Consider the following 461373-nt stretch of genomic DNA (forward strand, 5'->3'; position numbering starts at 1 on the left):
TGAGCAGCTGAAAAGAGTATTAGGCTGAGTAAGATAACGATTATCATCATGATTACTTCTATTTTAAAAAACAACAGCCACTAGTATTGGGATTAACCATGTACTAGTGGCTGTTTGCGTTTATTTCATCTTCATAATTTTCTTTAATGATGCGACAAAGACTTCATCAGGCTGTGCGCCGGTGATTGAGTACTTGTTGTTGATTACAAATAGCGGAGCGCTGGGCATACCAATCATAAATGCCCGTCGTTCGTCTTTACGGACTTCATCTTCATACTTATCAGATGTGATCACGTCCTTGACTGCTTCTTGGTCAAGGTCAAATTCAGCTAGCGTCGCAGTAAGGACGGCGGGATCGGCAACTGACTTGTTGCTAGTGAAGTAAAGCTTATACAAGCGGTCGACAAGTTGATTTACCAGGTCCTGGTCACCAAGCGTCTTTACATACTTAATTAGCCGGTGGGCCGTGAGCGTATTAACCGGGATTGCATTTTCCATCTGAATGTCCAGGCCGGCGCTTGCTGCAAACTGGTCGATTTCCGCAAGCTTCTTGTTTGCATCTACCAGGCTCAACTGGTGCGTCTGGGCATAGTATTCGGTCATTGACTGTTCAGTTGTGGTAGGCAGCGTCGGATCAAGCTGGAAGGCCTTAAAGTCCAGTGGTGTCTCTTCAGCAATTCCTAGTTCACTAAGGGCCTTTTTCAAGCGTGTAATCCCTACATAACTGAAGGGGCAAGCAATATCGGCCCAGATACTAATTATCATCGTTATTCCATCTCCTGAAAATTATCTTTTTTCATTGTAACGAAATGAGGGTTGGTTAGTAAAGGCTAAAAGCGGGGCGGTTTCACTAAGCAATGAACATTATGGCGTCCACATGATACACTATATTTTATAGTATAAGGTACGGTACATGGAGGAAATTGCGATGAATAATGATGTAAACCGTGACAAGAAGCCCATTGTTATTGGCAAAGATGATTGGAATGCGACCCAAGAAACACTTTTTCTTGTTAATCAAGGGGTTGATCGGCGAATTCGTGAGCGGGAAAATGAGCCCGAAGAAGATTTTGATGAGGCCTGGAATGAATGATGAGCTATTTGGTTAATTTGGTATAAATACGATTTTGTGGATAAAGATTATATAGATAAAGGAATTTAACAATGAAGAAATCAACAATTACATTAATTTGGACAGTAACAGCAGTGGTAATGATTGCGTTCAGTAGCTGACTTATTAAAATATATTCATTTTATATAGTGTAAAACTCCCGTTGTGGTGCGGGAGTTTTTATTGTTTACTATGTACATAGTAAACAATAAAGAGTAAAGTATTAGTGTGTGCTTAGTATTAAAGTTTCGGGGATATAAGATATTTAATATCTGAGCTATTATTACTTATATATTAAGGGGGATATGCTTTTGAAAAAGCGATTTAAGTATTTAATAGGTTTTGTTGGCATTTTGATGATTTTATTTATTGCCGGATGTGGTAATAGTAAAGAAACTAATCAAAATAAAGAACAAACACAGTCTGCTAACCTTGTTGGTGCTTATAAATCTGACGATCAATACAATCGAAATGATGATGGAACTATTCAACCAAACTATTGGTATTTCAAGAAAGATGGTAAATTGTTATACTGTTCGCCAGAGGCTGATAGTATTAAAGATGATGACTCTTATTGGTATGGAGAGGCGATGCGAGGTACCTGGAAATCTTTAGGTAATGATGAATATCAATTAAAGTTCCATAGCGTATATAATAATAAGTATTTTACAATCAAAGCAAAAGTAGACGGAAAGAAACTTACAACATATCCAACACCTAAATCAGCAAAGTATAAGTGGAATAAAGATACTAATACTAAGATTGATATGACATATAATGATTATATGGATATGTTTAATAAAGCCAAAGAATCTGAGCAGGAAGGAATTAAAGAAGACGGTTATGCTGAACCTGATAATGATGGTTCGGATGACTCTTCTACAAGCGATTCGGATTCAGATAACACCAAGACCGTTGGGGTACTTATTTTAGCTGATGCCCAAGGTGGCTTAGATAAAATCGAAGATACCGATGTAGAATATATTATTATGCCCAAAGAGAACACCTATGAAATTGGGCTTGGGACCAAGGACAGCACTCTGCAATACACTATTGATGGCGATAAAGTAACATTTACTGACGGAGGACTGGATTACTCAGAAAGTTCTAGAAAGACGTTGTCTATTAATGATTTGAAAAAGAAATATTATTCAAGTTCTGACGACAAATCTACTGTTGACGATATAGCGTCCGATGCTAATGTTACTGATATGAGCAATGAATAGAGAATAAAGTTTGTAATTACAAAAGGCTCTTCGTCAAGAAGGACTGATAGAAAAATTAAATAACTTTTCAAGCAGCTCGCACCAGATTTTTGGTACGGGCTGTTCTTTTTGAAACGGTTATGGCAGAAGGACCCATTTAATAACGAGAAGATGGTTGGGTATGCAAAACAAAAAACCACCTGTTTAACGGGTGGTTTTGATTGATTATCGAAAGCGATCGGCGATATGTTCATCAAAATAGCCAAGGCCATTAACTTCCAATGTTTTAAGGTATGCAATTAGCTCAATTGCTGAGCTTGGGCTTAGTTCATTCACAGCGTTAAGCCCCATCCCCGTCGGCACCGTTTCACTCATCGCGGTAATCTGATTACCATTAGCTATTTCAACCCGAGAGCAAGAAATCGCCCACCGTCCGCCGACATTGGGCGCAAAAACGAAAAAGAGGCTGAAGTCTGCTGATAAGTAAGCAGGAAGGCCCCATGCAGTGTCATCGATTCGTTGAGGGAAAAGGTCACCTTGAATAGCAAACTTATCGATATTCAACTCAGTTGGTTGCGCTCTTAACATAAACATTGTATTCTCAAACTCTTTCATGCCAAGTTTCATTTCTGGACGAATTTCTGGATGCATTGGTTAAACCTCCTAACTAAAGTTTTTGCGGTAGTACTGATACTTTTGCCGAATGTCCTTGAGTGGGGCATCCATCACGTGTTCTTTGCCCTCATGATCAACTAAGAAGTGATCGTGGACTAGTTGGTTAAATTTGATTCGTAGTAGTGGGTGACTATCGAATAAAGTATCGATGTTAGTTGACATAATATCGAGCCGGTCAATGTAATCCGGAACAATTAACTTTTCTAGATCCTGGTAAACATCAGCAAGAACATTAGCATAAGCGTGGTCGGCATACTTTAATTCGTTTTGTTCTAACGCGTCATAGTATTGGACTGTTGTTAGCCCTTGTTCATTCTTAATATTGTGTTGCTCATCATATTGGTGCGTCAAGTAGGCATCCCAGTCACGAAAGGCATAGGTTGTCAACTTGACCATTAATTGTTTTCCGGAAGGATTAACATTAGTCGGCGTTAACGCCCCCTGGGGATTAATTAAGTAAGGGCGGATAAGCTGGCTGGCGATGAGGTAGTAAAAGGTGTGCGGGACTAGCTCTTGGTCATGATTATCCTGGTAGAGTGGACCCGTCCCGGTAAGCTCTGATAGCCGTCCTAAGCTAAGCCTAGTTTGGTTGACCGCGTAGATGATATCTTCAATTTCCTGGTCAATTATTGGGCGCTTACTTATTACTTGGAGGATATTGGTGTAAAGACGAAGCAGGTTGCCAAGTTCACCTTGCTGGTTAGGGTATACCCCATTTTGTTGCTGGTACTTCCGTGTTTCTCGCTCAAGCTGTTCTTCTAATTGAAGGGTCATCCGTTCTACTTTAACGGGTAGAACTGGTTTATCAAAAGCATCCGCGGCTACCTGATGGACTGCTTCGCGGATCACTGGCCGCATTTCAATGAAGTCTGGAAAGTCAAACACATTTTGAAAACTTGCTTGTTGTTTGAGGCGTTGATAAGCAGCTTGCTTAAAATCGTATTGTTCTGGTTTCATTTGTATTCCTCCATCTCATCCTTATTATAGTTGGTCAATGGTCGGGACAGAATTAGGGATAACGATAATTTATTGTTCCTAGTAATTGGTTATAATGAATGAAGAATAACACTGAATTGAAGGGGAACACAATGAAAAAGAGACTGATTCTAATCCTCATGCTTAGCTTATGTTTATTGGCGCGCCCGCTAGACGTGCTAGCTAGTACCAAGACGGTTACTGATATGACTGGGCAGAAGGTAAAGATCCCGGAAAAGGTAAGAAGGGTTGCCGACTTATGGCATGCCAATAATCAGGTCGTCCTCTTACTGGGGGGACAAAATAAAATCGTCGCAACGACCCCACTGATTAAACACCAGCATTGGTTTGTCACCGTCGACCCAGCAATTAAGAAGGTTACGGCGCCCTTTGCTGGTAATCAAATTCAAGTTGAAGAATTGTTAAAGACAAAGCCAGATGTGGTAATTGCGGTAGATCCAGCGCAAATAAAAGCTGCCCGGCAGGCCAAGATTCCTACCGTCAACGCGATGTATCATGATTTTGCTGGTTTAAAGAAGTCAGTGAACCTCACGGCAGAAGTTCTCGGGGGAAAGGCACCCCAGGTTGCAAAAAAGTATAACCAGGAGCTAACTCATAATATTGACCTAGTTCAACACCAACTGGCAGGGGTCAAGGATAAACCAACAGTTGTCCACTTTGTCAATGCAACCGACCTGACAAAAGTTGATGGACGGCAAACCATCGTTGACCAGTGGATCTCAATTGCTGGCGGTAAAAACGCAATCCATAAAAAAGGTAACCAGATAACAGTGACAGCCGAGGAGCTGATTAAGGAAAATCCAGATGTCATAATTGTCGGTAGTTGCTCAACTACCAAGGCCCGGCAGGCGTTACAAAAGGATAAGCAGTTGCAAAACTTATCTGCGGTAAAGCAGAAGAAGGTATACGGTAATCCGCAGGGGACTTTCCCTTGGGATCGCTATAGTGCAGAAGAGGCCTTACAAGTTTTATGGGCGGCTAAATTGTTCCATCCGGACCAGATGAAAAATGTCAACATTGAGCAAGCAACGAAGTCCTTTTACAAGCAGTACTACCATTACCAGCTGAATGACCAGCAGGTAAAACAAATTCTTAATGGTGACAATTAAATTAAAATCCCCTAGCATAGTCGTGAATATGCTAGGGGATTTTTTAAATAATTAATTGGCAAGTATAGCGGTGAAGTTCGGGAAGGTAAGTTAGTGATAATGGAGTCTGGTACACGGTTTCTAGGTTTTCCTTAGTCATTAACTGTTCGCTATTGCCGACCAGTAATTTTCCGCCAGGCATAAAGAGACCGACCGTGCTATCGAGCATAAAGACATGGTCGGGAAGGTGGGTAGTGAGAATAATTGCCATCCCCGTTGTCGCAAGCGACTTGAGGAGAGTCAACACTACTTGCTGCCGGTTTAAATCAAGCGCCGCCATCGGCTCATCCAAAATTAGTATCTGTGGTTCCTGCACGAGGGCTTTGATAATAGTAACCAATTGTTGTTGCCCACCACTTAATGACGAAAGAGGGTGATCTTTTAACTGGTCAAGGTTAAATCGCTTAAGCAATGTTTCAACCAGTTGTTGGTCCTTTTCTCTAGGAACTTGGAAGGGCCCTAAATATGGCGCCCGGGCCGTTATTAAGAAGTCGCTAACGGTAAGGTTACTATTAACCTGATAGTCCTGGGGGACATAAGCAATCTGCTGTGCAATTTGCCGGCGAGTCAACTGTTTAATCTGCTGGTCGGCAAGGCTAATCGATCCGCTGATCGCCGGAGTAAGGCCGAGAAGGCACCGTAATAAGGTTGATTTACCGACCCCGTTTGGTCCTAATAGTGCCAATATTTCCCCTGGTTGAACGGAAAAGCCGATCTTATTAAAGACAGGTTCCTGTCGTGGATAGGCAAAGCTAAGCTCTTTTACTGTTAATAGTGCCATTTATAATCTCACCTGTTTCTTTAAGAGAATATAGACAAACAATGGGGCACCGATAAATCCAGTTAAGATACTGAGGGGGATTTCACCGGCAGATAGTGTGCGAGCGAGGGTATCGACGAAGAGCAAGAAGATGGCACCACAAATTGCCGAAAAAGGAAGGGCATAACGGTTATCATCGCCAACAATGCTTCGCGCAATATGGGGGATGACCAACCCGATCCAGCCGATGTTTCCACTGATGCAGACAGCTCCAGCAGTCAGGAGGGTTCCAGCTAAAACTAAGAGTAATCGTTCTTGTTTAACATTAATCCCTTCAGTATTTGCTACCTGGTCACCAAGTGAAAGGATTGTCAAGTGCCAACGAAGCAAGGTCAGGATTACCGCCCCAGAGATTAACATTGGCATCACCGCCAGTAAACTAGTAAAGTCGATTTTTGCAAGGCTCCCAAGCTGCCAGTAGACAATGCTGGGGAGCTGGGAGTCTGGATCAGCGATATATTTTAACAGGCCAATTCCTGCTTGCATAAAACCAGAGACGACAATTCCAGCCAACACCAGAATTAACGTGCCACGCTGCTTGATAAATGACGCAATTGCAATGGTCAATAAAACAGCAATAACGCCACCAGTGAAGGCAAAAAACTGGGTGGCCCAAATGCTAAAGCTAGCTAGAATTGCGAATGCCGCCCCGACAGCAGCGCCGTATGAAACCCCAAGAATATCCGGTGAGACAAGCGGGTTATGGAAAATACTTTGAAATGCACAGCCCGAAGCAGCCAGTGCCGCGCCAATAATGATTGCGCCAAGGATACGAGGTAGGCGGATTGTAATTAAAATATTACTAATTGCAGGGTCATCTCCAGGATGGAGAAAAGCGGTTAGAATTTCGACAGGCGAAATCATAATCCGGCCACTTGCTAATGCAATTACCGCAAGGATAGCTAATATAATCAAGCCAACTAAAAAGGGACAGTTAAGTCGTTGTTTACTTGTCATTATTTGCCCTCCTTAAAAGTGGGTACTGCTCAAACAGTCTGGGAAGCTCATTTTGCATTTTTTTAGTATCATCGAGGTCGTATTTAATTGGCGGCATTACCGGCTGTGCACCTTGCTTGCGTAACCGGTAATTAAAAAGGCTACACGCATTTGCAAAGCATGAAGGCCCAAATGTTTTATCACCAGCTCCGATAAGCAGGTAATGCAGGTTAGTTATCCGCAAACTTTTAAGTTGGTCGTAAAAATCCTGGTCGTCGGGATAAAGGGTCCCTTCACCATATGTGCAAGGGCAAAGAACAAGTAAGTCGTAAGTTGGTAATTGTGAGCTATCAAAGTCCTTAATAGTTGTGTAGGTGGTAGTCGTTAAGAGTCGCTGCTTAATAAATTGACTCATTTCCAGATTGTGTCCATAAATTGTGGAATACAGAATTAAAATGCGCATTTTGGATAATTCCTTCTCTCTTAATTAAAGTATAGCAAGCACTTTCAGTTGCGATTATTAGGGAAATAACTAATTCTAACGGGAGTATCTTTTTGCGATAATAAAGGTTATTGAAGGTGGGTGATTAGCTTTGCATTATTTACGAATAAGCGATGACGTAATTGATGTTGGTGACTTGTACCAGCAACTAGTCGATCCGCAATATGGGGGCATCGACATGTTTGTGGGGACGGTTCGCCAGTGGACAGGGGACATTGAGACGACGAAAATCGAGTACTCTGCATACCATCCGATGGCCGAACGTCAATTAGAAAAGATCGCGGCGCCAATTGAAGAAAAGGGCGGCCGGGTAGTCGTTGCACACCGGACGGGATTGCTTAAACTAACTGATATTGCAGTCTTTGTCGGGGTTGCGGCGCCACACCGGGCAGAAGCCTTTCAGTGGTGTCAGCATGTTATCGATACCTTAAAACAAGAGGTGCCAATTTGGAAAAAAGAATATGACACCGATAAAGTTAGGTGGGGAAACTGATGAAAGTAACAATTAAACTATTTGCCTTCCTCCAAGACCAGTTGGGCCCGACAGTCACTGTTGAACTGGACCAGCCGACTAGTGTCGAAAAAATCTTTTCGGCAGTAGCTGAATTGGCACCGACCCTCCGTCCAGTCCTTGCTAATTCACGGTTAGCAGTTAATCAGGAGTTTTTTAACGGTGACCAACTGTCGCTTCAACCAACTGATGAAATCGCAATTATTCCACCGGTTAGTGGTGGCTAATTGGACGATTAAAGGTTAATACTATCATCTGAGGAGGATTTGATTATGTCAAATGTTAAAGATGTTGCTCATGGCAGCCGTGTTAATGCCTATACAGCACTAATTCTTTCAACACTCGCCATGATTGTTTGCTTCATGTCATGGTCGAACTTCGCGCCGCTTGCATCCCAGGTGGCCGAAATGTTTAAGTTAAGCGTTTCGCAACGGACGCTCTTACTTGCGACACCAGTTTTGCTAGGATCAATTATGCGGATTCCAGTCGGGATCTTGAGTGACCGCTATGGGGGAAAGAAGGTCTACTTAATCTTAATGGCCTTTATCTTGATCCCCTTGCTGATGATCCCACGCGTCCACTCCTTTGGGATGCTGCTCTTTGCGGCCCTATTAGTCGGGATGTCTGGGACTTCCTTTGCCGTCGGAGTTTCTTACGCCTCAGTTTGGTTCCCATCAGAACAGCAGGGATTAGCCCTCGGGATTGTTTCAATGGGGAACATGGGGAACGCCGTCGCTGCCATGACTTTGCCTTACATTTCAAAGGCCGCGGGTTTTGATGCCGTTTACTACTCTCTAATTATTTTAACAGTTGTTGTCGGCGTATTGTTTGCCATCTTTTGTAAGGAAATGCCGGTTGATAAGACGAAGACAATTAGCGGGGCGCTGTCGGTCACTAAGGATAGTGGAACTTGGTACTTATCGCTATTTTACTTCTTAACATTCGGGTTGTTTGTTTCATTTACGAACCTGACCCCAACATTTTTAACGGGGATGTTCCACTATAGCCCAGTTATAGCTGGCCTTTACTCGGCGTTATTTGCCTTTGTTTGTACCTTGGTTCGGCCTGTTGGTGGTTTTATTGCCGACAAGAAGCGGCCGATGGGGATCTTACAATGGGTTTTCGTCGCGATTGTGATCTTTACCATTTGGATCATGCTGAGTTTCCACAATGAAGGCATGTTCATCGCCGGAATTGTCCTTGTTGGGTTGGCAGCCGGAATTGGTAACGGGGTTGTCTTCAAGATGGTCCCATACGTTTCAAAAGGAAATACTGGCGCGGTTACCGGCTTTGTCGGTGCGGTCGGTGGTCTGGGTGGTTTCTTCCCACCACTCGTGATTGGTTACATTTACCAATGGACCGGTAGTTATGAAATCGGGATTGGCTTATTAGCCTTGACCGGGGTCATTTGCTGGTTTGCACTATGGAAACACTACATCCACGGGGATGCTCACATCGTTAAATAATAAAAAGTCCGTTAGCATTGTGCTAGCGGGCTTTTTAAATCTTATGATAAATTATCACAACGTTCATTAAGCCAGGCGACGATTGCTAACAGCGCTTGTTGGCAGTCGCCGGTCGGCAATACCTGGGTATCAAGTTTCACCTGTTGCAAGGTATCCGTCACAATCCCTTTAACAGCGGTAACCTGTTGGCAGGCTTGCTGGTGGGCCTGGTTAAACTGGTCGGTGCTTGGACGGTGGGGTTGGTTAAAAAAGTTGGTAAACCAGTCTGGTTGTGCCTCGCTGGCAAATAAGAGGGCGAGGGGGTACTGACCGGCCGTGACCAGCTGGCAAAAGGCAGTAAAATCAGTGGTGACTTGCTGGGTTTCGTGAATGATTGCAGCTGCCACCCCAATTGCTTCGCCAATTTGCCCACTTAAACTCACAATTTCTTGGTCATTAGCGGCAAGGACGGCACTTTGCTTTGCGGACATCTTGGCCAATAAGCCAGCCCGAGCCTTTTGATCTGCCAGATAATTGGCTACCTTAAAGCGCTGGTTATAGTTGTATTGTAAGCGCTGGATTTGGGCAATCATAAAGTCGCCACCGTCAATGGTTAACTCCTCAATCATTTGCGGCGGGTTGCCAACCTTGGTTAACCGGTTAGTGAACTGACTCATGAGGTAGCTTGCCACGTATGAACCAGCTTTAATTTGCGCAACTTTTCCTGGATTAAGTGCTGCCGGCTGGAAAGCGGGTGGGTTAGTCTGGGCCGCAAGCGCAAGCAATTCCGGTAATTGCGCCGCAGTTATTTGGTCAACGGTCAGGTCTCGCACCTGCAAGTGACTAATGGCTTGAAAGAGGGCTAACCGGAGGCGGTGGCTACTGGTATTTTTATTTAGGTCAAGCATCTCACCAATGACTGGTGGAAACTGACTGATGATTGCTAAAAGGCCATCGTTAAGGCGCTCATCTACGTTTAATTCGTTCATCTTTAATCCTTAAACTTATTTACCTCGGCTGTCAATTGTTCGGCGACCGGGATAAAGATATCCGTGAAGTATTTGTTAAAATCAACCTTGAGCTGGGGTGTTTCCGTCAGCTTTTGTACCCGGGCAAAGGCGTCGTTACGCATGTTAACAATTAAGGTTTGTCGCTGGTGGTTAAGGTACTTTGCTAACTTGTCATGTTGGTCCTGGTAAGCCATAAGGAAATAGTAAAAGATTTCATAAAAGGTGTTATCCAGAACCCAAAAGACGGTACTGCGCCGGACATTATCACTCATCATTTCGGTGAAACTATTGTCACCTAGGAGTTCGCGGTTGGCAAAAGAAGCCGCGGATAAGACGACAGCCTGCACTTCATGCATATCTGCCATGTAGCGGCAGAATTGTTCGACTTCGCCATCATCCAGCGTAAAGCCTAACTTTTCTTCACGTTGGGCGGCGGTCATCTTAGTAAATGTTTCATGATACTCTTGATAAACGTCCTTACTATCAGCGATCAAATCGGCTTCGATTGTCGTTAACACCTTGAAATTCTCATCCAAAAATTGTTTAACTGCTTGCCAGATCTTTTCAATTTGCCCATTGAAGTCCGCAAACAGTTGCTCGGTCGTACCAATAATTTGTTTACTTACGGATGCATCCTCAACATGGGGCGAATATTGGACTAATAGTGGCGTGCCATCGTCCGCACGATTTAACCCGTGGCTTGCCCGCTGCTTTTTTTCATATTCTTTCAATTCATTAAGGTCTAATAAGCCCAGTGGCATGATATTGATTTCACTGTTGGTCGCCATTATCTGTAAGGAAAATGGGGTGGTCGGCTCCTGGTTCATCGTTAATGACTTGAGGGCGTCAAAGAGCTTTTGCCGGTTAGCAAGGTCGCTTTGTGGGTCAGCGTAAAATCCTGACGTGTAAATTGCCTTGTTTTCGTAGTCACAGTTTAATTTTTCTTCTGCGTTCATATTACTTATCCTCTGTCTGTTGGTTGATTAAACTAGCCAGCTTGTCTTGGCCGGCAGGGGTTAGCTTGGCGTTCGTTAAATTTAATTCGGCTAGGCGCGAGCTAAAACTCGTATCAAGGACGGCCCCTGTAATGTATTGGTGGTCAACAGCATCCTGGCAGGTTACAAATAAGTTCGAATGGGGATTGATTTGCCGGCTCGTGGTAAAGCGTCGCCGGGCAATATCGCTTAGTAAGCCCCGTAATTCATCATCGTGGCTGAGATTAGTTGCCATCGAAAATTCCTCCTCTAATCCTAATTATCCTTAATTGTAAAGCGTGGACCGGCAAAAGAAAATCGGGGATTCCTCTTATCTTGGGAATTCCCGATTCTTTAGAAATCAATTAGGTGGTGGTGGATGGCATAACGAACCAATTCCACCCGGCTGTGGAGCTGGAGTTTACGTGAAATATTCGCCTTGTGCGCCTCGACCGTTTTGGTAGAAATAAAGAGCTTTTCCGAGATTTCCTTATTTGAATAGCCTAACGCAATCAGGGGGAAGACTTCTTTTTCCCGCTTGGAAAGGGAACGGTAGCCCTTCAGATTTACGTCGGCACCGTCAGCGTTAATTTGTCGTAAATCGTCCTTGCTGATAATAATATTTGAATCCAGGTAGTCTTCACCATTAACGACGTGCTTTAAGGCTTTGACGATTTCCTGGTCAGAGGAACTTTTTAAGATATACGACATCGCCCCGTTATGGATCGCCTTGTTAATGTATTCTTGTTCCTCATGCATTGAAAGGATAATAATCTTAACTTTGGGAAACTTGTCATGGATCCGCTTAGTTGTAATCAGACCGCTTTCGCCCGGGGGCATACTGAGGTCCATGATCAAGATGTCAACATCACCTTGTTCAACCCGCATATAAGTGTCAGTCCCACTAGCGGTCCCATCGACAACCGAAAAATTGGGCTGGTGGTTGACTAAGTATGAAATTCCTGCCCGGACGACGGCATGGTCATCCGCGACTAATACCTTATACATTTAATTCACCGGTTCCTTTTTTGTTGCTGTTATAGGGAAACTTGACCGTCACCGTTGTTCCCTCGTGTAAAGTTGAGCTGATATTAAATGAACCATATAGGGCCTCGACCCGTTCGTTCATGTTCATTAACCCGAGCGAGTGGCCGTTAAAGCCATGGTGCTTACTCATGTCAAAGCCAGTCCCATCGTCCATCACTTCTAACTGGATAAAGTGGGGATGGCTGGTCAAGATGACATTAATTTCGCTTGGTCGCGCGTGCTTTAAGGCGTTATTAATTGCTTCTTGGCAGATCCGATAAAGGACGTTTTGCACGTCAGTAGAAAGCTCAGCAGTCTTGGCTGCTGCTAACACATTAATCGTTACCCCAGAATTAGCCTGGAGCCGTTTAGCTAGTGCCTTGATTGCCGGAATCAGCCCAAAGCTATCTAACACCGATGGCCGAATGTCTAAGGCCATCCCCTTAATTTCACCGAGGGTAGCTTGCAGTTGTATCTCAACTGCCTGACTCACCTGGGCTAATTCGTCCGGGCTTAAATCTTCGTGGGAAATCCGCCGCACACCCATGATTGCGGAAAAGACACCCTGGGCAATGCTATCGTGGAGGTCCTGGGAAATTCGTTGCCGTTCTTTTTCATGGGCCCGGGTGACATAACGGTTTAATAACCGTTGCTGTTCGACATTGGATAGGCGCTCTTGTTGGTCCCGGTTTTCGATGGTGAGGGCAAACACGTTTTCTTGGCGGTCTAATGGTTTATAGACGAGTGAGAATGAAATGCTCTTGTTATCATTTTGCTCAAAGGAAACGGGGGTGGTCACGTGCTTCATTTGACTTTTGATCAGGCAAGTGGCACAGTCATTATTTTCATTTTGCTGCCAGGCATTTTTGGCGATTTGCAAGAGATAATCCGCCGACAGGTTAAATTCTTGCTCGAGTAGCTGGGCCAACTGGTTAGAAAGCACCAGCTCATCATCTTTAAAAATCATAATTGCGTCAGGTGACTGGTTGAAATATTTTTCAAGCCACTTTATTGTTTCTAACAACTTTCTTTCCTCCTGCGCTGGTTAGTAACGGATTATTGATTGACTAATTGAATCAGCTTATCGACTTGTGCTTGGCCCACTAGCTTTTCAGTTCGATAACCAGCAAGTAAGACCCCGTTCACACTTCCTAGGCTGGTGGAGAGGGGGATGGCGATAGCGCTGTTCAACGATTCGGCGGCCGCAATTGGCGTATACATTTCGTTAGCAAAACTGTACTGGTTTAGCTCGCTACTAAAAAACGGTTTTCCTGTCCGAAAGACGAGCCCCGCAATGCCAAATCCCCGGCGGAGGGTGATCTGGCGAAAACGTTCATTTTGGTTGCCGGCAACATAACGCCACTTGATTAAGAAGGGGGCAAAGGAGTCCTGTAAGGCGACGGCGACAAAGTCATAGTCGGTTGCTTGAAAAAGCCGATTGACTAGTTGTTGGTAGTCTCGAGATTGTTTTGCTTTTTCTAATACCATCTAAAATACCTCCTACGGTTGCTTGGGCAAACCCATCGATGGTCCTTGGTAATATGCATTTGGATCAAAGTTAAAATCGGGGTCACAAAATTCCCGGTAGTGTTGATAGTCACTTTGTAATTGCTGGATCTGAGTGTCAAGTTGTTCTAGTTCTGCATCCCGTTCGAGGGAACTAAGCTCTTGACTGACTTCTTGGGCCCGGTTTTCGAGCATTGTCCGCCGGATGGTGAGGTCATTTAACACCAGGGCGAGTAATTTTTGAAAATCTGGGGCGCTCATTGCTTGTTGTTCTTTCATTGTTGCTCCTTTGAGTAGTTAAGATTTGTAAATTCATGTGCATTGTTAAAGATTAGTGGCTGACAGTGGCATTGGTCAATCACAAATTCACCCAGCCGCCACTTGCCACTGGCTAGCCATGCGGCTACTTGCTGGTCACTGATAGAAAAGTGGGCGAGCGTGTAGTGGGTGTGCTTATTGGTTGCGATCACCCGGTGTGGGTGCCTTGCTAGTGCCCTTATTGTAGCATTGGTCAGGTAGGGGTAGTCAACGGCGACCATCAAGTATTCCTGTTTGCCAGGAAATTGCTGGCTTGCGGCATAAATCCCGCTTAATGGACCATGGTCGAGGTATGGTGGTTGGTCACAAATCACCGTTGCTTGTTGGTACTTAGTAAGTTCAGTCGTTATTTGCGCCTGGTTATGCGCATTAGCACAAACGATGATGGTTGAACAAAAAGGCGCGAGTTTTTCGACTGCTAGCTGGACGTTGCTATGATCTTGACCAGGAATGGTATACAACGCTTTATCAGTGCCAAACCGCCGTGACTGCCCGCCGGCAAGAATTAACCCAATCATCTTATTCATCCCCTTGGCTTAAGTAGTTAAAAAGGTAGTCAACCAGTTGGTCTGCAGCTGGTTGGTTAAGCTGATTGTCAGTGACTAAGTGTGCAGCTGTAATGACCTGGTGACTGCTAAAGTCGGTTGCTTGTTCGCCATCTTTTAAGAGGATCACCTGCGGGTAGGCGGCTTCTTTATGGCCCTCGATCACGACATAATCATTGCTTGGGCTAAGCAGGGCGACGATTGCTTCCAGCGGTGGGCGGTCAGCTAGTTGGTGGAAGAAAAAGCCTTGTGATGATTCAAGGACCACCTGGCGGGCGCCTGCTGCGGCCATCCTTGCACTGTCAGTCCCGGGCACATCCATCGATCCGCGGTGGGCATCGTGCTTGATAGCGGCAACGCGATAGCCAGCTTGTTGCAGCTTCTTTATTAAGGCAGTGGTGACGTATGTCTTACCACTTTTTTTATGCCCAACTATTTGAATGGTAGTAGCCATGCGTCTGTCTCCGTGCCCACCTCCATTGGGCGGGTACTGTGGGGGATGAGAGCTAAGCAAGTAGTTGTCTGGAGGTTAGCTAAGGACCCCGACCGGTTAATCCCATTCGGGTAAACGAGGTAGCGCCCATCCTTGATTTTATAATGACAACGTAAGTAGCGGTCAAAGCCGTTGGTCTTATTGTAAGGAGCGGCAAGGGTTGCCCGTACTTGTTGAATCCGGCTTTCCTGGTGTTGGTAACGGCGAATCAGCGGCTCCATGTAGAGGTAAAAGCCGGTATAACAAGCCCCGGGGTTACCAGAAAGGGCCATGACGAGGGTCCCGTCTTGAACAAAGGCGGTGGTGACACTTCCGGGCCGTTGCTTAATTTTATTAAACAAGAGTTCATCTGCCTGGCGGGCCCGGTCACCGATATAATCAAAGTCGCCGACCGATACCCCGCCGTCAGTAATCACAATTTCGTGGTTAGCGATCTGTTCGTCGAGGACTTGCTCGATGGCATCCGCATCATCGGGTAACTGGGTCGAAAAGTCGACGATCCCGCCAGATTCTTCTACCAAGTTCTTCAGCATAATCCCGTTACTGTTATAGATTTTGCCAGCAGTAAGGGGGTCGTCGTCATTTAATAATTCCGTCCCCGTTGCAATAATTGCAATTCGTGGCTGCTGGTAAACCTTAACTTGGCGGACACCAAAAGCGGTTAAAACAGCTAGGCCCCCGGGATTGAGTTCCTGGTCCTTTGCTAAGATCACGGCACCCTGTTTAACGTCAGTCCCTTTTTCAGTAATGTTTGATTTCTTTTCCGTGGTTAAAATCTGCACTTGCTGAGGGTGATCAGTGACGGGGCGGGTCTTTTCTATCCGGATCACCTTTCCAGCATCAGTAGGGACATAGGCACCGGTCATGATCCGGACGGCGTCTCCTGGGGTGAGAGGTTGGTCCCAGGTTGCCCCGGCCTGGATTTCTCCTAATACGTTAAAGGTCTTAGGAAAGTCATAGTCGTCCTCAGTAAGAATCGCATAACCATCCATTCCAGCTCGGCGAAAGTGGGGGTAGTCGATGCTGGCATGAACATCTTCGGCGAGAACACGGTGGTTAGCTTCTTCTAAAGGAATGGTTTCTGTTAGCGTAGTTAATTTAATGGCCGCGAGTTTTTCCTTGGCTGCTGCGACTGAAATTGGGGTTCTTCTAGTGAGCATGGTGGTGGACTTCCTTTCGTTGATCGCTAATTTCATTAAGTAAGTGCTGGTATTCGGGGATAATCAGCTTGGTTAAGGCCGTTTGACAGGCATTTTTTGAGCCCGGCAAGCAATACGTGAGCTGGTGGCGGTAGTTAAAACCGGCCAAAGCTTGAGATGCTAGGGCCCGCGTTCCTATCTCTGCAAAGGAGATTTGCCGAAATGCCTCGCCAAACCCCGGTATTTCTTTCTGGATTAACGGGGTTAGTGCCTGGATGGTGACATCACGTTGGGCGACTCCGGTCCCACCAGTCGTAATAATCATCGCAGGATTCGTTTGCTCCATTGTCAGATAGGCGGCTTGAATATCAACAATATCATCAGGGACAACTTGGCGGGCGCTTACTGTGATTCCGGCAGCAGTTAGCTTGTCGGCAATTAAGTTGCCCGCAAGGTCGTCGGCCAGTTCACGGCTATCGCTGATGGTTAAAATTACTGCTTGCTCCATGTTTATCCTTCTTCCTTAATTTGTTTTGCCAAGTGGGTAATGCTTGCTAACTGGTTATTTGCCTGATCAGTGTTAGCTAGATGGTACATGATTAACCGGCCATTTTTAAACAGGCTAACCGGCAACTTTTGCCAGGTAAAGTGAATAAAGAGAGGGCTTCTCCCGCGTAGTAGCTTTTTCTTGCTAAGATAAGCCTGCCATTTCTGCAAGGAAACCATCCCTTCTAAGTTGGTATAATAGGCATCCTCCCCGCACAGCATCTTTAATTTTGGTTCACTTTCTTCATCTAAGGGGATGCTTGCTGACTGGCAAGTTTGGCAAGCGCCATCCTTTTTAATTTTAAACTTCGTCGCTGTCATTGACCAGTTATCAACGGTTAACAGGTGGTCAAAGTCGATGTGTGCTTGATCAACGAGGTAGTGGAGAGCAAGGGAGGCCTGCATCCCCGCCACGATTGGGACGAGGGCGGTATTTACCCCGATGAGGTCACAATCCGTCTGCATTAGCTGCTTGAGGTTGGGAAAGACACAGTTTAAGCAAGGGTGGTCGGTCGGTGAAATTGCCATTACATTACCGTAGTTGCCAGCGCAACTGGCAAAGAGGTAGTCAAAGTGATGCACGATTGCCAGCCGGTTGAGGAGGTCCCGACCCTGGTAGTTATCCAGGCAGTCAAGGCAGAGGTCAAACTGGTAGTCTTTGACGATGTTTTCGTCAAGCGGGGCCGGAATCGTGATGACCTCGACCGTGGAGTTGATCGCCTGGAGGTGTTGGTTAGCAGCGAGGACTTTTAGTCGTTGCTTTTTTGCATCCTCTTCGGTAAAGAGGGCCTGGCGCTGGAGGTTTGTTTCACTCACGACGTCTGGATCGACGAGGATTAAACGGTGGACGCCGGCCCGTGCTAAAAGTGAAGCGGCATAACTTCCAAGCGCCCCGACGCCGACAATTAAGACTGTTGCCTGATTAATCTTTGCTTGTCCGGTTGGGCCAATTTGTTGTACTCTTTCTTGACGATCGTAGCGGTCCATGTCTATTTTCCCTCCAAATGATTTAAAAATATAGGTATTTCCCTAGTCGTAGTATAACAGCTTTGATGATAGTCTTTATATTAGGGAAAAGGCTTACTTTAGACTTGTCGTCTTTAGTGCCAATCCATTAAGGGAGGTTTATCAACGATGAAGTCACGGTTCTTTAATAAAGTAGAAAAGTTTAATGGAACCTTTACACAACTCGAAGAAAACAATCGTCGTTGGGAAAAGCTTTATCGCCAACGTTGGGCCCATGATAAGGTCGTCAGAACAACCCACGGGGTTAACTGTACCGGTTCATGTTCCTGGAACGTTTACGTAAAACAAGGGATCATTACCTGGGAACACCAGGCGACCGACTACCCATCGTGCGGTGCAAATATGCCAGGATACGAACCACGGGGATGTCCGCGGGGCGCCAGTTTCTCCTGGTACGAATATAGCCCGGCCAGGATCAAATATCCCTATGTTCGGGGACGCCTATGGAAATTATGGACCGCGGCAAAGAAAGAACATGAAAACCCACTGGACGCCTGGGCAAGCATTGTTGAAGATCCAGCAAAGGCCAAGGAATACAAGAGTGTCCGTGGCCGCGGTGGCTTAATCCGGGTTCACCGTCAGGAAGCACTTGAATTAATTTCGGCTGCTAGCCTGTACACGATTAAAAAGTATGGGCCTGACCGGATTGGTGGTTTTACCCCAATCCCAGCAATGTCAATGATGAGCTTTAGTGCCGGTGCCCGTTTCATTGCCTTACTCGGTGGGGAACAAATGAGTTTTTACGACTGGTATGCTGACTTACCACCAGCTTCACCACAGATCTGGGGTGAACAAACTGACGTCCCTGAATCAGCAGAGTGGTACAACAGCTCTTACATCATCATGTGGGGGTCAAATGTGCCCCTGACCCGGACCCCGGATGCCCACTTTATGACCGAGGTGCGGTATAAGGGGGCCAAGGTTGTCGCCGTTAGCCCTGACTATGCGGAAAATGTTAAGTTTGCGGATGACTGGCTGGCACCGCACCCTGGTAGTGACTCTGCCGTAGCCCAAGCGATGACCTATGTAATTTTAGATGAGTTCTACCACAAGCACCCGGTTGACCGCTTCATTAATTATTCTAAGCAGTACACCGACTTGCCATTTGTCGTCGAACTCGAACCAAGCTTGGCCAACAGTGACCACTTTACCGCCGGTCGCTTTGTCCGGATCAGTGACTTAGTGGACGACCAGACAATCGTCAACCCCGCCTGGAAAACGGTCGTTTATGACCAAAACAGCCAGCAAATCGTGGTACCAAATGGGACGATGGGCCAAGAATATGATAGTAAAGAAAAGTGGAACCTAGAATTAAAGGACCAGGATGGCAACGTCATCGATCCTGCCTTATCAATCAATGATCAGGCAGGGGAAAGCGAAGAAGTAGTGATTGACTTTCCGGCCTTTAGTAATGAAGGAAATGACGTGGTAGTCCGCCACTTACCAGTCCGCAAGATTAAGTTTGCTGATGGTAGTGACCACTACATTACCAATGTCTATGACTTGATGATGGCCCAAATGGGAATCAACCGGACCGGTCACGATGAATTAGCGGCCAAGGATGCCCATGACGCGAATAGTTACTTTACCCCAGCGTGGCAAGAAAGTCGATCAGGCGTAAAGGCGGACTTAGTCATCCAAATTGCCCGTGAATTTGCCCAAAACGCTGCTGATAATGATGGGGCAAGCATGGTCATCATGGGTGGTGGGGTTAACCACTGGTTTAACGCCGATATGAACTACCGGACGATCATCAACATGCTGATGCTCTGTGGTTGTATCGGGAAGACCGGTGGTGGCTGGGCCCACTATGTCGGACAAGAAAAGCTCCGACCACAAGAAGGCTGGGCCAACATCACCTTTGCCAATGACTGGACCAAGGGTGGTGCCCGCCAGATGCAAGGGACGACTTGGTACTACTTTGCCACCGACCAGTGGCGGTACGAAGAAATCGATAACCAGGCCCAGAAGTCACCAGTTTGGCAAAGTAAGCACTCGTACTTGCACAATGCCGACTACAACCAATTGGCAATCCGCTTAGGTTGGCTCCCATCCTACCCACAATTTAACCGGAACCCATTGTCTTTTGCTAAGGACTATCAAACGACTGATATTGATGATATTTCCAAGCGCGTCGTTGAAGAATTAAAGCAGGGGAGCTTGCACTTTGCGGCTGAAGACCCTGATGCCAACGAAAACCAGCCAAAGACCTTCTTCTTATGGCGGTCAAACCTCTTTGCCTCGTCTGGGAAGGGTGCTGAATACTTTATGAAACACCTGCTGGGCGCGGAAAATGGCCTGCTAGCAAAGCCAAATGACCGGCGAAAGCCTGAAGAGATGATCTGGCATGATCAGGCCGCAACTGGAAAACTTGACTTAGTAGTTGACATGGACTTCCGGATGGTTTCAACGCCAATGTATTCTGATGTGGTCTTACCAGCTGCTACTTGGTACGAAAAGAAGGACCTTTCATCAACGGATATGCACCCGTTCATCCACCCATTTAATGATGCAATCAGTCCAATGTGGGAGTCAAAGTCCGACTGGCAACAGTTTAAGCTCCTAGCCAAGACCTTCTCAGAAATGGCGGCTAAGTTCTTCCCTGGGACCCACTATGACTTGAAGTCAGCACCACTGGGTCACGATACGCCAGGCGAAATCGCCCAGCCATTTGGTGAGATCAAGGACTGGAAGAAGGGCGAAGTTGAACCAATCCCTGGTAAGACGATGCCATCATTGACCCTCGTTCCCCGGGACTACAGTAAGGTTTACGAAAAGTTCATCACGTTGGGACCAAATATCGTTAACAATTACCCATACGATGTTAAGGACCAGTATGACTACCTGAAGGACATGAATGGGACCGCTGATGAAGGAATTGGTGCTGGCTGTCCATTACTTGATGAGGACCAAAAAGTCTGTGATGCCATTTTGCGGATGTCAACCGCGTCAAACGGGAAGCTAGCTGACCGCGCATGGCACAAGAAGGAAGCCAAGACCGGTGAACACTTAACTGATATCGGGAGGGGACATGCCGATGATGTAATGTCATTTGAAAAGATCACTGCCCAGCCGCAAGAAGCATACCCAACCCCAATTGGGACTTCTGCTAAGCACGGTGGCGACCGCTACACCCCATTCTCGTTAATGACCGAACGGAAGATTCCAAACCGGACATTGACAGGACGGGAGCAGTTCTACGTTGACCATGAAGTCTTCCGCGAATTTGGGGAAGGACTGGCAACCTACAAGCCATCGCTACCACCAATTGTGATGGCCCCTGCTGATATAGACGTTGAACCAAGCGACGATGAGATCACGCTTAAGTACATGACGCCGCACGGGAAGTGGAACATTCACACAATGTACTACGATAACCTCGAAATGCTGACCCTGTTCCGTGGTGGCCCAACAGTGTGGATTAGCCCAGAAGACGCTGACAGGCTCGGCGTGAAGGATAACGACTGGCTGGAAGCCTATAACCGGAATGGGGTCGTAACTGCCCGGGCCGTCGTCTCTGTCCGGATGCCAAAGGGTTCGATGTACATGTACCACGCCCAAGATAACGAAATCTATGAACCGCTGTCGACAATCACTGGTAACCGTGGTGGATCGCATAATGCGCCAACTCAAATCCATATCAAGCCAACTCACATGGTCGGTGGCTATGGTCAGTTGAGTTATGCCTGGAATTACTACGGCCCAACTGGGAACCAGCGGGACTTATACGTAAACGTACGCAAGTTAAAGAAGGTGAACTGGAGTGAAGATTAAAGCACAAATCGGGATGGTCTTAAACCTCGATAAATGTATCGGGTGCCATACCTGTTCAGTTACTTGTAAAAACACCTGGACTAACCGCCCCGGTGCCGAGTATATGTGGTTTAATAACGTTGAAACAAAGCCGGGGGTTGGTTACCCGAAACGGTGGGAAGATGAAGAACAATACCATGGTGGTTGGACCTTAAATGCCAAGGGAAAGCTCCAACTGCGGGCTGGTAACAAGCTAAACAAGATTGCCCTTGGGAAGATCTTTTACAACAACGACATGCCCGAAATGGACAATTACTACGAACCATGGACCTATGACTACAAGACCCTCTTTGGCCCGGAAAGAAAGCACCAACCAGTCGCCCGACCAAAGTCACAGATCACCGGGGAGGACATGGAATTAACCACTGGTCCCAACTGGGATGATGACTTAGCCGGGTCAACGGAGTATGTTGAACAAGACCCGAACATGCAAAAGATTGAAGGGGACATCAAGGAAAACTTCAAGCAAGCTTTCATGATGTATCTGCCGCGGCTATGTGAACACTGTTTGAATGCTCCCTGTGTCGCTTCTTGTCCTTCTGGGGCCATGTATAAGCGCGATGAAGATGGGATCGTCCTCGTCGACCAAGAACGGTGCCGGGGCTGGCGTTTTTGCATGACTGGCTGCCCATACAAGAAGGTCTACTTTAACTGGAAGACCCACAAGGCGGAGAAGTGTACCTTCTGTTATCCACGGATTGAAGAAGGTCAGCCAACGGTTTGTGCAGAAACTTGTGTCGGCCGGATCCGTTATATTGGGGCGATGCTTTATGATGCTGATCGGGTAGAAGAAGCTGCTTCAACCCCTGACGAAAGTAAGCTCTATGAAGCTCAATTAGGACTATTCTTAGATCCCAACGATCCTGAAGTCGTTGCACAAGCCTTAAAAGATGGGATCTCAGAAGAAATGATCGAAGCGGCCCAAAAGTCACCGATCTACAAGATGGCGGTCAAGGAAAAGATTGCTTTCCCGTTGCATCCCGAATACCGGACGATGCCAATGGTTTGGTATATTCCACCGCTATCACCAGTAATGTCGTATTTTGAAGGCCGCGACTCAATCAAGAATCCGGAAATGATCTTCCCAGGTATTGACCAAATGCGGGTGCCTGTCCAATACCTCGCCAGCCTGTTAACAGGTGGAAACGTCCCAGCAATTAAGCAAGCGTTATACAAGTTAGCAATGATGCGGTTGTACATGCGGGCAAAGACGAGTGGTAAGGATTTTGACACCAGTAAGTTGGAACGGGTCGACTTGACCGAAGCTAGTGCAACGTCTCTTTATCGCTTACTGGCAATTGCCAAGTATGAAGACCGCTTTGTCATTCCGCGTAGTCAAAAGGCAGAACTTGAAGATGCGCAAAGCGAGCAAGGTGGCCTAGGCTATGACGAATGTGAAGGCTGTGCATTAGCGCCACAACACAGCAGTATGTTTAAGCAGGCTGAAGCTGGCAAATCAACCAACGAAATTTATGCGGAAAGTTTCTATGGAGGGATCTGGCGTGATTAATTTTAATCGTCTTGCGGGACTGCGGGAGACATTGGCGGTCCTTTCACAACTGATTGATTATCCGACCGCGGATACCTTTTCGCCAGCAAACCGTAAGCAAATTGAAGATGATGGTGAGTTGACGCAGGAAGAAAAAGGGCAGTTACTATCATTGTTTGACCAGCTAGCGAAAGCAAGCCTGCTCGACCAGCAAACAGATTACACAAACCTATTTGAAATGAACCGTCGTTATACCTTGTACATGTCCTATTACAAGATGACAGACTCCCGCGAGCGGGGGACCGTGCTGGCCAAGCTAAAGATGCTCTATGAGATGTTTGGTGTTAGTGAAGCGACTAGTGAGCTGTCGGACTACCTGCCACTTCTTCTTGATTTTCTAGCATGTGGGGACTATTTAGGTGATCCACGCCGAGATGACTTGCAGCTGGCACTGAGCGTGATTGAAGATGGAACTTATAACCTCCTTAAAAACGCGATTGTTGACAGCGATAAACCGTATATTAAGTTAATTAAATTAACGCGGACGATTATTGGTTCGTGTGTGAAAGCAGAGGTGAAAGCAGATGCATAATGGTTGGTCGATCTTTTTCTGGGTCGTATATCCATACGTAATGCTGGCATCGTTTTTCATTGGTACTTTTATTCGTTTCAAGTACTTTCATGGCAGCATTACTGCTAAATCAAGTGAACTTTTTGAAAAGAAAATGTTGATGGTCGGGAGCATTGTTTTCCACGTTGGGATTATCCTGGCTTTCTTTGGACACTGCCTGGGGATGCTGGTTCCCAAAAGTTGGACTGCCTACTTTGGGATTACTGACCACATGTACCACCTGTTTGGTTCATTGATCATGGGGATTCCCGCTGGTTTACTGGCCTTTGTCGGGATGGCTATTTTAACCTACCGACGAATGACCGTTGCCCGGGTATATAAGACGAGTAGCCTGAATGATATTATCGTTGACTGGGCTTTGCTCATCACGATTATCCTTGGATTAACTTGTACCATTAGTGGGGCCTTTATCGACTTCGACTACCGGGTAACGATTAGCCCGTGGGTCCGGAGCCTCTTTACCCTCCATCCCCAGTGGCAACTAATGGCAACTGTACCGTTAATTTACAAGATCCACGTCCTCTGTGGCTTTGCAATCTTCGGTTACTTCCCATACACCCGGTTGGTGCACGCCCTGACATTGCCATGGCAATATATCTTCCGTCGCTACATCGTTTACCGGCGCCGAGTTAATGCTTATTAGTACTTGGTTAGGAAAAGCACTATCGGTCGAGTACTCTTAATTATATTAAAAAGCCTGTTAGCAAAATTCAGCTAGCAGGCTTTTTAGGTACATTTTTAATTTCGTTGCTGGGTCTTGGTAAAGGTAACAATTGTACTAGCGATGACGACTAGTAATGCACCACCGACAAGGGAAGGTGTTATTTCAACTGGGAAAAAGAAGGCGGAGTAGATGATAACAATGACGGGGCCAAAAGCTCTGACAATGTTTGCTTTACCAGCAGAGATGAATTTTAAGCTGGTATAGAACAGTAAGAGTGACATAAAGCCATTGAAAAAAGCACCACCAAAATTAAAGGCAATTGCAGAACCGGAAAGATTGCTAAATGAAGTCCGAGTTGCAAGGGCAAAAATAAGCAATAGAATTGCAGAAGTAGTGTGATTGTAGAAAAGAACATCACTTGGTTGGTCGTCACTGACAAGGTGCTTAGCAGTGATATTATTAGCAGCATACATTAGAGGGTAAATGAAAGCACAGACGATCCCCCAAGTATTGTCACTTAATTGTAGTCGACCTCCAGAAATTAAAAATGAACCAATGATACAGAGAATAATAGCTAAATAATCCCATCCCTCAATTTTTTCTCGTAAGAAAATATATGACAGGACAAAAACGTAGACGAGATACATTCTAGCAATTAGTGTAACAGTAATTGGGCTGAGTAGCGACAATGCAACATATTGCAGAATAATCCCAATCGCATTTGTTCCCCCTAATAGCCACAGCCAAGGGTTCTTTAATGTTGCAAACGAAATGGATCGGTGAGTAATTAGAACGGTTGCATAAACAAACACGGCAGCAAAGACGCTGGTAAAGATTCCACCGACAACCGGTGTAAGACTAGTTAACGAAAATTTATTCAGTACCGGGCTAATACTACTAAAGAGTAAGGAAATGAGGTTTAATTCAACACCCCATAGCTGGCCCTTCGAGACAGATTTTGCATTCATAAAAAAGCTCCTTTCATTCTACTAACATCATAGTGGAATGAGGAGCCGATACAATTAGGATTATTACTAATAATAAGTTGCAAAGCTTTTAGTGGTAGCCAGAGGATTAGAGGCAGTAAAATTGAAACAACAGCTTTAATTAGAAACGATACAAACTTAAAGCTCAAAAGTGAAATAAAAGAACTAATGCTAAGAGGATCTAGTACAGTTAAAATTTCATCTTATATCTCAGCACAGGACATTTCGTTAATTAAAGTAGGACAAATGTAAGGCTTAAAATCGGTAAGAACCTTCCATCGCCAATGATTCTTCAAGGTGAAATTAAGAATATAAGTGTTGTTTCCGATATCTAATAACTCAAATGAAACAAGTAAACAATTGGTAATAACAATGGAAATTTTAGTTAATGATTTCAAACGACAGCATACTGCTTGAATGTAATCACACTATATCGTAATATAATCATGAGGTGATTATAATGAGTTCAAAAGTACAGGTTAATATCGATTCAAATTTAAAGCGGTCAGCCGAAGATATTATAAAAGCGGTTGGCTTGACCCCAACGGCAGTAATAAACGGAATGTACAAAGAAATTGTTGCTACGGGGAAAATACCGCTTAGTTTTTCTTTAACCCCACAACAAATGGCTGAATTAGAGCTAAAAGAGGTTTCTAGAAAAGTCCCAGTTCGTGAAATTGAGTCAAAAGAAGATTTTGAGGATTTCTTCAATGAAGATTAATGAAATCTATACCGCCTATGTGTCATGGGGGAGTGATGGGAAAAGGCGTCCTGTTTTAGTGATAGAGGACACCAAAAGGAATGTTTTTTGCTACAAAATAACGAGTAAGTTTGCTCAAAAATCTGCGAAAATCAAAAGAAATTATTTTCCGCTATCTGACTGGCGTCAAGAAGGATTAGTTAAACAATCATATGTAGACATAGGAAATATTTTTAAGTTGTCAAAAGAGAAAATTACTTTTAAGTTTGTTGGTGAATTATCATTAAAAGACATGAGAGCACTAACTAGATTTATCCGCGAGCGTTACAATATGTAAGGAAAGCACGTCTTTAAAAATAATACTTACGAAAGAATTTTTTATTAGTTAATTGGAAGGAGAATATAAGCACGAACACACAGAAAATGATAGATATGATTTTCGATGAAGATGCAGATTTAATAGATGGACTAAAGAATTTGTAATATGGAATCTTTAACCGAAAATAAATTTTAATAATTAACAGCCATTTATTGAGCAAGCAGGTGAGGGAATTAAGGGTGCCCAATATCCTGAAGAATTGATTTTGGTAGTTGAGCAACCACAAATGGTTGTATACCGCTGCCGATGGTAAGAATAATGCCCACACAGTAAGTATCAATGACTTACTTGGCAATTAGTAAAATATTGATTTTAAAATAAAGAAAGCATTGTCTACAAAATTAGGCAATGCTTTTTCTATTTAGTGTCTTTAGACCTGGTTGAGTACGCGAACGAAGTGAGTGTGCGAAACAAAAAACCACCTGCTATGCGGGTGGACAATAATCATTATATAAAAAAGCCTCTTTTGCCTTAAGATGAAGGTGTTCAAGCCAAAGTCAAAAAGGAAAAAGAGGTTAAATAAATATGGCTAATAAATTAAACAGTTTAGCCCATACGAAGTGGATGTGTAAATACCACATTGTATTTATACCAAAGTATAGACGGAAAGTAATCTACAATCAATATCGAAGGGATTTAAGAGATTATATCCGCTTGTTGTGTAAGTATAAAGTTGTCGAAATAATCGAAGGACATATGATGTTAGATCATGTTCATTTACTATTAAGTAAACCGCCAAAGCTAAGCGTATCGCAGTTCATGGGATACTTAAAAGGAAAAAGTGCATTGATGATGTTTGATCGGTACGAAAATTTAAAATATAAATATGGAAACCGGCATTTTTGGGCAGAAGGCTACTACGTAAGTACAGTTGGGATGAATGAAGCCACAATCAAGAAATATATCCGAGACCAAGAAAAGCATGATATTGCAATAGATAAATTAACAAGCGTGGAGTATTCAGACTCTTTTAAGGGTAAGCGAAGTGATACGAACACCGCTTAAAGTGGTAGCGAAGTAGTCAGAGCATTTTGGCTTGAGCAAAGCGAAAGCCAGCGCCTTGAGACGTCGGCTTTTCGTATCGGCTTATAGCCGATGTGCAAACCACCCGTCAAACGGGTGGTTATGATTTTAATGATAAACGGCCGGAAATCCCGTGACTTTAGTCATGGGATGGATAGGCCCTCCTGCGTTTGTTAGGTCGCTTTATCTTTTGCTCTTCGTTATATTTTTGATCATTGATATATTTTTCTACTACGTCTTTGCTCATATTACCTAGCGTACTCATGTAATAGCTAGGTGACCATAAGTGTCCGTCCCAATACTGAGATTGACGAATTTCGGGGTGCCGTTTGAGAAAGATAAACGCACTACGGCCCTTGAGCGCCTTGATAACACTAGTTGCTGCTTTACTGGGTGGAAAACTAATTAATACGTGGACGTGGTCTGGCATTACTTCCATCTTTTCGATCTCAATATTGTTATCTTTTGCTACCTGTCTTAAAAACTGTCTAGATTAAGGACGTCTGCAACTAACTTACATGCTTTAATAAACTTTTTTAATGTCATACTACTATTACCTTTTCTATAAATAAGCTTAAACGAGAAGCTTTGGTCAATGTTTGCTTCTAATGGTAAATAGTTTATCTGTTTATCATTAGTTAATAATTTAACCAAGTTAGAAGGGTAAAAGGAAATAGCTTTACCAAGGCTTACTAGTGTCTGCATTTGCTCAAAAGAATGGACTCTCCTTACATCGACACCATGGCCTATTTTTCCTAAATTTTGGAGAAAAGCACGTCTCAAGTAGTCTGATTCCTCATTACTGTAGTAGATAACTGGTAGGGATTTTACCATCTCTGTTGAAATTACCTTACTATCAGTTATTAAATACTGACTGATTCCTAACAACATTTTGTCATGATCTACAGTTATTGAAGATAAACCAGCTTTTGATAGTTTTTGATTAAAGCCGTAGTCATCCATAATAAAAGCGCAATCTAAATCACCCATTAGAACATCAGTAATCAAATGTTCAACACCTTCTTCAGTAATTATTGGGTCGATTTCAGATCGTATTTTGTAAATTCCTTGTTTTAAGATAATTGCGTCAAATGGTGAAAAGTAACCAATAGTTAATCTTGGTTGATACACTTTGTTCATATTTTTTAACTCTGAACTAGTATCTCTTACTAAATTGATGACTTTTAGAGCACGTTGTTTAAAGAATCTGCCAGCCATTGTTAATTCAATCTTATTTCTACTTCTAATGAATAATTGAGTATCTAGTTCTTCTTCTAGGCGTTTCATTCGTTCGGATACTGCACGCTGAGTTATTAAGTTTTTCTCTGCAACTTTTTGAAAACTTCCTAATTCTGTTACTTCCAAAAACATTTGAAATTGTTCTAAATTCATTATAAATTCCTAGCCGTATATTAATATTCGGGAGCCATAACATTTAATATCTCTACAGCTCCCATCCCCAATGGTACACTATGGTTGTTCAAAAGTTAACAATTAGTTACATAAAAAGGAGATAATGAGTCTTGCAAATTAGTGCAGCATTAGTAAAAAATCCCGGAAACTCGCTTAAAATAAAGAACCTTAATCTGGATGATCCTAAGGATAATGAAGTATTAATTAAGATAATTGCTTGTGGTATCTGTCACACAGATGCAGTTGGGCGAGACGGTGGTACGTCACCATTACCACTAGTATTAGGACATGAAGGTTCGGGTATAGTGGTTAAAACAGGAAAAAAAGTTAATTCGGTTAAGCCAGGCGATCATGTTGTACTTTCCTTTAGTTATTGCGGTGAGTGTGAGAATTGCCGAAATGGACACCCAGGAATGTGTGAAAAGTTTAATCAATTAAACTTTGCTGGAAAGAACTTTGATGGTACTAATCGGATTTCAACTAATAACGGAGAAAAGGTAAATACATTCTTCGGTCAGTCTTCTCTTGCCAATTATGTTGTTGTAAATGAAAACGGTGTGGTCAAAGTTGATAAGGACGTTGATTTGTCCCTACTTGGACCACTGGGTTGTGGAATTCAGACTGGAGCAGGTACTGTTCTTAATTACATCAAGCCTAGAGAAGAGCAATCGATTGCAATCTTTGGTGCAGGTGCAGTTGGATTAGCAGCGGTAATGGCTGCTAAAATTGCTGGCGTAAAGCACATTATTGCTATTAATCACCATGGTAACCGCCTTTCACTTGCTCAAGAACTTGGTGCAACTGAAGTAATTGATAATTCAGAGGTAGATGCAGTTAAAGCAATTAAAAGAATTATTCCTCGTGGTGTAGATTATGCAATTGACACTACAGGAAATACAGGGGTAATTAAATCAGCTATTGCTAGTCTTGCTCCGGCAGGTGAATGTGTTCTAGTTGGAGTAGGTGGAAACATTGAGCTTAACTTAATGAGTGATCTGCTACTTGAATCTAAAAAGCTTTCCGGTGTGGTTGAAGGTGACAGTAAGCCACAAGAGTTTATTCCTAAGCTTGTTAAGTACTATAAAGAAGGTCTCTTTCCATTTAATAAACTTGTTCGCTTCTATAAGTTTAATGATGAAGATCTTAATAAAGCCTTTGATGACTCAAAGAACGGTAAAGTCGTTAAACCTATTGTTGTTATAAATGATTAGGAGAAAAATAAAATGGATAAGGAATTAATTGAAACACTAACATCTGGTAAAAAACCATTACAAAAGAATAATTCATTAGTTAATGAAGAAATCTATGATGCTCAGTATGTAAAGCAAGAAAATGTAGATATGCAAATTGATGAAGTGGAATTACCAGCATCTACTAATTTCAAATGGAACCATGATGTTAATAATCTTATTCTTATTATTTTAGATGGAAAAGTTCTTGTTAATGGATCAACTATGTGCTCTAAAGGTGATACCATTGTTGCTCCAGCTGGGCAAGAAACATCATTTACCGTTGATGGAGAAAACGCAATTCATGGGCTTGTAATGGTTCGTGAAGAAAGCAAACACCTTACAGCACCTATTATTACAAATGTTAATGATAAGCCTTGGATCCCATACGTTGAAAATGGGCATGTTCATCTTTATCTGAAGAATGTCCTGACACCTGACGAAATTGGTGGGTGTGTAATGTACCTTGATTATCCTGCTGGCCATATTACAGAATGGCATGATCATTCATTCACCCATGCTGCATATATCACTGATGGTGTATTTATAAACGAATCTCAATTTGATCAACAAGAATTATACTTTGGGCCGGGGGCGTTTGTTTGTGGACCAAAAGGACAAGTTATGCGTCATGGGGCAGCGCCAGAGCAAAACTGTCATTGTTACTTCCTAACTGACCGGCCATTCTCACTTCATTATCTAAATAAAGAGGATGTTGACAAAGTACGCCATGAATCTCTTTAATATATAGACAATTATAAAAAACCTACAGCTCAAAGAAAGTCGTAGGTTTTTTAGCTTAATTTTCAATATTTTTGAAATTATAGTAGTCTTCTTCCTAGATGATCTAATGAAAAGTAGTAAATTATTGCCAACTGAATATGGTCATACACTGCTTCAACAGAAGGAATTTTCTATGCAGCACGATAACTGAAGTTCTGTCTATTGACGATTACTTAGATTGAGAAGCTTACTTAGTCTCAGTTCTACAGAGTTAAAGAGATAATAGGGAAAGGTATTATAATTTTAAACCTGTCATTAAAATTATAGTTTTAATGCAACCGGTAATTAGAAACCGCCCCGAAGACAGCTTTTTCTGCGATTCATGCTATTTAATAATTACAGCTTTTTTGCACTTTTATGTTAACTTTATTTTTATTTATTCCAGAAAAAATCCTGATTGTAATTGCCAGTAATCTACTGAGTAAAATTCCTAGAAAAATTTGCTAAATCTAGCAGCGATGGTTTATTTATTTTAAATTTTGTGCAATACTTAGTGTGAAATTTAGATGAAAGCCTTTTAAAAGGAGTTTTTACGATGAAGAAAACAATTGATGTTGAACAAGTACGCGATGGCTTATGGCTTGATTCTGATATTACGTATACCCAAGTTCCTGGCTGGCTTGGTAATACAACCCGTGATCTCAAATTATCCGTAATCCGTCATTTCCAGACTAATGATGATAAGCGTTATCCGGTTATCTTTTGGTTTGCTGGCGGTGGCTGGATGGACACTGATCACAATGTTCATTTGCCAAACTTAGTTGATTTTGCCCGCCAAGGCTACATTGTTGTTGGCGTTGAATACCGTGACAGCAATAAAATTCAATTCCCTGGACAACTGGAAGACGCTAAGGCCGCAATTCGTTACATTCGGGCTAATGCTGACCGTTTCCAGGCTGATCCTGACCGCTTTGTTGCGATGGGCGAATCTGCCGGTGGACACATGGCAAGTATGCTGGGAGTCACTAATGGCATGAAGAAATTCGACAAGGGCAATAACCTTGATTTTAGCAGTGATGTCCAGGTTGCCGTGCCATTTTACGGGGTTGTTGATCCATTATCTGCTAAGCAAGGCAGCGCAAGCAACGACTTTGACTTCGTCTACCGTAACTTACTCGGGGCAGAACCAGAAGTAGCGCCTGACCTTGATGCTGCTGCTAACCCCCTCACCTATATCAATGATAAAACGGTTCCATTCTTAATCTTGCACGGGACAGAGGATGTTGTTGTGCCAATCAAGGACAGCGAGAAGTTGTACGACACCTTGCTTGCTAACAACGTTGACGCGGACCTGTATGAGCTTAATGGTGCTAGTCACATGGATGCGAAGTTCTTACAGCCACAGGTCTTTGAGATTATTACTAAGTTCTTAGCAGAACACTTAAACTAATTTTTTGCTAGTTAAAAGCGCTTCAGATGTTAATTGACAGCATCTGGAGCGCTTTATTATTTCACATTTTTTTATATACTCTTCCCACTTAACAACCATTATTAGTCATCCAATAGCTTATGTTGTGAGATTGTCGAGCCATTTTTGTATTCCTTAAAGCGTTTTTCTAGGACTTTCGTGTTTTCTTCACTAAAAAATGGGCTTGCTTTAACCTCAAAGGGGATCTTTTTTTCATTAACTAATGCTTTGGTTGCCATTGTAATCCAAACAGAAAAATTTAGCCCCATATCATCTAATAACATCTCAGCTTCTTTTTTTAACGCTGGATCCATCCGTGCAGTAACTTTTGTTTCATTTGCCATGATCGTCACCTCGTCTTACGTTGTAACTACATTGTAGTCCTAAAAGCGCTAAGTGTAAATTGATAAACCATCCTTGCTGGCGTAATAATCATGATTTATCCGTGCTTAGTGTGATCATCCATTATATAATGGAAATGTTGCAAAAACACATTGACATAGGGAGAAATTATCTAATGAAAAAACAATCCACAACAATCATTTCAATCATTTTACTGATTATCATTGCGATCTTTGCGGTCCTTAACACCGCCGCCGTGCAGGTTAACCTCCTTGGCGCAAAGGTTAAGGTGCCGTTAGTTTTGCTAATCTTGATTTGCCTGCTAATCGGGGCCCTCATTATCTACCTCTTCTCCTTCTCCAGCCATATGAAGATGACTAAAGAACTGAAGGAACTCAAGGAGTCACGAGTAAGCCGCGACGAAGTTAAGAAGTACCAGCGCAAGATCAATGCCCTGCAAAAGGAAAACAACGAACTGCAGGCAAAACTAAAAGCACCGCAAGCGGCACCAACTAGCAGTCAAGCAGATAAATAACATTCAAGACTGGGGTTAACCTGGTCTTTTTTCTTAAGGAGATATAATGAAAAACCATAAATTTGTAGCAATCGACATTGATGGGACCCTTCTTGATGATTACGACCACTATGATGTCGCCCGGCTAAACCGTGATGTGGTTGCCTTAGAGGAAAAAGGTATTCACTTTATTGTCGCTAGTGGTAACAGCTACGACGCATTACAGGCAATTTTTAAGGATAGTCCGGCGGTGAAGGACTTTGTTGCGGAAAATGGTGGCCGGTTAATTACCAACCACCACGACATTCTCAGCTACTGTCACCAACGGGCAACTTTGACTAAGCTCCTAGCCTTTGTCAATGAGTTGCCCCATCCTGATCTATTATCAGTTTCAGGGCAAAGCAAGACCTTTATTGCTGCCGAATACCAGGATGTCCCGGTTCCCTACTACCCCCACCATACCTACTTTTCGACCCTCGCCGACGTGGGTGAGCCAGTCTATAACTTAAACATCAGTTGGTTTAAACTGCGCCTTCCCCAACCCCAAATTCAGGCCATCGTTGATCGACTAAATAATCGCTTTGCCGGAGAAGTACAGGCAACGTATAGCGGTGCTTTTGGCATCGACGTCCTGCCGGCAGGGGTTAATAAGGCAGTCGGTTTACGGCAGTTAGTGACTGACCAGTTAAACGGCAGCATGGATGCGGTGGTTGCCTTTGGCGATACTTCCAATGATATTGAGATGTTGCAAGAGGTCGGCACCGGTTACGCGATGAAAAACGCCACGCCGGACTTATTGGCAGTGGCTGATCGGGTAACCGCCCTTGATAACAACCATGATGGCTTACTAAACGAAATCGAACTCCTCTTTGATTTATAACGCGTGCAAAATATTATGTAAACTAGAGGTTGATGGTTTTAATATGACCATCCCCGTTTCCTTTACGTACGTAAAACAGACTATCTCCTCAAACTGTTACATCAAGAAGATAGTCTGTTGTCGATTGCTTAATTGCTAATAGATTTTTAATATGTCGCAAAATTAATTTTTTTAACTGTTTCAGTAAATTCAGGAGGTACTTGATCAACAACTTTAAATTTTCGATTGCTTAAATCTAATGTGCGTTCTTGATCGAGCTCAACCACCCCATGAATATTATCCAAAACGGGTAGTTTTAAATGTAGTGGGAATGCCTTCTCGTTAGAAGTGATTGGGATTACCTTAACCATTCCACCACATAATTGATTAAAATCATTGTTCGAAATAACTAATGCGGGGCGATACCCCTTTTGCTCATGACCATTTGGCGGGTTAAAATCAACCATTAGAATCTGCCCTTGTTGAAGCTTCTTATAAGAATTTATCTATAAATCTCCTCAAAACTTATTTTATTGCCATCACCACTTTCTGAATAGGCTCAGGAAATTAAAATAACTCTTTCCCTTGTGGCTGCCCCCAATCTACTTCTTTATTCTTTGGCTTATTTTTGAAATATGCTTCGGTATCAAAACCGTCAAATATTTTTCTTAATGGGCTTTCTTTTTTTCAGGAATTAAAATTCTTTTATCGTCTTCTACTTTATAGCTTAATTTATCCTCGTTCCCTAATTTGAATGAATCTAATATCTTTTTTGGTATTCGCACTGATAAACTATTAGTAAGTGTTCCCTTTTGATTTTGCATAATCAAATTCTCCGTTTTAATACTAATTTTATAACGCTAAATCATTTTTAAGATATTACTAATTATAACATTATTTTTTTATGTCGATACTTTACTAAATGTCGATACATGGCTTGTGACCAATACAATAACACATAAAAGTAAAGGAAAAATATGACAAAGTGATTGAAGCGATGCAAATTCCCCCTCTCACCTTATATTTAAAATAAAAACCCCGCCGTCAACGTTTGACAGCGGGATTTGCTATTAATATACACTTCCGTCATAGAAGTTAAAGCTTGGCTTGTTAAAGTCCACAGCAGCTAGTTCGGACATTTTAATAAAGTTATCCGCAATTCCCCAGCTCATTAAGTTGATTGGCTTGCCCCAGTCTTCATCTGGAATTACCACCGTGATGTACTTGCCGAGTGTCCGGGCCATGCCGAGCTCAACCCCCATGCCAACGTCCTCTTCTTCAGGAATGTAGACTGCTAAAATCATGTCGGAAGTAGATACCCCTACCCGGTCACCGTTATAGGTTGCCGTTGCCCATTCGCGGTCCTCGAGGAGTTCTGGATGTTCATCAACCCGCAATCCCTTATATTGGTGTTGTAGTGGCACGTATGAGTTTTCAACGTCAATCGTTGGGTTTTCTTCAATTGCCTTCATCGCATCCTTGTACGCCTTGTTTTGCTTATCAGTAAACCAACCCGCACAGAAATAAACTGTCTTACTCTTTGTCATTGAGCTCAGCCCCTTTTTAATTGATACTGTGATTTTATCATGAAAAGGGTTACCAAGCTAGTTGACTGCCAGGAAGCGACACAGTAACTGCCACCAGCTAATTCGCGTTTTTCCTTGCTTTTTCTGGGTTGCCTTGATATCTAATAGGTTTTGATCTAAGTAGTGAGCAATATTCATTGAGATCCCTCCCTTATTGCCAAATTTCATCCGCGATTTCTTTGATTAGGCCGAGTTTTTGCCATTGCTGGTCTTCGCTGAGGATGTTTCCCTCTTCTGTTGACGCAAAGCCACATTGTAGACTAAGAGCCAGGTTGTTTAGGGGCACAAATTCAGCGGCTTCCTTGATTCGCTTGATGATTGCAGCCCGTTCTTCTAACTGGCCGGTTTTTGAAGTAACTAAGCCCAGAACTAGTCGGACGTTAGGGCGGTTATTCCAAATCGTTGCTAGTGGCGCAAAGTCACCTGCGCGGTCGCTGTCGTATTCGAGGAAAAAGCCGTCATAGTTTAACTGTGCGAGGTAGTCGGCAACTGGTTCATAGCCACCGGAAAAGAGGAAGGTTGACTTGAAGTTTCCCCGACAAATATGGGTCGTTACCGTCAAGTCTTTCGGTAGATCGTTTAACGCGCCGTTTATAACCGTAACGGCATCTTCGGCCAGGTGGACGTATTTTTGGTGCGCCACCGGATCTCCCTTTGTGGCGTTGAGTTTACTGATTAGAAATGCCCAGGTCGTGTCATCAATTTGTAAGTAACGACAACCTAGCTCATAAAAGTGCTTGATTGTCTTATTGTAGGCTGTCGCTAGGTCGGTCAAGTAGTCCTGGCGGCGGTTGTAAAACTCCGGCCAGTTGTCAGACCGGTTATCACGAAAGAGCATTGTCGGCGATGGAATCGTCTGTTTAGCGATTGTTCCGGGGCCGGCCTGTTCATTTGTAAACTTAAAGGCAGCGAAGAACGGGTGCTGGGGGTTATAAGTGACCTTTCCTCCAAGCTCCGCATTATCCGTCCGGGTCGTGGCGCCGTGGAACTTGTAACTTTGGTGGTAGTCATACTTTGTAACCCCGTTAAGCCCCCAGAGAAAATCGAGATGCCACCAACTCCGCCGAAATTCACCATCTGTGACGGCGTGTAGGCCAACCTGCTTTTCCTTGGCAATCAGCTCCTTGATACAGACGTCTTCCACCCTTGTTAATTCTGCTTGGTCAATCTCACCCGCACGGAACTTTGCCCGGGCATCCTTTAATGCTTGGGGCCGGAGAAAACTTCCCACAATGTCATAACGAAATGGTGCTGTCAATTTTGCTGTCATCACTAATCAATTCCTTCCCTTTAGAAAACGCCTGGTAAAAACAAAGACGTCCCGCAAAGAAGTTAGTTACTTCTTTACGGGACGTCTTTAACGTGTTGCCACCCTCATTTAGTAGGAGCTCACACCCCTACCCTTCATCGGTACACCATCTCTGGTAAACCGTGACACAGTACCGGGTGTCAACCGTGGACCACTTACCATCAGGCTCGCAGTCGCAACTTTGCTCCAAGACCATCTTCATGAACCGCCGCAATATCAGCTCGCACCTAACCTGACTCTCTGGGATTGCATTAGAACATTACTCATCTTTTCTAAGCGTTCTCTAATTTAATTGTCATTATCATAGCGCGGCCGGATATTGTTGTCAACCCTCAATCGTATTTTCTTTAAGCGCCTTAATTACTAGCTGCTTGGCGGCAGCAGAGACGGTAATCCCCTGATTTTCCGCATACTGCTTGAGTTGCTGGTAAGCAGCAAGGTCATCGCTGCCTCGCCAAATAATGCCCGTTACCTGGCCGTGTTCTTTTTTCATCATTTAGTTTGCCTCCTCATTTTTGCCCCACAAGATCTTCGCAATTTCCTTTAAAATTGTTTCGCGGTTGTGCAACTGGGTATGGGTCGTCTGCGGGTAGATCTTCTGGTGGTAGCTAATCGTCGGGTGCGTCCCGACCAGTGACTTCAGCATTTCTGACTGGATATGGGGGACCGAACCATCAGTTATTTTGCTTCCGTCTTCACTCCCCATTAGGTTGTAAATAGTGACGGGATAGTTGAGGTGCCATTCCTTCATCTGCAAGAAGAGCTGGTGAAAGTTTTTATCAGTTGACTTGGTGATCAAGTGGTAGCGATAGCGCAGCTGGTCACTGAGACTTTCCTCCACCGGGACGCCGAGAAAGACCAGCTTATTCAGCTGTAAGTGCTGTTGGAGGTACTTCGACCCCATGTAGGCATGAATAAATTCGGTTCCCCCGTAGGAATGGGCGACGACATTGACCTTTTGAATCTGGTAATGGCGTTGTAAGTATTGCAAAACCGCGGTTAGCTGCTTAACTTGGGGATGATAAGTTGCGTCATAATTCCAGGTGAAAAGGATCTGGATCAGGGCATTCTTTTGCTTATTAAAATCCCCCTCAGTCCAGATCCGGCCATTGGGAGCAACCCAGACGGTCAGTACTTTTTGGGCGATGTTCTTTTGCTGGTAATACTTGATCATCTTATTGTAGGTGATTGTATTGCCGCCCCAGCCGGGGATCAGCAATGTTGGCGTTGACTCGTAGTCATATTTTTCCGCAAGCTCCCCTGTCAGTGGCTTTGCTGGGGTTCCGCTAAGCAAGTACCCCTGCACCCCGCATGCAAGGAGAAAGATTGCGCCAAGGCTTACCCCGACGATTTTTACTGCCTTTTTCATTTCATCATCTTCTTAACTATCTAATTAACAACCATTATACGCAAGAAAATCCAGAATAGCGTACGTTTACCCCTGGATTTTCCCTTTTCTTCAGATTTGCGGGTATGGAATCAGTGTCAGTTTACCACCGATGTATTCACCGAGGTAAATGTCTTCCGCCCCCTGGTAGCCAGCCTGGCGAATTTGTTCTAATACCCATTGTTCATCATGGTGGATCAGTTCCAGTACATCGTTATTGATCTGGCCATCATTAATCAACGGGAAGCGAACATTTTCTTCATCGTTTTCGATGATCACTAGTTGGCCATTTTGTTCCAAAATACCGCTTTTAACCTTGGAAATCTCATAGATTCCGTGGCCCCGCAGGCGAAACATCAGGTCGTTAGCGGTCAGCCCAGCCTTCATACAATTTTCAACTAAGAGCTGCCCATTTTGAATCAGTAGTTGTGGGCGGCCGTCAATAAACCGGCGGACCCAGGAATTGTGGTCTTTAGCAAATTTGACGATGAAGACGATTAGCGTCCAAATCAACAGGACCATGATGAATTGCAGAACGGAAATGTCGCGATTATAAATGATCCCACCAATAATTCCCCCGAGAACATAGTTTTGCACCTGGTCGATGGCACTTGTTGGGGCGAGATTACCCTTTCCAAGAAGGTTGATCTGCAAAATCAAGCATAACATCCCCAGGGTAAACTTAATAATGATTAACGAATAACTATCCATCATATCCTCCTACTTTTTAACAATTACTTGTGGGTTAACGACGTGGGCCCGGCTAAGGGTATAATTGTCACCATTGGTACTCATATTAACCCGGTAATCACGATCTTCAATTCGTACGATAATTCCGTCAGTAAGGGTGGTTGAATTAACCACTACCTTTTGTGGGGAAACATGGTGGTCACGGGCGACCGCCTTGACAAAGGGAATCATCTGCATCGTCTGTGATCGCTGAAGGTTATTTTTCTCCATGTCGGTGACCTGAAAGCCGACAAATAGCAACAACAGCAAGAAAAAGATGATGCCGAGATCACGATAACGGGTAACGAGCCGGTGGCGCAGATACATTAGGGCGGTGATTGCGATCAGCAGGATCAACACAATAATTGCAACGTAATTAAACAGTTGGTTCATCTGTTGGTGGGCAGTTAAGTAACTGATTGAATAAAAAGTCATGGCTTCATCTCCAAAAAATGTAATGAAAAGTTAAACTATTCAACTAGAAGTCCATGTTACAATATATTAAATTGTCTGTCACTAGAAAGGAGGATGCTGATGGTTTTACGAGTTTTGATTAAGGTTGCCTGGGGATTCTTGGGTAGCCTGTCCTTTATGGGTGGCATCATCGGGTTACTGTTACCGGTGATCCCCCAGGTACCATTTTTCCTAGTGACAATTTTTTGTATCGCTAAAATTTCCCCACGTTTTCATAAGTGGCTATTAAGTAACCGCCTATACCTTAAGTACTTGGCGCCAATTATTGCTAAGTTTAGGCTGAAACGGGTAGTTAAAAGTTAATAAAGAATTTTAAAATAGTAAGAGACTGGGAATTAACTCAGTCTCTTTGCTATTTTAAAGATTTTAATGTTACAACGCGGTAGCTGGCTGGATTCTGAACGTTGATAAATCAACGCCCAGAACACCTAGCCATCCTCGCGGGGGTTCGAAGACAAAGTCCAAAATCAAGATTTTGGACTTTTTTCTCACTCCCGTTTTTTATGTTCATTATTAACCAAATAACCGTGCCCAAAAGCCCTTTTTCTTTTCCTTTACCGGCTCTGGAGAAGTGGTTTCTGTTGTTACGTGGTTCGTTGGATTGGCTGGTGCATGATTATCAGCATATGGGTTGCGTTCGCCGATCCACTTGAAGAACTCGTCAGCCTTAATCTCGACAAACTTGCCCCGCTTACCATTGATCCCGTCAACACACAGTTCAATCGGTAAGGCGTTGCGGTACTTTTCAATACTATCTGCCGTAAAACCGTTGAAGGTGTTGAGCTTGGAAATATCAAAAAGCAAGCTGTGGTCTTGCTGGCGGTACTTGAAGTCGTCCTCCTGGGTAAGGTAGAGCTTGGCCCACCGGTTCCGGGAGCTCTCCTTAAAGTCATCACAGATCTCGTCTGCAAAGTATGGTGGAACTTCCATATCAGCCATCTTATAGTATTCTCGGAAGAGCTTCCGGGTATTAGCAAGGAAGTCGAGCTTTCCAGTCTTCTCATCAAATGACCGCCATGGCGTCTCGTCATCTTCCAGGAGGCTTGCCATCCGCATAACAAAGTCCTTGAATAAGGTGTTGTTAAGGGTCTGCCGGACATTGTAGATGTACTTGTTAGCCTCGCCTTTTTGTTGTTCATCGATAACCTTATCAATCTGCAGGTAGTAAGTCCGCCGGGCGGTTTCCCGTAGCATGGTAAAGCCGGAATCGTAGTTGGTCGTCCCAATCAGTGGCGCAATTGCATGGGGGTTATTGACCAGTTCATTCATCGTGTCAACAACCAAGTGCCGGCTGTATTGGTCCTGCTGGAAGAAGTATGGTTCAATTTCATCCATCAAAACAGGGTATGAACTACCGAGCTTCATGTAATGTTCGATTGCGTCGACCGTCTTTGCCTTCTTTTGTGGCGTCTCGGTTGGGTAAATCGTCCCGAAGTCAATCAGTGACCGGTCGGTGTTCCAGGTCAACTGGTTGATGATCCGCAACAAGGTCGACTTCCCAGACCCGGCCGTCGCCCCTAGAATTAAGAAGTTAGGAATATCATTCCCGTCTTCGGGGTTAAGACTTGCCTTCGCCCGGATTTCCCACAAAAATGGTGCGGTAAAACTGTACAAGATTGCCTCATAGAACCGCTTCCCATAATCGTCATTGTAGTCAACGACATATTGCTGGTAACCCTTAAGCACCGCGTCAATGCTCTTTAGGCCATCACGGATTTGGCTAATCGTGGCAACCTTACCGAATGGGATTGGGTGGGTTCCGGTGTCGTTTGGCACGTATAACCCACTGTTATTATTAACGAGGTTTCGTTCCATTGGTCGGTCGTACAAGAAGGTCGTGTACTTCTTTTCCGCTGACCGTTGTTGGGGCGTCATTCCACTGATCAAGGCATCTTGGACCTGCTTATAAATCTTTTCCCGTGACTTGAGCTTTGGCTTTGCGGCCCGGGGTGAGACAGCGGTCTTTTGTAAGGTGTAGATCGTGTCGTGTTGTTGGATCTGCCGCTCAGCCTCTTCTTTTGCCTGCGAGCGATCGGTCGTAATATCCCGCATCGCCTTGGTGATCATCGCTGGAATCTGCTTGTCATCAATCTGCTTTTGCACGTCATGGCTGATGATGTCAGTCATGTCCGCCGCCGCAATCTGATCAGTAATCTCATTATCGAGGATAACTACGGCGTTTTGGGCTGGCTTCCCCTTGTTGTCCTTGGCACTCTCGTCAATCTGCTCCTGGGCAGCCTTGAGGAGGTTTTCCGTAAAGAACGGGCTTAAGATTGGCCGAATATCTTTTTTGTAGTGGTTTTCCAGATTTTGGAAAAGCCGGATATCATCATCAAAGACCAGGATTTCTTCGTACTGGTTACGGTCCTTGTCAAATGACTCCTTATCTAGATTAAGGCTCCCTAAAATCACCCGGGTATCATGCGTCTCCGAGTTACTCAGTAGGTAAAAGCGGGAGTGGATTGCCTGGGTGGGCGCAATTGATACCTGGAAAAGGCTGTTTAAGACGTTGGCCTGGTTGTCGCTTGTTAATGCTTCAAAGACCTTCGCCGGCTTTTTATTTGCGGCATCAAGCAAGGCATTGGTCAAGGCAACCTTGGTGATAACATCGTCACCAGTCTTGGCTTCGTCACTTTCGGGCGCGCTCAAGGCAATGTCAACCTTGATAAACTTACTCAAGTACTGGTTGATGAAATCAGCAGTCACGTTCCCCGTTACTGCCGTTAAGCGATTAAACTTAACCGCGTCAAATAATTGGCTGATTTTTAGTGGTGGCGTGTCCTGGCCATTAAAAACGATATGAATCTTTTTAAGATCTGAATCTACTGTCATTAGCGTTATCCTTTTCTAAAAACATATTAACTTCCTTTATTTTCGTTGATTTGCGTTCATTTTGCAAGTCGCTGCGGTAAATAAGCGATAAAAAAAGCAGTGACACAAACCGCGCCACTGCTTGCTTCTATTTGAATAGGTCGTTAAATGCTTCACTCATTGTTGGGTGGGTGTAGATTTGATCACGCAATAAGGTGTAAGGCAGGTGGGCCTTCATCGCTAAGTTAATCATGTTAATTAGCTCAAATGACTCAATGCCGTACAGGGTCGCCCCTAAGATTTCCTTAGTTGCGGGATCAACAAGGGCTTTAAATAATCCGCGGGTGTCCTTTGCGACCCGGGCTTTAGGAATTGCTGCGACCGGCAGCTTGAAGAGTTGGTAATCAATCCCCTGCTTTTGCGCTTCTTTTTCTGTCAGGCCGACTTCCGCGAGCGCCGGATCAATAAAGACACTGTAAGGAACAAGTTGGCGGTCAGCAAGGGTGTAGCGACCACCGTCAAATAGCTGGCTCTTGATAATCCGGAAGTCATCGAGGGAGATATAGGTAAACTGGGGACCACCCTTGATGTCACCAATCGCCCAGACCTTATCAACATTTGTCTGCAAGTGGTCATCAACCTTGACCGCTCCTCGCTGGTCGAGAGCGATATCCGTGTTTTCAAGGCCAAGGTCTGCTGTATTTGCTTTCCGGCCAGTAGCGGCGAGGATCCGGTTAGCGAAGATTGTCTGTTCCTTGCCGTTCAGCTCATAACTGACGGTCGCACCATCTGGGCCATCAGTTACCGAAGAAATATCGGCACCCAGGATGAAGTTAACCCCTAGGTCTTCAAGGTTTTCTTTAACCATCGCACTAACATCGTCGTCTTCACGAGGAATAAAGGCGGTCTTGTGGTCGATTACCGTGACCTTTGAACCGTACTTAGCAAACATGGACGCAAACTCAAGACCGATATAACCAGCACCGATGATTACTAGGTCTTGTGGCAGTTCCTGCTGGTCCATTGCGGCGGTTGAATCGAGCATAAACTTACTTTCTGCTAAACCAGGAATTGGGAGGATAATCGGCAGCGCACCCGTGTTGATAAAGATCCGCTCACCTTCATATTCTTCAACCGTTCCATCGGCCGTCGTGACGGCAACTTGGTGGTTACTGATAAACTTAGCATTCCCGTCAAGGACTGTCACTGTCGGTTCATCTGCCAGCATGTGGTAGTTCTTGTTACGCAAGAGGCTGGTCATTTCATTTTTGCCCTTCACAGCATCGACGAAGTCAACCCCATTGGCAGCTTCAATTACTAGGCGCTTTGATGGCAGACAAGCGATGTTGATGCAAGTGCCCCCGTACATCTGGTTGGACTTTTCAACGACAACGACTTCTTCACCTTTCTGTGCAAGAAACTTGGCGAGTGTTTTACCACCCTTACCAAAACCAATGATCAGATTTTTAACTTTCTCCACGATAATCGCCTCACTTATTGTAAGTATATTTTCATCCCCTATCCTACCCTATTTAAGCGAAGCCGTCATTATTCTTGCTCAAGTTAGGTAAAATTTTATTAAAAACGATTCTTTTATGGTATAATAATTCTTGGTCGACAGATACCGTCGGGCCGAGTTGTCATGCTTTACGTAATAGTACCGTCTGCCCCCATCGCAGAATAATAGACGGTTCTCCTCCCTAATAAAGCATATATCACTAGTAACGCAATATAGAGAACGTAGGCATTGACACTGCAAAACTCCCTATCCATCATGCACAATGGATAGGGAGTTTTGTTTTGTGGGGGGATACGTATACTGTTTAGACAAATTAAAAAGAATCTCAAGGATGCAATATCCCTTGAGACTCTTTTTATTACTGGTTAATTGCGGTGACTGCCCCGGTGGCGTAATTGATACTAATATTATTTTGTACGTTGGGCACGAAAACATTATACTGCAGGGTTCCGTCAGCGGACTTCGCTTCAATGTGGGCACCGGATGGGACGAGGTTATTGCCATCATATACATCGGTTACCCGGTAGCGAACCTGCTTATTTTGGTCGAGGGCCTTACGCACAAGCCCCTCGTAGTAGTTTTGCCCGGTAGAATTGGTGCTCCGCGCTTCGTTGGCCCAGGCAGTCTGGGTCGCGATATTCTTCGGGTTAGCCTCTGACGCGTTAAAGCCGCGGATTCCACCGACTAATGCGTAGCCAAGCAGGTGCCCTCGATCGTAGGCATGGTTAGGACCGTTCTTGAGGTTGTGAGCCTGCAAGAACCCAGCCGGCTTCCAGTTCGTCGCGCCATTACCGGTTTGGTTACGGTTTTTATACTGCCGCGTCGTCCGGTTTAACCAGGCATCTCCCTGCCACGCCCGTCCACGGGAATCCAGCCGGTTGACTGCGTACGGTGCACTGCTAATGCCTGCATTGAGGCCCGTCTGGTTATTGTTAAGGATAAAGGCCCCGTTTCCATTCCACTTGATATTAGTGGTACCGAGCTGCTGGCGAACCCCTGCTGAGAGGACGCTCTCTGCTTGTTGCTGGCTTGGTGGCGCCATTCGTGAGTTATTGGAATTTGGGTGTTGCCCCTTGTCATAATGCTGGCCCCAGGAGACTAGTTGTTCAACTCCTGCCGACGCCGCATCACTTGTCTGGGGGTGCTGGCTAATCCCCCCCACCCCTAAGACAACGATTAAGGGGATGATTAACTTCCATAGTTTCTTTTCAAATCGAAATCGCATAAGCCAATCCCTTTCTCTAAACGTATGTTCGTTGATATTGTATCATTTCATGACTGGAAAAGAAATGTTTATTTAAAAAGGATAAAGCCTACAAGCACAAAAACTTGTAGGCTTTATCTTAGTTTTCCTGCTTCTTTGCTCTCAGCTTATAAATGATACTCATTAAGATTAAGAAGACAAGCCCGGCACTGACTGAAACCCGGGTGTCTGGGTTAAAGAACATGAACAGTAGAATGACCGTTAAGGCAATCAAACTAAAGTAGTTGTACGCCGGATAGAATGGCATCTTAAATGGGTGATCCTTCAATTCCACTGGGTTTTGCCGGCGGAAGTTTAATTCTGAGATCAAAATGATAAACCATGGTACCATCCCCGGAAGAACACTTGAACTATAAACAATCACGAAGATGTTTGATGATTTTGCACTGAAAGTAGATACCAGCATGTTCACGACAAACCCTAAGAAGATCCAGAAGGCGATGGTTAAGATTGCAACGTTTGGTACCACCCGCTTGGAAAGCTTACTGAATACCTTTGGCACTTCCCCATCGACAGAGAGCTTAAAGAGCATCCGACTGGCACTGTAAATTCCGGAATTTGCCCCGGAAAGTGCGGCCGTTAAAACAACGAAGTTAATGATTCCGGCAGCTCCAGTAATTCCGACCCGGGTGAAAGTTTCAACGAATGGTGAACCAACGGCTTTTAATTCGTCCCATGGGTAAATTGAAACGATCACGAAGATTGCCCCAATGTAGAAGATCAAGATCCGCCAGATAACGGACTTAACTGACTTCACAATCGCGTGCCGTGGCGAGGCTGCTTCACCAGCGGTAATCCCGAGCAATTCAATTCCCTGGTAAGAACCAGCAATCACTGATAAGGAGAACATGAAGCCCATGAAGCCACCGGTGAAGAAGCCACCGTGGGACCACAGGTTAGAAATTCCTACTGGATGCCAGTGGTTACCAAGGCCGAGAACGATTACCAGTAAACCAAGGATGATCATCACGATAATTGTTACGACCTTAATCATCGCAAACCAGAACTCCAACCGACCGTAAGCCTTGGCAGATGCTAAGTTTGCCAGTGTCAAGATGACAATCATGATTACCCCGGAAATCCAGTCGGGTAAGTCGGGCCACCAGTAATTAAGGTACTGACTCATGGCGATGATGTCGGAAATCCCCACGATGATAAACTGGAAGACGTTGCTCCACTTTGTTAAATAACCGGCTAAGGGGTGAATGTATTTCGACCCGTAATCCGCAAAGGACCCGGTCCCGGGACTGATATAAATCATCTCCCCCAGCGCCCGCATTACCCCGTATAGCACTAGGCCGACAAAGGCATAGGCCAAGAGGACGGATGGCCCGGTCCACTTGATCGTTGATGTTGCCCCCATGAAAAGACCACTACCGATTGTTCCCCCAATCGCGATCATTTCCATCTGGCCAGGCGTCATCGTCCGATTTAATTTTACTTTTTCGTTTGCACTATCCATCATACTAACCTCACTTCAAATAAAAAAGCTACCCATTACGTCCCAATTCAACCCTGATCATTGCTTGATGTGGTTGAGACGTCCTGGATAGCTGTTCGCTAACAGATTTTAGAAATATTAAAGGTGCCCAACCACGGTGCTTGTTGTTGTGGTTGAGGTGGAGGTTAGATGATGAATAATATCTCGAATATAAATTTGCATATTAATCTCCTCCATTTCTTCTTTCGATAACATTAGAATACTATTAGAAAATTAAGAATGCAAGCCTTTATTTAACTTTTTTTGAAAATTAACGTTTTTTCCGCAAGGATACCAGGCCAATGGCAGCGACGATCGCCGTGACTAATAAGCCGACCACGCTGGTCACGGTATTAACCTTATTACCTGTCTTAGGGAGTGTTCCCGTCGTTAACTGTCCCTCGCCTTGGTTAGGTGCTAATGGGGATGTCGCTTCTAGTGCCGTTAAACGGTCTTGGGCAGCCTTGAAACGTTCATGCAAGCGAAGTGGTTCCTGGTTATCCGTTATCGCTGTGACACTAACTGGCTCTTGAATAGCTTGTGGTTGAATGTTTGCTTGCGGGGTAACGATTTGCGGTTTGCTCCTTTCTTCGCTTTCTGGCGCCGTCGTGGAGGCAGGGATTACCTGTGGCGCGTTACCGGCTGCTTGGCGTTCGCTTGCCGTCTTTTCTTCTGGGCTGGCAGGTTGTGGCGCTAAATCAGTGATCTGCTTGGCTTGTGCTTTCACCGTTGCCGGTTCTTTTGTCGCTTCGTCCAGTTTGGTGCTCGTTACAGTGGTTGTCTGAGGACCAGCAAAGTCTTTTTCTTGCACTGTCTGGGTCCCTGCTTCATTACAAGACACATCGACTGACTGGCTTGCGTTTTCACTTATATCCGACGGGGCGGTTTGGGATGTCGTGCTAATTTGGCTTTCGCTGTTAGTCTGACTGGCAGCAGTACTTGTTTCTAGTGGGACAGTTTGGGTTTCCGCATCGACGCGGGTGACAGGGAGCGTTTGGCTTGGTTCATCAACTATCTGCTGGTCAGTCTGACTTGCTTGGTTGACGTAATCCACACTCGTAGTTTGCGTAGCGCTGTCCTGATGCTCGTTAGGCTGGTCAGTCATCGTTGAAGCGTCGCGGTTAGTTGCTTGCTCCGTGGCCGTTGTTTCCGGCTCCGTCTGCGTTGCAACTTCGTGACTCTGTTGTGGCGCGGTCATTGTGCCGACTGTTACTGTACCGGCGATAGTAGTTTGCGTACCAGCATCGTGATGTTCACTACTATCCATCGTCTGACTAGCGGTAGAAGTCAATGAGATAGTCGTTTGGGTTGCCTGGTCACTGCCGGTCAATCGTGTTTGGCTAGCAGCATCTTCAGTGGTAGTTTCCGCAGTCTGGGTTTCCTGACTAGCTAGTTGGGGCGTTTCTGTTGCTGTTTGCTCATCGACTGTTTCTACTGGTGGCACAGTCATTACTCCTTCATCAATGAAGGTAGGGAGGTCAACTACGGCATCCCCAACGCCAATTTCGCGACGTGTAACCCTACTTGTCTCTGTTGATTCAGTGATTTGTTCAGGAGCCGCTTGCGTTGCTTGGTCTCTACTGGACACTGGCTCATCCCCGTTGGCAGTATCAACAAGCTCCTTAACTGTCGTCATTGTCGATTCAGTAGCGGTCGCTGGCTTCTCTGTTTGGCTCGCTTGATCCGCCACTATCACTGGGTCATCCCCCACCCCAGTATCAGCGGTCGTGACCTCTTCATCCCCACTAGCGGTATCCTTAGTCACGGGATTAACAGTCTGCGTTGCAAAGTCGCGCATGTTTCTAACTGGTGCTAACGTTTCATCATCAATCCGATCGTCACCACAGCCCTCATCAATGCTGGTATTTTCATATTGGCTCCCCACATTCCGGGAAGTAATTAGGTCTGCTGTATCAGTGGCGGTCGTCACCGTTGCTTTTTCATCTTCCACTGGCGTATTTGTTGCTGCGTCAGATACGGTTACTTGGTCGGTGATTTTCACCGGTGCAGTTTGTACCCCTTGGTCAATTGATGTTGGCTGGTCCTTGCTGGCTTTTGCTTTTCCCTGATAGCCTGGAAGGCGGTGATAGAAAGCAAATGTGGGCCGATCAAATTGGCCGATGTTCAACGTAGATGTCACTGCAGGGACTGTTTTCGCGTAACAGATGTAACCATCAATCTTGGGCAATTGAACCTCATCAAGGTTGTCAACCTGCCACATAGTCTCGTTTCTGCCAAGTGTCTTGTGATTAACCGTAACTTCGCGGTGGGCTGTCGCCGTCTGAACGATATCCGGAATCTGGTCTTCCTCGTCCAAGCCACTGAAGTGGATAACACGTTTAATCTCACGGGTCTCTGGCCAAGTCTCGATTTCTTTCTCGTATTTTTCAGCAGCAATCTTGGCCTCAATGGCCTCAGCAAGTGATTGTGGTTTGTTCTCATCTGCTAAAACGGGGTTAGCAAAGCCAAGGATTGCCGTGGCGGTCACCATTCCCAGTAAGTAAGCATTGTTCAAGCGACGTTTCTTAGTGTGTGTGTTCTTTAACATAAAAATACTCCTTTTTGTGTCTCTAGTATTTAAATACGTAAAAAAGGAGCGGTTTGCACTTTTAAATTTTAAAATAATGATTTTTAACGGGAGTTTCGTTATACTAAACGTAAGCTACAGTAAGAAAAGGAGTGCATCATAATGGAAATCACGATCAATGGCGAAAAGCGGCAACTAGTAGGAAACCCACCGGCAGTTGGCGAAGAATTCCCCCACTTTAAGGTGTTTGACAAGAATGGGCAAAAGATTAAGACCCGCCAGTTGCTCGGCAAGGTAACCCTGCTGAGTGTTGTCCCAGACATCAACACGCCGGTATGTAGCCTCCAGACAAAGCGGTTCAACTCGACAATGGATGAGTTCCCCGATGTAAACTTCCTGACGATTTCAACCAATACCACGGAAGACCAGCAGAAGTGGTGTGCAGCTGAAGGTGTTAAGAATATGCAACTGGTTTCTGACAAGGAAGAATCGTTTGGTTACGAATCCAAGCTTCTGATTCCCGATGAGGCTCTCCTTGCACGGTCAGTATGGATTCTTGATAAGGATGGCAAGATCGTCTACCGGCAAATCGTAAGTGAATTGGTTGATGAACCAGATTACGATAAGGCAATTGAAGAATTAAAGAAGTTAATATAAGAAGCTGTTAATGTAAAATTGCAAAAGTTTGCCCCACCAGTACCCCACTGGAATTCTGAAAAAGAATATGGGGAGCAAAATTAATAATCAAAAAAGCTGTCACTGACAAGCACAAACGCCTGTCATGACAGCTTTTTGATTATAATGAGTGGATGACTTTTTCTACGTCATCAACGATTTGTTTTGGTGTTAAGTGATACCATTCATACATTACGTCAGTTGGCACATTGTCCGCAAATTCCCGCGGTGCCCCAAAGTTTAACACTTTCATGTTCTTTGGTCCGTAGTAACGGGAAATTGTTTCGCCAAAGCCCCCGCTTAGGTTACCATCTTCTAATGTTACAACCACATCATGGTTTTCTGCTAAGTGGTGGAGAACTTCTGGATCGATCCCCGTCACCGACTTCGGATTAATCAGGGTTGCGTCGATGTTGAGCTTTTTGGCAAGCTCACCGCGGACTTCTTCACCTAGTTGCCAGAAGTCGCCGACCGCCATAATGGCAACTTCGCTTCCGTGATGGGCAATGTCATACTTGATGGCACTGTAATCATCCTGGGTCGCCTTGCCGTGGACTAATGGCTTCTCTGGCCGCCGGATTGCTACCGGTTGGTCAGTCTGCTTAATTGCCCAGCGTAACATCGAAATCATTTCTTCCTCATTTGTTGGGGCGAGGTATTCGATATTTGGCAGGTCACTGATCATCGAAATGTCAAATGTTCCCTGGTGGGTAGCGGAATTTTCCGCAATTGAACCCCCACCGACAATCATCACAACCGGGGCATCATTTAAGGCCATGTCGTGGATTAACTGGTCATATGCCCGTTGTAAGAAGGTGCTCTTCTCAAAGACAACCGGCCGGGCACCTGCTTGGGCCATAGCGACAGCGGTGGTGATTGAGTCTTGCTCGGCAATTCCGACATCAAAGTAGCGGTCCGGGTGCTTAGCCTTAAACTCACTGAGGCCAAATTCACCAGGAATAGCCGCACCAATCGCCGCTACCGGAACCCCATCAGCAATTTGCCGGTCAAGTTCTGCTAAGATTGCATCATTGTAAGTATCACCACTTGCGGCAACCTTATCCTTCCCGGTCTTCAAATCAAATGGCTTGCGCCAGTGGTATTTCATCTTTTCATCAACCGCTGGCTGGTAGCCCTTCCCTTTCAAGGTATTAACGTGGATAACGATTGGGTGGTCAATCCCCTTAACTTCATTGAAAGTATCGATCATCGTCTGCAAGTCGTTGCCATCAGCGACGTACTTGTAGTCTAAGCCCATAAACTTAAAGATATTATTTGCTGACTTCCCATTAGTATCACGAAGCTCTTTCAAGCCCTTGTACAAGCCACCCTGGTTCTCATCAATTGACATTTGGTTGTCGTTGACGAGGATAATTAGGTTTGAATGCAACTTGGCAGCGTTATTCAATCCTTCAAAGGCCAAGCCACCACTTAATGAGCCATCCCCGATGACAGCCATGATGTTATTAGTTGATTGTGGCTTCATCAGGTCACGGGCCTGGGCCATCCCGACTGCGAGCGCAATTGAAGTTGAAGTGTGACCAACTTCAAAGAAGTCGTGGGCGCTCTCTTCGGGCGAGGTAAAACCAGTCACGTCCTCGTAGTGGTCTGGATCAAGAAAACCAAGCTTCCGCCCCGTTAGCATCTTGTGGGCATAACACTGGTGAGAAACGTCCCAGATGATCTTGTCATGGGGAGAATCAAAGACATAGTGAAATGCCAGCGTTAGCTCCATCACCCCAAGGTTAGGGCCAACGTGACCACCGATCTTAGCGTCACGTTCGAGAACTAACTGCCGCATTTCAGCTGCCAACTGCTTTAATTGGTCAAGTGACATCTGTTTAATGTCGCTTGGCTCGTTGACTTCGTTTAATAGATAATCAGGATGCAGATTCATCTATTCCACTCCTTCTTTAATTTTGGTATCAGTAATTTTATATCATAATTTAACTGCTTTACTTATTCTAACACTTTCTAAAGTGATGAGTAAATTATGGACCATTCAAATTGACGAAATTGCCCCATTTCGATACCATTATAAGGAGAAATTACGTTGGAAAAGGGATTTTTATGACAGAAATTGATAATGCCGCAATTGACAAATTATCACCATTCAAGACATTAACACCAGAACAAGAGCGGCTCGTTGAAGACATCATCGCCTTTAGCAAGGGCCACCTTCAGGGAGACTATCCGGCAGTCTACACAATTTTTGGGGATGCTGGTACGGGCAAGAGCGTTGTTTTATCACAATTATTTGATCGCATTCAAAAAGCGGCCCGTACTGATAAGACATCTCCCTTCTACCAAACGAAGAACTACTTTCTCGTTAACCACCCAGAAATTTTAAAGGTCTACCGTGAAATCGCTGGGGGGATTAAAGAGTTGTATAAAAAGGACTTTGCCCGCCCAACTTCATTGATTAACCAGTTAGATAAACGTAATGAAAAAATTGACCTGGCAATCATTGATGAAGCCCACCTCCTCTTATCTAAGGCGGACCACTACAATAACTTTTACCACGACAACCAGCTAGTGGAAATTATCAAACGCGCCAAGGTCGTCGTGATTGTCTTTGATGAGTACCAGGTCTTGCGGATGAAGAGCTTATGGACAATTTCTCGCTTACGGGCCATTACCGACCGATATCCGCACAAGGAATACCATTTGACCCACATGTTCCGGATGAACGCTAGTGACGACTTGGTGAAGTGGTTTAATGACTTTACTGCTGGTCAGCTGACTGCCCTGCCAGCGAATGCCCGGGATGGTTATGACTTCCGAATCTACGATGATGCTGAAAAGATGCGGCAAGCAATTGTCCGTCGTAATGATGAGGTCGGCTTATCCCGGATTCTTTCTACTTCTGGTTACCCGTCAACCCTTGATGGGGGCAAACACTATATCGAAGAAGGGCGGTTCAAGATGCCGTGGGACCAGTATAACTACACGGTAACCCCCTGGGCTGAGTTACCGGAGACGATTGACGAAGTGGGCTCGATCTATACCTGTCAAGGGTTCGACCTTAACTACACGGGAATTATCATCGGGCCGCCAATCAGCCAGACACCAGGAACGGAGAAACTCCAGGTTAACCTTGACCGCTACACTGATGTTGAAGCCTTTAAGAAGCGCGACGACTTGACCGACCCGGCTGAGGTTACCAAACTCAAGAAGCAGATGATTATGAACTCATTAAACGTATTATTTAAGCGGGGTGTCTATGGCACGTATATCTATGCCCATGACCCGCTGTTAAGGGAAACGTTAACGACCCTCTTTACGGCAGCTGGCCTTTCCCTTCCCAAGGAGGAGTAAACCATGAAAGAACGCCGATTAAATAAGACCGCGTTGATTATCGGGGCCGTCTTATTATCACTCATTATCTTATATTTCATCTACCGGACTTACCGGCCCGACATCAACCTGTTGCTAAATATGGACGCGGGTAATAACCGGGCAAAGCTCCTCCACATGATCCGGAGTCACGGCTTTGTCGATATGTTCTTATTAGTGGCATTGATCGCCGTCTTCAATGCGATTCCTGGAATGTCTAACTCGGTCGTCTGTATCTTTACCGGACTATGCTACGGACCGCTGGTTGGCTTTATCCTTAATTGGGCCGGGAATATCCTTGGTAACTGTGCCGTGATGAGCATTATTCGCCGGATCGACCTTTCTAAGCGGATGAAAAAATCCAAGCTGCTTGACTACTTAATGCACCAAAAGCACCCCTTAATTGGGTTAACGATTGGTTTCATGATTCCCGTCATCCCGAGCGTGCTCGTCAATTACTCTGGTGCCCGCCTAAACGTTGACCGCAAGCACTTTCTGGCAATGGTGGCGGTTGGGATGGCCCCGACGTCCTTCCTATATGCCTTTGGGGGGGATGCGATCTTCAAGGGTAACATCAAGCGGATCATTGCGGTGGTGATCGCCATCATAGTTATTTTAGCTTTGTACTTTTTAATTAAGAAAGTTTGGCAACATGAAAAAGAGGAACGTGAACAACGGGCCTAAATCAAAAAGCACTGTGGTCATGAAGGCCACGGTGCTTTTTGTTTCAGTTAAATTGTTGCCAATAGTTGGCTAGGTACTTGCATGTCAGACTTGCTGGTGATTTAACAAGGTCAAGCGGCCGGCCGCTAGCGACAATTTGTCCCCCATTCTTCCCACCACGGGGACCCATGTCGAGCATGTAATCAGCATTGATGATTAGGTTCAGATCGTGGGTAATTGTCAAGATGGTTGCCCCGCGGTCAATCAACTGCTGCATGACCGTTAGCAAGGTCTTGACGTCGAGAGGATGCAGGCCGATTGTCGGTTCATCAAAGACAAACAAGGTCGTCTGCTGGTTGTGGTTGAGGTGCTTAACGAGCTTCAGTCGTTGGGCTTCCCCGCCAGATAGACTCGGTGTACTTTCGCCTAGGTGCAGGTAACCGAGGCCGACTTCTTCTAGTAACTCCAGCTCCTTTTTAATCTTCGGCACGTCGGCAAAGACCGGGATGGCTGACCGGACGTCAAGTTTTAACAAGTCGACGATCGAATAGTCGTGCCACTTAACCTGTTGGACATCATGGTTATAACGGTCGCCATTGCAGACCGGGCAGGTTTGCTGCATATCCGGCAAGAATTGAATATCAAGGGTTACGACTCCTGCTCCACCACAGTTTGGGCAGGCTCCCTGTTTATTGTTGTAGGAGAAATAACTCGGTGTATAGTGCTTCTCCTTAGCAAGTGGCTGGGCAGCGAAGAGCTTCCGTAAGTTATCCATAATACTGGTATAGGTTGCAACTGTGGACCGCATTGTCTTGCCAATTGGCGCGGCGTCAACACTGACAACGTCCTTGAGTGGTGATTTCAGCTGCTTTACCTGGGCTGGCAAGGGCTGGTTCTTCGCCCGGACCTTAATTGCTGGAACCAGGCTATCAAGGATTAAACTCGTCTTCCCCGCCCCCGAAAAACCGGTGACGGCAGTTAACTGGTTAACTGGTAGTTGCCCTGCAACATTCTTGATGTTGTAGTAGTTATTAACGGTGAAGTCAATCGTCGATGCTGCCTTGGCAGTAGCCAATGGACGGCTGATCAACTTAGCAGTGCCATTTAAGTAGGGACCAATCTTAGAAGCAGGGTTCTTTGCAATCGTCGCCGGGGTTCCTTGCGTCAAGATTTGCCCGCCGACTTCACCGGACCCCGGACCGATCTCGATGATCCAATCCGCAGCCTTGACGATGTCGACGTTGTGGTCAACAACAACCAAGGAATTTCCCTGGGCGACCAGTTCACGGAAGACATTTAAAAGACCACTGATGTTGTCCGGATGCAGCCCAATCGATGGTTCATCAAGAATATAGAGAACCCCCGTCGTCTGGGTGCGCAAAGTCCGGGCAAGCTGAATCCGTTGCAGTTCGCCAGTTGATAGGGTGTTACCATTCCGGGAAAGGGTCAAGTAATCAAGCCCCAACTCTAATAGTGGCCGCAGGTTATCGTCAAACTCCTTAAAAAGTGAACTGGCGAGCTTATCCATGTTTGCTGGCAGGGTCGAAAGGACATCCTTTTTCCAGCTAGCAAGATCACCAAGAGATAGGTCGCTGACCTGGGCAATGTTTAATCCGCCGGCAAGCTGCGTCAATAATTCCGGCTTTAAGCGGGTACCATGGCAAACTGGGCAGGTGGAGTAGTGGAAAAACTCGCTAATCCGCTTCTGCGCCCGCTCACTCTTACTGCTCTTTGCTGATTCTAGAACTGCCTGGTGGGCATTTTCGTAGAGGGCGTTAAAGTCATGGAAAACGCGGCCAGTTCCTGACCGGAAGTCCATCTTAAACTTCTTTTGAGGACCATTTAAGACAAAGTCCTTCTCCTTAGCGGTCAGGTCCTTGTAAGGAACATTGATCCGGACACCAGCATGTTCAGCCACGTTTGGCATAAAGTTGCGTCCCGGGAGATGCCAGGATGCAACCGCTCCTTCCGCAAGGCTGAGGTTTTCATCAGCAATCAATTTACTGTCATCAAGCTCACGGACCATCCCCGTTCCCTGGCAGCGTTCACAGGCCCCACCAGAATTAAAGGCAAAGTCCTCAGCACTGTAAGCATAAAACTTCTCCCCGCAGGTCGGACAGGTCAACTGGCCCATCGCCTCCCCGCTCTTGCTCATCGCTTCGGTAATTTTCAGACTAGGCTTAAGACGGTGACCATTGGGGCAAACTGGGGAACCGAGACGCGAGAAAATCAAACGGATAACGTTGAAAATCTCACTCATCGTTCCGACCGTCGCTCGTTCAGATGGCACTGACGGCCGTTGCCGCAATGCAAGCGCGGATGGAATATGCTTGACACTTGTTACGTCCGCCTGGGCACCAAGTTTGATCCGTCTCCTGGTATAAGTCGATAAGGCTTCGAGGTAGCGTCGTGATCCTTCTTCATACAAGATTCCCATCGCTAATGAACTTTTCCCGGACCCTGAAAGCCCTGAAATTGCAACAAAGCGGTGCAACGGAATATTGATGTCAATGTTTTTAAGGTTGTGAACACGTCCACCACGGACTTCAACCTGTGTTGGTAATGAATTATTATTTGTCATATTAACCTCCAATGCTATAACGCCATCCCCATAACAGCAGCCCCAATCCCTAAGATGTAGGATAAACCAAGGTAGGTAAGCAGGGCTGCCCAGCGGTGTTCATCAATCATTGATATTAATTCGGTGTTAAAGGTGGAAAAAGTCGTATACCCACCCATCATCCCAATGCCAAAAAGTAGCATTACTGGCGAATCAGCAGCAAAGTGGCTGGTCAAGAGGCCCAAAGCAAAGCTCCCGGTGACATTGATTAACAGAGTTGCGAGGGGCCAATTGATCCCCCGCTTTTTCCAGCAACTGGTTAGCAGGTAACGAAGAAGGGCGCCAATGGCCGATCCGATGCCAACATTAATCATTTTGCCCCTTCTTTCCGCAATAATTTCCGCAGATAAAACCAAGGCCAGCCATCACCAGCCCCCCGACCGCACTCACCATCAGGTAAGCAAATGCTGCCAAGAGGTCATCTTGACCGAGCTTAGCTGTGGCGGTCATCAAGGATGAAAAGGTTGTAAAGGCGCCGACAAAGCCGGTCCCAATTCCCGTGTTCAGCCAGCTTGATAACCGCCCCTTTTCAAGTACGTAGTAGGTCAAAAAGGCCAGCAGGAAGCAGCCTGTCAGGTTAGCGATTAAAACGCCGTTAACAGTAAAGAATTGGCCTAACCAATAACGAACTACGCCACCGATAAAACCGCCGATGAATACGCTAATAGTTGTTTTTCCGTCCATTACCCACTTTTCCTTCTCTCTTTTTCAATCATATAATCTTACAACTTATTATCACCTTTGCCAATTCAAATGGTTTCCGCGTATAATAGGAACCGATTTTGAATTGAAGGAGATATTAGATTATGAAAATGCGCCGGATCGACCACGTTGTTTTAACTGTCAGTAACCTTGAAGAGGCGATGCGTTTCTACCACGAAGTCTTTGATATGCCAGTAATCGATGACCAGAGTAACGACCACCTCATTACTCTGCGGTGTGGTCACCAGTTGATCCGCCTGCAAAAGGCAGACCGACCGACAGACTTAAAGGCTGCGACACCAACTGTTGGTTCCGCTGACCTCTGCTTGATCGCGGGCGATAAGCTGGAAGACATCATCCACCACCTCAATAGTTATTACATCGACATTATCGAAGGACCGGTTGAAAAGCACGGTTCTGAAGGAACAATGACCTCCCTGTACGTCCACGACCCTGATAACAACCTGGTTGAAATCGCAGTATATAAGAATAAGTAAACAAAAGAAGCTGGCGAGCAAAAGTGCTTGTGCCAGCTTTTTATTTACTTAGTTGCATGATTGCCTTAACTTCAAATTGATTAACCTGCACATCAAGTCCTTTCAATCTGCCCGTCAACGGGATGATTGTCAGATAATCGCCTTCATCATCATTGTCCCAGCTAGAAGTAAAATCATCTACCTTACCAGTAAGAATGGTCCCGTCCTTGAAAAGCACTTTGATTGTAGAACCAATCCGGTATTTGGTTAAGTTCATTTGCTATCCTCCGATAATTCTACTTAAAATTCATTGATAAAGATGTCTGCCCAGTTTGTGCGAATTGTTTTTCCTGCAAAAGAATAGTCAAGCAAGTCATCGAAGTTTGTAAACTTAACCTTCCATTCCCCGTTATCCTTGCTAAGTAAAAGGCCAGAAGCGGTGCTACCGAGATACCAGCGCACCCCGCCAAAATTAAAGCCAAGCTCTAGGCCACAGCCGATTGCGGCGATAAAAGAATTTAAGTTCCGGAAATGATTACCGTCATCACTAGTCATTTGACCATTTAAATAATCATAGTTTGCAATGATTGCCTGGATATCTTCCATTTGCTACTCCCTTCTTAAATCCACAGAAAAGCAATCCCAATCAGGAGCAACAGGATTCCCGCGCCTAGGTAACGGTGATCCCGAATAAGGCCGAGGTAGTCACGGACAAAGGTCAATGGGCGGTGGCTAGCGGGCGTTTTCGCCCCACTGACGGTCCATGATAAGCCCAGTTTTTTCAAGTAACTTTTGACCCGGAGAACGTGAAAGTCGCTGGTGACGACCACAACGGGACTAACCTGGCCAATTAGCTTTGCACTCTGTGTTAGGTTTTGCCAGGTGTTTTTGGCAGTTTCTTCGCAGATAATTTGCTGGCGGGGGATGCCATGGCGGATTAAATACGCTGCCATTGCTGCTGCTTCTGATGATTTTTCCTGATGCACAACGCCACCAGTGACAATAATTTTGGCGGCTGGTTGTTTTTGCCAGCAACAAATCCCCCGGTCAAGCCGGGCAGCCAACACTGGCGGGACGTGTCCATGATGAGTAGCAGCCCCCAGGATCACAATCATCTGCTCCTCTGCTGGTAATGCTTGCCGACTGCGATAACCACTAACCAGGCTAAAACTAACCAGCCCCACCGTACTTAGGATGTCCGTCACGGTGGCAATAACTAGCAAGTAGTCGACGAGCAACAGGCCGCTTCCCTGCCAGGCCAACCAGAGCAACAGGGGCAAACAGCCAACGAGGTTAAGCCCCATCAAGAAGAAGACCAACTTATTATAGCGGAGCAGGGCTGCTTTATTCTTAAACCGCCGAACAAGGATTAGGTAGATACTCCCCGCCCAGCAGGCTGCGCAAAGGGTCATAGTAAAAAGGCTGCAAATAATCACCGTTTATTCCTCCAGTGACGCCAGCGGTGGACCAGCTCGCTGATAATCAATAGACTGATAATGACCAGTGAAATGGTATAGCCGATCACCCCGAGATGGTAGATATGGGGATGGTTGGCACTCCCCTCCACTAGCAACGACGAGCCGAGAATCACAGCCGCCAGGATAATTGCGATCATAAAACGGTTCATCAGCCGTTCCAGCTGCTTTAGCACGTTCTTTTGGTCCTTGTATTGTAAGTCAACCTTTGCGTCCCCGTTGACGAAGGTATCAATCAGTTCGTTGATCTTTTCCGGCATCTTCGTCGTCGCCCGACTGGCAAACAGGAGGTTCATCAAGCTACTATTGAGGGTCGTTTGCCAGTTAAAGTTGCGACGCAGGTACTTTCGCCCAAAGTCCTGAGCGACTTCAATCATCGACAGGGTCGGATCGAGTTTCGCAATCGTTCCTTCTAATGTCCCAAAAGCCTTGATTAGCATTGTGACCTCACTCTTCATCTGCAAGTGGTTAGCCTGACAAAGCTGAATAATTTGGTAAATCATGTTTGTAAAGTCGATGTTGCCTAGTCCAGCGGAGAAATATGGCTGGATAAAAGAATTAAGTTCCTTGAAAAACTTGGGTTCGTCAACCTCGCCGGTCCGGTTGCAAATGTTTAGAATCGCCCGGCCAATCTTTCGAATATCCTTGGTATTGATAGCGACCACCACGTTGGCAATGCTATCGGCCATTGCGGGGGTCAACTGCCCCATCATGCCAAAATCAAGGTAGATGATCTGGTATGGCGGCAGGCTCTCCTGCTGGGTAAAACCAACGGTTGTGTTGCCCAGCTGTTTTTCCACCTGCTTGGTCGTTGTCAGCCCTGGCTCCTCATCGCTAGTTAACTCGTGAATCAGGATGTTTCCCGGATGGGGGTCGGCGTGAAAGAAGTGGTCCACAAATACCTGCTTTAAGAAGTTATTGACAAGATACATTGCAATCGCGTGTTTCTTGTCCGCGGCTGGGTCCTCTTCGCCCTTCACCTGGTCAGTTAATAGGTAACGAATACTCTTCCCGGTCATTGCTTCGTTAACCAGGACCTTGGGCGCGCAGTAGTCGATGTAAACTTTCGGCACGATGATCGGGCCATCATTATTATTCAACCGGTAAAATTCCTCCCCGTTGTGTGCTTCGTCAAGGGTGTTAACCTCACTCAACAAGGAAGAACTCAACTCATCAATCACCCGGTTCAAGTCTACCACGGTGATATCTTTGGGAACATACTTCAGCAAGGCAACCGCCCGCCGCAATAGTGCTAAGTCGGTATTGACTAATTTTCCGACCTCCGGGTGCTGGACCTTAACAACCACCGGCGTACCGTCCTTAAGTTTTGCCCGGTGAACCTGGCCGATTGAGGCGGAAGCAAAGGGTTCAGGATTAAAATCATCAAACACATCCGTGATTTCTTTACCGGTTTCCTTAGTAAAAGTTTCCTGCACGCTAGTAAAATCATCGGCATTAACCTGGTCTTGTAAGTGGCGTAATTCCTTGATATACGCGGGTGACACCAGGTCTGGCCGGGTCGACATAATCTGGCCCAGCTTGATAAATGTCGGTCCCAGTTCCTGAAGTGCCTGGCGAATGTCCTCAGGGTGGGTTTGGTGGTAGAAGTTATTGACAAAGTGATACTTGCGCATGACTCGCATGATTTCTCGCAAGCGGGTTGATTTTTTTAATTCGTCGTTGTTATCCATATTTACTCCCTACTGCTTTTTCTTTATTTTAACATTACAATAAAAATTTTATTAAAAAGATTTATCTAAAAATCCCCCGGAAATGTATTTTGCTGATACAATAGTAGTCGATAAATATTTATGAAAGTTTAGGTGAAGTTATTAAACTATGAGTGGATTATGGGATTCATATTGGTTTAGACTAATTGTTATTATTTTTATTTTACTGTTGGCAGCACTATTTACCTTGCTTGAATACTCGGTTGTTAAAGTGCGGCCGAGTGAATTAAAGGAATTGCGGCAGACCAAAAAGGTCAAGCGCGCTGAGCACATGGTTGGTAATCTTAACGAATACCTCTCAACTGCCCAGGTGGGTGTTACCATGACTTCACTGATTTTAGGGTGGATTGGTGACCAGTTCATTACTGATCTGTTATTAAAGCTTAACATTATCCCCCACGAAATCTTGCAAGCAATTGCCCCCGTTATCGGTGTTTTAATCTTCACGTTCTTCCACGCCGTCTTCACTGACCTGGTACCAAAGAACATGGCGATTGACCGGCCAGTGCCAATTCTATTGGCGATTGTCCACCCGGTTCAATTCTTCCACACGGTCTTTTATCCATTCGTTTGGCTGTTTGCTGTCGTCGCGGCGGCAATCACCAAGATGCTTGGTTATAATGTCCAGCCGGAAGAAGATACCTACTCGCAAAACGAAATCATGACCTTATCCCAGCAGTCAGAAAAGGCCGGTGAAATGGATAAGGAAGACGTGATCTTCATGCAGCGAGCCTTTGAGATGAATGATAAGGTAGCTGAAGACATCATGATCGACCGGACGCAGCTGGCCGTGATTGATATCACAGCATCAATTGCTGACGCGGCAACGCTATACTTCAAGAAGAAGTTTACCCGTTTCCCTGTCGTTGCAAACAACGATAAGGACCACATTCTCGGCTACATCTTCGCCTACGACATCATGCGGCAAAACCAAATTAACCCGCAACAATCTGTCCGGACGATTATGCGGCGGATCCCAATCGTCTACGTCAACGAACAATTGACCAACGTGCTTAAAGAAATGATGAAAAAGCAAGTGCCAATTGTTGTTGTGCAAGACGAGTACGGTGGTACCTCAGGAATCATTACTGATAAGGATATCTATGAGGAACTATTCGGGACGGTTGGCGAAGAAATTGACCATGCCACTGCTGATATGATTGAGAAGAAGGATCCTGATAGTAAGGGTAACCCAACTTATGAAGTATCCGGGAAGATGCCCCTCGATGACTTTGAGCGTTACTTTGACACTAACATCGACCAGTTTGAGAATTCAGAGGTAACGACCTTGACCGGATTCTTCCTCGAACGCCAGTATGACTTGAAGGTTGGGCAACCGATAAGGGTCGACAAGTTCTCGTTTACCCCGTTAGACTTAAAGAACGCCTACGTCAATAAATTTAAGGTCGTTCACATTAAGCCAGCTAAAAAAGCTAAGACCGAGGACAAAAAAGAAGATAAAGAAAAGTAATATAAAAGGACTAGCCGAAAAAACGTGGCTAGTCCTTTTATATTACGCTTAGCACTTCATCTTCATCCCGGGAATACAGTTGCACTCCACTTCAGCGGGCGCCGACGCCAGCTTGTTAGCCAGCAATTCTTGTAAGTTCTTAATGTCCTTCTTGCTAAGAGTTACATTATCAACTACGTGTTCAAGGGTGGAACCGACGTGTCGCTCACAGATGCTGTTAAATAAGTTATCAGCTACCTGGTCCATTGTCGCTTGTTCGGCGACCAGTGGCCGGTAAATAAAACTCCGCCCGTCTTTAGTAGTGGTCAGAGCCTTCTTTTCTACCAACCGCCGGAGTAATGTCTTGACCGTTGCTGGCTTCCAGTCGACCTTTCGTTTAAGAACAGTGATGATTTCGGTACTGGTCGTCTCTTTAAGGCTCCAGACCACCCGCATAATCTGCCATTCTGCAGGAGTTATTTCTAGGTAGGTGTTATCCATTAATATTCCTCCTACGTTTACATTTGTCACTCATTGTACCACGCTTTAACTGCTTCGCCAATTTTTATAAATAATTTTTTTGAATTGCATTGACATCATCCTTCTGCTTGCTACAATGCTATATTGTCATACTTTTTAAAGGAGCGATTTACTTACTCAATGGAAAATCAACGAATTCGCCATGCACTTATTATCATGGTTTTTGGGACCTTCTTCGGTCTCCTCTGCTCGACCTTAATGAATATTGCCCTGCCAACCTTTATGCAGGTCTTCCATATCAGCGAAGCGCGGGTACAGTGGGTCACCAACGGCTATATGCTGGTCAACGCCCTGATGATCCCGGTCAGCTCATTTCTAATCAAACGCTTTTCATTTAAGCGCCTCTTTCTCCTCTTCTCGGCCATCTTTTTGCTAGGAACAATCGTGGGGGCAGTCGCCTGGTCATTTAACATGATTGTCGTTGCCCGGATGATCCAGGCGATTGGAGCGGGGATGATGATGCCGCTCGTCAACGTACTGGCGATCCGCTATGCTAAACCAGGGAAAAAGGGGCAAATCATGGGGATTATCGGCCTGGCCTTCAACTGTGCGCCAATCCTAGGACCAGCTTTTTCGGGCTTCTTGCTCCATTTTTTCTCTTGGCGCTACCTGTTCTTGCTGATTATTCCATTTGCAGTAATCACCCTTGCCCTATCGGTTTTCTTCCTGCCGTATATTCCGCACAATGAGTCGCCACAGTTCAATACTGCCGCGCTGATTATGATTACCATCGGTTTATGGTCGTTATTGATGGGACTGTCAAATGTCTCAAATAACCAGCTGATGTCATTTAACGTTGCTGGTTACGTCCTAATCGGTGGAATATTCTTATTCCTCTTTTACTTCAACCAACGGCACAGTAGCCGCCAGCTAATCAATTTTAAAATCTTTGCCCATAAGCAGTTCGTCCTCGCAACAGTCATCAACATGCTGATCACGGCAACGATGTACGGGAATGCGATTCTAATTCCCCTGCTTGTTCAGATTGTCTTGAAAGAAAGTACCGTTGTCTCGGCCATTGCGGTGTTACCGGGGGCAGTCTTGACCGGTTTACTATCGACCACCAGTGGGCGCTTCTACGATATCTACCCTATCAAAATTTTAGTCGGTGCGGGCCTCATCATTGATATCCTTGGAACTGCCGGACAGGCGGCAATCGGGGCACGGAGTTCTGTCTTGATCATCACTCTCTTCCAAACGGTTCGCCAGTTCGGACTGGTTACGATGTTGATCCCCTTGCAGACCCAGGCCTTGTCGCTCCTGCCAAACGAAATCGTGCCGGATGCCGTGGCAACCTTCAATACTCTCCGGCAAATTGCTGCTTCATTTGGGACGGCCCTAATCGTTGCCGTAGTGGGGATCGTCAACAACTTTGTCCACCAGCCGTCTTCCCATCTCGGTATTCAGGCTGGCTTTATCCTCTGCCTATGCCTGCTCTTCTTCTCCCTCTTCTTGAGTACGAAGCTCTACCATAAGATCCGGCAAGCAGCTGCCTAATTATGTTCTCACTGTTAGCAGTGGGGCTTTTTTATTTAGCGGGTAGATAAAACGATTCACAAAAGGCTTTCCAAGCGAAATAAAAAAAGTGTAAACTAGTATGGAAAGGAGAAGATTAAATGTCTAAGTTTCGGTTGCAGTCGATCGTCTTCGTCTTAACGGCGTTTTTGCTCGGCTGCAATGAGTTTATGGTTGTTGGGGTGATTTCGGATATTGCGAAGAGCTATTCAGCATCACTATCAACTGTCGGTTTTTTGGTCACCAGCTTTGCAATTATTTATGCAGTTTGTACCCCGGTGATCACAACACTAACAGGAAAATATGACCGCTTTAAGGTCCTAATGGTCTTAATGCTGGTCTTTTTAATCGGGAATACCCTAACGGCCTTTGCGCCTAACCTATTCTGGTTATTTGTTTCGCGGATTATCACGGCGGCAGTCGCGGGCGCAATTATTTCGTTAATCATGGTTTTCGTCAGCATCGTTGCCCCAATCGAGAAGCGGGCGATGCTCGTCGCCGCCACTTTTGCCGGTTTTTCAATTGCAACGATTGTCGGGGTACCGATTGGGACCGCCATTAGTACAGCTTTCTCATGGCACGATAGCTTCCTGCTGATTTCCTTGCTAACGGTAATTGTGTACGGCTTCCTTTTCTGGTTAGTACCGCGCAATAGCCGGCAAGAAAACGCCTCATTAGCAAACCAGGTTCAACTATTAAAGGACCGGCGGGTTTACATGGGAATTATCGTGATGATCTCACTGATGACCGCTGAGTATACCTTCTATACATATATCCGGCCAATCATCACGACCGTCCTGGGTTACTCGGCAAACCAGTTAAGCCTCCTCTTGGGATTAATCGGGGTGACCTTTATCCTTGGTAATACCTGCGCGGGGGTGATTGCTAACCGCTTTGGAATTACCAAGTTGACCTTGATTAGTGCAAGTGTGTTTGTGATGCTACTAGCGATGAACATCATTTTCCATGTTTCATGGCTTGGGATTGTCCTGTTGTGCCTTCTCTGCTTTGTCCTGGGGATGCCCGGGTCGATTCTGCAGGTGATGTTTCTCAACGTTGCTGATCGCGACTTTCCAGAGGCAATGAACCTCGCTTCATCACTTAACCCGATCTGTACGAATATCGGGGTTTCACTAGGTTCATTGATTGCGTCAATCAGTGTCAACTTTGTCCAGATCAGTGAAATTGGTTATATCGGAGCAATTTTCGCCCTCGTTGCAATTGTTAGTTCTGCAGTGTTAATCAAAGTAGCAAAAAATTAATTAAAATAATGGTGAGAATATTGATTATTTTCGCCATTTTTTATTTTAAAAAGCGCATTTCGTTTTTTTTACTTATCTATATTATAGGGAACTAATTAAAGATCACATCGTTTTCTTACGCAATAGTTATCTATAACAACGCAAGAGGCCGGAGAAGATATGTTTTCCCCGACCTCTTGCGCTATTTTCTTTTGTATTCTTGTCTATTCTTGTCTGCTTTCAAAAATGCAGATTAAGTAAGGTCACAATACAATAAGTCATCCCGCTTGCGATCACCGGTCCTGCAGCGACCCCCTTAAAGACGACCACGCCGACAATTGTCCCTAAGACAAGAGCAACGGTCACTTGGGGAACCGCGGCAAGCTGGTTAACCCCGTACTTCGATAGGATGGCAACAGCAATTCCGGCAAGGACCGCGATCCACCCAGCTGGTGAACGGAATGCCTTTGCCAGATCTGCAAAGCCAATTTGACCAGTCGCAATCGGAATTAGGATTGCAACCGAAATTACGGTCACGCCCCAATTAATCCCCCTTTGCTGAATAATTGGCAACCACTTTTGAAACAGTGGGATTAATTTTAATGCCATCACGACCCCAGTGGCGATAATCAAGGACTGGTTATGCCCACAAACGGCAATTAGTAAGATTAATGCTAAAAAAAGCCAGCTTTCCATTTTAATTCCTCCTCAAAACTCTTCCTAGTATAACAGAAGCCCAAACTAAATGTCTGATTTACTTACCAAACTTCGCTATACTGGAGTGGTGGAAAGGAAGGGAGAACATGGCACCATTAACATACTGGCTGCTTGACTATGACGAAGAACAGTTAACGGTCGCATTTCAACCAGCAAAGCAGGGAAAAATATTTAAACTAACCCTTATGCCTGATAGCAGCGATGCACGACTACAGCAGTTCACCCGGTTAATGAGCAATCTCGCAAAAGATGACCAGCACACCTATATCAGCTACGCGTCCCGCTTTTGGGAGATGCCTTTATTGGTGTTTGCTAATCGCCAATCAGCACAAGAGATCATTGCCCTAGTCAATGAACGGCAAAAGTATTTAACTAGCCTCGACTCCCCTTTCACCGTCATCAACCAACACCGGCAATTATGGAATGATGCCGAGGTCAACTTACTTTCTAGTTGGCAGCATAATGAATACTTTCTCGATATCCGTACCCTTGACGGCCGCATCGACCATGGAGAGCTAAGCCGCTACCAACGATATCTCGTTCAAGCTAACTTTCCCCTGCCCACTTCAGAAATGAGCCTTGCTGACCGGGTCGCGCTGGAACTAGCAAACCGCCGGCAACTATTTTTAATGCCTCATTTTCAGCTGGCGTGGTCGCAGCACCGGGCAATTTTAGCCCGTTACCAGCAGGAAATAACTGCTGATCCCCACGAAAAATGGCAGGGAATGATGACAATTATGCCGACCACCACGGATGCCGAAACGATCGAAGCAATTCTCTACCGTGACCACCATATTATTGACCGCCCGGTGGTTACTTTGCCGACACCCGCCAAGCTTGAATTGACAACACCCTGGGCTAAGCAATTGTTTGCGTACTACCACTCATTTGATCAGATTGACCGTCATAACCCCGTCGCCCTTGCCCGTGCCAGGCTTAAAAATAAACACTACCGACCACCAGTAATTGACAATCACGGGACACCATTTGCCCTTATTCCGTCAGAAGATGGCATTCATGGTTTTCCAATTAACCGCGATGCCTTTGCCCAGACAAGCAATTTCCAGCAAGCAACGGCTTTTAACCAGCCTAACACTGCCCCAACGGTGATTAAGATAGAGCGGCCCCTCATCCACCAGGAATTAATGCTTGACCTAGGTGTTTTTGATGACCATGCGCGCCAGATCGTCGGTAAAATGATTTCGAACGTAAACGCGCATTACCCGCAAGCGACGAAGGAAAGTCACTTAGAACAAAAACTCTTACATGCACTTAAAGGAGCAGCCGATACTAGTTTTGACAACCATTTAAAGCAGCCAAATACGATTTTACAGGTCCGGTTAACCACCCAGCTGATAATGATTAAGCTTTGCCAGCAATTAATCAAAAATGGCTACCGGCTACTGTCAGTCAATACGACCCTCCTGTACGTCACCCCAACACCACGGGCAAATCCGTCCTTCCTTCAGCAGTTGCCAGACCAATTTAAGGTTACTGACCGGGGAACGAAATGGTTTGCCAAAAGTGCCAATGACCACCTTTACCGCAGTAATGACGGGACGGTTAAGGTTGCTGGGGATAACACTAATCATTATCGTGGTCCCAATGTCTATACTGACCAACAACGGCCGACGGTCACTGAAACTGTCCTGGTCGAATACCTCTTGGCGGCGGGCAACAAGCTGCCAATTAATGAACGGTTGCTGCGGCAACTACTTGAAAACCACCTAACGCGCGGGTTTCAGCCAGCGGAATGGATCCAACCAATTATTACTTCTAAATTAAAGCAGATTTTTACCATTGCTGATAAGAAAAGCAAGGCAATCGTTGCTAACCCGGTTTTACGTGGTTTCTTTGTCACAACACCAACTGAGTGGAAAGTCGTCCGCCTTTACGGCAGCAACCAACGGCCCAAAAATAGCCAGTGGGTGCAAGAGCTCGCTGGCCGGGCAGACCTGAGCACAAGTTTTTACCTTACCAGGCGTTATTTAAAACTTGAGCAAAATCACCTGTTTGATGGCCGCCACTTATCCTTAGTTTTTGACCCGCAAAAGATTGATCTGCCAAGTCTTAAAAGAAAAATCGACCGCGAAGCCTATTGTGCTATTATTAAGCAAATGCTGACGACATGGTTGGCGCCCTCGCCGCAGAAAACACAGGCAACAGAACAAACATCACTATTTAACTGACAAGGAGTCAGCATTACAATTGAACCGTAATGCTGACTCCTTGTCTTTGCTGGTAATTCGCAACGAATTGATCAAGGCCTTGCTGGATTTAATTAAATTTTGTCTCAGTGGCAATTAGGTTCACTCGGCTAGTTTACATAATATGGAATATAGTGTTACATGAATTATTTTCATTTAGCTTGGTTGTTTTTTCTGGTTGGATTTTATTTATTGATTAGATTTGTAGTAACAGTTAGAAGGCCAGTTTGATAATCATTATCCATCCCCCATTCCGCCAAAACATGCTATATTGGTGTTATAAATAAGTTACGTAAAAAGGAGGAGTTTTATGTTCCCCTACCAGGAAAAATATCTCAATTGGTGCGAGACAGTCGATCTGCTATCCACTCGTTCGGTTCAGCTGAGTCAATTTGTAATCAATGACTTCTTTGCCTACTACGCTGACCAACATTCGACGGACCAGATTGGCCTAAACCAGGTAACTAATGCTGACATTCGTAACTATATCGCCCACCTTAAGGAAGACCGCCACCTGGCGAGTCGGACAGTTAACAAGTACATTTCCCACCTCAAGAAATACTTTACTTATCTGTACGAGCAAAAGCTGATTAAGAACTACCCCCTGACCACTATCAAGGGGCTCAGCTTTAACCGCAGTGGTCACTACCAAATTGGCTGGCAACGTGACATTCGGCTGATGATTGGTCACGTTAAACCGGCGACCATTAAACTCCTATTAGCAATCAGCTGTGGCTATCACCCCGACGAACTCTTACAACTAAAATGGGGCGATATTAATAGCCGGCTGGAAGACGACCGCTTAAGTGCCGCCTTAAAAAAGGCCCCTGACTTCCAGCTTGCTAATGATGACTACCTCTTTACTGATGGGCGGTCAGAGGACAGTGGCCGCCCCCTTACCTCGATGGTTGCCCTGGCAAACCGGGTAAAAGACGACCGGGAAGTCCTCAACCTTAACCTTGCCCCTAGTAAGCTCCGCAACAGCTTTGTCTACTCCCAGGTAATCAGGGAAGATATGACGGACCACCAGCTTATGCAGCTACTGCATTGTAACCAGAAGACCCTTTCTTACTACCGCCAATGCGCAATCGACGCTGACCTGACCGTCTACGAGCTACCACCAGCGATTAAGGATGAGCAATAAAAATGCCCCGTTAAAGGGCGCTTTTTGCTTTTAAAGGGTAATTACCTAATTAACAACTTCTGAGCTTACTACCAGTGGATTAGTCTTGTTTTTTAATTTTTAAATGTTATTGTATTTATAACAAATACATTTAAGGGGGATCCGCATGCAAGACACTAAATTCACCGTCGCCATTCATATTCTTGTCATGCTTGCCGCCAGTGACAAGAATCTTAATTCCACCGACCTGGCAAACAGCGTGGGAACAAATGCGAGCTACATTCGTAAAGTGATGGCAATCCTAAACGAGCACAAAATTATCGCAAGCCAGCGTGGCAAATCGGGCACCCAGCTGCTAGTTTCGCCCGCAAAGTTAAACCTCCTCGACCTCTACCAAGCAATTGAGGGAACTGACCCGCATATCTTCCAGTTCCACCAAAACCCTAACCCGGCCTGCCCAGTGGGGAGAAACATTAAACAGGCTCTCTTCCCCTTCTTAGAAGATGCTGAATATCAGCTACAACAAGCACTTAAAAAAGACACCCTCGCCGATGTAATCAACCGCCTGACTAACTTAGAAAGGAGTCGTCACAATGAAAGCCGCCCAACTGATTAAATATGACCGCCACCACCCACGAATCGAAGTTAACACCCTCCCCCGACCAGTAATGGCTGATAATGATGTCCGTATCCGGCTGACCTTTGCTGGCGTTAACCCGCTTGACAACCTGATTGCCCACGGGGACCTGCGCCTCGTTGTCCCCTACCAGCTTCCCCAAACCCTCGGCAACGAGTTCGTCGGGATCGTTGAAGAAGTTGGGACGAAGGTTCGTGAATTTAAAGTGGGTGATCGCGTCTTTGCGCGTAGCCCGCTGGATAATATCGGGGCATTTGCGGAAGAAGTGGTTGTTAATAAAGACGCGCTAGCTAAAGTTCCCGCTTACCTCACTGATGCCGAAGCAGCAGCAATCCCCCTAACGGCCTTAACGGCAATGCAAGCACTAGATACGCTGGACGCACAAGCTGGCCAATCACTCTTTATCGCGGGTGGTACCGGGAGCTTTGGCGCCATGGCAATTCCGCTTGCCGTCGCGATGGGACTGAAACTAATCACAAGTGGTAACGGCAAGCACCGTCAACGGATGCTTAAAATGGGCGTGAGTCAGTTTATTGATTACCAGCAAGAAGACTACCTGAAGACCGTGAGCGACGTTGACCTGGTAATTGATACGGTCGGGGAAAGCGAATTGCCGCGTGAGTTTGCAATTCTAAAGTCTGGTGGCCGCCTAGTTTCTTTACGAGCAATGCCAAACCGCGCTTTTGCTAAGAAGACGGGGATGGGATTTTTCAAGCAGCTCCTATTCAGCGCTGCTGCCCACAAAATTGAAAAACAGGCGGCCAAAAAGGACCAACAATACGACTTCCTCTTTGTTCACGCGGATGGGCAACAACTCACAACCGCGGCAAAAATTCTAGCAGCAAACGAGGTTCATCCCCCTGTCGGCAATTGCTACCCCCTCACAGATGTGCCCCTTGCCATGAAAGATGTCCGCGAACACCACAGCAAAGGAAAAGTATTAATCGAATTCTAAAAAATAATCCCTAGCAAATCACTAATGATCTGCTAAGGATTATTTTTATTTTAGTTTCATTTTATCAAGCGGGACCAGGTGAGTATGGTGCCGCAACTTATAGTATACGTAAAAAGCGATAAATAAGGGAACGCTCATGTAAGTAATGAGGATGTTGGCCCAGTCAAGTTTAAGAAAGGCGTCAACGTTTTGCCCCGCGATAACCACAATGCAAAGAATAAAGGCAAAAATTGGGCCAACGGGGAACAGACCTGCATGGTAGCTAAGTTCGTCTAAGCTATGCCCCTGCTTGATAAAGCCACGGCGGAAGCGGTAATGCGCAATCGCAATTCCCAGCCATTCCATAAAGCCACCGAGGCTAGTCGCAGCAATCAAGTAGTTGTAGACGTTGGGACCGATAAACTGGAGGGCCCAGAGCGCAAGACTCAAGACGGCCATTGCGATGAAACTAACGATGGGTACCCCGCGCTGATTGACTTTCTTAAAGCCGTGCCACAAGAAGCCATCCAGCGACTGGGAAAATAAAATCCGCGAAATCGCGTAGAGCCAGGAATTGGCCGAGGACAAGACAGCAATTAAGATCACAAAGTTCAGCATTCCCGCAGCATACCGTAAACCGGCATACTGGAAGATCAAGGTGAACGGACTCGTCACAATGTCTTGCACGTCAGAACTAAGTAAATTTTTATTAGTATAGGGTAAGACACAGGCAATCACGAAAATTGTCAAGATATAGAACAATAGGATCCGCCAAAAAGTCGCGTGAATCGCAGTTGGCACACTGTGTTGTGGGTCTGCCGACTCTCCAGCCGCAATTCCAACCATCTCAGTTCCCTGAAAAGAAAATCCGGACACGACAAAAGCGCTGATGATTCCCGGCACCCCATTGACAAACGGGGCTTGCCGATAGGTAAAATTCTTAAAACCAATCGAGTGTCCACCGATTAAGCCCACAATTAAGCCAATGCCGACGATGACAAAAGCCACCACTGCTAATACTTTTAACAGGGCTAGCCAAAATTCGGTTTCCCCATAGGCCCGGACCGAAAAGTAGTTGATCGTAAAGATAATGACGAATGCAAGGATGCTAAAGACCCACGAAGCAACTTCGGGAAACCAGAAATTCATCACGATGCCGACGGTGGACAGTTCCACAGCAACGGTAATCGCCCCGCAAAACCAATAGTTCCACCCCATCGCAAAACCGAGCGCCGGGTCAACGTAGCGGTTAGCATATTCCGCAAAAGAACCACTCCGCGGATTGTAAGTTGCCATCTCCGCCAGACTAGTCATCAAGAAGAAGACCATCACCCCCATGATCAGGTAGGCAATTAAGCTTCCACCTGGTCCCGCGGTAGTAATCGCCGACCCACTGGCAATGAATAAGCCAGTACCAATTGTTCCGCCCAAAGCGATCATCGAAAGGTGCCGGGTTCGTAAGGTATGTTTAATCCGTCCAGCTTGATTATTATTCATCTAATGCCTTCTTTTCCTAGTTATTCAGTTAACACTATAGGAAAGATCATTAGAAATGTTAAATGCTTATTTATAGTGGTTAAGTATCGAAAAAAGGCATGGTTAATTTTTAGACGATAAAAAGCCCACTAGTCATTTCTAGTGGACTTTTTTATCGCGCTTGCTGGTATTGCTTTATTCGGTCGTACTCTTCCCTTTTGGCTAACTCTGTATTTCTTAAATCAATATCATTTTGTAAGTTCAAGAAATACTGATCCGCAACGCCAAAAAAACGTCCCAAGCGAATAGACGTGTCAATTGTCACTTGGCGGCGATCATGAAGAAGGTCTTGGATCCGGGAAGTTGGCACATTAATCTGCTTAGCAAGGTAGTAAGCTGAAATGCCCAGTGGCTCCATAAACTCTTGACGCAAGATCTCACTAATTTTGGGTGTCATAATTCTCGTCATTTATCTTCTCCCCTAACCACGGTGATAATCAACTATTGTCACATCATAAAATTCATTTATTCCAACTAAAGTAAAACATATTCGAAATTGCTTATTTATCCTAATGCTATACTGGTCACTATGACCACCAACTAATCTTTCTAAATGATTAGCTGGCGGAACACGTAAGTCATTTATATTGATTGCATTATCAATCATAATAAGCTTTCTTAAAGCAGTTTTCTGAATACTAGTTGGCAGACGCTTAGAGTAAACCTGACAAAAGACTTTTTCTGTTTCCCTATCACCAAAACTTTTTATCATATTTTTCCTACTTTCTATATATTATATCCGTGACACAGGTATAAGTAAAGAAATACAAAAATATCTCCTATAATATATATACGGAAAAAATAGGAAAATTCATTTATTTAGTCAACTTTTTAATAATACTGTTCAATCATCATCGACAGTGGCCAGCCGGACTCGCTCGTCTTCTCATCTTCTTTGCGGATCCGTTCAATATCATTAGCGCTAAGCTCAAAGTCAAAGATATCGATATTCTCCTTTAAGTGGCTTACACTCGTCGTCTTGGGGATCGTCAGGATATGTTCTTGAACATCAAAACGAAGCATCACCTGGGCGGCCGACTTGCCATACTTCTCCCCAATCTGGTTAAGGGTCTTGTTGGAAATGACACTGCCACTTCCCTCACCAAGCGGTGCCCAGGCTTCGTGAACGATTCCGTGGGCATTGAGAAACTTGTGCATCCCCTGCTGTTGCCAACGCAGGTGGGTCTCAATCTGGTCGACAGCCGGTGTGATATCACACTTGTCAATGATTTGCTGGACTTCCTGGTGGTTAAAGTTACTTACACCAATTGCGCGAAGTTTTCCTTCCCGGTATGCGTCTTCTAGCGCCTTGTAGGTTTCAATGTCATTACCCGTCGGCCAGTGGATAATCATCAAGTCAAAGTAATCCAAGCCCGCTACTGCTAGAGAGTTATCAATCCCCATCTTGGTGCTGCGGTAGCCACTTGTCTGCGCCTTGGATGTCACGAAAATTTCATCCCGGGCAATCCCACTATTAGCGATCGCCTTCCCGACTTCCCGTTCATTACCGTAATTTTGTGCCGTATCAATCAACCGGTAACCAACCTTCAGCGCTTGGGCGACATTCTTTTCGGTTACCCGTGGCTGTGTCAGGTAGGTACCATAGCCAAGAGCCGGAACTTTTACGCCATTATTTAATGTTAAATATTCCATCATTATTACCTCGCTTACTCATTTTTACCTGCACCTGCTCTTCTTTTGGCAGCAGGCGCGGACTGGTCAACGTCAATAGGATGATTATGAGAATAGTTAAGACGATAATTTGCATCATCGTTGTAATCACCTCTGTCTTCAAATTTGTACCAATTATTATAATGGCGCTTGCGGGACAAAAGAATAGCTAATTGTTTAGTGCCGTGTTAACCTAAAGTTAGTACAGAAACGAAAACGCTAACATCAACCATAATGAAGGTGAAGTCTAATGTACAATCCTGTCCTTGATACCTTTATCGCCGTCGTGAAAACGGGGAGCTTTACTAAAGCCGCCGGCAGTCTCTTCATCTCAGCAGTTTCCGTGATGAAGCAAATTAATAATCTCGAAAACACCCTTGGTCTCCAGCTCTTTACCCGGTCGCCAAGGGGCGTAACCCTGACTGCTGCTGGACAGGTGATCTATGATGCAGCGATTAAAATGGTCGACGACGCTGCCACAACAATTGACCTTGCCCACAACACCGCCCGTCAGGATAATAAAGTAATCCGGATTGCGACATCATTGCTCCGGTCTGCCCAGCCAATTTTGAATGCCTGGGAAAGCCTGGGCGATAAAAAAGGCGACTTCGAATTGCAGATTATCCCCTTTAACGATGACCCGGCATCACTGCAAGCTGCTGTCAGTGGGCTGGGGACAAGCAGCGACCTAATCGTCGGTCCCGTCAACGCCAACTACCTGATGAACAATGATTATGCCTTCTTTAACCTCGGCGACCGCCAATGTAACATCATGGTGCCCCGGGACAGCGATTTGGCTAATAAGAAAATACTCACCTGGGATGATCTCGATGGCCAGTCAATGATCCTCTTACGGCCCCACCTGTCACCGCAAAGTGATGAGTTGCGCGCCGAGATTGTTTCTCACCACCCGGCAATCCAGATTGTTAACACCGACCACTTTTACGACATGTCCGTCTTCAACCGGGCAGCAAATAACAAGTACCTGGTAAAGTCCCTTGATATCTGGCACGACGTCCACCCCGCCCTGGTCGATATTCCGATGAAGTGGAACTACACAATCAGCTACGGCATCCTGTACGCTAGCACCGTGTCTGACCACGTCCGTGAATTTATCAGCCTGGTCGGCCAGCAGTATTTGAAGTTGCACCGCCAAGGGTCCGTTTAACACGTCCTTACCATTATCTATCGCAGTTAAAAGCTACTAATCTTTTACATGGAAGCGCTTTAATGATACTATACAATAGTAAGTAATATTACTAAATTGGGAGGTACTAAGATGTTAAAAGATTCGTTAACGTTCCCGAATGGGGCAACGGTAGCTAACCGCTTCGTGATGCCAGCAATGCTAACCAATAGTGGCTTGGACGGTTTTGCAACCCAGGACACGATTGACTACTACCGTGAACGTGCTAATGCCGGTGGGATGATTATCACCGAATACATGTACGTGAGTGAAAATGGTGGGCCGGCAATGACCTGGCGAGAAGGCCGGGAGCAACTAGCCGCCTATGATGATAAGTTTATTCCCCAACTGAAGAAGGTCGCCCAGGCAATGAAGCGGAACGGAAACAAGGCGATCATGCAAATCGCCCATACTGGACGGGAAGCTAATTACCGGGCCATGCGTGGTGAGAAGGTATACGCCCCAAGTGCAGTCGATTATCCCTTCCTGCCTTACCGGGTCCATGAACTATCTGATGCCGATATCAGGCAAATCGTTGCGGACTTCGGAGCTGCAGCAAAACGGGCTATCGACGCGGGCTTTGATGGTGTTGAGATTCACGGGGCCAACCACTACCTAATCCAACAGTTTTTCTCTGCCTATGCTAACCAGCGAACGGATGACTGGGGTGGCTCCCTTGAAAAACGGATGAACTTCCCCGCTGTGGTGGTGAAAACCGTAATGGCGGTGGTGAAAAAGTATGCGCCGAAGGACTTTATTGTCGGTTACCGGATCTCGCCAGAAGAAATTCATGGGGAAAATGTTGGCTATACCTGGCATGAAGCGACCCAATTGATTAATAAGCTGACGAGTGAAACAAAGCTCGACTACCTTCACCTATCAATGATGAACTACAATTCTAAACCGGGCGACGCACTCTTAATGGACCGCGAACAGGCTGCCGCAAAGTTTAATGACTCTACTAAGCCGTTTGCGACTCTCTTTAAGCCCTACCTCAACGGGGCAAAGGAAATTATTGTCGGTAACATTACCAATGGTGAACAGGCTGTTGCTGCAAGCAAGCTTGCGGACCTCGTTGCTGTCGGCCGGGAGAACTTGATCGACCCCCACTTTGCGGAAAAGGTTTTGCGCAATGATGAAAACCAGATCGTCACCATCCTATCTGCTGCCCAGGCAAAGAAAGTCCAGCTCACCCCGGGCTTGATCGACACTTTCTCTGCTGCAACGCCGGGGATGCCAATTACTCGCTCGGCGGACCTGCAGTCATTGCACCAGGGCTTTGGTGCCTGGAATGAAATGAAGTATCCGCACAATGCTGAAATGAAATAACGGTATTCAAAAGGCCACTAGCGAATCTTGCACAATCAGCTAGTGGCCTTTTAGTTTACAAATATTTTTTATACACGAGAAGTAGTTACCAGCTAGGCACTACCATCTTCCTAATCTTCGTCATCAAGCAGGTGGAGGGCTATCTGGGAATCCGTCACCAGGATATTAGCGTACTTGCCATGCAGGGCAGCTTTAATCGCCGCTAGTTTGTCCATCCCCCCAGCAATGAGAACAGCATCCCGCTTCTCCTTTAGTTGGTCAAGTGGCAAGGCCATTGTCCGCGCATTGAGTTCAGGATCAACAATTTCCCCCTTCTCATCAACAAACTGGGAAAGAATATCGCCAACCGCGTGCTTTTGTAGATAAGCAATCTTCTCTGGCGGTAGGTAGCCAAGCTCAAACAAAGTAGCATCAGGGGCAGTTGTGCCAACAGTAAATAGTGCCACCTGTGCCTGCTGACCTGCGGTAATGATGCTATTGATAAAGCGGTCTTTTTTCACCATCTTCTTAATCCTTTTACTATCGAAAATGACCGGTAGCGGGAGAATCTGTGCCTGGGTGTGGTAGCACTCATTAAACTGCTTGGTAACCTCAACGACATAGTTATTGTGGGTAGAGTTCGCGACGGTCCCCTTCAAGTAGACGGCCTGGACATTCGTCTGCTCACTAGGCGTCAAGTAGCTGGCAACGGCTGCCAGTGTCTTTCCCCAGCTAATGCCAACCGTATCATTGTTCTGAATAATAGTCGGCAAATAGTCGGCCGCAGCCTTCCCCAGTAAGTCGCGGCTTTCCTGTGGATCATCAACGGCACTCGTTTCTGCAATCACCACATCATCAAGGCCATACTTGCATTGAATTTGCACCCGCAGGTCATCAACGTTACTCAGCGGGTCATTTACCTGAATATTGACGATGTTGTTGTCGCGGGCATATTGAAGGGCGCGAGAAATCGTTGGCCGTGACAAGTTTAATTTTTTGGCAATCTGTGACTGAGTGGCGCCCTCAAGATAGTAGAGCCTGCTGATTGCGACTGCCTGTTTGATTTGGTGTTCTGTATTCATTTGATCATCCTTTGCAACAAAAAAACGGTGGTTAAGCGTAATCACCGTCTATTATACTATTCTTTGCCAATGATCGTCATACTGTGACTAACACCGAGCCGGCTTGCTCCCGCATCAATCATTGCTTGTGCTTCTTCAGCAGAATGGATACCACCAGATGCCTTAACGCCAGTGCCTGTCCCCTTTACGGCAGCAGCCATTAATTCAACCGCGTGAACAGTTGCTCCTTCAGTAGAGAAACCAGTAGACGTCTTAACGAAGTCAGCCCCTGCATTAGCAGCAATCTTCGCAGCGCGGGTAATTTCATCATCAGTTAACAAGCAAGTCTCAAGGATAACCTTAACGATCTTATTTGCCTGGTGGCCGGTGTCAACAACCGCCTTGATATCGGCTGCTACCTTGTCATCATGACCAGACTTCAGTTCACCAATGTTCATTACCATGTCGAGTTCGTCAACCCCATTAGCAATTGCATCTTCTGCTTCGGCAACCTTGATCTTGGTGGTGTTGGCCCCGAGTGGGAAACCAACGACGCAGGCAGTAGCAACATCTGTCCCGGCAAGCGCCTTGTGCGCCTTGGTAACCCAGTATGGATTAACCATTACTGTGTGAAAGTGGTTGTCAATCGCCTGTTGGATAACCGTGTCTGCTTGTTCTTCACTAGCGTCAGGGGCCAGCAAGGTGTGGTCAATGTACTTATTAAATTCTATGAATATTTCCTCCTTTAACTTACAATTTAATAGTACACTTTATTTTACAAATGTTCAAGTGATCAAGAAATAATGTAAAGTGATTTATTAAGGGTGTAGTTTTTTTACTTTACTGTCGTTTGTTTCATTATATTTGTAGTAACAGTTAGAAAGTTACTGTTGGACTGATAATCTCCGATCTTGTGCTTCATTTAAACCAAAAAAGGACCGGCCCACTCGCCAGTCCTCTTTAACATCATTAACAACTAATCCCACAAGTAATTTACCATTCCAACCTTCGTCATCGCATCTGACATTGTCTTTTGCAAGACGCTTGCAGAGTTGGACATTGCTTCTTTTTCACGTTCGCTTAGCGGCACTTCGACTACTCGGCTAATGCCCTGGCGGTTAATAATCGCTGGTGTTCCAATATATGTCTTGTGTAAGCCATATTCCCCATCAAGGTAGGCGCTAACCGAGAGTACTGCGTTTTCGTCGGAAAAGATTGCCTTCGTGATTCGGGCAAGGGCGGTCGCAACCCCGTAGTAAGTAGCGCCCTTGCGGTTGATGATCTGGTAAGCCTTCCGCCGCACATTATTTTCCAACGTCGTTAGCTTGGCTGCGGTCAATCCGTTGGCTGCCGCGTAGTCAAGCAGCGATGCCCCGCCAACCGTTGCGGTTGAGTAGGCAGCAAACTCAGAATCACCGTGTTCACCCATCATGTAAGCATGAACGTCACTAGGAGCAAGGTGCAGTTTCTTCCCTAACGCTACCTGTAAGCGGGCCGAGTCAAGTGAGGTCCCACTACCGATTACCCGGTTTGTTGGGAAATCGGTGATCCGTTGAACGGCAGCCGTCAAGATGTCAACCGGGTTAGCAGCCACCAGGATAATTCCGTTAAAGCCGGAGCTAACCACTGATTGGGCAATGTCTCTCATGATCTTGAGGTTCTTACCAACTAGGCTCAGTCGTGACTCCCCTGGCTTTTGCGCGGCGCCGGCACAAATTACTACCAGGTCAGCATCCTTACAGTCGTCATAACTTCCCGCATAGAAGTTGATTGGCGCAGTAAAAGGAGTGGCATCCTCAAGGTCGAGCGCATCCCCGACACTCTTTTCGTTCTCCTTATTGATGATTACAAATTCGTTTGCCAGTCCTAACTGGGCAACACTGAATGCATAGGCAGAACCCACTGCCCCGTCACCGATTAACACGATTTTTCGTTGTGCGTTATTTTCAACCATCTCAAACTCTCTCCTCTTTCACCATGTTACATAAATAAGTGGGCGTAAATTGGTACTAAGACATCCATTGCAAGGGAAACGATAACAACGGCAACAGCGGCCATTGCCCCTTGGATTGACCCTAATTGAACGGCCTTAGCTGAACCAACAGTGTGGCCGGCTGAACCTAAACCAAGTCCCGTCCCAATCTTAGAAATCTTGTTAAGCCGCAAGACCTTGATCAAGAATTCTGCAAGGGCGTAGATGATAACCGCGTTAAGGATGCAGGCCATCGCAGTAACTGCCGGGTCACCACCGATTCCTTGTGCAACAGGCATCGCAACGGCCGTAGTAGCAGCTTGTGGCAACATCGCCGCAGTTGATACCCGTGATAAGGCAAAGACCTTTGCAACACCGTGGATTAAGAAGAGTGATAAGAAACCACCAACAAATAAGGTCAAGATAACATCAAGCCAGTACTTCTTGAAGATATCATTCCGCCGGTACAGTGGGATCGCGAAGGCCATCGTCGCGGGGTTTAAGAACCAGAAGATTAGGTTTCCACCAGGCAAATAGAACTTCTTGTAAACTGCAGCGGTGGTTGAACCAGTGCACTTGGCCCACACGACGAGGATGGCAATCCCTAATACCATCCCGACAAGCAATGGAGTGAATAAGAAAAAGCCGTGGCTAATCTTAAACAATCCCATCCCAATTAGGTAAACAATCAGTGAAATAACAATCCCCGTAATCGGTAAGGTTAAACTCTGGACAATTGTAGCGGACATGATTAATCTTCTCCCTTCTTATTCCCAGTGATCTTATTGTGAATTCCAACAAAGAAGGTCCCAACATAGGCGATAACCGCTAAGAGGATAATCGTTGAGATAATGATCACGATTACGTCTTGGAGTCCTTCCCGCTTCATCAAACCGAGGCTGCCGGCCAACTGGATACCAGATGGCACAAACAAGAAGGCGATTAAGCTAATCATAAAGTCACCGAACTTTTCAACTTGTTCCAGCTTAACAATGTGAGTTGCCAGCAGGATATACAAGAGGATCATCCCAATCAACGGGGTTGGAACGACGAAGCTCTTCGGGAATAAATCAGAAATTAATTGTGAAACGAATAAAATTGCAGCGAAGATTCCCATTTGAACTAAAATTGGTGCAGCTTTCTTTTGCTGTTCTTTTGGCTGTTCTTTTTTCATGATAGTTCCTCCTAAACAGTAAGTTTAGGCATTAACGTTAATACCATCGAACAACTATATTCTACCTACTTTTCATCTTTTGTGTCGGTTTTCACAACCACTTAACCCGAATTAGTGTTGAAATGCCTTCCAGTCGAAATGAAATGCCTTTCATTTTGCTAAAAAAGCAAAAAAAGCACTGATGACTTGCGATTTTCTCACAAATCATCAGTGCTCAATTGTTTACCTATTCACCTAGGGCCTCTTTAGTGGCATTGACGTACGACCGGCTAACCGGTAGCTTGCTCCCGTCAACGAGGGTCAACTCATAGGTATGATTAAAACTCGGCTGGATTTCCTTTACCGCGTCGAGGTTGACGATAAAGCTCCGGTGGATGCGGAGAAACTTCGCCGGATCGAGCTGGTGGGCGATATTAACCAGCGACTGCTTACTGACTATCTCCTGCCGGTCAGCTGTTTGGATGTGGACGTTACCGTCCTGCGCCTGGAGAAACAAGATGTCCCGCTTTTTTACCACCAGGACACGTTCGTCACTTGAAATCAACAAGCGGGGGTTCGCTTGCTTATGGCTGCTACTGTCCTCTTTAGTCTGCCCCAGCTTGGCAACCCGGTCGATGGCTTCGTCAATCCGTGACTGGCGAAACGGTTTTAGGACATAGTCAACCGCGTTTACGTCAAAGGCGGCCAGGGCATACTGGTCATAGGCAGTCGCAAAAACGACATGTGGCGAGTGCGGAAGCGATTCAAACCAGGCGGCCAGCGCCATCCCACTACCATCAGTTAGCTGGATATCTAAGAAAACCATCTCCGGTTGGTAGGCCTTGACGACCTTTTTAGCTTCTTCAACCCCGTCAGCCTCTAAAACGGCGGCAACCTGGTCGTTATTTTCAACGAGGTACTTTAATTCTTCCCGTGCAAGTGGCTCGTCATCAACGATCAATATCTTCATTACTTTCACCTTTCTTTAACTGGTATGGAATGACAATCTTAACGGCCGTCCCATACTGACCGCTATCAATTTTCATTGCGCTTTGCGGACCGTACAGGCCAATCAACCGCTGGTTTAGGTTGTACAGGGCGGTCCCGCTGCCATGCGCCGATTCAACTACCCGCTGGCCAAGTTGGTTGATAACGGCCGGGTCAATCCCCACCCCATTGTCAGCGACCGTTATCCGCATCCGGTCGCCCTCTTTGGCAAGGCAAATCTTAACCTTGTTGCCAGTCTTCCGCGTACCAAAAGCGTGTTTAAGGGCGTTTTCGACTAACACCTGGATGGTAAACGGCGGCAAGAGGGCCTGACTTTCAACCTCTTCATCAAGGATAACTTCATATTTATCAGGAAAACGTGTCTGCTCTAAGTCAAGGTAGGCCTGGACTTGCTGCCGTTCCTGGTCAACGGTTACCTTGACCGTCCGTGCGCCGATTAAGTTTGCCCGGAAATAAGTGCTTAGTTGTAATAATAGCTCCCGCGCCTTGTCTTGGTCAAAGCGCATAATCGCTGCAATTGTATTGACAGCATTGAAGAAGAAGTGCGGGTTAACCTGGGCCTGCAGGGACTTGATCTCAGCATCGCGGACTAACTGGGCCTGTGCTTCAGCTTCCCCCAGGGCGATTTGGTTGGCAAGAATTTCTCCCAGACCAAACGCCAGCTGGATTTCAACCGGGGTTAACCGCCAGCGGTCAGTGTAATACATTTTCAGGGTACCGATAACTGTCCCCCGTACATGCAAGGGGGTGACAATCGCTGCTTCGAGGGGACAATTCGGGTCAATGCAGCCAATCTCCTCGCTCTTATGGGCAATCTTAATCTGACCCGTCCGGATCACGGTACTCGACAGCGATGTTTCAATTGGGTTGCCCGGCCGGTGGTGGTCACTACCGGCCCCAACATGTGCCAGGATATGGTCACGGTTAGTGATGCTGACGGCATCAAAGTTGGTGTATTTCTTAATAATCGCCACCACCCGCTGGGCTGATTCCTGGTTTAGCCCCTGACGGAAATACGGCAAAGTTTCCTTAGTCAATTCCAGCACCGAGTGAGTCTGTGTTGCCTTGACCTCCGCTTCTTGCTGGAGGTACATAAAGATGATTGACAAGAAGATCGAGGTCCCGGCGGCACTGACGATGATCATCGGCAAGGCAATATATTTTACCAGGTGCCAGCCGGCTGGACTAAAGATCAGGATAAACATCATCTGGATGCTTTCCATCAATAAGCCGACGATGAAACCGTGCCAGGGCGTCATCACCTTAAAGTAGTTGCGATGATTGTGGTACAAGAAGCCCGATAGTCCCCCAATCAAGATTGAGCTGGGGAGGTAAAACCAGGTCTGCACCGCAAAACTCGCCTGGATCATCCGGTGGATTCCGGCGACCACCCCCACCGCAATGCCGACAAAGGGACCGCCGATAATCCCCGCAACTGACACGGCCAGGATCCGGGCGTTAACGATGGAATCGTTGGCCCCAACGCTCGTTAGCAGGACGAAATTGCGCAAGTGGTTATCAAGGCTAATTTCAATCCCGGTCATGTTCGCCATAATTGCAAAGGCGGAAAATAAAATTGTCAGCTCAATTTTGGCCCGGATCGATGGGTTGAATAATAGCCGCCGAAAAGACGGCACACTTACCAAGAGGAAGGCAAGGATAATGATCAGTCCCACCCGCTCGGCCATCAAGACTGTTAAGTAAATCATATTAGAGTTGATGCCTCCAGATGTAATCGCTTTTTATTAGTATCTTATCATATCTTTTTCGCCGAACAAGACGTGAATTATCGAACAAGTTGGTACCATCTCCCGGTTAGTTATCACTGTTTTTCACCGATTTATCCGTAAATGACGTATCATCTAGCAATAGTACACGACACTTTTTTTAATCTGTCCATTAACAGACAGATCGGCCAAAGTGATATTAACTTTACTGGCAAAAGCTAATATTATCGAAATCGTTAAATTAACGACACCTTGTAGTGAAACTAACATCGTGTCGACGAGGAGGATTATCAATGAGTAAAATTCAAACACTAGTTGACCACATCAACGATGCTGACGCAATCGTGCTGGGAGCCGGTTCTGGTATGTCGAACGCGGCCGGAATGGACTTTTGGTACGAGGCTAGTCCGTTATTCATGAAGTACATGAAAGACTTCTACGATAAATATCACTTTAAAGGATTATTCAACGGTTTTTACAACCGCTTCGAATCAGAAGAAGAACACTGGGCATTTTTATTGAAGGATGCCGAAATGGTCAGGTCCATTCCACCACAAAAGCCCACTTATGAATACCTTCAAAAATTACTTAGCACCAAGCCGTATCACATTATCACCACTAACCAGGATGGACTGTTCAAACGCTTTTTCCCCGCAGACAAAGTGAGTGAAATCCAGGGATCGTTTGAATTTTTCCAAAGTTCTAACTCAAAAACTGACCGACATCTCTACCCGTTCACCCCAATCCTGGACCAACTACTACCGAAAATTAAGGATAATCGCCTACCAAAGGAACTAATCCCCACCAGTGATGTTGATGGTGCGCCCCTGATCCCCTGGGTCCGCGGTCCAGAATTTTTGGAAGACCAGCGCTATTACGAAGAATACGAAAAGGCTAACCGCTTCATCGGTAAGTACCGCGATAAGAAGATTGTCTTCATCGAAATTGGCGTTGGCCGGATGACACCAATGTTTATCCAGGAACCGTTCTGGGAAATGGCCAACTACTTGCCACACGCTTTTTACGTCAACTTCAACCCGAAAGATGCATTAACTAACCCGGCGATTGAGGACAAATCGTTATTGATTAACGGAGACACTAATGAAGCGTTGAAGCAAACCGTCGAACTTTTCAAGGAGGAACACCATGACTAATTCAATTCAAACTGCTCAACAATGGCTCCACGATGCGGATGCACTCTTAATTACCGCCAGCAACGGTTTTTCAATTACCGAAGGGCTAAACCTCTTTGCCCAGGACAGCAAGGTCAAAACCGTCATTGGTGACCTCGCCGAAAAATACCGGCTTCCTAACCTCTTATCCGCAATGTCTTATAATTACCCGGACGCCCTTGACCGCTGGCGGGTATATGCCCGGGTAGCCGAATATTACCAGTATAACTACCACCCCGGCGAACTAATGGATAAGTTGCGCCAAGTGATTGGTGATAAGCCGTACTTTATTTGGACCTCCAACGTCGACCACCACTTTGCCCTGGCCGACTTTGATCAGCTCTTAGAAGTCGAAGGAAACTGGCAAACTGCTTCCTGTTCAACACACCCCAAGGAACATGCCCATGTTGATATTCGGGAAACCCTACACCAAATTTATGAAAAGGACCAAGCAGGCACCCTGACAGACGCAGATATTCCCAGCTGTGATGAGTGTGGTGCGCCATTAGCGATGAACGTTCCCGGCCCTGCTTTTCAAATGGACCAGGCCCAGGTTGCGAAGTTTGAATCCTTCATCAACCAGTACCAAGAAAAGAAAATCCTCGTCCTTGAACTCGGCATTGGCCCGCAAAACCAACTGATCAAGGCCCCGAGTATGCAACTCGTGGCCGGCAATGACCAAAGCCACTACATTACAATTAATAAGGGGCAGCTCTATATTCCCGATGTAATCGGCGACCGGTCAATTGGTTTCTCGTCAACCATCCTTGACGCATTTGACGCCTTAATTACCGGGAAAGGAAAGGTCGACGTCCAGGGTCCGACTGCCCCAGCGCCCAAAATGACCGCCGCTGAGAAAAAACAGCAAGATGAAATGCTGCAAAAGTTTTACCCTTCTTATACGATTAACCGGGGTATCCGCCCTGGTTAATTAGCGATGTACATGACCGTTGACCCGACGCACCCGTCCCACCTCCACACTACTCAAGAAGGGCGGAGCATCATGTACTCCTTTGGTGACCCGGTCAACGTCCACTGCTTTACCCAGGATGGCCGCTACTATATGGTAAAATTAGGGTTGAACAAGAGGAAGGGCGAAGTCCATGGCTTCTACGCGGAACAAGGCACCTTTATCGCCATGGAAGCCCCGAAAAAGGGCCACACTGGTTTTTCCCAGGTTAGCCTCGGCCTTTTAGCGAACGGTTCCGGGCAGCTACTCGTTCCAAAAGTTGAGCAGCTAGTCAAGATGTTCCCCACCCAGGCCAAACTAATCAAACGCTTAGCAGTAAAGGATTGATTGAGATGAAGAATAAAAAAACTGACCGCCGGACACTTTATACCATCAGAGTCATCAAGGACGCCTTTCTTGCCGCCGTCGATGACCAGCCGTTTAACAAGGTCACCATCACCCAGGTCTGCAAGCTGGCAGAAATTACGCGGTCAACTTTTTATCTTCACTATGGCTCAATTAATGACTTATTGAATGCGGTCTTAGACGATGCCCTCTTCCAGGCTGATGAAGAAATGATTGCTCAGCTCGATAGTGCTTACCAGACCCTGCTCACCACTTGTCAGCGAATTGGTAGCAATCCCAAGTACCGGAAACTCTTAATGGAGCCCGATTTAAGTGAGTACATCATCAACCGGATCATCCGCCGCGAGGGGCCAAAGATCATCCCCTCAATTATGAAGAAGGCCCAGGTTAGCCAACGGGATGCGGAGATGCTCTTTTCCTACGCTATCCACGGTTCCTTTGCGGTCAGCAGAACCCACCAGTTTGAAATGGACGAGCAATGGCTCCACGATGTCCGCCTCCTTAACAACTTCACCGACGCTGGTTACCGCTATTTGAAGAATAATTGATATAAAAACCACCCGTCCTTAGATCATTCATAATCTAGGGACGGGTGGTTTGCGTTCTTGGTTAGGGTTCTCACTTTACTGGTTACTACTGATTCTTCCATGATAAATATTTCTAAATTACCAACTGCGCTTTCTTTCGTATTTCATCAAATACATCCATTGGTAACATTTCAACAAATTGCCATTTACGGTGGTTAAAGTCAAATGACTTAATTTGTTCAACATATACTGTTCCATCAATATTTGTCCGATTATCCAGTTGAACATGTAATGGATAATCTTCACCGTTAAAAGAACCATGTGAAATGGGGACAACCCAGGCAAACGGTGACGTTTGAGCCAAGATATTATTACTAATTACCACTGCCGGGCGCCGCTTCTGAATTTCTGCATCAACGGAAGGATCAAAATCAATATAGATAATACTTCCGGTTTCCGGATAATCTATCCATAATTCCCTCCCTACTGGTTTAATATCCTGCCAATCCTTTAAATCATCCGGCATCTGATATTTTCCATGCCAGTCCTTAAAAAGTTCTTCCATTGTTGACGGGACCTTTTTAGCTGGTGTTAACGTTAAAACACCACCTTTCCCATCATCTTTTGCCTCGCTCATTTGTCACTAGATATTGTAGCCACATCTTCTTCGACGACCCCTTATTGCTCAACGCTTTACCAACATTTATCTGCCACAGGTACTCGTTTACTACTAATTGATGTTCCTGACAAAACTTTTGCAAAGTCGTCAAGCCATGATTAACTGCATCGTTAGTATTTTCAACACAAATCATGGCGTAATTACCAGCAGGCTTTTCTAGCACCGGCATGACGATATTACTATCTGGCGATACCTCCTTGATTACCCGAAATGAAGACTCATCATACTGATCGTGCTGGCCGAGGGCGAGGTAAGTTAGATAGCCCGATTTCAATGTATTTGCCATTGCCGTTGGGCTTAGCTCACGATAAAAGTTGGTAAAGAGCGTGGCAATCTCTTCATCCGTGCAGCCTACTGATTGCGGGGAGCACCAAAACTTTTGCTGGGGCAAGGAGTGAACTACTGGTTCATATAGTGGTACATCCTGGGGTTGGCTATTTTCGATATTTTGCGTAATCACTGTTTGAAGTTGTTGGAGGTCAGAAATTCGCTGGCTAACGTTTGCTAATAGTTCCTGCAACCTCTTTACGGGCATTTTATCTGGATTCGTTTTTATTTGCTTTACCTCGTCAAGGGATAAGCCGAGGCTTTTTAGGCTTAATATGAACAATAAATCATAAAGTTGATTATAACTGTAATACCGATATCCCGTAGCGCTCTTTTTAATTGGCGAGAAAATTCCTTCCTCATCATAATAGATGAGGGTCCGCCGCGTGGTATTAGCTAGCTTCGCCATTTCACTAATTTTTAGCATCATTTTGTCTCCCTTCATTGACTATCACGTAACGTTACAGTCTAAAATTATATGTTAGTTTAGCTTAATAATAAATCTAATTAGTAGCAGAAAGGTCGGATTGATGATGAGCTTACCTAATAAAATTGAAGTTCGTGGTGCTCGCGTTCATAATCTTAAAAACATTAATATTGATATCCCCTTGCATAAGTTTGTTGCGATCTCTGGTTTGTCCGGTTCAGGCAAGAGCTCTCTTGCAATGGGAATCCTATATGAAGAAGGCTCACGACGCTACCTCGAAGCACTATCTACCTACACTAGGCGGCGGATCAAGCTCGGTGCCCAGGCAGATGTCACAAGTGTTAAACACATTCCATCAGCACTGGCGCTCAAGCAGCGGCCGGCAATTCCTTCAGCCCGGGCAACTGTCGGGACAATGAGTGAATTATTTAATATCATTCGCCTAATTTTCTCTCGTTTGGGCTCGCCCGTTTGTCCTAATGGTCACCGACTAACGCCAAGTTTAAAAATTGCTGAGGCAATGGCCAAAGATGGTTACCAAATGGGCGAAATTGTCTGCCCCGTTTGCGGAAGCAAATTTAATGCCTTTAGCGCAGAAGACTTTGCCTTTAATTCTGCCGGTGCCTGCACAAATTGTCATGGGACCGGCCTCGTCCGCAGCATTGATGAAAGTAAACTGATTAAAGATCCAAACCTAAGCCTTGAAGATGGGGCAATTGCTTCTTGGCACCTTCCCGGACGGAATTTTATGCCAACCGTTGCTGAACATGCTGGGGTGCGCATCGACATCCCCTTCAAGGACCTAACCGCAAAGGAAAAGGATTTCGTACTGAATGGTCCCCGTAAAAAGTATACCCTTGATTTTCAATCGTCCACTGGGCGAGTTTTCCATGACTTCACAGCCTTATATGAAAACGCCCATGCTGCTGTCCTCGCCTCGGCAAAAAGCAGTAAGAGTGAGCGGGCGCAAAAACGGATTAGTGAATTCTTCCATTACTCAACCTGCCCGGTCTGTCATGGCACCCGGTTAAAACCCGAACTGTTAACCCAGTTGGCTGGTCAGCGCAATATAGCCCAGGTGACTGACCTTACACTCGGCGAATTAGCAGATTGGAAACAGGCCGTTCTCGCTAGTCTTCCCGCTAACATGGCAAAAATTAGCCACAGCCTGTTCAAGGAGTTTGACGACGACCTGCAACCATTACTTGAACTTGGGCTTGATTACCTCACCCTTTCCCGCAATGGTAATTCCCTCTCTACCGGTGAACTCCAGCGTATTCAGCTGGCAAGAACCTTGCGGACACAAACTACTGGTGTTCTCTATGTGCTTGATGAACCATCAATTGGCCTCCACCCTGATAATATCACTGGCCTCCTCCATGTTTTCCATGAGCTGGTTAATCAGGGAAACTCCCTTGTCGTCGTCGACCACAACGTCGATATCATCAAAAGTGCCGATTGGATAATCGAAATTGGCCCGGGTTCTGGTCAAGAGGGGGGACAGGTAATTGCGCAGGGGTCGCCACAAGCAATTACAGCAAACCAGCATTCAAAAATTGCTCCTTACTTGAACGGCCACGCTGATTTAATGGCCCGCTCGCTTAATGACCAGCCCGCAACGGATCAAATTAGCTTTACCGTCAAGGACTACTATAACCTCAAAAACGTTCAAGCGGCCCTGCCAGTTAACCGCCTAAGCGCCGTCACCGGTTTTTCTGGCGCTGGAAAAACGAGCTTAATTCTCGACAGCCTGGTACCCGCAATTAAAGCCCAGGCCAAAGGAGCGGCCTTGCCGGCACAGGTTAAGAATCTTCATGCCCCAATTAAGGAAGTAATCAGCGTTGATGCCAGCCCTATCGGCAAAACCCAGCGGTCGACGGTGGCAACTTACACCAGTATCATGGACAACTTACGGAAACTATTTGCCGCCCAGCCAGAAGCAAAGGCAAACCACTACACCCCAAGTTATTTTTCCTACAATAATAAGCAAGGCGCCTGCCCGACCTGTGGCGGTGCCGGGGTTGTTACCTTAGATATCCAGTTTCTCCCCGACATGAAGCAAACCTGCCCTACTTGTAACGGAGCACGCTACAACCAGGAAGTCCAACAAGTTAAGTGGCATGGTTATTCGATTGTTGACCTACTAAAGCTTGACGTTCGCACCGCCCTTCCGGTTTTCAAAGACATTGCCCCCATTGAACAAGAGCTACAATTACTGCAAGAGGTCGGCCTTGACTACCTCCACCTTGGTGAAAGTACCCCCAGTTTATCAGGAGGTGAAGCCCAACGGTTAAAACTTGTTAAACACCTCAACCATAACCAGAAAACGACGCTGTTTGTCTTTGATGAGCCGACAATTGGTCTCCACCCCTTAGATGTCAAAACATTAGTAGAAGTAATGCAACAATTAATCACACGGGGGGCAACAATTGTGACCATTACCCACGACCTTAACCTAATTGCTAATGCCGATTATATTCTCGATATGGGTCCCCGTGGTGGTAAAAATGGTGGCCAAGTTGTGGCTAGTGGGTCAGCAGCATCGCTTATCAGCAAGCCGACAAGCCTCACCAGTCAATACCTTGCCGATTACTGGCACCGGTACCAACATTAACTAAACGCGTAAAAACTGCATTAAATCCCTGTCGTTTGTCTTAAATCAAGGAAAGCACTTACACGCGCATTGATAAAAAAAGCTGGTCTAATGCCCAGTTTTTAATGGATTAAGGAATGTCCACTTTTAGGGTAAGATATAACGTTGCGTTACAGTCAAGTGATATTTAACCGTTCAACAACTATTTAAATAATTAGATAACAAAGACCGCTAGTATTTCCAAAACAAAATACTGGCGGTCATTTTTTAGCTTATAATCAAGAAGTTTTTTAATCAACAACCTGTTTCCATGAATGCACTAGTGACCACTTAATCAGGCCAACAATGCCTGCACACCCCAAGGTCAAACCAATCGTTAAGATCGTCCCCCACAAGATCGGCACAACTTGCTGTCCCTGCAGTCCTTCAAACAGTAATTGTCCCAAGCCACCGGCATTAATTGTCGCCGCAATTGTTGCCATCGCCATTGTCGATGCAAGAGCGACCTGGATCCCACTAAAAATGGCGGGGATCGCTAGTGGCAATTGGACCCGCCAAAAGCTTTGCAAGTTAGTCATCCCCATTCCCAGGGAAACTTCAACTAGCTGGGGATCAACTGCTTCAATCCCCGTAATAAATGAACGGAGCAAGATATATTCACAGTAAATGGTCAGGACAACCACTGCGGTCTGCATTCCAAGGCCAAATAGTGGCAAGAGTAACACAAAGAACGCAAAACTCGGAATCGAATATAGCAAGGAAAAGAAATAGACGAGACCTGCCAGCCACCGCTTAGCCCGCAAAAAGATTGCAACCAACAGGATTGCAATGACCAGTGCAAAGGCCAAGGAAAGGCCGACCATTACCAGGTGCTGCTGGACATCAATTAGCATTTCCGCAGAGTTTTGCTGCCAATAATCAATCATTAAAATCCCTCCACAATGCCTGATTTTGTTGGACGGTCCCTAATAGTTCCCGGACAAAATTAGTTGCTGGATGACTAACAATTTCTGTGGGCGTTGCAAACTGTTCGATCCTTCCATCTTTCATCACCATCACCCGTTGGCCGAGAAAGAGGGCTTCATTGATGTCATGAGTGACAAAAAGAAAGGTTTTCCCCTGCAATGCCGTATGAATCTGTTTAATCTCTTCTTGTAGCTTTTCCCTAGTCAACGCATCAAGGGCACCGAATGGCTCATCAAACAAGACCGTCGGCGGATTAGCGGCAAGTGCGCGAGCAACACCCACCCGCTGCTGCTGACCCCCGGATAATTGTTTGGGATAACGGTCACGGTATTCAGCCGGCGCAAGTTGGACAAGCGTCAACAGCTCATCTACTCGTTGCTTAATCGCTTCCTGATCCCACTGTAGCATCCGGGGAACGACCGCAATGTTTTCTGCGACCGTTATGTGGGGGAAGAGACCGATTTGCTGGACCACATAGCCCGTGTGACGGCGCAAACGAACCAGGTCGAGTTCGCTAATTTGCTGGCTATTGACCATGATTTTTCCCGCACTGGGTTTTAATAGGCCATTGACCATCTTCAGCGTGGTTGTCTTTCCACACCCGGATGAGCCAAGGATTGTAATAAACTCCCCCTGGTTAATCTTAAAATTCAAGTCCGGGATCACCACTTCATTGCCAAAGCTTTTGCGGACGTGTTCAAACTGAATTGCTGTTTCTGTCATTCTTTTGCACCTCACTAATCAAAAAGTCAAAACCGATCATCGCCAGTAATGATAAAAGGGCCACACTGACACCACCAATCACCACGTAAGACATGTCATACAGGCCAAGCCCCGTAAAAATCAGCGTGCCGAGCCCGCCGGCACCAATATAGGTGGCTAAAGTTGCACTCGCAATCACCTCTACTAGGGCGAGCTTAACCCCGTTTAAGAGGTACGGCAGCGCCAAGGGGATTTCAACCTTCCTGCGTAATTCTTGGGCAGTCATTCCCAGGGCGCTCCCAACCTCTTTATACAACGGACTAACTTCATTGAAACCAAGGATGGTATTAACCAGTAAGGGTGGAAAAGCCAACACTACCAAAGCGGTAAGTGCTGGCCAGTAACCGGTCCCTAAAAACGGGATTAATAAGAATAACAGTGCAAGACTTGGGATAATCCGTAAGACCTGCGAAAACAAGGTACAAAAGTTAGCAATTGTTTTATTGCGTGAGCCAAGGTAGCCCAACGGGAAAGCAATGACCATTGCAATCAGCATCGCACTCGTACATAGCCACAGGTGCTGACCAACATATTGCCAATACTGACTACTATTATTTTGAAAATATTGAATTATTTGTTGGGTCACTTGTCTGATTCGCTCCTCATACCTGCTAGTTCATATTTTGCTTATACCAGTTTTTGGCGACCGTCTTATAGTTTTGCCCGTCAACGTTAACCTTCTTATTCAGCTTCGTCAGTTGCTTGGTTGTCAACTTCGCGTCAACCTGGTTAAGCGTCTTTTCCATCTTTGGGTATTGCTTAGCAGCTTTTTGGTTTACAACGGGAACGAGGTTATATGGTGGCCAAATCTTCTTATTATCCTTAATTAAGGTAAACTTGCTTGTCGCTAACTGGCCATCTGTCGTTGAAACCGGCGCAACGTCTGCCTTCCCCTGGTCCATAATCTTGTACAAGAGGTTAACATCGTAGTCCTTTAATGACTTCCAATTATACTTGCCATATGCCTTATCCATTGCTGGTAACGCATCGGCCCGCTTTTCAAATTCACCTTGGGAAGCGAAGCGTAACTTCTTGGCATTCTTTTGCAGGTCGCTTAAGTTTTGAATATGGTACTTCTCTGCAACCTTTGTCGGCATTCCGACACCCTGCCGGTTATCACCAGGGGCATACTTGAAGGTCGTTACCCCTTTTTTCTTTAGGCCAGTTTGGGCAATATTAGCCATTTGTGCTGCTGACTTGCCCTGGCCCTTTTTCTTTAGGTAACTCTCAACAATTGTCCCGGTATAGTCGGGATAAACATCAACTTGGCCGGATTCAGTCGCTTTTAGAATTACGTTATTCGCAATATTGGGCTTCCGGGTAACCTTGTAGCCATCGTGCTCAAGGGCGAGGGCATAAATTTCACTAACTGTTTTACTTTCCGAAACGTTCTTTGAGCCAACAATAATTGGCTTACTATCTGCGCTGGCAACCGTTGGCAAGACAGCCCCAGTCATCAAGGTCGCCACGCCAATGATTGCTGCTAATTTACTAATCTTCATCTTTTCCTCCAAACTAATCTAATACAACAACATGCTTGCCACTAAACTTACCTGATTCAAGGTTGGCCTGTGCTGCGCCGACTTCTGCTAAGCCATGGTAAACCTTGGCAATCGGCACTACTAACTTCTTTTCTTCTACCAGTTTGAGAACCTGGTTAAAGTATTCCGCTGGCAAATCATTACTTTCCCCAGCATAGCCAGTTAAGAAAACCCCGGTAGGAATCATCCATGGTGAAAAATTATCCATCGTCCACTGTCCACCTAATGAGCCAGTAAAACATACCAGGCCGCCCTTCTTGGTTAGCCCCATATCCTGGAACAAAGTTGTAAAGCCAACTAATTCAAGGACTTTATCAACCTTATCCGGTGCTACTTTCATTACGCACTCTTCAAATTGATCATCATCTAACAGCGGGTAATCAACGCCTAATTCTTTCATCTTTGCGAGTTTGCTCTCATTACGGCTAGTAGCAATTACCGTCGCTCCCATCCGTTGGGCTTGAACTGCCGCCATTAAACCAACCGTCGAACTACCACCACGGATCAAAAGTGTGTCGCCCTTTTGCAGGTGGAGCCCTTCCGTAAGGGAGCCATAAGAAGTCTGGAGCATTTCTGGTAATGCACCAATCGTTGCCCAGTCAAGGTCGCTGTCAAATGGGATCAAGTTTTCTTCTTTGATTAACATGTATTCCGCATAGGAACCATCAATTGCACGACCCATGCCGCCCATCATCGTGGCGACTTTTTGGCCGGGCCTAAATTTTGAGTCAGGGTTAGTGGCAGAGATAACCCCGACCCTTTCAATTCCTAAAATACGGGGATATTTGAAGTCGGGGGATGATTCCCCTTTGCGGCTGGTAACTTCTGATTCGTTAACCCCAAACGCTTTCACTTTGACTAAGGCGTAACCAGGCTTTAGTTCTGGTGTGGCAACTTCGGTTGGAACTAGCTCATCAGCTGCACAAGGATGAGATATTTTAATTGCTTTCATTAGTCAAAACCTCTTTTCATATCGTTATTTCTACCTTAAACTATCACCTTACGTTACAGTCAATATTATTTTTAAAATAAAAAAGCCCATCGCTAGTAAATGCGTGGGCGATAGTATCACCGGATGGGTTGTGCGAGTGTTTTTTACAATTTCTATATAAATTGTCGAATCGTTGCCATTAAACTTTGGCATTCCTGCTGATCAAGCTGGTCAATGACTAATCCATTCGTCCTTTTGGTAGGATCAATAGTTCTGATATGTTGAAGCAAGGCGGTTCCGTGAACATGTTTCTTTTCAATTGTCATAAATAAGGGCGAAACTTTATACTTGGCAAGTTCTACATACTTACTTGCCGAACTGATGGGGATAACCATTATTGTATTAAAGTAATGGTTATATTGATTATTGCTTACCACTATACAAGGGCGATTCTTTTTTATTTCAGTTCCTTTTGTAGGATCCAGATTAACCCAGATAATATCACCTTGTGAAAATTCCATTAGTCAAACTCTTCACTTTCCAAATCTGTTCCCCAATCTATTTCAGGAGTGCTAAGGTTACCATATTCCCTTTCTTGTTCGCCGACGACATCCCATAAGTCTTTTTTCGTCTTTTTAACCCTAACCGTTCCATCGTTGTCAATACTCCATTCAATTGAATCGGCAGGTTTAACCTGTAATGCTTCACGAACAGTCTTGGGTACCGTTATCTGGTTTTTACTCGTAATTCGTGATGTTGTTTTAATCGTTGCTTTTAAAATCATTAAATCATCTCCTTACTTTCTCCTTACATTATACAATAGAACGTAAGGGAAAAGTAAGGACTTTTTTATAATGAACTATCAGTAGCGGTTCATCATGGCTAATACACTATCGCATTCATTCATCTGGGCTTTAGGTTGAATTACACAGTCTTGATAACTCTTATTTAGCAGAATTCTTCTTGTCAGTAGCTTAACTTAATGACAGTGATTTAAACGGCCTAGTTCCAGACCTACTTAACTATTCCAGACCTTCTTTGCAACATTAAACGCCGACCATGCATTCGGCCAACCAACGTAAAATGACAAGTGGGTAATTACTTCCGCAATTTCTTCCTTTGTAATCCCATTCTTCTTAGCTGTCTGCATGTGGTAAGGCAACTGTTCAAAGGCGCCCTTGGAAATCAGCGCTGTGACGGTAATCATGCTACGGTCGCGCGGACTTAATTCCTTTTCGCGTGACCATACCTGGCCGAATAAGACATCGTCGTTTAATTCCGCAAATTTTGGCGCAAATTCGCCTAATTGGTCGTGACCAGCAGTTTGTTTTTCTACCATTATATCTTCCTCCTAGTCGCTAAGCTTCGCATAGTAATCATCATCAACTGGTTCCAGCCACTCGCTAGTGCCCTTGGTGATCGCGATGTGGGAGAACCAGGAATCCTTTGTTGCCCCGTGCCAGTGCTTGACACCTTCATGGATTGCGACCACGTCACCTGGCGTTAGCAGTTGAGCCGGCTTTCCTTCTTCTTGGTACCAGCCTTCCCCAGCAGTACACATGATGATCTGGAAACCATCATGGTGGATGTGCCAGTTGTTCCGGCAGCCCGGTTCAAAGTTAACGTTGGCAACATTAATATCAATATTATCATCTGGGGAAACTAAGCCGTTTAAATAGCTCGTCTTAATAAAGTACTTCGCAAAGGCAACATTCTTGTCGCCAAAGCCAAACACGTCATTTTTCACTTCATTTTCATGCTTTGCCATTTACAATTACCTCCAGTGGATTTGTTGTTTCCATCTTATTCCGCTGGTGAAGCAATGTAAAAAGCCTATTTTTCATCAAAGATGATTCGGAAAATGAATGGTTTATAGTTTTCGCAGCCAGGACCCAGCCGCCAGCTGATTAAAGCGTGGATTAGCGTGGGTCAAAACATGGTAACCCGCCACCACCTTGAGTTTCCCGGCATGGGCAACAAAGTCTTCCTGGTACTTACCGGTATCGCTCCAGCCAGAGCTAAACGGGGCAACTTCTCCCTGATACCCCTGGAGCATCTGCAAGGCTGCCAGCACCGGTGAAGCAACCTTGCCATCCCAAACAGGCCCACCGAGTAAAACGAGGTCATAATAATTAAGGTCTGGCAGGGTCGTTGTAATCGGCGGTAAGTGACCGCCAGTCAGTTGTTGCTGGTAAACCTTATCCGTTTCCTGCATATCATCAGGAAAGGTTCCCGCTGGCACTTTCAATTGTAAGATATCAGCACCCGTCAGCTGGTGGAGGTGACCAGCGAGCTTGGCCGTGTTGCCGAACTGTGAATAGTAAAGAATCAGTGCTTGTTTTGCCATTTCAATCACTCCTTCATGGATAATTTTACGGCGTCCAGCTTGTAATGTACAATAATAATTGGTAATCACTATTCATTCAATAACTGCATAGAAAGGAAGGACGCTAATGGATACCCGGGTCCTCAAATACTTCTTAACCGTTGCCCAAACCAACAATATCACCAAGGCAGCTGAACAATTACACATCACGCAACCAACCCTCTCCCGCCAAATCATGGAGCTAGAAAAAGAATTAGGCGTAACGCTATTTGACCGGACCAACCGCCACCTCCAGCTAACTAAGGCGGGGATTATGTTCCAGCAGCGAGCAACGACCCTTATCCAACTGCTCGAACAGACAACAACCGAGCTGCACCAGCAAAAGAAACAGTTAACCGGGCAGATCAATCTTGGTTGTGCGGTCTCAAACGCTTCCCCCTTTATGATGAAGTTGGTCGCGGCATTCCAAAAGAACCACCCCGCAGTCAGCTTTAATATCTTTGACGGCGATGGTGATATTCTCCGCCGCCAGCTTGATGAAGGAGTGAACGACCTCGCCTGCCTGCTCGAACCGGTCGAGGCAGCAAAATATAATTTTCTGGTGTTACCCGTTAGGGAGGAATGGGGATTATTAATGCGTAAGGACGACCCGCTGGCCAGCCGTGAATACATCACTAAGGAAGACCTCTATAAGCTGCCCCTAATCCTCCCACGACGAAACATTGTTCGGGACGAGGTCAGCGATATCCTCAAACTTGACCAAACGAGACTAAACGTTCGCGCCACGTCAAATCTCCCTAGCAACTCGACAGTCTTACTACGGACAGGAAGGTATTATAGCCTCGTCATCCGCGGGGTTCTCGACAGCTTCAACGACCCGACCCTTGCCTTCATCCCCCTTTCCCCCAATAAGTCGACTGGTGATGTCTTGGTCTGGCGCAAGAACACGATCCTCTCGCCCGCGACGGAAAAGTTCCTCCAGTTTGTCGGCGACCACTGCCAGCAGTCATAATTATTTTTATAAAGAATTATCATGTTTTATAACCGTTACTAATATAGTAGTATACCAGTTTTTACTTAAATAACAGATTTGTTTAGATTGTATAAATTACATCGAGTTAAAAAGTTATATAATATAAGAGATTTAATGAAAGGATTAATTATTAATGACTACTAATACTCGAGGCAATTTGACCAAAAAAGCATACGACCTTATTTCTAGTAAAATAATCAATCTTGACTTTAAGCCCGGTGAAAAGATTTCAGAAAAAAAGATTGAAAATAACCTGGGAATTGGCCGTACCCCCGTCCGCGAGGCTCTCCTGCAACTGAAGCAGGAGCACCTCATCAACGTGGTTCCCCAATCTGGTACATATGTTTCTAAAATTGACCTGGAAATGGTGAAAGAATCCTGCTTTGTCCGCGCGGGACTGGAACGCAAGATCATGCACCAAGCGGCAGAACACGATTTCGCTGCTGACCAGGTGGCTGTTTTAGCCAAAATACTGGAAAAGCAGCAGGAAGCAAGTAAAAACAATGAGTACGCCCTCTTTTTTAAGTATAATGACGAATTTCATGAATACTTTTACCGCCTGACCAACCACATGATCGTCTGGCAATGGCTACGGCAGATCAACATGGCGTTTAAGCGGTTCCGCTACTTGCGGCTAAAGGTTAACAACCTTTCCTGCACTGATATTCTCCAGGAACACCAACGGCTTTTGCAGGCGACAATTGATAATAATACCCAACTAGTCGACCAGATCACCGCCAACGATATCCAGCTACAAAGTCAGCGGGTCGAATTGGTCCTCGATCGCTTTCCGGACTATTTCCAACGCACCCGCTAAGCTAAGGGCAATGCTATAATGGTGGTGGAAGGTGATTATAATGAACAAAAATCTACAACCCCAGGTCAAATTAAACAACGGCCTGCTTATCCCCCAGCTCGGTCTCGGCGTGTGGAAGACCCCCAACGACCAGACTGCCCAGACGGTCGAGCAAGCGATCATCAACGACTACTGCTTAATTGATACCGCGAAGCAGTATGGCAATGAAGCCGGCGTCGGTGAAGGATTAAAGCGGGGGTTAGCAGCGGCCAAGCGGCAACGGCAAGATATTTTCCTGACTACCAAGATCTTCAACGGTGACCAGGGTGATTACGATAAGTTACGGGCCGCCTTTAACCAGCAACTAGTCGCTTTGGGAACTGACTATGTCGACCTACTCCTTCTCCACTGGCCCGTCAATGATAAGTACAACGAAAGCTGGCGCGCCCTTGAAGACATTTACCGGGATGGGCAGGCCAAGGCCATCGGTGTCTGCAACTTCAACGTTGAACGCTTGCAAGACTTACTCGATCACGCAACCATCAAACCGGCAATCAACCAGATCGAGTTTAGTCCACTGATCCACCAGCCAGAAATCGTAAAAATTTGCCAGGAAAATGATATCAAGGTTGAGGCCTGGTCACCGCTGGGCAATGGGCGCTTACTAGCCAACCCGTTAATCGCTAAGCTGGCAGAAAAGTATCACAAGACCCCGGCACAGGTGATCCTCCGCTGGGCCATTCAGCAGGGAATCATCGTCATCACCAAGACGACCCACGCTAATCGGATGGTCGAAAACGCCGCTGTCTTTGACTTTGCGATTAGCCCAGCTGATATGGAAGCCATTGACCAGTTAGACGAAGAAAAGCACTCAATCTGGTATGACAAGTTCAAATGGAGTGGTAACCCAGACGGAGTCGATGACTACATCGCCGATCCCGACCACTTTTAATTAATAACTACGAGACGAGCAAGTTTGCTGGTCTCTTTTTTTGACCAAAATTAACCAGCCATGCTGAAATATACCAGTTGTACCATTATTATTTATCTTTAAATTAAGATTAAGTAGCTATTTTTAGGAGAAATTATTTTTCTAATGGTAATAAGGGCGAATTTGTATTAGACTATGAATACGATTAAAAGAAAGTGAGGATTCTTTAATGAAAGCAGTAGTAACCGTCCTGGGGGAAGATAAAGTGGGGATCATCGCAAAGGTCAGCCAGCTCCTCGCCCAGAGGAACATCAATATTTTAGACGTTTCCCAGACAATTATGGCAAATAACTTTGTCATGATGATGGCCGTGATGGTGCCCGACGACCTTGACAACCACCAGCTCAACGACGAGTTTACCAACCTGGGAAAGGAAATCGGTGTCGAAATCACCCTCCGTAACGCGAAAATTTACGATGCCATGCACAACCTATAGGAGCGTTTCAAATGAATTCACAACAAATCTACGAAACTAGTCACATGATCTCAAACGAAAACCTTGACGTGCGAACAATCACCATGGGGATTTCCCTCCTCGACTGTATTGACAGTGACAGCGACCAGGCGTGTCAAAAGATCTATGACAAAATCACCAGCAAGGCCAAGGACCTGGTCAAAGTCGGCCAGCAGATTGAAACAGAATATGGGATTGCAATTGCCAATAAGCGGATCACGGTGACACCAATTGCGCTAATCGCGGCCGCTTCCGCAGATAAAGACTACGTAAAGTATGCTAAAACCCTCGATAGGGCGGCCAAAGCTCTCGGCATTGACTTTATCGGTGGTTACTCGGCGCTGGTGCAAAAAGGCTACCAACGTGGTGACCGCACCCTCATCGCTTCCCTTCCCGAAGCACTCGCCGAGACGGACTATGTCTGCGCCTCTGTCAATGTTGGCTCATCAAAGAGCGGGATTAATATGGATGCGGTCGCCCAGATGGGAGAAGTCATCGTTGACGGGGCCAACCGTGACGTGATGACCAACGCTAAGCTGGTCGTCTTCTGTAACGCTGTCGAGGATAACCCCTTCATGGCTGGTGGCTTCCACGGGGTTAGCGAAGCCGACACGGTTATTAACGTCGGGGTTTCCGGGCCGGGAGTAGTTAAAACCGCCCTAGAAAAAGTCAAGGGTGCGTCAATGGACGTCGTTGCTGAAACGATCAAGAAGACCGCCTTCAAAGTTACCCGGATGGGGCAGCTGGTCGGTACCCTCGCGGCAGAAAAGCTTGGTGTCCAGTTTGGGATCGTCGACCTTTCCCTCGCCCCGACTGCTGCCGCGGGTGATTCCGTCGCGGAAGTCCTCGAAGAAATTGGGGTTTCCCAGGTCGGCACTCACGGCACTACTGCAGCCCTGGCGATGCTCAATGATGCGGTGAAAAAAGGGGGCATTATGGCCTGCAGCCATGTCGGCGGTCTTTCCGGTGCGTTCATCCCTGTTTCTGAAGACGCCGGGATGATCAAGGCAGTTAATGCCGGCACCCTTAACATTGAAAAGCTGGAAGCAATGACGGCCGTTTGCTCAGTCGGGCTAGACATGATTGCAATCCCCGGCGACACCCCGAAGGAGACAATCAGCGCAATGATTGCGGATGAAGCAGCAATCGGAATGATCAATAACAAGACCACCGCCGTCCGGGTAATCCCCGTTCCGGGTAAAAAGGTCGGTGATACCGTTGAATTCGGTGGGCTTCTCGGTTATGCTCCGGTCATGGCCGTCAACAGTGCCCCAAGTACCGCAATGATCAACCGTGGTGGCTTAATTCCCGCCCCAATCCATAGTTTTAAGAATTAACCGACAACTTAGTCACCGTCTACAAAAAAACGACCGGAGAAGCTCTCTTCTCTGGTCGTTTTGCTAACTTCAAGCTATTCGTCTATTATCGTGGTCAATGGCTGCTTGTGTTCAGCGACGTACTTTTCCGTTCCGTCTGCAACAGCTTGCCGGTAGTAGCGCTGTTTATAATCAATCACCCGTGAAATGGCAGTTAGACGTTTTAAGCGGGCGTTTACCTGCTTGTCTAATTTTTCAAATAATGCCAGCCGCTCCTTGAGGGTGCTATCCCCCGCCAAGTTCCACTCCATGAAGCGCTTGATGTCTTTCAGCGGCATGTCAACATCTTTTAGGCACTCGATAATCTGAACGGCATCAATATTTTGCGAATCAAATTGCCGGTGCCCTGCACTATCCTTATGAAGGTTGGGAATCAGTCCTTCCTGGTCGTAGTAGCGTAGTGTCGGCACCGAAAGGTTAAACATCTTGGCAACTTCACCGATGGTATAAGTTTCTTTTACAAAATCCAAAAAAATCTGTCCTTTCCTCTTGACCTCAAGTCGACTTTAGGTTTTATTATACAGATAATCAATCAAAAGAAGAAGGGATTTTTATGATGAATTTTAACCAAACCGCTTTAACTAACGATACCCGGGTTTTCAAGATTAACCCCGCAATTCAAGTCCAAAATGTCCGCTTTGACAACCGTTATGGCTTTACCGTTGCCGGTCACCTCTACTTACCACAAGATTTTGACGCTGATAAGCAATACGCCGCCATCGCCATTTCTGGTCCATTTGGGGCCGTTAAGGAACAATCAAGTGGGCTATATGCACAAACGCTAGCTGAACGGGGCTTTGTCACCCTTGCCTTTGACCAATCAGGTACTGGTGAAAGTTCCGGGAAGGTTCGTAACATGGCCTCGCCTGATATTTTTGTTGAAGATTACTCTGCTGCCGTTGACTTCTTAGGCTTGCAAAAGTTTGTTGACCGCGAACGGATCGGGGCAATTGGTATCTGTGGACTAGGTTCTCACGTTTTAACCGCGGCTTCAATAGACGTCCGGATCAAGGCCGTTGCAACTAGTGTAATGTATGACATGTCTGATTCCATGTGGAAGGGATTAAACAACAGCAAGACCGCTGAACAACGTGACTTAGAAAAGCAATACCTTGCTGATATGCGGTGGAAGGAAGCGGAAAACGGCCACGTTCCTGGTCCTCACGAATTAGCCTTTGATGATAATAACAAGCCAGTTTACTGGGACAAGATGTTTGGCAAGACTTTGCCTGCCGGGGCTGATCCGGTGACAACTGACTTCTTCAACTACTATGTTGGTCGCGCCTTCCACCCTCGTTCCGTCAACTCCAACGGTGCCTGGGATGCCACTTCCCCATGGGGATACTACAACTTCCCCCTGCAACAACGGATTGGTGAGATTAAGGCTCCGAAGTTAATCGTTACTGGTGAAAAGGCCCACTCTCGTTACATGGCTGAAGAAGCATACGAACGCTTAACTGATCCAAAGGAATTAGTAATCGTTCCAAATGCAACCCACGTTGACCTCTACGACCAAATGGACAAGATCCCATTTGATAAGTTTACCAGTTTCTTCAAGGAAAACTTGAAATAGTTATCTTCCTTCCGCCGATTACGGTGGAAGTCTTAAAAGTGGCGAGGGAAATGTCCATCCCCTCGCCACTTTTTGTTAAGCTAAAAAAACAGCTCGTGCCTAACTAACGGCACGAGCTGTTTTTACATCATTTTAATTACAACTATCAATAATTAATGTTCTTGAACTTGGTCGGGGTGCGCCTTTTCCCAGCGGTGTTCGCTGAAGAAGTAAGCAGCAATCAGCGCGAAACAGATAGCTGGGACAATGAATGATAATTGCATTGAACCAGAAAGGTCTGATACCCGGCCCATGATAAGTGGTACTAATGAACCACCGATTAAGGACATTACCATGAAGGCACCACCAGTTTCCGTGTACTTCTTTTCGTGAACTTGGTCTAAACCGTGAGCATAAATAGTTGGCCAGAATGGACCGAAGAAGAAGTCACTCATTACGGCACCCCAAACAGCAGCACTACCATGGTAAGTAAAGGCAAAGACTAAGCTAAGGGTTCCTAAGATCCCGTACCACGCCATTACCTTGGTAATTGAGAAGCGGTGCATTAACCAGGTAGCTGGTAACTTACCAACGAAGAAGGCCGCATAACCAATTATCATGTAGTTAGTAGCGGCGTGGTCAGAAATCCCCGGAATGGTCCGTAAAGCGAAACGAATCGTAAATGACCAGACACATGTTTGCATTCCGGCGTAAAGGAACTGGGCACCAACAGCCTTCATGAACCGCTTGTTATGAATTAGGTAACTAACTGATTCACGAGTTGATGGCTTCTTTTCCTCCACCCCGTTTGCATCCTTTTGCGGTGCCGCCTTGGAGTATGGCATCCGGGTAATGGCAATCAAGATGAAGAGGATGATTAAGGCAACAAGGATATACTTGTATGGCTTTAACGTCAACTGCAGAACTTCCTTGTTGTATGCTAGCTTTTCCGCGGCACTTAAGCCCCGTACTTCGTCTTCCATGTTCCCGTGGCCGGCGAAGACTAAGTACTTCCCTAAAACGATCCCAGTGATGTTACCAATTGGAATCAATAATTGTGAAATATTAATCCGCAGGTTGGCAGAATCTTTTGGTCCTAACATCGTTGCGTAAGTATCACATGAAGTTTCCAAGAAACTCAGCCCAATGGCGATGATAAATACCGACATTAGGAACATTCCATAAGTAGCCATGTGTGAAGCCGGGAAGAACATTGCACACCCGATGATGAAGAATGTCAAACCAGTTAAGATGGCAAACTTATAAGTATTTTTCCGAATAATTGATGCAGCAGGTAAGGCAACTAAGAAGTAGCCACCGTAGAATGCGAATTGAACAAGTGCTGTTGCTGTATCGTTTAATGTAAAGACGGTCTTGAACTGCGTAATTAAGATATCGTTCAAGGCTGCTGCCATGGCCCAAAACGGGAAGACCATCGAAACTAAAATATATTGCCAAATTGGCGTCTTACTTAAATAACCATCTGGATATTGAACCCAGGATTGTTTTTTTGCATTATCCATTACTGTACCTCTCTTTTATTTAAAATGTGACTCCAGATTCGAGAATAATGTTGGAGTAGGGCGTCATCTCGCCAGTCCGAATAAAGGCATGGGTTTTAGCCAGGTTCTTTTTCAAGTCAGCGTGGGGCATGAATTCAATTTCAACCCCTGGTAAGAGCTTCTTGATATTTTCAAGCTGGGCTGGATTTTGCTCCTTTATTTCGGCGGCTAAGTAAATCTTTTGTACCTTCATTTCGGTTAAAACATTCTTGACAACATCAGTGAAGCGCGGTAGGTCCTTATCAACACAGAGGTCGATTTTCTTGGTGCCCAGTGGAACGGGCATCCCAGCATCGCCAATTGAGAGCCAATCCATATGGCCCAGATTGGCGACAACGGAAGCAACTTCTGAATTTAAAATCCCATTTTTCTTCATTACCTATTTTCCTTTCGCAATAATAATGTAAGAATCGTTATTCGTGCGGCGTTACCGCAATCCCTAATTTCTCTTGGAGTGCTGGTAGTTCAGCAGCGCTTGGGTATGATGTTTGACTGCCCGACCGGGTAACCGTGACCGCTGCGTATGCATTTGCATGGCGCAACGCGGTACTAATATCTTCCCCACTGGTGTAATAGTGTGAAAAAGCACCGACAAAGGAATCACCGGCCCCGATAGAGTCGACAGCCTTAACCTTATATGAAGGGATTAGTTCTTCATGGTCTTTGCTAACCCACAGGGCGCCCCGTGAGCCAATCGTCACGATGACATTCTTAACACCAAGGTCAACTAATTTATTCGCAGCCGCCTTGATTTGCTCAATCGTCTCAATCGGCATCTTCGTTAACCGCCCTAATTCCGTTTCGTTTGGGGAATAGAATTCACACATTGCAACGTGGTCAATGTCAATCTGGTCATTTGCTGGCGCCGGGTTGAGCATCACCGGCACACCATATTCATGCGCAATCTCAATCGCCCGGTAGTCGGTCGCAAGTGAGATTTCTTGCTGCAAGACGATTAGCTTAGAGTTTTTAATGATATCGCGATAATCTTCTAAAGTATCTGGCGTTAACTCACTATTTGCCCCTTGCACAATAATGATGCTGTTCATCTCGCCTTGAATAAAGCACGGGGCCACCCCGTTGTTCTTCTTGCCGACACTAACCCCTGATACGTCAATACCGCTCTCTTCAAAGTGCTTTAGATACTCACGACCGAGGACATCGGCACCAACTTTGGAAATCATCGCAACCTTTGCACCTAGTTGCGAAGCGGCAAATGCCTGGTTAGCACCTTTCCCACCAAAGGCCATATGAAAATCAGGTGCGGCGACGGTTTCCCCTAGCTTGGGCATCCGGTCAACATCCGTTGAAAGTTCCATCATGTTGGAACCAATCACTGTAATATCGTAAGTCATCTTAGGGTCCTCCTATTTTTCAAGCCCGGTAATAACATGGAATTCTTTTTCTTCACCCGGTTGCAACGTAATCAGCGTGCCTGCCTTTTTAGCGGCTGCTTGTCCTTCAGGAGTACAAGTAGCTGGCAAACAGTACGCGGCGACCTGCTGGTCAGCATTGTAAAGAATCCACCGGGTGACGATTGGCAGGCTTGCGGTATCAAATGCGGTTAAGAAGTTGTGACCATCATCCAGTTCCATCCGAAATTCTGCCTTATCGGTGAACTCGCGCAAGTCTGTTGAGAAAAAGACGATTTCTGGGTCGTAATGACTAGCATCATCTAACTTATCAATCATCTTGCCACTTTCTACCAACTCATTCGTAAACTTAGTCCATTCAGGAGTTGGGTGAACATGGGCCGGAATTGAAGTCCGTAATTGGAAGGCTTCATCAGGAATATTAGAAGTCATCACCGCATTCTCAACATAGGCATAGCACAAGTGGCACATGTATTGCAGGGTCATCGGTGCATAGTTGGAGAGGTTCTTTACGGATTGGCGGATGTCGAACAGCCCGCTGTCTTTATGGAGGGTAACAGATGGCTTTGCAATGTAGTGGTCACCAAAGCCCTTAATATATTCATAATCGCTTTGGACGGTAATTGCATCGTCATCACCAATCTCCAGGTAGGCATGGTCCATCCGGGCAGTCGCTGCTTCACCATGCTGAACATGGTCGTCTTCTGGGCCGGGGTTACCGTTGGCTAATAAGCCAGAAGTAAACTCAAAGGCGCCATAAGTGTCAGCAATTTGCTCTCCCCAGTGAGGTTGGGTAAAACCATCCTTTTCCTTCAAGTTAATCCCATCAAAAACGGCATCCCAAATAATGAGCCCGTAAAATGGTAATAGTGTTAAGTAACCACGATTGTTAGAAACCTTCAACGCTTCGACTCCCGCGGGAAACTTATATGTCTCCACCTTGAAGTTATCATCTTCATATAATAAGTACTTCGCATCGGAGAACATCGCGTGACTTAAGTTAATCTGCTTCATATTATTCACCTCGGTATATTATAATTTTTGCCAATCGCTTGCTTGATACCAGTAGCAGCATCTCTTTCATTAGCATCTGGGACGATGAAAGATAAACAATGTTGCCCATTGAATTTCATTCAGCGATCCACCGCAGTACAAAAGTTACTTCCCATCGCATTCTTGAATGCGCTTCCACAATTATACTTGATTTTACATTTGTAAACACCTAAAATTTAAAATTGTAAAATAAATAAATTCATAATAAGAGTAAAAAAGACGGAGCAGAATAGCTGTAACAGTTGATAAATCAATGCGTTACGCAAAGTAAACTATTTGAGAATATTTGGCAAAATTAGCCGAAAAAGTTTTAAAATTTTTCCTTCAAGATACAAAAATCCGGGCGATGAATCAAAAATGACTCATCGCCCGGATTGTGGATTTGGTTTAAGATTTTCTCGACTAGCCTAGTTTCCCGTTAATAAAGCATATACGTATGAATTTTCGTCAGGACGATAAACCCCGTGGAGTTCGCCGACCTTAGAGAAACCATTCTTGGTGATCAAGTGTTGCATGATCTTGTTGTCTTCGTGCGTGTCGATCCGGATTGTCTTGATGTCTGTCCGGTTTTTCTTAATGTAGTCAATTACATTGGTGAATAATTGTGAAGCGTATCCCTTGCCGGCATGGGCGGAGTGGATAGCAACCCGGTGGATAACAACGTACTTGTCAGTATCAATCAGCCAGTCACCGTCTAGTTCGTCATAAGCGTGGTCTGGGGCTTCAACGATGGACAAAGCACCAATGGTCTCATCATCATCAGACCCAACAAGGTAGGCGAAACCATCTTCAATATCTTGCTTAATATGTTCTTCGTTCGGGTAATCTCCCTGCCATTGATCAATCCCCTGTTCAGCTAATTGGTTGCGACCGTCACGCAGGATTTCTAAGATTTGATTTAAATCCGCCATTTTTGCTTGTGTGATTTGCATCGTATTACCTTCCCTTCTCATTACATTATTTATCATTATGTTAGTCATTTTTACAACTTTAATAATGTACCACATTTTATCTTTTGATTACAACTATTTAATCCTCAAAATATTCATTAGAATGTGCTATCATATTTTCGAAATAAAGAAGGTGTTATTTTGAAAAGAATATTAAGCGTAATCGTCGTGGTAATTATCTGCCTAACCGGGATAATTTTGGCCCGTACCCCCGCCACGGCAAGTGACCACCAACAAGCGCCTAGCTATGTCCAGTCGTCCACCCCGACACTTTTTTTTCACGGTTTTGGAAGTGGTGCCCACGCTGAAAAGTACATGGTTAACGGAATCGTCAAGGCGGGTGTTTCAAAGACCGTCGTGGTGGCAAACGTGGCCGGTGATGGAACGGTCACCCTTGATGGCCGCATCCCCCGTCACGCAAGTAACCCGCTAGTCGAGGTCAATTTTGCAGATAACCACAACAGCGACTACCCAACCCAGGGGCAATGGGTCAAAAACGTCCTCGAGGTCCTCCAGCAAAAATACCATGTCAATAAGGTCAACATCGAGGCACATTCAATGGGGAACATGGCAGTGATGTACTACCTGCTCGACAATGCTGGCAACCATAACCTGCCGCAGATTCAAAAGCTAGTCACAATGGCCGGCACCTTTGACGGGGCCATCGGCTGGAACGAACCAGCCAACCTCACAGTCGACAGCACGACCGGCAAGCCATCAGCAATGAACGATAGCTACCGCCGCCTTCTCCCCCTTCGGCACCGCTTTCCACAGCAGATTAAGGTGTTAAATATTTACGGGGACCTGGCAAACGGTAATGATACCCAGGTGACGAACAACTCTAGTAAGAGTTTGAAATACATCATCAATCACCGGGCGAAGTCCTATCAGGAGGTAAAGATTACTGGTCCCAACGCCAAACATGAATTACTTCACCACAATCCCCAAGTCAACAAGTTATTGATCGACTTCTTCTGGGGCAAATAATGCAAAAAACTCATTAAACGACCACAAATGGTTTATGATAACCAGGTAGTTTAATGAGTTTTTTGATTGGAAGTGATAATGTGCAATTAACTGTTTATGACCTGTACCAAAAGCTGCGCAAGGAGATGGGCCCATCAGGATGGTGGCCGGCCGACTCAAAGGAAGAAATCATCATCGACGCCATCTTGATTCAAAATACCAACTGGCAAAACGCTGATAAAGCCCGCCAGCTATTTGCCGACAAGACCGCCTTTGCTCCAACGAAAATCTGCCAGCTCGACATAGCCAGTCTGGAAACACTCGTCCGCCCAGCTGGCTTTTACCGCAACAAGAGTAAGGCAATCCGGGGCGTTTTTTCCTGGCTGGCCGAGCACGACTTCGATTATCCCGCAATTCGGCGGCAATATGGTGATGACCTCCGAAATAAACTACTCGCCCTTCACGGGATTGGTCAGGAAACAGCCGATGTCTTGTTGACCTATGTCTTTGATGTCCCCCGCTTTATCAGTGATAAGTATGCACGGACCCTCTTCACCCTGCTTGGCATTGATGGCCTAGCAAAATACCAGGACCTTGACCTGCGTTACCAGTTAGACGACCGGTTTACCCCAGCGATGGCAAAAGATTTTCATGGCCTAATCGACGAGTTTGGCAAGGTCTACTTCCACCCCCGTAGTAAGTTTGCGGGCAGCTTCCTTGCTGGCGACCGGTTAATCCTCCATTAACTTCGTCGTCAGCTGGAAGTAGTTCTTATAGAGGGCAGTAAAGCGGCCGGTGTTCTTTTCAGGCAGCCAAGGTTTATCCCGCCCACAATAGTGAAGAATCACCGTGTTGCGCATTACCCAGTCAAGGGTCCATTCGCCAAATGAGATTGTCTCATAGACACGGCCTTTGCGGGTGTCAAAGTTGTATAGCTGGTCAGGGACCGATTTGATTTGGCGACCGTAAAGGGCATTTAAGACGTCCTGGTCTGGCAGTAACAAGGTATGGGCGTGACTGCGAATATAGGCAAAGATGTCTGCCGAATCCACCTGCTGGCGAATGCTGTCGAGGTTCATCAAGAGCACCCCTGAATTATAGTAACCATCCGCATCAAAGTTTTGCAGGCGGATCTTATTGATGACGTCAGTCGTATTGGTCAGCTCGGTATGGATCGCTGATGCATAGAGGTAGCCGTCAAGGTCAGTCTCATAAAAGCTGGTCAAGTCATTGATGCACAGGAGGTCAGCATCGAGGTAGAGGATCTTATGAAGTTCCTTTGGCAAGAGCTCGTGGGCCAAGAGACGGTAGTAGATTGTCGTCGGGTAGCGATCAGTGACCGGCGCCCTTGCAAAAAGATTATCATCGACAAGCACCGGGTGGTAGTGCATCCCCAGGCGGGTGCAGACCTTCTCAAGGTCAGCTGTCCGCGCCAGCTTTTCCTTTTGCAAAACATAAATATGAAAATCTTGCGGCTTGGTATTTAGCTTAATTGATAGCAAGACCGTTGAGAGCTGGATCACAAATTTATCATTGATTGAAAAAAGTAGGTTCATCACAAAAAACCTCCACGTATTTTCTACCTATTTTAACGAAAGTTGACGCTGATTGCGATTGTATTGTATAAAAGAACGAGAAGCTATTTTTAAGGAGCACCAGCAAAATGAAACAAGAAGAGCAATTAGTCGCAGTAAAAGAGTACACAATCAGTAAACTCGGCCAGGACACAACCGGGCATGGCATGGACCATATCAACCGGGTGGTCAAGATGAGCAAGCGCCTTGCCGCAGGTGAAAACGTCGATCCCTTTTTGCCCATGGTTGCGGCCTACCTGCACGATACGATCGACGAGAAATTAGTTACTGACGTGCCAGCAGCCAAGCAGGAGCTAAAAGGTTACCTCCAACAAAATGCTTTTACTGCCGACCAGGTCGACATTATCATGGATGTCATTGACAATATTTCCTTTGCCCACACCCTCGATGGTGAAAAGATCCAGCTATCGATTGTTGGGCAGATTGTCCGGGACGCTGACTGGCTTGATGCCATCGGCGCAATTGGGATCACCCGGGCCATCTATTATGGCGGTGGTCACCAGGAGAAGATCTACGACCCCCAGATTAAGCCCCGCCACAACATGTCACGGGAAGAGTACCGCAACCTTGCCAATGAGACAATTATCAACCACTTCGACGAAAAGCTCCTCCACCTAAAGGACATGATGAACACCGCTACTGCGAAAAAGATTGCCGAGCACCGGCAACAAGTAATGAAGGATTACTTAGCCGAATTTCATGCTGAATGGAATGCCGAGAAATAACCGAATAATTATAAAGCAAAAAGACCGCGGAGCTGATTTCCGCGGTCTCTTTGCTTTATAACAGGTGCTCCAGCCTTGGTTGTCCCGGGCACCTCCAGATTATTTATCTTCTTTTTTATCGTGGTGGTCACTCAGGTCAACAATTACTGAGCCTGAACCACCATCTTGGTCATCATGATGGTCGTCAATTTGCAGAACCTTCTTTGCACCCCACCGCATTACCATTGCGACTGGGGCGACCAAGAACCCATACAGCAACCCCGTCAGCAATGCAATGGGGATAATCTGCTGGATAAAGGCTAAACTGGCAGTTGTCGTCCCACCAACCACCCAGCCAATTAAGCCATAGATGATGCATAGGTATATCAGTGAAACCAGGCCGGTTACCACCGCTAACCACCGTAACTGCTGGTGACTAACCCTTGTTTGGAGGGTCAGCTGGTCATGGATGATCAGCCATACCGCCAATAAGATAACCAAGTAGCAGCTAGCAGTCACCCAGTCAGCATTGCCCAGCAAGATGACGACTACGGTAGCAACAATGACCGCCACCACCGTCAGTAGCCAGTTAAGTGTGAGGGCTAGGCCGACTGCGATGATCCCCGCTAAGGGCATAAATGCTAGTCCGGTCGGCATCACCGTTTGAACGCCAACAAATGATAATAAGATCATCAAAATCGCGGCTAGTGCGGCAATCCCGGCCTTAATCCATCCTTGCTTCTTCATTATGCTAACGGCTGCTTTTCGGTGTCTTGCATCCACGCTAAGGCAAGGGCTCCCCGGCCAAGGTGGGTTCCGATGATTGGCCCAAAGTAGCTCAGTTCAAAGTTAATGTCCGGGTGGTCTTCTTGTAACTTGTCAAGCCACTTTTGTCCAGCTTCCGGTGCATCGGCATGGATCACCATCGCCCGAACAGGGTAATCGAGCTTAGCAATGTCTTCGTCGAAGATTTGCTCACAACGTAGCTTAGCCTTCTTCATCGACCGGACCTTTTCAAAGGCTTCAATCGCGTGGGTTGGCGTGTGCATTGTCAACAGCGGCTTAATCTTTAAGATTGAGCCGACAAATGCGGACGCATTGGATAAGCGACCACCGCGTACTAAGTTTTGTAAGTCGTCAACAACAAAAACATTGTTGAAGGTGTCACGGTATTCGGTGATCTTTTTTAAAACATCGTCGAGATCGTCGCCATTGTTCGCTAACTTAGCTGCTTCGAGGGCCAAGTACCCCATCATCTTAACCGTTAGATGGGAGTCAAACGGGATAATCTTAATGGTGTCCTTCATCTCTTCAGCAATTTGTTCGACCGTGTCGAGGTACCCGCTGATTGCCCGGGTCAGGTGAATGCTGATAACGGCATCGTAGCCTTCATCAGCTAAGCCCTGGTAAACCTCCATTAATTGGCCGATCGGTGTCTGGGCAGTCGTTGGAAATGAGCTCGACTGCGCCATCTTGTCGTAAAAGTCAGTGGTTGAAATGTCAATTCCTTCGCGGTAAGTCTGGCCATCCAGCGTAACCGGAATGGGAATAACATGGATATTATTAGCCGCCGCCTCTTCAGGCGTGAGGTAGGCAGTGCTGTCAGTAACAACAGCAATTTTCATCTTATCAACTCCAGGTTTTAAAATCATAAAATTAAGAATAATTGCATGTTATGCAGAATTACCCACATAATAACATGAGCATACCACATTAAAGGCGATAAACCAACTATAAATCTTATCAATCAAGCGCCTTTACTTCCCATCACTTTGCCAACACGTTATAATTAATAGTGCTATTTTCGTTTACTTAATTATTATTAAGGAGGATTAAATCATGTCTTTTGACGGCTTTTTTACCCATGCGATTGTGCATGAGTTAAACCAACAATTAGCTACCGGCCGGGTCGCTAAGGTTAGTCAGCCCTATCCTGCGGAACTAATCATTACTATCCGTGCCCACCGGCATAACTATCCCCTATTACTATCAGCAAACCCGACCTACCCGCGGATCCAAGTGACCACAATCCCCTACCAAAATCCAGCGGTCCCGACAAACTTTACGATGACGATGCGGAAGTATTTGGAGGGGGCCATCGTCAACCAGATTGAGCAAGTCGATAATGACCGGATTATCAAGCTAACCTTTGATACCCGTGATGAGCTTGGTGACAGTCAGCAGCTTGTTCTCGTTAGCGAAATCATGGCCCGGCACAGTAACATTTCCCTGGTCAATAAGAAGACAGGGAAGATCATCGACAGTATTAAGCACGTTGGTTCAGACCAAAACCGGGTCCGGCTCCTCTTGCCGGGAGCAACATTTGTCATGCCACCAAAGCAAGATAAGGTTAACCCATACCTCCCTAACCAGGTCTACAGTAACCTCGCACGCCAGTACCATGAAGTACCGTCGCTTGCCAAGGCCCTCCAGCAACGCTACCAAGGTTTGGGAAGGGATAGTGCGCAGGAACTGGCAAGTGAACTATTGGCCAGCGACAACTTACCAACTGCTTACCAGCAGTTTATCAACAGTTTCAACGATCCTGACCCGGTCCTCATCAAGCCAACTGATGGAAAAACACAGTTTGCCGCTTTCCCACCACGGAATGCTTCACCAGACGAGCTCCAACACTTTGCAACTGTCTCTGAACTACTCGATGCCTTCTACGCTAATAAGGCACAGGAAGATCGGTCAAAGGAACTGGCGGGGCAGGTACTGAAGGTGATTAAGAATGAACTCAAGAAGGATCGGCGGAAGGTCAAAAAGCTCAACCAGCAGCTGGCCGATGCCGCTAGTGCTGACCAGTACCGGGTCTGCGGTGAGATCTTAACCACCTACCTCAGTAAGCTGAAGCCGGGAATGACCGAAATCACCCTGCCAAACTTCTATGATGAAAACAAGCCACTGGCAATCAAACTTTCACCCGAACTTTCGCCGTCACGAAATGCCCAGAAGTACTTTACCAAGTACAACAAGCTGAAAACCTCTGTTGCCTACGTTAATGAACAACTAAAGCTAGCAAATGATGAGATCACTTACTTTGAAAACATCGAAAACCAGATTAAGTTAGCTAACCCGGCAGATATTCAAGAGATCCGCCTGGAACTTCAAGAACAAGGCTACATCAAGAAAAAGAAGAAGGGCAAAAAGCAGCGGAAAATCCAGGTCAGCAAGCCTGAAGAATTTCACGCTAGCGATGGAACCTTGATCTTAGTTGGTAAAAACAACATGCAAAACGACCGGCTGAGCTTTAAGATTGCTAACAAAAACGAAATTTGGCTCCACGTCAAGGACATTCCTGGCTCACACGTGGTGATCCGGTCGACTGCACCTAGTGAGGACACCATCCTCGAGGCTGCCGAGCTAGCAGCCTACTATTCAAAGGGTCGTGACTCAGACAATGTGCCGGTCGATTACCTCCCGGTTAAACGCCTTCACAAACCAAACGGTGGTAAGCCGGGCTTCGTGACGTTTACCGGGCAAAAGACCCTGTACGTGACACCGCATAAGCTCGGGGATTAAAGGACTTTATTTATTGATGATTATTGAGAGTGCCTATTTTATTGTAATTTGAAGAATTGCTTTGAGCTTTTGTGAATTAAAAGCAGTGTTTAATATTTATGTTAGTTAGATAGATTTTGCTTATTACTTGAACCTCACCGCTATCCTGGGTGCCTTAATCGGCATCCTTTTTTATTGCATAATAAAAGACGGTAGCTAATGCGATCGCCCTAGTTATATGGAATATGTTTAAGAACATCATGACTGCCCGTTGTAAGTAATAACAAAACTAGCCGATCATTTTCAAGTCGATAGCATAGGACCCAGTCATCGTTGTAGTCCCTATCTACATGGACATGCCAAATAGTTGGATGTCTACCCTGGATTCTTCCTAACTTATGCTTTCTTTTAAGCTCAGCTGTATTGTTCTCAGCTATTAGCTTAACGACTTTCTTAATCCTTTCTATTTCGTAATGCTTTCGTTTTAACTTCTTTACATTCCGCTTGAAAGCTGGCAACGTCGCCCCGTCATTTTTCGAAATCATCGTTTCCAGAATTCAAACCTTTATATTTTCTTAGCCAGCTTATATATTAAGAAGGCTTCTGAATTTATGAAAAATTGCACTAATCTCAAACGGTAACTTGTTTTATAAATTTTATCAAAAGCAGCTTATCGCATAATGTATTAACATTTGTTCCAGAAACGAGCTTTAACTAAATAGCGACTGACGAAATATCAGCTTAGCTTTTCGTCAGTCGCTATTTTTATTTCAAAAAGTGGATATGGGCACCAATAACCTTATCACTGCCAGGGTGTTCACCCGTGACCCGTAAGGCCTTAAATGGAAATGTTGTCCGGTAAGTAACTACTCCCGGATCGCGCTCTGGCTTTAAGATGGCAGCGGTCTGCTCACCAAGGCCATCAGTGTTTAACCGAATAAACAAGCCGGGAAGGTTTAAGCGGAGAACCTTTGAAAGGAAGGCAGTCGCTGTCAGCGGTAATGGCTGCACACCGACCTGCTGGTAGTCCCCTTCACCATCCTGTTCAAAGATTACCTGGTAAAGTCCGGGCTGCTGTTCATCCATCAAGGCAGCACTGGCCTGCTCACCTAATTGCTGGGTGATATTTGTCGGTAGCTCTGCTGGATAGCGGAGAGCCGTCGCCTGGTAAGTCAGCTCCGTTGGTGAAAACAGGCTTGCCATCGTCCCTAATGGATAGGCGTACTTGCCGTCATAGACAAAGTTAAAGAAGTAATGCTGGTTTTCATTATCTACCGGATTAGCCGGTAATTCATCAGGAATGACAATCAATTTTGCCTTCAAGTCATACTTCTTAAGGGCGGCCAAAAGGTTTGCATAACTGGCTGGAATAACCAGCAGCTGCGGTTGCTCAACATTGATGATCTGTAAGATGTTTTCAACCGTCGCAGGCTCAATATAGCGCTTATCCGTCAAGAGTGGGCTAAGGGTGACCGAACTTGGGTTAGAGTTAACGATAATGTTGTTGAAGCCCTCACTACGCAATTGCTGGAGCATCATCGCCACAAAGTAGTCCCCCGCATTGCTTAAGCCTAGGCGAAGGCCACCCGTCCCGATGACTAGTGCTGCCGGCTGTGGTGTCTTACTGATCTCATTTTCATCCTCAAGGGCAGAGTAAAAGCTACCTGTGTGCTGGTCAAATTCACCGGCCGACGGCTCAATCTCCTTGTACTTACTAGTCAACTGGTGGTCGACACACATCTGATAAACCTGCTCCTGGGTCGTATTCCAAAGGCTAGCAATCAGCTGGTTACTTAAGCCGTAATACTTCGCCTTTTTGAGGACCGGTTCCTTGCCCGCGTGTTCAATGATGTCCTTAATCAGCAACCGCATCTGGTTGATCTGGTCAAAGTAGAAGGGGTCAATTTTGGTCATTTCAGCAAGTTCACTGACCGAGTACCCCCGCTCCATTGCCTCAATTAAAACAAATAGCCGGCCAGCTTCTGGGTGAACCAGCTTGGCGATCAGTTGATCTTCCGTCAACTTTTTCTGGGCGGCAAGATGGAAGTCTGTCGGCTCATGGTAGCGGGATTCAATCGCCTTAAATAAAGCTTCAATACTACTCCGACCAATTCCAAAGACAGTCCCAACTGACCGTTTCTCCGTCCCTAATAAGTGACTAGCACCAGGAATAACGTCAAAGCCCCAGATCGGTACCCGGGCTGCGATGTGGTCCATCGTCGGTTCTATTAAGGCTGCGTGGTGGACATAGCTTGGCCCAAGGTCAATGTCACGTAGGTGCTTACCAAGGTAGAGCTGGGCAGCTACTAACGCAATTGGATACCCCGTCGATTGACTTGCAAAGGCAACCATTCGGTCAAAATAGGGACTACTCTTGATTACATAAAAGCGATCGCTGTTCGGATCAAGGGCAAATTGCAGGTGGTTTATCCCAACAATCCGCAGTTTTCGGGTAATCGCAAAGGCCGTGTCCCGCATATCCTGAATCTGGCGGTCAAGCAAGGTCTGCACAGGGTTGAAGGCAATCGAATCACCAGCGTGAATCCCGATTGGGTCCATGTCCTCAATCATTGCCAGCATCATCATCGTCCCGGATGCATCACGTTGGACGACCAGCTCAATTTCCTTAAAGCCGGCCAGACTCTGCTGGACAAAAACCTGTTCCGACCGTGACTGGTCAAGGCACTGCTTAACTGCATCAGCAAGTTCACTCCGGTCGTGAACAATCCGCCGGGTACTGCTACTCTTTGGCAAAACAGAGCGGATGATGACCGGGTAGCCAATTTTCGTTGCTTCATCAAGGGCGTCCTGGTAGTTATTCACGGTGACCGTCTTCTTGACCGGAGCTTCCATTTGCCGGAGGGTGCGCTCAAGTAGGACCGCGTTATTAACCTGGCGGATCGTGGCTTCAGGAACCCCCAAGATCTTGATTCCTTCCTTACGCAAGATTCCCTTCTCCAGTAACTCCTGGGTGAGTTCGAAGGCCCGCCGGTTCCCAAGCGTCGGTAAAATTGCATCCGGGTGGTAATCCTCAATAATCTTGACCAAGCTCTCTACTTTTAGCGGGACAACGCAGCCATGGTCGACCACCGCCGTGTTTTCGAGGCTAACAGAGAAAGGATTATCATCAGCAAGAATTGTTTTGACCTTTAGCTGTTTAAAAACGCGGGCAATCTGGTAAATCGCTGAGTCAAGCTCATCCCCATGCTGGACATCGTTTGCTCCCGCGCCAATTATCAAGACAGATTTGATTGCTGCCATTAATGACGTGCCTCCCTTCTCTTCATCGTGTCAACAAATTCGTCAAACAAGCCATCGGTTTCATCAGGACCCGGCGCCCCATCAGGGAAAAACTGCACCGAAAAGGCCGGATAGTGCCGATGGCGCAATCCCTGGACGCTATTATCAATCATGTCGACATAGGTGATGAACAACTGGGAGCGGTCAACTGAGTTGCGGTCAATCGCATAGCCCTCCCCCTGGGTCGCATAGACGACATGGTCAGTGATGATTTCATGGATGGGGTGGTTCATCCCGTGGTGTTCGACCGGCATCCGTTTTACTTTGGCGCCATTGGCAATCCCAAATAGCTCGTGACCAAGCCCGATCGCAAACAACGGTACCTTGGTCTGGACCGTCCGGATCATTTGCAAAACAGAAGCCTTGACATAGCGCGGGTTGCCAGGACCACTCGAAAGGACAACCCCGTCTGGGTCAAGCCGGAGAATTTCTTCAGCCGTCGCCGTGTACGGTAAAACGGTAACGTTACACTTCCGCCGACTAAGCTCCCTCAATACCCCGTGCTTTAACCCAAAGTCAACGACTACAATACTCAAGCCCGTTCCCGGGTTCGGGTACGGCTTTGGCGTTGAAACCTGGGCAACCTGCTGGTTCGTTAACACGGTGGCATGAAGTTGGTCAAAGGCGTGGTCATCAGGGACCGGGACAATGCTCCCCTTTAGTGGTTTGTTGGCTGCCCGGAGCTTATGGACTACCGCCCGCGTATCAATCCCGGTAATGCCCGGAATATTCATCTGCTGGAGGTACTGGTCAAGGGTCATCCGCCGGACGTTATTTGTCGCCACGTCTGAGAGGGACCGGACAATTACCCCCTTAATCGTCGGGACAATCGACTCGTAAATATTCCGCTGAATACCGTAGCTGCCAATGTTGGGCTGCGTGAAGACGACGAGCTGGTTATTGTAAATCTGGTTAGTGATGATTTCTTGATAGCCGGTCATGCTGGTGTTGAATACGACCTCCCCGAAGGTAACGGCGGGGGCGCCAAACCCCTTCCCAGCAAAAATCGAACCGTCTTCAAATATTAGGTATCGTGCTGCCACTTTACCACTCTCCTAAAGCACTTGTTAAAAATTGATCAAGTATTATTATGAACGTCTTTGATACTAAACACAAGGATTTGCCTATTATTGGTCAGTCTTTTCTAAATGGTCGACCATCTGTTGAAAGTAAGCCGGTAGCGGGCTGGTAAAGACCATCTCCTCACCTGTCCGTGGGTGCTTAAACCCTAACAGCCGAGCATGAAGGTACTGGCCATTTCCGGCCAGCGTCTTCCGCGGACCATACAAGGGGTCGCCTGCTAAGGGGTGGCCAATGTATTTCATATGCACCCGGATCTGGTGCGTCCGCCCCGTCTCCAACCGGCAGGCAACGAGGGTATAGTGCTTAAACCGTTCTAAAACCTTAAAGTGTGTCACCGCATGCCGGCCATCAGCGACAATTGCCTGCTTTTTCCGATCCTTCAACGACCGACCGATTGGGGCATCGATTGTCCCGCTTTCTTCCTTAATTACCCCGTGGACAAGTGCAACGTACTCCCGCTCATTCGTCTTGGCCTTCAACTGGGCAGCTAGTGAACGGTGGGCCATATCATTTTTTGCTACCATCAACAGCCCCGACGTGTCCTTATCAATCCGGTGAACGATGCCTGGCCGAAATTCACCGTTAATCGTCGACAAAGGGCAGTGATAAAGCAAGGCGTTAACCAGGGTATGGTCAGGGTGGCCCGGTGCAGGGTGGACGACCATTCCCTGGGGCTTATTAACCACAACCACATCATCGTCTTCATAGACAATATCTAGAGGAATCTTTTCCGGCTCCAGGTCGATTTTCTTGGGCTCCTCTGGCAAGATCTTAACATGGTCGCCAGTGCTTAGCTTGTACTTTGGCTTCACCTGTTGGTCGTTGACGACGACATGGCCGTCTTCTATCCAGTGTTGGAGCTGGGAGCGGGAAAACTGGGTAAAGTGATGGCCTAATTGCTTATCAATTCGCCCAGTCATTTCAGCGGTAATCGTTAGTTCAATTGCTTCTGTCATGCTAGTCCTTCTCCCTTAAAATGCAAATGATCAACCACACTACCCCGACAGTCAAGCAAACATCTGCAATGTTGAAGATGGGGAAGTTGATGAAAAGGGTCTCAAACATGTCGACAACGTAGCCCTGGCTTAATCGGTCAATAAAGTTTCCCAGGGTGCCAGCCATCACCAGGCTGAGGCCAACCAGCATTGCCCCATTTTTTCGGTAGCGCCAGATGAAATAGCTAATCACCATAATTGCAATTACGGTAATCAGCGCAAAGAAGCCCTGCCTGCCTTCAAGCATACTCCAAGCGGCCCCGTCATTGCGCAGGTTAGTCAGGGCTAATGTCTGGGGAATAACTGTCCGGCTGGCCCCCAGGGCAATCGTTGAAACAATCCAGTGTTTTAATAATTGGTCACAAATTGTTAAAATAATGATAATGACTGCAGAAAATACCAGTAACACTTACTTTTCCCCCTGCTGCTTAAGCGCTAGTTTGAGCCGGTTAACGGCCTTGGTGGTAAAGGTAAAATTGAGTACTTCCCCGTTGACCGTCATCGTTACCGTGTGCTTGGTAAACTGGGGCTGGCGGATGTCGGCGATTGGAATTACCAGGTAGTTTTTTTGTAAAAGGCGGCTAAAGACCATCTTGGTCGGCGTGATGACAACCGTCCGCCGCCGCCACTCTAGGAGGGTCAAGATGAGAAAAACCGCAAAAAAGGCGGCACTAAGCCACTGAAAATGCGTAATTTCCAACCAGATAACCAGGCCCGCAATGAAGAACAGGAACGTCCAGCTCCAGCAAATAATCGTCCCGGTTAAGTCCGGCTGGTAAAAATAGCGGGTTTCTTCTTCCATTAGGTAAATCTTCCTTTCAGAAATGAGGTGTTAATGATGATTAAGTTATATACTGATGCAGCAACCAAGGGCAATCCAGGACCGACTGGACTGGGGGCGTTAATTATCGCCGACCACCAACAGATCCAGCTCAATAAGCCCTTTGAAATCACTGATAATCACCACGGTGAATTTGCGGCTGCCCAGTTTGGCTTTAGCTACCTTCGTGATCACTTTCCGGCAACCGAAACAATCTTATTCTACACTGATAGCCGGATCTTAAGCGATGCGATTGGCAAAAATTATACAAAACATTACCAATCAGAACTCGCCGCCCTTAACGACCTGCTGAGCTACTTTGCAACGGTGGTTACCCAGTGGGTTCCAGAAAGTAAAAACCACGGGGCTCACCACCTCGCTAACCAGGCATTGCAAGAGCTGGAAAGTTGATCGCCGTCCTTGGGATTGCCGACTACCACCTTATTTTCACTTTGCACGCCAATTATAGCATATTAGAAATACCAGCTCAGCAAAAGCGCGACCGGGAGAGCTAGTTTGCGGGCTTTAGATTTTCTTGCGACAAGATACGATCATGGTTTTTAATAGACCTCAAAAGCGACAGCTCATTTTGAACTGTCGCTTTTTATATTCTTTGAAAATGCACGATGACGATTATCTAGTCCTTCAACTTTAAAACAATTGCCCCCTATTTGTCCCCTAGCGGGTTTTTAAACTCCTTACACCCCTTGTAAAGCCTAGTGCTTCAAGGGTTTGAACTTCGACCGATCTTTTTTGCCCCAGTATTGGAAAAGGTCGGTCCGTAGTGCCCCGTTGTATAGCTTACGGCGCTTCGTTGCGGGAGCCCCATAGAAGGTTTCAAACTCCATGTCGGCAGTCAAAATGTACTTGCTCCAGGTGGTCAAGGGGCGGTAGAGTGTCCCCATTTGCCGGTATAATTCCCGGACGGTCTGCTGGTCGCTCAACCGTTCACCATATGGTGGGTTGGCGACAATTACCCCGTTTACCTTATCCGTCCGCCAATCCTTTACCGCCAGCTGCTTAAAGGTGATATCATGGGTTAACCCTGCTGCCCGGCAGTTTTCCTGGGCGATATCGATCATCTGCTGGTCAATATCATATCCATGGATATCCAATTCGATATCATAATCTGCTGCTGCATCAGCCGCATCACGAACTTCATCAGATAAGCCATCCGGAACCAAGTTGGTCCACTGTTCACAGATAAACGGCCGGTTTAAGCCAGGAGCAATGTTATGACCGTATAAGGCGGCCTCGATCGGGATCGTCCCTGACCCACAAACCGGGTCAACAAAGGGGTTATCCGGGAACCAGTGGGCCAGCATCACCAGGGCAGCGGCCATGTTTTCCTTTAATGGCGCGCCCCCCTTATTCTTCCGGTACCCCCGCTTAAACAGGGCTTCACCACTCGTATCCAGGGTCAGCAGTACGTGGTCCTTATTAATTGCTACTTCTAGTGGGTAGCGGGCCCCATCTTCGGGAAGCCGTGTCCGCCGGTGGTAAGCCGAACTCAGCCGTTGAACAATCGCTTTTTTCGTAATCGCCTGGACACTCGGCACATTGTGCAGCTGAGAGTTGTGACTCCGCCCCTCGACAGGGAATTCGGCATCAAGCGGCAAGATATCCTCCCAGGCAATTGCCGCTGTCCGGTCAAATAATTCTGTAAATGTGCGGGCATCAAACTCACCGACGATAATCTTGACCCGGTCAGCAGTCCGTAACCAAACATTCGCGCGTAGCACGTCCTTCATCGTCCCGGTAAACCGCACCCGGCCGTTTTCAACCCGGGTCGTGTAGCCGAGATCTTTTAATTCCTTGCCGACTAAGGCTTCAATCCCCGCCGCGGCAGTAGCAATCAGTTGATATGTTTGCAATTTAAAACGCTCCTCAATATTATTACTATTTCTTATTCTACCTTATGTTTAACAAAAATAAAAAGCATTTAGGAATTAATCGCCAAATGCTTCTACTGATAATTTTTTATATATTTTTTCGATATCCCGAATCGTCCCCCGGGACTCAAATGCTGCAATCAGCGGCCGCCCATAATCTTTGGCGTAGGTCTTAGCAGTAATTACGTACATCTTCCCCAATGTAATATTACCGCTCCCGATAAACCCCTGGCACTTATCAATATTATGGTAGCTTTCCAAATAATCCCGCATCGGTGTTGTGAGCATCTCCGTCATCTCTGGAGTAAACTCACTTCCCCCTGTCATGTAAGTGGGGAGGATTACAAAAAATGGTGCTGTCGCCTTCTCCGGAATCGTCGCTTCACTAATCTCTAGCAACTTCACGGTCGGCCGGTCAGCCAACAGTTGGTGCTGCTGGGCGGCATAGTCTTGTAGCCGCCGTGCAAAGGAACGGACATTTCCAGAAAACGAAATGTATACAATATTAATCTCTTTTTCCATAAAACCTCAAACTTAATAATTATTCTCGTTCATTGATTCTGGCCAGCCATCAATCGCTTGATGTTGGTCCAGCGCCTGCAAAGCTGTCATTTCTGCTGCACTTAACGCGAAGTCAAAGATGTTCAAGTTATCCACCAAGTGGTTCGCGCTAAGGGTCTTAGGAATAACCACGATTCCCTCCTGGACGAGAAAGCGGAGGGTTACTTGTGCTGGCGTCTTACCGTATTTTTGCCCGATCGTCTTAAGAATTGGCAGGTCAAGCATGCCTAACTGCCCTTCCCCAAGTGGTGCATATGCCTCATGGACTAGCTGGTGGTCGCGAAGGAAATGGGCCATCCGCTTTTGCTGCCAACACAGGTGGGTCTCGATCTGGTCAATCACCGGTTTGACACTAGCATTATCAATGATGCTTTGCACCTGGGGAGCGTTAAAATTGCTCAGGCCGATCGCCCGGGTTTTTCCTTCCTGGTATGCTTCTTCCAGCGCCCGGTAAGTAGCAAGATCGTCACCAGTCGGCCAGTGAATTAATACCAAGTCAAAATAATCACCATTAAAGCGCTGCAACGATTGGTCTAACCCCTGCTTAGTCGCTTCATAACCACTAGTTTGGACCTTCGTCGTTACAAAAAAATTAGCACGGGGGAGGCCGCTTTCCCGGATGGCCTCACCAACCCCTGCTTCATTACCATAGTACTGCGCCGTATCAATTAAGCGGTAACCAGCCCGGATCGCCCGGAGCACGTATTCCGTCGTTTTCCTTCCCGGGATCTGGTAGGTCCCATACCCAATAAGCGGCATCTCAACGCCATTATTAAGTGTTACGTTCTTCATAACAATCTCTTCTTTCATGATAATCATTATAAACGCTTTCAGCAAGAAAAAGCAAATACGGCTGGAATAAAAAGGCTGGGCCGTAAAAACACGAAATTACCCTTTATTTTGGAATAAAATATGCTATACTAATTACGGTTCGATGTACCGTCGGACCTCGTATCATATATTCTTCGTATTATACTCGTTCCCCCATTAATATGTGCGGGTATAATATCTGTTTCTATGTGCTTACTTATGATACGTAAAAGAGGCTGAGGATAATCCTTGGCCTCTTTCTTTTTGCCCCTAATTAATTTTAAAAATAAAAAACCCGAGCGAACTCGGGTGCCTGGATGCAAGAGTCTGTAGGCCATGTTTTGTCGTAATATGGCCATCAGGCATGACCATATCGAGGTAATCATCTATCTCAGAGCAAAAAGCTCTCCCCTGGAATCACTTCAATTCGTTATCCAAAGCTCCCCTACCGTAGTTTGGGTTTACCGCTTGAGGGGTTTACCGCGTTCCACCAATCCGGTTTCCCGGATTGTATCGTCACTGTGGCACTTTTCAGGAATACTAGGACATAGTAAAACCGTAGCCCGTTTTTCCGCCGTCACCGTTGCCGGTGCCCCGCCTTATTTTTTCAGCGAGCACAAACACTACAGGCATCGCAGCCTGTGCGAGCATGGACCTTCCTAACACAACCAACGCTGTGCTCAATTACCCAAAACTTGCATCATTATTAACTTAATCTATGATACGCACTAAAGCAGATGTGAATCGTTGTTATTGTCACTACCGTCTAACTGGGAACCAAAAACCCGGCGTTCAAGATTTGACAGCCGCTTTAAGATATCCATGTTAGTGGCGCTTGAAACGGGCTGCCGTGACGCATTTTGCGTGTTCATTGATGAGCCGACTTCTACTTGGCGATTTAATTCGTCAACCTTAGCCCGTAGGCGTTCAGTCTCATCATTTAACCGTTCGATTTCCTTGTTATAGGTGTCGTAGTCCTTAATAACATCGTCTAGGAAAGCATCAACATCAGCTTCATCGTAGCCCTTACCAATGCTTCTCTCCTTAAATTGCTTATGCAAAATATCTTGTGGAGTAAATTTTATGTTATCCAACTTGAACACCTCAATTGTTTAGTTTGCGTAGTCCACAAACTATATTACCAAATTCCGGCATAATTGCAAGCACTAATAACCATATTTTTCCGCCCGCCGTTCTCGTTCCCGCTCCTGCCACTCCTCGGCAGCTTCTTGTAATTCATCAAAGTCAACCAGGTGAACCTGGTAGTCAGTTTGCTCACAATACTTATTAGCCGCCCGGTAATCATACTGGGTCTTCCCCGGATGTTCTGGGTCATAGATGAAGAGTGCAGCGTCAGTATGGGTCAGCATAAACTGCTGGTAATTACGCAACTGCTGGGGCGACTGGTAGGGTTTATCAGACACCTCCGCAGAAAAATCTAGCCCGGCCTTTGCTTCGGCTAGCTTCACCTGGTTAGTTTCATTCCACTGCTGGCCAAACTGGGCAAAGGGAAACATCATTGCAATCTTGAGCTGGGGATAGTCAGCTTGCAAGTCCTTACCGATCTCAACAGCCCAACGTTCACTCCCCATCTGTGGTCCGGTAATCAGCCAAAACTCATCTGCTTGCTGGTCAAGAAAGTTTTTCAACCGGCTTTTTAGCACTTCTTTAATAATTGCAACTTTCGGGTCGTTGTCCTGAAAGACGTTTAATTCGTAGCTCCGGTAGCCACTCACCCATAATCGGCGCATATTCTCCTCCATATTTTTTCAACTGGTTTCTTCTTATTTTAATCGACCTGCCAATTGTATGCCATCTCCTTGTTGCTGGCAACTTGTAATCATCTTGTATCATCAAAATGCCTTCATTCTGGTATAATATAGTCCTAGTTAGGAGAGTGATTATTGTGACCATTCACTATCCCAATGGTCAGCGACCCACTCAACACTTTCGCGCAACGCAAGAATTACCGACACCCCACCAGTCGATTTACGCTAAGCGGGGAATGTCGTTAGAGGATGAGATCAACCATAGTAACCAGTATTACCTGTCAAGACACATTGCGGTCATCCATAAAAAGCCCACGCCAGTTCAGCTGGTAAAGGTCGATTACCCCAAGCGGAGCGCCGCGGTAATCAAAGAGGCGTATTTTCGGCGCCCATCGACGACTGATTACAACGGGGTATATAAGGGTTACTACATTGATTTTGATGCGAAGGAGACACGAAATAAAAACTCCTTCCCATTAAAAAACTTTCACCCTCACCAAATTCAGCACATGCGCGAATGTGTCGCCCAGGGTGGGATTTGTTTTGCCTTCATAAAATTCACCACGCTCGACCTCCTTTACCTCCTCCCGGCAGCAGACCTCTTTCGGCACTGGGATCTGCAAGAAGCTGGCGGTCGTAAGTCGATCCTGCGAAAGGATATTGCAAAGGAAGGCTTTCAAATTCATTATCGACTGAATCCACGTTTACCATACCTGGAAGCCGTCGATAAAATAATTGCTGCAAAATCGTAAAGGAGTTTACTATGTCAAATGATAATCAGCCAACACGCAGTGATCGTCATCTCAACAATAGTGATGACGATCAAGAGCGCAATGTTGGTGGTCTAATAAAGAAGATATTGCTCTGGATAGCAGGGATTGTTGTTCTACTGGTCGTTGCTGCCGCAGCATTGTTCTTCTACTATGCTTCTAGTGCCCCCAAGATCAGTCGGAGTGATCTGAGTAGTCAGAGCATCACGACGATTTATGATGACCAAGACCGGGTTATCTCCCGGCTAGGTGCTCAAAAGCGGGAGTACGCAAAGAACAACCAGATCCCGACTACGTTGAAGAACGCGGTGGTCTCAATTGAAGACCGTCGTTTCTATAAGCACCACGGGGTTGACCCGATCCGGATCTTTGGGGCCGCGGCATCAAATGTTCTCGGCCGTTCTTCAGGAATGCAGGGGGGAAGTACCCTGACCCAGCAACTGGTCAAGCTGTCGGTCTTCTCGACAGCTGCCTCCGACCGAACGCTAAAGCGGAAAGCCCAGGAAGCGTGGCTAGCGATCAATGTCGAACGCCACTTCACAAAGTCCCAAATTATTGATTTCTACATTAATAAGGTCTACATGGGAAATGGGGTCTACGGGATGCAAACCGCTGCCCAGTATTATTATGGTAAAGATTTAGACGAACTGGACCTCTCCCAGCTCGCCCTCATCGCCGGAATGCCACAGTCGCCAACTTACTACAACCCCGATACGGGAAACATCAAGTATGCGACGCAGCGGCGAAACGAAGTCCTTAACGCCATGGTAAGAAGCAAGTACATCTCCCAGTCACAAGCAAACGAAGCTGCTGGTGAGAGTGTCACTGCCGGGCTTGATCCAGATCACGGTAATACTTCCGGGACAGATAACAACGTTAAGGAAAAGGTTGTTGACTCTTACGTCAAGCAGGTACTGGCCGACTTAAAGGCCCAGGGCTATGACCCATATAATGACGGGTTAAAAGTCCACACTAACCTTGACTTAGATGCCCAGCAACACCTGTACGATGCCGCCAACAAGTCAGTGTCCTTCCAAAGTGACAAGATGCAGACCGGGGTTGCGGTTACTGACCCTCACAATGGGCAGATCGTTGCCATGCTTGGTGGCCGTCACACCGGTAATGTTGTTTACGGCCTTAACCGGGCGGTTCAGACCAACCGGAGCTCTGGTTCGACCGCTAAGCCGCTGATGGATTACGGTCCAGCCATCGAGTACCTTCAATGGCCAACCTTTAAGCAGATCCAGGATACCCGCTTCGTCTTCCCTGGGACCAACAGTGTACTTCATGACTTTGATAAGAAGTACAAGGGTTCAATGACGATGCGCGATGCCCTCGTGCAATCACGGAATGTCCCGGCTATCCGGGCACTACAAGCGGTCGGCCTTGACCGGGCAACCTCCTTCCTCGGTGGCTTAGGAATCTCACAAAAGGACCCTTACACCCTCCAAAACGGGATTGCCCTATACATCTCACCACTGCAAGTTTCAGCGGCCTATGCTGCTTTTGCTAACGGTGGTACTTACTATAAGCCGTACTACATCAGTTCAATTACCACCCAGGACGGAAATGTTAAACAGTTTAGTCCTAAGGGGAAGCGAGCGATGAATGAAGCAACTGCCTACATGATCACTGACATGTTAAAAGGGGTCTTCACTGACTCTCAAGGTAGCGGTACCGCTGCAAGGATTGATGGCGTTAACCAGGCCGGGAAGACCGGGACGACTAACTACCCAAGTAATACTGGCCAATCTGGAGTAATGGACTCCTGGATGGCTGGTTACACCAAGAACTACTCAATTGCTGTCTGGACTGGTTATGACCACCCGTTAGAACCAGGGGCAAGCATTTCAGAGCAGTTTGAAAAGTCCGCCCAGTGGCTGTACAAGGACCTGATGCAGTTCCTTGACAGTCGCAACCACGCCTCTGACTGGACAATGCCTGACACGGTAGAAGCCGTGAAAGTCAAGGGCAAGCGCCAGTTAGTAATCCGTGATTCTAAGTGGGCCCTTGAGTATACAGAAGATAATTCACCAGAAAGCAGTTCTGACTCATCCAGTTCTGAGAGCTCTTCATCTTCCGACTCTTCTGCAAGTTCTAGCGAGAGCCGGCCAGAAGAACGGAATGACAGCAACCGTGAATCATCATCTTCCTCAAGCGCACCAGCTAGTTCAAGCTCAGCGCCAGCCCAAGCCAGCTCAAGCGGACCGGCTGCTCCAGCGAATACCCAGCCAAGTGGCGACCAACATTAAATATTAGTTAACAAAAAGGGAATGGCAATTTTCACGCTTTGCCATCCCCTTTTTTATTAATAATTGAGCGGATTTAAAAAGCGCAGTGATGACGAAATTCTTCATCACTGCGCTTTTTCATATCAATCGTCACGACTCCATTGCATGCCGGCGCCGGCCATTTTGCAAGATGTAAACTGCCACGATTACCAAGATAATCCCAACAATCTCCACCCAGTTTAACTGAAGATGGAAAAAGATCACACTCAAAAGTGAGGTTGTAATTGGTTGGACGGCATCCATGATACTTACAACATCAGACGGCGCATACCGGGTCGCATGAAGCAAGATCCCAAACGGAAGGATCGTTCCAAATAAGACCACCGTTGCTACCGAGGCAACAAGAGTCGTTGAAATGTGTGGTGGGTTGACCCAAAATGGCCGGTATAAGTTGAATAATACCCCCGCAATCATCGTTCCCCAACCGAGGACAACAATTGGTGGATTATCCTTCGCTGCCCGTTGCGGGAGGACAACATAGAAGGCAGCGGTAATCCCGGAACCCAGCCCCCACAAGAGGGAAACCAACGGCAACGCCAACTGGGTAAAGTTCCCCCGGGTGATGCACAAGGCGACCCCGATTAAGGCCACCACGAAGGCGACAATATCACTTCTAAACGGCCGCCGCCGCATGAAGACGATCCCCCCGAGGACGATGAACAGTGGTGATAAGTACTGTAAAATCGTTGCTGCAGAAGCATTCCCGGTCTGAATTGCATAGTAGAAAGTCAGTAAGTTCGCCATCAGCCCAAAAAGCGCATAGCTAATAACTGATAGCGCCGTGGCCTTCGTCTTAAACACATTAAAAATCTTCTTACCATATAGGCAGGCACTGATCACTAACAGGATCACACCAGCCGCAAATGTCCGCATTGAGAGCATCCAGGTCGCTGGAATGGCTAGATCTTGGGAAATCAGCTGTAAGACTGTCCCGGAAATCCCCCACATTACGGAGGCAACCGCCGCCCAGATAATTCCTTTCATGACTAAATGCGATGATGCTTTGTTCATTTTAATCACCTTCAATTATTAATTTTTATTCACCTAATTTATATATCGGAATTTTCGGCCCATTGAGGGTCTTCTTTTTCGCCGTTTGTTTAGTGGACTGGCGCTGTTCAAACTGGCGTTCATGCTCATTAATGTCGCGTTCTGTCCGTAAGCCCTGCCGGTCCCAGCTCTGCAAAATTCGGTCGATGTATTGCAGGTTAAGGGCGCTGTTCATTACTGCTTGCCGCAAAGCCAATTTGATCATCGCCGCAGAATAGTTATCCTTATCAAGCCAGTCGTTAACGATCTGTAGCTCCATCGAGGATAATGGACGACCAAACTCTGCTTCTAACTGGTTAAAGGTCAGTTCCCGCGCAGTTGCAGTTTCTTCCTGCTTAACCGTCGTTTGCTCATGGTCATCGAACAAGGCGAGCTTATTGATTAGGAGGCTAAAGTCATAAATAGCGTCCTCCTTACCGTCTGCCAGCTTGCGTACCCGCTGCTCCGCTAACTTATTGGTCATCATCTGATGAAGCTGCTCAAATACCTGGCGTTCATTGGTCCCCAGGTGCTTAGCAATCGTCCGAATATCCGGGTTCATCACCCCGCGCTCCTGGTAAGACTTAAACTGCAGGTAAAGGACAAACTGCGAAGTCGTCATCCCCAGCTCCTTATAGTGATGCAATAAAAGATTGCTGATATTCGTCTCCCCTGCCTGCAAGTAGCGCTGCAGGACCTGTGTATCTGCCATTGAATCACTCCCCTATCGTCATAAAACAAAGGGCCTGTTGGCTTCTAACCACAGTCCCCGTTGCTTTCAATAATTACAGATTATTGATATTTTGAACATATTTACCAGTCTTAAAATTGATTAGATCGTAACACAAATTACCTTTTTTGTTGCGATACGTAACCTCCCAGACGGCCTTATCATTAAAAATCCCTGGGGCAACCTTCAAAATCTCTTGCGGCTGCCGGTTGTTAACCGTCATCTGCCGGGCTTGCTCTTCACTAATTCCGCTGGATTGCTTTAAGACCACCATCTTACCGCCCTTTTGCGGGACAATCACAATGATCGGCTTGTTTTGCTGGTTCTTTCCCGTAATCGCATAGTAAGTACTTTCCCGATTATAGATGTAAAAGTGCCCCGGCGAGTGGAGGTGGGCATACCGCTTTGCTAGCGTGACGGTCTGTCGACGAGCCGAATTACGGGGCTGGTTGCTGACCGCGAAGACACTCCACATAATCAACAGAATCAATAAGATAGCAATTAAGAGGTTGCGAATCGTCCGCAGCGATGCGCCACGACTCTGTGCACGTTGAACTTCGCGTCGACTTTGCATACGACTCTTCCCTTCTTATACCTAATTTTTATAAGTAATAATGTCAATCGTTTTTGATTATACCAGAAATTATGCCAAAAAGTTGATAAGGTTTCTTTAACTTTGCTTTTTATGCTGGTGGGTAAAAAAATCCTTTGTTGTCGCGACAAGCTCGTCAGTCGCCACAGTATCAACCGGTAAGGCCGCCGGCAGGCTGTTGAGAATCGTCTTCCCGTAACGGCGGGTAGCGAGTCGCGGATCAAGAACAACCGCAATCCCCCGGTCATCGGCTGTCCGTAATAAACGCCCGACTCCCTGTCGCAAGCGCATCGTCGCCTTGGGAAGCTCCGCATGGTAAAAGGGGTTCTTTCCCTGCTGGCGGAGCAGGTTGTTATGCGCCCGGTTCATGATTTCATCAGGCGAATCAAACGGCAAGCGAGTGATTACCAATAATTCCAGGGCCGATTTGGGCAGGTCAATTCCTTCCCAAAAACTGGAGGCACCAAGGAGGATTGAATTGGTTCCCCCACTAAACTGCTTAAGGATCTTATCCCGACTCCCCGTAATCCCCTGGGCCAAGATGTCCCGTTGGTCAAAGAGGTCGGTCTCCCGGAGCTGACTGTATACCTGCTCAATCATCACCAACGAATTAAAGAGGATCATCGTCTGGTAGTCCGCATCCTTGGTCAACTTGTAAATCGTTGCACTGAGGTACTTGATGTAGTCGCTATTATTGCGCGCATTTGGCACGGGGGCATCGCTTGCAATCAACAGTTTTGCATTATGCTGGTAGTCAAATGGTGACGCGAAATGCTTCGTTAGGGTGTTCTCCCGCTCAAGGTCGAGTTGGTTATATAGGTACTGCGACCGTGACGAGGTAAAGAGGGTTGCCCCCACGAACAGCGGCTGCGAAAAGTATGGATAGACATTTTCGGTCAAATAGTGTTTAGCCTCCAGTAGTCCTCCACTTAACTGAAGGGTACTACGCTCAGCCGACTGGCGAATCGTTACCCAAAAGGCCGCCGCATCCCCCTGCTGTTGCAAGGTTTCGTTAAACTCATTTAAGGTCTGGTCCGCCTCGGCAAGTTTGACTAACTGACTCTGAAATTGACTCATCAAGTAGCGGTCACTTAATAGCCAGCGGTCAGCCTGCTGGGTAAAGAGATGGCTAAGGGCCGAGAAATGTAACTGGACACTGCTTAGGGCCTGTTCTAGTTTCATCATCACCGGCCCACCGATATCGAGCAAGTCAATCAACTGGTCATTCGGTAGCGGTTGTTCAATCAGCTCGTTTTCTGAATTGCCAGCGGAATTGGCCATAAATAGTCGGTAGAGGGCCTGCTGGAAGAGGTCGACCGCCTGCTCAACCGCAGCCAGGTCCCCCCGCAACAACTCCACATTGTAGCTACCAAGAGCCTGGTCTTCAAAAATATCATCAAGGTTACGGTCGCTACCGTGGCTAACTAGCCCGGTCATCACGTGAACCGCCATCCGGAGCCGCTGGAAACTAAAGGTCCGCCGCGACCGGCGCAAAATGTTATCACTGAGGTGCTGCGCCTCGTCAACCACCAGATAAGGCCGTCGTGTCCCATCACCTAGCTCCTGGGCATGGGCAACTAAGTAGGCGTGGTTGGTGATAATGATGTCCGCCTGGTGAAGCCGTTTTTCCCGGCGAACAAGAAAGTCATCATTATAGTAGGGGTTATTATTGTTCAGACTCCTAATCCCCTGGTGACGAATTTCCGTAAAGTAAGGCGACTGAAACGAGTTGAGGTTTAACTCATCGAGGTCCCCACTCTGGGTTGTCAACAGCCATACGAGGATCTTCGCCTTCAACAACTGAACGAGCTTAGAGTCTTCAATGATACTCAGTGAGTGCACAAACCGTGCCAGGTCAAGGTAGTGGCTGTTGCCCTTGACGATTACGCTATTCAGCGTAAAGGGCAGGACGTCATTTAACTGGCTGATTGTTGTATCGATGATTTGTTGTTGCAAGACATTCGTTGCTGTGCTAATCACAATTTTCTTATCCGGGTGAGCAACATAGCTCAGGGGCAACAAGTAGCCAAGAGTCTTCCCCACCCCAGTACCAGCCTCCACGATCATGTTCTTCGGTGCTTCGTGGGTGTAGTTATTGTAGATGCTATTCATCATCTTTGCCTGGACCGGCCGAAGCTTGAGCGTCTTGCCGTAGAGACGTTCCTTTGCCCGCTTAGTTGCTGGATACTTATTTTTCTTTTCCCCATTAGCGGTCGTCAGTGGCCGGGACTTATGTAAAACAATCCCGTTGGAGACATACAAGGCCTCACTTAGGGGCTGGGGATTATGCCGGCGAAATGCCAGCACACTATCAAAAACGCTTGCCGTTTGCTGGGGCAAGTCGAGTTTTAACTGAACAATCTTTTCCAGGGTCAGGGTCGGCAGCTGGCTGACCTTATGGAGTAAGTCCACTAGTAAATGGGCCGTCGCCTCTGCATCCGAAACCGCACTATGCGGGTGGTCATGCTCAATGTGTAAGGAGCTGGTCAGGTCACGGAGACGAAAGCTCTTGGCAGTCGGCAGTAAAATCTGACTTAATGTCACCGTGTCAATGGCTTTGATTGGCAGAGACGGGTAGCCCGCCCGCTCAAGCTCCGCGTTTAGAAAGGGAAAGTCAAAGTTGACGTTATGGGCGACAAAAATTGTCCCCGTTAATAAGCTGTAAATGGTCCCCGCTACGTCCTCAAATAGCGGCGCTGACCGGACATCCTTATCCTCAATTCCGGTCAACTGCACAATTGAACGGGGAATCCGCTCGCGGGGGTTGACCTTGGTCTCAAAATGATTGATGATCTCACCATCTTGGACCAGGACACAGCCAATCTGAATGATCCGGTCACCATGATTGACGTTCGTTCCGGTCGTCTCTAAATCAACAACTGAGTAGATTGGCGCCTTTTTATTACGCTTTTTTGTGCGCTGACTACTACGCTGTACCACAATATCACCATATTTCTCCGAAGTTATTATTTCTAATATAAATAATACACCATTTCAGCCGATTTTTTGAAAATTTACACCGAACAAGTAGTTAAGTTAGGTTAAAATATTTAGATTTGGTAACATTCGCTGCTGTTTTTCGCTAATAACAAACTTTTATGCTATGATGAACTGTGGAATTTTGGGGATGCGATGCCTACCGTGGCCGCCCCATTAACGAATTTTTAAGTAGAAAGTAGGTTTACGATGGTGAAACAACAAGGGATTGGTACTAGCCATGCGAAAATCATTTTAATGGGTGAACATAGCGTAGTATACGGTCAACCAGCAATCGCCATGCCATTGCCGAGTGTTCAATTAACCGTCACCATAACCAGTCGGCAAGACCACCAGCATATTGTCAGAAGCCGTTATTTTGCTGGGGCGCTAGATGACCTTCCCGCAGCAATGGCTGGCATTAGCAAGCTAATCAACGAGTTAATAAGCCGCTTTGCTGGTCAAGATGATGGCTGGGACTTAACAATTGAAAGTGATCTCCCCGCCGAACGCGGAATGGGATCTTCAGCAGCCAGTGCAGTCGCAATCGTCCGCGCTTTTTTTGATTACTATGATGAACCGCTTGACCGGCCTCTTCTTTTATCTTTAGCAGATATTGAGGAGCAGGTCACCCACCGGAGCCCCTCCGGCTTAGACGCAGCAACGGTTAGCTCTGACGACCCCCTTTTCTATGTTAAGGGCCGGATCGGGGTGCCGATTGCCATGGACCTTCATGCTACCCTCGTAATTGCTGATACTGGTGTTAAGGGGGCGACAAAGGAAGCCATCATGGCGGTCAAACATGAACTGGTCGCTAACCACGATGACGCCCAGGACCACATCGTGCACCTAGGTCAGCTGGTGGATGACACCCGCCAGTTGCTCCGCGATAACGAGGTAATTAAACTTGGTCAGGCCTTTGACGCGGCCCAGCAGGACTTACAAGCCCTCCAAGTCTCTGACGACGCCCTTGACCACCTAATTAAGGTTGCCAAGGAAAACGGTGCGCTCGGGGCAAAACTTACCGGTGGTGGCCGGGGGGGTTGCATGATCGCCCTAATGCAAACTGCGATGGGTGCCCGGCGGTTAGCAAGCATCTTATTAGAAAACGGCGCACACCAGATTTGGTTACAGCCACTTGATAAGCGAGGTAATGATTAATGGCAACTGCCAAGGCACATACAAATATCGCCCTTGTTAAGTATTGGGGAAAAAGCGACCAAGAGCTAATTCTGCCGCAAACATCGAGTCTCTCCCTAACCTTAGACGAGTTTTTCACCACGACCAAGGTCAACTTTGACGACCAGCTTACTAGCGACCAGGTCATTGTTGATAACCAACAGCTTGACGAAAAAAGCGCGCGCAAGGTCGTCCACGTCTTAGATATCGTCCGCCAACTAAGCGGTCGACAAGCCTTTGGCCGGGTTGAATCCCATAATAACGTCCCGATGGCAGCAGGACTGGCCTCATCGGCGTCCGCCTTTGCTGCCCTTGCCGGCGCCGCAAGCACTGCCGCGGGGCTTTCATTATCCCGCCGCGACCTCTCCCGGCTAGCCCGGCGCGGGTCCGGGTCGGCAACCCGGTCGATCTACGGTGGCCTGGTGGAATGGCAAAAGGGAACTAACGATAAGGATTCTTACGCTATCCCGGTGATGGAAAAGGTCGACTTCCCGATCGAGATGATGGCCGTTTTAATAAATACAAAGAAGAAAAAGGTTTCTAGTCGTTCTGGAATGCAACTGAGTGTAACTACTTCTCCCTACTATGATGTTTGGCGGCAGGTAGTCGCTGCCGATATGGTGGCAATTAAAAAAGCAATTGACCAACGTGACATCAACGCGATCGGTCATATTGCTGAGGAAAATGCCCTCCGAATGCACGCCCTCACCCTTTCTGCTGACCCTGGTTATACCTACTTCAATGCCGAGACGTTAACCATTATTAATGCGGTGAAAGACTTGCGCGCAGGGGGGATAAACTGCTATTATACGATGGATGCCGGACCAAACGTCAAAATCATCTATGATCGAAAGGACCGTCAAGCAATAATTGGCGCCCTTAGTAAGATCATCAGTTGCGACCGGCTAGTGGTTTCTCAGCCGGGTCCGGGAATTAAAATTTGGAATGATTAAGGATTAATTGAAAAATTAAGGGGACTTTAAATTTTGATTACTGAAAAAGCACCGGGTAAATTGTATATTGCCGGTGAATACGCTGTTGTTGAAAATGGGTACCCGGCAATTCTCGTTGCCCTGGACCAGTTTGTTACGTGTTCAATCGAGGAGAGTGCTGACGAAGTTGGCCGAATCATCAGTCGCCAGTACAACAATGACCAATTATCATGGCGCCGGATGGGTGATCGGATGGTGGTTGATAAGCGGGACAACCCGTTTTCATACATCCTATCAGCAATCAAGGTGACCGAAGAGTACGCCAAGACCTTTGGCCGGACCATGCGGATTTACAACATCCACATCGACAGTCAGCTTGACAGTGCTAACGGTCGTAAGTACGGATTGGGCTCCTCAGCAGCCGTCACCGTCGCAACCGTTAAGGCGCTCTGCCGCTTTTACAACCTGCCCGTTGACAAGGACGAGCTCTTTAAGTTAGCCGCCATTGCCCACTTTGAAGTTCAGGGAAACGGCTCATTAGGTGACGTTGCTGCCTCCGTTTACGGTGGCTGGATTTCCTACCACTCATTTGACCGGCAGTGGTTAGCCCAACAGCGGCAATACCTTGACTTACGCAGTATCATTGAACTGCCATGGCCGGACCTCAACATCGAATCCCTACATGCTCCCCAAAACCTGGAGCTTCTAATCGGGTGGACGGGTAAGCCAGCATCGACTTCCCAGCTGGTTGATAAGATTTCTCTGTTCAAAGCCCGCCGGCAAGATGAGTATCGCCACTTCCTTGACAAGAGCAAGGACTGTATTCAACGGATGGTCGATGGCTTCCACCGCCAGGACCTGGAGACGATTAAAAATGAGATCCGTTATAACCGCGACCTCTTAAAGCAACTGGGGACCAATTCCGGGGTCAACATTGAAACGAGTGCCCTAGAAAAGTTATGCCAAATTGCCGAGAAGTTTGGCGGAGCTGCCAAGACCTCTGGTGCTGGCGGTGGTGACTGTGGGATCGTCGCCATCGACAGCAACACCAACTTTGGCAAGGTCTTAAAGAGCTGGGCGAAGAACCACATTGAACAATTGCCCCTCTCCGTCCACTTTATCGACAGTGCTAAGAGTGTAAAGGCGTCCGTTAAAAACCACCTCACATCGACAAAATAAGGACTGATAACAGCTGGGAGGAAACAGTGTTTTCTGCCGGCTTATTTTTATAAAAAGGAGGTTCCCACGATGGAATCACGTCACGCACAGCGTAAAAACGAACATCTTTCCCTGGCTGCTAAGTACTATGATGAGGCGCATTGCAACCACTATTTTGACCAGGTCCGCCTGATCCATGACAGTCTGCCAGAGATTGCAACCGATGACGTCGACATGCACGTCCAGCTGGCAGATGACTTAGAGATTGAACAGCCATTTTATATCGAAGCAATGACCGGTGGGAGTGAGCAGGCCTATAAAATCAACCAGCAGCTCGCCCGCCTGGCTAAAAAGCACCACCTAGCAATGGCAACGGGATCATTAAGCATCATCAGTAAGGACCCGGCCGCTTTTTCTTCCTTCGACGTTGTCAGAGAAGAGAACCCGGACGGAATCGTCTTCGCTAATTTAAGTGCCACTGCTAGCAGCGAACTCGCCCGAGAAGTGATCGACATGCTTCACGCTGATGCCCTTGAACTGCACGTCAACGCCGCCCAGGAACTAATCATGCCAGAGGGTGACCGTGACTTCAACTGGCTTGATAATATCCAATCGTTGGTCAGTGAACTCGATGTGCCAGTCATCGTGAAGGAAGTTGGTTTTGGGATGAGTAAGACGACCATCGCCAAGCTCCAGACCCATGACGTCCACCTGATTAACGTCAGCGGCCGGGGCGGAACCAACTTCGCAGCAATCGAAAATCGGCGAAACCATGACGTCAACTTTACTAGCCTGCTTGGCTGGGGGCAAACTACCCCTGAATCTCTGCTGGAAGCCCACGCAATCCGCCGGGGACGGACAGAAATTATTGCCTCTGGAGGGGTTGTCTCCCCACTAGACGTGATTAAGTGTGGTGTCCTCGGTGCCCGGGCAGTCGGGGTCGCCGGCTATTTCCTAAATGTCTTGCAACACGACGGCTATGACGCCCTCGATCGGGAGTTAACTGAGTGGTCAACCATTACGCGCCGCCTCCTTGCCCTCCTCGGCTGCCGGTCATTTGCCGAGCTTAGCCGGGTGGAATACGTCTTAGGCAGTGAACTTTTATCATACGCCCAGCAGCGGCACCTACGCTAATTAATTGAAATTCATTTCCGACTTGATAAAATGGGAATATAAGTAAAATCGATGGACGGTGATAACATGAAAAATATTAGTTTAGGTAAGGCAATTACGGTCGGCGTCGCGGCGGGAATGGTCGCCGGTCTCGTCAAGATTGGCTGGGAAAACATCTTACCCCCACGGACACCCGAGCGAGACCAGACCAACCCACCCCAACGACTATTAGAACAGTTAGGGGTGCCTGCAGAAGTCACCCACGCGACCTACACCTACTCTGGTCAACAGCTTCCCTGGGTGAGCTACCTGGTTCACTTTAGCTTTTCAGCTGGGTTTGGCGTCCTATACAGTGTTGCTGGGCAACTGACCCCTTGGATCAAAAAGGGCCACGGGGTACCATTTGGTTTAGCTGTTTGGGATATTTTCCATGTACGCTTGATGCCACTGCTTGGTACCGTTCCGGCAGCCAAGGACCAGCCTGTCGAAGAACACGTCTCCGAGATTCTCGGTCACGCCTTATGGATGTGGACGATTGATGCCCTGGTTAATAGTAAAGATTAAAAAAGTGCTCGACGAATGATCGTCGAGCACTTTTTTATTAGTTTGCTTTAAAGTAATGTACTTCGGATAAAAAGTCCCCCGTGTGCGTTGGGTCACGGAACAAGCCGAGGTTCATCAGCTCGTCTCCACCATAAGTCTGCCCCGTCATTTCATCATGGTAATCCTTCGTCGGGTCAAGGTTTGCCATCTTGGTATTATTGATTTCAAAACGGTTAGTGTGCAACTGCTTAAACATGAAGAGCAGCGCTTCTGATTTGTCAGGGCTGACAAATTCCCAGGCAACCGTATTGCTATCAAATGGACTCTCCAAGCGGATAAAGTCACCGTACTGGATCAGCTGCCGGTGGGCCTTATAGAACTTAATCTGTTCCTTCACCATTTCCCGGTCCTCATCGCTGAGGTCAGCAAGGTCAAGCTCATAGCCAAAGACCCCACTCATCGCAACATCTCCCCGCATCTTAAAGCTCGTTGACCGACCGGTTTGCTGGTTTGGTGAAACGGAGACGTGAGCGGTCATTGACGATACCGGGTAAACCAATGAAGTCCCATACTGGATCTTCAACCGTTCAACGGCATCCGTGTCATCTGACGGCCAGCTTTGCGGCATGTAGTAGAGGATTCCGGCGTCAAAACGGCCCCCACCACCGGAGCAACCTTCAAAGAGGATGTTTGGATAGCGGGTAACCAGTCTCTCCATCAAGTCATACAGCCCTAGGATGTAACGGTGGCTCACTTCCCCCTGGTGGTCTGCTCCTGCCGTTGCCGAGAAGACCTCTGTCAGGTTCCGGTTAAAGTCCCACTTGATGTAATCAATCGGCACGTTATCGAGGATCTTGCACATCTGGTTGAAAATGTTGTCAACCACTTCCTTGCGGCTAAAGTCGAGGACCAATTGGTTTCTGGAAAGGGTCATCCCCCGCCCTGGTTCATGCAGGGCATAGTCAGGGTGCTGCTTGTAGAGTTCGGAGTCAACGGAGATCATTTCCGGTTCAAACCAGAGACCAAACTTCATCCCGCCGTCATGAGTTTGCTTAGCGACCCGTTCGAGGCCACCGGTCAGCTTATTTGTGTTAACAAACCAGTCGCCCAGTGAAGAGTTGTCATCATTACGGTGACCAAACCAGCCGTCATCAAGGACAAACATTTCAATCCCTAGTGGCTTAGCTTCCTTGACAATCTCATCAAGTTTTTCGTCATCAAAGTCAAAGAAGGTTGCTTCCCAGTTATTGATCACGATTGGCCGGTCAGCGTACTGGTACTTCCCACGGGCAACCCGTTCACGAAGTAAGTGGTGGAAAACCTGCGACATCCCGTTTAAGCCGTGCTGGCTAAAGCCGATAATTGCTTCCGGTGTCTGGAAATCATCCCCCGGCTTTACCGCCCAGTCAAAGTCATACTCATTGATCCCGGTTAATAGCCGAATCTGGTCGATCTGGTCCTTTTCAAGGGTAAACTGGTGGTTGCCAGAGTAAACAAGCAACACTCCCATCGCATTCCCCTGAAACTCGTCAGTATCCTTGTCAACTAGGGCAACAAACGGGTTCATGTGGTGGGAGCTGGAATTCCGCCGGCTCGAAAACTCAGTAATTCCCCGCCGGAGGGCCTGCCGCTCTGGCTGCCGTTCGAGGGCATATTGTCCTGGCATTGAAACCACGTCGTAGTCATGCTTAGTCAAGTCAAGTTGCATTGACGCAATCTTTTCAATATGCACTTCCTGGTCGCTAGTGTTTACTAAACGGGCGTTTCGCGTAATTACTGGCCGGTCCTTATACAGGGTGTAAGACAGGATAACTTGAACATCCAAGGTCTTGTCAACAAGGGTGACTTCAAGAGTCTGGGCCTCGTCATCATCCTTAACGTATGATGCTGGTAGGCCAGCCAGTTTAGGTTTGCCGTCGACAATCTTATATGATTCATAGCGGAAGTCCGTCAGACGTGAGCCATTGGCAGCCCGGATAACAATTGCTGGCACCCGGTAGTCCCCAGTGTTGTTCCCTGAATATTCTTGGAGGAGGTCATCCTTTGAATAGGTCCGGTCGAGAGACTGTGGTAGGTTCCCAGAAAAGCCCCGGTCAACCCGTGGGTAACGACGCTCACCATGGTAGTGGCGAATCGCGGGACCAAAGTAAAGGTGGCTAAGGAGGTTTCCTTCTTCTACTGAAAAGATGTAAGAAATATCCTTGTTTTTAAGGTGAAATACTTGCTGTTGCTCGTCAAATGTAATCATAAATTGCAACCCCTTTCGCAAATTCATTTTCATGATAAACGTTTACCCAACGGCGGTCAAGCGCTTTCAATCGTGATGAATTGTAATAAATACTAGCGGCTCGCGGTACTAAACGTTTACTAAAAAATATGATATGATACTAAAAACAAAGGAGGAAGCAAAATGGTTGGGATTCGCAAAATTGCCAAGGAAGCGGGCTTTTCCCCAGCGACAGTATCACGGGTATTAAAGGGGGACCCACAGTTTGCCGTTAGTAAACAGACCCGCGAGAAGATTATCAAAACTGCCCAGGAGTTTGACTACCACCCGCAAAATAATCGTCGCGTCAGCCAGCCAACTAGGCAACGACAGCTACTGGTTATTACTACCCACTCCCTTGAAGCGGAGGCCCACGACCCCTACTTTGCGAAGGTCCACGACGGCATCATCCAGGAAGCATCTGCTACTAATGTCCAGGTCAAGGACTTCATCCGCTTCCCACAAGCTGGTTTTTCCTTTGCGTCTGCTCGCCAGTACGACGGGATAATTGTGGCAGGGGTTTTCACCCGGGAGTTCTACCAGCAACTTGCAAGCGCTAACCCCCACATCGTCTTAATCGACGACTACCGTTACTTGCCGGACTTTGATATTATCCGGAACTCATACTTTGAAGAAACCCGGATAGTCCTTGACCAGCTCTTTGCCCGGGGAATTAAGAAAATTGCCTTTATTGGCGGGAAGATCATGCCGATGACAACTACTGGCCCCAGCAATGACAGCTACCAGGATATCCGGGTCAAGGCCTACCGAAGCTGGATGCGCGACCACCAGCTTGCACCCATGCTAAGCGAGCGTGGCTGGCTCCCTAGCGACGGTTTTAACGCAATGAATGACCTCCTTACTAACCGCCCCCAGGCAGTCTTAATTGCTAGTGACCAGTTGGCCGTCGGTGCCTACCGTGCAATCAGCCAGCAACAGCTACGGATTCCAGAAGATCTAAAGGTAGTTAGCTATAACGATTCTAGTATCGCTGCTTACCTGGTCCCTTCCCTTTCCTCCGTCAACCCTAACAGCTTGCAGATGGGCCGGTTAGCCGTCAAGCTAATCAACGACCGCCTGAGTAACGGCCAGCAGACCCCCGTCCATCTCACCCTCCCGGCCAAATTGACCACCCGCGAAAGTAGTAAGTGAAACGTTTTTATCAAAAAAATTGCCGAAAGATAGTTGTGATAACGCTTACCGCGCGGTATACTCAATTTTGGTTATCACAGTTGATAAACGTTTAATCTAGTAAAATGAGGTTTTTTGATTATGTTATTAGGAAGTATTGAAGCTGGCGGGACAAAGTTTGTTTGTGCCGTCGGTGACGAAAAATTTAATGAAGTTGATAAAAAGGTCATCCCAACGACCAGCCCGGAAGAGACCCTCGGCGCAGCCATTGATTTCTTCAAGCAATTCACTGACCTAGCAGCCTTATCAATCGCTAGTTTTGGCCCAATTGATACCAACCCAGCAAGTGATAAGTATGGCTACATCACCGACACCCCAAAGGTAAAGTGGCAAAACTGTAATTTTGTCGGCACGATGGAAGATGCCCTCAATATTCCAATCTACTGGACCACCGACGTTAACGGCTCCGTCTACGGGGAGTACGTCAACCTCAAGGATAAGTACGAAAATCCCGCCCTCGTCTACTACACCCTCGGAACCGGGGTCGGGGCAGGGGCCATTCAAAACGGTCACTTCATCGGTGGTATCTCAACCCCTGAAATGGGTCACGTCCGTCTTCAGCGCCACCCCGCTGACATGGGCTTCACCGGGATTTGTCCCTACCACCACGACTGTTTAGAAGGGCTCGTCTGTGGGCCAACCTTTAAAGCGCGCTTGGGAATCAGTGGTGAAGATGTGCCCGATGACCACCCGGTTTGGGATATAATGGCCTACTATGTCGCCCAGGCCGCCGTTCAGGTCACCGCAATTCTGCGACCCCGCAAGATCATCTTTGGTGGGAGTGTTTCCCGGCCAGCCTTCATCAAAAAGGTCCGCCAACAGTTCCAAATGCTATGGAACGACTACCTCCCAGTCGGCCCAATTGATGAATATATTGTTAACCCGTCCGTTCCCGGGAATGGTTCTGCCACCCTCGGTAACTTTGCCCTTGCCAAGAAGTTAGCGGACGAAAAAACTAAATAAGGACGTAAAATGCCCCCGTGGATTGACGATTGCTAATCCACGGGGGCATCTTTTATTTCAGTTCTATCAGTACCGGTTAGCCCTGGGTACCAGTGTTGATCACTGGCTGGGTTCCCCGTTCACTGATGATGGCGACCATGATGTTATTAATAATTTGCAGGCGCTGCTCGCTGGTCAAGTTGAGGTTAGCCTCCTTATTTAAGCGGTCAATTGCTTCTTCCGTAATTGAGACGGCCCCCTCCACAATGATTTTACGGGCAGACAAAATAGCGGCGGATTGCTGTTTTTGCAGCATTGCGCTGGCGATTTCCGTTGCGTAAGCCAGGTGGGTCAGCCGGGTTTCGATAATCTCAACACCAGCAACGTCCAACCGTTCCTGCAACTCGCCAGTCAACCGGTCAGATACTTCCGTCGGGTTGCCCCGCAAGGTAATGTCATCCTGGTTTTCAAAAGTATCATAAGGGTACTCGCTAGCAACGTGCCGGACTGCGGACTCACTTTGAATTTGAACGAATTGCTCATAATCATCGACGGAGAAGAGGGCCTTCGCCGTATCAACAACCTTGTAGACGATTACTGCAGCAATCTCAACCGGGTTCCCCTTGGAGTCGTTGACCTTTAGGATCTGACTGTTGAAGTTGTAAACCCGCAGGGAAACGGTCTGCTTACTGGTAAAGGGAACCGTCATAAATAAGCCAGCGTCACGGATTGTCCCGATGTAATTTCCAAAAAAGGTCAACACCTTGGCCTCGTTTGGTTGGATAATCGTCAGCGAGGTGCTAAATAAGACGACCACGATGAAGAGAAGCACTCCTAAAACGACCATTGCGACCATTGCGTCATTGACCCCGATAAAGATCATCCAAATACTGACCAGGCCAAAAATGATTGCCAGCAGTAAGCCAAGGTAACCATTAACGTGAAAAGCTCTTTTTTCCTTCATTTCATTTTTCCTCCTTTAGAACCGCAACCCCTTAGGATAGAAGTTCTTAACTGTCTTACCGACCAACTTACCAAACCCACAGGAGTGCCCCTCACAAACTAACAGGTACCAGCCATTGGCGAGGTCGTCATCAATCGTAATGACATCACCATGGACATACTTCCGCCACTGGTCATGGCTGATGCTGATCTTTCTTGTCGTCTTCTCCGGGTTAGTAGCCAGGGCCCAGGCAAGTGCCGGCTCAAACCGGTTTTTCTTAAAGGTTCCGAGGTGCAGGCCCGGCCGCATTACGGTTAATCCATCGACCGTCGGCGCACCAGCTGGCAGGTCATAGAGCTGGTCACCAAAGACGATCAGCTGCTGGGGCGTGTAGTCTGGCATAAATTCATCAACAAACTCCGTGAAGCGGGCTTGCTGGTCCTTGTCAGGCCGGTTAGTGGACCGCTGGTGTTTCTTATCTTTCTTTTTCTTCTTAACCTTGGCCACCGCCGGGCTTGCCTCGGCCATGTTTTGCAGCTTAGCAATAAAGTGGCCCTCCCCTTGTTGGTGGTGAGGGAAGAGGCGGACTGCCTGCTTTAAGGCCGGGTTGCCGTCTGCCCATTCCGGACGACCATCATCCATGCCGGCAGCCTTGGCGATCGGTTGGATTGCCATCGCTGGGTAGTTTGCCAGTAACCAGGCGATATTTTGCTCATCTTCTTCCGGGGCGAAGGTACAGGTCGAGTAGACCAGCACCCCGCCCGGTTTGAGCATCTTCATTGCCGACTCCAAGATCTTTTTTTGCCGGTTAGCACACTCCGCCGGGTAGTCAGGCGACCAGTATTCAATCCCTGCCGGCTCTTTTCTAAACATCCCCTCCCCGGAACAAGGAGCGTCGACTAAGATCCGGTCAAAGAACTGGGGAAACTGTTTTTCCAGTGTGGCGGGACTTTCATTGGTCACGAGGGCATTCGTTGCTCCCCACCGTTCCATATTTTCCGCCAGCACCTTCGCCCGCTTCCGAAAAATCTCATTGGCGACCAGCAAGCCCTCATTATTCATCTTAGCGGCCAAGTGGGTTGTCTTCCCGCCCGGGGCAGCGCAGAGGTCTAACACTTTTTCACCAGGCTGCGGATCAACAACCTCACCGACAAACATCGCTGACGGTTCCTGGCTATATACCCAGCCGGTGACGTGATCTAGTGACTTGCCATCAACCTGCCCGTAATAGCCCGTCGGCACATAGGGCACCTTGCCCCTTGCCTGGTCAATCGTTGCCAGCGGCTGACCGTTTTTTAAGGGGTTCGTTCGAAAGCCACTGTGGCTAGGCTGGTCAAAAGAGGCCAGAAATTCAGCGGCCTCATCTCCCATCAATTGTTGATACTTTGCGATAAATTCTTCCGGTAGTTGCACACTAACTTCGCTCCTCTATTTACATTAGTGTCTTTATTGTAACTTATTTTGCGTCAAGGTGAGGTAAAATGCTTGGCTTTCGTCGAACTTTTTGGTAAAAATGTTATAATTGTATTTTATAGTCTATTGAAAGAAGGAATAAGGTAATGAACCAACACTTAATTGCGCTTGATCTTGATGGAACAACGCTTAACAACCAATCAAAATTAACCAATGAAACAATTATGACTTTACGCGCCCTCGCCCGTGAAGGTCACATTGTTAGTATCATTACCGGCCGGCCCTACCGGATTGCTAAACACATTTATGACAAGCTGGGCATTAAGACCCCGATGGTTAACTTCAACGGCGCATTGACTCATATTCCTCATGAACATTGGGATAAGGAATACGATGTGGAACTGACCCGGGAACTCGCCTTGGACCTCCTCGCTCACCGCAAGGAACTCGGCATCAACACGATCACCGTGGAAAATAAGCTCCACGTCTGGGCCAACCACCCTAGTAACGACCTGCCAGAATTCTTGCCAAACAAGCTCCGCCAAGATCAACTGCTCAATGCTAATAACCTGACGAGTAACCCGATTGCCCTAACGATCCAATACGAGCCAGCACACGAAGCTGAGATCATCAAGGCAGTTAACGAGAAATATGGTGACTTTGTTGAACCACGGGTTTGGGGTGGCCCCTACAACATCCTCGAGCTGATCCACCGGGGGACCCATAAGGAATCCGGAATGTTTTACATCGCTCGCCAGTACCAGATCGACCGGCAAAACATTATTGCCTTTGGTGACGAACACAATGACCTGGAGATGCTGGACGCTGCCGGCCGGGGGGTAGCAATGAACAACGCGATCCCTGCGCTCAAAGCCGTCGCTGATGATGTGACACCGGTTGATAACGACCACAATGGTCTGGCCAAGTACCTCCGGGAATACTTCAAAATTGCAATTTAATTAAAAAACGGTCCAGTGTTGTTCAACAAGCTGGGCCGCTTTTTTGTGCATAGTTATTCTAATCAGTCATTTTACCAACCACTGGAATGTCCTTTAAGACGGATTCCATGTGGAGGGAACGAGGCATTACGGATGTAAGGTCCCGTCCAGCAAGGTTTCCATGGTGCTTACCATCCTTCCACTGCGGGACGTTAGTGACATCGTAAACGACGCCCTTAACGGCAACATATGCAGGATGTCCATTTCGACCATCGAACTGTAATAGTTCGGTTGTTGTAAATGTTTTTTCTGCCATTAATAATTTCACCTTTCTATGATTCAAGAATAGCTAGTAATCTTATTCTAATTCATCTTTTCTATAAATGCACCACTTATTAGACTTTTATCATTTTTAATTGATAAGTCTGTTAATATTGATGATAATATCAGCGTCCAAGATTGCCTTTTTAATCATAAGTTTGGTAGCGATGCCATTGCCAGCTTGATTAATTTAAATTAAAAAGTTAATAATAATCTTCATTAATATAAAAAAATTGTTATAATAAAAGGCGAAGGTGATTCTGCAATCACTTTCGCCAAATACTTCTACTGTGAGTCACTGGTGTGTCATGTCACCAGTGGCTCTCTTTTTATTTTACTGCAAACACGTTTTTCTGCAATAAATTTTCAAAAGTATTTTAGCCAGTTATGAAAACTAGATCACAAAGTCGATTAGCGAGCGTTGGCAACGACGACAGCTTAATAAACTAAAGTCAAAGCATTGAATTTAGCAGCCCCATTTAAAATCACATTAGCGACTGATGCAGATTTGCCAGTCGCTAATGTGGTTTTTTATGAATTTTGAATATTCTTTGCGAGGTTACTCCGCAAGGCCGCGACCTGTACCTCGACAACACTATTGGCGTTGAAGCGGGCAAAGACAAGGGCCTCAGTTAGCAAGTCCTTAACCTTTGCGGAACTAGCACCCGCAGAAATAGCATTCTCCGCTTGCAAAAGCTTGATCCGGGGAAGAAAGTAAGTGACGTGCTTGGCCGCACACATCTGAATCGCCCGGGATAAGACCTCATCACTGGCCGCATACCGTCTACTTAGGGCGTGGTATTCAGCACAGTAGTAAAACATGGTCATTATCCGCAGGTAGTAGACCTCATCGGTTTCAAAGAGTTCTTCCTTATCCAGTGACCGTAAAAAGGCAATCACCTTGCTCAAGAAGAAGTCAGCATGGTCCATTGAGTTGCGGCGGGCATAGAGGATCCCCGATCCCAGATAAGCTAGCTGGGAGTAGATCGTCCGGTGCTGCTCATCTAATTCATCGAGGATCTTTGTAAAGTTAAAAAGGGTCGTGGAGGTCTTATTATTCGTCAGGGTGTAAATCATCCCCTTGAGATAATAATATTGCATCTTATCTTCCGGCGACTTCAGCTCGTCTACCTTGACCTGGTCGAGTTTCCGGACCGCTGCCGGGAAGTGCTCAATCATCAGTGCGAGTTCGACCTCGTTTAATAGCTTATGAATATACTTCAACGAAGCAGGGTCACTCTTATTGAGGTCATCAATCGTTAAGCCTAAGCGGTCACATAACTGTTTGAGGATTGTAAAGGACGGAATTTGCCCGTTATTTTCAAACTTACTTAAGGTCGACTGCGTACAAATCCCCTTGCTTAAAACGACCTGTGAGTAACCCAGTTTCTTTCGTTGATCAATAAAACGTTTTATATCCATGCACTATCACCCTGTTCTAACCGTGAATTCCTAAGGCAACCTTCGCAAAGCGGCTCATCCGCGAAATATCCCAGACTGGTTCCCAGACCAGGTTGATATCACACTTTTCAATCCCATCAACGGATGTTACCGCCTTGGTAATCGCCTCATTTAAAAAGTCACCAAGTGGGCAGCCCATCGTTGTCAACGTCATGGTGACCGTGCACTGGCCCTGGTCATCAACAGTAACATCATAGATCAAGCCGAGGTTAACGAGGTCAATTCCCAACTCCGGATCAATCACTTCTTCGAGGGCGTCCATTACCTTATTTTCAATTGGTGAAAATGGCTTTTCTTGTTCTTGTGCCATTTAAATTCCTCCATCTCTATTGCTGTTGCCTAACCGATCGACCCTTCCATTTCAAAGCTGATCAACCGGTTCAATTCAACGGCGTATTCCATCGGTAACTGCTTTGTAAATGGTTCGACAAAGCCCATGATGATCATTTCCGTTGCCTTTTCTTCTGAGATTCCCCGACTCATTAAGTAGTAGAGTTGCTCTTCGGAAATCTTTGACACCTTTGCCTCGTGTTCCATTGCCACGTGCGCATTGTCAATTTCATTATACGGAATCGTATCCGAAGAGGACTGGTCATCCATGATAATTGTATCACACTCAACATGGGCCTTGGAGCCATCGGAATGCTTGCCGAAGCGTACTGTCCCCCGATAGTCCGTCGACCCACCGGTTTTGGCAATCGACTTGGAAACAATCGAACTAGACGTGTTCTTCGCGTTATGGATCATCCGGGCACCGGAGTCCTGGTGGATCCCATTACTTGCCACGGCAATCGACAACATCGTTCCCCGGGCACCCTCACCGTTGAGGTAAACACTTGGGTACTTCATCGTTACCTTTGAGCCGAGGTTACCGTCGACCCATTCCATCGTTGCGTTTTCTGCAGCAGCAGCCCGCTTAGTTTCCAGGCTGTAAACGTTGTCCGACCAGTTCTGAATAGTCGTATACCGGCAGTAGGCATCCTTGCAGACATTAACTTCCACAACCGCCGCGTGCAGGCTATCAGATGAGTAGTTAGGGGCAGTACACCCTTCGACATAGTCAACACTGGCACCCTCATCGACGATAATCAACGTCCGCTCAAACTGCCCGGAATTTTCCGCGTTCAGCCGGAAGTATGATTGGATTGGCGTCTTGGTCTTGACACCCTTTGGCACATAGATAAATGAACCACCGGACCAAACAGCCGCATTGAGGGCCGCAAACTTATTATCCGTTGGGCTAACCAGCTTACCGAACCACTTCTTAAATAGTTCTGGGTACTCCTGCAATGCCGTATCGGTATCGGTAAAGATGATCCCTAGCTTCGCAAACTCGTTTTTCATGTTGTGGTAAACAACTTCTGACTCATACTGAGCAGATGAACCGGCAAGGTATTTCCGTTCTGCTTCCGGCACTCCCAAACGGTCAAAGGTCCGCTTCAAGTCTTCTGGGACGTCTTCCCAGTCCCGAAACTTCTTGTCCGTCATCTTTTGGTAGTAGAGCATGTTCTTCAGGTCAAGCTCCGAAAGGTCCGGACCAAACTTTGGCATTGGTAATTTCTTGTAAATCTGGTAGGCCTTCAGCCGGTAGTCAAGCATCCATTGTGGCTCATGCTTGGCCGCCGAAATCTGCCGGACCGTCTCCTCTGTCAACCCTCGGCCAGTTGAATATTCCGGCTTGACGTCATCGTGGAAGCCGTACTCGTACTGGTCGTCATTATTTATAATGCTGGCCGCGTCATTACTCATTATCGTTTTCCTCCTTGTCATCTTTTAACAGTGCCCGTTGTAGCGCCCACCATGAGAGGGTTGCGCACTTGATTCGCGCCGGAAACTCCATGATGCTGGTCAAAATCTGGGCATCCCCCAGCTTATCAAGGTCCGCATCATCGTGTTTCTTCCCGATTGCCATGTCAGAGAAGGTCTTGGCCATCGCGAGGGCCTCATCAGTCGTCTTCCCCTTCACCGCCTCGGTCATCATGCTAGCGGAGGCCTGGCTAATCGTACAGCCATCCCCGGTGTAGGCAATGTTTTTAATCTTATTATCAGCAACCTCTACCTGCAGGTTAATCGTGTCCCCACAGGTTGGGTTGTGGAGGGTCATTGCATTGGTCGTGCTTGCTAACTCTCCCTTATTGCGTGGATGATTGGCGTAGTCGAGAATTACTTCCCGGTACAAGCCATTTAATTTAGATAGTCCCAATCTTAAAGAACTCCTTTGTCTCATTGATTGCCTTAATCAGCTGGTCCGCGTCTTCTTTCGTATTGTAAAGGTAAAAACTGGCACGAGCAGTCGCCGTCAAATTCAGCGTCTCCATTAGGGGCTGTGCGCAGTGGTGACCAGCCCGGACTGCAACCCCGTCCATGTCAAGGGCAGTCGCCACATCATGCGGGTGCAGGCCCTTCAAGTTAAAGGCGATCACCCCGGTATGCTTGGCCGGATCATGGGGCCCATAGACGACTAAGTCCGGAATCGCCAATAATTTTGGTAAGACATAGTCGACTAGCGCTTGTTCATGTTGTTGGACATTTGCCATCCCCAAGGAAGTCAAATAGTCAATCGCTGCCCCGAGACCAACCGCCCCGGCGATATTTTGTGTCCCGGCCTCAAACTTAAATGGAATGTCCGCCCAGCTACTCTGGTCACGGTGAACCGCGGCAATCATCTCACCACCATACTGATACGGGGGCATTGCGCGGAGCAAGTCTGCTTTGCCGTAAAGCACCCCAATCCCCATCGGGCTCATCATCTTGTGCCCAGAGAAGGCATAGAAATCAACGTCGAGTGCCTGAACGTCGACGGGCATATGAGGAACCGCCTGGGCACCGTCACCAACAATCACGGCACCATGCTGGTGGGCAAGGTCAGCAAGTTCTTTTAAGGGGGTGACCGTCCCTAAGACGTTGCTAGCGTGGGTAATGGCGACAATCTTTGTCTTGTCAGTAATTTTCTCCTTTGCATCGGCCATATCAAGCTCACCGTCTTCGGTCAGTTCGATATACTTCAATGTTGCGTGCTTTCTGGCGGCCAACTGCTGCCAGGGAATAAGGTTACTGTGGTGTTCCATCACTGAAATGACGATCTCATCATCTTCATGGACATTTTCTTCCCCGTAGGTTGCTGCCACCAGGTTGAGACTATCAGTACAGCCCTTGGTAAAGATAATTTCGTCGGCACTAGGCGCATTGATAAACTTCTGGACCTTTTGCCGGGCAGTCTCGTAGTCCTTTGTCGCCCGTTCAGCCAGAGTGTGGACGCCGCGGTGGACGTTAGCATTGTCCGTTTCATAAAAGTTGGTCAATGCTGCAATTACCTGGCGGGGACGCTGGGCAGTTGCTGCGTTATCGAGGTAGGCCAACCGCTCGTCATTTACCCGCTGGTTTAAAATTGGAAAATCTTGTTGGACATCATCAATCTTGTTGACCATCAGTGAGCTTCCTTTCTAGAATTGCGATAAGCTTGTTCCGGACGTCCTTTGACGGAATCGCACTGAGAACCGCGCCCAAGAAGCCCCGGATAACCATCCGTTCAGCTTGCTTCCGTGGGATTCCCCGGCTCATCAGGTAGTACATCTGGTGGGGGTCAACCGGACCAACACTGGCTGCGTGTCCTGCTTCGACGTCATTTTCGTCGATTAAGAGGATTGGATTGGCATCCCCCCGGGCCTTATCAGACATGATCAATACCCGGTTTTGCTGGTCCGCCTTTGCACCGTGGGCCCCGTGGATAATTTGCCCGATCCCGTTAAAGATCAACTCGGAGTCTTCAAGGATTACCCCCCGCTGGTTGATCAGGCCAGTCGTATGCTTGCCGCGGTTCGTAACCCGGTTGTTAACCCCCACTTCCTGGTCATGGGTTGTGGTGGCAATCATCTTTGAGTTGGCATAACCCCCTTCACCGAGTAGCTCAGAATCCATGTCACCGACCGTATTTCCATCATTCATTAGGCCGACCGCCCACTCAACATGGGCATCACGACCAATGTCAGCCCGCCGCTTGAAGTAAGTATGGGTGTGGGGGCCAAACTCGTCGAGGGATGAGAAGTCGATTTCACTATTTTCCTGGGCCATCAACTCAATCATCATGTTAGCTGGGTTAGCCTTTTCCCCAACGGTTGCCAGGTGCTGGATAAACTTCACCTTGCTTCCGCGATCAGCAATTACCAGGATATGGGAAACAAGCGGCTCATCTTGTGTACTATCCTGGATGATTTCCGCTTCAATCGGCTTTTCGATCTCAACGTTTTTCGGAATGTAGAGGAACAAACCCGCATTCAGGTAAGCAAGATGGTAAGCCGTCAATAAGTTTTCGTCCGGCTTAATCGCCGTCATAAAGAACTTTTCAAAGAGTTCCTGGTGTTCACGGGCAGCTGTGAAAATATCCGTCAAGATAACCCCTTGGTCTTGCAACTTCTGCGGGAGGTTGACGTGGACGGTTGTCTGTCCAAACTGGGTAACCTTAATCACTTCGTCATCTTTGCTCGTGGCCGGGATGAGGGCTGGATCAGATTGAACCCAGTTGAGGGGCTGGTCAGCAATCAGTGGCCAGTCGTGAAATTTAAACCGTTGCATCCGTGGCAATTGTAATTTTTCCATCAAGTCGCGCGCAGAAAGACGCCGGTCAAGCAGACCCTGGGGCTCATTATTTTCGGCACTAGCCGCTGCTAGTTGCGCACGCGCTGCTTTTAATTCTGTCATCAAAAAGCCTCCCTAGTCTTCATCGTCAACGAGCTTAATGTCCAGGCCTAATTCATCCCGCAAGCCCGCGTAACCTTCATCTTCAAGCTTCTTTGCCAAGTCTGGGCCACCGGTCTTGACGATCCGGCCATCCATCATGACGTGAACTGTGTCTGGAATAATGTAGTTTAACAGCCGTTGGTAGTGGGTGATGATCAATGAACCGAAATTGTCGCCCCGCATGGAGTTAACTCCCTTGGAAACCACCTTCAAGGCATCGATGTCCAGTCCGGAGTCAATCTCATCAAGGATAGCGAAGCTTGGCTCAATCATCAGTAATTGTAAGATTTCGTTCCGCTTCTTCTCCCCACCAGAAAAGCCTTCGTTTAGGTAACGCTCAGTCATTGACTGGCTCATATCAAGGAGCTTGAGGTTCTTATCAAGCTTCTTAATAAAGTCCATGACGGAAATCTGGTCATCATCAGCCCGTCGTGCGTTAATCGCTGCCCGGAGGAATTCGGCGTTAGTTACCCCTTGAATTTCAGCAGGGTACTGCATCGCCAAGAAGAGTCCCTTTCGTGCCCGTTCATCAACCGGCATATCGACGATACTCTCCCCGTTTAATAGGATGTCTCCCTGGGTAACCCGGTAGCCTGGCTGGCCCATGATTGTTTGTGAAAGAGTTGACTTACCAGTCCCGTTTGGTCCCATGATGGCGTGAATCTCGCCCGTCTTCATGCTGAGGTTAACACCCTTTAGGATCTCTTTTTCCTTTTTGCTTTCCTCATCCTTAACTGCGACATGCAAATCTTTAACTTCTAAAGTTGCCATAATATTCATCCTCCCGGCATCAATTATTCCAATATCAGTTATCACGATTATTATTTCTCGTACATTTTTATTATATCCGATTAATAAAAAAATAAAACCAGTCATTTTAAATTTACTAAAGCGCTTTCCACATAATAAAAATAAGCGTATACTAAAATTGTATTATTGTTCACTATTTAATTTTGGAATATTTCGGATAAGGAGCATTGGAATAATGGTTCAGCAAAATTACATTCTTCAATCCTTTAATTGTATCAATGGCCCCACTGCTGCCCGCCTGCATGACATGGGGCTTTGCGAGGGCTGCCCAATCAAGGTCATCCAGCGCTACCCCTTCCATGGTCCGGTGATCATCGAAAACGACCACCAGCGGATTGGCCTGCGCTACCAGGTATTTGCTCAGCTGACGGGGGAATGATCCAATGACGACTGTCGCTTTAATCGGTAACCCCAATACGGGAAAAACGACCCTCTTCAACTCGCTGACCGATAAGTATGCCTATGTTGGCAACTGGACCGGGGTCACGGTTGAAAAGAAGCAGGGACAAGTCAAGGACACTGACATCATGATGATCGACTTGCCGGGAGTATATTCGCTCGACCCGCTGACAAAGGATGAGAGCGTAGTGGCCGATTATCTGATGCACAACGAGCCTCAGCTGATATTAAACGTCACAAACGCAAGTCAATTGCGACGGAACCTCCTACTGACAATTGAAGTACTCGAACTCGGCTACCCGACGATTTTAGTATTAAACATGATCGACGACCTTAAGCGGACCGGCTTTGAATACAACTGTACGGTCTTAGCTGATCGTCTTGGCTGCAAGGTAGTCACGACCAATGCGCGGAACCGCAAGGGGATTGCCGAATTACGTAAGCAGGTAATTGACTATCCTGATCAAAATGCAGACGGGTTGACCCTCGACTACCCGCCGATGATCCAGCAGGCAATTCGGCAGGCCAGCACGAGGCTCGTTAAGGGAACAGGCTACTCCCTCCGCTTTGCCCGTTGGTTAACGATCCAGTTCATGAACAAGAATAAGGTTGTCCGCCACTTTGCCAAGGAAAACCAGCTGGCGCCCCTCCTTCAACAACAGGCCTATTACGATGCCCAGAAGTTTGCGGACCGTATCTTTGATACCCGCCTGACATTTATTGAAGGACTATTAAAGGACGCCCGTCAGCAATTAGCAACTAGTAATAACCGCCAGTTAACCAGCAAAATTGACCGGGTAGTAACTAACCCCCTTCTCGGTCTGCCAATCTTCGCACTGATTTTCTTCATCATGTTTAAACTGTCCTTCGACTGGGTAGGGACACCATTGTCAAACCTCCTGGACCAGTTTATCTCCGGCCCCGTTTCGACCACGGCTGACCACCTGCTAGCCAGCCTGGGTGCCATTCCCGCGCTCCGGTCACTGGTTGTTAACGGGATTATCGCCGGGGTGGGCGGTGTTTTAGCCTTTGTCCCGCAAATTTTTATGCTATTTGCCTGTATCTCGCTGCTTGAAGATTCTGGCTACATGGCCCGAGCCGCGCTAGTCACCGACCGGATCATGCAGGCAATTGGCTTGAACGGCAAGTCATTTATCCCTTTGATCATCGGCTTTGGTTGTAATGTCACCGGGGTGATGGCGGCGCGGACGATCGAGCAGCCAAAAGAGCGACTAGTAACAACCCTAATCATGCCCTACATGAGTTGCTCGGCCCGCCTACCAATCTACAGCCTCTTTGTTGCCGCCTTCTTCCCCCGCCACCAGGCGCTAATCGTCCTCTCCCTGTACTTTTTAGGGGTGGTCGTCGCCCTGACAATGGCCAAGCTCTACCAGGTGATTTTTCAAGTCAAGGAAAGTTCCATCTTCGTTGTCGAGCTTCCCCAGTACCATGTTCCGCGCCTTGATATCATCTGGCACGGTACCTGGGATAAGGGAAAGGGCTTTATCAAGAAGGCCGGAACAATCATCTTCGCCGGAACGGTGTTAATCTGGCTCTTATCGAGCTTTGGCACGACCGGTTTCGTAAGCAATTCGGCAAATAGTTTTGCTGCTGACCTTGGCCGTTTGCTGGTACCGATCTTTAAGCCGATTGGGGTTATTCAGTGGCAAGCAATCAGTGCGCTTTTTACCGGTGTTTTAGCAAAGGAAGTCATCACTTCCAGCATGATGGTCATGTTCCACACCAGCAGCAAGGCGGTGCTGATTACGGCGCTTGGTCAGTTTATCTCCCCATTGGCAGCGTACTCCTTACTGGTCTTTATCCTGCTCTACGCCCCATGTTTCGCCACCCTGGCGACCATCAAGCAGGAGACCGGCTCCGGCAAGTGGGCACTTTACTCGGCTGGCTCTAGCCTAGTCGTTGCCTACCTGATCGCCGGTCTTATCTTCCAGGTCGGTCAGCTGTTTTTGTAGAAAGATTGAGGTACGATGATGAAACTACTAATTAACGTTTTGATTATCTTAGCGATCGTTGCCTACGCATTTTACTTGCTCGGCAAAACATTCAAGAAGAGTAAGCAGGGAAAATGTGCAGCCTGCGACTTTGATTGCGCAATCAAGCAACAATTAAATAAGAGTCACCATTAAAAAAGGATCATGAACACCGCCATTTTGGCGTTTCATGATCCTTTTGCTATTCATGACATTTATTGATTACTAAAGTCGGTCACATTGGCGTCTGCTACTAAATCATCAATGGTTGATTTGTCATCTGAACTTGAATAGTATTCATCAACTAATTTCTTAATTGAAACGGTCTTCGCAGAATCTTGTGAGTAATCCAAAGCACCGTCAGTATACGTCACTTTATCACCATCGACGGTGTAATTTAACGTACTAGATTTCGTTCCAAGACCGATTTGATAGGTATTAGGCTTTTCCATAATCATATACTCCAAGTCATCGCCATCGAGATCATCAAATCCCCCGTGGGTACTAGCCAGAAGAAGGACGCCGATAGTCTTTGGATCTGTAACATCTTCATTGGAATCCGCACTATCTGGCTCATAGTAGCCGTTTTCTTTAATATATTCCAGATCTGACTTCTTTGCATTATCAAACATATCAATATAATCTGAGTATGTCATATCAATCTTCTTATTGGTAAATTCATTCCATTCATATTTAGCAGACTTAGGTGTGGAATATGTTATTAGCTTCTTTCCATCTAATTTTGCCTTAATTGTGTAATAGTCATCATCATAAACATCATGGAACTTCAATTGGTACTTACTATCCCCCAAAGCTTTCCACGTTCCACGATATGCGTCGCCATACCAAAAATCAGTGTCACTATTAGGATCTGAACTATCCACTTGTGGCTCGCAGTATAACAATTTGCCATCTTTCTTAAAATACCAGTAACTTGGTTGAATTGTTCCATCATCGGTCTCATTATAGTCATCATCACTCTTATAAGCACCAACAATTTTACTATCCTGCACCTGAGTCTGCAGCTTACTTTGATTATTGTCCTTTGTATTGCCGCACCCAGCAACAACCAGCAACATCAATATACTAGCCAAACCGATTAAATACTTCTTCATTAAAAACTCCCCCGAATAATAAAGTTAAAATTCTATTCTCTGTGATTTTAACACAGTATTTCAGCTGCAATCGTCTATTATTAAGCGCTTTCGTTACTTTGAAGATTTTTACTGAAAATCGTTACCAATTACTGAAAAGTTATTCTTCCACAAAAAATTTCCCCTACTGTTAATTCCAACACAGGAGACGATTCTTAACCGCATATTCAAAGTTTCAGCGTGAAATGTAGTCATAGCTGTGCTTTTAATCCTGTCCTAAAATTTGAAAGCGCAGAGTTATAATAAATTAAAGCGTATCTCAAGACTGCTTAATTAACGTTTTCAGCTTAATAAATGACCAAGTTGAAAAAAATATCACAACCTTAGTCTATATTTTAACTGCATAGCAGAATCACCTTAATCAAGATGCTCGAGCCCTGGGTGACTTGTTCTACCTGATAAACAATACTTTTAAAGGTACTGGAATTACAGGAAGCAGAATTTATCAGCGTAACAATCAATTAGTTCATAACTTACTCAGCGCGTAATGGCCAGAATAATTTTTAAGAAAGTCATTTAAAACTAATTTTTACAAGAAAAGGGCCAGAGCTCCATGTTAGCGCCTTGTTGAATATGTTCAAACTTCAGTTCCACCTCTGTTAGATAAATACCATTCTGGTAAGGCGTCAGCTTATCCAAAACGTCCTGAGTTACATTCTACTAATCAGTAACAAGTGCCCGTAACAAAAGCCTGATTGATTTGCATTCCACTACTAATAGATAAATACTTATGCATTGCATTGTTAAAGATATACTTCTTCCCTTTATTTACATTCCATTTCTAATAGATAAATACAAAGTCGTTCCAACTAATCCCCGCGTTAGCTTGCCATATTTACATTCCACTTCTAATAGATAAATACGAAATGCAAGACGTAGCTCGTCAACAGCTAGTTGAATTTACATTCCACTTCTAATAGATAAATACTGGTTGGCCGTGGAAAAAGCGGCTATGTTCCTACATTTACATTCCACTTCTAATAGATAAATACCGACAGAAACTGTCATGTCGCCATCGCTGAATATATTTACATTCCACTTCTAATAGATAAATACTTAGTGTTATTGCCGTCTTGCATCAAGTTATTAATCATTTACATTCCACTTCTAATAGATAAATACCCAGTTTTTCGATCCGCGTTTCGTGATCCGCTAACATTTACATTCCACTTCTAATAGATAAATACTATTTCCAAAACTTGCAACAGTTCCATGACTTCATTTAATTTACATTCCACTTCTAATAGATAAATACCAACTTTTGAAGAGTGGTTGTGGTGGTTCCACGAAATTTACATTCCACTTCTAATAGATAAATACCCGATCAGCCCGAAAGTTTATCGCCCCGACAAGATCAATTTACATTCCACTTCTAATAGATAAATACAATGAATAATAATCGCGCGTATGTGTGGGCACTAAATAGATTTACATTCCACTTCTAATAGATAAATACCTTTTCCCCCACCCGTGGCGCGGATAACGGTGACGGATTTACATTCCACTTCTAATAGATAAATACGTTCATCTTTTGTATCGTATATGTTGATGCTAGGCTTATTTACATTCCACTTCTAATAGATAAATACTAGTTGACGCGCAAATGCAATCTACGTTTTTTCGTATTTACATTCCACTTCTAATAGATAAATACTTAATAACTTAAAGGATCGTATTCATTTGTTGCGTATTTACATTCCACTTCTAATAGATAAATACAAGCTTTCCAAAGCGTTGAAAACAGCCCACTCGAATATTTACATTCCACTTCTAATAGATAAATACGCAATTTCGTCTTGTGCTTCATACATAAGATTCTGAAATTTACATTCCACTTCTAATAGATAAATACTGAATATAGCGTAGTTTGATAATCTGCTGGCTGGGGATTTACATTCCACTTCTAATAGATAAATACGAATGGTTAGCCCTTAATTACTTATCAATTAATAAATTTACATTCCACTTCTAATAGATAAATACAATGCTTCCTCAAAGTCAAGTGATGATTTTAATTCGATTTACATTCCACTTCTAATAGATAAATACGATGACGTGGACGCGATGGTTCAGGGCGTACTTGCACGATTTACATTCCACTTCTAATAGATAAATACAAACAGACACGGAATGGCAGATAACGATTGACCTGTATAATTTACATTCCACTTCTAATAGATAAATACTTGTTGTTCTTGCCATTTTCGCTCTTTAGCAATTATTTACATTCCACTTCTAATAGATAAATACTCCGCCCCTTCAAAATGCCGCGATATCAATAAATAAAACGCCGAAACTGTCGATGACCATTTTTGAAGGCTCTTTTGACAAAAATAAATAGCGATAAATTTACTATTTACCGCTATTATAGCAAAAGTTGAATCTGTCGTAAAAAGGCGTTTATTACATCATTGTCTATCGACAGCTCCTGCTAAAAGAAATTTGATATTTTTTCTGATTCGTCCATTCCCCAAAATTCTTTTTTTAGCCATTTTTTATTAGAACTTCGAAAGACTATCAATGAATCCTTGTCTTCTCTAATCCACTTTTTCAATTCCTTCTTAAGTGCTGCTAACTTTGCTGGCGTTATTTCTCCTTCAAAAACAGACTTTTGTACATGAGATAAATACTTCTTACAAGTTTTAAAGACCCGTCGCAAAACTTTAGATCCATCGCCATCCATTTTAATATCATATACTAATATAACGTACATTATTTACCACCAAATCTTAAACGGTTGATATTCTTTTTCATCCATTAAATCTTTAATTAGTTTATAACACTCCAGCCTAACTAAATGACGATAAGATACTTTCCGATGCAATTGGCGATGCATTATCGTTTTTCTTAAGTATTCATCATACGCTCTGGAGACTTTTAAGATTGTATTCTTTTTCATATAGCATCCATTAGAGCCCTTCTCAAAGCTATCAGGAGTAACAACTCGCTTATTGACTAGTGAGAAAATTAATCGATCGACAATCAATGGTTTGAAAATTTCAGATAAATCCAGACATAGCGAAAATCTTCTTTCACTAGGACTATGTAAATAACTAATTGTAGGATTTAACTGAGAAACGTATATTTCAGATAAGCATGAACTGTACATCATCATGTTTAAAAACGAAATCAGCGTATTAACCATATTATCAGGAGGCCGACGAACACGCGAAACAAATCCTGTATCATCATTAAAAATATTAGGCCAAGCCGAATAATAATTTCGATGGATATCGCCTTCTATTCCCATTAATTGATCGATCGACGTCGACAGTGGGATGGCTTTTATCAAACTCTCAATTACTGTTAGTTGCTCTGAAACGTCTTTACCACGACGTAAGTAATATTTTAAATTTCGCACAATATTTTGACTTGCCCCTAGGACAAATTTTTTCGCTAAATTAAGGCGGTGTTGACAATCAACATTTGCAGTAACTTGATTTACCAACAGTTCCCCTGAAACATTCTTTTCTCTTGGATAAAAAGAACCACTATAATTACCATAATAGTTGAATAGGTGAAGTGGTATCCTTTTTTGTGATAGAAAAACCAAGCACTTTGTATTTAAACTAACTTCACCAAACAAAAAAATATCACGAGTCAATTCAACCTTAAGATCCTTAAACTGTCCATCTTTTCTAGTCAAACGAATAACATTATCTTTACGTGCTAATTCACCATTTGAGAAAAGGTAATAACTTTCCATAATTGACACCCTTACTAAATAAAACAGTACTCATAATAAGCACAAGATCTACAAATTGATTTTAATTCTGCCTGCGGAGCTTTAGACATTTTCAAGATTATCCTAATTTGCTTTAAAATATCTTCCATTTCTACATCATCTTTAGGCAGGTATGTTATTTCTATTCGTCTTTTCAATAGTGGGTAATCAAGGATTCCTTTATCAATCTCTATTCCTTTTTTGCGGAGATAATAAATATAGTATTTTAACTGCCACTCCGCCGCCTTACTAATTGCACGACTGCGTTTGATTTCGTGAACAGTTTCCCAGTCTTGGATCATATCAACATTAACAACATTATCAATCATTACGTGCTTTTCATCTCGACCATATGAACTTTCATCGAGTAATTTACCCATCGCTACTTTTTCACTATTATCTTCAAATTGTAATTGTTCATTAAATAACCATAGTTTTCGCGGGCAAACAAAGTAATAGTTCACCATATTTCCAGTAACTCTCATTATATCTTCAGTCCCGTTTAAAAGAAGTTATCACTACCTACATCTTTATTGGCATTATAAGAATTACTTAAACCACGCACACCATCATAACTAAAAGCCTTTGTTAGTATATGAAAGCCGCATTGGTTTAACTCTTCATTTATCACCAAGTTTTTATTTGCTGCCCCGGTAATCCATAAAGGAACCGAAACTGTAAATTGATTAAGGCTTGTTAGCGCTACTATTCGTTGCTTTCTACGATCATTGCTATCTTTAAAGTTAACTTTATTATTAAGGATTTCGGCTGCTGCATGAATTTCAGTTTGATGTGCTTCATACACTTCCTCAGGAATAACATTAACCGAATCGATGTCACGAAAACGTTTGGTGATTTCGGCTTTAGTAAGGCGATCATTAGAAATACTATCTAAATAAGTAAATATTCCCTTAATGCGCATTAAATAATCAGGACTGGCTGCTTGAATATTAGCGGTAGTATATGCCCTATTAATTAACTCTAACTTTTGTTTTTCGCTAAGCGGACCATCAACTTTCATTAGCGCTTTTTTAGCTAAAATATACATACCGTAATCAACAACACTTTTATCATTGTTGCCGATTCCACTCGGTGTGGTATCACCACCATCAAATACGTATACATTATATCCATCGCCATCGAACTTTCTTTTCCGATAACAACGCCCCATCCGTTGAAACAAACCGTTTAGTTCAGATAGTTCGGTTAGCAAAACATCAAAGTCAATATCAAGCGATGCCTCAACGACTTGTGTCCCAATCCATATTCCGGAACCGGTGGAAGAGGCTTTCCCAAATTCACAAATATCTTGTTCTAACTTTGCTCGATCTTTTCGAATAAACCGACTATGAATTAGGTGAACATTATTAGTTCGGTTATTCAGCTCATCATAGAGTTTTTCCGCTTCGCTAATTGTATTACAAACAACTAATACTTTATTTGAATCATAGTGTTTCAAAACCTCGTCTGCAGAAATTTGTTGGTGTTTAATCTTTACTGAATGTCTCCATAACAACTCATTATCAATAAACGGATTATCCGGCTGGCTAAACTCCAGTCCATTATCCCTCATCAAGTCAAGGATAAATGGCGCTAAAGTAGCTGTCATTATCTGAAACTTTCCACCATAGAATTGAACGAGCTTTAAGCCATACAAAATATACGCTAACAATTCCGCTGAATACATTTGAATTTCATCAATTACAACCTTCGAATAGGATAGGGTGGCTAACTTTGACTCATAACCACGATAACGGTAAACAAAGTTAAATAACTGATCAAGAGTAGCAATTGTTAACTGCTTACTTAATTGTCGGGACTCGTTCACCATTCTGTCTAACTCATTAATATTAATTTCTTGCTTACTATTCTCATTGCTCAACAAAAAACTCATCATATCTGAATGAAGAAGTGTCAAATGCTCACGATCCAGGTGATATTCTTCACTAAACCGTTGATAAATTGCGTTAATAGCTGATCGTAATGGTAAGAGAAAAAAGCCCTTACTATTCCCGAGCCAGCGCAATGCTCCTTCACTTTTTCCTAAACCTGTCTGACCAACTACGACAATGCTTTTATCTTGATGCGCACCAGTCCATTGTTGTAATTCATTCCATTTAGCATTAGGAGAGTGCGCTTTCCATGTTTCTAAAACCGCGTTGTCTACCGGAATACGGGGATTAGATTCAACCTCGTAACACCCCGAAGCTGCATAGTCAATCCGATTCAGCATCCCCCTTAGTAACACGTATTCTTTATACCACGGGTCACGGGGGCCAGGATAATAATTTAATGTATAGTAACGTTCCGATTGTATTCTTGGAGTTGTATCCGGTAGTCCAATATCCCCAAACGGAAAAGTTGCTGCCGCAGACTTCAATTCATCAATTTCTTGGCTATATTGTAGTTCAGTAATCTCATCAAAATTTCGGTCATGATGTAGTGCAATCGCATAACATAATGCTTCAATTTCTTCCGTCGAAAAACCTTCTTCTTTTTTAAGCTGCTTAATAGGAAGTAGCGAAATGCTTAGTAACGCATGAGGAATTTCACCATTTTCCATGTGGTGATGATTTACAAGCTTGTTTTGAAACTTTAAATTCATTTTCCCTAAATCATGATATTGGCAAGCAATTTTTAATAATTTCCATTCCTTAGCTGTTAAGGCACTTGGATACTCACTTTTAATCAGTTCCCATTGGTAAAGAAGATTTTTGGTGTGGTCAACAATTGTTTCACCACTAGATTTAGCAAAATATTTATTCATTGAAAGTCTCCTTGAATATCAATAGAAGGGAAAACAGCTGTCCCATCATCATCAAATAAGAATGTCTCTTCTTCAAAGATTCGATAATTTGATAAATACAAAGCCGGAACGCGACGCCAACGACGTTCAAATTTCCCTTTTCTTGTTTCGACGAGTTTATATTTTTCAGTTAAATCATAAGTAGTACCACGGCTAAGACTACTACCGTGTTTATCCTTAAGATTAATTTTTTCTCCCCCTGATAATAAATACTGTGGAATATACGCCGCTAAGTCGCTTTGATAGTCTTTACCAACTACTTCCTTTGATGCTATTTCAACGATTTTAACATTACTTATCGTTGCTAAGTCTTCACGCCGCCCAAGGCTTGGGTATTCACGTGGATACTTTAAAGCCTGAAAAATCTGGGGAACTTCATCTTGGTTTTGGGGGATAACATGCAGTGTTAGGTTAACATCAACTAATAGCTGGGTGTGTCCGATCCCCCGACTAATTCCAAAGCCCTCAGCATTTAACTGGTGACGCTTGGGATCAAATTTCATTCCGTTTTTAAATTCATAGCGCGTAAAAAAGTCACTTGTTGACGAAGCAGACTTCCCCTGAATACTTATCGTCATCGGATGGTACTTCTTAAAGTCACATAAGAAATGAACCATCCCGATTACAGTTGAATATGGTGGTAACGGATAGGTCTCACGAAAGTCATGACTTACCGGTACACGATAATTAGCTGTTTGCTGGTAAACATTAAATTTAATTGCCTTCATAATAGTCAGCAACCTTTGCTTTCAATCCATTAAAGAACTTAGGAACACTTTCCGCCTTTAACTGTTTCTTTATCTCATCTGTATTGTCAAAGACGCCATTAATAACCCCTACCTGTGTGCCCTCTGCAACTCGTTCATCATCTAAAATACTAAGCAAACTCTCAATTTTAACTTTATTGTTAGCTACATGAACAGCATTTTCAAATAATGGATTTTTCATCTCATAAACTCCACCAATAATAAACAAAGGTTTTAAATCTTCACGACGCCCACGAATGTCTCGATAGAGATACTGGATCGTATCTAAGAGCTTTTGAACTCGCCGTGTTTTTTCATCGCCTGATAGGTTAATGCTCTCTTGAGTATCAACCCCAATTTGATCTAAATCAATGGTAATTGTGTATACATAATATGATTCATGGATTTCTGACTGTGCAATACTGTTGTTTATACTAGCATCACCAGTTTGCTGACGAATTCGCGTAGCTAGTCCCATATTAGTTAGAAAGTCTGTATCTCCCTCAAATGGTTCTTCACTTATTGCATTTGAAAGACGTACCTTGGCCGAACGAACAGCCGCACTATTCCCCTTTTCCGTTTTCATATAGCCAAAGAAGTCAATCTCAGGTGATTTTTCGATTGTCGCATCTTTAGCAAACTGAATTACTTTATTCTTTCCAGAACCATTTGTATCTAACGAAGCAAGGGGTTCGCTTAATTGGTTGACAATATTGTACCGAATAGCTTGTCGAGAGATATAAGTATATTGGTAGCCGCCTTCACGAGTTAGTTTCTTAAGTGATGTGACATTACCCAGGCTCTCGCCATAGTTAGCACTATTAGCTTCAAATATAATTGTTGCTGTTAATCCTTTAGCTTTCTCATTCATGATTTAATCTCCTTTACTTTGCTTCCCCAATTAGACCGGCAATGAACGCTAACGCATACTGTCTAAATACTTCTGGCTGATTAATATTATTGATTAACTTGCTAGGGACCAACTGATTTTGCCCAGCATAAACATTTAAGATAATCGCCATAAATTTTTCCGGACTCCCACTATTTACTGCTTGCAAAAGCTTATAAACTAATGCGTTAGCCTTCTTTCCATTTTCATTGTCTTTATAATAATTAAGAACGTATAGCCCTGCGCCGCGCATCTTTGATAAATCTTCTGATTTAACTTGCATTATTGGATCCTCCTCATTCGCTAGTTCCTTAAAAAACATTGCATTAAGGTTAATTAGCGCCATAATATGCAGCTGATTAAAACGGATATTAGACGGCTGTGAATTTAATATTAATTCTAGTTCATATATTAGGGAATACAGGTTAGTTGAATTAAACAACCGTCTAATAACTTCATCATAAATACTGTAATAATTAAAGCCACGAAAATCACTTATTCCTGCTGCAAAAAGAACTGATAATAAGTTTTTACCACTGTCTTTTTTTCCAAAGGGAACCTTGATCGCCTTTGCTATTACTCCGGCTGCAATAGGTGGGATAACCGTAAAGCGATAACTATCATCACCATAAGTAACAACCTGCACACCAGCTAAACTATAAGTAGAACTTTGATTAAGCCGTTCCTCAAAACTAGTTGTAAAGGCTCGGAATGGGCTGACATTTCCGTGATCAAGCATCTTTTGAATCATTGTTTCAAACACAGCATCATTTGCTTTTAATAAATCGCTCAATGAATGGTTATAGTTAATGAAGATCCCTTGCTTGGCCATATTGTAACTAAAGCCCGCTGAAGTACAAGAATACATTAACTGACAGATTGGACAAATAAACTGGTCATTACTAAAGTCCCACGCATTACTAGTCTTTCTGGCCGTATCATACCCCATTCCATTAATAAACCCATATGACATATTTTGGCGCTTAATCGGACGACCACAAGTACTACAAATGAATTTATCTTTGCTATGGTCTTCCGCTAAGTAGTCAACCACCGGATCTACAAAGTAATGTTGATAATCAACATAAAAATCAGTCTCTTTCGCTTGGGGATTCAAAAAAGAAACACCGTTCCATGCATTATTAATGATTGTGTACGAAAGGGTTTTAGCTGGAAAATATTTTTTACTATCTGATCTTTTAAAGTAGTCAATAACTTCTTGTAACTGACTACAAAGTTGTCGTAGATCTTCTTTTGCTTCGTCAGGAAATTTTTTTAAAAAGCCTTTCCGTTTTAGTCCTTTTAATGACTTATCTAGCAATTGCAATTCTGCAAGCACATCAAAATCACTATTAATTAGCGGGTAAAGCTTTTGGTAACTCTTTGATTTAGCAGAATACTTTAGAACATCTTTATACCATTGATCTAAAACATTAAGTGCTTTCTCATCAAAAGTAGAAAAATCATCAGCTTGCCATTTCTTTATTTGTTCTTCAAAAGCAATAATACGTTGAAAGCGAGTTAATCTTCCATAATGTAAATTACTTGCAAAAAAGTTAAAGTAATTCTGACTAAAGTTTTCTAACACACTGGTGGGAATTGTTAATTGCTGGTCTTGAACCATACATCGGTCACCTAAAATACGATGCAGACCAACGATTCCTGCGTTCTCAAGCCAACTTTCTAAATGAAAACTAATTGTCGCGGGTAATTTCTCAGTCATCGTCTTCCACCTCTTTTACCAGCCCAAGCATTCCTGCAAATGAACCACGTTTACCCCCAAGGCCACTATTTAAAATATCATTAAGTAATAACGGGCTACCTTTCAGTTCAAAAGTACCGACACTAGCTTCTACATATTGACCAAAAGGATTCATTACGGTTTTTTTCATATTTAAAGGGGTGAATTCTAACGTATCAACCAACCCTTGCATTGCTTTTGAAGTTTGGTGAACCCGCACGGATTCTTTTAGTGCTGTACGATATTCTTCAGTAACCCGATTTCCTACACAAGATAGGAAATAACCATCTTGCCGCCGAATAACTAACGGTGACATTGTTTTAAATATCACCCTTTCACTGGTAATTGTTGGAACCGGAACATCAAATACTCTTCCTACATTCACATTTAAGGTACTGTTAAACGGCCTATCTTTACACGAACACAACCACTGAAAGGCATTAAAGAAGTTTAATCCTAATTTCATATCATTTGTTGAAAAGTAGATAATTGCGTTTTGCTTTTCACCAAGCACAATTGTCTTTCCCTGAAATTGTGCATGAGGGAAAAAGACACTTATTGCAAAATCCTTGATCCTATTTTCAGCATATAGATACTTAAATAACTCTGGATTAGTGTTACTCAATCCAAACTTAATCAGTGATAGCATACTAGCCTGATAAGAGATGTTAAGTTTTGCCGGCATATTCTCCGTTTTAGAGTATAACGACAACGGTACTCCAATCCGCATTTTTGAAAGCGCCTCCATTCGTTCTTATAAAGTTGGTTTATCATTTTCCGGTTTGTTTTACCATATGGTGGTTTATTCCTCGATAGTTAGATAAATTATTGTTTGAGTAAAAACCTCCATAATTTACATTCCACAAATGATAGATTACTTATTCTAATCATAGCATATTCAAGGTTCCCAATCTCAAGGCCAATCGTAGCTAACTTTTAGTTTTATCCGAAACACCCGATAAAAAACGCCCAGGATTTCCCGAGCGTTTTCTCTATTAGCCATGGCGCCGCTTGCGGTCAATTACCGTTAAGCCGGCAGCACTCATTAAGCTACTTCCAAGTAATAACCAGGCAAGACTTTCATCATTACCGGTTTGTGGAAGCTTAGTATTTGTTTCCTTGTTAGCTTGGCCGGTACTTACCTGCTTAACACTCGTGCCGTTATTTACTACTTTACCAAGGTGGATAACCTTCTCACCCTGGCCAGCTGCCCCAGTTGCCGGGAGGATTACCGTCGTTCCTGTATTAGCACCAGCAGCTGGTTGTTCAGCTTCAGTCACTTCAGTCTCAGTAGTATTACTGTCGTCTGCCCCAGTAGCTTGGTCTGGCGCTGGATTTTCTTGACCATTAGCTTGGGCAAGTTCTTCCGCTGTCTTGTAGATCTTCCGGTCCATCGTTGGTGCCGTGATTGGGTGACCAGCTGCGGTCATGTCCGTAATGTAATTAATAAATGCATCCGTATCTTGACCAACGATGCCGACAAGTTTTGTATCCTTAAAGGCGGAGAAACCATCCCCACCGCCAGCAAGGAAGTCATTGATCACCACATTATAAGTTTTGTTCATGTCAAGCGGGTTGTTATCCGCGTCATAAACCTGAACAACCTTAAATGGTTGCTCTTCATTATCCTGGTCAGTATAAGTATAACGAAGGCCCGCAACCTGTAGGTAGTATTTTTGTCCTTCGTCATATTGCTGGTTAAGTGCCTCAACAATTTGGGCACCCGTCATCTCAACAACCCGTAAAATGTTACCAAATGGTTGAACGGCCTGGGCACTTCCCCAGGAAATTGACTTGTCATCGTTAACGTGGAGGTCAGCCCGAACACCACCATTATTGGTCATTGCAAAGTCAGCGGCAAAGCCCTTCTTTTTTGCTTCGAAAAGTTGCCCATCGACAACTAATTCACCAGCCTGGTTTTCCCGCGTCGGTGAATTATGCAAACGACCGAGAATATCTTCAGCTGTTGCGGCTTCCCCAATCTTCTGGTTGATAATTGGGTTAACCCGTTCATTGGCATCCTTGACAATTGCAGCAACTTCAGGGTCATCCTTGATCTCCGGCGCATCTTCTGCAGAAAGAACTGGGAAGACGTGAGAAACAAGGCTTCCCTTTGCGAAGTCATTCGTTGATGGATCGATGTAGCCGATCACGTCATCGTAAGCCTTCCCCGTGTATACCGCTTGAACCAGCTTTACACTCCCCACTGTCGCGTTGGCATACTGGTGGGAGTGTGCAGCAATGTACAGGTCAACAGAGTTGTCAGGGTCAATTTGGTATAACTTCTTAAGGATATCAACAGCATCACCAGCGGTCTCACCATCCTTATTTGTGGAAGCTCCCGTGTGGGCAAGGACAACGATGGCGTTGACCCCCTTCTTGCGGAGGATCTGGTCATACTTAGCAATCGTCTCTGCTTCGTCGAGAATGTCATAGTCCTTGTAATTATCATAAAGAGTCAAGATCGGAAGAGAAGTCGTCTCAATCCCGATAAACCCAACTTTTACAACCTTATTATCACTGGTATGAATTTCTTTAATCAGGTATGGCTGTAACCCAAATGGAATCTGCCCATCAGACTTATTAACCACGTTGGCTGTGATAATGTTGATCCCACTAGGAATGTGTGGGTAGGCCATTTCAGCGTCGTTATACTGCTTAGTCGGCGCTTCCCCGTTAACAATCCGCAGGTATTCCGGTAACCCTTCATCAAATTCGTGGTTCCCCAGCGTCCCCACTTCAAAGCCCATTGCTTTTAAGGCGTGCATCGTTGATTCATCTTGTAACAAGGCCGAGTTGGCTGGGGATGCCCCAACCATATCCCCAGCTTCCACCCGGATCGTTGTTCCGGTTGGGTTGGCCGCTTTAAAGCTCTGTTCTGCCGCGTTCAGGTGGGCAGCTAAGCGCGCAGCCGTCCCGACATTAGAATACTTGTTATTACCAATCGTGGCTGAGCCAGTCGTTTCCAGTCCCCCGTGAAAGTCATTGATTCCTAAAATTTGAACAGGCACGGTCCCCTTGTAATCCGCAGGGTTTGCCCAGTCAGTCGTTGCTTGTGGTGTACTTGCATCATCAGCGTTGGTCTGGACCATCGGCGTCACGTTTGAAGTCTTGGCTGCCGGTTGCTGATTGTCAGCAGCATCATCGGCGTGTGCGTTAGTTGCCTGCAAGGACAAGCCAAGCAAAGCAGTTCCTAATAATAAGCAATACTTTGAACTATTATTCTTCATAAAACTACTCCTTAATATAAATAACAATGAATTAACAGCGACTTGCAAATTCGCTTTTAATTTTATCATGGTAGCGTTACCAAATATATAAAAATTTGAAAATTATCCGTTTTATTACAAGTTTTATGAAAAAAATATTACTAAAATCATAGTAAAAGAATGGTAAAAAGGTTTAGGTCAGTCGATAATTGTTGCTCCTAAACTATTTTTAAAGTGGTCAAATGCCCATTCATCACCGTGCGCCGTGAATGTTGCTACCCCAGCCCGTGGAATCGTAATTTCATAATCAAGATTATAGGCTGCAATCGCCGTATGCAGGACGCAGATATCCGTGCAAACGCCAGCAATCCATAGTTCCTTGATATTTCGCTCACGTAAGAAGTTATCAAGGTTTGTATTTTGAAAAGAGGAATAGCGGTTCTTAGCAAACTGGTAAACAAGTCCACTATTTTGGTGCTCACCATACCACTTGCCTACCTGCCCATAGAGATCGCGACCCGGTGTCCCAATGATGTTATGGGGTGGAAAGAGCTTTGCTTCTGGATGAAACGGGTCGTGTAAACGGTGGGCATCAGTCGGAAAAATCACGAAGTCTCCATTTAGGTAAAATTTATCTGCTAAGCTCGCCAGGTAACCATCAAGGGCTTGGGCAGGCTTACCACAAGTCAGTGCCCCATCATCAGCGACAAAATCATTTGTATAATCAATAATCAATAGTGCTTTAGTCATTGCAATCAACACTCCTTTTTGTTTTCTCTATTGTACGCCGCCAAGCGCGAACAAAAAACATAATATCCAAAAAGCCCCTGGTTACTAGCAAGAAAAGGCTTGCATGCTCTTTTCAACTAGCCACCAGGGGCTTACTTCCCGTAATCGCTATATATTATTCGGGATTTAACAGGGGACATTCTATTCAAAAATATAATTTTGTTAAACGAAAGAGAGTTATTTTTTAAGTGAGGTTGTCCATTATCAATTTATGGAGAATAGGAGTTTACTAGGTATTTTATCGACAACGAACCAGAATAGTCATGCCCCCTATTAATATATATACGTAAAAAAACGGAAAATGCACTTTTTTATTTTAAAATTTATAGTTCGTGGCGGTAGGAAACGTGGCTACGCCCATTATGTGATTCAACCAGTAATTGGTCGGGCACTTGTTCTTCTAACTCGGTCACGTGACTGATAATGCCGATCATCCGGTGCCCTTCTAATTCCTGCAAAGCACGGAGCGCATCTGCCAAGGCCTGCTGGTCAAGTGAGCCAAAGCCTTCATCAATGAAGAGGGCGTCAATGCTAACGCCCCCACTTTGCTCCTGAATAATCTGGCAAAGAGCAAGCGCTAAGGCCAGGGACGCCATAAAGCTCTCCCCACCCGAAAGCGTCCGGGCACTCCGCGTACGGCCAGCATTATCATCGTATACGTTCACTTCTAGGCCGCTCCACTTCCTACCAGCCCCGTGACGCTCTTGCGATAGTTCAAACTGGTAGCGGCCATTTGTTAGGTGGGCCAGCTGGACATTGGCAGCGACCAGTACATCCTGGAAGTAGGACTGGAGAACATAGCGCTCCAGGCCGAGACTATTTTCTGTATTACCAGAAACAACATCTGTCAGCGTCTGCAATTCGTTGAGTTGTTGGTTCAGTAAACCTGTTTTTTCTAATAGCTTGGCTACCCGTTGATGACTACTTGTAACGTCTTTATAGGCGGCATTTAGCTGGCCAATCTTTTGCTGACTAGCAGTCAGTTTTTCGTTAGCTGCTGCTAACTTAGCCTGCGTTGCCGGAATATCTGGTTCCTGCCGACCCTTAATTAACGTAGTCAGCCGTTGTTGTTGCTGTTGATTATCATGCATGCTGGTCTGGTAGTCCGCGAACACCTTCTGCAATTCAGCAAACCTTGGTAATTTTTCGCTAGCCTGCGCCCAGAAAGTCCAGGTTAGTGTTGGACGATAATCGTTAAGGGCGTCTTTAAGTGCCGCCTGCCGTTGGTCCTGTTGGTTAGTCAACTCCTGCTGGTCTGCCTGGTCTTTTGTCAGCTGACTCTTGGCAACCGCCATTGCCTGGGTGATGTTTTGTCGCTCTTGCCGGGCAACTTCATAGTCTTTTTCAAATATTGCCACCTGTTGATCATAAGTCGCAAGCCTCTTTTTGGCGGCCGCCTCGTCAGTGAGGTCATGGGGTAAACTGGCTTGCTTTTCTTCAAGAATTGCTTGTTGTTTTACTAGCTCTTGCCTAAGTGCTTGCTCGTGCTCCCCTATCGTTGCTAGCTCATCTTGGCAGGTAGTTAGCTGCGCTCGCTGCTCGTCATGTTGGTGCTGCCAAGCAGTCAGTTGCTTCTCCCGCTTTGCTAGGTCGGCCTGCGCTTGCTGCAGCTGGTCGGCTTGTGCTTTGACCTGTTTTTGCCAATCAACCGGTAACTGGTCAAGAGACAGCAGGCCGGCAATCACTTGCCCTAAGGATTGCACCTGTTCTGCTTGCTTTGCGACCTGTTTCTGTGCCTGTAGCAACTGCTCTTGACTCCGGTTGAATTTCTCCTGACACCTTTGGAGAGCCGCCGTTGCTGCTTTTAGCTGGGCATCAGTCACTAACTCGCCTTCTTCTTCAGCTTGTGCTGGTTGCGGGTGGTCGAGAGCACCACAAACGGGGCACGGGCTACCCGGCTTTAGTTTTGCCGCGAGAACAGCAATCTGGTGGCGGGCATAGGCATCATTTAAGTCCGTAGTCTTTTCTTGTTGTTCGTCAACGGCTGCCTGCTGCTGGCGGACGGTCTCCTGCAATTTGTCAACGGTTGCCTTCTCTGCTGCTAACTCACTGGTGAGCTTGTGATAATCCGCGGCCTTTTCCTCAAGCTGCTGTTGAGCTAGCTCCTGCTTGTTCAACTTAAGCTTTTCATCAGTAAGATCCCCACTACTTTTGATCTTCGTTGCTAAGTCAGCTAGTTGCGCAGTAAGCTGATCTAGCTGTTCTTGTTTCTCCTGTTGGTCAGCAGTAATTGCTGTTGATTTCTTGTTCAATTTGCTAACTGATCGCTTTAAGCTTGTAACCGTTGTAAAGAGAGGGAGCTTTTCCTTAAGCGACGTGGCTTTTTCCTTAAGCGTCGCAATTGCTGGCTGTTTCTGAGTCAGTTCTTCAACCCTGGTGCTTACCGTCGCTAGTTGGCCAGTTAACTTTTCCTGCTTAGTCGTCAGCTCGGTAATCTCCTGGGCTAAACTAGTTAACTGCCGTTCCCCGTCTTGCCAGCGCTGGTAGTCTGTCTGGTGGCTGCGGAACCATTGGAGGTCAGCTAGTTCCTGTTCGACTGCTGTCATCTCTTCCCGGCGGCTCGCTAATGCTGCTGCCACTTTTTTAGTCGCGGCTAATTCCGTCAGGTGGCTTTGCAAGTCTTGTTCAGCGTGAAGTTGGTTTGTAAGGGTGGTAACTACGGTTTGTTGGTGGTCAGCACTTGCCGTTAGTTCATTGAGCTGGTTCTTCGTCTTTGCCAATAACTGGTCAACTGCGGCTAGCCAGTCTGCTGCTGGTAGCTGGGGGTCAATTTCACTGATGTTTTCCTTAAACGACTGGAGCTTCGTTTCCTGGGCAGCAAGATCTTTTTTCTGTACGCTCAATCGTGTCTTTAGCTCATTGGTCCACCGGTCATACAGGCGGGTGTTAAAGAGGTCTTTAAGGAGTTCCTGCTTTTTATTACTATCGGAATCAAGAAACTGGCGAAACTTCCCCTGGGGCAGGAGGACAATTTGCTTAAACTGGTCCCTGGTCAGATTTAGCAAGGCTGTGATGAAACTGTCGGCATCCCTTAGCTTGGTAATTTCATGTGGCCGTTCACTTTCAAGCGGGTAAATTAAACTCACCGCCTGGTTATGGTCAACCATTTTACCGCCGCGCCCTTGCAGTGTCTGCTTTGGCCGCCGCATAATTTGGTATTGCGTTCCCTGATGACTAAAGATAAAGGCCACCTTGGTCTCCTTGTCCGCGGGGGCGAAGTCAGAACGCAAGGCAGCAGCTGACCGTTCATCAATACTGGTTTCACCAAACAAGGCATAGCACATTGCGTCAAAAATAGTCGTCTTCCCCGCCCCAGTATTACCGGCGACAAGGAACAATGACTGGTCACGGAACTGGGTGAAGTCAATCACTTCATGCTCATACGGGCCAAAATATTGTAGTTCGAGTTTTACCGGTCGCATCCTAATCCTCCTTCTCAACTGTCGTTAGCGTATCTTCTGCCCACCGCCGCTGGTCGGCAGATAATGAAATTCCCATCGTTTGCTGGTAAAAATCAGCTAGCAAGTCCATCGGCGATTCTTTGGCGCGTTGCTGGTTGGCCCTGGTTGTAATTGCCTGTGCCTGGTGGGTGCGGTGAAGGCTCACGATTCGCGAATAATGCTCCCGTAGTTTATTTAAGACGTCTGGGATCCGCTGATGGTCCGTTAGTTCAATGTCATAAAAGTCGTCACGGGGATGGTCGTTGGCCGTTGCAACTAGTTCTGCAAAGCTCCCCTTCAGTAAGTGAATATCGTGAACCGGGCTAAGTGGAATCCACTTAACCGTAAACGGTGCTGTATCAACTAGCCAGACTCCCTTCTCCTGTTTTGCTTCGGAAACAGAAAACTTTAGCGGTGAGCCACTGTACTTGATCCGTTCCTCTTGCAAGGCATTGCGATTATGCAGGTGACCAAGTGCAACATAGTCAAATGGCGCTAGCGTATCAGTTGTCACCGCACTTAGGCCCCCTACTTCAATGAGGGTTTCCGAGTCTGCGGTCCGTTTGCTACCAGCAGCAAAAAAGTGGGCAACTAAGACGTGCTGTTTATCCGCTGCAAAGCGCTCAACCATCGCGGCAACAATCCGCCGCATCGCGTCATTAACATTTTTGATCGTGTCATCACCAAAATAGTTGCGAACCTCTTGAATACCAAAAAACGGCAGGAGGAAGAACTGGGTATCCTTGATCGTCACTGGTTCAAAGGCTCCCGCGAGGGTGGTAGTTAAATAAAAATCTTGAAAGCTAAACCAGTCTGCGCCAGTGCTTAGCCGGGCAGCAGAATCATGGTTCCCACTAATTGCTAAGATGGGGAATTGATCTTGCAAGTTTAATTGTTGCAACATCTGGTTTAGGGCCTTGACCGCTGCTTCGTTGGGGATACTGCGGTCATATAAGTCACCAGCGATTACGACGGCGTCAACTTTTTCAGCGATTGCGATTTTTTCAATCTGCTTGAAGGTCACTAGTTGATCGTCAAGCAGACTAAAGCCGTTGAGTGTTTTACCGATATGCCAATCGGCAGTGTGTAAGAAGCGCATTAAAATCCTCCGTTCTAGAAATTGTCCTTACTTAATATATACGTAAAAATACTTATTCTGCACTTTTTTGGATTGAAAAATGCTCCCCGCTAGCCTAGCAGAGAGCATCAATTTTAAAATAACCCGAATAATTTTTTCCGTTGCTTGATTTCCGTAATCTGGTGACGGGCAACCTCATCCCCGTTGATAATCGCCCGGGCGTTATCCCCGTATTCTTGGGCAACGTCCTTGCCAAATTCGCGGGAAAGTTTCTTAAATGCTTGCCGCATCTCGTATTTCCGTCCTGGCAGGTCATGCGCGTCGGAAGCAAAGACATAGCCCTGCCCCGCGGCAATCAAGTTTTTACTAAACTTTTCTACCTTCTTACCAAAGGTGCCGACATACGAACTAGCCGTAATCTGTGAAAGGCATCCCTTTTCAAGCATCTGGTAAAGTAAGTCCGGTTCGGCCATAATCTTGGTGTTTCTCTCTGGGTGAACGACCACCGGCGTAATCCCCCGTTGCTGAAGCTCAAAGATCATCTGGTTGGTGTAATGCGGAACATCATTATCTGGAAATTCCATCATCATGTACTTACCAGTCTCATCCGCAAATAAAATATCATCATTGTCTAAGGCGTCAATCAATTGCCCATTAATCCGTACTTCCTGACCAGGAAAAACCGTCAGCGGAATGTTGTGGCTATTGAGTTCCTCTTGAAATTCCTTCGTGCGCCGGATGACGTCTTTCTTGTGGTTGACATAGTGGCCGTTCATGTGGTGCGGTGTCAAGAGCGCATGCGTTACCCCGTTTTCCGTCGCCTCTTTTGCTAACCGCAATGAAACGTCCATGTTTTTTGAACCATCATCAATCCCTGGGAGGAGGTGACAGTGTAAATCTATCATAACCATTGTTATCGTATCCTTTCCCTCGTAACATGTATACGTTAAGTATATCAATTTGAGGGCTGATTTTATAGCGGGTTGGGTAAATCTATGTGAAATTTTTACCTTATCAGCAATCTCCGCTTTTTAATTACCGCTTGGCGGTGAAAAATGCCCCACAATCACTAGCTTCCGGCTAACAATTGCAGGGCACCTAACTCCAACAACTCTTATTTAGTTAGTCTTCTTCATTAACTTGCACATTAATAACAATGGCCAAATCATTGCACCGGCTACTAATGCGATCAGAACTAACTTTTGGTTCTTTGATAAGTTGCAACATACTGGACACTTCTTCATAATAATCGCTCCCTTATCTTATAAGCTAATATCAATTATACCCTACTTAGCCCCATTTTACCTTAACGTAAAAGTAAATTGGCCAAACAATTAAGACAATAATGATGACCCATACGACAATTTTTTCAAATGGGTTAAGCTTGCGCGGCTGTTTCATAACTCATTCCTCTGCTATTGCTTTTCTTCATTTTAACACATCAACCCGCTAGTCTTCATTCGCAGGTTGTCCCACTTAAATACAGCGGCCTACTTATCATCTTTTTTAAACCAGCCAAAGATACGGTGCCGGTGGTTTCGTTTTTCTTCCATCTTGGTTAATTTCGTAATGGCTTCCGTTAGTTGGACATTATTATCAATTTTTCGGGCATCCTGTGCCAGTTTACTCGTATTATAGCGCTGCTGGAGGGTGTCGCTATTTAGCCACTCGTCAAAGTGCGCGACGTCAACGATAAATCCCGTCGACGTATATTGATAACTGATATGGTACTTTCGTGGTAAGTACTGAAAATAACGGTCCATCATCATCGACCCACTATTCCGGGAGGTGTTATCCGAGACCTTATTAAAGAGCTGCTTATTAATCTGGGCCTTTAAGCGTCCATCCTGTTTGATAAAAGTAATATCACTACCGACTTCTGCCTGGTTAATCAACATTGTCCAATCGTTACGGCCGACAAAGAGAGAATAGTCATAGTTATCCTTAAAGTAGTCCGCCACCTGGTCAAACATTTCGAATTCATCCATCGCCTGCTTTAGGACGTATTTAATCGGGTATAAGAAGTCTTTTTCAATCTTTTCTTCGGTATCGGCAGACACATCACTAAAGAATTTTGCTAGTTCAACCTGGCAGTAGCGGTATAACTTGTCATTGGCCCGGCTCAAGAGGCTGTTTAACTTTGCCTCTCGTTCATCGTCCTTACCGGAAAAGGCAGATTCGAAACTAAGGTACCACAGGCGCCGCATAATTTCTGGTTTAAGGGAAAACTGTGACTTGCTGTCTCCCTCACGGCGGTTCATTGTGAAGATAAATGACGGGGTCGCCCGGGTAAGTTTACGGTTATTAGTAATTTCCTTAATAAAGCGATCAAAGTATGGCCGGGTCGTTAAGTCAGGGCTTATATCGTCAATCATCATCGGGCTGACGGGACCGTTACTGTACATATAGTCACTGAGAACATTGGTGATGGTCAGATTGATATTTGACTTACCGAGGGCATAGTTTTTCGGATCAAATACCCCACCATCAAGGAAGTTGCCGCTCCCGGTAAGTTTAGCCGCAAAGCGCTTCCCCAGAGTTGACTTCCCAGTCCGTCCCTGACCGATCAAAGCAACACCCAGTGGAACATCTTCGCGGGATTTGCTGCTCTCCGAATGCTCATACATATTCCGAATCCGCCATAACCAGGGTGCTTCAAAAAGGAAGCACATGAAATCGCAGGCCTGCCAACCCTCACCGACTTCTTTATAGTTATCATATTCATGGGCAATATCATTAAATAACAGGAGCTGTTCATGTAAGTCCTCCCCCGCTAAATCAGACTTCACCACTTCCGACTTTACATTGTCGCCCACACGGGGTGACTCAAACAATTGACCATTGTTGTAAAGCAAAACTGGTTTCGGGTAAAGATCTTCTTCCTTATTAATCTTACCCTCGACCGCATTTTTTCGTGATTCACGTTTCACTACTTGCGTAAGACTATAGAGTTCTTTTCCGATGTTCTCCAGGTTGCGTTTTTTATAGCCAGCATCCCCAAACAGTTTAACTGTCTGGGCAACACTCAACTTCTCCTGCGCTGATAGCTTCTCCATCTCTTCGTCAGCGCGGTAGTCTTCCCTGAACTTTTTAATCTCGGTAGGCTCTAAGACAACAACATCCTTACTATTTTCATCCTTATTCTTCACCATCTCCGCCATATCTGTGTAGACGTTTATCTCTAGCTGCTGTTCATTTTTCGCTTTTAAAAAGCCCGCCATCTTTTTGGCGTCGAGGAAAGTAGCCGCATGGTCAAGGTTATCTTGAAATAGTTGCTGGTGGCACTGGTACAGTTTATCTGTCTGCTTGCCATAGTCACAGTCCAGCTGCTCAACGTTACGGTGTAAAGCCGCCTCTGTCAGGTTCATTGATCCAGAGAAGGCAAGGTAGTCGGTATCATTGGTCATTATGTAGGTCTTGGTATGGATTAACTCTTTTTTCGTGAAGAATAGTTTTAAACTGCCATCCAGGATGCGCTGGGTGAACGCACTATCTTGGTGACGGTAGCCATATTTCACAAATTCATTGCGACTTGTCAGCTGACTCAACCGTTTGCCAATTGATTCTGCCCCGTTATCGCTCAGGCCAAGGACGAGGGTGACCTGTTGATACCGCGGCAAAAGGTTTTCTTCAATAAACTTAATTGACGAAACAAACGACACCCCTTTAAACGCGGTGGGCGTAGTAATGTGCTGCCCCGTAAAATTCCAAAAATCAGCATCGGATATTAGTTCCTGCTTTGTATAATCCAAAATATCTAACATGATTATTACTCCCTAAAGTATTGTTGTCTTCTTATTGGAACTTACCTCAGCTCGTCCGTTTGATGATTAACATTGGCGATAGACCTATTAAACTCTTCCTATTATCCCTTTCATTATATCAAACATTTGTTCGAAACGACAATATAAATTTTTCCGAGAATTAAGAATCGTCTAAGTCCGTGTAGAAAACTAGCAAAAGGCAAATAATCTTGATAGAATGGCTTCAACTAGGAGGGATAATTTGACACTAACAACGCAACCAGTCACCCCGTTCTTACCGGAATACCGCTTTATTAAGCAACTTTACTACCGGTCATTCCCGGGTTATGAACAAGAGGCCTGGCTACGCTTAATGTTTAAGCGCCTCTTTACCCGCGCTGATTTTACCGCCTACTATGATGGACAGCAATTCATTGGTTTTACCTACATTGTCCACCATCAGGGCATCCACTACCTTCTGTACCTCGCCGTCAATGACCAGATCCGGTCACGAGGTTATGGTAGTCGAATTCTCCAGCAGCTTAATGACACCTATGCTGAAGATACACTGGTCTTAGATATTGAGCAGCTTGACCCAAGTGCTGCCAATAATCACCAGCGACAGCGGCGGCTGAAGTTTTACCAAAAGAACGGCTTTGATTTGACCAATCGGCTTACACCAACCCCTGAGGTAACCTACCAGATGTTGAGTAACACTGCCGAGGTCAACCATGCAAAGGTCGATGATATGTTTGCCTGGTTTAACGGGCGGACGTTTGGATAGAAAAAGCGAGGTTAATTGATCTATGGGATCGTTTAACCTCGCTTTTTAGTTACTAATTATCCTTCAATATAAACATTTGAGGCAATTTGCTTAGCGTCACTATTATTCTGTGCTATCTGAATGATTTTGTCAGCGGACAAGGTCTTAAATGGTGCAACTGTTCTTTCAGCTGATCCCGGTTCACCTTCACTGTATAAATAAATAGTCTTACCATCCTGACTTATCGTATACCCATTAATCATCCCAGCTCTTTCACCATCAAGCGAAAGCAAATAATACATACCAGTGCCAGGCTGTGTAACACCAACCCCATTTTCAAGTGAAACTTTAAGGTCACCATCTCCATTTAAGCAGCTCTCCTTTAAATTTTCCCATGCTGAATGATCAGTACCAGCAACGAGAACTGCACTAGCAACTTGCTCAGGCTTTAGGTTGTCTAATGTCTCATCAGCAGTTGACTTACTAGATGATGTACTTTCATTAGATTCCGTTTTAGCTTGGGAAACACTACTAGAACTAACCACTTCACTACTTGTAGAATTCTTTATTGAATCATGGCGTGAATTATTACATGCCGTCAGCGTAACGCACGCCAATACTCCCATACAAACTAAACCGATCTTTTTCATTACTAAATCCCCCAATTTATAAGATTACCCTTATTATACTCCTTGCTCTGGTGGACGCCCACCTTACCATCTCATGAGAAACGGCAAAGTATACGAAGCTGACCCACCTATTAATAATGTTCCTTTTACAATTGCTAGTCACCAGCAGCTTTGCTTAGACTATCAGTAATCGCGGCCAAAACTTCTTTGGCGTCTAGCTGCTGCACGAATGTCGTCGGTAGCCAGTCATCCCCAGCAAACGCACCGCAGATTTGGCCCGTCAATGCGCCGGTCGAATCAGAATCGCCATCATGATTAACAGCCACTTCAACCGCCCGCCGTGGATCATCGTAATACTTTAACGCACAGTACAAGGCGATCGCCAGCGTCTCCTCCGCGACCCAGCCGCTGCCAAGTTGGGCAAGGTTGGCTTGGTCCGAACCAGGCTGGCCAGCGAGACTGATGCTCAGCGCGATGAGTTGGCGAAAGCTTGCTAACTCCGCATATGAAGCAAACTTTTCTTCGACCAGCTGCATCGCTTGCTGAATGGCGACGGCTATCGGTTGCCCTTGTAATGCAAGCCTAATCAATGCCGCCATCAATCCTGATGCAAGTGAACTAAGTGGGTGACCGTGAGTCAAGTTTGCAATGGCACAAGCTAAGTCAACTGTTTCACGGGCGCTGATGGTCGTAAGAAGTCCGACAGGCGCAATCCGCATTACCCCGCCGCAACCCTTACTGTGGTTGATGGGCTGGTCTTGTGTTCCATATTTGCCAAAAGCGATTGTGTGCAAGCAGGTACGCCCCGGCTCACGGCTGGCAAATAATTCCGAATAATTTACCAGCCTGCTAATCGGCTCATGGCTCATCTCCGTGATGTCATGCTTGAACTGCGTATCTAACCAGTCCTGGTAACATCGCCAAACGTTGGTAACCCGATCGCCTGGCATCAGCAAGCCATCAGCGGTAAAAAGCGTCATTTGCGTATCATCAGAAATAAGCGGTCGCCCGCAAAAATTCGCAAATGTTATTCCACCGTCCCCATATGTCGCAGTAATTTCAGCCAAATTTGCAAACTCAACCGGGTAGCCGAGGGCATCCCCACAGGCACCACCGAATAAGCAGCCTTTGATTTGCTTGTTTGTGTTCATAATCTACTCCTGTTAAAAATAGCATCTCAGATTTGTCCAAGATGCTATTTGTTTATTAAAGTTTATTGTAGTACTGATGAATTTTTTCCGCCATCAAATGCCGTCTTTCTTCTAGGAAGCGTTCATAGTCGTTGAAATCAAATACAAATATGGATTTCTAAGATCTATTCAATCTTTTGCTTATAAATACTGGTCCAACTACAAAGAGCATACTGCTTCATTTTCGGTTCTTCTTTTTTGGCGTCTTCAAAGAATCCCGTATCGGCGAATAAATCGACTTCTTCCGTAGCACCTTGAACAGTCCCTGTTGGTCCACTTTGGTTAATAATGGATTCAAAAGTATATTCTGCCCTTTGCACTTTATTACCAGATTCTGGTTTCCATTCACTAAAAATGATTGGTGAGCCATCAGAAGTTGTCTTTTCCAAAGTATTTCCTTGAACCATATTGGCTTGAATAATCACTTTTGCACTATCAAGGACATGTTGGTTGACTTTACCAGCAAATTTCTCACTAATGATCTTACTATATTCAAGATTAAATGTAGTAATCATATTCATTACTAACATTTCAACATTATCTTCAAGTAATTCAACTCCATATAAAGTTGACAAGGCAATTAGGCTTTTAGTATTAAAGACCTTTGCAGAGCTACTTTTATCGGCCGCAACTTTGAGCTTTCTCTTTAATAATTCAACTAGGAAAGCACCTTCTCCTGCTGATGGCTCAAAAAAAGTTGCCGTTAAATCATTAATTTTGGCCTGAATCTCAGGTTGATCCAGCATTAACTTCACGATTCGTTTTGGGGTAAATACTTCGCCATGATCTTTAACCCGCTCCGATGATTTGATTATATTTTCAGTCATAGGTTAAAGCCTCCACACATCCACAGCTATTTAAATTCAAAATTCTATCTACAGTTAAGCAAGAGCACTTAAAGAAATTATAAAGATTTACAAAGGATGATACTGTTTCCCACATTTCTTTAGAAAGGCTACTACTGTTTTTCTTATACTCTATATATTGATCTTCATCTGGCAAGTTAAAATAGTCCATTAGTTCCTCCTTCCTTAAAAACCTGCAGAAAACGTAACTGGTAATTTATTGATATACCGGCATTTAGCCTGCCCAAATCATTTATAACCTGCAGAAAACCTGCAGAAAAGTTAATCATCGTTAGTGAAAAAGTCACCTAATTCATAAGTAATCACTGGTGTCACATACAGTTGATATTTCGCTACTAAATCCACTAAGTGATCACCATCAATTAAAGTAACAACCCTCGTACCTAATCGTGCTGCACGAATCGCATCCCTAGTAAAAGATGAAGTCGTAATGAAGATGCCGTACTCGGCACGATACTTATCCATTGCTCCCCGAAACTTGTCGATTTCCGGCGATGATACTAGACTATCAGACTTCCAACGTTTAGCTTGGATGGCTACTCTAGTAGTCCGAAAGTCGTCAGTAGTCATGTAGCCATAGCCATCAATACCGCCATCACCACTTAGCTTAACACCGATTGTTTCATCAATATCAACATTCATTTTTTTGACTAATGCCCGACAGAACAATTCAAACTTGGAAGGCTTTAATGCAATTAGTGCGTCTAGCAATTCAGATCGCCACTCTTCAGACTTACTGGTATTAGCATCTTCGTCGCTAATAGCAATATCATGCTGGTGAACATTCTTTTTTAAACGCTCATTCCACATTGGTAAAGACAGCTTATAAACATTTGTAGTTAATTCATCCTGGTTACCCTGAAATGCTCGTCCTTTTTCTGTTAGGAGGATTAATCCTGTTTTAGGACGTTCTAAATACCCTGCCATAATCAAGTTAGTTACGGCGAAATTAAATGGAAATTCAAACGGGTGATAGACATTTCCATTGCGAGAAGTAGTCGTTTTAGTTAGCGCATCTTCTGGAATGTACTCATCATTAGTAACTACCGATCGTCTAACTTCTTTAGTACTAGCTTGGCCACCAAGTCGCTTTAATTCACGGATAATCGGCAACATTAAATATGCTTCTTGGTCTTTTCTCTTAAGGTCATAAAAAGACTTATTCATTACTTCATCTCCTGTACTTTAGATTCAATGAAGTTAATTTCATCTTGTGATAGGCCATATTTTCTATAGAGTTGTTGGTCAATGTTATCGATTGACTGTGACCAGTCAATATCGGAATTGGAAGTGAAATCCTGCATAGGGACTAATCGCCAAGTTTTTGCAGTATTATCTTGAGTGATTTTAAGAATACCAAGCATTGCTCTAGTAAACTTTGTTTTCACATAACGCATCGTGTTTTCAGCTTCTAACTTTGTGGAAAAAGATCCAATACTAATAAATGTCTCAGTCGCCCCGATTAGGGGTTCCCCGATTAGGGGTGTACTTAATACTTCGCCTAACGCTCCGGTACCATTTGCCTTAGGAACAAAGACCTTATACTTATCAAGGTTCTCAACTGGCTTAATATATTTTCTCTTTATATATTTTACAACCCGCTGGTTTTTATCTCTTCCCGCGATACCTACATATTGCTTCTCATCATTCACAGGTTTTTCATCTAAGAATAAATTAGATAACCTTTTAAATATGTTAGATGAAAGATCATAGGCATGTCCCTTACTTAACTTGCTTTTCGCTTCAGGGTGCTCTTGATGCATCATATCAGTAAATCTATAAATATTTCTACCATAAATAATGTCACTAAAACTTGTAAAGTCTCTTGCAGTTACCTTTTTCATGATATTGAATAGTTGATCATAGGCAATATAAATACCTGCAGGTGCATATTTTTCAGCAATAGATTTAAAATCTCTGCTTGCATCTCTTAAACTAATTACGATTCCACCCTTAATATCTGTTCTAGGAAAAATTTTAGAACTTACTTGTTCATATTGAATAACTTCAAAATGTTTGTCATTTAGAATCCTTTGAGTCCAGTCTTTGGGAGTACTTCCTGCACTAAATAAAAATCTTCCAGGCGTTATCAAAGTAACAAGGCTAGCTAGCTCATAAGATAAATCCATAAACTCATTATAAATAGGCGCAGAATAGTTATCTTGCTCACCATGGGATTCAGCTTGATAAGGAGGATTCCCAATCACTACATCAAATTTCAAATTACCAAATACCTCCTTAATCTTATTGGCTTCTGCCTTAACATCCTTCTTGGAATCTTCAACAATATTATCAATAAATTCAATATTCGTATCAAAATCCCGATACCCAACCAATGTCCGCGTAGCGATTGCCTTTGCCATTGGCGTTTTGGCAACACAGAAGATATTCTCACGTAAGATTTGCTGCCAAATCATTAATTTATTTTCAAAAGAAACATTATCCGCAGTTGCTTGTTTTTGCTTCTGGTACTCTTGCCAATACAACGATGTCGCCGCGTAAAGGGGGTACAGTCCTGTCTTTGAATTGATTTCAAAAATATGCGTATCACGCTTAAAGACTTGTGAAGTATAGTCAGTGTGAATCCAGTGACTAGCATCTACCCCATCAACTGTCGTGTTATTAAAGTTATCATCATAAAACGAATACCCACCAATCGTCTTACCGAGGTGCATATTAACAACCCGCCAAGGTGTTAGCACGGTTTCCTTATCCGGATTTCTAAAAGTACCAAAAATCAGTGCCAGTTGGCGAGTCCGCTCAATTGGGTCACTTTGATCCAGGGACTTCACCCGGTTACGGATAATCCGCCCGGCTTCAATGAAGACATCTTGGTCATAGTACTTGGAGAATTCTTTGAAGAGTTCCTTAGTAACACCCTTGGGCATAAATTCTTTCCAAGATTGGTCATCAACTTTATTGATAAACTTGTTAATGTTAACATCTTCGTCCAGTTCCACATCCATTCCGTAAATCATCATTGGAATTCGAATTGAGATAGAACGAAGGATCGAGATCATTGTCTTCCGTTGCTTTTTGAGCTGCTTCATCTTGTCCATAGCAGCTTGTTGTTCTGGAGTTCGTTCCTTTTTAGGACGCTTTTGTCCTTTTAAAGCATCACTATATTCCTCATCAGTCAGTCCCTGGTTATTGACCTCAACTTTGAACGGTTTCTTCTCTGCTTTGGTAGTCCCCACGATTGCTTTCAAATCGTTAAAAGCTTTCAAATCAACATCTTTAAGCATCAACAATTCATCACTATATAGTGAATCATCATCAAATCCAGTCCTGACCGCTTTTTCAGCATAGACTCGCTTAATTTTTGCCAACATCGTATCGACCTTAAATGGCTTCATCCCATTACCAGTTTCACCAATAATTGGTAAGAAGTTCATTAATTCAGCCATCTTTTCTTTTTGAGCTGAACTGGTCCGTTTACCAACGCCCGTGTTTAACTGAGTTGATGCAGCCATCACAGTCAGGGCCCGGTCCGGTGCAAAGTCGAAGATATAACAGTCCGTCTTGGTTCCAAATGATGCTGATGAATATGGCGTTTGTGCTCTAAAGGCTGCCTGCAAGTACTGCATGGCACTATTAGTGTTTGAGAGAAATAAAACACCAGTCCACGGCTTGATAGTAACACCCGTTGTCAATTTGCGAACGGTAAGGGTAATCGTCTTCGTTTTAGCTGGATCATCCCCAATGGCATTCTTAACCAGGTCAACATCACTTTGGGAAGCAACCCCTTCGTTATCCCCATCCTTAACGACGTTAATAATCTTATATTCCATCCCAAAAACAGGGTGCTGCTTTAACATCTTTTCAAGGGCATCTGCTTCTTTGACCCCCGGCATAATCCACAATGTATGGCGTAACCGGTCCCGAAAGTCTTTCGTTGAATATGGATAATTGGTCTCATCATTGGGCGTGGTAATGTTATCCAAGAATTGGCGGACCTTATTACTGTAAACAAATTCCCCTTGATCATTTACTTTGAAAAATTCTTTAAAGTTAAAGGAACGCTTATCATCACCGATAAAACGCATATCACTAAAATGATTACTCATTTCAAAAGTAAACATATGTACCTGGGGTAATCCAGCATATGGGTTCTGCTCATTAGGATGCTCTTTGTCCCAAGTATACTTAGCTTTTTGCTCATTTACATAGTCCCAAGTGTAGGTCTGATCTTCATCATACTGGTCAAGAATATTAAATGGCGTTCCTGACAATTCAAGTAATTTAGTATTCTTACCAACTACTAACTTAGTAACATTTTGGGCTAACTCAGTTTGGGTTCCTTCATGCGCTTCATCCACAATTACTAAATCCCACTCTGTATTAAAAATGGCTTCATTCTTGTCACCAGCAGAGCCCCCAGCTAGTTCTGAACCACGAAGATCCTGCAGACTAGCAAAATAAACAAATGGCTTTTTGCTTTGGGTTAAGTAATCAAAGTCTTCTCCATCCTTTTTGGAACCATAAAGGTAGCCAGCACTCGGCATCCCTATCTTTTTAAAGTCCTCAAACCACCCTTCATCGACGACTGGACGATGGGTCATAATCAAAACATGCTGATACTTCTCGTCTTTGACTAACTGCAGTGCGGATAAAGTTTTGCCGAAACGCATCTTAGCATTCCAAAGCATTTTGTCATATGACTTAAAAGCTTTCTCCGTCTTCTTAACTGCCGCATCCTGTTCTGGGCGCAAGACAATTTTGATTGGAGCAGGTTTTGTGTTGAGGCTTTCGATTGACTTTTTTCCTTCTTTTACAGCTTGGATCGCCTTCTTAGCTGTCTCAACATCGGTTTCGTACCATTCGTTTCCTTCTGTCACTTCTGTCTTTTTCACATGAGAACGATCAAGAACTTCATGAACATCATAGTCTCTAAACCAGGTGTGATCAGATTTCCGGTAAGCGAGTTCTGCCCATTGGAGCTTATGCGGCACTCCTGCAGTCTCCATATATTGTTTAATCCGCCGTTCAGCAACTTTCCGAAGATCGTCACTGTTAGGAGTGTTATCCGTTTCTAAGTCGTCTGTAGTAGCATCACCAATTTTTTCTAAGCCAATATAAGCCGGCCACTTACCGTCTCCATTATCAGCAGTTTGAACGTAGATCACTTTACGACTGTTAGTGGTCTTGTAGAGTTCGTTAATACCTTTGGGCTCGGTAAAATCATCAAAAGCTAGTTGTTCATCAGTGTAATTATTTACAAACCATACCAGCAAAGTATACATATCTTTCAAGCCACTAAGGCCCTCTTGCTTCGAGTATTTATGTAAAGTATGTGCTGCACTATTACCTGTATTCTTTAATCTGTAAAAGATATCAATTATGTTGGCATCAGCTAATCGCTGGTGCTTAATCTCACGTAAACAATCATTGAATGTACTTCTCTCATCCATTGAGACATAGTTAAGGTCAAGAAGCATCCTAGCTACATTCTCTGCTATTTTACGGATGGACTCATATTCATTGGCAAACTTGCCAAAGGTGTAAAGATCTTCCGCATCTTTTGCCGTATCGTATAAATCCTGCGTTTCAAAATTATTTTCTAAGAAAGCAAAATTACTTTTCATTTATATTCCCACCAATATTTAACTTAAAGTTTCTCAATTTTAATTATACAAGTATACAAGTATACAAAGCTAGTTGAATGTTTTAAATTCATCCAGTAAGCTTGGCATTGCCTAAATAGGTTTAAGCGAACGATAAATATTTCATCAGGTGCTCTTAACTGATGAGCTATATTTAAGCTCGAATAATCTTATAAAAATCATTAAACGATAAAAAAGGTCAATACCTTAAAGCTGCGATTGACGGTATCGCCCTTGGACGGGTTGAACACCCTTCTGACGTAGCTAACTTTGTCTCCTACCTTGCATCAGAAAAGGCCGACTACATGACTGGTCAAGCGGTGCAAATCGACGGTGGCGTTCAATTCATCTAATATTACAAACATATTCAAAAGGGATTACAAGCGAACTACCTGTAATCCCTTTTAATCATCCTGAAAAATCCGCGTCGATTGAATCGTGCTATCTTTAATTACTGCTTTAACACAATAGTCCTCAGTAAACGGGGCAAACGACTTAAACTTAAAGTAGTACTCACCATCCCAAAAGTTCGCGACGTTTAGCTGATTAATTGCCGTTAAGTATTCCTGCTTGGCCGCCCTATTGGATTGCACCCCTTCTTGCTCTAGGGAATCTCCCTTCATCTTTTGCTCTTGTGACCCTTTTTCATCCCGTAATCGCTCATCAGGAACTTTCGCATCAATCTTCACGACAAAAGCAACGACACCATCTTGCGCTAGCCGGGGAATATCCAGGTCATAATAACCGCCAAGGCGTCGCCCCTGCTTACGGTTCGCTAAAACTTGCTCCTTTAGCTCCTTGAATTGCGGTGTTTTTTCGCCAATGCCCCTTTTTAAATTATATTCGATGGAGTGAACATCATAGTAACTGGCTAACTGCTGCTGCAAAAGTCCCTCTTCAAACTTGTACTGCGCTCTTACATAAGGCTGGTCGTCAGCCGTGGCGCCCAGTGAATCAGCGATCATCTTCGGCTTGAAGTCATCGCGAGTAATCCCACCCGGGTTAAATGGCCGGTCCCCCGTAAAGTTGTTTAACGATGAATCTAAGCTGTCAGAAAGCCTTTTTTCTTCCCGTTTGCCATCGATTGTTTCCGTGTAAGTATACTCGATCTCATAGGTCCCATAATTGGCTTCCGTCAAATCCTTGCTTGCTGAGATGACCCTTATTTGCCCAGCTAGCCCCTTCTTTCGATACAGCTTTTTAATTGTTTTTTCTGCTTTCTCTTTCGGACTACTTTTCTTGGCTGTCGCGTCTTGCTTTACCCGTGGCGCTGTTGCCTGATGGTGGGCAATGCTATTAGCTAAAGGGGCCACAATTGCCAGGAGGAAAAATGTTACTAGTCCCGCATGGATTAACCAGTTCTTCACCCGTGGAAGCAGCTTGCTAAGTAGTAAATAGCTAACGCTAACCAAAACGAATGCTATTGAAAAATAGACTGGCCCGATAACGATAAATAAGGACGTTTGCAACCAATTTAGTAAACCATAAAAGCCATTAGCCGGGTAACATTGCGCATCAACAACCACCCGGATATACCACGCTACTAGCACGACCAAGCTCTCAACGAGAAGAATACTGAGGGTACTAATCTTTTTCATTAACCTGCTGCCCCATTTCACCAAAAAGGACGCACCAGCAGAATTTTAGCTGATCCGTCCCCGAATAAATTAATCTTTAATGATATTACTGGATTTCAGGCTGAAATGCAAAATTAGGCGGGCGCTTCCTTTATTTCATCGGTTGCTTAATAAAGCATGAACGCACCACAACATTTTTTCACCATCTCAAAAGTGCATTTTTGCTTTTTTTACGTATATAAATTATAGGAGGATTTCCTAATATCTCTTAAGGAGCATTTTTATGGCGAAAATTAACCGTGACGAATATATCTCTCAACTACGTGAACGCTGGAATAATATGACGATCACCAGTGACCCGATGTTTGGCCTGGTGATGGAAAACAAGAAAATATGCCTACAACTAATTCAGCGAGCGCTGCCGCACCTAGCAATCAAAGAGCTAGCCGATATCACGACCCAAAAAGAGATCCGGGCAGTTGCGGCCAGGAACATCGTCTATGATGTCTATGTTAAAGATCACGCGGGCAGGGTCTTTATTATTGAAATGCAAATGGCCGACCAGCATAACTTGCCCTACCGCTTGCGTTATTATCTCGGGCAAGCTGACCAGGAATTATTGAACCCAACCGATGATTACCGCATTTTGGCAAAGTACCCAACATATGCCCTAATGTTTTGTAATTTTGACTACTTTGGGCGCGGCTGGGCCCGTTATGAGTTTAAGATGGCTTGCACCCGTGATCCCCACCTCCTCTTTGGCGATGACCGCACCGTAACCATCTTTAATGCTAAAGCGAAAAGTTTCCTAAAAGATGATGAACCGATTAAAAGTTTCCTTGCCTTAATGCGCAATCACGTGGACAATAAAAGTAGGTTCATTAACAATATTCAAGACGAAGTTAGCAGGATAAAACACAATCCGGAAAGGAGACGGAACTTTATGAAATTTGAAACACTATTAGCAGACGCACGGTACGACGGCCGTCAAGAAGGACTTAAAGAAGGGCTACAGGAAGGAATTCAAAACTTTATCCAATCCCTTCGAGAATTAGACATCCCCGACCAAGTAATCAAACAAAAGCTAGTCGAACACTACCACCTCAGTGAAGCCGAAGCAGCAGACTCCCTAAGCAAATAAAGCAATTATCAACAAGGATCACCGGCATAAAAGCTTGTGATCTTTTTCTTTACTTTGCAAATCTCGGCAGAGCAGTAAAATCGTAAAAACCTTCGCCAATTTTTACCAGGTTTTAGTTACGTTTTTCACAAAGCTGCGTTATAATGTAACCGTTGACATTGTTAGATATTTTTAAGGAGATGTTTCCAATGGGACGTTTAGATAATAAGGTTGCAATTGTTACTGGTGGATCCAAGGGAATTGGTGAAGCAGTCGCCGAACGCTTCGTTGAAGAAGGTGCCAAGGTAGTCATCACTGCCCGCCACACTGATGAAGGGGAAGCCCTCGCAAAGAAGCTTGGCGATAACGCCCTCTTTGTTCAACAAGACGTATCTAAGAAAGCCGAATGGGAAAAGGTTATTAAGGCAACGATTGATAAATTTGGGAAAGTTAATGTCATTGTCAATAACGCCGGCATTGGTGTATATGCTGATGTTGAACAAATGGACGAAGATAACTGGAATAAGACCATTGGCATCAACCTTACTGGAACAATGTGGGGAGTTAAGCTCGGAATCGAAGCCATGAAGGATAATGGAGAAAAGAACTCCATCATCAACCTTTCATCAATTGAAGGGCTAATTGGTGATCCAGACCTCTTTGCCTACAACGCTTCTAAGGGTGGTGTCCGTCTCCTTACTAAGTCCGCCGCCCTCGATTGCGCACGGAAGGGTTATGACATCCGGATCAACTCCATCCACCCCGGCTACATCGTGACCCCACTGGTTGAACACCTAATGGAAACTGATCCAAAGGTGAAGGAACACTTAATCAGTCTCCACCCAATGGGCCGGCTCGGTAAACCAGTTGAGATTGCTAATCTCGCCCTTTACCTCGCATCTGATGAATCAAGTTTCAGCACTGGTTCAGAATTTGTCGCTGACGGTGGCTACACTGCCCAATAATGACAAGTCAAAATAATTAATGCCCCTTAAGCTCAGCAGCTTAGGAGGCATTTTTTAGTTACTAGTAAGATTTCATTGCCACTATCAATCCGTCCCGTTAGGCCGCGTGTCAGCTACCCAGTTTGCCGACTGCAACTGACCATTTAAAATCGCTAGCCTTAACTGCTCTTTTGGCAGTTCCGCAAACCGGAAGTAATAAGTGCCATCCCAAAATCCATTAAAGTCTAGCCCACTAACCTTTGCTTTAATAAAGTTCTCCTGCTTTCAAGATCATCACTCTCCTGCTCATCATTAATGGCAATATCCACGACAAAATCGATAACCCCATCCCGGGCTAGTTGTGCTAGGTCAAGGTTATAGTAGCCCCCGACCGGCAGGCCCTGCTGACGGTTTGCGCGGACCTGTTGCTTCAACTCCTGGAACTGCGGTGATTTTGCGGTTGTCTGATCAGCCAAATTATAGGCAATTGCTTTCACCCGGAAAGCGGCTGGCAACTGGGCCTGCAAGGTTTTTCTTTCTGTCTGCTACTGTTCAACTACCGCTGGCTGTTTATCAGCTGTCGCCCCCAGCTCACTCGCTGCTGCACCCGGTTTAAAATCTGCCCGGGTGATTTTACTACCGCTAAATGGTGGCGCGTCATAAAAGCCCGTTAAGTCAGGATTAAGGGTTGTGGTAAGTTTCTTTTTTACTTGCTGACCATCAATTTGCTCCGTATAAGTATAATTAACATCCCAGAACTGGGGAACAAACATTATTTGGCTCTGTGAGACAGATTGTACCCGAATTCTACCGGCAAGCCCCTTTTTATGGTAGTAGTGCGCGATTGTCTGCTGTGCAAGTGTCCGGTGTTTAGGGGTGTTTTTTACAAAGGGCTCCGTATATTGCTGGTTTGCCCGGTTAATTGCCACTGCTGTTCCAGCAATGATCACCATCCCCCCGCCAAGGATCAGAAATGACTGCCACAATACCTTCTTCGCCCTTAGGTTCGGGTTAATCAAAAAGGTGATTAGCACCACTAACAGCAATAGGCCCCCGATCAAGAAGGGGTCCTTTAGCTCACTAAAGATGTCTCGCGATAACAGAAACTCAATCACTTTTAATAAATAAACTTCATCCATTCTCCTGCCCACTCCATAAAAAAGGACGTACCAGCAGAATTTGTGCTAGTACGTCCCCGAAGATAATTTTCCCTTAAAATATTACTTTGTTTTTTAGTGGAATGTCAAAGTGTATTTCAGTGAAATAACACGTAAACACTTATTTTCCTATTAGACAAGTGGCGCATTAAAGTAAGTTTTTTAACATTTATTTGGCAAATTCACTTTAACTTTTCCTAATAAAGTTGTATAACAGAATCTGAAAGGAAGCATAATCATGGAAATTAATGCAGATGCTCTTAAGAACTTCCAGAACTCGAAGTTTGATTTTGTAGATGCTAATGGTAACAATGTTGACTTTAACAATTTGGATGAAGCCGGGAAGTACACACTTCGCGATGGTGAAACCATTGTTGAAGACAACATGAAGGCTAAGGACGTTGTCGACACCATCAACAATGAGTATGGCAAGACACTAAATGTCTAATAGCAGTGGAGCCACGGTTCCACCCTACTATTCCTTGATTTGTGGAAAATCTGGAAGATATCCCTAATTTTAATAATTGGGGGTATTTTTCATTTTAAAGAAAGTAATTGCTTCCCTCTGTCATTAGCTTTAAACTTATTAAGAACGCAATATACATAAGGGAGTTTAAGCAATGCAAACAATTTTTCTAACTGTTATCACGGCGATTTTCATCATTGAGAGTATCTTTGAAGTTCGTTACTTCGCCCAAATTCGTACGATCTTTAATAATTCCGGCCGCACGAACCCGACGAAGCGGATCCAACGAATCATGACAATTGAAAATCAGTGGTCGTGGATCTCCTGGATTTTCTTACTACTGCTCTTCATCCTCCCAGCAACTTACACCGCTGTTTTGATCTGTCTTATTACCCTGATTGAGACCTGGGTGGTTTATGAGCTATACAACGCCCGTGACTATGCACAAAAGATTAATAAGTAAGAGACGCTATTTAGTCAGCGTAACTTGAACCTATTAAACCACGTTTTTTGAGAGGATGATCATTAAAAGGACACACTAGCAGAATTTGCTAATGTGCCCTTTTTAATAGGTTTAATTTCCGTTGATTCTACGCAAACTGCATCCCACCATCACAAAGGATTGTTTGCCCAGTAATGTAATCGGACTTATCACTAGCCAGAAACTCAACCACCTTTGCCACGTCGTCAGGGTCAGAAAGACGGTTTAAGGCCACCAATGGCTCGTAGTCTCCCATTGTTAAGCCCTGGTCAACCGCAATTTTTCTCATCATCGGTGTATCAACAATTCCCGGCGCATACGCATTCACCGTGATTCCTTGCTTTGCCAGGTCACGCGCAGCAACCTGGGTTAGGCCACGAACCGCGAACTTACTGCTACTGTAAAGCAGCTCATTCTTGTTACCACGAACCCCCGCTTGGGACGTTGCATTGATAATCTTTCCAACAACTTCCTTCCCTTGGCGCGGTTTCTTTTCAAATTGCTCTAGGGCCGCTTGGATCCCCCACATATCGCCGGCAACGTTAACGTTCATCACCTTTGTAAACATCTCTGGCGTGACGTCCTTAATCTTCGTAACCGGGCCTAAACCGGCATTATTTACCAGCACATCAAAGCCGCCAAGCTTATCAGCTGTTGTCTGAACCGCCTTAAAGAATTCATCACGGTCAGCAACATTCAGTTCCACACTAATCGCCTTGCCACCAGCGTGTTCGATTTCGGCAGCGACGTTGTTTGCATTCTCCAGGTTTAGGTCAGCAATCGAAACTGCAAAGCCCGCATTTGCTAACCGTAAGGCAATTGCCCGACCAATTCCTTGCCCTGCTCCAGTGACCATCGCAACTTTAGTATTCGTATTAGCCATCGTGTACATCCTTTCTATTTTCAAAAGCACTACCCAATAAAGCGCTTACAAGTATATTATAAACGAGAATGGTAAAATAAGGAAACGATAACGTCTAATTACGACAAACAATAAGACAGTGAGCTAACCGGTGATTCCCTGGCGATTATATTATAATTAAACGCCGCTACAGCTACTAATAACTTCACGCAAGCAAAAAAGTTGGGTAATGAACTTCATTGCCCAACTTTTTTTAGTCACAAACTGATTGCGCCCAGTCTTGTAGATTACCGGTATGCGCTTTACTTTTGCCAAACATAATTTCCGTTCGCCTGGTCATAGACAAATTCAAACCGGCCCCGGTCGGTCTCAACATAAATCCGGTCATACGTTGGCGCGTAACCATGCTTATTCAGCTTAACGCTAACCGCGCCGGTTGCGGCAACCTCAACATAGTATTCATTGTATTCGCCCTCTTGGTACTTAAAGTCAAGGCCATTATCTTGGTAATGCTTATATGACCCACAGTCACCAAAGAGACGGAAGGTCATTACCTTCTCTGGTTGATCACTGATGTGGCTAACCTTGTTCCCCCATGGGAGGATCGTGTCTTTCTTGATAAAGAGCGGCAACTTTTCAAGTGGTGCATTGACCACAATTGTCTGCTGACCGGAGTATTCTGCATTGTTCCAGAAATCAAGCCATTTTCCTGCTGGCAAGTAAACGAGCCGTTTCGTTGCCCCTTGCTCAACAATCGGTGCAACCAGAACACTGGTGCCGACCATGTACTCATCATTGATCTGCCGTACTTCCGGATCCTGGTCATAATTTAAGACCAGTGGCCGCATTACTGGCAAGCCAGATTCTGTTTCATGACGGAATTGATCATAGATAAACGGAACGAAGCGGTAACGCAGGTTAAGGTAGTCGCGGTAGATGTTGAGGGTTTGCCGGTCAAATGACCATGGTTCCTGGTAGCGGGTCCCCATTTCCGCGTGGTTCCGGAACAGGGGAACAAAGAGGGATGCTTCTAGCCACCGGGTCAATAGCTCCGGTGTCGTATCCTTTTGGAAACCACCGATGTCTGTCCCGGCAATCGCAAAGCCACTCATCCCCAAGCTCGTCAACTGCGGGATCGCCAATTGAAGGTGTGACCAGATTGATTGGTTGTCACCAGTCCATACCGTCGAGTACTTCTGTGTTCCGGCATAGGCCGCCCGGGTGATAATGTATGGCCGCTTACCAGTAGCTGCCTTCATTCCCTCATAAGCCGCTTGTGCTTGTAAATGGCCGAAAACATTATGCATCTTGGCATGGGTACTCTTTTGCTCGCCATCACTGAATACTAAGTCAGCTGGTAATTCACCATCGAATGAAGCAGGTTCGTCCATGTCATTCCAGACTCCGCAGGCGCCCATGTCGGCAAAGAATTTCACGTGCTTTGCCCACCATTGCCGTACTTCTGGCCGCCCGAAGTCAGGAAAGACAGCGTCACCTGGCCATACCCGACCGACGAAAACCGTTCCGTCAGGCTTTTCCACAAAGTAGCCTTTTTTGACCCCTTCTTCATAGATGTCATAACCATCTTCATCCTTCTTTACCCCAGCATCGAGAATTGGCATCAAGCGGATTCCCCGTTTCTTCATCTCCGCAACAAACTTCTGCGGGTCCTTAAACTTGGTCGTATCCCAGGTAAAGTCACGGTAGCCACGCATGTAGTCAATGTCAAGGTGGATAACATCAATTGGCAAGTGGTACTTTGCAAAACCGTCAGCAATTTTTTCAACCCGGTCATCACTGGTACTGTAGCCCCACCGTGACTGCTGGTAACCGAGGGTCCACTTCTGTGGTAGCGGGGTGATCCCGGTTAGGTAAGTGTAGTTGGCAACGACATCTTTCAAACTATGACCACCTAAAACGTAGTAGTCGAGGTTACCATCACTGGCAGAGTAGTAATAGTAATTTTCGCTCTCCTTTCCCAGGTCAAAGTGGCTCTTATAGGTATTATCGAAGAACAAGCCATACGGATGACCATTTTTAAGGCCGTACATGACCGGGATGGACTTATAGATTCCCTTAACTGATTCGTTGTGAACCTGCCCAAAGTCAACATTCCAGTTATCGTAGTCGTAGCCCCGCTTGTTCAAGAAGGCCGGCTTATCACCGAGCCCATAAAACTGTTCATCCGGACTAAGGGACTTGATAACTTCGTAATAGTGGTCATTGGCCTTATCTAAGAGGTTGATGTCATGGCCTTCCGCAAGAACCGTCGACTGATGTTCCTCATCAAGGTCGTTTGGCAGTGGCTCCCGCTGACCACGGTAGTCCATTACCAACGGGTTACCGTCGCCATCATAGAAGTCAAGCGCGTGGTTATCGTATGCCTTAACAATCAGGCTGGCCGTCCGCAATTCAATGTGGTCGCCCTTATCTTCAACAACATAGTTCGTCGTGTGGTGCTTATCCCCATCAATTGCATAAGAGTTGGTCGTGCAACCCCGGTCCATGAATACCCGGATAATTTCATTCGTTAAAATATCCAAAGTAACATCGTGACCATCCTGATAGTTAAGTGTCAGCTGTGGTTGATTATCTTGAAAACCTGTTAAATGATTTGTCATTACCTAAACTTCCCTTCCGGAAACATTAAATCTAAACATCATTTCTATCTACACCAATAACTTACCACAAATTGTAAACGTTTACAAATAAGATCAAAGATCATCGCTAATGATATAATTACCCTAATTAAAAATAAGGAGGAACTACTCTTGCAAGCATTAATTGTCCAAAACCAACACGATAAAACAATTGATAGTTTAACAATCGCCAACATTGAGAAGCCAACTCCCGCCGCCGACCAGGTCCTTATTAAGGTCCATGCCGCCGGCTTAAATCCGGTCGATTACAAAGTCGTTGAAGGTGGTGTTGCTGCCTGGACCTACCCCCATTCGCTCGGCCTTGACCTTGCTGGTGAAATCGTTGCGATTGGGGACCACGTAACTGGCTGGCAGGTTGGTGACCGGGTATCTGGCCATGGCGACCTTACAAAAAATGGCTGCTTTGCTGAATATGTCACTGCCCCAACCTATCAACTTGCCAAAATTCCAGATAAGGTCAGTTATGAAACAGCGGCCAGTCTTCTTTGCGGTGCCCTAACTGCCTATACCGCAGTGGAACGGAAGCCAAACTTAACAAACGTCAAGACCGTCCTTATCCATGCAGGCGCTGGCGGTGTCGGCAGCATCGCCATTCAACTCGCTAAGCTTCACGGCTGGCAGGTGTTCACGACTGTTTCAACTAACAAGATCAAATATGTTCAACAACTCCACCCCGACGCCATCATTGATTACCGCAAGGAAGACGTTAGTGCGCGCGTTAAGGAACTAACTGCAAACAACGGGGTTGACCTAATAATCAACACGGTTGGTAAGGTCGAAGCTGAGCAAGACCTCAACCGCTTAGCCTACAATGGGACCCTCGTGACGATTGTCGATGTCCCAGAAATAGACGCTACGCAAATGTTCAACCGGGGATTGAGTATCGACGTTGTTAACCTTGGCGGTGCCCATCTTAGCGATAACCCTTCGCAAAAAGCAGACCTTGGCAAGATGAACCAGGAAATGCTCCAACTCGTCGCTGACGGCAAAATCAACCCGTTAATTGAAAAGGTCCTTCCATTTACAGAAATTAAGAAGGGACTACAGCTGATTAAGGACCACCAAGTTATCGGCAAATTAGTAGTTAAAGTAAATTAATAATTATTAGTAAGTGCTGGCAGCTCTACGCTTGCCAGCATTTCTTTTTCGCCATTTTTTAGGAAAACGATACCCTTATTTGTTTTTTAGAGTTGACATCGCTTACATTCAATATTATATTATTTGGTGTAACGATAAACCAAAGCGCTTTCAAAAAATCTACAACAAAGGAAGTTAGAGAAATGAACTATTTAATCGGTGTTGACGTGGGAACTACTTCCACTAAAGCAGTCTTATACGATGAACATGCAACCGTCCTTAACAAGTTTAGCCAGGGCTATTCCCTTTACCGTGACGCTAACGGAATGGCGGAACAAGACCCTGTCGCGATGCTTACCGCTGTTGAGCAGGTAATCCATGATGCGGCGGCGGATGCTGACTTAACAAGCGGAAAATTGTTAGCGGTATCATTTTCCAGTGCCAACCAAAGTGTCATCATGCTCGACAAACAGTTCAAGCCATTATCACGGGTGATCACCTGGGCAGATACCCGCGCGCGTGCGGTTGCCAACCAGCTGAAGCGCAGTCCAGAAGGTCAGCAAATTTATGCAAAGACGGGAACGCCAATCCACCCGATGTCACCATTGACAAAGATCATGTGGCTAAACCAAGCGCAGGCAGATAAGATCCATCAAACTGCTTACTTCGGTGACATCAAGTCCTACCTGTTCCAGCAATTCTTCGGCACGTTTAAGGTTGATATTTCCATTGCTTCTTGTACCGGGATGATGAATGTTAATACTGGTGACTGGGATGAACAAGCACTAGCAATGACCAAGGTTAAAAAGTCCCAATTACCAACGATTGTTAACGGGACTACCCAGGCAACGGGGCTAACAGCAAGAGCCCAAAAGGCAATGGGTATCCCCGCCGATACGCCATTTATCTACGGAGCCTTTGACGGTGCGCTCTCTAACCTTGGTGTCGGCGCCATTAAGCAAAATACAGTGGCAATTACCATCGGGACTTCTGCCGGGGTACGGGTCGTAACTGACCACCCCGTCATCGACCCCCAGCAGCGGCTCTTCTGCTACGCCGTTGATAATGGGTTATGGGTCGTCGGTGGCCCCCTTAATAATGGTGGTGATGTTTACCAGTGGGCAGTGGAACACCTCGTCGATGCGAACGCGGTTAAAAATGAAAATGTTGACCCATATACATTGGCAAACCACGTCATTGAAGGCGTTCCTGCTGGGGCGCATGGGCTGTTATTCCACCCCTTCCTCGGTGGTGAACGGGCACCGCTGTGGGATGCCAACGCTCGCGGTAGTTTCTTCGGACTTTCACAACTCCACACCCGTGCTGACATGCTCCGGGCAGTAATGGAAGGAATCTGCATGAACATCGCGACAGTCTTCCAAGCTGTCCGGGACCTTGTCGGTGAACCGGCTAGCGTGACGGCAACTGGTGGCTTTGCCCGGGCAGAAGTATGGCGGCAGATGCTCGCTGACGTCTTAAATTGCCCCGTCAACATCCCGAACTCATTTGAATCTGGCTGCCTCGGTGCTATCACAATGGCAATGAAGAGCCTCAAGATCGTCGATAGTCTGGATGTTGTTCAGGAATTGATCGGTGAGGTCAGCGCCTACCAGCCCCAAGCAGCCGCGGTAAAGGTCTACCAAAACTACCTGCCGCTTTTCCAACAGGTCGAGGGACTACTCACCCCTGCCTACTCAACAATCGCTAAATTACAACAACAATCAACCCATTAGGAGGTCGTAACTCATGCCATTACTCATCGTTTTAATCGGTGTTGTCCTATTAATCTTCATGATCGTTAAATTAAAGCTCAACACCTTTGTTGCCTTAGTTGTAACTTCATTTATCGTCGCCCTGATGCTGGGCTTACCATTTGCAAAGATCCCCGGAATTATCGAATCAGGAATTGGCTCCCAGCTAGGCCACTTAGCAATTATCTTTGGTTTCGGGTCAATGCTTGGTAAGCTGGTATCTGACGCTGGTGGTGGTTACCGGATTGCCACTACCCTGATTGACAAGTTTGGCCGGCGCTGGATCCAAGTTGCCGTAATCCTCGCTTCATTTATCATTGGCTTAGCCCTGTTCTTCGAAGTCGGGTTAGTCGTTGTCTTGCCGATCATCTTCATTATTGCTCGTGAATTAGATATGCCGCTGATGTACCTCGGGATTCCAATGGCGGCCACGTTGAATGTTACCCACGCCTTCTTGCCACCGCACCCTGCACCAACAGCAATTTCAGATATTCTTGGTGCTAACTTAGGGCACGTCCTTCTTTTAGGAATCGTCGCCGCAATCCCAACAATTATTATTGCTGGTCCAGTCTTTAACTGGTTCCTCCACAAGGTATACCCAAAGGTTTACCGTAAAGACATTGACATCTCAGTACTCGGTGAATATAAAGAATTTGACCTGGACGAAACACCAAAGTTTGGCATTTCCGTATTAACGGCAATGATGCCCGTCATCTTGATTGCCATTGCCACAATTTGCTCATTCATCTTTCCAAAGAACAACCCAGTAAATGAATTCATCCAATTTGTCGGTGCCCCTGACCTCGCAATGCTGCTCTCATTAGTCTTTGCAATCTTTAGCATGGGTCTTTGGCGTGACAAGAAGATGGGTGAGATCTCCAACTCAATGGTTGAATCCATCAAGCAAATTTCCGTAATGCTCTTAATCATCGGTGGTGGTGGTGCTTTCAAGGAAGTCCTTGTTGAAGGTGGAATCTCAAATTACATCTCAACGCTCTTTGCCCAGACCAACATCTCACCAATCCTTGCCGCATGGTTAATCACCGCCATCCTTCGTGTGTCACTCGGTTCATCAACCGTTGCCGCAATGACTGCCGCCGGATTAGTCGCACCAATGGCACAGCAATTTGGGTCTAACTCCGCAATGGCTGCCCTGATGGTTCTTGCTGTCGGTGCCGGTTCTGTCTTCTGCGACCACGTTAACGATGCTGGTTTCTGGATGATCAAGGAATACTTCGGCCTGTCACTAAAGGAAACCCTCCTTTCCTGGTCAACCTTGACATCTGTCTTAGCGGTTGCCGGTCTTGGAGCAGTTTACGCAATTTCATTATTTGTCTAATCACAAAGTTGTGGCTTAGCGGTCACAACTTTTTATTATTTTAATTGTAGGAATAGCGTATAATAGAAGTTATTATGACATTAAAGGCCACGATTTATTCATGGCCTTTATTTTTGAACGGAGCAAGTTAAAAATGAACTATATCTTTTTAATCAACCCCCGCGCAGGAAGTGGGAAGGGACAGCAGGTCTGGGAAAAGATTCGTACCTACTTAACAAATACGTCAATCTCATATCAGGCAGTCGAAAGTAAACAAGTCGGCCAGCCACGTGACCTGGCTGAAGAAATCGCTAATCACCACCCTGATAATTCCTGCCTTGTCGTAATCGGTGGTGATGGGACCCTTCACGAGGCGATGACCGGGCTAGTAGCTGCTAACCAAAAACACCGGCTCCCCCTTGCCTACATCCCCGCAGGAACCGGCAATGATTTTGCACGGGGCTATGGTATCTCAACCCAACCGCTAACCGCCCTCCAGCAGATCATCACCAACAGCCACCCTCATCCGATTAACGTCGGGCAGTTTACCAACCACCAGGATGACAGTCAGGGGATCTTCCTTAATAACTTCGGAATCGGCTTTGATGCAGCAATTGTTGAACATACCGTTGATTCGAAGCTAAAAGCATTTTTAAATCGACACCGCCTAGGCACCCTCTCGTACGCCTTTAAGACCATCAAAATTCTCTTCACACAACCCGCGTTTCACGTGAAAGTCACCCAGGATGGGCAACTGTTCGACTTTCCACGGGCGTTCCTCGTGGTGGCAAGCAACCACCCCTATATCGGTGGTGGAATCAAGATTGCGGCCGACCAACAAATTGGGGAAGAAAAGCTTGAACTCGCCATCATCGAAAAGCGCCACTGGCCGACATTTCTCTGGGCAATCATCATGTTTGCTAGTGGCAAGCTCATCCACTCCCGCTTTGCCCACCTCTTCCGGGGAAAGGTGCTTTCCTACCAGTCATCACCCCAACAATACGGGCAAATTGATGGCGAGGTTTTAGCCAAGCAACGCTTTGACCTCTCCCTTTCATGCATTTCCTACCCCATGTGGCAAGAACCAATTAACAAATAAGTGAAGGACGATCAAAATGACACAACATATTACCATCGCGGACGTTGCAAAAGCCGCTGGCGTTTCCGTCACGACCGTTTCGCGAATTATCAACGGCCATTATGAAAAAATGCGGCCGGCAACCCGGAAGCGTGTCGAACAAACAATCAAGGAACTAAACTTTGTTCCCACTGCCTCCGCCCAACGACTCCGCCAAAATAAGACCCACGTAATTGGCATCCTCGTCGGTGACATCTCCAACCCCTTCTCATCGCTGTTAGCAAAGGGAATCGACGATGTCCTCCAGCAGGCTGGTTATGATATTCTGTTGATGAATACTAATAACTCGATTGAAACTGAGGGACGGGCGCTCCAACGACTCTACCAGCAGCGGGTTGACGGGATTATTGTCCAGCCTAATTCCCGGCAATTTTCCCAGTATAAACAAGCAATCAGCGCGAACCTCCCCCTTGTTGTTGTCGACCGGGAAGTCGATGACCAGCCACTTTCCGTCGCCCGGGTTACCAGCGCCAACCGGGACGCCTGCTACCGCTTAGGAAAGATCTTAGTTGCCCGTGGCTACCAAAACATCCTCACGATTAGTGCCCACTTTGCCGACGCATCAGGACAGATTCCACGGATAGCCGGGTTAAAAGTTGCTGCGGAAGAAAATGGACTTAGCTATCACAACATTGAAACCCGGGGACATGATCGTAACTGGCTGGTTAAAACATTTCTCCACCAGTTTAATGAGCTTACCGGCCGCACCGCCGTCATTTCCTTGATGGGACCGGTGCTCTTCGACCTGCTGAGTATTTTCAAGGAGCTGAATCTCAGCTTCCCGGCTGACCTTGGCCTAGTCAGCTTCGACGACTGGGAATGGTCACAATATGTCGGTGACGGAATTTTCTTGCTTAAACAGGATATGGAACTGATGGGTAACCTCGCCGCAGAAAAACTGCTCAGTCAGATCAAAAAGCATGATACAGGCTGTGCGACAACCCTCTTACCAGTTGAAATCGTTGCCCACCATTCTCTTTAGAATATCGTGGTGAGCGGTTATAATAGTAAAAGAATTAATTTGAGTTATTAAAGGAGAACACAAAATGAACTACATAATTGGTGTTGATGTTGGAACTTCCAGTGTAAAGGCAGTCTTATATAATTCGACTACCCAGGTGCTTGCCGAAGCGAGTTATGGCTACGAATTGCACCGCAACGCTGCTGGGATGGCAGAACAAGAGCCAGAAGAAGTGGTCACGGCAACGGAAAAGGCAATTCGCGATGCCGCGGCACAGGCGGACCTCTCCACTGGTAAACTCCTGGCAGTTTCAATTTCCAGCGCCAATCAAAGTTTGATCTTGCTCGACGAAAACAAGTCCCCCCTGTCACGCTTGATTACCTGGGCGGATAGCCGGGCACAACGGGCAGCAGACAAGCTTAAAATGATGACTGAGGGTCAGCAATTATACTTTAAGACTGGGACCCCCGTTCATCCGATGTCAACATTAACTAAACTACTATGGCTAAAAGAAGACGAGCCAGAACTCTTTGCTAAGACTGCTTACTTTGCTGACATCAAAGCTTACTTATTCTACCGCCTCTTTAATGAATTTAAAGTCGACATTTCAATTGCTTCTTGTACCGGTCTAGTTAGTCTCAAAACTGGTCAATGGGACCCACAAGCCCTTGAACTCACCGGGATCACCAAAGAACAGCTTCCTGAAATTGTCAGCGGAACCACCCAGGCAGTCGGCTTGACCACGGCCGCCCAAGAAAAGCTCGCCATCCCTAAAGATACTCCGTTCATCTACGGTGCTTACGATGGGGCCCTTTCTAATATTGGTGTTGGCGCAACAAAACAAAATACCTTTACGATCACAATTGGCACCTCAGCCGCTGTCCGGGTTGTGACTGACCACCCGGTTATTGATCCGGAACGCCGCTTGTTCTGTTACGCTATTGATAAGGGACTATGGGTTGTCGGTGGTCCATTAAATAACGGTGGTGACGTCTATGAGTGGGGCGTTAAACACCTCGTTGATACAAATGCGGTAAAAAACGAGCATGTTGACCCCTTCACTCTTGCTAACCACGTGATTGAAGATGTTCCTGCTGGTTCTCATGGTTTGCTCTTCCACCCCTTCCTCGGTGGTGAGCGGGCACCCCTCTGGAACGCCAAAGCCCGGGGAAGCTTCTTCGGGCTTTCCCAGATTCATACCCGAGCAGACATGCTCCGCGCAGTAATGGAAGGAATTTCAATGAACATTGCGACAGTCTTCCAGGCTGTCCGCGCCCTCGTCGGTGAACCAGTTAGCGTTACTGCAACTGGTGGCTTTGCCCGGTCACAGGTCTGGCGGCAAATGTTAGCGGATATCCTAAACTGTCCAGTCAACATCCCCGATTCATTTGAATCTGGCTGCCTCGGTGCCGCCATGATGGCAATGCAGAGCCTCGGAATGATTGACAGCCTTGATACACCGTTAAATAAGCAATTTATCGGTAAGGTCAGCTCATACCAACCATCCCCTGCTGCCGTTAAGGTTTACCAGCGCTACATCCCGCTCTTCCAGCAAGTAGAAGAGATGCTTGCCCCGGCTTATTCAGAGATTGCCAGCCTGCAGGAGCGCCAGAATAAATAAAAAACAAACGTCTTACGAGCCAGTAAAGCTTGTAAGACGTTTGTTTTATTTAACAGTAATTTCTTCTGCATCCTGAATCCGTGCCAGTAAGCTCGGTTGCTCAGAGCGGGCGGGAGAAACATTCTTTTTTTCTTGACCATGGCTAGTCGCCACAAAATACATCCGGGAGTATGGTTCATAGCCGGCCATCTCGCGCTGGATCTTCCGGAAGCGGTTAAGGGTTTTGATCATCCCCTGCTTGTTGCGGGTAAGTTCAACTGCCCCAGCATCAGCAGCAAATTCTTGTTCTTGACTGAGGGAAAAATTAAGTAGCTTTCCCACCGCTAAAACAACCGGGCTCCCTAAGACAACAAACGGCAAGATAATAACGAGGATGGCGATTGTCAAAACTAGTACCGCGCCATCACTACTATCAGCCTCTTTCTTCTTCGCCGTCGAACGCTCACTTTCATTATCCGGCAGCCAACCAATAACCGTTGTCAGTAATCCTAAGCCGAGATTCCAGACTGCCCGGTTGACAGAATAATAGAGCATCATCAAGCGGGTGCCGTGGTTACGGATTGTCGCTATTTCATGCCCAAGAACTGCCTGAAGCTCGTCATCACGTAATAACTTTAGTAACCCGCTGGTAACCGCAATGGCTGCGTGCTGGGTGTCTTTACCAAAAGCAAAGGCATTCGGTGCCGGGTTGTCGATGATAAAGAGCTGGGGAACGGGAATCCCCGCATCGTTAGCAATCTTCGTCACCGCCTGCGCCAGGCGTGGTTTACTTTCCAAATCCACCGGCACCGCCTGATTTTCCTTCATCACCGCTGTAATATTATTACGCTGGACGCCTGCAAAAGCTATTATCACTGTACAACCCCACCATATCAGTGTAAGCAGGATTACCAGTCCAATCACTTGCGGCTGGATTGCTGTCCGAAAAGCCGGGATAATTGCATCGCCGATTGACGTTTCAATATCCAACTTATTATGGGGATGGATCCGAAAGAAAAACGTATAGTCATAGATATATCCATAGCAAACAGCACAAATTGCTAGGTAATCGATAATCAACGCTTTGCCAAGAAGTCCCCATTCTTGGCGCCTATTTTTGGCTATCTGTTGTTTCAACAAAATCTCTCCTCCTTACCAACTACCGGTATCACCGGAGTCATTACTGCCACTATCGCTATCACTACTATCAATAAAACCACTTTCGCTTCTGTAGTCGCGATCATAATAGCTATCGTCACGATCGTAGTAGCTATCATCGCGAGCATCACCAGAGAATAGCTTAACAATCGCCCAAATAAACCCAAAGACAATAAATCCGATCGCCCCAAAGACGCTGAGCATACTGTCTAACTCACTCCAAGTGCTTTGCGTCGCTAGTGAATCATTGTCATCTTCACCATTGAGCGAATCGGTTAGCCGGTCGACCATTAACTGAACCCCGGCATCATAGTTATCATTTTGAAAGTCTTTCTTGACATGACTTGTCAGAATTGTCCCCAAGTAGCGATCACTAAACATTTCACCAATCTTGCTCCCCTTTTCAAAGTGAACCTTGCGATCCTTTATCGCATACATCAACATCGTGGCATTTTTACCAAGGTGGTGGCGTTTAAAATATTGTGCGGCTGCCTGGTCAATCGGCTGGCCCCCAGTCGTCTTAACCGTGACAACATAGATTTGTCCCTGCTTAAGATGCTTGTTTTTATTATTAATGAAGCGAACCGTTTGCTCTTTTAAAACATGCGCCTGGTCATCGACATACTGGTCAGCAGCATGGCTACGGCTGGCAAAGCCAACGAGGGTAAAGAGGAAAATCACGCCCGCTAGGAGGGCCTGTTTCAATAATTTATTCTTTTTCAAGATCTGCATCTCCCTTTTCTTGCCGGTATACCGGCCGGTGTTTTGCTGCCCGTTTATCGTCGTAATACCATACGCTGTCAGGAATTTGGTAATAAAGCCGGTACTGCGTTGAATACTTTGCAATGTAGTACCAGCTTAAAAACATGTCCAGCATTAACGGAAGGATAAGGGCAACAAATAACAAGCCAACTAACGGGTAAGCACCACCGATCAAAATTCCAACAACATTCAAGTGTCCCTTTCCGGGGGTCGCCGCCTTTTGAATAAACGAAATCGCATAGGAAAGTAAAATAAACGATTTAACCGAAATCAGTTTAGGAAATTTAGCCTCTTTGACTGGCTGGCCAGTTACTTTCGCGAGCTTTTTGCGCCGGTAATTAACTAGTTTACTGATCAGGGCAACCATAATTAGTACCGACCAAATCGTTGTTACAATCGACCCATTATTGCCAATTGCACAGCCTAACGTAAGTGGCAAAAGTGCCAACATACTTACCAGGCAGAAGATTGCCATCAGTGGCAGAGCCAGTAGTCGCTGGACGAGGATGTTCGGAAATGGCATTAAAAGATAGGCCACCGCATATATGCCGAGCGCTTTTAATAAGGTTGCTAAGGGGGTATAAATATCCATCGAAATCAGCTGGACTGCCAGCGCCGTATCACCAGAAAGGAAATAGTCACCATACGACTCAGCGGGGGTGTCAGCTGGCGCTAAGCCCAGTGCTATCATCATGATGATAAATGCCCCCACAGCTAAAAGACTGATAAAACGGCTTCCCAACGTCACCACATTTTTTTCTTCATCATTATCATTAAACAGGTCTTTGCGGTCCGCAACCACTTTCTTCGACTGCGCAAAGCTTAATCTTAATAGTTTCATCTTCAACTCCTCATAAATTGTCCAAAATAAAAAGGAGTCAGTACTCCCCTGATACTGATTCCCCGATATTTATTTAATTATATTTATCGTGCAATAACATTCTAGCAGTGATTAGCAGAAAATTAAATAGTTAACAAACAATTTCTGCTTGTCTTTACAAGATCCTTTTAAATATCACTCGATAAAACAATATACTAAAAAAGATTCGGTAATATTCCGAATCTTTTTTAGTGGTTACGAATCACTTTTACTAGCCCGATTGCTAAACTAAGTGTTATCCCTAGTGAGGTCAATAGCGTATATCGCCGTAATTGCTGATTTTCTTCTGCCAGCATCCGGATTTCTCGTTGCATTGCCTTCTTCTTCACGTCCTGCACCACCCTTATTTGAACTACTATTTTCATCATATCATATTATCTGTACTGATGATAATCCATCTTGTCAATGGGTGGTGGGCCAGGCCCTAGCAATCGTGAGTGGCTTGTTGAATCGCCCCTGAATCAAGCGAATCGACGTCAATAATCGCCAAATTATCAGTAATCGTCCGGTTAGTACTGACCAGTGGTAAAGTGAAATATTGCTTATTAAAGCGGACTTCCATCTGTTCATCTAGTTGTACCGCACTATACCCTTTGATATACACATCCCCTAAGTTAGATGGGATGTGCTGGTCAAAGTCCGGCAAGTCACGCTGCTGGTCAACAAAGATCAGGCGAAACGCCCCGTCCAAGCTGCATCCACCAACTTTAGAAAAAGGGCCAACCCCATCATCAAAATCGAGGAGGATCCGCTTATTGGGGGTGAGGTAGCGAGACAAGCGTTGCTTTGCGGCGGTGGTAAAAGTAATCTTCATATTAAACAACCTCATTTCTCTTCAAAATTATATTTTTAGTTTAACAACAACCAGCATCAAATGTAAATTTTAAAGCCTGCCAAGCCACTAACTTTTCGTTCACCAGTATTTTAAACCAAAAAAGACTGGCGAATATCCCAGTCTTTTAGCTTATTATCGTTGCTTAGCCTTCAAAAGCATCCGTCAAAGGAGGAACAACTTGCTTCTTCCGTGATACGACGCCTGGCAAGTTCATCCGGTTGTTGTCACCAAGCTTCTTCCCAAAGGCTTCTTCAACCTTGGCAGTTGGTTCACCAACTACTAATAGATCTGAATCGCTGTTCAAGATATTGGTAGCAATCAGCAAGAACAAGTCGTAGCCATTTGCGTCCATCAAGCTGTGCATTTCCTTTTCGAGGTCAGCCTGGCAGGCAAATACGTCGTCTAAGTCAACGGTGTTTACTTGGCCAATCCGAACCTTAGTGCCGCCAAGTTCAAAGGTCTTCGCATCGCCATCAACGATGTCAGCATCAGACTTAGCATCAAGATTGGTCCCTGCCTTAAGCATTTCAATCCCGTACTTTTCGTAGTCTTCTACACCCGCAACCTTTGCCAAGTACTTAACTGCTTCCCGGTCGTGGTCAGTCGTCGTTGGTGACTTCAAAAGCAAAGTATCAGAAATAATCGCCGAAAGCATCATCCCGGCTAAGTTAGCAGGAATATCGATGTGCTTTTGTTGGAATAACTCCGTGATGATCGTACTTACACAACCATATGGGCGAACAGTTGCCCATAGTGGTTGCGCAGTATCAAAGCCTGCGATCCGGTGGTGGTCAACTAAGTGGGTAACAGTAAGCTTGTCAATGTCAGCAACACTTTGTTGTGGTTCGTTGTGGTCAACAAGCATTACCTTATCTACTTCGTTAGCAGCGGTCTTGATAACCCGTGGGGCTTCTAACCCAAACTTCTTTAATGCAAACTTGGTCTCATCGTTTGGTTCACCAAGGGCAACTGCTTCTGTCTCATAACCCAATTGGTTTTGGAAGTATGAAAAAGCCATTGCTGCGGTAATGGCATCTGTATCAGGCTTTTGATGTCCAAATACTAATTCTTTGCTCATATAAATTCCTCCTGTATGTTCACAATTTATCCTAGCATTAGCTAGTACGTGAAACAATCTACGTCCCCTATTCTATCATGGAAGCTAGGACTTTGTAGACCATTTAGCAAATTATCCTTATTTTTCTTGACCGAGGACAAAATCCTTAACGATTTGCCACATTTTTTCGTGCTGCTCGTTAAATAAGCGCGGTGGTTGGCCACTAAGGGCGAAATACTTCGTCGCAATGGTCTCTGAAGGCTTAACCGCGTAACGCTTATCATCCACCGGCTGAACCAGGTACAAGACATTGACTGGCTGGACCTTATCACCATTGGGATAGGTATAAAAGTCTTGGTCCAACAGCGCTAATTGCTGCACAGGCACCACCGCAATGCCAGCGTCTTCTTTGAACTCCCGCTGCGCCGTTTCGGAAAAGGATTCGCCGAATTCCATGTAGCCACCGGGGAAGCCCCAGTCGCCAGTATCAGCCCGTGCCTGCAACAATACCTCGTCATGCTCGTTCACGAGGGCTCCGGATGCACTAGTCATTATCAACGGCCGGTGACCGACTGCATCCCGAATTTCTTTTATATATGCGATGATTACTCACCATCCTTTGCTTGGCTAAAGTAATTATCAAGGTACACCTTATAACTGATTGCCATAATCAAGCTCCGCAACATTTTCTTTTGCTCGCCCTTGGCCGTCCCGACCTTTGCCAACGTATCCTGGTAGCCAAAGACATAGCGCAAAACATTTTCAAGCTCACCACAAAAGTAGTCATAGGCCGTCGCCACGTCAAAGCTACTTTCTTGCTGGATCTCAATCCCCATTTTCAAGTCACTCAACTGCAAGACATTCTTTGCCACCGCAATAAAAATTAAGTCAGCGAGCTGCTCTGGTCCATATAACTTCTTTTCTGGCCGACAAATTATCTGGTGCTTGACGTAATTGCTAACCATCGAGGGGGTCAGCTTAACATCCCCTAATGCCTTCAGACAGTCATTCACATACTTTGTCGTTTGTTCAAGATATAACCCCATTGCCGGCAATTCCGCATAGCGCGGTAGGCGAAACTTAGCAATGGATTGGTTGATCTCCCGTTCTATCTTTTCCACGAATCGTCCCTCCATCGTAGCTATTATAGCTAACGCAGTTATTATCCGTCAATTTTAATCTCATCACAAGTTTTTTAAAAACCGTTGATTTAAATTTAACAGCTAAATATAATGAATACAAATAACTCATTAAGGAGAAGCATAATGGTTACAAAAATAATTGCTGACTCGGCAGCCGATTTGACTGCTGACCACATCAACGGGGTGCCCTTTGTCAGCGTCCCGTTAACAATGGAAATTGATGGTAAACGGTGGGTTGACGATGATGAGTTAAACTTACCAGCTTTTCTTGCCGCTTTAAAAGCAACCCACCAGCAGGCAATCTCATCCTGCCCCAATATTAAAGACTGGCTAAATGCCTTTACTGGCGGCGACGAAATTTACGTTGTCACAATCACCAGCAAGCTATCCGGTAGCTACAACGCCGCTAACCAAGCCGCCGCAAATTACTTAGAAGACCACCCTGATGCCAACATCCACGTCTTCGATTCGGCCAGCACCAGTTCACAAATGCAACTAATCCTTGAATACATTGCGGAACTGGTCAATCAAGATTGTCCCTTCGATGAAATAGTGGCAAAGACAGAAGACTATCTCAAGCAAAGCAAGTTATTATTTTCCCTCAAGGAACTTGATAATTTAGCAAATAACGGCCGGGTTAAACCCGCGATTGCTAAGTTAGCAAAGTTACTCGGCCTGTACATGATTGGGACTGCGGCTGATGGCGAATTCCAACTTCTAGCAAAGGTCCGGTCAGAAAAAAGAAGTCAACGGGCCCTGCTCAAGGAAATGATTGCGAGTGGTTACAAGGGTGGCAAGGTACGGATCAACCATGTTCAGGCAACCGCGGCCGCTAATAATTTGCAAAAACTAATTCTTGAACAGTATCCAGGGGCGAAAGTGGTTATCGGTCCCTGCCGTGGCCTTTGTTCCTTTTATGCCGAAAATGGTGGGTTAATGGTCGGTTTTGAAAAATAACAATTAAGTGCTAAGCAAAAAGAGACAGACGAAGCGAGTTTTCGTCTGTCTCTTTATCTATTCTTGATTAACTGGTTCTTCATTGAGCACGTTGCTTATCTTTTGCCGCAACTTCACCGGCATCCCCTGGGTATCCGTGTCAACCACAAATGTCCCGTTGGACTTAATGGAGCCGAGGTGGTGGTCAGTCGCCATCACATCCTGGAAGACTGGCCGGTCCGTAATGATTTCAAATGCGCCTTGATAATCAGCATCATAAGCTAAGAAGTCCGCAATTTCATGCGGGTGGGCCTTCAACCGGTGAAGGACTAATTCTCCCCGCCGCGACCGGGCGCCAACTTCAATCTCATCAATTGGCATCTCCTTAAATGCGCCGCGCTGGGTAATGACAGCGACCCGCTGCCCATCAGCAACCATCACCTGGTCAACCACGTAGTCATCATCCTTAAGGTTAATCGCCCGCACACCAGCCGTCCGAATCCCGGTCACCGGTACATCAGCAACGTCAAAGCGGACCGCGTAGCCCTGGCGGGTAATCGTCAGCAGTGATTGGTTTACATCAGCTGGCTCATAATAGTCAACACTGACCACCCGGGCATCCTTGCTCTTGAGCTTAATGGCAACACTAGCGTGACTCTTGTAGCGCGAACCTGGTTTGTAATCAACGAAGGCCGTTTGCTTAACCTGGCCATCACTAGTGCCCATAATGATCGTTCCAGGCTGGTCAAGCTTATCAAAGATCATTGCCTTAATGATTTCTTCATCGTCGGCGAGCCCAATCGTTTGGGAAATATGTTCCCCCGTATCTTTCCACCGGGCATCGGTAAGTTCATGAACTGGCCGGTAGATGATATGACCAAGGTTGGTAAACATAAATAGGTGGGCAAGGGTCGTCGTTTGCTGAACTAATAACGGGTAATCATCCTCCCGCAAGCCATTTTCATCCGCCGCCGAAGCCTTGAAGGAACGAATACTGCTGCGTTTAATGTACCCCGCATGGGAAACTAAAACAACCACATCTTCGTTTGCCACCGTAACCTTCGTGTCGATTTCCAACTTTTCAACATGGCTTTCAATCTTGGTCCGCCGCGGGTTACCAAAGGCCTTCTTAATTGCCCGGATTTCCTTGGCAAGGACCTTCGCTAACTCGTTATCGTCGTTTAAGACCAGCTGGTATTCAGCAATCTTCGCATTTAACTGCTTTTGCTCTTCTTCAAGCTCGGTGACATCAGTGTTCGTCAACCGGTACAGCTGTAAAGTAACAATTGCCTCTGCCTGCTCTGGCGTGAAGTCATACTCGTTTACCAGGTTTTCCTTTGCATCTTTCCGGTTTTTACTTGCCCGAATCGTCTTGATCACCTGGTCAAGAATTGAAAGGGCCTTGATTAACCCTTCCACAATGTGGAGCCGGTGTTGCGCCTTTTGCAGGTTAAACTGGGTCCGCCGCCGGATAATTTGCTTTTGAAATTCTAGGTAGGAAGTCAAGATATGCTTTAAGCCAACCCGCATTGGGCGCTGGTCATCAATTGCCACCATGTTGAAATTATAATTAATCTGTAAATCAGTGTTTTTCAACAGATAGTTAAGAATTCCCGTCGCATTAGCGCCCCGCTTCAGCTCAATGGCAATCCGCAACCCACTCCGGTCAGTCTCGTCACGTGCTTCCGCAATCCCTTCGACCTTCTTTGCTAAGCGTAAGTCATTGATCCGCTTAACCAGTTGGGCCTTATTGACCTCGTATGGAATTTCCGTCACGTTAATCTGCTGACGGCCACCACGAAGGGTTTCAATTTCCGTCCTGGCCCGGACAACTACCCGGCCACGACCGGTCTGATAAGCCTTCCGAATACCATCAAGGCCCTGGATAATTCCGCCAGTGGGGAAATCAGGACCGGGGATGAATTCCATCAGCTTATCAAGGGAGGCGTCGGGGTGCTTAATCAAGTAGATCAAGGCATCGAGCACTTCTCCCAAGTTGTGGGTCGGAATTTCAGTAGCATACCCCGCCGAAATCCCGGTGGCGCCGTTAACAAGGAGGTTGGGAATCCGCGCTGGCAAGACAGTCGGTTCTTTTTCAGTATCGTCAAAGTTAAGGGTCATCTCGACCGTATCCTTATCGATATCTTGCAACATCAAACCGGCAATCTTGCTCAGTCGCGCCTCAGTGTAACGCATGGCAGCTGGCGGATCCCCATCCATCGAACCATTGTTTCCGTGCATCTCAACCAATGGCTCCCGTAGCTTCCAGTCCTGGCTCAGCCGCACTAGGGCTTCGTAAATTGAACTATCACCGTGGGGGTGAAAATTACCCATCACGTTCCCCACTGACTTGGCTGACTTCCGGAAGCCCTTGTCATAGGTGTTGCCATCCTTATTCATGGCAAATAAGATCCGGCGCTGAACCGGTTTTAAGCCATCACGAATGTCCGGCAACGCCCGCTCTTGAATAATTGACTTTGAATAACGCCCAAAGCGATCACCCATGATCTGCTCAAGGGTCATGTTTTCAATTTTTCCGTTTCTCACAAAACTTTATTCCCTTCTCTTTAATTCCAGGTGCTAATCGTTGGCTCCTTTTTTGCTGGTAACTGTCCCTTGTTTTCAACGAGCTTGTCTGATTCTTGGTCATCACTAAGGGTAAATTGAACGTTTTCTTCAATCCACTCCCGTCGTGGTTCAACCTTATTCCCCATCAAGGTGGTTACCCGTCGTTCAGCCAGTTCTGCATCCTCGATTCCGACCCGGATCAAGGTCCGCGTCTCTGGGTTCATTGTCGTCTCCCAGAGCTGGTCCGCATTCATCTCACCAAGCCCCTTAAACCGTTGTAATTGTGCTCCTTTGCCCATCTTTTTGGTCAACTGGGTCAGTTCCTCGTTAGTCCAAGCATAGGTGATCTTCGTCTTTGCGCCCCGCCCGCGTTGCAGACGGTACAGCGGTGGTAGGGCAATGTAGACCTTCCCAGCTTCAATCATTGGCCGCATGTACTTGTAGAAGAAGGTCAGTAACAGGATTTGAATGTGGGCACCATCATCATCGGCATCGGTCATGATAATGATCTTATCGTAGTTCGCGTCTTCTACGTTAAACTCTGAACCAGCGCCAGCCCCGACAGTGTAAATAATGGTGTTCAGTTCTTCATTTTTAAGGACGTCATCAAGCTTGGCCTTTTCGGTGTTGAGCACCTTCCCCCGGAGCGGCAGGATCGCCTGGAACTTCCGGTCACGGCCTTGTTTTGCCGAACCGCCGGCAGAGTCCCCTTCGACTAAGAACAATTCATTTTTCTTTGCATTCTTTGACTGGGCAGGGGTTAACTTCCCGGATAAGTTCCGTTCTTTCTTGCTCTTGCGCTTACCACCACGGGCCTGGTTACGGGCCTTTCGTGCTGCTTCACGGGCTTTACGAGCCTTTAATGCCTTTCTGATCAGCATCTGGGCAAAGTCACCGTTTTCCATCAAAGTATAACCTAGCTGCTCACTAACGATCGCATCAACAATCTTTCTTGCTTCTGGGGTCCCCAGCTTATCCTTTGTCTGTCCCTCAAACTGGAGCAGCCGTTCTGGAATCCGCACGGAGACAACCGCTGTCAACCCTTCGCGGACGTCACTCCCCTCAAGGTTTTTATCATTTTCCTTGAGTAAGCCAACTTTTTTGGCATACTCATTAAAGGTCTTCGTCCACGCATTGCGGAAACCGGCCTCATGGGTCCCCCCATCAGGTGTCCGCACATTGTTGACAAAGGATAAGAGGCTCTCTGAATAGCCATCATTGTACTGGGCAGCTACTTCGACCTCGACCCCGTCTTGCTTGCCATCAAAGTAAAGGACCTTCCCTAAAACGTCCTTACCCTCGTTAAGGTAAGTAACAAATTCTTGAATACCGTCGTTGTACTGGAAGACCTCCTGTTTTTCTTGGCCCGCCCGCTTATCGGTTAAGACAATCTTGATCCCCTTTAACAGGAATGCCGACTCCCGCAGCCGGTTAGCAAGGGTGTTGTAATCGTAAACCGTCGTCGTAAAGACTTGTGGGTCCGGCTTAAATGAAACTGTCGTCCCGTTGCCGTCCGTCGTCTTCCCTAACTTTTTAAGGGTACCGACTGGTTGACCACCATCTTTGAACACTTCTTGGTAGCGGACGTGGTCACGGACGATCGTCAAGGTCAAATGCGTCGACAGGGCGTTAACCACTGAGGCCCCCACCCCGTGAAGACCACCAGAAGTCTTGTAACCATCCGCCTGCCCAAACTTACCACCGGCGTGAAGGACGGTCATGATGACTTCCGGCGTTGGCTTCCCAGAAGCGTGCATTCCAACTGGCATTCCCCGTCCATGGTCTTGAACAGTGATTGAATTATCTGCTTCAATGGTGACGTTAATCTCATCACCGTATCCTGATAATGCCTCATCAACGGCATTATCAACAATCTCGTATACCAGGTGGTGAAGCCCCCGCGAATCAGTGGAACCGATATACATCCCTGGTCTCTTACGCACCGCCTCAAGGCCCTTTAAGACCTGAATAGATGAGGCATCATACTTTACTTCTTTCTTGGCCACAAAATGACCTCCCATTGCCAATTTATTTTAAACGTATGTTCGAAAAATCATTGTACCATTTATTTTTACCTAATGTAAAGATTTTCTCAAACAAAAGCATCCATATTGAATAATACTCAAATCTTAGTCCATAAGCAAATGACAATTTATAAATCTCGCCATTGCTGTGGTGTAAACTTCCTATTCATGCTATTCTTAAATGCTGTAAGCTATTATTTAAGGAGCTATTATTATGACTATCAAAATTATTGGGATGATTATTATCGCCTACCTTCTTGGTTCAATCCCAACAGGTCTATGGATCGGTAAATACTTTTACCATAAGGACATCCGTAAGCTCGGCAGTGGCAACATCGGAACAACCAATACCTTTCGGACACTTGGACCTAAGGCAGGGGTTGTTGTGTTAATCTGCGACATCTTAAAGGGGACGCTTGCTGCTAGCCAGCCATACTTTTTAGGTGTTTCAAGCAGCGTCAACCCGCTATTAATCGGGCTCTTTGCTAGTCTTGGCCATACCGTTTCAATCTTTGATAACTTTCATGGTGGAAAGGCCGTGGCGACTAGCGCCGGGATTTTACTTGCCTACAATCCTCCGCTATTTGGCGTTGCCTGCCTAATCTTTATCAGCGTGATCCTACTGACAAGTATGGTCAGTGCAGCTAGTATCATCGGGATCACAACGATCTTCGTGATTGCCTTGTGCGAACACGACTGGATTCTTTCCGCAGTAGCTGGCTTTTTGACCCTGGTGGTCCTATACCGCCATAAAGCGAACATTGGCCGAATTCTAGCAGGAAAAGAATCAATGGTTAGCTTTGGCTTGGGCCACTACCTTCGTCAAAAGCACAAAAGGGAGTGAGGATGGCTAGGTGTTCTGGGCGTTGATTTATCAACGTTCAGACTAGCTCCGCGTCGCACCCCGGCTACCGCGCTGTAACATTAATATCTTTAAAAGGGTCTACAATTTTAAGTACTGATGGATTTAACATCGGTGCTTATTTTGTTTTAAAATTTAAAATAAAAAAACGAAAGATGGTTGGACCCCGTCTTCGTTTAAGAAAGGACCATCTTTCATGAATTATTCTACCAAAATTGCTTTAGGAATTAAAGATCGCCACCTTGAACTTGATATCAAACATTTCAAAAACCCGATTGAGGATCAAGGTAACTTGATCGTTGTCCATCTTACGCAAAGTTATCCCCATCATTGTCCTCTTTGCGGACAATTAATGAGCAAGAATGGCTTTAAAACTGTGCGGAGTTTAGGGCCATCGCTGCACTACAAGCCAACCATTTGGTCAATTCGCAAGCAGAAGTATATCTGTAAGCCTTCAGAAAATTGTCCTAAGACCGTTACTGATTTCGCCAAGGTTACTGATCTTAAATATCGTCATCACATCGCCTTAGCCGTCAAACAGCGTATTATGATGCAATTATCAACTAATGAATCGCAAACTGATATTGCCAAATCTTTTGGTGTCTCTGATTGGACTGTCAGACGCATCATTTCTAACCTCGATCAAGTCTTTAAGCCTAATTATCATTGGTTACCACGCCACATCGCCTTTGATGACTTCAAATCTGGCCGATTTGCGCCCAGTGACATGAGTATGATCTTAATGAATATTGAAAATAAACGCACCTTAGACATTATTTTGTCACGACGCAGCCGTTACTTATATAACTACTTTCTCCGCTATGATCGCTCCGCTCGTTTGGCCGTACAAACGGTTACTGTTGATTTATATACTCCCTATCGTCATTTAATTCATGAGCTTTTCCCTCATGCGTTAATTATCGCCGACCACTTTCACGTGGTCGCACAAGCATACCGGGCCTTAAACAAAATCAGAATCAAGGCAATGAATCGTGCTGGTAAAGGAACTCATCAATGGCGGGCCTTAAAACGTTTCTGGAAACTGATCTTAACGCCATCAGCTTCCCTTAAATACGATAATTACTGGTCGCGCCGTAACTTTCACTATGCGCAATTAACCGACGTTGAAGTAGTCCATCGCTTGCTTTCCTACGACGATGATCTAAGACAGGCGTATCGCTATTACCAAGACCTGATTCTCGCAATCAACCACCGCGATCAGAAAGAACTCAACCATCTTCTCGCTATTAAATGGACCCTTCTGCCACAACCACTTCAAAAAGTTCAACGGACCTTGCGCATACACAAAGCAGAGATCATCACTAGCTTCAAATATGACAACTATACTAACGGGCCAGTTGAAGGAACTAACAACAAAATCAAAGTAATTAAGCGGACTGCTTATGGTTTCCGGAACTTCTTCAACTTTCGGGCACGTATTCTCCTCGCTTTACCAAATTCATACATTGCCATCAATTGGAAAAACAAAAGAACAGCCCATACCAAAAGTCTGGCACGAGCTGCTTGAAAAGTTATTTAATTTTTTCTATCAGTACTTCTTGACGAAGAGCCCTTTAAAATAGCAAAGAGGCTGAGTTTCTTTCCAGCCCCTGCAATGTCGATGTAATAGTAAAATTAAACAGGGTTGGTGAAGAATAAGCTCTTCAGCGACCCTGTTTTTATTTTAAAACGGCTTAATGCTAAATTGGTAGTCACAGCTCTCGGTTGGTGCTAACCGGTGCATCCCCTGCTTATGAAGTAAATTGCCATCTGCGTTAACGTTATCGGCAATCCCCCACCATGGTTCGATGCAGGCGAACGGTGCCTCTGCTGGATACTGTGACCATACACCAACATACTCCGTTCCCTGGGTGTCAACCGTGACTCCGTGCGCACTTTCCTTATCCGTCAAGGTTACCGCAAAGTGTTCACCATCAGTCTTAAAGATGACTGCATCGTGGGCAAACATCTCGTGACTAATCATCTTGGGCTTTGTCATATCAATTAATTGTGGGTGGGCGGAATCATTGTACGGCCCGTCTAAAACAATCCGGGAATATTCCTCTGCCGGGGAGACAGCTAATTCAACATTGCTAAAGTCACCGGCACTGGTAAGCGGCATGTTAAAACCGGGGTGGGCACCGATTGCGTAAAGCAAACTTTCGTCATCGCTCGGGTTCTTTACCGTGTACTTAACCATCAGGCGGTCAGCAACTAATTCGTACTTAACCTCCAGGCGAAAGGCGAAGGGAAAGACTTTTCTTGTCTCTTCATCATCATGCTGTTCCATCACAACCGCGGTCGGCGTCTGATTGATTACTGCGAAACGACGATCACGCGCAAAACCATGCTGGGTCTGGTGGTAGGTCTGACCAGCAAACTGGTACCGGTCATCTTTTAAACGGCCAACAAACGGGAAAAGGATTGGTGCCTGCCGTTTCCAGGATGCCGGGTCCCCTTGCCACAGGTATTCCAGCTGATTGTCAGCACGCTTGATGCTGTGAAGTTGGCCACCTAACTCATCAATTTGCACTGTTAATTGTTGATTTTGTAAAGTAATCATTTGTGATCGATCCCTTCGATTGATAATCGTTTGACATTCATTATATAAAAAAGGTTCCAAATGCACAATAACAGCTTTTGGAAACCTTTTCAATAAGTTTTAGTAGTAAATTTTAGTAAATCTCCGTTTGAAGGTTTTACTAGTAATTTTCCCCTTAGATCCCTCTTAAGGGGGTTTATTTTGGTTTCTTTCCTACAATCCGATTGTTAAAACGTTGTTATTTCAACGGTTATAAGCACCTACAGATTAAGCACAATACTACTTCTGAACTTCTTCTTTGTAGTCACCATTTGGACAAACAACCTGCTTGCCGCCCTTAACCTTCTTTTCAACGAGGAAGTGCCCATCCTTTGGACAGTTACGACCAATTGGCTTATCCCATGAAACAAAGTCACAGTCCGGATAACGGGAACAACCATAGAACGTCCGATTCTTCTTGGACTTTCGTTCAACAACCGTCCCTTGACCACACTTTGGACAGGTAATCCCGGTATCCTTAACGATTGCCTTGGTGTTCCGACAGTTTGGAAAGCGTGAGCACGCATAGAATTTACCGTACCGTCCCATCTTGATGACCATCGGGGCACCACAGATATCACAGTCAATTCCCGCCAGCTCATCCTTCATTTCGATCTTATCGACTTCATCTTCAGCCGCTGCAACTTCCTTAGAGAATGGCTGGTAGAAACGGTCAACTACCTTGATCCAGTTTTGCTTTCCTTCTTCGATCTCATCTAGTTTGCCTTCGACATCCGCCGTAAACTTTGCGTTAACGATGTCTGGGAATTGCTTTTCGATGATCCGGTTAACAATCTCGCCAAGTTCTGTTGGTTCGAAGTGCCGGGATACCAACCGAACATAGTAACGCCGCTGGATAGTATCAAGAGTCGGGGCATAAGTCGATGGCCGACCGACACCATTTTCTTCGAGTGTCTTAATCAGGGCCGCTTCAGTATAACGGGCCGGTGGCTGGGTAAAGTGTTGAGCAGGGTCATCGCTCACCATCTGCGCCTGGTCACCTTCAACAAGTTCTGGCAAGACATTATCTTTTTCTGCCCCCCGCTTGTACACCTTCGTAAATCCAGGGAACTTAACCTTTGAGCCACTAGCACGGAAGTCAACCCCGTTTTGCTGGAGGTTAACATTCATCGTGTCAGTTACTTCGGCTGTCATCTGGCTAGCGACAAACCGCGACCAAATCAAGCTATAAAGCTTGTACTGGTCATTGGTCAAGAACTCCTTCATCTTCGCCGGCGTCCGGTAGACGGAAGTAGGACGAATTGCTTCGTGGGCGTCCTGGGCCCCTTCTGGAAGCTTCCCCTTAACCGGCTTAACAGCTGCGTATTCGCCACCATAATTTTCATGGATATAGTTTGACGCTTCATGCTTTGCGATTGACGCAATCCGGGTGGAGTCGGTCCGCATGTAGGTAATCAGCCCGACCGGCGCTCCTTCCTTGATATCAATCCCTTCATAAAGCATCTGGGCAGCCATCATCGTCTTCCGGGTCCGGAAGTTAAGCCGGCGGTTAGCATCCTGTTGCATCGTCGAGGTCGTGTACGGTGGCTGTGGTTGCCGCCGCCGTTCTCGCCGCGTAACCTTGGTGATCGTAAAGTCATCTTGCTTGTTAATCTTAGCAAGCACTTTTTTGACGTCATCATTGTTCTTTAAGCTAACCTTTTTGCCGTTCTCGCCATAGAAGACTGCCTTGAACTTATCGTTACCCTTTTTAAATTCAGCATCGATTGTCCAGTATTCTTCTGGCTTGAAGTTTCTAATTTCATTTTCCCGGTCAATTATTAGGTGGAGGGCAACTGATTGTACCCGTCCCGCACTCAGGCCTTTTTTGACCTTTTTCCACAGGATTGGGCTGATTGAATACCCCACCAGCCGGTCTAATACCCGTCGTGCTTGCTGGGCATCAACTAGGTCCATGTTAATCGTCCGCGGTTCCTTAAATGCTTCTTTAACCGCATCCTTGGTAATTTCATTAAAGGTAACCCGGTTCTTTTCATTATCATCTAGTTTCAAAATATTTGAAACGTGCCAAGCGATCGCTTCCCCTTCACGATCGGGGTCAGATGCCAAGTAAACCGCCTTGGCGTTTTTGGCATCCTTTCGTAATTCCTTGATTACATCCCCCTTACCACGGATTGAAATATAATCCGGGGCATAATCATGTTCAATGTCGACTCCCATCCGACTCTTGGGAAGGTCCCGAATGTGGCCAAGGCTCGCCACTACCTTATATGAGCGGCCAAGGAACCGGCCAATCGTTTTCGCCTTTGATGGTGATTCAACAATCACCAAATTCTTCTTAACTTTGGAACGGCGACGTGTTGTCTTTTTCTTTGTCGTCGTTTTTGTGGTTTTGGTTGCCATCTAAAATAGGCTCCTAACGTTTTTTATATTTTCTTCATTATATTATTAGTCCATTTGACCATCATCTGTCAAATATAATCTGTACTGAAGAAAGTATTTTAATCAACTTTCCGTTAGAAATCAACCCTTAAGCTAAAGCAAGCGAAATTCATCTAACAGGTCCTGAGCGGTCAAAATAGGTTTCGCACCAGCCGCAATCAAACTGTTGCACCCTACCGACAGGGCTGCATCGATCCGACCCGGAATTGCACAGACCGACCGATTTTCATCCAGGGCGATATTGGCGGTGATTAAACTGCCACTCCGCTTTTTGGCTTCTACGACTAGGACAACCTCACTGAGGCCAGCAATAAGGCGGTTGCGTTCGGGGAAGTGGTAAGCCAATGGCGGTTCACCAATCCCATACTCAGATAAGAGCAGGCCTTGACTAGCGACTTTTGCTTGCAGGAGTTGGTGGTTCCGCGGGTATACCTGGTCAATGCCACAACCAATCACGCCGATTGTCGGTCCACCATAGTTTAATGCTAATTGGTGGCTAAGGCCATCCACCCCCTTTGCTAATCCGCTAACCACAACTACCTGCTTTTTAATCAGCGGTGGCAGCAAGCCACGGAGGGTACTTTCGCCATAAGATGTCATCTCCCGCGTTCCGACGACCGCAATTGCTGGTTGCTGTAACAATGAAAGATTACCGCGGTAAAACAAAACCAGCGGCGGGCAGTAAATCTCCTGGAGTTTTTGTGGATACTGTGAATCTGCGATGGTAATAAAATCCGCCTGCTGGTTTATCGCGACCGCCTCATCAAGGGCCTCACTTGTCCAGTTGTTCTTCAAGGCAGTGGCGCTTTTTAAACTGATATTAGCGTGATCAATTAAATAATCAATCTTGTTGAAGCACCGCGAATCACGGGCACATTCCCACAAACGAAACTTGGATACTAAGCCGATTCCCCGGCATAAACTTAAACGTAATAAAAAATCTTTTACTTGTAACATAAAAAAGCCTCCCTAATATATATACGGAAACTTTTTAAAATTGCACTTTTTTATTTTAAATATTTTGGTACAGGGCTAAAAGAACGCCGGTGGATTGGGCACGCTCCTTGCTTTGCTAGGCCAGCCAAGTGTTCCTTAGTACCGTAGCCCATATTTTGGGCGAAGCCGTAGCCGGGATATACCCGGTCATAGTCCCGCATTAAATGGTCCCGGTATTCTTTTGCAACAATACTAGCAGCTGCGACACTGATACTCTTTTGGTCCCCCTTGATCAGGGTTGTCTGTGGAATGTCAATTGTTAACGGGACGGCGTCAACGATTAAGTGGTCTGGCCGGTGGTGTAAGTTGTTAACTGCCCGCACCATTGCGTCCTGGGTTGCAGCATAAATGTTTAGCTGGTCAATCTTATCCTGGTCATTGACCGCAATGCTAACCTCAACTGCCTCATTCACGATTTGCAAGTAGAGATTTTCCCGTTCGTGGCGGGTCAACTGCTTAGAATCAGTTACCCCCAACAGGTCAAAGGAAGAGTCGAGAATCACCGCACAGGTCACCACTGGCCCTGCTAACGGTCCCCGCCCAACTTCATCCATCCCCGCAACATAGCGGGCACCATGCTGCCAGTAATAATCCTCATACTTAAACCGCTGCTTAAATGCTGCCTGAGCTGCCCGTTGCCGGTCTAACCGGCGCTTCAGCTGGTTTAACGCTTGTTGGACCCCTTTTCGCTGGTCATCGACAATTGATTGCACATAGGGGTCATGTAGACTGGTCACTTCTTGCAGCCGGGCCTTAACCTGGCTAATCGTTTCCTTACTCATTTAACCCATCCTCGTTTAAGTCTGCTGGTACTTCCAAGGTCACCGGTCCTAATTTGCCCTTCCGGAGGTCAAAGATCAACCGTTCACTCCCCCGGTCATAGTCATCACGAAAGCCCATCTTGGCGGTAATCGTCAGCAAAAGGTCGGGGTTACCAACTGCTTCATCAAGGTCACTAGCAGCTAAGTGGTAGCGTTCCTGTAACTTTTCTGGCTGGTTTTGCCGTAGATAATCAAGGGCGAACAAGGCCACATCATCTTTAGCATAGAGGCTGTCCTTAATTGCCCCGGACAGTGCCAGCATCGTGCCCTGCTTAGCGGTAGCAAACTTATGCCATAACACCCCTGGCGTATCTAATAATTCTAGCTCTGCTGAAGAACGCAGCCACTGTTGGCCGGTCGTCACACCGGGGCGGTTTCCGGTGGCGGCAACGTTTTTCTTGACGAGGTGGTTGAGTAAGGTCGACTTACCGACATTTGGCACCCCCACACACATTGCCCGAATTGGCCGCTTCTTCATCCCTTTCGCCTGTTCTTCTGCCAGCTTATCATGAAGGATTTCCTGACTCTTGGCGGTTACTAGCTTTGCAACGTTGCTCTGCCGGGAATCAAGGGCCAATACCGGCTGCCCCTTTTCCTGATAAAAGGCCAACCACTTATTCAACCGGCCACGGTCAGCTAAGTCTGTCTTGGTCATGATCAGTAGCCGGGGCTTGTCCCCTGCAGCAAGGGCTACTTCAGGGTTTTGTGATGAGTACGGGACCCGGGCATCCACTAGTTCAAAGACGATATCGACTAACGACATCTGTTCACGGATTTGCCGCAATGCCTTGGCCATGTGACCAGGGAACCATTGAATTGTTGCCATTGTATCTCCTCCTAATTCATTGCGTCCAGGTACCGTTGCCAAGCGGAATCAAAAATTGTCATCGACGGCAGGTAGTCAGCATTTTCTTCAAGGTATTTTGAAATCTCCTCAAAGTCAACCGACTGCTTAGGAAAAGCCGTGTCAAAAAAGGCGTTGTTGGCAAATTGCTGAATCTCGTCGGCACTGTTTGGGTTACGTTGGGTCATTAAAAAACGGTAAAAACTTTCTCGTGGCATCTTGTTCCTCCTACTTATTATTTGTTGGGACCGTAATTAAGAATTTAAAGCGGCCATTTTGCATATCAATTTCTTGGGCAGAGTACTTGAGTGAGCGGTGTTTGCTATAACGATTAAGGTCAAGTAACACCGTCTTTTTGTTCGGATCAATCTTTACCCATTTTGGAATATCATAATTCTTCGCAATGTAGCCCATCACAAATTTAATCGGGATATTGAGCCGGCCGACTGTCAGTCCCTTTGCCCGGAGTAAAACATTCCCATTACTTAACCGTTCAGGGACAAAGTTGATTGCAAAGCGCACCTTGGCCCCTAAAAACTTAGTCGTCCCGGTCAAGGTTGCATACCGATTGCCAACGATAAAGTCATACTTTATCTTCTGCCCCTTCAAAAATTCGTTTAGGTAATTCGCTGCTAAGGCATTAACCTGCTTCTTATTTAGTTCCACCGTCACTGATGAATCGCTCGGCTTAACAGCTTTTGCAACCGTCGATGTGGGGGCAGGCGCAGTCGCCTTATTTAAGACGACACCACCGCTAACAATTATGACGGCTACTAAGCAGATGAAAGCCCATTTCCACCAGTTAATGCTCTTTTTATTTTCTTCCTTTGCCATTGTTACCTCCGTACATATTCCCAACTATCGTGCTTTGTCATTGATTGAAATAGCTTATTGGCAATTTGTACATACCCTGTATGGTTAGGGTGGAAATTGTCGTCGGTTGAGATATATTTATTCAGATTCTTATCCTTATGGTTCATGATATTGATTACCCGGGCTTGACTCACCTTGCCCTGGTTAGCTGTCTTTTCTTCTTGGAGGAGCTGCTTTTGCTCACTCTTAGTCTGATACTGACCATACGTCATCAACTTATCAATATTGACAAAGTACATCCCCTGGTAGGCACCCATCGTGTCACGCGTTGTTTGGTTCCACTGATCTATCGACTGGTTGATGATCCGCACGTCGGGAAAGTATGCATAAAAGGGATTGTAGATACTCATAACAAAGATCGGTGCCCGTGGGTTTTCCTTCCGCACAGCGCTAAAGAGCTTCGTCAGCTTTTGCTGGTAGGTCTTTTCACCGGCATCGACACTCTTTGTGACCTGGGCCTCAGACCCCATCACATTTTTCTCTAAAATCTGCATTAGGTCATTACCGCCGACTGTCATTGTGATGACGTCAGCGCTCTTGAGATCCTTGCGTAACTGCGGTTGCTGGTTTAGGCGAGCTAAAATTTGATCAGAACGGTCACCAGTCACCCCGTAGTTAACCGTCGCAACCGTCGTATGGTGATACTTCTTTTCAATCTTACTTTTAATTACCCCGACATAGCCGCCCTCATTGGCCTCATCTCCCTGACCATGAGTCAGTGAATCGCCAAGTGCAACTAACTTCACATTTTTCTTCTCAACATACTGCGGTTGTGGTTGGGCAACCCGCGAACTACTGGTTGAAGAAGACTGTGAACCAGTCATTAAGTAATAGCCACCACCGATTAAAACAGCTCCGATTAAAAAGACTGGTAGCCATCCCTTCCATCTCTTCATCTGTCTCATCCCCTTATCCATTGAAAGTGCAAAAAAGGCTGAGATTATCCCAGCCTCCTTAGTAACTCCTTAGCTATTCGGTATAATACAGCAAACAACATGCCCCCATCCCCGTATGGGTAGCAATGATTGGTACCGTCTCACGGACAATCACCTTTTTGCCGGGACAGATCTCTTCGACGCCGGCCAGCAAGCGGTCGACTTCCTTGCCCGCTTCGACATGGGAAATCCCCACACTCTTTACCTGTGGTCCTTCCTTCATCTCCGCAAGAATCTTATCCCATTCCTTGTGAATTGCTTTCATCCCCCGGCCCTTCATCTTAATATGAATCTGGCCACCAGCGACTTCAAGCATCACCTTGATATTCAACAGGTTTGAAAGGGCCCCGGCAAATTTGCTAATCCGGCCACCAGCAACTAAGTTATCAAGGTTGTCGATTGCCAAGTAAAGCTTAGACTTGCTTAGCACTTCTTTCATCTTTGCGATCGCATCTTCAACCGAGCCACCATTTTCAATTACTTGGGCAGCTTCCACGATCTGAAAGGCCATTCCCTGGTCAGTCGTTTGTGAATCATAGACAGTTACCTTTGTTTGTGTCATCTCCGCAGCTTGCTGCGCAGCATGCACGGTCCCGCTGATTGACTCCATCATCGTCACACAAAGCACTTCACTGCCATCCTTACCAAGCTCATTAAAGGCGTCAACAAACTTCCCGATTGGCGGCTGGGAGGTCTTTGGCAGTGACTTTGCATTCTTCATCATTGTGGGGAACTGGTCGTTGGTAATTGTCTCACGTTCAACGTACACGGTCCCGTCAATCATCACGGTTAATGGTATAATCGTAATGTCATATTTTTTTATTTCTTCTTCAGTTAAACCAGCTGAAGAGTCACAAACAATTTTAATCTTTGCCATGGAACTTACCACTCTTCCTGAATGATTTATGTGCTATAATTATCTGGTATTGAATACTAGATAATTAGTTTCAAATACTATTATACTCAATTTAGTATTCTTTTGTAGGGTTAATTGCTATTCATTAGTATACCAAAAATAATTAGATAATTCATTGACGTTACTTGAAAGGAGTCTTTTGATGGGAACACAAAAACAACCAGATCGGCGGCAAACAATCTTAATTGAAATCGGCAACGCAATCTCACACGGTATTGGTGCGGCGCTTGCAATCGCCGGCCTCGTCTTGCTGATTATCCGGGCAGTCCACACTGGTAGCCCCATGCGGGTTGTCACCTTTACAATTTACGGGAGCATCCTGGTCCTCTTTTACCTCTCGTCAACCCTGTTCCACGCCCTTGTCTTCACCCGTGCTAAGCACCTCTTTCAGATATTTGATCACGCAATGATATATATTTTAATTGCTGCCACCTATACGCCATACTGCCTCGTTAGCATTGGTGGCTGGTTGGGCTGGACAATTTTTGGTATCGTCTGGGGAATCGCGGTCCTCGGCGTTATCTATAAGAGCATCTGGTTAAAGAAAAAAAGTAAGTGGTCGACCCTCATTTACGTCCTAATGGGCTGGCTGTGTGTGGTCGCCTTTGTTCCCTTGTGGCATGCACTAGGGCCGGTCGGTTTTGGCCTGCTCTTTTGCGGTGGGGTGGCCTTTACACTCGGTGCATTACTTTACAGTCGGCCGACCCAGTATACCCACCTCATCTGGCATTTCTTCGTCCTAATCGGGACCGCCCTAATGTATTTTTCAATCCTCCTCTACGTTTAACCGCCATTCTTCAAACCAGCAAATAACACTACCATTTTCCTCAACGGAATCACGGTGAACCAAGTGCCAACGGTCATAATCGATCGTTGGCATTTTTGTATCACCATCGACATGTTGGTTGATTACTGTCCGGTAAAGCCGGGTAGCCTGAGCGAGCACTTGCTGGTACACGTTTGCTCCACCGATGACAAAGTAATCTCCCGGCTGCTGGTTGACTAACGCCTGCATTTCAGCAACCGAATGAATTACCGCAATCCCATTATTTACCAAGTGCTGACGGGTCAAGATAATGTTTTTCCGGCCAGGAAGGGGGCGGTCACCCAGCGAGGCAAAGGTCCGGCGTCCCATGATGATTGGGTGGCCCATCGTCGTTTCCTTAAAGAATTTCATGTCCGCTGGTACATGCCAGGGAATCTTATTGTCCTTACCAATCCAACCGTCGAGGTCCTCTGCCCAAATAAAACTTAATTCACTCATCTTTTTCCTCCTAAACGGCAACCGGGGCCTTGATCGCTGGCTCATGGTGGTAGCCAGTCAGCTTAATGTCAGCCATCTCATACTGGTCAATTGCCTTCGCCGCTGCTGGTAAGACTAATTCTGGTGCTTGGTGCGGCGTCCGGGACAGCTGCTCTTTTACCTGGTCCAAGTGGTTCAGGTAAATGTGAGCATCCCCTAAAGTATGGACAAAGTCACCGACGCCAAGGCCACACTGGTGGGCAATCATATGTGTTAGCAAAGCATAGCTGGCGATGTTAAATGGTACCCCTAAGAAGATATCAGCACTTCTTTGGTAAAGTTGGCAACTTAGCTTCCCATCATTGACGTAAAACTGGAACATGGTGTGACATGGTGGTAACGCCATTGAAGGAACGTCCTCAGGGTTCCACGCCGAAACAATCATCCGCCGGGAATCAGGGGTGGTCTTAATCTGGTGAATAACGTTGGCAATTTGGTCAATCGTTCCCCCCTTACTGGTTTGCCAGTGCCGCCACTGACTGCCATATACCAGGCCGAGGTCGCCGTATTTCTTTGCAAATTCATCATCAGTTAAAATCCGATCACAGAAGGTCTTCTTTTCCTGTAAGTACACCTTCTTGAATTCTGAATCTACTAACCAGCGGTGGCCAAAATCGGTCATATCTGGTCCCTTGTATTCCGGGCTTTCAACCCATTTCTTAAATGCCCATTCATCCCAGATATGGTTCTTATGTTGAAGTAGGAAACGAATATTGGTGTCCCCCCGCAAGAACCAAAGGAGTTCACTCTTGATTAAGCCAAATGGCACCTTCTTCGTCGTTAGGAGGGGAAAACCCTTATTAAGGTCAAAGCGCATCTGGTAGCCAAAGACTGACCGCGTACCCGTGCCTGTCCGGTCATGCTTCTCGTGACCGTTTTCCAAGACGTAACGCGCTAAGTTTAGGTATTGTTCTTCGTTTATGTTTGTTGCCATCGTGATTCTCCTTATCGCTATTCGACGTAATTACTAAGGTATTCCCACCGAGCAGTTTTTTCGTCAATTGCCTTTTGCACTTCATTTAACTTCTTCTGCAATTCCGCTAACCGTGGGTAGTTGCTGGCAGCTTCAGCCATTTCTTTTTCAATCTCATCATGTTGTTGGTCAAGCTTTTCCAATTCTTCATCAATCTTGTCCCACTCAAGCTTTTCCGCATAAGTTAGCTTCGTCTTTTCCTTTTTTGCCGGCTGCTCTTTAGGGGCCTGTTTTTTTGCAGCCGCTTTTTGGCTCGCCCTATTTCCCTGGGCTTGCTCTGCTTGTTGCTGTTGCTGCTTTAAGTAGTCCGTAAAGCGACCAGTGTAGCGTTGAATGTCCCCGTTACCGTGGAAGATCAACAAGTCATCCGCCACCTTATCGAGGAAGTAGCGGTCGTGGGAAACCGTAATAACCGTCCCAGCAAAGTTATCGAAGTAACCCTCAAGGACAGTCAAGGTCCCAATATCAAGGTCATTTGTCGGTTCGTCCAGTAATAGTACGTTCGGCTGTTGCATCAAGATCTTTAGCAAGTACAGCCGCCGCTTTTCCCCACCGGATAGCTTCCGAATCAGCGTTCCGTGCATGAACCGTGGAAAAAGGAACCGTTCCAATAGCTGGGTGACACTGAGCTTATTGCCGTCCTTATCCGTGACGTTATCAGCAATCTCCGTCAAAAAGCTGATCATCCGTTTACTGTCGTCAATTCCCTCCGTCTGCTGGGTGTAGTAACCGAGTTTTACGGTTTCCCCAATCTTTAACACCCCACTATCAAGCGGAACGCGCTGGGCAATTACGTTTAAGAGGCTCGTCTTCCCGGCCCCGTTTTCGCCGGTAATCCCAATCCGGTCCCCGGCCTGCACAAGCCAGTTGAAGTCCGTTAAGATCTGGTGGTTATCGAAGTGCAAGGCCGCATCCTTAAACTGGATAACGTCCTTTCCCAGCCGTTGGGAGCCCAGGTTGATTGAAATGTCTTCATCCGTCTGTAAGTTGCCAATTTTTCCTTCCAGTTCATGGAAGCGATTGATCCGCCCCTTTTGCTTCGTTGACCGGGCCTTTGCTCCCGTCCGCATCCAGGCCAGTTCCTTCTTGTACATCTGCTGGTTCTTCCGTTCGGTATCCTTTGCCAATTCAACCCGTTCTGCCTTCTTGGCGACAAAGTCTTGGTAATTACCGTCATAGTGGTAAAGTTTCCCGAATGAAAGTTCCCAGATATGGTTAGTAACCTGGTCTAAGAAGTACCGGTCGTGGGTAACGACGAGAACTGCGCCCCTATAAGAAGCTAAAAAGTCTTGGAGCCAGACAACGGAGTCAAGGTCGAGGTGGTTAGTCGGTTCGTCTAATAACAAGAGGTCTGGCTGCTGAATTAACACCTGTGCTAGGCCGACCCGCTTTTGCTGACCCCCGGATAATTCACTGATTTTTTGGCTAACGTCATTAATTTTCAACTGGGTCAGAATTGTTTTAACCCGACTGTCGGCTTCCCAGGCATCTTCCTGGTCCATTCTTGCCTGCATCTTCGTGTAGTGGTCCATCGCTTGGGGGTCTTGTGGGTGCTTGGTAAACCGGTCTAAGGCAAGTTCATACTCCCGAATCGTCTTAAAGACCGGCTGGTTACCATCAAAAACAGCCGCCATGATTATCTTGGTTTCGTCTAGTTCTGGCTGTTGTTTAAGGTAGCCAATCGAGTAGTCGTTTGGCTTGGTGATCTCGCCACCGCCTTCAGGATTTACTTCCCCGCTGATTACGTTAAGGAGGCTGGTCTTCCCACTACCATTTACCCCGATCAACCCAATCCGGTCATTTTCATTGATGATAAATGAAACGTTATCGAATAGTGTCTTTTCACCGTACGTGCTTGTTAAGCCTTCTGCGCGCATTGTTTGCATATTATCCCTCTTTTGCCATCTGTCGTGCTGTGTCTAGTAGTACTTCTGCCTCATTAGGGAGGTCACCGTTCACCACCGCGAAGGTCAACTGGTTAATCAGTTTACCCATTAATGGTCCCGGCTTGATATTTGCCTGTTTGATCAGCATCCCGCCATTGATTGCAAGCTCCTTACCATTTTTGATCGGTAGCTTTGCGTATTCTTCTTGTAACTGTTCATCCTGAATTGCCCAGCCATATAGCTTAGCTACCTGGTTGGCGTCCGCTAATGCTTGCCAGCCAGTCTTAAAAAGCAGGTTCGGGGTTACTTGTCCCTGGTGGAAGGCCTGGACGGCTGGAATTATCTTATTTACTTGGGCAATTAAGTCATTAGCCGTCTTCCACTGCTTGAGAAACTTATTGACTGCTGGCCGGTCGGTGATTCCTAGCTGCAGGCAAACCGTTGCCCATACCTGGGCCTCATTTTCAAGCTGCCACTGGTTCAAAACTAGCAAGGCAGTCAACTGCTGGCCAGCGGTTGCCATCCCGGGGCAGTAACGGTACAGGCCAGTCGCAATAAAGTCCTTTAACCCGGCAACCGGATTTTGCCCTAACAATAGCTTTTCAAATTCGACCCGGATTCGCTCCACCGCAATTTTTGCCAGCAGGGGGGCATTTTCCTTAATCCCCGTCAATGTCGGCTGGTCAATCGTAAAGTCAAGCTTGCTGGCGAAACGAACCGCCCGCATCATCCGCAAAGCATCTTCGTGGAAACGTTCGTTGGGGTCACCAACGGCGCGGATAAGCCGGCGCTTCAGGTCACCTAGGCCATCAAAGAGGTCGACCACTTCCCCATTTTCTTTTAAGGCCAGCGCATTGATCGTAAAATCACGCCGCTGTAAGTCCTCACTTAGCGACCGCACAAAGGTCACACTGTCTGGGCGGCGGTAGTCTTGGTACCCTGATTCAGTCCGGAAAGTTGTCGTCTCGTACCCTGTCCCGTGGTCAAGGATCATCACGGTTCCGTGTTCAATTCCCGTATCAACCGTCCGCTTAAAAATTGACTTGATTTCACTAGGGTAAGCACTGGTCGCAATGTCGATATCGTGAATTGGGTCATGCAAGATCGTATCCCGGACACAGCCACCGACAAAGTATGCTTCATAGCCAGCTGCTTCAATCTTTTGTAAGACCGGCCGCGCTGGTTCAAAAATGGTTGGTAATTGTTTAATTATCATTTTTAATCAAGTCCTCTTTATTTAGTCAAAGATGATTATAGCAAATTAAGTGCAGACGAAAAAGGAGCTCACAACGCAAATCAATCTAACGCTGAACTCCTATTTCCGATATTAATAGTCTTCATACTGGTCATATAAGTCTTGCATTTCCATATCCGTCGGTACTAAACGCAGGTAGTGTTCCAATTCGTCCATCAACTGGTCTGTCTCGCCAGCTTCCCGGTAATAGTTAATCAGTTCCTTCAGGAAAGTTGGGTTTTCGCTATAAGCTGGTAATGCTGCCTGATAGTATTTTCCTGCCAGGTCGAACTTTCCTGTTCGCTGGTAAGAACGCGCCAGGTTCCAGTAAAGTTGTGGGTCAGTCTCGTCTTCTTTAACCAGCGGACTCAACAGCTTAATATTTGTCTCATCATCATGCTGGTGAAGGAGAAAATTACTGTACTGCAGCGTGATTGTCATGTTATCAGGGGCAAGGTCATGGGCCTTTAAGAGGTATTTTTTCATCAGCTGCTGGTTGCCTAAGTGACTGGTGATTTCAGCTGCTAAGGCGTACAAATGCTCATTATACTGGTCAACCGCTAACCCCTCTTGCACTGTTCGCAAGGCTTGCTGGAATTTATTTTCCTTTTCATAGGCGCGTGCCAACTCGGGGTAGGCTGATGCGTACTGGTCATCTTCTTTAATCAAGTTTTCCAGCGTCTTAATCGCATCTTCTGTGTTCCCCAGCTGCAACTGGGTCAGTCCCGTCTGGAAGCGAATATCGGTAGTCTGGTATTCCGGCTTAACCTGGGTCAAGTAACCCAGGGCCTGTTTAAACTGCCCACTTTGGGCGTAGGCCATTCCCAAACGACCGGCAATATCAACCTTAGCAAAGTCAGTGTAACCATTTTTAATCAGCTGGAAATAATAATTAATTGCCTCCGCATACCGGCCAATCAGAAAGTAAAACTCCCCCAGCGCAAATTGAACAGCTGGCTCATCAGGAGCAAGGTCATATGCTTCTTTCAGCTTTTCTTCAGTTACCTCAAATTCTTCTTCGGTCTGGTACAAGTCAGCTGCCACCAGTAACGATTCGAGGTAAGCTGCTGAGCCGGGGCGCACCTGGGCCAGGTACGACAAGGCTTCATCATTGTGTCCTTCGTCAATGGCAATCGTCGCCAGGTTCGTCCGGAGCTCATCTTCGTCCGGGTACTGGTCAAGGAGCTGTAAATAGATTGTCCGGGCTTGCTGCAAGAAGCCAAGGCCGTAAAGTTCTTCTGCCAAGCTAAACAACATCTCATCATCGTCATTTTTCAAGGCTAACTTAAAGGAGTTTTCTGCTTCTTTCAACTTACCAGCTTCTAGTTGGTCAATCATCTGTTCTGAGTAGGTCATCTCATGCCCTCCCTTTTATAATCACTATTAAATATAGCATAATCCCCCTGATTACGCATGGATCACAAATTATCTGTAAACAAAAAAAGATGATGATTGACAAATATCAACCATCATCTTTTCGTTTTTAACTGTTAATTACTTAACAGCATCCTTTAAAGCTTTACCAGGCTTAAATGCTGGTACCTTGCTTGCAGGAATTTGGATTTCTTGACCAGTTTGTGGGTTGCGGCCCTTACGTGCAGCACGTTGACGTACTTCGAAGTTACCGAAGCCGATTAATTGAACCTTTTCACCCTTAGCTAAAGATGCTTGGATTGAGCTAAATACAGCATCAACAGCAGCAGTAGCATCCTTCTTGGTTAAGCCAGTTGCAGTTGCAACATTGCTTACTAATTCTGCCTTATTTGCCATGTGTTTCACCTCCCACAATCAACGAGGAGCAAATCACTCGTCAGTGAATGTTAATTTTGAGTGGTCCAAAATTAACGAAATAATTACGAGAAGTTCGTATCATTTCAATGTTAAGATTAGCATAGTGAAACCCTGCTGGCAAGCGGTTTTACTAACTTCTCGCCGCATTTTTAAGGTTTTTTTAATTTCAGCGACCTTTTCATAAATTTTCATTGCCGCTGGCGCTTAATCAGGTGAATTGGCGTACCGGAAAAGTCGAATGCTTTCCGGATCTGGTTTTCCAGGTAACGCGCATAAGAGAAGTGCATCAGGTCAGGGTCGTTTACAAAAATAACAAATGTTGGCGGTTCAGTGGCCACCTGGGTGCCATAGTAGACCCGGAGCCGGCGACCATTTTGCGTCGGTGTCGGGTTAGCCGCAATTGCATCCATCAAGACGTCGTTTAACACTGCTGACTGGATTCGTTGCCGGTGGTGGTCGTAAACTGACTCAATCATTTCTGGCAACTGGTTAAGCCGTTGGTGGGTCTTTGCGGAAACAAAAATAATGGGGGCATAACTTAGGTACTGGAACTCTTGCCGGATAAGATTCGTGAAGTCGGTCATTGTCCGGTGGTCCTTTTCTTTCAGTGTATCCCACTTGTTAACCACGATAATTACCCCACAGCCGGCTTCATGAGCATAACCAGCAATGTGCTTATCAAGCTCACGGATCCCTTCTTCCGCATTTAATACCACAAGGACAACATCACTATCATCAATTGCCCGCATTGACCGCATCAGGGAGTAGCGCTCGGTATTTTCGTAGATCTTCCCTTTCTTCCGAATCCCGGCAGTATCAACCATTGTAAACTCTTGCCCGTTTTTAGCGGTAAACCGGGTGTTGATCGCATCACGAGTCGTCCCGGCAACATTGGAGACAATTACCCGGTTTTCACCGAGGATTGCATTGACTAGGGACGATTTTCCAACATTAGGCCGCCCGATGAAGCTAAAGTGGATACTATCGTCCGCTTCATTAGCTTGGTTATCAGGGAACTTTTTAATAACCGCATCCAACAGGTCCCCCATTCCAATTCCGTGGACACTAGAAACAGCATAGGGCTCACCAAGACCGAGTGAATAATAATCATAGATGTCACTACGTCGTTCCGGATTATCAACCTTATTCACGGCGAGGACGACGGGCTTATTTGACCGGTAAAGGATCCGGGCAACCTGCTCATCAGCATCGGTAACCCCATTTTCGACATCAACTACCAGGATAATAACGTCCGCTTCATCGATCGCGATTTCGGCTTGTTGTCGAATCTGGGTCAGCAAGGGCTGGTCAGAGATTTCAATTCCACCGGTATCGATCATACTAAAGTGCTTGCCAAGCCATTCAGCGTGAGCGTATATCCGGTCCCGCGTTACGCCAGGAGTATCCTCAACAATTGAGATCCGCTCACCAGCAATACGATTAAACAGTGTTGACTTGCCAACATTTGGCCGGCCAACAACTGCGACGATTGGATTTGCCAATCTTGCCACCTTCTTTCTTTTCTCCTTTGATCGGGTAAGATTTAGAATAAGAAGAGGCCGGAAAAACAATGTTTTCCCGGCCTCCCCTTAAAAGATAATTATTTTAAGAAACTAGTTCCGAAGGTCCTTAAGCTTGTCACCAATTAAGTCACCCATTGAGAAGCCACTTTCTTCTTCTGGAGCATTGTTCATGAAGCTCCGGTTGTTATTCCGACGAGAACGACGACGACCACGGTAGTTTTCACCGTTGTTATTGTTGTTCTCTTCATCCTTTGGACGTTCTTCAAGAGCCTTCATTGATAAACCAAGACGTTGGCGTTCGGCATCAACGTTGATAACCTTAACCTTAACTTCTTGACCTGGCTTAAGAACATCAGCAGGTGTAGCAATGTGCTTGTGTGAGATTTGTGAAATGTGAACTAAACCTTCAACACCAGGGAATACTTCAACAAAAGCACCAAAGCTAGTCAAACGCTTAACAGTACCAGTTAATACGCTGTCTACTGGAGCCTTTTCTTCGATGTCATCCCATGGTCCAGGTAATGTTTGCTTAATGGATAATGAAATCCGTTCACGTTCAGGATCAACGCTCAATACCTTAACCTTAACATCTTGACCGGCAGTCAAAACATCAGCTGGCTTGTCAACGTGATCGTATGAAATTTCAGAAACGTGAACTAACCCATCAACACCACCGAGGTCGATAAATGCACCAAAGTTAGTCATCCGGGCAACCTTACCTTCGACAACGTCACCTGGTTGTAATTCAGCAAATACCTTTTCGGCAGCTTCTTCGTGTTGAGCTTGAACGATTTCCTTGTGAGAAAGGATCAAGCGGTTTTCACTTGGTTCAATTTCAACGATCTTGAATTCAAGTTCTTGACCCTTGAATTGGTTCAAGTCTTCAACATAGTGGTCAGTAATCATTGAAGCAGGGACGAAGCCACGTACTCCAGCATCAACGACCAATCCGCCCTTAACGGCTTGGGTAACCTTAGCTGTAATGGTTTCACCATCATCAGCCTTCTTTTGAATGTCATCCCATACCTTACGAGCTTCAAGACGGCGGTGAGAAAGCAAGTAGCTACCATTTTCCTTGTCGTTACCGATCTTGGAAATGACAACTAAGTCTAATTCGTCACCTACTTTTACAGCATCATTGATGTCTTCAACTGGCTTGGTTGATAATTCCTTAGCAGGGACGACACCTTCAACCCCTGCATCTTTGATTCCAACGATAGCTTGACGATCGTCATCGATTGCCAAAACTTCACCCTTGACAACATCGCCCACCTTTACAGTTTCGATGCTATCAAGAGCCTTTAACATATCGTTGTTCTTTTCATTGTTTTCAGCCATTAAAAAAAATCCTCCTTGCAACAATCAACTCTAAAAGCTATTTTACTAAAAACCAAACAATATTTCCAGTATTTAAGCTAATTCATCTGCTGTTTTTTTAATTATTTTACTAATCTCGTCGACAACTTCATCAATTGTGAGATTTGTTGTATCTAACCGCACCGCATCCGGGGCCTGCGTCAATGGTGAAACCTTTCTTGTTGAATCCTTTTTATCCCGGAGTTCAATTGCCTTTTGAAGTTCTTCGAGGCTCACCGTATCAATGCCTTTTGCCTTATTTTCAACATAGCGCCGCCGTGCCCTTTCGTGGGCCGTAGCAACCATGAAAATCTTAACCGGCGCATCCGGCAAGACAGTCGTCCCAATATCCCGACCATCCATCACAATACCACCAGCAGCGGCAATCTGCCGTTGTTGGTTCGTCATTTCTGTCCGGACTGCCGGGATTGCGGCAACTGCGGACACATTTTCGGCAACTTTGGGTAAACGGATGTCACGGGTGACTTCTCGTCCATCTAAGAAAACCCGCTGTTCTTCTTCGCCCGGCTTAAAGCTGATTGTAATCTCCTTTGCAAGTGCCGCCACTGCCTCGTGGTCGGCAACATCAATGCCCTTATTCAAGGCAGCCAGCGTAACTGTCCGGTACATTGCTCCCGTGTCACAGTAAACATAGTTAAACTTCTTTGCAACAAGCTTTGCCACCGTACTCTTCCCTGCGGATGCGGGGCCATCAATTGCTACTTGTAATCCCTTAGCCATTATTTGTCTTCACTCCTCTATATTAACCAGTCGCTAACGGTAATTGTACCGCGACGTTTCCGTGCTATTACCATAACGGTTGTAATTCTGTCCATTATTGTAGTTGCGGTAATACCTATTTGACGTGGTATTACGGTTCCCGTAGCCATTATTGTAGCGATTATAACCATTGCCATAATGATTATAGCTACTAGTATATGTACTCGACTGTGGCGCACTGCTATAATTTTGGCTCATTTCACTAGAAGACGACTCTGAAGCCACAGATGATGACGAAGAAGAGCTGCTTTCGCTACTCTTGTGGTGTTTCTTCTTTGCAGAAGAACTAGAGCTGCGCGATGCTTTTTTTTTACTAGAATCTGAACTCAAAGCAACCTGTTCTGACCGCGCTGGATGGTTAAATGATTGCTTGTTATTAACCCAGTAAATAACTGGCGCCGCCGCTAAAATGATAATCAGCACAATCAAGATCGTCGTAATCATTGAATTATGCGACCGTTGCTTGCGGTGTTCGGTTCGCGACAGGTGACCTTCACTATCAAAGTCCTCAGTGTCGGCAAACTTTTTATCCCATAATTCATCATTTGCCCGTCGGCTTTCCTTCCGTTCTTCACTCACCTCAATCATGCCTCCTTCTGTTGAATTTAACATTCTGATTGTATCGCAAAGCTTTCATACTTGTCTAGCAACACTTAGAAACTTTACCTTTCAGTAATATTTAGCAATCGCCGCAACTGACTAGCCCAGTCAGCAGTTGTGTCTGTGGGATGGGTGCTTAATGAGGTTTCAATCGGTACTTCATCAATATCTGCTTCATCATTGTCGCAGCAGTATGACGGCCGCGCCCTTAAATTCTCACCAAAATAGTGCAGGATGTATTCGCGACGACAACCATCACTGTGGACATACGCCAATAATTGCTGTAGCTCCCGTTCAAGCTGCTGCTGGCGCCGGTTAAAGGCCCGGGCAATTTGGGCTGGGGCAAAGTTATGCTGCAAATAAAAACTAAATAGGTCGGCTTGCTCCCCTAAAACTGCTGGGGCAAGCTTCCCCTGTTTAACCTGGGCTAAAATTTCCACTGGTGGGACAGTAATAGTGGTCAACTGGCGCTGGATCAGCTCATCGCCGGCAGAATACAAAAGGATGGCAATGCTCTGCTTCCCGTCACGGCCAGCCCGGCCAATCTCTTGCAGGTAGTTTTCCAAATTGCTGGGCAGGTGGAAGTGAATGACATAGCGGATGTCGTTTTTATCAATCCCCATCCCAAATGCACTGGTTGCACAGATTACCTGTAACTGGTTGTTCATAAACTGTTCTTGAATGCGGAACCGCTCAACCGCCGTTACTCCCGCGTGGTAAGCGGCAACATTTAGTGTCGTCTTACTGGTAAGCCAGGCTGCCATCTGGCTGGCGAGCTTGCGACTAGCAAAGTAAATCACCCCCGGCCCCTGGTACTTATTTACCAGGGCAAGCAATTCTTCTTGTTTGTCGGCTTGTCCCGTGGTGTTTTTCACGGCCAAAAAGATATTTGACCGGTCGACTGACTGGACAATCACCGCCACGTCGCTAGCCGCTAGCCCCATTTTAGCGAGAATATCTTGTCGCACAGCGGGCGTAGCTGTCGCCGTAAGGAGCAGTGTCCGCGGATCTCCTAACCGGTGACGGATCTCTTTTAATAGTAAGTATTCCGGCCGGAAGTCAGGGCCCCATTGCGAAATGCAGTGTGCCTCGTCAACCACCAATAATGATATTTTAACCCGGGCAAAAGCCGCTAGGACTGTCTCGTTTGCTAACATCTCAGGGGAAATAAATACGAAGCGAAAACGCCCTAACTGTCCTAACACCCGCCGCCGTTCTGGACCGACGAGCTGTCCGTTGAGCATCACCACAGCGCTCTCTCCTTGTCGGTGGAGCCGGTCAACTTGGTCTTGCATCAAGGAAATTAGGGGTGAAATGATAATTACCGTCCCGGCAAACAGGTATCCAGGTAGCTGGTACAAGAGGGACTTCCCCGCCCCTGTCGGCAAGACGGCAAGGGTGTTGCGGTGGTCAAGAACCGCCCGAATCGTTTCCTCTTGTCCCGGTCGAAAGCGGGCAAAACCAAACTGGTCATGGAGGAGCTGGTTTATTTTCTTTTCATAATCAATCATGCTTTCCTCCTTGATAAATTTGGTATAAGCGAAATTCAAAAAATCCTTGGTTATCATTCGCTGGTCCCTGATAGTGCCAACCAGTCGCCGCTCCCTTATACTGCTGGCTAAGTTGATCGCGAAGCTGTGCTGGCAAAAGTTGTTCCCATTTTAGCTGGTCTGGGGTCATAATTGCCGCTTCTAATAAGTGTTCGCGCACGGTATTTTCTTTTAGGCGCCGTTGCTTGGCAATCTGACCAATCGTGAAGCCCCGCTGGTAGGATCCAAGGCTAAGTTGCGCACTGTGCGTTAATGGGCTCGTATTTAATAGTGGTCCTAATAGTTGCTGCAGCGGGCCAGTCAGTTTGGCAGCATAGGCCGCAAGGGCCAGCATTTCATCATGACGCAAAAAGCCGACCTCCGTTAATGGCATTTGCAGGTACTGTCCTGCCTGCTCAAGTGTCCAGCCGGCAGTGCCGTGACCTACCAGCATATTAACAAAATCAACAGCTAACTTCTCATCTTCACTAGCGATTGCAGCACTAAAGCGATGAAGGTCATCATAAAAATGCTTAACAACCGTTGGCGAATAGTTTTGCCGAAACCACTGCTTCACTGCCTGCATCTCGCTGTACGGTAACTGAAGGGGGACATATTTTCGCTGGTGATACGAATACTCAGATACCACTTGAACTGCTAGCAAGAGGCGTTCCATCAACCGGGATGTATTAGCGAGCCAAAACCAGGCATAAAACGATGGCTCATACAACTGCGGACGCTTATTTTCTAGCACCGCGACCCCCTTTTCGGTCAACAGTGCTTGCTTTTCTTCATCAACGCGGAGTAATTCCTGCTCCACTAAGCTTGCAATTGCATGGTCATAGTCTGCTCTTGAAAGCCGCCTGTTTGCTCCCAGCCATGGTAAAATTCCATACTGCTGCGCCCAGAACAGGTTTGCAACGGTTCGGCGACTTTTTAAAACATTTTCTACGACCCTTATCCGCCGCGGCTGCTGGTAACTAAAAAAACGCAACATGCTCTCGGTCATCCACTTCACCCCCTTATAATATATATACGTATTTTATTTCAAATCTTACCACAAAAAATAGCGGAAGATAAAAAAGCACGCTTTCACAATGAAAACGTGCCTTCTCCTATCTCATTCGGTGCTGTTTCAACCATGTTTGCAAGTGGGCTGCGATAATGATGTAGACAATTGAAACAAGCAAACCCTTAATAATGTTAAATGGTAAGACGCCCACCGCCACTAACTGAGCTACTGGGAGCGTCGATTTCCAGTGCCAGACAGCCATATAAAGCGGTGTCAAAACCCAGAGATTGAGCAGGGACATCACAATGGTTATGGTAACAGTCGCAATAGTGATCCCGATAACTGCTTGCTTTTTGCCGCTCCAATTTTGGTGCCGCCAAACCCAGCAGAATGGTAATAGCATTGCGAGCGATGAAATAAAATCACTGCTAATCCCGATTAGTTCTGCCGGCGAGAGGCCACGGACCATGCCGTGAATTAAACACTTAATCGCCGCAATCAGGATTCCGCCGACTGGCCCATAAATAAAGCCCCCTAGCAAAACCGGGACATCAGAAAAATCAAGCTTTAAATACGGGGCCATCGGCAAAATTGGAAATTCGAAAAACATTAAAATAAAAGCTAACGCACTGAAGCAGGCGATCCCTACCAAGCGCTGAATTCGTTGATGCGTTACTGTCATAATAACAACCTCCAATTGAGATTGCCTTCAGTTGGCATTCTGTATTAAAAAAGCGTTGCGACAAACCGCGGTTTGCCAGCAACGCAAATAAACAATCAAGATTTATTTAACACAGAAATCTTCTTTATACCAGACTATACTGTCGGCTCTGGAATCAAACCAGATCAACCACCACTAGTGGGTTGCGGGCTTTAACCGCCGGTCGGGAATTACACCACGCCTTGAAGACAAACGAGCTACTATTTAATTATCCCTAGTATAATCGTCTTTCGCCGTTATGTCAACGGTTTCGCGCGGTTACTTATTTCACCTTTTTACGTGTGATTGCATCAAAATGCGTCACTTTTGTTTTCAGAGTGCCCCCGGGCATTTTACTATCATTTTCTTCCGATAGCCATATCAGAAGGAGGGTCCCTACTTTAAGAAACAAAAAAGAGCGCTCATTAGGCGCCCCAATACCGGTACGAGTTAAGTAACAAACTGAACTCGATGTGAACCGGTAATTCTTATCCTGATCGTGCCGAGTAACTACGAAATTGTAGTTACAAGCTAAGTTTAACAATCTTTACCAGTAATAACAACTATCCACCACTAGCTACCACAAAAGCAGCTATTTAATTTTCTTTAACCGTTGTAGCTCGTCTGGCTTAAGCGCCCGGAATTCACCGGCCTGGACCCCCTGCAAATTAAGAAATCCATATGTCTCCCGGTGGAGCTTAATCACTGGGTGGTCAACTGCTTTAAACATGTTCTTTACTTGGTGGTTCCGCCCTTCATGAATGGTCAGCTGGACAATGCTGGTTTTCTTCTCGCGGTCAACGCTAAGCAACTTTGTCTTGGCTGGCTTGGTCTTTTGGCCATCCACCATGACCCCCAACCGCAATTGCTTCAAGTCTTCATTTTTGATAATTCCCTTTACCTTGGCAACGTAGGTCTTATCAACTTCAAAGCGCGGGTGCATGAGCTTATTAGCCAGCGCCCCATCATTTGTTAACAAAAGGATCCCGGTCGTATCGTAATCAAGGCGCCCAACGGGATAAATTCGCTGGTTGATGTCTTCATCATGGATAATATCAACGACCGTCCGCCTCCCTTTATCATCATGGGCACTTGAAATAACACCACGCGGCTTATTCAGCAGGTAATAGACATGCTTTTCCCGTTGGATCGGTACCCCGTTAACAGTGATTTCGTCGTGAACGCCCACCTTGGTGCCTAGCTCAGTAACCTTTTTACCATTTACCATTACCTTCCCTTGCACTATCAATTTTTCTGAGGCCCGCCGGGAAGCAACCCCTGCTTCTGCCATTGCCTTTTGTAGTCGTTCCATAGATTAATTTTCCTTTCGTTGTTGTTCCTCACGTGCTTGTAATGCCTCTAAGAACAAATCACCACTCATTTCCGCACTATCCAGGTCAGCCTGGTCAGGAAGCGGCGGCAGTTCTTTCAGACTGCTTAAACCAAAATAGTTTAAAAATGCGGGCGTTGTTGCGTATAAAAATGGGCGGCCAGGAGCATCAAGCCGGCCGGCCGTATCAACCAACCCCCGGACCATCAATTTCTGCAGTGACCCAGAGCTCTGTACCCCCCGAATATCGTCAATTTCTAGCCGGGTAATCGGTTGCTTATAGGCAACGATTGCCAATACTTCAAGGAGCGCCTTAGTCAGTGGAACAGTCAGCGGCACTTCAAAATAGTGTTTAATGACCGGCGCCAATTCATGCTTGGTTGCCAGCCGGTAGGTCTGATCACTCTCCAGTAGGACAAAGGCTGACGATGGGTCTTGATCATACTTCTTTTTCAGCTGCTGCAGGATCGACAGGACTGCCGGTTTCATAAAGCCGGTTACCTTTGCTAAATCACCCAGGGTAATTCCTTCATCCCCGCTGATAAAAAGCAATCCTTCAATTTGCGCCTGGTTGGTTGGTTTCGTACTCGTCACTCTTCGGTCCCTCCACTAAAATAATTGGATCAAATAATTCCGCCTGATTGATTAAAATTGCCTGGTGCTTTGCCAGTTCAAGAACCGCTAAGAAGGTCGTCACTAGTCCATCCCTTGTTGTCAGCCGGTCAAAAAGGTCGATAAACCTCGTTGGCCCTTCCTTAACCGTGGCAAAAACATTCTTCATGCGCTGGGCCACACTCACCCTTTCCGCTTCAACTGTTTCCACAAGGGGGGCGGCCAACTGGTGACGGCGTAAAACCGTGGCAAAGGCATCCTGCAGTTGCTCAAGAGTTACGCCGGGCGCAACACTAGTATTTACCATCGACTTGGGCACCCGCATCGCCGGCCGGGTAAACTCTTGTTGCCGAAAGTTTTCCTTATCCTTTAACTTGTCCGCTGCTTTCTTATAACGCTGGTACTCGAGCAGCTGTTCGACTAACTCCTGCCGTGGATCAACGATCTCTTCTTCTGGCTCTTCTTCAAGTGGTGGCGTTGCTGGCAGGAGCATTTGGCTCTTAATATCCATCAACGTGGCCGCCATCACAAAATATTCCCCGGCGACCTCAAGCTGGTGTTTTTTCATCTGGTGAAGGTAGTCAAGGTACTGACTAGTAATTGTCGAAATTTGAATATCATAAATATCCATTTCTGACTGCCTAATCAGGTGCAATAGCAAATCCAGGGGACCCTCAAAGTCATGGACCTTAATCGTCGGCTGAAATGGATATTGTGGCACTACTTGTTCACTCATTATTCCGCTCCCACATACTAATAATTGGCTGCGTCTCCAGCGTTCCTAAAAGGCGCTTCTCTGAATACTGGTCATTTACCGCATTTAATAAGGAAAAAATATTATGCCCCGACCGCTCACTTGGGGTAAACGACAATTGGCGAACGAGGACATAGTAATCACCAATCTCTAAAATAACGATGCCAATAAAATGACTATCATCCATGTCTTTCCATAAATAGATTGGCCACTCGTTATCTAGCGCCCAGTTGATCTCACTCATAAAGCGATTGCCCTGGCGCAAGTCTGGAAGAAGCGATAATAAGCCCATTGCAATCTTTTGATAATCTTTTCGGTACCGAACTAGCACATCAATCTTCCTCCTTATGCTCGCGGATGATACTTGCGATAACTGGCCGCTAATTGTTGTGGTGTTACTTGGACGTACGGCCGAATTGCCTGCATTGCATTGCGTCCCAGAATTTCCTGGATTATCTGAGCATCCGCCCCGTTTTCAAGTAAATGAACAGCAAAGGAATAGCGGATTGTCTGCGGTGTGACATCTTTGTCAATCTTCGCCGCTTTCACCCACTCCTTCATCTTTTTCCAGATTCCTTGCCGTGTCAATGCTCGGCCGTGAGCATTGACAAAAACAGTTTCCACCGGTTGGTCTGACTTTACCAAGTGGGGACGGGCGTCATTTAAATACCTAGTTAGCCACTCAACTGCCGGCTGACTCAAGGGAATCATCCGCTCTGGTCCATTGCTGCCGCCTAGACGAAGTAAACTAACGTCCAGGTGAAGGGCGTCACCGGTCAAGTTAATGACCTCGGTCACCCGCATCCCCGTGGCGTCAAGTAGTTCCAGCAGGGCTCGGTCACGAATCCCCAGTTTCGTTGTCGTATCCGGCACCGCGATTAACTGCTCAATTTCCTTCTCCGTTAAAATCACCGGGGCTGCCGGTTCGCTCATCGCATACTGGTGGTCAATCATTTCCATCGGGTTAACGGTTAGGTAATGGTGGCGGATCATAAACTTATAAAACTGGCGAAGGCTTGAAATCATCCGGTTAATCGTTGAATTAGCCTTCTTTTGCTGACGCAACTCACTTAGCAGGGCCAGTAAAAGATACTGGTCGACCTGCTCCCATGACGTTACTTCCTGCTGTTTAAAATAAGCACTTGCTTGTCCAAGGTCGCGTTGGTAACTAACAATTGTGTTCGTACTAAGACGGCGGGTGTTTTTTAAATAATCAAGAAATTTTCTTACTTGCTCATCCATTACTCATCTTGCTCTTTTATTAAAATTAATTGGCCATCCTGCTGGCTAACCAGGCGTTCCTTTAACAGGTGCCCGACTGCCCGCTTGAATTGACCCTTGCTAATTCCAAAGACACTCCTAATAAGTGCTGGATCGCTCTTATCCGTGTATGGTAACCGGTGGTTAAGGTCGTGCTCCAGCATCGTCAAAATCATCTGGGCATCCTCACCGATGGCCTGGTAGGCCCGCGGTTTTAGTGAAAGGTTGAGACTGCCGTGGGAAGACAGACCGATGACCCGTGCCTTGACCCGTTGACCAAGACGGGGTTCCTGGTCACGTTCACTTGGGTGGATAAATCCAAGGTGGTAATTATCAGTGATCACAAAGGTCCCACTCATCTTCAAACGGTAAACCGTCGCGTAAGTATCATGGTTGAGGAGCTTTTTTGAAGGGGCGGCGGAGATTGTTTGATAGATCTGGTCGTCAGCAAGTTTCCCCCAAATGCGGTCCTTATTGTCAACTTGCAGGGCGATTAATAGCCGGTCTCCTGGCTGTGGCCACAGGTGCTTGAGGGTTGGTAAATCATCAAGGGAAACTACGACATCCTTATTGGGAAGTCCGATATCAACGAACACCCCGAGGTCCCGCCGCACATTTACGACGGTCCCGTAATCATAGTGGTCAACCTGGACGGTTGGGATATGCTGGCAAGTCATTTGCAACTGGTGGTCTTCATTTTCGTATACAAAGCCCCGTACCTGACCACCAATATGCAATACCTGGGGACTCTCATCTTTGGGGAGGCGGTATGTCTGCCCATTACGATCCGGTTGAACAAAATAGTCCTGGTCGTTTTCATCAATCATGACCGCTGTTACAACTTTTCCTAACGCTGTATTCATTTTTTTCACATCACTTATTTTTTATTCTATATCGATTTTACACGGTGAGTCATTGTTTGGCTAGTGAGATTGCAGGATTTGCCCGATAAACAAAAAAGGAACCGTGACAACTCTGTCACAAGTTCCTTCTAGTGTTATTCATTTATAACAACTACTAGCTAAAACTAGTCAATTGTCTTAACACGCATCATGTTAGTTGCGCCTGGTACACCCAGTGGAACACCGGCAACGATGATGATCTTTTCACCCTTCTTAGCGAAACCGTGTTCTACGGCTTCCTTAGCGGCTAAGTCAAACATCGTATCAGTGTCAGTGATTTCATCAACAACGAATGGTTGAACACCCCAGTTAATCATCAAACCGCGTTCAACACGTTCGTTTGGTGTCAAGGCAACGATGTCAGCGTTTGGACGGTACTTAGAAATCATCTTGGCAGTGTAACCAGATGCAGTGTAGGCTACGATAGTGTGGATGTCTAAGTCCTTAGCAGCATTAGCAACTGCTGAACCGATGGTTTCGGTAACGTCTGACTTGTCCCAGTCAAAAGTTTCAGTACCGAATTCCCAAAGGTGGTTTTCAGCCTTGATGTCGATGTCGTTCATCATTGAAACTGATTCTACTGGGTAGTCACCGTTAGCACTTTCACCAGAAAGCATCGTTGCGTCAGTACCGTCAAATACGGCGTTAGCAACGTCAGATACTTCGGCACGAGTTGGCCGTGGGTTTTCTTGCATGGAGTCAAGCATTTGGGTAGCAGTAATAACTGGCTTACCTAATTCGTTACAACGCTTGATCATGTGCTTTTGAACGATTGGCACATTTTGGGCTGGAATTTCAACACCCATGTCACCACGAGGTACCATCAAACCATCAGAAACTTCGATGATTTCTTCAAAGTTGTCGATACCTTCTTGAGATTCAATCTTAGGGAAGATTTGAACGTCTTCCATGTTCTTTTCCTTGAGAAGTTCACGGATATCAAGAACATCTTGGGCCTTCCGAACAAATGAAGCTGAGATGTAGTTGATCTTGTTGTCCAAACCGAAACGAATGTCACTGCTGTCCTTTTCAGTGATTCCTGGTAAGTTGATTGATACACCAGGAGCGTTAACACCCTTCCGAGAACCAAGAACACCACGGTTTAATACGTGACAAACAAGTTCCTTGTTTGCATCGTCCTTTTCATCAATAACCATGTCGATTAAACCATCATCAAAGAGAACGTGGCCACCTACATGAGTATCATCGTATAAGCCTGGGTAGGTAACGGCAATCTTGTCGTGAGTACCTTCAAGAGATGCGTCCATTGAGATACGAACCTTGTCACCAATTTCGTATTGGATCTTACCTTCTTTTTCAACAGTAGTCCGAATTTCGGCACCCTTAGTATCAAGCATGAGACCAACGTGCTTACCAGTAATTTCTTCGGCCTTGTGGACGTTTTGAATCCGGCCCAAGTGTTCTGGGTGGTCACCATGTGAGAAGTTGAAACGGAAGATGTTAGCTCCCGCATTGATCAACTTAACGATCGTATCAACATCAGTACTTGCAGGACCAAGCGTACTTACAATCTTGGTTTTCTTCATAAATGAATCTCTCCTTTTGCATTAATGCATCAATTGCGATTTGCAATTGTATACCTCTTTTGCACACTGTTATGATAGCACTTTTCAAATAGAGTGTCTGTATTTTTTGCTTAAAAGTTCACAAGAAACCGCTATCATCGGCAAATCGCTCACTTTCTCTAATTTGATTTTAATTATTAGTCGCGACATTGCCTCAGGATAAGTCTTGCAAGACTACATTTGACGGTCCGAATAGTTCCCCTAACAGCTCTTTTGTCCTATCATCATTTTTTAACCATTGCCATTGTGCCAGCATAAACTTCTTATCGCTTGCCGGGTAGAAAAGGATTACTGGTACTGGCCCATGCTGGGTATTAGCAATTTCTTTCAGGCGGTTGCTAGTATCGTCATTATCCTTTTCCGGCATCACCCGTAGCACCCACCGCTGGTGCGGCAGATACCGCTGCCGTTCTTGCTGGGCATCGGTAAGCTGGTTAACGATAAGCTGCATCCCCCGCCCTGCTCGGTTTTCCGCCTTCCCGCGAACGACAAGAACCCTGTTCGGCGCAAGCAAATCGCGCATATGCTGGTACTGGCGAGGAAAAATCGTTAAATCAAGCGTCCCCGTCTCATCGCTCGCCGAAACAAAGGCCATTTCACGGTGGTCCTTTTTCGTGTGGATCGTTTTGACATGATTAGTCAGCAGGATGATGACGACTTCCATCCCTGGCTGGAGTTGGCTGACTTTTACAGTACCGAGGCGGTGGCCCAACTGTTGGTATTGGCTCACTGGATGACCAGAGAGGTAAACACCCAGGTACTCATTTTCCTTTGTTAACCGCGTAATCAAGGGGAATTCTTTTCTTTCTTCAATCGCGGTTTGCAAGCTCGGATCACCCTCAAAACTTGCCAGGTCACCAAATAATTCAATTCCAGAAATCAGTTTGGGAAGGGCGTTAATCATTTCAGCACGGTTATAGCCAAGGCGGTCAAATGCACCGCTGTAGACCAGTGGCTCCAGCAACTCCGTCTTTTGCCACTTATCGGGCATGCGGGCAATAAAATTCCGCAGGTCCGTAAAATCACCATTTTGCTCCCGTTCCTTAATAATCGCTGTAATGAAGTCGCGCCGCATCCCCTTAATTGCAGCAAGGCCAAAATAGACGGTCCCCTTATTCAAGGTAAAACCAGCATCGCTGATATTAATCCGTGGCCCCCGGACTTCAACTCCCCGCCGCCGGGCATCTTCAACGTGACGTTTCAACTTTTCAACGTTCGTCTCAGCATTCATTAATGCCGTGAAGAACTCGGCGGGATAGTGTCCCTTTAGGTAGGCCATTTCAAAAGCCATCTTCGAATATGCAACAGCGTGCGAGCGGTTAAAGCCGTAGTTTGCGAAACGGTCAATATATTCAAAGACTTGCTGGACAACTTCTGGTGAATAGCCGCGTTCAACCGCTCCTTGTAAAAACTTCGTCCGCATTTGCTCCATCGTCTGTTGCTTTTTCTTACTCATCGCCCGCCGCAATAAGTCGGCTTCACCCAGCGTAAAACCAGCCATCGCTGAGGCCAACTGCATTACCTGCTCTTGATAAACTAAAATCCCGTAAGTGGCCCCCAGGATCGGTGCTAATGACTTATCCGGTAAGCTGACCTTTTCTTGGCCCTTTTTCCGGGCAATAAAATGGGGAATATTTTCCATCGGGCCTGGCCGGTAAAGAGCGTTAACCGCGACAATGTCTTCAAAACTTGTCGGGTGGAGGTTTATCAAGACCTGGCGAATTCCACTAGATTCAAACTGGAAGACGCCCCCCGTTTCACCACGCTGAAACAGTTGCATGGTGACTGGATCCGCGAGTGAGATATGCTGGAGGTCAAAATCAGGGGTGATTTGCCGAACGGCCTGCATCGTGTTATCCATAATCGATAGGTTCTTTAGCCCCAGGAAATCCATCTTTAACAACCCCAACGCCTCAACGGTATCTTTAGGGAACTGGGTCATCAATAGCCCATCACTCCCGTTTTGGAGGGGAACAATCTCGTGCAGGGGCTCTTCGGAAAGGACGACCCCTGCCGCATGGATCGAATAGTGGCGTGGCAGCCCTTCTAACTGCTGGGCAACCTTGATCAGCAACTGGTATTTCGGGTTATCATCTAGCAAGTTATTGAGGCGTTGTGACTCAGCAAGGGCCTGCTTAAGGGTCACGTGAAGCCCATGCGGCAAGGAAGCGGTAATGCTTTCCGTTTCATACCGTGACAGGCCAAAGACCCGGCTGACATCCCGCACAACTTGCTTTGCGGCCAAGGTCCCAAAGGTAATAATCTGGGCAACCCGCCGGTGACCATATTTTTGGTGAACATATTGCAACACCTCATTACGTCGGTTATCAGGAATATCAAGGTCAATATCCGGCATCTGGGCACGCTCGGGATTGAGAAACCGTTCAAACAAGAGGTCGTACTCCAGGGGGTCGACTTCCGTAATCGCCAATGCATAGGCAACTAACGAGCCAGCAGCTGACCCTCGCCCGGGATCAGTCGTAATCTTTTGCTGGTGGGCAAAGTTCATCACGTCCCAGACAATCAGGAAATAATCATCAAAGCCCATTTCATGGATGACTTTTAATTCCATTGCTAAGCGCTGTTGGTAGTCTTGTAATGTCTTATGGGGAGCAACCCGTCGTTTTTTGAGTCCAGCAATACACAGGTGGCGTAAATACTCCTGCGAATTTTGTCCGGCTGGTGTTTGGTAGTGTGGCAGTACCGGCGAACGAAATTTCAGGCTAACGTTACAATTAGCAACCACTTCTGCGGTCTTATCGACTGCCATCGCAAGGTCAGCGTCACGGTAACTTTTAATCACCTGCTGGCAATCTTTTAAATAGTCCTCCCCTAGCCGCCGTGCCTGTTCAGCGGGGTCTTTTAACTCAACCCCGGCGCCAATCGCCTGAAGCACCCGACTAGCAAAGAGGTCTTCTGGATTGAGATAATCAACCGGTGAACTGGCGACGATTGCCAGTCCCTGCTGGTCGGCATACTGCTTAATTGTCGTCAGCTGGACGTGGTCGAGGTCTGGATTAACCCCGATTAATAAGCTGTCAGTATCGCTTAGTTGGTGAAGCTCATGTAAAATTGGCTGCTGCTGGGCAATGATGCTCAAAAGAGTGCTCTGCGGCGGAATGACGATGTAAAGGTCACCCAACAGCGGCTTGATCTCCGCAACTGCCAGGGGTAATTGGGTATGCTCCTTTGTCTGGTGAAGGGTCGACAAGTCCATTAGGTGCTGGTAGCCTTGCTGGTTCTTGGCAAGAAAAAGCAAGCGTAACTTATTGCCATCCACATTATTAAGGGCAATTACCAGCTGCAGGCCAATCAGCGGCTTAATTCCCGCTGCCGTCGCCGCATTATAAAAGTCAACCGCGCCATATAATACATTCTCATCGGTTAGCGCTAACGCCTGGTAACCACGCTTCTTGGCCGTTTGCACTAAATCATCAATCTTAGTTGGGCTCTTCAATAAACTATAACTGCTTTTGACATCTAACGGTGCAAATTCCACTTACCTTCACCTCTCAATCAAATTATACCAAAACATTTTATCAACAGGAAAATATCGGCAGGGCTTTCAAATGTTACAATAAATATGCTAAAATTATTATATGACTTCAAAGGGGATGACCAACATGAAAGTTCTGACAAAGAATATCGTTGCCGCTATTTGGGCAGTTATTCTTGGTGAGGTCCTAGCTTACATTACTAGTCAACTAGAATCAATGACACCAAATTACACGATCGTCGCTGTGGTTGCAGTTATTATGGGGTTGATCGTTGTTAACTGCGTTGATTACATCACCGCTAGTGCAAACCCTAATAAAGACGAACAATAAAACAAGCTGGAAAAAAGCTTCTCGGAGCCCCGGTGGGGTAACCTAGGACGGGCATTGACACGGTACGAGTCAACGTTTGTCCGTAGTTACCCTTGAGGGGCTCGCTTTTTCCGCGATTACTGTGTAATATTCGGAACGAAAACAAGAGGCCAGGAAAAGCTACACTTTTCCTGGCCTCTTTAGTTTAAAAGTCATTAGTTATTTTGCGCGTTCAATTCCACGATCTTAAGCAATACGTCGAGTGCCCGTTCCATCGTTTGGACAGAAACATACTCAAAGCGACTGTGCATGTTCTCGCCACCAGCGAAAAGGTTTGGCGTTGGTAGGCCCTTGTAAGAAATAGTTGAGCCGTCAGTCCCACCCCGAACAGGGTAAATATCAGGCTTGATCCCCAGTTCTTCCATTGCTTGTTTAGCAATCTCAACAACATCCATGTGGTCTTGTAGGGCATCCTTTAGGTTGTAGTACTGGTCATAAAGGTTCATCTTGACCCGTTCTTCACCGAGTTCATCATTGATGCCCGCAACGACCCGCTCAAGCAGGTCTTTACGTTCTGCAAAGATTTGTTTGTCGTGGTCCCGGATAAGGTAAACCATCGTGGCATGGTCAACTGTCCCATCAAACTTGTACAGGTGGTAGAATCCCTGCCGGCCATCGGTCCGTTCTGCCCGGTCATGGCTTGGCAAGCTATTATGTAAATCAATGGCGACTTGGATTGCGTTAATCATCGTTCCCTTCGCAACCCCGGTATGGACATCCTTCCCTTGGATCTCAATCTCGGCCTGGGCCGCATTAAAAGTCTCGTATTCCAGTTCGCCTAGTGGCCCACCATCAACAGTGTAGGCAAAGTCGGCACCAAAATCAGCAACATCAAAGTGGTCGGCACCGGTCCCAATTTCCTCATCGGGGCCAAGGCCAATTCTGATCTCCCCGTGTTTAATTTCTGGGTGCTTCATCAGGTAGGCAGCCATCGTAATGATTTCCGCCACTCCAGACTTATCATCAGCTCCAAGGAGGGTAGAACCATCAGTAGTCACCAAGGTATTCCCCTTGTACTTTTTCAGTGACGGGAATTCGGCTACGGTTAACTTATACTGTCCTTTTTCATCGAGTTGAATGTCTGATTGACCATCATAGTCTTCAACAATCTGCGGGTTGACATTATGCGCATTGAAATCTGCCGTATCAACATGGGCAATAAAGCCAACCACTGGTACCGAGTGGTCGAGGTTGCTGGGAATTGTCGCCATCAAGTAGGAACTTTGCTTATTGATGTGGACATTTGCTAAGCCAAGGTCGACTAGTTCACCCTTCAGTTCATTTAAAAATGCCGTTTCCTTGGGATCAGAAGGGATCGTCGTTGAAGCCGGGTTGGACCGGGTTTCTGTCTTAACATACTTTAAGAAACGGGATAACAATCCATCATATTTTTCTTCAACCATTAAAAACATCTCCTAAATTATTTCGTAACAAACGTAAATGGCTCTGTGTCTACCTTATTCTCAATAATTGAGAATTGCCAGTTATTCTCATCACGCCACTGGCCAATTAGCGCCGCTAGGCCATGTTGCACGACTACTTCAATGTGGTGCCCAGGATCAACGACAACGAGGTGGTTGGCAATCATGTCGTGGGCAAAGTGGTAGCTGACGTCGCCAGTAACATAAGCGTCAGCCTGCAACGAAACGGCTTTATCATAGAAGTCTTGCCCCGCACCACCAAGGACGGCAACCCGCTTAATCTGCTTTTTATCATCGAGGGGGTTACAGATCAATCGCAAGCCCTTAACCGCAAACACCTTCATGCAGTAGTCAGCAAATTCTCGTGGTGTCAACGGGGTAGCGAGTTCGCCAACCCGGCCCATTCCGACAGCCTGGCCAGTAACCGGGTCAGTCCCGGCAGGCACAAGCGGAACAAGGTTGGTCAGCTGCAGCTGTTCAGCAAGCCAATCATTCATCCCCCCGTTCGCAGTATCTAAGTTCGTGTGGGCCGCGTAGACAGTAATATTATTCGCCAAAATTTTGGCATACATTTCATTTTGCGGGTTGCGCGTGTCAAGGTCTTTTGCCGGGTGAAACATCACTGGGTGGTGGGCAAAGATAAAGTCGACATGCTCAGCGATTGCCTCATCAACGACTTCTGGCCGGACGTCCAAAGTGGTCATCAAACGGGAAATCGGCTGGTCGGGATTCCCGATTTGTAAACCGACATGGTCCCACTTTTCAGCAAGTTGGGGACTAGCAAATTGTTCAAAACGATTAATTAGTTGGGTACCGGTGGTCACTGGTAATTACCTCCTTAATTTCCCGTAATTTTTCTTCTAAGCGGGCGATCTTTTGCAACGGTGGTTGTTGCGCCTTTTGCATTTGTGCAATGACATTCTCCTCCCGCTGACAAAATTCCTGCCACTTCTTCTTGAAGACCGGGGCCTTCTTTTCAAGCAGCAACGGCCCAAACTCTAGCTCGTACTGGCTATAGTAGAAGGGAACAATTGACGGTTCGGCGAGGATTATTTCATAAATATGGTCGTCTTCTTCAATAATTTTTTCACCCGTAATTTGGTAGCGATTAGCCATTAGCCATTGGCGAACCTGCTTCTCACCAACATTGGGCTGAAGGATTAGACGTTTCACTCCCACTAGTTTATCCCGCCCCTTTTCCAAGATTGAGGCGATCAAACTGCCACCCATTCCAGCAATCACAACCGTGTCAATCTTATCTTCCGGGGTGATCGCCGCCAGGCCATCTGCCAAGCGTGGCTGGATCTCATCGGTTAACTGCTGGTGGGTAATTTCATGAACGGCGTTTTCATAGGGGCCCTTCACCACTTCACCAGCAATCGCATAGTTAATTTTCCCCTGCAACACCAGGGCGGCAGGTAAGTATGCATGATCCGAACCAATGTCAGCTAACCGCGCCCCAGCAGGCACAAGCGAAGCGACACCAGCTAATCGTGCAGATAAGTGTTCCGCATCCAAATAAATCATTCCTTTGTAAAACTGAATAACTTAATTATAACAAATCAGCCGGATAAGTTTTAATTGCTAAACAAAAAAGCCGGCAATTTGCCAGCTTAATCATTATAATTGTGCGAGATAATTTTTAATCCGCTTCAGTGCTTCAGTTAAGTTTTCATCAGATGACGCATATGAGAGACGGACATATCCTTCACCGCCGTCACCAAACGCGCTTCCTGGAGTAACACCGACCTTCGCCTGGTATGCGAGTTCCTTTGCAAATGCCATGTCATCCTTGCCAAACTTCGCCGGAATTTTGGCAAAGATATAAAAGGCCCCTTCCGGTGTTAGCATCTCAAAGCCCATCTCCCGCAGGCCTTGGACTACCAGGTCCCGCCGGTGTTGGTAGATCTTGCGGAACTCAACCGGGTCATTAAGGCCATTAGTTAATGCTTCGGTACCAGCTGCCTGAACATTGTTCGTCACTGACGTAACTAAGAAGGCGTGCATCTTCCCAATTTGGGCCATAATCTTGGCCGGTGCAGCAACATAACCAAGGCGGTAACCCGTCATCGCGTGTGACTTTGATAAGCCGGAGACAAAAATCGTCCGTTCTGGAATCATCGTCGCAATTGAGTGGTGGTCGACCCCGTAAGTAAGGTCACTGTATATCTCATCCGCAATCGCGTACAGGTGGTGGGCACTGATTACCTTTGCCAACCCTGCTAAGACATCTTGCGGGTATTCACGGCCAGTTGGGTTAGATGGGTAGTTAAGAAGGACCGCCTTTACACCTTCACCTTCTTCTTCGATTACCTGCTCCAAGCGTTCAGGAGTCAGGACAAAGTTATCTGCGGAAGTATCAACTTGGACAACCGTGGCCCCTGTCATCTCGATCAACGGGAAGTAAAGGGAAAAGACTGGTGTCGGCACAATTACCTTATCGCCAGTATTCAAAATTGCAAAGAAGATCGCGTCGAGAGCCTCAGTAGCCCCAACGGTTGAGATAATCTCTGTCTGTGGGTCGTAATGTACATCCCTTGTCTTTTCGATGTACTTACTAATCGCTTCCAGTAATTCCGGCTTCCCCGTCTGCGGAGCATAATGTGAATCATCGTCTTGAATGCTCTTAATTGCAGCTTGTTTAACGTGTTCGGGGGTTGCCATATCTGGTTCCCCCAGCGTTAACTTGATAACCCCAGGAATTGCTGAAACTTCCTTATTAAATTGGCGAATCCCCGATGGCTTTAACGCGGCAAGCTTATGACTAATGGTTCCATATAAATCAGCAGATAACTCTGGCATTGTTCGATCTCTCCTTAAATCATTAATTAATAATCATCTTAAAAATGTTTAATTTAAATTCTACCCGAACATTAGATCATCGTCAATAGATCAATAAGAATTCTTTAATCGAACTTTAAGAAAAGTAAAAAGCGCATCGGCAAACGCATCAAGCAACCGCACTAAATGCGTTTTAGGAACTGTAAAATCAAAGTTTAATACGAATTCAGTTTATTCAGCGTATACATAAAGCCGGACGATAAGCCAAAAATGGCTCATCGTCCGGCTTTTAGTTTTAAACTAGGACTTTTTCCCAGCTCGTTTAATTACTTCTTACTCGCGTAACTTCCCATCATTATTCAAGGAAGTCCTTCAATTGCTTGGAGCGAGATGGGTGGCGCAGCTTCCGTAAAGCCTTTGCTTCAATTTGCCGAATCCGTTCCCGGGTAACCCCAAAGACCTTCCCAACTTCTTCAAGCGTCCGCGTCCGGCCATCATCAAGGCCAAACCGTAACCGAAGGACATTTTCTTCCCGGTCCGTCAAGGTATCAAGGACGTTTTCCAGTTGCTTCTTCATCATTTCATAAGCAGCATGGTCAGCGGGGCTAGTAGCATCCTGGTCTTCGATAAAGTCACCTAAGTGGGAATCATCCTCTTCACCAATTGGTGTTTCAAGGGAAACTGGTTCCTGGGCGATCTTTAAAATGTTGCGGACCTTTTCCGTTGGCATGTCCATTTCTGCCCCAATTTCTTCCGGAAGTGGTTCCCGGCCAAGATCCTGGAGTAATTGCCGCTGGATTCGGATTAACTTATTGATTGTTTCAACCATGTGGACTGGGATCCGAATTGTCCGTGCTTGGTCGGCAATTGCCCGCGTAATGGCTTGCCGGATCCACCAGGTAGCATAAGTTGAGAACTTGAAGCCCCGCCGGTAGTCAAACTTTTCAACTGCCTTCATCAGCCCCATATTACCTTCTTGAATCAAGTCAAGGAACTGCATCCCCCGACCGACGTACCGCTTAGCAATTGAGACCACTAACCGCAAGTTTGCTTCGGCCAATTCCTGCTTAGCAACCTCATCGCCCTGCTCAATCCGCAAGGCCAATTGGACTTCTTCGTCAGCCGTCAACAGGTTAACGCGCCCAATTTCTTTTAGGTACATCCGCACGGGATCGTTAATCTTCACCCCGGTTGGTGCTGATGTATCCTTCATCGCAGATTGGGAAAGCTTTTCCGTTGCTTTTAATGCCCGTGGATCTGGATCACCATTTTCATCAACAACACTGATTCCGGAGTCTTCAATATTTTGAAGCAGGTTGTCAATCCCATCAGCATTTAGCCCAAATGGCTTGGCGATCTTTTCCGTTAATTCGTCGTATTCAATTTCTTTTTTCTTCTTGTAGTTTCGAATAAGTTTACCAACTGCAGTATCGTATTCTTGTTGGTCAAAGTCAGCGTTGTTAGAAATAACGATGTCTTTCTTCTTACTCTTTGCCATATTAGTTAGTCTCCTCCGTTTTTAGCTGCTGTTGCTGCTTCAATAATTTTACTAGTTCAATCGTTAATTGTGTTGCTAATTCCGTATTATTTAGCGAATTGGCTTCTTTTAGCTGCGCCCGGGTATCCGCAATCTTCTCTGACAGAGGCGTTTGCTGGGTAATCAAATTAATACAATCGTCGACCACCTGCATATCTGCCTCGGCAGCAATATTTAATTGTTCGATTTGGCCAAGCGTTCCTCGTAAACGGTCATCAGTCAAATAGTCCAAAAAGTCGGCCGCTGAATAATCACTATGTTCAGTAAAGTAGCTAGCAGCCAACAAGTAAAGGGTCTGGTACTTTTCGTGAGCAAAGTGAAATTCGTCATCTGCCGTGACGTGCATCCATACTTCACGGTCATATAGCATATACCGCAATAAGATTTGTTCGGCAAGTTCCGTCCGGTTAAGTCGCTGAGTAGTCTGCTGGGCTGCAACCGTGGCGATATTTTGATAATCGACAGTGGGCGGAGCAACTGGTGCAGACTGCCGTGGGCGAATTCCAAGCTGCTGTTTTAGTTGCCCCAGCTGGTTTCGTAACGTCTGCTTATCCAGCTGGTATTCGGTCGCCAGTTTTTGCAAGTACATATCAACTTCAAGCGGGCTAGTTACCCTAGCAATTACCTTCAACGCCTGGTCAAGGTAGGAAATCAGTTCGTTTTGATTGGCTAAGTTTTTACCATTTTTGAAGAAGCGGAGATAAAAATCCACCGTGCTTTCCTCTTGGTTGGCCAAATACTCACGAAACTTCTCTGCCCCGTTCTGTTGGACATACTCGTCTGGGTCTACTCCTGCCGGTAGCTGAACTACCCGCACCTGTAATTGTCCTGGGCGGTGGTCATTTACAAGGCTAATTGCCCGGTCAATTGCGTTTTGCCCTGGCTCATCACCATCATAGCAAATATCAAGCTGGTTCGTCGTTCGGCCAATAATGGTCACTTGCTCCTCGGTAAAGCTAGTTCCCATTGAAGCAATCCCGTTGGTGACCCCCGCACCAAATGCAGAAATCACGTCCATAAACCCTTCAAACAGGTATAGTTTGCCGTCTTTGCGGGCAGCCTTACGGGCAACATCATAATTGAACAGCGTTCGTCGTTTGTTAAATATCGGCGTCTCCGGGCTATTAAGGTACTTCGGCAAGTCAGTCTGCGTCGTGTCTAACAGCCGGCCAGAGAAGGCAATTACCTGCCCTTGCCCGTTTTTGATTGGGTAGATCACCCGGTCAACAAAGCGGTCACGCAGTTGTCCTTCTTGATCTTCGCTAAAGAGGCCCGATTTTCGCATTAGCTGGTAGTCGGTCTTTTGCTTCTCCATATACGGTTTGAGAATTCGTTGAGCCGGTGCATAGCCAAGGCCAAACTGGTTAATCAATTCTTCTGACATTCCCCGCTTCTTAAGATAGCGAAGCGCTGGTTCACCCGCTGGCGTATTCATCAGGATATGATGGTATAGCTTTGCCGCCTTATCGTGCAGGTCAAATAATTGCCGGTTTTCATTGTTTACCGGTTGCTTGGGCTGGGTATTGATATATTGCTCTGGCAGGGAAATATTGCTGTCATCAGCAATTTCTTTAACGGCTTCCACAAAATCAATATGCTTTAGTTCCATTAAGAACTGAAAAACATTCCCACCGCGGCCACAACCAAAACAGTAAAAAAATTGTTTTTCTTCATTTACTGAAAATGACGGGGTCCGTTCCTCGTGAAATGGACACAAACCGGTTAAATTCTTACCGGCCTGATGAAGCTGGACATAACGGCCAATTACGTCCCCAATATCAACTGAATTGCGTACTTCATCAATTACTTCCCGTGGTATTTTCGCCATTGACTCACCCCATTTACTAGTAAGCGAACAGCAACGAAAGGTCGCAACCCTACGGAATGCGACCTCCACTACATATTAACCATAATTCACTACTATATATGATACCACAAGATTCAAGTAAAACAATTAAAACCGCTTATTTAACGATTAAGTTGTCTAAATTACCAATCATTGCCGCTTGGTCAGCAAGAATTGTCAATTGTGCCAACCGGTTGTTACGGATATCTTCGTTCTTATCCATAATCATGTTCTCATCAAAGTACTCACTAATAATTGGTTCGAGCTTTAGTAGGGCAGCAAAGTTTTCTGCAACAGAGCGTTCGGCTGCCTTAGCACTAACTTCAGCAACCGCCTTATTGAGTTTTTCTTCTGATGGATTCTCGAAAAGGGCTGCGTTGACCGTAATTTCGCCAGCCTTGAAGTCACCCTTCTTCGCAATCCGGAGAACCCGGTCAAGTGCTTCGATTGCTGCTTTAAAGTCTGCATCATCCTTGTGATCATTAATTGCTGCAGCGGCGGCTAAGATGTTAGCAATATCAGCTTGCTTTGTATCCGTAGTAGCATCGACAATGTCATGACGAAGTTTTTGCCCGTGGAAGAGTTGCTTGATCCGGTCTAGGAAGAATGCCCGGACTTCGTCACTGTTCTTATCTAAGGCAAAACTTAGCTCAACACCGGCGTCGGCAAATGCTTGACTAAGCAATGGTTGAATATCCAGCAATGGTAAATGCCAGTCCCGATCAGCAATAATCCGGACAATCCCGTATGCTTGCCGGCGCAAAGCATATGGGTCATTAGAACCACTTGGGATCATGTCAACAGCAAAGAAACTAATAATGCTGTCAAGCTTGTCGGCAATCGCTAGCACTGCCCCAATCTTTGTCTTTGGCAGGTCACCTTCGGCAGAAATTGGCATGTAGTGTTCACGAATAGCAGCCGCAACGTCAGCCTTTTCACCAAACAACTTCGCGTAAATCTCACCCATGATCCCTTGCAATTCAGCGAATTCACCAACCATCTGGGTGGTCAGGTCAAATTTATAAATATTGGCAGCCCGGTCTAAGTCCGCTAGTTCTTCCGCCGTAAAGCCAAGCTTCTTTCCTAACACATTAGCAATTACCGCTACCCGTTGCATCTTGTCATACATTGAGCTGATCTTGTCATGGAAACTGACCTTCTTTAACCGTTCAACATACTGGTCAATTGTTAATTTCTGGTCTTCTTGGTAGAAGAATTGGGCATCTTCTAGCCGGGGAACTAATACCCGTTCATTACCCTTAATCACGTTATCAAGGTATTCCGTATTCCCGTTCCGAACTGAAATAAAGTGGGGGAGCAACTTGCCATCCTGGTCACGAACACAGAAGAACCGTTGATTATCCTTCATTGAAGTAATCAAAACGGCATCTGGCAATGCCAGGTACTTATCAGCAAAGGAACCGGCAAAGGCAGTTGGCCATTCAACCAGGTTATTAACTTCTTCTAGCAGGTCTTCATCCCAGTCTACTTGCCAGTTGTTTTCATTAACAATCTTGTTAATTTGGTCCTTGATTAAGTCCTTCCGCTTTGCCTGATCAGCAATCACATCGTCGTCATGAAGGACTTGCTCGTAGTCATCTGCCGCAGCAATTTCAACGGGGTGGCCTAAGAAACGGTGCCCCTGCGTCGTCCGCCCAGCTTCAACATCAAGGATCTTAAACGGCACAACTTCTTCATTTAATAGTGATACTAACCAGCGAATTGGCCGGATAAATTGAAGGTTGTTGTAGCCCCACTTCATCAAGGTTGGGAAGTTCATTGCCGTGATTACCGCTGGCAAGCCCTTTAAGACTTCCGCAACTGGCTTCCCTGCAATATGCTTTTCAACAAAAACATATTCAACGCCCTTGACTTCTTTAAATTCAATATCATCGACGCTTGCTCCTTGACCACGGGTAAAACCGATGGCGGCCTTGGTCCAGTTGCCATCTGCATCCTGGGCAATCTTCTTGGCGGGACCCTTAACTGACTCGTCAATATCTGGTTGCTTATCACTTAAACCATGAATTAGCAATGCCAGCCGCCGGGGAGTTGCAAATTCTTGAATATCGTCAAACGTAATCCGTTGTTCCTTCAGGTAATCAGCAACCCGCTGGTGTAACTGCTTAATACTTGGCGTTACAACATGGGCAGGCATTTCTTCAACACCGACTTCTAGTAAATATGTGTTAGCCATCTTACTTGTCCCCCTTTTGTGCTTTCTTTGCAGCTTGCTTAGCTGCGCGTTCCTTCGCCTTTTCAGCTTTCTTAGTATATTCATCAACCGTCTTTTGCCGTAACTTTTCATCATGAATCAACGGGAAGCCCCGCTTCCGCCGTTCTTCAACAAAGGCCTTCGCAATTGACTTTGCCATGATCCGGATCCGGTGAAGGTAGCCGGCCCGTTCAGTAACGGAGACAGCGCCGCGCGCATCCAAGAGGTTGAAGGTGTGGCTACACTTTAAGACGTAGTCATATGCCGGGTGAACAAGGCCAAGACCGATTAGCCGCTTAGCTTCTTTTTCGTAGTCGTTGAAATCTTCAAGCAGCATGTCCTGATTACTTTCTTCAAAGGCGTACTTAGAGTGTTCGTATTCCGGTTCCTTGAAAATATCACCATACAAAACACCGTCTGCCCATTCCAAGTCGTAAACTGAATCAACATTTTGGATGTATTCGGCTAGCCGTTCAAGCCCGTAAGTAACTTCGGCCGCAACCGGGTTCATCGTTAACTCACCGACGACTTGGAAGTAGGTAAACTGGGTTACTTCCATCCCATCGAGCCAGACTTCCCAACCAACACCGGCACAACCCATTGACGGGTTTTCCCAGTTATCTTCAACGAAACGAATATCATGTTCGAGCGGGTCAATCCCCAGTTGCTTTAAGCTTCCCAGGTATAGTTCCTGGATATTATCTGGGGATGGCTTCATCAATACTTGGAACTGGTGGTGCTGGTACAAGCGGTTCGGGTTTTCCCCGTAACGACCATCAGCAGGCCGCCGGGATGGCTCAACGTAGGCCACGTTCCATGGTTCTGGACCGATTGCCCGGAGGAAGGTGTACGGACTCATCGTCCCCGCACCCTTTTCATTATCATAAGCCTGCATCAACATACAACCCTGGTCAGCCCAGTATTGTTCCAGTGTAAAGATAATATCTTGCACCGATAATTTCTTTGTCATATTTCTTTCTCCTTTCAAAGAAAAAGCCCCTACAATCTCTACTACCATTGTAGACATTGTAGGGACGAAGTTAATCGCGGTTCCACCCTACTTTTTTACATTCCTGTAAAACAGCTTAGTTTCGTTGGCTGCTGGAGTGCCGGAAGATGACCTCGTTTGGGGCTTTCACTGTCCCCCAATCGCTGCAAAATGGTCATCTCATAATCTCCGTCATTGCCGATATTCAATTAAACACGCTCTTATCATAAAAAAACATTGGTCAAAAGTCAATCATTCGTGGTCAACTTTCCCATTTTTTGTTCCCACTTATTCATCTGCCGGATAAAACGCTTGGCCTTTAAGTTCAATCCGACCTGGTTATCATAGAGGGTATCGAGGACTAACTGTAGGCGGTACTTTGTTCCCTTATTAATCCGGATTGAATTTAATTTTTGTAAATTGATAGTTGCAAAACGTTGCAGGTAGTAGACAGTTTGCCGTTCTAAATGCATCCGGTGTTCATCTAAATGCCAATGGGCGCGGCAAATCATCCCCCCATATTGTTCAGAAAAATCAAGGGGTAAGTCAGTCCGGCCGCAAATCGCACATTGATCCCAAATGGGGGCTACCCCAAAGGCTGTCAGAAGCTGGGTTTCAATAATATTTGTGATTACCTGCTCATCTAGTCCCTTATCAATTAGGGCAAGTGCTGCTGCCACCTGGTTAAACCACCCGCCGATGCTTTGCCCATCACGAAAGGCACTATCGACCAACGCAAGGATATAAGTAACATAAGCGTTCTTATTAATATCGCTTGCAATATTTTTGTACTGGCTCGTATCACTGGCCACATTGATAAAGCTAAGGCCATCATCAGCAAGCGAACCGATATAAGTACCATGGGTGAACGGGAGGATATCTGCCGTCATCTTAAAGCCACGCTTCTTCGCGTTTTTCACGAAAAACATTGCCGGACCAATCTTATCCGTCAGCATCTTAACCAGCAGGTCCCGTTCGCGGTAGTCCTGACGGTACATAATGATCCCTGTAAATTGAGTGGTTACCCGTGACATGTAACCACCCCCTTAATATTAGTAGTCCTTATTGCGGTAACCGTAATCTTTTAGCATGGCCGACTTATCGCGCCAGCCGGGAACAACCTTAACCCACAATTGTAAGAAGACCTTGTCACCAAGAAGGCGTTCGATATCCTGCCGGGCCATCGTGCCAATCTTTTTCAGCATCTTTCCGCCCTTCCCAATGATAATTCCTTTTTGTCCCGGGCGTTCAACAACAATATTCGCCGAAATGTGTACATGTTTTTCGTCTTCCCGCTTAACTGAAGTGACATCCACCGCCACTGAATGTGGAACCTCTTGTCTCGTCATTAAAAAGACCTTTTCACGAATCATCTCCGCAATAACGAACCGCTCTGGGTGGTCACTGACCTGGTCTTCCGGATAGTACTGCGGCCCGGTTGGCAGCATCGTAACTAATTCATTGATCAAGGTATTGACATTATTCCCCTGCAAAGCAGAAATCGGCACAACATCGTTAAATGGTAAAGCATCCTTGTACTGGGCAACAATGTCTGGCAAATCATTTGGGTTTACCTGGTCAATCTTATTGACTACCAAGTAAATCGGTTGCTTAACGCTCTTTAACCGTTCAATGATGAAGTTGTCACCAGGGCCCCGTTTTTCCGTTGCGCTTACAACAAATAAGACGGCGTCAACTTCATCCAACGCTGACATTGCTGACTTTTCCATAAAGTCACCAAGCTTGGTTGCTGGCTTGTGGATCCCCGGGGTATCGATAAAGACGATCTGCGCTTCTGGGCTCGTATAGATTCCCTGGATCTTATTTCTCGTCGTCTGCGCCACGTTACTCATGATCGCGACCTTTTGACCAACAACATAGTTCAATAACGTCGACTTCCCAACATTGGGACGCCCAATAATTGCAACAAAACCAGATTTATAATTTGGATTATCCATTAAAAAACTCCTACCTAATAATTGCTAAAAACCGGGGAACAAAAATGATGAGCCCCACTAACACCGCGAAAAAAGCCGAGATAAGAACACCACCGGCCGCCACATCCTTCGCCTTTTTTACGTTTAAGTCATAGTGATGGTCAACAAGTAAGTCGGTAACTGCCTCAGTAACGGTATTGAGAAATTCCGCCGTAAAAACAACAAAAATTGCCAGCAAGATCCACAACCACTCCATCGCTGAAATCTGCAATAAAGCCGCAACAAGGCAAGCAAGCACAGCCGCTGCTACATGAAACCGCATGTTCCGTTCTTCTTTGAGGACCTGTTTGATCCCGTCAAGGGCATGGCCCATCGCTTGTAGTAAGTGGTGATTTTTACCCGTCTGATGATTATCGTGTGAGTCCATAGTCATCTAAGATCTCCCGTTGTAAGCTAAACATTTTGGCTTCATCTTCTGCTTGTTCGTGATCATAACCGTTGAGGTGTAAGAACCCGTGCACCGCTAAAAAGCCAAGTTCGCGGTCAACTGAATGACCCAAAAACTTCGCTTGCTCTGCGACTTTATCAATTGAGATAAATAAGTCCCCCAGGTTTACCGGAATTTCGGCCGCTAATTCCGGATCCATCACGATTGGCGATTCTTCACCAGTCTCTTCTTCAGCAAAACTTAAAACATCCGTTGCCCGGTCAACTCCCCGGTACTTAGCATTCATTTCTTTAATTTCCGGATTATTGACAAAGGTCACCGACATTTCAGTATTTTCGCTAAGGGATAGTTTTTGCGCCGCAAATTGTAACAGTTCGCTAACCATTGTTTGCTGGGCGGTACTAACCTGGTTATCGGTATGGTCAAAGAGTTCTAGTTCCATTACTTTTCTTCCTCTTTTTTCTCTTCTTCACGCTTATCTTTTTCTGCTAAGCGCTTTGCTGTCTGAGTCTCATAGGCAGTGATGATCCGGGCAACTACTGGGTGACGGACAACATCTTCCGCACTAAAGGTGACAAATTTAATCGACTTGATGTTTTGTAAGATTCGCTGCGCACTAACCAACCCACTCCGCGAACCACGGGGAAGGTCAATCTGTGAAATATCACCATTAACGACCATCTTGGACCCAAAGCCCAGCCGGGTCAAAAACATTTTCATTTGCGCATTGGTCGTGTTTTGCGCTTCATCAAGGATAACAAAGGCACCGTCAAGGGTCCGTCCCCGCATATATGCTAAGGGGGCAATTTCAATGATCCCCCGGTCGATTAACCGTTGGGTGTGATCTGCCCCGAAGATGTCATTTAACGCATCGTAAATTGGCCGCAAATATGGGTCAACCTTTTCTCGTAAGTCACCTGGTAAAAAGCCAAGGCTCTCACCTGCTTCAACGGCTGGCCGCGTCAAGATGATCCGTTCCACTTCGCCACGCTTTAAGGCAGCCACTGCCATTGCAACGGCGAGGTAAGTCTTCCCCGTCCCGGCCGGACCAATGCCAAAGGTAATATCATTATGCTTCATCGCGTTAACGTATTGTCGCTGGCCAAAGTTTTTCACGCGGATTGCCCGTCCCCGGCGGTCCTTAATGATCGTTTCGCTATATAAGTCAGCAAAATATTCCAAGGTCCCCCGGTGGGCCATCTTCATTGCACTAACAATATCCGTACTATGGATCCGGATTCCTTGGTTAAGCAAGTTAATCAGGGCATGGAAAACATCAACCGTCAGCTTGACATCTTCTTCTTTGCCTAGCACTTTTAAATTTTCACCAAAGGGATTGATCTCAACATCCATCCCCTGTTCAATCAGCCCCACAAACTTGTCCTGGGTGCCGAGTAACCCGACTTCGATTTCTGGGCTATCGATTTGAAAAGTTTGTTCAAATTTATCGTTGTTTTCTACCAATTAAGCAAGCTCCTTTAAATTTAGCAGATTTTATTTTCTAACCAATTATATCATAGCATTAATAACGATGATATTATGCGCCCTTGAGCAATTTTACAAAAAAACAGGAGACGGAGAATTGCTTTCTCCAGCCTCCTGTTTTTCTTGCCAAGTTTCGCAGTAATTGCGGGCTTTCCTGCTTACTTGTTGTTTGCTAGTAGTTCTTTTGCTTCCGCAATTTGTTCGCGGACCTGGGCAAATCCGGTGCCACCATAAGAGTTCCGCCGTTCAACTGCTACCTTTGGTTGCAAGCAGGTGTAGACGTCTTCTTCAATCTGCGGATTAATCTTCTGATACTCGGCAAGTGGAATGTCGGCAAGGTTGGTTCCCGTCTTTAGCCCCTTCAAAACCAGTTCCCCAACAATCTCATGGGCCTCCCTAAACGGAATCTCCTTCGTTGCCAAGTAATCTGCTAGCTCCGTCGCGTTTGAAAAGTCATGATGGGTGGCGTGCTCCATCTTGTCTTTTTTAACCTTGAGGGTCGCCATCATCCCCCGCATGATCTTGATGCTTGGCAAAATGGTCTTAACGGCATCAAACAAGCCTTCCTTATCCTCTTGCATATCCTTGTTATAGGCTAAGGGTAAGCCCTTCATCGTCGTCAATAACCCCATCAGGTCGCCAAAGACCCGGCCAGTCTTCCCCCGGATCAATTCCGCCATATCCGGGTTCTTCTTTTGAGGCATGATTGAACTACCAGTTGAATAGGAATCCGCCAGTTCGATGTAGCCAAATTCATAACTACACCAGTAAATTGTCTCTTCACACAACCGTGATAGGTGCATCATCAAAATGCTAGCATTACTTAAAAATTCAAGAACAAAGTCACGGTCTGAAACAGCATCCAGCGAATTATGGTATGGCTTAGCAAAGCCTAAGTACTTGGCACTCAATTGCCGGTCAATCGGGAAAGTCGTTCCCGCTAAAGCAGCAGCACCGAGTGGTGAAAGGTCGGCATGCTTCATGTTAAAAGCAAACCGCTCAACATCCCGCTGAAACATCTGGAAGTAAGCCATTAAGTAGTGCCCATATGAAATCGGCTGGGCATGTTGCATGTGGGTATAGCCAGGCATGATTGTCTCAACATTATCTTCGGCCTTAATAACGAGTTCTTCTTGAAGCGCTTTTAACTCGTCAATGATTACTGGCAAACGCTTCTTCACATAAAGGTGGAGGTCTGTTGCTACCTGGTCGTTCCGACTCCGCCCGGTGTGAAGTTTCCCCGCAACCGGACCGATCTCTTCAGTCAGCAGCGCCTCGATATTCATGTGAATATCTTCGTTGTCAATTGAAAATGGGAGACCATCCTTAGCTAATCGCGCACTTAGTTTTTCCAGGCCGGCAATGATCTTATCAGCATCAGTGGCCGGTAAAATCTTAGTTTCCTTTAGCATCTTGACATGCGCCAAGGACCCTTCGATATCCTCGTGGGCCATCTCCTGGTCAAAGCTAATTGAAGCATTAAATTGGTTAACTAACTGGTCACCGGCCTCTTCAAACCGGCCACCCCACATTCTCTTAATGGGCATCGCTTGTCTTCCCCTCTACTTTATTTTTATTTTGCACTTGAGCATAAACCTTGTCTGGTAATTCCCACAGCTTGATGAAACCAGTTGCTGCTTCTTGGTCAAATTCATCAGCGGAAGTGTAAGTTGCCAAGTTCTTATCGTACAGTGAGTTTGGTGACTTCCGGCCTTCACAAATGACGTTGCCCTTAAAGAGCTTAACCCGCACAACCCCGTTAACATCCTTTTGGGTTTGTTCAAGGAAGGCTACCAAGGCCTTCATCAGTGGCGAGTACCACAGGCCGTTGTAGATCAATTCACTCATCTTTAATTCAATTTGGGGTTTAAAGTGGGCAACCTCTTTTTCCAGCGTCAAGTCTTCAAGGTCCTTGTGTGCTGCTAACAGAACTGTTGCTGCCGGGCATTCGTATACTTCCCGGGACTTAATCCCGACTAACCGGTTTTCAACGTGGTCGATCCGGCCAATCCCGTGCTTTCCGGCAAGTTTATCGAGCTTGATGATCAATTCATCAAGGGGCATTTTTTCGCCATTAATTGCTGTTGGCACCCCTTCTTCAAAGCTAATTTCAATCGTTGCCGGAGTGTCTGGGGTTTCTTCTAGTGGCACTGTCCGGTCATATGCATCTTCCGGTGCTGAAGCCCATGGATCTTCAAGAATTCCACATTCGTTAGCCCGCCCCCATAAGTTTTCATCAATTGAGTATGGGCTTGCCTTGGTGATTGGTACCGGAATCCCGTTGTCCTTAGCGTATTGAATCTCTTCTTCCCGTGACCAGTGCCAATCCCGAATTGGGTCTTCAATCTTCATATCAGGAGCAAGGGCATGGATTCCTGCTTCAAACCGTACCTGGTCATTCCCTTTCCCGGTACAACCATGGGCGATCGCTGTCGCACCGTACTGGTTAGCAACCGCCACAAGCTTTTGGACAATTAATGGACGAGAAAGTGCTGACACTAGTGGGTACTTTTGTTCATACATTGCGTGAACCTGTAAGGCTGGTAAAACAAACTGTTCAGCAAAGTCGCGCTTGGCATCAATAACAACTGACTTCCAGGCACCAACCTTCAAGCCCTTTTCCTTAATTGCTTCAAGGTCCTTTCCTTCACCAACATCAATACAGCATGCAATCACATCGTAACCCTTGTTCTTAAGCCACGCGATTGCTACAGATGTATCAAGACCACCAGAGTAAGCTAAAACAATTTTTTCTTTTGACATATTCTCGTCCTCCATTTATTTTCTTTCGTTGTTTATAAATATACGAGCATCGTGAATAAAAATCAAGCGTTTTAGCATATTTTTTCAAATTTTCCATCTTTTATACAAGTAAACGTGCATTTAGGTGTATAAATAAACGGAACTAGCGGATAATTACGCTAGTTCCGTTCCTTAAGATATTAGTTTTGGTAGTTAATTGCCTGGTCAGTTTTAAGGGCATAGGTGATTAATGCACTGCTGTCCAAATCTTCTTTATGCATATCAACTGCATTTATTTGGTTATTATCATAGCTAGTATAATAGAAGATTCCCTTCGTCAAGTTAGTTCCATCTGAATAAATCGTGTATTCAAAGGTATTCGGGGCAACCTCATCAAGGCCCTTTTGCTGCTCAACTGCATGCAGAATATGGAAGTAATTGGTGATGTTTTCCCCTTCGCTCTTCCCCGCTGGTGCATGCATCTTGGTAAATGTCTCCTTTACGAAGCGACTTGCTGAATCCATCCCCCCTGGTAAAAAGTGGGTTCCAAATCCCCGACTATAAGTATCAAGCTTTACCCCCGGGGTAAGGGTATTTTGGGGGTCTGCTGGTGAAACACTTTGGTAATTGCTCAGGTTAAGCAATTGCTTAGGAAATTCCGGATTGTTTGTCAAAACACCAACAGGGTTATCGTAAACGTGCAGGCCAGTCCTCGTCGATTCAACGACAATTGCGGCCCCACTCTTATCAGCAATCAACCAGTGCAACGGTGAGAGTTGGAATTTATCAGAAAAGTTAATGTTAACCAGGTTAAGGTTAGCTAAGAGTTTTTTGGCCTCCTTAACATCCTTACACTGCCCTAATAGGTACGGAATAAACTCAAATGGCGAAACATTATCCTTTCCTTCAACAACCGGGAAGTAGTGAGCAGGGCCATCAAAATTCAAGCCAGCCATCCCCAGGCCTGCTTCGTTAACCCCATCAAAGTATAATGGGTAACCATCCTGGACGAGGGCCATCCCAATAATCGCATAGTGGTGGTCAATCGTTGGCATCTGCCGAAAGTTAAACGCAAAGTCGCGGGGACTGATCACGACTTCCTCCCCAAAGTCAATCTCCAGGTCAAGATTTCGACCAAAATATTTGTCCCCTGCATTATAAATAACTGATGTACACATGACATAAATCTCCTTTTAGTTGATAAATATCATTATAGTCCTTTTACTAAGAAAAAAGGCCACGAATTTCTCCGTTGGCCAATTTTTTCATCAGATAATATTTGAATATTTAAAAGAAGGTGCGACTCTTCCACCAGTAACGGTTAGCTCAAGCTGAAATGATTGTGTAAGAATCACTTTTCTTCCTTATTACTTATTGCTCAGCTGTTCTTTAACAGTCTGATTGATTAATTTACCGTCAGCCTTCCCCTTTAACTTCGGCATTACCGCCCCCATTACTTGGCCAAAGTTCTTCATGCTATCAGCGCCAAGGGCAGCAATCGTTTCCTTAACAACCTTCTTGACGTCTTCAGCAGAAAGTTGCTGTGGCAAGTACTTTTCAACAACTGCCAGTTCCTTTTTGGTTTGGTCGACCAGGTCTTCCCGCCCAGCCTTTTCAAATTCCGCTAGTGATTCTTTCCGCTGTTTGTATTCCCGGGACATTACCGCAATCTCTTCGTTTTCGCTTAGGTCATGTCCTAGTTCAATCTTTTCATTTTGCACGGCCGCCTTTAGCATCCGGACAACCTTTAGCGTATCCTTATCGCGATTTTTCATCGCCGTCACCATGTCAGTAGTCAATTGCTTCAATAAACTCATCTGAAATACCCCTTTCATAATAAAAATGCTCCCACCAGCTTCAGGTGAGAGCACATCTTTTAATAACGACGACCGCGCTTGTTCTTACGCTTCCGTGCCGCTTCAGATTTCAACTTGCGTTTTACACTTGGCTTTTCGTAAAATTCACGTTTGCGGTATTCTTGCAAAGTTCCGTTACGTGAAACCGAACGTTTAAAGCGTCGAAGAGCGTCGTCTAAAGATTCATTCTTACGAACGACTGTTTTTGACATGTTGATTCCCTCCCTCCGAGCTTAAAGTTACGTATCGAGGTAACGGCCAAACCGCTTCCCTTTCACTACAAAAAACATTGTACCCAACATGTCTTTTCCTGTCAATATTACTTTTAAATAAAAATTAATTATTTCGGCAAAAAAATTATTCAAAGATTCCGTTCAGCGCTCATCCCCACGATAGCAACAAAGAAGTCGCTTACATTATTCTGCATAATCGTTCCTAATAAGTGTATATTTATACTTTTTATCAGTTTTCTATTGCATATTTAGTCAATTAAGCGTATATTACATTACAACAAATCGTAATGATAAAAAATTACTTAAAGGAGTTATTGATGATGAAAGGTTTTAAGCATTTTTTGATGTTAGTGATCCTGACATTTCCACTATTATGTTCACCGGTCACTGCATTCGCTGCTGAATCCAGCAGCAGTTCAAGTAGTTCTGCTAACAACAGCTCACAGGTTGCTAGCAACGACTCAGTAGAAAAGATCAAGCAAAAAGGAACCCTGGTCGTCGGGATGAGCGCCGACTACCCACCATACGAATTTACCACGAAGAAAAATGGTAAGACTGAGTATGTCGGCTTCGAAGTTGACCTGGCCAAACAATTTGCCAAGGACCTGGGAGTTAAGCTAGTAATTAAGAACATGGACTTTGACTCCCTGCTAGTTGCCCTTGAAACTGGCAAAGTTGATACCGTTATTTCAGGGATGAACATTACCAACGAGCGGAAGAAGAGTGTTGATTTCTCTGATACTTACTACGCTGGTGATAGTTACTTCCTTGTTAATAAGAGTGACAAAGATAAGTACAAGAGCGCTAAAGACTTTGATGGCAAGACAGTCGGCACCCAAAACGGGACCTTACAGTCAACCATGGTATCCAAGCAAATGCCAAAAGCAACTGGCAAGGGCCTTGCGAAGATTTCCTCACTAGTCATCGGCCTGCAATCACATAAGTACGATGGGGTATTGATGGATGCTGCGACTGCGCAAGCATACGCTGCGAACAACTCAAACCTCTATGCCTTTAATTCAAAGCTTTCTGCTACTGCTGGCGGGATTGCCATGGCTTTCCCAAAGGGTGACACCTCCCTGGTTAACGCCGCTAACCAAACTGTTGCAAAGGTAAAGAAAGAAAAGCTAATCACTAAAGAATGGATTCCAGATGCTGCCCAGTACATGGAAAGTTACAAGAAGCAAAACACCGTTCTTAGCTACTGGCAATACTTTGCTAAGGGGGTTGGCTACACATTAATCATCTCTGTTGTCTCCGTCTTCTTTGGGATGATCCTTGGTACCCTCTTTGCCTTAATGCGGCTTTCAAAGAACAAGTTACTCCACGCAATTTCTGTATGTTACATTGAATTCTTGCGGGGCACTCCAATGATGGTCCAGATCATGTTCGTCTACTTCGGAATTGGTGCAATCATCCAGTCGATGCCAGCGATCATCGCCGGGATCATCGCTGTTTCCTTGAACTCGGGGGCCTACGTTGCCGAAATCATCCGGTCAGGGATCCAATCACTTCCGGCTGGCCAGACTGAAGCTGCCCGGAGCCTGGGGATGAGTAAGAATGAAACATTCCACTACGTCATCATGCCACAAGCCCTTAAGAATATTTGGCCAGCGCTCGGGAACGAATTAATTACCCTGGTTAAGGATAGTTCATTAGTATCCGTTATCGGGGTTACCGAATTGATGTACCAAACTCAATTAGTTCAGACAACAACCTATAAAGGTGTCTTGCCACTGTTCATCACAATGATTATTTACTTTGTCATCACCTTTATACTTTCCAGAGTTTTACTTTACTTCGAAGGGAGAATGAAACATGCCCACTAATATGATTGAAATTAAAAACTTACAAAAGAAGTTTAAGGATAACATCGTCTTAAAAGACATTTCAGAACACGTCGATAAAGGGCAAGTCATCTGCGTGATTGGTCCTTCAGGTGCCGGGAAGAGTACCTTCCTTCGTTGCTTAAACGCATTAGAGCAGCCAACTTCTGGCCAGGTCTTGTTTGAAGGCGAAGACCTTGTCGGCCTCGATGATGCTAAACTTGATAAGCTGCGGGAAAAGATGGGGATGGTTTTCCAGGGCTTCAACCTCTTCCCTAACATGACCGTCTTAAAAAACATCACCATTGCCCCCATTAAGGTAAAGGGGATTGCTGAAGATGAAGCTGAGAAGACTGCCATGTCCCTCCTCGAAAAAGTTGGCCTTGCCAATAAGGCGGACCAGTATCCAGACCAACTTTCCGGGGGACAAAAGCAACGGGTTGCGATTGCCCGGGCCCTGGCAATGGATCCGGAAGTAATGCTCTTTGATGAGCCAACTAGTGCCCTTGACCCAGAAATGGTCGATGAAGTCTTAAAAGTTATGCGGGACCTCGCTGATTCTGGAATGACAATGGTTGTTGTAACTCACGAAATGGGCTTTGCCCGGGAAGTTGCTGACCAAATCTGGTTTATGGCTGATGGTTATATCCAAGAAACTGGGAAACCAGACGACTTCTTTAGCAACCCGACCAGCCCGCGGGCAAAGGATTTCTTAAAACGGGTTCTGAAGTAATAAAGATAGATTAAAAAATGCGTTGCGATTCAAATGTCGCAACGCATTTTTTTAGTTATTATCATCGTCATCTAACTTGTAGTCAACCTGGTCGTCAAACTGGATTTCCAGGTCATTAAGTTGTTGTTGACTAACCTTTCCTGGCGCAGCTGTCAGTGGTTCTACTGCCTTAGAGTTCTTTGGGAATGGGATAACATCACGAATGTTATCCGCTTCGGCAAGGAGCATTACCCACCGGTCAAGTCCAAAGGCCAGTCCACCTTCTGGCGGCATCCCCATTGTCAGGGCCTTCAGCAAGAAGCCAAACCGTGCTTCTGCTCGTTCCTTCGTGTAGCCGAGGGCCTTCAGAACCTTTTCTTGCACCTTTGGATCGTGGATACGGATTGATCCTCCACCGATTTCTTGACCATTCAAGATGATGTCGTAACTTTGGGCGTGGGCCTTATGTGGGTCTTCGCCGTCCTCAAGATAGTGTAAGTCTTCTTCGTTTAACATCGTGAATGGGTGGTGGGCCGCAATCCACTTACCAAAGCCTTCATCGTATTCAAACATTGGCCAGTTAACAACCCAGAGGTAATTCCATTGGTCATCCTTGATCATTCCTTGTTCCTTGGCAATTGCCCGCCGTAGGTAACCAAGGGAATCAGCAACCACGTGGAAACTAGCGGCAACAAAAAGAATCAAGTCACCTTCGTTTGCGTCCATTTCAGCGTTAATTTGGTCTGCCTTATCGTTTAAGAATTTTGCAACTGGTCCGTTGTAGCCATCAGCCGTAACCTTTACCCAGGCTAAGCCCTTGGCACCATAACGCTTGATGTAGTCTTCCATCTTCGTAATGTCTTTCCGGGAGTACTTGTCAGCACCGCCAGGAACACAGATTGCCCGGACAAAGTTACCAGCAGCAACCGTACTAGAGAAGACCTTAAACGAGCTGTCCTTAACGATCTCGGACAGGTCATGAATAAGCATCCCAAAACGGGTATCCGGCTTATCCGAACCATACTTATCCATTGCTTCTTGCCATTCCATCCGTGGGAACGGGGTCTTAACATCAATCCCCTTAACTTCCTTCATTACCCGCTTGATTAACCCTTCGGTTACGGTCTGGATGTCTTCAGGGGTGGCAAAGCTCATTTCGGTATCAATCTGGGTAAATTCTGGTTGCCGGTCACCACGAAGGTCCTCATCCCGGAAACACCGTGCTAATTGGTAGTACTTATCTACCCCAGCTGCCATCAACAATTGCTTAAACAACTGTGGTGATTGTGGGAGGGCGTAGAAATGCCCAGGGTATACCCGTGATGGCACAATGTAATCCCGGGCCCCTTCAGGAGTTGACCGGGTCAAATCAGGCGTTTCAACGTCCATAAACCCTTCCCCATCGTAGTAATTATGAACGATGGAGGCAACCTTACTCCGCAGCTTTAAGTGCTTCATCATCTCTGGCCGCCGCAAGTCAAGGTAACGGTACTTCATCCGCAAGTCCTCAGATGCGTCAACGTTATCAGTAATGTCAAACGGGGTCGTTTCCGACTTTGCTAAGACCGTGATATTTTCAACCGCGACTTCAACTTTCCCGGTCTTCATATCGGGGTTGATTTCTTTTTCTGCCCGCAATTGAACCTTCCCTTGCACTTCAAGGACATACTGGTTACGAACAGCATTGGCAACGTCAAAGGCTTCCTTATTTTCCTTTTCGTTAAATACTAACTGGACAATCCCTTCACGGTCCCATAGGTCGATAAAGATTAAGCCACCGAGATTACGGCGCTTAGCCACCCAACCCTTTAATACGACTTCTTGGCCAACCTGCTGTTCACTAGTATCGCCAGCGTAATTAGTTCTCTTCATTCTCCGCTTACCTCTTTCAGTGTTCTTAATAGTTTTAAATAAAAAAGCACCCTTGTATATGCAAGGGTGCAAATGCACGGTACCACCTTGGTATCACTCAATGATAACGTCAATAATGACGGGGACAAGCCCAGCTTCAAAAGGGTCAATCGAGTGGGGATCTTTGGAGCTTCCACTATCCTCCAATCGCTTAAATACCACCGGCTCGAGCATTCTTTATCGTCAGCTATTAATATTTCTTAATTTACATTTTTACCTTACTCGAAACATTCCTAAAAGTCAATACTTCGCCCTGCTGATAATTATTGTATGATTAAGGCAGGATTAACAAAGGAGGATGAAACATAATGAATAAGTTAAATTCAGCATGGTTTTCCAGGCTGCCAATTAACGACTTGGCAAAAATCAAACCGGTTAGCGGCGGCGACATCAACCTTGCTTACCAAGCAACGACCAGCAGTAACAAAAAATACTTCATCAAGGTCCAGCCAGGACACCCTAAAGAATACTTTGCTCATGAAATAAATGGGCTCAAAGCGATCGGAAAAGTCGTCAATACCCCCACCCCCATTACCCACGGTGAAATCGACGGCAATGCCTTTCTGATTCTCAATTGGCTTGATGATTCTTGGGGCGACCAGGCCGCCCTCGGTCTTGCAGTAGCAAAAATGCACCAGCAAACAAATGATAAATTTGGCTTTGTCGATAACCACCAAACAAAAGCCTTGCTAAAGGATAACTCGTGGAACGATAGCTGGCGGGATTTTTATATCAGGCAACGACTGGAGCCCGAAGTTGAAGTTGCCGCAAGCCGCGGCCGCTGGAACAAGTGGCGGCAATCTCATTTCCAGCAGATGGTCAATAAGTTTAATGCTTACTACCAGGAACACGAGGTGCAGCCAAGCCTCTTACACGGGGACTTGTGGTCCGGAAACTTTATGTTTGCAAATGACCCTCAGGATAGTTCCAGCACCAACGAGCCTTACCTAATCGACCCCGACGCTGTGTATGGCGACCGCGAATTCGATCTAGCGATGACAACTGTCTTTGGTGGCTTTGATGACCGCTTCTACCAGGCATACAGCAGTATTTTCCCCTTTGACGACCAGCTTGATGACCGGCTTTCGTGGTACCGTTTCTACTACCTTTGCATGCACTTAGTATTGTTCGGGGAAAGCTACGGGGGAGCCGTCGATAATATTTTGCAGCAGTATTAAGTTGGATAAGACACAAAAGAGGCCATGGAGAATTGCTATTTTCCATAACCTCTTTTATTTTTAATATTTTGCAGGAAAAAACTTTTTGCTTACCGCCCTTATTTTTCATAAATAATTGTCGTTGGCCCGTCATTTTCAAGGTCAATCTTCATCATCGCACCAAAGTGACCGGTTTCGACGGGAATTCCCGTCGCCGCCAGTTTCGCATTAAATTGTTCATAAAGCGGCTCCGCAATTTCTGGCCGGGCAGCTTGCGAAAAGCCGGGGCGGTTACCATGTTTTGTGTCCGCATAAAGTGTAAACTGCGAGACAGAAAGGATTGCCCCATCGACGTCCCGGAGGCCCTTATTCATCTTCCCGTTTTCATCTTCAAACACCCGCAAGTTAACAATCTTATGAACTAAGTAATCGATTTGTTCTGCACCATCATCTGGGGCAAAGCCAACCAGCAAGAGGTAACCCTGTTTAATCTTGCCAACAACTTCGCCGTCAATCGATACTGCTGCACGGTTTACCTTTTGTAATACAACCCGCATTACCTTGTACCTCCTAACGAATAATCCGCTTCACAACGTAGACATCAGGAATATTCTTTAGCCCATCCATAATCAACTGGAGCTGCCGCAAGTTACGGACACCAATGATCAGACTAATCGTGACCATCTTATTGTGGTCGACCTTCCCGTTAACAGAATTAAGGAAGCGCGTACTGTTATTGATTGACCGTAAGACATCATTTAATAAGCCGTTCCGATTATAGCCTTGGACCTCAACATCTGCATTATAGTTGGTCTTATCGCCATTAGGGTTGGCCCAGTAGACGCTAACAATTCGTTGACCATTTTTCTTGGCCGCCTTGATATTTGGACAGTCGTCACGGTGGACTGAAACTCCCCGCCCCTTAGTAATATAGCCGGTGATTGCATCCCCGGGGATAGGGCTACAACAGTGACTCAACCGCACAAGGAGGTTATCTACCCCTTCGACAACGACCCCTTCACTGGATGCCTTTGCCTGCTTTTCTTTTTCCCGTTCGTTCGGCTTGCCCAGCGTCTGGTGGTCTTCGAGGAGGGCTTTTTCAGCAGCCTGCTGCCGGTCGTTCTCCGCTTTTTCACGAATATCGGCAGTAAAGCGGTTCCGGATACCAACTGGCGCTAAGTCTCCAAAGCCCAGCGCAGCAAACATATCGTCACTGCTTGTGTAGTGGGTCTCCTTAGCAACCTTTTCACACTTTTCTTCGGTCATCAGCTCGCTCGGGGTGTAGTCAGCTTCACGAAGCTCGTTTTCAATCATCTGCTTGCCAAGCTCAATGTTCTTCTCCCGGTCATGGGCGCGGAAGAACTGGCGAATCTTGTTTCGCGCGCGTCTCGTCGACACAAGGTCGATCCAGTCACGGCTTGGTCCTGTCGAAGACGTTGAGGTCAAGATATCGACAATATCCCCATTCTTGATCTCATAATCAAGCGGCACAATCCGCCCATTTACCTTTGCCCCCGTAGTATGGTTACCAACCTCGGTGTGAATCTGGTAAGCCATATCAAGTGGCCCGGAGCCCTTTGGCATTTCAATGACATCGCCCTTCGGGGTAAAGGCATAAACCTTGTCAGTAAAGATGTCACTTTGGATCCCCTGCATAAACTCGTCAGTACCATGGCTTTCACTGCGCATTTCGAGGATTTCCTTAACCACGTTCAGCTTTTGACTATCCTGCGTCTGGCGGATACCGTTAGTCTTTCCTTCCTTGTAAGCCCAGTGGGCAGCCACCCCATATTCAGCAACTTCATGCATCTGGTGCGTCCGAATCTGCACCTCAAGCGGCCGGCCTTCTGGACCAATAATCGTCGTGTGCAATGACTGGTAACCGTTGGCCTTCGGCATTGCAATGTAGTCCTTAAACCGGCCGGGCATTGGTTTCCAATTAGTATGGATTGCCCCTAATGCCGCATAACAGTCACGAATTGAATCAACAACAATCCGAACTGCCAAAAGGTCATAAATCTGACTAAATTGTTTATGCTGGGTGACCATCTTCCGGTAAATTGAATAGATATGCTTCGGGCGGCCGTAGATTTCAACATTCGGGCCAAGGTCCAAATCAGCGATCGCTTTTTTGATTAGCTTAATTGAGTCTTCGATGTAGTCAACCCGCTGGTCACGCCGCGAATTCATTAAGTGAACGATCCGGTAATACTGCTGGGGATTCAAGTAGCGTAAGGAGAGATCTTCAAGCTCCCACTTAATCGTGCTAATCCCTAGCCGGTCCGCAATCGGGGCATAGATTTCAAGGGTCTCATTGGAAATTCGCCGCTGCTTATCTGGCCGAAGATGGTTAAGGGTGCGCATGTTGTGGAGGCGGTCAGCTAACTTAACGATCATCACCCGGATATCCTTGGACATCGCTAACAATAACTTCCGGTGGGTCGCCGCCATCTGTTCCTTGTTTGACTTATAGCTGATCTTGCCCAGCTTAGTATCACCATCAACAATCATTGCAATTGTTGGGCCAAACAATACCTTAATGTCATCCAGGGTTGCCCCAGTATCTTCAACGATATCATGTAAGTACCCAGCAGAAACCGTCTCAGGATCCATCCGGAGGTTTGCCAAAATTCCCGCCACTTGAATCGGGTGGATAATATACGGCTCCCCTGACTTGCGATGTTGGTCGTGGTGAGCGACTTCCGCAAAATGGTATGCTTTTTCAACTAGTGCAACATGCTCCTCGTTCATGTATGACGAAACAATTCTTTTTACGTCTTCATGTGTTAGTTCTTTTTCCTTGGACATTAAATGCCCCCCTTTCAGTTAATTTTGTTGCCGTAGTGACCAGGATAGGTAGGCAAGCGCAAGGTAGGCAATGCCAAAATAATAAGTGTAGTTCGGCATAAAGAAGTATGCCATCACCAGGTAAAGCAGGGGGAAAATAAATAATTCTCCCCAGTGACCCTGCTTTTGATAAATGCGATAACCCGTCCAGATACTAAACCCACCATTAATTAAAATTAAGACAAATTCAACCATGGTTACCCGGGTAAGAAATGGTAGCTTTGTGACGATAAAAGTAAGCACAAGGCCGACCACAATACTCCAGAGCCACAATTGCTTGTCGATCTTTTGCCAAATTCTTTTCATAAAATTCATTCTCTCTCAACACCTATTAACCGATTTGAGTTGTCATAATTTTACCATAGCAGCTATTGATTAGCTTAGCCGCGGCATAATTTTTTCATGGTTTATCCGTAATCATCAGGCACTACTTTGGCGTAGCTGATAATTCAAGAGCATAGGAAAGCGCCGCCATGAAATACAATGGCGCCGTTTCCGTTCGCAAGATCCGGGGGCCAAGACCAGCCGGAACCACGCCGGCTTCTTCCATCGTCGCTACTTCCTGTGCGGTCAGGCCGCCCTCGGGGCCAAAGATCGCTAGCAGCGAATCACCAGGCGCTAGTTGGTTAAACTGCTGTGCCAGTGCACTCACTTCGCCTTGCTTGGCCGATTCTTCCCACGCAACGACCCTCCTGGTTGCCGGATAGGTCGCCAATAATTCCTTTAGGTTGGGACAATATTCAACTGTTGGTAGTAGGTTACGGTGCGATTGTTCTGCCGCTGCTTCCGCAATTTTATTTAGGCGGCTAATCTTTCGTTCCGCCTTTTTATCATTCCAGTGACTAATCGACCGGGCAGATTCAAAGAAAACCACCTTACTTACCCCTAGTTCCGTTGCCTTTTGAACGATTAGTTCGGGTTTCTCCTTTGTCTTTGGAACCCCGCAAGCAAGGATCGCAGTTACCGGAAGCTCACTATCATTAGGCAGCTGACGGATAATCTTTACCGTTACCGCCGGGGTAATTGTGGCAAGCTTAGCAAGGTAGACGCGGTGGTCAGCAAGGACGACTTCAATCGCGGTCCCCGCGGTTGCCCGCATTACCTTAACCAAATGGTGGGCGGCATCAGGCGGTAAGGTCACTAGTTTTTGCGGTTGGCTGGCAATGAAATAGCGCTGCATCTACTTCACCTCTACTGGTTTATGGGCAATCATCCCGTGCCAGTCCTTCATTGTCTGCTCATCATCAATGACGAAGCCTTGCGCAGTGAGCGTTTCTTTAATTAACGCCGCCTTATCATCAATAATTCCTGAAACGAGGAACTTGCCGCCTGGCTTCAGGTTGGCATATGCCTGAGGAACTAGTGGAACGATAATTTCAGCAAGGATATTAGCAACAATAATATCGGCATTTGCTCCGGTGATCCCGTCTAAGAGGCTGTTTATACCGACATGTACGTCTTTGGCAACCGGGTTTAAGGCCAGGTTTTGCTTTGCCGACCGAACGGCAACATCATCAATGTCATAAGCATCAACCTTACCGGCCCCTAATTGCTTTGCCGCAATGCTCAACACCCCAGAACCAGTCCCAACATCAATTACGTATTCGCCGCCCGTAACAACCTTTTCCAAGGCCGTAAGCATCAAGCGGGTAGTTGGGTGCGTCCCCGTCCCAAAGGCCATTCCCGGGTCAAGGAAAATCAACTTCTCTTGCTGGTCAGCCGGGGTGTAGTCTTCCCATTGGGGGACAATCGTGAGCTGGTCAGTAACCCGTAGTGGGTGGTAATACTTTTGCCAAACCGTTGCCCACTTTTGATTATCAACCTCCGCGGCCGTCACTTCATTTGCTCCGGGATTAAGGCCAAATTCACTAAGTTTGGCAACCCGTTGGCGGATTGTTGGGATTAGTTCGGGCACAAAGACGTTTTGCGGGAAATAGCCGGTCAAAGCTGCCCCATTTTGGCGGTGGGGAATCTCTGCGGGGTCAATGATCTCACCGTGTTCACCATACCGGCCTGGTTGAAGGTTTGCGAAATCTGCCGCATCATCGATCTGCACTCCCTGTGCTCCTTCATCCGTTAAAATGTAGCTAACGGCCTCGACCGCTTCGCTTGAAGTGATTACCTTAATTGCTGTCCAGTCCATTATTTTCCTCCTTATATAATAAAATCGTGACCACGATAATTCTAATGGTCACGATGCTTTGCGTACACATAAGCCTACTCTTCATCAGTCTTTTTAATATGTGGTCGTTCCTCTTCACGCTTTTTCTCTTTTTCGAGATGGTGCGTCAAGTAATTAATCAAGTCTGTTTCCGTTAAGAAAATCCGAGGGTGGTGCTGGTGATGAAGTCGCACATCGATTTCGTTAATCTTTAGCCGCCCCGTCCAGGTATGAGAATAACGGACGATAACCCGATTATTTAATCGGTGCTTACCAAAACGAAATACATAGACGTGTTGGGGTGTCATCATTGGCCGAATGTACTCTTTTTTATACATTAAATCATTGTCACGCATAAATTGCTTAGTTCTATTCAGAATGGTAGCCACCTCCTCTTTACTTAATTTGATTAAATGTTTTTCAGATAGTTATATTTTAGCACAGGTCACGGTCGTTCCAAAGTTTAATCTATGTTTAACTTTTGATTTTATTAATCAATGCTATACTTGCTTAATAATAAACAAACGAGGTGGTTATTAAATGGGGTTATTACTCTTACTTCTAGCCTGCTGGCTGCTATGGAAGTTAGGTATTTTAGCGGTAAAATTTATCGGCATTATCTTTGTCTTTTTACTAATCGGCCTGTTCATCCACGTCCTTCTGTGGCCCGCCATTATTATCGGCGCAATCGTCCTTTTTTACGGGGCACTAAATAATTAGTAAAGGACTTGCGAAAAAATTTATAGAATTTTTCACAAGGAATGTTATAATCTTTTATGTGAGAGAAATCTCAAATACTGTATTTCATAGGATGAAAGGGAGACTGTTTATTATGTCTAAGAATCATCAAAAAGTTGTTCTTGTCGGTGACGGTGCTGTAGGTTCAAGTTACGCATTTGCAATGGCTCAACAAGGACTCGCAGAAGAATTTGCGATTGTTGATATTGTTAAGGAGCGTACTGAAGGTGACGCATTAGATCTTGAAGATGCTACTGTTTTCACTGCTCCAAAGAACATTTACGCCGCTGACTACGACACTTGCAAGGATGCCGATTTAGTTGTTATCACTGCTGGTGCTCCACAAAAGCCAGGTGAAACTCGTCTGCAATTAGTTGACAAGAACTTGAAGATCATCAAGTCTGTTGTTGAACCAATTGTTAAGTCTGGTTTCAATGGAATCTTCTTGGTTGCTGCTAACCCAGTTGATATCCTTACTTACGCTGTTCAAAAGCTTTCTGGCTTCCCTAAGAACAAGGTTGTTGGTTCAGGTACTTCACTTGATTCAGCTCGTCTTCGTGTTGCCCTTGCTAAGAAGTTCCACGTTGACCCACGCGATGTTTCTGCCAACATCATGGCTGAACACGGTGACTCCGAATTTGCTGCTTACTCAAGCGCTACTATCGGTGGCAAGCCATTACTTGACATTGCTAAAGAAGAAGGCGTTTCAGAAGACGAATTGCTTAAGATCGAAGATGGCGTTCGTAACAAGGCTTACGAAATCATTAACCGCAAGGGTGCTACCTTCTACGGTGTTGCCACTGCTTTGATGCGGATTTCACGGGCAATCCTTCGTGACGAAAACGCTGTTCTCCCAGTTGGTGCACCAATGAACGGTGAATACGGTGTTAAGGACCTTTACATCGGTACTCCAGCAGTTATCAATGCTTCTGGTGTTGACCGTGTTATCGAAGTTCCACTTAACGACCGTGAACAAAAGGCAATGGACGCTTCTGCAAAGGCATTGGAAGAAATTGCGAAGAACGGAATGGCTAAGTTACAAGGTAACAACTAATTTAACCAAATGCTAAAAAAGGCTACGACAAATGTCGTAGTCTTTTTTTGTCGCAGTGCTCAATTTTATGCTTCTTACGTTACTTAGCAAATGAAGTAAACCGCAGTTAACAATATTAAGAAAGAACTTAATCTGGAACATCGACACCAAGTTCTTGGCCGATTTCTTGCATTTCTTCATAAGTCTTCTTATCGATAAGAACTCCCTTGGTCTTATTCTCTGCCAACAACCGGTACTCCCGGTCACCAGGAATCCAGATTTTTCTTCCCGGAACGTGGTCAAGGTGACGAATGCGGTTAAACATTTCTGTTGCGTCCGCTGCCAAGGTTGCCGGGTCACCAAAGAACGCGGGGTCAAATGCCATCAAGAACTGGCTAAAGTCATGGTTGCCCTTAACAGTATCGGCTGAAATCGACCCCTGAGCAAGAATGCCAGTCAACAATTCAATAACGATGGAATTTCCCATGCCCTTATAGTTGCCGTTTACCTCATCCTTTCCACCAAGGGTCAAAACACCGCCGCCCTTTTGCTCTCCTTCAGTAAAAGCAGCGGTTGCTAAAATGTCTTCTGCCTGCGCGGCGTTAGATACAACTTGACGTTTCTTATCAACTGCCCATTCACCAGGGAGGTTCTCCCCATTCTTCGCGTGTACCTGAATCTTGCCGCCGGAGACAACGCAGGTCGCACCATCAAACATAAAGGGATGCGGAGAAGCGGGAAAACCAAAGGCAAAGGCATTGGAACCAAGAAATGCCTGCGTCGCATTAGTCGGTACCACCAGTGGGCGGGTATTAGTTAGCGCAATCCCCACTAACCCGGCTTTTAAAGCAAGGCGGGCATAATAGCCAGCAGTTCCAAAGTGGTTGGAATTGCGGATAACGGCGATTGCAACCCCTGTTTTTTTTGCCTTTTCAATAATTTTCTTCATTCCAAGGACAGCAGCTAGTTGCCCCATATTTTGGTTCGCATCAACTAACACTGTTCCTGGCAGTTCTCGAACTATCTTAGCGTGATTTTGCGGTTGAATTGTCCCCTCCTTAATCATTCGCTGGTACCAGGCTAATCGTTGGATTCCATGTGATGAAATTCCGCGGAGGTCTGCGTCAACCAGCGTATCAGCAAGTAATTTACCACCTTCGTCTGTAAAGCCCAGTTTAGCAAAGACATTTTCTAAATATTGTCGTTCCTTTGTTGAATCAATCCGCATATTCAAACCTTCTTTTAATTTTTTAATCATATTTTAATCTTAATGAGCTGAAAGTCAAGGTTGGCAGGAAATGTTGATTACTGCTACAATGAAGGCAGTAATATAAAGAAGGTGAATTAATTGACTGATGAGCAGCAACGAGCACATGACTTTGCTATTGCCTTTGTTCAAACCCTAATGAGCCAAATGTCAGCAAGTGAAATGCGTGATGTCCTTAAGGAATTAGCAGACCCCGACACGAATAATGACATGGAAAGTGTCTACACGCTTGCCTATAACGGTTTTATTAAAAAACTCCGAATGCGCAACCAAAAGTAAGTTAAAAGCCAGAATTGATGAAGTAACTGGATTGCAATCTTATCTTTAATTGCTATATGGGCATAGGTAAGTGAATTAGGAAAATAATATAGGATAACTTATTAAAAAAGCGCCAACCGAAGTCAGCGCAAAGGTCACTACTTGAGCAGCCATTTGATTAGATGTTTTTATGTGCTTACTAGGCATAATGAGAATTAGTACGCCGGTACGGTTCCAGTTGATTACTTGAACCGTACCGGTAAACGGGATGCCTTAATTGGCATCTTTTTTAGTTTTAAATTCAATAATTATTGTCCACCCGCATAGCAGGTGTTTTTTTGTTTCGCATACTCAACCAGGTCTAAAGACACTAAAAAGAGTGAAAGTCCAAAGGCTCTCACCTCTTACCGAAATGTTATTTTACCTAAATCTATCAAGAGCGAAAAACTCAAACTGGTGGAAAAGGGTTTATCTTCTGCACTTCACACGGTACCCCTATTCAAACTTCGGCAATGAATACTTTTTTACGTACTGCAAAAAACAATCTAGGTATAGATAAGCCATTGAGTAGTCATATTTTTAGACACACGCATATATCTAAACTTGCAGAATTAGGTGTTCCCTTGTATGTTATTCAGCAAAGAGTCGGCCATGAGGATAGTAAAATCACTAAAGGAATTTATTTACACGTCACTCAAAAAGCAATAGAAAAAGAGGCGCCAAAACTCGATAAACTTTAATTTTGCTAACAATTTGCTAACAAACAGTTTTTTCGAGTGTTTCACGCCTCTTTTTTATTAATATAAATAAATTTAAAAATAAAAAGAACCCTTGCTACACAAGGGTTCCACACTACTAGATATCGCGACGACGTTCAGCGATACGAGTAGCTTTACCAGTACGTTCACGTAAGTAGTAAAGCTTAGCACGACGTACACGACCGTGACGAAGAACGTCAATCTTAGCAACTCGTGGTGAGTGTACTGGGAAAGTACGTTCAACACCAACACCGTTACTGATCTTCCGCACAGTGTAAGTAGCGCTGATACCAGCACCGTGGCGCTTGATAACAACACCTTCGAACATCTGGATACGTTCACGTGAACCTTCAACGATCCGGGCGTGAACACGAACAGAGTCACCAGCACGGAAGTCTGGAATATCATCCCGTAATTGACTAGCAGTAATCTTTTCGATTAACTTGTTTTGACGCATAATTAATTTCTTTCCTTTCGCCGACATTCATGTCCGTCTCAGACAGCGGAACACCGTTATTCACGGCTAAACAGCCACTAACTACTATACATGGTTTTCCACCTTGTTGCAAGGCTAATCCCTATTTTTTCTGATTAATAATCGAATGACGGATTCCGTAAACAAAGTAAATCAGTAGGCCGATTACAAACCAGCCGATCATCAAAATCTTGGCATCCGCATTCAAACCCCAGAAAATTACCGCAGAAAAGATTGCGGAAATTGCAGGTAAAACGGGATACAGGGGCATCTTAAACTGGGCAGCTGGCAAGTCCACCCCTTCCCGTGGCCGCAGAGCATAGATCCCCAGGGAAACAAAGATGAAGGCAACCAAGGTCCCTGCCGAAACCAGGGTAGCAAGGAAGGTAAACGGGAACACTGAGCCCAAGATCATCGCTAAAATCGTAATCATCCATAAGGCATGGTTAGGAACGTGTTTATCGTCGATCTTCCCCAATGTCTGTGGCAATAGCCCGTCGCGCCCGAAGGCATAAATTAACCGGGAAGATGCCAGCAGGATTGCAATCAGCGCTGAAAAGATCCCAACAATCGCAACGATTGATAGCATGTTTGCCGTAATGTAATGGCCTGAGTGGCGCAATGCCCAGGCTGCCGGTTCCGCGTTATTCGCGTAGCTACTGTACTTAAACATGCCGACAAGGACAAGGGAAACGGCGATAAAGAAGCCCGTTCCTAGGACAAGGGTCCCAATCAGGCCCCGCGGCATTGTCTTTTGCGGATTAATTGTTTCGGCCGTATTAGCAGCAATCGCATCAAAGCCAACGTAGGCAATGAAGATCTGTGCCGTCCCGGCTAAGATCCCTTGCCAGCCCCCAAAGGCCGTTCCTGGCTGGTGAGGAGGCAAGAATGGGACGTAGTTTTGCGGGTGGATGGCCGTCGCTCCGACAACAATAAACATCAGGATCACCAGCAGCTTAATACTGACAATAATGTTTTCAATCCGACTAACTTGATGAACACCGCGGGAGATTAATACCCCAACGATAAGGATTGCAAAGGCAGCAAGGATATCAACATAAGACCCGCTATGGGGATTAAAGCCCCCGGTTAAGGCATGGGGGAGCTTAATGCCAAAGCTGCCGAGAAAGCCCTGCATATACGCAGACCATCCCGAGGCGACAAAGGCCACCGAGATAAAGTACTCAGCTAACAAGGCCCAGCCGGCGATCCAGCCAAAGAACTCCCCAAAGAGGACATTGATCCAGGAGAAAGCGGAACCGGCAAATGGTAGGACTGACGACGTTTCGGCATATGCGAGCGCCGCTAAACCTGCTCCGATAGCGGCCACAATGAAGGCCAAGGGTACAGCAGGTCCCGTGTGGTCCGCCGCGACAATTCCTGGTAAGGTGAAGATTGCCGTCCCGACAACCATCCCCGTTCCCAGACCAATCAAATCTTTCGTGTGCAAACTCGGTGTCAATTGGGCATCCTTCGCCTGGTAAACGCGTGGGTCCTGCCGCCGTAACAAACGTTTAAGTAGTTTTTTCATCTAATCACCTAGTCCGGTACATCTGGATCTTCATCCAGTTTAATATCTTCCAGCATAATCTGCTGCTCACGGCTTAGCTTCGCCGTCTTCAACAGGTCTGGCCGTCGGTGAAGGGTCCGCCGTAACGATTCCTTCATCCGCCATTCTCTAATTTTCTGGTGGTTCCCACTGGTTAACACTTCAGGAACCTTCATTCCTCGGAAGTCCGCTGGTCGGGTGTATTGTGGGTATTCAAGCAGACCATTGCTAAACGAGTCGCCCATTGGGGATGACATGTTACCGAGCACGCCCGGAACAAAGCGGACGGTCGCATCAATCATCACCATGGCAGCCAGTTCACCACCGGTCAAGACATAGTCCCCTAGGGAGGCTTCATCAGTGACCAGCTGGCGGATTCGTTCATCATAACCCTCGTAGTGACCACAAATAAAGGTCAGGTGGTCTTCTTGGGATAGTTCCTGAGCATAGGCCTGGTCAAACTTCCGCCCGGCTGGGTCCATCAAAATCACCCGTCCCCGGGAATACTGGTTCTTCGTCTGTTCTTCAATCGCGGCCATCGCGTCAAAAATCGGCTGTGCCTGGAGAAGCATCCCTGCTCCCCCACCAAACGGCGCATCATCCACGTGGTTATGCTTGTCAGTAGTGTAGTCGCGGAAGTCGGTAACGTTAATATCTAAAAAGCCATTATCCTGGGCTTTCCCAATAATCGATTCACCCAGGGTTGCTTGAAACATGTCAGGAAATAGGCTTAAAATGTCAATTCGCATTATTCAAGGCCCTCCAATAATTCAACTTCGACGAGCCCCTTCGCAAGGTCAACGTCTTTTACAACATCATCAATCACCGGTAATAACAAGTCCTTTTGTCCCGGGCGGTCAACGACCCAGACATCATTTGCGCCAGGCGACAAGATTTCTTTGATCGTACCGAGCTCACGGCCATCAACCGTTTTTACAGTCAAGCCAATGATCTGGTGGTAATAGTACTGGCCCTCTTCTAATGGCTGCTGGTCCTGGTCGCTAACCATCAGCTCAAGGTTGCGAAAATGCTGCACATCATTGATATTATCATAGCCGACAAACTTAACAAGGATAAAGCCCTTATGCTGCCGTGCCTTTTCAATCTCTAATGCTTGTGGCTGTTCTTTTCCCTGCAAGTAAAGCGTGTTGCCAGCTGCAAAACGTTCATCAACAAAATCAGTGGTTGCCAATACCCGCACTTCACCGCGAACACCATGGGTATTGACAATCTTACCAACGTTATAAAATTTCATATATTCCTCCAAAAAGATAAAAAACTCCCACAGATTAGTGTGGGAGTTTTTATTTAGTGACGATGGTCATTAATCAGTAACCGGACCTTCTTAGAGTTAGTCCGTCGAGAACGCGCACCCTCAACAATAGTCCGCAACGCGGCGGCAACGTGGCCCTGCCGGCCGATCAAGCGGCCAACATCATCGGGAGCCACATCAACCACGTAGCGATGATAACGCAAATCATCTTCCTGAGTGATTGATAAAGCCTGCGGATGCTTAAGTAACGGGGTTACTAAACTACGAATCAACGTCTCTATGTTTGTCTCAGTCATGATTAACTATCACTACTTCTTTGCGTACTTAGCTTCGTGGTACTTCTTCATAACGCCAGCCTTTTGAAGCATGTTACGAACAGTATCTGAAGGTTGAGCACCCTTTTGTAACCAGTCCATAACGGCGTCTTCGTCGAACTTGACTTCCTTAGGAGTAGTCAATGGGTTGTAAGTACCTAAAGCAGTAATGAAACGACCATCACGTGGGGCACGTGAGTCAGCTACAACGATCCGGTAGAATGGACGCTTCTTTGAACCCATGCGCTTTAAACGAATTTTAACAGACATTCTTTGCACCTCCCTGATTTCTTTTAACAGATTATAATATACCAGTCTTCCAAAGGAATGTAAAGTATTTTTTCTTGACAGGCTTAAATTTTCTCAAATTTATTTCTTTTTCCGCAATTTCCGGAGTTTCTTAATCCGCTTTTGCTTATCCTTCTTCATCTTGCGGGCCATCCGGTTCATTGCCATCTGCCCCATCTTACCGCCCGGCATTTGGCCGCCGAACATGTTTTGCATCCCGTTAAAGTTACCGTTAGTGACCTGCTTCATCATCTTCCGCATTTGGTTAAATTGCTTAATCATCCGGTTAACTTCAACAATTGGCCGCCCGGCACCAGCTGCTAACCGCCGCCGCCGACTAGGGTTCATCAAGTCAGGATTTTCCCGTTCCTCTGGTGTCATTGAAAGGACAATCGCCTTAATGTGGGCAAACTGCTTAGGATCAATGTTGAGGTTTTTCAGGGCAGGGTTATTCGCCATCCCCGGCATCATCTTCAAGATATTTTCAAGCGGCCCCATCTTGGTAACCTGGTCCATTTGTTCCAAGAAATCATTGTAGTCGAAGGTGTTCTCCCGCATCTTGTCCATGGTTTCTTGGGCTTGTTCTTCATCAAAGTTCTTCTGGGCCTTTTCGATCAGGGTCATCATGTCCCCCATTCCCAGAATCCGTGAAGCCATCCGGTCGGGGTGGAAGACATCAAGATCCTCCATCTTTTCCCCTTCACCGACAAACTTAATTGGCTTACCAGTAACCGCCCGGATTGACATGGCGGCCCCACCACGGGTATCACCATCAAGCTTGGTGAGGACTACCCCGGTAATATCGAGCTTATCGTCAAACCCTTCTGCAGTGTTAACGGCGTTTTGCCCGGTCATCGAGTCAATTACAAGTAAGATTTCATCCGGATTGGTTAGTTCCTTGATGTTTGCCAACTCATCCATCAACTGCTCATCAATTTGCAGCCGCCCGGCGGTATCGATGATTACGTAGTCGTTATGGTTTTCCTTGGCAACTTCCATCCCCGCCTTGACAATGTCAACCGGGTCAACGTCGGTCCCCTGTTCAAAGACTGGGACGTCAATTTGCGCAGCGACTTGTTGCAACTGGGTGATGGCGGCTGGCCGGTAAACGTCGGCCGCAATAAACAGTGGGCGGGCGTGGTCCTCGTTCTTCAAGCGAAGGGCTAATTTACCCGCAGTAGTCGTTTTACCGGCCCCTTGCAAACCAACCATCATGATAACGGTTGGAATGTGCTTCGCCTTGTTTAGGGGAACCGCTTCTTCCCCCATCAGCTTTGTTAATTCATCGTTAACGATCTTAACGATTTGTTGGGCTGGATTTAACCCCTTCAAGACGTCTGCTCCGGCCGCCTTTTCCCGAACGGTCTTGACGAAATCCTTAACAACCTTGAAGTTAACATCGGCTTCAAGCAATGCTAACCGGATTTCTCTCATCGTTTCCCGCAGGTCCGCTTCCGTAACTTTTGGTTTCCGCCGTAGCTTTTCCATCGCCTTTTGTAGGCGTTCAGTTAAACCTTCAAATGCCATTATTTATTCTTCCTCCAAGCTTTCCAGGTGGCTAACCATGTGGTTTAGCGTGGCGTCATCTGGATAGTGTTCACGGACGTATTGCTGAATCTCGTCTGCCTGGCGATTACGTAGCTGAAATTCTGCATATAAGTGCAACTTGTCCTCGTAATCTTCCAGGATGCTCTCCGTCCGTTTGATATTATCGTAGACTGCCTGCCGACTGACGTGAAAGTTTTCCGCAATCTCGCCTAGGGAATAGTCATCCCCGTAGTATAGCTCGAGGTAGTCATTTTGCTTCTTCGTCAGTAGGGGCTGGTAAAACTCAAATAGCGAGTTTATCCGGTAGTTCTTCTCGATTTCCATTCGACCACCTGCTTAATCAACTTCGACAAGTCCCTTGAATAATCCGTATACAAAGTCACCGGCATCAAACTTCTGCAAGTCATCAACCTTTTCACCCAGGCCAACGTACTTGACTGGCAAGTGGAGCTCATTACGAATTGCCAAGACAATCCCCCCACGAGCAGTCCCGTCCAGCTTTGTCAAGACAATCCCACTAACGTCAGTACTTTGCTTAAAGAGTTTGGCCTGATTAAGGGCGTTTTGCCCCGTCGTCGCATCCAAGACTAGCAATACTTCATGCGGTGCGGCGGGAATCTCCCTGGTAAGGATTCGCTTCATCTTTGCTAACTCGTTCATCAAGTTAACCTTATTTTGCAGCCGCCCGGCGGTATCAACAAAGAGGATGTCGTAGTCTTCGCTCTTGGCCTTCTTAACCGCATCAAAAACGACTGCCGCTGGATCACCATTTTCGGGACCAGTGACGATATCAACACCGTCACGCTTGGCCCACACGTCTAGCTGCTCAGTCGCCCCCGCCCGGAAGGTATCAGCCGCGGCTAATAAGACTTTCTTGCCCTGCTTTTTAAAGAGGGCAGCCATCTTACCGATAGTAGTCGTCTTCCCGGCACCGTTGACGCCGACAAACATGATGACGGTTGGTCCTTCCTTCGCCATCGTTAAGTTGGGATTTTCATCCTTGCCCGCCTCATCATAGAGGTCAACCATCTTTTCAATGATGACGTTTGAAACATCCTGCTTACTCTTGGCATTTTGCAGCTTAACTTCTTCACGTAACTCATCACTGAGCTTCATCGCCATGTCATAGCCGACGTCCGATTCAATCAGCATGTCTTCAAGGTCATCAAAAAAGTCTTCATCAACGTGACGGAAGTTGGCTAAGAACTTGTTAAGACGGGCACCAAAACCGGTCCGTGACTTCTCAAGGCCATGGTCATACTTCTTTTCTTTTTCAGCCGCCGCATCAGCAGGGGCTTCTGCTGGCTTTTCTTCAACATCTTCAGCAACTTCTTCACTGGTAGTTACAGCCGTAGCTGATTCTTTGACTTCAGCGACGGCTTCATCAACAGTCGCTGACGAGTCCTCTGTTTCTTCTGCTGCGGCTGGTTCCTCTTCTGCAGAACTAGCGGGCGTGTCAGTTGCGGAAATAGTAGGCGCAGTTGCTTCTTCACTGCTTGCTGGCACTTCTTCGCTCGTCGTTTCTGCCAAGTCTTCAACCGTAGTATCTTCTTCGACACTAGCAGAGGCGGAAGCTTCACTTGGTGCTGGCGTTTCTATGCTTGCCTCAGCCGGTTTTTCTGGAGTGACGGCTGTACTAGTCGGCTCACTACTTGCTGGTTCTGCACTAACCGCCGGGGCCGGTGATGCACTGGCCGCTGACGTTTCTTCCGCCTGGCGGTCAACGGGTGCTTCCGCCTCTTCCTGGCTGCTTGCCGGTTCATCATCTACTGCCGGTGGTAATTCCCCCTCGTGCTGGATCGTCTTCCGTTGACCATCCGGGCTAATCTCGTCAACTTCAGCAATTGCCGGTGGGATTTTTACCGGCTTCTTGTGGCCTGCTGAATCTAGCGGTGTTGCTGATTGGGCAGAATCACTCGCGACGGCTTGTTCTTCAACCGCACTGCTTGCGCTTGAGACTTCATTTTCATGTTTTTCCTCTTTTTTCTTATGACGACGGAAAATATCAAATAGTCCCATGTCATCGCCTCCTAATTATCCTGATTTTCTAATGTGTCAACAACATCAACGGAAACCATCTTTGAGACTCCGGATTCTTGCATGGTTACCCCGTACAAGACGTCGGCCCCCATCATAGTTCCCTTCCGGTGGGTGATGACGATAAATTGGGGACCGTGCGTGCCAAACTGGTTAAGGTAGTGGGCAAAACGCTGGACGTTAACCTCATCTAGCGCCGCTTCCGGTTCATCCAAAATGGCAAATGGCACCGGCCGAACCTTTAAGATCGCAAACAATAGGGTAATTGCCGTCAAAGCCCGTTCCCCACCAGAAAGAAGGCTGAGGTGCTGGTTCTTTTTGCCCGGCGGCTGTGCCATAATGTCAACCCCAGAAGTCAGTAGGTCATGCGGATCAGTTAACTCTAGTTTAGCATGACCACCGGCAAAGATTTGCTGGAAGGTCTCGTCAAACTTCTCCGATACCTGCTTGAAGGTCGCAATAAACCGCTTTTTAACTTGGGCATCCATCTCGCCCATCGTTTGGTTAAGCTGCTTGCGGGAAGCTAATAGGTCGTCTTGCTGGCCCTTTAAGAAATCATACCGCTCCTTAACCCGCTGGTATTCTTCAATTGCGCCGACGTTAACTTCGCCAAGGTCATCAAGCCCCCGTTTGAGGAGCTTCAACTTTGTCTGCAGGGTATCATCATCAAGGTCGCTTAACTGTTGGCGGGCCTCATCAATGGTCATTGAGTACTGCTCAGCCAAGCGGTTAAGGCATTGTTCGATTACCGCCTCACACTTAACCTTTTCTTCACTGAGCTTATTACGGTCATCAACTGCCGCCCCTTGCAACTCTTGCAAACGCTCATGATGAGCTTCGGCCTTTGATAACTCCTGCTCTAGCCGGTCAAGGGCGGCATCATTATCGTCTTGCTTACGCTTGGCAGCCGCCTTTTGTTCCTTCGCAGCGGCTAAGGCGGTGGTTGCCGACTCTTCACTGGATGACTGATTTTTAATTCCGGCCGCGATTGCTGCTAGCTGCCTGCTTTCTTCAGCGAGTTCATCCTGGAGGCGTTTAGCTTCCCGTTTATCGCCCTGTTCTTGCCGCAACGATTGCTGCAAGCGTTCATCGGCGACAGCCAGCCATTGTTGCATCTGGGCAAGCTGTTCTACCTGGGCCGACTCACTTGTCTGTAGTTCCGCAACCTGTTGTTGCATCGTCGCAATCTGCTCCTTAACCCGGCTTAGCTGGTCAGTTGCCACTTGCTCCTGGCTCTTGTTTTCCGCAACTTGCTTTTCGTAATCCTGGTGCTGAGAGTCTTGCTCCTGGGTCTGCAAGGTTAAGGTCTGGACCTGCTTAGCCAACGCAGCTTGCTGACTTGCCGTTAACTGATAATTAGCCTGGTCAGTATGCAGTTGATCCTGGAGAGTCCGCAACTGTTGCTGACATTGCGCAATGACTTGTTCATTGGCCTCTTGAGCGTGCTGTAATTTAGCGACTTCTTGCTCAAGGGTACTTGTCTTTTGCTGTTGCTGTTTCAACTCACCGGATAGTTGCTTGGCCATTTGTTTTTGGCTCAGCAAACCAGCCTGCCGATTACGGGTTGCCCCACCGGTCATTGCCCCACTGGCATTGATCAACTGCCCATCGAGGGTTACAACCCGTACCATGTGGCGACCAGCCCGGGCAATCTCTGTCGCGTGGTCCAAATTATCGGCCACCACCGTCGTTCCAAGCAGGTGGTCCGCGATGATCTGGTAACGGTCATCGTAAGAAATCAGCTCCGTTGCCCGGCCACAATAACCCGGCAAACTCGCTAATTGCGCCCAAATATTAAGCGGACGGCGGTGACTAAGGGTGTCCAGGGGTAGAATGGTTACCCGTCCGCTCCGGTTGCGGATCAGGAAGTTAATAATTTGCTTGGCCGTTGTTTGCCGGTCAACGACTAATTGTTGCAGCTGACTGCCGAGGACCGTTTCAATCGCCGTCGTATAGTCTGCAGGAACATCAAACAGCTCACTAACTGCCCCGGCCAGGCCAGGAAATTGTTGCCGCTGCCGCAACACACTCTGTACACCCCGGTAATAACCACTATATTCATCGGCCATCGACTGGTAAGCCTTAATCCGGGACTTTAGCGACCGCACATCCCCTAAGGCTTGGTACCACGAACGCTGACTCTGCTGGTACTTACTCGTAAGTTCGCGTTGGTGCTGTTGTTCAGCGCTTAATTTGCTCTCCGCTGTTGCTACCGCTGCCTTAGCCTGGTCAATCTTTGCCTGCTGGTCCGCCAGCTGGGTATTGACCCTTGCTAGGTTGGCCTTGACTTGTGCCATCTCGCTTGTGCTTTGCTTATGCTGGTTCATCGTCTGCTCATGATTGCGGGACAGGAACGCTTTGTTATTATGCAGGGTGGTAAGTTCTTGCATCAAGTTAACCTGCTGGTCACGGAGCTCGTCAATCTGCCGGTTGAGCTTCTTGATCCGCTCCTCACTACTCATTTCCTTTGCCGCCAGTAGTTCAGCCTGGTGGTCTGCGATTTCTTGCTGCTGGGCAGTGATTTGCCGCTGGTTAGCTGCCCGTTGTTCTTCCAACTCTGCCAGCTGCTTTTGTAAGGCTGCTTGGCGCTGGTGGTGCCGTTGCTGGTCCTGGAGCTGTTGCTCACGCCGGACGCTAGAAACTGATTGCTGGTTATTTAATTTGGCAATCATCTCGGTTTGGTCAAGAATCGTCGCCTGGAGTTGGTCCTTAGTTGCCAAAAGGAGCCGCCGTTGGTGTTTCAGCTTATCTAGCTGGCGGGCATCAGCATCGGCCTGCTTTTTATAGTCGGTAACCATTTCGTTGGCCTGATTTAGACTAGCAACCAGTTTTTTCAAGTGCTGCTGTTCACTATCATGCCGGCGAACAGTCTGTGTCCGGTCGAGGACATCAAACTGCTTTTTTTGTTCAACATAATCCTGCGCAAGGGCACTCTGGTCCGCCAGTGGCTCTAGCTGCCCCTCCAATTCACTGATAATATCGTTGACCCGGTTAAGGTTGTCCATAGTCGTGGCCAACCTTTTCTCAGCGGTCTCCTTATTCTTTTTATACTTTGCTACCCCGGCAACGGTCTCGATGATCCCCCGCCGGTCAGCCGGCTTCCCGTTAAAGATCTCCTCAATCCGTCCCTGCGAGATAATTGAAAATGACTCCCGACCAAGGCCAGAATCGATGAACAAGTCGGTAATATCTTTTAGGCGGACGTTTTGGTCATTAATCAAGTACTCGCTGTCACCATTACGGTACAACTTCCGGGTAATCGTCAATTCTGTAAAGTCACTAGCGAGGTAGTGGTCACTATTGTCAAGGGTAATTGAGACCAGTGCCCGGTTAAGCGGCTGACGGTCGGTTGAACCGTTGAAAATAACGTCAGCCATCCGGTCACCACGCAAGTGCTTGGCAGACTGCTCACCCATTACCCACTGGATAGCTTCGATGATGTTACTCTTTCCACTACCGTTGGGCCCGACGATTCCTGTCATCCCTTGTTCAAATTTAATGGTTGTTTTCTGGGCAAAAGATTTAAACCCGTCCAAAGTTAAAGACAATAATTGCATCGGTTAATTCCCACTTACTATTTATTTTGACTACGAAGTTGATCCAATGCCTGTTGGGCTGCCTGCATCTCGGCATGCTTCTTAGATGAGCCACTGCCCTCACCAATCACTTCACCATTGGCCGTGACGTTGACCTTAAATACCGGGTCATTTTCCGTCCCACTCTCTGCTAACAAGTGGTATTCGATTGCCACGTCGCCATCGCGTTGCAAGAATTCCTGCAAACTAGTCTTGGCGTCAACTGCATGGTCGAACCATCCCATGTCAAGCTTCGGGAAAATTACCCGGCGGACAAATTTTTCCACTGCCGGACGGCCCTGGTCGAGATATAGGGCCCCGACGAATGATTCAAAAATGTCACACAACAGTCCCGGACGTTGGCGCGCACCGGCCATCTCTTCACCATGGCCGAGACGAATGTACTGGTCAAAGTGACATTCCTTAGCAAACTTCGAGAAACTATCCTCACAAACCATCGCTGCCCGCAAGCGGGTTAACTTTCCCTGGGGCAATTCTGGGTAACGTTTATAAATATATTCAGAAACGATCAGTTCCAACACAGCATCGCCAAGAAATTCAATCCGTTCATAGAACTTCAACCCTTGTTCGGGATGCTCATTAACATACGAAGCTTGCGTAAATGCTTCTGCTAATAGTGCAGGGTTATCAAAGTGAATATTAAATTCCTTGGCCAGGTAGTCTTGTAATTCTTCGATCATAAAAAATTCCTTTCATGTATTAAAATAAAAAATGTCTACCGCCTATTATACTAGACAACAAGCGTTTCCGCAGTCAAATTTAATGATATTTATGACATTAACGCAAAGAGACCGGGAAAACTTCCCGGTCTCTTTGCGCTGTAAAAAAACTTCACCGCCAGTTCAAGCAGGAAAAGTACTCCCCGCTGGCGATTCCATGGTTAAGTTAGGCAGCAGTGTGTTGCTCAATGTAGTCAACAACTTCGCCAATTGTACTGAGCTTTTCTGCATCCTCATCGTCGATCTCTTCATTAAATGTGTCTTCAAGTTCAAGCACAAATTCAACAAAGTCAATTGAGTCCGCATCTAAGTCGGTCTTTAAATTTAAATCATCAGTAATTTTAGCACGATCAATATCAAAATGGTCTGCTACGATTTCTGAAACCTTATTAAAGATTTCTTTCTTTCTACTATCAGCCATGATTATGAACCTCTCTTTAACTAGTTGCTACTATTCTATTCGTTTTTCGCAGAATTGTCCATATCTTGTGCGGGACTGAAGAACTCATCGGCCTTTTCCACGACCCCACTGTTTAGCATCGTCCAAATCTGACTGATGGTATTCTTTACTGCCAAGGCATCAGAAGCGCCGTGGGTCTTGACAACGGGTGCCTTAAGTCCAAGCAGAACCGCACCACCGTATGTTGAGGTGTTCATCTTTTGCCCAATTTGGTGGAAAACCGGCTTAAGCAATAAGTAGCCCAATTTGGCCCGCAAACCACCCTTTAAAATTCCATCACGAATGATAGTTAAAAACATCTTGGCCGTGCCCTCTGTTGCCTTTAAGGCTGCATTGGCAGTCCAACCGTCGCTAACGACAACGTCTGCCTTACCGTAAAGGAGGTCGCCGGATTCGATGTTACCGATAAAGTTAAGGTCATCTTCGGCATTGAGTTTTTGCCATACATTCTTGTGGAGGGTGTCACCCTTGTCTTCTTCTGCCCCGTTGTTGAGGAGGGCAATCCGGGGATTAGCCACCCCCAAGACATTTTCTGCATAGAACTTTCCGAGGTAGGCATACTGAACAAGGTTTCTCTCCTTACTCTCAGCATTCGCCCCACTATCAAGGTAGACAAAGTTATGGCGGGCTGCTCCCGGCTGAGTGATTGGCAAGACACTAGTTAATCCCGGCCGGTCAATTCCCTTGATCCGACCAACGATGAAGAGACCAGCGGCAAGGATTGCGCCGGTATTCCCGGCAGAAAAGAACGCGTCCGCCGTTCCTTCTTTAACTGCATTTGCTGCCCGGACAATCGAAGAATCCTTTTTCCGCCGGATTGCCCGAACCGGTTCTTCACCCATTGAAATTTCCTCGGTGGTTTCGACCATCGTCAAGCGCTCACTATTTTGAATCAATGGCTGGACCTTTTTGGGATCGCCATAGAGGATAAATTCAAGGTCAGGGTAGAGGTCCCGGGCCTGCTCGACCCCTTCAATAATTGCTTGAGGGGCATTATCGCCACCCATTGCGTCAACTGCAATTTTCATTAACAACTTCCTCCTTAGTCAAAGTGTGTCTCTAATTCATGCCGCTGTAAGTATAGAACTAACGGCTGGTTTTCATCAATTTCATCCCAGTGGGGGGTCGCCAACAAACTGCCCGCATCGGCCCGCGCAATTTGGAGCATCTTTAAGTCAGCAACTGGGTCACCGACTTTAAATTCCGGCATCCCCGACTGCTTACTGCCAAGGACATCACCGGCCCCCCGCAAGCGCAGGTCTTCTTCAGCAACCTTAAAGCCGTCGTTCGTTGCCACCATCGTCTTCATCCGGGCCTTCCCATCATCGGTCTTCGGGTCCGCAATCAAGAGGCAGTAACTCTGGCGGTCACCACGGCCGACCCGGCCCCGCAGCTGGTGGAGCTGGGCGAGGCCAAACCGGTCGGCATCATAGATTACCATCACGGTCGCATTGGGGTTGTCAACCCCCACCTCAATCACGGTCGTTGCCACCAGGACCTGGATCTCGCCATCCTTAAATTGGCGCATCGTTTCATCCTTTTCGTCCCCGCTCATTCGCCCGTGCAAAAGGCCAACCCTGTATTCTGGTTGGAGGTCCGCGGACAGCTGGTTATATAAGTCCGTCGCGTTCTGCACATCGAGGGCGGCAGACTCCTCAATCAGGGGACTGACCACATAGGCCTGGGCCCCACTGGCTAACTGATCACGCAAAAAGTGAATTGCCTCGGCATGCTGGTTGGACTTGAGCCACTGGGTCTGAATTGGTTTTCGTCCCGCTGGTAGCTGGTCAATGACTGAAACGTCCATTTCACCATAGTTAGTGATGGCAAGGGTCCGGGGGATCGGGGTCGCCGTCATGGCTAAAACATCCGGGTGATCACCCTTTTCCCGCAATAACTGCCGCTGGTTAACCCCAAAGCGGTGCTGCTCATCGGTAATGACTAAGCCGAGGTTGGCATATTCAACATCGTCTTGGATTAGGGCATGCGTCCCAACGACGAGGTTGATGTCGCCCCGCTTGATCGCGGTCACAAGCTCCCGGTGCTGCTTAGCGGTAAGTGAACCGGTCAATAAGCCGACGTGAACGTGGGTGTCTTCAAAGACCCGCGATAGTTTTTCAGCATGCTGGGCCGCCAAAATTTCCGTTGGGGCCATCAGGGCCGCTTGAAAGCCCGCCGTTATTGTTGCATAGACCGCGATTGCAGCAACAACCGTCTTCCCAGAACCGACATCCCCTTGCAAGAGCCGGTTCATCTGGTAAGGCTGGCGCATATCACGACAGATTTCATTAACAACCCGTTTCTGCGCTGTCGTCAGCTCAAAGGGTAAGGTTTTAATAAACTCCTTAAGTTCATCATTATGGTAAAGGATTCGTTCACCGTCCTGCTGGCGGTTAGCCCGGCGAATTGCTTGCAAGCGCAACTGAAAAAGGAAAAACTCCTCATAGGCAGCGGTTCGACGGGCGGCCTTGGCGGTCGACTGGTCCTTGGGGAAGTGGATCTCCTTGATCATTGTCCGCCGATCAAGCAAGCGGTAGCGTTCTCGTAACGTTTCCGGTAGTAACGTCGGGATGATCTTGTGGTATTCCTCGTAGGCTTGGCGGATAAAGCTGCGCAAAACGCTCTGGCGAATATGCTTATTCACCGGGTAAACCGCCCCAAACTCATTTTGCTGGTCAGGAGTATTTTTCAATAGCTTATTGGCGGTCACCTGGCGGCGGGTAGCATCCCACTTACCCATTACCGCTACCTGGCCATTAAGGGTTAAACTCTTTTGGACATATGGCTGGTTGAAAAAGGTCACCAGCACCACATCACGGCCAACTTGCATTCGAAAGCTCAGACGGTTGCGGCGGTACCCGTAGCGGGTCAGCAGTGGTTCTGAAACAACCGTCCCCCGCAACGTAATTTTTTGCTTGTCCTTTGCTTCTGCCAAATTCGTCGGTGTAAAGTCATCGTAACGTGTCGGATAGTAGGTCAGCAAATCAGCAATTGTATCAATGCCTAAAGTAGCAAGGTCAGCTACTCGTTTGGGGCCAACTCCTTTTAGGTTTGACACCGGATCAGTTAGGCTCTTCACGTTACCACTTCCTTCCTTTACGATCTTCTCATGAACAAAACAAAAGTGGGATGTAGAGCCTCACGTGCTCATTACCCCACCCGCTAAGAATAATTAAACTCTTTATTATTCGACTGAAATCAAGTATGGGTAAACTGGCTGACCACCATCATAGATCTGAATTTCCAATTCATCATCCATCTCTTCTACCGCACTCTTAATCTCTTCTGCAGTTGCTTGATCGCCATCTGCACCATACAAGATCGTGACAATTTCACTATCTTCATCCAGCATTGCCTTAACCATCTTGATGGCTGCTTCCTTCAGATCTGGGTCTGTGTCGACAATCGTGCCGTCAACAATTCCCATGTAATCGTCTTTCTTAATCTCCCGGCCATCAATGGTAGTATCGCGAACAGCATTCGTCACTTCACCACTGGCAACAGTATCAAGGTTGGCTTCCATGCTGGATTGGTTATCGTCAATTGAAGCTTCTGGGTTGTATTCAAGCAAGGCACTCATCGCCTGGGCAATCGTCTTACTGTGAACAACCTTCGTCGGGATATCCGCTACTTCGGCTGCCTGGTCAGCAGTCATGAAGATATTCCCGTTGTTTGGCAATACAAGCGCTTGCTTAGCGCCACTAGCGTTAATGGCGTCAACGATATCCTGGGTACTTGGGTTCATCGTCTGCCCCCCACTGATAATGTGGGTAACACCAAGGCTCTTCAATAACTTCGCAATCCCATCACCGGAAGCAACGGCAATGACCGCCGTCTTGAGTTCTTCTTTCTTAGCCTTGGCAGCCTTTGCCCGTTCAATTGGTGACGGTGCTGGCTCACCAGCATTGTCTTCTTCTTCATCATGTTCCATGATTTCTTCTTGTTGCCAAACCATGTTGTGAATTTCAATTGTCTGCAGGTCCCCAAACTGTTGACCCCAGCTCAAAACCTTGCCCGGGTGTTCAGTATGAACGTGAACCCGGACAACCTGGTCATCATTTAAGACTAGCAAGCTATCACCAAGGTCAGCAAGGTAGTTGTAGAAGGTATCATAATCAAACTTCTGGGTAACCTGCTTCCCCTTACCAAGCCGGACTAACATCTGTGTACAATAAGTGTACTTAATATCTTCTGGGTTTAACTTTCCCTGGACGCTTTGGTGGTCCATGGCGTTAACCATTTCATCAATCTCGGCATTATCTGGCTTGTATTGCTCACTCTTATCAACCCGGCCACTCAGGGCTTCATCAAAGGCTTGTAAAACAAATACTAACCCCTGACCACCAGAGTCAACGACACCGACTTCCTTCAATACTGGAAGAAGGTCAGGAGTCTTTTGCAACGCTTTTTCACTGGCTTCGTAAATTGCGTGCATAATCTCAACAAGGTCATCAGTCTCCTTGAGCTTATTCAGCCCTTCTTGTGCAGACTCACGAACAACTGTTAAGATTGTCCCTTCAGTCGGCTTCATCACTGCCTTGTATGCGGTCTTGGCACCATTAGCGTAGGCATCGACAAAGTCCGCCGCTGATAGTTCAGCCATCCCGGCAGTTGCCTTGGCAAAGCCCCGGAAAATCTGGGAAAGGATAACCCCGGAGTTACCACGGGCCCCCATCAATAGTCCTTTTGCTAAAGCAGCGCTCAAGTCGCCAACCTTCTTGCTCGTCTCATTACGCTCATATTTGGCGCCACTAGCCATTGAAGAAGTCATGTTTGTCCCGGTATCACCATCTGGAACCGGGAAAACGTTCAATGAGTTAATGAAGTCAGCGTTCTTACCGAGCTTGTCGGCAGCAGCTTGGACCATCTTGCCAAATTCAAGATTAGTAATTTTTGTTACAGCCAATTCGAAATTCCTCCCCAATGCTCACTTAGTCTTCTAATGTCCGGACACCCTGAACACATACGTTAACTGAGTTTGCCGTAATGCCGAGCATTGTTTCAAGATTGTATTTTACTTTTGATTGAACACTCTTCGATACTTCAGAGATCTTCGTGCCATAGCCGACGATAATGTTAACGTCAACGGCAACACCATTGTCTTGCTGACGGACAACAACGCCCCGGGCGAAGTTTTCCCGCCGCAAGATCTGGTTTACCCCGTCACGCAATGGATTCCGACTTGCCATTCCAATAACACCGTAGTTATCAGTCGCAGCGCCACCAACAACTGATGAAATCACATCGTTATCAATGTCAATTGTCCCTGACTTAGTTTTGATTTTTACTGCCATCGTCATGGCCTCCTTATTAAATTGCCAGCATTAGTAAATGCTGCTTCCTATCTCCAAACTGGCTAACGGGTTTCCCCGACCAGTTTTAAATCAATACCATCATACCATAGCATAAAACAGTTAAAAAGTAATCCCGCGAGATTTTTCCATTTAGTTAACGGGGTTAATCATTTAAGAATAAAAAATAAGCCGCCCAGCTGGACGGCATCATTTTTTATGAATTAAACCCGAGTCACTTTACCTGACTTCAAAGTACGTGCTGAAACGTATACCTTCTTAGGCTTACCATTTACTAAAATGGTTACCTTTTGCAAGTTAGGCTTCCAGCTACGCCGACTTGAGTTAAGGGCGTGAGAACGCTTGTTACCAAATTGCGTCCGTTTACCGTTGATAAAATCTTTAGCCATTGGTGGTACCCTCCTCTTTATTTTTTCGTTTACGCAAAACTGCGATGTAACTCACCTAATTAATCTACCATAGGGACCGGCACAATGCAATAGTTTTCTTTCAAGTAATTTTCCTTGACAGTAATTTCTGTCATTTTGCCTGACCAGTTAAAGACGGTCAGCACACTGAATGACGGCAACTACTCCCTGTTCAAAGGTAAAGTGGTTTTGGGGCGCCGTAAATTCATTGCTTGTCCACGAAAACGGAATATCACCATCCCAGTCCGTTAATGGGTATTTCTCATCCACCAGGGTCAGCCCCTTGACCGGGGTTAGATTGACAAATGCCAAGTACTTTTTCCCTGCTTCGTGGTCGACCGTATAACTGCCTGGCAGATAATAACTGACCGTATTTTGTACGTCAATTAGTCTGATCTTCGGTAAATAAGCGATGAACTCCTTTTGTAGTGGCAAGAAAATATTTGCCAGAAGGTGGTCAAGCCGCCCACCGGTCGCCCCAAAAACATCAATTTGCTCAGGCTGGTACTTGTTAATCGCCAGTTTAACCCCAAGCTGCGTGTCAGTATAGTCCTTTTCCGGGGGGTAAACGTCCACTTGCCGAAGGTCATCTTGCAAGCTTGCAAGCGCGTTACTACTAATTGAATCAAAATCACCAATTGCTGCCGCGGGAATAATGTTATTTTCCACTAGGGTGATCGCCCCCCGGTCAACACCAATCCACACTTCTGCCTGCCGTTTTTTTATCATCGCTAACGGCAAGAGGTCAATTGGGCCTCCCACCAAGACATTTACCCGCATTTAGGATCTTTCCCTTCTTGATAAAAGTAAAAAGAGGCTGATCTGCCAGTCTCTTTTATCATCGTTATTTACTTGGTAGCATCTTCAAGGGCCTTAACCCGTTCAGCAGGGTCATCAGCGTTAAAGACATATGAACCAGCAACGGCAACCGTTGCCCCAGCCTTTGCACAGTCAGCAACTGTCTTGTCGTTTACACCACCATCAACTTCGATATCAAAGTCGTAGCCCTTGTCCTTCTTGATGGCATCTAATTGGGCAATCTTTTCAAGCGTTTCTGGCAAGAACTTTTGTCCACCAAAACCAGGGTTAACAGTCATCACTAACACTTGGTCAACCATGTGTAAAACTGGTTCAATCATTGCCACTGGGGTTCCAGGGTTGATTACAACTTCGGCCTTAACCCCACCGTTTTTAATAATCTGTAATGCCCGGTGAATGTGTTGGGTTGCCTCAACTTGGACACCGATAATGTCAGCTCCAGCATCGATAAATGCAGGCAAGATGTGTTCAGGGTTTTGAACCATCAAGTGAACATCGAGAACCATCTTAGTGATTGGCCGAATGGCCTTCACAAAACCTGGTCCATAAGAAATACTTGGCACAAAGGTACCGTCCATCACATCGATGTGTAGGTAAGGCGCACCAGCCTTGTCAACCTTTTCGATGTCCTGTTGTAAGTTTACGTAATCTGCACTTAAGATTGATGGTGCAACTTTAATCATTCTTATTCCCTCATTTCTTATAATTTGGTTTCTGATTAGCAATCAACTCATGGAATTGAACATAATCATCATACCGACTCTCCATGATTATACCATTGTTTACCGCATCCTTAACAGCGCAATGTGGTTCTTTTAGGTGCAAGCACCCGCGGAATTTGCATTGCGGTGCTAAATCAGCCATCTCTGGAAAGAGGGCCGGCAGCTCATTTACCGTCATGTTAAAGGTCTCGTAGGATGAAAAACCAGGAGTATCCGCAATCAATGCGCCATTTACGTCGAGCAGGCTAACTTTTCTCGTCGTGTGCCGGCCCCGTTGCAGTGCTTGGGAGATTTCACCCGTCGCTAATTCTAGCTGCGGAGCTAGGTGGTTAAGTAAAGTTGACTTACCAGCCCCAGTCTGCCCCATCATTGTGACAATCTGTCCCTTTAATAGGGTCATCAATTCAGCAAGCTGTTGCTGGGCGAAGGGGTCCTGGTTCGCTAAAACATGGTAGCCAATTTTTCGGTAGCCGTCAATCACAGGACGCAAGTTTTCGTCCTCCGCATCTGTAAGGAGGTCTGTCTTTGAGAAGAAGATTACCGGCGTGATTTGTTGCGCTGCTAAAGCAATCAACTGGCGGTCAAGCAAGTTGGCAGAAAATGCTGGTTCCTTAGCAGATGTTACCACTACCGCCATATCGACATTGGCAACTGGTGGCCGCACCAGCTGGTTTTCCCGTGGCAAGATCTTCAGTAGGTATCCTTCCTGCTGGTTTTCCGCACTAAACTCGACGTGGTCACCAACGACCGGCTTGATCTTTTTCTGCCGGAAGTTCCCCCGTCCCCGGGTACGATAAATCTTCCCGTCAGAATAAACATCATAAAAGCCACTTAGTGATTGTTGAATTGTTCCTGTTTTCAAATGGCACCTCCATTAGCCTGTAATGTTTGTTGCACTCATAATCGTCCGCCCGTTGCGAACAACCCGGTACGCACCCATCTGGCCGCGCTTCAGGGTAAACGGCACATTAATCGTTGTTTCCTGATTGATCGTGATATCTTGATACTCCATCGTTAAGTTATGGTTGGCGTCTTTGATATAAACCTGCACCCGGTTTTCCCGTTGACCACCATTACCATCAAATGGAATATTAATTTGAATATTGGTTGTCTTAGTTTGGTTGCCAGAATTGGCAATTGCGACTGTCAACGTATCACCGTGGTTTAAGACGGAACCAGGCCGCGGCGTTTGGCTAACAACGTGATTCGTCGCAATTGTCTTGGACCGCTTTTCCTGCGTCGTCAGCTGGAGCTTATTTTCATTAGCAAACTGTTGAACCGCACTAATGTCCTGGTTCTTAAAGTCAGGAACCTTGATCGGCTTTTTACCGGCACTAACCCGAAAGACAATCGTGTTATCTGCCGGTTTAACGATGGTTCCCTTCTTGTGGTTTTGCCGCATGATTTCGCCCTTGCCAACGTGGTCCGAATAAACCTTTTCATGGTGAACTTGGAATCCCTTATTGCGCAGTGACCGGGCAACTGGTGCATAATCATCACCGACATAGTTACCCATCTTCCATTGCTTCACCCCGGCACTTAGCACAACATCGACCGAGCTATTTACCCGGGCCTTATGGTTAACATCCGGCTTTGTCTCCACAATGCGGTTCTTCGCCACTGTTCGACTATTTACCCGGGTAATGTTGCCAAGGCGGAGATTATGTCTGCGGAGACTACGCTCTGCTTGAACAGGGGTCAACCCCTCCACATCAGGCGTGATCACTTGCCGCATTAAGAACCACCAGCAAGCAAAAGCACCAATAATAAGGACCACGACCAACGAGCTGACCGCTAGGTATTTCCGCCAGCGTGACGTTTTTTTCGTTGGCTTTCCCTTTTCCTTCGCTGGTTTTTCTTCCTCATCTTCACCTGGGCCTTGCTGTAAAGTGTCTTTAAGGTGCTTAATATCAAGGACCTTGGTCTCACCATTGTCATCATGGTGAATTTCAACCCGCGGCTCATTTGCCCGCACCGGGTTGAGGGCCGTCTTAAGGTCAGCCGCCATCTCGTCGACTGACGAATAGCGGTCTGCCGGCGCCTTAGCGGTTGCCTTGATAATTACATTTTCCAACGACTGCGGAATTTTCTCATTTTGCTGTCTTACTGACGGCACCTCTTCGCGGAAGTGCTTGAGGGCAATCGAAACAGCCGTCTCCCCTTCAAAGGGAACCTTCCCGGTCAATAACTCATATAAAATAATTCCCAGCGAGTAAATATCCGACTGCTTGGTCGCAATGCTCCCCCGCGCTTGCTCCGGCGAAAGGTAGTGAACAGACCCCATCAAAGTATTCGTCTGGGTCAGTGAGTCTTGTGAAACCGCAACGGCAATTCCAAAGTCAGTAATTTTTATATTTTTATTTTCATCAATTAATATATTTTGTGGTTTAAGGTCCCGGTGGATAATTCCGTGGGCGTGAGCGGTGCCAACGGCTGCTAATACCTGCGTCATAATATCGACTACTTGGGGAAGCGAGATAGGAAAGTTTTTCTTAATGTATGCTTTCAGATCCGTCCCCTTCACGTATTGCATCACCATGTATTGCAAACCGTGATCCTCACCAACATCATAAATACCAACAATGTGGGGATCATTCAGCTGCGTTGCCGCCATTGCCTCACGGTGAAAGCGCCTCTTGGTATTGGGGTCATCCCGCAGGTCAAGCCGTAATAGCTTCACTGACACATCACGGTCAAGAACCGTATCATGAGCCAGGTAAACATTTGCCATCCCACCTTCACCAAGAGAACGAATTATCCGATAACGGTGACCAATCTCATATCCAGGATTCATCTACTAACCCTCCTGGTCATTGTTAATCCCGATTAACACGGTGATATTATCAGGGCCACCAGCCTTATTAGCCATCTTGATAAGCTTATTACACTTGTCAGTCAGCGGCGTCTCGTCCACCAAAACCGCAATAATCGCTTGACGGTCGACCGTCTTAAATAAGCCATCGGTGCACATCAAAAGAATGTCACCCTGGTTTAAGTTAAACCGGTTGACTTCGACCCGGGCATCACTAGAAATACCGATCGCCCGGGTAATAATGTTACTTTGTGGCAGCTTTAAGGCCTCTTCTTCCGATATATCACCGGTCTTAACTAACTCATTTACGAGGGAGTGGTCAATCGTGATTTGTGTCAGCATCTGCTGGTGCAGGATGTAACCCCGGCTATCACCGATGTTGGCAACAACAATTTCACTGTCGAACACAATTGCAGCTACCATCGTGGTGCCCATTCCCCTGAGCTTTACTTTTTTCTTTGATTTTTTGACAATTTGATCATTAACAATTTGCGTTTCACGAGCAAACCACCGAATTGCCTCTAACGGCGTTAACGGTGGTTTCTTTTTAAATTGTTTTCCAAGAGTCGTCACAGTATATTCGGCAGCAACGTCGCCACTGCGATTACCACCAATCCCGTCAGCAATAACTAATAGCTGGTTGCCACGGTCATTTGTAAATACGTTCACGCGGTCCTGGTTTTGTTTTCGCTGGTGACCGATGTCCGTTTGATAAGCAACTTTCATGGATTATTTTCCCTTCTTGAGGCTACTAATAAAGAAGCCGTCAGAGTCAAAGTCACTCGGCAAAATGGTTAAAGTTGGTGAGTGACGCTCGTCTTTAATCTTCCGTGCCGTCTGTGTTTTAACCAGGCTAAATTCTGGATGGGCCGCTAAAAAGGCCGTTACCGTCTCCTCATTTTCCTGCTTAAGGATCGTACACGTACTATATGTGATTATACCGCCTTTTTTCAGTTTGGGGGCAACTGCATTTAAAATTGCTAGCTGGATTTGGTGCAAATGGGCACTATCTTCCTTGGTCTTGGTATAGCGAATTTCTGGCTTCCGCCGCATCAGCCCAATCCCACTGCAGGGGGCGTCAACTAAAATCTTGTCAAAAGTTTCATCGCTAAACGCAGCAGCTACTTTGCGGGCATCAAGCGCATGGGCAGTCACTCGGTCAGCAAGTCCTAACCGGTTGGCATTCTTTTCTATCAACCGAACCTTGTGAGGGTGAATGTCGAGGGCGTCAACATGACCATCTCCCGTAAGTTTGGCGGCAATCTGGACTGTTTTACCACCAGGCGCTGCACATGCGTCCAGCACCCGGTCATTAGGCGAAACTGCCATGCTCTCAACCGCTAGCATCGCACTCTCATCCTGGATGGTAATCAAACCTTCCTTAAATAGCGCTGAAGTAACCACCTCCCCCTTGCTAATGACAAGGGCGTCTTCTGCTACTGCACTTTCACTAAACTGGATTCCCTCTGCTGTTAATGCCTGCTGAACCTCTGTCATCGTGGTCTTGGCCCGGTTAATCCGTACGACTTGATGGGCAGGCTCATTAATGGTTCTAAGAACTGCTGTGGCTTTCTCCTTGCCATATTCAGCAACCAATTCTTCCACTAACCATACTGGCACACTCGCCTGAATGCTCAACCGTTCCACCGGATCGGTAATATCTTGCAAGTCAGTTAGGCCCTGCCGCAAGATTGCGTGCAAGACACCAGTCACAAACTTCCGAATTCCGGGATTACCACGGTGCTTCGCAATTTCAATACTCTCATTTGTAACCGCCCAGTCAGGAACCCGTTCAAGGTAGTGGTATTGATAAATTGCTGACAAGAGCAATACCTTGACCCAGGAATCTAGGCGCTTACCGTTAGTAACCGCGGCCAGCCAGTATTCAAGCGTCAGCTTATGTTGCAAGACACCATAAGTGATGTTCGTGGCAAGGCGGCGGTCCTTATCAGCAAGTGGGTATTTCTTTAGGAGCTGGTCTAACTGGAGGTTTGAATACGCCCCACTCTGCTCAACTTGTTCAAGGGCAACCAGGGCAAGCTCCCGGGCATTTGTTGGGGTAAACTTCTTAGTCATCAGTTACGATTTGACCTCCCTCACTGATTCCTTGGTGGCCGTTAAGGTAAGGGGTGATCTCCATCATCTTCTTCCCCGCAGGCTTTAGCTGGTTAATTTGATAAGTGGTATTGTCACCAGCAGCAATTACCAGCTGGTGTTTGGTGACCCGCACTACTTTTCCTGGCTCCAGGTCGGTCTTTTCGTCAAGGGGGGTGACATCGTAAATCTTAGTCCGCACCCCATCAATGACCATGTTGCCGAGAGGCGCTGGCCGTAAGCCACGCACCTTAGCATCGATCAAACGGGCTGGCAAGCGGTAGTCAATTTGTTCTTGTTCACTACTAATATTTGGTGAAAAGACTACCTTTTCAGGATCCTGGGCAATTGGTTGGACATCCCCGCTAATCAATTTTGGCAGGGTTGCTAGAAGCAAGTCCCGGCCAAGCAGGCTGAGCTTATCAAACATCGTTCCACTATCATCATCAGCCTCAATTGGAATTGACCGCTGGGCAATGATGTCACCGGCATCCATCTTCTTGACCATGTACATGATCGTAACCCCAGTTTCCTTATCACCATTGATAATCGAATACTGGATTGGCGCACCACCACGATACTTTGGCAGTAGTGAGCCGTGAACGTTAATGGCAGCAATACGGGCAGCCTCGAGAAGCTTGGTTGGCAAGAACTGCCCATAGGCTGCAGTAATCAGTAAATCCGGTTGCAGGTCAATGATCCGTTCCATCTCAGGACTCTTGCTAAGCTTGGCCGGCTGGAGTACTTCGATTTCGTACTTCTTCGCTAATTGCTTAACTGGTGACTCGTGGAGGGTCCGTTTACGCCCAATATGGTGGTCCGGCTGGGTCAAAACTGCTTTGACGTCATAATCAGGGCTATCGATCAGGCTCTGTAAAATTGGCACGGCAAATGATGGTGTTCCCATGAAGACAATTGAAGTTGACATATGAAAAATCCTTTCCTATTTACATAAAGTACTGCGGATCCGGGTCAATGCTGACTTGGACATCCTTATATCCCTTACTCTGCGTGTCTTGAAGAATATCAAATAGTAGTTCATGCAGGTGCGGGTCCTTTTTATATTTAATTACAATCTGGTAGTAGTAACGGCGCTTCATCCGTGCAATCGCCCGGGGAGTCGGCCCCAGGATAATCGTTGACGGCATTAAGCCCCGTTTTAGGCGGTCATGAATCTTCGCCATCGCTTTAGCGGCTTGCGCTTCTTCAGGATGGCTCGCCATCAAGCGCACCGTAAAATAATAGGGTGGGTAACCCGCCTGGTGCCGCAAGCCCATCTCCTGCTTGAAAAAGCGGTCGTAGTCGTGGGCCTGAGCATCCTTTATCGCATAATGATCAGGGTTATAGGTCTGGATAATTACCTGTCCCTGCTTATTAGCCCGGCCAGCCCGGCCACTGACCTGGCTAAGGAGGTCAAAAGTACGTTCACTTGACCGAAAGTCTGGCAATCCTAAACCAGTATCGGCGTTTAAGACACCCACGAGGGTAACGTTGGGAAAGTCAAGGCCCTTGGCGATCATCTGGGTGCCCAGGAGAATATCCGCCTGGTGTTGACCAAACTGCCGGAGAAGTTTCTCGTGCATCCCCTTCCGCCTGGTCGTATCAACGTCCATCCGAATTATCCGCGCTTGTGGCAACAGTTGTTGTAACTCCTGCTCAACCTTTTCTGTTCCTGTCCCATAGTACCTAATCTGGCGGCTATGGCAGTTCGGACAGACTTGCGGGATTGGTTCCTCATGCCCGCAATAGTGGCATTTCATCGTCCGTGTATCCATGTGGAGGGTCAGTGAAATATCACAATTAGGACACTTTAAGACTGCCCCACAGTCCCGACACATCATAAACGAAGAAAAGCCCCGTCGGTTAAGCATCAAGATACTCTGTTCCCGCCGTTGTAGTCGTTGGTCAACTGCTTGTAAAAGCTCACGCGAGAAATTGCTCTCGCCGTATTTTTTGACTTGTTCACGCATATCAACGACTTGAATTGGCGGAAGCGGTTGCTCGTTTACCCGGTGTGGCAAACTCAACAACTGATACACCTTTTTCACCGCCCGTGCCCGACTCTCAAGGCTAGGTGTCGCAGAGCCAAGGATTACTGGGGCATGGTGGTACTTTCCCCGCCATTTGGCAACCTCGCGCGCATGGTAGCGGGGTGACTCATCCTGCTTATAGCTGGCTTCATGTTCTTCATCGAGGATGATGATCCCAATCTTTTTTAGGGGAGCAAAGACAGCCGAGCGGGCCCCAACAACTACCTGAGCCTCGCCACGTTCAATCCGCCGCCACTCATCAAATCGTTCCCCATTCGATAGACTACTGTGTAAGACCGCCATTTTCGAGCCAAAGCGGCTGCGCACCCGGTTGACAATCTGGGGGGTTAAGGAGATTTCTGGTACTAGCATTAATGCGGTCCTGCCCTGCGCTAATGCCGCCGCAATCGCCTGCAGGTATACCTCGGTCTTACCACTACCGGTTACCCCCTGCAAGAGAAAGGTTGGCGACTCCTGCTGGTCAATTGCACGGTCAATCGCCTGAACAGCAGCTGCCTGGTCATCATTGAGCGTCAATGGCTTTGCTAAGTGCTGGTCGTCTGGGGAAGGCGTTTGTCCCAGTGGCGTTCGGTAAACTTCCACTGGCACCTTTTCTAACCAGCCTTTCTTTTGCCCCTGGTTAAAGGTAGCGGCCTTTAAGCCGGTCAACCGTTCGGCCTCTTTAAGCTTGACAACCTTTTCCCCAATCGTTTGCAGGTAGGAAAGCAACTTATTCTGAGCATGGGCGTTCGAATGAAGACCCAGGCGCTCGTCTTCTAACTGCTCAAAGGTAAGCCGGGAGCGGATCCCCGTGACCGTCTTTGCCCGGGCGCGGTCTTCAATCCGGTAATCAATTGCTACTTTCCCGGCCCGTTTAAGCTTTAGTAGTTGGCTGATAATTGCCGGCTGGTCTTGGACTGTACTCAAATCCAGCTCGTCTTTACCGTGAAAAATATCAAAGAAAACGTCCTCACTGACCTCGTCAATAATTCGCACAATCCGACTAGTCTTGGCCTTTAAGAGGTTCGGCAGCATCGTGTACAGACAGGAAATCCAAAAGGAGTAAGTTGTGTCAGCGAGCCACTTGCTAAGGGTCAATAGTTCACGATTAATCACTGGCTGCAGATCCATGACCGCTTGGATTGGCTTTAATTTACCATCATAATCAGTGGCCTGGTCCAAACCGACGACAAATCCCTGGACAGTGCGGGACCCTTTGCCAAAGGGGACGACCACCCGGACCCCTAGCTGGATCTGCTTTTCAAGGGTCGCGGGAATCTGGTATGTATACGGCTGGTTTGTCTGCATTGTTGGAACATCAACGACTACTTGTGCCAACTCGGGCATCTAATCACCTTGCTTTAGTTTTGTCCTAATCAATTCAATTAACTTGCTTGCAACCCGGTCCTTGCTCATCCGCGCCCACTTCACCGGCAGATGGGCTTTTTCAAGGATCGTCACTTCGTTAGTGGTACTGCCAAAGGCGCCGTTTACCCCGGCAACACTATTGGCGACGATCAAGTCCGCATTCTTTGTTGCCAGCTTGTGGTCGGCATTTTTAAGCAGGTCGTTGGTCTCTGCTGCAAAACCGACAACCAGCTGATCAGCCCTCTTATGCTGGGCAACCGTCTTTAAGACGTCAGGAGTCTCCGTCAAGTGAATCGTTAAGTGGGGGTCATCAGCTTGTTTTTTAATCTTCTTAGTGGCGGGACTGACGGGCCGGTAATCAGCAACAGCGGCGGCCATTACAAGTACGTCTGCCTGCGAAAATTCATCCGTCAAAGTAGCTAGTAAATCTTCCGTACTAGTCACTGACCGAATAGTGATCGCTGGACTAGACGGTAACGGAACACTAACTTGACCCACAACAAGGGTTACCGTTGCTCCTGCCTGGGCTGCAGCCTTAGCAATCGCAATCCCCATTTTGCCAGAAGAGCGGTTACCGATAAAACGGACGGGGTCAATATCTTCCCTTGTTCCGCCAGCTGTAACAACTACCCTTTTGCCCGCTAATTGCTGGTGCTTATTTAACTGAGCTGCGACGAACTGGCAAATATCATCAGGAGCAGGCAGGCGCCCCTTTCCATCATAACCTTCTGCCAGCCGACCAGTCGCTGGGGTCATTACCGTCACCCCATCTTCTTCCAATTGTTTAAGGTTGCGCTGGGTTGCCGGGGCCATCCACATATGGTTATTCATCGCGGGAACCACTATTTTCGGCGCCGCGGTAGCTAACAGGGTCGTCGATACTGCATCATCAGCTAGCCCAGTAGCCATTTTTGCAATAATATTAGCAGTCGCAGGAACAACCACTGCCAGGTCTGCCCAGTCAGCCAGTTCAATGTGGGGGATTGGCGTAGCGTGTTCATCCCACAAGTCCGTAAGCACTGGTTCTTTTGTTAAGGCAAAGAGTGTCGCAGGTGAAATCAACTGACAGGCCGCATCAGTCATTCCAACCCGCACCGTGTGACCCATCTTTTGTAAACCCCGTACAACTTCAATTCCCTTATAGGCAGCAATGCTCCCTGTAAGGTATACCGCAATTTTTGTCATCCTTTCACCCCAACGAATTTATTTATCCATTTGATTATAGCATTTAATCCCCGCCAGCTGAATTTTTAAGCCAACTCCTGACCTGCGTATTAACTTTAAAATAATAAAGAGGCCGGTCTCCCAGCCTCAATGGTCATTAAAATTAGTCTTGCAGGTCTTCAGTGTGGTCTGGGTCAATCGTCACCTTACCGGCAAGGATTTCTTCAAGCGCCTTCCCAACCGACTTGCTTGATTCATAGTGTTCAAGCAGTGGTGCGGCACCACCGTCTAGTTCGTTTGCCCGCTTACTTGCTAGCATAACGAGGGAATAACGTGAATCAATATGCTTTAACAATTCATCAACTGATGGAAATAGAATCATTTCTCTGAATCTCCTAACATTTCAAGATAACGTGGCATAACACGGTGGACACGGAGACGCTCACAGCGAATAATATCCTTGATCTTAGCTACTGCCCGTGGCACCTCATCGTTAACAACCGCGTAATCATAATTTTGCATCATCTGGATCTCACCGAATGCCTTATGAATCCGCTTATTGATAACATCCATACTATCTGTACCGCGGTGGATCAACCGTTGCTTTAACTCATCAAGGTCTGGCGGGGTCAAGAAGATAAAGACGCCGTCAGGACACTTTGAGCGAACTTGCATCGCACCGTTTACCTCAATCTCAAGGAAAACGTCTTTCCCGGAGTCCAATGTATCATTTACATATTTTAAAGGGGTACCGTAATAGTTGTCAACATACTTTGCGTATTCCAACATTCCCCCAGTTTGAATGTGATGTTCAAATTCTTCTTTGCTGACGAAGAAGTAATCAACCCCATTTACCTCACCCGGGCGAGGCTTCCGGGTAGTCATTGAAATTGAGTACTGAAAGTCATTATCATTTGAATCAAAAATTGCCTTCCGTACGGTCCCTTTTCCTACACCTGATGGGCCAGAAAGAACAATTAGCATTCCACGATTTGCCATTATAACGCTCCTATTTATTTTGTCGTATTACTACTATAATGCACTAGATTATTACTGAAATCAAGCAATGTAATCAAGAAATTAATTTTATATTTTCTCTTGCAATTCTGAACACCCGTTTGTATACTATAATCACAAACAAACGTTCGGAGGCGCAATCATGCAAATTGAACAAAAACCATTTTTTAAATTAACGCCACAAATTATCAGCAATAAGTTCCACCACTTATTCGATACCCCTACGACTAAGCACTACCCGGAGCTAATGCAAGCCCAGCCACTTTGCCAGCGACGCTTATTTTTAAAGCGAGCAATTACTGACAAGCTCAACGCAACCTTTCAGCTGACCCCCGTCACTGCTGAAGGCCACCCGGTTAATGTTACTGGCAAGGTCTCCCAACTGGCGGACAGCAACCGTTACCTAATCGTCAATAAAAATGTTAATTATGTTGTGCGCTTTGACCAGATTAGGTACATCGCTAACCTCTAGTAAAGGTGTAACAGATTAACAAGGTTTGATTGTCTATCAATATTTTCACCTCTTTCATAGATAATTGAATGGCGGATGACAAGTAATTGTACAGTTTCCCTTTTTAGCTAGCTCACGATAGTCAATACCGCCCTGCTTTTCCTTCGCCTGAATTAAACCAGCTTTTTCCCAAGGGATAAAGCTGTGTTGTTCAATGTGCCATTCCTGCTTACCATCCCTGTCTTGATAGGGATACACGAAAGAAAGTGCAGTATTATCTGAGAACATTGAATAGTCAAATCCGATATAAACGTCACGACCTCGAATGTCAAAGCTTGGAATAACGGCTCGCTCAATATCAGATAGCTTTAGATAGCTATTAGTAGCTTCTTGTAACCACAGATTAAGGTTCTTATTTTAGAAGTCATCGACCGTTCCGGTGAGCATATCAGCGTCATGTTTATCACGTAAACCATCCAAGAAAATATCATGCTGACTAGGTAATCCGAGCAGCGGGTTCGACTTAATCCACGTATCTTCCTTAAAAGTTTCGTCCAGGCTATCCTGATCCCAAATTAAACCTAACGTCCGGTCAGCTACTCGACTGAAATCTTGTTCCATGACTTGTTGAACCATTTTCTGCTCTTCATGAAACGGTACAGAAGGATCGGGATAAGAAGTCGAAATCTCAATGTATTGATAATTAGGCACGTTAACTTGCCCGGAAACAATTTTCTTAGTTCCTTCACGTGACTTAATATTACCAACCTCATCAAAACCGCTGTCGTAAAGTGGCAAGAGTCATACTTACCAGCATTAAACGATAGCGGCCTAAGATTGTTATTAAATTTCCGCATTGAAATCCCGGTATGTTCATGAATTACCAGGTCATCTTCTTCAGCCAGTTTCTTAAAAGCTGGTTGCTGGTCAATAATACTCTTAATCATATTCGCAATATATCCGTATAGCTTCCCTGTTTGGTTGTCCGCAATACTGACAGATGTAATACGTTACCTTAGCTCTTGCCATTGCTTAGTTCGATAGAAGTTGTACTGGTCTGACTTAGTATTATTCCGATACCGTATTACTGTATTGTATTTGCGTTGATACTGTTTGCCACATTCTCTTGCCCATCGCTGTCTGTTTTGCTATGTATTCCGCTTCATTTTTAAAGTGCTTACTGCAATAGTGGTTAGGTAGCTGCACCATTGCATGGCACCCTGGTTGTCTGCAGTGTCTAAACCTTGGCATCATTACTCATCCCCTTTCATAACAAAGTACGTGTTAAATATGTATTTTTCTCTTAATACACGTATTAAACACGTGTATTATAATAAGTGTTGAAGGGAATTGAATCATTTGGTACAACGTCGTAAGGTTGAAAAGAAATTCAAAGATAGCGGGTGGTACTTCGTTAGGCATGGTGGCAATCATGACATCTGGTCAAATGGTAAGATTAAAACTCAACGGCACCCAAAGTTCAATGACAAACTCTACAACGCTTTGATTAAAAAATTCAACCTAAAGTAACAAAGGTAAGGCTCCTAGCCGAGTCTAGCTTTTGTGTGCCAAATTTGAAGGAGGAACACTTATGGACGAAATCAAAGTATTCCCAATCATCATTACTAAAAGCGAAGATAATACTGATCATCCTTATTTTGTTAAGATTCCTGATATTGATGGAATGACAGAAGGTAAATCAATTGCTGACGCGATGGAAATGGCAAAAGATTATATTGGTACTTACTCACTTGAAGATAAATTACCTGAATCTAATACTGACTTGCCAAAAGCTGAAGATGGAGCAACTGTTACTCTGGTTACTGTTAATGTTTCTGAATATAAGCGCAAACATGATAACAAAGTAATCAAGAAAACTATTACCATTCCTAACTACTTAAATGAATTAGGAAAAGAAAATGGTGTTAACTTTAGTGAAGTAATGACCACTGCACTAAAAGAAAAACTTAGTGTTTAACTTTGTTGCTAGCCGACTCCAAATAGTTTTATGGGGATGTTATAAATTTATGTACTAAAAAAGCGCCAACCGAAGTCAGCGCTAAGGTCACTACTTGAGCAACCATTTAATTAGATGTTTAATGTGCTTACTAGGCACAAACAATATGATAAGCCAAAAATGGCTCATGGGGTTCACCCCCAGTTGCACTTACAATTTGAGATTGGTGGTCTCGGAGTGCTTTCTTATTGTACCATAGAACTTTTATGTTATAATGTGAGTATCAATATGATAAGCCGGAGTGCAAAATGGAACCAGCTGGTTACTTGTTCCGTACCGGTAAACTGGGTGCCTTAATCGGCATCCTTTTTAGTTTTAAATTCAATAATAAAAGACGGTAGCGAATGCTATCGCCTTTTTTAATTATTTAATCTTTTGTATGTACAAAAGAAAATGGGAAACCTGTAACTCCCAATTCGATTAAGTACTATGCAAGTAAAGTAACCGAGGAATTAGGTTTCCCATTTAATTTCCATAGTTTACGTCATACCCACGCAACTATGCTGCTAGAGGCAGGTGCATCACCTAAGGAAGTACAAGTTAGGCTAGGTCATACAAAGATTGAAACTACCCTTGATACTTATGTCCATTTAACGAATCATAAGAAGCGAGAAACTGCCAATCTCTTTGACAACTTAACAAAGTTTAATATAAAAGAAAAGTAGACTAATATTCTACCTTTCCCTTAAAATCCCGCATAAGGGAAAATTAAGGGGAAACTAGTAAAATATTGGTCTACTTTGTGATTTTTAAAGATGTCAATTCCTATTACACCAACGTTTACTTATCATCAACTTGCTCATCGGTCTGCAAAACGGCCATAAAGGCAGCTAATTGAATGGGTTATATTTAACGATTCCTAAAATACTTAATAAGAGCTTATAAGCCTTGGTAAATATGGACTTATAAGCTCTTATTTTTTATATAGATTTCTATAATATTTTATGAATTTTCAGCAACATTTTGTTTATGTGGGCATTTCGTGGGCAACTCTTAAAATAGTATTTCTTTAATCATTTTCATCATTATCATACGATACATGACTTACTGCTTTAGGAAATAGTTGGTCTTCAAGATACTCAGCTTCACATGGTTCTGTACTATCCTGATCCTTAGCATCATCATACGCTGAAGGATTATTTATTCTTGCATTTTCTAAAATATCTTTTTTACTAAAACTTAAGTCTTTAATATCAGCTACATTAAAGACATATTTATCATCATTATCTTTAATAGAAACTTGAGATACATTTGGATTAAGTTTTGTCTTTTTCACAGCCAAAATAGCATGATAGTAATAAAATCCACTAGCATATATTTCTTGACGATCAGGCAATTTTATATTAACCTTCAGCATTCCATTCCTATTATCAAGTTTAACATGATAATACTCTTCATCTCCATCATTACCAACACTATCAAAATATTTTTCCAAATTTTCTTTATATAGTCCAACGTTACTATCAGCCTTTACCACAATACCTAAATTAAATAAAAGAAATCCTAACATAATTGCTAAAATAAATTTTATATATTTTTTCATATACATCACCATATTTATCTTAACAAATTCATAATACTAGAAAAAGTCCTAGTAGTTAGTCACAGTTTCTTAGAACTGCAGCAACTACTAGGACTAATAATTTAAATCTGAATTGTTTGGCCAACATAAATTACATTAGGATTTGAGATTCCATTCTTTTGTGCTAATGCTTGCCAAGTTGTATGGAATACACTAGCAATTCCACTTAATGTGTCACCTGCCTTGATCGTATAAGCATTAGATTGGCCATTACCAGCTAAGTAAATCTTTTGACCGACATAGATCACATTCGGGTTAGCGATATGATTGCGGCTTACTAAGTCAGATACCGTTGTACCAAACTTAGTCGCAATTCCGGACAAGGTATCGCCTGCTTGAACGAAGTAAGTATTTTCAGTTGTTGGTTGTCCGGTTACCTTGAGGACTTGACCGACTTGGATCATATTTGGATTACCGATGCTGTTGATAGCAGCAAGGTTTTGGTAAGTGGTGCCGTACTTAGTGGCGATGGCGGATAGCGTGTCACCTGGTTGGACGATGTAGGTTCCGCTTGCTGGATGGCCGACGTGTTGAACCGGCTGGGGTTCTGGAATAACAACTTGCGGAACATTACCTGATACAGAACCCGTCGTAAAGGCACCGTCAAAGTCCAAGCTAGTATCAATACCCATGATACCGTGATCTGAGTATTGCCATGCAGCGGCATTATCAATACCAAGTTCAGTCACACCATAACCGGCAATCCAAATCTTTCGGGAGCCGAATCCATGAGAATTAAGCGTGTCACCAGTAAAGAAACTTTTCATGGAATAGATACCAGTATTCTTGTAACCTAATGCTTCGACTTCTTGAAGGAATGCTAAGGAAGCAGACTGATAATCAGCTGCAGAATGAACTTCTGCATCATCAATCATGAGAGTATCGTCATACATACCGAACTGCCGGGCAATTTTAACGAAGAAACGGGCTTCATTTTGTGCATCGCCAACAGAAGTATAACGGGCAAAATGGTAACAAGATACTCGTAAACCGACTGCAAGGGCATTACGGATTTGAGCTGCTGCACGCGGGTTAACGTAAGCAGAACCGTCTTCGGATCCTTCCGTTAACTTAACAACAACACCTAATGCCCCCTGATTTTTAGCAGTTTGGAAAAAGGCAACGGTATCTGGTTGGTAGCTCGAAACATCAATAAATTGATTACGCATAATTATTTATCCTCCTTCATTGGATCGATTGCAGTTGCTTGGCCGGCTGGAATAGCGGCTGTTTTAGTAGGTTGTGCTTGTTGTAATGTCGGATCAACGGTTGGTGTCAAGGACGACTTTTCATAAGCTGATTGAACAAGCGTTTCAATAGCATTAAGGTCAATGTTCTTAATACCCTGCTTTTGAAGAGCCTGTTGAACAATATCCGTTGCTTGATGGAACTTCTCATGACCTGCCATATCTTTGCCAACTAAGGAAGCAACTGCATCATCTGCAAGTTGTGCAGCACATGACCAAGCGGCACGAGATGTTGCAGTTTTAGCATGGATGACTTTGGCGTGAATAAATGATTGACTCTGTTTTAAGGCAAAATAAAAGACCGTTGAGATAACGGCCGTCATGATATAGGTTGGAATTGCGTTAATGATATTCATTTGTTTTCTCCTCCAAGTTTGTAATTCTTCGTTCGTGATCTTGCAACTGCTCATCATGATGGATAAAGTGCTTATCTCCATCTTCAAAGCGTTTATTAGCATGTTTATGCCATTCATTCCAGTCTTCAATGTTCTTATTAAGCTTTTGAAGATTCTGATTAATCGGATTAAGGACTTTATCAATTAGGTTGCCAATTAACTTATGCGCCCCGCCAAATACTGCTGTGCCAATCACAAGAATGGATCCCCACTCGGCCCAACTAAGACTGAGAAATGAATGGATTGTAAAGATGTGCATTGTGCGTTGTCACCTCCTTGAGGGTAAAATAAAAACGCCCTATATAGGACGACGCATTATTGATTTGATTCTCTTTTTCTAACGATTCTCATTATTTCGTTATCCTTAAGCATCTCCGCGTATGCTTTGCCGAGCATTGGAGTATCTTCTTTTAAGTTATTTAACATTGAATAAATGACATAAATCGTATTCTCTTTGTCTTCATTGTACAAAAAATCTTTATAGATAAACATACTTATTTTCGTAAAAATATTATGTACTATTTCTTCTTGAACAACAGGTTCGACATCATTCGCTATTAGTTTTTGAACATCTAATTCAATAGAGTCTTGAATTTTTGTTAACCACTCAATATCTTGAGATCTCAGCTTAAAGTATGCTTTGTCTTGCTTCTGTTTAAGAGCGTCAACTTCACTTTTTAATTTTTGTAAACTACTGAGATCATATTTTTCAGCAATTTTCTGTATGGTTTCTGTTCTTAATTGATTCAATTTTTTATCATTTATTTTCCATTGAATGATTCCAAAAATAGCAAGAGCTAGCGTAATTACTAGAGTAATAATTCCTAAATAGTTACTGTTCTGCTCCTCTATTATATCTACCAATTTATCGTTCATAGCTGACTCACTTATTAAAATAATCATGACACAGTTTTTCTCCTAATAGATTTCTTTTTTCTTCATACAGAAAATATTATTTTTAACATATTCAACAAGACCATTAGTTTCCATTCTTTTACTAATTTCATTGTTTGAATTTTTAATTTTGATTAAAATCAAATTAATATATTTAAACGTCCGTATAATAGTAAAGGATTTTGAATACTGCAAGATATAGTTAATGTTTACTTGAAGTATATCAATATCATCCTCAGTTAAGGAAAGATCTTGATTCCACTTTTGGCTATTACGAAATACGTTTACCGCTTTTCTTAACTCCTTTATTCTATTTTGCTCAATCCGTCTTGCAAATTTTCTCTCTTTTGTAGCTACTTGAAAGTTGAAAACAGTCATCAGAAATGTACTCACTGAAACTATAGTAGCAAATATTGCTCCAGCATTTTGAAATAATTGCTCATGATATAAGCACACCATATATCCTATTATAAAAATAACAAGTGTATAGCAAATTAGTACCAATTTATCTCTCGATTGCATCACACGTTTCCCTTTCTTAATTTAATAACAGAAAATATATTACTGGATTTTAGGTATGTTAACAATAGCCGCCCATAACAAAAGCCTCACTCAAACGAGCGGGGCTTTTATTATGTACTGTGTATTTCTACGGCGACTATGATGTTTTCTATTAAGCTGTTTTGTTCTGCAACTCTTTCAATTGCAATTCAAAGAAATTCCTTACTAAATCGACAAAATTGCTTAATTCTACAGATGGAATTGGTTCTAACTTGGAATAATGTTTTTCCATAACTAAAATTTTCAATAAAATTTCTCGTTCAGCTGTATTTTCGTCATGAAATAAATATAAACGAATTAAAGTAATTTGTTCCTGGATATCATTGATACTTTTCTCTAATTCTTGGATATCATTTTGGTTCTCAGCGATTTGTTTTTTAGCGTCTTCTATACTTTTTATATTATTTAATCGCTCAGAGCTTGTGTTTTTCTTTGTCTTCTCTATTTTTCTGTTAATAATAGTGCAATTTCTTACAAATTTAGCAATTAATTTTCTTGTTTCATTCCACCAATCTAATTGACTTTGATAAAAAAGCTTTTCATCTTTTTGCATTTGCGCAATCTCCCTCTGCGTTTGGATCGTAGCTTCATTATTCTTGCGTTGTACTTTTAATGACTCTTTAGTGTTTTTATTTTGAAAATAAGCTGTGATACTATAACCAATTAGGCTCACTACTCCTGATACAAGAGCGGCAATTAGGCCACTATATATCACTGCTGAATTACTAGAAGATGCATGGCTAACTAACAATATCATATAATCTACCCCTCAATATTTAATAGGTAAATTATACCTTTAGTTATTTATTACTCAAAGTTGGAATTCAAAATGTCAATAACGGCCCCCCCATAATATTTTAGGCCACTAAACGGTGATTTAGCAGCCTTAGTTGTAGATTTTGCTGTCATAATCTATGCTCCCATCGTGGTTTCAATATTATAGTCTTGACCTGTTACCGTCTTATAGTCTTCTTTGCTGATAGCCCCACACTGAACATAAACTTTGTAGAAATTGACATCATGATTTCCCCAGTCATTCCAAAACATTTGTAGCATTTGTAATTGCGTCATCATTGTTGAACTTCCTCCTTTGACTTAGCGATGGCTTGTTGCTGATTAGTCTGCATGAACATTTGTTGCAACTGCTTAATTTGATTTGCTTGTTGTATATTTGCAGCTTGAAGTTTAGCGTTGGTTTGATTTTGTTGCATAACAGTACTTTGTAGCAAAGTGATTTGTTGTGATTGCTGCATCAATAACCGTTCTGTTGGTGATTGGCTATGAATAATCTCTGGCTGAGCTAACAATTCACATGCTTGTAACTCATAATTGTCATTAACTTCCAAATGATGAATACCAGTTTCATCTACTCTATATATCGCTTTCATTTCAATCACCTCAAACTTGAACCCAAAGATTTCCTACTCGCAAGAATTCAACCGCTTCATTAACCTGACACTTGTAATCAGTGCTTCCTTTCATAACAAGGTGATTATCTCCAGCACTGTCAAGATTACCAGCATGATGGAAAGTAATTGGATTCCAGCAAACGCAAACTAATCGCCGGCCGTTTTGATATTGATAATCAGTTGCTGGAGCAATCGTCGCAATTGTTCGATCCTGACCATTGGTTGCCAGCACTACATAGGATTGATAAGGATCAAGTACGACTAGATCATTTGTAGAATTATCTGCGGCATAATTGGAATAGCTTTGAACGGATGCATAACCCGAAGAATGCTGATTCATCATATCTTGATGGCTGATATTTTTACGTGCCATTCCAGCAAACAGCGCATTAACTCGTGAGTAACCATTGTAATGAATATTAGCTACTTTGTCATAATTTGCCTGTGTATTACTATCTAAATATGTTTGAAAGAAGGTCGGTTGAAGATCAACCGCACTAATCCCATCACGTGTCTCTATCCAAAGTTCAACTTCAAATTCAACGGTCTCACTTCGAGAAGTACGAGTCCAGAATACATAAAATTTATAAAATTCAGAAGTATCATAAAACCCTGTTAATGACTTAGTACCAATATTAACAGCAAGGTGGTCTGGTTTATCAAAATATGCTGAAATATAAACATCACTGACGTTATGAACCATATTATCATCACCGTTTGCACACCGTAAAGCAAGTGTAAATCGACGAACCTTACGATCGGTCTGACTGACAATCTGCGTTGGGTCGTTTTGCAATTTTAGTGAACCAAGATAAGTACAGTTATTCTCATCAAACGCTGGGGTTGTGTAGACCTTGTAATGATCATATTGAGGTAACAGATTTGTATTAGGCCCAAGCGTATCACTTGTATAATTCGTTGACATTAAATAATACCCCCTTCAATTGAAGATTTGAAAATATTTTCCGCTGGAGAAAGATTCGTAACGTCTTGGGCTTCGTCAAAAAAGTTAAACGGCTTTCCAGCGTGCCACCAGGCAAAGCCAATAATATTCTTATCTTCTTTTAAGAAGTCGAACATCGCTTTCATTAGAAAGGCAGTTACTTCATAATCATTAGCACCATTAGCGGAATTAAAATCATCTGGTACTAGTTTAGTTAATCCCTTAATCGTTGGAATACAGCCCGTTTCCGTCATAATTGCATTCTTATTATACTTTTCACAGGCTTGGTCAATGCAAGAAGCAATGTTAGTCCCATCAAGGGTGTTAGAGAACGATTGAACTAAGTAACTTGTAGTTAGCTTATCGCTATAATCGTCAATGATGTAACCCGGATATACATTCAAGCCAATTAAATCAAGATACTTTAGTAATTTAGTATGCTCATCATCCACAATTTCAAAACCCATATATGCCGCTGTTAGTAATAGATGAGGATACTTAGCTCGAATGCTCTCAATAATAGTCCGCCAATAATCAAGATACTTATTTTGTGTTAGCAAATATTGTTCAGTTTCAATACATAGAATAGGAACATTATTTTCATCGCAAACTGCTGCATACTTCATTAGAATTGCTCCCCAGGCATTAAAGAAACCTGAAATATCGCTTGGCATATACTCTGCTCGATAGAAGTTGTCCCAATAATCAATTCCTAAGTGCGGCTTAATCATTGTAATTGGGACATTATATTGCTTACTCCAAACAATAGCTTGCTGCAATTGCTTGCCGTCACTCTTTTGAGGGTTTGAATCGTTCTTATCAGTTATCCCCACCATATCAACAACAGACATCGTAGCGTGAATTGCTTGCAGATGTTTGACTTGATTTTCAGTTATAGTGCTATTTCGACCGTTTGGATCAGTTGTCACAGTTACCATCTTGTACTGCAAAAGCCCCGCATTATTGCGCCCCATTTGACGAATTGCTTCAACCGAATTGGATAAATCAGCAATTTTCTTATTTATATCAGCAAGTTTAGAATCAATTAACTCAGAGAATTTATCCAAATCTGCTTGGGTAAGTAGATTGTTTTGCTTAATCTTCTCAATCAATTGTTGAAGCATTGTTTGCTCAGTTGTTAGAGTAGTCTTAACATCTGTACCTAACTGTGTTAATTGCTCGACAGCATCGTTAAGCCGTTTAGCTGCTGTTTCATATAATGCTTGAGTATCAGCCTTGAATTTCTTTTCTCCGTCAAGCAATTGATTAAGGATGTCATTAAAAGGATTAATGTAGTCTGCCGGCACCATATCAGCAAAAACGAAATCTTCTAAGACAGATAAGTCAAACTCTAATGTTGCGATGCACTTATAATCAGACAATCTAATCAAGCGGAAATAAGCCTGCTTGTATGCACCAGCAACCGCAAAGGCTTGCACTGGGAATGTATAACGGAAACGCCCATGTAAGCCATCAACGACCACTGAACTATTATCAATAACACGATACGACTGTTGCTTCCCATCAAATGGTGTTCGTCCACAAAATTGGAGAATATAGCCAGTTATATCAAATGGTTCGTTGTCCTTCCCTTGTTGGATATTTACGAAAGTTTGCCGTAAATTGTCCATCTGCAATCGTCCTTGAACCCAATTATTACTTTGAACATTTACACCAGAACCATTGCCAAACGTTAATTCAAAGTCTTTAAGCGACTGGGGTTTTAAGGGTTCACGGCGATCTTCTGTTAAATTAAAAGTTAATTCCATCATTTTTCCTATCACCCCTTAATAATACTTTTTATTAAATCTTTCATTTGCGTGTCTTTTAATGCTTCGGTTAGCATGGTTACAAAAGTTGAGCCATCAGAACCCCAAGAAACACGTTCAGCTTTATGGTCCATATAAGACTTCGCCTCTTCAACTTCATCTCGTGTAGCACGAGTTTGTTCAATTTTTCTGCACCGATCGTTAACACTATCAATCCGGCCGCTGAGCTTATTATCCGCACTATCACGGTCTCGAACCTCATTGTTAACTTTTTTATCTAAATCATTGATAGCTTGCTCAATAGCTTCAAAATTCTCAACCATCTGCTCTCTAAATAATTTGCCACTATTCATTGAGAGGTCATCTGTATGTAACTCTTTCAAAAAATCATCACCTTTCAAGAATAACTATTTTCACTTCAAACTACCCCAATCCGTCACTCTATAACCTAGGTTTACCTGGGCCCGTGATACGTATGCTTTACCCGAACCGGAAACATCGAAAATTAATCTTCCTTTAGTAGTGCCGGCTGGAATTTTAATGTTGACTGTGCCGGCAGATTGCCAAGCGCCGTTATTGACGATATAGACAACATTCGACTTGCCGGCAGAACTGCCATCGCTCTTTAAGAATTCAACATAAGTAGTGGCAGAAATTGAATTATCAGTCACACTTAACTTAGCCATGAGACGACTTGAGATGGAGGAGACACCGTTGAGATTAAATTCATTGCTTCTGAGAGTGCCTTGTTCAATCTCGATTACTGGACTATCATTATATTTTTCGCTGGAAGCAGTTCCGCCGGTCATCGTAGTTACTAAATTATGCTGACCATTTTGCATCCAGTAAATATTCTGGTCCACAGCCTCCATATTCTTATCTGTCTCTTTCTTATCATTTACGACTTGCGTTAATGATTTAGATTGCTGATCCATGCTATTTGCTAATCCACTAATCCGAAGTCGTTGTTCTTCAAGAGCTTCTTGCAGGCGTTTAGCTTTCTGGTTTTGATAATCTAAAATAGTCGTTTTTGAATTATTTAACGTAATCTGGTTATCCTGTCCCTTGGCTTCCGGATAAATCGTATAGCCAACAGTTTTATAACTACCTGAATATTTATCACGCGCAAGCACCCTTAGAATTTCACCAGCAACAGGTATAAATGAATTTCCCTGGAGTGTAACTTCAATATTTAAATCCGGATCAGGTTTGAGAGTAGTTAAGGCATATTTACGCATTGCATCTGCATCTTGAAATCTTTCATCAACAAGATCAGGTCCAGGATGTTCTCCCCATTCGTCAATTGACTTTTGATCAACTACCATAAACGGTTGGAAGTAATACTCTTCTTGTGATTCTGTAGTTGTATCATTTCCGACAGTATCATTAGTTTCTTTACCACCGATACCATCACGAATAACTTGTAAGGGATCAAGCCACGTTCCATCATTTGACCAGGCACTTTTCAAGGCAGTCATTAAATTCTTTTGCTTAGTAATTCCAATATGAAGATGGCTAGTATCACGGTGGCCAATAACATCCCCCGTTTTAACTTCTTGCCCAACTTGAACAGTAATATCGCCTCGATTCAAAAATGCTTCCTGGTAGCAAATTAAATAATCATTCGACACAATAGTTATATAGTTTTCCAATCCAGCAATATATCCAATATCCTGGACTTTCCCACCATGAATCGCATGAACATCGCGCCCAGGATGATCGACAGAACCAAAATCAAGGCCATCATGAAAACCATTAGTTCGCCCTACTCCATCTTGAGGGTGTGTTCCAAAAGTTTGCCCCAATGAAAAATGACCTTCTCCAACATCTGGAAAAGGCCATCCCCACGAATTAGGTGGTGAAATGATCAATTTATCTTTCGTAATTGGAGCGCCATGTGGACTCCAACCAGTAACACCGTTAATTTGTCCTAGTGCATTAGGAATATTGAAAAACGCAACTAATGTATCAAAGCCATGTTTAACATTAGTATATGGTTCTCGACAATAATAATTAAAAGTCTGTTGCTTAAATTGAAGTAATCCAAGTGCTGGTCCTGTACCGTCTCCATCTGGGTCAGCTCCAGGTTGTTGAGCATCTTGCCGGCCGCTTGATTCATGTTGAATTTGTGCCCGTAAAACATTAAGTTGCTGAGCATTCGGTTTTATTCCATAAAGACTAGCAGCATACTGAATAACTGGTGTCCAATCACCATTAACTGGCTCAGTTGGCCCATTAGCATTAGTTCCACCTGTTCCAGTATAAACAGTGTGCTGAACTTCATGCTTACCACCCACACAACGAATCATATTAATAATTGATTGACTGTCCCGAGTAGTTTTAACTGACTTTGCATCCCTGGGAAAATCAATTACTCGGCCATTATCCTTATAGAACTCATCTTCTGAATAAACTCGTATCTTCTTGTTATCCGGATATATAACTGCACTTGGCCATAACTCAGTAATCTTACTAAGCATCTCTTTACCACTGCCGCTATCGAACTTAGAAGTTGACTGCTTATCAAAATTACCATGAACTTCATAGCTAAAACCTAGCTTATTGCCATCAATCCATGCCTTTAGTAAGTCCTCAACTCCATACGACTGATCTTTACTAGCATTGCTATCCTGATTGTTATTTAAGGTAAGGTCACTTCGTTTATAAATTCGACTAATCTCATTATAGACATGCCAAGCAGTGATATTTTTCGTATTAGTATCAAAGTTTTCAACACAATTTTTTACAATATATTCCTGTCCCTCAAGCACAATCGAACTTTCAACATCTAATGGATCATACAATGCTGAATCGTAATCAAATACTGAAAAAGTCAATTGAAAGGTCGAATTCTTAGACCACTCGCTTTGCATTGTTGGCCAGAGAATAATGTCTCCGATTGGCTCCTTAGTTGTCTCTTTATGAGGTGTCATCAATACTAAACTAATTGTCCTCACCTCCTAACCAAGATACATAAATGGGAAACTGAATGTAATTTCCAAATCATCTGCACCAGTAACTTCAAAGTCATTCTTTCCAGGCGCTAAAGTAATATACCCATAATCGGTATTGGCACTGTCTGGGTTATTATTCTTAAATGTTCGCCGTCCCTTTAGCAAGAGAGTATCGTTTCCAGATAGATTTTGATTGTACGTCCAAGAAGTATTAGTAGTTGTATTCTTTACTGTGAATTTTCCACCATTATGCTTAATAGTAATTTTTAGATCATGACGCTGTTCAACAGGATCGATTGTAATATCACTATCGTTAAGGATAGAAAACTTATTCTGGCCTTTGAAATGGTATGAAGGAGTTTCCTCATCCATGTTCATATTCAAGTCTAAGAAATCCTCATCTTTCATCTCATCCGTATGCAATTTACTAAATCGCATTCCGCTTGGATTTTCAAAAGGCACTTCAAACGTACAATAGTTAACTTCTTCTGGTTCGCTTTTAATCTCAAAGGAACTAGCCCGACAGTAACGGACAATATCCGGCTCAACTCCTGTTCTTAACCTAAAGATTCCTTTTTGTGCAAAAACGCGATAAATCTCATGCTTTGCCATCTTAAAATCTTTTCGATCAAAGAACTGCAATAAGAACTTAGCGGTGATCGTCGTTTGGCCATAACGGGAATAACTCCAAATTTGACCATCTTGTTGGGAATCATCACGATAATTATTAATAACACTAGGCGATTCAGTTAAGCCAAGAAAAGTTAAGTGGTCAGTAATATCTGTGCTGGCCACTTCTTTTTGATCATCAATTTTAATGTAAAGAATGTTTACAGCGATTACGACCACCTCCTAAAGATGCTGATTATCAAATAATGCTTGATCAGTTCCTTCAATCCCATAAAACTGGTTCTTATCAAAGGCACCGGCTTTAATTGCAGAAAGTTGAGCTGCGTTTAAGCCCAGCATTGTCCCAAAGCGGTTGAGCATCTGGTCCATCCGGTCTAACATCTCTTTTTGCATTCCGTTATTACTTTGGCCACCGTTATTGTAATTATTTACAACTTGGGTGCTTTGCATATTAGGCTTGAAGTTAGTTAATACAGAAACAGCATCATCAGTACCATTAGCATATTGTGGTAAGTGCTTAAACATCTTAGCAGTATCGCTAGCTTTAACAACTTTTGTTCCTCGTGGTGCTGGAAAGACTACATTACGCCCATAAGGAATAAATGGTGTTTCACCTGGGAATTGAACTAACTCACGAAAGACGGGGCCAGGTTGATCATTAACTTCCATCAATCCACCTTTATGGTAATTAGTTCCCTGAGCATGCTTTGATTTATGAAAAATAACATTAACTGTTTTCTCAATAGTATTAGGTATACTCATAAAATTATGGATTGCATCAAGTGCTGTTTTAATTGGCCCAGAAGCTTTATCATTAGCTTTTGCAATTTTTGCTGGTCCCGTATTTGATCCAGCAAAAGCATTTACACCATTGCGAGCACTATACATTGGTCCAGAGGCACTATCAATTCCTTGTGCATTTTTAGGACTACCTGGGTTTGAGTTAGCAAATACATTAACACCACCAGTAGCATTTCTCATTGGTCCACTAGCATTATCAACGGCTAAAGCATTTTTAGGAGCGCCAGGGTTAGCACGTTGCCAAGCAAGAATTGCATCATTAGCAGCCTTTAAGTTTCCACTGGCTCTATCTTCTGCAACAATTTGCTTAACTGCACTTGCTGGCATTCCTTTCCAAAGATTGTACTTTGAAATTAATTCCCCTAATTGGCCGGAACCTTTGGCATTAACAATGGCTTCTTGTTGTTTAGGCGATAATCGATTCCATCGTCCGATCTTATTCAAAGCATCCATTACATCAGCAGTTCCTTTAGTTGTTACTAATGCTTGCTGTTGCTTAAATGTAAGATTATTCCATTGGTTAGCCTGTACTAATGCATCAACTAATTGTGGTGTCCCCTTAGCGTCAATAATCGCTTCCTGTTGTTTTAAGGTTAAATTATTCCACTGTCCGGAACTTTGTAATGCTTCATAAATTGGCTTAGTTGCCTTATTGGTAATTACTGCTTCCTGTTGCTTCAATGACAAAGAATTCCATGCACCTGATTCAAGCAGAATGTCGGCCATTTCTTGTTTACCCTTAGCTTTAACAATAGCTTCCTTGGTTTGAAGATCAAGGTCATTCCATTCACCAGACTTTTCTAATGCTTGAACAATTGTTTCACTAAAACCATCCTTCAACCAAGCCTTTTGTTCTTTCCAGGACATTTTGTCCCATTTACCATTTTCAATAAGAGCAGCAGCCACCATTTGTTGGGCATTGGTACTTAACTTTCCTTCCTTTTTAAGTAGCTTGATTTGGTTCCATTGGTCTTTAGAATTAACAGCTTTGTTAACCTCTTCTTGAGCGTTCGTACGGACCTTACCAGTTTTAGGGTCGAAAACTAAGTCGTTCCACATATCAGCCGCCTTTTTTGCTTTTCCACCTAACTTTGTGGTATCAACAGCTAAACTTTTAAGATTTGTTTCAGCGGCTTTAGTCTGTCGTTTAATTTCATCAACACCGTCAGAATAACTAAGCCCCATGCTTTTAAGATCATCTTTTATTAACTTGGTACTCTCACCATTGGCACGCGCTAAACGAATATATTCAGCCGCTGCTTTATCGGTATAATCAGTCAATGCTTTTTTATTAGCTTTCATACCTGCCTTATATAAAGCAGTACCCTTACCATAACGCTTAGCTAAAATATCTGACTGTTTTTTATACTGCTCCTGCATATCAGCTGTTTCACTTGTTATGTCGCCTAAAGCATTTGACCGCTGTTGTAGTGACATATGCTTTATATCATTATTTAGAACAGCCATTGCTTTAGCACGTTTATCTCCACTTAATTTCAAAACTTTCATTTCGTCATTAAGCATTGCTTGCTGATTATTTTTCAGCATAACTCTTTGGCTATCATCTAGTTCTGAAATTTTTTTATTGTGATTGGATAAAATTGTTTGAACCTTCTGATTAGCGCTATCCGCATCTTGTACATAGGCATTATATTGATCTTTTTCTTTCTTCAATTCTTTATCAATCGCTGAAGAAACATCAGGAGATAAGCCCTTCTCAGCTTTTTTTGCATTGCTGAAGTGCTCTTTAGCGCTATTTTCAATATTAGAAAATTCTTTATCAAAATCATCAGCCAGCTTCTTAGTTGAAGTGGATGCAGCAACATCCATATCCGTAAGGGTTGCTTGAATACCTTGAGATGTAGATTTCATTTTACTTAAGGCTTTATCAGCAACTGCTCCAACATCAGAACCCCAACGGTTAGTCCGTTGAGCAGATGCAACAGCTTTCTTTCCCCATAGCTCCCAAACGGTAATTCCGCCAGCAATTGCTAAAGTAGCAACCCCGGCAACTGCAGCAATAGTCCCTAATGATGCACCGGCAACCGCAGTAGCAGCACCTGCTTCACCTGCAGCTACACTTGTTCCTCTTAAGGCAACGGTTGCAGCACCAACGCCATTAGCTGCCTGAACTGCACGACCACCGGCACCTGTCATAGTTGTTCCAAACTTAGTAGCTTGAAAGGTTGATTTTGAAAAAGCTGAACCGATTACATCTAAGCTACTGGCACCAAGCTTTGCAGCTGTCACTGCACGACCAATCCCTGCATTGAATTTCATAAATCCAAGCGCCGTTTTTCCAACACCACTGCTAAGCTTACCTAGAATTAAGAATAATGGTCCAGCACCAGCAGTAAATAGAGTAATTCCAACAATTGCTTTCTGCACTGCTGGTGAAAGTTCACCAAAGCTATGAGCAAGCTTAGAAACATCTTGAACCAGTGGAATAACTGCAGGTAGAACATATTTAGCCATATCCATTCCAGCATTAGTTAAAGACTCTTTAAAAATCGCTAATTGTGCTTTAGGAGATTTAAGATTCTTTTGTGATAAATCACCAATATAATCTCGCTTAGTTGCATTCTGAACTTCCTTATTTAATTCTTTCAGCCGGTTAGCATTTTCAGTTAAAATTGCACCAGCCTGTTGACCAGTCGTTCCGAATAAGGCATGAAAAATGTCATTCTTTTCATCACCAGTTTTACCCTTCATATGGCTATTTAATGTCTTAAAGATAGCTGACATCGACTTCAGCTTCCCGCTCTTTGTCAAAAAGTCTTTAGTCGTTAAGTTAATACTTGCTAAGGCTTTTTGACCGTTTGCAGTTGGCGTAACTAATGAATTAATAACCTTCCGTAATCCAGTGCCAGCTTTATCAGCTTCAAGACCGTTATTAGAAAGAATACCCATTGCGCTAGCAGTTTCAGATAAAGTAAATCCTGCTTGGTGAGCGGTTGAACCAACATAAGACATCCCCACACCTAGTGATTGAAAATCAGTTGAAGTTGCGTCGGCAGCATAGGCCAATTCATTTAACGTCTTAGTAGATCGTCGTTGCATGACTGCAGCGTTCTTGATCGGTCGGCCGGCCTTGTCGGTTGCCAAGCCGAATGATTCCATCGTTTGAGAGGCAACATTGATTACATCATTGAAATCATCCCCGGTGGCCACGGATGCCTTAAGCTCATTCCGCATGACTCCGATTGCCGCTTTAGAGGTGTAACCACGTTTTACCAAGTCTTGGTACCCAGCGGCGATCTTTTGCTGACTAACACCATACTCGTCAGAATACTTCCGTGCATCCGCGGTCATCTTCTTATAGGCATAGTTAGTTTCAGCGGCAGATTCTCCAGAGGTCCGGATAACATTTTTAGTCTTGAGCATCTGATCTTGGAAATCAACTAACTTCTTTGCAGAATAAACTAATCCCGCTGCAATTGGAGCTGTTAAATAAGTCGACATCCCACGGCCAATACCTGACATTTTAGAACCAATACTAGTAGTTACATTACCAAAGTGTTGTGCGCGATTTGCTAATTGTGTCCACTTGTTCGATTGTAATTCAATATCGCGATTAAGTGCCTGCATTCTTCCTTGAAGTCGTTGGATATCCGCAGACGTTTTAGCATACTGTTTAGCGGCATTTGACCGCGCCACTTCGCTATTTTTCATGTTGTCCATTATTCTTTTGGACTGTTGCAGTTGTGCGTTATAGTTACGCATTTGCTGACTCATCGTTGCGTACGTGGCTCGCATATTATTAATACTATTACTTGAACCTTTAATCGCTGCCTCTTGGGCTCGTAGAGCATTGGCTGTCGCTTTGATCTGTGACTTTAACACCTTTGCCCTTGCCGTAAACGGATCAATATCCAAACTAACAGTTGCTGCCAAATGTCCTAATGATTGAGCCATTATTCAACCTCCTTCCTTTTCCTAGAACAAGAATGGGAATGCTTTATCAATAGTTGTCTGTTTTTCTTCAAAGACATAATCCATTAATTTCAAATCAGCAAGTGTGAGCTTACTAATTTCATTCCACGTATAACCTTGACTGATTTGATTCTTAATAAAATCGCTGAGACTCTTGATTGAATCATCAATCATCTCAACGGTTATTTTTTTGCTGACTTTTTGGCTTTATTATCTTCTTCCGCATTGTAGCCAAGTGTTAAATTAACCGCTGTAACCATTTGATTAAAACCGTCAACAGCGCTAACACCTTTCAAGATGTCATCTTTGGTTAAACCTTGTCCCCAGAAACGTGAAGCAAATTCAGCATAGAGGTCCATTCGTTTAGTATTTTGCTCATCCGTTGGACCTTTATCTCCACCAAACATTTCAGTTTCAAGTCGTTGAATTTTTAATGCGTCTAGCAAATTCTCCAACATTGGCGGACGTTTCCGTTCATAGTCGGAATCCTTACCTTCTAGTTGAACTTTTAATTTTAATGGCATTCCTATCTCCTCCTTATCGTCTCACTTAACTCGTCTCTGTCCAATTAATTATTTATCCGTGATCAACAACAGTTCCTGACTTAGTACCATCTGCATCAGTTGGAGGAACTACTGGAGCGGTTTCCCCAAAGACCATTTTATGGAACTTAGTAAAATCAAATCCCTCATTATCTTCCCGACCGATTAAAAGAATGGTTCCAGTATCTGCATCCCCACGCGGAACAAAATTACCTTCGATTTCATCGGCCTCTGGGTCTGGTGCCCCATCTTGGGTTTTAGTAGAAATACCAGGTAGAGAGAACATTCCCTTGGTTAAACCAACCCAGCAATGTTTTCCATTAGAAAGCTTTGTCCGGAACATTGTGGCCACATAATTTGGCACAAGGTTCTTAGTATAAACTTCTGTACCATCTTGAATATCAATCCCATAGAAATCTTTCTTCATTTGGGAATCAACATCATAAATATTGATTGTCTCCTTAGCTTCCGTAATTCCACCAGATAGAACCAAATATGGTCCATCATCAGCGGCTAACGTTTTTAATTCATTAGTTAGCTCAAGCTTCACTTCGCTTAATCCACTAATTTTACGGGTATCTTTAATTTTTTCATTTTCATCTAGTACCCCATATTCAAAATTAGAGGCCCCAAACTTAGCAACTTTTGCATTTGGTGTTCCCATTAAATATCATTCCTTTCTTCAAACCCTTCAAAGTTGGCCGTAACCATTATGCAATTATCCAAGTCCGGATCCGGATAAGAATTCTTGTAGTAACGTTCAAAGCCATGACTGTGGAGGATTTCATATATTCGTTCTTGAATATCCATTAGCCGGTCATCATTCTCTTCACGAATCCAAAAATCAACTTGTACACGTGGGTATTCAAAAAAGCGAGCATCGTCACTATAGATCGCATCATCCCCAGGTATGGGAGTAATCCGAATCCACGGTGCTGAACTCGCTTTAATAAATGGATCATCAGGCGTACTAGTAAAAATTGGAACATATGATAATTTATCTTGTCGCAACTCATCCATCATTGTGACTAAGCGTTCATCATTCGTCAGATAATCGGCTACTTGTATCTCCGGAGTTTTCATACTTTCAAGTCCTCAATATATTTAGCAAGTATCTCTTTTTTAGATTGTGCCCGTGCTTTTTCAATAAAGTGCTGTGGATGTTGCTTAGAAGTTCCTGCATTAGGAAAGTGAGCAATCCAACCTTTTTCTTTGTCATAACCAACATCCATTGAATAATCACCATCACTAGTTTTCAAATTACCGTGTTTGGTATGTTCAGCTAAGGGGGTCATATTAGAGTGATCACCACTCTTTGCAACTGGAGTAACTTCTTTTAATTTTTCTTGAAAGACTTTAGCACCATCACGGGTTGCTTTTCGTGCTTTCTTTTCTTCCGTCTTTTCAAGTTTATTTAAGTTAGCAATTAACTCTGTTTCACCGGTCACTGCCATTTTGGATAACCTCCTGGGCAGTAATTTTAGTTAGATCTCGCTTTGCATAATCAGGATCCATCCCCGTGATTTTATACCATTTTCCTCGCCAGTTAATTAACCAATTCGATTGAATTTCCTTACGAGTTTTGAAGGCAATCAAAAACGTGGGTGATTCTTTTCTGAACCCCACGTTTGAACTGTTTTGGACAAATTCACGGACTGACAGCTTAGGAACTTCTGACCACACGGTAAATTCCTTAATTTTCTGATCCTTGATTGGTCGATGGGTTTCCGGATTGATCCCCATTTGAACTGAGTAAAATGTTATCCGTTCCGTCATGTTCCGTAGTTTCATCGGTATTCACCTCACTACTTATTTGATTGATAAGTCCATCAATTCCTGATGAAAGAACTGGCCGGTAACTATCTGCAGTAATTCCTCGTTCATAGAAGTCCTCTTTCACCTGCTTCATGAGAGCAATTTTGAATCGCGGTTCGTCAGAGTAGTCAGCAGGCTTACTCTCCCATTTAATTGCCCTTGCAATCATCAATGCGGCAGCATCAACAATTATTTTAAGAATTTCATCATCAAAGTCCTGGTCAATTTTGCAGTAGTTTTTTAGATTGGCAAAGAATTGTTCATCACTCGAGAAAGTGTGGTCTGTTTCCATCCTACTCACCTAGCTTTGCTAACAGTTGATCCTTAGTATCGGTTGAAGTATAGGCAATTCCATGATCATCTAAGTACTTTTTGATTGTGTCTACCGTATCAGCACTAGTCGGTTTAACGTCCGCCCCGTTGTCGGACGGCGTTATTTTGACGCTGCTGATGGACCAGTAACAAAGTAACCAGCGTTTTCATCGGCCTTCTTCACATCTAAACGAAGAACCGCTTGGAGATATTGACCATAAATGTCATTATCAACCCACCGTACCTGGAGATCTTTTCGATTTGCTAAAATAATTGCACGGTATGGATCACCAACAAAGGCATGAGCTTCACCCTTTGCTCCAAATAAGTCATCTTCAATTACAGCAACGTTGATTCCAGAGACCGCTTTACCAGACGGACTAGAAATACTATCTTGAAGTAAGTAACGTCCATTCTTATCTTTCAATGTATCAAGCCAGTTGTAGAAGCTTTGGCTAGCAATAATCATCTTATTGTAAGCCACATCTAAATCGACATTCCAAATTTTCTTTAGGTCATCGATTGCATTAGAGCCATCAACGGTCTTAGCTGAAAATCCCTTAAAAATTGTAGCAATAGCCGCATTCTTTGTATTTAAGGATTGTTCTTTTGCGTTTCGAGCAACTAATCCAGTTAAATCAATTGCTGAATCATCAATCGATTCTTGTGAAATAGGAATTGCTCCACGATAGGTCTCAATTTGCCATGCTACCTTAAGAAATTCAGGTTTTTGAAGATCAGGATTCTTTGCAAGTTCTTCAACAGTATGCATTTGAGCAGTTGCCTTTTTAAGAATTGGATAACTACCAGAAGCAGTTGTGGCGTTAAATACTTGAACAAATTGGCTAAGATCAGTTACTGTTTTAATTTCATTTTCAGGATTGTAAATGATTGATTCAGGAATAGTAACGCTTGCGTCTGAAGAAGTAATTCCAGTAGTACCATCACGATGTTCTTGGTGAAGATATGCATTGAAATTACGTTTTTCTTCATTTTCGTCCTCGTTATTTTGGGAACGCTTATGAGGATCTGGAGCTGGATTACCCTTAGCTGCTTTACGGTAAAGCTTAAGGTCATCTTCAATACTCCGAACTTCCTTTTCAGCAGCTTCAATTTCAGAACGTAATGACTTAGCTCGTGTTAAGTCTTCATCAGTTGTGTCTTCATTTGAGAGTAGTTGGCGCATTTCATTAGTTTTTTCGTTAATTAATGTTCGCTTACCTTCTTTTTGAGCAAGCAATTCTTTAATTTTTTCGCGAAACATTTAATTTCCTCCTTCTAGTGTCTTCAATAATTCTTGTCGTTCTAATTCACGTAACATCTTTTTACGTTTCTGGTCAGTAGCATCTCTATTTTCTTTGCTTTGCATCTGCTTAACCATATTGATTGAACGCTGACCAACTTGAACTTCTGTATCAGGATAAGCAGGTGTCGTAACTACTGATACATCGAACAAACGCTCAATTTGTCGAATAGTGCGTTCATAATCAACTCCATCCTGGTCAGATTCTTCCCAATCTTGGGCCTCATCTGTATTGGCCACCGTAAAAGCAAAGCTGCATTGATTAATAACGCCTGCCTTGATATTGGCGATCAAATCACGGGCAAATGATGTATCAGTTGGCTTAACAGTGAATTTCAAGCCAATTGCATCAGAAGATAAAGTCAGATTCACCCCTGATCGTCCCAATACCTGGTTAGGATCATGATTGATCGTTGCCACTACATTTGACATATCAGCATCATCGAACGCTCCTGGAGCAATTTGCTCAATAAAACGAGTAAAGCCACCCAAAACTTCGGATGGCTTATTGTATTTGGCTGCATAACCTTCAATTACTGGTTCATCATCTTCATCAGTTGCCGTTCTCATCTGAATTGGCATCATTAACTGTCGAGTTTCCAAGTCGCTTGTCATCGATTCCACCTCCCTTCGCTGTTGATTGTTTCTGATACTCTTCTTTTTTATCAAGGAAGACAGTATTCAAAGTTGATTGGAAGCGATCTAAGTCTGGATTATCAGATTTGACTAATCCCATCCGAACTCGTCCCTCATTAGGAGTAATAACGTTATTCGTAACTCCTTTTTGTACATCATCCATCGACATCCCCGTTTCTTTGCGAGTATCAAATTCAATGTGGCAGTTATGACGTTGCCGATCAGTCAGCATTGTCATTTCCAGGTTACTTGCAATCGGCTTGAAGTAATAAGGTAAATCAGAAGTAATGAAGTCTTCATTTAATTGTTTAATCGATTGGTTAGGACTATTAACTGCTAATTTATATGCCGGAATATGCAACGCTTTGGCAATTTGAGCAGTTGAATAGTTGTTGCTATTAATTAGTTGCAAAACATTAGTGTCAACTTCAATTGGTGAATATTCAAATCGATCATCAATAATAATGGGACTACCTGCATTACTATTACGTTGGGAATATTCAAAATCTTTTCGTGTTTTAAGCCGCGCTTCCGGACTTAACTTACCCTTAGCTTTTAGCAATCCACCTTTAAGACCTGATTTAAAGAACCGCCGTAATGTTTTAATTCCATCATCCTGTAACCCAATCTCATCAGCCAAAGACAACAATGGCGACCGGCCATGAATACCATCGTAGGTAAAGAACATAAAATGAATTACATCTTCAGCCGGCACAACGATTGTTTGACCACCGCCTTTTTGATTGATGGGTGTAAATTCGTACTTAATATTCATTACATCAGAATCATCAATATAGGTTTGCGATGGTGGAAAATATTGTATTTCTAACGGTGCTTTTGTATGAGGATCACGAATTATCCGTGAAAAACCATCCCCTGTTAGAATCGCATTAACTGTCATTAGGAAACGCCAATGATAAGCAGATAACATATCGTTTGGGTGCTTATTCAGCAAATAATCAACACTTTTGATATTCTTTACCGCATTCTTATCATCATCCAAAATGACAATCGGAAATCGGGCCACATTACTAGCAACATGAGAGACTGCAGTTAGCACATCAGAGTTTCTAAGAGCACCGATTCCACTATAAGATGGCATATTGCTAAACCCAGGAAGAATTCCCTTATCGATATAATCTTGTGCCCAGTCGCGTTTCTCGGTATGGAATAACACTCAACTTCACCCCCTTTCATAAGAGATAAAAGCCATTACGAATAATTCAATTGAGATAATCAACAAGCCAATCTTCGTGGAAAATAAAAAGCCTGTAACTGCTAAACAGATACAAGCTAATAAAAATAGGAGAATTGGTTCATTTAGTTTCCAGAATTTCATTTAATTCACCTGCAGTCTTATCCCTAAGTGCGACTCGTTCTTTAGTAAGACAAATATTAATCTTGAACGTTGAAATATATGTCATTAGTTCTTTAACGGGAAGTAATTGTATTGCCGAAGTATCTACTTCTAATTCGTCTACCTTTTCAATACCATCAGCAATTTCTGGGTAAATGTAATGGTACACTTCATCGTTAATATATATAAGGCAATTAAATTGTTGAACGGTAATAGCTCCATAGTATGAAGTAAGCACATGAATGTCGCGGTTCATTCTTTTATGGGATTCCTTACTATTGGCACACAAAATATATTTATCATATTTTTCCTCAGTCTGATTAATAAGTCTGATACCTCCACTAAAATCCGAAGTCATCATTAAACACATCCTCATCTGTTAAATAATCATCAATGTTTTCACGAAAACAAATTGCATAGGCATCAAGTAAAGCATCAGCAGCATCAATCTTATTTGAATAACGGTTCTTATCAATCCGCACACCATTATTATCTGATTTAAGAATTGCGTTAGCCATTGCACCAGTTAAAATTTCATTACCAGAATGACGAATTCGTTTATCTAAAACGTCATCCCTAAATTGTTTAGTCGGCATTGAAAGAGTTATCGTTCCTTGTCGAACAGATATTTGTTGCCATTCTGGGTGTCCCTTTTCAATCTGTGTTAATAAGGTTCCGTATTGAGCTGGGTCATAGCAAATAGCCTGAACATCAAGGTTATGTTCTCTGACAAATCCATCTAACCATTCATAAACTCGCTCAACATCAATTACCCCTGACTCAAGTTTCGTAATTTCACATTGGCCCATCCCCTGTAATCGGACATAATCTAGCCGGTCTGCTTTAATCTTGGCTTCCAAACCATACTTAGTCCCAACAAAGGCATAAGAATTAGCATACCAATACCCTTCTTGCGGAATTAGCCAGCTAATGGCATATAAGTCAGAAGATTTACCAACGTCAATTCCAAACCAAACCCGTTGTCCATCAATGTCAATTGGATCAATTTGCGCTGCATTCCAAGTATCTATATCCATATAACTATCCTCTTCGGCTTGTCGCCACATATTAAAATTCTTAACTAGAACAGAATTCTTTGTTCCTTTCTGTTTAGCTTCTTTCCACCGCTTTGCTAAATACCCATATACTTGGTCTTGTAAAGCTGGGACACTCAGTATTGGATTAGATTTAATCCAGGTACTTTTATCATCAACTTCTGATACATTATCTTGTTCAGCAATGTAGGCAAAATAAGTATCATCAGTAATTTCACCTTTCAAAACCTTCGTCGCATAGGGATATTCAATTGTATGCATTGGAACATTCAAGTCAAAGCCGGCTGTTGAAATAATCATAATAAGTGAGTTATGAAGTAAAGCCTGACCGGATTCTAGTAATTCCATCATTTCAGTGGTCTTACTTGCAGCATACTCGTCCAGGATTCCAACATGAGGTTCAAAACCATCAACCGTTCCAGTTTCCTTAGAAAGAGAACGAACATAAGAATAATCATCTAAGTTACTAATAAGGTCACGGTTAACCTTTGTTCCACGTTTTGTATCACCATCACTAGAACGTAGAGCATTCAAGCGTTTCTTAATCATATTAAAAACGATATTCGCTTGCTTTTTGTCGTTAGCAGTACAAAATATTTGCCGAGAGAATTCGGGTGAGTTACCCATCAAGAACTCATACAATGCAATTCCGGAAATAAGAATCGACTTACCATTCTTTCGAGCCATTGATAGCATTCCTTTACTAAAGCGTCGTTCAGATGGTTTATCCTTCTTCCACCAGCCATACATATTTGCAATGATGAACCGCTGAAAATCTGCTAAAGGATATGCTCGCATTGTTTTTGGATCTGGAAGTATCTCCATGAATTGAATAACTTTATTAGCTCGTTCATTATCATAAAAGTGAAGTGCCCTACAATTGTTAGACAAAAGTCTAATGATTGTGGAGGCACTTTTTTGTATGACCAAATATAAAGCGGAACTGAAAGCCCAAATCGTCCATGAATACCTTTCAACCTCTCAAAGTACTTATGATTTAAGTAAAAAATATAAAATTAGTGAACGACGTATCGCTGAATGGGTACAAAGATACCAGCTGAGCGGTGTCGACGCACTTAAAAAACGTCAACACAAACGAACATTCACCACTGATTTTAAATTAAATGTGATAGACTACTACCAAACTCATGAGGAATCAATGGCTGAAGTAGCGTCTCGATTTGATATTTTAGTAGCTCAAATCTCTACTTGGCGCTCACAATTTGCGCGAGACGGCATTACAGCCTTGAAGCCTCACCCGAAAGGTAGGCCGTCTAAAGTGAAACATACTAAGAAGCAGGTTCGTCAACTCGCCAATAAAAGTGAGTTAGAACGATTGAAGGAAGAATTAGCGAAGAAAAATCAAGAACTTTACGATACCAAGTTGGAGCGGGATATCTTAAAAAAATCGCTGTCCCTGTTCGGACCCTCAAAGCCAGAAAGAAAACCCAAATAGTGGATCAGATCAGGGACGATCAATCGCAACGCCCAAAGAAACAACGTTATAAGGTTGGCGATATTCTCAAAGCTATCGAACTGCCCAAGGCAACCTATCATGATGAACGTAACCGAATCGCTAATCATCATGATAAATATACTGAAGTAAAGAAAGTGATTCTTCAAATCGCGCAGCGATTTCAGTTTCGCGGGCGTTGGATCGCGGGCTATCGTCGTATTCAAATGGAACTAGATAAATTAGGAATACACTTGTCTGGTGATACGATTCGCAAGTTAATGCACGAATTAAACATTCAAGTAAGTTTATATAATCGCCATCGTAATGGTAAATATTCATCTTATCAGGGTACGATTGGTAAAATTGCGGATAATAAATTGAAACAAAAATTCAATGAGAAACGACCTTACCGTGTTATCCATACTGATGTAACACAGGTTCGCTTAGCAGATCGTCAATGGGCTTACATCTCAGTAATGATTGATGAAGCTAGTCAAGAAATTCTGGCCCTTCAGATTAGCAATAGCCCGAATAAGGATCTAATTACACGAACACTAAAAGAATTAATTAACAATTTACCTGATGCCGCTCACCCAATCATTCATTCAGATCAAGGGTGGCACTATCAGTTAGGTTACTATACCCAAAAATTAGCCGAGCATCAGTTTATTCAAAGCATGTCGCGCAAAGGAAACTGCTTAGATAACGCACCAGTTGAAAGTTTCTTTCACTTATTCAAGACTGAATTACTGGCTGGTTTCCCACCATGTAAAGACATCGCGGAATTAACCGAGCTTGCGCAAAAATATGTAGAGTATTTTAACAATGTCAGAATAACCTTAAAAACAAAAGGCATGACTCCAGTTGAATACCGGAATCACACCTTAGTAGCTTAATAATTTAATTTTGTCTAACTTTTGTCTTGCACTTCAAAGTATTCAAAGTCATCATTATCCGCTTTTTTAAGGTCATTTAAGTATCTTTTTGCAGCTAAAATCACCTTTTTACCAGCAATTATTTTGCCAGCCACGACCTTTTCAGCATAATCTTTAGCGTAATTCATCATGAAATCCTAAACTTATCACGCAAGGATTGATGCTCTTCCTTGTCGGTTTGTGGCATATTCATCTGCAGACGTGAATTAACATTAAGTCCAAGATCAGATGCAAGGCCTTTGATTGCCCTAGTCGCTTTATCAATCGTCTTAATTGCATTATTGATTTTAGCAATGTTCTTTCTTTTCTTGGACTGTTCCTTATTTAATTGAACGGAAGCATCTTTATAAATGCTGTACCAAGTACAATACAGTTCAAGTTCGCTCCGGTCCAAGTTACGCAATGGCAGTTTTCCGATAGAACCAATAATTCGCCGATATTCCGCTTTGGCCACTTTATCTAAATGTGCCGGCGGAGTCTTTTGTAACTCAGGTAAACCATCAGCAGCCATAAATTCTGCCTTATATTTTGCTTCTTGTTCAACCACTCTAAGGTGGCCCGTTGACTGTGATAATAATTTTTGCTTTCTTGCCAAAAAGCTCACCTCCGTGCTATGATAAAAGCATCAAGAAACGCATATCCTCAAGCTTTTAACAGCTTGGGGATTTTTTAGTATCTGGCCAAAAAATGAAAAATTGTTGGAATTTATCGTGCAAAAAAGTCGATGTGCGTTCCAGCGTTTTGAAAAATCTAACCCCCGTTCAAAATGAAGGGGGGCTTATCCATTCTTGACGACCCGGTAGCCGGTAAAATCAGCCGTTTTGAAGCCGTTCAAAATCTTCTGAAATGAAATTTGTTCTTTCCGTTCACGTAATCGTTCCTCACAGACGTTTGGATCAGTCATGATAACAATATGATTGATTCGATGATAGTTACTAAGCAATGTATCAATCCGCTTATCTGGTAATGTCTTAATGATCCAAACATTATTGAATGTCTGTTCTGCCTTTAGCTTTCGTAACATCTGGTCAAAGAATAGTGTAATGTAATCGTGGATATCGTGATTGCTTTGTTGCATTGGTAAACCAGATAACGCATGCATTAACTCATCATAATCATAAATAAGATCATGCTCAGTCATGTGTCGCTTTACATATGTTGTCTTACCACTTGCAGGCAAACCACAAACAATATTGATATTCATATAACGTTCCAATCCTTTATGATGTTTCATCCATTCACGTTTCGTTTTAATCTTATGACATCCCCGACAGAGTGATTGTAAATTGTCATCGTTAAGTCGATCATTCCAATCGTCCTTGCTGGGGATGATATGGTCAACCAGTTCTGCATCCATTCCACAACGCTGACACAATCCATAATCACGTTCAAGTATCTCTTGTCGCTTATGCTTCCATTCTGTTGAGTGATAGAACTTAACGTAATCATTCTCTTCAACATTACGATGAAAGTTATATGCTTTGTCGTTATCCTTGCGAACTACCTTGTCATAGGATACTAGTGTTGGCTTCCCATTGACAAAGGCTAGCTTGGTTGGTTTCAATATACTCATCCCCTTTCTGATATATGTATGGCCGTAAAGATCTTTGTTGCAGTAAAGGCGCTTGGCTCGCAAGAGGCAAGAGCCTCCTTGGGGTCAGCTTACTTCTTGACCTCAATTAAAATAAGTAATAGGATTAATAGAGTAAAGTTTAAGTTATTCATTGGGAATCACCTCCTCACAATTTACTTGGGAGGTGATTCCTATTTTTTGTTACCTAGCCGACCCCAAATAGTTTTATGGGGATGCTTTTATGTTGAGTGCAAAATAAAAGACGGTAGCCATTTTCTATCGCCTTAATCATCTAATCTTTTATGTATTAGTTCGTCTAATTCTTTCAAGTCGTCATCAGTAGCCAAATCACGGATAAACTTACGAGCGTATGAACGGTAACGATATATCCGGTTCTTATCCTTGTTCTTATCGTCCCACTTCTTCTTGGCCCTTTGTTGTGCTTCACTAACCATAATATCGACCTTCTAACATTAATATGGTATACTGTATATGCAAAAGGACAAGAGCTGCTACCTCTCGTCCCTTTGCGATCCGGAAAAACGAGTTTGCTGGCTAACCGCTATTTGCGATTAGCTTTTTTTATTATCGCATATGCAATTGCAAAGTTGATACTTGCAATTGATATTGCTACGAGAGCATTAACGATAACTGCATCCTCATATTTCCAGATATACTCTTTCATCCATTGAACTCGCCTCCATCCGGATAGAAAGGCTGTCGCCGGATCGCTGTAGAATATTGATAAGGTCGCGACTCCTTACCTCATCTACATCTATCATTATACCTTATTAACATATAAACAACAATAGAAAAACAAATCTTTTTGAGTATAAATTTAGCCGGCAAGCGTTGACCTGTCGGCTTTTTATTTGCGGAATAAAAGACGGTAGCCAATCAGCTATCGTCTTAACTTAACCTCTCATCAATCATCTTGCGTAGTTCTAATAAATCATCCTGGCTTGCAATATCTCGTACATACTTACGAGCATATGAACGGTAACGGTAAACACGCTGCTTATCTTTATTTTTATCGTTCCATTTCTTGGCTGCCTTTAATTGTGCTTCGCTTGTTTTATTTTCTGCCATGTCACTCACCTACTTTAATATCCAAGTGGCAATACAAATAATAATAGCTAAAATAGAAAGCACAATTGAAATGTTATCCTTAGTTTCTCTTTTCATAACAGGCAAGACTAGAACATGGTATAATTTATATACACCTAAACAAGGGCTTTGTTGGAACCCTTGCTGGTGTCAGATTACTTAAATAAGAACGTCAAGATGGATATTATGAAGCTTGCAATGCTGAGATAAAATTTAATATCTTCTCGACGTTCTTTTTGTAATCTCTTACGTCTATCTGTTCTAATCTTTATCCCTCCCTTCACTTATTATAATACTACGTTAGTAACGTATAGTCAAGCAAATTAGGGATAAAATTCATGTATTTTTGTGTACTTTAAAAGCCGGCAAGCGTTGACCTGTCGGCTTTTTATTTGAATTTTTCAACCAACTATAACCTAAATTCTAAATATAGTAGATATTAGTTGTACCTATTTGCTTAGCATCTTTTTTTTCAAAAATTAAGTCCTGTTTCGATAATCTTGTAATTATTATATTACCATCACCAAAAGAGTAAATATGATAACCAACTGCAATTAGCATTACATTATAATATACTGCATTATTCCCTACAAAATATATACCTTCTATAATAATTAGTATTAAATTCATAATAATTGACGGCAAACTTTCAGGTTTTAACGAAAGTATAGGAATAATATATGTTACAAAATAATTTAATACATCTGAATCTTTTAGAACATAATTATCTACTTTAACACTCTTATTTTTTAATCTAGCTTGTTTTTTTAATAGACAAAGCCAGAAAACCAAAATCAATAAAGATACTATTGTTAGTATAATCAATACCCACCAAAAAACCGGATTAAGCTTCCATGCCTTTTTAAATTCAGTTAAAGTAAACTTTTTTAAATTTGATAAAAAAATCATTATAAAAATTGGGATATAAGATGAAACAAATAATACCCATCTAAATACCAAATCAGGCATCTTGCTAATCATTATTATCGCCTCTTATCCATACCTTTATGTTTCCCAATTAACGTTTGATAATACGCATCCTGCATTAAACCTATGAACGATGCAACCTGACTTTCTCCACGGAAGACTAGCTTGTCACCTGCCTCATTAAATTTAATATCTAAATTAAAGTCATTAATTACCTTTTTAGTAGCATCTAAGTCTTCCAAAAATAATGCTGCATCATTTTTCCCTTTACTCAGCTTTGCGAGTCTTTTGACATAGCTTTGATTATCTAAAGCTTCTTCCCTCAGTTTGTCAAAATTCTCAATTTTATCGGCTAATTTTGTATTACTTAGTACAGACTTAGCCTTCTCAACAAATTTACTACGAAGATTAAAGATTCTTTCAAAAGAAATATGTTGAAAAATATAAATATCCTCTTCATCCATAATAAAGTCAATATATTCATCTGTTGCAAGCATGTCACTATTTTTTAGTTTTTGAAACGTTCCAGCATTTAGGTAACCTATAAATCCCTTCTTGAAACTTTTAAACTTTTTTGTTCGTCTAAAAACTAGCAGAGATTTTAATTCACCATTCTTATCTTTATATGGAAATTCATAAATAAAACAGTTAAAACTATCATTATTAAAATTAAATTTTTGAAGTGGCTTATCCAAAGCTTCTTTTAATGTACTAATCGGTTTTACTGATTTAACTTTAGCTTTTTCTACAACATTATCAAGCGTTCCAGTTGGATTATACTGAGCTTGAGGGCACCCTTCATACCTAGTTAGTTCATCTTGCGCAATAGATTGAAGCTGCTGCTTGAAAGTATTCCCAATTGTTGGGTTTACTACACTATAGCCTCTTCCTTTTATACTATTAACATTGTGAACCATATAAAGATTCACATCATCTGAATCAACTTTTTTAACAACGTCTAGCATCTCATCAAGATTCATATCATTCTCTCCCAATTTATTATTTCATTATCATTTTACCAAAAAAAAGAGAGCAACTAAGCTCTCTAAATGAAATAATATCGGGATATAGTTTAGCGTCATCGCGGACAATAGCTAAGAGACAGATTCGAACTGTACTTTTGTCACACAAGACTGAGTAATGTGTGCCCACCGTGGATCTTAGCTAGCAATGTGACCCGTTTACATTGCTATATACCATAATTATCAATGTACGGGTGAAGAAGGAGCTGCAAAATTTACCTCCTTTCTTCTGATAATCATGATATAAAAACTTAGTAGGGCTTTGCACCCATACAGCCTTGAAGCCTAAGTATAATCAGGACCACACAATCACCGCACCCGGTCGTAGTTTTCCGCCTACTCCTGTAACAGTATTGCTGTCCATTCATACGGTAATCCTTTAGCCGCTGAGTTAGATTACGTACTCTTCTGCTGATCACAGCACGGTTGCTACGAGACTATCAGAGTAGCATGTAAATTTAATGATAAAGGAGATCTTCCAATCTTCCAAAACGCACAAACCAAATTTAATCGTTACCGTAAATTTATTTTTGAAGTTAATGATAGTCTCAACGTGGATTATGGGGCTCAGACCCATCAGTCAGTCAAACATCTGATCCACACTCAAGCTTAACAAGAGATCCCGTGTGGTATTAAGCATAGAAATCTCTTTCCTTAAAGCCAGAATCCTAAATTTGAGTAGTTAAAGGCTTGCTCAGGCACAATTGGGGGTCACAAGGCTACATCGCTAACCTTCCGACAATATCATTTTCGCACTTAAAAACGGTCTTGAAGTTCACTCATAGTTCACTGTTTGTTCACTTTTTTCGTTCTTGTATGCATGAAGGTCTTCTAGTAAGTCAGCATCCCCGAGCAAACTAGTATATCTTTCCAGCGTATCCGCAAACTCACTACAAGCAATTTTTAAGTAATGATAATAGCGTGTTTTCTCATAACCAATCTGATTAGCTACTTCCCAATCTTTTTTATTTTCAATAAACTTAGCAATTAATATTCGCCTACTTCTAAGACTGCATGCGTTGAGTGCTTGAGCGATTGTCTCAACCAAGAGATGGTAATTAGCAACTTTAACCATTTGATTTTCCATCGAATTACCAGTGGCACTTGCTCTTGGCATTCCGTCAATTTGTGGGGATGTTAGCTTGATTCCTCCACCTGCTAAGCGACATAAGCGTGCATATTCGTCCTTGAAGAAGTAACGAACATTGTCAGTAGTTCCGTCAACATCTAATTCTTTCAAAAGCCCCACTTTTAGCACTCTCCCCATTTTGATATAATATTTATGTTTGATAATTTGAAGGAGCGTGCCATTACTGTGGTGCGCTTTTTTATTTAGTATCTAGATAATACTAGAACAATAATCAATGACACTACCGAAAAGATTAATGCAAAAGATTGAAGATTCATTATTGCTCATCCCTCAGATAAATAATTCTTGCATCCAAGCTTTCTAAATAAGCTTGCATTAACCTTAGCTGTGCATTTAGCATTGTTAATTCTAATGGGGATGAAAGCTTTGGTCCCTCTTTAACAATAAATTGAGCTAATCGGTCGATCTTGCCTAACAGATACTTTCGCTCCTTTGATAATTGCTGAAGTACTTTTCGTTTACTTGTCATTGTATTTCCTCACTTGATTAGTTCGCCGTTCCTCAAAGTTTGCTTGTTTTATCGATAGGACAGTTCCCAAGATAAAACCAACCGTAAAAATTAGGACGGCGCTGATAATTAATAGTTCCGTCATTTATTTCATCCCCTCTTCTGCTTTTCCTCAACTTTTCTCAATTCCCAATAAAGTGAAGAATTAGCTAACCAGTGTTTTTTGCCACGATACTTTGTCCCCTTGTAGAAGGGTAGCTCAAATCTTCTTGCTTGGTCTTTCATCATTAAATGATTAATCCAATACACTTTTCTTCTCTCATCGCTCTTCATTAATTTTTGATACTCAACAAGGATTTTATGTAAAGTTCGTCGATTAATCTTCATGGTTTACTTCCTCATTAACCAATAGCAACGAGTTTAGCCATATCATCGTAGTTAATTCTGAAATGCTCTAAGTGGCCAAGATTAAATCGAGTAACAATAATCTTGTCACCATAAAGAGATTGATTAATAATCTCCCTGGTAGTTTCTCGTACTGATAATTTAAGACCGTTATGAAAAATTATTTGTGTCTGCATTAAGCAATCACCGGATACTTAATCTCGCCAAATGTTTCTTGTTCTAGTTGCTGAATATATCGTTTAATATTATTCTTTGCTTCCACTTGCCATTGGTTGTTATCAGCCATGAATAATGCTGATTGCATCCCCTCACGCATCCGGAAGATAAATTTACTTGCTGGCTGATCAACTTCCTGGAATGTCCGGAAAGGAATTAACTTAACGGGATTAGGAACTTTCACTTCATCAACGCTAGCAACACCAGAATTGATTTGAACACTTTGGCTTACACCATCATCAGTTTGTTGGTGAATGCTTTCATCACGAAGATTGCTAACAACTTTCAAAATGATATTCCGGTCATCATTCTCCTCAAAATGTGACTGCAGCATAATGATCATGCTTTCCTGGTCTAAGTAACTTTCTAAGTCAAGACTATCAACTACTGCCCGAACCTCAGCGAAACAAGGACGTTGACCACCTTTCGCTAAGTTTCCAATTACCTCAACCTTAGTCGGACTAACCACATGGATTTTTAGTGCATCGTTAATTGACGATCCTTCACTTTCCAACCACTCGATCAAGCTAGTTAATTGGTCCAGTTGGAGGGGATGAGCAATGATCGGATCATTAAGTAAAGCTGCATCCCCATCATGATCAAGAAGATACTGCCGGCCGTTTAAGCCTGTAATGAGCTGATTGCCATTAGCATCATTTATGAGTTGTTCAAATTGGGTTAATTCACTGTTAATCTTAGTTTCCATAAGTTAGTTCTCCTTCTTTTGCAAATCAATAACCTTACGTTTCTCTTCTTTCTCCACTTCTTCTACTGGTTCGCCAGTGTCTGTCTTAGCCTTACCATCATCTGGATCGATGTAAGTTTGACCTTTAACTCCTGACTTCAACTCGTTAACGTGAACCTTACCGTTAATATCACGGCCTAAAAGCATCGTAGTTGGTACTCCCACTTCTGGAGCAAGGGTGGTCTTAACTTCAACCGTGACATCTGAGGCATCCCGTTTTTCATTGGGAGCTAAGGTGATGTTAAGTTGCACCTTCCGCTTTTTAGTTGGGTCCGTATTAGGATCAAGGATATTATCTGCTACTTGTTGCAACGCACGGTTGAGTTTAACTTGTACCCCCCCATCTGCAATTTCTGATAAATCAAAATTAATAGCTTTCTTCTTACTCATAACACTCGATCTCCTTTACAATGCGCGTCGTTGAAGCTTAATAAATGGCAATTTACCCATTACATCAATTGTCTCATCATAGGTGAATGCCTTAGCTTCTGAGCGTTCTTGTGTGACTGAAAAGTTAATATTTACGCCTTGGTATTGAGTATTAACTCCAGGGACCTCTTTTAGGTAACGTGGGGATGCTGCATAGCTGCCACCTACTTCTAGGCAATACATTGGCTTATCCCGTTCATCTAATTCAGTTAAGGAATACTCCATCACAACCTTAGCAATCTTTTTTTGAACCGACTTAGATAATTTAGGACGGCCATACATCTGAAACCGGCCTACTCTTGTTTGACTTACTCTTGCTACTTCGTAATAGTCAATCATTACCATCAGTGCGTCTTCGATCTTACTTTGTTTCAAATTCAAGCCAAATTCAGCCATTTTATTTCTAAATTCTGATGTTTCCATTTTCTTATTTCTCCTCGCTTACCTTTTTTCTAAATTTAAGTATTTCTTGTAGCCGCCAATCATCAGCCGGCAAAAGTTCTTCTGCTCTCAGCCGACTGTATTTCCAAAATTCCCCGTCAAATGTGTGGTAATTTTCTAGTTCATCAAGGGCATCACTTAATTTGTCTGTTATGAAATCAGTCAAACTTATCAACCCATTCGGAAATGTTATAAAGCTCTTTTAGCTCCGTAGTGTGGGGCATTTTGATAACTCCACTAAACGCTAAAAAGTCACCTGTATCATTGCAAATAAAATAAACATCCTTTGCCTTCCTGCTTAACGAATCACATTGGATTGCTACTCCATTCATCCCCCTAATTGCCATATTGAATAGCAAGAAGGGAATTGCTCTATCGGACATTTCTTCTGCCTGATACCAATAAGCTCTAGGGTCATAAGTAAAGATTGACAAGAATTTTAAGTTAGGATCAGCATGTAATGGATTACCAACCCGATCATTTGTACAGTCATCCCACCAGCGCTTGATTAAAATTCCACCTGTCCCTGCAGCTACCTCGAAATAGTGGCCATTAGATTTATCGCTATCAACTAAGCTATTAAGCAAGGTCGCAATGCTATCAGGGGTAAAATCCTGCTTCTTGCTTTTCCGTTCAGCTTGCTCATCTTCAAAATATTCATGGAACCAGTCAAACTTTAGGTCCGTTGAAACTTCTAGGAACTTCTTAAAGACTTCTGGACGCTTTTGATCATCAAGCATTAGCTGCAGCATTCTTTCCGGAGCCTTATATGACTCGTCAATTTCTAACAGCTTATTAACGGTTTTTGTATCAAACTGCATTATTCCACCTCAAATCCCTGTCATTACAGACATAATCTTGTTGTTATCCTCGTTTGCTAGCTTGTCTAGCAGGTGGATATAGACACGTTGGGTTGTTTCTGTATTGCCGTGGCCTAACCGTTTAGCAACACTTTGAATTGAAACACGGTTAGCAATTAGCAGGGATGCATGAGTATGACGCAAACCATGAACTGAAATTGGTGGTACTCCCGCCTGGTCACACATTTCCTTTAACTCTTTATTAAACACTGAATTATAAATGTGATTACCACCTCGGGTATTAGTACGAGAGTCACTAGCATACTAATGAGCCCAGATTGACTCATCTTCATTTACCCCATCCAGGTGGCGTTGTAAGTCAGTTAATGCCTTAAAATCAATTAGGATTTGCCTAACAGAATACTTGTTCTTAGTCGGCATAAAGTCCCCAGGTTTAACTTGAGAGTAATCTATTTTCTTGTAGTTCAGTGTCTTATTGACGTAAATAGACATGTTATTCATATCAACATCAGCTGGAGTAAGGCCAAGAACCTCAGCAAATCGCAAGCCAGTACGTAACGTAAAATCAAAGAAGTCACCATATCCGCTTTGATCAGCATTAAAGACTTGTTCAAGTTTATGAACCTCATCCATTTCTAGCCACTTCTTAAGCTTCTTTTTCTTCTTAACTTGAGAGGTAATACGAATCTTGTAGCATGGATCACGGGAAATCCATCCCTCATAGACCGCATCTCTGATTGGTGCTTCTAGTAAGCGATAGAAATTACGAACAGTTACTTTTTCATGCGTTTGTCCATAAGCATTGATGAGCTTTTGTATATCAGCTCGGGTTATTTTATCTAGCATTAGATCTGGAGCAAGTTTCTTAATTTGTTTACCTGTCAAAATATATCTTTGGTAAGTAACATCACGGACATCCCCGTATTTGTAGGTTTCATACCATTCCTTGTAATACTTCCAGAACTTAATAGCTCTCTTTTTTCCAACTTGTACCATCGATGCTTATTCCCCCAGATGATAAACAGGAATCTTAGGCTTAGCACCAGTAACAACAACTGACTTACCGTTATAAACATCATTATCATGTTGAACAGCCGCAAGATTAGTTAATCCCTGTTGCTGATAACGATTTAAGATCGAACGTAAGTATGCAAATGTTGGACGATCAGCATTCTCAAACATGGAAGTGATGGCAAATGCTACTACATCACGACCAAGTTCATTCACGAACGCTTTTAATTCGTTTTGTGATTTTGGGGATGCGAGCTTTTTATAATATGAATTAAGAGTAGTACTAGTAGTAGTATTTAAATTATCTTTACTCTTACTTAACTTAACTCTATCCTTACCTAACCTAACCTGAGGATCCATTTCGGTTCCATTCTGGTTCCAATTTGGTTCCATGGGGTTAAAGCCTTGTCCCTGTTGAGGTTGAGAGTTTTCATTTGAAATTTGCTTTTTATTTTTGGAACCACTTTGGATACAGTTTGGTTCCATTTTGTCTCCATCTTGGATACATTCTGGAGACATTTCGGTTCCAACTTGGTTCCGTTCTGGTTCCAAATCGGATACAAATTGGTACCGTTTATTCTTATCAAGACCAATTAATTTCATATCGTCGGTATAAATTGTCGGGGTATATCGATCCTTTTTAACATAGTTGGAAACTAACCAATCCTTAATAACGACTACGCCATCATCAAAGACAATTAAATAGTCCTTCTCAACCAATGCCTTTAGATCATCTTCACTAGCGCCAATCATGCGTTTAATTGACTTGGGATTGCCAACAAAACCGTCATCATCAGCATTCATCCCCAAATGGAAGTAAAGTGATTGAGCGGTAAGCCCCATATCAAGAAACTTATCTGTCTCAGTAACCTTCTGACTAAACATTCTGCGTTGTGCCATTTTGTAACCCCCCTAGTTGTCCTGGTAAATCTGCTTAACCAATTCATCGAAGTCTTGATATTTGCTTATGCGTTTGAGGTGGTAAGCAATATCCTTAGCTAACTTTAGATGATGGCTGTAAGTTTCAGCGTGCTTAAATTGATCGCATAAATTACAAATAAAAATAGCTTGATCAATCACATTGTTAGCAAGTTTTTCAACTTTTACTGCAGTATCTTTTTCTGACATATGTTATAATCTCCTTGTAGATTTCTTATCCAGTTAATTGGATTATTTAGCATCGGTGTCGTCAGCATCGGTGCTTTTTTCGTTTGACCACCACTCTTGGGGTGTATCAGCTAAACAAGCCCACAAGAGAATTAAAGCTGAAAATAAAGCAAATGGAACATTCGCATTAAACAGACTAATCATCATCGCAATTGTGCTTGCTACTGCAATTAAAGTAATCATTTAACTTTCTCCTTTCGTGCTACTTTGCCAAACTTAACTAAGTTCTCAAAGTAACGAACCTGCGTCCATACATAATCATCGGTAGGTTGCCCACCACTAAGGAAGTGCCAGCCAAGGCGATAAAGAATATCATCAATCGCTTCAAGAGGAAAATCGTATTCCTCCATTAATTCGCGAAGACGCTTGGTACCATCTTTCATCTGAACATCCGCTTTCTGTTATGCTTTCCGCGATACTTCTTCTGGAATACTTGTTCATGGCGGATGCCAATGCTGTAAATAGCAGCAAAGGCAAAACACCCAAGAATTACTAAATACGGCCACACATTATTCATCTCCTATAGATGGACGATCTTTTCGTCCTTAACTTCATGCTCTCGCTTGGCTTGTTCGAGAGCATCCTCAATTGATTCTTGACTATCAGTCCACTTACTAATGAACCGATCTAATTCCCACTTAGGATACTTTCTTGCACCTAAATCTAAAGAATTGATGAAGCCATACTTACGCAGATCAGCTAATGTACTATTATTGATTCGTAAATACTTAGCAGCTTCTCGTTCCATAAGCATTGGTGAATTAATTTCTTCCCTTGTTCTCATAGTTTCTCTTGTTTTCATAATTGCTACCCTCCTTTCATCGTCTGCTATACTTAATTCATCCCCTACAAAGGAGGTGAAACTAATGTCACGACCTTCTAATGAACAAATTGCTCATGATATGGCAATGGCCTTTATTCAGGCTGATCTAAGTTCTATGAGTGGTAACGAGCGACTTGAAGAAATCGAAGCAATTAAAGATGATGCTGATCCAGCCAAACCAAATACATCGACAATCATCGATAACTTCAATCGCTATTACCAAATCATTCTTAAAGATCTTCGGTAATTCTTTTAACTTTCTCAAGATATGCTTTCCTGTCAAATGATGGGAAACGTTCACGTAAATAACTTGTATCACTTGCAATTTGATGAAGCTGTTCTTTGCTACCGCTAATAGCATTGAGCAGCTTTTTAATAAGCTTTTCCTGTCGCTTTGTTAGCTTCTTATAGAAAGCCAACTCAGATTGAAGAATACTCAGCCTTTCTTTATCTGATTGGATTTTTTCTTTTTGCTTATCTTTCACCATTGCTACCCTCCTTTCATCGTCTGCTATACTTAACTCATCCCCTACAAAGGGGGGTGAGCACAAATGATCAAAATAACCTTCGCAGACGGTACTGTTAAAACAATTAATGAATCAACAAAGATCGTCGCTTGGAAAGCTGCAGATGGGGTTATCAATAAAACACCCTTTTATAGAGAAATGGCTTTTGAGGGCTCCTATAACGACGGAACCGAAATTGCAACTAAAGATCCTTTAAATGGCATTAGCGGACTAATTGGATCAACAGACTGGTTCTCCATCGGAAAAGATAGAACTCTTTACAAGACATCTGCTGTAGTAAAACTAGAACTTATTGATTAAGCGCAATTTGCTCCAATCGCTTAACCATTAAGAATATAAACTCGTGTGTTTCTGGCTTAGCTGTATTGGCTAGTTGTTCTTGAAGAAATGCGCGAGCTTTTTTATTACTATCAAATTCATCCAGAAGTTCAATAGCATAGTCATTGATTAATTTGTCGTAACTTTCAGATGCTTTCTTAAAATTATTTATGTTGTCCATCATTGCTACCCTCCTAGCACCGTTTGTATAACTTTAAGTTGACTTACGACCAAAATTAATAACCTCTATAGGAATAGAGTAAATCGTAGAAAAACCTTGGCCAAATCCAGGTGGGGTTTGCTGCGGATTTTCTTCATATTTCATAACACGTTGTCTTGAAATTTTCATACCAAAATACTTACTAAGTTCCTTTGCAGCTTCGCCTTGCGTCATATTTGCATTAATACGAGCTGCTCTCAATGAAATACGTGTACTATTCGGCATTTCTTTTCCCCCTTTCTTCATCAATATAATAATCTAACTTAAAGTTATAGTCAACTCTTTTTTATATTTTTATATAACTTTACGTTTATTTAGATAACCAAAAGTTATATAATCAGATTAAAGGGGTGGAACTCTATGGTTGAAAACACGATAGCCTCTCAATTAAAAAGACTAAGAAAAAGTAGAGGTTGGACACAAACACAATTAGCAGATAAATTATCTGTTTCTAAACAAACTATCTCTAACTGGGAAACTGGTACAAAAGTCCCTCGCATGGGATCATTACAAAATTTAGCTGATCTATTTCATGTGAAAATTGGTGAAATAACTAATGCATCAATTATCAAAGAAGAGACTCAGAGTCACTTACCAACTAATATCGTCTACCCGCTAGGAGATGATTTTGAGCGTATCAGCATTCCCCTCATTGGTGAGATTGCCTGTGGGGACCCTATCACAGCCGAAGAAAATATTGAAGGCTACGTTGAAGAGATTTTTGAAAAGCCTGTTCCAAAAGGCAATCTCTTTGCTCTACGTTGTAAAGGCAAAAGTATGGAACCAACCATTCATGATGGATCAATTGTAACCATCAGAGAACAACCCACAGTGGAAGACGGTGAAATCGCCGCTGTCCTTGTTGATGGTGATAATGAAGCAACTCTGAAAAGAGTTAAACATCAAGGAAATCTTACTATGCTAATGCCAGATAATAAAGAATTCGACCCAATTATCTTAGATAAAGATAATCCAGGCCGAATTGTTGGTAAGGCTGTTCACATTTCATGGAGTATTAAATAATAATTTACGTCCAAATACTGATCGACGTTAAAAGCTGTTATTTATATTAGGGAGGAAAACTTATGACTGTTTTAGCTGCCATAAGCACACTTTTTTATGTTGTTACATTTCTAGCCGTTTTAGTTTTAGTAGGTTTCTTAATAACTTTACTAGTCGGAAAGCTATCAAAAAATATTAAAACTAAGAAAGTTGGAAAAATCGGATCTTTAATCACTGTTTTAGTTGCAGTGTTAGCATTAATAATTGCTGGTATAACAGATGCGAGTTACCGACAAGTAGCAACAAAACATAATCAGAGATTCGATTACTACGCTCAAAAATATGAGGTGCTTTATATAAAAACAGCTAAAAAAGCAGAAGAAATTGGTAACTCAGAAACTGAAAAATGGTCAGATGCTATCGACAATAGTGATAGTGCAGATGATTTTGATGTAGATGAAACTATTACTGATGCAGTGGTAGACAATGCAGGCGATATCGCTGATATAGATGCGAATATGAAAAAAATTAAAGAATATACTGAAGGAATGAAGGAGAACGAGACTCCAGATAGGAGCTTTGCTAAATATAATAAGTCATATAAAGAACTTAAAAATCTGACTAATTTAGTTACGTCTCCTTCAGGTAGTTATAACAGCTTTTCTGATAGTTTTAATAAATATGATACTTCTGCAGCTAACGCTTATAAAGATTTGAATCAGTAATAAATTACCGTGACTGATGGGAGTGATGAATAATGAAGAAAGAAACAGATTTTCGCATTTATTTATGTGACATTGCAGGTTCATTACTTCAAGGTGGTCCTCTTGAGCTAGAAGGAAATACTTACGTTGGTGATGAAGCCCGGAAAAAGGGAATGCAGATTGTCGATCTCATTCGTGTGTTAGATGTTTATTTTAAGGGCAAATAGTTGAGGGGAGTTACTTAATGAATAAAAAATCTACTGCAAATAGTAACAACCAATCTAAGATAGAAACTATCCACGCCTCAATTGACCCAAAAGCAACTGAGGAAGAACGTAAAGAGATTATTAAATGGATTGAGAATCTAAAGAAGCAGAAGCAGAAATAAATTTAAGCCAAGGATTATCCTTTTTAGATTTAATACTTTATCTATAGCTATAAATAATCTTTAGTTTCTTGACATTTATATATAATCAAGTATCATGAGTGTATAAGCTGAAAATCCCGCTAACTAAGCAGGACAAAAACACCTCATGATACTGAAGTATTGTGAGGTGTTTTTTGTTGGGCAAAAAGCTAAAGCAGGTAAAGTTTCTTACATATGAACAAATGGTAGATAACCTAAAAAATAAAAATTTAAGTATTTCAGATAAGAAACTAGCAATTGAACTAATTAAAGCTCGTGGATATTATAATCTTGTAAATAGATATAAAAATCATATTTATAATTCTGACAGGCACTATCCTAATCATACCCATTTAACTGATTTGTATTTATTTCAGGTAATGGAATCAGATCTTCAAGATATATTATTTCAAGCAACAATTAATTTTGAACACAGATTTAAAGAGGCAATGGCCCATTCCCTTTCGAAAGAATTTGGAATTGGCGAAGCAGATTATCTTGATCCCTTGAAATATAAACGCAGAAAACGTAATAAAGCTATTAGTATAACAGCATTTTTACTAGATATTGCCTATCATACTGATAAAAATCCAACTAGATATTATCGTAGAAGGTATGACTGTATTCCGCCTTGGATTCTTATTAACAATGTAACTTTAGGTCAAGTCAGGATGTGGTTTTCAATCTTTAATTCAAAAATGACAAGTACTGTTGTTTCTGAAATGTTACCAATTGATACATATCCGTCACAGATTATAGTTGGTAATTCCGGTGTTGGTTCTCTTGCATTAAGACAAATGCGAATGAAATCAAGGCCAGGAGAGTACCGTGATATATTCGGCTTTTTTCATGACCAAAGTGCTGAAGAAGTAAAAAAGTTAGAAGACGAATATCAAAAAGATTTCGATAATATAATTAATTTATTCAAAAACATGTTAAGTATTATTCATGATTTTAGAAATAATTTAGCTCACGGAAATGGTCTCTTTGATTTTAAGTCAAACTCCTCTTTACTTTTGACTCCTTTAAGACTTTTTGCATCAACGTCAGTAATTACCAATCAAGAGTTTAACAGTAGATTTGGTAAAAATGATTTGCTATCTTTTATGATTTCGTTAATACTAACTCTTGATAAATACGACTCACTTAATCTAATTAAGCACCTAAGAGACTGGAGAAATAATAATAATTCCACACCTGAGAGAAGCAATGCACTTAATCTTTTCCTAAAAGGATTAAACCTACCTACAAACTTCATAAGTAGACTAGAACATATAAATATAGAGTTAACACACGAGCAATATCGACACCGAATGCAACTATTTTAAATATAGCTTACTAATTAAATAAAACCTCAATGATCCAACTTTGGCCGGCTGATCATTGAGGTAAGTGTTGAGATACCAGGGGTGGAGTACACCCTCAGCATGTTTTTATTATAACAGAAAGGAGTTTTACTATGAATGGTAATGTTAGAAAGCGTGGTAAAAAATGGTACTACCGCTTTGATATTGCTGACAAAGACGGAAAAAGGCGACAATACGAACGAGTCGGAGGCGATTCTTACAAGGAAGCAATGCACCGATTACGCGTTGCTTTAGAGCTTTATGAAAATACAGGAGCAGTTACCAATACTGATAAGATTTCAACTCATGATTACTTTGAATTTTGGTATGACAATTATGTTAAGACTAACTTATCTAAAAACACTCAACTGAATTATCGGCATGTTTTAGATAAATATGTGCAACCTACCCTCGGAATTTATCAATTATCTAAAGTCACCCCAGAATTAATTCAAAAGACTATTAATAAGATCGCAGACTCTACCGAATATAAACCTGATCATACACAACTACATGGCCATACTGTCGAAATTATTCTTATGGTTATCAAGGAAGGTTTTCGACAAGCGGTACATCCCTGGCATATTCTTACTCAATCACCTGCAGAATACGTCCGGCAGCCAAAATATAACCATCCTAAAACTACACGAGAAGATCTAAAAATTATTACCCTACAACAATTTAATCAACTTTTAGAGCAATTTCCTCTTGGCCACCCATTTCACCTTCCCCTTTTAATCAGCTTTTATACTGGAATGAGACGTGGAGAAGTAGCCGGTCTTGAATGGGATAATGTTAGTTTACCAGATGCTGAAATTAATGTTACTCAGCAAATGAAACAATATTCCAAAACTGATGTTCGACTTGGAAAATTAAAAACAGCCGCCAGTTATCGAACAATTGCAATCGGTGATCAACTTATCCATGCGCTTAAAGTTCAGCGGCGATTACAAAATGAAAATCGTTTACGATATGGTAAAAATTACCATGAATCTAACTTTGTATGTACAAAAGAAAATGGGAAACCTGTAACTCCCAATTCGATTAAGTACTATGCAAGTACCGTCACTAAAGAGCTAGGTTTCCCATTTAATTTCCATAGTTTGCGTCATACCCACGCAACCATGTTACTAGAAGCGGGTGCATCTGCTAAAGAGGTCCAAGTACGATTGGGCCATAACAAAATTGCCACCACTCTAGATACCTATGTCCATCTTAGCAATAAGAAGAAACATCAAACAGCAAATCTATTTGATCAAATAGCTAAAATGTAAAATCTTGCCCACCATTTGCCCACAAAGTATCTTACGTCTTGCCCACGAAGGTACTTCATGTGGGCAAATGGTGGGCAAAACACTTTAATTGGTATATAAATTGGTCTACTTTGTGAAATCCAGCAAGTTAGAAATGCCTTTACATCAATATTTACTTTTCATCCAATTGCTCATCGGTCTTCAAAACGGCCATAAAGGCAGCTTGTGGAATCTCAACTTTTCCAACGGCCTTCATCCGTTTCTTACCACGCTTCTGCTTTTCCAATAACTTAGCACGCCGGTCGGGGTCCCCCGTGTGGATCCGGGCGGTAACGTCTTTCCGGTAAGCCTTGATATTTGTCCGCGCGATGATCTTTGAGCCAATTGCCGCTTGAATTGGAATTTCAAAGTTTTGCCGGGGGATAATCTTCTTTAGTTTAGAAGTGATCTCCCGTCCCCGCTCAGCAGCGAAGTCCTTGTGGGCAATAAAGCTTAACGCATCGACCTTGTCCCCATTTAAGAGGATGTCAATCTTAACCAGGTTGCTTGGCTTGTAATCATCAACTTCGTAGTCCATGGAAGCATAGCCACGGGTTGAACTCTTTAGTTTATCAAAGAAGTCAAAGATGATTTCTGACAATGGCACATGGTAAATCACGTTTACCCGGGTGTCACTCAGGTATTCCATCGTTTCAAAGATTCCCCGTTTCCGTTGGCATAACTCCATGACTGGTCCGACATAGTCATTCGGGACCATGATTGATGCCTTGACATATGGTTCCTTAATCGCCTTAATCGAAGAAGCATCGGGCATTTCTGCCGGGTTTTCCACCTCAACCGTGCTCCCATCAGCCAGCTCAACGTGGTAGGTTACTGATGGTGCAGTTGTAATTAAGTCAAGGTTAAATTCTCGCTCTAACCGTTCTTGAACAACATCCATGTGCAGTAATCCTAAGAAACCACAACGAAAACCAAAGCCCAACGCCTGGGAACTTTCGGGCTCAAAAACCAGCGCCGCATCATTTAATTGCAGCTTCTCTAACGCCTCCCGCAGGTCGTTAAACTTTGCATTGTCAGTTGGGTAAAGACCCGCGTAAACCATCGGCGTCATCTGCCGGTAACCCTCTAATGGCTTAGCAGTAGGGTTTGTCGCGCTTGTGACCGTATCACCGACCCGGGTATCCTTGATATCCTTAATCGCTGCGGTGATGTAACCAACATCACCAGCCATTAAAACATCCCGTGCTAATGGTTTTGGTGAGTTGATCCCCACTTCTGCCACCTCGTATTCAGTCCCACTGTTCATTAACTTAATCCGGTCACCCTTTTTTACGGTCCCTTCAAAGATCCGTACACTAAGGACAACCCCCCGGTAGTCATCATACTTAGAATCAAAGATCAATGCCTTTAAGGGAGCCGTCAAGTCACCGGTCGGGGCTGGAACATCCTGGACGATCTTTTCTAGGACCTGGTCAACTCCCATCCCCGTCTTTGCACTGATATCAACGGCATCCTCAGTATCGAGGCCAATCTCATCTTCAATCTGCTTCTTTGTCCCGTCAGGATCAGCGGATGGCAAGTCAATCTTATTAATAACCGGGAGAATCTCCAGATCATTATCCAGTGCCAGGTAGACGTTCGCGAGGGTCTGCGCTTCCACCCCCTGGGTCGCGTCAACAACTAAGACTGCGCCTTCACAGGCCGCCAGCGACCGGGAAACTTCATACGAAAAGTCGACGTGACCGGGCGTATCAATCAAGTGAAAAATGTAGTCCTGTCCATCCTTAGCATGGTAAGTTAAGGCAACAGCATTTAGTTTAATTGTAATTCCCCGTTCACGCTCAAGGGGCATATCATCAAGGATCTGGTTTTTCATCTCCCGCTTGCTGATAGAATCCGTCATCTCTAAGATACGGTCTGCAAGGGTCGATTTCCCATGGTCAATGTGCGCCACAATCGAAAAATTACGAATGTGTTTCTGGCGCTCTTTCATTTCTTCTAAGTTCATGCATAAGACTCACTTTCAACGAATATTCTTTTAATAGTATACCAAATCAGTCCCGCTAATGGAAAGGGAGGCGGTTGGCAAAGAAGCTAAAAAACTAGGGGCCGGAAAGAAACTATTTTTCTTTCCGGCCCCTAGTTTTATCTCCAAATATTACACAGTAATCGCGGGAAAAAAGCGAGCCCCTCAAGGGTAACTACGGACAAACGTCGGCCCGTGCCGTGCCAACGTCCGTCCTAGGTTACCCCACCGGGGCTCCGAGAAGCTTTTTCCCAGCTTGTTTTATTTATCTTCAAAAGCGTCTTTCAGCTTATCGAGCACGCTCTTCTTAACACCTTTCACGTCTTCACCACTAGCAGCCGCAAAAGCTAACATGGCTTCCCGTTGCCGCTTGTTTAAGCTCTTTGGTGTCTTCACATGGACAGTTACGTGTTCATCACCATTACCATTGCCGTTGAGGTGGGGAACACCTTTGCCACGTAAGCGGAAGTTGGTTTCTGATTGCGTACCAGCTGGAATCTTAAGGTTAACATCACCATGGACGGTCTTAACCTTCACCTCATCCCCCAGGGCTGCTTGTGCAAATGAGATATCACGGTCAACGTAGATCGTTGAGCCATCACGCTTAAAGTCGCGGCTTGGGGTTACCCGGAAGACAATGTATAAGTCCCCGGCAGGGCCGCCGTTTTCACCAGCATCCCCCTGGTTTTGTAACCGCATCTGCTGACCATCGTCAACACCTGCCGGCACCTTAACTTCTAGCTCATGCCGCTCATGAACGTGGCCAGCCCCATGACAGGTCTGACACTTATCTTCTGGCTTAACGATCTTCCCGGTCCCGTGACATTCTGGACAAGTCGTCTGCGTCTGCATATTGCCCAGTGGGGTCTGCCGAACATTGACAACCACCCCACTACCGTGACAACGAGAACAAGTAACTGGTGACTTGCCCGGCTTTGCTCCGGTCCCGTGACAAGTTTTACACTCGGCATCCCGATCGTACTTGATTGTGGTCGTCTTGCCAAAAACTGCATCCATAAACTTAAGGGTCATGGAGTACTGCAAGTCACGGCCAGGCCGGGGCGCCGTCGGGTCCTGACGAGAACGACCACCGCCACCAAAGAACTGGCTAAAGATGTCATCAAAGCCACCGCCAAAGCCTTGACTGTAGCCTTGACCACCGCCAAAGCCACCAAAACCTTGGCCCGCTTGTGGACCAGCAGAACCAAATTGGTCATACTGGGCCCGCTTTTGACTATCGCTTAGTGTTTCATAAGCTTCATTGATCTTTTTAAACTTCTCTTCAGCGCCTGGCTCGTGGTTAACATCAGGGTGATACTTCGCTGCTAACCGCCGGTATGCACGCTTAATGTCAGACTCGGAGGCATCCTTTGAGATACCTAAAACGTCGTAGTAATCTTGTTCTGCCATATAAATACCTCGCTAATTTAATGCTTGTTTAGTTATACCACAGGCAGTAATCGAAAGTAAAAGCCAAAGTCCTCATTTGCTTGGCCTTTGGCTTTTACATTACATCTTAAGACTGTTATATTATCGACTACTTTTGGTCGTCTGGTGTAACATCCTTAAAGTCACCATCAACGGTGTTGTCATCATTGCCATTACCGTTGTTTTGACCATTGTCGTTCGGGTTACCACCAGGTTGGCCGTTAGCAGCACCGCCTTGCGCACCTTGCGCTTGTTGGTAAAGCTTGACAGAAAGGTCTTGGATAACCTTGTTTAAGGCATCCTTCTTTGCCTTCATGTCGTCTAAGTTGCCGCTTTCCTTGGCCTTCTTCAAGTCATCACGGGCGCTTTCAGCCTTCTTGATGTCGTCTTCAGGAACCTTACCCTTGACTTCCTTTAAGGTCTTGTCGACTTGGAAGAGTTCTTGGTCAACTTCGTTCTTCAAGTCAACTTCTTCCTTCTTCTTCTTGTCGGCTTCGGCGTGCTCTTCAGCATCCTTCTTCATCCGTTCGATTTCTTCATCACTCAAGCCGGAGTTAGACTTGATCGTGATGTTTTGCTTCTTGTGAGTACCTTGATCTTCGGCAGAAACGTTAACAATCCCGTTCTTGTCAATATCAAAGGTAACCTTGATTTGAGGAACACCACGAGGGGCAGCTGGAATGTCTGTCAGTTGGAAGTTACCTAAGGTCTTGTTATCAGCAGCCATTGGCCGTTCACCTTGGAGAACGTGGATGTCAACAGCTGGTTGGTTATCAGCCGCCGTTGAGAAGATTTGACTCTTGGAAGTTGGGATGGTCGTGTTCCGGTCAATCAACTTAGTGAAGACCCCACCCATGGTTTCAATCCCAAGGGAAAGTGGCGTAACATCAAGTAAGACAACGTCCTTAACATCACCAGTAAGAACCCCACCTTGAACAGCAGCACCAAGGGCAACCGCTTCATCAGGGTTGATGGAGTGGTTAGGTTCCTTGCCAGTTAATTCCTTAACCATTTCTTGAACAGCAGGAATCCGGGTTGAACCACCGTTTAAGATAATTTCATCAATATCATCAAATGAAAGGTCAGCATCCTTCAACGCATTTAATACTGGTTGCTTTGTCCGTTCAACCAAGTCATTAGTTAATTGGTTGAATTGTGCCCGTGTCAACGTCTTTTCCAAGTGGAGCGGGCCATTTTCACCAGCAGAGATGAATGGTAAGCTGATTTGGGCTTCTTGAACACCAGACAAGTCCTTCTTAGCCTTTTCCGCAGCGTCCTTCAACCGTTGAAGAGCCATCTTGTCTTGAGATAAGTCAACCCCATGTTCTTCCTTGAAGCCTTCAACTAACCAGTCGATGATCTTTTGGTCAAAGTCATCCCCACCTAAGTGCGTATCACCGTTAGTAGAGAGTACTTGGAAGACCCCGTCACCTAATTCAAGGATGGAAACATCGAAAGTACCACCACCAAGGTCGTAAACAAGAATCTTTTCGTCTTTATCTTGCTTGTCCAAACCATAGGCAAGTGATGAAGCAGTCGGTTCGTTGATAATCCGCTTAACATCTAAGCCGGCAATCTTACCAGCATCCTTAGTAGCTTGCCGTTGGGCATCATTGAAGTAAGCAGGAACCGTAATAACGGCCTTGTCCACTGTATCACCAATGTAATCTTCCGCGTACTTCTTCAAGTATTGCAAAATCATTGCGGAAATTTCTTGAGGAGTGTACTTCTTGCCATCTACTTCAACGGTGTATCCGGCTTCACCCATGTGACTCTTGATTGATGAAATCGTGTTGGGGTTAGTGATTGCTTGCCGCTTAGCGACTTCCCCAACTTGGGTTTCACCATTCTTAAATGATACGACAGAAGGAGTAGTCCGACTACCTTCTGGGTTAGTGATGATCTTTGGTTCGTTACCTTCCATAACGGCAACCGCGGAGTTAGTAGTACCTAAGTCAATACCAATAATCTTATTACTTGCCATATTTTATTCCCTCTCTTATTTAGAATTATTGAGCTACGATAACCATTGCTGGCCGTAGTACGCGGTCCTTCAACTGGTAACCAGCTTGGAGGACTTTAACAACTGTTTCAGGCTTTTGTCCCTCTTCAACCGGAACTGTCTGTACTGCCTGGTGAAGGGTCGGATCAAACGGCTTATCTAGCGCTTCAATCTCAGTAATCTCATGGTCATCAAAGGCCTTTACTAAGCCATCATGAACCATCTGGATCCCCTTTTTCAGTTGTTTACCATTTTCATCTGAAACGTCAATTGCTAATGCCCGCTTAAGGTTATCAAGCACTGGCAACATTTCTTTTGCCAGATCTTGACCGTCATACTTCAAGAGCTGTGCTCGTTCCTTATTAAAACGGGTCGTCATATTTTGAATTTCCGCTGCAGCGCGTAAATATTTATCATCTTTATCTGCCAGTTGCTCTTTTAAGTCCGCAACTTGCTTTTCTAATTCAGCAGTCTTATCAACTTTTTTCTTTGGCGCATCATCTTTCGCTGGTGCTTCCTGCTTTTTTGCTTTTTGCTGATTTTCTTTTTCCTTGGCCAATTAACTCGCCTCCTATGAATCGTAATAGTGACGGTAGAAATCAAGCAACCGCTTTGCTAATTCCTGACGAAAGGCATTAACAATCCCGATTGTCCGTGAATAAGGCATCCTCGTTGGCCCCAAAACAGCAATAATTCCTTTGCCGTATTGTTCCACATTGTAACTAGCAGTAATCAAACTATAGTCGTCAAGGAGCTTATTGCTTGAAATTTCCTGACCGATTTTAACCTTAACTCCATTATCAGGAGCATCACTGGCCTCCAGCAGGCTCGACAGATTATCATTTTGATCAAGCAAGCCGTATAGTGCCTGGATTGCGTGCGGATCATGATTGTTGGAAAAGTCGAGAATATTAAGTCGACCACCGACAAAGAACCGCTCGCGAGCCGCCTGGGACAAGATATCGTCAAATATATCAAGGAAGCCGTCCGGACTATGCATATAATGGACGACCCGCAGTGGGATATCGTCTTTTAAGCGCTTAATGACCGTCGTCAATGGTAGCCCCACCAGTTGGTCATTAATCATCCGGATGACCGCCTGCATTGCATCGGTATCAAGGTCCCGCGGTAATGTGAACGACTGGCTCTCGACTTCCCCACTATCCGTAACCAAAATGGCAATGACCTTCTGATTACCAAGGGGGACAACCCGGAACCCACTCAAGCGAACATCTTCTTGTTCCGGCTTTAGTGTGAATGCCGTGTATGAAGTTAAGTTTGATAGGATATCTGCGGAGTGTGATACAATCTCGTCAATCTTTTGAAAACCCGTGCCCAAAGAATTTTGGATAACCACCAGGTCATTATCAGTAACCGCCTGCGGATCCAAGAGGTTATCGACATAGTAGCGGTACCCCTTCTTTGATGGTACCCGGCCAGATGAGGAGTGCTCTTTTAAGATCAAACCATTTTTCTCTAAAACAGCCATCTCATTGCGCACTGTCGCTGAACTAACCTTAAACGGTAACTTTTCAGCTAAGTGTTTTGACCCAACAGGTTGACCAGTTGACGTGTATTGACGTACAATCGCTTGCAGAATCTTCTTTTGTCGTTGTGTTAGCATGAATATCACTTCCCCTTTTAGCACTCATTAGGGTCAAGTGCTAAACACACTGTATAATATACCAAGGACCATCCTAAAAGTCAAGAAACGTCAAAGATTTTAAAGGAGTTTTTTCAACAATGAAACACAAGGAACAACGGTACGTTCAACCGCACAATGCGGAGGAAGCAATGCTGTTAATTCAAAAACTATTTAATAAGTACCGTAATGCCCCCCTGACTGACAAGCTACTTGAGTACCACAATAACCTCGTCTACCGCCTCCAATCAGACATTAAAGCAGCGGCGGAAAAAGAGGGGAATCCGAACCGCCTCAAAGACCTTGATACCATGACCAAGGTTATGCGCAATTGGACAACCCTCCGCCTCAATGGCAAGCCCTTCAACGGTAAGATGCGCCATTTTAAATTTGTTAAGGACGGCGGATTTAAGTTTGAGCGCAATATCCATAAGATCAACCAAACAACTAGTCACCGGGGGAGTCGACATTAAAAAAGACCGCCAATGGTTAAAAGCCATTAGCAGTCTTTTTTATTTGGGTGCCAACTACTGCAAGTCATAGTGAACCGTCGTTAGTTCACGCAAATCTTGCCGGGAATGTTGCTCATCTTTTCTCATCTGCGCAACGAGCTCGTCAGCGCCCGCAAACTTTTCTTCGCCCCGCAGATACTTATACCAGCGCACCTTAACTTGTTCACCGTATACCATTCGGTGAAAGTCAAAGAGGTAAATTTCAACTGTCAATTGGTTGGTATCACCAAAGGTAATATTATGGCCCACACTCGCCATCCCCTCGTACCAGTGATCACCAATCTTAACCGTGACCGCATAGACCCCAATTTTAGGAATTCGTTCTTCTGCAGGATGTTCAACGTTAATCGTCGGAAAGCCAAGCGTCCGCCCGCGCGCCAGCCCATGCACAACAAGGCCAGTCGTCTGGTAGACATAGCCCAGGGCATGATTAGCCGCCGTTACGTTACCGTCATCAATTAGTCGCCGGATTTCCCGGGAGCCAATCTTAATCTCACTATTTTCTTCTGTTAATTTGGGAACCGCAACGACTTCAAAACGGCCCTGCGCGTACTTTGGCAATAATTCCATTGACGCAATCTCTGCTGGCCCATATGTATGGTCAAAACCGGCAACTACTACCGTCGCATGGAAGTTAACCAGGTACTGGTCAACAAAGTTTTGGGGCGTTAGATTAGCAAAGGCCGAGGTAAAACTTGTTAAATAAACAAGGTCAACCCCTAATTGCTCAAGTAGGTCCAATTTCCGTGCAGTCGTTGATAGGTACTTAAAGCCGCCCTCGTACTGGCGATAAACAACCCCGGGGGCGTGGTCATAAGTCAATACTGCTAACGGCAGTCCCCGTTGCGCAGCGATCTCTTTTGCCCGTAAAATCACTGCCTGGTGCCCACGGTGGACACCATCAAAGAAGCCCATCGCTAGCACAACTTGCCCTGCTGGAATTAATTCTTTTTTTAATGGATGGCGAATTTTAATGACTCGCAACTACTCCACACTCCTTATTTAACCGCGAACATTTTTGTCGGCTTGTATACCTGATCTTTTTGGTCAAAGTGATACAAGGCCTTTACTTGCCCATCAAATGATAACACAATTTCGCGTTCACTTGTATCAAGTTCGCTCGAAGACAACCATCCCCCATTTTGCACTTTCTTCCACGTAGCGGCGCGAAGTTCCTGGTGCGGGTAATTTTGCAAAGCATAATCGAGGGGATAAAGATATTGCTTAAGGGTCTGATTGGCAACCGCATCTTGGACATCCGTTAAGCTCAATGTCTGTTCCAGAGTAAAGCCGCCACTCTTTAGCCTGGTCAAAATGCTCATTACCCCGGGATAGCCTAGCTGATTAGCAAGGTCGACGACTAAGGTCCGGATATAGGTTCCCTTGCTACATTCAACATTGAACCGCACCCGTTGCTGTTTCTTAGCCGAATCATACTTTGTACTGAGTAATTCAAATTTACTAATCGTGACTGTCCGCCGCGGCCGCTCCACCTTTTCACCAGCCCGCGCATATTCATAAAGCTTCTTACCATTTACCTTGACGGCAGAATACATCGGTGGAATCTGGGTAATTTCACCAGTCATTTTCGCCATCGCATTGCTAATCGCCTGCGCGGCAATTGGCTGGTCAACTGGTTTTTCAGCAACCGTTTCGCCTTCTAGGTCCTGGGTGGTTGTCGCAAAGCCAATCACGAGTTCCCCCTGGTATTGCTTGCCCGACTGCATCAGGTAATCAACTACCTTCGTCGCATTTCCCACGCAAATCGGCAACACCCCGGCAACCGCAGGATCAAGTGTCCCAGAGTGACCGATCTTTTTCGTCTTTAATATTTGTCGTAAGCGGCTGACACAGGCAAAGCTGGTCATCCCCCGTTCTTTATATAAAGGAATAATTCCGTCCATTATTGTTCCTCCAAAAAAGCTGGGAAGAAATCATTTCTCCACCAGCTTTTTAACTTAGTTATTTTTCTTTTCGGTGTAATTCGTTAATTAATTGGTCAATCCGGCTACCATAGGCAACTGATGGATCCTTAACGAATTTAATCTCTGGTGTCTTAAAGATGTTCAGCCGGGCCCCTAATTCACTCCGAATCAACCCGGTTGCCTTATCTAAACCAGCTTGAGCTTTTTCACCATCAGAGGCGAGATCAGACAATAAACTGTAATAAATAGTTGCTTGTTGAAGGTCACCGGTAACGTCAACACCTGTAATCGTGATTCCTTGTACACGGGGGTCACGAACCCGCTTTAACAAGATCTCATCAACATCACGTTGAATCTCTTGCGCTAAGCGGTCAACCCGATATTGTTTACTTGCCATTTATCTTTCTCCTCAGTTTACTTAACCGGAACTTCTTTCATCTTGTAGGCTTCGATAACATCCATTTCCTTAATGTCGTTGTAGTTTTCAATTGTCAAACCACATTCAAAGCCCTGCTTAACTTCCTTAACGTCATCCTTGAAACGCTTAAGACTACCGAGTTCACCTTCATAGATAACAACTCCGTCACGAACTAAGCGGACCTTAGAATCACGGGTAATCTTACCAGAGGTAACCATTCCCCCAGCAATCGTCCCGACCTTTGAAGCCTTGTAGATTTGACGAACTTCAACTTGTCCGATTGTCTCTTCCTTGTAAACCGGTTCAAGCATCCCCTTCATCGCATCTTCAACTTCTTCAATGGCATCATAGATAACCCGGTGAAGACGAATATCGATGTTGCTGGAATCAGCCATGCTCTTCGCAACAGCAGTTGGCCGCACGTTGAATCCAATAATAACAGCGTTTGATGCTTCTGCTAATGTTACGTCGCTCTGGTTAATTGCCCCAACAGCTTGGTGGATAATATCAACCCGGACACCATCAACCTTGATCTTTTGCAAGCTCTGACTAAGGGCTTCCACTGATCCTTGTACATCGGCCTTGATGATGATTGGCAAGGTCTTCATTTCACCCTTCTTCATCGTTGCAAAGAGGTTGTCCAAGGTAACATGGGAGGTCTTTTGCCGTTCTTTATCTTGGGCCCGCTTTGCCCGTGCTTCACCAGCTGCCCGGGCAGTCTTTTCGTCATCAAAGACAACGAACCGGTCACCGGCTTCTGGAACGTCATTTAACCCGGTAATTTCGACTGGTGTTGATGGCGTTGCTTCCTTAATCCGGCGACCATTTTCATTGGTCATCGTCCGCACACGGCCGAAGGTATTACCAACAACAATTGGGTCACCGACATGGAGCGTCCCTTGTTGAACAAGGACAGTGGCAACCGAACCACGACCCTGGTCAAGCCGAGCTTCAACAACGGAACCAGCAGCGTTTTGGTCTGGGTTGGCCTTTAATTCGAGCATTTCTGCTTGCAGAAGAATCATGTCGAGCAATTCGTCGAGGTTCTTACCAAACTTGGCAGAAATCTTTACAAAGATTGTGTCCCCACCCCAATCTTCGGGGATCAGGTTGTACTTCGCTAATTCTTCAGTTACCCGGTCAGGGTTAGCCCCTGGCTTATCAATCTTGTTAACCGCAACGATAATTGGCGTCTTGGCTGCTTGGGCGTGGTGGATAGCTTCGACTGTCTGTGGCATTACCCCGTCATCAGCAGCAACCACTAAGACCGTAATGTCGGTGATATTTGCCCCACGCGCCCGCATTTCAGTAAAGGCCGCGTGTCCCGGCGTATCAAGGAAGGTGATTAACTGGTCGTTGTAGTGGACTTGGTAAGCACCGATTTCCTGCGTAATTCCCCCTGCTTCGTGTTCCGTAACGTGGGAGTGACGAAGCTTATCAAGCAAGGTCGTCTTACCGTGGTCAACGTGACCCATCACAGTAACAACCGCTGGCCGAGAAACTTGGTTTTCAGTATTATTTTGTTCGTCTTCAAACATCTTGTCGATATCAGAAACATCAACTTCAACCTTTTCCTTAGCTTCGATGCCGTAATCAGTTGCCAACAGTTCAATCGTATCCTTGTCAAGGGATTGGTTTTGGTTAATCATTACCCCTAACATGAAGAGCTTCTTAACAATTTCCGCTGGGGAACGGTGCAAAATCTTACCCAGGTCTTGTGCGTTCATCCCATCAGAATATTCGAGCACTTCTGGAAGCGGCTTGTCCTTACGCTGTGTTGGTTGCTTATGAACAACTTCTTTCATCCGCTTATTCTTATTGTGCTTCTTGTTCTTTTTATTCTTCTTGTTAAAACGCTTGCCGTTTCGATCATTGTTGTTTAAGCTGCCACCAAAACGACCGCCCTTGTTATTGTTACGGTGTTGGTTGTTGTTCTTCTCACCATTGTTAGCTTGACGATCGTTTTTCTTTTGTGGCCGCTCATTTTGCACCTTCTCGTGGTGCTTTTCATGACTTTGCCCATTGTCATGGTGGTTACCATGATTCTTTTGCGGATGTTGTTGGCCACCCTGATGGTTCTTTGCTTGCCCTGCTTGCTTCTTCGCTGGTTGTTGTCCACCACCGTTAACAAGCTTGCGTAACTTTTGGGCCTGTTCTGGTGTCACTGAAGACATGTGGCTCTTAACTTCCATCCCTTGTTGGTTAGCAACATTAACTAAGTCCTTGCTAGGCATCTTTAATTCCTTAGCTAATTCATAAATACGTTCCTTAGCCATATGCTCACGCTCCTTAATCCATTGTTAGTAGTTCCTCAAACTTTCTTGCAAAACCTGATTGCATCACACAAAAAACGGTTCTTGATTGTCCCGTTGCCTGACTGAGCTGGTCTTTAGTATAAGCTGTCGAAAAAGGAATTCCATAAAATTTACACTTATCGGTAATCTTTTTGGCACTAGCCTTTCCGGCATCCGCAGCTAAAAACACAAACTTTGCCTGTTGAGTTTGAATATTTTTGATTACAATTCCTTCACCACTCTGCAGCTGACGTGCACGACGCGCTAAGCCGAGGAGGTTTAAGACTTGCTGATTATTTTTGATCATTGCCAAATAGTTCTTGCCGGGCTTGTAAGTGGTCGGCATACTTGATTAGTTCATCATAAAATGAATCATCAAGTTTGATGTGAAAGGCCTTTTCAAAGGTCTTTTCCTTCTTGGCCCGCTTTGCAATATCAACATCAACCGCAATGTAGGCCCCGCGCCCTGGCTTCTTCCCCGTGGGATCTAGTGACACTTGATCTTCCTTATTTTTAACGACACGAATCAATTGCCGTTTCGGCATCATTTCTCCGGTAACAATATCCTTACGCATCGGTATTTTTCTCTTTTTCATCTTTTTCACCCCGCTGCTTGATAAATGATTTTAGTCTTCGTCTTCGGTAGTTGTTGAATCGTCAACGGAAGCTTCGTTTGCTTCTGCTTCCTGGTCAACGTCTTCCATTTCAGATGCTGACTTGATGTCAATCTTGTACTTTGTCAACCGTGCGGCTAACCGCGCGTTTTGTCCCCGCTTACCAATTGCTAGTGAAAGTTGGTTATCAGGTACAACAACGGTACATGAACGTTCCGCTTGTTGTTCTGCAATTTCTTCGCCATCAACTTCTTCAGCTTCGTTCTCTTCACTAACGACTGGTTGGTCTTCGTTAAAAATAACGTCGAGAACTTCTGCAGGATTTAAGGCGTTGGCAATGAACTTGGCAGGATCCTTTACGTATTCAACAATGTCCATGTTTTCCCCGTCAAGTTCGTTAACGATTGCTTGAACCCGGGAGCCTCGTGGACCAACGCAGGTACCAACAGGGTCAACGTTTGGATCATTGGAGTAAACGGCAACTTTTGCCCGGTCGCCAGCTTCACGCGCGATGTTTTCAATCAAGACCGTCCCGTCCTTAATTTCAGGAACTTCCCGTTCAAATAACCGCTTCAAGAGTTCTGGGGCAGTCCGACTAACAAAAATTTGGGGACCACGACGATCATCATTCACCTTTGATACATAAACCTGGATCCGGTCATGAACATGGTAGTGTTCACCAGGCATCTTATCCCGGAAGCCCATTGCCCCTTCAACGCCATCACCGAGATCGACATAGGTAAAGCGCCGGTCTTCACGAGAAACTTCCCCGGTGATAATTTCGTTTTCATAGGTCTTGTACTTGTCGTAGATGATCTTTCGTTCTTCTTCACGCAAGCGTTGCATTACAACTTGCTTAGCAGTTTGGGCAGCAATCCGCCCAAAGTCGCGTGGCGTTACTTCTTCACGGATTTCATCACCGACATCGTAGCCTTGCCCATGCGGGAGCTTTCGTGCGTCTGCCAAGCTCATGAATTCGTTACCGTCAGCTTCAACTGCTTCTTCGTCGTCGGTAATCGTCTTAACAGCGTATACCTTAATATTACCGGTCAATGAGTTGAATTCTACTTCAACGTTTTTTTCACCGTAATTTTGCTTGTATGCAGATTCCAAAGCCTGTTCTAGTGCTTCGATCACTACCTCTTTTTTAATACCCTTTTCTTTTTCAAGATAATCAAGGGCGCCAATCATTTCGGTATTAATTTTTGTCTTGCTCACCTTTGTGACACTCCTTCAATACTAAAACTTAATTGCTAACCGCGCTTTAGCGATTTTCTTTCGATCAATCGTGATTTGCCGATGACGTGTCTTATCCAGATAGTCCAACGTCAATTCTTCGGGGGTCAGCGTCGTTAATGTTCCTTCGTATACCTTTTGCCCATTAATCTGTTGGTAAAGCGAAACGTGGATGTAATGGTCAACCGCCCGCTCATAGTCCTGTTCACTCTTCAGGGGCCGTTCTGCGCCTGGCGAAGAGACTTCTAAAAAGTATGCTTGCGGAATCGGGTCCGGTTCAACATTATCCAATGCTTCGCTTAACTCATCGCTAACCGTGGCACAGTCTTCAAGTGTAATGCCGCTATCCTTATCAATGTAAACACGTAAGTACCAGCTCTTCCCTTCCTTGACAAACTCAATGTCGTACAAGTAAAAGCCATGATCTGCCAGAATCGGGTTAACAAGATCGGAAACGGTCTCAACAACAGTGCTCAAATGTGTCACCTCCATTATTTGCAATAAAAAGAGCGAGCATCTCTGCTCACTCCCACGAGTTATTACCATTAGTAATTGTAGCATGTAACATCCGCGCTGGCAAGCTAACAGACAAAGTCGTCCTAAAAGAGGCTCAGTTGATTCTCATCAGGAAGCTGGTCTAAAACATGATTATCAGTCAGGAAGTTAATCAGCGTCTGTGAAACCTTCCCCCGCTCCGCTAAGTCTTCTTTAGACAGGAATGGCCGTTCCTCTCTGGCGGCGACGATTTGCTTAGCAACGTTTAACCCCAGACCTGGTACTGCCCGGAATGGGGCGATTAATGAGTCACCATCAATCAACCAGTCAGACGCATCCGACCGTTCAATATCGACCATCTTAAACTTAAAGCCCCGCTCTAACATTTCGTTGGCCAGTTCAAGGATGGTCAAGAGGTTTTTATCCTTTGCACTAGCATCATTTCCCTGGTCATTGATTTCCTTCATCCGTTGCTTAACGGCGTCTTTGCCATGAGCCATTGCAACAACGTCAAAGTCATCAGCCCGCACTGAGAAGAAGGCACAGTAGTAGACCAACGGGAAGTAGACCTTAAAGTAGGCAATCCGCAAGGCCATCAGCACATAAGCGGCAGCATGGGCCCGCGGGAACATGTACTTAATCTTCAGACATGAGTCAAGGTACCACTGTGGAACATTGGCATCAAGCATCTTCTTTTGCCAATCATCCGGGATTCCCCGCCCCTTCCGCACGTGCTCCATCACCTGAAATGAGGTTTCAGAATCAAGGCCGTAGTGGATCAAGTCGGTCATAATGTTATCACGGCAGCCGATCACGTTCGCAATCGTGGCAATTCCTTGCTTAATCAATTCCTGGGCGTTATCCAACCACACCCCTGTCCCGTGTGATAGGCCAGAAATCTGCAGTAACTGGGAATAATTCTTTGGGTGGGTGTCTTCAAGCATCCCCCGGACAAAACGGGTACCGAACTCCGGCAAGCCGAGTGTCCCGGTCTTACTTTGAATCTGCTCTTCCGTCACCCCTAAAATCTTCGGGCTGGAGAAGAGTGACATCACCCCTGGATCATCCATTGGAATCGACTGCGGATCGACCCCCGAGAGATCTTGGAGGGCACGAATCATGGTCGGGTCATCGTGGCCCAGGATATCCATCTTTAAAATATTATCGTGAATCGAGTGGAAATCAAAGTGCGTTGTTTCCCAGGCAGCCGATTGATCATCAGCTGGGTACTGAACAGGGGTAAAGTCGTAGATGTCCATGTCATCAGGAACAATTATGATTCCAGCGGGGTGCTGCCCGGTGGTCCGCTTTACCCCGGTTGCCCCCTTGGCTAACCGGTCTTCTTCAGCCTTGCGGAATTCTTTTTCCGTATCCCGCTCATAAGCCTTGACATAACCATAAGCAGTCTTATCGGCAACCGTTCCGATCGTTCCCGCCCGGAACACGTTCTTTTCACCGAAGAGGACCTTCATGTAGTTATGGGCAATTGGCTGGTAGTCCCCGGAAAAGTTTAAATCAATATCTGGAACCTTGTTTCCCTTAAACCCTAAGAAAGTTTGGAACGGGATATCGTGGCCATCTTTGACCATTAATGTTCCACACTTTGGACAATGCTTATCCGGTAAGTCAAAGCCAGAACTATATTCACCCTTGGTATAGAAGTGACAATACTGGCACTGAGGACAACGGTAGTGCGGTGGTAAGGGGTTAACTTCGGTGATCCCTGATAAGGTGGCAACCACACTTGAACCAACCGATCCCCGTGAACCAACCAGGTAACCATCTTTATTTGACTTCGCAACTAGCCGCTGGGCAATTAGGTAGTGAACTGAGAACCCGTTTTTCACGATACTGTTTAATTCCAGTTCAATCCGGTCCTTCACCAGCGTTGGCAGCGGGTCACCGTACCATTTCTTTGCGGTGTGCCAAGTCCGGTCTTGAATTTCTTGCTCCGCCCCCTTCATGTGTGGCGGGTAAAGTTTATCCTTTACCGGCCGGATATCGTCGTCAATCGCATCTGCAATCTTATGCGAGTTATCAACCACGATTTGATGGGCCTTTTCTTCACCGAGAAAGGCAAACTCTGTTAACATCTCATCGGTCGTCCGGAAGTGAACATCTGGCCGGTGCGTCCGGTTTAACGGGTTAGCGCCCCCCTGTGAATTAATCAAGATCTTCCGGTAAACCCCGTCATGTTTGTCAAGGTAGTGAACATCACCGGTTGCAACGACCGTCTTGTTCAGCTCCTCGCCCATCTTCACCATGTTTTTTAAAATATCTTCAAGGTGGGCATCGTCAGCAATTACGTGCTGTTCCAGCAAGGGCGCGTAGTTTGGTTTGGGCTGAACTTCAATAAAGTCGTAGTACCGGGCCTTTTTTAATGCCTCATCGTAGCCCTTCTCCATCATGGCCGTAAATACTTCGCCAGACGAGCAGGCGGTTCCCAGTAATAAACCATCCCGATACTTACTTAGAACGGTCCGCGGAATCCGTGGTACACGGAAGAAATATTCCACGTTCGATAGCGAAACTAGCTTGAAGAGGTTCTTTAGCCCTGCCTGAGTTTTAGCAAAGATCGTCACGTGAAATGGCCGGGCATGCCGGTATGCATTATTTTCTTCCATGTGCTTGTTAAGGTCATCAACATATTTAATGTCATAACGCGCTTCGGCATCCTTTAAAAACTTGTATAACAAGTGCCCGGTAGCCTCGGCATCATAGTTTGCCCGGTGGTGGTGTTCAAGAGCAACCTTAAACTTTTTACTCAAAGTGTTTAAGCGGTAACCACGCATGTCAGGATACAGGAAACGGGCCAGTGGCAAGGTATCAATCACTGGTTCAGTAATTTCGGCCATCTTGTGTCGCCGGTAACCGGTATTCATAAATCCCATATCAAAGGAGACATTATGCCCGGCAATAATGCAACCTTCACAAAAGTCCTTAAACATCTGGAAAACTTCTTCTTCAGACTTTGACCCCTGCACCATTTCGGTCGTAATACTGGTCAAGTTCGTTGTTTGCTCTGACAAGGGGAAACCAGGGTCAATGAACTCATCAAAGCGTTCAAGAACATTACCGTCTTGCATTTTGACCGCTGACAATTCAATCACCTTATCATAAATTGCCGATAACCCCGTTGTTTCCACGTCAAAGATAACGTAAGTATTATGGGCCAATAAGGCATGGTTTTCGTTATAAACCAGGGGGATCCCATCGTCGACCACGTTTGCTTCCATCCCGTAGATCATCTTGATCCCCGTCTTTTGGGCAACCTTAAATGCTTCGGGGAAGGCCTGGACATTAGCATGATCGGTGACGGCAATCGCCGGGTGTCCCCACTTATGAGCACGGCTGGCTAATTCGGTAATCGAATTAGTCGCGTCCATTTGGCTCATTTCCGTATGCGTATGCAACTCGATCCGTTTATCGTCAGCAGGCGCCTGGTCTTGCCGCTCGGTATGCCCAATCTCGTTAATGTCATATGCGGAAATAACAAGGTCCCTCATCCAGGTATCCTCTTGAACTGGGCCACGGACCTTTAGCCACATTCCCGGCTTAATGTTGGCAAACTGTGCTTCCTCTTCAGCGTTGCGGGAAAACTTCTTAACGGCAAATGAAGAAGTGTAGTCAGTGATTTCAAAAGTTAATAATTGGCGGCCAGACCGCAGTTCGCGGATTTCGGCATTAAAAACGTACCCTTCGACAACAACCGACCGCTCTTCACCTTCAATATCTTTCATCTGAACGACATCAAACTTACTGTCAATCACCCGGCCTAACTGAACTGGCCCATCAGCCGGTGCAACTGCCTCATCTTTTTTCTTTGTCTTTTTAGCGGCGTTGCTCTTCTTAATCCGGGCAACTGCCTTGGCAGCAAGCGCAGCATCATCTTTTTCGTGCTGGGCCTTTAGCTCTTTAATCTTCGCCTGCGATGCTGACTCATCAACAAACGGGTGAATCCGAAAGTGCGGAAAACCAACTGCTTGATAATTTTTCTCGATCGTATCAAGTGCTTTTTGTGCCAAGACATCCTTAATCACTTCGTTTTCTACCACTAAGTTAACCCGCCCGTCACTTACCTCAGGGGCCGTCTGCATACAAGCCTGGAGAAGCATTGGGGAATCATTTACTGCATGGTTGATGATGTATTGCCAATAGCTACCGATTAACTGTCCATCAAGATCGGTCATCGGGGTACTGATCTTAACACTAACATTGGCAATGTCTTTAAAACCCATTGCTAAGGACTGGTTAAGCTCTTGAAATAGCTGGTATGGTAGCACCTTGCTAAAGGTCAGGTGAAATTCCCAGTTGCGTGACTGCTTATGCACGATCACCGACTGGACCGTCCCATCATTAAACGCCGAATTGTCTTTTTCGGGAAAATGAATTTGTTCCAGTAATTTTTCAAATAATTCATGCCGACTTAATCCCACGTCACAATCCTCCTAGCTAAAAAATGTGGTGCAAAATAACGTTACTTATCATAACATTGCAACCACATTTTTTGAAATTATTTATTTTCTTCTTTTAATTGTTTGAGCAAGATTCCAATCGTGTTGACGAGTTCTTCTTGCTTGACTTCAATTGTCTCGCCAGTCTTCCGGATCTTCACTTCAACAATCCCATCCTGGGCCTTCTTACCAATTGTGATCCGGATAGGAATCCCAATCAAATCAGAGTCGGCAAACTTAACGCCGGCCCGTTCTTTCCGGTCATCGACCAGGACATCATAACCAGCAGCACTTAGTTGTTGGTCAATTTCATCAGCCATTGCCATTTGTTCGTCTTTCTTCGCGTTAATTGGAATAACGTGAACATCGAATGGGGCAATGCTATCAGGCCAGACAAGCCCATTTTCATCAGCATTTTGTTCGGCAACTGCTGATAGCAAGCGGGTAACACCAATTCCGTAGCTTCCCATAATCACGTCGGTCAGCCGTCCGTTATTGTCGAGTACCTGGGCGCCTAGTTTGCTGGAGTAGTGGGTTCCCAACTTGAAGATATGGCCGATTTCAATTCCCGGAGTGAACTTAAGGGGCTTCCCGTCAGGGGCAATTTCCCCTTCCTGAACATTCCGGAAGTCGCCAAACTCATCAACCCGGAAGTCACGGTCAATGTTGGCATTAATGTAGTGATAGCCGTCTTCGTTAGCCCCACAAGCCATGTTGACGAGGACCTTGACATAGTTATCAGCAATAATTTTTACCTCTTCGCCAACACCTACCGGGCCCAGTGAGCCAGGGTGAGCATTAAGGTACTTCTGGGTGTCTTCTTCACTCGCTAATTCGAGGTCTTCGCACCCTAACACATCCGTTACCTTTGCCTCATTGACCTCATCGTCACCGCGCATCAACACAAGGACCGGTTGAACTTCATCTTCACTCATCTTCGCCATGTAAAGCATTGACTTAACCACTTGGTTCGGGTCAAGGTTAAGGCTTTCGGCCGCTTCGTCAACTGAGTGCGCACCAGGAGTGGCTTCCTTTGTAAGTTCTGCTGGGGCATCTGTCTGTTGAACACCGGTAAACTTGCTTGTAGCCTTCTCAAGGTTAGCAGCATAATCACCATCAGTGTAGGCGATAATATCTTCCCCCACTTCAGCAGGTGCAGAGAATTCTTGGGAGTTCTTTCCCCCCATTGTTCCAGAGTCTGCCAAGATTACCTTGTAGTTTAGACCCACCCGGTCAAAGATATTGCGGTAGGCCTGAGCCTGCTTGTTGTAGGCTTCATCAAGGCCTGCCTGGTCAGCAGAGAAGGAGTAGCCATCAAGCATTTCAAATTCCTTTCCCCGCAAGACACCGTAGCGCGGTCGATCTTCGTCACGGAACTTATCCTGAAGTTGGTAAACAACGAGTGGTAACTTCTTGTAGGACTTAATACTGTCACGAATAACTTCGGTGAAGGTTTCTTCGTGTGTTGGGCCAAGGATAAAGTCCCGTTCCCGCCGATCTTTTAGCTTAAAGAGGTTTGCGCCATAACTTTCATACCGGCCAGATTCTTTCCACAAGTCTGCCGGAAGAAGCCCTGGCATTAACATTTCGACAGCATCCGCCTTGTCCATTTCATCACGGATGATATTTTCAACTTTCCGGATAACCCGGTAAGCCAATGGCAAATAGGACCAGACCCCAGCGGATACTTGGTAGATGTAGCCTGCCCGAATCATCATTTGGTGGCTAAGGGCTTCGGCATCACTTGGTGCCTCTTTCTTCGTTGGAATTAAAATTTTCGACTGCTTCATTATAAAATTTCTCCTTTAATCTCTCCAAATAGTTAACGAATAAAATATCTTTGAATATCATTCCAGGTCACAAGAATCATTAGGGTTAACAAGATTAGGAACCCAATCATTGTTACAATTCCCTCTGCCTTTTCAGGAATTGGCCGCCTTATTATTGCTTCAATGATATTTAGCAACAGTTTTCCCCCATCCAATGCGGGAATTGGCAATAAGTTAACAATCCCTAAGTTAATTGATAAAAGGGCGAGGAAATTTAAGACCCCGTTAACTCCCAGCGCGGTCGCTTGGGATGTCCCCGCATAAATTGCAACGGGGCCTCCCAAGTCGTTAAGGCTAAAGCCATGGGTAACCATATGGCCTAAGACGCTGAAAATCAATGTCCCTGCTTGAACAAATTGTTGCCAGCCAAAGTTGATCCGGGCAGCAAAGCTCGTTGCGGTCTCTTCCATAATACCAATCTGGCCAACCTTTTGGTGGTTACGTTCAATAGCCTTCGGGGTTAGCTTTGTTTGACGACTCTTACCATCACGCTGGTAGGTAATTGTTACTTGCTTCCCCGGGTGGCTAGAAATACTTGTCGATAAGTCAGTCCAGTCACTGATTTTGGTATCATTAACCTTCGTAATCCGGTCACCACTAGCAAGACCAGCCTTGGCCGCCACGGAGTTGTCATTAACTTTCCCTAACTGGTTACTATTGGTTGGCACGCCCGCTAGCGTAAAACCAAGAATGACAAAAACCACTAGCGAAAGGATGAAGTTATTCATCGCACCGGCAAAGTTTGTCATCATCCGGGCCGGGAGACTGGCTGATTGGAATTGAACATCCCGGGGGGCAATTTGGACTTCTGTTCCATCGCGTTCAATGATCATCGCATCATGGTTAACGTGATAAAGCTTAACCTCACTCTCATCACCGTTAACGTATCCTTTAATCCACAACTCGTCTTCGAGGTCACAATCGACCAGCTGGAGCGGGATTCCTTGAAAGAGGGTTGTCTTATCACTAGCGTTAATGCTCGTAACCTCGTGGCGATCGTTCAGCTGGATGGTTAACGGTGTCCCTGGCTTTAATTCATCCTGATCTTCATCATCAGCACCCGCCAGCCGGACATAGCCCCCCAGCGGGAGGATTCGAATGGTGTAGGTTGTGCCATTTTTTCGTTTCCACCAAATTTTCGGTCCCATTCCAATTGAGAATTCACGGACCAAGATTCCTGCACGTTTAGCAAAGAAATAGTGACCATACTCGTGAACAAGGACAAGGATTCCAAAAACAATAATAAATGTAATAATTGTTATTATCAAAAAATCTCTTCCTTACGTTTAATTTAGATGATCCCTAATAAGTGGAGCATCGGCATTACAACGAGCATACTGTCAAAACGATCAAGGATGCCACCGTGGCCCGGTAAGATCTTACCGGAATCTTTTACCCCATAGTAACGCTTTAGGGAGGATTCGATTAAATCACCGAATTGCCCAAAGATCGACAATACGAGGGTCACCACGATCATCGTAAGCCAGCCGTTAACAACTGGGAAGAAATGACAATAGATGGCCAGGATAACTACTGCTGCAAGAGTCCCACCAATTGAGCCTTCCCAGGTCTTATTAGGACTAATCTTTGGTGCCAGCTTATTTTTACCGATCTTGCGACCAATCAGGTAAGCGCCACTGTCGGTAATCCAAACAATGAACATCCCGTACAGCAAGGTCTGAAGGTTAATATCCCGGGCACCGATAAAGAAATGGAAGCCCATCCCGATATAAAGCATCGCGAGGGTTAACACCCCAGCATCATCGAAGGTAAAACGCTGCTTACGAATTACCGTATGCAATAAGAGAAGCAATACCAAAATATAAAAGCCAAACCACCGGGTTGCAACACTCGGCAAGAATGTTAACCAACTATCCGGGAGCACCAATAAGGCCACTCCCAAGTAGCTAATAATTGCTTCAAATGAGATGACAAACATCCTTTTCATCACCAGCACTTCGGACATCGCAACGATTCCTAAAACAACCGCTGCCAGCGTTAGTGGCCAGTGACCGTAGACAATTAGCGGTATAAAAATAGCGAGGCCAATAACTGCCGTAATAATTCTTGTTTTCAAAACTATTCCCCCATCTATTATTGATTTTTCAAGCCACCGAAGCGACGGTGACGGCCTTGAAATTCAATGATTGCCGTCTTTAATGACTCACCATCGAAATCAGGCCAGTGTTCTGGTACAAATTCTAGCTCACTATAGGCAATTTGCCAAAGCATAAAATTACTAATCCGCTCTTCGCCACTTGTCCGAATTAGCAAGTCCGGATCAGCATACTCCCCCAGCTGGGCAGACATCATGTGCTGGCTCAGCATTTGTTCGTCAATCGTCATGGGGTCAATTTGACCGTCTTTTACCGCCTGACCAATCTTCTTCATTGCACGGGTAATCTCATCCCTGCTCCCGTAGTTAAGGGCAAAGTTCAAGATCATCCCATTGCAGTCAGCTGTGTCAGCAATCGCATCTTTAACCGCCTTTTGGGTCTGCTCAGGGAGCTTAGTGATGTCCCCCATCACCGCAACCTTAACGTTATGTTTAACCAGGTCGGGCACAAAGGTCGAAAAGAAGCGAATCGGCAACTGCATCAGATAATTAACTTCTGATGACGGCCGTTTCCAATTTTCGGTTGAAAAAGCGTAGAGTGACAAGACCTTAACGCCAAGATCACTTGCCGCAATGGTTACCTTTTTTACGGTCTGCATCCCTTGTTTATGACCTGCAACTCGTGGAAGGTGACGCTTTTGAGCCCAGCGGCCGTTACCATCCATGATTATCGCAATGTGGTTAGGAATGCGTTCCAAATCAAGCTGTTGATCATTTGCTTCACTTTTATTTTTGGAAAACACTAACTGTTCCTCCATTACTATTTAGTTTTAATGGCGGACGAGCCGTTAAGTTAGCCTTAACATTGACCCTTCCTTGCCCATTAATTATAGCTTTTATTATACCAGACGCAAAATTCATTGTGCCAGTTAGCCTTAATTTGTCGGGACTTTTTAATTCAATTTTCCCGATAAATGTCAAACAAAAAGGGAAGTTGCGATCAAGCCACCGCAGCTTCCCCCTTTTAGTTTAGCCTTCCATTAATTCCTTTTCTTTTGCATCTGCAATTGTTTCAAGGTTTTTAATGCCGGCATCGGTCTCATCCTGAACCTTCTTTTCAAGGTCGTGGAATTCATCGTCGTTAAAGTCACCGTTCTTGTTACCCTTCTTTAGGTCATCCATTGCTTCACGCCGGACGTTTCGAACAGCGACCTTGGCCTTTTCAAGTTCCGCCTTAACGTCTTTTACTAGTTCTTTCCGCCGATCTTCCGTTAATTGTGGAATAATCAACCGAATTGAACTACCATCGTTTTGCGGGGTTAAGCCAAGGTTTGAAGCATAAATTGCCTTTTCGATTTCATCCAATACACTTTCATCGTATGGTGAAATCAAAAGTTGCCGTGCTTCAGGAATGGTGATTGAAGCAACCTGGTTCAATGGTGTCGGGGCACCGTAATATTCAACCTTGATTGGGTTTAACAAGCTGGCATTTGCTTGACCAGCCCGAATGTCAGCTAATGTCCGTTGAAGGGCATCCCCTGACTTCGCCATCTTTGTCTTGGCATCATTTAAAATATCTTTTCCTGTAGCCATATTATTTATCTCCCTCAATTGTTGTGCCGACTTCTTCACCAGTAACAACCTTCATGATGTTCCCTGGCGTATTCAAGTTGAAGACAACCAATGGAATATGGTTGTCCATTGATAATGAACTAGCAGTCGTATCCATTACATGCAAATTCTTTTCGATAATGTCCATGTGAGTCAAGTGGTCAAACTTAGTAGCACTCTTATCCTTATTTGGATCAGCAGAGTAAACACCATCAACACCATTCTTCCCCATCAAGATCGCATCAGCGTTAATTTCAGCTGCCCGCAATGCGGCGGTGGTATCAGTTGAGAAGTATGGACTACCAGTCCCGCCGGCAAAGATTACAATCCGGTGCTTTTCAAGATGACGAATAGCCTTGCGCCGAATGTATGGTTCAGCAATCTGCCGCATTTCAATTGACGTTTGCACCCTTGTTGGGACATCAATTGATTCAAGCGCATCCTGTAACGATAAAGCATTCATAATTGTGGCAAGCATCCCGATGTAATCTGCTTGTGCCCGTTCCATCCCGAGCTCGGCACCAGTGACACCACGCCACATGTTACCACCACCAACAACAATCGCAATTTGTACACCTAGGTCGTATACTTCTTTTAATTCTTTTGCAACATCCTTTAACACAGGGGGGTTAATTCCAAAACCCTTGTCGCCGGCTAATGCTTCACCACTGAGCTTTAAGATAACTCGCTTGTACTTAATGTCTGCCATGCTATATCCTCCTTGAATTTGCAAGTTAATTTTTAAAAAAGGACGCACTACATTGAGTACGTCCCCCTAGTAGACCGAACGCTTAGTTCATTTGGTCCTTAACTTCTTGAGCAAAGTCGTCTTCCTTCTTTTCGATTCCTTCGCCGACTTCGTAACGGATGAATGACTTCAACTTACCATCCTTGCTTGAAACGTATTGTTCAACAGTTTGGTCTGAATCCTTAACAAAGTCTTGGTCAGCTAAGCAGATTTGTGATAAGAACTTGTTTAAACGGCCTTCAACAATCTTGTCAACGATCTTTTCAGGCTTACCTTCGTTTAAGGTTTCTTCCTTAAAGATAGCGCGTTCGTGTTCAAGACGGTCAGCAGGAACATCATCACGAGTCATGAATTCTGGGTTGATTGCAGCGACGTGCATTGCAACATCCTTAGCAACAGCATCGTCAGCACCATCTAAGACAACTAAGGCTGCAATTTGACCACCTTGGTGTAAGTAGGCACCAAAGCTGTCGCCGTCGTTCTTTTCAACAACCGTGAACCGGCGAAGGCTAACCTTTTCACCAGTCTTTTGGGTTGTGGCAATAATGTCATCGTTCAATGTGCCGTTTTCAGTCTTGATTGCCAAGGCTTCTTCAACATTAGCTGGCTTGTTTTCGCTGATTAACTTAGTAACCTTCTTTAATAAGTCCTTAAATGGGTCACTAGCAGCAACGAAGTCAGTTTCTGAGTTCAATTCAACGATTGCCGCAGTGTTGCCGTTAACTGCAATATCAGCTAAACCTTCAGCAGCAACACGGTCGCTCTTCTTGGCTGCCTTAGCGATTCCCTTTTCACGAAGGTAATCCATTGCCTTGTCCATGTCACCATCACTAGCAACTAATGCCTTCTTGGCATCCATGATACCGGCACCGGACTTCTTACGTAATTGCATAACTTGAGCAGCTTTAATTTCAGCCATGATGAAATCTCTCCTTTATAACCTATCGATTTTTATAAAAAGGGCTGTTTAGTACTCAGGCCACAATGGTCCGTACAAAACAGCCCAAGAATTAATAACAAATGTTAGTCTTCTTTGCCTTCAACACTGTTCTTCAAGTTCTTTAATGAATCTTCAGTAACAGTTTCGTTAGCGTCGTTGTCGTCAGCAACTGCTGGTTGTTGAGCGTCATCTTGACCTTGCTTACCTTCAACAAAGGCATCAGCCATCTTTGAAGTGATCAGACGTACGGCACGAATAGCGTCATCGTTTGATGGGATAACGTAATCAATGTCGTCTGGGTCAGTGTTGGTATCAACCATGGCAACGATCGGAATGTTTAACTTTTGTGCTTCCTTAACAGCAATTTGTTCCTTGTGTGGGTCAACGATGAACATAACATCTGGGATCCGTGGCATATCTTCAATACCACCAAGGAAACGTTCAAGCTTTTCACGTTGCTTAGTCAAAACAGCAACTTCCTTCTTTGGAAGGACATCAAAAGTACCGTCTTCGCTCATTTTCTTGAGTTCCTTCAAGCGAGCGATCCGTGATTGAATCGTCTTCCAGTTGGTCAACGTACCACCTAACCAACGGTGGTTTACGTAAAATTGACCGGCACGAGTTGCTTCTTCTTCAATTGCATCTTGTGCTTGCTTCTTCGTACCAACGAATAAAGCAATTCCGCCATTAGCAGCAACATCCTTCATGTAGTTGTAAGCAGCATCGATCAACTTAACAGTCTTTTGTAAGTCAATGATGTAGATACCGTTACGTTCAGTAAAGATGTATTCTTCCATCTTTGGGTTCCAACGACGAGTTTGGTGACCGAAGTGGACACCTGCTTCAAGCAATTGCTTCATAGTAACTACAGACATAAAAAATACCTCCAAATTGTTTTTTCCTCCCCAGTCTTCACCTGGCAATGGGACTTATAAAGCACCCTCATCACCATCATCCTGGGTGTGAAATTGGCGTGTGACACCGACATATAGTATACAAAAAAGCTTGCTAGCTGACAAGCTTTTTCCCCACTTAATTTCAAGATTAAAACTGAACTAACTTATCAGAGGTCCCCGTCGTGATCAAGTCCAGGTTAGCTGACAAGCTCATCTTAACCATATTTTCGATTGCCTTATCCGTATAAAAGGCAATGTGCGGCGTTATCAAGACGTTAGGCCGGTTGACTAACTTCTTAAAGGCCGGATAGTCAACTGCTTCCTCACTGATGTCTTGGTTAAAGATCTTGGTTTCCTCAGTGAGAACATCAAGGGCCGCGCCCCCTATTTGACCACGATCTAATGCCGCGATCAGGGCATCTTCATCAATCAATGGTCCCCGCGCAGTATTAACAAGCAGCGTCCCCGGTTGCATCATTGCGATTGTCTCCTGGTTAATCATCTTATCGGTTGCGGGGACGTGGGGGAGGTACAAGGAAATAACCGTCGCCCGCTTGTACAGTTCTGGCAGGTCCACATATTCGACAATCCCGGCCAATTCTGGATTGTGGTGCCGGCTATAAGCAATCACCTCTGCACCAAAGCCCGCAAAGATCTTCGCAGCCGCCGCCCCAATATTACCGGTCCCGACAATGCCGACAACTTGCTGATTCATTTCTGCCGCAATCGTCGGTGCCCAGTGATAATTACCCTTGGCCATCTTAAGAGAAAACTCCTTCGTCCGGCGTAAGAGGTTCATCGCCTGCGTTACCGAAAACTCCGCGATGGCAGCTGGTGAATACACCGGTACATTGGTAATTTGAAAGCCAAGTTCCGTGGCTAACTGGTGGTTAATGTTATCAACCCCGACATTCCGCAATGACATTTTGGTAATCCCTTTTGCCGCCAGTTGTTTCAAAGCCGCATCCGGGTAAGGTGCCTGTTGGAAGACGACAACCCCATCGCTCCCCAGTGCCAGGTTAACACTGTCCTCATCCAACTGCTTGGTGGTTGTTGAAACGACAACGTCTGGATGGGCCGCTTTCCATTCTTCAATGAATGGAACTTCGTCTGCGTAAACCCCGTAAACATAAATCTTCATGATAATCTTTCTCTCCATTCTGCAAGGTTAATGCCGTGCTCGCGTAGGTACAATTCCTTTTGCCGCCTTGTCTGGTGCTTAAAGTGGTATTCCGCACTAAGCGCATCATGTTTAGTACTGAACTGCTCAGAATAAAGCAGTCGTAACGGGTGCCGCTTCTTTACCTGCGTATATTTGGCCCCCCTATATTCCTGGTGGGTCTTAAACCGCCGCGCTACATTATCGGTAAAACCACAGTACAAGCTATCATCAGCACAATACAAGACATAAATATAATAACTTTTATTTGCCATAGAGCAACTCTTTTACTTCCGGCAAGTAATTATCCTGGTCATCACTAACCACTAGTGGCGGGACAACTTTCATCCCCCCAGGCTTACCATCTTTAATTACTTCTAATAAGAGAATATTCGCATCCCTGTCAGCTTTCGGGTGGATAAACCTAATCCTCTTCGGTGCCAGGCGACTCTTTTGACACTGGGCTAAAATCTCTGCCAACCGATCTGGACGGTGGACTAAGTAGCCATGCCCATTCATCTTCAACAGGCCACTCATCTGCTTTAATACCACCTGCAAGTTAGTTGCAATCTCGTGGCGGGCAAGTGCAAGGGCCTGGTTCGGATTTTTTTGGCTCTTCGCCGTGACGGGAAAGTAGGGTGGGTTGCAAAGGACCACGTCAGCGGAGTCTTTGGGAATGTAATCATTAACGTCAGCGATATCAATGTTTAGCACCGAATACCGCTTTGTCAGGTCATTTAATTCGATAGTTCTCTTTGCCATATCCGCAATTTGTGGCTGCAACTCGACTTCGGTGAAGGTCCCCCCTAGTTTGCGGTGCAAAAAAAGGCCGATTGCCCCATTGCCAGCACACAGGTCGACCACCCTTAATTTATGGCGGTGATTAGGACGGACAAAGTCGGCTAATAAGACTGCATCCAACGAAAATGCAAAAAAATGCGGGTTCTGAATAATCTTGACGTCTTGACTATAAAGTTGGTCAATTCGTTCGTCTTTTTGCAATAAATTTGTGTTCTCCATAACTCTCTCCATTGATATTCCTACTTGCAAGATTGGCAGATATTCGTCATACTGATGGTCAGAAACCTAATTTGTAATAGATTGGAAGATCAGTATGCTTTATACATTCCTTGTAAGAATCGTTAATCCTTTTTTAACGTTAATTAACGGGCGCGCCAAAATCTACAACCGCGAAAATATTCCTAGCGGCAATTACATTATCGTTGCGCCCCACCGGACATGGATGGACCCCGTTCTTCTTGCCCTGGCAGTCTGGCCGAAAAAATTTAGCTTCATGGCCAAAAAAGAGCTGTTTAAAAACCCCCTTGCAAATAAATTCTTGCGGGCCCTAAACGCCTATCCAGTTGACCGGAAGAATCCTGGTCCGTCCGCGATCAAAAAACCTGTCACCCTGTTGAAGAAGAGTGACCTGTCAACAATTATCTTCCCTACCGGGTCAAGATATTCGGCCAAGCTTAAGGGCGGGGCAACGGTAATTGCAAAGATGGCAAACGTCCCCCTTGTTCCAGCAGTTTATCAGGGACCATTAAAGTTTAGCCAGCTCTTTTCGCGGCAAAAACGGCACATTGCTTTTGGAAAGCCAATTTATGTCGACCGCAAGCAGCGGCTGACCCCTGAAGTCCAGGCAGATCTTGAAGCAAAGATGCAATCAGCCTTTGATCAACTTGATCGGCAAATCAATCCAGATTATAAATACATTATGCCTCCTAAGCCCAAGGACGATAATTTCTAAGTTAACAAGTAATATAAAAGGATGTGATAAAATCACATCCTTTTATATTACTTACGATTTGACTTTTTAGCTTGTGCTTGCATCGCTTGCATCATTTGATGTAATTTACGATTTGATGGCTTTTGTCCCATTTGGAGCATCATCGTCCGCAGCATATCTTCCGAAATCGGTGGATTATTGCGGAGGTAGTTTTCCATGTACTTACGTGCACCAAAGAAGCCAATAACTAAACCAACTAATAGCGCAAGGATCATCAGCATGATTGTCATACCCACAATTACTTCCTCCTTTGCTCATTACCTTTCCATATTACACGAAAGAATATTTTTTGAAAAGAGCAAATCACTATTAATCGTCACGAAGGCCCTTTTTACGTTGAACTTCCCGGACCTTTTCCGGTGTAACTTCATTCCCCTCTTTGTCAAAGATTCGCATCATTTCGATGTTGCTGCGCATCGCTTCTCTAAAGTTCTTCAAGTATTCCTTGCGAAGACGAGCCCGTTCTTTGGTCTCCTCTTCTGTCAATCCTTCTTTTTTGTTTTTATGAGCGAGTTCATTGATTCGCTTCAGTAGTTGTTCTTGTTCTTTTGATTCAGCCATTCTTACATCTCCTCTAACTGATTAGATTTTACCGATTTTACCAAAAATGTGCAAATCGCGAACGTACGTTTGAAAAACACTGGCAACTATGATAAGCTTAACACAATTAATAATAATGAGGTGTCAATATGGGAAAGCCAACAAAAAACAAACAAATGGCTGTACTTAGTTACATTCACAGACAAGTAGAAGATCACGGCTATCCACCGACTGTCCGCGAGATTTGCAGTGCAGTCGGCCTCTCTTCAACTTCCACCGTCCACGGCCACATCAACCGCTTAATCGAACAAGGCTTCTTGCACAAGGATCCTTCTAAGCCCCGTGCTTTAGAGATTACCCCCAAGGGATATGACCTCCTCGGTGTCAAGCCCTTGCAAAAGAAGATTCCAATGCTTGGGGTTGTCACTGCCGGCCAGCCAATCCTTGCCGTCCAAGATGCAACAGAATTCTTTCCTATTCCACCTTCAATCCAAGACAATAATGACCTCTTCATGCTGACGATTCGGGGAAGAAGCATGGTAAAAGCAGGGATTTTCAATGGTGACCAGGTAATTGTTCGTAAGCAATCGACCGCTAAAAATGGTGACATCGTCATTGCAATGAACGATGACAATGAAGCAACCTGCAAGCGTTTCTTTAAGGAAAAGAACCGTTTCCGTTTGCAACCTGAAAATGACACAATGGATCCAATTTTTTTACCAAACGTAACAATTCTCGGAAAAGTTATTGGCTTATTCCGTGACCATATTTTTTAACCATCAAAAAAGTGCGACTCATCGGTCGCACTTTTTTATTTCCGCTCATAAAGTCGTTGATGGTTTTTCTGCCCTTTTAAGACAAAGGGGAGTGGATCATTTCTGGTATCAAATTCAACATCGTCAGCATTCATCCCCAGCTGACCGTTAAACATCTCCTCGTATTCTGCCACCGAAACTTGGTGGCGGTTTGCAAGGTCTTCTTTAACATTATTCATGTAGTTTTGATAACCTGGCTCAAGAATTCCCGTATAGAATTCTCCTTCTGCCCCTGAGCCATAGCTGAATAAGCCGAGACGGTCACCAGCCTTTAATTGCCCATTTTGGAGGAGCGACATAACACCAAGGTACAGCGACCCAGTATAAAGGTTCCCCACCTGCCGACAAAAAGCCTGACTCTCAGTAAGGTGTTGCCGGAGACGATCAGCAACCTCGTCGTTGCGGTCAGCAAGAAGAGCATCTAACGCCTTTTTCCCCATCTTAGTAAATGGCAAGTGGAACGCGATTGCAGTAAAGTCGGCCAAATCACGCCCCGTAATTTGTTGGTAACGGGTAAATGTCTGCTTGAAAAAGTCGATATAGACATTTGTCGAGTATTTTCCGTCCACCATTGCTTCACTAGCATAGACTGGCCGCCAAAAATCCATTACGTCCTTGGTATATGAAACCGTCGTCTCCTCCAGGCTTAAAATATGAGGGTCGCGAGAGATCAGCATTGCAACGGCTCCGGCCCCCTGGGTAACTTCACCAGCAGTATTGAGGCCGTACCGGGCAATATCTGATGCAATCACCAACACCGTCTCCTGCGGATTCAATGCCACTAGCCCCTTTGCAAACTGGATTCCTGCAGTTGCAGAGTAACAAGCCTCTTTCATCTCCACCGTCCGGGTAAAGTCGTCCAATCCTAATAAGTGTTTGATGTAAATTGCACTAGCTTTCGAGTTGTCGATTCCCGACTCAGTCGCCACAATCACCGTTGACACACGTTTCGCCAATTCTGGCGTTAATAACTTCTTGGCAGCAGTTGCCCCGAGAGTAACGATATCCTGGCTAGCAGGAACTACCGCTTGCCGATCCTGGCCGATCCCAATCGTGAACTTATTGGGGTCAACTCCCCGCGCGGTTGCCAAATCGACCAGGTCTAAGTAATCATTCGTCGTCGCAAATGCCATCCGATCAATACCAATTTTCATCTAATTTCACCCTCACCTTGTGTCGTCTGATAAGTATTATATATCACAACTAATTCATTTTATCCATTGTTTGGTTTAGCAATTCGTCAACCCGGTTATTTCCCGCATTGCTTGCGTGCCCCTTCGTCCAGTCAAAATGAAGGGCTGGAAACAAGGGCAGCACCGCCAATAATTCGACCCATAAGTCCTTATTTGCTACCGGCTTGCCAGCAGCCGTTTTCCAACCACGACGTTGCCAGGAACGCAGCCACCCCTTCATGATCGGGTCAAGAACATAGTGGGAGTCCAGAATAGCAAGGATGGACTCATTTTGCAGGCCGAGCTCTTGCAAGCGTTCCAGGGCCATTAACAAGGCCGTGATTTCCATCTTGTTATTAGTGGCCCCTAATTCACCAGCCGTTCCCTCGTAACGGTGACCACCTGCTTCAATTAGGTATGCCCAGGCGGCCTTATCGTCACTCTTTACGTGTTGTCCCAGCTTATTACCATGGTTTCGCGATCCCCCATCGGTATAGAGACGGACTGTCGCTTCACTTATTTCTGGCTGGGAAGCGGCTACTGGGCGCGCCGTTGCGGTCAGCCATGATGTCGCTTCTGCTTGTGTTGCAAAGCCCTTAAACTTAGCACCTGGGTAACCGGTAACCTGGCGCTGACATTCTGCCCAGGTCGTAAAGATTCCCGTCTGCCGGCCAGCCTTGACCGCGTAATACTTCTTTGCCATCTTTTTCCTCCATTTTTCTCAAGTGCTTTCCCATTATATCATTAACTAGTGCGGTAACGCGGCAATAAACCGTTGGCCGACCGCACGGAGTTTAATATCTTTTCGCCATACCGCCTGGACAGTTGTCTGCCACTCTGCACACTCAACGGCCACCACTTTTTTATTTGCGTAGCGGGCGGCAATTGATGCTGGCACCAGTGCCACGCCCATCCCCTGGTCAGCCCATAAAATAGCTGTTCGCGCGTCATCACACTTCACCGCATAAAAGGGGACTACCCCATGGTGGGCAAATGTATCATTAAATAAGGCGGCAAAACGACGGTAGAGGATTAGCGGCTGTTGCCCTAGGTCTGCTAGCGTTAGTGGTCCAGCTGGCAGATCAAAGTGCTGGGAATCAAAAACGGCCACCATTCCTTCCGTGATTAGCTTTTTCTTCATCAGTCCCTGCATATTAAAGGGGGTACGGACAATTGCAAGGTCTAATAAGCCATTGTTTAACATCCGGGTTAGCTCATACGTATTCCCCTCCGTAATCTGAAACGTAACTGCGGGATAGTAGCGGGTAAAGTTTTTTATTGCTTGATTAAAGAGCAACTCACCTGCCGATGATATTAAGCCCAGGTTAATATTTCCAAGGGTCCCCGCTTGCCCCCGTTGCAACTCTTCTTGAACGTTATCCGTTAAGTTAACCATTTTTTGGGCATACTGCTGAAAGATCTTCCCTTCCTCAGTTAACTCAATTCCGTGCGCTGACCGCAAAAATAGCTTTACTCCCAGTTCCTTTTCCAATTGCTTCAACTGGTAAGAAAGAGGTGGCTGGGTTGTATATAAAAGCTTGGCGGCTGATGTAATCTGGTGTTCCTGGGCCACCACTAGGAAATAATGTAATTGCTTTAAGTTCATGGTTTACCTCAAGATATCTAATTATTATATATCTCTTATAATAAAATGGTATTTTATTTTATACAACTCCTCCGGTAAACTTTAACTTGATTTACCAAAGGAGAGATACAATCAATGAAAAATCAACGGAGTCAACATCTTCATCACCATAAATTAAAGTGGCTAGTTCTTATATTAGTCAGTTTAATACTTATCGTGGTCGGCTATGTCCACCAGCGAATTTCTTCTGCCAGTAAGGAAATGATGACCAGCCAGGCGGCCGCTTTACCCCAGCAGCTAAAAGAGAAAAAACCATTTAGCGTCCTCGTCATGGGAACAGACGTCGGTGCGCTTGGCCGGGGAACAAGCTATGCAGGGAATACCGATACGATGGAATTAATTACCGTAAACCCTCAGCAACAACGCACAACGATGATTGCCATCCCCCGTGACACCCTCGTCCGTGTTGATACTAAAAAAGGACCCGACTATGTCAAAATCAATGCGGCTTACGCCATTGGCGGGGCTGAACAAGCAAAAAAGCAAGTCGCCGAACTACTCGATGTTCCGGTTGACTACTATGTCCTTACTAACATGGGGACCCTGCAAAAGATTGTCAATGCCGTTGGCGGGGTCGATGTCGATAATCCATTTGCCTTCACATACGAAGGGCACCATTTCAAAAAGGGTCAGCAACACCTTAACGGGAGCGACGCGCTGAAGTATTCCCGGATGCGCTATGACGATCCGAACAATGATTATGGGCGGCAAAAACGGGGGCAGCAAGTCATTGAATCCGCAATTTCTTCCTTCAAGGACCACGGTTCCGTGAGCGCCGCTAATGAAATTATGTTAGCAATTCAAGAAGGCGTGCGGACTGACCTCCCCGTCAATAAAATAACCGCCCTGTATCTCAACTACCATCCCGCGATGAACAAAACAGTAAAGGACCATTTACAGGGAAAGGATGCTATCATTGAACAAACATCATTTCAAATTGCCCCACCTCGTGAAATAAGCCGGGTCTCAAAGCTGGCACGTCGCTCGTTAGGCTTGGCACCAAAAGGTAAGATCAGTAACTATGAAACTGCCATGTACAACGAGCAAACAACGTGGAACGGTTACAACCACTTAAAGTTTACCCTCCCAAACGGCGCCAAATATAACTGCCCAGGTAGTGGCAATTAAATCTACTACCCGGGAGATAAAATTTTCTAACCAAATACAAGTTAAAGGACACGTGCCGCCTAAATATCAAAAAGCACCCGGTAAATGTTATCGCAGCATTTACCGGGTGCTTTAGTCTTTAAAGGAGACAGGGGGATTTGAACCCCCGCACGCTTTTACACGCCTAACGGTTTTCGAAACCGTCCTCTTCAGCCACTTGAGTATGTCTCCATTTCAACTTTTTTATTGTAACAAAAAACTCAAGAAGCGTAAAGTAAAAACGGCGGGGAATTAATTCCCGCCGTTTTACTTTAGTTAGCAATATCGTAAGTCATCTGCCCGTCCTTTGCGGTATAGAGTGCCTTACTTGAGTCACCAGGGTTCATAATACTGATTGAGTAGCCACTCCCCAGGGCCTTCGTTAATTGACCTGAGTTACTCTTGATTGACTTCGTCAGGTTTGACCAGCCCATTTCACTAGCCTGGCTTGGGTCTTGGGCCAACGCATTCAGTGCTTCAACCGTATTATCGTCAGTTGGGGTAATTTGGAAAGTCTTGTTATCCTCATTGTAATCAACCGACCCAAGCTTAGAGTACCCCTTTTGCATCTGCCGCAGGACTGCCATTTCTTTACTTTCCTGCTGGGCGGAATTCATGCTTGAATTGCCGATTGCAAAATTATTGGAAAATGACGAGATATTCCCTGACTGGGCAACTTGTGACGAAGAGGTTGCCTGCTTAGCTTGGTTATTATCCTTGTGAAAGTATGGGAGATTAATTGTCCCGTAAACGATTGCCGCAATACTTAAGACAACAATGATCGTCCCACTCTTCCATTCACGGTACTGTTGCCACGAGTTTGCTAAGTAAAATCCACCAAGGATTAAAAACAGCGCACCCATTATTACTAGGAAAATCATAAAATAACTTGCTCCTTTTTCATATTACATACTGTCATTGTTGCGCAATCACATCAAAGATGCAATGGCTTAATAAAAATGTTTTTAAAATTAAAGAAGCGGCACTTTTTCAGGCCGCTACTCAATTAGAATTCCATCAATGCTTTCATGTCGTAGTCTTTAATCTTGTCACGCCCATGAAGGTCTTTTAATTCAATTAAGAACGCACAGCCAACGACAACGCCGCCCATTTGCTCAACCATATCAATGGTTGCAGAGATGGTCCCACCAGTTGCAAGTAAGTCATCAACAACTAACACCCGTTGGCCAGGCTTAATCGCATCAGCTTCCATCTGCAAAGTAGCAGACCCATATTCAAGGTCATAAGTTGCACTGATCGCCTTTCGCGGTAATTTTCCCTTCTTCCGTGCCGGGGCAAATCCAACCCCGAGCTCCCGGGCAATTGGACAACCAACAATAAATCCCCGTGCTTCAGGACCGACAACCATGTCAACTTTCTTGTCCTTGGCATAATCCACCAGTTCATCAGTTGCTTGCTTAAAAGCAGCACCATCTGCCATCAATGGTAAAATGTCCCGAAAGATAACCCCCTTTTCAGGATAATCAGGAACACTGGCAACATACTTATAAAGGTCTAAAGCCATGATATAAATAGTCTCCTTTAGTTTAAATTAAGAAATTGTAGTAACCATTTTGCAACGGTCGCAGCATCGTTAAACAATAACTGTTGTTCAATCTGATATTGGGCTAGCTGTTCTTTATAACGCTTCGTTTGTGTCAAGTCAGTCTTCTCATTATCTGGGCTAAAGCTCAACACGCCACTCTCTATTGTAACAAATCCTGCCTCAGAAAACACTTGAATCATGAAATTTAATCGCCTTTCATTGATTTTTAGGTACTCACTCACTGCCCGGCGCTGCTGTGGCCAATTAAGCTTCTTTTGCTGGTAAATAAATCGGTAAAGGATGGCAAAGTCATTTCGTGACGGCATCCCTGCTAAGTAAGCGCTCCGGCGTTGGTACAAGAATAACCGAATGCTGGCTGGCTGCCCTTTATCATTAGTGAAGATGTCCCGTAACTCTCCCGCGCTCGGTGGACAATCAACAAGGGTGACTGGGCAATCAGTAAAGTCTTTTTGCTGCGCATCAGCAACGGAGAGCACATGTCCCGGGGTAACGTGTGGTGTAATGTTTTCCCGCAGTTTATCGTCATTCACTACATAATAGTCATTACTCGTGAATAACTGGGGACTGAGCTTATTCGTCCGTTCATCAATCACTACCGTTCCCGTAATTTGCAGGTCCTCAAGCATTAACTGAACCGTCCGCTTCCCCCGCCATTCATTGATGCCGATCTTGAAGACAAGACTGACCTTCCCAGTTGGCGAGGCAAGTAGTGGTGCTAACTGTCCAGCCCCAAAGGCAATCACGGTAATGTTTCCCTGGTCACCAGCAACCATAAATTTTAAGTGCTGGTGATCCTGTCCCATTGTCTTAACATCGGTAACCCGGACATCGTTCATGATAAAAAGTGGTTCATCATTCCCCGGCCCAAACGGCGCCAAGTGCTGAATCTCGGTGAAGAGTTGCTCGTTTATTTCATCCGGCATTACTTCTTGGGAAACAACGAGGGGCTGTTTGCTGGTGGGATCAAAGTGCTGCTTGTCTGCTTCAGCGTTCAATGCCGCTTGCAGAGCAGGAAGGTTTCCCTGTTCGATCGATAGCCCACAGGCTGCTGGATGGCCCCCAAAGGTCGTTAATAAGTCCCGGTGAGGATCCAGTGCCTTAAAGAGGTTAAAGTCAGCAAAACTACGCCCCGACCCCTTTAAGACATCCGGATTACTCTTATCAACAGCAGCGACAATTGTCGGCTTACCGGTTTGGTTCATGATCCTACTAGCAACAATTCCTAAAACCCCCTGGTGCCAGTCATCACCAGTGATCACTAGGACTTTGTTTTGCTGGTTTTCCGCTTTGGCTGCTTGCTGGGTGGCTTCCTTCATAATATTGGCGACCAGTTCCTGCCGCTGTTTGTTGGCCTGGTCGACCCGCTGGGCTAACTGCTGGGCAGCATTCTCGTCAAGCGTTGTTAAGAGTTCAACCCCTTCACTAGCATCAGCGATCCGACCTAGTGCATTGAGTCGGGGAGCAATGCCAAACCCAATATCTTGCCCGGTTAGGTTGGTCGGGTTAATATTGGCCAGCTTCATCAGCGCGGCAAGTCCTGGGCGCATCCCCTGCTTTAACTGCTGAATCCCGGACGCAATTAAGCTACGGTTTTCGTCAGTTACATTTACCACATCGGCAATTTCACCAATTGCGACCAAGTCAAGTTCCTCCACCGGAAATTCATCCGTTAATGCCCAGGCAACTTTAAGAGCGACCCCTACTCCTGATAAATCAGCAAAGGGGTAGTCACTGCCCGGGTAACGGGGATGGACGATGGCAACCGCATTCGGCAGTTCTGCCGGTAATTCGTGGTGGTCAGTAATAATAACATCAACACCATCAGCCATCACCTGGTCAATCACGTCTTTGCCACTCACCCCATTGTCAACGGTCACAAACAGCTGGGTGCCGTCATCAATCAACCGCTGGTAAGCTGCCAGATTGGGCCCATAACCATCCGTAAACCGGTTTGGCACGTAGTAATTGACATTAGCCCCCACCATCTCAAGTGTCTCGTACATCAACGCGGTACTTGTGATGCCGTCAGCGTCATAATCACCATATACCGTAATTTTTTCATTATTCGCCACTGCTTGTTCAATCCGTTCAACCGCCTTATCCATGTCATGAAGCATGTGGGGGTCATGAATTGTTTCCATTGACGGCGTAAAAAAGTCTTGTGCCTGCTCTGCGGACGTAATCCCCCGCTGCACAAGAAGGGTTGCAAGAACCCGGGAAACTTTTAGCGCACTACTTAAATTCCCCACTGCTGTTGCTGACGGGGCTGGCGCTAGCTGCCATTTATATTTTGAATCCACCATCTAAGTTAAACCACCATTTCATTGCATCCTTAAATCATAAAGCTAATTGAGGTTCAGAAGTTAAAAATAAACATTCTGAACCTCAAATTATTATAGTTCGTTCTTATCCTGTTGGAAGTCAAAGAACTTCTTAATCGCCCAGTCACCAATTCCTGGCATTACCTGATAGGCCCAACCAAGGTAGGCAACATAGCCTGGAACGTTGATTTCACGGGTCTTGTAACCAACATTGTTCCAAATCTGCCGGGCTAAGTCTTCCGGCGAAATAAAGAGCCACTTTGGTAAGTGTGACCGGTATGTCGAATCACTATCCGCCTTATCAAAGAATGGGGTGTTGATGGGCCCCGGATTAACCGTTAAGACCTGGACACCATAGTCGGCGACCTCCATCCGCAAGACATTGTCGAACTGGATAACTCCCGCCTTAGTCGCCGAATAAATGGCACTGTTAGGGGTTGGCAGTTTTCCGGCAATCGAGCCCATGTTAATAATTGCCCCGTATCCCTGGTTCATCATCTGCTTAGCAACACACCGACTAATATACATCAAGGCTAACAAGTTTGTCTTGACCATTTGCGTCATCTTTTGCTGTGATTGCTTTACTGCCGGAATAAAATCACCGAGCCCAGCCGAATTAATCAATACGTCGATCCCCCCAACCTCGTGTTGGATTTTATCGAGAACCGCATCGATTTGGTCTGGCGAAGTTACGTCTAGCTGGTAGGCAAAGGCTGGGCGGCCAGATAAAATCAGACACTTTTTCGCAACATCTTGTAACTTGTTTAGGTTCCGGGCAGTCACAACGACAATTGCCCCCCGGCGTGCGGCCTCAAGGGCTAATTCCTTCCCGATCCCGCTTGAGCCACCCGTTATTAAAACAACTTCATTCCTTAAAAAGCGCAATGTTTTTACTCTCTTTAACATTTCTCACACATCCCTTTTTCATTTCTTGAATGGAATATCAATCACGTCAAAGTCATTTACTACCCGTGTATCGGGGAAAAGATTCCGAACCTGGTATGCTAACTGGTAAGCAGCCTTTCCAGCATACCGGGCCGAGATATGGGTCAACAGCAACTTCTTTGCGCCAGCCTTTTTAGCAACTTCGGCGGCCTGCTTACTGGTCGAATGGTAGTAGCTATGTGCCATCTTTGCTTCGTCCTTCGCGAAGGTACTCTCGTGAACAAGGACATCGGCATCTTTGGCGAGCAAGACCGCATTCTTATTCTGTCGGGTATCACCAAGAATTGTAACTATTCGGCCTGGCTGTGGTTTACCAATAAAGTCATGCCCGTCAAGGACCCGGCCATCAGGAAGTTCCACTGTTTTACCAGCCTTTAGTTGCCCGTAGATTGGTCCTGACGGCACATTAGCTGCCTGGAGTTTATCAACCAACAATTCACCTGGATGGTCTGCTTCTTCAACCCGGTAGCCAAAGCAGGCGATCTTATGGTCAAGCTTTCTTGCTACAACGCGGAAGCCATGATCGTTAAATATTTCGCCCTCATCAGTCAACTCCACAAAGTGCAGTGGGTAGCTTAGCCGGGATTCACTCACTTGTAGCGCAGTCAAGACAAAATTTTTAATGCCAACGGGGCCATAGATCGTGAGTGGCTCCGTCCCACCTTGAAATGATCGTGAACTTAACAAGCCAGGGAGGCCAAAAATATGGTCCCCGTGGAGGTGCGTGATAAAGATTTTTTCAATCTTGCGGGGGCGAATAGTAGTATTTAATATTTGATGCTGGGTCGCTTCACCAACATCAAATAGCCAGATTGCGTTGCGCTCTTCTAATAAGCGGAGGGCAACGCTTGTTACGTTTCGTTGTTTACTCGGCGATCCTGCACCAGTTCCTAAAAATTCAAGCTGCATTTATTCTTCCTACCTTTGCTACAATTTTACTGGATAAATTCAAAAACAAACTTTTCAATTCGCACGAGGTCCCCATCCTGGACACCCTTTGCCCGCAGTGCATCATCAACACCCATGTGGCGAAGCTGCCGGGCAAATCGTAGCTGGCTTTCTTCATGCGTCAAGTCGGTCATCTTAAACAAGCGAATTAGCTTCTCACCGCCAAGAACCCAGGTGCCATCTTCATCCTTCGTAATCGTGAAGTCCGCGCTGTCTTCCTTTTGTGGTGCAGCGGCCTTGTATTCGGCAACCAATTCCTTATCGTGACTCTCACTATCAAAGGCAGGTGTCTTATCCAATAGGTCCGCCGTCAGTTGCATCAACTGTTGAACCCCCTGGTGGGTAACCGCAGAAATTGGGAAAATCCGTGGCTTATCGGCTAAGGTCGTATCGGTTGCTAAGTCTGCCTTAAATGTTTGCAGGTTCTCCGTGGCGTTTGGGAGATCCATCTTCGTTGCAACAACAATTTGCGGCCGCTTTAGTAGTTCCGGATCATAATTAGCTAATTCATGGTTAATCTGTTGGTAACGCGCAATTGCTTGGTGGGCATCCTCACTGCTCATGTCAACCAGGTGGAGTAATACCCGTGTCCGTTCGATATGCCGTAAGAATTTAAGGCCTAGCCCGATTCCCTTTGAGGCCCCCTCAATCAGTCCGGGCATGTCGGCCATCGCGAAATCACGTCCATCTGGGAGCATAACCATCCCCAAATTAGGGGTCAATGTAGTAAACTCGTAAGCCGCAATTTTAGGCTTAGCACCGGTGACAACGGAAAGTAAAGTTGATTTACCGACCGATGGAAAGCCAATCAAGCCGACATCAGCCAGCATCTTTAACTCTAATTCAAGATAGTGGTCCTCACCCGGTTCACCGTTTTCGGCAATTTCTGGTGCTGGATTCTTGGCACTGGCAAAGTGAATGTTTCCCCGGCCACCGCGGCCACCCTTGGCAACCACTAATTCCTGGTCCTTTTCAACTAGGTCACCAATTATTTCACCAGTATCAAGATCACGGACAGTCGTTCCTTGTGGCACCGCAATCACTGTATCGTCCGCACTTGGGCCGGTCATCTGCTTACTCATCCCGTTACCACCGTTTTTGGCCTTAAAGATCCGGTGGTAGCGAAAGTCCATCAGCGTCCGCAGTCCTTCGTCAACTTTTAAGATAATACTGCCACCGCGGCCACCATCACCACCAGCTGGGCCACCATTGGGTACATACTTTTCTCGACGGAAGGCAACCATTCCATCGCCACCCTTACCGGCATGTACTTCAATTTTTATTTGATCAACAAACGTGTTCATAAATGAGTGTCTCCGTTCTTTAGTCTAGTACTATTAGTATATTTAAGAAATTTAAGTGTGTCAAAATCAATCGTGACTGCTCCCCTTGGCAACCTCAGCATTCTTCTGGAGCGAAACCTTGATTAGTTGCGCGGTCGACCGGTTAATCCCTAAGGAATGGATCTCATCAACCGGGGCCTGGGCAATTTTAGTAATTGAGCCGTACTTTTTAAGAAGCTTTGTCCGGGTGCGCGGACCAACCCCCTTAATCTCATCTAATCGTGAGCTCAATGAATGCTTAGTGTGGACACGCCGGTGGAAAGTAATTGCAAAGCGGTGGACCTCATCTTGGATCCGCTGAACCAGGTAAAAGCCCTGGCTCCGTGGGTCCAAATTAACGTGCTGGTCATCATCGCCAAATAACAGGTCCGCTGTCTGGTGCTTATCATTTTTAACCATCCCAATAACTGGAATATCAAGGTTTAATTCGTTTTCTAAGACATCTTTTACCGCATCCATTTGAATTTGGCCACCATCCATAAAGATCATGTCCGGCATTGGTTTATTCTCTTTTAGCAGTCGTGAGTAACGGCGCCGAATAACCTCCCGTGTACTTGCCGCTTCATCAGCATGGTCAATGACCGTCTGAAGCTTGTATTTGCGGTAAAGTTTCTTTGCCGGTTCACCATCGACGAAGACTACCATGGCACTGACCGGGTCGGCCCCCTGGATATGCGAGTGGTCAAACGCCTCAATCTTGTGACCGGCCGGCAACCCTAATGCGTCGGTAATCTCCTTCATTGCCCCAGTAGTCTTACTTTGATCCATCTCCAACAGCCGGAACTTTTCATTCAGGGATAGTTCTGCGTTTTCATGCGCCATTTCAAGAAGGTCCCGTTTTTCTCCCCGCTCGGGTGTCCGGACCGGTACTCCAAGGATTTCGCTGATTTCCTTATTTGGCAACCCTGCCGGCAAGAGGATCTCCCGCGGTAAGATATTATTCCGCCGGTTGTAAAACTGGAGGATAAAGCTAGTCATTTCTTCTTCCGCCGTATCAACAATTGGAAAAAGGCGTTTTTCCCGTTTCATCAACCGAGCCTGCCGAATAAAGAATACCTGGATGGACAGCCAGCCCTTATCCATGAAGAAATTAAAGAGGTCCCGCGGTGTCTTATCGTTTGAAATAATCTTTTGCTTTTCGACCGTCACTTCAATGTAGTGTAGCTGGTCACGGATTTCTGCGGCCCGTTCGTACTCCATTTCTTGCGATGCCTTCATCATCTTCGCGGTTAGCTGGCGCTTAACCGTTGCGGTGTTCCCATTTAAAAAGGACTTAATCCGTTTAATCTGCGCATCATATTCACTGCTTGGGACTTGCTTAAAACAGGCACCCAGACACTGCCCCATGTGGTAATACAAACACGGCCGTCCCTGGTAGCCATTACAGCGGCGCAACGGATAGACCTTTTGGATAAAATGCATTGTCTCTTCAGCCGCATAGACATTCGGATACGGGCCAAAGTAGTAACCGCCATCCTTTTTTACCTTACTAACAATTTTTATTTGCGGGTCGCGTTCGTTGGTAATCTTAATATACGGGTAACCCGTCCCCTTTTTCAGCTTGATGTTAAAGTAAGGCTGGTGTTTTTGAATCAAGGTAATCTCAAGCAAAAATGATTCCTTATTGGTGGAGGTAACAATCGTTTCAAAGTCCGCGACTTCCGACACCATCTTGGCTACCTTACCAGTGTGACTGCTCTTGAAATATGACCGCACCCGGTTTTTTAGGTTTTTCGCCTTGCCGACATAAATTATTTGATCGTTAATGTTTTTCATCAGGTAACAGCCAGGTTTATCTGGCAACAACGCTAGTTTATGTTCGATATGTTCACTTGCCATAGTACCCCTCCGAAAATTTACTAACACTATATTATATCTGAAAAAGCTGGCGGAAGGCAAAAGAAGTGCTACGACTTATCCATTGTACTTTTGTAAAAATTTATGCTAGCATTTTCTAAAAGACAGAAAAGGAGCAAGTGTAATGGGATTAGTCACTAGAAGAAATGAACAACTTGATAAGTTATTTGACCAATTTGCTGTTGACCCCAAGAAGCCAAAGGCAAAGGTAACCCTTAAAAAGAAGGACCAGCAAGAAAAAGATCAGCCAAAAAAAGAAGAAAAATAGTTCACTCAAAACAAAGAGGCCGTGGAAAATACGTTTTTTTCCACGGCCTCTTCGTTTCTAATGCGCAGGAAAAACAATCAGCTAGCGCCGCGTCGCCGCGGACTGCTTTTCGCTGTTTTCCCAGTGTGTTTAGTTTTTCTTATCAAATCCCGTTGGGTAACGACGGTTTAACTCATCAATATTATCCCTTGCAACTTCGTCAAACGGAATGTCCGCCCATTCTGCAATTTGGGATAGGTACCAGAGAACGTCACCCATTTCATGAATCAATTCGTTGCGATCCAACTTTCGCCCACGAAAAGTATAATTCTTAACGAGATCAACCACCTGGCCAGACTCCCCAGCCAGGCCTAGCGCACAATTAGTTAGCACTTGTTCATTACCGTATAATGTCCGCTTTGCAGCATTTTGGTATTCATTAAAGTCCAATTTAATTCTTCCCCATTCGCTCTTCAATCCATTGCCATACCTCATTTTTTCCCTTTTTGGTTGCGGCAGAAAAGAGGATAATTGGCGTCTCGTTATCCGCTTGTAGCGTCTTCTTTATTAAACTAACTTGCTTATTCCAGGCGCTTGCTTTGACCTTGTCAATCTTTGTTCCCACGATTAAGGTTGGCAGGTTATAGTAACGAAGCCAGTTATACATATCAACGTCATCAGCAGTCGGTGCATGACGCGCATCAACTAATTCGATCACGCCTTGAAGCTGTTCACGCTGGGTTAGGTATTGCTCAATCATTTGCCCAAACCGTTCCCGCTCCTTCTTTGAAACCTTCGCATAGCCATAGCCAGGAACGTCGACAAAGTACAATTGCTCTTCAACATTGTAAAAGTTAAGCGTCTGCGTTTTTCCTGGTTGGCTTGACGTATGGGCAAAGTTACGGCGGTTAATCAAAACATTAGTTAGCGAGGACTTCCCAACATTTGACCGTCCAACCAAGGCAATTTCTGGATAAGGCGTGTTAGGATACTGCTCATCACTGACCGCACTGATTGTTAAATCAACATTATGAACTTCCATGGTCATCTTCTCCTATGATGCCTTTTCGTCTTTCATTACGTACTTCGGATCGCTATGCTGGGTTACGCAACGCTTGTCAATAATAACCTTTTCAACATCCTTCCGGCTTGGGAGGTCAAACATCACGTCACGCATTACGTCTTCAATAATTGACCGTAATCCCCGGGCACCGGTATTGCGCTTAATCGCTAATTGGGCCATTGCACGCAAAGCCCCTTCGGTAAACTGTAACTGGCTGCCGTCAAGCCGAATCAACTCTTGATATTGTTTAACAAGGGCATTCTTTGGTTCAGTAAGGATCCGGACAAGGTCATCTTCATCAAGCATTTCTAAGGCTGTTAATACTGGCAGGCGGCCGATAAATTCTGGAATTAGCCCAAATTTTAATAGGTCTTCCGGAATGACGTGTTGCAAAATGTTCTTCTCAGTGACTTCGTCTGCTTCATGCGAGTCAGTTCCGAAACCAATCGTCTTGTCACCAAGGCGTTCCTTGACGATTGTTTCAATTCCGTCAAAAGCTCCCCCTACGATAAACAGGATGTTCTTAGTGTCCACCTGGATAAACTCTTGTTGGGGATGCTTTCGACCACCCTGCGGCGGAACATTGGCAATCGTTCCTTCCAGGATCTTTAAGAGTGCCTGTTGAACACCTTCACCAGAAACATCCCGGGTGATTGAAACGTTCTCACTCTTCTTCGCAATCTTATCAATTTCATCGATATAGATGATTCCCTTTTCTGCCCGTTCAACATCAAAGTCCGCTGCCTGTAAAAGCTTCAAGATGATGTTTTCAACGTCTTCACCGACATAACCAGCCTCCGTCAAGGTCGTCGCATCGGCAATTGCAAATGGTACATTTAAAATCCGGGCCAGCGATTGGGCCAAGTAGGTCTTCCCCGAACCAGTCGGCCCGATCACCGCAATGTTACTCTTTTGCAATTCTGTATCATTATTATCGCCGGTCATCATCGCATTGACCCGCTTATAGTGGTTATAAACTGCCACTGCTAAGGTCTTCTTTGCATCACCCTGGCCAATTACGTAATCATCCAAGTCGCTAACGATTTCTTCAGGAGTTGGAACCCGAAAAGCCTTTTGCGCTTCATCTTCTGCTAGTTCTTGGTCAATGATTTGCTTACATAAGTCGACACACTCATTACAAATGTAAACACCAGGACCAGCAACAATTTTTTTCACTTCGTCTTGGGACTTACCACAAAACGAACAATGAACTGAATCCATTCCACTGGTATCTTCAAACATAAGTGGACCTCCTCTAAGATTTACTATCAAACATAATAACAAAATTACTGACTAATTTCGACTAAAGGAGCTTGGTAATTTTGCTAATTAGTGATAAAAAAAACGTCCAATCGCGTTGATTGGACATTTCCCGTAATTTAAATAATTACTTGTTAGATGCTTAGTCCTTCTTAGCATCCTTAACTTGCTTTGCTGAATCAGCAACCAAGTCAACAGCCTTCCGGATCTTGATGTCGTGAGTAAGCATTTCGTTTGATAATGCCTTCTTAACAGCATCTTCTTCCATCCCGTATTGCTTAGCAAGGTTCTTAACTTCTTCAGCAATTTCGTCTTCAGTTGCGTCTAACTTAGCATCATCAACGATTGCTTCTAAGACAAGGTTGGTCTTAACCCGTTGTGCTGCGTCACTAGCGAATTGCTTCTTCAAGTCTTCTTCCTTTGTACCAGTGATTTGGAAGTACATTTGTGGACTGATTCCTTGTTGTTGCATTCCTGCTAAGTATTGTTGCATTTGACGGTTAGTGTCATCATCCAACATTGCTTGTGGGATGTCTTGGATTTCAGCGTTTTCAACCGCCTTGTTGATAGCAGCATCTTCAATTGCAGCCTTGGCTTGGTTTTCCTTGTCTTCTTGAAGTTGCTTCTTAGTCTTTGCCTTTAATTCATCAAGGGTATCAACATCTTCGTCAACATCCTTAGCAAAGTCATCATCAAGTTCTGGTAATTGCTTTTCCTTGATTTCGTGAATCTTTACCTTAAAGATAGCATCCTTACCGGCGAGGTTCTTTGCGTGGTAATCTTCTGGGAAGGTTACCTTAACATCAACATCTTCGTCAGCATTGTGACCGATTAATTGGTCTTCAAAACCAGGGATGAATGAACCTGAACCTAATTCAAGTGAGTAGTTGTCAGCGGAACCGCCATCAAACTTTTCACCATCAACGCTACCTTCGTAGTCGATAACAACAGTGTCACCCTTGGCAGCTGGCTTGTCTTCCTTCAATACAAGCTCAGCTTGTTGTTGACGCTTCTTTTCGATTTCAGCATCGACATCAGCGTCTGATACAGCAGTATCTTGGGCAGGAACTTCCATTCCCTTGTAGTCACCTAACTTAACTTCTGGCATAACGTCAACTTCAGCAGTAATTACCCATGGTTGACCCTTTTCCATGCTCTTGATGTCAATCTTTGGTTGATCAACTGGTGAAATGTTAGTTTCCTTAACAGCTTCATTGTAAGCATCAGGTAATACATTGTTTAACGCATCTTGGTAAAGTGATTCTTCACCGTACATTTGGTTAAAGATTTGACGTGGGACACGACCCTTCCGGAATCCCGGAACAGTGATCTTCTTACGAGTTTCTACGAAAGCTTCGTCAATCCCCTTGTTAATAGTGTCGACATCAATTTCAAATGTCAATGTACCTTTGCTGGCATCGCTATCGCGTTCCCATTTTGCTGACATTTTATTTCCTCCAATAACAAATCAATTTGACTAATGACTAATAATCACCAGTCTTTACATACTTTATTAGTTTACCGTAGGCGACAAGTAATTGCAACTCATTGCCCAATTATCATGACTTTATTTTGATTTTTTCATAAAAAAAAAGACCCGGGTAAAACCCAAGTCTTTTAGTGCTAATTGCACTTGAAATTAGTCTAACACTTCTGATACAACACCGGCACCAACAGTGTGTCCACCTTCACGAATAGTGAACTTAAGACCCTTTTCAAGGGCAACTGGCTTTTGCAAGTTAACAGTGAATGTAACGTTATCACCAGGCATAACCATTTCTACACCATCTGGTAATTCGATAGTACCAGTAACGTCAGTTGTGTGGAAGTAGAATTGTGGACGGTAGTTTGAGAAGAATGGAGTGTGACGGCCCCCTTCTTCCTTGGTCATAACATAAACTTCACCCTTGAAGTTCTTGTGAGTTTGGATTGAACCTGGTTCAGCCAAAACTTGACCACGTTGGATTTGGTCGTGTGAAATACCACGAAGAAGTACACCAACGTTGTCCCCAGCTTCACCAAGGTCAAGAGTCTTGTGGAACATTTCCAAACCAGTAACAGTTGACTTAAGAACGTCTTCAGTCAAACCAACGATTTCAACTTCGTCACCGACCTTAACAGTACCACGGTCGATACGACCAGAAGCAACAGTACCACGACCAGTGATAGTAAATACGTCTTCGACAGGCATCATGAATGGCTTGTCAGTAGGACGCTTTGGAGTTGGAATGTAGTCGTCAACAACATCCATCAAGTGAAGGATAACCTTTTCTTGTTCTTCGTCACCTTCAAGAGCCTTGAGGGCAGAACCACGAACAACTGGAATATCGTCACCAGGGAAATCGTATTCGCTAAGTAAGTCACGAACTTCCATTTCAACCAAGTCAACTAATTCATCATCGTCAACCAAGTCAGTCTTGTTTAAGAATACAACGATGTATTCAACACCAACTTGACGGGCAAGAAGAATGTGTTCACGAGTTTGTGGCATAGGACCATCAGTAGCGGCAACAACAAGGATAGCACCATCCATTTGTGCAGCACCAGTGATCATGTTCTTAACGTAGTCAGCGTGTCCTGGGGCATCGATGTGCGCGTAGTGACGCTTTTCAGTTTCGTATTCAACGTGGGCAGTGTTGATAGTGATACCACGTTCCTTTTCTTCTGGAGCAGCATCGATATCAGCGTAATCTTCTGCCTTTGCCAATCCCTTTTCTGCCAATACCTTAGTGATAGCAGCAGTTAAAGTAGTCTTCCCATGGTCAACGTGGCCAATAGTACCAATGTTTACATGGGGCTTTGTACGTTCATAATGTTCTTTTTCAGCCATTAATGAAAACCTCCTGTTAATTTACAAGTATAATGCCAGTCACCATTTATAATGACTGACACACCTTATACATATTGTACAACTTCTTTTCGCCAATTGAAAGCTTTAATCTTAGGCTCTGAAGAAGAATTCTTAAATATCATATCAACTATCTTGTCATTTGTAAATGAATTTGACTAATGTTTTTCTATTAATTCATCAATCATTGTTGCCAAGCGCTCTTGCCACTCACTCACCCTTGTTGGGACACTGATTTTTTGTCCCTCAAGCCGCGCAATCAAGAGGTCAACCCAGACATCAACATCAGTAATTACCGTCTCCAGCCGCGGGTACAAGAACATCACCTGGAGCTGAAATTCTTGAACTGCCGCCTGCGCTGTCTGTGGATTTTGATCACCAATTTGATGGTTGATCTCCCTTTTTCCAGCAATCACCAGTGGATGGTCCTTTAACGGTACTAACGCAGTCGGGACCACCGGGTATTCTTTTTTATCCAACCAGTAGTAAGTCACCTGCTCATCCACCCGTAACTTGCACAAGAGTTCAACTAAACTAGACTTAACCAGGGGGTGGGTAAACGGGTCACGTAAGAGAAATTTTGCCCCGGTTAAAAACTCCGCAAGCGGCAGTTTGAATGCTGCCTGTAACCGACTTTGCTGTTCCGGTAACGGATAATCACCAAGATGGTAAAAGTCACGTAGCCGTGTCTGCATTGTCTCCTGGTATTTTGATTCCGTTCTTTGCTCGCCCGCTTCAATTAGTGGCATCAATTGAGCGCGCCATTCTGGAAGGCTGTTTACCACTTGCCGGGCAAGGATAAATAATTCATTTTGGACAAAAATATCCACCGCTATTTGCGCATCCGCCAATTCTTCAACCATTAAGTCAAGGTACTCAAATAAGTAACTGCATGCCCTGGTATACTGCTTGGCATGATAAAGAGCAATAATCGTCAACCGGCCAACAACTGGCGAATCAACATCATTGACTAGCCCTTCCAACACCTCGCTTGCTGGTTGCCACTGCTCTTTAGCAAGTAATTCTTTTGCCTGCTGAAAACTAGCTTGTTGCTCCTCATTCATCTTGTTCACCCTTTCACCGAACATCCTTTGCACAGCGTCCTAATCCTGACTCACTAGCACGTTTTCGTCTCCTATGTTTAAACGGCAAAGAGGCTGGTATCCCAGCCCCCATCTTAATTATTTATTTTCTTTGTTTGCCCGTTTCTTACCGCGGCCACGGTGGTGTTCTTTAGTCGGACGCTGCTTTTTCGCAGGTGCTTCTTTCTTTTCACCACTGTTATTCTTTTTATTCTTCCGTGCATGCTGGTTAATTTCCATAATTACGGGAAGAATAACTGGGTGCCGCTTTGTCTGATCAAACAGGAAACGGTTCAACTTGTCGCGAACATCTTGTTTAAGATGGCTCCAGTCAAATTCTTTTTGATCAAGATTTTCCTGGACAATCTTTTCTACCAGGTCCGCACTCTGGTTCATTAGTTGCCGGTTAGTCTTAACAAAGACAAAGCCACGGGAGGTAATTTGTGGCCGAGCAACGATCTTTTTCTTCTTGCGATCGATCGTAGCCACCACGACAAAGATCCCATCTTCGGAAAGAACCCGCCGGTCACGAAGAACAATGTTTCCAATGTCCCCCACCCCAGTACCATCAATCATGGTATTACTTACGTCAATATGCTCACCAACGTGGAACTTAGCATTCTTATAAGTTAAGACATCCCCCTTGTTAAGGATGAAGATGTGGTCTTTCGGAACACCAATTTCTTCGGCTAATTCCGCGTGACGGTCGAGTAAACGGTATTCACCTTGAATTGGAACAAAGAACTTCGGCTTCATAAAGTTGAGCATCAGCTGTTCATCATTTTGGTTAGCATGCCCTGACGGATTAAGGTCATCAGAAATAAACTTAACCTCGGCCCCCGTCCGGTAGATCATATCCTTCGTCTTTTGGACCTCTGTTTCCTGGGCATAGGAAGGCGTAGTCGTTACGAAAACAAGGTCTGTATTAGATAACTGCAAGTTCGGGTTGTCACCATTAGCAATCTGCTGGAGTGACTTAATTGGTTCACCCATCTTGCCAGTCTCTAAAATAACAACCTGGTTTGGTTCAAGCTTGTCTGCTTCCTTACGACTGATAAACAGGTCTTTTGGTAGTTGCAGTTTACCAAGGTGCATTGCCGTGTCGATAATCTGTTCAATATCTTCACCAGATAAGACAATCTTACGGTCAACCGCTACTGCCGCATTAATAATCTGCTGGACCCGCATGATGTTGGACGCAACACTGGCAACAATAATCCGGCCATTTTGGTATTTAAATGTTTCCTTGATGTATTCACCAATATCTTGTTCCCGCGTTGATGCACCAGTGATGCCTGCCCCAGCTGAATCACTAAGCAGGACAAGGACCCCTTGTGAACCAATCTCCGCTAACCGCGCAAGGTCTGTCTGGTAACCCTTCTTGGCAGTTTGGTCAAACTTGAAGTCACCGGTATAAACGATGTTACCCGCTTTCGTCTCTAAGACAACCCCCAAGGTCTCGGGAATAGTATGAGTTGTCTGGAAGAAGGACACCGTCACATCGTTAAAGTCAATTGCTGTTGTCGCGTCAACAACATGGAAGTCCTTAAACTTCTTAACTTCCTTATGGCTCTTAACGGCTAACTTTGCGAGGGAAATCGTCATCTCGCTACCGAATACTGGAACATTAAAGTCCATCAAAAAGTATGGGAGGGCCCCAATTGAGTCCGCATGCCCATGTGTCAAGAATACCCCGACAATCCTGTCCTTGTGTTCACGTAGGTACTCCCAGTCTGGAATTACGACATCAATTCCCATCAGTTCATTTTCTGGATACTTCAGTCCAGCATCCAAGATGAAGATCTGGTCTTCTACTTCAACGGCGTACATGTTTTTTCCGTTTTCCCGTACACCACCAAAAGGAATAATTTTAATATTATTATCCATTGATTTGGCTCCTTTGATATTTAGTTTTGAACCCCTTATTAGCACAAGTACGTACCAATAAGAATTTTAGATCGTTCATAATAGCTATAAACATCTTACCACAACCACGGCGGATATTGGAATAAAAACAAACGGATCACCCAAATCTGGATTAGGCAGTAAAAATGGCCACAAAAAAACGGCCGAGCAGAATGCCCAGCCGCTGGTAAATAATATTACCGACGCAAACCTAACTTTTGGATAAGGTCACGGTATGCGTTTAAGTCAGTCCGACGTAAGTAAGCTAAGAGGTTACGACGGTGACCAATCTTCTTCATCAAACCACGTTGTGAGTGGTAATCATGCTTGTGTGTCCGTAAGTGATCGTTCAATTCGTTGATGTCTGCAGTTAAAACAGCAACTTGAACTTGGGTAGAACCAGTGTCACCTTCGTGAGTTGCAAATTCTTTGATGATTTCGTTTTTACGTTCTTTTGAAATAGCCATGCTATTTTCCCACCTTTCAAATATATGTCCGCCTCAGTTCTAAGTATAACGTCGGTGAGGATCGCTAAACTGAGAAGAAGGCATAATCGCTTTTGCGACCTCTATCAATATACATAAAAAAGGCAATAAATGCAACTAATTTCATGAAATTTCACGTTCACCCCTCGTTAGCTATTGCATTGCTAGCGAGTCTTTTGTATAATGACAAATGTTGAAAATTCTGGTCAACTGAAAATCGGGTATCGGAGGTGAAACTCATGCCAATTATCAAATCAGCAATTGAACGTGTTCGGACTAGTGAAAAAGCTGAAGCACGTAACGCTTCACAATTAAGCCACATGCGGACTGCTATCAAGAAGTTCGACAAGGCTAAGCTCGCTGGCGCAGATAACCTTGATGATTTATACAAGGCTGCTATCTCAGCAATCGACCGTGCCCACTCTAAGGGCCTTATCAAGGCTAACAAGGCTGCACGTGACAAGTCACGTCTCTCAGCACGTTACGCTAAGTAAATAAAAAAGCAACTATTAGTTTAGTTGCTTTTTTATTTTTAAATATTTTAAGCGGCCAAGGGAAATCACCATTCCCCTGGCCGCTGATTTTTTACCGTAGGTTGTACCGTAACTGCCAAAGCCAATGTAACAGCAAAAAATCCCTAACAGCTAACCAGCACTTTACCTTAAGCGCCCGGCTGCTGTTTTTGCTGTGAATATTGCAGCATAAACAGTTGAAATAATAATGCTGGGTCGCGCTGGGTCGTTTTGAGTGACTGTTCAATCCGAATTAGTCCTAAGTAGGCATTTTCTAGCGCGATTAGTGAAAATTGCCGAACCGTTTGCAGGCCTAATTTGACCCGGTAGGGGTGAACATTTAGCTGACTAGCTAGGTTGCCCTGGCTCAACCCCCGCTTACTCAACACCTTAATCTGAATTAGCAGCCGAAACTGGCTAACTAAAACCGCGTTGATCCGTAACGGCTGCTGCTGCCCCGCTAACAACTGTCGATAGAGGTCTAAAGCCCGCACCTGATTATGCCCGAGGACCGCTGTCACGAGGTCAAAAACATTCTCATCAAGCGACTGGGGCACTAATGATGCCACCATCTGCTTGTCGATTGCCTTTTCCTGGTAAGCGAGGAGCTTCAGTTTTGCTAGGTTAGCATCCATCATCCCATAGTCAGCATTAGTCCGCTGAACAAGCTCATCTAACGCGTCCCCACTAATTTGAAAGTTATCTTGCGCCAACTGGGCAACTACTTTTTGCCGGGCTTGTTGTTCGTTTAACGGAGCCGCATCGACTTGGACTGCTACTTTTTTTAGTTGTTTAACAATCCCCTTGCGGCCGTCAAGTTTCTCGTATGGTGCCGCGAAAACCAACACCGTTGTCGGCTCCGGGTGTTCCAAATACTGCTTCAAACTGTCCAGGTCATGGTCAATTTTCGAGCGCTTTTTTTCACCGGTTAAAAAGTACGGCTTATTGATAATCACCAACCGCCGTTCACCAAAGAATGGAGCGGCCATCGCATCATCTAGGGCCACTGCTAACGGCGTCGCTTCCATATCATAGCGGCCAACATTCATCACCTGCTCATCAGCCGGAATCAAGTTAATAAAACTATCAATTGCTTGTTGTTGCAAGACCTGCTGCGTTCCTAAAACCAGGTACACCATTGCTGGCGTCTTTGTCTTTAATTGCTGAGACAACTGGGTAATGTCCATTTTAATTCATCCCCTCTCAAGTAAGTCTTAATTTTTCCCTTATCACGGTAATAGCTATATTTTATCATTCCATACTGTTGTGTCGACAGGGGAATGATATTTGCCTGCCGTAAATTCGTGATCGTAATGTCATCGGGGTGGTGGTAACGGTTAAACCGCCCAGCTGAAATAATCCCATACTGTGCTTGCAATTGGCGGAGAAATACCGGATCAGAGGCAGTCTTACTTCCATGATGGCCTAATTTTAAAATATCTGCCCGCAGGTTAGGATACTTTTCCATAACCTTCTTTTCATTTTCACGATCAAGGTCACCGGTAAAGACAAAGCGCGCCCCACCAAACTGCCCTGCAAGAACTAACGAGTCCTCGTTCTTCGCTTCTCCCGGGGCAAAAGGATGCAAAATTTGTAACGGGAGCGTCTGCAGTTGGACCTGATCCGTTACGGGGACCAACGACGGTCGGGAAGTCCCTTCAGCTAACCGCTTCAAGAGCGCTGGTTGCTTTTCCATCCCTGCGGGGACAACAATCTGGTCGACCGTTAAATGAGCCAAGATTGATGGCAAGTAGCCGATATGATCCGCATCGTGATGGCTTAGGAAAATTGTATCAAGGTGGTCAATCCCCTGACTCTTCAAATAGTTAACAATTATCCGCTCACCATCATCGCGACTACTGACAGGCTTTGCCCAGCTCGGGCGACCGAAATTGACCTTTCCACCGGTATCAATCAGTAACACCTGGCGGTTAAACGGCTCCCGAATAATAATTGCATCCCCCTGGCCGATGTCAAAAAAGACTACCTCCCCCTTAAGTGGAACGTGGATAAGCGCCATCGTCAGTAAATAGGTGCCTGCGACCATTAGCCACACCCGTTTCAAGGAACGGTGATCACTTGCATAAATCGTTAGAATAAAGAGCAGTAGTGCCAGAAACAGTGGTGGCTTTCCAAAAAGAATTTCTCCTGGCAACCGAGAACACCAGTCAAGAAGCCGGTGGAAAATCAATAAGCCGTCATTAATTAGGTAAGTCACTGCCGGCATAAAGCAGTAGCAGCAAGCAGCAATAATCACCGCCGGGAAGATAACAACCGCAAAGACGGGGATTACAACGTAACTGGCAAGAAAACTCAGTAGATGGAGTTCATATACAAAGCTCAAAATACTCGGCACACTAACCAAGTTTAACAACACCGCCTGCTTAAACGATGTTAACTGCCGTGGTAATACTTGGAGCATAAACGATAGCAGGTAACTCAACTGGCCACCAAGGGTCAACAGCAGTAACGGGTCAATTACCAGCCCCGCCAGCAGACTGATTGCCCACCCATCTAGCGCATCCAGGTGAAGATACCGGTGGAGAAGGCCCATTTCTGCCATAATTGTTGCCCGAATCAAACTCGTCGCCCCACCACCAATAATTAGGTATAACGGCAGTAAACAGATTAATAGCCAGTCAATTACTTCCCGGTCCCACCACAAGTACACTAATAGTTTGCGCAAAAGGACCGTCAGCAACACAACATGCATACCAGAAATACAAAATAAGTGCAGTAAACCGAGCTTTTTGACACTAGCAAGTAGGTCGGTGGTTTCTTCACTCGCTTTACCAACAATTAATTGCAGGCAATAAGAATCTAGTGGCGAAGGCATGGTAGCAAAATAGTGGCTAAGACACGCACGGCGGTAATGGCAGTTACCAACAATCCCCATTTTTTCAACTGGGACTACTTCTTGCAATTCATTAATTTGAACGTGAGTGGTAAGTCGACGGTGATAGTTGTAACGTTGGTAGTTAAACTGGTTTTCGTTTGTATTAGGCAAAAATGGCTGCATTTTTCCGCTGATCTTCCAAATGACTGGCCGTGTTGACTCCGCTAACTCCCTTGCAACTTGCGCACTCTTGACTGTCATCGTTAGCGATTCGCGCTTGTTTGTCGTCAGGTCCTTTCCGACAGCCGTCATGAAATTCCCCTTAACCGTTAGTTCATCAGGGTAAACTAATACCATCTGGGTGACCGGGCCAACTTTACTATCTTGCTGCCACATCCATTGCCGACCAACACAAAAGAAAAACGTTACCCCACAAATCACCACTGTCAGTAGTAGCAATGCCGGTTGCTTTAACGTTACAATCCGCCACATGAAAAACAATAAAAGCAGCCCGAGCCAGTGGGCGGAAAAGAAACTAACAGTTACCAGGCCGGCGGTGATTGCCGGAAAAATCCATCGGTGTTGGATCGTTTACTTCTGCTCTGGATTAATGTATTGATCCAGGTCCACTTCTTCAAGAATATTATCGTCTAATTTGATTTGGTGTAGCGTGACCTTTTTTAGGTCAATTAGCTTCATTGCATAGTCGTCATTGTGGTAATTACGGATGTAGTTGATCTCCCGAATCCCCGTCTGCAACAGGCTCTTGGTGCATTGTAAGCACGGGAAATCCGTGACATACAGGCTGGCCCCATCGGCAGAAATCCCAAACTTAGCACACTGCAAGAGGGCATTCATCTCCGCATGAATTGTCCGGACACAGTGACCGTCACGTAAGTAGCATCCCTCATCCAGGCAGTGTTCATCCCCAGCAACCGCACCATTATAGCCGCCGGCAATGATCCGCTTGTCGCGAACTAATACTGCCCCTACCGAGAGGCGGTTGCAAGTACTGCGCGATGCCAGTAGTGCTGCTTGGATCATAAAATACTGGTCCCAGTCAATCCGTTTTTTCATAATCGTCACTCCTTTAATTTGAAATATAGTATAGCAAAAAATCGCTCTAAACCAAAAATTAGACTGATAAGTGTTCCTTCATCTTTGCAACAGTTTTTTCACCAAAACCATTAATTTCTTTTAGCTCGTCAACCGTCTTAAACTGGCCGTGCTCTTGCCGGTATTGGAGGATCAAGTCGGCCTTCTTATCACCAATTCCCGGAATCTGACATAGCTGTTCCTTGCTGGCAGTATTCAAATTGATGTTACTAGCCGGACCATTGAGCTCCCCACTAGCAACCGAACTCGTCAGTGGATCGGTAACCGTCTCCCCCTTCGTTGGGATATAAATCATCTGCTGGTCGGTCAGTTGCTTCGCAAGGTTCACTTGCCGAAGGTCGGCTGATGCTAATGCGCCACCCGCGGCATTCACTGCTTCATTGACCCGTGAATCGCTTTTTAACTCATAGACGCCGGGCTTTTGCACTGCCCCCTTGATGTCAATCGCCACAACCGTCGGCAAATGATGCGCGCTACTTTCGCTGCTACTACTAACCGCGACGGCCTGGCTGCCAGCTGTCGTGATTGGTTTACTCATCGTTGTCGATGCGTAGTAGCAAAGAGCAAGTGCTAGCCCGCCGGCAACAAGAATTTGTAGTCTGTATTTATCCCATAATTCAATTAATTTCTCCATTGCATTTCCCCCTCTATTATTTAAATACGTAAAAAAATCGAAAATGCACGAAAAAAATAAAAAAAGTGGCGGTGACCTCCTGAAAAAGCAACATCGCTTTTTCAGCGGATCAACTACCACTTTTAATGTGTTCGTAAATAATCAACTGCCTGGTCAAAGGATGATACCGGAACAACCTTCATTTCCGGCGCATATTTTTTGGCGGCCTTTTGAGCCATTTGGTAATTCGTCAAGTGACCTTCTTCGTATTTGAGAATTTCTTTTGATGGTTTAATGTACGGAGCAAAGAAAATTGAGGCCCCTGCGCGGTGAGCGGCAATAACTTTTTTATCAATTCCGCCAATTTCGCCTACCGAACCATCAGCGTTAATCGTCCCCGTCCCGGCAATCTTTCGACCGCGCTGGAGATTTTCACCACTGACTTGTTGGTAAATCTGCAAGCTAAACATCAAGCCCCCAGAAGGGCCCCCGTATTCTTGGGCATTAACTTTGACCGGAATATCCGTCTTAACCTTCATGTTGTTGGTCAAGATAATCCCGATGCCTGGCCGGTTGGTGGTCGTCAGCTTGACGAGTGGCTTAGTCACCGTCTTCGTCTTGCCATCACGGGTATAGGTTACTGCCAATGGGGTGCCAACCTTTTTCCCCGCAATATAATTTTGAAAGCCCTGGGCGGTGTTAAAGTGACGCCCATCGACCTTGGTGATTGTATCGCCGACGTGAACGTCGTGTTTAAACTTCGAATTTTTCTGAACCTGCAAAACATAGATCCCTAGGTACTGACGGGTAACCTTCTGGTGAGCTGCTTTAAAGGCAACCGCAATTGCTTCATTGATGGAACTGTCCATGTAGAATTTTTGTACCCGGTCATATGTCGCGCTATTCTCCCCACCAGTGACGTCTTCAGCGCTTTCGACCGACATGTAGGGAACTAGCTTAGCGCAAAGGTAAGTTGCCGGTGTCGCCCTGCCAAGCGAAACAGCCGTAATCATAAAGCTCCCCTTGTAGCGGTCAGGATGCCCCTTCACCTTAACAAATGATTTCAGGTCAGCTGCCGCCCCTGGACTTTCAACATATGAGTTCAACGGCCAAAATAAGAATGCCCCGAGTAAGAGAACTACTGCCAGGACAATCCCTATTCGCCGCATGATAATACTATCTTGCTTCTTCATTGTGCTCCTTAACCTGTAACATCTTCTTTTCTGCGAGCCGTTTCTTTAATGCCTCATTAATATTGGCTGGTAAATAGGCGGAGATATCCCCACCAGAAGAGGTTACTTCCTTGAGAATCGTACTGGAAAGGTGTTGATACTCGGGTTTGGCAAGGAAGAAGACCGTTTCACACTGGTCGTCTAAAAAATTGTTCATCGCCGCAATGTCACGTTCATACTGAAAATCAGTCGTGTTGCGCAGTCCCCGCATCAAGTAATCTGCACCGATCCGGTTCATTAAGTCGACGGTTAAGCCAGAGGTGGTAATCACGGTCACGTTATCAAGACCCGCGACCGCTTCCTTAATCTGGGCGACCCGTTCGTCCACGGTAAACAGTGGCTCCTTATTGACATTCGTCATGACGGCCACCGCTAACTGATCAAACAAGGCACTTCCCCGTTTAATCAAGTCAAGGTGTCCCAAAGTAAGGGGGTCAAATGATCCCGGAAATACTGCTACTTTCATTTGCTAACTCCTTTCACGTTGGTAAATTGTCAAAACGGTAATCCCATATTCCTGCCGTTTAATTAACTTAAAACCAGGTAACTCAGTTGGCAAATTTGCCTCCTGGTTTGTTTCAGCAACAATAATTGCTTCATCGCTAAGTAAATCATCAGCAACCATCTTATTGATGTCATCGATAATCTTTTGCTTGGCGTAGGGCGGGTCTAAAAAGACTAGGTCGAAACGCTCACCATTTTTTTGTAAGACGTGCAACGCCTTTTGCGCATCCATTTTATAAACAGCGAATTTTTCTGGATGCTTTGTTACCGCAATGTTCTTTTTAATCGTCTTAATCGCTTGGTACTGCCGGTCAATTAAGACTGCCCGGTCAAAGCCACGGGAGACCGCTTCAATGCTTAAACCACCGCTGCCCGCGAATAAGTCTAAGCTAGTTCCCCCGTCAAAATAAGGGCCAATCATGTTAAATAACGCTTCCTTGACCTTATCCGTGGTTGGCCTAGTCGCCATTCCAGGGACCGCACTAAGCTTCCGGCCGCGGAAATCACCAGATACAATTCTCATTTCTTATCATCCTCATCGTGTAGTTGGTAAACACCAGTTAATTCAAGGTCAGCTAAGGTTGGATCGAGGTCCGGTCGTGCTGAAACTTCGACCCGCCGAACAGCGCGTAAGTGGCTGATTTTTGCTTGGACCTCGTCAACATCAGCTTGGTTGACGTATAACACCACATAATGCATCCGGCGGGAAACATACTCAATTATCCCGTAATGACGGAGCGCGCGAACAACCCGGTTACCGTTGGTATAAACAATCAATGCCCGTCGCGGGGTTAAATTAAACATGGCTCTCACTCCCATCTACAACGTACGGATTACCTAGTACTAACCGTTCCCGGTTCTGCTGCATACTGATGTTCATAATGATGCCGACGACGGCAGATAAAATGATCATACTCGATCCACCATAACTAATAAACGGGAACGTAACCCCGGTAATCGGCAACAGGCCGAGCACCCCACCAATATTAAAAAATGTTTCAACTGCAAAGAAGGTTGCCGAACCGTAGCAAACCAGTGTTTCATAAAGGCTATTAGCCCGAACACCCACTTGGATCATCCGGCAAATCAAGGTCAGCAGTAAAATCAAGATGAAGCTAACCCCAACCAAACCTAATTCTTCACTCGTAATCGACATGATAAAGTCAGTATTTGGTTCCGGCAAGTAACCCAGTTTCTGGATACTATTCCCAAGGCCAACACCAAAGACGCCCCCATTACTGATGGCGTAATATGAATTGACCAGCTGACTCCCTGAACCACTAGCGTTACCAAACGGGTTCAAAAAGGCAACAAACCGGGCAACCTGGTAGCCGCCCCCCTGTAGGATCCCACTTTCTACCATTCGCTCTAACGCAAAGTAGCCAATAGCGGGAATCCCGATGATTGTTGCTAAACCAACCCCCCACTTATAATCAGCAGCTAAAAGCATTACGATGATGATTGCCCCGTTAATCGACATCCCACCGACATCAGGTTGAGCAAGGATCAATAGCAGGAAGAAAAAGACAATCATCCACGGCCCCAGCGCGGACGTTGTAAAGTGCTGACCACGCTGGCGGACCTTATCCATCCGGTCGGCTAAATATAAGATGAAGTAGAGCTTACATAATTCCACCGGCTGGATATTAATTGGCCCTAGGTTAAGCCACCCCTTCGCCCCATTGACAGCCCGACTAAAGGCGAGGACAAAGAGGAGCATAGAACCAATCAAAAAGGTCGAAATTTTCAAAAACCGGGGAGTCCGGTAGTGTCGTAACGGGTAATTCGTCAAAAAGGTCATTACCCCGACCCCCATCAAAACAAAAATCGTCTGCCGAATTAAATAACCTAGCGGCGTTCCCCCATTTTGCATTTCAATCGCTGCACTTGAAGAATACACCATTACAATTCCAATCAGGCATAGTGCAAGATATGGAACCAGTAAATAATAATCTAGGTAGCGGATATCATTCCATACAGAGCGAATCTTATGGAATCTCAATTTCTTCTTTTTCACAAAGCGCACCTGCCTAAAGTTAAAATACAGTCACTATTATACAACAAATAAAAAAAGCCTGGGCAAGCACCAGCTCCCCAAGCTCTTCAAATTAATATTTACTTCCGTGAAGCAGCACGACGGTGTTTTGCATCCTTTTCACGTGCGTTAGTGTTAAGAATCTTCTTCCGGAGACGAATGTTTTCTGGTGTAACTTCACAGTATTCATCTTCGTTTAAGAATTCAAGTGATTCTTCCAGTGAGAAGTGCGTTGGTGTCTTAATGTGGGCCATTTCATCGGAACCAGCAGCACGAACGTTGGTTAAGTTCTTACCCTTGGTGATGTTAACAGTAATATCATTTTCCCGACTGTTTTCACCAACAATCATCCCTTCGTACACTTCTGTACCAGGATCGATCAAGAGACGACCACGACTTTCAATTCCCATCATGGCGTAAGTAGTAGCCTTTCCAGAGTTCATTGAAACAAGGGTACCCTTTTGCCGACCAGGGTTCCAGTTCTTAATAACTGGGGCATACTTTTCGAAGGTGTGGCTCATAATCCCGTAACCACGAGTCATCGTCATAAATTCGGTTGAATAACCGATCAACCCACGTGATGGGGCTAAGAAGATCAACCGTGTTTGCCCGTTTTCGCCAGGTTCCATGTTTTGCATTTCACCCTTCCGCTTAGACAAACTATCGATAACAGAACCACTGTATTCATCTGGCGTATCGATTTGTACTTCTTCGTATGGTTCGCACATTGTTCCGTCAATTTCGCGGTAGATAACTTCTGGACGAGAAACTGACAATTCGTAACCTTCCCGCCGGAGGGTTTCGATTAAGATTGAAAGGTGTAATTCACCACGACCAGAAACAGTCCATGCACCAGGATCGTCAGTGTCTTCAACCTTCAGTGAAACATCAGTCTGCATTTCCCGCTTCAACCGGTCTTCTAGTTGCCGGGCAGTAACGAACTTCCCTTCACGGCCGGCAAATGGTGAGTCATTAGTCCGGAAAGTCATCCGTAATGTCGGTGGATCAATCCGTAATGGGGTAATTGCTTCTGGGTGAGCAGCGTCAGCAACCGTTTCACCAACGTTGATATCTTCCATCCCAGAAACCGCAATCAAGTCCCCAGCCTTCGCTTCTTTAATCTCTAACCGCTTAAGACCGAAGAACCCGAAGAGCTTTGTAACCCGGAAGTTCTTTTGTGAACCATCAAGCTTCATCAGGGTAACGTTATCCCCAACCTTGATTGTTCCCCGGAAGACACGACCAATCCCGATCCGGCCAACGAAGTCGTTGTAGTCTAAGATGGCAACTTGGAACTGAAGTGGTTCATCGGAGTTGTCAACTGGCGCTGGAATGGTCTTAACAATCGTGTCAAACAATGGCTTCATCGTATGTTCTTGAGTAGAAACATCAGAATCATAACTTGAAGTACCGTTCATCGCAGAAGTGTAAACAACAGGGAAGTCAAGCTGGTCTTCGTCAGCCCCTAATTCGATAAAGAGGTCGAGCACTTCGTCAACTACTTCTTCTGGGCGGGCACCCTTCCGGTCAACCTTGTTGATAACCACGATTGGTGTTAAGTGTTGTTCGAGGGCCTTCTTTAAAACGAAGCGGGTCTGCGGCATTGTCCCTTCAAAGGCATCAACAACAAGTAATACCCCGTCAACCATCTTCATAACCCGTTCAACTTCACCACCGAAGTCAGCGTGTCCTGGGGTATCCAAAATATTAATCTGGAACTTCCCATACTTAACAGCCGTGTTCTTAGAGAGGATAGTGATTCCCCGTTCACGCTCAATAGCGTTAGTATCCATCGCACGATCTTCGATTGAGAAGTGTTCTGGTAAAGTATCTGATTGCTTCAACATTTCGTTAACCAAGGTAGTCTTACCGTGGTCAACGTGGGCAATAATCGCAATGTTACGAATGTCGTCACGTGTTTTCAAAACTAGATTCTCCCTTTCAATTTTTCTTTTTTATAAAATCGAACAGCAGCGCCTGTAATCAACAACTGATTTCATAAAAAAACTGTGACATCGCGGTCACAGCCTCGACAACTAATTGATGATCTGTCGAATGTCTCGACTAACTTGACTCGTTGCTACTAATACAAGATTAGATGATAACACATTAATAGAACCACCGTCAATTGATTTCACAATCAAGCCTAATTCTTCTGCCAACATTCGGCCCGCAGCAAGATCCCATGGTTTTAAATGTGAGATATAAGCACCCAGTTGGCCGGTAATAACACCGATCATCTCAATCCCGGCACTACCGTACATCCGGAGACCAATTGCGGTTTGCGCAACCTTTCTTATCGCCTCATCGCCATTAAGAACCAGGCCCCGGTTCATTGCAACCAAACTTTCTTGCAGGCCTAAGTCGCGGGGCGTCGATAAGCGCTGATCATTGACAAAAACTCCATGGCCAGCCCGCCCGTGATATAGGCGGTGGTTGATAACGTCCATTATGTAGCCGAGGACTGGTTGCCCATCAACGTACAGGGCAAGCATTACTGCAAAGTTGTTATGCTGTTTAACAAAGTTCATCGTGCCATCAATTGGGTCAACAATCCAAACGTGGCCAGCCAGACTACGAATCCCTTTATCACCAAAGCCTTCTTCGCTTAAAATTTTACTAGCGGGGTCAATCTCGCGAAGGCGTTTATTGATTAACTGCTCGTTTTCGCGATCAATGGTTGTTACAAGGTCAGTATAGTTAGTCTTCGTATCAACCTGGTAGCGGGCATCCATTTTTTCAAGCGCGTTTTGCGCCGCCTGCCGAATAATTTCCTGTGCTTGTAAGTCTAAACTATTAATATCAGTCATTGTCTTTACCAGCCATTTTAATTTGCTTATTAGCCGAATTTTGTGCTTCTTTTACTACCCGATATAAGACATAGCCAGAACTATTTTCAAATTCACGGCCAATCTTCTTTTCTTCTGCCTTGGAGGAAACCACTTGCTTAAAAGCATCATACCGTCTTAGGATCTCTTGACGATCAATCCCAATTTCATAAGCATCTTCAACCGCCCGCAGCATGGCGATAACCTGTTCCATTTCAGCGGTCGTCCATGAAGGATCAAGTGGGTAACTGTAACTTTGTGAATTCATTTTTAGCCTCCTTTGTAAACACTATTCTTATTATACAATCATGTGCAAAATTATAAACAAAAAAATAAGGGGCTAAGAATAAACTTAACCCCTTATTTTAATGGATTGGAAATTAGATGTGGGTTGGGAAGCCCATTGCGATATCAGCGGCTTCTTGAATTGGTTCATTCAAAGTTGGGTGTGGGTGGATAGTTAAGGAAACATCCTCAACATTCATGCCACAGTTAACAATGAGTGATAATTCACCAGCCATCGTACTTGCCTCTGGACCAACACACTGTGCACCAACAATGTTCTTCTTATCCTTCGTGTAGATAAAGCGAACAAAACCATCTGGTTCATCAAGGGAAACTGCCCGTGCATTACCAGCAAATGGGAACTGAGCAGTTGCAACTTCAATTCCCTTTTCCTTGGCAGTAGCGACGTTCATTCCAACTTCAGCTAATTCTGGATCAGTGAAGCAGACAGCTGGTACACCTACCCAGTCATTAGCCGTCTTCTTACCTGCAATCGCACCAGCAGCAGTCTTTGCTTCAAAGAATGCCTTGTGAGCAAGGGCTGGACCAGGAACAATGTCACCAATTGCCCAGATGCCTTCAACGTTAGTCCGTCCTTGGGCATCAACAATTACTTGATGGCGGTCATTGAGCTTAACACTGGTCATGTCTAAGCCAAAGTTGTCAGTATTTGGCTTCCGTCCTACTGAAACCATGCAGTAGTCAGCCTTGATGGATTGTTCCTTGCCGTCTACTTCATAGGTAACAGTAACACTCTTGTCATCTTGTTCAGAATTCTTTGCCATTGCACCGGTAACAACATCGACACCCTTCTTCTTAAGGTTCTTTTCAACAACCTTAACCATGTCGGCATCAAAACCGTTAAGAATTGAATCAGTACCTTCGATAATCGTTACATGGGCACCGAGGTTAGCGTATGCTCCTGCTAATTCAGTCCCGATGTAACCACCACCGATAACAACGAATTCTTTAGGAATTTCCGGAAGGTTTAACCCACCAGTCGAGTCGATAACCCGTCCTTCAAACTTGAAGTGCGGAATTTCAACAGGACGACTACCAGTAGCAAGAATCAAGTTCTTCCAAGTAATTGTCCGACCAGTGTCATTGTCCATGAACTGCTTTGGGCCTGGCTTGATTACCCGTAATTGGTGGTCGTTATCAAGGATTGCTTCACCATCGATAATTTCAACCTTGTGCTTCTTCAAAAGCATTTCAACCCCACGGGTCATCCGGTCAACAACCTTCTTTTGCTTCCACTCTTGGGTCTTCTTAAAATCAATTACAACATTGCTAGTAGCAATCCCGTAAGTAGATGCATCACTAGCATCTTGCAGACGGTGTCCAGCTGAGATCAAGGCCTTGGAAGGAACACAACCTACGTTTAAGCAAACCCCACCTAATCCGGGGTCACCCTTTTCAATTAATGTAACCTTTTGACCTAATTCTGCAGCCCGAATGGCAGCAACATAACCACCAGGACCTCCACCGACAATAACCGTATCCTTTTGTTCAACATCAGCCATATTTACTAACCCTCCATCATTAACAATTCTGGATCATGCAATAACTTGTTCATGTAATTTAATGCATGTTGAGCAAGTCCACCATCGATTAACCGGTGATCGTAAGTCAATGAAAGCTTCATCATCCGGCCAACAACGATTTCACCATCTTCGTTAACAACTGGCGTCTTTTCGATCCGGCCAACACCAAGGATAGCGACATCTGGTTGGTTGATAACTGGTGTGAACCAGCCACCACCGATTGAACCAATATTACTGATTGAAATAGTCCGACCAGCCATTGATTCAGGGCTAAGCTTATTATCAAATGCTGCTTGCGTGTTTGTGCTAATTTCCTTAGCGATTTCAAACATGCTCTTTGAATCAGCATTCTTAATGTTTGGATTGTATAATCCGTGATCAGTGTTCGTTAAAATACCAACATTGTAGTAATGCTTGTAAACAACTTCACTCGTGGAGTCATCAATTGAAGCATTAAGTTCTGGGAACTTCTTGCAAGTTGCAACCAATGCCTTAACGATGTATGGCAAGAATGTCAAGTGAATATCTTGCTCTGCAGCAACGGCCTTGTACTTCTTCCGGTTTGCCATCAAAGCAGATACTTCAACTTCGTCAAATGATGTAACGTGTGGTGAAATATCCTTCGACTCACGAGTAGTCTTAGCAATGATCTTCCGCATGTTACTCATTGGTTCACGTTCTTCGAGGTCAGCATTGTATGGCTTGATAGTGTTACCAACTGCCTTTGGTGCGGCAACACTTGCGGCTGGAGCAGCAGCGGTTGCTGGAGCACTTGCAGCAGCACCATTAAAGTTATCGATGTCTTCCTTCAATACTTGACCATGGTTACCACTTGGTTGAACTAAGCTAATGTCAACACCCTTATCACGTGCGTATTGACGAACAGAAGGCATTGCCATTACGAGCTTGTTTGGTTCAGCTAATGGAGCAACGCCGCCGTTAGCTGGCGCAGCTGGTGCTTCTTCTTTAGCATCATTGTTGTCAGCTGCTGGTTCTTCTGCAGGTGCTTCTTCAGCAGGGGCATCGTCGCCACCTTCAACTTCAACATTCGTGCTTACGCCATCGTTACCGTCGTCGATTAAGAGAAGGTCATCACCCTTTTCAACGTGATCATCTTCCTTAACGTTCAATTGCTTAACAGTTCCGTCAACTGGTGAAACAAGTTGCGTGGTTGACTTATCAGTTTGAATTTCAATTAATGGATCGTCGGCCTTAATTGCGTCGCCTTCCTTAACAAGCCAGGAAGCAACGTCACCTTCAGTAAGACCTTCACCCATTTCTGGGAGTCTAAATTTGTATGCCATATCGAATTATCTTCCTTTCTTCCACTGGGTACCCGGATTAGTAGTTGACTGCTTCGCGAACTGCTTCTTCAATGTCAGCAGCACCTGGAAGCCATACATTTTCACCTTGTGGGAATGGGTAGACAGAGTTTGGTGCAGCTACCCGCATAATTGGAGCATCTAAGTACATAATTGCCCCTTCAGAAATAGCAGAAGCAACTTGTGCACCAGCACCAGCCATCTTTTGGGCTTCTTGAACGATTACTACCCGATGAGTCTTCTTTAATGATTCAAAGATAGTGTCTGTATCAATTGGGTAGAGTGAACGAAGGTCGATAATTTCAGCTGAGATGTTGTCCTTAGCCAACTTGTCGGCGGCCTTTTGTGCTTCAGAAACTTCACCACCGTAAGCAACAATGGTTACGTCAGTACCTTCTTGAACAACCTTTGCTTTGTCCAACGGAACAGTGTACTTGTCGTCAGGAACCTCACCCTTAACAGAACGGTAAAGACGAAGGTTTTCTAAGAATACAACTGGGTCGTTACTTTCAATTGCTGAAATGATAAGACCCTTAGCATCATAAGCTGAACTTGGGGCAACTACCCGGAGTCCTGGTACCCCAATCAGGAAGTTTTCAAAATCATCCCCGTGGAGTTCAGCAGTATGAGTACCACCACCGTAAGGAGTCCGAATTGTGATTGGTGCAGTCCTTCTTCCTTCGTATTGGAAACGCATCCGTGACATTTGTGAAACAATTGAATCAAGTGCTTCAAACATGAATCCACTAAATTGGATTTCAGCAACTGGACGCCAGCCAGTAACGGCTAACCCAATTGACATCCCTAAAATACCTGATTCAGCTAATGGCGTACTAAATACGCGATCTTCACCGTACTTGTCTTGTAAACCGTTGGTAGCACGGAATACCCCACCATTTTTACCAACATCTTCACCGAAAACCAAAGTCTTAGGATCTTCGGCTAAAGCAATGTCAATACCTTCAGTAATAGCTTTGATATACGTCTTCTTAGCCATGATTACTTCGACTCCTTTGCTTCGTACTTCTTAATTTCTTCTTTAATATCAGGGGTTGGTACTTCGAAAGTCCGCTTGAGCATATCAGTAACCTTTTCTGGTTCTACTGCATCAGCTTCCTTCATTTGTTCCTTGAAGTCAGCCTTGCATTCATCAGCGTACTTTGCTTCTTCATCCTCAGACCAAAGGCCCTTATTAGTTAAGTACTTGCGAAGCCGAATAAGTGGATCCTTATCGAACCATGGCTTTTCTTCTTCTTCGGTACGGTACCGACTAGGGTCATCACCAGCAGAACTGTGAGCACCAAAACGATAAGTTAAGGTTTCAATTAATACTGGACCGTTACCGGCAGCAGCAAATTCACGAGCTTCCTTAGCAACTTGGTAACATGCTAATACATCCATCCCGTCAACTTGAACGGCTGGAATACCAGCAGCAACACCCTTTTGGGCAATTGTCTGTGCATGCGTCTGGTGGTCACGTGGGTATGAAATAGCCCAACCATTGTTTTGAATAATAAATACAGCAGGAGCTTGGTATGCACCAGCGAAGTTCATCCCTTCGTAAGTGTCACCTTGTGAAGAACCACCTTCACCAGTGTAAGCAAAGGCAACAGTGTCTTCTTCACCGTTCTTCTTAATACCAAGGGCAGCCCCGGCCATTTCAACCATTTGGGCACCAATAATAATTTGTGGACGTAATGCCCGTGCATCAAAGAGATTTCCCTTAATGTGTCCCTTTGACCATAAGTACATTTGTGCAACAGTCGCACCATGTTGGATCAGTTGAGGTAAGTCACGGTATGCAGGGAACATGAAGTCTTGCTTCTTAAATGCAGAAACAGTCCCCATCTCTGATGCTTCTTCACCCCAAGTAGGAGCATAGAAGCCCAACCGTCCTTGTTGGGAGAAACTCATTGTTTGTTCATGCAATGCACGTTCCCAAACCATCTTTTTCATAAGATCAACAAGTTGATCGTCAGTAAAGTTAGCCATCAAATCTTTATTAACAACGTTTCCATCATTATCAAGAATCTGAACTGGCTTTGCGTATGGAGCGCCTTCTTCGGCTTTAATCTTTGCAAAGTCTACAGCTTTGGCATTAGCCATATAAAACATCCCTTTCCAAATCCAATTAACATCATGTAAGCGATTGCTTACCTACATTTCTAGTATAACTGATTACGGACATATTACAAGCGCTTTCACCAACTTATTGAACAAAAATTGCGATTTATTTCAATTAAAGTAAACGTTTTCTCGTGAAAAAATTAACAATAACTTACTAGCTACTTATTAGCAATTTTGCCGAGGTATGATAGACTGTACTATGATTGAATTTTTAATTTGGAGGCATAGTGAGTAATGTATTTAATGAAAGATATTACCCGTGACGGTAACCCTGTCCTTAGAAAACGGGCGGCAAAAGTTTCATTTCCATTATCAGACGAAGACCAAAAACTGGCGAAGGAAATGATGAAGTACCTTGAAGTCAGCCAAGATCCTGAATTATGCGAAAAGTATAAATTACGTGCTGGTGTCGGCCTTGCTGCTCCACAGGTTGGCGTTTCAAAACAAATGGCAGCGGTCCTCGTTCCTGCACCAGATGAAAATGATGAACCATTGTTTAAAGATGTGATCATTAACCCAGTAATCGTTAGTGAATCCGTCCAATATGGCGCGTTAACCGAAGGCGAAGGGTGCCTATCCGTTGACAAGGACGTTCCAGGTTATGTTCCCCGTCACGATCGCATCACTTTACGCTACCAAGACGTTAACGGTGAAACCCATAAGGTGCGCTTGAAGCACTATCCGGCAATCGTCTGCCAACACGAAATCGACCATCTCCACGGTGTCCTTTTCTATGACCACATTAGCAAAGATGACCCATTTACTGCACCGGACGATACGGTAATGATTTCCTAAATAGAGGCTGGGAAAAAAGTCCTAGTCTAAAACTAAAAGCCGGACGATGAGCCATTTTTTGGTTCATCGTCCGGCTTTGTGTATACACAGAAAATCGTTCCTGATATTATGTAATTACCACAAAACAAAAATAAAGGAATGATTTTCATGTATCAAAATTATATCACAGGACAAACTGAATTCGTATTAAACTTTGATTTTAACGTCCCTAAAACGCATTTAGTTCGGTTGATCGATGCCTTTGTCGACTCGATCCCGGCGGAAGTTTTATTATCAGAAAAAGTGGCGACTACCGGTCGCCCACTTTCACATCCGGCAATTATGCTGAAAATTTTATTATTTGCCTATGCTCGTCAAACATATTCGGGACGCAAGATTGAAACTATGCTGGTCGAAAACTTACCAATGCGGTGGTTAGCTCGCGATCATACCTATAGTTACCATACCATCAATAACTTCAGAAGTAGTCAACACGCTGCTAACTTGATCAAGCGTGCGTTTGTTTACTTCACGATGTCCCTAACTGATCATGGCTTGGTCAAAAAAGATGCTTTGTTTATTGATGGAACTAAGGTTCAAGCAGACGCTAATAAGTATTCCTTTACTTGGCGGAAATCAGTTGAGAAATATCATGCTAAGTTAAAGCAAGACATAAACGCAATGTATGATGAATTGATCGAGAAAAAGGTTATTCAGGCAATGAAACCAGAACTCATTGAATCATCAGAAGGCTTGGAAACGATGACTGATCAATTAGAAAAACAGATTGGGCAGCTCAACGAAGAAATAAAAAAAGAACTGAAAGTGATCAAGGGTGGTTCAGTTAAGAAACAACGACGTCGTTTCTTAAAAAAACTACATCGAAAACTTAAGCAAGATATGGTCCCGCGGGCAAAAAAATATGAGGAAGCTGAGACAGTCTTTCAGGGCCGTAATAGTTTCTCTAAAACTGATCACGATGCGACTTTCATGTGTATGAAAGAAGATTCAATGAAAAACCGCGAACTAAAGCCCGGCTATAACCTTCAGATTGCCACTCATAATCAATTTGTCCTTGATTATGCCTTGTTTAGTAATCCAACCGATACAAGGACATTAGTTCCCTTCCTCAAGCAATTCCATTGTTTAAATTTCTTTGAACACATTGTAGCTGACGCTGGCTACGGAAGTGAGTACAATTACACGACGATTATTGATCAATTTGAAAAACAACCAATTATTCCTTATACAACTTACCAGAAAGAACAGAAGCGCAAGTTCAAAAATGATTCAACTAAGCCACAAAATTGGCAGTACAACGCTAAAGATGACTATTATATAGACCATTTAGGCGTGCGTTTTGGTTTTGCTCGTTACAGTCAACGAACCGATCGGTACGGTTTTACGCGTGATCTTAAACTTTACCGTGCTGATAAACATCAATTATCGGCAGAGTTAGATCAACTAGCGAAGACTCCTAGTGGTCGTTTGCGTTACATCCAGGTCAATCCTACTTGGAACTATTTTAAAGCACAAGTCAAAGAAACCCTCTCTAGTGACGAAGGACAAGCAATTTATCGTCGACGCAAGTTCGACGTTGAACCTGTTTTTGGTCGCATGAAGAGGGATTTTGGCGTACGCCGAACCCACCTTCGCGGCCAACAGACAGTGGAAAACGATATTGGATTGGTCTTAATGGCCATGAATTTAACCAAGTTAGGCAAAATGATTACCAATTATCCGGCAATTTTAAAGAAACAAGTAAAAATCCGAACCACAATTTTTGTCAAAACAAAAATCATGGTTCGGATTTTCATATTTAGAGGCTTGAGGAATTTAGTTTTTTCCCGGCCTCATTTATTATTATGATGGTTTAACCGCTTCAAATCATCGATATACTCAACAGTTGCTTCATTTATTAAGTATGCAACATCAATGTGGAGGATTCCTTCATATGTCCACCAATCAGTGATGACAAATGGCTGGGCAGCGTTTTTTGCTGTCTGAAGGTCATTTCTTTTTGCATATGCGTTTAAGCCTTTTGCTAACTTATCCGCGGTAAATTCATCAAGGTTGACTTGCTGCTTTTGATAATCGAAGTGATACTCAAATGCCAAGACACCCTTGCCCCATACATCAGCAACGATTTCTGATGACAAGACCTTTTGCCAGGCTAAAATATCACCGATGGCTGCATTTACGGCCTTGTCAGTCTCTTCTTGCGCCCGCCGCCTAACCATAATTGTTGCCCGGTTTATTAGCAAGCGGTGGATTACCATGTACAAAATTGCAACAATTATCACTGCCAACAAACATATCCAAAATAGTCTCATAACTTCTCGCCCCTTTACGGCCTTACCTTTATTTAATAATACCATGTTAGGAAAATTTAGGACACTTTGGTTCATATGTGATAGAATAAATAGAGCAAATTACTGCATAATATCTTTAATTAAGGAGTTTTTAACAGTATGACTTTCAAAGTATACTACCAAGCCGACAAGACTGCGCGTCCAGTTCGGGAAAATACTCAATCATTATATATTGAAGCGGAATCTGAAGCGCAAGCATTATTAATGGTTGAAGAAAATACAGATTATAACATCGAATTTGTTGAACAACTTGATGACAAGGCACTTGCTTATGAAAAGCAAAACCCCAACTTCAAGATGACGACGTTTTAATCTCAATTATTGACAGCCGGGATACTCTCTCGGCTGCTTTTTTTCAAATTTACCATTATCAAAGGAGGAATATTGATGAACTATTCAATCATCCTCAACCATCATGCTGGTAATGGCAATGCCGATAAAGCATGGTCGTTAATTCAGCCTTTCTTAGACCAGCAAAAGATAAACTACCGGCTTGAAACCACTAAGTATCCCAACCACGCTACCTATCTCAGCAGTCGGATTGCCCAAGTGCGCCCCCACGATGAGACAGTTGTCATTGTTATCGGTGGTGATGGCACCCTCCACCAAGTGATTAATGGCCTGATGAAGACCGCGCGGGAGCAAAACCGTTCACCATTGCCGGTCGGTTATATTCCTGCAGGGGCGGACCATAACTTTGCCCTTGGCTACGGGATTGCCTTGCAGCCACTCAAGGCCCTCCAGCAGATTCTCGCGGCCACTAGTCCCACGATGATCAATATCGGTCACTACCACGAGGCGATTCGGGGGGAAGACGGTTACTTTCTTAATAACCTTGGGATTGGCTTTGACGCAGAGATTATCAGTCGGACAAACACCGTTAAGGCCCGGCACAAGACTGGTAAGGTCCACCGGCTAACATACCTTCGCAAGGCACTTGGGGTAATGTATGACCAAGAACCATTTACCCTAATGGTACAAGACGGGATCCAGCGATTTCTTTATTCAAAAGCCTATATCGCAATCGCCAGCAACCACCCCTTTACTAATGGTGGCTTCCGGGTTTCTTCCGGCACCTCCCTTGCTACTTCACAACTCGAACTAGTTGTCGCAGAAAGAAAAAACTGGCTAATGACTAGTTGGCAACTTATCCAGTTTGCCCGGGGAAAACTAGATAAGTCCCATTTTGCGCATCACTTTCAGGGTAATGACCTGCACTTTACAACCTCGTCGCTTGAATTCATCCAAGCTGATGGTGAGGAAATGGGAAACCGGTTTGTGGACATGGCATTTGATACTGCCCTATACCCAATTTGGCAAACCGCCCAATAAATAACAAAAAACGAGCGACCATGGAAAAAGTCTTTCCATGGCCGCTCGTTTATTTTTTATCAACTTAATCTTCCGAAGCTTCCATCGCTTCTAAAATAATTCGCAATTGGCTACACTCTTCGCGCAGTGCCTGCATCTCATCACCGTGTTCTGGTTGAATCGTAATCGTCTGCATTGCACTCTCCAAATGAGCTTCACCCCTGCATAAATCATCGAGCCGTGATTGTGCTCGCTGCAGGTCTTCTTCAATTTCATGTTTGTTACTCATCTTAACACTCCCCAATAAATGTGAAATATCTTTCGAGCAATACTGGAATTGCAATACAAGTAACATAACACAGGTATCCGCAAATGTTAACCTTTGCTGGCGTTACATCTTTGTTACCATTCGATGAAAAAGTTTTAATTGTAATTGGAGATTACTTAACCGTCCCGGCAAAGCTTGGTTGGAAGTAAGGACTGATTGTGTATGAAGCAACGTTTGTCCCTGGCTTAGCGGCAGCAACATACTGGTTGTTACCAGTGTAGATTGCAGTATGGTAAGTTGAACCATGGTTACCCCAGAATAAGAGGTCCCCTGGCTTAGCTTCACTTACGGCATGCTGGCTGACACAGTTTTCCAATGCACCGGTGTAGTGTGGCAACTGTTTCCCCTCAGCATTAGCGTAAACATACTTAACCAACCCAGAGCAGTCCATTCCGTTGAGACTTTCGCCACCCCAAACGTATGGAACACTATTGCTGTTTGCAATCTTAGTAGCAAGACTAACAACTGAACCATGTTGAAGGTCCTGGCTTGCACTAGTTGTTTGCTGTTGTGCTGGTTGGCTAGTAGCAGGTGCTTGTGATTGTTGTGGCTGCGCTGGTGCTGGTGTCGCAACTTGCTGACTTGCAGCAGCACTAGATTGCGGCGCTGCGCTTACTTGACTTTGCGTAGTTGCTATTGATTGACTGGCCTGGCTTGCAACTGGGGTAGTGGCAACATATGATTGACTATTAGCTGCCGCTACATTAGTGTTTGCACTGCTCATCTGTTGGCTAACTGCAGTTACTTGGTTCGGCGTTGCGCTAGTGCTTGCTGTTTGGCGAACTGTTGCTGTTGATTGACCAGCAACTGTCGGCATTACAACACTAGTTGAAGCTGCTGACGTCTGGGGAGCAACCGCACTGGCCGCACTTTGACTGGCAACTACTGGTGTTGCAGACGTTACCGGCGCAGCACTATCACTAACAGTAACGTTGCTGTTAGCTACTGATGTACTTTGCGCTGCTACTGCCGGGTTAGCAACTGCTTGGCTCGGCGCTGCTGATGAAGTAGGTACCGTCTCTTGTGGTGCCGCACTAACAACTGGTGCTTCCATAGCAGCTGAGGCACTTTGTACCGGCTGTTGAACTGGCGTTGCGACAACGTTGGCTGCTGGGCCAGTAATACTAAGTTGTTGGCCAATGTACAGTGAATCACCTGCACTCAAACCATTCCAGGCAATTAATTGGTCAACGGAAACGTTATAACGGTCAGCAATTGTGCTAAGAGTATCGCCTGGCTTAACCGTGTAACTACCATCAGCATTTAAGTCGGCACTAGCATCGTCTTGTGTTGACGGCAGGGTCAATTGTTGCCCAGCCGTGATTAAGTCGACACTGTCACTGATCTTTTTAATCGATGGGTTTGCCTTTTCAAGCGCGCTAACCGATAAGCCGTGCGCTTTGGCGATATCCCAAACGGTATCCCCCGCCTTTACTGTCAGCTGTTCCGCGTTAACTACTTGGGTCGATACAGCTAATAACCCCAGTGCGCTAACCGCTCCCGTGACAGCCTTCCGTGATCGATGACTATTTGAATGATGTGCTTTTTTTGTCATATTGAATAAAACACCCTCCCAATAATTTCAAACATAAATAAACAATAATAGCAAATAGTGAAATACACATTTTTAACTTTACCATTAAATTTATAAACCGTATACAATTTGTTACGGACTTCTTAACAATCATTACCTTTTCTTAATTATTAAGAACACCTTACTGTAGCATGTCGTTTTTCACCTTGTCCATCCGGGCAACGAGGAATAGCTCAACCAGGGTGATAATGCACATCAACAGCTCTGAATAACGGGTCGTCCTAACAAAAACAATGATTGCTAAGATGCATAAAACCCAGTTTAAGTGCTTTTCTTGTTTAACCACCCGGATAAACTCCTTGCTCACCTTATCAGGCCGCTGTTGTGCCAAAAAGCCAAGCTGGGCATGCAGGCGGTTTTCAAAAATTACTAGTCCTAAAAAAACTAACGAAATAATAAATGTAATTAAACTATTCATCGCTATCCTCATCTTTTGCGTGGATTGTCTGATTGTCGGCCTGGGACTGGTTATAACGTGCGATTAGGATCTGCTGGTACTTATCCATAATCACCCGGTCAACTGGCGTATCATCAATTTGCGGGTGGTCTTTTCTAATCTTATCAAGGACTTCATCAGAAAAATCGAGGGTAGTTGCTACCTCCTTCTTCCCTTCTAAGACTGCCAGCGTGTCATCATAATCCAGCACCTCGACATCCCGCTGTGTCCGGTCAGCATCGGGTTGGTGAAGGACATCCGGGTTATCCTTGAGGTCTTCGCGAAAGCCATTTTCATCATATTGGTAATCTTCTGTCATTAAATTTCCTCTTTATTTCCAGTTTTTCTTACCATATTATACCAAGTTTCACCCGCATGGCTAGACGGAGAAATACCCGCTGTGGCAAAACCATTGCGCTCATAAAATGGAACGTTTTTTGCCAATGAATCAAGCGCAATTCCCTGGCACTGGTAATCTTGCGCCAGCTTAGCAAACGCTGCTAGCAAGCTGCTCCCAACTCCCTTATGCTGCCAAGCTGGCGCAACCGCAATTGATAAGACCAGGAGATAATTTCCCGTTGGCGGATTAGGATTAACATGTTCATAGTAGGCATCATCAAGTGTCGCCGTGTCTGCAACAATTCCAACAATAAAACCGACAATCTGGTTATTCATCCGGGCAACTAAAAAGGTATCCGGAATCGTTTGAATTCGCTGGGCAAAGGCTGTTTGACTTCCGGCTTCAGCTGGGGTAAACCCGGCTAGTTCAATTTGGTGGACCGCAAGGAGATCCCGTTTGTTTACATGGTCAATTTTCATTTATTATCCTCTTTTTCTAATAAAAAAGGCCGCAGATTTTGCTGGCCTTCGTTTTATTTTAAATGTTTATTTTCTTAAATCAAATCATTAGCAACAAGTCGTTCCGCATTTTCAACCGTGTTCCAGGCTGCGCCCTTCAACAAGTTGTCAGAAACAACCCACATGTTAAAGGATCCCGGATTTTCCGCATCCGCCCGCAAGCGACCGACAAAGGTATCCCGCTTGCCGACAGCATTGATTGGTTGTGGGTAAATCTGGTGGGCCGGGTCATCTTCTAAGACAACCCCTGGTGCATCCGTTAACGCAGCACGCAATTGATCGACGGTTACTGTTGGATCATCAACGGTAAAGTAAACTGATTCCCCGTGGGCAATCGGTACGGGAACCCGCACACAAGTTGCGGTTACCTTAATGTCCTTGGCGTTCATATCATTTAACATGATCTTCTTTGTTTCGTGGATCATCTTCCATTCTTCGTGGGAGTAGCCATCATCTTCAAAGACATCGATCTGGGGAAGCAGGTTAAATGCTAATGGGTAGTGCTTCTTATCACCCTTGGTTGGCAAAATTTTTGCGTCAGCCTGCATCTCCTTGCCATCAAGGAAGTCCTGTGATTCCTTGTAAAGCTCGTTTAGTGCTGATTGGCCGGCACCAGATGCTGCCTGGTAAGTTGATACAATAATTTGCTTCAAGCCGAATGCCTGCCGAATTGGTTCTAAGGCAACAACCATTTGAATTGTTGAACAATTCGGGTTAGCAACAATCCCATGATGGTTCTTCAGCGCTTCCTCATTTACTTCCGGAACTACTAGCGGAACGTCAGGCTCCATCCGAAAAGCACTAGTATTATCGACACACACTGCCCCACGCTTAACTGCTTCAGGAAGGAACTTCTTTGAGACAGAACCACCGGCAGATGACAAGACAATGTCAACCCCGTTAAAAGAATCCGGCGTGGTCTCTTCAACAGTCACTTGTTCTCCCTTGAAAGTTAATTGCTTGCCTGCAGACCGAGCAGATGCTAATAACTTCAAGCTCTTTACCGGAATTGTCGATTGTTCCAACTGCTGAATCATCCGTGTTCCGACAGCACCAGTTGCCCCTAAAATTGCTACATTATATTCCTTACTCATATTAGTTCCTTCTTTCAGCTTACAAATTATTCATAAATGCTTGTAATCGTTCAATTGCAGTATCAATTACTTCATCAGCAGCCGCATATGACAGGCGAATATGTCCTTCGCCCCCCGGGCCAAACGCGTTGCCAGGAATGACCCCCACCCGGGCTTCGTGGGCAAGCTTCCGGGCAAATTCCATGTCGTCTGTCCCAAACTTAGCGGGAATCTTCGCAAAGATGTAAAATGCCCCATCTGGTAGCGCAATTTCAAAGCCCATCTTCCGCATTGCCGTAGCGAGACGATCGCGCCGTTTCTTATAAATCTGTTTAAATTCTACCGGGTCCTCATCACCATTGTTTAACGCTTCAATTGCGGCTGCCTGTGCAGTGTTATTTGGCGCAGTTACCATAAAGGAATGCATCTTCGCCATTGTCTTGATAAAGTCGGCCGGTCCAGCGACATACCCTACCCGGTAACCCGTCATCGCATGCGACTTTGACAAGCCCGAAATTAGGATCGTCTGTTCACACAAGATACTTGCTAACGAGTAAAAGCGGTGGTCATACATCAGCGAACTATAGATCTCATCGACAATTGCGTATAGGTGGTGTTCAGCAATCACCTTTGCCAGGGCTGCTAATTCTTCTTTGGTGTACGAACGACCAGTCGGGTTATTCGGGTAGTTCAATAATACTGCCTTTACTGCCGGTCCCTCTTCGGCCAATACCTTTTCAAGGCGGTCAGCAGAGAGGAGGAAGCCGTCATCAGAAGTATCGACCTTGACTGCTTCCGCCCCCGTTAAGGAAACACTGGGGAAATAAAGGGAGAAGGCTGGCGTTGGAATGATCACTTTATCACCCGGATTCAGCATTGCAAAAGTTGTTGCGGTTACCGCTTCAGTTGCACCGACTGTTACGACGATCTCTTGCTCAGGATCATAGCTTACATGGCGAGTTCTCTCTAGGTACTTACTAATCGCCTGACGCAGTTCGATCTTCCCCTTGCTAGCAGAATAATGAGAATCGTTATCTTCAATACTCGTGATTGCTGCTTTCTTAACATGGTCCGGCACTGCAAAGTCAGGTTCTCCCAGCGTGAGCTTTACTAATCCAGGCACCGCGGAAATTTCTTCATCAAAGGCCCGAATCTGTGCTGGTGGAACAGCGGCAAGGCGATCATTAATAACGTTTTTTAATTCTGCTTGTAGTTTTGGCATTTTTCCACCTCTTACAAAATATTTTCTAAACCAACCACTAAGTGTGGCAACTGGTCAACTTTTTCTAAGGCAACTTTCACACCACTCATAAATGACTGCCGGTCAAAAGAATCTTGCCGGATCGTCAACGCTTCACCAGCACCACCAAACAGAACCTGTTCGTGGGCAATGTAGCCTGGCAGGCGGACAGCATGGATCTTAATTCCGTGGTAGTCACCGCCCCGCGCTCCTGCTAGACTCTCCGTTTCCGCCGAATTGGTCTCATGTTTTGGCCGTACCTGATCAATCAGCTTAGCCGTACTCAAGGCCGTCCCAGATGGTGCATCCTTCTTATCGCCATGGTGCATTTCAATAATTTCGACATCAGGGAAATACTCTGCTGCTTCTTTGGCAAATTTCATTAGTAACACTGCTGACATGCCAAAGTTAGCGGCAATTAATCCCCCCAGCTGCTTTTCTTCGCTTAACTTTACTAGCTCTGCTTGTTGGTCGTCCGTCAATCCCGTCGTACCAACAATCGGCATAAAGTTATGCTCGAGGGCAAACTTCACGTTCGAGTACACTGCATCTGGTAAGGTAAAGTCGATCCAAATATCAGCAATTGCTTCATCTACTTGGTCCAGTTGCTGGTAAGTTGCAACCGTTTCAGCAAGCTGATATTGGGCTTTGTTGTCAGCAGTTAGGTGCGGAGCGAGCGCCGCCGTCAGTTGAAAGTCCGGTAACGAATTGACAAGGTCAACTGCCTTTTGCCCCATGGCACCAGTAGCACCAGCAATTAATACTTTTTTCATTATTATTCCCCCAGGTTAAGTGGTAAGTTCTTCGCGGTTAATGAATCTGTTGGCAAGGCTAATGCCTGTTCCAGTTGGCGCTTTTCTTCCTCATTCAATGACAAAATCGGCAGGCGGCAACCACCAGCTGCAAAGCCCTGCGCATTAAGCACTGCCTTAACTGGCGATGGGGATGGGAACATAAACAAGGCCGCCATCCGAGGCGTCAACCAGCGTTGTAATTTACCAGCAGTTGCGAAATCCCCATGATAAAGGACATCGTACATTTGCCGCAGCTGGTCAATGTAATTGTGGGCGGCAACGGAAATTACCCCGTTGGCCCCTAATACCCGGGCAGTTAGTGCCTGTGCATCTTCACCAGTAAAGACCGCAAATGATGGTTCCTTATGGTCAACAATGTATTCTAGTTCTTCTAATGATGCACACTGCTTAACCCCCGCGATGTTCTGGTGGTGGGAAAGCTCAACAACCGTTTCTTGAGCCATCTTCACCCCGGTCCGGCCAGGAATGTTGTAGATCACAATAGGGATATTAACGCTGTCCGCAATCGTGGTGAAGTGGGCAAGCATCCCCCGTTGGTTCGGCTTGTTATATGGTGGAACAACTACCAATGCGTAATCAATTCCGTCGATCTGGGCAACTTCATTGGTGAAGGCGATCGTTTCTTTGGTGTTATTACTCCCGGTTCCGGCAATCACTGGTACCCGGCCGTTAACAATTTCACCAAAGCGTTGGTATAGTTCAATTTTCTCATCGTGGGTTAATTCAGGGGTCTCGCCAGTTGTTCCGCCAACGACAAATCCCTTACAGCCATGTTCGATTTGATAATTAGTCAACCGCTCCAAGCTACTAAAATTAATTTTTCCTTCTTCATCAAAGGGGGTCACGATTGCCGTCATTAAGTCTGCATCTGCTAATGTTGTCATTTTTCTTCCTCCATCTCAAATTGCCACTATCCCTGCATCCGGTATGTCAAAAAGCCCGTAATTGCATCAACGCCCCGTTGAATTGCCGCCTCGTTCGGGGTCAGCGTTGCGGAATGAAGCTGGGAGTCATCGTCAACCCCGAGCCAAAACATTGTCCCAGGAAACTTCGCGAGTAGGTAGCCGAAGTCCTCTCCTGTCATGGCCGGTGCGGTTTCAACAAAATTTACTTCCGGCTTTTGCTCCATGTAAGTAATAAAGCGCTTAGTTAATTCGGGATTATTCTCAACTGGCCAGTAGCCACCCTGGTTGAGTTCTAATTCAACATCCATGTTATAGCTACGACCAATCCCGTGGCAAAGGTCCTTCAGCCGTTCATCAATTTGTTCAATCATCTTCTGGGTCAGCCCCCGAATTGTGCCTTCAATTCGGGTATGCCCGGCAATTACGTTGCGGATCGTTCCCCCATCAACCTTTCCCAGAGTGATTACCCCGCTTTGGATCGGGTCGATACTGCGAGAAATAATGGTTTGAATCTGCATGATCAACGCAGCGGCCGCAACGACAGTATCGTTAGCGTCCTGGGGGTAAGCGGCGTGACCACCTTTTCCGTGTAAGTCAATGTTGACCTCCGTCGTTCCCGCAAATAGGGTTCCCATCCGGCAACCAATTGCGCCAGCAGGCAGGTCAGGATTATCATGCAGGCCATAAAATTCATCCGGTTGCCACTTGCCAGTAAATAGGCCTAGCTCATATGCCTGCTTACCGCCACTCTCGCTTTCCTCCGCTGGTTGGAAGAAGAAGAGCAGGTTATCTTTCGGTTGGTGTTCACTAAAGTAGTCTAACACCCCCAGGGCAACCGTCATATGAATATCGTGACCACAGGCATGCATCACTCCTGGGTGGGTCGAGGAATAGGGCAAGCCGGTTTGTTCTTCAACTGGTAAGGCATCGATATCTGTCCGGTAACCGATAGTCCTGTGTGGTGCACTCCCATGAACTAGCACCATCAAGGCGGTCGGTAGCTCTGCTGGCGTCCGCACTTCCAAAAAGTCCTGGTTGAAATGGGCAATAGTTTCCGCTAAGAATGCATGGGTTTCTGTTTCATGCAAGGCCAATTCAGGAATCTGGTGAAGGTGGCGGCGAATCGTAATTAACTCTTCCGTAGTTAACATCCGCATCCCTCCTATAGTTTCCGCAGATCGTCTTCGAGCTCTGTCTTGCCGGCGGTCTGGTCATCAACATTCTTAATAAACTTGGCGGGTACGCCTGCAACCATCGTATGTGGTGCGACATCGTGGGTAACAATTGCACCAGCAGCAATCACTGCTCCTTCACCGACGTGGACGCCTTCAATCACCACCGCATTAGCACCAATCATCACGTTATCGTCAATCCGGACCGGTTGGGCAGATGCTGGTTCAACAACTCCCGCTAAAACAGTCCCTGCACCGATGTGGCAGTGACGACCAACGATGGCCCGGCCGCCGAGTACTGCTCCCATGTCGATCATTGAATCGGCACCAATTTCGGCACCAATATTAATTGTTGCCCCCATCATAATTACCGCATTATCACCGATTAGGACCTTATCACGAATAATTGCTCCTGGCTCAATCCGCGCGTTAATTCCCTTTAAGTCCAGCAGTGGGACAGCAGAATTACGGGCATCATTTTCAACGTGGAATGATTGAATCTCCTTGCTGTATTTCTTCAACAGGGGCTCAATTACTGCCCAGTCACCGAAGATAACGCCGGTATGTTGCTCTAAATAAGTTTCAACATCAGCCGGAAAATCTAACCCTGCGAGTTCCCCCTTTAGGTAAACCTTGACCGGAGTCTTCTTGGGGGCGTTACTGATGTAGTTAATAATCGTTTGTGCGTCTAATTCTGCCATGTTTCTTACCTCTTTCTTCCTTTATATAAGTAATTTATTGCCGATATGGTTGATCTAAGCGGGTTAGGTCAGCTAAGCTTTCCCGCTTGACGACTAATTGTGACTGCCCATTCTCTGTAAAGACAACGGCTGGCCGGGGGTTACGGTTATAGTTAGAGGCCATTGAATAGCCATAAGCACCGGTGTCAAGCATCGCTAAGACATCGCCAGGCTTTGTTGCCGGTAATGCTTGGTCTTCGCTAAGGATATCGCCAGACTCGCAATACTTACCGGCGATCCGGACGTGTTCAACTGCCGGGGCTTGTGGATCGTTTGCCAGAACGGTTTCATACTGGGCCTGGTAAAGGGCGGGGCGAATGTTATCGCCCATCCCCCCATCAACGGTAACGTACGGCTTCAATCCTGGAACATCCTTTCGTGACCCCACCGTATATAGGTTATAACCAGCCGGGCCAACAATTGAGCGACCAGGCTCGATCCAAATTGCCGGCATTTTCAGGGAAGTCTTAGCAATTTCCTTTTTAATTGCCTTAATAATGGCATCAACAAACTGTTCCGGCGCTAATGGGTGGTCGTCTTTAACATAGCGGATCCCGAAGCCACCACCGACATTGATAATTTCTGCTTGGTAGGCAAATTTTGCTTGCCAGTGAGCGGCAACTTCGACTAGTTTTTTTGCCACCCCTTCAAAACCAGCAAGTTCAAAAATCTGTGAACCGATGTGGGCGTGCAAGCCCTTCATATGCATCCGTGGATTAGCCAAGATCTTTGCCAATGCCTCGTCAGCCTGGCCGGATTGCAGGTCAAAGCCAAACTTGCTATCAACCTGCCCGGTCTGAATGTACTTATTAGTGTGGGCAGAAATTCCGGGGGTAATCCGCATCATCACGTTGGCTGTCTCATCTAACTCCTCAAGCACCTCACTAAGGAGCGTGATTTCATAGAAGTTGTCAACCATGATCATGCCGACATGATTCTTAACTGCCATCAGCAGTTCTTCTCTTGACTTATTGTTGCCATGAAAGCTGATATTTTCCATCGGAAAGCCTGCCTGTAAGGCCGTGTACATCTCACCGGCGGAAACAACATCGGCGTGACCACCTTCAGCCTGGACTAGCTGGTAGATTGCAATTGCTGCAAAGGCCTTGCTAGCGTAGCTGACTTCATAGTCAACCTTATTTTCTTCAAAGACCCGCTTGAAGGCGCGGATTTGGTTACGAATTTGCGTCACGTCATAAACAACCAGCGGCGTGCCGTACTGGTGGGCTAATTCGACGGCATCGCAGCCACCAATCATTAAGTGCCCTTTGTCATTTATCTGTGCTGCTGTAATCTGTTCATTCATCATTATTCCTCCACAAAGTTATTGGTGAAGAGGTCGCATAAAAAAATCCACCGTCTGCGCAAACAAACAGTGGAACCATCATTTATCCATTCAATTTGTCGATAGCGCACCGCAGGCTCAGTTCGTCCTGCGACAGTCCGCAGCTTATTCAACTACGCCCCAGCCCCTCAGCCGTGCCAAGCCAAGTACTTCGGCAACCGCCCTGTTCAACTGACCTCACTGTCCGGCCGACTAAGTCAGTTTACTTGTGTTGGTTGCGCCTCTTCGATTTATACATAGCTTAAGAGTCTTTAATGAGAATGTCAATAGAAAACATTAAATTTAAAAGAGTTTTTTTAATTTATATATTGGATAAAAAGGCATTTTAGTTAATTTTGAAAATATAACCCTTGAAAGTCACGGGCAATATGTTAAAATTCGATTAAAATATTTAAGAGATCAATTAGCATAACTAATGATCGTAAAGGAGTAATTTACCATGAAAGTTGTAAAATTTGGTGGAAGCTCCCTTGCAAACGGGGAAGCCTTTCAAAACGCGATTAATATCATCACTGCCGATCCTGAGCGCCGTGTAGTTGTCACCTCAGCACCCGGAAAGCGATTCGCTACAGATACGAAAGTCACCGACCTGTTAATCAGTTATGCTAACAAGACAATTGCTAACGAGGACCCCACAAAAGTAGTTGACGAAATTTTTGGCCGCTATCAAGCAATTGGCGCCTATTTTGACCTACCAGTGGAAAAACTGGCACCGTTAAAAGAGCGCCTGCTAGCATTACCCGAAAAAAAATACCCGAATAACAATTACCTTCTGGCAACCTTCAAAGCCCATGGGGAGCGGCTTAATGCCCATCTAATGGCCCTGATTCTCCAACAGCTTGGCTATCGAGCACGATTCGTCACCCCCGAAGAAGCCGGCATCCGGGTAACGGGAACGCCAAACAACGCTTGTGTGCTTGCCGAAACATACGAAAACCTGAGTCACTTTTCATTTAATAAGGATGAACTCTTGATCTTTCCTGGCTTTTACGGGATTACCCTGGCTGGGCACATCGCTACTTTCTCCCGGGGTGGATCCGATATCACTGGCGCCATCCTCGCACGGGGGCTCCACGCTTCAATCTATGAAAACTTTACCGACGTTGACGCGATTTACGCTGCAAACCCAAACGTGGTTGATAATCCCCAACCAATTGCGAAGATGACCTACCGGGAGATGCGGGAGCTATCCTATGCCGGTTTTTCTGTTTTCCACGACGAAGCCCTCATTCCAGCAATCGAGGGGAATGTCCCAATTAATGTTAAAAATACCAATAACCCTGAAAAGCCAGGGACAATGATTGTTCCTGACAAGGACTTCCAGCCAACGGATATCATTACCGGGGTCGTCAGTGGTAAGCACTTTGCTGCCCTCTACCTGCATAAGTACCTTCTTAACAAGCAGGCAGGTTTTACATTGCGCATTCTCCAGATCCTGGCAAAGCACAATATTTCCTATGAGCATATGCCGTCAGGGATTGATGATATCACCATCATTTTGGACCGCAACGCCATCGACGACCAGTTAGTAGATGTAATTTGTAACGAAATCCAAGAAGAAATTAATCCTGACCGTCTTGAATGGATTGATAACTACGCCATCATCATGGTTGTCGGGGAAGGAATGCGGAACCGGGTTGGCGTTATCAATGACATCCTGATGCCTCTTGCCGAAAAGAACATCGCAGTTCCAATGATTAACCAGGGTGCATCACGGATTACCATCATGATTGGTACTTATGATATTGATGCAGACGAAGCCGTGCGGGCAATCTACCACCGCTTCTTTGCAAACTAGGAGGAATAATATGGTCGAATTATTAAAAGTTCATGGTTCACTAAACGCATTCTTTATTCTTGATCAAACGAAACTTACCCACCCCCTCACCGACCCAGAATTAGTTGCTTTCACTCGTAAGATTACTGATCCGGCAACCGGGATTCTCGGCGGGGCTGACGGCGTCCTAGTCGTTAACCAACCAACTCGTGCCGGCGCAGTGGCGGAAATGCGGGTCATTAACGCGGATGGTAGCGAGGCATCAATGTGCGGGAATGGCTTACGAACGGTCGCCCGTTATGTCGCTGAACGGGACCAATTAACTGACTTTAAGATCGACACGATGAATGCCAGCCTTCGCGTGCGACAACAAGATGACTTTGCCGCCGGAGTACCCGCCTTTGCGGTCGAAATCTCGCCCGTAAAATTTGCTAACACTGCCTTGCCTTACGAGAACCTGGGCCATCAGCGGCTGATTGACGACCTTGTTCCGGAACTGTTGCCCGGTTTACGGTTTACTGCTATTGCTGTCCCGAACCCCCACTTAATTAGCTTTGTCAGCAAGGAAGAACTGGCTGGCGATGACCTTGGTGAACTTGGTCACCGGCTAAACACTGCCAATCCGTATTTTACTGACGGGGTTAACGTAAACTTTGCCCATATCCTTGGCCACAATTCTTTATTCGTACGGACATTTGAACGGGGTGTTGGCTTTACCAACGCTTGTGGTACCGGGATGTCGGCTACCAGCCTTGCTTTTGCCCTCACCCACCCTGATCAAGCAGATTTTGACAAACCCCTGAATGTTTACAATCCGGGCGGGATGGTTAAAACAATTGTCCACCACCAGCAAGGGCAATACTGGATTGAACTAATTGGGAACGCAACTTTCACCCACACCCTTGAACTTAGCGAAGAAGCTCTTCACCAAGCTGACCTCAGCCAGGTTAACAATATTAATGAAACCGGCGAACAAACAAACTACCAACAGTTTGTCGCAGGATTGCCAAAGCTTGACTTTTAAAATTTATTTACAAAAAAAGGACGATGCTCGTTTTGAACATCGTCCTTTTTAGGATTACTTCCGGTTAAATAAAGTATCAATTGATTGGTGGTTGTGGATCCGCACAATTGCTTCTTTTAGCAGGTCATCAACAGATAGTTGCACCAACTTCGGGAACTTCTTTTCTGCTGGCAGCTGGATTGTATCAGTAACAATCATCTTTTCTAATTGTGAATTTTGCAAAGTATGAACAGCATCACTTGATAAAACAGCGTGCGACGCAATTCCGTAAATCTTCTCGGCACCGAACTTCTTTAGGGCATCTGCCGAAAGCTTCATCCGGATCCCGGTGTCGACGATATCATCAACGACAATCGCAGTCTTCCCCTTGACGTCACCAATGACGTATTCTGGAATTTCCTGCGCTGCACGTTCCCGGACTTCATCATTGCGGTTATCAATGATTGCGATGCTGGACTTAATCCGCTCAGCAAACTTCCGTGCTAAATTAACCCCGGCATGGTCAGGAGCAACGACAACCACATCATCACCGTCTAAGTGTTGGTCTTCGATATACTTGGTGAATAAGCTCGTCGCCTGCAAGTGGTCAACGGGGATATCAAAGAAACCTTGAACCTGCGGAGCATGGAGGTCGATCGTTACCAAACGGTCAATCTGGTCCATTTCAAGCAGGTTAGCAACAAGCTTGGCGGTAATTGGCTCCCGACTGCGTGCCTTCCGGTCTTGACGGGCATAGCCATAGTAAGGCATTACCACGTTAATTTTTTCAGCACTTGCCCGTCGTAAGGCATCGACCATAATCAATAACTCCATCAAGTTGGTGTTAACCGGGTCAGAAACTGACTGGATAACGTAAACTTCACAGCCACGAACACTCTCGTCAATTGTCACCTTAATCTCACCATCAGCAAAGTGGTCAATTGATGCCTTGCTCAACGGAATCCCAATCAGGTCAGCAATCTGTTCAGCAAGTGGTCGGTTTGAATTTAACGCAAAAAGCCGGACATTATCAGCATTTTTAATCTGGGTCATTTTTGTACTCCTTTAGATTCCACATAATCATCCTTAATTATGACAACAAAACACCGTTCAATCAAGCCTTAATTTGCCTGATGCAAACTTTGTAAGCTAATCCCTGCCATCCCAATTAACGGGTCAATCTGACCACTATTAATCAAGTCGGCCGTCAAGATATAATCTTGCTGGTCGCTTGGGGAACTCGTTCCCGGTGCCAGCGACTTTGCTTGGTCATCACTAGTACTACTGGCATCTGCCTTTGCTAAGTTCGATTTTAGCGATTCGGCTGGCTTGTCGAGGGGTGACGTTAACTCATCATGGCGTTGCCAAACCTGGGTCAGCCGCTCAACAAGCGACGTCTGCCGGTTAACAGCTTCATTTTCTACACAGGTCATCACCGCATAAGGCTCACCAATTAACACCAGCTTTTCCGCCGCCCGCGTGATTGCGGTGTAGAGCAGGTTTCGTTGCAGCATCCGGCTAAACTGGTTAACAATCGGCAAGAGAACCATCTTAAACTGGCTCCCCTGCGACTTATGGATTGAGATGCAGTAAGCTAGCCGGATCTGACTCCATTCCATCCGGCCATAGCTGACCTCGTTCCCGTCAAAGTCAATTGTGATCGTCTCGGTGCGCTTACCACCGGTCTTGCTACTCTCAATCGCCGTGATCCGGCCAATATCCCCATTAAAAACATTATTTTCCGGACTGTTGACCAGTTGCAACACCTTATCACCGACCCGGAAGACCTGGCCACGGAAATTAACTTCCTGCTTACCACTGGTCGGCGGATTGTAGGCCTGCTGAGCCAGTTCGTTGAGGCGGTCAATTCCCGCCTGTCCCCGATACATTGGCGCAAGAATCTGGATGTCACCCGCAGTGTAATCTCGCTTTTTCGACAGGTCGATAATCTGCTGGATAACACTTGGTACCTGGTTAGCATGGCAAGAGATAAATGACCGGTCAGGAAGTTTTTGGGTTAGGTCTGCTGGCAGCCTTCCCTCTTTAATGGCGTGCGCCAACGGAATAATCGTTGAATCCGCGGACTGTCGGTGGATATTTGTCAACTCCACCTTCGGCAAGGCGGCAAACTCAAGCAGGTCATGAAAAACTTGCCCCGGACCCACTGACGGCAGCTGGTCCTTATCGCCGACCAAGACGACATGCATGGAAGTCGGAATCGCCTGGATAAGGGTCTTAAACAGGAGCGTGTCAACCATCGACATCTCATCAACGATTAGTAACGACCCTTCTAAATCCCGCGCATTAAGGTCCGTTGGCATTTCCCGCCCATTGAGCCCCAGCAGGCGGTGAATCGTGCTGGCCGGCAAGTCAGTCGCTTCACTCATCCGTTTAGCGGCCCGGCCGGTTGGGGCGGCTAATAAGACGGGAAATGACTTTTCCTTATAATCACCGACATCTAGTGAAATATCATGGATCCACGCATAACTGGCAACAATTCCCTTGATAATTGTCGTCTTTCCGGTTCCGGGGCCCCCGGTCAGTAGCATCACTTTACTATTGAGGGCGGTCTTAATCGCGGTTGTTTGAATCTGGTCATACTTGATTCCTGACTTATCAGCTACCTTCGCAACCGCTTTCTCGACCGTTTTTGCCGGCAACTTATCATCCTTAGCACTCAACAAGCGGTGCAGGTGGTCTGCAATTTGCCACTCTGCCTTGTAAAGAACCGTCGGATAAATCTTCTCATCAACATATTGGATGCCGTGATTGCGTTCTAGCTCAACAATCCGTGAAGTAACCAGGTCCGTCTGTACCTGCCCACCGCTTCCCTGGGCCAGCAACTGGATTGTCTTTTGCAGCAGTGGCTTAGCAGTCGTATAGGTATCCCCCGTCTCCATCGTCAGGTCATCGAGGGTTTGGATGATAGCGGCGTCGATTCGCCGGGGGTCATCTGGCGCGATGGCAAGCTTATTCGCTACTTGGTCGGCACGGTTAAAGCTAATCCCATCAATCTCCTGTGCTAATTGGTAAGGATTTTCGTGGATGATGTGCAAAGTCTCATCCCCGTACTTGTCAAAGATGGCGCTGCTCAAATTACTACCAAAGCCCAGGTCATTGAGACCGATAATAATCTGGTCCATTCCCTGGTTTGCCCGCAGGTTATCAACAAGCGAATCCTTGACCGCCTGCCGCAATTTAAGTTTGTCAAGAACATGGGGGTCGGCGACGATCTTGTCGATTGCCCCCGTCCCTAGTTCATCAACAATTTTTTCCGCCGTCTTTTTCCCCACGCCAGCAAACTGCTTGCCCGACAAAAAGTCAACCAGACCGTCACGGCTCGTCGGCCGGTTAGCGTGGTAAGAACTAGCTTGAAACTGCTGCCCGTAGCGGGGGTGTTCAACAATCTTTCCCTCAAAGCGGTAAGTCTGGTCATCACTCAGGTCACCAAAGCTCCCCGTCACCGTGATCTCCGGCTCGTGCCAGTCAAAGTTTGCTTCTTCGACTGAAACCACTAGCACCTTAAAGAAGGAGTCGGGACTATTGAAAATTTCTGATTGCACTTGACCAATAAAAAAAGACGGCTCCGTTGGCGTCTTAAATAGGTCCATCTCCTCAGCCATTGAAGTCATCCTTTCATCACTTAACGTTAATCATTTTTTTGTGTCGCCTGGAGGGTCTTTTCAATCTCGGCCAGGCGCTTCTCACTCTTTTGATAATAACCAGGGTTGAGCTGCTTAGCCTGGATTAAGTAGTCCTTATATGGCTCTCCCAACACCATTGCTACAATCCCCCGGTTAAACTGGGTGTCTGCCCGGCCAGGGTGGTGCTTCAAGATTGCATCGTAGTAGGTCTTCGCCTGGGCAAATTCACCAAGGGCTAAAAGGGAGTCCCCAATTACTTGGTTGATTTCCGGGTCTTCTTGCCGCAACTCATGCGCGGTCAGGCCATAAGCAACTGCTTGCTTGTGCTGCCCCTTCTTCATGTAACTCTGGGCAAGCATCAGGTAGGAATCAGCCTTGATCTTCGGGTCATCAATCTTGTTGTACAAGTTAATGGCTTCGTTGACCTTTCCAACTTCGTAATACAAGTTTCCCAGTCCGTAGTTTAACAGGTTAAGTGCTTCCTGGTCATTCTTCGCTTCAAAAATCCCCAACGCCTTCATAAATAATTCTTCAGCTTGTTGGTAATCATTTAAGCGGGTCAACAACGAACCGAGGTCATAATAATTGTTAACCTTTTCTGGGTGTTTGTCGATTGCCTCAATCAACTTGTGAACTAACTTTTCTGTCTCTTTCTTCTCAGCGTCACGAAAGTCTCTTTTTTCTGTCATTTATATCACCTCTTAAATGGTATCAGTCGGGTCAGCGTTGGTCTTATGCAGGTAGGAAGTATCATTCCACTTTGCAAGGGTAAAGTGAGTTGCATCATCGGTTGTAAGGATTGTCGTTGAGGTATTACTCAAACCGCCACGATCTTTTAAGTGGGCCAGGGGTGTCCCGATGAGGGCGTTGATCGATGCATTAAGGGCAGCACCATGGGAAACAATTAAGATATTAGCCGTCGGGTAGGTCCGGCAGTACTCGCTTACTGCTGCGCGAAAGCGAGTAATCACTTCAGCAAAGCTCTCCCCCTCGACTAGTGATTCATCATACTTATCAGGGTGATGACGAAAGTTTTTTAATACTTCTGGCCACTTCTTTGCAACCGCATCAAAATGCATCCCTTCCATTTTGCCGAGGTTAAATTCCTTTAAGCGGCTATCGATTGTCAGCGGAATCGATTGACTGAGGTGGCCGAGCAACGTCTGGGCAGTAACTCGTGCCCGCTTTAATGGGCTAGCGTAGGCATGCGCAAATTTAATACCACGTAACGATTCTGCTAACAATTCAATTTCGCGGTAACTATTCTCTAACAACGGTGAATCGCCGTTTGCCCCCTGGTAACGAGATTCAAGGTTCCATTGTGTTTTACCGTGTCGAATTAAATAAACTTTTGTCATCTTTGTCCCTGCCCTTTTATTTCTATCTTACCAAAATTTTCGGTAATTGTTTATCACAGAGTTATTAAAATATGTATATTAGGCTGAGCAAAACCCAACCTAAGTCGTAAATTAATAGCGCTTAGACTATTAACATTAAATATGTGGACGGCAATGATTAAACGTATTGCAATTGCCGTTGATGGTTGTATGCCCGGTCAATAATCGCACTACCTAAACATTCCTGACCGTCGTAAAAAACAACGGCCTGCCCAGGAGTGATTGCCCGTGCTGGATCATCAAATTCAACCGTTACCAATTGGTCATCATCTGACAAGTGAACCGTAACACCGACGTCTGTCTGGCGGTAACGGAACTTAGCCGTACAGTGGAAGTCCCGGCCGTAGCGACTAACGACATCGTCAACCCAGTGGATATCACTGGCCTCAAGGTGGGTCGCATATAGGTGATCGTTATGGTAACCCTGACCAACGTACAAGACGTTCTTACTGGTGTCCTTGCCAATTACAAACCATGGTTCGTTACTTTCCTTATTACCACCAAGGCCCAGGCCACGCCGTTGACCAATCGTGTAATACATTAAGCCCATGTGCTTGCCGACGACCTTCCCGTCAAGGGTCTCCATGTTTCCTGGCTGGGCAGGAATGTATTGGCTTAAGAACTCACGGAAGTGGCCGTCCTCACCGATAAAGCAGATCCCCACTGAATCCTTCTTGTCAGCGGTTGCTAAGCCCGCTTCCTTAGCAATTTCCCGAATTTCCGGCTTCGTGTAGCCAGCAAGGGGGAACATCACCTTATCTAGCTGCTTGTAATCAAGCTGACTCAGGAAGTAAGTCTGGTCCTTATGCTGGTCCTTTGCCCGCATCAAGTGCATCCGGCCATCACTGTCCCGCTTGAGGTCAGCATAATGCCCGGTTGCTACATAATCTGCCCCTAGTTGGTTGGCATATTCAATGAAGGCCTTGAACTTAATTTCTTTATTGCAAATTACATCAGGATTAGGCGTCCGCCCCTTTTTGTATTCCGCAATAAAGTACTTAAATACCCGGTCCCAATACTCTTTTTCAAAGTTAACAGAATAATATGGAATCCCAATCTTAGCGGCAACCTTAGCAACATCCTTGTAGTCTTCGGTCGCGGTACAAACACCATTTTCGTCAGTGTCATCCCAGTTTTTCATGAAAACCCCGACGACATCATAACCTTGTTGCTTTAGCAGGAGAGCAGTAACTGATGAGTCAACACCACCACTCATTCCCACAACAACACGAGTATGACTATTATCCGCCATTTATTATCACCATCATTTCGTAAAGATTCTGGAATAATCTACGATTGAAGGTCGCATGCATCCAGTGTTACTCATTGTACCAGAGTATTGCAACGACTGCACTGATTTAACGTTATTTTGTAAAGACCTGCCGGTTGACCATCTCATCTAAAATATAGTGATATTGCTCAACAAATTCCGCTGACCGTTGGTGGTTAAAAATGTTAATCTTGCGGAGACCATTTCCGGTTAAGGTCTCCATTTTGAAACCGTCAAGGTCCGCATTAATTAAGATCCGTAAACGGGCAACTGGCTTGAAGGGGTTGTCAGTGTCAAGGCTCCCCTTGTATTCAAAGTTACCCCGCCGCGTTTCTTCAAAGCCCAGGTCTAGTAGGGCATACTTCTTCACTGCTGGACTAATGGTGTACTTATCCTGGTCACCTGGAATCTGAACTGTTTTGGCAAATTCCATCGTCACTATTCCCCTTTCTTCAGCTGCTTTAGTTTTTCAACCGTCTTGATAATTGTTGCAATCAACTGCGCAATTTCTTCATCGGTATTCATCACCCCAAAGCTAATCCGGATAGACTCACTGACGCGGGGGCTGTCTTTACCAAACATTGCCGTTAAGACGTGGGAAGGCTCAATGCTCCCGGCCGTACATGCCGATCCCCCCGAAACAGCAATCCCTGCCAGGTCAAGGTCGGTTTGCATAACATAGGTCGAGATCCCCTTAAACCACAGGTTCAACACGTGGTTTAAATTATCTGGCGCAACTTCCCCATTAACTGCAAAGTCAATGCCGGCATCCGTCAGGGCTTGCACAATCTTTTGTTTGAAATGGTAGTACCGCTTTTGCCGGGCTGCCTTTTCTTCTGGCCCATCGGCTGCTACCGCCTTAGCAAATGCCGCAATGGCCGGAACATTTTCCGTTCCCGCCCGCCGCTTGGTCTCCTGGTCGCCCCCCTTAATAAAACTAGGGAAGCTAATCCCATCGCGACGGTACAAGAAGCCCATCATTTTAGGACCATTTAGCTTATGGGCAGACGTTGAGAGCATGTCAATGTGGTCGGCTTTCACATCAATTGGCAACAGGCCGTACGCCTGCACCGCGTCCGTGTGAAACCATGCCTGGTGGTCTTTTAAGATTTCACCAATTTCATGAATTGGCATCCGGCTGCCAACCTCATTATTCCCCATCATAATTGTGACGAGAATCGTATCGTCACGAAGGGCCTGCTTAAAGTCAGCGATTGAGATATTACCATGCTCATCGACTGGCAGGTAAGTTACCTCAAAGCCATGCTCTTCCAAAAAGTGGAGGGGCTTAAGAACGGCTTCATGTTCGATTGCCGTGGTAATAATGTGCTTCCCCAGCTCTTGGCGTTTAAACGCCGTTTCAATGATTGCCATATTATCACTTTCGGTTCCGCCACTGGTAAAGATAATCTCATTATCGTCAGCATTGATGCTCTGGGCAATCACGTGCCGACTATTTTCCAT

Annotated in this window: 464 protein-coding genes, 1 tRNA gene, 1 other RNA gene, 6 pseudogenes, 1 CRISPR repeat array and 2 riboswitches (2 of these 475 cut by a window edge); of the genes and pseudogenes, 112 read left to right on the forward strand and 360 right to left on the reverse strand. The window is 45.1% G+C overall.

Annotated features, from left to right (window positions below; translation table 11 throughout):
* A protein-coding gene (locus CZ502_RS08000) for a type II toxin-antitoxin system RelE/ParE family toxin (RefSeq protein WP_076461347.1) crosses the window boundary here: on the forward strand, positions 1-28 show its final stretch. The gene continues 266 nt to the left of window position 1, outside the view; only the last 28 of its 294 coding nucleotides appear in the window; its start codon lies beyond the left edge, outside the window; the stop codon is at positions 26-28.
* A 92-nt stretch (positions 29-120) separates the two neighbouring features.
* Here the strand turns inward: CZ502_RS08000 and CZ502_RS08005 are convergent, their stop codons facing one another.
* Positions 121-765 carry a DsbA family oxidoreductase gene (locus CZ502_RS08005; protein ID WP_076461349.1) on the reverse strand — a complete coding sequence of 215 codons (645 nt, stop codon included), beginning with the start codon at positions 763-765 and terminating at the stop codon, positions 121-123.
* Positions 766-928: 163 nt separating this feature from the next.
* Here CZ502_RS08005 and CZ502_RS10705 point away from each other — a divergent pair, with 163 nt between their 5' ends.
* Complete coding sequence (locus CZ502_RS10705; protein WP_159434559.1) at positions 929-1093, forward strand: hypothetical protein; 165 nt, start codon at positions 929-931, stop codon at positions 1091-1093.
* 329 nt (positions 1094-1422) lie between these two features.
* Entirely contained in the window at positions 1423-2337 is a 915-nt protein-coding gene (locus tag CZ502_RS08010; protein WP_076461351.1) for an Lreu_0056 family protein, read from the forward strand.
* Positions 2338-2541: 204 nt separating this feature from the next.
* Here the strand turns inward: CZ502_RS08010 and CZ502_RS08015 are convergent, their stop codons facing one another.
* Both CZ502_RS08015 and CZ502_RS08020 read right to left on the reverse strand, forming a co-directional pair.
* Positions 2542-2967 (reverse strand): hypothetical protein, encoded by a 426-nt coding sequence (locus CZ502_RS08015; protein ID WP_076461353.1) that lies wholly within the window; start codon positions 2965-2967, stop codon positions 2542-2544.
* A gap of 12 nt (positions 2968-2979) precedes the next feature.
* The gene (locus tag CZ502_RS08020; RefSeq protein WP_076461355.1) at positions 2980-3948 is read right to left on the reverse strand and encodes a hypothetical protein; all 969 of its coding nucleotides are present in this window, start codon (positions 3946-3948) and stop codon (positions 2980-2982) included.
* Positions 3949-4079: 131 nt separating this feature from the next.
* Here CZ502_RS08020 and CZ502_RS08025 point away from each other — a divergent pair, with 131 nt between their 5' ends.
* On the forward strand, positions 4080-5096 hold the full coding sequence (locus CZ502_RS08025; protein WP_076461357.1) for an ABC transporter substrate-binding protein: 1017 nt from the start codon (positions 4080-4082) through the stop codon (positions 5094-5096).
* A gap of 43 nt (positions 5097-5139) precedes the next feature.
* Here CZ502_RS08025 and CZ502_RS08030 read toward each other — a convergent pair whose 3' ends face one another.
* From CZ502_RS08030 to CZ502_RS08040, 3 genes are read right to left on the reverse strand one after another with little or no spacing between them, the layout of a single operon-like run.
* Complete coding sequence (locus tag CZ502_RS08030) at positions 5140-5916, reverse strand: ABC transporter ATP-binding protein (RefSeq protein WP_076461359.1); 777 nt, start codon at positions 5914-5916, stop codon at positions 5140-5142.
* Positions 5917-6912, reverse strand: a complete 996-nt coding sequence (locus CZ502_RS08035; RefSeq protein ID WP_076461361.1) for a FecCD family ABC transporter permease — start codon at positions 6910-6912, stop codon at positions 5917-5919. It lies immediately after the preceding gene.
* Positions 6902-7354 carry a flavodoxin domain-containing protein gene (locus tag CZ502_RS08040; RefSeq protein ID WP_076461363.1) on the reverse strand — a complete coding sequence of 151 codons (453 nt, stop codon included), beginning with the start codon at positions 7352-7354 and terminating at the stop codon, positions 6902-6904. The genes CZ502_RS08035 and CZ502_RS08040 overlap by 11 nt, the downstream gene beginning before the upstream one ends.
* Before the next feature lie 130 nt (positions 7355-7484).
* Here CZ502_RS08040 and CZ502_RS08045 point away from each other — a divergent pair, with 130 nt between their 5' ends.
* The 3 genes from CZ502_RS08045 to CZ502_RS08055 are packed head-to-tail and all read left to right on the forward strand — an operon-like array spanning position 7485 to position 9370.
* Positions 7485-7886 carry a molybdenum cofactor biosynthesis protein MoaE gene (locus CZ502_RS08045; protein ID WP_076461365.1) on the forward strand — a complete coding sequence of 134 codons (402 nt, stop codon included), beginning with the start codon at positions 7485-7487 and terminating at the stop codon, positions 7884-7886.
* Entirely contained in the window at positions 7886-8131 is a 246-nt protein-coding gene (locus tag CZ502_RS08050; RefSeq protein WP_076461367.1) for a MoaD/ThiS family protein, read from the forward strand. The genes CZ502_RS08045 and CZ502_RS08050 overlap by 1 nt, the downstream gene beginning before the upstream one ends.
* A gap of 45 nt (positions 8132-8176) precedes the next feature.
* Positions 8177-9370 (forward strand): nitrate/nitrite transporter, encoded by a 1194-nt coding sequence (locus tag CZ502_RS08055; RefSeq protein ID WP_076461369.1) that lies wholly within the window; start codon positions 8177-8179, stop codon positions 9368-9370.
* Positions 9371-9411: 41 nt separating this feature from the next.
* Here CZ502_RS08055 and CZ502_RS08060 read toward each other — a convergent pair whose 3' ends face one another.
* The 12 genes from CZ502_RS08060 to CZ502_RS08115 form a co-directional block, all read right to left on the reverse strand.
* Complete coding sequence (locus CZ502_RS08060; protein ID WP_076461371.1) at positions 9412-10338, reverse strand: polyprenyl synthetase; 927 nt, start codon at positions 10336-10338, stop codon at positions 9412-9414.
* 2 nt (positions 10339-10340) lie between these two features.
* Positions 10341-11315, reverse strand: a complete 975-nt coding sequence (locus CZ502_RS08065) for a hypothetical protein (protein WP_076461373.1) — start codon at positions 11313-11315, stop codon at positions 10341-10343.
* 1 nt (position 11316) lies between these two features.
* On the reverse strand, positions 11317-11589 hold the full coding sequence (locus CZ502_RS08070; RefSeq protein WP_076461375.1) for a hypothetical protein: 273 nt from the start codon (positions 11587-11589) through the stop codon (positions 11317-11319).
* Between the two features lie 98 nt (positions 11590-11687).
* Entirely contained in the window at positions 11688-12341 is a 654-nt protein-coding gene (locus CZ502_RS08075) for a response regulator (protein WP_076461377.1), read from the reverse strand.
* Positions 12334-13383 carry a sensor histidine kinase gene (locus tag CZ502_RS08080; protein WP_076461379.1) on the reverse strand — a complete coding sequence of 350 codons (1050 nt, stop codon included), beginning with the start codon at positions 13381-13383 and terminating at the stop codon, positions 12334-12336. The genes CZ502_RS08075 and CZ502_RS08080 overlap by 8 nt, the downstream gene beginning before the upstream one ends.
* Positions 13384-13415: 32 nt before the next feature.
* Entirely contained in the window at positions 13416-13847 is a 432-nt protein-coding gene (locus CZ502_RS08085) for a GAF domain-containing protein (protein ID WP_076461381.1), read from the reverse strand.
* 12 nt (positions 13848-13859) lie between these two features.
* Positions 13860-14144, reverse strand: coding sequence for a hypothetical protein (locus CZ502_RS08090; protein ID WP_076461383.1), 285 nt, complete (start codon positions 14142-14144; stop codon positions 13860-13862).
* Positions 14141-14701 (reverse strand): molybdenum cofactor guanylyltransferase, encoded by a 561-nt coding sequence (locus CZ502_RS08095; RefSeq protein ID WP_076461385.1) that lies wholly within the window; start codon positions 14699-14701, stop codon positions 14141-14143. The genes CZ502_RS08090 and CZ502_RS08095 overlap by 4 nt, the downstream gene beginning before the upstream one ends.
* A gap of 1 nt (position 14702) precedes the next feature.
* On the reverse strand, positions 14703-15182 hold the full coding sequence (gene mobB / locus CZ502_RS08100; RefSeq protein ID WP_076461387.1) for a molybdopterin-guanine dinucleotide biosynthesis protein B: 480 nt from the start codon (positions 15180-15182) through the stop codon (positions 14703-14705).
* A complete protein-coding gene (locus CZ502_RS08105; protein ID WP_076461389.1) occupies positions 15161-16381 on the reverse strand; it encodes a molybdopterin molybdotransferase MoeA in 1221 nt (406 codons plus the stop codon). The genes mobB and CZ502_RS08105 overlap by 22 nt, the downstream gene beginning before the upstream one ends.
* Entirely contained in the window at positions 16371-16868 is a 498-nt protein-coding gene (locus CZ502_RS08110; protein ID WP_076461391.1) for a MogA/MoaB family molybdenum cofactor biosynthesis protein, read from the reverse strand. Before CZ502_RS08110 ends, CZ502_RS08105 begins: the two co-directional genes overlap by 11 nt.
* A 2-nt stretch (positions 16869-16870) precedes the next feature.
* Positions 16871-17893 carry a HesA/MoeB/ThiF family protein gene (locus CZ502_RS08115; RefSeq protein ID WP_076461393.1) on the reverse strand — a complete coding sequence of 341 codons (1023 nt, stop codon included), beginning with the start codon at positions 17891-17893 and terminating at the stop codon, positions 16871-16873.
* A 147-nt stretch (positions 17894-18040) separates the two neighbouring features.
* On the opposite strand from CZ502_RS08115, the gene CZ502_RS08120 reads away from it, so the two are divergent.
* The 4 genes from CZ502_RS08120 to narI are packed head-to-tail and all read left to right on the forward strand — an operon-like array spanning position 18041 to position 24508.
* Positions 18041-21706 (forward strand): nitrate reductase subunit alpha, encoded by a 3666-nt coding sequence (locus CZ502_RS08120; RefSeq protein WP_076461395.1) that lies wholly within the window; start codon positions 18041-18043, stop codon positions 21704-21706.
* Positions 21696-23255 (forward strand): nitrate reductase subunit beta, encoded by a 1560-nt coding sequence (gene narH / locus CZ502_RS08125; protein ID WP_076461397.1) that lies wholly within the window; start codon positions 21696-21698, stop codon positions 23253-23255. Before CZ502_RS08120 ends, narH begins: the two co-directional genes overlap by 11 nt.
* Positions 23248-23826: a nitrate reductase molybdenum cofactor assembly chaperone gene (gene narJ, locus CZ502_RS08130; RefSeq protein WP_076461399.1), complete on the forward strand. Its 579-nt coding sequence runs from the start codon at positions 23248-23250 to the stop codon at positions 23824-23826. Before narH ends, narJ begins: the two co-directional genes overlap by 8 nt.
* Positions 23819-24508: a respiratory nitrate reductase subunit gamma gene (gene narI / locus CZ502_RS08135; protein WP_076461401.1), complete on the forward strand. Its 690-nt coding sequence runs from the start codon at positions 23819-23821 to the stop codon at positions 24506-24508. The genes narJ and narI overlap by 8 nt, the downstream gene beginning before the upstream one ends.
* A 95-nt stretch (positions 24509-24603) precedes the next feature.
* On the opposite strand, the gene CZ502_RS08140 is transcribed toward narI, so the two are convergent.
* Complete coding sequence (locus tag CZ502_RS08140) at positions 24604-25497, reverse strand: DMT family transporter (RefSeq protein ID WP_076461403.1); 894 nt, start codon at positions 25495-25497, stop codon at positions 24604-24606.
* A 478-nt stretch (positions 25498-25975) separates the two neighbouring features.
* Here CZ502_RS08140 and CZ502_RS08145 point away from each other — a divergent pair, with 478 nt between their 5' ends.
* The 3 genes from CZ502_RS08145 (at position 25976) to tnpA (CZ502_RS08155) (ending at position 27599) form a co-directional block, all read left to right on the forward strand.
* Entirely contained in the window at positions 25976-26236 is a 261-nt protein-coding gene (locus CZ502_RS08145; protein ID WP_076461409.1) for a type II toxin-antitoxin system RelB/DinJ family antitoxin, read from the forward strand.
* Positions 26226-26552, forward strand: coding sequence for a type II toxin-antitoxin system PemK/MazF family toxin (locus CZ502_RS08150; RefSeq protein WP_076461411.1), 327 nt, complete (start codon positions 26226-26228; stop codon positions 26550-26552). Before CZ502_RS08145 ends, CZ502_RS08150 begins: the two co-directional genes overlap by 11 nt.
* Before the next feature lie 567 nt (positions 26553-27119).
* Positions 27120-27599, forward strand: coding sequence for an IS200/IS605 family transposase (gene tnpA / locus CZ502_RS08155; protein ID WP_076461413.1), 480 nt, complete (start codon positions 27120-27122; stop codon positions 27597-27599).
* 157 nt (positions 27600-27756) lie between these two features.
* On the opposite strand, the pseudogene tnpA (CZ502_RS10790) reads toward tnpA (CZ502_RS08155), so the two are convergent.
* Both tnpA (CZ502_RS10790) and CZ502_RS10795 read right to left on the reverse strand, forming a co-directional pair.
* Positions 27757-28107, reverse strand: a pseudogene (gene tnpA / locus CZ502_RS10790) (IS200/IS605 family transposase); the annotation flags it as partial.
* Positions 28095-29009 (reverse strand): LysR family transcriptional regulator, encoded by a 915-nt coding sequence (locus tag CZ502_RS10795; protein WP_200804230.1) that lies wholly within the window; start codon positions 29007-29009, stop codon positions 28095-28097. The gene CZ502_RS10795 and the pseudogene tnpA (CZ502_RS10790), both read right to left, overlap by 13 nt.
* A gap of 131 nt (positions 29010-29140) precedes the next feature.
* Here CZ502_RS10795 and CZ502_RS08170 point away from each other — a divergent pair, with 131 nt between their 5' ends.
* The 3 genes from CZ502_RS08170 (at position 29141) to CZ502_RS08180 (ending at position 32432) form a co-directional block, all read left to right on the forward strand.
* The gene (locus tag CZ502_RS08170; RefSeq protein ID WP_076461415.1) at positions 29141-30241 is read left to right on the forward strand and encodes an NAD(P)-dependent alcohol dehydrogenase; all 1101 of its coding nucleotides are present in this window, start codon (positions 29141-29143) and stop codon (positions 30239-30241) included.
* Between the two features lie 12 nt (positions 30242-30253).
* The gene (locus CZ502_RS10895) at positions 30254-31003 is read left to right on the forward strand and encodes a cupin domain-containing protein (protein WP_234982457.1); all 750 of its coding nucleotides are present in this window, start codon (positions 30254-30256) and stop codon (positions 31001-31003) included.
* A 574-nt stretch (positions 31004-31577) separates the two neighbouring features.
* The gene (locus tag CZ502_RS08180) at positions 31578-32432 is read left to right on the forward strand and encodes an alpha/beta hydrolase (RefSeq protein ID WP_076461420.1); all 855 of its coding nucleotides are present in this window, start codon (positions 31578-31580) and stop codon (positions 32430-32432) included.
* 101 nt (positions 32433-32533) lie between these two features.
* Here the strand turns inward: CZ502_RS08180 and CZ502_RS08185 are convergent, their stop codons facing one another.
* A complete protein-coding gene (locus tag CZ502_RS08185) occupies positions 32534-32794 on the reverse strand; it encodes a type II toxin-antitoxin system RelB/DinJ family antitoxin (protein ID WP_076461422.1) in 261 nt (86 codons plus the stop codon).
* Between the two features lie 173 nt (positions 32795-32967).
* Here CZ502_RS08185 and CZ502_RS08190 point away from each other — a divergent pair, with 173 nt between their 5' ends.
* Together CZ502_RS08190 and CZ502_RS08195 are read left to right on the forward strand one after the other, a co-directional pair.
* Complete coding sequence (locus CZ502_RS08190) at positions 32968-33327, forward strand: lipopolysaccharide assembly protein LapA domain-containing protein (RefSeq protein ID WP_076461424.1); 360 nt, start codon at positions 32968-32970, stop codon at positions 33325-33327.
* Positions 33328-33373: 46 nt separating this feature from the next.
* Positions 33374-34186 carry an HAD hydrolase family protein gene (locus tag CZ502_RS08195; RefSeq protein WP_076461426.1) on the forward strand — a complete coding sequence of 271 codons (813 nt, stop codon included), beginning with the start codon at positions 33374-33376 and terminating at the stop codon, positions 34184-34186.
* Between the two features lie 146 nt (positions 34187-34332).
* On the opposite strand, the gene CZ502_RS08200 is transcribed toward CZ502_RS08195, so the two are convergent.
* From CZ502_RS08200 to CZ502_RS08225, 8 genes are all read right to left on the reverse strand, one after another.
* Positions 34333-34671, reverse strand: a complete 339-nt coding sequence (locus tag CZ502_RS08200) for a type II toxin-antitoxin system PemK/MazF family toxin (protein ID WP_076461428.1) — start codon at positions 34669-34671, stop codon at positions 34333-34335.
* A 162-nt stretch (positions 34672-34833) separates the two neighbouring features.
* A complete protein-coding gene (locus CZ502_RS10640; RefSeq protein ID WP_143457281.1) occupies positions 34834-34989 on the reverse strand; it encodes an AbrB/MazE/SpoVT family DNA-binding domain-containing protein in 156 nt (51 codons plus the stop codon).
* A 246-nt stretch (positions 34990-35235) separates the two neighbouring features.
* Positions 35236-35712, reverse strand: coding sequence for a nucleoside 2-deoxyribosyltransferase (locus tag CZ502_RS08205; protein ID WP_076461430.1), 477 nt, complete (start codon positions 35710-35712; stop codon positions 35236-35238).
* A gap of 190 nt (positions 35713-35902) precedes the next feature.
* Entirely contained in the window at positions 35903-37021 is a 1119-nt protein-coding gene (locus CZ502_RS08210; protein ID WP_076461432.1) for a vitamin B12 independent methionine synthase, read from the reverse strand.
* Between the two features lie 364 nt (positions 37022-37385).
* Positions 37386-37556 carry a hypothetical protein gene (locus tag CZ502_RS10710; protein ID WP_159434560.1) on the reverse strand — a complete coding sequence of 57 codons (171 nt, stop codon included), beginning with the start codon at positions 37554-37556 and terminating at the stop codon, positions 37386-37388.
* Positions 37557-38429 carry an alpha/beta hydrolase gene (locus CZ502_RS08215; RefSeq protein WP_076461434.1) on the reverse strand — a complete coding sequence of 291 codons (873 nt, stop codon included), beginning with the start codon at positions 38427-38429 and terminating at the stop codon, positions 37557-37559. It abuts the gene before it with no gap.
* A gap of 90 nt (positions 38430-38519) precedes the next feature.
* Positions 38520-39158, reverse strand: a complete 639-nt coding sequence (locus CZ502_RS08220; protein WP_076461436.1) for a DUF421 domain-containing protein — start codon at positions 39156-39158, stop codon at positions 38520-38522.
* A gap of 9 nt (positions 39159-39167) precedes the next feature.
* Complete coding sequence (locus CZ502_RS08225; RefSeq protein ID WP_076461438.1) at positions 39168-39611, reverse strand: DUF3290 family protein; 444 nt, start codon at positions 39609-39611, stop codon at positions 39168-39170.
* A 99-nt stretch (positions 39612-39710) separates the two neighbouring features.
* Here CZ502_RS08225 and CZ502_RS08230 point away from each other — a divergent pair, with 99 nt between their 5' ends.
* The gene (locus CZ502_RS08230) at positions 39711-39953 is read left to right on the forward strand and encodes a DUF454 family protein (protein WP_076461440.1); all 243 of its coding nucleotides are present in this window, start codon (positions 39711-39713) and stop codon (positions 39951-39953) included.
* Positions 39954-40163: 210 nt separating this feature from the next.
* Here the strand turns inward: CZ502_RS08230 and CZ502_RS08235 are convergent, their stop codons facing one another.
* The 5 genes from CZ502_RS08235 to CZ502_RS08255 all read right to left on the reverse strand — a co-directional run bounded on the left by CZ502_RS08235 (position 40164) and on the right by CZ502_RS08255 (position 49272).
* Positions 40164-42482, reverse strand: coding sequence for an Aq_aa27 family P-loop NTPase (locus CZ502_RS08235; protein ID WP_076461442.1), 2319 nt, complete (start codon positions 42480-42482; stop codon positions 40164-40166).
* 127 nt (positions 42483-42609) lie between these two features.
* Positions 42610-43941: an FAD-dependent oxidoreductase gene (locus tag CZ502_RS08240; RefSeq protein WP_076461444.1), complete on the reverse strand. Its 1332-nt coding sequence runs from the start codon at positions 43939-43941 to the stop codon at positions 42610-42612.
* Positions 43942-44338: 397 nt separating this feature from the next.
* Positions 44339-45205 carry a DNA/RNA non-specific endonuclease gene (locus CZ502_RS08245; protein WP_076461446.1) on the reverse strand — a complete coding sequence of 289 codons (867 nt, stop codon included), beginning with the start codon at positions 45203-45205 and terminating at the stop codon, positions 44339-44341.
* A 118-nt stretch (positions 45206-45323) separates the two neighbouring features.
* Positions 45324-46709: an amino acid permease gene (locus CZ502_RS08250; RefSeq protein ID WP_076461448.1), complete on the reverse strand. Its 1386-nt coding sequence runs from the start codon at positions 46707-46709 to the stop codon at positions 45324-45326.
* A 286-nt stretch (positions 46710-46995) separates the two neighbouring features.
* A complete protein-coding gene (locus tag CZ502_RS08255) occupies positions 46996-49272 on the reverse strand; it encodes an LPXTG cell wall anchor domain-containing protein (protein ID WP_076461450.1) in 2277 nt (758 codons plus the stop codon).
* 141 nt (positions 49273-49413) lie between these two features.
* Between CZ502_RS08255 and tpx the strand changes: the two genes are divergently transcribed.
* On the forward strand, positions 49414-49908 hold the full coding sequence (tpx, locus tag CZ502_RS08260) for a thiol peroxidase (protein ID WP_076461452.1): 495 nt from the start codon (positions 49414-49416) through the stop codon (positions 49906-49908).
* A 139-nt stretch (positions 49909-50047) separates the two neighbouring features.
* Here tpx and CZ502_RS08265 read toward each other — a convergent pair whose 3' ends face one another.
* Positions 50048-51823: a 1-deoxy-D-xylulose-5-phosphate synthase gene (locus tag CZ502_RS08265; RefSeq protein WP_076461454.1), complete on the reverse strand. Its 1776-nt coding sequence runs from the start codon at positions 51821-51823 to the stop codon at positions 50048-50050.
* 173 nt (positions 51824-51996) lie between these two features.
* On the opposite strand from CZ502_RS08265, the gene CZ502_RS08270 reads away from it, so the two are divergent.
* Both CZ502_RS08270 and CZ502_RS08275 read left to right on the forward strand, forming a co-directional pair.
* Positions 51997-53244, forward strand: a complete 1248-nt coding sequence (locus tag CZ502_RS08270; protein WP_076461456.1) for a DUF2075 domain-containing protein — start codon at positions 51997-51999, stop codon at positions 53242-53244.
* A gap of 3 nt (positions 53245-53247) precedes the next feature.
* Positions 53248-53946 carry a TVP38/TMEM64 family protein gene (locus CZ502_RS08275; protein ID WP_076461458.1) on the forward strand — a complete coding sequence of 233 codons (699 nt, stop codon included), beginning with the start codon at positions 53248-53250 and terminating at the stop codon, positions 53944-53946.
* A gap of 43 nt (positions 53947-53989) precedes the next feature.
* Here CZ502_RS08275 and CZ502_RS08280 read toward each other — a convergent pair whose 3' ends face one another.
* From CZ502_RS08280 to CZ502_RS08290, 3 genes are read right to left on the reverse strand one after another with little or no spacing between them, the layout of a single operon-like run.
* Positions 53990-56506 (reverse strand): excinuclease ABC subunit UvrA, encoded by a 2517-nt coding sequence (locus CZ502_RS08280; RefSeq protein WP_076461460.1) that lies wholly within the window; start codon positions 56504-56506, stop codon positions 53990-53992.
* A 14-nt stretch (positions 56507-56520) separates the two neighbouring features.
* The gene (locus CZ502_RS08285; protein ID WP_076461462.1) at positions 56521-56859 is read right to left on the reverse strand and encodes a fluoride efflux transporter FluC; all 339 of its coding nucleotides are present in this window, start codon (positions 56857-56859) and stop codon (positions 56521-56523) included.
* Positions 56852-57229, reverse strand: coding sequence for a fluoride efflux transporter FluC (locus tag CZ502_RS08290; protein WP_076461464.1), 378 nt, complete (start codon positions 57227-57229; stop codon positions 56852-56854). Before CZ502_RS08290 ends, CZ502_RS08285 begins: the two co-directional genes overlap by 8 nt.
* Before the next feature lie 122 nt (positions 57230-57351).
* On the opposite strand from CZ502_RS08290, the gene CZ502_RS08295 reads away from it, so the two are divergent.
* Positions 57352-57744, forward strand: a complete 393-nt coding sequence (locus CZ502_RS08295; protein WP_076461466.1) for a VOC family protein — start codon at positions 57352-57354, stop codon at positions 57742-57744.
* A gap of 40 nt (positions 57745-57784) precedes the next feature.
* Here the strand turns inward: CZ502_RS08295 and CZ502_RS08300 are convergent, their stop codons facing one another.
* Genes CZ502_RS08300 through CZ502_RS08315 form a run of 4 tightly spaced genes read right to left on the reverse strand, consistent with a single transcriptional unit; the run spans position 57785 to position 60889 of the window.
* Positions 57785-58000 carry a hypothetical protein gene (locus CZ502_RS08300; RefSeq protein WP_076461468.1) on the reverse strand — a complete coding sequence of 72 codons (216 nt, stop codon included), beginning with the start codon at positions 57998-58000 and terminating at the stop codon, positions 57785-57787.
* A 23-nt stretch (positions 58001-58023) separates the two neighbouring features.
* On the reverse strand, positions 58024-58329 hold the full coding sequence (locus tag CZ502_RS08305; RefSeq protein WP_076461470.1) for a hypothetical protein: 306 nt from the start codon (positions 58327-58329) through the stop codon (positions 58024-58026).
* A 14-nt stretch (positions 58330-58343) separates the two neighbouring features.
* A complete protein-coding gene (locus CZ502_RS08310) occupies positions 58344-59159 on the reverse strand; it encodes a YdcF family protein (RefSeq protein WP_076461472.1) in 816 nt (271 codons plus the stop codon).
* Positions 59156-60889, reverse strand: a complete 1734-nt coding sequence (locus CZ502_RS08315) for an ABC1 kinase family protein (protein ID WP_076461474.1) — start codon at positions 60887-60889, stop codon at positions 59156-59158. The genes CZ502_RS08310 and CZ502_RS08315 overlap by 4 nt, the downstream gene beginning before the upstream one ends.
* A gap of 148 nt (positions 60890-61037) precedes the next feature.
* Between CZ502_RS08315 and CZ502_RS08320 the strand changes: the two genes are divergently transcribed.
* Positions 61038-62399, forward strand: coding sequence for a hemolysin family protein (locus tag CZ502_RS08320; RefSeq protein WP_076461476.1), 1362 nt, complete (start codon positions 61038-61040; stop codon positions 62397-62399).
* A 48-nt stretch (positions 62400-62447) separates the two neighbouring features.
* On the opposite strand, the gene CZ502_RS08325 is transcribed toward CZ502_RS08320, so the two are convergent.
* On the reverse strand, positions 62448-62879 hold the full coding sequence (locus CZ502_RS08325) for a CopY/TcrY family copper transport repressor (protein ID WP_076461478.1): 432 nt from the start codon (positions 62877-62879) through the stop codon (positions 62448-62450).
* A gap of 159 nt (positions 62880-63038) precedes the next feature.
* On the opposite strand from CZ502_RS08325, the gene CZ502_RS08330 reads away from it, so the two are divergent.
* Positions 63039-64415 carry a DHA2 family efflux MFS transporter permease subunit gene (locus CZ502_RS08330; RefSeq protein ID WP_076461480.1) on the forward strand — a complete coding sequence of 459 codons (1377 nt, stop codon included), beginning with the start codon at positions 63039-63041 and terminating at the stop codon, positions 64413-64415.
* A gap of 119 nt (positions 64416-64534) precedes the next feature.
* Positions 64535-65695, forward strand: a complete 1161-nt coding sequence (locus tag CZ502_RS08335; protein WP_076461483.1) for an MFS transporter — start codon at positions 64535-64537, stop codon at positions 65693-65695.
* Positions 65696-65914: 219 nt separating this feature from the next.
* On the opposite strand, the gene CZ502_RS08340 is transcribed toward CZ502_RS08335, so the two are convergent.
* Positions 65915-66370 carry a DUF441 domain-containing protein gene (locus CZ502_RS08340; protein ID WP_076461485.1) on the reverse strand — a complete coding sequence of 152 codons (456 nt, stop codon included), beginning with the start codon at positions 66368-66370 and terminating at the stop codon, positions 65915-65917.
* A gap of 107 nt (positions 66371-66477) precedes the next feature.
* Here CZ502_RS08340 and CZ502_RS08345 point away from each other — a divergent pair, with 107 nt between their 5' ends.
* The 4 genes from CZ502_RS08345 to CZ502_RS08360 all read left to right on the forward strand — a co-directional run bounded on the left by CZ502_RS08345 (position 66478) and on the right by CZ502_RS08360 (position 71313).
* Positions 66478-68580 (forward strand): hypothetical protein, encoded by a 2103-nt coding sequence (locus CZ502_RS08345; protein ID WP_076461487.1) that lies wholly within the window; start codon positions 66478-66480, stop codon positions 68578-68580.
* A 328-nt stretch (positions 68581-68908) separates the two neighbouring features.
* On the forward strand, positions 68909-69742 hold the full coding sequence (locus CZ502_RS08350) for a tyrosine-type recombinase/integrase (protein ID WP_076461489.1): 834 nt from the start codon (positions 68909-68911) through the stop codon (positions 69740-69742).
* Between the two features lie 145 nt (positions 69743-69887).
* Entirely contained in the window at positions 69888-70337 is a 450-nt protein-coding gene (locus tag CZ502_RS08355) for an Rrf2 family transcriptional regulator (RefSeq protein WP_076461491.1), read from the forward strand.
* Entirely contained in the window at positions 70315-71313 is a 999-nt protein-coding gene (locus tag CZ502_RS08360) for an NADP-dependent oxidoreductase (RefSeq protein ID WP_076461493.1), read from the forward strand. Before CZ502_RS08355 ends, CZ502_RS08360 begins: the two co-directional genes overlap by 23 nt.
* Positions 71314-71358: 45 nt before the next feature.
* On the opposite strand, the gene CZ502_RS08365 is transcribed toward CZ502_RS08360, so the two are convergent.
* The 4 genes from CZ502_RS08365 to CZ502_RS08380 form a co-directional block, all read right to left on the reverse strand.
* A complete protein-coding gene (locus CZ502_RS08365; RefSeq protein ID WP_076461495.1) occupies positions 71359-72789 on the reverse strand; it encodes an amino acid permease in 1431 nt (476 codons plus the stop codon).
* Positions 72790-72940: 151 nt separating this feature from the next.
* Positions 72941-73237, reverse strand: a complete 297-nt coding sequence (locus CZ502_RS08370; RefSeq protein ID WP_076461497.1) for a HigA family addiction module antitoxin — start codon at positions 73235-73237, stop codon at positions 72941-72943.
* A 12-nt stretch (positions 73238-73249) separates the two neighbouring features.
* The gene (locus CZ502_RS08375) at positions 73250-73540 is read right to left on the reverse strand and encodes a type II toxin-antitoxin system RelE/ParE family toxin (protein ID WP_076461499.1); all 291 of its coding nucleotides are present in this window, start codon (positions 73538-73540) and stop codon (positions 73250-73252) included.
* Between the two features lie 119 nt (positions 73541-73659).
* On the reverse strand, positions 73660-74481 hold the full coding sequence (locus CZ502_RS08380) for an aldo/keto reductase (protein ID WP_076461501.1): 822 nt from the start codon (positions 74479-74481) through the stop codon (positions 73660-73662).
* Positions 74482-74749: 268 nt separating this feature from the next.
* Between CZ502_RS08380 and CZ502_RS08385 the strand changes: the two genes are divergently transcribed.
* Both CZ502_RS08385 and CZ502_RS08390 read left to right on the forward strand, forming a co-directional pair.
* Entirely contained in the window at positions 74750-75667 is a 918-nt protein-coding gene (locus CZ502_RS08385; protein WP_076461504.1) for a LysR family transcriptional regulator, read from the forward strand.
* A 111-nt stretch (positions 75668-75778) separates the two neighbouring features.
* Positions 75779-77014 (forward strand): oxidoreductase, encoded by a 1236-nt coding sequence (locus CZ502_RS08390; RefSeq protein ID WP_076461507.1) that lies wholly within the window; start codon positions 75779-75781, stop codon positions 77012-77014.
* 110 nt (positions 77015-77124) lie between these two features.
* Here CZ502_RS08390 and CZ502_RS08395 read toward each other — a convergent pair whose 3' ends face one another.
* From CZ502_RS08395 to CZ502_RS08425, 7 genes are all read right to left on the reverse strand, one after another.
* Positions 77125-78075, reverse strand: a complete 951-nt coding sequence (locus CZ502_RS08395; RefSeq protein WP_076461509.1) for a sugar-binding transcriptional regulator — start codon at positions 78073-78075, stop codon at positions 77125-77127.
* Positions 78076-78131: 56 nt separating this feature from the next.
* Positions 78132-78785, reverse strand: coding sequence for a deoxyribose-phosphate aldolase (gene deoC / locus CZ502_RS08400; RefSeq protein WP_076461511.1), 654 nt, complete (start codon positions 78783-78785; stop codon positions 78132-78134).
* A gap of 245 nt (positions 78786-79030) precedes the next feature.
* Positions 79031-80008, reverse strand: a complete 978-nt coding sequence (locus CZ502_RS08405) for an L-lactate dehydrogenase (RefSeq protein WP_076461513.1) — start codon at positions 80006-80008, stop codon at positions 79031-79033.
* Positions 80009-80034: 26 nt separating this feature from the next.
* Entirely contained in the window at positions 80035-80775 is a 741-nt protein-coding gene (locus tag CZ502_RS08410) for an LrgB family protein (protein ID WP_076461515.1), read from the reverse strand.
* Between the two features lie 2 nt (positions 80776-80777).
* A complete protein-coding gene (locus CZ502_RS08415) occupies positions 80778-81200 on the reverse strand; it encodes a CidA/LrgA family protein (protein ID WP_076461517.1) in 423 nt (140 codons plus the stop codon).
* Between the two features lie 226 nt (positions 81201-81426).
* A complete protein-coding gene (locus CZ502_RS08420) occupies positions 81427-82149 on the reverse strand; it encodes a LytR/AlgR family response regulator transcription factor (RefSeq protein WP_076461519.1) in 723 nt (240 codons plus the stop codon).
* Positions 82130-83896: a sensor histidine kinase gene (locus CZ502_RS08425; RefSeq protein ID WP_076461521.1), complete on the reverse strand. Its 1767-nt coding sequence runs from the start codon at positions 83894-83896 to the stop codon at positions 82130-82132. Before CZ502_RS08425 ends, CZ502_RS08420 begins: the two co-directional genes overlap by 20 nt.
* A 311-nt stretch (positions 83897-84207) precedes the next feature.
* On the opposite strand from CZ502_RS08425, the gene CZ502_RS08430 reads away from it, so the two are divergent.
* Genes CZ502_RS08430 through CZ502_RS08440 form a run of 4 tightly spaced genes read left to right on the forward strand, consistent with a single transcriptional unit; the run spans position 84208 to position 86949 of the window.
* On the forward strand, positions 84208-85068 hold the full coding sequence (locus tag CZ502_RS08430) for an SIR2 family NAD-dependent protein deacylase (protein WP_076461523.1): 861 nt from the start codon (positions 84208-84210) through the stop codon (positions 85066-85068).
* Positions 85061-86017 (forward strand): SIR2 family NAD-dependent protein deacylase, encoded by a 957-nt coding sequence (locus CZ502_RS10800; protein WP_234982459.1) that lies wholly within the window; start codon positions 85061-85063, stop codon positions 86015-86017. The genes CZ502_RS08430 and CZ502_RS10800 overlap by 8 nt, the downstream gene beginning before the upstream one ends.
* A 6-nt stretch (positions 86018-86023) precedes the next feature.
* Positions 86024-86383, forward strand: a complete 360-nt coding sequence (locus tag CZ502_RS10900; RefSeq protein WP_234982460.1) for a hypothetical protein — start codon at positions 86024-86026, stop codon at positions 86381-86383.
* Between the two features lie 5 nt (positions 86384-86388).
* Positions 86389-86949, forward strand: coding sequence for a TetR/AcrR family transcriptional regulator (locus CZ502_RS08440; RefSeq protein ID WP_076461525.1), 561 nt, complete (start codon positions 86389-86391; stop codon positions 86947-86949).
* 112 nt (positions 86950-87061) lie between these two features.
* Here CZ502_RS08440 and CZ502_RS08445 read toward each other — a convergent pair whose 3' ends face one another.
* Positions 87062-87454 carry a type II toxin-antitoxin system PemK/MazF family toxin gene (locus tag CZ502_RS08445; protein ID WP_076462342.1) on the reverse strand — a complete coding sequence of 131 codons (393 nt, stop codon included), beginning with the start codon at positions 87452-87454 and terminating at the stop codon, positions 87062-87064.
* A 91-nt stretch (positions 87455-87545) separates the two neighbouring features.
* Positions 87546-88364, reverse strand: coding sequence for a MerR family transcriptional regulator (locus CZ502_RS08450; RefSeq protein ID WP_234982461.1), 819 nt, complete (start codon positions 88362-88364; stop codon positions 87546-87548).
* A 103-nt stretch (positions 88365-88467) separates the two neighbouring features.
* Here CZ502_RS08450 and CZ502_RS08455 point away from each other — a divergent pair, with 103 nt between their 5' ends.
* The gene (locus CZ502_RS08455; RefSeq protein ID WP_076462344.1) at positions 88468-90975 is read left to right on the forward strand and encodes an AAA family ATPase; all 2508 of its coding nucleotides are present in this window, start codon (positions 88468-88470) and stop codon (positions 90973-90975) included.
* Positions 90976-91244: 269 nt separating this feature from the next.
* Here CZ502_RS08455 and CZ502_RS08460 read toward each other — a convergent pair whose 3' ends face one another.
* The 10 genes from CZ502_RS08460 to CZ502_RS08505 form a co-directional block, all read right to left on the reverse strand.
* A complete protein-coding gene (locus tag CZ502_RS08460) occupies positions 91245-91880 on the reverse strand; it encodes an ABC transporter permease (protein WP_076461529.1) in 636 nt (211 codons plus the stop codon).
* Positions 91873-92643, reverse strand: coding sequence for an ABC transporter ATP-binding protein (locus CZ502_RS08465; protein ID WP_076461531.1), 771 nt, complete (start codon positions 92641-92643; stop codon positions 91873-91875). Before CZ502_RS08465 ends, CZ502_RS08460 begins: the two co-directional genes overlap by 8 nt.
* Positions 92618-93268 (reverse strand): ABC transporter permease, encoded by a 651-nt coding sequence (locus tag CZ502_RS08470; RefSeq protein WP_076461533.1) that lies wholly within the window; start codon positions 93266-93268, stop codon positions 92618-92620. The genes CZ502_RS08465 and CZ502_RS08470 overlap by 26 nt, the downstream gene beginning before the upstream one ends.
* A gap of 25 nt (positions 93269-93293) precedes the next feature.
* Positions 93294-94184, reverse strand: a complete 891-nt coding sequence (locus CZ502_RS08475) for a glycine betaine ABC transporter substrate-binding protein (RefSeq protein WP_076461534.1) — start codon at positions 94182-94184, stop codon at positions 93294-93296.
* 13 nt (positions 94185-94197) lie between these two features.
* Complete coding sequence (locus CZ502_RS08480; RefSeq protein WP_076461536.1) at positions 94198-95175, reverse strand: zinc-binding dehydrogenase; 978 nt, start codon at positions 95173-95175, stop codon at positions 94198-94200.
* Between the two features lie 152 nt (positions 95176-95327).
* Positions 95328-95675 carry a type II toxin-antitoxin system PemK/MazF family toxin gene (locus CZ502_RS08485; protein WP_076461538.1) on the reverse strand — a complete coding sequence of 116 codons (348 nt, stop codon included), beginning with the start codon at positions 95673-95675 and terminating at the stop codon, positions 95328-95330.
* Positions 95675-95938: an AbrB/MazE/SpoVT family DNA-binding domain-containing protein gene (locus CZ502_RS08490; protein ID WP_076461540.1), complete on the reverse strand. Its 264-nt coding sequence runs from the start codon at positions 95936-95938 to the stop codon at positions 95675-95677. The genes CZ502_RS08485 and CZ502_RS08490 overlap by 1 nt, the downstream gene beginning before the upstream one ends.
* A gap of 234 nt (positions 95939-96172) precedes the next feature.
* Positions 96173-96493, reverse strand: a complete 321-nt coding sequence (locus CZ502_RS08495) for a carboxymuconolactone decarboxylase family protein (RefSeq protein WP_076461542.1) — start codon at positions 96491-96493, stop codon at positions 96173-96175.
* A 12-nt stretch (positions 96494-96505) separates the two neighbouring features.
* Complete coding sequence (locus tag CZ502_RS08500; protein WP_076461544.1) at positions 96506-96922, reverse strand: cupin domain-containing protein; 417 nt, start codon at positions 96920-96922, stop codon at positions 96506-96508.
* 102 nt (positions 96923-97024) lie between these two features.
* Positions 97025-97501 (reverse strand): flavodoxin family protein, encoded by a 477-nt coding sequence (locus tag CZ502_RS08505; RefSeq protein WP_076461546.1) that lies wholly within the window; start codon positions 97499-97501, stop codon positions 97025-97027.
* Between the two features lie 106 nt (positions 97502-97607).
* On the opposite strand from CZ502_RS08505, the gene CZ502_RS08510 reads away from it, so the two are divergent.
* From CZ502_RS08510 to CZ502_RS08530, 5 genes are all read left to right on the forward strand, one after another.
* Complete coding sequence (locus CZ502_RS08510; RefSeq protein ID WP_076461548.1) at positions 97608-98492, forward strand: LysR family transcriptional regulator; 885 nt, start codon at positions 97608-97610, stop codon at positions 98490-98492.
* A 154-nt stretch (positions 98493-98646) separates the two neighbouring features.
* The gene (locus tag CZ502_RS08515) at positions 98647-99330 is read left to right on the forward strand and encodes a GntR family transcriptional regulator (protein ID WP_076461550.1); all 684 of its coding nucleotides are present in this window, start codon (positions 98647-98649) and stop codon (positions 99328-99330) included.
* A 40-nt stretch (positions 99331-99370) separates the two neighbouring features.
* Positions 99371-100261, forward strand: coding sequence for an aldo/keto reductase (locus CZ502_RS08520; RefSeq protein WP_076461552.1), 891 nt, complete (start codon positions 99371-99373; stop codon positions 100259-100261).
* 208 nt (positions 100262-100469) lie between these two features.
* On the forward strand, positions 100470-100736 hold the full coding sequence (locus CZ502_RS08525) for an ACT domain-containing protein (protein WP_076461554.1): 267 nt from the start codon (positions 100470-100472) through the stop codon (positions 100734-100736).
* A gap of 11 nt (positions 100737-100747) precedes the next feature.
* Complete coding sequence (locus CZ502_RS08530; protein ID WP_076461556.1) at positions 100748-102091, forward strand: PFL family protein; 1344 nt, start codon at positions 100748-100750, stop codon at positions 102089-102091.
* 74 nt (positions 102092-102165) lie between these two features.
* Here CZ502_RS08530 and CZ502_RS08535 read toward each other — a convergent pair whose 3' ends face one another.
* Complete coding sequence (locus CZ502_RS08535; RefSeq protein ID WP_076461558.1) at positions 102166-102600, reverse strand: MerR family transcriptional regulator; 435 nt, start codon at positions 102598-102600, stop codon at positions 102166-102168.
* Between the two features lie 83 nt (positions 102601-102683).
* Here CZ502_RS08535 and CZ502_RS08540 point away from each other — a divergent pair, with 83 nt between their 5' ends.
* On the forward strand, positions 102684-103703 hold the full coding sequence (locus CZ502_RS08540) for an alpha/beta hydrolase (RefSeq protein WP_234982462.1): 1020 nt from the start codon (positions 102684-102686) through the stop codon (positions 103701-103703).
* Positions 103704-103855: 152 nt separating this feature from the next.
* Here the strand turns inward: CZ502_RS08540 and fucP are convergent, their stop codons facing one another.
* From fucP to CZ502_RS08565, 5 genes are all read right to left on the reverse strand, one after another.
* Positions 103856-105205, reverse strand: coding sequence for an L-fucose:H+ symporter permease (gene fucP, locus CZ502_RS08545; protein ID WP_076461560.1), 1350 nt, complete (start codon positions 105203-105205; stop codon positions 103856-103858).
* A 19-nt stretch (positions 105206-105224) separates the two neighbouring features.
* Positions 105225-105620, reverse strand: a complete 396-nt coding sequence (gene rbsD, locus CZ502_RS08550; RefSeq protein ID WP_076461562.1) for a D-ribose pyranase — start codon at positions 105618-105620, stop codon at positions 105225-105227.
* A gap of 37 nt (positions 105621-105657) precedes the next feature.
* Positions 105658-106599, reverse strand: a complete 942-nt coding sequence (rbsK, locus tag CZ502_RS08555; protein WP_076461564.1) for a ribokinase — start codon at positions 106597-106599, stop codon at positions 105658-105660.
* 12 nt (positions 106600-106611) lie between these two features.
* Positions 106612-107631, reverse strand: a complete 1020-nt coding sequence (locus CZ502_RS08560) for an aldose 1-epimerase family protein (protein ID WP_076461567.1) — start codon at positions 107629-107631, stop codon at positions 106612-106614.
* A 446-nt stretch (positions 107632-108077) separates the two neighbouring features.
* Positions 108078-108602: a GNAT family N-acetyltransferase gene (locus CZ502_RS08565; protein WP_076461570.1), complete on the reverse strand. Its 525-nt coding sequence runs from the start codon at positions 108600-108602 to the stop codon at positions 108078-108080.
* 210 nt (positions 108603-108812) lie between these two features.
* Here CZ502_RS08565 and CZ502_RS08570 point away from each other — a divergent pair, with 210 nt between their 5' ends.
* A complete protein-coding gene (locus tag CZ502_RS08570; protein ID WP_438267737.1) occupies positions 108813-109607 on the forward strand; it encodes an alpha/beta hydrolase in 795 nt (264 codons plus the stop codon).
* 80 nt (positions 109608-109687) lie between these two features.
* Positions 109688-110332: an endonuclease III domain-containing protein gene (locus CZ502_RS08575; RefSeq protein WP_076462351.1), complete on the forward strand. Its 645-nt coding sequence runs from the start codon at positions 109688-109690 to the stop codon at positions 110330-110332.
* On the opposite strand, the gene CZ502_RS08580 is transcribed toward CZ502_RS08575, so the two are convergent.
* Positions 110318-111142: a glycosyltransferase family 8 protein gene (locus CZ502_RS08580; protein ID WP_076461573.1), complete on the reverse strand. Its 825-nt coding sequence runs from the start codon at positions 111140-111142 to the stop codon at positions 110318-110320. The genes CZ502_RS08575 and CZ502_RS08580 overlap by 15 nt on opposite strands.
* 107 nt (positions 111143-111249) lie before the next feature.
* On the opposite strand from CZ502_RS08580, the gene CZ502_RS08585 reads away from it, so the two are divergent.
* Positions 111250-111906 carry an HD domain-containing protein gene (locus CZ502_RS08585; protein ID WP_076461576.1) on the forward strand — a complete coding sequence of 219 codons (657 nt, stop codon included), beginning with the start codon at positions 111250-111252 and terminating at the stop codon, positions 111904-111906.
* 99 nt (positions 111907-112005) lie between these two features.
* Here CZ502_RS08585 and CZ502_RS08590 read toward each other — a convergent pair whose 3' ends face one another.
* A complete protein-coding gene (locus tag CZ502_RS08590) occupies positions 112006-112632 on the reverse strand; it encodes a hypothetical protein (protein WP_076461578.1) in 627 nt (208 codons plus the stop codon).
* On the reverse strand, positions 112632-113510 hold the full coding sequence (locus tag CZ502_RS08595; protein ID WP_076461581.1) for a DegV family protein: 879 nt from the start codon (positions 113508-113510) through the stop codon (positions 112632-112634). The genes CZ502_RS08590 and CZ502_RS08595 overlap by 1 nt, the downstream gene beginning before the upstream one ends.
* A gap of 214 nt (positions 113511-113724) precedes the next feature.
* On the opposite strand from CZ502_RS08595, the gene CZ502_RS08600 reads away from it, so the two are divergent.
* Positions 113725-115410: an NFACT RNA binding domain-containing protein gene (locus CZ502_RS08600; RefSeq protein WP_076461584.1), complete on the forward strand. Its 1686-nt coding sequence runs from the start codon at positions 113725-113727 to the stop codon at positions 115408-115410.
* Positions 115411-115619: 209 nt separating this feature from the next.
* Here the strand turns inward: CZ502_RS08600 and CZ502_RS08605 are convergent, their stop codons facing one another.
* The 6 genes from CZ502_RS08605 to CZ502_RS08630 form a co-directional block, all read right to left on the reverse strand.
* Positions 115620-115934, reverse strand: coding sequence for a type II toxin-antitoxin system RelE/ParE family toxin (locus tag CZ502_RS08605; protein WP_076461586.1), 315 nt, complete (start codon positions 115932-115934; stop codon positions 115620-115622).
* A gap of 220 nt (positions 115935-116154) precedes the next feature.
* On the reverse strand, positions 116155-118650 hold the full coding sequence (locus tag CZ502_RS08610) for an ATP-binding protein (RefSeq protein ID WP_076461589.1): 2496 nt from the start codon (positions 118648-118650) through the stop codon (positions 116155-116157).
* On the reverse strand, positions 118650-119732 hold the full coding sequence (locus tag CZ502_RS08615) for a carbamoyl phosphate synthase small subunit (protein WP_076461591.1): 1083 nt from the start codon (positions 119730-119732) through the stop codon (positions 118650-118652). Before CZ502_RS08615 ends, CZ502_RS08610 begins: the two co-directional genes overlap by 1 nt.
* An 84-nt stretch (positions 119733-119816) precedes the next feature.
* A complete protein-coding gene (locus tag CZ502_RS08620; protein ID WP_076461594.1) occupies positions 119817-120728 on the reverse strand; it encodes an RluA family pseudouridine synthase in 912 nt (303 codons plus the stop codon).
* A gap of 1 nt (position 120729) precedes the next feature.
* Positions 120730-121170 (reverse strand): signal peptidase II, encoded by a 441-nt coding sequence (gene lspA, locus CZ502_RS08625; protein WP_438267738.1) that lies wholly within the window; start codon positions 121168-121170, stop codon positions 120730-120732.
* A gap of 6 nt (positions 121171-121176) precedes the next feature.
* The gene (locus tag CZ502_RS08630; protein WP_076461598.1) at positions 121177-121569 is read right to left on the reverse strand and encodes an EbsA family protein; all 393 of its coding nucleotides are present in this window, start codon (positions 121567-121569) and stop codon (positions 121177-121179) included.
* A 36-nt stretch (positions 121570-121605) separates the two neighbouring features.
* On the opposite strand from CZ502_RS08630, the gene CZ502_RS08635 reads away from it, so the two are divergent.
* Positions 121606-121998 carry a ribonuclease HI family protein gene (locus CZ502_RS08635; RefSeq protein WP_076461599.1) on the forward strand — a complete coding sequence of 131 codons (393 nt, stop codon included), beginning with the start codon at positions 121606-121608 and terminating at the stop codon, positions 121996-121998.
* Positions 121999-122303: 305 nt separating this feature from the next.
* Here CZ502_RS08635 and CZ502_RS08640 read toward each other — a convergent pair whose 3' ends face one another.
* From CZ502_RS08640 to CZ502_RS08665, 6 genes are all read right to left on the reverse strand, one after another.
* Positions 122304-123461 (reverse strand): THUMP domain-containing class I SAM-dependent RNA methyltransferase, encoded by a 1158-nt coding sequence (locus tag CZ502_RS08640; RefSeq protein ID WP_076461601.1) that lies wholly within the window; start codon positions 123459-123461, stop codon positions 122304-122306.
* Positions 123462-123536: 75 nt separating this feature from the next.
* Entirely contained in the window at positions 123537-124001 is a 465-nt protein-coding gene (locus CZ502_RS08645; RefSeq protein ID WP_076461603.1) for a class Ib ribonucleoside-diphosphate reductase assembly flavoprotein NrdI, read from the reverse strand.
* A 12-nt stretch (positions 124002-124013) separates the two neighbouring features.
* Positions 124014-124832, reverse strand: a complete 819-nt coding sequence (locus CZ502_RS08650; protein WP_076461605.1) for an aldo/keto reductase — start codon at positions 124830-124832, stop codon at positions 124014-124016.
* Between the two features lie 343 nt (positions 124833-125175).
* Positions 125176-125546: RNase P RNA component class B (gene rnpB / locus CZ502_RS08655), an RNA gene on the reverse strand.
* 32 nt (positions 125547-125578) lie between these two features.
* On the reverse strand, positions 125579-125944 hold the full coding sequence (gene gpsB, locus CZ502_RS08660) for a cell division regulator GpsB (RefSeq protein WP_200804231.1): 366 nt from the start codon (positions 125942-125944) through the stop codon (positions 125579-125581).
* A 72-nt stretch (positions 125945-126016) separates the two neighbouring features.
* Entirely contained in the window at positions 126017-126601 is a 585-nt protein-coding gene (locus CZ502_RS08665; protein WP_076461609.1) for an SLOG family protein, read from the reverse strand.
* Positions 126602-126756: 155 nt separating this feature from the next.
* On the opposite strand from CZ502_RS08665, the gene recU reads away from it, so the two are divergent.
* Positions 126757-127371, forward strand: a complete 615-nt coding sequence (gene recU, locus CZ502_RS08670; protein ID WP_076461611.1) for a Holliday junction resolvase RecU — start codon at positions 126757-126759, stop codon at positions 127369-127371.
* A gap of 11 nt (positions 127372-127382) precedes the next feature.
* Positions 127383-129641 (forward strand): PBP1A family penicillin-binding protein, encoded by a 2259-nt coding sequence (locus CZ502_RS08675; RefSeq protein WP_076461614.1) that lies wholly within the window; start codon positions 127383-127385, stop codon positions 129639-129641.
* A 129-nt stretch (positions 129642-129770) separates the two neighbouring features.
* Here CZ502_RS08675 and CZ502_RS08680 read toward each other — a convergent pair whose 3' ends face one another.
* The 4 genes from CZ502_RS08680 to CZ502_RS08695 form a co-directional block, all read right to left on the reverse strand.
* The gene (locus CZ502_RS08680) at positions 129771-130691 is read right to left on the reverse strand and encodes a DMT family transporter (protein ID WP_076461617.1); all 921 of its coding nucleotides are present in this window, start codon (positions 130689-130691) and stop codon (positions 129771-129773) included.
* Between the two features lie 25 nt (positions 130692-130716).
* The gene (locus tag CZ502_RS08685; RefSeq protein WP_076461620.1) at positions 130717-131421 is read right to left on the reverse strand and encodes a DnaD domain-containing protein; all 705 of its coding nucleotides are present in this window, start codon (positions 131419-131421) and stop codon (positions 130717-130719) included.
* Between the two features lie 73 nt (positions 131422-131494).
* Positions 131495-132013 carry a cell wall elongation regulator TseB-like domain-containing protein gene (locus CZ502_RS08690; RefSeq protein ID WP_076461623.1) on the reverse strand — a complete coding sequence of 173 codons (519 nt, stop codon included), beginning with the start codon at positions 132011-132013 and terminating at the stop codon, positions 131495-131497.
* A 96-nt stretch (positions 132014-132109) separates the two neighbouring features.
* Entirely contained in the window at positions 132110-134971 is a 2862-nt protein-coding gene (locus tag CZ502_RS08695; protein WP_076461626.1) for a helicase C-terminal domain-containing protein, read from the reverse strand.
* Between the two features lie 246 nt (positions 134972-135217).
* On the opposite strand from CZ502_RS08695, the gene mvk reads away from it, so the two are divergent.
* From mvk to CZ502_RS08720, 5 genes are all read left to right on the forward strand, one after another.
* Positions 135218-136168, forward strand: a complete 951-nt coding sequence (gene mvk / locus CZ502_RS08700) for a mevalonate kinase (RefSeq protein ID WP_076461629.1) — start codon at positions 135218-135220, stop codon at positions 136166-136168.
* A complete protein-coding gene (mvaD, locus tag CZ502_RS08705) occupies positions 136168-137139 on the forward strand; it encodes a diphosphomevalonate decarboxylase (protein WP_076461631.1) in 972 nt (323 codons plus the stop codon). The genes mvk and mvaD overlap by 1 nt, the downstream gene beginning before the upstream one ends.
* A gap of 33 nt (positions 137140-137172) precedes the next feature.
* A complete protein-coding gene (locus CZ502_RS08710) occupies positions 137173-138297 on the forward strand; it encodes a phosphomevalonate kinase (protein ID WP_076461633.1) in 1125 nt (374 codons plus the stop codon).
* Positions 138298-138366: 69 nt separating this feature from the next.
* Entirely contained in the window at positions 138367-139410 is a 1044-nt protein-coding gene (gene fni / locus CZ502_RS08715) for a type 2 isopentenyl-diphosphate Delta-isomerase (protein WP_076461635.1), read from the forward strand.
* Positions 139411-139476: 66 nt separating this feature from the next.
* Positions 139477-139953, forward strand: a complete 477-nt coding sequence (locus CZ502_RS08720; RefSeq protein ID WP_076462354.1) for a DUF1440 domain-containing protein — start codon at positions 139477-139479, stop codon at positions 139951-139953.
* A gap of 37 nt (positions 139954-139990) precedes the next feature.
* Here CZ502_RS08720 and CZ502_RS08725 read toward each other — a convergent pair whose 3' ends face one another.
* On the reverse strand, positions 139991-142180 hold the full coding sequence (locus CZ502_RS08725) for an alpha-galactosidase (protein WP_076461637.1): 2190 nt from the start codon (positions 142178-142180) through the stop codon (positions 139991-139993).
* A gap of 162 nt (positions 142181-142342) precedes the next feature.
* On the opposite strand from CZ502_RS08725, the gene CZ502_RS08730 reads away from it, so the two are divergent.
* Both CZ502_RS08730 and scrK read left to right on the forward strand, forming a co-directional pair.
* The gene (locus CZ502_RS08730) at positions 142343-143350 is read left to right on the forward strand and encodes a LacI family DNA-binding transcriptional regulator (RefSeq protein WP_076461639.1); all 1008 of its coding nucleotides are present in this window, start codon (positions 142343-142345) and stop codon (positions 143348-143350) included.
* A gap of 120 nt (positions 143351-143470) precedes the next feature.
* The gene (scrK, locus tag CZ502_RS08735) at positions 143471-144352 is read left to right on the forward strand and encodes a fructokinase ScrK (RefSeq protein ID WP_076461642.1); all 882 of its coding nucleotides are present in this window, start codon (positions 143471-143473) and stop codon (positions 144350-144352) included.
* Between the two features lie 76 nt (positions 144353-144428).
* Here the strand turns inward: scrK and CZ502_RS08740 are convergent, their stop codons facing one another.
* Positions 144429-145295, reverse strand: a complete 867-nt coding sequence (locus tag CZ502_RS08740) for an SPFH domain-containing protein (RefSeq protein ID WP_076461645.1) — start codon at positions 145293-145295, stop codon at positions 144429-144431.
* Positions 145296-145310: 15 nt separating this feature from the next.
* Positions 145311-146687: an RsmB/NOP family class I SAM-dependent RNA methyltransferase gene (locus tag CZ502_RS08745; RefSeq protein WP_076461647.1), complete on the reverse strand. Its 1377-nt coding sequence runs from the start codon at positions 146685-146687 to the stop codon at positions 145311-145313.
* A 146-nt stretch (positions 146688-146833) separates the two neighbouring features.
* Here CZ502_RS08745 and CZ502_RS08750 point away from each other — a divergent pair, with 146 nt between their 5' ends.
* The gene (locus CZ502_RS08750) at positions 146834-147646 is read left to right on the forward strand and encodes a Cof-type HAD-IIB family hydrolase (RefSeq protein ID WP_076461649.1); all 813 of its coding nucleotides are present in this window, start codon (positions 146834-146836) and stop codon (positions 147644-147646) included.
* Between the two features lie 58 nt (positions 147647-147704).
* Here the strand turns inward: CZ502_RS08750 and CZ502_RS08755 are convergent, their stop codons facing one another.
* The 8 genes from CZ502_RS08755 to sufC all read right to left on the reverse strand — a co-directional run bounded on the left by CZ502_RS08755 (position 147705) and on the right by sufC (position 154915).
* Positions 147705-147941 carry a cytochrome b5 domain-containing protein gene (locus tag CZ502_RS08755; protein WP_076461651.1) on the reverse strand — a complete coding sequence of 79 codons (237 nt, stop codon included), beginning with the start codon at positions 147939-147941 and terminating at the stop codon, positions 147705-147707.
* 536 nt (positions 147942-148477) lie between these two features.
* The gene (locus CZ502_RS08760; protein WP_076461653.1) at positions 148478-149368 is read right to left on the reverse strand and encodes a helix-turn-helix domain-containing protein; all 891 of its coding nucleotides are present in this window, start codon (positions 149366-149368) and stop codon (positions 148478-148480) included.
* A 16-nt stretch (positions 149369-149384) separates the two neighbouring features.
* The gene (locus CZ502_RS08765; RefSeq protein WP_076461655.1) at positions 149385-149717 is read right to left on the reverse strand and encodes a metal-sulfur cluster assembly factor; all 333 of its coding nucleotides are present in this window, start codon (positions 149715-149717) and stop codon (positions 149385-149387) included.
* Positions 149718-149746: 29 nt separating this feature from the next.
* Positions 149747-151156: a Fe-S cluster assembly protein SufB gene (gene sufB, locus CZ502_RS08770; protein ID WP_076461657.1), complete on the reverse strand. Its 1410-nt coding sequence runs from the start codon at positions 151154-151156 to the stop codon at positions 149747-149749.
* A complete protein-coding gene (gene sufU, locus CZ502_RS08775; RefSeq protein ID WP_076461659.1) occupies positions 151149-151610 on the reverse strand; it encodes a Fe-S cluster assembly sulfur transfer protein SufU in 462 nt (153 codons plus the stop codon). The genes sufB and sufU overlap by 8 nt, the downstream gene beginning before the upstream one ends.
* Positions 151597-152835 (reverse strand): aminotransferase class V-fold PLP-dependent enzyme, encoded by a 1239-nt coding sequence (locus CZ502_RS08780; RefSeq protein WP_076461661.1) that lies wholly within the window; start codon positions 152833-152835, stop codon positions 151597-151599. Before CZ502_RS08780 ends, sufU begins: the two co-directional genes overlap by 14 nt.
* Entirely contained in the window at positions 152819-154105 is a 1287-nt protein-coding gene (gene sufD / locus CZ502_RS08785) for a Fe-S cluster assembly protein SufD (RefSeq protein ID WP_076461663.1), read from the reverse strand. The genes CZ502_RS08780 and sufD overlap by 17 nt, the downstream gene beginning before the upstream one ends.
* 12 nt (positions 154106-154117) lie before the next feature.
* A complete protein-coding gene (sufC, locus tag CZ502_RS08790; protein ID WP_076461665.1) occupies positions 154118-154915 on the reverse strand; it encodes a Fe-S cluster assembly ATPase SufC in 798 nt (265 codons plus the stop codon).
* 214 nt (positions 154916-155129) lie between these two features.
* Here sufC and CZ502_RS08795 point away from each other — a divergent pair, with 214 nt between their 5' ends.
* Genes CZ502_RS08795 through CZ502_RS08805 form a run of 3 tightly spaced genes read left to right on the forward strand, consistent with a single transcriptional unit; the run spans position 155130 to position 157500 of the window.
* Positions 155130-155333, forward strand: coding sequence for a FeoA family protein (locus CZ502_RS08795; protein ID WP_076461667.1), 204 nt, complete (start codon positions 155130-155132; stop codon positions 155331-155333).
* 4 nt (positions 155334-155337) lie between these two features.
* A complete protein-coding gene (gene feoB, locus CZ502_RS08800; RefSeq protein ID WP_076461669.1) occupies positions 155338-157326 on the forward strand; it encodes a ferrous iron transport protein B in 1989 nt (662 codons plus the stop codon).
* A gap of 18 nt (positions 157327-157344) precedes the next feature.
* Positions 157345-157500 (forward strand): FeoB-associated Cys-rich membrane protein, encoded by a 156-nt coding sequence (locus CZ502_RS08805; protein WP_076461671.1) that lies wholly within the window; start codon positions 157345-157347, stop codon positions 157498-157500.
* A 59-nt stretch (positions 157501-157559) separates the two neighbouring features.
* Here CZ502_RS08805 and CZ502_RS08810 read toward each other — a convergent pair whose 3' ends face one another.
* The 16 genes from CZ502_RS08810 to CZ502_RS08880 all read right to left on the reverse strand — a co-directional run bounded on the left by CZ502_RS08810 (position 157560) and on the right by CZ502_RS08880 (position 180684).
* A complete protein-coding gene (locus CZ502_RS08810) occupies positions 157560-158438 on the reverse strand; it encodes an Lreu_0056 family protein (RefSeq protein WP_200804232.1) in 879 nt (292 codons plus the stop codon).
* A gap of 758 nt (positions 158439-159196) precedes the next feature.
* Positions 159197-160748: a CRISPR direct-repeat array (repeat unit 30 nt; unit sequence ATTTACATTCCACTTCTAATAGATAAATAC).
* A 181-nt stretch (positions 160749-160929) separates the two neighbouring features.
* On the reverse strand, positions 160930-161211 hold the full coding sequence (cas2, locus tag CZ502_RS08815; protein ID WP_076461675.1) for a CRISPR-associated endonuclease Cas2: 282 nt from the start codon (positions 161209-161211) through the stop codon (positions 160930-160932).
* Positions 161212-161214: 3 nt separating this feature from the next.
* Positions 161215-162204, reverse strand: coding sequence for a type I-B CRISPR-associated endonuclease Cas1b (gene cas1b / locus CZ502_RS08820; protein ID WP_083673340.1), 990 nt, complete (start codon positions 162202-162204; stop codon positions 161215-161217).
* A 14-nt stretch (positions 162205-162218) separates the two neighbouring features.
* Positions 162219-162707, reverse strand: a complete 489-nt coding sequence (gene cas4, locus CZ502_RS08825; RefSeq protein WP_076461677.1) for a CRISPR-associated protein Cas4 — start codon at positions 162705-162707, stop codon at positions 162219-162221.
* 17 nt (positions 162708-162724) lie between these two features.
* Entirely contained in the window at positions 162725-164989 is a 2265-nt protein-coding gene (locus CZ502_RS08830; RefSeq protein ID WP_076461679.1) for a CRISPR-associated helicase/endonuclease Cas3, read from the reverse strand.
* The gene (gene cas5b, locus CZ502_RS08835; protein WP_076461681.1) at positions 164986-165756 is read right to left on the reverse strand and encodes a type I-B CRISPR-associated protein Cas5b; all 771 of its coding nucleotides are present in this window, start codon (positions 165754-165756) and stop codon (positions 164986-164988) included. Before cas5b ends, CZ502_RS08830 begins: the two co-directional genes overlap by 4 nt.
* Entirely contained in the window at positions 165743-166645 is a 903-nt protein-coding gene (gene cas7i, locus CZ502_RS08840; protein WP_076461683.1) for a type I-B CRISPR-associated protein Cas7/Cst2/DevR, read from the reverse strand. The genes cas5b and cas7i overlap by 14 nt, the downstream gene beginning before the upstream one ends.
* 13 nt (positions 166646-166658) lie before the next feature.
* Complete coding sequence (locus tag CZ502_RS08845; RefSeq protein ID WP_076461685.1) at positions 166659-168386, reverse strand: Cas8a1 family CRISPR/Cas system-associated protein; 1728 nt, start codon at positions 168384-168386, stop codon at positions 166659-166661.
* On the reverse strand, positions 168379-169134 hold the full coding sequence (gene cas6, locus CZ502_RS08850; protein WP_076461687.1) for a CRISPR-associated endoribonuclease Cas6: 756 nt from the start codon (positions 169132-169134) through the stop codon (positions 168379-168381). The genes CZ502_RS08845 and cas6 overlap by 8 nt, the downstream gene beginning before the upstream one ends.
* A gap of 265 nt (positions 169135-169399) precedes the next feature.
* Positions 169400-171634, reverse strand: a complete 2235-nt coding sequence (locus CZ502_RS08855) for a bifunctional metallophosphatase/5'-nucleotidase (protein ID WP_076461689.1) — start codon at positions 171632-171634, stop codon at positions 169400-169402.
* Between the two features lie 177 nt (positions 171635-171811).
* Positions 171812-172363, reverse strand: a complete 552-nt coding sequence (locus tag CZ502_RS08860) for a cysteine hydrolase family protein (protein WP_076461691.1) — start codon at positions 172361-172363, stop codon at positions 171812-171814.
* A gap of 362 nt (positions 172364-172725) precedes the next feature.
* The gene (locus CZ502_RS08865; RefSeq protein WP_076461693.1) at positions 172726-175824 is read right to left on the reverse strand and encodes an AAA family ATPase; all 3099 of its coding nucleotides are present in this window, start codon (positions 175822-175824) and stop codon (positions 172726-172728) included.
* Position 175825: 1 nt separating this feature from the next.
* Positions 175826-176941, reverse strand: coding sequence for an exonuclease SbcCD subunit D (locus CZ502_RS08870; RefSeq protein ID WP_076461695.1), 1116 nt, complete (start codon positions 176939-176941; stop codon positions 175826-175828).
* A gap of 113 nt (positions 176942-177054) precedes the next feature.
* Complete coding sequence (locus CZ502_RS08875; protein ID WP_076461697.1) at positions 177055-177831, reverse strand: tyrosine-protein phosphatase; 777 nt, start codon at positions 177829-177831, stop codon at positions 177055-177057.
* Between the two features lie 207 nt (positions 177832-178038).
* A complete protein-coding gene (locus CZ502_RS10955; protein WP_255372239.1) occupies positions 178039-178164 on the reverse strand; it encodes a hypothetical protein in 126 nt (41 codons plus the stop codon).
* A gap of 246 nt (positions 178165-178410) precedes the next feature.
* Positions 178411-180684 carry a phospholipase D family protein gene (locus tag CZ502_RS08880; protein WP_076461699.1) on the reverse strand — a complete coding sequence of 758 codons (2274 nt, stop codon included), beginning with the start codon at positions 180682-180684 and terminating at the stop codon, positions 178411-178413.
* A gap of 241 nt (positions 180685-180925) precedes the next feature.
* Between CZ502_RS08880 and CZ502_RS08885 the strand changes: the two genes are divergently transcribed.
* On the forward strand, positions 180926-181447 hold the full coding sequence (locus CZ502_RS08885) for a GNAT family N-acetyltransferase (protein ID WP_076461701.1): 522 nt from the start codon (positions 180926-180928) through the stop codon (positions 181445-181447).
* A 56-nt stretch (positions 181448-181503) separates the two neighbouring features.
* Here CZ502_RS08885 and CZ502_RS08890 read toward each other — a convergent pair whose 3' ends face one another.
* The 6 genes from CZ502_RS08890 to CZ502_RS08915 form a co-directional block, all read right to left on the reverse strand.
* On the reverse strand, positions 181504-182076 hold the full coding sequence (locus CZ502_RS08890; protein WP_076461702.1) for a hypothetical protein: 573 nt from the start codon (positions 182074-182076) through the stop codon (positions 181504-181506).
* 134 nt (positions 182077-182210) lie between these two features.
* Positions 182211-183206: an ADP-ribosylglycohydrolase family protein gene (locus tag CZ502_RS08895; RefSeq protein WP_076461704.1), complete on the reverse strand. Its 996-nt coding sequence runs from the start codon at positions 183204-183206 to the stop codon at positions 182211-182213.
* Between the two features lie 164 nt (positions 183207-183370).
* Complete coding sequence (locus CZ502_RS08900) at positions 183371-184072, reverse strand: N-6 DNA methylase (RefSeq protein WP_076461706.1); 702 nt, start codon at positions 184070-184072, stop codon at positions 183371-183373.
* Positions 184065-184262, reverse strand: a complete 198-nt coding sequence (locus CZ502_RS08905) for a hypothetical protein (protein WP_076461708.1) — start codon at positions 184260-184262, stop codon at positions 184065-184067. The genes CZ502_RS08900 and CZ502_RS08905 overlap by 8 nt, the downstream gene beginning before the upstream one ends.
* A gap of 110 nt (positions 184263-184372) precedes the next feature.
* Positions 184373-185278 carry a restriction endonuclease gene (locus CZ502_RS08910; RefSeq protein ID WP_076461710.1) on the reverse strand — a complete coding sequence of 302 codons (906 nt, stop codon included), beginning with the start codon at positions 185276-185278 and terminating at the stop codon, positions 184373-184375.
* Complete coding sequence (locus CZ502_RS08915) at positions 185278-189696, reverse strand: Eco57I restriction-modification methylase domain-containing protein (protein WP_076461712.1); 4419 nt, start codon at positions 189694-189696, stop codon at positions 185278-185280. The genes CZ502_RS08910 and CZ502_RS08915 overlap by 1 nt, the downstream gene beginning before the upstream one ends.
* Positions 189697-189905: 209 nt before the next feature.
* Between CZ502_RS08915 and CZ502_RS10645 the strand changes: the two are divergent.
* Positions 189906-190067, forward strand: a pseudogene (locus CZ502_RS10645) (SDR family oxidoreductase); the annotation flags it as partial.
* 51 nt (positions 190068-190118) lie between these two features.
* Here CZ502_RS10645 and CZ502_RS08925 read toward each other — a convergent pair.
* Positions 190119-191312 carry a hypothetical protein gene (locus CZ502_RS08925; RefSeq protein WP_076461714.1) on the reverse strand — a complete coding sequence of 398 codons (1194 nt, stop codon included), beginning with the start codon at positions 191310-191312 and terminating at the stop codon, positions 190119-190121.
* A 262-nt stretch (positions 191313-191574) separates the two neighbouring features.
* Between CZ502_RS08925 and CZ502_RS08930 the strand changes: the two genes are divergently transcribed.
* Both CZ502_RS08930 and CZ502_RS08935 read left to right on the forward strand, forming a co-directional pair.
* Complete coding sequence (locus tag CZ502_RS08930; protein WP_083673342.1) at positions 191575-192432, forward strand: Rpn family recombination-promoting nuclease/putative transposase; 858 nt, start codon at positions 191575-191577, stop codon at positions 192430-192432.
* 188 nt (positions 192433-192620) lie between these two features.
* The gene (locus tag CZ502_RS08935) at positions 192621-193376 is read left to right on the forward strand and encodes a glucose 1-dehydrogenase (RefSeq protein ID WP_076461716.1); all 756 of its coding nucleotides are present in this window, start codon (positions 192621-192623) and stop codon (positions 193374-193376) included.
* 224 nt (positions 193377-193600) lie between these two features.
* Here the strand turns inward: CZ502_RS08935 and CZ502_RS08940 are convergent, their stop codons facing one another.
* On the reverse strand, positions 193601-193882 hold the full coding sequence (locus tag CZ502_RS08940) for a hypothetical protein (protein WP_076461718.1): 282 nt from the start codon (positions 193880-193882) through the stop codon (positions 193601-193603).
* A gap of 18 nt (positions 193883-193900) precedes the next feature.
* Positions 193901-194494, reverse strand: coding sequence for a hypothetical protein (locus tag CZ502_RS08945; RefSeq protein ID WP_076461720.1), 594 nt, complete (start codon positions 194492-194494; stop codon positions 193901-193903).
* 256 nt (positions 194495-194750) lie between these two features.
* On the opposite strand from CZ502_RS08945, the gene CZ502_RS08950 reads away from it, so the two are divergent.
* Together CZ502_RS08950 and CZ502_RS08955 are read left to right on the forward strand one after the other, a co-directional pair.
* Positions 194751-194960, forward strand: a complete 210-nt coding sequence (locus CZ502_RS08950; RefSeq protein WP_076461722.1) for a hypothetical protein — start codon at positions 194751-194753, stop codon at positions 194958-194960.
* A 172-nt stretch (positions 194961-195132) separates the two neighbouring features.
* The gene (locus CZ502_RS08955; RefSeq protein ID WP_076461724.1) at positions 195133-195441 is read left to right on the forward strand and encodes a hypothetical protein; all 309 of its coding nucleotides are present in this window, start codon (positions 195133-195135) and stop codon (positions 195439-195441) included.
* A gap of 127 nt (positions 195442-195568) precedes the next feature.
* Here the strand turns inward: CZ502_RS08955 and CZ502_RS08960 are convergent, their stop codons facing one another.
* Both CZ502_RS08960 and CZ502_RS08965 read right to left on the reverse strand, forming a co-directional pair.
* Positions 195569-196342, reverse strand: coding sequence for an acetoin reductase (locus CZ502_RS08960; RefSeq protein ID WP_076461727.1), 774 nt, complete (start codon positions 196340-196342; stop codon positions 195569-195571).
* 281 nt (positions 196343-196623) lie between these two features.
* On the reverse strand, positions 196624-198942 hold the full coding sequence (locus CZ502_RS08965; protein WP_076461730.1) for a glycoside hydrolase family 31 protein: 2319 nt from the start codon (positions 198940-198942) through the stop codon (positions 196624-196626).
* 150 nt (positions 198943-199092) lie between these two features.
* Here CZ502_RS08965 and CZ502_RS08970 point away from each other — a divergent pair, with 150 nt between their 5' ends.
* The 6 genes from CZ502_RS08970 to CZ502_RS08995 all read left to right on the forward strand — a co-directional run bounded on the left by CZ502_RS08970 (position 199093) and on the right by CZ502_RS08995 (position 206847).
* Entirely contained in the window at positions 199093-200079 is a 987-nt protein-coding gene (locus tag CZ502_RS08970) for a zinc-binding dehydrogenase (RefSeq protein ID WP_076461733.1), read from the forward strand.
* 182 nt (positions 200080-200261) lie between these two features.
* On the forward strand, positions 200262-201791 hold the full coding sequence (locus CZ502_RS08975; RefSeq protein ID WP_076461735.1) for a gluconokinase: 1530 nt from the start codon (positions 200262-200264) through the stop codon (positions 201789-201791).
* Between the two features lie 13 nt (positions 201792-201804).
* On the forward strand, positions 201805-203148 hold the full coding sequence (locus CZ502_RS08980; RefSeq protein WP_076461737.1) for a gluconate:H+ symporter: 1344 nt from the start codon (positions 201805-201807) through the stop codon (positions 203146-203148).
* A gap of 133 nt (positions 203149-203281) precedes the next feature.
* Complete coding sequence (locus CZ502_RS08985) at positions 203282-204226, forward strand: diacylglycerol/lipid kinase family protein (RefSeq protein WP_076462360.1); 945 nt, start codon at positions 203282-203284, stop codon at positions 204224-204226.
* Positions 204227-204242: 16 nt separating this feature from the next.
* Positions 204243-205247, forward strand: coding sequence for a LacI family DNA-binding transcriptional regulator (locus CZ502_RS08990; protein ID WP_076461740.1), 1005 nt, complete (start codon positions 204243-204245; stop codon positions 205245-205247).
* A gap of 64 nt (positions 205248-205311) precedes the next feature.
* Positions 205312-206847, forward strand: a complete 1536-nt coding sequence (locus tag CZ502_RS08995; protein WP_076461742.1) for a gluconokinase — start codon at positions 205312-205314, stop codon at positions 206845-206847.
* Positions 206848-206892: 45 nt separating this feature from the next.
* Here the strand turns inward: CZ502_RS08995 and CZ502_RS09000 are convergent, their stop codons facing one another.
* From CZ502_RS09000 to CZ502_RS09035, 8 genes are all read right to left on the reverse strand, one after another.
* Entirely contained in the window at positions 206893-207963 is a 1071-nt protein-coding gene (locus CZ502_RS09000) for a M48 family metalloprotease (RefSeq protein ID WP_143457284.1), read from the reverse strand.
* A 15-nt stretch (positions 207964-207978) separates the two neighbouring features.
* Entirely contained in the window at positions 207979-208707 is a 729-nt protein-coding gene (locus tag CZ502_RS09005; protein ID WP_076461746.1) for a TPM domain-containing protein, read from the reverse strand.
* The gene (locus CZ502_RS09010; protein WP_076461748.1) at positions 208694-209587 is read right to left on the reverse strand and encodes a hypothetical protein; all 894 of its coding nucleotides are present in this window, start codon (positions 209585-209587) and stop codon (positions 208694-208696) included. Before CZ502_RS09010 ends, CZ502_RS09005 begins: the two co-directional genes overlap by 14 nt.
* A gap of 227 nt (positions 209588-209814) precedes the next feature.
* Entirely contained in the window at positions 209815-209955 is a 141-nt protein-coding gene (locus CZ502_RS10805; RefSeq protein ID WP_200804240.1) for a hypothetical protein, read from the reverse strand.
* A gap of 95 nt (positions 209956-210050) precedes the next feature.
* Complete coding sequence (locus CZ502_RS09020) at positions 210051-210440, reverse strand: iron-sulfur cluster biosynthesis family protein (RefSeq protein ID WP_076461752.1); 390 nt, start codon at positions 210438-210440, stop codon at positions 210051-210053.
* Positions 210441-210603: 163 nt separating this feature from the next.
* Positions 210604-211539 carry a manganese-dependent inorganic pyrophosphatase gene (locus tag CZ502_RS09025; protein ID WP_076461754.1) on the reverse strand — a complete coding sequence of 312 codons (936 nt, stop codon included), beginning with the start codon at positions 211537-211539 and terminating at the stop codon, positions 210604-210606.
* 117 nt (positions 211540-211656) lie between these two features.
* The gene (locus CZ502_RS09030) at positions 211657-212121 is read right to left on the reverse strand and encodes an NUDIX hydrolase (RefSeq protein WP_076461756.1); all 465 of its coding nucleotides are present in this window, start codon (positions 212119-212121) and stop codon (positions 211657-211659) included.
* A 2-nt stretch (positions 212122-212123) separates the two neighbouring features.
* Complete coding sequence (locus CZ502_RS09035) at positions 212124-212639, reverse strand: DUF1836 domain-containing protein (RefSeq protein ID WP_076461758.1); 516 nt, start codon at positions 212637-212639, stop codon at positions 212124-212126.
* A 144-nt stretch (positions 212640-212783) separates the two neighbouring features.
* On the opposite strand from CZ502_RS09035, the gene CZ502_RS09040 reads away from it, so the two are divergent.
* The gene (locus tag CZ502_RS09040) at positions 212784-213617 is read left to right on the forward strand and encodes a DegV family protein (RefSeq protein WP_076461760.1); all 834 of its coding nucleotides are present in this window, start codon (positions 212784-212786) and stop codon (positions 213615-213617) included.
* Between the two features lie 57 nt (positions 213618-213674).
* Here the strand turns inward: CZ502_RS09040 and parC are convergent, their stop codons facing one another.
* The gene (parC, locus tag CZ502_RS09045) at positions 213675-216143 is read right to left on the reverse strand and encodes a DNA topoisomerase IV subunit A (protein ID WP_076461762.1); all 2469 of its coding nucleotides are present in this window, start codon (positions 216141-216143) and stop codon (positions 213675-213677) included.
* Between the two features lie 20 nt (positions 216144-216163).
* On the reverse strand, positions 216164-218185 hold the full coding sequence (gene parE / locus CZ502_RS09050; RefSeq protein WP_076461764.1) for a DNA topoisomerase IV subunit B: 2022 nt from the start codon (positions 218183-218185) through the stop codon (positions 216164-216166).
* A gap of 217 nt (positions 218186-218402) precedes the next feature.
* On the opposite strand from parE, the gene plsY reads away from it, so the two are divergent.
* Both plsY and CZ502_RS09060 read left to right on the forward strand, forming a co-directional pair.
* On the forward strand, positions 218403-219032 hold the full coding sequence (plsY, locus tag CZ502_RS09055; RefSeq protein WP_076461766.1) for a glycerol-3-phosphate 1-O-acyltransferase PlsY: 630 nt from the start codon (positions 218403-218405) through the stop codon (positions 219030-219032).
* Between the two features lie 214 nt (positions 219033-219246).
* Positions 219247-220578 carry an ISL3 family transposase gene (locus tag CZ502_RS09060; protein WP_076460150.1) on the forward strand — a complete coding sequence of 444 codons (1332 nt, stop codon included), beginning with the start codon at positions 219247-219249 and terminating at the stop codon, positions 220576-220578.
* Positions 220579-220734: 156 nt separating this feature from the next.
* On the opposite strand, the gene CZ502_RS09065 is transcribed toward CZ502_RS09060, so the two are convergent.
* The 9 genes from CZ502_RS09065 to CZ502_RS09105 all read right to left on the reverse strand — a co-directional run bounded on the left by CZ502_RS09065 (position 220735) and on the right by CZ502_RS09105 (position 229380).
* A complete protein-coding gene (locus tag CZ502_RS09065) occupies positions 220735-221613 on the reverse strand; it encodes an aldose 1-epimerase family protein (protein WP_076461768.1) in 879 nt (292 codons plus the stop codon).
* A gap of 258 nt (positions 221614-221871) precedes the next feature.
* On the reverse strand, positions 221872-223995 hold the full coding sequence (gene topA, locus CZ502_RS09070; RefSeq protein ID WP_076461770.1) for a type I DNA topoisomerase: 2124 nt from the start codon (positions 223993-223995) through the stop codon (positions 221872-221874).
* 132 nt (positions 223996-224127) lie between these two features.
* Entirely contained in the window at positions 224128-224991 is an 864-nt protein-coding gene (gene dprA, locus CZ502_RS09075) for a DNA-processing protein DprA (RefSeq protein WP_076461772.1), read from the reverse strand.
* A 50-nt stretch (positions 224992-225041) separates the two neighbouring features.
* Complete coding sequence (gene rnhB / locus CZ502_RS09080) at positions 225042-225812, reverse strand: ribonuclease HII (protein WP_076461774.1); 771 nt, start codon at positions 225810-225812, stop codon at positions 225042-225044.
* Positions 225805-226677, reverse strand: a complete 873-nt coding sequence (gene ylqF / locus CZ502_RS09085) for a ribosome biogenesis GTPase YlqF (RefSeq protein ID WP_076461776.1) — start codon at positions 226675-226677, stop codon at positions 225805-225807. Before ylqF ends, rnhB begins: the two co-directional genes overlap by 8 nt.
* 11 nt (positions 226678-226688) lie before the next feature.
* A complete protein-coding gene (locus CZ502_RS09090) occupies positions 226689-226913 on the reverse strand; it encodes a YozE family protein (protein WP_076461778.1) in 225 nt (74 codons plus the stop codon).
* A 10-nt stretch (positions 226914-226923) separates the two neighbouring features.
* Complete coding sequence (locus tag CZ502_RS09095) at positions 226924-227529, reverse strand: YpmS family protein (protein WP_076461780.1); 606 nt, start codon at positions 227527-227529, stop codon at positions 226924-226926.
* 2 nt (positions 227530-227531) lie between these two features.
* Positions 227532-228464 carry an SGNH/GDSL hydrolase family protein gene (locus CZ502_RS09100; protein ID WP_076462362.1) on the reverse strand — a complete coding sequence of 311 codons (933 nt, stop codon included), beginning with the start codon at positions 228462-228464 and terminating at the stop codon, positions 227532-227534.
* Between the two features lie 73 nt (positions 228465-228537).
* On the reverse strand, positions 228538-229380 hold the full coding sequence (locus tag CZ502_RS09105; RefSeq protein WP_076461782.1) for a DegV family protein: 843 nt from the start codon (positions 229378-229380) through the stop codon (positions 228538-228540).
* Positions 229381-229561: 181 nt separating this feature from the next.
* Here CZ502_RS09105 and trhA point away from each other — a divergent pair, with 181 nt between their 5' ends.
* Positions 229562-230206 carry a PAQR family membrane homeostasis protein TrhA gene (gene trhA / locus CZ502_RS09110; RefSeq protein ID WP_076461784.1) on the forward strand — a complete coding sequence of 215 codons (645 nt, stop codon included), beginning with the start codon at positions 229562-229564 and terminating at the stop codon, positions 230204-230206.
* Here trhA and CZ502_RS09115 read toward each other — a convergent pair.
* The 21 genes from CZ502_RS09115 to dnaE form a co-directional block, all read right to left on the reverse strand.
* Positions 230186-230683: a dihydrofolate reductase gene (locus CZ502_RS09115; protein WP_076461786.1), complete on the reverse strand. Its 498-nt coding sequence runs from the start codon at positions 230681-230683 to the stop codon at positions 230186-230188. The two genes, trhA and CZ502_RS09115, sit on opposite strands and share 21 nt — an antisense overlap.
* A 10-nt stretch (positions 230684-230693) precedes the next feature.
* Positions 230694-231656, reverse strand: coding sequence for a thymidylate synthase (locus CZ502_RS09120; protein WP_076461788.1), 963 nt, complete (start codon positions 231654-231656; stop codon positions 230694-230696).
* Between the two features lie 17 nt (positions 231657-231673).
* Positions 231674-233581, reverse strand: coding sequence for an ABC-F family ATP-binding cassette domain-containing protein (locus CZ502_RS09125; protein ID WP_076461790.1), 1908 nt, complete (start codon positions 233579-233581; stop codon positions 231674-231676).
* 1 nt (position 233582) lies between these two features.
* Positions 233583-234797: a CCA tRNA nucleotidyltransferase gene (locus CZ502_RS09130; RefSeq protein WP_076461792.1), complete on the reverse strand. Its 1215-nt coding sequence runs from the start codon at positions 234795-234797 to the stop codon at positions 233583-233585.
* 111 nt (positions 234798-234908) lie between these two features.
* The gene (locus CZ502_RS09135; protein ID WP_076461794.1) at positions 234909-236171 is read right to left on the reverse strand and encodes a tetratricopeptide repeat protein; all 1263 of its coding nucleotides are present in this window, start codon (positions 236169-236171) and stop codon (positions 234909-234911) included.
* A 138-nt stretch (positions 236172-236309) separates the two neighbouring features.
* Positions 236310-236585: an HU family DNA-binding protein gene (locus CZ502_RS09140; protein WP_003717019.1), complete on the reverse strand. Its 276-nt coding sequence runs from the start codon at positions 236583-236585 to the stop codon at positions 236310-236312.
* A gap of 209 nt (positions 236586-236794) precedes the next feature.
* Positions 236795-238108, reverse strand: coding sequence for a ribosome biogenesis GTPase Der (der, locus tag CZ502_RS09145; RefSeq protein ID WP_076461796.1), 1314 nt, complete (start codon positions 238106-238108; stop codon positions 236795-236797).
* Positions 238109-238219: 111 nt separating this feature from the next.
* Positions 238220-239467 carry a 30S ribosomal protein S1 gene (rpsA, locus tag CZ502_RS09150; RefSeq protein ID WP_076461798.1) on the reverse strand — a complete coding sequence of 416 codons (1248 nt, stop codon included), beginning with the start codon at positions 239465-239467 and terminating at the stop codon, positions 238220-238222.
* A gap of 72 nt (positions 239468-239539) precedes the next feature.
* On the reverse strand, positions 239540-240226 hold the full coding sequence (gene cmk / locus CZ502_RS09155; protein WP_076461800.1) for a (d)CMP kinase: 687 nt from the start codon (positions 240224-240226) through the stop codon (positions 239540-239542).
* A 33-nt stretch (positions 240227-240259) separates the two neighbouring features.
* Positions 240260-240844 (reverse strand): peptidoglycan-binding protein LysM, encoded by a 585-nt coding sequence (locus CZ502_RS09160; protein ID WP_076462364.1) that lies wholly within the window; start codon positions 240842-240844, stop codon positions 240260-240262.
* 83 nt (positions 240845-240927) lie between these two features.
* Positions 240928-242373 (reverse strand): RecQ family ATP-dependent DNA helicase, encoded by a 1446-nt coding sequence (locus CZ502_RS09165; protein WP_143457294.1) that lies wholly within the window; start codon positions 242371-242373, stop codon positions 240928-240930.
* Entirely contained in the window at positions 242369-243403 is a 1035-nt protein-coding gene (locus tag CZ502_RS09170) for a helix-turn-helix domain-containing protein (RefSeq protein WP_076461804.1), read from the reverse strand. Before CZ502_RS09170 ends, CZ502_RS09165 begins: the two co-directional genes overlap by 5 nt.
* A gap of 106 nt (positions 243404-243509) precedes the next feature.
* Positions 243510-244088, reverse strand: coding sequence for an ECF transporter S component (locus tag CZ502_RS09175; RefSeq protein WP_076461806.1), 579 nt, complete (start codon positions 244086-244088; stop codon positions 243510-243512).
* 113 nt (positions 244089-244201) lie between these two features.
* Positions 244202-244321, reverse strand: a riboswitch (FMN riboswitch).
* A 377-nt stretch (positions 244322-244698) separates the two neighbouring features.
* On the reverse strand, positions 244699-245418 hold the full coding sequence (locus CZ502_RS09180) for a pseudouridine synthase (RefSeq protein ID WP_076461808.1): 720 nt from the start codon (positions 245416-245418) through the stop codon (positions 244699-244701).
* A gap of 3 nt (positions 245419-245421) precedes the next feature.
* The gene (gene scpB / locus CZ502_RS09185) at positions 245422-246030 is read right to left on the reverse strand and encodes an SMC-Scp complex subunit ScpB (protein ID WP_076461810.1); all 609 of its coding nucleotides are present in this window, start codon (positions 246028-246030) and stop codon (positions 245422-245424) included.
* Entirely contained in the window at positions 245993-246784 is a 792-nt protein-coding gene (locus CZ502_RS09190) for a segregation and condensation protein A (RefSeq protein ID WP_076461812.1), read from the reverse strand. Before CZ502_RS09190 ends, scpB begins: the two co-directional genes overlap by 38 nt.
* Entirely contained in the window at positions 246777-247133 is a 357-nt protein-coding gene (locus CZ502_RS09195; RefSeq protein WP_076461814.1) for a reductase, read from the reverse strand. The genes CZ502_RS09190 and CZ502_RS09195 overlap by 8 nt, the downstream gene beginning before the upstream one ends.
* A 14-nt stretch (positions 247134-247147) precedes the next feature.
* Positions 247148-248044, reverse strand: coding sequence for a tyrosine-type recombinase/integrase (locus CZ502_RS09200; RefSeq protein ID WP_076461816.1), 897 nt, complete (start codon positions 248042-248044; stop codon positions 247148-247150).
* Positions 248044-248925, reverse strand: a complete 882-nt coding sequence (locus CZ502_RS09205) for a CvfB family protein (protein ID WP_076461818.1) — start codon at positions 248923-248925, stop codon at positions 248044-248046. The genes CZ502_RS09200 and CZ502_RS09205 overlap by 1 nt, the downstream gene beginning before the upstream one ends.
* A gap of 164 nt (positions 248926-249089) precedes the next feature.
* Positions 249090-250511, reverse strand: coding sequence for a pyruvate kinase (gene pyk / locus CZ502_RS09210; protein WP_076461820.1), 1422 nt, complete (start codon positions 250509-250511; stop codon positions 249090-249092).
* Positions 250512-250704: 193 nt separating this feature from the next.
* Entirely contained in the window at positions 250705-254049 is a 3345-nt protein-coding gene (gene dnaE, locus CZ502_RS09215) for a DNA polymerase III subunit alpha (RefSeq protein WP_076461822.1), read from the reverse strand.
* Between the two features lie 124 nt (positions 254050-254173).
* Here dnaE and CZ502_RS09220 point away from each other — a divergent pair, with 124 nt between their 5' ends.
* Positions 254174-254377, forward strand: coding sequence for a YjzD family protein (locus tag CZ502_RS09220; RefSeq protein WP_076461824.1), 204 nt, complete (start codon positions 254174-254176; stop codon positions 254375-254377).
* Positions 254378-254571: 194 nt separating this feature from the next.
* On the opposite strand, the gene pepT is transcribed toward CZ502_RS09220, so the two are convergent.
* The 18 genes from pepT to rpsU all read right to left on the reverse strand — a co-directional run bounded on the left by pepT (position 254572) and on the right by rpsU (position 273884).
* Entirely contained in the window at positions 254572-255819 is a 1248-nt protein-coding gene (pepT, locus tag CZ502_RS09225; RefSeq protein ID WP_076461827.1) for a peptidase T, read from the reverse strand.
* A gap of 17 nt (positions 255820-255836) precedes the next feature.
* Positions 255837-256661 carry a Nif3-like dinuclear metal center hexameric protein gene (locus CZ502_RS09230; RefSeq protein WP_076461830.1) on the reverse strand — a complete coding sequence of 275 codons (825 nt, stop codon included), beginning with the start codon at positions 256659-256661 and terminating at the stop codon, positions 255837-255839.
* Positions 256636-257355 (reverse strand): tRNA (adenine(22)-N(1))-methyltransferase, encoded by a 720-nt coding sequence (locus CZ502_RS09235; protein ID WP_076461833.1) that lies wholly within the window; start codon positions 257353-257355, stop codon positions 256636-256638. The genes CZ502_RS09230 and CZ502_RS09235 overlap by 26 nt, the downstream gene beginning before the upstream one ends.
* Before the next feature lie 102 nt (positions 257356-257457).
* A complete protein-coding gene (locus CZ502_RS09240; protein WP_076461835.1) occupies positions 257458-258639 on the reverse strand; it encodes an aminotransferase class I/II-fold pyridoxal phosphate-dependent enzyme in 1182 nt (393 codons plus the stop codon).
* A gap of 334 nt (positions 258640-258973) precedes the next feature.
* Positions 258974-260116 carry an RNA polymerase sigma factor RpoD gene (gene rpoD / locus CZ502_RS09245; protein ID WP_076461842.1) on the reverse strand — a complete coding sequence of 381 codons (1143 nt, stop codon included), beginning with the start codon at positions 260114-260116 and terminating at the stop codon, positions 258974-258976.
* A 1-nt stretch (position 260117) separates the two neighbouring features.
* Positions 260118-261983 carry a DNA primase gene (dnaG, locus tag CZ502_RS09250; protein WP_076461845.1) on the reverse strand — a complete coding sequence of 622 codons (1866 nt, stop codon included), beginning with the start codon at positions 261981-261983 and terminating at the stop codon, positions 260118-260120.
* A 136-nt stretch (positions 261984-262119) separates the two neighbouring features.
* Positions 262120-264198, reverse strand: a complete 2079-nt coding sequence (gene glyS / locus CZ502_RS09255; RefSeq protein WP_076461847.1) for a glycine--tRNA ligase subunit beta — start codon at positions 264196-264198, stop codon at positions 262120-262122.
* A gap of 1 nt (position 264199) precedes the next feature.
* On the reverse strand, positions 264200-265186 hold the full coding sequence (glyQ, locus tag CZ502_RS09260) for a glycine--tRNA ligase subunit alpha (protein WP_076461849.1): 987 nt from the start codon (positions 265184-265186) through the stop codon (positions 264200-264202).
* Between the two features lie 266 nt (positions 265187-265452).
* The gene (gene recO, locus CZ502_RS09265; RefSeq protein WP_076461851.1) at positions 265453-266238 is read right to left on the reverse strand and encodes a DNA repair protein RecO; all 786 of its coding nucleotides are present in this window, start codon (positions 266236-266238) and stop codon (positions 265453-265455) included.
* A gap of 18 nt (positions 266239-266256) precedes the next feature.
* Positions 266257-267162 (reverse strand): GTPase Era, encoded by a 906-nt coding sequence (gene era / locus CZ502_RS09270; RefSeq protein WP_076461854.1) that lies wholly within the window; start codon positions 267160-267162, stop codon positions 266257-266259.
* A 10-nt stretch (positions 267163-267172) separates the two neighbouring features.
* The gene (locus CZ502_RS09275) at positions 267173-267568 is read right to left on the reverse strand and encodes a diacylglycerol kinase family protein (RefSeq protein WP_083673354.1); all 396 of its coding nucleotides are present in this window, start codon (positions 267566-267568) and stop codon (positions 267173-267175) included.
* Complete coding sequence (ybeY, locus tag CZ502_RS09280) at positions 267552-268031, reverse strand: rRNA maturation RNase YbeY (protein ID WP_076461861.1); 480 nt, start codon at positions 268029-268031, stop codon at positions 267552-267554. The genes CZ502_RS09275 and ybeY overlap by 17 nt, the downstream gene beginning before the upstream one ends.
* Positions 268031-269053: a PhoH family protein gene (locus CZ502_RS09285; RefSeq protein ID WP_076461864.1), complete on the reverse strand. Its 1023-nt coding sequence runs from the start codon at positions 269051-269053 to the stop codon at positions 268031-268033. The genes ybeY and CZ502_RS09285 overlap by 1 nt, the downstream gene beginning before the upstream one ends.
* 179 nt (positions 269054-269232) lie before the next feature.
* A complete protein-coding gene (argH, locus tag CZ502_RS09290; RefSeq protein WP_076461866.1) occupies positions 269233-270621 on the reverse strand; it encodes an argininosuccinate lyase in 1389 nt (462 codons plus the stop codon).
* Positions 270611-271837, reverse strand: a complete 1227-nt coding sequence (locus CZ502_RS09295) for an argininosuccinate synthase (protein WP_076461868.1) — start codon at positions 271835-271837, stop codon at positions 270611-270613. The genes argH and CZ502_RS09295 overlap by 11 nt, the downstream gene beginning before the upstream one ends.
* 179 nt (positions 271838-272016) lie before the next feature.
* Positions 272017-272994, reverse strand: a complete 978-nt coding sequence (gene bsh / locus CZ502_RS09300) for a choloylglycine hydrolase (protein WP_076461871.1) — start codon at positions 272992-272994, stop codon at positions 272017-272019.
* 189 nt (positions 272995-273183) lie between these two features.
* Positions 273184-273633 carry a GatB/YqeY domain-containing protein gene (locus CZ502_RS09305; RefSeq protein WP_076461873.1) on the reverse strand — a complete coding sequence of 150 codons (450 nt, stop codon included), beginning with the start codon at positions 273631-273633 and terminating at the stop codon, positions 273184-273186.
* A 59-nt stretch (positions 273634-273692) separates the two neighbouring features.
* Entirely contained in the window at positions 273693-273884 is a 192-nt protein-coding gene (gene rpsU, locus CZ502_RS09310) for a 30S ribosomal protein S21 (RefSeq protein ID WP_003665847.1), read from the reverse strand.
* Positions 273885-274225: 341 nt separating this feature from the next.
* On the opposite strand from rpsU, the gene CZ502_RS09315 reads away from it, so the two are divergent.
* Both CZ502_RS09315 and CZ502_RS09320 read left to right on the forward strand, forming a co-directional pair.
* Entirely contained in the window at positions 274226-275734 is a 1509-nt protein-coding gene (locus tag CZ502_RS09315) for an ABC transporter substrate-binding protein/permease (protein WP_076461875.1), read from the forward strand.
* Positions 275724-276464, forward strand: coding sequence for an amino acid ABC transporter ATP-binding protein (locus CZ502_RS09320; RefSeq protein ID WP_076461877.1), 741 nt, complete (start codon positions 275724-275726; stop codon positions 276462-276464). Before CZ502_RS09315 ends, CZ502_RS09320 begins: the two co-directional genes overlap by 11 nt.
* 51 nt (positions 276465-276515) lie before the next feature.
* Here CZ502_RS09320 and aspS read toward each other — a convergent pair whose 3' ends face one another.
* Positions 276516-278315, reverse strand: coding sequence for an aspartate--tRNA ligase (aspS, locus tag CZ502_RS09325; RefSeq protein WP_076461879.1), 1800 nt, complete (start codon positions 278313-278315; stop codon positions 276516-276518).
* A 347-nt stretch (positions 278316-278662) separates the two neighbouring features.
* Here aspS and CZ502_RS09330 point away from each other — a divergent pair, with 347 nt between their 5' ends.
* Positions 278663-279532 (forward strand): fructosamine kinase family protein, encoded by an 870-nt coding sequence (locus tag CZ502_RS09330; protein ID WP_076461881.1) that lies wholly within the window; start codon positions 278663-278665, stop codon positions 279530-279532.
* A gap of 98 nt (positions 279533-279630) precedes the next feature.
* Here the strand turns inward: CZ502_RS09330 and dtd are convergent, their stop codons facing one another.
* The 6 genes from dtd to CZ502_RS09360 form a co-directional block, all read right to left on the reverse strand.
* Positions 279631-280068 (reverse strand): D-aminoacyl-tRNA deacylase, encoded by a 438-nt coding sequence (dtd, locus tag CZ502_RS09335; protein WP_076461883.1) that lies wholly within the window; start codon positions 280066-280068, stop codon positions 279631-279633.
* Positions 280069-280081: 13 nt separating this feature from the next.
* A complete protein-coding gene (locus tag CZ502_RS09340; RefSeq protein WP_076461885.1) occupies positions 280082-282319 on the reverse strand; it encodes a RelA/SpoT family protein in 2238 nt (745 codons plus the stop codon).
* 18 nt (positions 282320-282337) lie between these two features.
* Positions 282338-282664 (reverse strand): hypothetical protein, encoded by a 327-nt coding sequence (locus tag CZ502_RS09345; RefSeq protein ID WP_234982465.1) that lies wholly within the window; start codon positions 282662-282664, stop codon positions 282338-282340.
* 121 nt (positions 282665-282785) lie between these two features.
* Entirely contained in the window at positions 282786-283538 is a 753-nt protein-coding gene (locus tag CZ502_RS09350) for a 16S rRNA (uracil(1498)-N(3))-methyltransferase (RefSeq protein ID WP_076461889.1), read from the reverse strand.
* Positions 283539-284501, reverse strand: coding sequence for a 50S ribosomal protein L11 methyltransferase (prmA, locus tag CZ502_RS09355; RefSeq protein ID WP_076461891.1), 963 nt, complete (start codon positions 284499-284501; stop codon positions 283539-283541).
* Positions 284502-284575: 74 nt separating this feature from the next.
* Positions 284576-284875, reverse strand: coding sequence for a hypothetical protein (locus CZ502_RS09360; protein WP_083673345.1), 300 nt, complete (start codon positions 284873-284875; stop codon positions 284576-284578).
* Between the two features lie 184 nt (positions 284876-285059).
* On the opposite strand from CZ502_RS09360, the gene CZ502_RS09365 reads away from it, so the two are divergent.
* Complete coding sequence (locus CZ502_RS09365) at positions 285060-285239, forward strand: hypothetical protein (RefSeq protein WP_076461895.1); 180 nt, start codon at positions 285060-285062, stop codon at positions 285237-285239.
* Between the two features lie 112 nt (positions 285240-285351).
* Positions 285352-286311, forward strand: a complete 960-nt coding sequence (locus tag CZ502_RS09370) for an L-lactate dehydrogenase (protein WP_076461897.1) — start codon at positions 285352-285354, stop codon at positions 286309-286311.
* A 127-nt stretch (positions 286312-286438) separates the two neighbouring features.
* On the opposite strand, the gene CZ502_RS09375 is transcribed toward CZ502_RS09370, so the two are convergent.
* On the reverse strand, positions 286439-287518 hold the full coding sequence (locus CZ502_RS09375) for an Ldh family oxidoreductase (protein ID WP_076461899.1): 1080 nt from the start codon (positions 287516-287518) through the stop codon (positions 286439-286441).
* Between the two features lie 120 nt (positions 287519-287638).
* On the opposite strand from CZ502_RS09375, the gene CZ502_RS09380 reads away from it, so the two are divergent.
* On the forward strand, positions 287639-287836 hold the full coding sequence (locus CZ502_RS09380) for a hypothetical protein (protein ID WP_076461901.1): 198 nt from the start codon (positions 287639-287641) through the stop codon (positions 287834-287836).
* A gap of 476 nt (positions 287837-288312) precedes the next feature.
* Positions 288313-288555, forward strand: coding sequence for a tyrosine-type recombinase/integrase (locus CZ502_RS11025; protein WP_234982478.1), 243 nt, complete (start codon positions 288313-288315; stop codon positions 288553-288555).
* Between the two features lie 115 nt (positions 288556-288670).
* Here the strand turns inward: CZ502_RS11025 and rplS are convergent, their stop codons facing one another.
* The 28 genes from rplS to gmk all read right to left on the reverse strand — a co-directional run bounded on the left by rplS (position 288671) and on the right by gmk (position 318559).
* Positions 288671-289030, reverse strand: a complete 360-nt coding sequence (rplS, locus tag CZ502_RS09390) for a 50S ribosomal protein L19 (protein WP_076461907.1) — start codon at positions 289028-289030, stop codon at positions 288671-288673.
* Positions 289031-289151: 121 nt separating this feature from the next.
* The gene (locus CZ502_RS09395) at positions 289152-290579 is read right to left on the reverse strand and encodes an APC family permease (protein WP_076461910.1); all 1428 of its coding nucleotides are present in this window, start codon (positions 290577-290579) and stop codon (positions 289152-289154) included.
* 8 nt (positions 290580-290587) lie between these two features.
* Positions 290588-291346, reverse strand: a complete 759-nt coding sequence (gene trmD / locus CZ502_RS09400; protein ID WP_076461913.1) for a tRNA (guanosine(37)-N1)-methyltransferase TrmD — start codon at positions 291344-291346, stop codon at positions 290588-290590.
* Positions 291346-291852, reverse strand: a complete 507-nt coding sequence (rimM, locus tag CZ502_RS09405; RefSeq protein WP_076461915.1) for a ribosome maturation factor RimM — start codon at positions 291850-291852, stop codon at positions 291346-291348. The genes trmD and rimM overlap by 1 nt, the downstream gene beginning before the upstream one ends.
* A gap of 53 nt (positions 291853-291905) precedes the next feature.
* The gene (locus tag CZ502_RS09410) at positions 291906-292166 is read right to left on the reverse strand and encodes a KH domain-containing protein (protein WP_076461918.1); all 261 of its coding nucleotides are present in this window, start codon (positions 292164-292166) and stop codon (positions 291906-291908) included.
* Between the two features lie 12 nt (positions 292167-292178).
* A complete protein-coding gene (gene rpsP / locus CZ502_RS09415) occupies positions 292179-292454 on the reverse strand; it encodes a 30S ribosomal protein S16 (protein ID WP_076461920.1) in 276 nt (91 codons plus the stop codon).
* Positions 292455-292553: 99 nt separating this feature from the next.
* Positions 292554-293999: a signal recognition particle protein gene (ffh, locus tag CZ502_RS09420; protein WP_076461922.1), complete on the reverse strand. Its 1446-nt coding sequence runs from the start codon at positions 293997-293999 to the stop codon at positions 292554-292556.
* A gap of 3 nt (positions 294000-294002) precedes the next feature.
* Positions 294003-294344 (reverse strand): putative DNA-binding protein, encoded by a 342-nt coding sequence (locus CZ502_RS09425; protein WP_076461924.1) that lies wholly within the window; start codon positions 294342-294344, stop codon positions 294003-294005.
* Positions 294345-294356: 12 nt separating this feature from the next.
* The gene (gene ftsY / locus CZ502_RS09430; protein WP_076461926.1) at positions 294357-296039 is read right to left on the reverse strand and encodes a signal recognition particle-docking protein FtsY; all 1683 of its coding nucleotides are present in this window, start codon (positions 296037-296039) and stop codon (positions 294357-294359) included.
* Positions 296040-296050: 11 nt separating this feature from the next.
* Positions 296051-299614 carry a chromosome segregation protein SMC gene (gene smc, locus CZ502_RS09435; protein ID WP_076461928.1) on the reverse strand — a complete coding sequence of 1188 codons (3564 nt, stop codon included), beginning with the start codon at positions 299612-299614 and terminating at the stop codon, positions 296051-296053.
* A gap of 17 nt (positions 299615-299631) precedes the next feature.
* The gene (gene rnc, locus CZ502_RS09440) at positions 299632-300333 is read right to left on the reverse strand and encodes a ribonuclease III (RefSeq protein ID WP_076461931.1); all 702 of its coding nucleotides are present in this window, start codon (positions 300331-300333) and stop codon (positions 299632-299634) included.
* A 205-nt stretch (positions 300334-300538) separates the two neighbouring features.
* Complete coding sequence (acpP, locus tag CZ502_RS09445) at positions 300539-300793, reverse strand: acyl carrier protein (protein ID WP_076461933.1); 255 nt, start codon at positions 300791-300793, stop codon at positions 300539-300541.
* A 35-nt stretch (positions 300794-300828) separates the two neighbouring features.
* Complete coding sequence (plsX, locus tag CZ502_RS09450) at positions 300829-301860, reverse strand: phosphate acyltransferase PlsX (protein ID WP_076461935.1); 1032 nt, start codon at positions 301858-301860, stop codon at positions 300829-300831.
* A gap of 14 nt (positions 301861-301874) precedes the next feature.
* On the reverse strand, positions 301875-303911 hold the full coding sequence (gene recG, locus CZ502_RS09455; RefSeq protein ID WP_076461937.1) for an ATP-dependent DNA helicase RecG: 2037 nt from the start codon (positions 303909-303911) through the stop codon (positions 301875-301877).
* 105 nt (positions 303912-304016) lie between these two features.
* The gene (locus tag CZ502_RS09460; RefSeq protein WP_076461940.1) at positions 304017-305738 is read right to left on the reverse strand and encodes a DAK2 domain-containing protein; all 1722 of its coding nucleotides are present in this window, start codon (positions 305736-305738) and stop codon (positions 304017-304019) included.
* Between the two features lie 25 nt (positions 305739-305763).
* Positions 305764-306126: an Asp23/Gls24 family envelope stress response protein gene (locus CZ502_RS09465; protein WP_076461942.1), complete on the reverse strand. Its 363-nt coding sequence runs from the start codon at positions 306124-306126 to the stop codon at positions 305764-305766.
* A gap of 221 nt (positions 306127-306347) precedes the next feature.
* Entirely contained in the window at positions 306348-306533 is a 186-nt protein-coding gene (rpmB, locus tag CZ502_RS09470; protein WP_003663833.1) for a 50S ribosomal protein L28, read from the reverse strand.
* A 147-nt stretch (positions 306534-306680) separates the two neighbouring features.
* On the reverse strand, positions 306681-307331 hold the full coding sequence (locus CZ502_RS09475; RefSeq protein ID WP_076461944.1) for a thiamine diphosphokinase: 651 nt from the start codon (positions 307329-307331) through the stop codon (positions 306681-306683).
* Between the two features lie 68 nt (positions 307332-307399).
* Positions 307400-308053 carry a ribulose-phosphate 3-epimerase gene (rpe, locus tag CZ502_RS09480; protein ID WP_076461946.1) on the reverse strand — a complete coding sequence of 218 codons (654 nt, stop codon included), beginning with the start codon at positions 308051-308053 and terminating at the stop codon, positions 307400-307402.
* Between the two features lie 10 nt (positions 308054-308063).
* Positions 308064-308954, reverse strand: coding sequence for a ribosome small subunit-dependent GTPase A (gene rsgA, locus CZ502_RS09485; protein ID WP_076461948.1), 891 nt, complete (start codon positions 308952-308954; stop codon positions 308064-308066).
* Positions 308955-308966: 12 nt separating this feature from the next.
* Positions 308967-310886, reverse strand: coding sequence for a Stk1 family PASTA domain-containing Ser/Thr kinase (pknB, locus tag CZ502_RS09490; protein WP_076461950.1), 1920 nt, complete (start codon positions 310884-310886; stop codon positions 308967-308969).
* 3 nt (positions 310887-310889) lie between these two features.
* The gene (locus CZ502_RS09495) at positions 310890-311630 is read right to left on the reverse strand and encodes a Stp1/IreP family PP2C-type Ser/Thr phosphatase (protein WP_076461952.1); all 741 of its coding nucleotides are present in this window, start codon (positions 311628-311630) and stop codon (positions 310890-310892) included.
* A gap of 3 nt (positions 311631-311633) precedes the next feature.
* Positions 311634-312980 (reverse strand): 16S rRNA (cytosine(967)-C(5))-methyltransferase RsmB, encoded by a 1347-nt coding sequence (gene rsmB, locus CZ502_RS09500; RefSeq protein ID WP_076461954.1) that lies wholly within the window; start codon positions 312978-312980, stop codon positions 311634-311636.
* On the reverse strand, positions 312973-313926 hold the full coding sequence (gene fmt, locus CZ502_RS09505) for a methionyl-tRNA formyltransferase (RefSeq protein ID WP_076461956.1): 954 nt from the start codon (positions 313924-313926) through the stop codon (positions 312973-312975). Before fmt ends, rsmB begins: the two co-directional genes overlap by 8 nt.
* A gap of 19 nt (positions 313927-313945) precedes the next feature.
* Entirely contained in the window at positions 313946-316375 is a 2430-nt protein-coding gene (gene priA / locus CZ502_RS09510; protein ID WP_076461958.1) for a primosomal protein N', read from the reverse strand.
* Positions 316376-317581 carry a bifunctional phosphopantothenoylcysteine decarboxylase/phosphopantothenate--cysteine ligase CoaBC gene (gene coaBC, locus CZ502_RS09515; RefSeq protein ID WP_076461961.1) on the reverse strand — a complete coding sequence of 402 codons (1206 nt, stop codon included), beginning with the start codon at positions 317579-317581 and terminating at the stop codon, positions 316376-316378.
* A gap of 142 nt (positions 317582-317723) precedes the next feature.
* Entirely contained in the window at positions 317724-317942 is a 219-nt protein-coding gene (gene rpoZ, locus CZ502_RS09520; RefSeq protein ID WP_076461964.1) for a DNA-directed RNA polymerase subunit omega, read from the reverse strand.
* Positions 317939-318559, reverse strand: coding sequence for a guanylate kinase (gene gmk, locus CZ502_RS09525; protein WP_076461966.1), 621 nt, complete (start codon positions 318557-318559; stop codon positions 317939-317941). The genes rpoZ and gmk overlap by 4 nt, the downstream gene beginning before the upstream one ends.
* A 160-nt stretch (positions 318560-318719) precedes the next feature.
* Between gmk and CZ502_RS09530 the strand changes: the two genes are divergently transcribed.
* Complete coding sequence (locus CZ502_RS09530) at positions 318720-319049, forward strand: hypothetical protein (RefSeq protein ID WP_076461968.1); 330 nt, start codon at positions 318720-318722, stop codon at positions 319047-319049.
* Between the two features lie 72 nt (positions 319050-319121).
* On the opposite strand, the pseudogene CZ502_RS09535 reads toward CZ502_RS09530, so the two are convergent.
* Positions 319122-320023, reverse strand: a pseudogene (locus CZ502_RS09535) (terminase TerL endonuclease subunit); the annotation flags it as partial.
* Positions 320016-320279: pseudogene (locus CZ502_RS10905) on the reverse strand (DUF8602 domain-containing protein); the annotation flags it as partial. The pseudogenes CZ502_RS09535 and CZ502_RS10905, both read right to left, overlap by 8 nt.
* A 108-nt stretch (positions 320280-320387) precedes the next feature.
* Between CZ502_RS10905 and CZ502_RS10995 the strand changes: the two are divergent.
* The 3 genes and pseudogenes from CZ502_RS10995 to CZ502_RS09545 form a co-directional block, all read left to right on the forward strand.
* Entirely contained in the window at positions 320388-320558 is a 171-nt protein-coding gene (locus CZ502_RS10995) for a type II toxin-antitoxin system HicA family toxin (protein WP_143457287.1), read from the forward strand.
* A gap of 61 nt (positions 320559-320619) precedes the next feature.
* Positions 320620-321006: a type II toxin-antitoxin system HicB family antitoxin gene (locus CZ502_RS09540; protein WP_076461970.1), complete on the forward strand. Its 387-nt coding sequence runs from the start codon at positions 320620-320622 to the stop codon at positions 321004-321006.
* 410 nt (positions 321007-321416) lie between these two features.
* A pseudogene (locus tag CZ502_RS09545) lies at positions 321417-321710 on the forward strand (tyrosine-type recombinase/integrase); the annotation flags it as partial.
* A gap of 344 nt (positions 321711-322054) precedes the next feature.
* On the opposite strand, the gene CZ502_RS09550 reads toward CZ502_RS09545, so the two are convergent.
* The 27 genes and pseudogenes from CZ502_RS09550 to CZ502_RS09680 form a co-directional block, all read right to left on the reverse strand.
* Positions 322055-322588, reverse strand: a complete 534-nt coding sequence (locus tag CZ502_RS09550) for a hypothetical protein (RefSeq protein ID WP_076461972.1) — start codon at positions 322586-322588, stop codon at positions 322055-322057.
* A gap of 101 nt (positions 322589-322689) precedes the next feature.
* The gene (locus CZ502_RS09555) at positions 322690-323796 is read right to left on the reverse strand and encodes a LysM peptidoglycan-binding domain-containing protein (protein ID WP_200804233.1); all 1107 of its coding nucleotides are present in this window, start codon (positions 323794-323796) and stop codon (positions 322690-322692) included.
* Positions 323797-323798: 2 nt separating this feature from the next.
* Entirely contained in the window at positions 323799-324230 is a 432-nt protein-coding gene (locus CZ502_RS09560) for a phage holin, LLH family (RefSeq protein WP_076461976.1), read from the reverse strand.
* Positions 324217-324465, reverse strand: coding sequence for a hypothetical protein (locus CZ502_RS09565; protein ID WP_143457288.1), 249 nt, complete (start codon positions 324463-324465; stop codon positions 324217-324219). Before CZ502_RS09565 ends, CZ502_RS09560 begins: the two co-directional genes overlap by 14 nt.
* A 119-nt stretch (positions 324466-324584) precedes the next feature.
* Complete coding sequence (locus CZ502_RS09570) at positions 324585-325172, reverse strand: hypothetical protein (protein WP_076461980.1); 588 nt, start codon at positions 325170-325172, stop codon at positions 324585-324587.
* A 15-nt stretch (positions 325173-325187) separates the two neighbouring features.
* On the reverse strand, positions 325188-325685 hold the full coding sequence (locus tag CZ502_RS09575) for a hypothetical protein (RefSeq protein WP_076461982.1): 498 nt from the start codon (positions 325683-325685) through the stop codon (positions 325188-325190).
* A 151-nt stretch (positions 325686-325836) separates the two neighbouring features.
* The gene (locus tag CZ502_RS09580) at positions 325837-326481 is read right to left on the reverse strand and encodes a hypothetical protein (RefSeq protein WP_076461984.1); all 645 of its coding nucleotides are present in this window, start codon (positions 326479-326481) and stop codon (positions 325837-325839) included.
* Positions 326482-326636: 155 nt separating this feature from the next.
* Positions 326637-326798 (reverse strand): XkdX family protein, encoded by a 162-nt coding sequence (locus tag CZ502_RS09585; RefSeq protein WP_076461986.1) that lies wholly within the window; start codon positions 326796-326798, stop codon positions 326637-326639.
* Positions 326795-327112 carry a hypothetical protein gene (locus CZ502_RS09590; protein WP_076461988.1) on the reverse strand — a complete coding sequence of 106 codons (318 nt, stop codon included), beginning with the start codon at positions 327110-327112 and terminating at the stop codon, positions 326795-326797. Before CZ502_RS09590 ends, CZ502_RS09585 begins: the two co-directional genes overlap by 4 nt.
* A gap of 10 nt (positions 327113-327122) precedes the next feature.
* Positions 327123-328058, reverse strand: a complete 936-nt coding sequence (locus tag CZ502_RS09595; protein WP_076461990.1) for a hypothetical protein — start codon at positions 328056-328058, stop codon at positions 327123-327125.
* Positions 328058-329848 (reverse strand): BppU family phage baseplate upper protein, encoded by a 1791-nt coding sequence (locus CZ502_RS09600; protein WP_076461992.1) that lies wholly within the window; start codon positions 329846-329848, stop codon positions 328058-328060. Before CZ502_RS09600 ends, CZ502_RS09595 begins: the two co-directional genes overlap by 1 nt.
* Before the next feature lie 8 nt (positions 329849-329856).
* Positions 329857-330228 carry a hypothetical protein gene (locus CZ502_RS09605; RefSeq protein ID WP_143457289.1) on the reverse strand — a complete coding sequence of 124 codons (372 nt, stop codon included), beginning with the start codon at positions 330226-330228 and terminating at the stop codon, positions 329857-329859.
* A 30-nt stretch (positions 330229-330258) separates the two neighbouring features.
* Positions 330259-332778, reverse strand: a complete 2520-nt coding sequence (locus CZ502_RS09610) for a phage tail protein (protein WP_076461996.1) — start codon at positions 332776-332778, stop codon at positions 330259-330261.
* Between the two features lie 27 nt (positions 332779-332805).
* On the reverse strand, positions 332806-333648 hold the full coding sequence (locus CZ502_RS09615) for a phage tail domain-containing protein (RefSeq protein ID WP_076461998.1): 843 nt from the start codon (positions 333646-333648) through the stop codon (positions 332806-332808).
* Between the two features lie 3 nt (positions 333649-333651).
* Positions 333652-338145 (reverse strand): phage tail tape measure protein, encoded by a 4494-nt coding sequence (locus CZ502_RS09620; protein ID WP_076462000.1) that lies wholly within the window; start codon positions 338143-338145, stop codon positions 333652-333654.
* A gap of 200 nt (positions 338146-338345) precedes the next feature.
* On the reverse strand, positions 338346-338687 hold the full coding sequence (gpG, locus tag CZ502_RS09625) for a phage tail assembly chaperone G (protein ID WP_076462002.1): 342 nt from the start codon (positions 338685-338687) through the stop codon (positions 338346-338348).
* Between the two features lie 52 nt (positions 338688-338739).
* Positions 338740-339369 carry a major tail protein gene (locus CZ502_RS09630; protein ID WP_076462004.1) on the reverse strand — a complete coding sequence of 210 codons (630 nt, stop codon included), beginning with the start codon at positions 339367-339369 and terminating at the stop codon, positions 338740-338742.
* Entirely contained in the window at positions 339369-339788 is a 420-nt protein-coding gene (locus CZ502_RS09635; protein WP_076462008.1) for a hypothetical protein, read from the reverse strand. Before CZ502_RS09635 ends, CZ502_RS09630 begins: the two co-directional genes overlap by 1 nt.
* The gene (locus CZ502_RS09640) at positions 339785-340159 is read right to left on the reverse strand and encodes an HK97-gp10 family putative phage morphogenesis protein (protein ID WP_076462010.1); all 375 of its coding nucleotides are present in this window, start codon (positions 340157-340159) and stop codon (positions 339785-339787) included. The genes CZ502_RS09635 and CZ502_RS09640 overlap by 4 nt, the downstream gene beginning before the upstream one ends.
* Entirely contained in the window at positions 340143-340496 is a 354-nt protein-coding gene (locus CZ502_RS09645) for a phage head completion protein (protein ID WP_076462012.1), read from the reverse strand. Before CZ502_RS09645 ends, CZ502_RS09640 begins: the two co-directional genes overlap by 17 nt.
* A complete protein-coding gene (locus CZ502_RS09650; RefSeq protein WP_076462014.1) occupies positions 340399-340812 on the reverse strand; it encodes a head-tail connector protein in 414 nt (137 codons plus the stop codon). The genes CZ502_RS09645 and CZ502_RS09650 overlap by 98 nt, the downstream gene beginning before the upstream one ends.
* Before the next feature lie 141 nt (positions 340813-340953).
* Positions 340954-342096, reverse strand: coding sequence for a phage major capsid protein (locus CZ502_RS09655; protein ID WP_076462016.1), 1143 nt, complete (start codon positions 342094-342096; stop codon positions 340954-340956).
* The gene (locus CZ502_RS09660) at positions 342097-342750 is read right to left on the reverse strand and encodes an HK97 family phage prohead protease (RefSeq protein ID WP_076462018.1); all 654 of its coding nucleotides are present in this window, start codon (positions 342748-342750) and stop codon (positions 342097-342099) included. It lies immediately after the preceding gene.
* Positions 342689-343948 carry a phage portal protein gene (locus CZ502_RS09665; RefSeq protein ID WP_076462019.1) on the reverse strand — a complete coding sequence of 420 codons (1260 nt, stop codon included), beginning with the start codon at positions 343946-343948 and terminating at the stop codon, positions 342689-342691. Before CZ502_RS09665 ends, CZ502_RS09660 begins: the two co-directional genes overlap by 62 nt.
* 6 nt (positions 343949-343954) lie before the next feature.
* The gene (locus tag CZ502_RS11000; protein ID WP_081120407.1) at positions 343955-344110 is read right to left on the reverse strand and encodes a DUF1056 family protein; all 156 of its coding nucleotides are present in this window, start codon (positions 344108-344110) and stop codon (positions 343955-343957) included.
* Entirely contained in the window at positions 344088-344489 is a 402-nt protein-coding gene (locus tag CZ502_RS09675) for a hypothetical protein (protein WP_076462021.1), read from the reverse strand. Before CZ502_RS09675 ends, CZ502_RS11000 begins: the two co-directional genes overlap by 23 nt.
* Positions 344470-346050 (reverse strand): annotated as a pseudogene (locus CZ502_RS09680) (terminase large subunit); the annotation flags it as partial. The gene CZ502_RS09675 and the pseudogene CZ502_RS09680, both read right to left, overlap by 20 nt.
* Before the next feature lie 55 nt (positions 346051-346105).
* Here CZ502_RS09680 and CZ502_RS09685 point away from each other — a divergent pair.
* Positions 346106-346639 (forward strand): helix-turn-helix domain-containing protein, encoded by a 534-nt coding sequence (locus tag CZ502_RS09685; protein WP_076459537.1) that lies wholly within the window; start codon positions 346106-346108, stop codon positions 346637-346639.
* Positions 346639-347535 carry an IS3 family transposase gene (locus CZ502_RS09690; RefSeq protein WP_076459536.1) on the forward strand — a complete coding sequence of 299 codons (897 nt, stop codon included), beginning with the start codon at positions 346639-346641 and terminating at the stop codon, positions 347533-347535. Before CZ502_RS09685 ends, CZ502_RS09690 begins: the two co-directional genes overlap by 1 nt.
* A gap of 14 nt (positions 347536-347549) precedes the next feature.
* Here the strand turns inward: CZ502_RS09690 and CZ502_RS10715 are convergent, their stop codons facing one another.
* The 21 genes from CZ502_RS10715 to CZ502_RS09795 all read right to left on the reverse strand — a co-directional run bounded on the left by CZ502_RS10715 (position 347550) and on the right by CZ502_RS09795 (position 359838).
* Positions 347550-347702 (reverse strand): hypothetical protein, encoded by a 153-nt coding sequence (locus CZ502_RS10715; protein WP_159434561.1) that lies wholly within the window; start codon positions 347700-347702, stop codon positions 347550-347552.
* Positions 347702-348169, reverse strand: coding sequence for a phage terminase small subunit P27 family (locus tag CZ502_RS09695; RefSeq protein ID WP_013924020.1), 468 nt, complete (start codon positions 348167-348169; stop codon positions 347702-347704). Before CZ502_RS09695 ends, CZ502_RS10715 begins: the two co-directional genes overlap by 1 nt.
* 183 nt (positions 348170-348352) lie before the next feature.
* Positions 348353-349138 (reverse strand): AAA family ATPase, encoded by a 786-nt coding sequence (locus tag CZ502_RS09700; protein WP_438267734.1) that lies wholly within the window; start codon positions 349136-349138, stop codon positions 348353-348355.
* A gap of 293 nt (positions 349139-349431) precedes the next feature.
* Complete coding sequence (locus CZ502_RS10810) at positions 349432-349602, reverse strand: hypothetical protein (protein ID WP_163621917.1); 171 nt, start codon at positions 349600-349602, stop codon at positions 349432-349434.
* A 454-nt stretch (positions 349603-350056) separates the two neighbouring features.
* Positions 350057-350236, reverse strand: a complete 180-nt coding sequence (locus tag CZ502_RS09710; RefSeq protein WP_076462027.1) for a hypothetical protein — start codon at positions 350234-350236, stop codon at positions 350057-350059.
* A 441-nt stretch (positions 350237-350677) separates the two neighbouring features.
* Positions 350678-351235 (reverse strand): KwaA family protein, encoded by a 558-nt coding sequence (locus tag CZ502_RS09715; RefSeq protein WP_225420900.1) that lies wholly within the window; start codon positions 351233-351235, stop codon positions 350678-350680.
* A gap of 2 nt (positions 351236-351237) precedes the next feature.
* Positions 351238-352161: a Kiwa anti-phage protein KwaB-like domain-containing protein gene (locus CZ502_RS09720; RefSeq protein WP_076462029.1), complete on the reverse strand. Its 924-nt coding sequence runs from the start codon at positions 352159-352161 to the stop codon at positions 351238-351240.
* Between the two features lie 817 nt (positions 352162-352978).
* Complete coding sequence (locus CZ502_RS09725) at positions 352979-353452, reverse strand: ArpU family phage packaging/lysis transcriptional regulator (protein WP_076462031.1); 474 nt, start codon at positions 353450-353452, stop codon at positions 352979-352981.
* A 157-nt stretch (positions 353453-353609) separates the two neighbouring features.
* Positions 353610-353822, reverse strand: a complete 213-nt coding sequence (locus CZ502_RS09730; protein WP_076462033.1) for a crAss001_48 related protein — start codon at positions 353820-353822, stop codon at positions 353610-353612.
* A gap of 129 nt (positions 353823-353951) precedes the next feature.
* Positions 353952-354188, reverse strand: a complete 237-nt coding sequence (locus tag CZ502_RS09735; RefSeq protein WP_076462035.1) for a hypothetical protein — start codon at positions 354186-354188, stop codon at positions 353952-353954.
* A 193-nt stretch (positions 354189-354381) separates the two neighbouring features.
* A complete protein-coding gene (locus tag CZ502_RS09745) occupies positions 354382-355128 on the reverse strand; it encodes a hypothetical protein (protein WP_076462039.1) in 747 nt (248 codons plus the stop codon).
* A gap of 3 nt (positions 355129-355131) precedes the next feature.
* A complete protein-coding gene (locus CZ502_RS09750; protein WP_076462041.1) occupies positions 355132-355557 on the reverse strand; it encodes a replication terminator protein in 426 nt (141 codons plus the stop codon).
* Between the two features lie 15 nt (positions 355558-355572).
* Positions 355573-356019: a hypothetical protein gene (locus CZ502_RS09755; protein ID WP_076462043.1), complete on the reverse strand. Its 447-nt coding sequence runs from the start codon at positions 356017-356019 to the stop codon at positions 355573-355575.
* Between the two features lie 176 nt (positions 356020-356195).
* A complete protein-coding gene (locus CZ502_RS09765; RefSeq protein ID WP_076462047.1) occupies positions 356196-356858 on the reverse strand; it encodes a DNA methyltransferase family protein in 663 nt (220 codons plus the stop codon).
* A 9-nt stretch (positions 356859-356867) separates the two neighbouring features.
* Entirely contained in the window at positions 356868-357119 is a 252-nt protein-coding gene (locus tag CZ502_RS10910) for a tyrosine-type recombinase/integrase (RefSeq protein ID WP_255372242.1), read from the reverse strand.
* Between the two features lie 42 nt (positions 357120-357161).
* Entirely contained in the window at positions 357162-357854 is a 693-nt protein-coding gene (locus CZ502_RS09770) for a phage integrase SAM-like domain-containing protein (RefSeq protein ID WP_234982469.1), read from the reverse strand.
* A gap of 6 nt (positions 357855-357860) precedes the next feature.
* Positions 357861-358769 (reverse strand): DnaD domain protein, encoded by a 909-nt coding sequence (locus tag CZ502_RS09775; protein ID WP_076462049.1) that lies wholly within the window; start codon positions 358767-358769, stop codon positions 357861-357863.
* Positions 358770-358781: 12 nt separating this feature from the next.
* Positions 358782-358997, reverse strand: coding sequence for a hypothetical protein (locus CZ502_RS09780; RefSeq protein ID WP_076462051.1), 216 nt, complete (start codon positions 358995-358997; stop codon positions 358782-358784).
* Positions 358998-359039: 42 nt separating this feature from the next.
* Positions 359040-359219 (reverse strand): hypothetical protein, encoded by a 180-nt coding sequence (locus CZ502_RS09785; protein ID WP_076462053.1) that lies wholly within the window; start codon positions 359217-359219, stop codon positions 359040-359042.
* Positions 359216-359419 (reverse strand): DUF6877 family protein, encoded by a 204-nt coding sequence (locus tag CZ502_RS09790; RefSeq protein ID WP_065532944.1) that lies wholly within the window; start codon positions 359417-359419, stop codon positions 359216-359218. The genes CZ502_RS09785 and CZ502_RS09790 overlap by 4 nt, the downstream gene beginning before the upstream one ends.
* A 137-nt stretch (positions 359420-359556) precedes the next feature.
* On the reverse strand, positions 359557-359838 hold the full coding sequence (locus tag CZ502_RS09795) for a hypothetical protein (protein ID WP_076462055.1): 282 nt from the start codon (positions 359836-359838) through the stop codon (positions 359557-359559).
* Positions 359839-359902: 64 nt separating this feature from the next.
* Between CZ502_RS09795 and CZ502_RS09800 the strand changes: the two genes are divergently transcribed.
* Complete coding sequence (locus CZ502_RS09800) at positions 359903-360106, forward strand: hypothetical protein (RefSeq protein ID WP_076462057.1); 204 nt, start codon at positions 359903-359905, stop codon at positions 360104-360106.
* On the opposite strand, the gene CZ502_RS09805 is transcribed toward CZ502_RS09800, so the two are convergent.
* Entirely contained in the window at positions 360090-360347 is a 258-nt protein-coding gene (locus CZ502_RS09805) for a hypothetical protein (protein WP_076462059.1), read from the reverse strand. The genes CZ502_RS09800 and CZ502_RS09805 overlap by 17 nt on opposite strands.
* Positions 360348-360410: 63 nt before the next feature.
* Between CZ502_RS09805 and CZ502_RS09810 the strand changes: the two genes are divergently transcribed.
* Positions 360411-360686, forward strand: a complete 276-nt coding sequence (locus tag CZ502_RS09810) for a hypothetical protein (RefSeq protein ID WP_076462061.1) — start codon at positions 360411-360413, stop codon at positions 360684-360686.
* Here CZ502_RS09810 and CZ502_RS09815 read toward each other — a convergent pair.
* Complete coding sequence (locus CZ502_RS09815) at positions 360676-360888, reverse strand: hypothetical protein (RefSeq protein ID WP_076462064.1); 213 nt, start codon at positions 360886-360888, stop codon at positions 360676-360678. The two genes, CZ502_RS09810 and CZ502_RS09815, sit on opposite strands and share 11 nt — an antisense overlap.
* Before the next feature lie 30 nt (positions 360889-360918).
* Positions 360919-361149, reverse strand: a complete 231-nt coding sequence (locus CZ502_RS09820) for a helix-turn-helix domain-containing protein (RefSeq protein ID WP_076462067.1) — start codon at positions 361147-361149, stop codon at positions 360919-360921.
* A gap of 135 nt (positions 361150-361284) precedes the next feature.
* Between CZ502_RS09820 and CZ502_RS09825 the strand changes: the two genes are divergently transcribed.
* From CZ502_RS09825 to CZ502_RS09840, 6 genes are all read left to right on the forward strand, one after another.
* Entirely contained in the window at positions 361285-361947 is a 663-nt protein-coding gene (locus CZ502_RS09825; protein ID WP_076462069.1) for a LexA family protein, read from the forward strand.
* A 62-nt stretch (positions 361948-362009) separates the two neighbouring features.
* Complete coding sequence (locus CZ502_RS09830) at positions 362010-362651, forward strand: CvpA family protein (protein WP_076462072.1); 642 nt, start codon at positions 362010-362012, stop codon at positions 362649-362651.
* A 32-nt stretch (positions 362652-362683) separates the two neighbouring features.
* Complete coding sequence (locus tag CZ502_RS10720; RefSeq protein ID WP_159434562.1) at positions 362684-362857, forward strand: hypothetical protein; 174 nt, start codon at positions 362684-362686, stop codon at positions 362855-362857.
* 17 nt (positions 362858-362874) lie between these two features.
* A complete protein-coding gene (locus CZ502_RS10725; RefSeq protein WP_159434563.1) occupies positions 362875-363018 on the forward strand; it encodes a hypothetical protein in 144 nt (47 codons plus the stop codon).
* A 176-nt stretch (positions 363019-363194) separates the two neighbouring features.
* Complete coding sequence (locus tag CZ502_RS09835; protein WP_076462074.1) at positions 363195-364364, forward strand: Abi family protein; 1170 nt, start codon at positions 363195-363197, stop codon at positions 364362-364364.
* A 131-nt stretch (positions 364365-364495) separates the two neighbouring features.
* Complete coding sequence (locus CZ502_RS09840) at positions 364496-365656, forward strand: site-specific integrase (protein WP_076462076.1); 1161 nt, start codon at positions 364496-364498, stop codon at positions 365654-365656.
* 151 nt (positions 365657-365807) lie between these two features.
* Here CZ502_RS09840 and lepA read toward each other — a convergent pair whose 3' ends face one another.
* From lepA to hrcA, 5 genes are all read right to left on the reverse strand, one after another.
* The gene (lepA, locus tag CZ502_RS09845; RefSeq protein ID WP_076462078.1) at positions 365808-367643 is read right to left on the reverse strand and encodes a translation elongation factor 4; all 1836 of its coding nucleotides are present in this window, start codon (positions 367641-367643) and stop codon (positions 365808-365810) included.
* 279 nt (positions 367644-367922) lie between these two features.
* A complete protein-coding gene (dnaJ, locus tag CZ502_RS09850) occupies positions 367923-369071 on the reverse strand; it encodes a molecular chaperone DnaJ (protein ID WP_076462080.1) in 1149 nt (382 codons plus the stop codon).
* A gap of 127 nt (positions 369072-369198) precedes the next feature.
* On the reverse strand, positions 369199-371073 hold the full coding sequence (gene dnaK / locus CZ502_RS09855) for a molecular chaperone DnaK (RefSeq protein WP_076462083.1): 1875 nt from the start codon (positions 371071-371073) through the stop codon (positions 369199-369201).
* 25 nt (positions 371074-371098) lie between these two features.
* Positions 371099-371650: a nucleotide exchange factor GrpE gene (gene grpE, locus CZ502_RS09860; RefSeq protein WP_076462085.1), complete on the reverse strand. Its 552-nt coding sequence runs from the start codon at positions 371648-371650 to the stop codon at positions 371099-371101.
* 12 nt (positions 371651-371662) lie between these two features.
* Positions 371663-372715 (reverse strand): heat-inducible transcriptional repressor HrcA, encoded by a 1053-nt coding sequence (hrcA, locus tag CZ502_RS09865; RefSeq protein WP_076462088.1) that lies wholly within the window; start codon positions 372713-372715, stop codon positions 371663-371665.
* Between the two features lie 119 nt (positions 372716-372834).
* On the opposite strand from hrcA, the gene CZ502_RS09870 reads away from it, so the two are divergent.
* A complete protein-coding gene (locus tag CZ502_RS09870; RefSeq protein ID WP_076462090.1) occupies positions 372835-373206 on the forward strand; it encodes a hypothetical protein in 372 nt (123 codons plus the stop codon).
* Positions 373207-373260: 54 nt separating this feature from the next.
* Here CZ502_RS09870 and ribF read toward each other — a convergent pair whose 3' ends face one another.
* The 20 genes from ribF to CZ502_RS09970 form a co-directional block, all read right to left on the reverse strand.
* Positions 373261-374229 (reverse strand): riboflavin biosynthesis protein RibF, encoded by a 969-nt coding sequence (gene ribF, locus CZ502_RS09875; RefSeq protein WP_076462092.1) that lies wholly within the window; start codon positions 374227-374229, stop codon positions 373261-373263.
* A 14-nt stretch (positions 374230-374243) separates the two neighbouring features.
* Complete coding sequence (gene truB, locus CZ502_RS09880; RefSeq protein WP_076462094.1) at positions 374244-375149, reverse strand: tRNA pseudouridine(55) synthase TruB; 906 nt, start codon at positions 375147-375149, stop codon at positions 374244-374246.
* 58 nt (positions 375150-375207) lie between these two features.
* Entirely contained in the window at positions 375208-375567 is a 360-nt protein-coding gene (rbfA, locus tag CZ502_RS09885) for a 30S ribosome-binding factor RbfA (protein ID WP_076462096.1), read from the reverse strand.
* A 17-nt stretch (positions 375568-375584) separates the two neighbouring features.
* Positions 375585-377864, reverse strand: coding sequence for a translation initiation factor IF-2 (infB, locus tag CZ502_RS09890; RefSeq protein WP_076462098.1), 2280 nt, complete (start codon positions 377862-377864; stop codon positions 375585-375587).
* 13 nt (positions 377865-377877) lie between these two features.
* Complete coding sequence (locus CZ502_RS09895; RefSeq protein ID WP_076462100.1) at positions 377878-378189, reverse strand: L7Ae/L30e/S12e/Gadd45 family ribosomal protein; 312 nt, start codon at positions 378187-378189, stop codon at positions 377878-377880.
* Positions 378176-378478 (reverse strand): RNase P modulator RnpM, encoded by a 303-nt coding sequence (gene rnpM / locus CZ502_RS09900; protein ID WP_076462102.1) that lies wholly within the window; start codon positions 378476-378478, stop codon positions 378176-378178. Before rnpM ends, CZ502_RS09895 begins: the two co-directional genes overlap by 14 nt.
* Positions 378479-378508: 30 nt before the next feature.
* A complete protein-coding gene (gene nusA / locus CZ502_RS09905) occupies positions 378509-379714 on the reverse strand; it encodes a transcription termination factor NusA (RefSeq protein ID WP_076462104.1) in 1206 nt (401 codons plus the stop codon).
* A 21-nt stretch (positions 379715-379735) separates the two neighbouring features.
* Positions 379736-380209 carry a ribosome maturation factor RimP gene (rimP, locus tag CZ502_RS09910; RefSeq protein ID WP_143457290.1) on the reverse strand — a complete coding sequence of 158 codons (474 nt, stop codon included), beginning with the start codon at positions 380207-380209 and terminating at the stop codon, positions 379736-379738.
* A 122-nt stretch (positions 380210-380331) separates the two neighbouring features.
* Positions 380332-384663 carry a PolC-type DNA polymerase III gene (locus tag CZ502_RS09915; protein ID WP_076462108.1) on the reverse strand — a complete coding sequence of 1444 codons (4332 nt, stop codon included), beginning with the start codon at positions 384661-384663 and terminating at the stop codon, positions 380332-380334.
* 77 nt (positions 384664-384740) lie between these two features.
* Positions 384741-386471: a proline--tRNA ligase gene (locus CZ502_RS09920; RefSeq protein ID WP_076462110.1), complete on the reverse strand. Its 1731-nt coding sequence runs from the start codon at positions 386469-386471 to the stop codon at positions 384741-384743.
* A 32-nt stretch (positions 386472-386503) separates the two neighbouring features.
* Positions 386504-387778 carry an RIP metalloprotease RseP gene (rseP, locus tag CZ502_RS09925; RefSeq protein ID WP_076462113.1) on the reverse strand — a complete coding sequence of 425 codons (1275 nt, stop codon included), beginning with the start codon at positions 387776-387778 and terminating at the stop codon, positions 386504-386506.
* A gap of 23 nt (positions 387779-387801) precedes the next feature.
* A complete protein-coding gene (locus CZ502_RS09930; RefSeq protein WP_076462115.1) occupies positions 387802-388587 on the reverse strand; it encodes a phosphatidate cytidylyltransferase in 786 nt (261 codons plus the stop codon).
* A 17-nt stretch (positions 388588-388604) separates the two neighbouring features.
* Complete coding sequence (gene uppS, locus CZ502_RS09935) at positions 388605-389384, reverse strand: undecaprenyl pyrophosphate synthase (protein ID WP_076462117.1); 780 nt, start codon at positions 389382-389384, stop codon at positions 388605-388607.
* 211 nt (positions 389385-389595) lie between these two features.
* Positions 389596-390159 (reverse strand): ribosome recycling factor, encoded by a 564-nt coding sequence (gene frr, locus CZ502_RS09940; protein ID WP_076462119.1) that lies wholly within the window; start codon positions 390157-390159, stop codon positions 389596-389598.
* 1 nt (position 390160) lies between these two features.
* A complete protein-coding gene (gene pyrH / locus CZ502_RS09945; RefSeq protein ID WP_076462120.1) occupies positions 390161-390886 on the reverse strand; it encodes a UMP kinase in 726 nt (241 codons plus the stop codon).
* Between the two features lie 82 nt (positions 390887-390968).
* Positions 390969-391844: a translation elongation factor Ts gene (tsf, locus tag CZ502_RS09950; protein WP_076462122.1), complete on the reverse strand. Its 876-nt coding sequence runs from the start codon at positions 391842-391844 to the stop codon at positions 390969-390971.
* A 104-nt stretch (positions 391845-391948) separates the two neighbouring features.
* A complete protein-coding gene (rpsB, locus tag CZ502_RS09955) occupies positions 391949-392740 on the reverse strand; it encodes a 30S ribosomal protein S2 (RefSeq protein WP_076462124.1) in 792 nt (263 codons plus the stop codon).
* Between the two features lie 169 nt (positions 392741-392909).
* Positions 392910-393902: a D-2-hydroxyacid dehydrogenase gene (locus CZ502_RS09960; RefSeq protein ID WP_076462127.1), complete on the reverse strand. Its 993-nt coding sequence runs from the start codon at positions 393900-393902 to the stop codon at positions 392910-392912.
* Entirely contained in the window at positions 393899-394195 is a 297-nt protein-coding gene (locus CZ502_RS09965; protein ID WP_076462129.1) for a GIY-YIG nuclease family protein, read from the reverse strand. Before CZ502_RS09965 ends, CZ502_RS09960 begins: the two co-directional genes overlap by 4 nt.
* Positions 394185-394940 (reverse strand): tRNA1(Val) (adenine(37)-N6)-methyltransferase, encoded by a 756-nt coding sequence (locus CZ502_RS09970; protein ID WP_076462131.1) that lies wholly within the window; start codon positions 394938-394940, stop codon positions 394185-394187. Before CZ502_RS09970 ends, CZ502_RS09965 begins: the two co-directional genes overlap by 11 nt.
* Before the next feature lie 94 nt (positions 394941-395034).
* On the opposite strand from CZ502_RS09970, the gene CZ502_RS09975 reads away from it, so the two are divergent.
* Positions 395035-395673: a lysophospholipid acyltransferase family protein gene (locus tag CZ502_RS09975; protein WP_076462132.1), complete on the forward strand. Its 639-nt coding sequence runs from the start codon at positions 395035-395037 to the stop codon at positions 395671-395673.
* Positions 395674-395720: 47 nt separating this feature from the next.
* Here CZ502_RS09975 and CZ502_RS09980 read toward each other — a convergent pair whose 3' ends face one another.
* Positions 395721-395948 carry a YneF family protein gene (locus tag CZ502_RS09980; protein WP_143457291.1) on the reverse strand — a complete coding sequence of 76 codons (228 nt, stop codon included), beginning with the start codon at positions 395946-395948 and terminating at the stop codon, positions 395721-395723.
* A 73-nt stretch (positions 395949-396021) separates the two neighbouring features.
* A complete protein-coding gene (locus CZ502_RS09985; protein WP_076462133.1) occupies positions 396022-396273 on the reverse strand; it encodes a DUF896 domain-containing protein in 252 nt (83 codons plus the stop codon).
* 128 nt (positions 396274-396401) lie between these two features.
* Between CZ502_RS09985 and lexA the strand changes: the two genes are divergently transcribed.
* Complete coding sequence (lexA, locus tag CZ502_RS09990; RefSeq protein WP_076462135.1) at positions 396402-397028, forward strand: transcriptional repressor LexA; 627 nt, start codon at positions 396402-396404, stop codon at positions 397026-397028.
* Positions 397029-397063: 35 nt separating this feature from the next.
* Here the strand turns inward: lexA and CZ502_RS09995 are convergent, their stop codons facing one another.
* From CZ502_RS09995 to CZ502_RS10005, 3 genes are read right to left on the reverse strand one after another with little or no spacing between them, the layout of a single operon-like run.
* Positions 397064-398221 carry a hydroxymethylglutaryl-CoA synthase gene (locus CZ502_RS09995; RefSeq protein WP_076462137.1) on the reverse strand — a complete coding sequence of 386 codons (1158 nt, stop codon included), beginning with the start codon at positions 398219-398221 and terminating at the stop codon, positions 397064-397066.
* A 49-nt stretch (positions 398222-398270) separates the two neighbouring features.
* The gene (locus CZ502_RS10000; RefSeq protein WP_076462139.1) at positions 398271-398942 is read right to left on the reverse strand and encodes a ribonuclease H family protein; all 672 of its coding nucleotides are present in this window, start codon (positions 398940-398942) and stop codon (positions 398271-398273) included.
* A 45-nt stretch (positions 398943-398987) separates the two neighbouring features.
* Entirely contained in the window at positions 398988-399845 is an 858-nt protein-coding gene (locus tag CZ502_RS10005) for a LysR family transcriptional regulator (protein ID WP_076462141.1), read from the reverse strand.
* 114 nt (positions 399846-399959) lie between these two features.
* On the opposite strand from CZ502_RS10005, the gene CZ502_RS10010 reads away from it, so the two are divergent.
* Complete coding sequence (locus CZ502_RS10010) at positions 399960-401012, forward strand: LCP family protein (protein ID WP_076462143.1); 1053 nt, start codon at positions 399960-399962, stop codon at positions 401010-401012.
* A gap of 122 nt (positions 401013-401134) precedes the next feature.
* Here CZ502_RS10010 and CZ502_RS10015 read toward each other — a convergent pair.
* From CZ502_RS10015 to uvrC, 8 genes are all read right to left on the reverse strand, one after another.
* A tRNA-Ser gene (locus tag CZ502_RS10015) sits at positions 401135-401222 on the reverse strand.
* 80 nt (positions 401223-401302) lie between these two features.
* Positions 401303-401911 carry a hypothetical protein gene (locus tag CZ502_RS10020; RefSeq protein WP_076462145.1) on the reverse strand — a complete coding sequence of 203 codons (609 nt, stop codon included), beginning with the start codon at positions 401909-401911 and terminating at the stop codon, positions 401303-401305.
* 125 nt (positions 401912-402036) lie between these two features.
* Positions 402037-402555, reverse strand: a complete 519-nt coding sequence (locus CZ502_RS10025) for an adenine phosphoribosyltransferase (RefSeq protein WP_076462147.1) — start codon at positions 402553-402555, stop codon at positions 402037-402039.
* A 17-nt stretch (positions 402556-402572) separates the two neighbouring features.
* Positions 402573-404900, reverse strand: a complete 2328-nt coding sequence (recJ, locus tag CZ502_RS10030) for a single-stranded-DNA-specific exonuclease RecJ (RefSeq protein ID WP_076462149.1) — start codon at positions 404898-404900, stop codon at positions 402573-402575.
* 90 nt (positions 404901-404990) lie between these two features.
* On the reverse strand, positions 404991-405824 hold the full coding sequence (locus CZ502_RS10035; RefSeq protein ID WP_076462151.1) for an SDR family NAD(P)-dependent oxidoreductase: 834 nt from the start codon (positions 405822-405824) through the stop codon (positions 404991-404993).
* Positions 405825-405842: 18 nt separating this feature from the next.
* Positions 405843-406772 carry a ribonuclease Z gene (gene rnz / locus CZ502_RS10040; RefSeq protein WP_076462153.1) on the reverse strand — a complete coding sequence of 310 codons (930 nt, stop codon included), beginning with the start codon at positions 406770-406772 and terminating at the stop codon, positions 405843-405845.
* 26 nt (positions 406773-406798) lie between these two features.
* Positions 406799-408115, reverse strand: a complete 1317-nt coding sequence (obgE, locus tag CZ502_RS10045; protein ID WP_076462155.1) for a GTPase ObgE — start codon at positions 408113-408115, stop codon at positions 406799-406801.
* Between the two features lie 66 nt (positions 408116-408181).
* On the reverse strand, positions 408182-409993 hold the full coding sequence (gene uvrC / locus CZ502_RS10050) for an excinuclease ABC subunit UvrC (RefSeq protein WP_076462157.1): 1812 nt from the start codon (positions 409991-409993) through the stop codon (positions 408182-408184).
* A gap of 142 nt (positions 409994-410135) precedes the next feature.
* On the opposite strand from uvrC, the gene CZ502_RS10815 reads away from it, so the two are divergent.
* Complete coding sequence (locus CZ502_RS10815) at positions 410136-410279, forward strand: SPJ_0845 family protein (protein ID WP_200804234.1); 144 nt, start codon at positions 410136-410138, stop codon at positions 410277-410279.
* Positions 410280-410408: 129 nt separating this feature from the next.
* Here CZ502_RS10815 and CZ502_RS10055 read toward each other — a convergent pair whose 3' ends face one another.
* The 8 genes from CZ502_RS10055 to rpsO all read right to left on the reverse strand — a co-directional run bounded on the left by CZ502_RS10055 (position 410409) and on the right by rpsO (position 418883).
* Positions 410409-410708, reverse strand: a complete 300-nt coding sequence (locus CZ502_RS10055) for a nucleoside triphosphate pyrophosphohydrolase family protein (protein ID WP_076462159.1) — start codon at positions 410706-410708, stop codon at positions 410409-410411.
* A gap of 1 nt (position 410709) precedes the next feature.
* Positions 410710-411300 (reverse strand): ribosome biogenesis GTP-binding protein YihA/YsxC, encoded by a 591-nt coding sequence (gene yihA, locus CZ502_RS10060; protein ID WP_076462161.1) that lies wholly within the window; start codon positions 411298-411300, stop codon positions 410710-410712.
* A gap of 12 nt (positions 411301-411312) precedes the next feature.
* Positions 411313-412563: an ATP-dependent Clp protease ATP-binding subunit ClpX gene (gene clpX / locus CZ502_RS10065; protein ID WP_076462163.1), complete on the reverse strand. Its 1251-nt coding sequence runs from the start codon at positions 412561-412563 to the stop codon at positions 411313-411315.
* 160 nt (positions 412564-412723) lie between these two features.
* On the reverse strand, positions 412724-414028 hold the full coding sequence (gene tig, locus CZ502_RS10070) for a trigger factor (protein ID WP_076462165.1): 1305 nt from the start codon (positions 414026-414028) through the stop codon (positions 412724-412726).
* A gap of 192 nt (positions 414029-414220) precedes the next feature.
* Positions 414221-415411 (reverse strand): elongation factor Tu, encoded by a 1191-nt coding sequence (tuf, locus tag CZ502_RS10075; protein ID WP_076462167.1) that lies wholly within the window; start codon positions 415409-415411, stop codon positions 414221-414223.
* Between the two features lie 176 nt (positions 415412-415587).
* The gene (locus tag CZ502_RS10080; protein ID WP_076462370.1) at positions 415588-416493 is read right to left on the reverse strand and encodes a hypothetical protein; all 906 of its coding nucleotides are present in this window, start codon (positions 416491-416493) and stop codon (positions 415588-415590) included.
* Positions 416494-416610: 117 nt separating this feature from the next.
* Positions 416611-418398, reverse strand: coding sequence for a ribonuclease J (locus tag CZ502_RS10085; protein ID WP_076462169.1), 1788 nt, complete (start codon positions 418396-418398; stop codon positions 416611-416613).
* Positions 418399-418613: 215 nt separating this feature from the next.
* Positions 418614-418883, reverse strand: coding sequence for a 30S ribosomal protein S15 (gene rpsO, locus CZ502_RS10090; protein WP_076462171.1), 270 nt, complete (start codon positions 418881-418883; stop codon positions 418614-418616).
* 257 nt (positions 418884-419140) lie between these two features.
* On the opposite strand from rpsO, the gene rpsT reads away from it, so the two are divergent.
* Positions 419141-419395, forward strand: coding sequence for a 30S ribosomal protein S20 (gene rpsT / locus CZ502_RS10095; protein ID WP_076462174.1), 255 nt, complete (start codon positions 419141-419143; stop codon positions 419393-419395).
* A gap of 167 nt (positions 419396-419562) precedes the next feature.
* On the opposite strand, the gene holA is transcribed toward rpsT, so the two are convergent.
* From holA to pdhA, 16 genes are all read right to left on the reverse strand, one after another.
* A complete protein-coding gene (gene holA / locus CZ502_RS10100; RefSeq protein WP_076462177.1) occupies positions 419563-420600 on the reverse strand; it encodes a DNA polymerase III subunit delta in 1038 nt (345 codons plus the stop codon).
* Positions 420570-422741 (reverse strand): DNA internalization-related competence protein ComEC/Rec2, encoded by a 2172-nt coding sequence (locus CZ502_RS10105; protein WP_076462372.1) that lies wholly within the window; start codon positions 422739-422741, stop codon positions 420570-420572. Before CZ502_RS10105 ends, holA begins: the two co-directional genes overlap by 31 nt.
* Before the next feature lie 99 nt (positions 422742-422840).
* Entirely contained in the window at positions 422841-423326 is a 486-nt protein-coding gene (locus CZ502_RS10110; RefSeq protein ID WP_076462179.1) for a ComE operon protein 2, read from the reverse strand.
* A gap of 58 nt (positions 423327-423384) precedes the next feature.
* Entirely contained in the window at positions 423385-423999 is a 615-nt protein-coding gene (locus tag CZ502_RS10115; protein ID WP_076462181.1) for a helix-hairpin-helix domain-containing protein, read from the reverse strand.
* Positions 424000-424121: 122 nt separating this feature from the next.
* On the reverse strand, positions 424122-425171 hold the full coding sequence (locus CZ502_RS10120) for a SepM family pheromone-processing serine protease (protein ID WP_076462183.1): 1050 nt from the start codon (positions 425169-425171) through the stop codon (positions 424122-424124).
* The gene (gene coaD / locus CZ502_RS10125; RefSeq protein WP_076462185.1) at positions 425155-425676 is read right to left on the reverse strand and encodes a pantetheine-phosphate adenylyltransferase; all 522 of its coding nucleotides are present in this window, start codon (positions 425674-425676) and stop codon (positions 425155-425157) included. Before coaD ends, CZ502_RS10120 begins: the two co-directional genes overlap by 17 nt.
* Before the next feature lie 3 nt (positions 425677-425679).
* Positions 425680-426237, reverse strand: coding sequence for a 16S rRNA (guanine(966)-N(2))-methyltransferase RsmD (gene rsmD / locus CZ502_RS10130; protein WP_076462187.1), 558 nt, complete (start codon positions 426235-426237; stop codon positions 425680-425682).
* Positions 426234-426518 carry a YlbG family protein gene (locus CZ502_RS10135; RefSeq protein WP_076462189.1) on the reverse strand — a complete coding sequence of 95 codons (285 nt, stop codon included), beginning with the start codon at positions 426516-426518 and terminating at the stop codon, positions 426234-426236. The genes rsmD and CZ502_RS10135 overlap by 4 nt, the downstream gene beginning before the upstream one ends.
* The gene (locus CZ502_RS10140) at positions 426511-427731 is read right to left on the reverse strand and encodes an FtsW/RodA/SpoVE family cell cycle protein (protein ID WP_076462192.1); all 1221 of its coding nucleotides are present in this window, start codon (positions 427729-427731) and stop codon (positions 426511-426513) included. Before CZ502_RS10140 ends, CZ502_RS10135 begins: the two co-directional genes overlap by 8 nt.
* A gap of 98 nt (positions 427732-427829) precedes the next feature.
* Entirely contained in the window at positions 427830-429674 is a 1845-nt protein-coding gene (gene typA / locus CZ502_RS10145; RefSeq protein ID WP_076462194.1) for a translational GTPase TypA, read from the reverse strand.
* Between the two features lie 111 nt (positions 429675-429785).
* Positions 429786-430559, reverse strand: a complete 774-nt coding sequence (locus tag CZ502_RS10150) for an inositol monophosphatase family protein (RefSeq protein WP_076462196.1) — start codon at positions 430557-430559, stop codon at positions 429786-429788.
* Complete coding sequence (locus CZ502_RS10155) at positions 430552-430845, reverse strand: UPF0223 family protein (RefSeq protein ID WP_076462198.1); 294 nt, start codon at positions 430843-430845, stop codon at positions 430552-430554. Before CZ502_RS10155 ends, CZ502_RS10150 begins: the two co-directional genes overlap by 8 nt.
* A gap of 112 nt (positions 430846-430957) precedes the next feature.
* The gene (lpdA, locus tag CZ502_RS10160) at positions 430958-432385 is read right to left on the reverse strand and encodes a dihydrolipoyl dehydrogenase (RefSeq protein ID WP_076462200.1); all 1428 of its coding nucleotides are present in this window, start codon (positions 432383-432385) and stop codon (positions 430958-430960) included.
* Between the two features lie 5 nt (positions 432386-432390).
* Positions 432391-433710 carry a 2-oxo acid dehydrogenase subunit E2 gene (locus CZ502_RS10165; protein ID WP_076462202.1) on the reverse strand — a complete coding sequence of 440 codons (1320 nt, stop codon included), beginning with the start codon at positions 433708-433710 and terminating at the stop codon, positions 432391-432393.
* Positions 433711-433747: 37 nt separating this feature from the next.
* Complete coding sequence (locus tag CZ502_RS10170; protein ID WP_076462204.1) at positions 433748-434725, reverse strand: alpha-ketoacid dehydrogenase subunit beta; 978 nt, start codon at positions 434723-434725, stop codon at positions 433748-433750.
* 2 nt (positions 434726-434727) lie between these two features.
* On the reverse strand, positions 434728-435834 hold the full coding sequence (gene pdhA, locus CZ502_RS10175) for a pyruvate dehydrogenase (acetyl-transferring) E1 component subunit alpha (protein WP_076462206.1): 1107 nt from the start codon (positions 435832-435834) through the stop codon (positions 434728-434730).
* A 255-nt stretch (positions 435835-436089) separates the two neighbouring features.
* Here pdhA and def point away from each other — a divergent pair, with 255 nt between their 5' ends.
* On the forward strand, positions 436090-436650 hold the full coding sequence (gene def / locus CZ502_RS10180; protein WP_076462208.1) for a peptide deformylase: 561 nt from the start codon (positions 436090-436092) through the stop codon (positions 436648-436650).
* 147 nt (positions 436651-436797) lie between these two features.
* Complete coding sequence (locus CZ502_RS10185; RefSeq protein WP_076462210.1) at positions 436798-438498, forward strand: IS1182 family transposase; 1701 nt, start codon at positions 436798-436800, stop codon at positions 438496-438498.
* On the opposite strand, the gene CZ502_RS10190 is transcribed toward CZ502_RS10185, so the two are convergent.
* Entirely contained in the window at positions 438483-438962 is a 480-nt protein-coding gene (locus CZ502_RS10190) for a hypothetical protein (protein WP_076462212.1), read from the reverse strand. The two genes, CZ502_RS10185 and CZ502_RS10190, sit on opposite strands and share 16 nt — an antisense overlap.
* Positions 438963-439100: 138 nt before the next feature.
* On the opposite strand from CZ502_RS10190, the gene CZ502_RS10195 reads away from it, so the two are divergent.
* Together CZ502_RS10195 and CZ502_RS10200 are read left to right on the forward strand one after the other, a co-directional pair.
* Complete coding sequence (locus CZ502_RS10195; RefSeq protein WP_076462214.1) at positions 439101-439313, forward strand: DNA-directed RNA polymerase subunit epsilon; 213 nt, start codon at positions 439101-439103, stop codon at positions 439311-439313.
* Between the two features lie 75 nt (positions 439314-439388).
* The gene (locus CZ502_RS10200; RefSeq protein WP_076462216.1) at positions 439389-440333 is read left to right on the forward strand and encodes a diacylglycerol/lipid kinase family protein; all 945 of its coding nucleotides are present in this window, start codon (positions 439389-439391) and stop codon (positions 440331-440333) included.
* A gap of 64 nt (positions 440334-440397) precedes the next feature.
* Here CZ502_RS10200 and CZ502_RS10205 read toward each other — a convergent pair whose 3' ends face one another.
* From CZ502_RS10205 to lysA, 12 genes are all read right to left on the reverse strand, one after another.
* Entirely contained in the window at positions 440398-440601 is a 204-nt protein-coding gene (locus CZ502_RS10205; RefSeq protein WP_076462218.1) for a hypothetical protein, read from the reverse strand.
* 151 nt (positions 440602-440752) lie between these two features.
* Positions 440753-442195 (reverse strand): C40 family peptidase, encoded by a 1443-nt coding sequence (locus tag CZ502_RS10210; protein WP_076462220.1) that lies wholly within the window; start codon positions 442193-442195, stop codon positions 440753-440755.
* A 160-nt stretch (positions 442196-442355) separates the two neighbouring features.
* On the reverse strand, positions 442356-442652 hold the full coding sequence (locus CZ502_RS10215) for a hypothetical protein (RefSeq protein ID WP_076462223.1): 297 nt from the start codon (positions 442650-442652) through the stop codon (positions 442356-442358).
* On the reverse strand, positions 442645-442989 hold the full coding sequence (locus CZ502_RS10220; protein WP_076462225.1) for a hypothetical protein: 345 nt from the start codon (positions 442987-442989) through the stop codon (positions 442645-442647). Before CZ502_RS10220 ends, CZ502_RS10215 begins: the two co-directional genes overlap by 8 nt.
* Positions 442989-443489 carry a GNAT family N-acetyltransferase gene (locus tag CZ502_RS10225; protein ID WP_076462227.1) on the reverse strand — a complete coding sequence of 167 codons (501 nt, stop codon included), beginning with the start codon at positions 443487-443489 and terminating at the stop codon, positions 442989-442991. The genes CZ502_RS10220 and CZ502_RS10225 overlap by 1 nt, the downstream gene beginning before the upstream one ends.
* A gap of 74 nt (positions 443490-443563) precedes the next feature.
* The gene (locus tag CZ502_RS10230) at positions 443564-444622 is read right to left on the reverse strand and encodes an aspartate-semialdehyde dehydrogenase (protein ID WP_076462229.1); all 1059 of its coding nucleotides are present in this window, start codon (positions 444620-444622) and stop codon (positions 443564-443566) included.
* 19 nt (positions 444623-444641) lie between these two features.
* Positions 444642-445823: an aminotransferase class I/II-fold pyridoxal phosphate-dependent enzyme gene (locus CZ502_RS10235; RefSeq protein ID WP_076462231.1), complete on the reverse strand. Its 1182-nt coding sequence runs from the start codon at positions 445821-445823 to the stop codon at positions 444642-444644.
* Positions 445824-445834: 11 nt separating this feature from the next.
* Positions 445835-446614 carry a 4-hydroxy-tetrahydrodipicolinate reductase gene (dapB, locus tag CZ502_RS10240; RefSeq protein ID WP_076462233.1) on the reverse strand — a complete coding sequence of 260 codons (780 nt, stop codon included), beginning with the start codon at positions 446612-446614 and terminating at the stop codon, positions 445835-445837.
* 2 nt (positions 446615-446616) lie between these two features.
* Complete coding sequence (gene dapA, locus CZ502_RS10245; RefSeq protein WP_076462235.1) at positions 446617-447540, reverse strand: 4-hydroxy-tetrahydrodipicolinate synthase; 924 nt, start codon at positions 447538-447540, stop codon at positions 446617-446619.
* Between the two features lie 26 nt (positions 447541-447566).
* Entirely contained in the window at positions 447567-448718 is a 1152-nt protein-coding gene (locus tag CZ502_RS10250) for an N-acetyldiaminopimelate deacetylase (protein ID WP_200804235.1), read from the reverse strand.
* Positions 448719-448723: 5 nt separating this feature from the next.
* Positions 448724-449434, reverse strand: coding sequence for a 2,3,4,5-tetrahydropyridine-2,6-dicarboxylate N-acetyltransferase (dapD, locus tag CZ502_RS10255; protein WP_076462240.1), 711 nt, complete (start codon positions 449432-449434; stop codon positions 448724-448726).
* A gap of 34 nt (positions 449435-449468) precedes the next feature.
* Positions 449469-450779, reverse strand: coding sequence for a diaminopimelate decarboxylase (gene lysA, locus CZ502_RS10260; protein ID WP_076462242.1), 1311 nt, complete (start codon positions 450777-450779; stop codon positions 449469-449471).
* Between the two features lie 93 nt (positions 450780-450872).
* Positions 450873-451052, reverse strand: a riboswitch (Lysine riboswitch).
* Between the two features lie 205 nt (positions 451053-451257).
* Between lysA and CZ502_RS10265 the strand changes: the two genes are divergently transcribed.
* The gene (locus tag CZ502_RS10265) at positions 451258-452616 is read left to right on the forward strand and encodes an aspartate kinase (RefSeq protein WP_076462244.1); all 1359 of its coding nucleotides are present in this window, start codon (positions 451258-451260) and stop codon (positions 452614-452616) included.
* Positions 452617-452626: 10 nt separating this feature from the next.
* Positions 452627-453619 (forward strand): diaminopimelate epimerase, encoded by a 993-nt coding sequence (dapF, locus tag CZ502_RS10270; RefSeq protein ID WP_076462246.1) that lies wholly within the window; start codon positions 452627-452629, stop codon positions 453617-453619.
* Positions 453620-453673: 54 nt separating this feature from the next.
* On the opposite strand, the gene CZ502_RS10275 is transcribed toward dapF, so the two are convergent.
* The 7 genes from CZ502_RS10275 to CZ502_RS10305 form a co-directional block, all read right to left on the reverse strand.
* Positions 453674-454651 (reverse strand): ribose-phosphate diphosphokinase, encoded by a 978-nt coding sequence (locus CZ502_RS10275; protein WP_076462248.1) that lies wholly within the window; start codon positions 454649-454651, stop codon positions 453674-453676.
* Between the two features lie 68 nt (positions 454652-454719).
* A complete protein-coding gene (recD2, locus tag CZ502_RS10280; RefSeq protein ID WP_076462250.1) occupies positions 454720-457221 on the reverse strand; it encodes an SF1B family DNA helicase RecD2 in 2502 nt (833 codons plus the stop codon).
* Between the two features lie 26 nt (positions 457222-457247).
* Entirely contained in the window at positions 457248-457931 is a 684-nt protein-coding gene (locus tag CZ502_RS10285) for a tetratricopeptide repeat protein (protein WP_076462252.1), read from the reverse strand.
* Positions 457932-457943: 12 nt separating this feature from the next.
* A complete protein-coding gene (locus CZ502_RS10290) occupies positions 457944-458600 on the reverse strand; it encodes a histidine phosphatase family protein (protein WP_076462254.1) in 657 nt (218 codons plus the stop codon).
* A gap of 157 nt (positions 458601-458757) precedes the next feature.
* Positions 458758-459891 (reverse strand): tRNA 2-thiouridine(34) synthase MnmA, encoded by a 1134-nt coding sequence (gene mnmA / locus CZ502_RS10295; RefSeq protein WP_076462256.1) that lies wholly within the window; start codon positions 459889-459891, stop codon positions 458758-458760.
* Positions 459892-460003: 112 nt separating this feature from the next.
* The gene (locus CZ502_RS10300) at positions 460004-460342 is read right to left on the reverse strand and encodes a DUF1831 domain-containing protein (RefSeq protein ID WP_076462258.1); all 339 of its coding nucleotides are present in this window, start codon (positions 460340-460342) and stop codon (positions 460004-460006) included.
* A gap of 5 nt (positions 460343-460347) precedes the next feature.
* Positions 460348-461373: the 3' portion of a cysteine desulfurase family protein gene (locus CZ502_RS10305; RefSeq protein WP_076462260.1), read on the reverse strand. It continues 138 nt past the right edge of the window; only the last 1026 of its 1164 coding nucleotides appear in the window; its start codon lies off the right edge, out of view — the gene reads right to left on this strand; its stop codon occupies positions 460348-460350.

It is taken from the genome of Limosilactobacillus caccae (genome assembly GCF_900156885.1).
Lineage (GTDB): Bacteria > Bacillota > Bacilli > Lactobacillales > Lactobacillaceae > Limosilactobacillus > Limosilactobacillus caccae.

Coding starts and splice junctions, on each gene's coding strand:
- CZ502_RS08005 (WP_076461349.1), bottom strand. CDS start 765: ATGATAATTAGTATCTGGGCCGATATTGCTTGCCCCTTCAGTTATGTA.
- CZ502_RS10705 (WP_159434559.1), top strand. CDS start 929: ATGAATAATGATGTAAACCGTGACAAGAAGCCCATTGTTATTGGCAAA.
- CZ502_RS08015 (WP_076461353.1), bottom strand. CDS start 2,967: ATGCATCCAGAAATTCGTCCAGAAATGAAACTTGGCATGAAAGAGTTT.
- CZ502_RS08020 (WP_076461355.1), bottom strand. CDS start 3,948: ATGAAACCAGAACAATACGATTTTAAGCAAGCTGCTTATCAACGCCTC.
- CZ502_RS08025 (WP_076461357.1), top strand. CDS start 4,080: ATGAAAAAGAGACTGATTCTAATCCTCATGCTTAGCTTATGTTTATTG.
- CZ502_RS08030 (WP_076461359.1), bottom strand. CDS start 5,916: ATGGCACTATTAACAGTAAAAGAGCTTAGCTTTGCCTATCCACGACAG.
- CZ502_RS08035 (WP_076461361.1), bottom strand. CDS start 6,912: ATGACAAGTAAACAACGACTTAACTGTCCCTTTTTAGTTGGCTTGATT.
- CZ502_RS08040 (WP_076461363.1), bottom strand. CDS start 7,354: ATGCGCATTTTAATTCTGTATTCCACAATTTATGGACACAATCTGGAA.
- CZ502_RS08050 (WP_076461367.1), top strand. CDS start 7,886: ATGAAAGTAACAATTAAACTATTTGCCTTCCTCCAAGACCAGTTGGGC.
- CZ502_RS08055 (WP_076461369.1), top strand. CDS start 8,177: ATGTCAAATGTTAAAGATGTTGCTCATGGCAGCCGTGTTAATGCCTAT.
- CZ502_RS08060 (WP_076461371.1), bottom strand. CDS start 10,338: ATGAACGAATTAAACGTAGATGAGCGCCTTAACGATGGCCTTTTAGCA.
- CZ502_RS08065 (WP_076461373.1), bottom strand. CDS start 11,315: ATGAACGCAGAAGAAAAATTAAACTGTGACTACGAAAACAAGGCAATT.
- CZ502_RS08070 (WP_076461375.1), bottom strand. CDS start 11,589: ATGGCAACTAATCTCAGCCACGATGATGAATTACGGGGCTTACTAAGC.
- CZ502_RS08075 (WP_076461377.1), bottom strand. CDS start 12,341: ATGTATAAGGTATTAGTCGCGGATGACCATGCCGTCGTCCGGGCAGGA.
- CZ502_RS08085 (WP_076461381.1), bottom strand. CDS start 13,847: ATGGTATTAGAAAAAGCAAAACAATCTCGAGACTACCAACAACTAGTC.
- CZ502_RS08090 (WP_076461383.1), bottom strand. CDS start 14,144: ATGAAAGAACAACAAGCAATGAGCGCCCCAGATTTTCAAAAATTACTC.
- CZ502_RS08095 (WP_076461385.1), bottom strand. CDS start 14,701: ATGATTGGGTTAATTCTTGCCGGCGGGCAGTCACGGCGGTTTGGCACT.
- mobB (WP_076461387.1), bottom strand. CDS start 15,182: ATGGCTACTACCATTCAAATAGTTGGGCATAAAAAAAGTGGTAAGACA.
- CZ502_RS08105 (WP_076461389.1), bottom strand. CDS start 16,381: ATGCTCACTAGAAGAACCCCAATTTCAGTCGCAGCAGCCAAGGAAAAA.
- CZ502_RS08110 (WP_076461391.1), bottom strand. CDS start 16,868: ATGGAGCAAGCAGTAATTTTAACCATCAGCGATAGCCGTGAACTGGCC.
- CZ502_RS08115 (WP_076461393.1), bottom strand. CDS start 17,893: ATGGACCGCTACGATCGTCAAGAAAGAGTACAACAAATTGGCCCAACC.
- CZ502_RS08120 (WP_076461395.1), top strand. CDS start 18,041: ATGAAGTCACGGTTCTTTAATAAAGTAGAAAAGTTTAATGGAACCTTT.
- narI (WP_076461401.1), top strand. CDS start 23,819: ATGCATAATGGTTGGTCGATCTTTTTCTGGGTCGTATATCCATACGTA.
- CZ502_RS08140 (WP_076461403.1), bottom strand. CDS start 25,497: ATGAATGCAAAATCTGTCTCGAAGGGCCAGCTATGGGGTGTTGAATTA.
- CZ502_RS08145 (WP_076461409.1), top strand. CDS start 25,976: ATGAGTTCAAAAGTACAGGTTAATATCGATTCAAATTTAAAGCGGTCA.
- CZ502_RS08150 (WP_076461411.1), top strand. CDS start 26,226: ATGAAGATTAATGAAATCTATACCGCCTATGTGTCATGGGGGAGTGAT.
- tnpA (WP_076461413.1), top strand. CDS start 27,120: ATGGCTAATAAATTAAACAGTTTAGCCCATACGAAGTGGATGTGTAAA.
- CZ502_RS10795 (WP_200804230.1), bottom strand. CDS start 29,009: ATGAATTTAGAACAATTTCAAATGTTTTTGGAAGTAACAGAATTAGGA.
- CZ502_RS10895 (WP_234982457.1), top strand. CDS start 30,254: ATGGATAAGGAATTAATTGAAACACTAACATCTGGTAAAAAACCATTA.
- CZ502_RS08180 (WP_076461420.1), top strand. CDS start 31,578: ATGAAGAAAACAATTGATGTTGAACAAGTACGCGATGGCTTATGGCTT.
- CZ502_RS08185 (WP_076461422.1), bottom strand. CDS start 32,794: ATGGCAAATGAAACAAAAGTTACTGCACGGATGGATCCAGCGTTAAAA.
- CZ502_RS08190 (WP_076461424.1), top strand. CDS start 32,968: ATGAAAAAACAATCCACAACAATCATTTCAATCATTTTACTGATTATC.
- CZ502_RS08195 (WP_076461426.1), top strand. CDS start 33,374: ATGAAAAACCATAAATTTGTAGCAATCGACATTGATGGGACCCTTCTT.
- CZ502_RS10640 (WP_143457281.1), bottom strand. CDS start 34,989: ATGCAAAATCAAAAGGGAACACTTACTAATAGTTTATCAGTGCGAATA.
- CZ502_RS08205 (WP_076461430.1), bottom strand. CDS start 35,712: ATGACAAAGAGTAAGACAGTTTATTTCTGTGCGGGTTGGTTTACTGAT.
- CZ502_RS08210 (WP_076461432.1), bottom strand. CDS start 37,021: ATGACAGCAAAATTGACAGCACCATTTCGTTATGACATTGTGGGAAGT.
- CZ502_RS10710 (WP_159434560.1), bottom strand. CDS start 37,556: ATGATGAAAAAAGAACACGGCCAGGTAACGGGCATTATTTGGCGAGGC.
- CZ502_RS08215 (WP_076461434.1), bottom strand. CDS start 38,429: ATGAAAAAGGCAGTAAAAATCGTCGGGGTAAGCCTTGGCGCAATCTTT.
- CZ502_RS08220 (WP_076461436.1), bottom strand. CDS start 39,158: ATGGATAGTTATTCGTTAATCATTATTAAGTTTACCCTGGGGATGTTA.
- CZ502_RS08225 (WP_076461438.1), bottom strand. CDS start 39,611: ATGACTTTTTATTCAATCAGTTACTTAACTGCCCACCAACAGATGAAC.
- CZ502_RS08230 (WP_076461440.1), top strand. CDS start 39,711: ATGGTTTTACGAGTTTTGATTAAGGTTGCCTGGGGATTCTTGGGTAGC.
- CZ502_RS08235 (WP_076461442.1), bottom strand. CDS start 42,482: ATGACAGTAGATTCAGATCTTAAAAAGATTCATATCGTTTTTAATGGC.
- CZ502_RS08245 (WP_076461446.1), bottom strand. CDS start 45,205: ATGCGATTTCGATTTGAAAAGAAACTATGGAAGTTAATCATCCCCTTA.
- CZ502_RS08250 (WP_076461448.1), bottom strand. CDS start 46,709: ATGATGGATAGTGCAAACGAAAAAGTAAAATTAAATCGGACGATGACG.
- CZ502_RS08255 (WP_076461450.1), bottom strand. CDS start 49,272: ATGTTAAAGAACACACACACTAAGAAACGTCGCTTGAACAATGCTTAC.
- tpx (WP_076461452.1), top strand. CDS start 49,414: ATGGAAATCACGATCAATGGCGAAAAGCGGCAACTAGTAGGAAACCCA.
- CZ502_RS08265 (WP_076461454.1), bottom strand. CDS start 51,823: ATGAATCTGCATCCTGATTATCTATTAAACGAAGTCAACGAGCCAAGC.
- CZ502_RS08270 (WP_076461456.1), top strand. CDS start 51,997: ATGACAGAAATTGATAATGCCGCAATTGACAAATTATCACCATTCAAG.
- CZ502_RS08275 (WP_076461458.1), top strand. CDS start 53,248: ATGAAAGAACGCCGATTAAATAAGACCGCGTTGATTATCGGGGCCGTC.
- CZ502_RS08280 (WP_076461460.1), bottom strand. CDS start 56,506: ATGACAAATAATAATTCATTACCAACACAGGTTGAAGTCCGTGGTGGA.
- CZ502_RS08285 (WP_076461462.1), bottom strand. CDS start 56,859: ATGATTAATGTTGGCATCGGATCGGCCATTGGCGCCCTTCTTCGTTAC.
- CZ502_RS08290 (WP_076461464.1), bottom strand. CDS start 57,229: ATGGACGGAAAAACAACTATTAGCGTATTCATCGGCGGTTTTATCGGT.
- CZ502_RS08295 (WP_076461466.1), top strand. CDS start 57,352: ATGAAAATGCGCCGGATCGACCACGTTGTTTTAACTGTCAGTAACCTT.
- CZ502_RS08300 (WP_076461468.1), bottom strand. CDS start 58,000: ATGAACTTAACCAAATACCGGATTGGTTCTACAATCAAAGTGCTTTTC.
- CZ502_RS08305 (WP_076461470.1), bottom strand. CDS start 58,329: ATGGAAGATATCCAGGCAATCATTGCAAACTATGATTATTTAAATGGT.
- CZ502_RS08315 (WP_076461474.1), bottom strand. CDS start 60,889: ATGGATAACAACGACGAATTAAAAAAATCAACCCGCTTGCGAGAAATC.
- CZ502_RS08320 (WP_076461476.1), top strand. CDS start 61,038: ATGAGTGGATTATGGGATTCATATTGGTTTAGACTAATTGTTATTATT.
- CZ502_RS08325 (WP_076461478.1), bottom strand. CDS start 62,879: ATGGATAACACCTACCTAGAAATAACTCCTGCAGAATGGCAGATTATG.
- CZ502_RS08330 (WP_076461480.1), top strand. CDS start 63,039: ATGGAAAATCAACGAATTCGCCATGCACTTATTATCATGGTTTTTGGG.
- CZ502_RS08335 (WP_076461483.1), top strand. CDS start 64,535: ATGTCTAAGTTTCGGTTGCAGTCGATCGTCTTCGTCTTAACGGCGTTT.
- CZ502_RS08340 (WP_076461485.1), bottom strand. CDS start 66,370: ATGGAAAGCTGGCTTTTTTTAGCATTAATCTTACTAATTGCCGTTTGT.
- CZ502_RS08345 (WP_076461487.1), top strand. CDS start 66,478: ATGGCACCATTAACATACTGGCTGCTTGACTATGACGAAGAACAGTTA.
- CZ502_RS08350 (WP_076461489.1), top strand. CDS start 68,909: ATGTTCCCCTACCAGGAAAAATATCTCAATTGGTGCGAGACAGTCGAT.
- CZ502_RS08355 (WP_076461491.1), top strand. CDS start 69,888: ATGCAAGACACTAAATTCACCGTCGCCATTCATATTCTTGTCATGCTT.
- CZ502_RS08360 (WP_076461493.1), top strand. CDS start 70,315: ATGAAAGCCGCCCAACTGATTAAATATGACCGCCACCACCCACGAATC.
- CZ502_RS08365 (WP_076461495.1), bottom strand. CDS start 72,789: ATGAATAATAATCAAGCTGGACGGATTAAACATACCTTACGAACCCGG.
- CZ502_RS08370 (WP_076461497.1), bottom strand. CDS start 73,237: ATGACGAGAATTATGACACCCAAAATTAGTGAGATCTTGCGTCAAGAG.
- CZ502_RS08375 (WP_076461499.1), bottom strand. CDS start 73,540: ATGATAAAAAGTTTTGGTGATAGGGAAACAGAAAAAGTCTTTTGTCAG.
- CZ502_RS08380 (WP_076461501.1), bottom strand. CDS start 74,481: ATGGAATATTTAACATTAAATAATGGCGTAAAAGTTCCGGCTCTTGGC.
- CZ502_RS08385 (WP_076461504.1), top strand. CDS start 74,750: ATGTACAATCCTGTCCTTGATACCTTTATCGCCGTCGTGAAAACGGGG.
- CZ502_RS08390 (WP_076461507.1), top strand. CDS start 75,779: ATGTTAAAAGATTCGTTAACGTTCCCGAATGGGGCAACGGTAGCTAAC.
- CZ502_RS08395 (WP_076461509.1), bottom strand. CDS start 78,075: ATGAATACAGAACACCAAATCAAACAGGCAGTCGCAATCAGCAGGCTC.
- CZ502_RS08405 (WP_076461513.1), bottom strand. CDS start 80,008: ATGGTTGAAAATAACGCACAACGAAAAATCGTGTTAATCGGTGACGGG.
- CZ502_RS08410 (WP_076461515.1), bottom strand. CDS start 80,775: ATGTCCGCTACAATTGTCCAGAGTTTAACCTTACCGATTACGGGGATT.
- CZ502_RS08415 (WP_076461517.1), bottom strand. CDS start 81,200: ATGAAAAAAGAACAGCCAAAAGAACAGCAAAAGAAAGCTGCACCAATT.
- CZ502_RS08420 (WP_076461519.1), bottom strand. CDS start 82,149: ATGAAGATATTGATCGTTGATGACGAGCCACTTGCACGGGAAGAATTA.
- CZ502_RS08425 (WP_076461521.1), bottom strand. CDS start 83,896: ATGATTTACTTAACAGTCTTGATGGCCGAGCGGGTGGGACTGATCATT.
- CZ502_RS08430 (WP_076461523.1), top strand. CDS start 84,208: ATGAGTAAAATTCAAACACTAGTTGACCACATCAACGATGCTGACGCA.
- CZ502_RS10800 (WP_234982459.1), top strand. CDS start 85,061: ATGACTAATTCAATTCAAACTGCTCAACAATGGCTCCACGATGCGGAT.
- CZ502_RS10900 (WP_234982460.1), top strand. CDS start 86,024: ATGTACATGACCGTTGACCCGACGCACCCGTCCCACCTCCACACTACT.
- CZ502_RS08440 (WP_076461525.1), top strand. CDS start 86,389: ATGAAGAATAAAAAAACTGACCGCCGGACACTTTATACCATCAGAGTC.
- CZ502_RS08445 (WP_076462342.1), bottom strand. CDS start 87,454: ATGCCGGATGATTTAAAGGATTGGCAGGATATTAAACCAGTAGGGAGG.
- CZ502_RS08450 (WP_234982461.1), bottom strand. CDS start 88,364: ATGATGCTAAAAATTAGTGAAATGGCGAAGCTAGCTAATACCACGCGG.
- CZ502_RS08455 (WP_076462344.1), top strand. CDS start 88,468: ATGAGCTTACCTAATAAAATTGAAGTTCGTGGTGCTCGCGTTCATAAT.
- CZ502_RS08460 (WP_076461529.1), bottom strand. CDS start 91,880: ATGATTGATTATTGGCAGCAAAACTCTGCGGAAATGCTAATTGATGTC.
- CZ502_RS08465 (WP_076461531.1), bottom strand. CDS start 92,643: ATGACAGAAACAGCAATTCAGTTTGAACACGTCCGCAAAAGCTTTGGC.
- CZ502_RS08475 (WP_076461534.1), bottom strand. CDS start 94,184: ATGAAGATTAGTAAATTAGCAGCAATCATTGGCGTGGCGACCTTGATG.
- CZ502_RS08480 (WP_076461536.1), bottom strand. CDS start 95,175: ATGAAAGCAATTAAAATATCTCATCCTTGTGCAGCTGATGAGCTAGTT.
- CZ502_RS08485 (WP_076461538.1), bottom strand. CDS start 95,675: ATGGAATTTTCACAAGGTGATATTATCTGGGTTAATCTGGATCCTACA.
- CZ502_RS08490 (WP_076461540.1), bottom strand. CDS start 95,938: ATGATTTTAAAAGCAACGATTAAAACAACATCACGAATTACGAGTAAA.
- CZ502_RS08495 (WP_076461542.1), bottom strand. CDS start 96,493: ATGGTAGAAAAACAAACTGCTGGTCACGACCAATTAGGCGAATTTGCG.
- CZ502_RS08500 (WP_076461544.1), bottom strand. CDS start 96,922: ATGGCAAAGCATGAAAATGAAGTGAAAAATGACGTGTTTGGCTTTGGC.
- CZ502_RS08505 (WP_076461546.1), bottom strand. CDS start 97,501: ATGGCAAAACAAGCACTGATTCTTTACTATTCACAGTTCGGCAACACG.
- CZ502_RS08510 (WP_076461548.1), top strand. CDS start 97,608: ATGGATACCCGGGTCCTCAAATACTTCTTAACCGTTGCCCAAACCAAC.
- CZ502_RS08515 (WP_076461550.1), top strand. CDS start 98,647: ATGACTACTAATACTCGAGGCAATTTGACCAAAAAAGCATACGACCTT.
- CZ502_RS08520 (WP_076461552.1), top strand. CDS start 99,371: ATGAACAAAAATCTACAACCCCAGGTCAAATTAAACAACGGCCTGCTT.
- CZ502_RS08525 (WP_076461554.1), top strand. CDS start 100,470: ATGAAAGCAGTAGTAACCGTCCTGGGGGAAGATAAAGTGGGGATCATC.
- CZ502_RS08530 (WP_076461556.1), top strand. CDS start 100,748: ATGAATTCACAACAAATCTACGAAACTAGTCACATGATCTCAAACGAA.
- CZ502_RS08540 (WP_234982462.1), top strand. CDS start 102,684: ATGATGAATTTTAACCAAACCGCTTTAACTAACGATACCCGGGTTTTC.
- fucP (WP_076461560.1), bottom strand. CDS start 105,205: ATGGATAATGCAAAAAAACAATCCTGGGTTCAATATCCAGATGGTTAT.
- rbsD (WP_076461562.1), bottom strand. CDS start 105,620: ATGAAGAAAAATGGGATTTTAAATTCAGAAGTTGCTTCCGTTGTCGCC.
- rbsK (WP_076461564.1), bottom strand. CDS start 106,599: ATGACTTACGATATTACAGTGATTGGTTCCAACATGATGGAACTTTCA.
- CZ502_RS08560 (WP_076461567.1), bottom strand. CDS start 107,631: ATGAAGCAGATTAACTTAAGTCACGCGATGTTCTCCGATGCGAAGTAC.
- CZ502_RS08565 (WP_076461570.1), bottom strand. CDS start 108,602: ATGCAAATCACACAAGCAAAAATGGCGGATTTAAATCAAATCTTAGAA.
- CZ502_RS08580 (WP_076461573.1), bottom strand. CDS start 111,142: ATGAACCTACTTTTTTCAATCAATGATAAATTTGTGATCCAGCTCTCA.
- CZ502_RS08585 (WP_076461576.1), top strand. CDS start 111,250: ATGAAACAAGAAGAGCAATTAGTCGCAGTAAAAGAGTACACAATCAGT.
- CZ502_RS08590 (WP_076461578.1), bottom strand. CDS start 112,632: ATGAAGAAGCAAGGATGGATTAAGGCCGGGATTGCCGCACTAGCCGCG.
- CZ502_RS08595 (WP_076461581.1), bottom strand. CDS start 113,510: ATGAAAATTGCTGTTGTTACTGACAGCACTGCCTACCTCACGCCTGAA.
- CZ502_RS08600 (WP_076461584.1), top strand. CDS start 113,725: ATGTCTTTTGACGGCTTTTTTACCCATGCGATTGTGCATGAGTTAAAC.
- CZ502_RS08605 (WP_076461586.1), bottom strand. CDS start 115,934: ATGATTTCGAAAAATGACGGGGCGACGTTGCCAGCTTTCAAGCGGAAT.
- CZ502_RS08610 (WP_076461589.1), bottom strand. CDS start 118,650: ATGGCAGCAATCAAATCTGTCTTGATAATTGGCGCGGGAGCAAACGAT.
- CZ502_RS08620 (WP_076461594.1), bottom strand. CDS start 120,728: ATGACAGAAGCAATTGAACTAACGATTACCGCTGAAATGACTGGGCGA.
- CZ502_RS08630 (WP_076461598.1), bottom strand. CDS start 121,569: ATGGAAGAAGAAACCCGCTATTTTTACCAGCCGGACTTAACCGGGACG.
- CZ502_RS08635 (WP_076461599.1), top strand. CDS start 121,606: ATGATTAAGTTATATACTGATGCAGCAACCAAGGGCAATCCAGGACCG.
- CZ502_RS08645 (WP_076461603.1), bottom strand. CDS start 124,001: ATGGAAAAAGAGATTAATATTGTATACATTTCGTTTTCTGGAAATGTC.
- CZ502_RS08650 (WP_076461605.1), bottom strand. CDS start 124,832: ATGAAGAACGTAACACTTAATAATGGCGTTGAGATGCCGCTTATTGGG.
- CZ502_RS08665 (WP_076461609.1), bottom strand. CDS start 126,601: ATGCGCCGATTATGGGTGAGTGGCTACCGGAGCTACGAATTAAACGTC.
- CZ502_RS08675 (WP_076461614.1), top strand. CDS start 127,383: ATGTCAAATGATAATCAGCCAACACGCAGTGATCGTCATCTCAACAAT.
- CZ502_RS08680 (WP_076461617.1), bottom strand. CDS start 130,691: ATGAACAAAGCATCATCGCATTTAGTCATGAAAGGAATTATCTGGGCG.
- CZ502_RS08685 (WP_076461620.1), bottom strand. CDS start 131,421: ATGGCAGATACACAGGTCCTGCAGCGCTACTTGCAGGCAGGGGAGACG.
- CZ502_RS08690 (WP_076461623.1), bottom strand. CDS start 132,013: ATGCAAAGTCGACGCGAAGTTCAACGTGCACAGAGTCGTGGCGCATCG.
- mvk (WP_076461629.1), top strand. CDS start 135,218: ATGGTGAAACAACAAGGGATTGGTACTAGCCATGCGAAAATCATTTTA.
- mvaD (WP_076461631.1), top strand. CDS start 136,168: ATGGCAACTGCCAAGGCACATACAAATATCGCCCTTGTTAAGTATTGG.
- fni (WP_076461635.1), top strand. CDS start 138,367: ATGGAATCACGTCACGCACAGCGTAAAAACGAACATCTTTCCCTGGCT.
- CZ502_RS08720 (WP_076462354.1), top strand. CDS start 139,477: ATGAAAAATATTAGTTTAGGTAAGGCAATTACGGTCGGCGTCGCGGCG.
- CZ502_RS08725 (WP_076461637.1), bottom strand. CDS start 142,180: ATGATTACATTTGACGAGCAACAGCAAGTATTTCACCTTAAAAACAAG.
- CZ502_RS08730 (WP_076461639.1), top strand. CDS start 142,343: ATGGTTGGGATTCGCAAAATTGCCAAGGAAGCGGGCTTTTCCCCAGCG.
- scrK (WP_076461642.1), top strand. CDS start 143,471: ATGTTATTAGGAAGTATTGAAGCTGGCGGGACAAAGTTTGTTTGTGCC.
- CZ502_RS08740 (WP_076461645.1), bottom strand. CDS start 145,295: ATGAAGGAAAAAAGAGCTTTTCACGTTAATGGTTACCTTGGCTTACTG.
- CZ502_RS08750 (WP_076461649.1), top strand. CDS start 146,834: ATGAACCAACACTTAATTGCGCTTGATCTTGATGGAACAACGCTTAAC.
- CZ502_RS08755 (WP_076461651.1), bottom strand. CDS start 147,941: ATGGCAGAAAAAACATTTACAACAACCGAACTATTACAGTTCGATGGT.
- CZ502_RS08760 (WP_076461653.1), bottom strand. CDS start 149,368: ATGGATATAAAACGTTTTATTGATCAACGAAAGAAACTGGGTTACTCA.
- CZ502_RS08765 (WP_076461655.1), bottom strand. CDS start 149,717: ATGGCACAAGAACAAGAAAAGCCATTTTCACCAATTGAAAATAAGGTA.
- sufB (WP_076461657.1), bottom strand. CDS start 151,156: ATGAGTAATGACGCGGCCAGCATTATAAATAATGACGACCAGTACGAG.
- CZ502_RS08780 (WP_076461661.1), bottom strand. CDS start 152,835: ATGGTCAACAAGATTGATGATGTCCAACAAGATTTTCCAATTTTAAAC.
- sufD (WP_076461663.1), bottom strand. CDS start 154,105: ATGACAGAATTAAAAGCAGCGCGTGCGCAACTAGCAGCGGCTAGTGCC.
- sufC (WP_076461665.1), bottom strand. CDS start 154,915: ATGGCAACTTTAGAAGTTAAAGATTTGCATGTCGCAGTTAAGGATGAG.
- CZ502_RS08795 (WP_076461667.1), top strand. CDS start 155,130: ATGGTTCAGCAAAATTACATTCTTCAATCCTTTAATTGTATCAATGGC.
- feoB (WP_076461669.1), top strand. CDS start 155,338: ATGACGACTGTCGCTTTAATCGGTAACCCCAATACGGGAAAAACGACC.
- CZ502_RS08805 (WP_076461671.1), top strand. CDS start 157,345: ATGAAACTACTAATTAACGTTTTGATTATCTTAGCGATCGTTGCCTAC.
- cas2 (WP_076461675.1), bottom strand. CDS start 161,211: ATGTACGTTATATTAGTATATGATATTAAAATGGATGGCGATGGATCT.
- cas1b (WP_083673340.1), bottom strand. CDS start 162,204: ATGGAAAGTTATTACCTTTTCTCAAATGGTGAATTAGCACGTAAAGAT.
- cas4 (WP_076461677.1), bottom strand. CDS start 162,707: ATGAGAGTTACTGGAAATATGGTGAACTATTACTTTGTTTGCCCGCGA.
- CZ502_RS08830 (WP_076461679.1), bottom strand. CDS start 164,989: ATGAATAAATATTTTGCTAAATCTAGTGGTGAAACAATTGTTGACCAC.
- cas5b (WP_076461681.1), bottom strand. CDS start 165,756: ATGAAGGCAATTAAATTTAATGTTTACCAGCAAACAGCTAATTATCGT.
- cas7i (WP_076461683.1), bottom strand. CDS start 166,645: ATGAATGAGAAAGCTAAAGGATTAACAGCAACAATTATATTTGAAGCT.
- CZ502_RS08845 (WP_076461685.1), bottom strand. CDS start 168,386: ATGACTGAGAAATTACCCGCGACAATTAGTTTTCATTTAGAAAGTTGG.
- cas6 (WP_076461687.1), bottom strand. CDS start 169,134: ATGCGGATTGGAGTACCGTTGTCGTTATACTCTAAAACGGAGAATATG.
- CZ502_RS08855 (WP_076461689.1), bottom strand. CDS start 171,634: ATGAAGAATAATAGTTCAAAGTATTGCTTATTATTAGGAACTGCTTTG.
- CZ502_RS08860 (WP_076461691.1), bottom strand. CDS start 172,363: ATGACTAAAGCACTATTGATTATTGATTATACAAATGATTTTGTCGCT.
- CZ502_RS08865 (WP_076461693.1), bottom strand. CDS start 175,824: ATGCGACCGGTAAAACTCGAACTACAATATTTTGGCCCGTATGAGCAT.
- CZ502_RS08870 (WP_076461695.1), bottom strand. CDS start 176,941: ATGCGCTTCTTACACACTGCCGATTGGCATATCGGTAAAACACTCAAC.
- CZ502_RS08875 (WP_076461697.1), bottom strand. CDS start 177,831: ATGGTTATGATAGATTTACACTGTCACCTCCTCCCAGGGATTGATGAT.
- CZ502_RS10955 (WP_255372239.1), bottom strand. CDS start 178,164: ATGAAGAAGTGTCCAGTATGTTGCAACTTATCAAAGAACCAAAAGTTA.
- CZ502_RS08880 (WP_076461699.1), bottom strand. CDS start 180,684: ATGTTAGATATTTTGGATTATACAAAGCAGGAACTAATATCCGATGCT.
- CZ502_RS08890 (WP_076461702.1), bottom strand. CDS start 182,076: ATGAAAAAGATCGGTTTAGTTTGTATGGGAGTATTGGCGTGCGTTACG.
- CZ502_RS08895 (WP_076461704.1), bottom strand. CDS start 183,206: ATGAACACAAACAAGCAAATCAAAGGCTGCTTATTCGGTGGTGCCTGT.
- CZ502_RS08900 (WP_076461706.1), bottom strand. CDS start 184,072: ATGACTGAAAATATAATCAAATCATCGGAGCGGGTTAAAGATCATGGC.
- CZ502_RS08905 (WP_076461708.1), bottom strand. CDS start 184,262: ATGGACTATTTTAACTTGCCAGATGAAGATCAATATATAGAGTATAAG.
- CZ502_RS08910 (WP_076461710.1), bottom strand. CDS start 185,278: ATGAATAAGTCTTTTTATGACCTTAAGAGAAAAGACCAAGAAGCATAT.
- CZ502_RS08915 (WP_076461712.1), bottom strand. CDS start 189,696: ATGAAAAGTAATTTTGCTTTCTTAGAAAATAATTTTGAAACGCAGGAT.
- CZ502_RS08925 (WP_076461714.1), bottom strand. CDS start 191,312: ATGAAAAAGATTAGTACCCTCAGTATTCTTCTCGTTGAGAGCTTGGTC.
- CZ502_RS08930 (WP_083673342.1), top strand. CDS start 191,575: ATGGCGAAAATTAACCGTGACGAATATATCTCTCAACTACGTGAACGC.
- CZ502_RS08935 (WP_076461716.1), top strand. CDS start 192,621: ATGGGACGTTTAGATAATAAGGTTGCAATTGTTACTGGTGGATCCAAG.
- CZ502_RS08945 (WP_076461720.1), bottom strand. CDS start 194,494: ATGGATGAAGTTTATTTATTAAAAGTGATTGAGTTTCTGTTATCGCGA.
- CZ502_RS08950 (WP_076461722.1), top strand. CDS start 194,751: ATGGAAATTAATGCAGATGCTCTTAAGAACTTCCAGAACTCGAAGTTT.
- CZ502_RS08955 (WP_076461724.1), top strand. CDS start 195,133: ATGCAAACAATTTTTCTAACTGTTATCACGGCGATTTTCATCATTGAG.
- CZ502_RS08960 (WP_076461727.1), bottom strand. CDS start 196,342: ATGGCTAATACGAATACTAAAGTTGCGATGGTCACTGGAGCAGGGCAA.
- CZ502_RS08965 (WP_076461730.1), bottom strand. CDS start 198,942: ATGACAAATCATTTAACAGGTTTTCAAGATAATCAACCACAGCTGACA.
- CZ502_RS08975 (WP_076461735.1), top strand. CDS start 200,262: ATGAACTATTTAATCGGTGTTGACGTGGGAACTACTTCCACTAAAGCA.
- CZ502_RS08980 (WP_076461737.1), top strand. CDS start 201,805: ATGCCATTACTCATCGTTTTAATCGGTGTTGTCCTATTAATCTTCATG.
- CZ502_RS08985 (WP_076462360.1), top strand. CDS start 203,282: ATGAACTATATCTTTTTAATCAACCCCCGCGCAGGAAGTGGGAAGGGA.
- CZ502_RS08990 (WP_076461740.1), top strand. CDS start 204,243: ATGACACAACATATTACCATCGCGGACGTTGCAAAAGCCGCTGGCGTT.
- CZ502_RS08995 (WP_076461742.1), top strand. CDS start 205,312: ATGAACTACATAATTGGTGTTGATGTTGGAACTTCCAGTGTAAAGGCA.
- CZ502_RS09010 (WP_076461748.1), bottom strand. CDS start 209,587: ATGAAACTATTAAGATTAAGCTTTGCGCAGTCGAAGAAAGTGGTTGCG.
- CZ502_RS09020 (WP_076461752.1), bottom strand. CDS start 210,440: ATGAAGATTACTTTTACCACCGCCGCAAAGCAACGCTTGTCTCGCTAC.
- CZ502_RS09025 (WP_076461754.1), bottom strand. CDS start 211,539: ATGAGCAAAGAATTAGTATTTGGACATCAAAAGCCTGATACAGATGCC.
- CZ502_RS09040 (WP_076461760.1), top strand. CDS start 212,784: ATGGTTACAAAAATAATTGCTGACTCGGCAGCCGATTTGACTGCTGAC.
- parE (WP_076461764.1), bottom strand. CDS start 218,185: ATGGGAGGTCATTTTGTGGCCAAGAAAGAAGTAAAGTATGATGCCTCA.
- plsY (WP_076461766.1), top strand. CDS start 218,403: ATGACTATCAAAATTATTGGGATGATTATTATCGCCTACCTTCTTGGT.
- CZ502_RS09060 (WP_076460150.1), top strand. CDS start 219,247: ATGAATTATTCTACCAAAATTGCTTTAGGAATTAAAGATCGCCACCTT.
- CZ502_RS09065 (WP_076461768.1), bottom strand. CDS start 221,613: ATGATTACTTTACAAAATCAACAATTAACAGTGCAAATTGATGAGTTA.
- topA (WP_076461770.1), bottom strand. CDS start 223,995: ATGGCAACCAAAACCACAAAAACGACGACAAAGAAAAAGACAACACGT.
- dprA (WP_076461772.1), bottom strand. CDS start 224,991: ATGTTACAAGTAAAAGATTTTTTATTACGTTTAAGTTTATGCCGGGGA.
- rnhB (WP_076461774.1), bottom strand. CDS start 225,812: ATGAGTAAGGAAACGATTAGCCAGGTTAAGGCCCGGCTGCAAGAAGTG.
- ylqF (WP_076461776.1), bottom strand. CDS start 226,677: ATGGCAACAATTCAATGGTTCCCTGGTCACATGGCCAAGGCATTGCGG.
- CZ502_RS09090 (WP_076461778.1), bottom strand. CDS start 226,913: ATGCCACGAGAAAGTTTTTACCGTTTTTTAATGACCCAACGTAACCCA.
- CZ502_RS09095 (WP_076461780.1), bottom strand. CDS start 227,529: ATGGCAAAGGAAGAAAATAAAAAGAGCATTAACTGGTGGAAATGGGCT.
- CZ502_RS09100 (WP_076462362.1), bottom strand. CDS start 228,464: ATGAAGAGATGGAAGGGATGGCTACCAGTCTTTTTAATCGGAGCTGTT.
- CZ502_RS09105 (WP_076461782.1), bottom strand. CDS start 229,380: ATGGCAAAGATTAAAATTGTTTGTGACTCTTCAGCTGGTTTAACTGAA.
- trhA (WP_076461784.1), top strand. CDS start 229,562: ATGGGAACACAAAAACAACCAGATCGGCGGCAAACAATCTTAATTGAA.
- CZ502_RS09115 (WP_076461786.1), bottom strand. CDS start 230,683: ATGAGTGAATTAAGTTTTATTTGGGCAGAGGACCTCGACGGTTGGATT.
- CZ502_RS09120 (WP_076461788.1), bottom strand. CDS start 231,656: ATGGCAACAAACATAAACGAAGAACAATACCTAAACTTAGCGCGTTAC.
- CZ502_RS09125 (WP_076461790.1), bottom strand. CDS start 233,581: ATGCAAACAATGCGCGCAGAAGGCTTAACAAGCACGTACGGTGAAAAG.
- CZ502_RS09130 (WP_076461792.1), bottom strand. CDS start 234,797: ATGATAATTAAACAATTACCAACCATTTTTGAACCAGCGCGGCCGGTC.
- CZ502_RS09135 (WP_076461794.1), bottom strand. CDS start 236,171: ATGACCTACTCAGAACAGATGATTGACCAACTAGAAGCTGGTAAGTTG.
- CZ502_RS09140 (WP_003717019.1), bottom strand. CDS start 236,585: ATGGCAAATAAGGCAGAATTAGTAAGCAATGTTGCAACTGCAACTGGC.
- rpsA (WP_076461798.1), bottom strand. CDS start 239,467: ATGGCTGAAAACAATGAAAAGAACAACGATATGTTAAAGGCTCTTGAT.
- cmk (WP_076461800.1), bottom strand. CDS start 240,226: ATGGCTAAGGGATTACAAGTAGCAATTGATGGCCCCGCATCCGCAGGG.
- CZ502_RS09170 (WP_076461804.1), bottom strand. CDS start 243,403: ATGACCGAGAGCATGTTGCGTTTTTTTAGTTACCAGCAGCCGCGGCGG.
- CZ502_RS09175 (WP_076461806.1), bottom strand. CDS start 244,088: ATGACAGTAACGCATCAACGAATTCAGCGCTTGGTAGGGATCGCCTGC.
- CZ502_RS09180 (WP_076461808.1), bottom strand. CDS start 245,418: ATGGAACGACTACAAAAGGCAATGGCAGAAGCAGGGGTTGCTTCCCGG.
- CZ502_RS09190 (WP_076461812.1), bottom strand. CDS start 246,784: ATGAGTGAACAAGTAGTGCCACAATATCCATTTCAGCCGACGATTAAG.
- CZ502_RS09200 (WP_076461816.1), bottom strand. CDS start 248,044: ATGGATGAGCAAGTAAGAAAATTTCTTGATTATTTAAAAAACACCCGC.
- CZ502_RS09205 (WP_076461818.1), bottom strand. CDS start 248,925: ATGAATACAGCGTTAGGAAAAGTTGTAACAGCGGTCATGATTGATGAA.
- pyk (WP_076461820.1), bottom strand. CDS start 250,511: ATGAAGAAAACCAAGATTGTAAGTACGCTTGGTCCTGCAAGTACTGAT.
- CZ502_RS09220 (WP_076461824.1), top strand. CDS start 254,174: ATGAAAGTTCTGACAAAGAATATCGTTGCCGCTATTTGGGCAGTTATT.
- pepT (WP_076461827.1), bottom strand. CDS start 255,819: ATGGTTGAAGAAAAATATGATGGATTGTTATCCCGTTTCTTAAAGTAT.
- CZ502_RS09240 (WP_076461835.1), bottom strand. CDS start 258,639: ATGCCAGAGTTATCTGCTGATTTATATGGAACCATTAGTCATAAGCTT.
- rpoD (WP_076461842.1), bottom strand. CDS start 260,116: ATGGCAAAGAGTAAGAAGAAAGACATCGTTATTTCTAACAACGCTGAC.
- dnaG (WP_076461845.1), bottom strand. CDS start 261,983: ATGGCGAAAATACCACGGGAAGTAATTGATGAAGTACGCAATTCAGTT.
- glyS (WP_076461847.1), bottom strand. CDS start 264,198: ATGGCTAACACATATTTACTAGAAGTCGGTGTTGAAGAAATGCCTGCC.
- glyQ (WP_076461849.1), bottom strand. CDS start 265,186: ATGACAAAGAAATTATCGGTGCAAGATATTATCTTTACACTGGAACAA.
- recO (WP_076461851.1), bottom strand. CDS start 266,238: ATGTCACGGGTAACCACTCAATTTACAGGGATCATTATGTACCGTCAG.
- era (WP_076461854.1), bottom strand. CDS start 267,162: ATGGATAATCCAAATTATAAATCTGGTTTTGTTGCAATTATTGGGCGT.
- CZ502_RS09275 (WP_083673354.1), bottom strand. CDS start 267,568: ATGGACTCACACGATAATCATCAGACGGGTAAAAATCACCACTTACTA.
- ybeY (WP_076461861.1), bottom strand. CDS start 268,031: ATGGAACTAGAACTCTTTGACCATACCGATAACCAGGTTAGTACCGCC.
- argH (WP_076461866.1), bottom strand. CDS start 270,621: ATGCCCATTAAGAGAATGTGGGGTGGCCGGTTTGAAGAGGCCGGTGAC.
- CZ502_RS09295 (WP_076461868.1), bottom strand. CDS start 271,837: ATGTCAAAAGAAAAAATTGTTTTAGCTTACTCTGGTGGTCTTGATACA.
- bsh (WP_076461871.1), bottom strand. CDS start 272,994: ATGTGTACATCAGTTATTTATAATGCAGGGGACAAATATTTTGGTCGA.
- CZ502_RS09305 (WP_076461873.1), bottom strand. CDS start 273,633: ATGAGTTTATTGAAGCAATTGACTACTGACATGGTGACGGCGATGAAA.
- rpsU (WP_003665847.1), bottom strand. CDS start 273,884: ATGTCAAAAACAGTCGTTCGTAAGAATGAATCTTTAGACGACGCTCTT.
- CZ502_RS09315 (WP_076461875.1), top strand. CDS start 274,226: ATGAAAGGTTTTAAGCATTTTTTGATGTTAGTGATCCTGACATTTCCA.
- CZ502_RS09320 (WP_076461877.1), top strand. CDS start 275,724: ATGCCCACTAATATGATTGAAATTAAAAACTTACAAAAGAAGTTTAAG.
- aspS (WP_076461879.1), bottom strand. CDS start 278,315: ATGAAGAGAACTAATTACGCTGGCGATACTAGTGAACAGCAGGTTGGC.
- CZ502_RS09330 (WP_076461881.1), top strand. CDS start 278,663: ATGAATAAGTTAAATTCAGCATGGTTTTCCAGGCTGCCAATTAACGAC.
- dtd (WP_076461883.1), bottom strand. CDS start 280,068: ATGCGGGTTGTATTACAAAAGGTAAACCGTGCAGCAGTATCGATTGAC.
- CZ502_RS09340 (WP_076461885.1), bottom strand. CDS start 282,319: ATGTCCAAGGAAAAAGAACTAACACATGAAGACGTAAAAAGAATTGTT.
- CZ502_RS09345 (WP_234982465.1), bottom strand. CDS start 282,664: ATGAAAAGAATTTGGCAAAAGATCGACAAGCAATTGTGGCTCTGGAGT.
- CZ502_RS09350 (WP_076461889.1), bottom strand. CDS start 283,538: ATGCAGCGCTATTTCATTGCCAGCCAACCGCAAAAACTAGTGACCTTA.
- prmA (WP_076461891.1), bottom strand. CDS start 284,501: ATGGACTGGACAGCAATTAAGGTAATCACTTCAAGCGAAGCGGTCGAG.
- CZ502_RS09360 (WP_083673345.1), bottom strand. CDS start 284,875: ATGCGTGACAATGATTTAATGTATAAAAAAGAGTACATTCGGCCAATG.
- CZ502_RS09365 (WP_076461895.1), top strand. CDS start 285,060: ATGGGGTTATTACTCTTACTTCTAGCCTGCTGGCTGCTATGGAAGTTA.
- CZ502_RS09370 (WP_076461897.1), top strand. CDS start 285,352: ATGTCTAAGAATCATCAAAAAGTTGTTCTTGTCGGTGACGGTGCTGTA.
- CZ502_RS09375 (WP_076461899.1), bottom strand. CDS start 287,518: ATGCGGATTGATTCAACAAAGGAACGACAATATTTAGAAAATGTCTTT.
- rplS (WP_076461907.1), bottom strand. CDS start 289,030: ATGCGTCAAAACAAGTTAATCGAAAAGATTACTGCTAGTCAATTACGG.
- CZ502_RS09395 (WP_076461910.1), bottom strand. CDS start 290,579: ATGAAAAAACTACTTAAACGTTTGTTACGGCGGCAGGACCCACGCGTT.
- trmD (WP_076461913.1), bottom strand. CDS start 291,346: ATGCGAATTGACATTTTAAGCCTATTTCCTGACATGTTTCAAGCAACC.
- rimM (WP_076461915.1), bottom strand. CDS start 291,852: ATGAAATTTTATAACGTTGGTAAGATTGTCAATACCCATGGTGTTCGC.
- CZ502_RS09410 (WP_076461918.1), bottom strand. CDS start 292,166: ATGACTGAGACAAACATAGAGACGTTGATTCGTAGTTTAGTAACCCCG.
- rpsP (WP_076461920.1), bottom strand. CDS start 292,454: ATGTCTGTTAAAATTCGTTTAAAGCGCATGGGTTCAAAGAAGCGTCCA.
- ffh (WP_076461922.1), bottom strand. CDS start 293,999: ATGGCATTTGAAGGTTTAACTGAACGCCTACAAAAGGCGATGGAAAAG.
- CZ502_RS09425 (WP_076461924.1), bottom strand. CDS start 294,344: ATGGAAATCGAGAAGAACTACCGGATAAACTCGCTATTTGAGTTTTAC.
- ftsY (WP_076461926.1), bottom strand. CDS start 296,039: ATGGGACTATTTGATATTTTCCGTCGTCATAAGAAAAAAGAGGAAAAA.
- smc (WP_076461928.1), bottom strand. CDS start 299,614: ATGCAATTATTGTCTTTAACTTTGGACGGGTTTAAATCTTTTGCCCAG.
- rnc (WP_076461931.1), bottom strand. CDS start 300,333: ATGATCGAAGAATTACAAGACTACCTGGCCAAGGAATTTAATATTCAC.
- acpP (WP_076461933.1), bottom strand. CDS start 300,793: ATGGCTGATAGTAGAAAGAAAGAAATCTTTAATAAGGTTTCAGAAATC.
- plsX (WP_076461935.1), bottom strand. CDS start 301,860: ATGAAAATTGCAGTTGACGCAATGGGTGGCGATAATGCCCCTCAAGCA.
- CZ502_RS09465 (WP_076461942.1), bottom strand. CDS start 306,126: ATGGCAGTAAAAATCAAAACTAAGTCAGGGACAATTGACATTGATAAC.
- rpmB (WP_003663833.1), bottom strand. CDS start 306,533: ATGGCTAAAGATTTTATCAACGGTAAACGGACGCAATTTGGTAACAAG.
- CZ502_RS09475 (WP_076461944.1), bottom strand. CDS start 307,331: ATGCGGGTAAATGTCTTGGTGGGAGGCCCAATTGACCTCTTGCCGTTA.
- rpe (WP_076461946.1), bottom strand. CDS start 308,053: ATGATTAAAGTTGCACCATCAATCTTAAGTGCAGATTACGTAAACTTA.
- pknB (WP_076461950.1), bottom strand. CDS start 310,886: ATGAATCCTGGATATGAGATTGGTCACCGTTATCGGATAATTCGTTCT.
- CZ502_RS09495 (WP_076461952.1), bottom strand. CDS start 311,630: ATGAAAGTTGCTTATCAAACGGACATCGGTCACCAGCGAAAACAAAAC.
- rsmB (WP_076461954.1), bottom strand. CDS start 312,980: ATGACTAAGAAGTTTACCCCAACAAATGCCCGGGAGCTTGCCCTGGTT.
- fmt (WP_076461956.1), bottom strand. CDS start 313,926: ATGTCAACTTCAATTGTCTTCATGGGAACACCATCATTTGCCGTGCCA.
- priA (WP_076461958.1), bottom strand. CDS start 316,375: ATGCCCGAGTTGGCACAAGTAGTCGTTGATGTTCCAACAATGCAGACA.
- coaBC (WP_076461961.1), bottom strand. CDS start 317,581: ATGACAAAAATTGCGGTATACCTTACAGGGAGCATTGCTGCCTATAAG.
- rpoZ (WP_076461964.1), bottom strand. CDS start 317,942: ATGATTCTATTTCCATCAGTTGATGAATTGTTAAAGCATATTGATTCA.
- gmk (WP_076461966.1), bottom strand. CDS start 318,559: ATGGCAAATCGTGGAATGCTAATTGTTCTTTCTGGCCCATCAGGTGTA.
- CZ502_RS09530 (WP_076461968.1), top strand. CDS start 318,720: ATGCAAATTGAACAAAAACCATTTTTTAAATTAACGCCACAAATTATC.
- CZ502_RS09540 (WP_076461970.1), top strand. CDS start 320,620: ATGGACGAAATCAAAGTATTCCCAATCATCATTACTAAAAGCGAAGAT.
- CZ502_RS09550 (WP_076461972.1), bottom strand. CDS start 322,588: ATGAAAAAATATATAAAATTTATTTTAGCAATTATGTTAGGATTTCTT.
- CZ502_RS09555 (WP_200804233.1), bottom strand. CDS start 323,796: ATGCGTAATCAATTTATTGATGTTTCGAGCTACCAACCAGATACCGTT.
- CZ502_RS09560 (WP_076461976.1), bottom strand. CDS start 324,230: ATGAATATCATTAACGCAATTCCAACCTATATCATGACGGCCGTTATC.
- CZ502_RS09570 (WP_076461980.1), bottom strand. CDS start 325,172: ATGATTATTTTAATAAGTGAGTCAGCTATGAACGATAAATTGGTAGAT.
- CZ502_RS09575 (WP_076461982.1), bottom strand. CDS start 325,685: ATGCAATCGAGAGATAAATTGGTACTAATTTGCTATACACTTGTTATT.
- CZ502_RS09580 (WP_076461984.1), bottom strand. CDS start 326,481: ATGATATTGTTAGTTAGCCATGCATCTTCTAGTAATTCAGCAGTGATA.
- CZ502_RS09585 (WP_076461986.1), bottom strand. CDS start 326,798: ATGATGACGCAATTACAAATGCTACAAATGTTTTGGAATGACTGGGGA.
- CZ502_RS09590 (WP_076461988.1), bottom strand. CDS start 327,112: ATGAAAGCGATATATAGAGTAGATGAAACTGGTATTCATCATTTGGAA.
- CZ502_RS09595 (WP_076461990.1), bottom strand. CDS start 328,058: ATGTCAACGAATTATACAAGTGATACGCTTGGGCCTAATACAAATCTG.
- CZ502_RS09600 (WP_076461992.1), bottom strand. CDS start 329,848: ATGATGGAATTAACTTTTAATTTAACAGAAGATCGCCGTGAACCCTTA.
- CZ502_RS09610 (WP_076461996.1), bottom strand. CDS start 332,778: ATGACACCTCATAAAGAGACAACTAAGGAGCCAATCGGAGACATTATT.
- CZ502_RS09620 (WP_076462000.1), bottom strand. CDS start 338,145: ATGGCTCAATCATTAGGACATTTGGCAGCAACTGTTAGTTTGGATATT.
- gpG (WP_076462002.1), bottom strand. CDS start 338,687: ATGCCATTAAAATTAAAAGTTCAACTAGAAGGTAAGGATTCCGACTAT.
- CZ502_RS09630 (WP_076462004.1), bottom strand. CDS start 339,369: ATGGGAACACCAAATGCAAAAGTTGCTAAGTTTGGGGCCTCTAATTTT.
- CZ502_RS09635 (WP_076462008.1), bottom strand. CDS start 339,788: ATGAAAACTCCGGAGATACAAGTAGCCGATTATCTGACGAATGATGAA.
- CZ502_RS09640 (WP_076462010.1), bottom strand. CDS start 340,159: ATGGCAGTGACCGGTGAAACAGAGTTAATTGCTAACTTAAATAAACTT.
- CZ502_RS09645 (WP_076462012.1), bottom strand. CDS start 340,496: ATGAAACTACGGAACATGACGGAACGGATAACATTTTACTCAGTTCAA.
- CZ502_RS09650 (WP_076462014.1), bottom strand. CDS start 340,812: ATGGAAACAGACCACACTTTCTCGAGTGATGAACAATTCTTTGCCAAT.
- CZ502_RS09655 (WP_076462016.1), bottom strand. CDS start 342,096: ATGTTTCGCGAAAAAATTAAAGAATTGCTTGCTCAAAAAGAAGGTAAG.
- CZ502_RS09660 (WP_076462018.1), bottom strand. CDS start 342,750: ATGACAAGCGACTTGGAAACTCGACAGTTAATGATGCCAATTCAGATG.
- CZ502_RS11000 (WP_081120407.1), bottom strand. CDS start 344,110: ATGAAATTCTGGAAACTAAATGAACCAATTCTCCTATTTTTATTAGCT.
- CZ502_RS09675 (WP_076462021.1), bottom strand. CDS start 344,489: ATGATGACTTCGGATTTTAGTGGAGGTATCAGACTTATTAATCAGACT.
- CZ502_RS09685 (WP_076459537.1), top strand. CDS start 346,106: ATGACCAAATATAAAGCGGAACTGAAAGCCCAAATCGTCCATGAATAC.
- CZ502_RS10715 (WP_159434561.1), bottom strand. CDS start 347,702: ATGAATTACGCTAAAGATTATGCTGAAAAGGTCGTGGCTGGCAAAATA.
- CZ502_RS10810 (WP_163621917.1), bottom strand. CDS start 349,602: ATGGTTAGTGAAGCACAACAAAGGGCCAAGAAGAAGTGGGACGATAAG.
- CZ502_RS09710 (WP_076462027.1), bottom strand. CDS start 350,236: ATGGCAGAAAATAAAACAAGCGAAGCACAATTAAAGGCAGCCAAGAAA.
- CZ502_RS09715 (WP_225420900.1), bottom strand. CDS start 351,235: ATGATTAGCAAGATGCCTGATTTGGTATTTAGATGGGTATTATTTGTT.
- CZ502_RS09720 (WP_076462029.1), bottom strand. CDS start 352,161: ATGAATCTTGATGAGATGCTAGACGTTGTTAAAAAAGTTGATTCAGAT.
- CZ502_RS09730 (WP_076462033.1), bottom strand. CDS start 353,822: ATGACAAGTAAACGAAAAGTACTTCAGCAATTATCAAAGGAGCGAAAG.
- CZ502_RS09735 (WP_076462035.1), bottom strand. CDS start 354,188: ATGAAGATTAATCGACGAACTTTACATAAAATCCTTGTTGAGTATCAA.
- CZ502_RS09745 (WP_076462039.1), bottom strand. CDS start 355,128: ATGGAAACTAAGATTAACAGTGAATTAACCCAATTTGAACAACTCATA.
- CZ502_RS09750 (WP_076462041.1), bottom strand. CDS start 355,557: ATGAGTAAGAAGAAAGCTATTAATTTTGATTTATCAGAAATTGCAGAT.
- CZ502_RS09755 (WP_076462043.1), bottom strand. CDS start 356,019: ATGGAAACATCAGAATTTAGAAATAAAATGGCTGAATTTGGCTTGAAT.
- CZ502_RS09765 (WP_076462047.1), bottom strand. CDS start 356,858: ATGCAGTTTGATACAAAAACCGTTAATAAGCTGTTAGAAATTGACGAG.
- CZ502_RS09770 (WP_234982469.1), bottom strand. CDS start 357,854: ATGGTACAAGTTGGAAAAAAGAGAGCTATTAAGTTCTGGAAGTATTAC.
- CZ502_RS09775 (WP_076462049.1), bottom strand. CDS start 358,769: ATGGCACAACGCAGAATGTTTAGTCAGAAGGTTACTGAGACAGATAAG.
- CZ502_RS09780 (WP_076462051.1), bottom strand. CDS start 358,997: ATGTCAGAAAAAGATACTGCAGTAAAAGTTGAAAAACTTGCTAACAAT.
- CZ502_RS09785 (WP_076462053.1), bottom strand. CDS start 359,219: ATGATTACTTTAATTGCAGTAGCAAGCACAATTGCGATGATGATTAGT.
- CZ502_RS09790 (WP_065532944.1), bottom strand. CDS start 359,419: ATGAAAGATGGTACCAAGCGTCTTCGCGAATTAATGGAGGAATACGAT.
- CZ502_RS09795 (WP_076462055.1), bottom strand. CDS start 359,838: ATGAAAACAAGAGAAACTATGAGAACAAGGGAAGAAATTAATTCACCA.
- CZ502_RS09800 (WP_076462057.1), top strand. CDS start 359,903: ATGTCACGACCTTCTAATGAACAAATTGCTCATGATATGGCAATGGCC.
- CZ502_RS09805 (WP_076462059.1), bottom strand. CDS start 360,347: ATGGTGAAAGATAAGCAAAAAGAAAAAATCCAATCAGATAAAGAAAGG.
- CZ502_RS09810 (WP_076462061.1), top strand. CDS start 360,411: ATGATCAAAATAACCTTCGCAGACGGTACTGTTAAAACAATTAATGAA.
- CZ502_RS09815 (WP_076462064.1), bottom strand. CDS start 360,888: ATGATGGACAACATAAATAATTTTAAGAAAGCATCTGAAAGTTACGAC.
- CZ502_RS09820 (WP_076462067.1), bottom strand. CDS start 361,149: ATGCCGAATAGTACACGTATTTCATTGAGAGCAGCTCGTATTAATGCA.
- CZ502_RS09825 (WP_076462069.1), top strand. CDS start 361,285: ATGGTTGAAAACACGATAGCCTCTCAATTAAAAAGACTAAGAAAAAGT.
- CZ502_RS09830 (WP_076462072.1), top strand. CDS start 362,010: ATGACTGTTTTAGCTGCCATAAGCACACTTTTTTATGTTGTTACATTT.
- CZ502_RS10720 (WP_159434562.1), top strand. CDS start 362,684: ATGAAGAAAGAAACAGATTTTCGCATTTATTTATGTGACATTGCAGGT.
- CZ502_RS10725 (WP_159434563.1), top strand. CDS start 362,875: ATGAATAAAAAATCTACTGCAAATAGTAACAACCAATCTAAGATAGAA.
- CZ502_RS09840 (WP_076462076.1), top strand. CDS start 364,496: ATGAATGGTAATGTTAGAAAGCGTGGTAAAAAATGGTACTACCGCTTT.
- lepA (WP_076462078.1), bottom strand. CDS start 367,643: ATGAACTTAGAAGAAATGAAAGAGCGCCAGAAACACATTCGTAATTTT.
- dnaJ (WP_076462080.1), bottom strand. CDS start 369,071: ATGGCAGAACAAGATTACTACGACGTTTTAGGTATCTCAAAGGATGCC.
- dnaK (WP_076462083.1), bottom strand. CDS start 371,073: ATGGCAAGTAATAAGATTATTGGTATTGACTTAGGTACTACTAACTCC.
- hrcA (WP_076462088.1), bottom strand. CDS start 372,715: ATGCTAACACAACGACAAAAGAAGATTCTGCAAGCGATTGTACGTCAA.
- CZ502_RS09870 (WP_076462090.1), top strand. CDS start 372,835: ATGAAACACAAGGAACAACGGTACGTTCAACCGCACAATGCGGAGGAA.
- truB (WP_076462094.1), bottom strand. CDS start 375,149: ATGGACGGAATTATTCCTTTATATAAAGAACGGGGGATGACCAGCTTT.
- rbfA (WP_076462096.1), bottom strand. CDS start 375,567: ATGGCAAGTAAACAATATCGGGTTGACCGCTTAGCGCAAGAGATTCAA.
- infB (WP_076462098.1), bottom strand. CDS start 377,864: ATGGCTAAGGAACGTATTTATGAATTAGCTAAGGAATTAAAGATGCCT.
- CZ502_RS09895 (WP_076462100.1), bottom strand. CDS start 378,189: ATGATCAAAAATAATCAGCAAGTCTTAAACCTCCTCGGCTTAGCGCGT.
- rnpM (WP_076462102.1), bottom strand. CDS start 378,478: ATGAAAAAGAGAAAAATACCGATGCGTAAGGATATTGTTACCGGAGAA.
- CZ502_RS09920 (WP_076462110.1), bottom strand. CDS start 386,471: ATGAAGCAGTCGAAAATTTTAATTCCAACGAAGAAAGAGGCACCAAGT.
- uppS (WP_076462117.1), bottom strand. CDS start 389,384: ATGGAGGAACAGTTAGTGTTTTCCAAAAATAAAAGTGAAGCAAATGAT.
- frr (WP_076462119.1), bottom strand. CDS start 390,159: ATGGCTACAGGAAAAGATATTTTAAATGATGCCAAGACAAAGATGGCG.
- pyrH (WP_076462120.1), bottom strand. CDS start 390,886: ATGGCAGACATTAAGTACAAGCGAGTTATCTTAAAGCTCAGTGGTGAA.
- tsf (WP_076462122.1), bottom strand. CDS start 391,844: ATGGCTGAAATTAAAGCTGCTCAAGTTATGCAATTACGTAAGAAGTCC.
- rpsB (WP_076462124.1), bottom strand. CDS start 392,740: ATGTCTGTAGTTACTATGAAGCAATTGCTTGAAGCAGGTGTCCACTTC.
- CZ502_RS09960 (WP_076462127.1), bottom strand. CDS start 393,902: ATGAAGATTTATGTTTACGGGGTTTACGCAGACGAAGTTCCATTCATT.
- CZ502_RS09965 (WP_076462129.1), bottom strand. CDS start 394,195: ATGGCAAATAAAAGTTATTATATTTATGTCTTGTATTGTGCTGATGAT.
- CZ502_RS09970 (WP_076462131.1), bottom strand. CDS start 394,940: ATGGAGAACACAAATTTATTGCAAAAAGACGAACGAATTGACCAACTT.
- CZ502_RS09975 (WP_076462132.1), top strand. CDS start 395,035: ATGCTTTATACATTCCTTGTAAGAATCGTTAATCCTTTTTTAACGTTA.
- CZ502_RS09985 (WP_076462133.1), bottom strand. CDS start 396,273: ATGGCTGAATCAAAAGAACAAGAACAACTACTGAAGCGAATCAATGAA.
- lexA (WP_076462135.1), top strand. CDS start 396,402: ATGGGAAAGCCAACAAAAAACAAACAAATGGCTGTACTTAGTTACATT.
- CZ502_RS09995 (WP_076462137.1), bottom strand. CDS start 398,221: ATGAAAATTGGTATTGATCGGATGGCATTTGCGACGACGAATGATTAC.
- CZ502_RS10000 (WP_076462139.1), bottom strand. CDS start 398,942: ATGGCAAAGAAGTATTACGCGGTCAAGGCTGGCCGGCAGACGGGAATC.
- CZ502_RS10005 (WP_076462141.1), bottom strand. CDS start 399,845: ATGAACTTAAAGCAATTACATTATTTCCTAGTGGTGGCCCAGGAACAC.
- CZ502_RS10010 (WP_076462143.1), top strand. CDS start 399,960: ATGAAAAATCAACGGAGTCAACATCTTCATCACCATAAATTAAAGTGG.
- CZ502_RS10020 (WP_076462145.1), bottom strand. CDS start 401,911: ATGATTTTCCTAGTAATAATGGGTGCGCTGTTTTTAATCCTTGGTGGA.
- CZ502_RS10025 (WP_076462147.1), bottom strand. CDS start 402,555: ATGGCTTTAGACCTTTATAAGTATGTTGCCAGTGTTCCTGATTATCCT.
- recJ (WP_076462149.1), bottom strand. CDS start 404,900: ATGGTGGATTCAAAATATAAATGGCAGCTAGCGCCAGCCCCGTCAGCA.
- CZ502_RS10035 (WP_076462151.1), bottom strand. CDS start 405,824: ATGTTAAAGAGAGTAAAAACATTGCGCTTTTTAAGGAATGAAGTTGTT.
- rnz (WP_076462153.1), bottom strand. CDS start 406,772: ATGCAGCTTGAATTTTTAGGAACTGGTGCAGGATCGCCGAGTAAACAA.
- obgE (WP_076462155.1), bottom strand. CDS start 408,115: ATGAACACGTTTGTTGATCAAATAAAAATTGAAGTACATGCCGGTAAG.
- uvrC (WP_076462157.1), bottom strand. CDS start 409,993: ATGGCAAGTGAACATATCGAACATAAACTAGCGTTGTTGCCAGATAAA.
- CZ502_RS10815 (WP_200804234.1), top strand. CDS start 410,136: ATGGGATTAGTCACTAGAAGAAATGAACAACTTGATAAGTTATTTGAC.
- yihA (WP_076462161.1), bottom strand. CDS start 411,300: ATGGAAGTTCATAATGTTGATTTAACAATCAGTGCGGTCAGTGATGAG.
- clpX (WP_076462163.1), bottom strand. CDS start 412,563: ATGTTTGAAGATACCAGTGGAATGGATTCAGTTCATTGTTCGTTTTGT.
- tig (WP_076462165.1), bottom strand. CDS start 414,028: ATGTCAGCAAAATGGGAACGCGATAGCGATGCCAGCAAAGGTACATTG.
- tuf (WP_076462167.1), bottom strand. CDS start 415,411: ATGGCTGAAAAAGAACATTATGAACGTACAAAGCCCCATGTAAACATT.
- CZ502_RS10080 (WP_076462370.1), bottom strand. CDS start 416,493: ATGAATGAGGAGCAACAAGCTAGTTTTCAGCAGGCAAAAGAATTACTT.
- CZ502_RS10085 (WP_076462169.1), bottom strand. CDS start 418,398: ATGGATAATAATATTAAAATTATTCCTTTTGGTGGTGTACGGGAAAAC.
- rpsO (WP_076462171.1), bottom strand. CDS start 418,883: ATGGCTATTTCAAAAGAACGTAAAAACGAAATCATCAAAGAATTTGCA.
- rpsT (WP_076462174.1), top strand. CDS start 419,141: ATGCCAATTATCAAATCAGCAATTGAACGTGTTCGGACTAGTGAAAAA.
- holA (WP_076462177.1), bottom strand. CDS start 420,600: ATGGACATTACCCAGTTGTCTCAGCAATTAAAGACAAAGACGCCAGCA.
- CZ502_RS10105 (WP_076462372.1), bottom strand. CDS start 422,741: ATGTGGCGGATTGTAACGTTAAAGCAACCGGCATTGCTACTACTGACA.
- CZ502_RS10110 (WP_076462179.1), bottom strand. CDS start 423,326: ATGAAAAAACGGATTGACTGGGACCAGTATTTTATGATCCAAGCAGCA.
- CZ502_RS10115 (WP_076462181.1), bottom strand. CDS start 423,999: ATGGAGAAATTAATTGAATTATGGGATAAATACAGACTACAAATTCTT.
- CZ502_RS10120 (WP_076462183.1), bottom strand. CDS start 425,171: ATGAAGAAGCAAGATAGTATTATCATGCGGCGAATAGGGATTGTCCTG.
- coaD (WP_076462185.1), bottom strand. CDS start 425,676: ATGAAAGTAGCAGTATTTCCGGGATCATTTGACCCCCTTACTTTGGGA.
- rsmD (WP_076462187.1), bottom strand. CDS start 426,237: ATGAGAATTGTATCTGGTGATTTCCGCGGCCGGAAGCTTAGTGCGGTC.
- CZ502_RS10135 (WP_076462189.1), bottom strand. CDS start 426,518: ATGTTTAATTTAACCCCGCGACGGGCATTGATTGTTTATACCAACGGT.
- CZ502_RS10150 (WP_076462196.1), bottom strand. CDS start 430,559: ATGACTGATATTAATAGTTTAGACTTACAAGCACAGGAAATTATTCGG.
- CZ502_RS10155 (WP_076462198.1), bottom strand. CDS start 430,845: ATGAATTCACAAAGTTACAGTTACCCACTTGATCCTTCATGGACGACC.
- lpdA (WP_076462200.1), bottom strand. CDS start 432,385: ATGGCTGATGTTGAACAAAAGGATACGGTTATTGTCGGTGGAGGTCCT.
- CZ502_RS10165 (WP_076462202.1), bottom strand. CDS start 433,710: ATGGCATACAAATTTAGACTCCCAGAAATGGGTGAAGGTCTTACTGAA.
- CZ502_RS10170 (WP_076462204.1), bottom strand. CDS start 434,725: ATGGCTAAGAAGACGTATATCAAAGCTATTACTGAAGGTATTGACATT.
- pdhA (WP_076462206.1), bottom strand. CDS start 435,834: ATGGCTAATGCCAAAGCTGTAGACTTTGCAAAGATTAAAGCCGAAGAA.
- def (WP_076462208.1), top strand. CDS start 436,090: ATGTATTTAATGAAAGATATTACCCGTGACGGTAACCCTGTCCTTAGA.
- CZ502_RS10185 (WP_076462210.1), top strand. CDS start 436,798: ATGTATCAAAATTATATCACAGGACAAACTGAATTCGTATTAAACTTT.
- CZ502_RS10190 (WP_076462212.1), bottom strand. CDS start 438,962: ATGAGACTATTTTGGATATGTTTGTTGGCAGTGATAATTGTTGCAATT.
- CZ502_RS10195 (WP_076462214.1), top strand. CDS start 439,101: ATGACTTTCAAAGTATACTACCAAGCCGACAAGACTGCGCGTCCAGTT.
- CZ502_RS10200 (WP_076462216.1), top strand. CDS start 439,389: ATGAACTATTCAATCATCCTCAACCATCATGCTGGTAATGGCAATGCC.
- CZ502_RS10205 (WP_076462218.1), bottom strand. CDS start 440,601: ATGAGTAACAAACATGAAATTGAAGAAGACCTGCAGCGAGCACAATCA.
- CZ502_RS10210 (WP_076462220.1), bottom strand. CDS start 442,195: ATGACAAAAAAAGCACATCATTCAAATAGTCATCGATCACGGAAGGCT.
- CZ502_RS10215 (WP_076462223.1), bottom strand. CDS start 442,652: ATGAATAGTTTAATTACATTTATTATTTCGTTAGTTTTTTTAGGACTA.
- CZ502_RS10220 (WP_076462225.1), bottom strand. CDS start 442,989: ATGACAGAAGATTACCAATATGATGAAAATGGCTTTCGCGAAGACCTC.
- CZ502_RS10225 (WP_076462227.1), bottom strand. CDS start 443,489: ATGAAAATTGACCATGTAAACAAACGGGATCTCCTTGCGGTCCACCAA.
- CZ502_RS10230 (WP_076462229.1), bottom strand. CDS start 444,622: ATGAGTAAGGAATATAATGTAGCAATTTTAGGGGCAACTGGTGCTGTC.
- CZ502_RS10235 (WP_076462231.1), bottom strand. CDS start 445,823: ATGCCAAAACTACAAGCAGAATTAAAAAACGTTATTAATGATCGCCTT.
- dapB (WP_076462233.1), bottom strand. CDS start 446,614: ATGAAAAAAGTATTAATTGCTGGTGCTACTGGTGCCATGGGGCAAAAG.
- dapA (WP_076462235.1), bottom strand. CDS start 447,540: ATGACAACATTAGCAGATGCAGACTTAATGACGGCAATCGTGACCCCC.
- CZ502_RS10250 (WP_200804235.1), bottom strand. CDS start 448,718: ATGCGGATGTTAACTACGGAAGAGTTAATTACGATTCGCCGCCACCTT.
- dapD (WP_076462240.1), bottom strand. CDS start 449,434: ATGGCAGAATTAGACGCACAAACGATTATTAACTACATCAGTAACGCC.
- lysA (WP_076462242.1), bottom strand. CDS start 450,779: ATGAATGAACAGATTACAGCAGCACAGATAAATGACAAAGGGCACTTA.
- CZ502_RS10265 (WP_076462244.1), top strand. CDS start 451,258: ATGAAAGTTGTAAAATTTGGTGGAAGCTCCCTTGCAAACGGGGAAGCC.
- dapF (WP_076462246.1), top strand. CDS start 452,627: ATGGTCGAATTATTAAAAGTTCATGGTTCACTAAACGCATTCTTTATT.
- CZ502_RS10275 (WP_076462248.1), bottom strand. CDS start 454,651: ATGACCCAGATTAAAAATGCTGATAATGTCCGGCTTTTTGCGTTAAAT.
- recD2 (WP_076462250.1), bottom strand. CDS start 457,221: ATGGCTGAGGAGATGGACCTATTTAAGACGCCAACGGAGCCGTCTTTT.
- CZ502_RS10285 (WP_076462252.1), bottom strand. CDS start 457,931: ATGACAGAAAAAAGAGACTTTCGTGACGCTGAGAAGAAAGAGACAGAA.
- CZ502_RS10290 (WP_076462254.1), bottom strand. CDS start 458,600: ATGACAAAAGTTTATTTAATTCGACACGGTAAAACACAATGGAACCTT.
- mnmA (WP_076462256.1), bottom strand. CDS start 459,891: ATGGCGGATAATAGTCATACTCGTGTTGTTGTGGGAATGAGTGGTGGT.
- CZ502_RS10300 (WP_076462258.1), bottom strand. CDS start 460,342: ATGGAATTTGCCAAAACAGTTCAGATTCCAGGTGACCAGGATAAGTAC.